Genomic DNA, 461,373 nt, shown 5'->3' with positions numbered 1-461,373 from the left:
AAATACCGATTGAGCAGTCCCGTTTTCAATTTTGTCTTGCTGTGTATGATATACGGTTGCTTCATACAAATTTTTGTCCAATTCCCTTGTGACTGGAAGGGTCATTTGATTTGCACCAATAAAAGCAATTTTCTTTTTAGGCTGCACCGCCATTTTTTTAGGGAATAATTTTTTAAATCCTATCGGCGTGATAATGCTTGTTAACACGGCAACTACTATTAGTGCGTCAGCCATTTGCTTATCAATCAGTTCGATTCGCTGTCCAATTTCAGCTGCCGCAATAACTAATGATAAAGTAGCAGTCAACAAGAACGCCGCCGCAATCGTTGTATTCGTATCATACCATTTTCTCAGCACAAAAACGGGAATAAACTTTGAGATCAAGAGGGCGAGAAATAACAAAGGAATTAACAAAAGAAGGTTCGGATCTTTGATCAATTCCCATAAATCCAATTCCACCCCTATCATGACAAAAAAGATCGGGATTAAAAAACCGTAGCCAAACGAATCTAGCTTTTGCACCAAGTCTGAATTAGGCGATAAAAGCGAGACTAAAACTCCCGCAAGGAAGGCGCCTAAAATATTTTCTGCCCCAAGCGTTTCCGATAAACCTACAAGTGCGAGAATTAACGTAAAAACCGCCCTTGTTCCAATTTGAACCGTTCCTTTTGACATCGATTTAATAAAGGATCGACTTTTAAACCTTTTGCCAATGAAGTAAAGCAGTACGCCTGCTGCAAACAAAAGAAGCAGAAGCCACGTATTGCTTTCTCCTTCGCTGTTTAAGGAGACAAAAACCGCCAGCAAAATCATGGTGACAAGGTCGGCTATGACAGCCACCAGCAAAATAATTTGGCCGATGGTTGTTTTCATAATTTGCTCGTCTTTCAGCGTCGGCACTACTACTCCTAAAGAAATCGTTGAAATCACTAACGTCATGAAAAAGGCATTGCGGATAAATCCCATCCACATTAACAAATACGATAAAAGTAATGAAACAACGAAAATGCCAAGAAAAACAATTGACGCAACCAAAAAAGTATGAGGAGCTTTTTTTCCGTTGGGCAGCTTTTCTTCTTTTTTCTTCTCTTTGGAGAAAATGGTGAAATCAATCTCAAGCCCGCTTAAAAACATGAGAAATATAAATCCCAGCGTTGAGAGAGTTGACAGCCATACATCTTCTTGCACTAAATTAAATCCCGTTTTCCCGATGATTAATCCGACAATAATTTCCGCAACGACGACAGGAATGAATGCCAGTTTGAACCGATGCAGCAAAATCGGGGTTAAAAAAGCGCCTACCAACACGATGACAAGAGAGGTTACTGCATGTGATTCCATATTACGCCTCCTTTAGCTAATTTTGTTAGAGCAAATAGTTCATAAATAGTGTCGCCATGCCAAAATAAATCAAAATGCTGATCATATCATTAATCGTTGTAATAAATGGACCGGAGGCCACAGCCGGGTCAATACGAAGCCTGTGCATGACAAGAGGAACAAACGCCCCGGCAATTGTCGCAACAGTCAGCGTTGACAATATGGAAAGACCCACTAGCAGTCCTAAGAAAAATTTCTGCTTCCAAATAAAAATTGTCAGTGCAACAACAATTCCGCATACTGTTCCGGTAATCAAGCCGGTTCCAGCTTCTTTGAGAATAATTTTCCACACGCGTTCGGAAGTGCCTTCGCCTGTTGCAATTCTTCTTACGGCAACAGCGAGAGCTTGTGTTCCTGTATTTCCAGCCATCCCTGCAATTAATGGTATAAAGAGCGCTAAAGTTGCCACTTTGTTCAACGTTTCTTCAAACTGGCCGATTAGGCCGGCGGTGAACATTCCTAAAAATAGGAGAATAATAAGCCATGGCAATCTTTTTTTGGCAGCAGAAACAGCATTCGGATCATATGAATCTACATCCGAGACAGCGGCCAGTTTCGAATAATCGTCAGAAGCCTCTTCGTCCAGCACATCAATAATATCATCAACAGTTATAATTCCAACAAGACGATGTTGAAAATCAACAACCGGAAGAGCCAAAAAATTGTAGTCCTTCATCTTTCTTGCTACTTCTTCCTGATCATCCGCCACAGATACCGAGTAGACTTTCTTTTTCATAATGTCAGCAATCAAAGTATCGTCTTCATGAACAATTAAATCTCTTAACGACAGGACGCCAACAAGATGTTTCTCTTCGTCAATCACATATAAATAATATATTGTTTCCGCATCAGGAGCTTCTTTCCGCAGCAAGTCCATCGTTGACTGCACCGTATAATTGGCATTAATGGCAACGAACTCGGTTGTCATAATACTTCCTGCGGTAAATTGTTCATAATCAAGAAGTTCGCTTATGCTTTTGGCAGTTTGAGCGTCCATGATGGTTAAATAGCTGGAAATTTTCTCTTTTGTCAGCTCACTTAATACATCTGCCGCATCATCGGCGTACATGTATTCCATCATTTTGGCGGCAAATGCCGGATGCATTTCCTCAAGCAGCGATTTGTAGCGGTTTTTATCATCCCTTATATTTTCAAAAACATTCGCCATTTCTTCCGGAGATAGAATTTGATATAAAAGCATTCTATCCGGCTGGTCAAGTTTTAGAAAAAATTTTGCCTGATCATATGGATGTAGCTCAAAAAACAGCGAACGGAATTCCTCTACATTGTTCTCTCTCAGCTTGTCAATCATCAACTGTCTGTATTCCGGTGCATCTGTTTTAGGCTGCATAAAATCTCCTCCTTTCCGGAAAAATATCGAAAAGTTTTGTGTTTTACTATATTAACAAATCTATCTGATTTTGTCGTACATTTTTTCATAACAAAAGCATGCACTTACAGGCGCGCATGCTTTATTATTTTTTCCATATCAGGAGGAAGCTTGCAAGTATACGTCAAATTTTTATGCAAAACGGGATGATAGAAGGACAGCGACTGACTGTGGAGGGCATGGCGGTCAATTTCTTCTTTTTGTCCACCATAAAGCGAATCTCCTAAAAGCGGATGACCTATATAGGACATATGTAGACGAATTTGATGAGTTCTACCAGTTACAGGCTTTACCTCAACAACCGTTTTGTCAGAAAAGCGGCTTATGACCCGAAAATGCGTAATAGCTTTTTTCCCATCCTCCCTGACAGTTCTCTCGATGATGCTATCGTCCTTTCTTGCAATTGGCGCATCGATGGTGCCTTCGTCTTCGCTGATCCTTCCATGGACAATTGCGATGTATGTCCGTTTTACCGCTCCTTTTTGCTGTTCTTTTGAAAAAAGAAAATGGCTGTAGCGATGTTTGGCTACAAGAAGCAGCCCGGATGTATCCCGGTCAAGCCGATTGACGATATGCACCGTAAGATTTTGCCGCTGTTGATCATAATAGTGTAAAAGCCCGTTCGCAAGACTTCCTGACGGATGCTCTCTAGACGGAATGGTGGACAAAAACGCCGGTTTATTTACAATAAGGCAATAATCGTCTTCATAAACAATGTCCAATGGTATGTTCTCTGGAATGAGCGACTGGCTTCTCTTTTCTTCCGGAAAATGGACGGTTACTTGATCGCCTTCTTGTAAGACGTATCGGACATTTTTTTCGTTCCCGTTAACGACAATTTTTCCACCGTTAAATTTAATATCTGTTAAAGCGGATTTAGAAATATGATGCTCCCGCAAAAATTCTCTAAGCAGCCAGCCATGATGTTCTTTTTTGATGTCCCAATGAAGCTGAAATGTCCCCATGTTTTTTCTTTCCTTTATCTGTCGCCAATAAACGAGTCCCGGACCCGCTTCCAAAATGGGAAAGGCCGAAATCTCGCAAACCTTACCTTTTCCTGTGCGACCCGGCATTGGATGGACCTGACGTTTTTGTGAAGAAGTGTTAAATGATCGATTGTAATTTGAAAATCAACATCATTGACAGGCTTTAGCATACACGTATGGTGGTCAGGCAAAATTAATGGCGAGCCGATTGTCCGGAACACCCTGTTGTTTATGGAAGCCATTTCTGTTAATTGAATAGCCCGCAGTGAAGGATGAATGAGAGCACCGCCAAGCGCTTTATTGTAGGCGGTGCTTCCTGTCGGTGTTGAAATACACAACCCATCTCCTCGAAATGTTTCAAAGAGAAGCCCTTTAATTTCTATATTCATGACGAGAGTCCCTTCAATGCTTTTCACTGTGCATTCATTTAGCGCAAGGTAGGAGGCTTCACTCCCGCCATTATGCCGGACCACCACTTCAAGCAATGGATATTCAACGATCTGAAACGGTGTTTTAGCAATTGCAATCACCATTTTTTCAATTTCATTCGGGAGCCAGTCGGCATAAAATCCTAAATGCCCCGTATGAACTCCTATAAACGCTGTTTTATCCAATCGTTTATTATATCGATGAAATGCATAAAGCAATGTTCCGTCTCCCCCGACGGAAATCACGATATCCGGCTGATCTTCATCATATTGAAACTCGAAATCGAGCAAATAGGTTCTGATTTTTTGCGCCAAAGCATTAGATGTTTCATCACCTTTTGATGTGATCGAAAACTTCATTTAAGAATCATTCTCCTTTTTTATGTTGTTTCTGTTTTGCGTGAAAATATCGCGTGCGCTTCTTGAATTTCTCCCCGTATTTGCGACATTTCCTCGTCCAGCCGGTAAGCTGCTTCAGCTGCGCGCTGCAAGCGGATTTTAATCTGTTCAGGTATGTTCCCGCTATATTTGTAATTTAAAGAATGCTCAATCGTCGCCCAAAAATTCATGGCAAGCGTACGAATTTGAATTTCAACCAAAACCTTTTTCAATCCCTCGAACGATTGAACCGGGTAGCGGGCCACAACATGGTAAGAGCGGTAGCCGCTTTCTTTATTTCGGGTTATGTAGTCTCTTTCCTCCACGATTTCCAAATCATGCCGATCTCTTAGCATTTGAACAACCAATTGAATGTCGCCGACAAATTGGCACATCATTCGGAGACCGGCAATGTCCTGCATTTCTTCTTCTATTTTATCAAGTGGAATTTGTTTTCGCTTCGCTTTATCTAAAATGCTCGGCACAGGTTTTACCCTGCCTGTCACGAACTCAATTGGAGAATGCTCTCCTCTTAGTTCAAATTGGGAACGAATCCCTTTTAATTTGACCTTTAATTCTTCCACTGCCTGCTTATAAGGCGCTAAAAATTGCTCCCATTCCTTGTAGTTCATAAAGCCCCCTCCTAATAAAACACGCTTTCGACCATTTTTTCCATCTCCTCGCCGTAATTTGCGTTTCCCTTTATATTTTCAAGCAAAAACTCGAGCTCCTCGTGAAATTGGGTAAGCAAAATTTCTTTTTCTCCCACTTTAGCATAAACAGGAAGCTCTTCATTTTTGGCTTCTTTTAAATGTGGCCAAATATCCGATGATAAATCTATGTAAAGAAAGTCTTCGCCATTATCCAATATGTATATAAAAGAAAATTGGTCTGAATCTACCAGCATCTGTCCTTTTGCTGCGAGTTTCCCTGCATCATGGACTTGCTCCGTTTCGAGCAGCAATTTGCCTTCCGTTTTGCTAACCGCCAGCACTTTAATTCTTTTTTTCATGCTGTTCACCCTTCCAATCAAACATTTCAAGTTCATCTCATGTATATTTTATTGTATCATATTCATAACTACATTACCTTATTTTGATATTAATCATAGAGAGGAATGCCCGATGGTTCAAGAGCTTGAGATAGAATTTAAAAACCTGCTTACAAAAGAAGAATTCCACCGCTTAGCTGATTTTTTTCAATTGACCGAAAAAGATTTTGCCGAGCAGGAAAACTATTATTTTGACACAAAATATTTTGCGTTGAAAAAGCATGGCGCTGCCTTAAGAATTCGTAAAAAAAAGGATCAGTATGTTTTGACATTAAAGGAGCCCTATCATGTCGGACTGCTGGAAACACACCAGTTTTTAACCGATCAGGAAGCAGTTTCAGCCATTCATGAGTCAGTCTTTCCGAAGGAGGGATCAGTGGTCGAAAAAATCAAACAGCTTGAAATCAAGCCCGAAAGCCTTCTTTGTTTCGGTTCGCTCATTACAAGCCGGGCAACAAAAAAATATAAAAATGGTGAAATTGTTCTCGATCATAGCCGATATGAAAATAGAGAGGATTTTGAAATCGAATTTGAGGCAGAGGATGAAAAGGAAGGAAAGCAGCAATTTTTGGAGATTTTAAACAAACACAACATCCCGATCCGTCAAACAGAAAATAAAATAAAGCGGTTTTATTCCGCAAAATTTTCAAAGGAGAATTTGTGATGAATACAAACTATAATTTCAATGTTCTGTTTGAGCTTGAAGTCCTTCGTCTTTTGTCAGGCCAATCCGATGGGCCGCAAACAAAAGATGCAGCAATTTCGCTGAACTTTCAGGATGTTTTAAATGCCTTCATCGAACAAGATGTACAATCTGAAACGGCCAAAGAGAATATTTCACTGTCTTCCTCCCAATCTGCCAAAAAAACAAATGAACAGAAACAGGTTTCCGCTGATCTAAATGAAATCATTCAGAAGATGGCTCAAAAATACGGCGTCGATGCCAAATTAATCAGAGCTGTGATTCAACAGGAGTCAAGCTTCAAGGCAAATGCCGTCAGTCCTAAAGGAGCTGCCGGCTATATGCAGCTCATGCCTTCTACAGCAAAAGCGCTCGGTGTAAAAAATCCGTTTGATCCTGTGCAAAATATCGAGGGCGGCACAAAATATTTAAAACAGCTTTTAAACCGATATAACGGTAATGTAAAATTGGCGCTGGCTGCATACAACGCCGGTCCGGGAAATGTCGACAAATATGGAGGCATCCCTCCATTTAAAGAAACGCAAAACTATGTAAATAAAATTACTCAAAAATATTTTGCGTAAAAAGGTGCAAACAAACAGCACCTTTTTCTTTTTCATTAAAAGTAGTTGGGAATATTTGTTATCCAATCGATTTCGGCTAATCTTCGATAGCTGCGCTTCAAGCCGCAAGTCCTTCTATGTTCATTTCACAAGCAAGCACAACATATTTGCGGAAATAGCTCCCGCTTTCGCTATTTATCCTTTTGTTTGCATTGCCTCAGCCAACTCCTTCAAAGCGATTCGTTTGAGATAAATAAGTTATGTTGATAAAATAAATGTAACATCATTATTAACGAATGATTCCAAAGGAGCTATCACCATGACAAAACCACCCTTAACTCCATATGACGCGATTGGAGAAAAGAAACTTCACGCTCTAATCGATGCTTTTTATAAAAATGTTAAAAAACATCCTCTTTTAAAACCTATTTTCCCGGAGGATTTAACGGAAACTGCCAGAAAGCAGAAACAATTTATGACACAGTTTTTAGGTGGTCCGCCACTTTACACAAAAGAACACGGACATCCGATGCTCAGAGCCCGCCATCTTCCATTCCCGATTACGCCGAGGAGAGCAGAAGCATGGCTCTCATGTATGCGAAAAGCAATGGACGAGGTCGGACTTGACGGGGAAATACGAGAGTTTTTCTACGATCGGCTTGTGGTGACCGCCCATCACATGATTAATTCGAAAGACGAAGATCAGGAGGAGTATTCAGTTGAAACCTGACAAAAAAGACGAAGTGAATGCTGCTCACTTCTTTTCTCATTGTCACAGTCATCCTAAAAAGCCGATCGAGATTTATATGTTTATTGATCCGCTATGCCCTGAATGCTGGGCGCTTGAACCGTTTATCAAAAAACTGCAAATCGAATACGGCAGGCTTTTCTCATTGCGCCATATTGTTTGCGGAAAGCTTGCTAATTTAAACTTAACAAAACGGCGGAAACCGAAAACAATTGCCCAATCATGGGAGAAGATAGCGAGCAGAACCGGCATGTCATGTGACGGCAACCTTTGGCTTGAAAACCCTATATCATCGCCCTACAGAGCTTCCCTTGCTTTAAAAGCAGCGGAGCTTCAAGGGAGAAAAGCGGGCATCCGTTTCTTGCGGCACTTACAGGAAGTTGTTTTTTTAGAAAAGCAAAATGTCTCTGATCAAAACGTTCTCATACAAATTGCTAAAAATGTCGGCCTTGATGTCAATGAATTTGAGAGGGACTTATATTCCGAAAGTGCAAGAAAAGCACTTCAATGCGATTATAAAATTACAGAAGAAATGGACGTGCATGAAATTCCTTCCCTTGTCTTTTTTCATTGCCGTGAAGAGAAGGAAGGATTAAAAATTACCGGATTATATCCTTATGAAACATATGTTGATATTCTTTGCGAGCTTGTCGGAGATAAACCGAAGCCGTCTCAAGTGCCGCCAATAGAGATTTTTTTAAAGCATTATAAATTTGTCGCAACAAAAGAGATCTCCGTTGTGTATAATATGACTGATGAAGAAACGGAACGTGAAATGAAAAGACTGCTTTTAAAGCAACAAGTTGAGCGGGTGCCTGTGAAATATGGAACTTTTTGGCGCTATATCGGGCAGTGAGATTGAGGGGTTTAATTCAACGAAACGTTCTCCATCGGCTTCTATGCTGATGGGGAGCGTTTTTAACCAAAAATGTAAGCGCTTTATCTTTATTAAACAATTAAATCGAGTAGGAGGGAGCGATTAACTCCCGTCCTCTCACACCACCGTACGTACGGTTCCGTATACGGCGGTTCAATTAAGATAATTGACGCAAGTTTTCATAACTTCCGTGAATAGCTGTTCTCTTTATGCCAGTGGTCACTCCACCCTCCAAGAGGTCTCCCACGGGATTCACCGCTTCCTCCCTCAAGTGAGGTACTACGTTTTCTGTGTTCATCATGACTCACTGAATGCCAAGGGCTATTCTCTCTTAATTGTTCGGTCCTTCTTAGTTGTTCTAGACCAACTAATACTATGACCTCTGCTGACTTCTGACGGTTCAGCTACTTATCACTAAGTAGGTTATGAAGCGTACTTCACATATCCACCAGACCTCCCCGGGTAAGTACATGCACTTTCACACCATCTATCCGCCTCATTTACTCGATATGACCTTCGACAGAAAGAGCTTTGTTTTGTTTTGCAAACTCACTCAATCATACCTAGCCTTATATGAGGTTCGTGTTCCTCGGACCGGTGTTTTGCCTCCAGCTTCCTTCAGATTCCGCGTCACCACGGACACCCTTGCTCTTGGCTAACCTCTACTTCTGTCTTCGGGGTTCGGGACTTACACCCTATAGTTCATATACATGCCGGGCGCACAAAAAGAAACCACAAACAAACGTTTGTGGTTTCTTTTTTGTCTTATGACAACAAAGGGGATGGGAGAAATTTTTCACGGTCAAACAAAGGGGTAAATGTTTGTTTGTGATCAATTTCACGTTTTTAATATAACAAATTCCTTTTTCAGTTTGCAAGAGGGGAAAACAACAATTCACAAATTTGTCACAAAACATGAAGAACGGGCAAGCTGCATACAATATACAAAATCTTTTTCCTCGTTTTAGAACATGTGTAGGAGGGAAAAATCGTGAAAACATTTTGGCTCATAATCAGCCTGCTGCTCGTCATCTTCGCTTTTTTTTATAATCTGTTAGGATTGATGAATCTCGCACCGATTTTCGTTTCTGCCCCCCTGCTTTTTATTTCTCTTTTCATATCGTTTCTTCTGTTTAACCATCGAAAAACGTTCCGCGGATTTTAAGATAAAAAAGAGGACGGGATGATGAACTGCATCTCAATTAGTAGATACAACTGACAATTGGAGGTGCAGTTTTTATATGACCGGAAACAAAAAAGGCATGAGTCCAGTTCCAGATCGAACTCATGCCACTAATTTTTTGGATTCAGATGATGCTCCTGTTTTCTTACACTTTACTTTAACAGCAGCTCCTCCATCTCCGTCAGCTTTTCTTCAAATACTTTGCATGCATCTTCAATCGGCTTGGTTGATGTCATATCGACCCCTGCTTTTTTCAGCACATTAATCGGATAATCAGAGCTTCCCGCTTTCAAGAAATTAATGTACCTTTCAACGGCAGTTTCTCCTTCCGATAAAATCTGCTTGCTCAAGGCGCTTGCAGCACTAAAGCCTGTTGCGTATTGATAAACGTAAAAATTGTAATAAAAATGCGGAATTCTTGCCCATTCTAAGCCAATTTCTTCATCGACGACAATGTTGTCACCAAAATATTTTTTGTTTAACTCATAATACGTTTGCGTCAAAAATTCCGGTGTGAGCGGCTCTCCGTTTTGCGCCTTCAAATGGATATAATGTTCAAACTCAGCAAACATCGTTTGCCGGAATACCGTTCCTCTAAACCCCTCAAGGAAATGATTCAGCAAGTATAAACGTTTCTTTTCATCATCGATCGTGTTGAGCAAATATTCATTTAACAAGTTTTCATTGCATGTAGAAGCCACTTCCGCGACAAAAATAGAATAATCTCCGTACGGATACGGCTGTGTTTTTCTTGTATAGTAGCTGTGCACCGAATGGCCGAGCTCGTGAACAAGTGTGAATAAATTGTTCACATTATCTTGCCAATTCAGCAAAATATATGGATTTGTTCCATAGGCGCCAGAGGAGTAAGCTCCACTTCGTTTCCCTTTATTCTCCTTAACGTCAATCCATCTGTTTTCAAAGCCTTCTTGTAAAATGCCGACATATTCTTCACCTAATGGAGCAAGCCCCTTCAATACGATGTCTTTCGCTTCTTCATACGTGATTTTCATATCGACGTTTTGTACAAGCGGCGTATAAAGATCATACATATGAAGTTCATCAAGCTTCAGCGCTTTTTTCCGCAAATCGACATAACGATGGAGCAGCGGCAAATGTTCATTGATCGTTTTCACTAAATTGTCGTAGACTTCCTCGGGAATGTTGTTGGCGCTTAGTGCAGCCTGGCGGGCATTCTCATATTTCCGCACCTTCGCATAAAAATTATTTTTCTTAACAGCTCCGCTTAATGTGCTGGCAAACGTATTTTTAAATTTTCCATATGTTGCGTATAATGCTTGGAACGCATCGCGACGGACTCGTCTATTTTCACTCTCCAAAAACTGGATATAACGGCCGTGAGTGATTTCCACTTCTTCTCCATTTTCATCCTTAATTGCTGGAAATTCCAAGTCCGCATTATTTAATTTTCCAAACGTATTGGAGGCAGTGCTCAGGGCTTCCGCAGCTTGAGCTAAAATAGCCTCTTGCTCCGCATCGAGCACGTGCGGTCTTTGCCGGTTGATTTCGTCCAAGGCATGTGCATAAAGCTTCAATTGATCATTTTCTTTCAAAAATTGCTGAAGCTTTTCTTCTTCAATGGATAGTATTTCCGGAACGATATAGGATGAGAGGCTGGAAGCTTGTGTATAAAGATTTGCTGCCCGGTCATTCAATCCTTGATAAAAAGAATTAGTTGTATCTTGATCGTAGCGCATATGGGCATATGTATAAAGCTTTCCAAGCCTCTCCATCACGGAATCTTGATAAGAGAGCGCCTCATATAACAGATCGGAGGATTGACCTAATTTTCCTCTATATTCACCGATTTTTGGAATTAGCTGCTTTACTTCTTCAAATTCTTTTTCCCATTCATCATCAGAAGCAAAAATATCTTCTAGCCGCCAAGTATACTCAACAGGGATTTCTTCCCGTTTTGGCAGCCTTTTGACAGCTGTTTCATTGCCCATTCTCGATTTCCCCCTTTAAAAAAATCAGTCTGTTTCCATCATATTGAAATTTTTTTCAAAACGCAATAAATCACTATGCTTATATTATTCTACAGCAGAAAAAAACATACCTTCCTTGTCCAAATAATGTCCAAGACGTTGTTCACGCTTTTCCATCGACTCCAAATGAAAAGGAGATGATGTTTTTCGAAACGAATATGGACCGATTGGCTGCAAAAATTTTAAATGGGAAAGAGTCGTTAAATATTCAATAATCGGCTTTTTTAAATCCGTTTTTACGCTACAGCTTCTTTCTTTCATCCCTAATTTCTTAAGGTGCCAAACTAGCTTTTCTGCGTGAAATACTTCATCAGCGCGCAATGTTTCAATAAATAATAAAACTGAGCATTGCCAAATATAGACCGCCTCATCAACCATATAACCGCTTTTTAAAGGGATAAAAACTTCAACTGGCAGCTGCGATAAAGATAAGCCAACTGTTTCGTAAACCTTTTTTTGCAGCTTTCGCTCTTCGTTCGTCTTTTGAAACAGCGGCTTTAAGCGATATTGACTTATTTTCTTCAGCCAATGCTTCCATAAACCGTTTGCCGCCAGACTCTTTCCTTGCAAACAATCTCGAAAGAAAAACGACTCTGGGGAGATCATAGCAGATGCGGCAAAAATATTCTGTTTAGAAAACGGAATCAGATGGGAAAAAAAGATGAAGGTTTTCTTATCTGAGCAATAATTGATGATAAAAGGACGATCGTTTTGCGGGGAATGAAGAAACTGACAATGAAAAGGAGTCAGTCGATATTGATGTTCACCGACTTGCTTCATTTGTTTCCAGCCTAATATCCAAATCGGTTTAATTCGTTCTTTTTTGTAGCCATTTGTCCGTTTTATCACCTGATCAGGGGGAATATTAGAGCATTGGTATTCAATCGCATACCGTTTATGCTGAAAAGATACAAACAGATCCGCTCGTTGTGCAATAGAAGGTATAAATTTTTCCACTTCCGCAGCTAACCGCTGCCTTTTCAACCAAACATACAATTGCTTTTTTCCGTTCAAATGGTACGTGCTTTCCGCTTCCGAATCAGCCTGACAAGAGGCCGTTAAGTGGGCAAAATGAGGAATTTTGATTTTACCTATTTTTAATTTTACCGGCTCCTTGCAAGCTGGACAAAAAAAGGCATGCTCTTCTTTCAGTTTTAGAAGCCTTTCTGTCGACCAGTACGGGGCGGCGACATTTACTTTTTCGCCGTTTCGCAAAAGGGCAACAAGCATATAAATCATCACTTCCTTTCACAAATAAAAACATTCGACAAAAGGGAAAAAAATCCTTTCAAAAGCAGCGTTTTTCATAAGTTTTAAAAGATGCCAGAAACACTTCATGTAAAAATATACTTTTTTCAAAAACGCATGCTTGCCGCTAAAGAGGCGGAAGTTAGATGTTGCTTCATTCGTTTCAATAAAGGTTCGCCATTTTACATCGTTACGGCCGGCAATTCACCCGTGGTGTTGTGAAATCCGCTCAAATAGAGCTTTATCCTAAAAAAACACCGCTGTATCAAAAACGGTGTTTTATAATAAAGGAGACAAAAGCCGCGACGTTGATTCAAACAGCTTTATATATAGCGGGCGTTTTTTGAATTGTTCAAGGTCGATGACACTTGAATTTTCAATGTCTCGAATATAATCCTCTACAAGCGTTTCAATGCTGTCCGTTCGGTATAAAAAAGCATTTACTTCAAAATTCAAATGAAAACTTCTCATATCCATATTCGCCGTACCGATCGATGCCAGTTCGCCATCAACAATAATGATTTTGCTGTGCATAAACCCTTTTTCATATTCGTACACTTTAACCCCGGCTTCTAAAAGCTCCGGAAAATAAGATCGCGACGCATAAAATACAATCCGTTTGTCAGGCCTTTTCGGAACGAGGAGACGAACGTCAATGCCGCTCAGCGCAGCAATCTTTAAAGCGGATTTTATATCCTCGTCCGGAATAAAATACGGAGAGGCGATCCATATCGAATTTTTGGCGGAAACGATCATCGAAAAGAACAAACTTTTAATGACTTCCCACTTATTATCTGGTCCGCCGGCAATTAGCTGAACGCCTCCTTCTTTATCGTCCATTTCAAAATGAGGCAGCAAATATCGATCGCTTAGCAGCTTCTGCCCAGTCATATAATACCAATCCTGCAAAAAAATAAGATTGAGAGTCCGTACTCCTTCCCCTTCGAGCATCATATGCGTATCCCGCCAAAAGCCGAAATACGGATTTCTGCCCAAATATTCATCTCCTATATTCAACCCTCCGACAAAGCCGACTTTTCCGTCAATCACAATAATTTTACGATGATTGCGAAAGTTAATATGGTTAGACAAAAATGGAAGCTTTACAGGCAAAAATGGAACCATTTCAACCCCGGCTTCGAGGAGCTCTTTCCTATATTTTTTGGACAGCTTCCAGCTGCCAACTGCATCGTATAAAAATCGAACCTCTACACCATTTTTCGCTTTTTCGATCAACAGCTTTTTTAATTTTTGTCCAATCACATCATGCCGAACAATATAGTACTCAAGATGAATATGAACTTCCGCTTTTTGAAGCTCTCGAAAAATATGGTCAAATGTTTCAATGCCGTTCGTCAGCACCTTTGTATTTGTCCGAAAAGAAATCGGACTGCGGCCAAGCTTATGGGCAAGCTTAAATAAAAGGCGCTGGTGATTTCTCATGAATTTAATTTTATCTTCATAAGTATGAAAGCTGGTTTCAAATTGGGCATAAGCTTGCTCATCTATTAAAGCTTTTTTCTTAAAAAGACGATGCTTCCGGACATTTCTTCCAAAAAATATGTAAAAGAAGAAGCCTATTAATGGAAATCCTCCTAAAACAACAAGCCAAGTAAGCGTTTGAGTCGGGTGGCGGTTCTCTAAGAAAATGACAAAACCGATAAAAATGATGGATAATGTGAACAAAATGGAAACGGCTCCTAAAAACCATTCCTCCCAGATGTTCTTTGTTAAATATAAGATGACGGCTAGACCAATGGCAAAAACGATTACTTGCAGAAATTTTCTCATAAGCTTCCTCCAGGCAATCGATATTTCTTATCTCTCGATTTGGACATATCTCATTTGATCTGAGATATTAAGCGTTCCTTAAGTAAAAAAGACCGATTTCGAACATGAAATCGGCAATTTAAGAAAAGTGCGTTTCGATTTGTTCCAAGGCATTGTCCTTCATAATCAGCTTTCCGTATTCTTCAAGACGGTGAATTGTCATCCTTGATTCCTGGCCGTATTCAAGCATAATGCTGAGCAAATTTTCAATTTGTTCATCGTCTTTATCCGAAAATTCAACGAATAAATAATATTTTTGTTCAAATACATATAAGCTATTCAAAAATCCGTCCAAACGATGGGATGCTAACGAAATAACGTCTTCAAAGTCCTGAAACTTTATGACAAATTGCAATTGCGCCGTTTCATCTTTCTCATCTGAGGCAGATCGTTCAGACATATTAAAATGTTTGTCCAACAAAGATTCTATATTTTCATCAACCGGGATTTCCCTAAATTTTTCATCGACTACCGGAAGCTCCAGCTTTTGTCCGTCTTTTGACAGCTGAGCTTTTGTGACAATGACTTCAAGCCCTTTGTCATTAGCATGAACTTGAATCCATAACGGTCCTTCAAGCGGAAAGTCTTCTTCATCATTAATTTCATCCATCATTTCCCAAAACAGCTCTTCGCTTCTTTCTCTGTTATACCAGATTTCTTCCCGGTCAAATCCTCGTTCCTCTATGTCAACATATGAAATATAAAATTTTACTGTGTTTTCATTAATGCGTTCGATTTCCATTTGAACAACCTTCCCTTCTTTTTAAAATTTTTGGAAGGGACAATAAACCCCCGAATTCGTTGCACTTTTCCTTCCTAATTTAAAATTTCCAAATTTTCATCGCGAGCACCAAGTTGTTCAATTCTAATTCTATTGTATGATAAATCACTTCATAAAGAAATAAAAAAAGCCTTGATTTTGAAAAAAACCGTTATTTACCTATTAACGCATAAAATACTTCGTTTTTCATATATATTGTACGAGCCATAATTTGAAAAGAGGTTGACTGATGGATGAACAATTTTTCACATCTTTATTCCTTATCATTGGCATTGACCTCATATTAGGAGGAGATAATGCCATTGTCATTGCGCTGGCATGCCGCAATTTGCCGGAAAATCAACGAAGGAAAGGTATTTTATTTGGAACAATGCTCGCGATACTCAGCCGAATTTTGTTAACGGTACTGGCTGTCCATTTATTGAACATTCCTTTTTTACAGTTTTTTGGCGGATTATTTTTAATGTATATTGCCTTTTTATTATTGACAGGAAATGAAGGTGAGCATACTTCCGTGAAAAGCCACCGCTCATTGTGGAAAGCCATCCAAACGATTGTTTTGGCTGACCTTTTTATGGGATTTGACAATGTCATTGCGGTTGCTGGAGCAGCTGGAGGAAATATCTTTCTTGTCATAACAGGTCTTCTTATATCCATTCCGATCATTATTTGGGGAAGCAGATTTATCATGTCTGCCATGTCCCGATTTCCTTTGCTCATTTACGGGGGCGGAGGAATATTAGCTTATACAGCAGGTAAAATGATGGCAACGGATGAAAAAATGACCCCTCTGTTGAAAACTGAAGCTGTTGCACAAACTCTCCCTTATTTCACAGCTTGTCTCATCCTTTTCTTTGCCCTTTTTTACAACATAACAAAAAAATAACAGCCTTCCGCAATCTATTTTGCTTTGCGTACGGAAGGCGTCGATCCCTTTTAATTTGCCATTCTCTGAGCTTCTCTCAGCTGGTAGGTGCGAATTTTTCTTGGCAGAAAGCGTCGTATTTCATCCTCGTTATAACCGACTTGAAGACGTTTTTCATCAATCAAAATCGGGCGGCGCAAAATTCCAGGGTTTTTCCGGATAATATCATACAGCTCCTGCAAAGGAAGCGATTCAACATCAACCTTCAATTTTTGAAAAACCTTTGAACGAGTGGAAATAATTTCATCTGTTCCGTCTTCTGTCATACGAAGAATTTCTTTAATTTCTTCGATCGTTAAAGGCTCGGAAAAAATGTTCCGCTCTCTATATTCAATCTGATGCTTTTCCAACCAAGATTTTGCTTTTCTACAAGATGTGCAGCTCGGAGATGTATACAATATTACCATGCCAATCACTCTCCTTTTCGAGAAAAATATAAGTGTATATATAAAAACTATGCCAATCTCACATTAAAATAAATTTAAAAAAGTAATTTGTATTGATTATTATACTATAAAAAAGCAACTTCGCCTATATGTTTTTATTTCTCAAATTATAACAAAAGTGTTACAACCGGTGAATGATGATCATTTTCAAGGTCATATTCTCAATTAACACCACTTTCCTTTCTTTACTTTTCCCCTTTTTCGGCTCGATCAAACTTCAAAAAGGAAATTTTTTCAGAAAGACGCAGAGAAGTTGCAAAGAATAAACTATTTTTTTATAATCATCTGTAAGTGAATACATAGGCGATGAGAAAGAGAAGTACATGCCGAAAACAGTTTTCAGAGAGTTTGTGGCTGGTGGAAACAAACACTGTCCGGTATGGAAATGGACTTTTGAGCTCTCAGCTGAAATCAGTAAGCTGCGGCGTTTTTGTCTTGCGTTAAAAGACGAAAAGTGATTTCACATGAATGTTTGTGAAATAATTAGGGTGGCACCGCGGTCCATTCGTCCCTATACGGACGGATGGGCTTTTTTATATAAAAAATCAGGAGGAGTTTGCACATGAAAACGATCTTTTCAGGAATTCAGCCTAGCGGCACGTTAACACTCGGAAACTATATCGGAGCAATGAGACAATTTGTAGAGCTCCAGCATGAATATAAATGCTATTTTTGCATTGTCGATCAGCATGCCATAACTGTTCCGCAAGACAGACTTCAATTAAGAAAAAACATTAAGAGCCTTGCTGCATTATATTTAGCAGTCGGCATCGATCCGGAAAAATCCACCCTTTTCATTCAATCGGAGGTGCCCGCTCACGCGCAGGCAGGATGGATGCTTCAATGCGTTTCTTATATTGGCGAGCTTGAAAGAATGACACAATTTAAAGATAAATCTAAAGGGAAAGAAGCTGTTTCAGCAGGACTGTTAACTTATCCGCCTTTAATGGCCGCCGATATTCTTTTGTACAACACGGACCTTGTTCCAGTCGGCGAGGATCAAAAACAACATTTGGAATTGACAAGGGATTTAGCCGAAAGATTCAACAAAAAATATGCAGACATTTTTAAAATTCCAGAAGTCCGCATTCCAAAAGTCGGTGCTCGGATTATGTCGCTTCAAGATCCGACGAAAAAAATGAGCAAATCCGATGCGAATGAAAAATCGTTTATTTCCCTTCTCGATGATCCAAAAAAAATTGAAAAGAAAATTAAAAGCGCTGTGACTGATTCAGACGGAGTGGTTCGTTATGATAAAGAGAACAAACCAGGCATCTCCAACCTTTTATCTATTTATTCAATTTTAGCTGGCGTGTCAATTGCCGACCTGGAAACAAAATACGAAGGAAAAGGCTATGGTGAATTTAAAGCGGATTTGGCAGAAGTCGTCATTAACACTTTAAAGCCGATTCAGGAAAAATATTATGAGCTCATTGATTCTGATGAACTTGATGACATTTTAGACAGAGGCCGGGAGGAAGCAAACAAAGTAGCATCCAAAATGTTGAAAAAAATGGAGAATGCAATGGGATTGGGAAGAAAAAAACGAAAATAAAAGCGCTAGCGAACGAATGACGATTGATGATGGAGCTGATTAAACAAAACAAATATACTAGCTTAAAAAAATATGTTCGATAAAAAGAGGGCGGCTGATATAGTGCCCTCTTCCTTAATTTACTTTCGGTTCTTGCTCCATTTCCCAAAGCTTTTCAAAGAATGGCTGCCCTTTTATTAATCGTTCGCATAATTGTTCATGCTTTTGGGACCATCCGACAATCGCTTCCTCATAAAGCATAGTCCAAATTTCCTCAAAACCGAGTGATTGAATTTGACCATACATGTACGGATTCCATTCCGTATACCAATATTTCATTTCCGCCGTATTTTTTGTCGATTGCAATTGATCAAGAGCCATAAACAAAAGCTGTTTCAGCTGTCTTTCTTTGCGGGTTAATCCGTGCATATATTCAGGTGCAAGGGATAAAAGATGATAATCTTTTTTGTCTTTGTCATTTGTTTGTGAGAACTCGTATGATTCCGGCTCTAAATCCTTCACCATGTCATATACAAGCTGCTCTTGTCTTGGGATAAGCCGGCTTTTGCGAATTGGCGTCGTATATCCGATCGTATCTACTGCTAAAATGCCGTTGCCATCCGAAACAACAAAGCAATAATCTAGCTGAATTCTCTCATGGTTTTTCCGGGCGTATGCCTTCTGGTAAACATCCTTTAAAAGTTTTTCAGGCAGTTCTTTTAAGTCATTTTCAATATAATCATAAAGTTCTTTACTCACTTTAATCAGCGGTACTTGGTCTAACAGTTCAACCTTATCATCCTTTCTCCATTCATGAAAATGACAAACATTATAACCATTTTCTTCTCCTTCAAACCAGTTTACCCAAACATCGTACAAATTCAGCATAATTAGCCCCCTTACTACAAGACTGTTTGTCATCATTATGGTCAGTGGAGAAGGTTTTTATTCCAAATTTTTCATTGCCCAAAAAACTTTTCATCATTACGTATTCCACTTTTGATCAATGCGGATTTCAGGCCTGTCAGCTTTCAGAAAAGGACCATTCATGCACTTTATAAAAATAATTTTTCGGATGAAAAATATAGCCGTTTAATCGTTCAGGCAACGCCCGAAATTCCTTCGGATAGTATAAAACTGTATATGGCTGTTCATCCTCGATAATTTGAAATATCTCCTTGTAAATTTGTTTTCGTTCGCTTTCGTCCATTATTTTTCTAGATTTAGACAACAGCAGGTCGGCCTGTTCGTTTTCCCACCAAACAAAGTTCAATCCATATTCTCTCTGACTGGAATGGAAAATATCAAAATGATTCGGAAATTTAGATAACGACCATTCTAAAATCAACGCATCGTAATCCCAATTCGGCGGTGAAATTTGCTTAATTAAATCTTCCCATTCCCAAAACTCCGTTTTCACGTCAATTCCGATCTCTTTCAATTGTTTTTGCACGAGCAACGCAACTTTTTCGCGAACAACATTTCCTTTGTTCGTTTTTAGCGTAAACGAGAAATCTTTTCCTTCTCGATCCAGTATGCCGTCCCTGTCCGTATCTTCCCATCCCGCTTCTTTCAGCAGCTTTTTTGCTTCTCTCCGGTTATACTTTAATGTTTGAATTTCGTCGGTAAAAATAGAAGCAATAGGCGTTTCTGGAATATGTGCTTCCTTTCCTTGTCTGTGCAAAATCTTGCGAACGATAGCTTTGCGGTTGATCGCCATCGTCAAGGCTTGCCTTACTTTTTTATCTTGAAAAAGTTCGTTTTTTTCATTCCAGCCGATAAACACATAAGAATGGGAAATGTTCGATTGAACGTCCAATCCTCTTAACCTTTTTATTTTTTTTACATTGGTTAGTTCTATTTCAGGGGCGTAATGAACCTCGCCATTTTTCAGCTGTTCGTAAAGAACTTCCTGGTTATGAACAATTTTATACTTGATTGATTTGATTCGAGGCTTCCCTAAAAAATAATGTTCATTTGCGGCCAGCTCTACGAATCCATTCTTTTCCCATTTTACGAACCGAAAAGGCCCAGTGCCCACAGGCTGTGATGTATTAAACTTATGCTCCTTTAATTTTGCAACCTGTACATTTTTCAACAAATGCTTCGGCAATATGCCGTATGATAATGTGACTGGAAGAAAGGAGGCGTCTTTTTCTCTTAAACGGAATTTCACTGTATACTTATCAAGCTTTTCAATGCTTTCAATCATTTCAAAGTCTGAACTTCTTTCGCCATTATAATCAGGGCTTAAAGGAATGCTGTAAGTAAAAACAACATCATCCGCCGTTAATTCTTTTCCGTCATGAAATTTGACCCCGCGCCGAATAGTGACCGTATATTCAAGTCCATTCTCAGATTGCTGAATCTTTTCAGCCAGATGCGGTTTCGGTCGCAGCTGCTCATCAACTGTCACCAGTCCATCAAAAAGCATCCCTTCTAACTGCGAGCTTGATTCATCTAGAGAATACAAAGGATTAAAAAGCTGCGGCGATTCAGTTGAACCGATTATAAATGTTTCCGGAACAATCAGCGGATCGAGCTCTTCCTCCTTTATCTCCTTAACCGTTGGTTGCGGCTTTCTATTATAATCCAGACTTGAGCAGCCATGTATAAGCAATAAAAACAAGAGAATCGATATATACAGCCATGGTCGTTTTAATCGTGCCAAATCCATTCCCCCATCATTGGAAGTTTCGTTCTATTTTTTATTCATATTCACAGTCTGTCCAAATTATTAATAAATATAGAAACAAAGGAGCCTATTCCTTTGTTTCATAGCTTTCCACGAATTGTTCGGCAGGCAAATAAAAGCTTTCTTTTGTTGAAAACGGTTTTTGTTTATAAAACGTTTGTACGATATCATATCCAATTGCGTATCCAAGCATGGTCGGATAAAAGCCTTTTCCGAACAAAAGCTGATCGAATAACGGATGGTCCCATTTTATGTCTTGATTCGGAACAATTAAATTTTTCCACCAGCTGTATAGTTGTCTCTTCGAATATTTTTTCACCCAATTTGTTACATGCTGCTCACCTATCGTTCTGTAAACCGTATGCTCCGCCAAACCTTCCAAAATAATCGCATCAAGAAGCGTATAGTCTTTTTCGTGCTTCGGATTTTTCCTAAGCCTGCAAATATGATGATATTCGTGAATCAATAGCGCAATGAGCTCATCATTTTTTACATCCGGCGATAAAAATAAAAACATTTTATCCTGAAAAGACAACCCCGAACGACCTTTAAAATCTCTCCCAAAAAAACTTTTTCGCTCTTCAACAGGAAAAATAAAAATAGGGACATCTGGACCGTTCCATCTTTTCTTTAACTTCAAAAAAATGTTATTTGCTTTTGTCCAAATATTCGAATCATCAGCCTTAACAAGCCAATGTTCATAGCCAGTTCGAAGCATGCCGTATTGTGACAGGTAGTGATGGATTTCCTCCGCTTGTAAATGGTGAAAATATTTCTCTAGCTTTTCACAAAGCTCGATTGGATTCCGGCTTTCCTTCAACCAGTTTTTTGTGTCAATAACTCCCAAATCTTCGCACCTCCTTTTCTACACTATTCATTAGAAAAGAAAGATGTTTGAATTTTTTTTTAAAAAGAAAAACCGCTACTGCCTGTTTAGGCAATAACGGTTTCATATAATCCTTAATTTCCTATATGTTGACATCAGGCTTCTTCAAATTTCTTGAAAACGAGCGTGGCGTTATGTCCTCCGAAACCAAGGGAATTGCTGAGCGCCGCCCGAACTGTTTTTTGTTTAGCCTGATTAACAGCATAATCCAAGTCACAGTCAGGATCAGGTGTTTCATAATTAATTGTCGGAGGAATTATATTTTCTTTCACTGCTAAAATGGTGAAAATGGCTTCAACTCCTCCTGCTGCTCCAAGGAGATGACCTGTCATCGATTTTGTCGAGCTGACGGTTAATTGATAAGCATGGCTGCCAAAAACTTCTTTAATCGCCGATGTTTCAAATTTATCATTATATTCGGTGCTTGTTCCATGGGCATTAATATAATCGATATCTTCCGGTTTTAAGCCTGCATCTTGAATTGCCATTTTCATTGCACGTGCTCCGCCTTCTCCGCCAGGAGCCGGTTGTGTAATGTGATAGGCATCGCCTGTTGATCCATAGCCGACGATTTCTGCATAAATGTTTGCTCCTCGTTTTAAAGCATGTTCCAGCTCTTCAAGAACAAGTATTCCTGCACCTTCTCCCATGACAAAGCCATCGCGGTTTTTGTCAAAAGGACGGCTAGCAGTTTTCGGATCAGGATTTGTCGACAACGCTTTTGCTGCACTGAAACCTGCAAAAGCCATCTTGGTCAGCGGCGCTTCTGTTCCGCCCGTAATCATCACATCGGCATCGCCACGTTGAATTACTTTAAAGGCATCGCCGATTGAATTTGATCCTGTTGCACAGGCAGTGACTGTACATGAATTTGGACCTTTCGCGCCGATCGCTATGGACACCTGTCCGGCTGCCATATCAGGAATCATCATCGGAACAAAGAAAGGACTTACACGTCTCGGACCTTTTTCCAGAAAAGTTTCGAATTGCTGTTCATACGTCTCCATTCCGCCTATGCCTGAACCAATCCAAACGCCTACCCGTTCACGGTTTTCATTATTTATTTTTAAACCTGAATCTTCAAGCGCCATCAACGAGGCGGCTAATGCAAATTGTGTGAAGCGATCCATTTTCCTCGCTTCTTTCCTATCCATAAAATCTTCAGGTTTAAAATCGTTTATTTCGGCGGAAACTTTGACAGGAAATATGTCTTTATCGACTCTCGTCAATTCTCCAATGCCTGATACACCTTTCAAAGCATTTTCCCAGCTTGTTTTCGCATCCAATCCAATCGGTGTCACAGCACCGATGCCTGTTACAACTACTCTACGTTTTTCCATATCATTACACCTCGCCTTTTTCGGTTTGTATGACGGAAAAAAAGCATTTTTATTTTTGATTGATTGATTTTACTGTCCCCATCTTAATGCAATGGCTCCCCATGTTAAACCTCCGCCGAAGCCGACCATCACAATAAGATCACCATCTTTTATTTTACCAGCTTTTACTTCTTCGTATAAAGAAATTGGTATTGATGCTGCGGAAGTATTCCCGTACTTGTGAATCGTCTTGGACATTTTCTCCTCCGGCAATTCAAGCCGTTGTCTGGCGGCTTCCATAATGCGGATATTTGCTTGATGCGGAATGAGAAAGTCAACATCTTCTTTCGTTAATCCCGCTTTTTCCAGTACATTAATGCTTGATTCTCCCATCTGCCGCACAGCAAATTTAAATACTTCACGCCCGTTCATCACAATATGGCCTTTTTCATATAAATGCTTGCCGCCGCTTCCGTCCGCTCCTAGCTCAAATGAGAGAATCCCTCTGTCATCACTTACCTCTCCTAAAACAACCGCCCCGGCACCATCCCCAAATAAAACACCTGTTGAACGGTCATTCCAATCCGTAATTTTCGAAAGCTTTTCGGCTCCAACGACAAGAATTTTTTTATAAGCTCCTGTTTGTATAAACTGCTCTGCCGTTGCCATCGCATAAATAAAACCTGAACATGCGGCGCTTATGTCCAAAGCAGCAGCCCGTTTTGCACCAAGTCTTTCCTGCAGAACACAGGCAACTGACGGAAAGGATTGATCAGGTGTTGCGGTCGCAACTATAATCATATCGATTTCTTCCGGGGAAATTTTTGCATCTTCAATGGCCTCTAATGCCGCTCTTGCGCCCAAATCCGATGTTTTCATATCATCTGAAGCAATTCTCCGCTCTTCAATGCCGGTTCTTGTTCGAATCCATTCATCAGACGTATCCATGATTTTTTCTAAATCATAGTTAGTCACAACTTTTTCCGGTATATAACGGCCTATCCCGATGATCCCAGCTCTCATCAAGAACATCTCCTTCACAAAAAATTATTATCAAATGTTATGACTTGGTACTAATTTTATATTATTTTTCTACTTATAGCAATATGCTTCATAACAGTTAACTACAGGTTTTCTTGTTTTTGACTGATAGATTGAGCTAATCGTCTATTCCTTACTCAGTTTTGTTTCATAAAATAGGATGAAAAGGAAAAAAGAACGGAAGGTGAAACGGGAATGAGTGATGAAAACGTAAACGAGCGGCAGGAAGATGAAAAAGAGAAAGCAGAAGCACCAGAACCCGATTTTTTTACCCAATTTATGTTCGGCCGGCAGCTTCCGGTTCATTCTGAAAAAACTTCCGAAAAAAACGAGCAAAACGAGCAATCAGACTATCAAAAAATTTTTGAGCAAGTCGATGATATTGTGACAAAATTATCTGAGCTGAAGCCAATTATTAAAGAAATAAAGCCGTTCGTCAATCAAATTAAAAAACTATTTAAAAATTAAGGGGATGAATTCAACCATCCCCCAAAATTTTTATTTTATTTAGTCTCATCACCATATTCTGTGATGTTCACACAATTCCGGAAATAAGTTAGCGAGATTGATACTCAATCTAGAGTAGCTCCTTCGTCAGCTTGCAGACCACTAAGTTGGTAGATGAAGGCGGTCAAGTGCTTTCCTTGACGGCTTCCATTCTACCAACTACAATGCGGAAAGCTGATGAAGGGCATGGTTAAGCAACCTGATTTTTATAAGTTTTACCTGTACATTCCAAAAATACACGTAGCCGAAATCTTTCAAGGTTTCTGAAGCCAAAAGCACGTCTTTTGATGTTCTTACTCTTATGGTTTGTACCTTCAATCCGGCCATTCGTAAAAGGGGTAAGAAAATATTGTAAAATTTGTGCCTTCCAATTTTCTATCGTCTTGGCAACTTGATGAAATGAAGGAAATGGGCTGCTCCATGCGAGTTGAATCCATTCTTCTAAGAGTGAATCAGCTGTATCATAGTCATTCACTTGGTATATTTCTCTAAAGAGTTCTTTTAGAAAATAGGCATATGACAATTCTGAATGCTCTTTGAGCATCTCGTCTAATTGTTGTTTTTCATTAGCCGTTAACTTTTCAGAACCTTTCAAGAGTTTAAACCGTCCCTTTTTTAGTCCAGGAGTTTTCTTTCTAACTTGGTCAAGTGCATGTGTCACCTTTTGCACCACATGATATTTATCAATGACGATACAGGCCTCTGGGAATATAGATTTAACAGCTTTATGGAAGGGATCCCACATATCCATAACAACGGTATGAACGCATTTATCAGACAGAATCTTCTTGGCAAGTAAGATCTGAGTTGAACGATAACTCCGTTGATGTTCCATACCAAGCACACTCCCGGATTGGGTATCCATAAGAACTGTTTCATATCGGTGACCCTTTCGGACAGCGATCTCATCAAGGCTAAGGATTAATTCATTGTTTTCTAAAACACTTTCAAGAGTTTCTAAATGCTCCTTCTCTTTTTCTTTAGCAACGGAATAAAATATTCTTTCAACGGTTGTATAAGGTATTTTTTCCTTTCGACTCACTTCTTGGATAGTAGAGCCAATGCACATTTCGTACAGATATTCTCTGTACCGATTGGTCTGATGCTTATTAGGACAGATAGATTCAAATGTTTGTGAAAATACCTCATTACAGTTGTGACAACGGTATCTATACACTCTGACAAATAAGAAAAGGGGCTTACCTAATACGGACAAGTCACGAACCTTTCTTGTCCGCCAGTCATGGACATGACTAGAAAAAAAACCGCAGTAAGAACAGCGTTCTTCTGTAGTATTTTTCTCGACATGTAACAAATTGCAATCTTCAAGAAACACTTGTTTAACAACTTCAAATTCTGGCAAATCTAGTGATACGGAAAACACTTTAGAACCTCCTGTTATGTTAAGTCACGCTAACATTATTGCCAGGAATTCGTGAGTGTTTTCCTTATTTTTTGGGTTAAATCACAAAATGTGGTGATGAATCTTTATTTATTTCACCATAGCATTATTCGTTAGGCAATTTCCCTGTTTTCTTATATTCTTCCACATATTTTAAAACTTTATTTTTAAATTCTTTATCTACTAGAGGGCTGAACTTCCCTAAATCAATCACACCATCTTGAAAATCAAAATATAAATTCCCGCTTTCCAGTTCGCCTTTTATAAATTTTTTTGCGACTAATAAATACAACTCATCCACATGCTGTACTGTGCTTGTTAAAACCATTTGTTCGCCCAAATCACTTTGATCTGAAACAAAGCCAATTGAATATATTCCTTTTTCCTTCACTTTTTCGATCACTGGCACGTTGTATCTGTCGCCTGCCGGATAAACAACATCTACATTTTCTGCGACAAGCTTATCAAGCTTCTCAAGCGCCAAGTCAACATGATCAAACCCTTGGACATATTCAATGTGAATGGTTACGTTTGGATTTTCAAATTGCGCCCCTTGATAAAACCCCTCCACTTCAGGCTGCCACTCAAAAGCGGCAATAATTCCGATTTCGTTTGTTTTTGTCATATGTGCTGCCACCATTCCTGCGAAAAAGCCCATGGCATGCGCCTCAAAATTTAAACTTGTGGCATTCGGGCCTTTTGCATCACCATTAAAAAAAACGAAATGAATATCTGGATATTGATCCAGCAAATCTCTAAAAAAACCCTCATATTCGTGACCGTGCCCGATAATTAAATTAACTCCCTTTCCGTGAAATTCTTCGACCGCCTCCCTCACCGCCGCTTCGGAATTCATTCCTTCTTTATAAAAAACATCTACATTCAGCTCAGACTGAATTTTTAACAGCCCTTTATACCCTTTTGTCCCCCAAACTTGATCATTAATCGTTTCAGGAACGAGCAAACCCACCTTTTTCAGTTTTCCTTTTTCTGATGCTTGTCCGCAGCCAACGAGAAATAATAAAATAAAAATGATCACAAACATTTTTTTATACATACCAAGCAACTCCTTTAAACCAGTGAACTGCATCATCATTGAAATGGTGAGGTTTCTCAATAATCGAAATGATTACATATCGATCTCAGCTAAGTTCAAAACGATCTTTTGAATTTACGGTCAATTTGATTGTCACGAAATATAGCTTATGAGGCGTTTCTCTAGGAAGCTTCCTCTTTAACACGATGTATATTTAGTACTAAAATTTTCACGTTTCACTTCATTCCTCTTTTATTTTGCTATACGCCGTCAATGAAGTAAAGAAATTTTATAGTTAGGTATAAAGTCTGCGTGTATTTTGCAGGAAAAAATCTTTTAATTCTTGCAAACTCTTTTCAATGTTTTCGACCGTCTTTGGAACAACTAAATGATGTTCGCTTTTCGATATAGGCTTGTAAATGTAATGAAAAATGTCAAAAAAGCTCATCACCTTCTTGATGCGCTCTTTGTCGTCGGAAATCAAGTAAATTGTTTTTTTCGCAAACAAATCTTCGTCAAATTCTGTTAACACCGGAACTATTTCATCAATATGAAGAATGTCGCGAATGACAATTTTTTCATTCGCATTCGTCTTGGAACGGCTGATGCCTGTACATTCCAACAAACTGTTCGAAATCCAATGGCCTAGCGGCTGCCAAGGACCGAAAACGGTTGGAAGATAAACAAATAAATAAGGGAAAGTCCATTTTTGTCCTATTTGCTGCATCCAGCTGTCAATTTCTTCATCCCTATATTCCTGCGGATTTTCTCCTTCAAGAGAAAATATAAAAATAATCGGAGTCTGCTTGAGGGATGCGATTTCGACCGTTTTTTCCAATCGGTGTTTTTCAGCTTCATCGTCTATCGGTTGATGATCTGTTTGACAATAATAAATCAAATCATATTGCTTTTTGGAAGCATCCTCTATCCAGCTGTCTTCTTCCAATAAATGAAAATGTGCGTTCCGCCCGAGCCACATCATTTCTTCTTCGCATATTTTTTTTTGCAACGGATTTTTAGGAACGATTACCACTCCATCGACTAGTAATCCTTCCTCTACCAGTTTTGAACATATATGAAAGCCTTCAAATTGATGAACCCCAACAATTAAAATATGTTTACACTGCTTTAAGGCAGTTGACATTTTGAAAACCTCCTTTATGAAAAAACTATTATTGTATCGTATGCGAAAAAAGAAGAGATTAGTCCAATGCCCTTTTCAAACAAAAAGGGGCAGCCTGCTCACTTATTGAGCATTTTCGCCCAGTCCTCAATTCCATTTCTATAAGATTCTTTCATGCTCTTTGTAAAAACTTCTTATCATATCATAGATCCGATTTATATTTTCCTGGAAATAAAATGTGAATTGAATTGGAGCTTTCAGCTGCTTTCTCCATTCCTCATATTTTTTTCCATGAATTTTATAGGAATAGCTTCCCCCGTTCATTTTCTGCCAGATGCCTACAGGTATTTTTGATACAAAGTCTTGTATACGGACAAAGGGATAATGGGTGACAGCTTTTTCATCTAATTGGTAAGCTTTTGATAGTTCTTTTATCATTTGTTTGTAAAAAAATTTATTCTTTTTCTCTTCCGCTATTTGGGCTTTTATGTCCAAACAAGGATTGATCATCACCGATGAACGGATGGAATTTGGCATCTCTTCCATCAACTGCAGCGCAACGAGTGCTCCTATACCTTCAGACAGTATATGGATTTTTTTATTTAAAATTTCTTGTTTCATGACAAGATGATAAAGCTGTTTTGCCAACAAAACGGCGTGAGGGCTGCCCCAATGGCGTCCGTAAAGATTGGAATGAAACAATGTATATCCGCAGCTTTTTAACGTATTGATCAGCTGACGCCGCCCGTAATGCTCCAACCAGTAGCTTGAACCATTTTCAACAAAATGGGTTCGATCGCCAATGATCAAGATGCCGAATCCGTTCGGCTTTTCCGGAAGATGAATGACATTCCACTCGTTTTCAATTTGAAAAAATCTTTCCGAAACACCTTCCATTTGCCCACCACCTTTCCATCGATGACCTTTTATAATGTATGTACGAAATGTCAAAAAGGCTCGCAAAAAAATCGCGAAACAACCGTTTTCATGAAAAATGTTGTATGATAATATAAGTAAAGACAGGAATAAACGAGGTGAAGATAATGAGATATTTCGCAACATTTTTTTGGACGTTTTTGCTTGTCAATATGGCCAGCTATGTTGTTTCTTCCATGACAGGCTCTGCATTCCATTTTTCAACAGCAATTATAATCTCTGTTGTTTTTACCGTACTTCTCTTTATAATTGCGGAGTTAATTCCGGCTGAACCTTCAGAAGAACATTAAGAATTTGTCGAAATTGGCGAATTGCCAATTTCTTTTTATTTAAAACGAAAATCAGCGATTAGATGCCTGCTGCTATCAGCGAAGCCTCACTTGTTACGCCATAATATAGACAAATTCAAAAAAAGGGGATAATCTAATAAGTCATTTTTGGGCTTAAGACATCCCCTGTGATTTTTTGTTTTCAATGGAGATTTGTCTTTGGACAGACCCTTACCAGTTAACATATACGTCAGTATAATTAAGATTTCAGCCTAGCAAATTTACATGAAGCTGTTACGTATACGTCAGCACAACTAAGATTGGCGGAAAAACTTATAAATCACTACACTTTTCCAATTATAGTTTTCTAGTCTTTTAGGCAGAATCAGGCTTGCTTAGCTGTGCAATCTCCCCATGAAACTAGCCTGATAGGAATCTCGCCCTGTTTTTAGTCTCCGAATCAGATTCCCCGCCGCCAAGACACAGTTTCCTATGTCTACATGGTCCGCACAAAAAAAAGAACCCTCCTCGATTGAGAAGGGTTTTAATATCCATTTATAGCTATTCTAATTTTGCTGCTCCGCTCTTCTCATGAGCATGCAAATCCGTTTTTATAACAATTTCTTCATTTTCTACCTCTAACAGAACTTGGTCACGATCATGAACGGTTCCAGCAATAACCGCTTTCGCAAGTTTTGTCTCTACATGCTTTTGAATAAACCGTTTCAGCGGCCGTGCGCCAAATACAGGATCAAATCCTCTTTTTGCAATGAATTCCTTCGCTTCATCTGTAATCTTTAGTGTAAGTTGTTTATGGGATAGGCGCGCTTGAAGCTCTTTTAAAAGCTTTTCTACTATTCCTTTTACTTCGTTCATTGTTAAAGGCTTGAACAAGATCGTGTCATCAATCCGGTTTAAAAATTCTGGCCGGAAATGCATGGAAAGCTCATCAAGAACTTTCTTTTTCGCTTCGTCTGTTATTTCCCCCTCATCATTTAAACCGGAGAGCAAATGCTGAGAACCGATGTTGGATGTCATAATGATCACTGTATTTTTAAAATCAACTGTTCTTCCTTTCGAATCGGTCACCCTGCCGTCATCAAGCATTTGCAGCAATATGTTAAACACTTCTGGGTGAGCCTTTTCGATTTCGTCCAGTAATATAACCGAGTACGGATGTCTCCGAACTTTTTCCGTCAGCTGTCCTCCTTCTTCATATCCGACATAACCCGGAGGTGCGCCGATCAGCCTTGAGACAGAATGTTTTTCCATATACTCCGACATATCAATGCGGACTATTTCGTCCTCGCTGTCAAAAAGCGCTTCTGCCAATGCTTTCGCCAGCTCCGTTTTCCCGACCCCTGTCGGACCTAAAAAGAGGAAGGAGCCGATCGGCCTGTTCGGATCTTTTATGCCTGCCCGCGCACGCAAAACTGCATCCGATACTAATTCAACTGCATCGTCTTGCCCGATGACCCTTTCTTTTAATATTTGTTCAAGCTTCAGAAGCTTTTCTCTTTCCCCTTGTACAAGCTTTGCTACCGGAATGCCAGTCCATCTTGACACAATACCGGCAATTTCCTCTTCTGTTACTTCCTCGCGAAGCATCTTGTTTTCCTCTTTCTGCTTCATTTCTTCTTCCAGCTGTTTGATTTGTTTTTCCAGCGCCGGAATTTTTCCATGGCGCAGCTCAGCCGCTTTGTTTAAATCGTATTCATTTTCAGCATCAGCTAAATCTCTGCGTGCTTTTTCCAGCTCTTCCCTCAAGCTTCTGAGCTGTTGAATACCTTCGACTTCAAGCTGCCATTTCGCCTTCATTTCATTTGCTTTCTCTTTTAAATTTGCAAGTTCCTTTTGCAACTCTTCCAATCTGATTCGGCTGATGTCATCCGTTTCTTTTTTCAATGCAGCCTCTTCAATTTCAAGCTGCATAATCCTTCTCGTCACTTCATCAAGTTCTGTCGGCATTGAATCTATTTCCGTGCGGATCATCGCGCATGCTTCATCGATTAAATCAATCGCTTTATCAGGCAGGAAGCGTTCTGTAATATAGCGGTGCGAGAGCTCACTCGCAGCTACAATCGCCGAATCATGAATTTTGACTCCATGATGGATTTCAAACCGTTCTTTTAGTCCTCGTAAAATGGAAATCGTGTCTTCCACAGACGGTTCGCTCACAAGCACCTGTTGAAAACGCCGCTCAAGTGCCGGATCTTTTTCAATATACTTGCGATGTTCATCAAGTGTCGTTGCTCCTATGCAGTGCAGCTCACCTCTCGCAAGCATCGGCTTTAACATGTTGCCGGCATCCATCGCTCCTTCTGTTTTGCCGGCCCCGACTATTGTGTGCAATTCATCAATAAATAAAATAATCCGTCCATCGCTCTTTTTGATTTCTTGCAAAACGGCTTTTAATCTTTCTTCAAATTCTCCGCGAAACTTGGCTCCCGCAATGAGCGAGCTCATATCTAAAGCAAATATTGTTTTATCTTTTAATCCCTCCGGTACATCTTTTCGTACAATCCGATGGGCTAATCCTTCCACGATCGCTGTTTTTCCAACCCCTGGTTCACCGATTAACACCGGGTTGTTTTTCGTTTTTCTTGATAAAATTCGGATCACGCGCCGAATTTCTTGATCACGGCCTATGACAGGGTCAATTTTTCCTTCTTTCACCTCTTTAACTAAATCACGGCCGTATTTCTCCAATACTTCATAAGTGCTTTCTGGATTAGGTGATGTCACCCGAGCATTCCCCCTTATTTCCTTTAACACTTTCAATATGGCAGCTTTTGTTAAGTGATATTGCTGAAAAAGCTCTCTCACTTCTTTTGAGCTCGATTCGGAAAATGCCAATATAATATGTTCAACTGATAAATAATCATCTTGAAAATCTTTCCTTATTTCGTCCGCTTTTGCAAAAGCTTCTGAAAGAGTACGGGAAATATAAATATTTACCTCACCGTTTCCGTGAATAGATACTTTCGGCTTTTTTTGTAAATACTCGTTGATCGCTGACTCAATTTGTTGTACAGGGCATTTAAGTTTTTCTAAAATTCTTGGAAAAATCCCGTCAGACTGCCGCAGAAAAGCAAGTAAAATATGAAATTCATCCACTTCTTGATGTTCATGTTCTTTTGCGATTTTTTGAGCTTCTACCAGACCATTTTGCAGCTTCTCCGTGAATTGATTTACATCCATACCGAAACGCCCCTATTTTGACTTTTTTTGACCTTTAATTTTATTATAACTTCTTTATAAATCAAGTAAAGCCATTCGTTTTCAGAATGGCTTAGCGTTGTTCGAAATATTACGGCTTGCGCTTATAGGTCCAAACCCGATTATGGTTGGATGTTTCGGGGAATCGATCTCCTGCTTTGAGTTCAACCTTTTTGGGATCGACCACCATCGATCCGGTCTCGCCGACTTCGATGTAGATTCCGTTGTTAGGTGCTTTTTGACCAGGCCTGAATTGACGATTTTGACCCATGAATCATCCCTCCTTGGACATTATTGTTGGCTATCAGAAGATTTTTCATGTATAGACAGAAACACCTTTGATAATTTTCATTATGTGATGTACTTCGAAACTTTACTCAACGCCCAAAATCGAACTCACTGCATATGGCATCCTTTTGAAAAAATCGTTTAAGCGTTCAAGCACCGAATGCTGGATCAAAAGCTCTTTTTACTGTTTCTGCGAGAATCATTATTTACAATCATTCCCAAAATCGTCTCACCTGTCGTTCTTTTTTGTCTGGATATATATGCAGTAGAATAAAACCTTTCGCCCCGGTTTCAAAAGAAAAAAGCAGGAGATCATCCTGCTTTATCAACGAAAGATCTTGTTAAGCCATAATTTCTTTTAAAATTGCTTTTTGCGCATGAAGGCGGTTTTCGGCCTGCAAAAATACCGCTGATTGGCTTCCGTCCATCACTTCATCTGTCACTTCCAAACCGCGCGCAGCCGGCAGGCAGTGAAGGAAGCTTACATCTCGTTTTGCTTTTGCCAGCAAGGATTGATTTACTTGAAACGGTTTAAATGCTTTCATTCTTGCTTCTGTTTCTTCTTCCTGTCCCATGCTGACCCAAACGTCCGTATAAATAATATCAGCATCCTGAACCGCTTCGTCTGGATTATGAATTAATTCGACTTTCCCGCCCGTTTCGCCAGCAATTTCTTTCGCCTGTTTCAAAATGCTTTCATTTGGCTCATAGCCTTCTGGGGCTGCGATCGTAAAATGAGCGCCAACTTTTGCGCAGCCAACCATAAGGGAGTGGGCGACATTGTTGCCGTCGCCAACATAAACGACTTTTACGCCTGAAAATTTGCCTTTCAGCTCATAAATTGTCAATAAATCAGCTAACGCTTGGCAAGGATGGTACAAGTCGCACAAACCATTGATGACAGGGACAGTTGCATATTCGGCAAGCTCTTTGACCCGATTATGGTCAGTTGTGCGGAGAAGAATGGCATCCACATATCGCGACAATACTCTCGCTGTATCAGCGATTGTCTCACCGCGCCCGAGCTGAAGCTCTTTTGAAGAAAGAGCAAGCGCATGTCCCCCTAATTGCAGCATTCCTACTTCAAAGGAGACACGAGTTCGAGTGGATGATTTTTCGAAAATCATCGCCAGCGTTTTCCCATGAAGGACGTTTGATAGCGGATTTTGCTTTAATTTCAATGCTTCCTCGAGCAAATATTGAATTTCTTCTGATGTAAAATCAAGCAGCTTTAAAACGTTACGACCTTTAAGTGTGCTCATAAACTCATTTCGACTCCTTTATCTGACAGTTCATGTAAAGAAATAGGCGTGTATTTGCTAACTGTTAGTGCACTTAAAAATGTCTGAAATGATGCTTCTTCCGTCAATACCATAATTCCCCGCTCAAGCGCTTTTTGTCGTCTTGCCTTTGCCTGATCGCTTTCTTCCGGATTATAATAAAGCACCGCTTCTTTTTTCTCAAGCCAGCTTTCAAAATTATCCGTTACCGGTTTTATATAATCGAGTACATCATCTTTCTTATCTCCATCCACAAAAATACCGTCCGAATGAATTGGAAATAAATGATCGAATACCTTCCGCATCGCTTCCTCCACAGATTTGCCGACACACATTCCTTCGCCCGTCGATTTCATTTCCGGACCTAGTTTCATATCGACATCTGAATGGGCGTGCGTTGAAAATACCGGATATTTAATGGCCACATATTCATGGGCTGCTATTTGAGGATGTAAGTCAGTTAACATTTTTCCGGTTAAAATGGTTGTCGCAAGATCTACTAACGGCACTCCGGCAACTTTGCTGACGATCGGTACAGTCCGGCTCGCACGCGGATTCACTTCCAGCACATAAACGTCCTGACCATCAATTAAAAATTGAATGTTCATAATGCCTTTATATTGCAAATGTTGAACCATTCTTTCCGCATAGTCGGTCATTTTTTCTTTTATTTCTTTTGACAACGACACAGCTGGAAAAATCGCATAACTATCGCCAGAATGAACACCAGCGGGCTCGATATGCTCCATAAATCCCGGAATAAACACATTTTTCCCGTCAGCTATTAAATCAACCTCCGCTTCCTGACCAAAAAGGAATTCATCTAAAAGAAGAGGAAAATGATTTTCGTCCGTCTGCTCCACTAACGAAAGTAGCTCTTCTTGATTTTTTACCTTCACCATGCCTTTTCCGCCAATAACATATGAAGGTCTTAACAGGATCGGATACCGCAGCTTTTTCGCTTCCGATATCGCCTCCTCTTTTGTATGTGCCATTGCTCCTTGAATGTGCGGGATATTCGTTTCGTCTAATAGCTGATAAAATCTTTCTCGATCCTCCAATATGTCCAGAAGCTCAGAAGTTGTACCAAGCAGCTTCACGCCTGCTTTTTCAAGCTTCTCCGCTAAGTTGATCGCCGTCTGGCCGCCAAATTGGACGAGCGTTACGTCAATGTTTTCATTTTCAACAACATTCAATATATGTTCTACTGTTAACGGCTCAAAATATAATCGATCCGCTGTTTCATAATCAGTGCTGACCGTCTCAGGATTATTGTTGATCATGATCGAGTCATATCCAAGCTTTTGCAATGTTTGAATGCAGTGAACAGCACTGTAGTCAAACTCAACTCCCTGTCCGATGCGAATCGGGCCGGAACCAATGACAAGCGCCTTCTTCTTTCCGCTTGTGGAGACAGCTTCGTTTTCACCGAAAACGTACGTAGAATAGAAATAATTTGTTCTCGCTTCAAATTCTGCGGCACATGTATCAACCATTTTGAATATGGCTTTAATCCCCCACTCTTTGCGGAGCTTTCGGATTTCTTTTTCTTCTGTCTTTTGCCAATATGAAATCGAACGGTCGGAAAAGCCGAAAAATTTCAGTTCTTTTAAAAGGCTTGGAGACAGCTTTTCTTTTTTCGCTTTTCCTTCAAGTTCAATTAGATGGTTGAAAACATGCAAGAAATAATAGTCAATTTTTGTCTGGCTGTGAAGCTCATCTATGGAAACTCCTCTTCTTAACAGCTCCATTAAGATGAAAAAGCGTTCATCATCTGCATGCTGGAGGCGGTTAATAAGAGCTGACGTATCTTCTTTCACAAGCTTAGGCAAATAAATGCCGATATTATTTAATTCCAACGATTCCACAGCTTTTTGCAGAGCGGCTTCCATCGTCCGTTCGATCGCCATCACTTCGCCGGTTGCTTTCATCTTTGTTCCAAGCTTCCGATCTGCTTTTGTAAATTTATCAAACGGCCAGCGCGGAAATTTGACAACTACATAGTCAAGTGCAGGTTCAAAGCTGGCATATGTCGACATCGTTAACGGGTTCTTCAGCTCCGCTAATGAGTAGCCAACAGCTAGCTTTGCAGCCATTCTGGCAATTGGGTAACCGGTCGCTTTCGAAGCAAGTGCGGAAGAGCGACTTACCCTAGGGTTGACCTCAATCACGTAATATTGCTTGCTTTCAGGGTCAAGTGCAAACTGAATGTTGCAACCCCCGACTACCTTTAATGCATCGATAATTTTCAAAGCCGCCTGCCGGAGCATTTGATATTCTTCATCTGTTAATGTTTGAGATGGGGCAACAACGATCGAATCCCCGGTATGAATTCCGACTGGATCAATGTTTTCCATATTGCAGACGGTAATACAAGTACCTTTTGCATCGCGCATCACTTCATATTCAATTTCCTTAAATCCGGCAATGCTTCTTTCCACAAGCACTTGATTGATTGGGCTCATTTTAAGTCCATTTGTGACAATGGAAATAAACTCTTCTCGGTTGTAGGCGATGCCTCCGCCTTTGCCGCCAAGCGTATAAGCCGGACGAATGATAATCGGAAAGCCAATTTCATCAGCAAATTGAAGGGCGGACGGAACATCCTCCACAATTTTGCTTTCCGGGATCGGCTCGTTCAAATCAATCATCAGCTTTCGAAATAGCTCCCGGTCCTCCCCTTTTTGAATCGATTCGATCGAGGTTCCGAGCAGTTTCAAGCCGTATTTTTGCAAAATCCCTGCCTGATCAAGCTCCACAGCTAGATTTAAAGCCGTCTGGCCCCCCAATGTTGCCAAAAGGCCGTCTGGACGTTCTTTTGCAATTATTTTTTCAATGCTTTCCACCGTAAGCGGCTCTGAATAGACCGCATCGGCAATTTTCGTATCGGTCATAATCGTTGCAGGATTGTTGTTAACAAGTACAACTTCAAATCCTTCTTCTTTTAACGCCAAGCATCCCTGTGTCCCAGAATAGTCAAATTCCGCCGCTTGGCCGATAATGATCGGACCTGAACCGATCACTAGTATTTTGTTTAATGATGTATCTTTAGGCATAGACTTTTTCTCTCCCTGCTGCTACATATGTGTCTAAAAATTCATCAAAAATAAAACTAGCATCTTCCGGTCCTGGATGGGCTTCCGGATGAAATTGAACAGACATGACTTTCAATTTTTCATGCTCAAGCCCTTCAACTGAGCCGTCATTGACATTTGTATATCGCAATTTAAGAGGTGTTTTTTCCAAGCTTTTTTTATCCACCACATAGCTGTGGTTTTGTGATGTAATAAATACGTTTCCTGTTTTTTGATCAATTACCGGATGGTTTGCTCCGCGGTGCCCGAATCTGAGCTTTGTTGTATTCCCGCCAAACGACAGGGCAATCAGCTGATTCCCTAAACAAATCCCGAGCGTTGGATATTGCTTCATCAATTGGTTTAATGTAGAAAAATAATTTTTCATTTGCTTTGGATCGCCCGGTCCGTTCGACAGCACGATGCCATGCGGCTTGATTTCAAACACTTTTTCCATTTGATGAAACGGAACGACTGAAACTTTACAGCCTCTTTTCAGCAAAGAATTCAAAATCGATTTTTTAAATCCAAAATCAATTAGCGCAATGTGTGTCGCACCATTGCCAAACGTTTCGATTTCGCTTGCAGAAACGTCGCGAATCGGAAAATCGGAGAGCTTATCCTGAGAGTCGTATTGTTTGTCTTTTGAAATGACCGCATGCAATGTCCCTTTTGATCGGATTTGTTTGACAACAGCTCTCGTGTCAACATTTGTTAAATAAGGAATATTCCATTTTTGTAAATAGTCTTTTAATGAACGGTTCGCTTTATAATGGGAATAGTGTTCAGTCAGCTGAAAAAGGATGACCCCTTTCACCTGCGGCTTTTTGCTTTCAAAATCTTGATCATTGATACCGTAATTGCCAATAAGCGGATACGTAAAAACGACGATTTGATCTTTGTAGGAAGGATCTGTCAACACCTCTTGATATCCTGTCATTCCTGTATAAAAAACGAGTTCTCCTTTAACAGGAGACACGATTTCATCCATCTTGCCTTCAAAAACTGTTCCATCTTCTAATACAAGATAACCTTGCATATTGAACACCTCTTTGATGTATATTTATACAACAATTTGCAAGAAAATTCTTCTCTTTTAGGAAGAGAAGATCTTTTCTTTTTTCAAAACAGAAGCAATAATGCCCAGTCCTAAATCAATTTCTTCATTCGAAACAGTGAGCGGAGGAAGAAGCCGTAACACATTGGATCCAGCTGAAAGTGCTAGAAGTCCTTCTTCTCTTAAAGAAGCAAGCACTTTATTGACCTCAATATCCAGCTCAATTCCAAGCAGCAATCCTTTACCCCGCACTTTTTTTACAGTAGGCACATCTCTCAAGAGTTCTGATAGACCTTCGAACAGCCGCTGACCTTTTTCCTGAACGCTTTGCAAAAAGCTTGGCTGAAAAACAGTTTCCAAAGTTGCTTTCGCAGCTGCCATAGCCAAATAATTCCCGCCGAACGTTGAACCGTGTGTTCCCGGTGAAAAACTTTCGATCAATTCTTGTTTTCCGATCATGGCTCCGACAGGAAATCCGCTTCCCAATCCTTTGGCGACAGTGATAATATCCGGAGAAATGCCGTAATGCTGGTAGCCGAATGCTTTTCCGGTGCGTCCGATTCCAGTTTGCACCTCATCGACGATGAATAATGCGCCGATCTCCCTGCACTTTTCTTCTACCGCCTGTAAAAATTCCTTCGTTGCAGGAATAACTCCTCCCTCTCCCTGAACCACTTCCAGCATAAAAGCAGCTATATCCTCATCATGAATGTTTTTCACCGCAGCTGCGTCATTGTAAGGAAGATATTCGAACGTAGGAATGAGAGGACCGAACCCTTTATGTACTTTTTCTTGAGCAGTAGCCGTCATAGTCGCAAATGTTCTGCCGTGAAAAGACTGGTAAAATGTAATGATTTTATGTTTGCCGGTATGTTTTCTAGCCAGTTTAATGGCGGCTTCATTCGCTTCGGCGCCGCTGTTTGCAAAAAATACGGCATCTCCGCTTGAATGCTCCACCAATTGCTTGGCAACCTCTTCTTGAAGGGGGATATGAAAAAGATTAGAAGTATGCCATACCTTTTGCAGCTGTTCAGCGATGGCATCCACCACTTGCTTCGGACAATGACCCAGGTTGCATACAGCAATTCCGGAAATAAAATCTAAATATTTTTTTCCGTTTGCATCATATGCATAGCTTCCTTCTGCTTTTTCAATCGCCACATCCCACTTCGCATAGGTTGGAAATAAATAACTCATTTGACCACGACCTCTCGTTTTTTCGTAATTTTCGTCCCGATCATTTTCCCTTCCTTAAAAATACGGTCGTTGCCGCTCACAATCATCACATGCTCAAGCTGATCAGAAAGCGCATCTAAAGCCGCCTGTACTTTCGGAATCATCCCGCCGTAAATAACCTTCTGTTCAATAAGTTTTTCGATCATCGTTTCCGTCGCTTCTTCAATAAGCTTGCCGTCATGTAAAATTCCCGGAACATTCGTCACAAACAGCAGCTGTTCCGCATTTATTTTTTCAGCAATTGCACTAGCAGCCAGATCTGCGTTGATATTTAATTTTTGCCCATCCGCCGTTATGCCGATCGGGGCAATGACTGGAACATAGTCAAGAATTAGCAGCGAACGCAATAGTTCATCATTAATCTGCTCGACTTTGCCGACAAAGCCAAGATTTTCTTCATCTAAAAATGACGAGACAATTAGCTGACCATCAGTGCCTGAAAGACCGATCGCTTTCACATTTTTTTGTGTCAACAGAGCCGTAAGCTGTTTGTTAATTTTTCCTGAAAGAACCATTTCTGCAATTTCAAGCACTTCTTTTGTCGTTTTACGCATGCCGTTGTAAAACTCGCTTTTTACATTTAATTTTGTCAACATATTGTTAATGTCCGGTCCTCCACCGTGGACGATAATGACCCGTTTCGTAGTTAACAGTTCTTTTATGCTGTCTAAAAAGCTTTCTGACAGCTGTTCCAGCATGCTGCCGCCAAGCTTAATGACAACAATCGGTTTATCATGTCCGGTAACTTGCATTGATTTTGACATACTCATATGTTAAATCACATCCCCATGCTTTTCCTTGTGCTTCACCATTATTTAACATTACCTTGATTTCTACGATTTCCTGATCCAAATATTGGATCGCTTCTTGTTCCGAAAATGAAACTGGCAATCCGTTTTTAAATAATAAGATATGGCCGAGATACACTTCCATTTGATTCGGATCGAATTCCGCTCCGCTGTAGCCGGCGGCGCACAAGATTCTTCCCCAGTTCGCATCTTTTCCATATATTGCAGTTTTGACGAGGGAGGATCCGACAATCGTCTTGGCAATGATGTTCGCTTCCTGCTTTGATTTAGCCCCATTAACAGAAACTTCAATCAATTTTGTCGCACCTTCACCGTCTCTGGCAATTTGCTTTGCTAAATCTTCGCTTACTTTTCTCAACGCCTCTTTAAAAACAGGCCAATCTGGATGCTCTTCCGTCAGCATTGAGTGTTCAGCTTTTCCGTTTGCTAAAACAAGCACCATATCATTTGTTGATGTATCGCCGTCAACGGTTATTTGATTAAACGTTTCATCGATAACTTCTCGGAAAGCTTGCTGCAGCGATTTTTCATCGATATTCGCATCTGTCGTCAAAAACCCGAGCATTGTCGCCATGTTGGGATGAATCATCCCCGATCCTTTTGCTGCTCCGCCGATGGTCACCTGTTTTCCCTCGATTTCAAATTGATAGCAGGCAGTCTTTTCACACGTATCTGTTGTCAAAATAGCCTCGGCAAAGCTTTTGGCTCCTGCTGATGAACGTTCATATTCAATATTGTTGATCCCCTCTTGGACTTTTTCCATGTTTAAATATTCGCCAATTACTCCTGTTGAAGCGACAGCCACAAGATGATCTGCAATTCCAAGCTTTTCAGCCGTCCATTTCCGCATTGCGTATGCATCGCTTAAACCTTTTTCGCCCGTACAGGCATTGGCGTTGCCGCTGTTGACAATCACCGCTTGAATTTTGTTTTCCTTTGCAATGCTCTCTTTTGTCACAAAAATTGGGGCAGCTTGCACAACGTTTTGTGTGTAAACAGCTGCAGCTGTTGCTGAAACGTCACTATAAATGATGCCGATGTCTTTTTTATGAGTGTAGCGGATGTGCGCTTCATAGCCGCCTGCATAAAAGCCTTTCGGTGTTGTAATTGAACCGTTGTCTATTTTTCTTATTTTGGTTGTCACTAGAAGTCCTCCTTGATGTTATGGATATACTGGCAAAAAGTTTAGTCCTTCATTTTCTTGGAATCCTGACATAATGTTGAAATTTTGCACTGCCTGCCCTGCAGCGCCTTTCATCAAATTGTCAATGACAGATACGACTGTCAACCGACTTGTTCTTTGATCAAATGCAAGACCGATATCACAATAATTCGAGCCGTACACTTCCTTTGTGCTTGGGAACGTTCCGTTTGTACGCACTCTCACAAATGGTGAATGTTTATAAAACGATTCATATAAATCTACTAATTTTGAAGTATTCCATTCTTCTAATAATTCAATATACATTGTCGCCATAATCCCTCTTGTCATCGGCACTAAGTGGGTGCTGAACGAAATGAAGCCGACTTTCTCGTCCCACTTATGAAGCTCCTGTTCAATTTCCGGTATGTGCTGATGCTGATGTACTTTATAAATTTTGAAATTATCTTGTATTTCAACAAAGCTTGTAGCAAGCGACGCGTTTCGACCTGCACCTGAAACACCCGATTTTGCATCAACAATGATCGAGTTCTCTTTGACGATTTTTCCCCGCACAAGCGGTGCTAGGCCAAGCAAGGTTGCAGTTGGATAGCACCCAGGATTCGCCAAAATTTTAGCGTTCTTAATATCCTCACGATACAGCTCTGTCAAGCCGTATACCGCTTCCTGCAAAAGCATTTCAGGCGCTGGTGCTTTTTTATACCATTTTTCATAATCATCACTGTTTTTTAACCTTAAATCGCCTGATAAGTCGATGATTTTCAATTGATCGTCAAGCAATTCCGGCGTCAGTGAAGCCGATATCCCCGACGGCGTCGCAAGAAAAACAACATCATTTTCTTCTTTTATTTGATCCGGCTCTAGCGGTTTTAGTTCATTTTCTTTTATATGGGATAAATGCGGATATTCGTCAATATAGCTCTTTTTTTCTGCTGAAGATGTATATAAATGAATGTTTTCGACATACCGATGATTGGCTAAAATTCGATAAAGTTCCACACCGCCATATCCTGTTGCCCCGATAATTCCTATATTCAACCTCAATCACCTTCAATTCATTCCGTTAAATTAGTTACCATTATAATACTGTATAAAAATAAAATCAATTGTATATTTATAATTTTTCTGTTCAAAAACAAGGATTCTTAATGTAGTAGAGAGCAGGGAATCCCTTGCAAATTATCCGGATATGCCATGCTGAAGAAAAAATGCAAATTATGTTTCGGGATAAAAGCTCCATTATGGTGAGAGATAAACAAAAGAAGCGATAAAGACGAAAATAAAAACATAATGACACTTGCAGCCAAATTGATAAAACATTTGCATAAAAAAAAGACTGGCCTTTTCCGCCAGTCTGCACAAGTTTTTATTGAATACCCAAGGCAATTTTTGCGTATCTGGACATGCGGTCCTTCGTCCAAGGTGGATTCCAAACGATGTTGACATCGACATCTTTGATTTCCGGAATTCCGTCAAGCGCAGCTTTTACTTGTTGAACAATTGTTCCAGCAAGGGGGCATCCCATTGCCGTCAATGTCATAGTTACTTTGAGGACTCCTTCATCGTTCAGTTCCAAATCATATATTAATCCTAAATTGACAATGTCAATGCCGAGTTCTGGGTCAATAACTTGTTCAAGAGCACCCATTATATTTTCCTTCAGCGCTTCATCCATTTCGATCCACTCCTCTTATATTCGTTAATTACATTATATCGAAGTTAATGTCACATTAAAAATTTTCTACCTCAAATGCCGTACAAACCATTCAACCGTTTCTAGCACCCCTTTTCGAGACACCTTATGCCCTGCATCCTTTTCCGCAATAAATGCCAAATGTTCCGGATTGTCAGCATACAACGGCTTTATCTCTTCATAAAATTGATAAGTAGGAGCGAATGGTACAACTTGATCCTTCATCCCGTGCCAAAACAAAAGGGGGCGGTTGCATAACGCTTCTTTATGTACGGATAAATCATACTCATACAACGCATCGAATTGCTGCTGAATTTCTTCTTCAGACAACGGAAAGGTATAGCCTGCTTTTTGATAGGAGTCCACAAGATATTTGAAAAATTCCTGATAATTTGGGCTGCCCATTAAACTGACAGCAGCTTTGATCCACGGATATTGAGTGAGCGCTCCAAGTGTAGCAACACCGCCCATGGAAGTTCCCGCTACCCCTATATTTTTCCCGTCAATCAATTCTTTTTCAAAAAAATAATTTTTTATTTTTTCGAGCTCTTTAACAGAACTGATAACAATATTCCAAAAATTTAAATTTAAGTCAGCCTCTGAAAGATTCTCATCCCTCTCTCCGTGAAATTTCGCATCAGGCAATACTACTCGTAAACCTTTTTCCGCCAAAAGATAGGCAATGTGCAAATTATGCTCTTTTGCGCTCGTAAATCCATGGATAAACACAACAAGCGGCAGCTCATCTTTTATAAAATCTTCTTTGCATACATGCAGTACAGGGATATTGTCCGCCATCGTATGCTCAACAATGACCTTCAATTAGGATGCTCCTTTCATTATTTTTTTGCTAAAATTAGTTTAACATGTGGACAAAAAAGATGGAAAAAAGATACACTAAATAAAAACAAAAAATGAGGAGAGATTATGGCCAAAAAACATTTAATCGCATTGGATTTAGACGGCACATTGCTGAAAGATGACAAAACGATTTCTCCTTTTACAAAAAATGTTTTGCAAAAAGCACAAGAAGAAGGGCATATCATATGCATTTCAACAGGAAGGCCGTTCCGCTCGAGCAAAATGTATTACGAAGAATTAAATTTAAAAACCCCGATTGTCAATTTTAACGGAGCCTTTGTCCATCATCCGCTGGATGAATCCTGGGGATTTCATCATACAACCCTTGATGTATCTGTTGTAAAAGAGATTGTAGAAATCGCCGAACAGCATCAAGTCCATAACATTTTAGCAGAAGTGCTTGATCATGTTTATTTTCATTACCATAATGAACAATGGTTGGATATTTTCAGTATAGGAAATCCGAAAATTGAAATCGGCAACTTAAAAGCTGTTTTAAATCGCGATGTCACAAGCATGTTAATCCATTCAGACGAAGAAAATGTCAAGCGGATTCGCCATTATTTAAATGAAGTTCATGCGGAAGTTGTAGACCACAGAAGCTGGGCTCACCCGTGGCATGTTATTGAAATTATCCGAGCAGGCATTAATAAAGCAGTCGGATTGCAAAAAATCGCCGAATTTTACAATATTCCTCGAGAGCAAATTATCGCTTTTGGCGACGAAGACAATGATTTGGAAATGATCGAATATGCGGGATTAGGCGTTGCAATGGGAAACGGAATTGAGCCGCTCAAAGAGATTGCTGATGAAATTACGCTGACAAATGAAGAAGACGGAGTTGCAAAATTTTTAAAGGAATTGCTGTCCCTTTAATCTTTGCAAAAGTCCAAAAGTTCGATTATCTTTTTACACCTCACAACAATTGACAAGGATTTAGATGTTTAAAAAGGGATACCCTATAATTGACGAACTCATTTCGTCAATGATCAAAAGGGGGATTCAAACTTGGGCAAACGGAATAAATCGAAACGATTCATTGAGCAAGGTGCTGTCAAAAAACATGATGAAAAGTTTCCATACCGTATGACGTTTGCCGAATCAGAAGCAAGAGTCAATAACGAAGCAAGCTTCGAAGGATAATGCCCTTCCGTTCATTTTCGAATCCTTTTAAGGGCTGTTTTTATAATGAACAGATCGAATTTGAACAGACCAATCTTTGTACAGCATCTGCATCGAGAAAAAATCGAGCAGGCATAACACCATCCAGAATGCCGATTGTACGGCACATTTTGAACAAGGAATAAATATGAAATGGACGAAACGAGCTCCTCTTGTTTCGTCCATTTTTTCTTTTTTTGTCCTTCTTTTTTAAATTTTCAGTTTGCAAATTGTATTGTTTTCTATTTGTGATCAAGATAGACTATATGTAAATGAAAAAAAGTAGGTGTGATTAATGAATATTCACATTATCGCTGATAGTGCTTGTGATCTGCCTGTCTCTTTTTTAAACGATCAAGGCGTTTCTTTCATCCCTCTTCGTGTCCACCTTGGCGAGAAGGACTATGAGGATCAATTGACAATCAAACCAAAAGAAGTTTACGACTATATGAGAGCTGGAAACGTTGCTAAAACATCACAAGCATCACCGGAAACAATCACCAATCAATTTGAAAAGCTGGTGAAAGACAATCAGCCGGCGCTGTATATTGCCTTTTCTTCCGAATTGTCCGGTACATATCAAACTGCCGTTATGGTTCAGCAGCAATTGCTTGAAAAATATCCGAATTGGAAACTGCAAATTATCGATTCGAAATGTGCTTCACTTGGGTATGGACTTGCTGTCCGCTACACCATTCAATTAGCAAAACAAGGACTTGATTTAGAACAAATGGCAAATGCAGTAAAAGAGTATTGCAGTCATATGGAGCACATTTTTACAGTTGATCGCCTGGAATATTTGGCTCGCGGCGGGAGAATCAGCAAAACATCTGCGTTTGTTGGCGGACTGCTAAATATCAAGCCGCTTTTGCATGTCGAAGAAGGAAAGCTGATCCCGCTGGAAAAAATCCGCGGGAAAAAGAAGCTTTACCGGAGAATTCTTGAGCTGATGGAAGAGCGTGGAGACGGATTGAGTGAACAGACAATCGCCATCAGCCATGGTGATGATGAAGAAGCAGCTCTCGAATTAAAACAATTAATTGAAGAAACGTTTCATCCAAAAGAAATTATCATCCATACGATCGGTGCTGTCATTGGTGCACACTCTGGCCCCGGCACCCTTGCTGTATTTTTTCTAAATAAACATATTCAAGAAGCTTCATGGAAATCATAAGTATATAACAGTATTGAAAGGAGCTTCCTGAATGTCCAAAACAAGCGATAATGATAAAAAAGCTGTAGACAACAATGCAAAACGACACGAAAAAAATCTATTGAAGGAAAAAAATCGAGAGCTTGGAAAACGGCAATACTCAAAGAAAACGGATCATTTATAATGCCCGCCTGTCGGGCTTTTTCTTTTTTTGAAATATCTCTAAAGGCGAGTCTTCCACCTCTTCTATCCGGACGTTCTGAAAGAAAAAGACGCTTTCTTATCTTACAGTATGCATCTTTTCTCTAGCTTTTGTTTTCATTTTTGTCTAATAAAACATGGGTGGGGCAATAACTTTCAATTTGATTAGACCATTCATTTCATTAAAAAACAGAGAAATCCAGAACGTTTCCATATTCGAAAGCGGAGGTCATTTTTTATATGTAAGAGGAAATGACAAACATATGGGAATCTATCCTTTATTAATGTAAGATATTGTAAAACAAGTATACAAGAGGTGACACAATGAAGAAACATGAAATTTCCGTGTATCTTACAAAAGAGATGGAGCCGGAATATGTCATTTCCCTTGTCCATGAAGCGATCAAATTTAACAGCTACATTTTATTCCAAACAAAAAAGCTCCAATTAAATGCGAAAAGCGTTTTAAGCATGCTCGGTTTTTCCGCCTTTTTAGAAGGTCATGTAGTCATCAGCGCTGAAGGAGAAGATTCGCTCGAAGCAGTAAAAAACTTACAAAACTTTCTTTCCCCTAAATGTTCCAAAGCAACATCTTTAGCATAATTTTATTTAAGCGCACTTAAACTTCTGCCAGCTATTATTTTCCTTACCGTTGCTTTAAGTAACGGTTTTTTCATTTAATTTGCGAGGAACCCCTAAAAGAGTTGTTCAACTGAACGACATTCACTATAATGAATGTAAATAACGTTATTGGAGGTAAAAAGTTGGCTAAGGAGAATTCATTTGACATCGTCTCAAAAGTGGATATTGCCGAAGTGAACAATTCCATTCAAATGGCGAAAAAAGAAATTGTAAACAGATATGATTTCAAAGGATCTAAAAGCGATATATCCCTAGAAAAAGATGAGCTTGTGCTAATCTCTGACGATGAATATAAACTGAATCAACTAAAAGATGTATTAGTAAGCAAAATGATTAAACGCGGTGTCGCTACCAAAAACATTCAGTACGGAAAAATCGAAAAGGCTTCAGGAGGCACTGTCAGACAAAGAGCTAAACTTGTTAACGGAATTGACAAAGAACACGGGAAAAAGATCAATGCGCTGATCAAAAATACCGGGCTGAAAGTAAAAAGCCAAATTCAAGACGATCAAATCCGGGTAAGCGGCAAAAGCAAGGACGATTTACAAAAAGTGATTGCAGCTGTGAAAAGCGCCGATTTGCCGATCGACGTACAGTTTATTAATTTTCGCTAGCTTCGTCCTGTTAAAAATTGAAACTTTATATTGATTATTTTGATAAAATTCGTTAAATTAGGATTAATCCGTTGTTTTAAAATTTCATACGGTAAAGCGTTCTTATCAAGAGAAGCGGAGGGACTGGCCCGATGAACCTTCAGCAACCGGATTACCCAAAAACTTTGGGTACCAAGGTGCTAAATCCAGCGATGCGTAAATTTGCGCTCGGAAGATAAGAAGAAGGGGAAAATGTTCAAGAAAAAGTCTTCTTCTTAGAAGGCTTTTCTTTTTTATATAGGTGTTCGCCTCCTTGCAGGCGCCTATTTCATTTGATTGGAGGACTTTTTATGGGGCTTTTACAAGATTTACAGAATCATATATTAATTGCCGACGGAGCAATGGGGACTCTACTATACTCATTCGGAATAGACAGATGCTTTGATGAGCTAAACGTTTCAAAACCGGAAGAAATAGAACGGATTCATTCAGCCTATTTAGACGCAGGCGCAACTGTTATTCAAACAAATACATACGGCGCCAATCGCATAAAGCTTGCCAGATATGGGCTGGAAGATGATATAAAGATCATCAACCAAAAAGGGGTTGAACTTGCAAAGAGGGCGTTACAAAAAGCGGAAAACAAAGGGTATGTCATCGGAACAATCGGCGGCATCCGTTCGTTTCAAAAAAGCGCCTTCACGCTATCTGACATTGCCGAAAATTTTCGTGAGCAGCTTCATGTCCTTTTATCCGAAAACGTAGATGGCATTATTTTAGAAACCTATTACGACTTGGAAGAACTGAAAACCGTTTTGCAAATAGCTAGAAAAGAAACGGATTTGCCCATTATCACAAATGTTTCTTTGCACGAACAAGGCGTCTTTCAAAATGGAACAAGATTGGCAGACGGTTTGAAAATGCTTGAAGAACTTGGTGCAGATATTGTCGGCCTCAATTGCCGTTTAGGCCCTTATCATATGCTGCAATCTCTGGAAGAAGTGCCGCTGTTTGAACATGCCTTTTTATCCGCTTTTCCAAACGGCAGCCTGCCAAGGTATGAAAACGGAAGATTAGTTTATGAATCAGATGAACACTATTTTTATGAAGCGGCTCTTCAATTCCGAAAACAAGGTGTCCGGCTTCTCGGCGGATGCTGCGGAACCGCGCCGAAACATATTCGGGCAATGGCTGAAGCTGTATCAAACCTCCCTCCTGTCACAGAGAAAGAAGTAAAAGAACGAAATGTTCCAATTCATGTTTTACCTATGAAAGAAAGTCAAGAAACTCCTCTCCCAGATATTGCAAAAAACAGACGCTCAGTGATTGTAGAATTGGACCCGCCGAAAACGCTCGGCTTGGAAAAATTTTTAACAGGAGCAAAAGCGTTGAAAAAAGCGGGGATTGATGCAATTACGCTTGCGGATAATTCCCTTGCTACACCAAGAATCAGCAATGTTGCTTGCGCAAAAATTGTGAAAAGCCGTTTCCAGCTTCGCCCGCTCGTTCATTTAACATGTCGTGACAGAAATTTAATCGGCATTCAATCCCATTTAATGGGGCTGCATACGCTTGGCCTGCACGATATTTTAGCGGTCACCGGCGACCCGTCCAAAATCGGTGATTTTCCGGGTGCAACCTCTGTCTATGATTTATCATCGTTTGATTTAATCAGTTTAATTAAGCAATTTAATGAAGGTTTGTCATACTCTGGAAAATCACTTGGTCAAAAAACAAACTTTACTGTAGCCGCCGCCTTCAACCCGAACGTAAGACATCTTGATCGCGCAGTTCAGAGACTTGAGAAAAAAATCAGCTGCGGAGCCGATTATTTTATTACGCAGCCGCTCTATTCGGAGAAGCTGATCGAAGAAGTATATGAAGCAACAAAACATCTGAATGTTCCGATATATCTCGGGATTATGCCGTTAATAAGCAGCCGCAACGCTGAATTTATTCATAACGAAGTGCCAGGCATTAAATTGTCCGATTCGATTCGCGAACAGATGCAAAAAGCAGGCAATGATAAAGAAAAGGGAAAACGAGAAGGACTTGCCATTGCAAAATCGCTTATTGACGCAGCATTTGACCTGTTTAACGGCATTTACTTAATCACTCCGTTTTTGCATTATGAAATGACAGTCGAGCTGACGGAATACATTCATGAAAAAGAAAAGGCAAAACGAGAAAGGAAGATTTCCCATGTATAACATAAAGGAACAGCTGGAGAAAAAAATTCTAATACTAGACGGAGCCATGGGAACAATGATTCAAGCTGCAGAATTATCTGCGAAAGATTTTGGCGGTGAAGAATATGAAGGATGCAACGAATATTTAAACATCACTTCCCCTGAAACGATTGTCCGTATTCATGAAGCGTACCTTGAAGCAGGTGCTGATATTATCGAGACAAATACGTTTGGCGGTACAAGCATCGTCCTCGAGGAATATAACTTGGGGCACCTTGCTTTTGAAATAAATAAAAAAGCAGCGGAGATTGCAAAGCGCGCTGCAGAAAAATATTCAACACCGGATTGGCCTCGTTTTGTGGCAGGATCAATGGGGCCAACGACTAAAACGCTCTCCGTTACAGGCGGCGTCACATTCCAACAATTGGTAGAAGCTTATCAAGTTCAAGCGGAAGGACTGTTAGAGGGGGGCGTTGATGTACTTCTGCTTGAGACAAGCCAAGATATGCTCAATGTGAAAGCAGGTTACTTAGGAATTCAACAAGCTTTTCAAAAGCTCAAGAAAGAAGTGCCGATCATTCTGTCCGGAACGATAGAACCGATGGGAACAACTCTTGCCGGTCAAGATATTGAAGCGTTTTACATTTCAGCTGAACATATGAATCCAATTGCCGTCGGCTTAAACTGTGCGACAGGTCCTGAATTCATGACCGATCACATCCGTACATTGTCTGAAATCGCCAATACCGCTGTCAGCTGTTATCCGAATGCCGGACTGCCTGATGAAGAAGGACGCTACCATGAATCACCGGAATCTTTAGCCAAAAAAATCAGAGGGTTTGCAGAAAGAGGCTGGCTTAATATGGTCGGCGGCTGCTGCGGAACAACTCCCGAACATATTCGCGCAATAAGGGAGGCAATGGAAGGCTTAAAACCGCGAAAAATCGTCAAAAAGCAAAATCAACATACGGTATCAGGCATTGAGCCCCTTCGCTATGATGAATCAATGCGCCCGCTGTTTGTCGGTGAACGCACAAACGTCATCGGTTCGCGTAAATTCAAGCGTCTCATTGCGGAAGGAAAATTTGAAGAAGCAGCGGAAATCGCCCGAGCTCAAGTGAAAAACGGCGCCCACGTCATCGATGTCTGTCTCGCCGATCCGGACCGAAACGAGCTTGAAGATATGGAAAACTTCATCCGCGAGGTTGTAAAAAAAGTAAAAGCGCCGCTTGTCATTGACTCAACCGACGCCAATGTCATCAGAAAAGCGCTCGAATACTCACAAGGGAAAGCGATCATCAACTCGATCAATTTAGAGGACGGCTTAGAACGGTTTGAAGAAGTTCTCCCGCTTGTGAAACAATTCGGTGCAGCTGTTGTCGTCGGAACAATCGATGAAGACGGAATGGCTCTGACTGCGGAGCGAAAGCTGGAGATTGCCAAGCGGTCTTATGACATTTTAGTCAATCAACACGGTATAAGCCCAAGCGACATTATTTTTGACCCGCTCGTCTTCCCTGTCGGCACAGGTGATGAGCAATATATCGGATCTGCCCAAGAAACGATCGAAGGGATCCGTTTAATTAAAGAACATCTTCCCGGCTGTTTAACTATTCTCGGGATCAGCAATGTTTCCTTCGGGCTTCCGCCGGTCGGCAGAGAAATATTAAACGCCGTTTTTTTATACCATTGCACACAGGCAGGGCTCGATTATGCGATCGTCAATACGGAAAAATTAGAGCGGTACGCTTCGATCCCTGAAGAAGAGCGGAAGCTGGCAGAAAACTTATTATTTGAAACAAATGATCAGACGCTCGCACAATTTACGAACTTTTACCGCGACAAAAAGAAAGAGGAAAAAAAGCCGAAAACGGAATTAACCTTGGAGGAACGGCTCGCACAATACGTTGTGGAAGGAACAAAGCAAGGATTAATCGAAGACTTGCAGCTGGCACTAGAAAAATATGATGATCCTCTCGATATCATCAACGGGCCGTTAATGAAAGGAATGGAAATTGTCGGCGAACTGTTTAACGACAACCAGCTGATTGTTGCTGAAGTGCTTCAAAGTGCGGAAGTGATGAAAGCATCTGTCGCCTTTTTAGAACCGTATATGGAAAAAAAAGATGACAGCGGCAAAGGAAAAGTCATTTTAGCTACAGTCAAGGGCGACGTCCATGACATCGGCAAAAATTTAGTTGACATTATTCTTTCCAACAACGGCTACCGCGTCGTTGATTTAGGCATTAAAGTTGCGCCGCAGCAGCTGATTGAAGCGGTCAATAATGAAAAGCCTGATATTATCGGTCTTTCCGGACTGCTCGTCAAATCAGCCCAGCAAATGGTGTTAACAGCACAAGACTTAAAAACAGCCAACATTTCGATTCCGATTTTAGTCGGCGGTGCTGCATTATCACGCAAATTTACCGATCAAAAAATTTCACCGGAATATGACGGTCCTGTGTTATATGCGAAAGATGCAATGGACGGGCTGTCGCTTGCCAATAAGCTGAGAGAAAACCCGGATGCTTTCCTTGAGAAAAGAACGGTCGCAGTTGAGGAAAAACAGAATAGACAGAAAAGCAGCAAACCTGTTATGATCATTGAAAAAAAATCATCTGTGTCCAAACCGACCGTATATCATCCAGCTGACTGCAATCCACACATTATTCAAAACATTGATATTGCCCAAGTCGTCCCGTATGTGAACATGCAAATGCTTTTAGGACACCATCTCGGATTAAAAGGCAATGTCAAACAGATGCTTCTGGAAAAACAGGAAAAAGCGGTAGAACTAAAAAATGAAATAGATGAATTGCTGCGTTTAGGGAAAGAATATGGCTGGTTCCGTCCATCTGCTATTTATCAATTTTTCCCGGCCTATCGCGAAGGAAACTCCATTCACATTTTAGATCCGGCTGCAAAAGATAAAATCATTGAGACGTTTACATTCCCTCGGCAGGAAAAGCCGCCGTTTTTATGCATTGCCGACTATGTAAGCGAACGGTCAGATGAAACACCGCATGATTATATCGCCCTGTTTGCCGTAACTGCTGGAAAAGACATTCGCAGCATCGCCATGCAGTTTAAAGAAAGCGGTGAATTTTTCCGGAGCCATGCGATTCAAGCATTGGCGCTGGAGCTGGCAGAAGGTCTTGCAGAGCGGACGCACCAGCTGATCCGCGACCGATGGGGCTTCCCGGATCCGCTTGACTTCACAATGCAGGAACGGTTTGCAGCAAAATACCAAGGTCAGCGCTATTCATTTGGCTATCCGGCTTGTCCAGACTTAGAAGATCAAGCGAAGCTGTTTAAGCTGTTAAAGCCTGAAAAAATCGGCATCCAGCTGACGGAAGGCTTTATGATGGAACCGGAAGCATCCGTCTCTGCCTTCGTCGTCTCACACCCTGAAGCTCGATATTTTAATGTCCTTTAATATTTCGTCTCGCCGTTAAGGGCAAGCTATTTTCGGATGCATATGGATAACGAAGTGCTCGTTTAGCACTTCGTTATCCATTTTTTATTAAATCGCCTCAAAGCTTTTCCTAACCATAAGCTTGAATAAATTGTATTAAAATAGCCTATTGCGGCTTCCTATCCGCCCGCTGAATGAAAACAACTGTTATAAACATTAGCACGATAACGGTTATCGACAAAAATAACCATTTTCTCAATAAAAATGGATCCCAAACAGGCGGATCGAATAGAAAGATGTGCGGCCATGGATAAATTCTCCTAACGTAAGCACTTCTAAAACCGTGTAAATCATGATAATCGTTAGAGAAATCTCAATGTTTATAATCAGCACGATAAGTGATGTGCCAAAAAGCATATAGAATAATACTAAAATCATAAAATGAATCACGTTAAGACCAGATAACGAAGTCATCCCGTATTTCATCACAAAAGCGGTACATAAATGAAAAACCCCGATAATATTGACAATCAAGTACTGGAAGAAATCCATCCCAAACCGTTTTTAGTAATATGGAACTAACGTTTCATGCGCCCCTTCTTCATACATTTCACTCAGCCGATACATAAGGCACCAGCAAGTAAACGGTATAAAAACACCTTGAATAATAATGATATTACTGTGAATATCATCTTCCTCTCTTGGAACAAACAGAATAAGCAACAGAGATAAGCTAAACATCACAGCAGGGACAAAAAAAGTGAGCCCCATCGTCTTTCGGTCAAATACAAAGGTGCATAAATGCTTTCTAAATAATCTCTCATTTTAGTTCACACCCCTAACAACGGCTAAATACCGATCCTGTGCGATTCCCACCCATTTTCTCATTCCGCCGGATCATTCCATCATTTTCTTGTTTTCATGCCTTGTCAGATTGACCTTTTTAATAGCCTCCCATATAGTTGGAAAAATTCAAAAATATGTAAAATTTTTCTGTAAATTAATGGAGTTCATCATTTATAATTTTTGGTAGAGAGGCCTCTTCACTTTCTTCCCCTAAGATGGTTGCAACAAGGTTAACGTTAAAATAGAAAGGAAGAAGTGAAATGATTAAATTTTTAACTGAACCATTATTATTTGATACCGAAAAAGATAATTATTGCTATGACAACAGTACGAGAATAGTTATTCCAGTAAATAAATCAGAAAAAAACTTTTTGTCGGCAATTAAGATAGGTGACACCATTCATGAAGAAGACTTCAAAAAAAATAATCTAAATGAATTGCTTCATAAAATTGTAAAATATAACCTCTTTCAATCAGATTTTCAATTGCCAAAAATCACTGAACAATTTATTAAAGAAAAATTACTGACAGAGGGAATATCGCATCTATGCTTAATTGTTACCGATGCTTGCAATTTCAGATGCAAATATTGTATTTACTCTGACCATTATTTTTATTCAAAGAATTTTTCAAATAAACGTATGGAACGAAAATTCAACATTGTTCAAATTGTGAGAGAAATTTATTTTGCTTTGATTGCCGTGCGCTAGATTATTTTAAATCCAAAAGGATTGATGGAATGGTCTATTGCAATAAAATAGAAAAATCAACGGTTACCTCTACTAACTAAACCGGGGCGATATATATGAACAACAGCGTAAAATTATTGTTTAGCTATTTAAAAGAATTTAAAAAGAGCTTGTCTATAGCTTTTCTTTTATTAGTTGTTCTTTCTGCAATCACTGTACTTCCAGGATTAATCATTAAGAATATTTTTGATTTTGGAATAGCAAAAAAAGATTATCACTATGTTCTTTTATTCAGTGCAATACTTGCATTAATATATGTAATTAAGAGTATGCTCAACTATTTTTCCAATGTAGTTTTTACAAAAGTAAGCCAGAATATAGTGTTGAATCTTCGGCAAAATATATCAACAAGACTGCTGAAACTGCCTATGGAGTTTTTCAATTTTTACCCCAGCGGATATATTACATCAAGATTAAATGAGGTAAATAATATAGGGGGATTGTTTTCTGCCAACACATTTAAAATTTTGCTGAGTTTTTTTGAACTGTTTGCTACCCTTATTATTCTGGCAGCAATCAATTTCAAATTAACATTAATTTTATGTCTGCTAATGCCGGCATATTACATCATTTCAAACAAATTCTTGTCTTCAATATTTCATATATCTACTGAAACAGCTGAAAAAAGTGCCGTTTTAAACAACAAAATACAGCAGTCAGTACAGGGTATCGAAGAAGTCAAAAATCTCTCGGTAGAGGATAAGGAAACAGAAAAAATCAATTCAGCAGCTAAAGATCTAGTGGATGCCAATATTAAACAATCAATCTTTTATTCAATTGGTATGGAATTAATTGTTTTGGTTGGTTCACTGTCTTCTGTTTTATTAATCGTTATGGGTGGAAAAGATGTCATAATAAATAGTATGACAATAGGCGGATATATGGTATTTATGAACTATCTTCCCAGACTGTATTCGCCAATTCAAAATATATCGGCTACTGTTCTAACGATCCAGCCGGCATTAGTAAGTTTAAAAAGGCTCCATATATTTATTGAACAAATAGGAGAAGACGAGGAACAGAATAAAGTCAAAATAAATGATATTAAGAGCATTGAGTTTAAAGGTGTATCTTTTAGGTATAAAGAAGACCAGCCATATATCTTGAATAATGTAAGTTTTTCGCTAGCCCCTGCTGATAAGCTTTTAATAAAGGGGAAAAATGGAACCGGCAAAACAACAATACTTAGAATATTAATGGGATTATATAATGTGCAAAAAGGAAAAGGACAAGTTCTTATAAATGGAATACCGATTGATGACATAGATAAAAAATCGCTTCGGAAAAACATTGGCATCGTATCGCAAAAAATATATTTATTTAACGATACAATTGAAAACAATATTAAATATGGTGTAGAAAACGTTGATTCGAATACTTATATGGAAGTGCTGAGAACGACTGGTTTAGATGATATTATAGAAAAATTGCCTGATAAAGAAAATACATTAGTTGGGGAAAACGGAAAAAATTTATCAGGAGGCCAAATTCAAAGAATTGCTATTGCCAGAGCCCTTTTAAAAGGGGCAAACATCATTATGTTTGATGAAGCAATTTCTCATATGGATTTTAGCGGTAAAGAAAAGATAAAGAAATTAATTGAAAGCGGCTCATCAAATTCCATTTTTATCATTATAGACCATAGCAATGATTTTGACACAGTATGCAACAAAATCATTCACTTACATGATCATCCACAAGGCGAAGCAACAATTGCTGCCAATTAGCAAAACTCATGACTTCAACCTAAAATCCGTAAATACCGTTCACATTTTGCAAATTGCCCGGATTTTGTGCACTTTGGGTAATTTGACTCTTCCCCGATCCATGCCCCAGCCTGCGGGAAAAATCCATCACTCCTTCTGGGTGTAAGGGGAAGTATTTGAGGCTCTGATGAAAAAACCGAGGCAGGCGCCCCGGTTTCTACCATTCTTTTGCTTTGAGCTTAAAGAGTTTTGAAGAAAAATCGCCCGATTCATTGACCCCGAAGTGGGCATCAAAGATATTGTTCGTCAGCTGAATGCCGACGTTCATCAGTTCATCGCCAAAAAATGTGTTTTCGACTCCTTTTATTTCATATTCAAAATCGCCATTTAACCCTTTTAACAGAATGCGTGAATATCCGTGATTTGGTTTTGCCAGCACTTGGTAGTAACCTACAAGCGCTTCTTTTTGATCTTCTGAAACAATATAATGCTCCCATAAGGTGAGACACATGAGCGTGATAAATAAGTTATAATGATACCATGAAAAAAAGAAACCGATATACCGCAGAATTTAAAGCTAAGGTGGTTCTTGAGGTGTTGCGTGAAGAGCAAACCGTCAATGAAATAGCCGCCAAATATGAATTAAGCCCAGTCATGGTCAGTCGTTGGAAAGCAGAATTTCTAGAACGATCCTCGATGGTCTTTGAAAAAGGCTCAAGCGAAGTGGATAAAATCCGTAAAGAATATGAGGCCAAACAAGAAAATTTAGAGAAATTGGTAGGTCAGTTAACGGTTGAAGTTGACTGGCTGAAAAAAAAATCTGGACTCAAATAAGTCTGTTGACGAACGAAAGGCTATGGTCGAATTCAATCACCCATCGATCAGCATCAAGCGTCAGGCACAGTTATTAGGTATTCATCGTACTAGCGTGTATCGCCAATCAAAGGGGCAAACAGAAAGCTCAGAAAACATCATGCTCATGCACGAAATGGATATGCTTTATACAGCTCATCCCTACTTTGGCTACAGGCGAATGACTGCGAAACTTCGTGAGAAAGGATTTGATGCGAATCGTAAACGCGTACACCGTCTCATGCGTCTTATGGGTATACAAGCTATTTACCCTAAACCCAACCTTAGTAAGAGGCTACATGCCAAGTACTGCCGACCTTACCTGCTCCGTGGATAGGAGATCACTCATCCGAACCATGTGTGGGGAGTGGATATCACCTACCTTCGTATGGGACGGGGCTTTATGTATCTGTTTACCATCATCGACTGGTTCAGCCGCAAAGTGATCGATTACGAGTTATCTAGTACGCTGGAGAAAGGATTTGTCATCAACTGTCTTAAGCGGGCATTGCGTCATGGTAAGCCGACCATCATCAATAGTGACCAGGGCAGCCATTTTACAAACGCTGACTATCTCGGGCTGTTGAAAGAGTATGGCATCCAGGTATCAATGGATGGCAAAGGACGAGCAACAGACAATAGTCGTACGGAACGATTCTTTAGAGCTTTAAAGTATGAATGTATCTATCTCAATGAATTCGAGAATCCTAAAGAGTTGCGAAAAGGCATTCGACGCTATGTTACGTTCTATAATACAGACCGACCTCACCAATCCTTGGACTATTTGACGCCAGCAACAGTGTACAAGCAACCTAAGATGGCTCAAGCATCCTAACCATCGAACGTGATGAGAGGCTTTATATGGAGAGACGGGCATGATAGGCTGTTTTAGCCATGCGATGTTATCTGTCCATCGCTCCAGCGCAAAAAATCGTGCCCGTAGAGGCTCCATGTCAAGCCTTTATCGCACACGCACCACATTCATAGCGAAAGGAGAGAATGGATAACTTAAATATTATCAATTTGTGTCTTGACAAAGGGGTGCATTACACAACCATACATGCCGTCACATTTCCGTCCCCGTCAAATGGGCTTATTAAGCGGTAAAATGTTCCTTTTTGAATCCATTTGCGATGATCTTTATTCGATATAATCTCGCGATATTAGTTGAAAAAGAATATTATAAAATGATGAATTCATCGAAAAAAAAAGTTTATCTTTTAAGATACTCAATAAAAATAATGTCCTTCCTTCTAAATATTTATCAGGAATCAGTTTTATATTCTCCGATTTTATTTCTCCATCTTATCATTAATTTCCATTTAAGCCACTTTATTATTAACATTTCATCACCCAAAAGCCATTTTGTTATTAACGGTTCGCTTTTTCCAAATGTTATATCAAATATTCTCCATTTTATTATATAACCAAATACTGTTACTTCACCTAAATATAACCATAAAACAGATTGTTGTATCAATAGTTTTTTGAAAAATCATTTTTTTCTAAAATATACCGTTAATCAATTTTTGTTTATTATCCCGTCAACTTCCCATACTAACTATATACTTACTTGTTTTAGGAGGAGGTTTTTATGGTTCAGCAGCAAAATCAGCCAAATACACTTCCGCCTCAACAGCAAAATGTGCAGCCGGGGATTGAATCGTTTATGAATCCAAGACCAATCTTTGATGATCCTTCTTATCAAGGCAGCGGAAAGCTTGCAGGAAAGACAGCGGTCATTACCGGCGGAGACAGCGGCATCGGGAGGGCGGTTGCGGTGCTGTTTGCCAAAGAAGGTGCCGATGTGGCCATCATTTACTTAAATGAGCATGAAGATGCAAAGGAAACAAAAGGGTATGTTGAACAGCTCGGGCGCAAATGTCATTTAATAGCCGGCGATCTCGGAGACGAAGCATTTTGCCAGCAAGCGGTGAAGGGAGCAAAAGATCAATTTGGAAAAGTGGATATTTTAGTAAACAACGCAGCCGAGCAGCATCCGCAGCAAGGAATTGAATTCATTACAGCAGAACAGCTTGAACGAACGTTTCGGACCAATATTTTTTCGTTCTTTTTCATGACAAAGGCTGTTCTTCCCCATATGAAGACAGGCAGCACGATCATAAATACGACATCTGTTACAGCCTATCATGGAAATGAACAGCTCATTGATTATTCGGCAACAAAAGGCGCCATTGCGTCATTTACCCGTTCTCTTGCTTTATCATTGGCCCCTAAAGGCATTCGAGTCAACGGTGTAGCGCCAGGACCCATTTGGACACCGCTCATCCCTTCTACTTTTGATCGTACAAAAGTAGCTTCTTTTGGTTCCAACACAGCGATGAAGCGGCCCGGACAGCCGATGGAAGTTGCGCCTGCTTATGTATATTTAGCAAGTAACGATTCTACTTATATGACAGGGCAAATTCTCCACGTAAACGGCGGCACGATCGTAAATGGTTAATCTGCAAAAAAGGCCCCAAAATCCCATACTTTGGGGCTTTTCTATTTGTAGCTCTGGCATATCTGAGAGCAATATCCACATGGCCAGATCAATATGCTAAACAAAAGTCATCGATACATGTTCGCTCCTGTCAGATACTGATAAATGAATTCCACTGGATTATTTCGTGGCATTCAATATTTTGCTTGACGATATGTCGTGAAAAATAAGCAAAATTTTTTACAAGCCCCTCTCTTCAGCGGCTCCTTCAATGAATTAACGGGATCTGTTTCTTGTAAAGAAATGAACCAAGTAATAAAAAGCCGTGCCTGCTACAAGTGAAAGAATTAAGCCTAACCAGGTCGCTTCCGCTACAAATTTACTTCCCTCTATTTTGATGACATATAAGGGAAGGTTCAGAATCTTCGGACTTGATTCAATGTGGGTGATGCCGGATAACCGAATAATAAAAGGAGTTATTAGAACTATTAAAGCGTACAGAAAAACTAAACTGATTCCGCCCATAAGCGCTCTAAAGAAAGTTGTCATAACATCTTCCTCATTTCTTCTATTGCTTTTACAATTTTTTTCATCAGGCCATTTGAGGACAAAAAGAGCAAATTACATAACGATGTTAAAAATAACATCTTCACAAAAAAGCTGTCAGTCATATTTATTCACACTATCGACACTGCCATTGGAGCAAATGCACAAATTTATTTCAGAATTGAAATATATTACATAAAAATACTTCAAGTTGATTATTTGCCGAAGTCCAATATTTTTCATCCCCTCTTTATAATTCATTGCGATATATCCCGTCTCATGAAAAATTGGAGGCCAGACTGCTAATAGCACTTTTATCATTTGAAAACAGGCCTTCTTAAAAAAATATTTTGAGAAATCAAGTATAGAAAAATCCCGCCTGCAACATATATAAAATCAATATAATAACTTTGCGAAATGAAATAATGTAAAAAAGAATCAATGATTGCCACAATGACAAGGATTATAATTAACGCTACAGCCTTATTCCCGTCATGAATTCTCGCTATAAATCCGGCAAAGGTTGAGAGCATTGTAACGAAAAAAATAGAAAAAATTCCGGTTAATTGCGGAAGAAAATCTTGATTTAATATAAAACAATTTAAAACTACAAATAAAAAATAAATCATAAAATTTACTGCTATTGCCATGAATATTCTCGGAAAAAAATAGACGGAAGCCGGTGCATTGATCATAAATATGGAAAGATTATATTGCCTAAAATGCATCCCAATACATAAAGGCAAAACAATCATAAGTTCTTTTAAACCTAAATTCATAATAAATGAATATACAATGGCAAAGGTCATTGCATCCGAGAAAATATAAACCCCTATGGTGAGAGCATAGAGAATCGAGAACATAAGAGCCATTTCCGCAAAAAGTCGATTTCGAAAATAATAGATTGCTTCCAATACAAAATGAATAACGTAATGATTAAGCTTAAATTCCTTGCTTTTTATTTTTTTAGGATAATTACCTGTATGGCTTTGCTGAAATAAACCAAATAAATACCTTCCCGATAAATTTTTTATCCCTATCCATAATATTAAAAGAGCGACCAAACAACCGATCCAAAACAGAAAGCCGAAATTTCCTATACGCTCCGCCATATGTTTAGAAACAAAATGCAGCCCCCATATGATGGACATAAATAATAATGATTTGAAATAAAGTCCATCTTTATGTCTGCCCAGCCATTTTCCGACAATCAAAGAGGATAAAATCCAAATAAACAGGATGAACCAAAAAATAATAAACAACAAAAGAAGAACTAGAAAAATATGAAAGATATGTATTTGAATATGTTTTATATAAAAAGAAATGAGCAAAGGCAAAAATGCGAAAAAAATGAAGATGTTAAAAAAGACATATAACAAAAAATAGCTTCCCGCAACAAATTGACCCGCATTAATAGAAGTGTTTAAAAAGAAAAAGGCATACTCCTTTCTTTTTAACTTTTCTCTGGAAAATATCATAAGGAAACATGCCAATAAGATGCTGAACACCAAAATTGAATCAAAAGCGTCTGTCTTATTCAATGGAATGAAATCCAAATATTGAAATAAAATTAAGGCATATACGACATAAAGGAGAATCGCTCCTAAAACAACTGCCAATAAATGAGTCGGGTAGTTCAAAAAGATATTTTTTGCTTTTTTAACCTGTTTTGGAATCTCGATCCTCGCTATTATCTCGAACATCGGGGGCATTTAAAATCTCCTCTGCTTTCAAGTAATAATCCTTGTTTGCCTCTTCATATATTTCTTCCAAAGACATTCTGCCAAACTGTTCAAATACTTGATCCCGCGTACAATTTAATTTTACTTTTCCGTTTCGAAGCAAAATAACCTTGTCGTACAATTCTTCCCCAAAACTAAGGTGATGGGTGGACAATAAAATCCCGATGCCTTTTGTTTTTAAAAAATGAAGAGTTTTCCGCAAGATAATGACCATATCGGGATCCAGCCCGTTCGTCGGCTCGTCAAAGATGACAAATTCACTTCCTTTAAAAAGCTGTGAAACAATTTGTGTTTTTTTCTTATTGCCATGAGATAAATTGCTTATCGGTATATGCAGATACCTTTCAAGTTCAAAAATTTTTATAAGCTTTTCTAATAACTGATGGTCTACCTGATGTTTAAATGAGTTTTCGATTAAAGAGAAGTATTCTTTCGGCGTCAAATAATCGAAAAGAGCAATCTCATCTGAAATATAGGAAACATTTTTCTTCAAATAATCCACATCTTCAGAAACATTCAAATCAATTTTTTTGTTATTTACGGATAAAGTACCGACATAATCCATTAATCCAAAGAGTGATTTAATAATGGTTGTTTTCCCCGCCCCATTATGACCTAATAATAATGTGATTTGAGAAGGCATGATGGTCACTTCTATATTTTTCAGCTCAAATTCATCACCGTGTCTCTTGTGTTGAATATATAATGACAGCATTCTATATTCCCCGCTTTGCAGTTGATTGGAAACATTCAATTATGATAGATCGAAAGAGAGAAAACGGGATCATGTTTTCTATCCTTTTTTCTTCACGTAAATGCACTGTCCAGCGATCAACAATAACTGAAAATAGTTCTTTTATTTTGTATAAAGATACTTGTGCTAAAACCACTGCTTATCCCGATGAATAATGGAAAAATCTATTTTCTTTGTAAACTCTAAACTTCACTTTCATTTTTTTGAATATTATATATAATTTTCCAACTCATTGGTAATTTTACCAATACTTTTTTCTTTTTGTCAATTTTAATTTCCGATCATTTACAAACTTTATAGAAATTGTTTTTTCATAATAGAATAGAAGAAGTTTTCAAATGGTCATTTTTTAATGGAAAAAATCATAGGACGGCTGACTATTCAGGCAAGAGACCCAAAGTTTGCCGCCCGCTTCCATCAGAATCCGTGCCACCACGGACACCCCTTGCGTTAAGCTAAATGCTGCTTCTGCCTTCAGAGCTCGGGACTTTCATCCTAGAGATTACACCCATGTCGGGCGCACCAAGAAACCCCCAAAGCACATGTGTTTTGGGGGTTTGCATATTTTATTTGTAAATAGCTTTGCGCTGACGAATCTTCAGCATCATTCCCATTGCTATCAGCAGCATGCCTATCAGCAGCCAGCGATACACGTACGTTGCTGTATCCGGAAGTGATGCCGAAGCTTGATTCTCACTCACCTGTTCAAATTTCGTTCCATCCGTAGTTCCATCCGTACCAGAAGGATTATTTGTGCCGCCTGATCCGCTACCGTTGTTTCCATTATGATTTTCGTTTTCAGGATGATCTTCGTTACCCGAATGATCTTGATCTTTTTCTTGGCCGCCTTCGGAAGGTGTTTTATTGTCTTTGCTGCCACCTTCGGAAGGTGTTTTATCGCCTTGACCACCTTTATCCCTGTTGTCTTTTTCCGGATCATTTCCGCCTTCTCCCGGATCAGCCGGATTTGGAACAATTTCACCTTCTTTCGTTTGGAAAGACCAAATCGATGAGCGCGTTTTACCGCCAAATTGATCTTCGGCTTCCGTGTACCAATAATACACTTGGTTTGGCTCTAAATCATGCCACATGACAGAGGCCACTTCGCCACTCGGAACGTTTTCGACTTTGCCGATCAAGCTGTCGGTATAGACGTTGACAACAAAAGAATCTGTTGCTACTTTTTTCTCTTGCGGTTGTAAATCGGTTTCAATGATAAATTCATCTTTTCCTGGATACTGTTCCGGATCGTAAAAGTTGTAGTCGTCTAAATAAGGCGAATATGTTTTTACATAAATTTGATTCGTATCTGTATTGAAGTGCAGCAAACGGATATAGCCCTGGCCGCCCTCAGGACCGCCTTGATAATCAGCAAGTATTTGATATACTTTTCGGTCAGGCGCTCCATCTCCGTTATCATCAATCTCATCGACTAATGTCTCGCTGTCATGATAATGTCCGCATAATACCGCCATCACATTTTTATTTGGTTTAACAACTTTTTCAAAAATTTGATTTCCAATCGGGCTGCGGTTTCCGCTGACTAGTAAATATTCATGGAATGCTAAAATTGCTTTCCGATCGGGATACTTTTCAAACACCGAATTCACCCAGTCCAAATCTTCATCCGAAACGCCCCAGCCCATATACACCATAATATAATCATTACCGTTCGCCGAAATTAAATCATAATGACCGCGGTTATTTTTATAAGAACCTCCATAATAGTCACGACCTGCAAACCGATTTTCGCCGAAATATTGATAATAATTGTTGTAGTTTCCGTCTTTATGGCCAACATCATGATTGCCGGCTAGAACTCCATATCTGATTCCTGCATCATCTAGCACTTTCATAGCTTGATCGGCCACTGCCCATTGATTGTGATCATCTGCTTCATCGACTAGATCACCTGTATGAAATACATACTGAATATTGAGATTATCTTTTTGATCTCGAATCCATTCGACTTGCTTTTGATAAATGTGTGGATAGCTTTCCGAATAATATTGCGTATCGCTCATCCATACAAACGTATAATCATAATCTATAGTTTGCGCGATTTGGTCTTGAACGATCACGCTCACCTTTTGGTTTTTCACATAGTCTTTCGCAATTACGCTCCCTTTCAATTGAAATCTTTCTTCACCGGCAGTTTGTGAAGCAACTTCCTTCCATTTATTTTCTATATTGTTCCAGGCATACATCGTCACTTTTCGTCCTGGCAATGAAGAACCGTTCCAAATAAGTTCTATTTCATCATTTTCATCAACTTTTTGATCAACGGTAACGTTGAAGCGATGATACGGAAACTGCTCAGTTGATGTTGTTGCAAGCGCCTCGCCATCTGCGTTTTCCAACTTCCTGCGTTCATCTTTCGAAAGAACTTTTTCGCCTTCAACTTGAAATCCAGCAGGCGGTTCTGTATCAGATGCATTTTGCAAAATATCTACATGTTCTTCATCTGATGCTTTATACTGAAAAGCTTGAAAGAAAGATACATCAAGATCGTCCATTGTCGGATCCGCCACTCTTACGGACAATTTAGCACTTAAAGCATCCTCATCTGTTTCGAAAAAATCAGGAAAGAGCGGATGTTCGTCCACTGTATAGAAAGTGACTTCGCTTTTTCCTTCATTGCCTGCCTCATCAATAGCTGTAATGACAAGTTGATGTTTGCCTGATTGAAGCTGTGCTGACGAAGCTGCAAATGGAAGATCGATATATTGATCATCTAATTTGGCAGTGATCGATCTAATTTTACTCCATTTATCTTGAATTTCAGCATCAATCACGAAAGATCCTTTATATTTTTTTCCTTCCTCAATTGTTGGTTTGATGATTGGCTTTGAGTTATCGACAATAACCGTCGATGTCACTTCATTCCCTTTTTGATCTACTGCTTTCACTTCATGCTCGCCGTCTTCTTCATTTACGCTGTTCCACAAGTAGCCGAGGGATGTAAATTTTTCATCCGGAATATCGAACGTAAATTCGACAACCGGGCTTAATCCGGCACTGTCGCCGACGGAAATCTCCTGTTCGGGATCTTGATGCTCGCTGCTGTATAGCGTCGTGCCGTCAGATAAAACTAAGCGCACATTTTTCACATAAAAATCATCACGGTTTTCTTCAGATGTTTCATCAAACGGACTGACCTTTGTGCCTGCCCTAATCGCAATTGATAAATCTTCCCCGATTTTCAGCCTTTCCGGCGAAACCGGAACCGTAATTGTTGTATATTGATTAATGGTGTCATCGAAAATCCGCAAAATGTCATTACCGATCGTCACACCGTTTTGAAAATAAAGATTCGTTTTACGAACATCAAAGGCAAAATAAACGTCTGATTCAATCGTGCGGAAAGTATTTGTTTGTTTTGCTCCATCAATATATAAGGAAACCTCCTCAGGTGTAAGATCGCCTGTTGCCTTCACAACGGTTTCTTTGGAAACAATTTGCCCGTTTTCTACGTTTAACCGCAAGCCCTGCTTCTTATTTGCACTTTCAATTTGAACCGTAAAATGAGGAGACTCTTGGATATTCGTCCCATCGCCAGCGACAAAGTAATACTCAACTATATTTTTCCCAATTAATTCAGGCGAATAAATCGTATGTTCATATAATCTCGAATTATAGTTTTCTTCTAAATTCACTTTTTTAAATGGTTCTTGTAGTTTTGTCCGGTAGTATAAAGAAACGGTTTTGACTTCGATATTATCTTTTACTTCCGCTTTGATGAAAATATTATCCGTTTCCATAGCTTTTTCAGTATTTGTTAAATTTTCAATAGTTGGCGCCATTGAATCGGCTGGAACAGTTACTTTCACTTTCGGAGTTTGTCCGTCTTTTACCGATCCGGGTGTAGCCGCTTCAACGCCGGCACTAATTTTTTGCATTATATTGCTTCCATCCGCAGGATATTTGTACAAAATCCCTTTGTCCTCTTTAGTATCATCAATATTTACCTGATCATTATAATGAGCAACGGAAATTTCTTTTCCGCTGTTTGTGGCAATTACTAATGATCTCGCACTACTGTTGGCCATTCCGTTATTATAAATTTTCACAATGTTTTTGTTCTCTTCTAACGAAACACCATAATGTTTATTAAAATCTTCAACAGCCAACGATGCATTCCCTTGATTGATGATCCAAAATACAAGCGTCCCACCTGAAGGAATTTGCAGTGATTGATCATCATTAGGAGGTCCCCAAATAAGATCGGATTCTGCACCTTCCTGCGGATATCGATATCGGATTTTATAGTCTTTAAAATCAATAGTCTGATTAGTATTATTATAAATTTCAACAAATTCATAACCGTCCAACCCATTTATATTGGCGCTGTCCGGAACTACTTCAGTAATAAGAAGTTTTGGGACTTTTTGATAATCAATATTGGGAGCTTTAAGTTGAACATGGTATTCCTCTGTTTTGACCGTGTTTGTTCCATCTGATGCCTCTATGTAATATAGGAGTTCGCTTCCCCACATGTCTGCACTGGGAATCGCCGCCCTATATTCATTTTGATTTCCGTTTTCAGTCATTTGAAGGGATTTGTATGCTCCATTTTCCGTCAATTTATAAAATAATGTGACATAACGGACTTTTTTATTATCAGTAACTGTAGCTTTTACAATTAATGGTTCCTCGCTTTCCCATTCTGCTATTGGCTGATGTGTAATGACAGGAGCTTCTTTGTCATCAGGCTCTTCAATGGCGACAGGTGTCTTCGGCACTTGCCCTTCGATGAATGCACCTGGATTAGCTTTTTCACTTAAGCCAATTTTTTTCATTTTCGTCTCTTCCGTAAATTGATAAATGATCCCTTTATCTCTTTCAACATCATCAGCTCCATCATTATATGCTGCTGCAGATACTAATGAACCATCCTTTGAATAAACAGCTAATGTCCGGATGCCGCTGTTAGCCATTCCTTCAAATGGCAAGGCTTGGACTTCGCTTTCTTTCAAATCCGTTCCGTAAAATTGATTAAAATCTTCCAATCTTAAAGATTGATTAGAACTATTTTTCACCCAGAGAATGAAAGTTTTTTGCGGAGCTATTACTTGATTGTCCGAAAATTGAAAAACTTGATCGGCTTTTGCTGTACCCGGATATTGATAATGAAGTTCATAATTTCGCAATTCAATCGGCTTGTTGGTATTGTTGTAAAGCTCAATAAATTCATATCCGTCAGCACTTCCGACATTTGACGTGTCTGGAGCCAGTTCGGTGATTAAGATTTTCGGAACTTTTTGATAATCCGGTTCCGCATCTTGTTGAATAGCTACTGAAAATGTTTCAGAAGAATTTATTGGAAGTCTTGTTGTTTCTGTCTCATTTTTCCCTTCAAACCAATAAGAAAAAGTATAAGACCATAAGTCGCTTTCTGGTACAGTTGCCGTAAAGGTTGTATCATTTATTTTCTCCATTTTCATGCTTTTCACAAGCATACCCGGAGCTGTACGATAAAACAATGTCAACTCTGCAAGGTCTTTTCCTTCCGCATCAATTTTAAGCGGCCGGCCTTTTTGAATGACTGCCGGTGGCTGATGAACGATTTCCAGTGGCAATGTAACAGCTTGCTGTTCAAGTTGGGGGGTAGATTGTGAATTTGCTTCTGGCTCTTGTTTTGAAGTTTCGGGAACTGTATCAGTATCTTGCTGTTCTGGTTTTTGCTGCTTTTGTTCACTTTCATTAACCGGAAAAGATGGATGATCCCCTCCTTTTGCAGGTTCTTTCACTTCTTCATTTGCTGCATCAGGCTGTCTTTCATCACTTTTGTCCTGTTGAACTTCGTTTTGCTGAGAGTTGTTTTCTTCAACATTTGGCTCGTTGTCATTTTGATGAAGCGGTTGTTCTTGATTTGGTTTATCCGTTGATTTCGTTTGTTCCTCCATCTGCTGCTCGGCGTCTCCTGCAACTGTTGCTGTTGCATACGTATGTATCGGTGTTAACACGGAAACAAGAACAAGCAAAACAGCGGAAGCTCCAGCCAGCATAGAGCGTCTCTTTCTTTTTTTCAAATAAAACTCCTCCCTAAAATTTTTCTAACCTCAATTATTGTAATGTCGAAATATTTAGTTAGTTTTAATTATTTGTAAATTTTTGTCTAATTTTCGTTCATTTTAAAATAGAAAAATAGGAGAATTTCCATGATATAATTCTAGAAAAGTATATTTGAAAGGAGCATGTTTCGTGGCAAATCCATTCATCGGTTATATCGGTACATATACGAAAGGTGAAAGCAAAGGCATTTACAAATTTACATTGGACACTGAGAAAAAAGAGCTTAGTGAAGCTAAAGTAGCAGCAGAGCTTGACAATCCGACATATATCGCGATTTCCAAAGACAATCAAAATTTATATTCGGTTGTTAAAGACGGAAATTCAGGGGGGCTTGCTGTTTTTTCCATTGACGAACAAACAGGCGATCTGCAAAGCATCAACCGACAAGTGACGGAAGGACCTTCTCCGTGCCACGTCAGCGTCAACAAAGCAAACCATTTCGTTGTCACCGCTAATTACCATCGCGGAACGATCGAGGCTTACTTGCTGAATGAAGACAAAAGCGCAAATCCAGCGGCAAGCGTTGCAGAACATACAGGTTCAGGCCCTAATCTTGAAAGGCAAGAAAAACCGCACGCTCACTATTCGGGGTTTACACCAGATGAAAAATATGTTGTAGCTGTTGATTTAGGAATTGACCAAATTATTACCTACTCTTGTGATCAAGGTGTTTTAAAGAAGGTGAGCAGCCTTTCTGTTAAACCTGGAAGCGGCCCTCGCCATATCGTCTTTCATCCAAACGGAAAATTCGCTTACGTGATGACGGAATTAAGCAATGAAGTGATCGTTCTTTCTTATAATGCAGATGAAGGAAGCTTTCAAGAGCTGCAATACATCCCAGCAATTCCGGAAGATTTCGCAGAAAACAGCCAAGGCAGCGCCATTCACATTTCTTCCGACGGCAAGTTCGTTTATGCTGCTAACCGCGGCCATGACAGCATTGCTGTTTTCAAGGTAGAAAATGATGGGGGCAAGCTTGAATTTGTTGAATGGACAAGCACCGGCGGCCATTGGCCTAGAGACTTTGTCCTCGATCCGACAGAAAGATTTGTGATCGCCACAAACCAAGAATCAAGCAACGCCGTCTTATTTGAACGCGATCCTGAAACCGGCAAATTGACACGCTTGCCATCAGAAATTTCCGTGCCTGATCCGGTTTGCGTGAAATTTCTTCATCAAGGCTAAAAAAATGTCTTTGCAATCTATTTTCACCTTTACGAAAAGAAGGCTCGTCTGTTTGTTTTAAAACAAGACGAGCCTTTCAAATTTTTATAAAAATGGCACCTTCCATCAGACTTTTAATTTAGGAGCCTACTGGTGTTGGTCAACTTCGATCACAGTGCGAATCCCTAGTGAAAGAGTATAAAAACGGTGAAGTGCTGCTCAATCCGTTTGCCTCCAACTTATTAATTCAAATCTTATCGTCGTCCGATACAGAGCGTTTCAAACAATCTAGTTTTCCTCCAACTTATTAATCCAATTCCCGAACTCGAAAGAAAAATCGTCATGGAAGCACCCTTCTTTTAAGCTGACCGCTTATGATCCATAGGACAACAAATGCTGCAAACCTTTATGACATCTTCATTCATGATTCCTATAGAAAAGAAACAGAAACAGCTTTCTACAAAGCTTGCAGTATTATAGTGAAGAAGCATAGCCTCCGTGTTTAAAATTAGAATAGCCGAATTGTCGCTCGGCTATTTCCACGCAGAGGCTATTTCCTGCTTAACAGGGGCAAAATCTCAACATGGTTTCGCTAATACTTGGATTATGTAAAAGATGACGAAGACGAAAAAGAGTACAAAATTTCAACAAGATTGCGCCAATATGCACCAATAATTTTGAAAAGCCGCAATCAGCTACACTGACAGATTGGGCAGTGACGAAAACTGTAAAAAGCTACTTAGCTTCCTTTTGCGCAATATTCCCGTTACGGACATTGGCGATGCCTTCTTTGCATACACCGTGCGGAAGCCAGGAGCAATTCGCACATAAGTAATCTAAGTCGTCAGGGACTACTTTTTGGGCCGTGAGCCCCATTAATTCCGATTTTAAGTAAATCCCATTTTCTTCAATGCCTAAATGGCGGATTACTTTTTGATCCATGGAAATCACATGCTCATTTGAATTCGGATCCGCTTGGCACGTCGATTCTCCATGGTGCGGACATGCCATGCACGCATCATCAAGTGCAGAGACGACTTGAATGGGAAAGTCTTGCTCTTCATCACGAATTTTTGTAACTACTTCCCACATCTTCTCTACAAACGATGGACTATATCCCATTCCGCGAAATCCGTGCACACATAATAAATGATGCCCCCGTAAGCGAAGCGGCTTCATACATTTCTCCTCCCCTTTTTCTATTACTCCCATCTTATGAGAAAAAGCACCAGCCTACAACATAAACGTGAAAAAACATTGCATCCTTTAAAATTAAAATACAAGCGTCACAACGAAAAAGCGAGCAAAAGCTTGTTCCAAATTCACAAGCTATTGATAAGAAGCCCTCTTTCCTAATCTGTTATCTATTGATCAATATTGTTTTACCCACTTTAAATGGAGCCGCTCCTTTTCCAGCGTCTTGATATGAGGAAGGGGCTTTTTTGCGTTCAAAAAGGAAGAATTAGGCTTCTTTTCCAACATCTCAATATGAAAAGGAAGATGTGATAGGCGAACTTTCCGCCCCGAAGCTTTCAGTTGAAAAATTCCTGTTTAAAGCCTATGTGTACATAGAAGCAGCTTAAAAATGGCAAATCAAGACGAGTTTGTCCTTTTTGCACCTTTAAGGGATCAGCTTTTTATTTTGCATTTTACGACGGCTGTTTTCCCTTCCCTTTTTTATATGCGGCATATAAGAAAAGGATAAACAAAACTGGGACTCCGACCAAAATGGAAATAAAAGGGATGCTCGCGCCTTTTTGTTCGTCCAGTTTAAAAATCTCCGATGTTTCCCGTTCCAAAGTGATCGTGTATCCGTCCTTTGAACTTTTTATGCTTCCCCCTTTTAAATACCCTCTCAATTCGTGATTATCCGGCAAATATCGAAATCCGATCGTTACGCTTTTTGTTTGCGATGTGTTGTTAATGGCAATAATGGATGTTTCATCACCGCTTTTTAATTGATAAACGAGCATGCCGTCCTTTTCATACAACAAATGATATTGCCCTGTTCGGAGAGAAGGCAGGATTTTGCGAATGTCGGCTAAATTTGTTATGTACTCGACTATTTCGGTGCTCGTGCGAAAATCCATCATCCGATAATTGACTGCTCCATTTCCGCCATCCAATGCAATCTCCGTCCCGTAATAAACAAAAGGAACAGCCGGTAAAGTATATAAATACGTCAAGGCAAGTTTTAATCTTGTCACTGGAAACGCTTCATTCTCAACAGCTTTTCTTGTAAAACGAACGATATCCTCGTCATCTAAAAACGAAACGACAGGCAGATTGGATTGCGTAAACCCGTCCAATCCTGAAAGCGGTTCATCCACATTCGAAAATGATTTTTGCACATTTTTCGCAAAATAGGTATTCATCACGGCATCGATTCCACTGTTTTGATATGTATTCGGATCACCCCCGCCAATATCTGCCACTAAAACGAAATCTTTTTTGACAGACTTAACTTCTTCAGCCATTTTTTTTAAAAATTGAGGTTCAGTTCGATTCGCGTCAATCAACCGATACCCGTCAATATCACTTTGTTTGATCCACCATTTAGCGACATCGATTATAAATGCTTGAACGTCGGGGCGAGAAACATCGAATGTCGTACTTCCTTCAACAAACCATTCTTTTTTAGCTGGATCAGACAGCCAAGGGTGGTTCGGTCCTGTTTCGAAAACAAAATCTATCATGACCTTTAGATCACGTTTATGTGCTTCCTTTGTCAGCTGTTTTAAATCCTGCATTGTTCCAAAATGCTCGTCCACTTTTTTAAAGTCTTTCACCCATTTCCCATGAAAGCCGTTTGCCTCATTTTGAAATATTGGTGATAATGAAACGATTGTAAAGCCCATTCCTTTTATGTAATCCAGCTTTTTGATCACCCCTTGCAAGTCACCCCCAAGAAAATGTTCAAGACCGCCCTTTCTTTCGCCGTCATTGGCCGTCGTTCCATTGTAAAAGCGGTCAACTGCTACGTGATAAATTGACTCATCCTGCAAGTTTACAGCGCTAGCAGTCGCTGAAAAACAAAAAAGCAATGAAACACACAAAATGAAGATCAATCCTTTTTTCACTCGTCAAAATCCTCCTTATGTCAGCAAAATCCATGCTTGTCGCTCAATTCATCTAAGTTCGCCGCTTCAACTCTTCCACAAAATCGGCAAGCGGTGTTGCATCTGTTTTGGTTTGCTGTCAATCTTCTCATCGAATGTATGTAATGTTTGATGGGATTTATCCCCTTTTCCGATGAGTTTTTCTTTATAAGCCTCGCGAATCACTCGCTGGCTTATCCCCGTTTCATTTGAAAGAGCCTTTATTCCTTCCATGCTAACTGAAAAATAAGTTTACATGTTTGAAATCATTGCGTTACCTACATCATTTTGCCTGGATTGCGCCACGATCAAACAGTTCGTCAACGTATTCAAAAAGTTAGGTCAGTTAATTTTTCATTCATGATCTTCTTGAGCTATTATCTTACAACATGAACCGTACCAGGCCAAATTCGGATCTTATTGTAAGCTTCTCTCCCTGCTTGATTCCTAGACATTAGAAAATTTTTTGAAAACGTTCATCATTTTCATAAAAATCTTTTTTCTACCGATGAATCATTCAGTTTCTACAAAATGTTTATATATCTCTCCCCTCCCGCTCCCCTTGCAGATCATTTTTGAATTTCATTATAAAAAACATTATAACATGCTGAACATGTTTGTCCTTCTTTATTATAAAAAGCAAGGGGGTGTCTAATAAGTCGTTTTTACGGCTTATTGACGCCCCTATTAATGTGTTAGAAACGTTGATATATCGGTGTTTATGATTTTTTGTTTTCAAGGCGATTTGACTTCCTAAGACAGCCTCATTTTCCCTAAATTCATCAAATGATATTAATCCGGTACTTTTCAAACCAAATGTGAATTTGCCAAAGATAGGCTAACAGCTGCGGTCCCGTCATCAGCTGTCCGTACCATGGGCGTTGAAAAGATGCACCGTCTGTCTCTACTAATTTATTTAATGCATTCCCATCGAAAAGCTCGTGCAATATGGAGTCTTTCATGGCCAATACGTTTTCAAGCTGTTCTTTTACAAGCTTCGTATATTTCGGATGATGTGTTTTCGGATACGGGCTTTTTTTCCTGTAGACAACCTCCTTCGGCAAAAGATCTTCTAAGCTTTTCCGTAATAGGCCTTTTTCCCGATCGCCATATCGTTTCCATTCCCACGGAATATTCCAGACGTATTCGACAAGCCGGTGATCTGCAAACGGAACGCGCACTTCAAGCGATGCCCCCATGCTCATGCGATCCTTTCGGTCAAGCAATGTTGTCATAAACCATATCATATTTAAGTAAAAAAGCTCCCGCCTTTTTCTTTCCGTTTCAGGTTCTCCATCTAAAACAGGTGTTTCTTCAATCGTTTTTTCATATTGCCTTAAAGCATATTCTTTTATATTCAGCTTTTTTTGCCAATCGTTCCGGAGCAGCTTGATCCGCTCATCTAATGAACGAATCCACGGAAATCCTTCTCTTGCCAATTCCTCAGGACGATAAAACCACGGATATCCGCCGAAAATTTCGTCCGCACATTCTCCCGACAAGCTCACGACAAAGTCCTTATTAATTTGCCGGCAAAACCAAAGAAGTGAAGAATCGACGTCCGCCATCCCCGGAAGATCACGGACTTCAACTGCTTCCTGCAAATATGAGACAAGCTCTTCCTGTGTCATGATACATTCGTGATGAATGGTTTGAAAAGATTCCTTCATTAAATGAATCCAGTAGGCATCAGCATTCGGCTGAAACTCGCTTTGTTGAAAATACTCAGAATTCCCTTCGTAATCAATTGAATAAGTATGAAGATGCCCCTTTCCTTCCTTTTCAAATGTCCTGGCGGCAATCGCTGTAATGGCGCTCGAATCCAATCCTCCCGATAAAAACGTGCATAGCGGAACATCGCTGACAAGCTGTCTTGTGACGGCATCTATTAGTAATTCACGCACTTTTTCGACCGTTTCTTCAAAAGAATCCTCATGCGGATTACTTTTAACGTTCCAATACCTCCATATTTTTAAGCCATCTCGATTAAAAACGAGGGCATGGGCGGGTCTAAGCTCTTCGATTCCTTTAAAAACGCCTGAACCGGGAGATCTCGACGGCCCCAGCGCCATAATTTCTTGCAGCCCTTCCTGATCGAGCAAAGCATCGACTTCAGGGTTGGCTAAAAGGGCTTTTATTTCAGAAGCGAACAGAAAATTACCGTTGTTTTCATAAAAAAAGAGCGGTTTAACGCCAAGACGGTCGCGTGCTATAAATAATTTTTCATCTGCTGAATCCCAAACGGCAAAAGCATAAATTCCGTTTAAATGGTGCACACATTCTTCTTTCCACTCCATGTATGAAGCTAAAAGAACTTCCGTATCTGAGTGGCCGCGAAACGTATAGCCTTTTTTCAATAATTCTTTGCGAATATCTTCCGTATTGTATAGCTCGCCGTTATAACAAATCGTGTAGGAATTATCTTCTTTTTGTTTTGTCATCGGCTGTCGACCGCATTCCGGGTCAATGACAACAAGTCTTTTATGCCCGAACAATACGTGCTTCTTTCCCCAAATATTTGTATCATCAGGCCCTCTTTTGCTTAACGTATCAATCATGTCTTCCATTATTTCAGTATTTTGGAAAAGTGATTGTTGAAAATTTACCCAGCCAGCAATTCCACACATATGCTTATCACCCCACTATCTATAACATGAAAGATGTAGCTATTGTATGCAAAAAAAGTTCAATGTTACCTGCCCATTTGTATAAAAAGAAAGCATTTTGTCTAAAACATTCAATAAAAAGTATTGAGGTGTTCATATTGTTTTCGGACGTAAAAAATGACCTTCTCCATAAACAAAAAAGGAGTTTTCGGACCGCAACCGTTGAAATGATTCAAGCAAAACCGATTTTGATCGATGATGAAGATGATGAACAGATTTCTCTTGATGATTTAAACGATCAGCACATTGAACTTTTGAAAAACGGCCGATGGGTTGATATTGGACATAATAAGGAAGAATACTTGCGGTCAGGCGGAAAAATTCGAATCAAGAAGACATTCCCCTATGCATTTCATTGTTTTTTAAATGAATTGGATGATGAAAGCTTTATAATGTTTGTACACCATTTAAATGCTTTATCCTTTTCCGTTTATGACATCATCTACTGCCACAATCAATTGTTGTATCACCATGGAAACAAACCGATGAAAGGCGCTTCTGTTTTTATATTTGATAATACGGATTCTCTTTGTGCGGTTCAGCATTTTTTCCATCGGGGAGACAAACAAAAAGACCTGTTTGAATTCACTGTAAGCACAGGGGAACGAAGCTTTGTCAGCTCTATTTCATAACTGCAATTCAAGGAAAAAAGGATTTAGTTAAAAAGTACTTTTAAGACAGTCGGAGTAATGAAAGCTTTGCAATTGATAGGGGGAGTGCAGAAATAGTCATTTAAATTTTTTAAGGAGACACATAAAAAACAGCTGCAGCCTGATCATGCTGGATATTCAAAAAGATGCTATTCGTTCGAATTGTCATCCTGTGGCTAAGTATTTATTCAATGATGGGCGAAACAGACCGGCTGCCCAACATCAATGTAGACTGCGCTACAGAAAAATGTTTATAAAAACAAAAATATGAACCTAAAACATTAGGATATTTACAAAAAGAAAGTAAACGTAAGGCATCGCCTGCATTGAAACTTTTTTCCAATCCGCGGAATTTCGTCCAACTTTTTGACGATTAGCAAGGTTTCAATGAACTCATATCGAATTAATATTCAAGCCTTAATAAAAAACGAGATAAGGAGAGTTTCATAATTTGAGGTGGTTATTAGCTATTCCATTTATTTTGCTTGGAGCTTTTTTATTTTCATTAACCATCGATGATATGAAATATAGGCCATATAATTCTAATAATTATAGGATTTGGATGTTTTTTTAAGGCTGGTTTTATTGTCAAATTCAAGAAAGAAAAATAATAGGGGGGTGTCTAATAAGTCGTTTTTACGGCTTATTGACGTCCCCATTAATGTTTTAGAAACGTTGATATATCGGTGTTTATGACTTTTTGTTTTCAATGGGGATTTGACTTTCTGGACAGCCCCGATTTGTGTACGCATCATACTGTGGCAATAACTCCATATTTTCTATAATGATCCCAACGCTTTGGGGGAAGGATATATCTTTATGTAATGCTTGATTATTAATTATAACCTCACCTTCAGTAGGAATAACTAATCCAGCTAAAGTACGAAGTAGCATGGTTTTACCGGATCCGTTTTTACCAAAGAGTCCGTAAACCTGTCCCGGTTTAAAAGTATAAGAAACATTTTTTAACATATAGGCCATATAATAATTCTAATAATTATAGGATTTGGATGTTTTTTTAAGGCTGGTTTTATTGTCAAATTCAAGAAAGAAAAATAATAGGGGGGTGTCTAATAAGTCGTTTTTACGGCTTATTGACGCCCCCATTAATGTTTTAGAAACGTTGATATATATCGGTGTTTATGATTTTTTGTTTTCAATGGCGATTTGACTTTCTAAGACAGCCCCTGCGAAATACGCTCCTATATTTTTGCATCAACATATTTTTTAAAAAGTAAGAGGCAGTCTAAATCCAAGCAAAATGACGAGAATCAGCACAATCCAAAAGCCGATCCAAATGCCTTTGGACGATTCGTTTCTCTTCTTTTTGCCCAAAACCATTTCCATAAGCCCGATCAAAACGATGGCAAGGAAAATTTTAGCGACATATTCCCCTACATAGTTGGCCATGCTGAACACATTATAGCGGAAAATTAATTCAAGTCCAGTTGCCAACACGATTAAATAAAAGATTCGCACAGCCATATGCAAACCTTTTGAAGGTTTGGCAAACGCAATGAAAAACAAAATCAGCAAAATGACCCATGATGTAATATGCAAATGTGTCATAAATGCCCTCCCCCATCTATACTTGCAAGTCCACATTCATCATATCAAATGATCATACAAAAACATAGCAATTACTATGATAAATAAAATGATTTCACTAAATTGACAAAGACGCACTAAAACGAAAGATTAAAGGGGCTCACTCTTGCCCGTCCTTTCGCTATTAAATTTCCTTGACTTTATTTCTCAACGTGCCAATTCCTTCTACCGTAATTTCGACAGTGTCGCCAGGCTTTAATAATTTCGGCGGATTGAAGCCTTTTCCGACTCCCGCAGGTGTACCTGTTGCAATGATATCTCCCGGTTCAAGAGTCATGCCTTGAGAAATGATGGAAATGATCCGTTTAATCGGGAAAATCATTTGATTTGTATTGGCTTGCTGCCGAATTTCGCCATTAACTTTCGTCTCGATAGACAGATGCTGTGGATTCGAAACAGCCGATTTATGTACAATATACGGTCCCATCGGGCATGATGTATCCAAGCTTTTTCCTAAAAAATATTGTTTGTGGCGAACTTGCAAATCTCTTGCTGTGACATCATTGATGATCGTATATCCAAAAACGTAGTCATAGGCTTCTTCTTCGCGAATTTGTTTTCCTTTTTTCCCAATGACAACTGCAAGTTCCCCTTCATAATCAAGTTCGTCGGTTAAATAAAGATGAGGATCAATTTCTCCTTCATGAGCAATAACGGAAGTTGAAGGTTTGGAAAACAGAATCAAATCGGAAGGAATATCACTTTCGCTTCCCATTTCCGCAACATGGTCACGGTAGTTTTTACCGACGCACATAATGTTTTTCTTCGGTCGTGGAATCGGTGCTTGGAGTTTAACAGCTGACAGCGGATAGACATATGTCTCCCTTTCTTTTTCCTTCGCAACCCATTCCTGTAATGCTTCAATATGGCGGACAAATTTTTCACCCATTTCAATGCACGCTTGCAGCGATGCAGGCGATATTTCCGATTCATAAAGCTTCAGTTCCGCTTTTTGAATATCAATAACCGAATCTTCGTTAAAAATTAGTCCGATAAACGTTCTGTCGTGAATATTTGCAGTGACAAGCTTCATGTTCTACCCCCAATTAAGATAAAGTTTTTTCGCATTATTTGCAGTTGTGCGCACAATATCTTCACGCGGCCTCTTTTTAATATTCGCCAATTTGCAGCAAATTTCCTTTAAAAATAACGGGGTTGTGTCAACATTTTTAAACGCTCCCCCATACCGCCAAGGGCCGTCCGTCTCAATAAGCAGCTGATCCATCGGAACTTGTTCAGCAAGCTGCTGATCGCGCAGGCGGTAGCAAACTTCCGGAGTCACAGAAATATAATAGTGTTGTTTACAAATTTCCTTCACTACAGATGATGCCGCTTTAAGCCAATGAAAATGCGCTTTTTTCACTTGATGTTTTTGCAAAAGATGTAAAACTTTTTCCGCATCTTCATGAACTGCATGCAAGGCAACTGGCAGTGAATGTTCAACGCTGATTTTCAAAAATTCCTTCAAGACATCTATATAAGTTTGTTCCGAATACTTTGCAAATAATCGCTCTTTTTCATAATACGGCAAACCAATTTCCCCGACAGCTGAAATCGCCCTCTCTGTTCGAATCAGCGATAGAAGCTCTTCAAGCTCCCGTTCTTCAAGAATCTCCTGTTCAGGGTGAAAGCCAGCAGCTGCTATAATAAAATCTTCATGTTTTTGCTTCAATTCAAGCGTTTTATAGGCGGATGTTAAATCGGTTGAAACGGCCACAACATGAATAATGCCCGCTTCCTGCCACTTTTTGATTTGCTCATCAATAGTTTTTGGATCGTATTGATCCAAATGAATATGAGAATCGATCATTCTTCATGACTCCCATCGGGCGGAATGAAGCCTTGCCTAGAAATGAACAGCTGATCTTTCGCAAACACATGTAAAAATAAGTCTTTCACATATTCGAGGTTTTCAGGGGAAAACCATTCTTCTTCTCCAATTTGCGAAAAAAGCTTTGACAAACCGAGCGCCTGTGATCGTCTTCCGCCGCTTCCATCTCCTAAAAAGAAATCATCTAAACAGACTCGTTTCGTCGCATTCCGTAATAGATTCGTAAAATTCGGAGAAAAAGGCAGTACAGGAGAAACTGCCGCCTGTGACGGAATGTTCTCTTCATTTAGTTTTTTAAGCGCATTGATCCTAGCTTGAATCGGCGGCGCCTTTGGAGAAAAAATTTTGCGCACATCATCTCTGTCCGTTTCAATGGTAATGCTGACAAGCACCCGATCCCCCAATTTTTGAAAGATATCAATATCTCTAGTGACAAGCGGGCTTCTCGTCTGGACAAATAAAAAGTCCGGAGGCATTTCTGCTATCACTTCAAGGAGCCTTCTTGTTCGTAATTCCTTCGCTTCCAGCGGCTGGTAAGGGTCTGTTGAGGATGACATGAAAATCGTCACTTTCCCTTTCTTCTTGGCCCGCTTCAATTCGCCTAAAAATTGGTTTGGCTTTTCATCCTTTATTTCAACCCATGTTCCCCACTCTTTTTTCTTAAACAATGCGACTGGAAGCTTTTGTACATAACAATAATGGCAGCCGTATGAACAGCCGACATACGGATTTAAACTGTACGAATACCCTTGCAAATAGCCGTTTGTTTTCGTTAAAAACGAGTTTGGATTTTTACGGGTAATTTCCATTCATTACATCCTTTCCCGCAGCGAAAAGATTATCTCATTCAATGAAAAAAATTTTGAAAAGAAAAACGGCCTCAAGGTTCACAGACAGCCCGCTTGCAAACCGGCCATTACCGCTTCCGTGAAGATAAGGACAACTGTTCTCCACAAAAACAAATGGAGGGATAAACACCTCCATTTGTAAAAGGACAACTATTTGCGCTTGTCAATCGTTATCGCATGGATCTTTCTTTTGAACATTCCGTTTCAGGGTCATTATAACTTATAAAGCATGAAATGACCACTTTCTTGCTTCGTTAATCTGAAAGAACAGCATCTTGCACATTTATTTTCTCGTTTATCAATCCTGCCTCTAAAAAAGTATCTGCAAGCTTCTGTTGGGCATCCACCACTTCAGGTGTGATGTCAAATACTCCATATTCTCTTCTTTCCAAAGTTTGCTTCCATACATCTTTCGAAATGCCAGTTTTCTGTGAAAAGTTTTCGGCAGCCCCTTGTTTGTCTGCTTGAATCTCTTTGTGAACCTTCTCTAGTTCACTGATCACTAAATTTCGAAGTTCACGATTTTCTTGAAAATAATCGCGTCTTCCTACAATAAATCCATATTGACGCGGGAGACCTTTTGCATCGGCAATGATTCTAGCACCTCCACTTTCTTCTGCGTCCGCAAGATATGGATCCCAAATCACCCATGCATCCACATTGCCGCGTTCAAAAGCTCCTCTAGCATCTGAAGGCTGTAAATAGACAGGAGTAATATCATTCAAAGTCAGCCCTACACTCTCTAAAGCAGTAAGGAGCAAATAATGTGCGCTTGATCCTTTACCAAAAGCAACCTTCTTCCCTTTTAAATCTTCTATCTTTTGAATAGGTGAATCTTTTGGAACAACAATCGCCCGATATACTTCCGGTTCATAGGCAAGATAGGCTAATTCAGAATCTGAAACGGCTCCTGCAAGTACAGCAGGTGCTCCGCCTACATATCCTACATCAATTTTTCCTGCATTCAACGCCTCTAATAATGGCGGTCCTGATTGAAATTCATGCCATGTGACTTTAACTCCTTTTTCAGCCAAAATTTTTTCTAAGCTGCCTTTTTCCTTTAAGAAAAGCAAAATAGATGATTTTTGATAGCCAATTCTAAGTTCGTCTGGTAATGTCTCCTCTTCCGCTTTGGCATTTGATTTTTCCGCATTGGAAGTCTCATTTGCCTCCTCCTTGCTGCCGCAGCCTGAAATCCAAAGCACTAAAAGGAAAATTAAACTTAAAAACATACTTTTTCTGATAATTTTCATTAGTAAATCCCCCTTTAATGAATATATTTATTAAGCTTATTACGTTGATTGCCTTGCATAGACAGCTGGTGTGTTTTCTTCCTCACCCATTACGCGGCGCAAAATCTTTTCGACGAGGGCTGCAAATGCTGCATTACCGCGCTGCCTAGGACGAGGAAATTTAATCGGTGTATCCATCGCAATTTTTCCATCCTCTATCAACACCACTCGATCTGCCATTGCTACCGCTTCTTCCACATCATGTGTAATCAGCAAAGCTGTAAATCCTTGCTCCTTCCATAATCGTTCGATCAAACGCTGCATTTCAATGCGTGTTAAAGCATCTAACGCACCTAATGGTTCATCCAATAACAACAGCCTTGGCTTGCTGGCTAATGCTCTTGCAAGTGCCACCCGTTGTTTTTGTCCTCCTGATAAAACATGAGGCCATTCTTTTGCCCTGTCGATCAGTCCAACCTGCTTTAGAGCTAACTCCGCTTTAGGTAAATCTTCTTTTTTCATGCCAATCGCTACATTTTGAATTACGCGTTTCCAAGGCAAAAGTCTGGCATCTTGGAACATAATGCGAACCTCTGGATTTAATCCCTTCATCAATTTACTGTTAGCCTTGATCTCACCAGCTGTCGGCTCATCTAATCCGGCAATTAAACGAAGCAGCGTGCTTTTTCCGCAGCCGCTTCGGCCGATGATCGCTACAAACTCGCCAGGCTGCACCTCAAGATCAATTCCGCGCAGAACGTGCTGATTTCCGAAGTGTTTCTCTACACCATTGATTTGCAGATAAGTTCCAAAAGTTGGAGATTCCACATTTTCCCCCCCATTCTCTACAAGTTTTGATAATTTGGATTCCAATTTAAGCATTTTCTTTCAAGCCATTTTGCCATTGAATCCGCGATTTTTCCAAATAATGCATATAGAAGAATGCTGAGCAGCACTACATCTGTTTGCATAAATTCTCTCGCATTCATGGCCATATATCCGATACCAGAATCTGCGGAAATTGTTTCAGCAACAATTAACGTCAGCCACATGATCCCCAGTGCATATCGAACTCCGACTAAAATAGACGGGAGGGCGCCAGGCAACACCACTTGCCAAAAGAGAAGCCAGGAACGAAGTCCATATACCCGTCCCATTTCAATCAACCCTTGATCTACTGACCGAATGCCATGAAGTGTATTCACATAAATCGGGAACAACACTCCAGCTGCTACTAAAAATACTTTGGCTTCCTCCCCAATTCCAAACCAAAGGATGACAAGAGGAATCATGGCCAGGTGAGGAATATTCCGCACCATTTGAATCGTTGTATCGAAAATTCTATCTGCGATCGGAAACAGCCCGTTAATAAGGCCGAGAAACAAGCCAATGCTTCCTCCAATCAAAAAACCGATTATGGCTCGTTTAAAGCTGATCAGCAAATGCTGAAACAATTCACCAGAACGAATGAGCTCCACTCCTGCCATCACAACGTCTGACGGCACTGGAAGAATTTTTGTTGAAAGAATCCCTTTAGAGGATAACAATTGCCAAATGATTAAAATCAATATAGGCAAAAGCCATGGGATTAATTGTTTTTTTACTTGATCGGAAAACAACGACTTTTTCATTTTCTGATTCTCTCCATTTCTGCTGGTAAACTGTTGTTGGCAATAATTTCTCCAAATGGTCCAAACGGTTGTGGTTCACTGTTTCTTTGAACATGGCTTATCGGCAAGTGAGGAAACAACAGTTCAGCTGTTCTATATGCTTCCTCTAAATGAGGATAGCCGGATAAAATAAATGTCTCGATGCCGAGATCAGCATATTCCTTCATCCTTTCTGCAATTGTTTCCGGACTGCCGACTAGCGCCGTACCTGCTCCGCCGCGCACAAGACCGATTCCTGACCATAAATTCGGGCTGATTTCAAGCGACTTGCGGTCTCTTTTCACAAGATCTGACATCCTGCGCTGCCCTACTGAATCAAAACGGTCAAAAACCTTTTGTGCCTGAGCGACCGTTTCATCATCCACATATTTGATTAACCGTTCGGCTGCTTGCCATGCTTCTTCATCCGTTTCACGGACGATGATATGCAAGCGAATGCCGAAGCGCACTGTTCTTCCTTGTTCCTCTGCCAGCTTTTTCACCTGATTCAGTTTTTCAGCAACCTGTTTCGGCGGCTCTCCCCATGTTAAATATACATCTGCATGCTTTGCCGCTACTTGCTGGCCAGCCAATGATGAACCGCCGAAAAAGACAGGCGGATATGGTTTTTGCACTGGCGGGAACAAAAGGTTTCCTCCTTCCACCTGCAAATAACGACCTGTGAAATCGACTTTTTCATTTGCAAGCAGCTTTCGCCAAATTGTCAAAAATTCGTCAGTCACTTCATATCTTTCATCATGTGAATAAAAAATTCCATCACCCTTCAGCTCCACCGGATCACCACCGGTTACAACGTTTACTAGCAATCGTCCATTTGAAATTCTGTCAAATGTCGAGGCCATCCTTGCAGCAGCGGAAGGAGCCATCAACCCCGGCCGAACTGCCACAAGAAACCGTAAGTTTTCCGTAACGGGAATTAAGGCAGAGGCAATAATCCAAGCATCTTCGCAAGATCTGCCAGTTGGAATCAGCACCCCGCTGTAACCAAGGCGATCCGCTGCTTGGGCAATTTGTTTGAAATAAGACAAATCGGTTGTACGTCCTCCAATGGTAGTACCTAAATAATGCCCATCACCATGTGTTGGAATAAACCAAAAAATGTTCATTTTTCACTCCACCCATTTCGTTTTTAGATTTTCATCTGTCATTCAAGGTTTTAAATGCGCAAAAAGGCCCCTTTCTTAGCATGCTTCTGCTAAGTAGGAGCCTCCAGTTGTCTGGTCGGTTCGCTATTGTTTTCATTTAGTTGTTTGTTTCCTCCAAAGCTGCTTCTTTTACATTGATTTTTTCAGGAATTAATTTTAATTGATGAAAAGTATCTGCTATTACCTGCTGATCATTTAGAACTTGTTCGCTTATTTTTTGAACACCATATGTTCTTCTTTTAGCTGCTTTTTCAAGCGAAGCAGCATCAATTCCCAATTCAGGTGACAATAGTTCTGCAACTTCTTTTGGAGCACTTTTAGCCCATTGATCTGTTTTATTGATTTCTTCCAATAACAGATCGATAACCTCTTTATGATTTTCGGCAAACTTTCTGCTCGCTAAATAAAACTCTCTATTTTTCACTAAATCCTTTCCGTCTGCCAAAACTCTGGCGCCTGTCTCCGTTTCAGCAACAGCAAAGAAAGGATCCCAAATGACCCATGCATCCACACTTCCTTGTTCAAAGGCTGCTCTTGCATCTCCCGGTACGAGATATTTAGGTTCAATATCATTTATGGTCAGCCCCGCTTTTTCCAAAGCTTTTACGAGCAAGTAATGGACGTTTGAGCCTTTGTTGAGCGCAACCTTTTTACCTTTTAAATCCTGAACAGTGCGGATGGGTGAATCTTTTGGAACAAGAATAGCTTCTGAAAGAGGGCTTTCTGGCTCATGACCAACATAAACTAAATCAGTGCCTGCCGCTTGTGCAAAGATCGGCGGCGCTTCGCCAGTATGCCCGATATCAATGCTGCCGACATTTAATCCTTCCAAAAGCTGCGGACCTGCCGGAAATTGAATCCATTCGACAGAATATCCGTGACTTTTTAACGCTTTATCCAGCGTTCCTTGTTTCTTTAAGATGTTTAATGTCCCGTATTTTTGATATCCGATTCTAACTACCTTTTCCTCTTTATCTTTTGTTTCTTGAGATTCACCGGCGCTTTTCACATTCTTTTCTTCTCCTGAGCAGCCGGATATAACAGCAAATAAACTAACAATCATGATTAAAAGCAAGGCAAGCAAAGATTTTTGATTTTTTCTCCTCATTTTGCTACCCCCTTTGTCCTTATAAAAACTATTAGTCAAATTTATTTACATTCTTTTTGAAATGCAGGCTTTTCGAGTGATAATGATCTTGGCGACATTATTTATTCATTCTACGGATGGAGAATCTGAAAAAAACTTTATTTTTTCCAAGTCAGCATAAAGAATCTCATCATTTTTCACGTTCAGTTGATTCGCCTGTTCAACACTCAAGTCCACTTCGATCAGATCATTCGTTTTCAATCTTTCCAATTCCAAACGGACAATCGGGCCATAAGATTGGATGCGGCGAACCTTTACTTGAATTGATTTTTGATTATCATTATGTCGAGTTATTCGCACTTCATGAGGACGAATATACCCGATCATTTTTTTCGTTTGAATGTTTTCATCAGGTGCAGCAAATAATGCTTCTCCGATATGTAGGCGACCATCGTTCACTTCAGCATGAAAAACATTAACACGCCCTAGAAACTGATACACGAATTTCGTTTTTGGATGTTGATATACTTCATCCGGTGTTCCGACTTGCTCAATTTGTCCATTATTTAAGATTACCACTTGATCAGCAACCTCTAAGGCCTCTTCTTGGTCATGCGTAACAAAAACAGTTGTTACATGTAATTGTTCATGCAACTGCCGCAACCATCTCCGCAATTCTTGACGCACTTTTGCATCAAGAGCTCCAAACGGCTCATCAAGCAGAAGCACGTTCGGCTCCACTGCTAACGCTCTAGCTAATGCAACTCTCTGCCTCTGTCCGCCTGATAATTGAGCCGGGTAACGGCGATCAAGACCATTTAATTGGACTAAATGAAGCAATTCATTTACTTTTCGTTGGACGTCTTGTTTGGACGGTCTGTCTTTTCGCGGACGCACTTTAAGTCCGAATGCAATATTCTCAAAAACGTTCATATGATGAAATAAAGCGTAATGTTGAAAAACAAAACCGACATTTCTTTCACGGACCGTTTTTGTCGTATAATCATGGTCGCCAAAATAGATGCTTCCGCTATCAGGCATTTCCAATCCGGCAATCATCCGCAGCAACGTAGTTTTCCCTGAACCGGATGGACCTAACAAAGCGGTAATCTTCCCTGACGGTATTGTTAAATTTACTTCTTTTAATGCTTGAAATGAGCCATAATTTTTAGAAATTTGCTTCACATTGATATCCATGATGCACACTCCTTACCCTTTTCCATCAACTACACCCTTCCATTCAAGCACCCCTTTAACAATTAATGTAACGATCGCCAACATAGCTAAAAGGGAAGCGACTGCGAATGCAGCAGTAAATTGGTACTCATTATATAAAATTTCTACATGGAGCGGGATCGTATTTGTCATTCCTCGTATATGCCCTGACACAACAGAAACGGCTCCAAATTCACCCATTGCTCTCGCATTGCACAGGATGACGCCGTATAAAATTCCCCATTTGACGTTTGGAAGCGTCACGAATAAAAATGTTTTCCATCCGCTGGCACCTAAAGATAAAGCGGCTTCTTCCTGTTCACTCCCCTTTGCCTGCATGACCGGTATTAACTCGCGGGCTACAAACGGAAAAGTTACAAATAAAGTAGCCAAAATTATGCCTGGGACAGCAAAGATTATTTTCAATCCGAGCGAATCTAAAACCGGCGCTAACAAACCTTGTGCACCAAACAATAAAACAAAGCTTAAACCAGCGATAACGGGCGATACAGAAAACGGCAAATCAATAAGCGTGATGAGCCAGGTTTTCCCGGGAAACTGAAACTTTGTGATACACCATGCAGCAGCAATACCAAAAATAAAATTTAATGGCACTACTATTGCTGCGGTCAAAAGTGTAAGACGGATCGCTGATTGAGCATCCGGTTCTGTAACCGAAGCAAAATAAACTTCTAAACCGTTTTTCAAAGCTTCTGTAAAAACAGTAATTAGCGGGATAATGAGAAAAAAACCAACAAATAATAGAGCCGTTCCCGTCAATATAAAACGAATCCACGCAGATTCTGTATGAACACCGACAAGAGGCTGTTTCTTCGTTTTAGTACCCATTTGAGGCATAACATCTCCTTAGTGACTTAATGAATAAAATATTTTCGACTCGTTCTCCATTGCAAATAATTTATAAGAAAAAGCAGGAAAAAAGAGATAATCAATACAATAGCGGCAATCGCTGTTGCCCCCTCATAATCGTACTGTTCCAATTTGGTGACGATCAAAAGAGGGGCGATCTCCGTTTTCATTGGCATATTGCCGGAAATGAAAACGACTGATCCGTATTCGCCTAACGCCCGCGCAAATGCGAGCGAAAACCCGGTGAACATCGCAGGAACAAGTGATGGCAAAATCACTTTCCAAAACGTTTGCCAACGGTTTGCACCTAAAACAGCTGCCGCTTCTTCGTACTGCTGATCTAAATCATGCAAAATAGGCTGGATAGACCGCACAACAAACGGCAATCCGATAAACGTTAAAGCAATTACGACACCGAGCGGGGTATAAACAGCCTCAATACCGAAGCGGTCCAAATACTGTCCAATAACGCCTGTCGGGGCATAAACAGCTGTTAAAGAAATTCCCGCTACTGCAGTTGGGAGAGCAAACGGCAAATCGATTAATCCGTCGATAATTCTTTTCCCTGGGAAATCATATTTCACTAACACCCAAGTAAGCAAAAGACCAAAAACTAAATTGATGGCAGCGGCAATAAATGAAGAAACAAAAGATAAACGAAGCGAGGCTGCCACCCTGTCAGTTGTGACGATTTGCCAAAATTGCTCCCAGCTGAGTGTTGAGGCTTTTAAAAAGATAACGGACAAGGGGATCAACACTATTAAACTAAGATAAGTTAGCGTAAAGCCCATCGTGAGTCCCCAACCTGGAATAACCCCTTTTCTGTGCTGTTGTTTTGTTTTGGCCACTTCCAATCCTCCATTCATCGGAACAAATCATTATTTCGGCTGATAAATTTGATCGAAAATACCGCCGTCGTCAAAATGTTTTTTCTGAGCCTCTCTCCAGCCCCCAAACAGTTCGTCAACTGTAAAGAGTTCCAATTGCGGGAATGTATCTTTATATTTTTCAGCGACTTTTGGCAATGTTGGACGATAATAATGCTTTGCTGCCAATTCCTGTCCTTCTTCCGTGTACAAATATTTCAAATACTCTTCAGCTACTTCGCGCGTTCCTTTCTTATCAACCACCTTGTCTACAACAGCAACAGGAGGTTCTGCTAAAATGCTTACAGAAGGCACAACAATCTCAAATTGATCCTTTCCTAATTCATTGATAGCTAGAAAAGCTTCATTTTCCCAAGCAAGAAGAACATCACCGATTTTTCTTTCGACAAAAGTTGTTGTAGCACCCCTTGCCCCAGAATCTAATACTGGAACATTTTTATATATTTTCGCAACAAATTCTTTTGCCTTCTCTTCGTCGCCGCCATATTTTTTCAATGCGTATCCCCATGCAGCTAAATAATTCCAGCGAGCTCCACCCGATGTTTTAGGATTTGGGGTTATAATCGAAACATCAGATCTGACAAGATCGTCCCAATCTTTAATACCTTTCGGATTTCCTTTGCGTACTAGAAACACAATGGTTGACGTGTAAGGAGAACTGTTTTTATCCAATCTTTTTTGCCAATTTTTTTCGATCAGTCCAGTATCTGCAATGGCGTCAATATCATATGCCAGCGCTAACGTTACAACATCTGCCTCCAAACCATCGATAACAGACCGCGCCTGCTTGCCAGATCCGCCATGTGATTGTTTAATCGTAACGTCTTGACCAGTTTTTTCTTTCCAATAGCTTGCGAAAGCTTTATTAAAATCTTGGTAAAGCTCCCGTGTAGGATCATAAGAAACGTTTAATAATTCGACTGCCTTTTTATCTCCCTCTGAGCTGGAGCTGGCACTTTCATTTTTTGAACCACAAGCACTTAAAACAAGAGCTACACTTGTAATAACAGATAATAGAAAAAATAGTCCTTTTGACTTGCGTTTATTTGTAATATTCATAAAATTCATCTCCCTTTCCGCTATGTTTCGATGGCGGTGTTATAAATAAAAAAACTTCCTCGATCCGGGAATATTGAAAAGACATAGGGAGTCTTCGGTGGACCGATCGACGACCTCTTTATGATATTGTTTTATATGTTCACTTAGCCCCTTTGTTATGGCCATCCTTTCGTTCTAAAGGATAACGGAATTTTTCCAATTTTTCGATTTGTGTAATTCTTGAGTCATGTACAATAATTTGCACAGATCCGTATTCCAAATCTTCTAGTGAACGTATAATTCTTTCAATCCACTCCTGATCAATTTTCGTTTTTAACAAAGCTCTCCCCTCCAATTCCCGTTGTAATTCTTTTATTCAATAAATCATCTAAAGTTGTTTGTTCAAGAACGCGGGCAATTGTGTCACGTACAACCGTCCAAAGCGGCTTTAATAAACACTTATCTTCCAATGGACAAGGCACATAAGCCGTCGTACTGGCACACCCCATTGGAGATAAAGGACCTTCAATTTGCCGGATAACCTCCCCTATGTTAATGTCAGTCGGCGATAAACGGAGCATATAGCCTCCTTGTATACCCCTTTTACTGTGCACATACCCCAATTTTCTTAATTGGAGCAAGATTTGTTCCAAGTATTTGACCGTAACTAGCGTTTGTTTGGCGATTTCATTGATCGGACAGACTTTTCCCTGTTGCTGACCAAGTACAAGCAAAGCACGTAATGCATATTCACCTCTGCTTGAAACCTTCACCAAATGCCCCCTTCCCCTGAAAGTTTACTAGATTAATCTCGACTAAAACGGTAGGGATTTTCACGATAAAAACTTTTTGATAGTTTAAGAAAATAATATTGAGTTACATTTTAATCGTATTAATCCTATATGTCAAGTAAGAATAATAATTTTTTTGTACTTTTTTCCATTATTTTTCCTTGACAAATGAAAAACATTGTAAAACAAGAAGAGTCATCATGCTATTCGGGCAAAAAAATTTTTTTGTGCAATCATTTGATGGAGTTTTTCATGGAAACGGGCTAAAAGCACCACGAATTTTGCATAGTTATTTTGTGAAATATTGAGGTATACAAAAATGCGACTCTAAACGTTTATCACAGTTTTCAAGACATAACATACACTAAAAATAGCTAAATAACTTTTAAGGTAAAGGAATGGAAAGCGATGCCTGCAATTGTTGGTGCTATGAAGGTAAATAGCGTCGGGACGGCCAGTGTCGTTCATGTCGGAGACGTCGTAAACATTTCGCCATACAGTGAAGTGAAAACATTCGCAGGGGCTGGTTCCTTCAATACAGGCGACGGTCTTTACGTATTTAACCAAAACAGCATTACGAATACGTTTGACAGTGATCTCGTTGATCAGCCGCAAGTGTTAAATGCTTAGAGGGTGGTTATATGAATTTTTATATTCAACAATCGATTCACATACAATTTATACGTATCGGAACGATCGCCAATTCATCCGTGTTTCAAATCGGCAGCGCCGGAATCATAAAACCGCTGTCGAATTTATACAACACAGGACAATTTACTGAACCGGCTCCCGCTCCGTCCGGCCAGGGAAACGGAGTCATTGTGCCTCTCCGTCCACCAAGCATTTCATAGCGATTCACCTTTCATTTGGAAAAGAATATAAATATGGTAACGAATGCAGATAAAGGTGGGGAGAACATCATGAATTACACTATACAATCATTATTGCAATATATTCTAAAATTGGAACAATATCTCCATTCCCAAAGCAAAAGAATCGACCATCTGGAAAAAGGTTTTCTTTACCTTGAAGAACAAATGGAAGAGCTCAAAAACAAGCCATATACAAATATTGAAAAAGTTGAGTACAAATTTGACCAATTGAAAATCGAAACGCTCGAAGGAGTCTTGAATATCGGCTTAAATCCTGCTGATCAGGAAGCAATTGAACAATTTTCCGTAAAAAATGAAGAACTAAACGTCGATGATGTTCATCGCGAATTAAAACAGCAAATATTCGAACAATGCGTTGAAAGCATTCATAGTTATTTACAAGAAGAATGTCCGAAAAAGATTGAAGACTTTGCTAAAAACTATGAATATGAATTAGATGAAACATATAAAGCACTCATCATAGAAGACATTAGAAAACAACTTGAAGGAAGGATTACTTATTATCTACAAAGACTCCGTCTCCATGAGCAAACAGATATAAAAGAAAAAATACAATGGATTGAAGAAAAAGTAAAAAAAGATGTTGATCAGTCGATCGATCATTTTTTTAAACATTTCCCCAATAAAAAGAAAGGCGACGAATTTTCATGAATTTTACCGTCATCAATAACGGCTTGCATGTGGGCATGGTGAGAATCATAGGGGTTTCAAGTTCATCAGTTTTTTTAATAGGGGATACGGATAAAATCTCTCTTTCTTCCATTTTTGATACGCCACCTGAATCACTGGTCATCGGTCCATTTGTTCCTTTGTCATTAGACTAATGTATTTGTTAAAAAGGTTTTCGAACATTAGAGTGGCGTATATACACTCAGTAGACATCTGTTCCGTATTCCAAATCGGTGACGCAAAAAAAATTACCCCTAAAACGAATGTTCTGGCAGTTCAGCGGGACTATGAAAAATTTAATACAAAGGAAGGATCCTTTCACTCCTATCAGCTTTTTCGCGAATCCATTCCCCAGCCTTCCTTTGACGAACGATTTTCCAGCGCATATTCAAACAATTCCCCGAACATATATGTCGATCACGTAAAAATTTTGGCCATTTCATCTTCAAGTATCGTGAACTTTGGATCAGCCGAAGAAATATGCGCGGAAGCACGAATAAAACATATTCGACAATTGTCTAAAAACGTTGATGGCGACGAAAAACAACGGTAATTTCAACAAGACAAAACATATTGATGCACCTGAACAATAGATTTTCTCTACGCATATGATTTATGAGACAACAAGGAAAAGGATGTTCCTCATGCCAGCGATTGTCGGACCGATAAAAATTAATTCCGTTTCAGGAGGAGTTGTAAATTTTGGAGATTCCTTTTATTTATCTCCAAAATCAGCATCAAAATCCATCAGCGGCTCTGGTAGCAGCTGCACAGGCGATTTTCATATTAATAACAACGGTCTCAGCATAACAAACGGAATCGATCCGGACGTAAATGATCAAAACCAGACGGCAAATGCATAGCCACCTGGTTCGTTAAAAAGACTTAGTGAAAAATAACGATTGGATTTATATTATGATCCAGAAACACTATTTGCGAGCAGGACATTCAATTTGTTGTCCTGCTCAATAAAAAAAGCGCATTGTCTTGCATTTCAGATCAAAAGACTCTTTTTAGGAATGTGGATGTCCTCATGATGCACAAATAGAGTGAAACTATGAATCGGTTCAAAGAAGCTGAAAACCTGCATTAGTTTTTTCATGGACTGTTATACAGTTAGAAAGCATTCGCACTCACAACATTAACATACAATACAGTTAATTTCGTAAAGTGATTTTCATCCCGTTGTAAAAGAGGAATTTGATATTTTATAAGACTCGCCTTTTCATAGTCTTATTTTTTTGACGGAAAACTTTTACTCAACCTATTTCAAAACGGGGTAAATTGCAGATGGTACCGTTCTCCTGTTTTTAAGCTTATTTGGAAATGCTGAAACGATTTGTGCATGATTCAGCAGGCGTCACCATCGAACCTGCTTTTTTCGCTTATGTGGAGAATGCTGAAACAGCACATCTTGTCAAAACAATGAAAAACGGTTAACAAGTACGGATGAGCACAGCAATCAAAACATGCTAAGATTAGCAGGGGCTGTCTTAGAAAGTCAAAATCCATTGAAAACGAAACATCATAAACATTGATATATCAACATTTCTAAAACATTAACGGGGCGTCTATAAGCCGGAAAATCGACTTATTAGACAGCCCCGTCATGTTGAGCGGTTAAGATCCTTTAGAGAATGTAATACTTGCTGTTAACTGGTAACGGCATACTAGGTCAGAAATATCCTTGCTTCATGTAATTAAATCGTTTCGATTCGCACGGTCGTTCCATTTCCGGAAGGTTCAGCTGGCTCAATGATCAGCCGCTTAGGCAATCGTTCCCTTAGCTCCTGCACGTGACTGATTACGCCAACGGATAAATTTTGCGATTGCAGTTTTTCCAAAGCCGATACAACCGTATCGAGAAGCTCTGCATCAAGCGTTCCAAACCCTTCATCAAGGAAAAAAAACTGAAGCGGATATTTTCCGCGAAGCTGAATTTGGGTGGACAACGACAAAGCTAAGGCTAAAGAAGTTAAAAATGTTTCTCCGCCAGATAATGTCGAAACAGGTCGTTTTACTCCGCCATTTGCATCGTCACGCATGATAAAACCGCCTTCTGAATCGACTTCAATCGCATATCTTTGTCTTGTCAATTCCCCAAGCCGCTGTGAAGCATCAAAGCTTATTTGTTGAAGCTGTTCCTCAGCCATGTATTCGACAAAACTATTCCCTTTCAGGACGGCTTGAAGTTTTTCTAACCGATTAAGAAGAAGCTGCAACTCTTCTTTCTCTTTTTCTATTTCCACATATCGTTCATGTTTTTCCTTTAACAGCTGCAAATGCTTTGCCGCCGCGCCTCTTTGTTCCATTGCTTCGTTTACTTGCTTTCTAGCTTCTTCTAAGCATTTTTTCGTTTCTTCCCATGTTTCCTGCTTAAGAACAGTTCCGCCTAATTTTTCTTCCAGACGTTCAATTGCAGATGCTACATGCTCCATTTCTTTTTTATATTGATCTAGACTCGTTTGCATAGCCAGTTTTTCTTCTTCCTGCAAAACGGAATTTCTCACTTCATGCACATTTGCAAAAGGAGTCTGCTGTTTTCGGTCGTTCCAATTTTTTTCCGCTTTTTCAAGCTTGCTTATACAGCTTGTCAATTGCTGTTTGGCGGTATGGAGCTGACTTTCAGCTTTTTGATATTCATTTGCCGTTTTTTGGAAAATATCATAAGCTGCTTGTTCATCCCTTTTTAGCTGTTCAAGGGCAAGATCGATCCTCTTAAGTTCTGTTAAAAGGTTTTCCTTTGCAGCTCTTTGCGCTGTGAGCCTTTTCTGTTTATCGGCTATCAGTTCTGCCTGCCTGTCCATTTCTCCTTTTTTGGCAGCTAATTGAGTGGAAAGATTGAGTATTTCTTCCCTTAACCGCTCGATTTCCTGTTCTTTTTCTTGAATAAAGCTGACGCTTTTTTCAATTCGTTCGTGCAGCTGTTCAACGAGCGAGTCTTTTTTACTAATTTCCTTTACATACATCTCGATTTGATCCATATCGAGATCAGCAAACTCTAAATCCCACTTTCTTTTTTCTTCTTCCAGCTGCTCTATTACATTTTGCAATTGTAGCATGATTTCGGATAAGTCTTTTTCCCCAGCATCCAGCAACGGTTCTATTTTTGCTGTAATATGGTTGACTTCACGAATGTCTGCTATTGTTTTTCTTATTGCGTCTTTTATTTCTAAGTAATCTTGGTTCAAAGCTTTCCATTCGATTTTAAATTTGTCATATGCCAAAAGATCATGAGGCTTATCGTCCATCGTAATGATCGGCTCTTCATTAGCCGACGCTATTTCTTTCACTCCGGCAAGGAATGACTGTTCCGCTTGTAAATCTTCAGACAGCTCCTGCAGCTTTTGCTTCAGCGAGGAATACAGCTGTTCGGTTTGATCACATTCTTTGAAAATTCGTTCTAGCTGCTGCGTTGTTTCTTCTAATTTTTTTAAACGTTCAATCGAAAAATGTCTGTTCGGGGCCGGATGATGTGTGGAGCCGCAGACAGGGCAAGGCTCCCCCTCCGTCAACTGCTCGGAAATCAAAGCTGCCGCCTGATTTGTTCTTTCTTCTTCAAGCTGACTTTTTGCAGCTTGTAAATCATCCTTTACTTTTTCTTTAAAAAATTCATGCTCCCGCATTTGGCTGCATAAACGATCATAAACTTTTTGTAATTGATTGAAATTACCTGCCAGGCGTTCGTTTAATTCACTCTTTTTGCGGGCGGACTCGTCAGCCTTTTCCCGCCATTCGTTAAGCTGGTCTTCTTTCTTTTGCTTTTTGCTTTTTAATTCATATTCGTCTTTCATAAGCTGCATGATTTTCAGCTTCTGTTGATATGCTTTTTGGATTTTTTCCCGGAATTCTCTTGAAACTGTTTCTTCTTTCGCCTGCTGTTTTAAAGCCTGCTGCTTCTCTAACGCCCTATTTAATAATTCGCTCGTCTTTCTCTCTGTATGCTGTTTTTCATGCAGCCTCGTTTTCAATGCTTCATAGTCTTCTTTCAGCTTTGCAAACGATGCTTCATCCTCTTTGATTTCTGCATCCAATGAGATAAGCTGTTTCAATAGTTCACGTTTTGTTAAAAGCTCCGGCTCTTCAACAGCTTTTTTGGCACGAATCGCTTCAAAAGCTTCCTTTTTTTCTTTATAAAGGCTTGCTAGCTTTTTCTCTTCCTGATGCCAATGCTCTGTTTCTTTTTCAAAACGGTCCTTTTCCGCTAAATGTTCGAGCACTGCTTCCGCATATGGTTTCAGCATCTCCGCTTGCTCCGCTTTTTTCAGCTTTTCTTCGATTTCTTGAAACCGCTCCTTTTCTTGCTCAAGCTCCTGTCGTTTTTTCTCATAAGTCGTTTTTTCCGTCTGCAAATTCCAGATTGTCTGAATCCGCTCAAATTCCTTTGCTGCCTCATCCAGCTGCTTTTCCCGTTCTTTCAGCACTGTATCGCAGCGTATAAACGTTTTTTCAGCCTCTAAAACGGCTTCTTTCGAGGCATCGCCAAGACCTGCTTGTTCCGCTGACAATTCAGCGAATTGCTGTCTTGATTCCAAAAGACGTTTTTTCAGCTTTTTATTTAATTGGTCGCCGAATCGTTCCAAATTGAACAATCGTTCAAACATTTTCCTTCTTTCCGAGCCTTTTAAAGAAAGAAATTCAGCAAACTTCCCTTGCGGAAGGACAACAGCGCGGGTAAAATCCTCTATCGTCAGCCCTAAAAGCTCGTAAATCTTGTCATTTACATCATTTGTTTTATCTGCCAAAACGACCGTTTCTTCTCCTATTTCGAGAAGCCGGCACAGCCTTGTGTTGATCCTGACATTATCCACCCGCTTAAATGTTCGTTCAACAGTGTATCTTTTTTTTGATCGGCCATCTTCAAGCTCAAATGTAAAACTGACATATAATTGATCTTCCGCATGATTCATTATCCCTTGCGTATTATTGGCCGCTCGCTCTACTTTTCCATAAAGCGCTAACGTAATGGCATCCAATATCGTTGATTTTCCACTGCCAGTCGGACCAAATATTCCGAAGACACCGCCGTCGCATAGTGTTTCAAAATCGACCGTCTGCATCTTTCGATAGCTATTCAGTCCAGCTAAAGAAAGTTTTATCGGCTTCATGACTGTGCTCCTTCCTCTTTTAAGTCTTCAGAGAGCAATGTCATAAACAGTTCAATGAGCTCTGTCTCCGGCTCGGCGCCGCCAGTTTGTTTTTTGTAAAAACGTTTAAACATTTCATCAATCGGGAGATTTTCTCTTCTTTCTTGTTGGATCTTTTCGGCTTCTTTTTCAAAAATCGGCCGGATGTGAATAAAGCCGTCGTGCCATTTTCTCAACCGATGAATTTCTTCTAATGAAAGGCTGTCGGTCAAAAAAATTTCAAGATCAATCCATGCGTTTTTGTCTCTTCCTTCTTCAAGCCACTGGTGAACTTGAAGAAGACCGCCAGTTGCTTTCCATTTCACAAGCGGTTTTCCGCTCGACAAATAAATTTCGGAAACAACCGCGTTCTCGCCGGGTTTTGCATCGATCACTGTGACAGACTTCGTATAACCTGCCTCAGAAAAGCTATAGGCAAGCGGCGATCCGGAATATCTTGCCGGCACATTGGACTTTTTAACATTTTGCGGCCGGTGAAGATGCCCCAATGCGACATATTGCGCTTTTTCCGGGAGGCTTGTGGCTCGAACTGTATACGCTCCGCCGACTTCAATCGGTCTCTCCGAATCTGTCGTGCTGCCTCCGGCTACATAAAGATGGCTCATGGCAATATTCACCGTATGAGGTTCAAACTCTCTGCTCATCATTGCAAACAAGCCGCGAATTTTTTCATCGTAATGCTCTCTCAATAAGAGTTCATCATATTCGTTTGAAAGCAGTTCATTCAGCCTTGCTTCCGACGGATAAGCAAGCGCCGCCAGCTTCATTGTTTCATTTGTCCGCGGAACTTCAACCGTTAAAACATCGCCTCTCGGGTAGCCGATCAACTCGATCGCCTGCTCCTTTGCCAGCGGAGCTGCTGCTTGCAATCGTTCCGGACTGTCATGATTTCCGGAAATGATGATAACACGTCTTTTTCCTCTATCAGAAAGTCTTGAAATACTTTCATAAAACAGCTTTTCTGCTCCTGCCGGAGGATTCACCGTATCAAAAACGTCTCCTGCCATCAAAATGACATCAATTTTCTCCTTTACAACAATTTCATACAGTTCATCAAGAAACTGTGCCTGCTCTTTTAGCCTGCTCCGACCTTCAAGCGTTTTTCCGAGATGCCAATCCGCCGTATGCAAGATTCTCAATTGCCTCACCTCTAAAATAGTCTGCAAATCTATAATTTTATGATGAGCCCTGCATCAAAAAAGAATAAATACCGATCATCGACTCGTCTTTTTAAGATTGACTCTACCGCCTTTGCATACAAGTCAATTTGAATTTCATATCGAGAAGCAAGCACCTGTTTTGCCTTTTCAATGGATGGAAAACGATCCTTTACCGCATCCGTTTTGTAATCTAACAGAACGAGCCCATCGTCATCTTCAAAAAGGCAGTCGATCACACCTTGAACGATGACCGTTTCAGTATTGAGAGAACTTCCTTTTTCGTAAATTTCGTTCGCCGGCACTGCCAAATTGAAAGGGATCTCGCGAAAAATTTTTTTTGCGCCTTTTAGGCGTCTACCCAGCGGTGATTCAAAAAATTGCACAATTCCTTCTACATTGACCGCTTCCACCTGCTCCTCCGTTAATATTTCTTTTTTCACGAGAGAATGCACGGTTTGTCGAATCGTTTGTTCCGTCAAGTCTTCACCCAATGGCAAATGCTGCATCACTGTGTGCATGGCCGTTCCTTTTTCTGCTGCTGTAAGAGATTTTGCCTGCATAAATTTCGGACGCTTGTACGAGGAATTCCCTTGTATTTTCTTCTTTATGGAAATGTCGCTGTATTCATCTGAAAATTGAAGTCTTCTTTTGATTTCCGTCACCGATTGCTTCGACCGGAGAGAGGCTGCATCTGAAAAAGGATAGCTCCAGGACAACTGACTTTGCACTTGGTTGGCGAAACTACTTGTTGACTGAACAGGAACGAAATTTCTCAAAGCGTCCATTTTTTCATCCATCATAACCGCTGCCTGCTCATTTTGCTCTTTTAATTTTTCTTCAGGAATCACATCAATTTGCAATTTCACCGGATAAGAGAAGATTTCATCCGCTGCTTCTCTTTCTTCTTCTCGTAAAATTGCCGCATCTTTATGACGGATGACAGCAGGACCGATCCAATCTAAATAACATACTGCCTTTAAACGATCGTAATCTGGAAGCAGCCATTCGCGGTGAGTGAATGATTGCTCCCATTCTTTAAACTTTTTTTCTCCGTCTTTCACTGTGCCAATTAAAAACAGCTTTTCCTTTGCTCTAGTCAAAGCCACATACAATACCCTAAGCTCTTCCGAAAGCATTTCCATTCTCAATTTCTTTTTTACAGCTATATAAGGAAGAGTAGGATACACAATCCGCTTTTTTTCATCGATAAACAGCGAGGCAAACCCTAATTCTTTATCGAGCAAATATTTTTTGGTCAAATCTTTCATATTAAATCGTTTAGATAAACCTGCACAGAAAACAATCGGAAATTCAAGCCCCTTGCTTGAATGAATCGTCATAATTCGGACAACATCTTCCTGCTCTCCTAAAGCTCTTGCTGCTCCTAAATCATCGCCCCGTTCCTGCATTCTTTCAATAAACCTCAGGAATCGGAACAATCCCCGAAAGGACGTTTCCTCATATTGCCTTGCTCTGTCATATAATGCCCTTAAATTGGCCTGCCGCTGCTTTCCGCCGGGCATTCCGCCTGCAAAATCAAAAAAGCGGGTATCACGGTACAATTGCCAAATTAAATTCGAAACGGAGCTTTTTCTCGCCAAGTTCCGCCATTGATTGAGCCGGCTGACAAATTCGCTTACTTTTTGATAAAGCTCGCTATGATGGGCTTTTTCTTGCTGCAAAAATGATTCAAGTGCATCGAAATACGCACCGTTTTTCTTATAAAGACGGATGATGGCAAGTTCATTTCCGCTTAAGCCGACAATCGGCGAACGCAGCACAGAAGCGAGCGGAATATCTTGATAAGGATTGTCGATAATTTTTAAAAGCGAAAGCATAATGGCCACTTCTGTTGCTTCAAAATATCCTGTTGATAAATTCGCATACACCGGAATACCTTGCTGCTTAAACTCTTCCATGATTTGCGGCGCCCAAGGCATCGAACGAAGCAGGATCACAATATCTCTGTATGTGACAGGTCTCGTACGATCAAGCTTTCGGTCGTAAACAGGAAAGCCTTCCTGAATAAGCTCTTTTATTTTTTTCGCCATAAGGCGGGCTTCAAGCTGCACCGTTTCCAATTCTTCTTCATCAAATTCAATCATTATTTCTTCTTTTTCTGCTAATTCCTCCTTCCGGCGGTCTATTAGGAGGAGCTCTGTATTCATTCTACTGTTCTCTGGATAACGTGCGCCAAGCTTCAATTCTGCTGCCTCATCATAAACGACTTCGCCTACAGTCTCTCCCATCAATTGTTTGAAAAGAAAATTTGTGGCGTCCAAAACTTCTTTTCGGCTGCGGAAATTTTTAGCTAAATCGATGCGCAAGCCGGAATTCGTTCCGCTGGAGGTAAACCGTTTATATTTCGCCAAAAACAATAACGGTTCAGCCAGCCGGAAACGATAAATGGATTGTTTTACATCGCCGACCATAAATAGATTTCCTTCCGATTCATGATCTTTTGACACCAGCTTTAAAATCGCTTCCTGCACCAAGTTGGTATCTTGGTATTCATCCACTAATACTTCTTGAAATTGTCGTTTAAAAAACAAAGCAGCATCACTCGGAACAACATTTCCTTTCTCATCTTTTTCTGTTAATATTTGTAAACAATAATGCTCAAGATCCGAAAAATCGACAATTCCTTTTTCTTTTTTCATTGCTTCCAGCCGAACAGCAAATTTTTTCACCAAGTCGGCTAAACAAATCATTGTGCGCTTCATTTTTTTCAAATCGAGCAGTTGGTTTTGAATATCCCTAGAGAAAAGCTCATTTTTTAATTTCTCTATTTCCTTTGTCGCTTTCTTTCTCATTTCCGTCACTTCATCAATGAGCTCTTTTCGATATTCTTCTCCCCTGCATGCCTTGGCGCGTGTCGGTTGAAAAGCTCTCATTTGCTCGGCAAGCTCCTGCCACGATGAAGCGTTTATAATGTTTTCCACCTGTTTCATGTCATCGAGTAAATTTTCAGCCCTTGGAGAGGGGCCGCCCGGCAATTTCGTAATGTCGAGAGCTCTCGCTAACAAATCCTTTATTCCGGAAAGCTGTATCGCTATATCCTTCCGTAAATATTGAAAAAACGGCAAGTCCTCGTATGATTCAGCTTGTTCTATGTCATACATTTGCACCATTTCATCAAGCCATTTTTCCGGGAATGGATTAGATCTAGCAAATTCATAAATGGATCTAATAATTTTTTTGATTTCATCATCTGAGCGATCGCCTGTATATTTGTCAACTAATTCGAAAAATAGTTCATTATGCTCCATTCCGTATTCTTCTTCTAACAATTCATCCATGCAATCTTCCATTAACAGTTCCATTTCTGTTTCGTCCGCTATTCGAAAACCGGGATCAATATCAATTTTGTAATAAAATTTGCGAACAACTTGCAGGCAAAAAGAATGCAATGTTGATATTTGCGCTTTATTTAAAAGGGTTAATTGGCGGCGCAGATGGAGGGAAGAAGGCTGTTTTCGCAAAGCCTTTGCCAGCGCTTCGCCAATTCTGCTGCGCATTTCTGCAGCCGCAGCGTTTGTAAACGTTACGATTAACAGCCGGTCCACATCTACAGGATGCTGATTGTCGGTCAGCTTGCGAATAATCCGCTCAACTAGAACGGCCGTTTTCCCTGATCCGGCAGCGGCCGCCACTAATATATCTTGTCCGTTGGCAACAATCGCTTTCCATTGTTCATCGGTCCATTGGCCTTTTTCTAACTTTTTCAGCTCATTCTTCATCTGAATCCACCTTCTCTCTTACCTTTTGCAGCACTTCTTCCCCTTTTAAGCTTTTCAATATGCGAAAACGGTTCGTTTCAATCGATTCATCAAATTGACAGACCGATTTAAAGGAACAAAAGGTGCAAGGCGTTTTCTCTTTCATTTTATATGGCGCAATGGAAATATTTCCGTCTGTTATTTCCGTACCGATCCGCTTAAATTCGCGCCGGATATACGAGCGTAATGCATGAAATTCATCCTCGCTGGCGATTTGAGAATTTGCATAAAATTCCCCGGTTTTCTTTATGCCGGCTTGAACGATTTTGGAATAGCCGCTTTCCAATTTTTGATCCATTAACCGCACCGTTTCTTCGTCTCCAAGCAGCAAGCCTTTCATTTTAAATTTCTTCAAAATTTCTTCTTCTATTTCATCATCCGTTAATAAATCTGGGGACTGTATGAACGGATCATGAATATGGAAATACAGCACCCCTGCTGGAGTCGCTTCTACGCCAAGCCAAGATTGAGAATTGGAAATAACAACATCCAAGTAAGTGAGCATCTGCAGCGCAATGCCGTAATACACTTCTGCCAAATTTAATGTTTTGTCGCTCGATTTAAAATCGACGATGCGAAGCAAAAGACCTTTCGAACTTTCCGCTTTATCCACTCGGTCTATCCTTCCGACGACCTCCAACGTACATCCGTTTTCAAGCTTAAATCGGAACGGGGGGAGCTTGCTTTTTTCATCAAATGATATTTCTAAACCAATTGGGACAAAACCGCTTGCTTTTGCATGTTCGCTTAAAACCTTTGATGCGCGGGCAACAATATTTTGAAGCTTGCGTTTAATATAATAGTGGCGGTTTGTGCTCATTAAAATTTCTTTTTGCAGCTTCGGCGCCAGCTGTTCGACTGCATCATGAGCAAGTCTTTCGCAATTCTCCTTTGTTAATTCGCGCCATTCTACTTTCATGCTTTGAAGCCGGTCTGCCATCAGCTTTAATGCCGCATGGAACAATTGGCCGATATCCGGCGCTTCCAATCTGTAATACTCCCGTTCTTTTAACTTTAAGCCGTGAGAAGCAAAGTGGGCAAAAGGACATGCCCGAAACCGCTCCATCCTTGAAACGCTTCCTTGTATTTTCCGTCCATATAATTTTCTGCTTACCTCTTCGGATAAAGGTCTTTCTGTATTTGAATAAAACAGGCTGGCAATCGCCTTTTTCGCTTTGCTGCTCCATTCTTGATCATATACAAAGTAATTGTAAACATCCCACCACAGCTCATGGAGAGGATACTGCTTTTTCCAATTTTGCAATTTTGAAGTTAAAACAGACAAAGAAACATTCGGACTGACAATAAAAGAAAGCTGTTCTTCCGCCTCCTCACTTTCCGGTTCATTAAGAGAGATCATTTCCTTAGCATCTGGAAACATTTCTTTTAACCGTTTGACAATAATAGACGGCATGAGCGCTTTTCCTTCTTCATCCGCCAAAGAATACGATAAATACAGCTTTTGCTTAGCAGACGCGAGCGCTAAATAAATCAAAAAATTTTCATCCAGCAATTTTCTTCGAGCTGTCGGCGCAAGCTTCACTCCATTATGATATAGAAGCTCTCTTTCATCATCTGTTAAAACTCCGTCTTCCACCGGTTTTGCTGGAAGCACTCCGTCATTTGCTCCTGCAATAAATGCCATCTTAATGCCATATAAACGTGACCGGTCAAGTGTTGCGACAATCACTTGGTCAATGGCCGGCGGAACGAGAGAAAATTTCATCGATTCCATTCCGGTTTCGACCATTTCCCTAAACAAATGAATGGAAATTTCCTGATCGCCCATAATTTCTACAAATTCATCCAATAGCTCTATCACAGCATTCCAAACTTGATCATGCTCCCTTGCTTCAATCAAGTTCCCTCCATTTTCCGCATCTAGACGAAGAAGCTCCAGCTTATCAGGCACTTTTGTTTGTTCTAAATACATATATAGCGCTTCGGCCATATCCCTGCCGGTTTTGGCGCGTTTCATCTTATTTTCCAATGCCTGCAGAGGCTCCACAATCAGCTTCCGTAATTGATTGATCCGTTTTTCTATTTCCTCTTCTTCATCTGTCTTTTTGTCGTTGCCATAGAATGAATGGTACTTCCTGTACGTCCAGCCGGCTTGATCCGTCCATTTTTTCCCTTGAATACCGTAGGCAAGCACATAATTTTCCAATTGATCCATTTCTTTTCTCATTTCGGCTTTATCGGCATCTAGCGGGTAAAGAAATTCTGTTTTAATCGTTCTGAAAACAGCTTCATACCGCCAGTTTCCGGTTATGACTTCCAAGCTCGAGCGGATAAATTCGATCAGCGGATGATATGTCATTGAGCTTTTTTCATCTATAAAAAAAGGAATCTCGTAATCTTGAAACAATTGCTCCAGCAAATCTCTGTAATCGGACATGTTTCTAATAAGCAGTGCAATCTCCCGAAATCGCACTCCCTCATCCCGAACGAGGCGGATAATTTCTCTAGCAATCCCTTCAATTTCGGCGCGTCTATTCACCGCTTGCATAAATACAATCGCGCTGTCTCCGTGAAAAGGTTCGGGAGTATGGGAAGAGTACATTTTTTCTAGATGAACAAGTGACGGCTCTTCAATAAAACGTTTCCGGTCAGTCATATATGCTACTTCATCAATGGAAATATTATTTCGTTCAGCCATTTTTTTCAGCAAAGAAAAGGTTTCAGCCGTCATGTAAAATAAATGAAGCTCGTCGGCAACGGCCTCTTCAGGCGGTTTATCCAATGTGAGAGCAATTGTTATAGAAGAAGCTGTTTTCATCATCGATTCGACTACTTGCAATTCTTGAGGCGTAAAATTGTGAAAGCCGTCGATATAAATTTCCGCTCCGTCCATGTAGCTTGATTCATAAATCTTCTCTGAAAGAAGCTGCAAATAATCCTCTGAATCTATGTATTTATCAGCAAATAATTTTTCCACGGAACGATAGATGCCCGCCAAATCTTTCAATTTATCGGAAAGAATCCGCTCTCTATGATCATGGCTTTCCGCTAATTTTTTTACTTGATCATCCAGCATATCTGGACTGATGATATATCTTTTCATTTCTGTAATCATCTGTTCGATATGCTCAATAAAGCCTTTTTTTTCACTGGCTTTGGAAAACACTTTAAATTCGTGCTTTTTTTCTTCGATGATTTTTCGAAGAAACATGTTCATGCCTGTTTGGGAAATAAAGGTACGGCTGATGCCTCCTTCCTCCTGCAGCACCCTCCACGCCAAACGGTTGAAGCTCAATACTTGTGCTCTAATGATTCCTTCTAATTCCGGAGTTTTCATCAGTTCATATTCCATTTGAAAAGTCATTTGATCTGGAACAAGAAACAAAATAGGTTTTCCATTATACGGATCTTCTTTTAATTTTTCCCTAATTTCGTTTAAGATTGCCGTCGTTTTTCCTGTGCCGGATGAACCGACCAAAAACTTAATACCCATGAAATCTCCCCCCTTCAGAAGGCATCCAAACGGAAAATGGGACAATTTTCTTGTCCCATTCTGATTTCGTGTTTATGAATACATTTATTTTACTGTAAATGGTTTTGAAAATCCATCGATTCGGACAATCCGAATTTCCAACTAATAGGAATCATCGTTTACGGTTTTACCTCTCCGATCACATTTTTTTCATGAACAAAGCCAAAATGCCGGCTGTCCCTGCTGTTTAACCGATTGTCGCCAATGACAAAAATACATTTTTCCGGCACCGCTTCTTTTCCAGTTATTTCTTTTAATGTAAAATTCCCTGTGATCGGATTTCCATATACTTTTTCTTTATTTTTCTTTAAAAATGGTTCCGGTACATATTTCCCATTCACATATAATTTATCGTTTCGATATTCAATTTTTTCTCCTGGAAGGCCGATGACCCTTTTAACCAAAACTTGCTTTTCGCCGGGCATCTGAAACACGACAATGTCAAACCGTTCAATTTTATTAAACCGATTCGTCAATTTATTTATATAAAAATGATGGCCTTCTTTTAAGGTGGGCTGCATCGATACGCCATCAACAGTGTACGCGGCAAACGCAATATTTTTAATTAAAACGGTTGATAAAAGAGCTGAAGTGACGATTCCCGCAATAACTCGTTTTTTCCTCACGGCTCTTCACCTACTTTTTATCTTTTCGTTTAATTAACGAAACATTTAAACGCTGCTCAATCCTTTTTCCGATAAACCACATGAGCGCCATCACAACAAACACAATGATCAACCGGGCGGGCTCTTCAATCAGCTCCCGTAAATCATACCCTGATAAGCTAAGCATAAAAATCATCACGAGCTTCCCTGATAAAACAGCGAGCGCAAACTGCCACACATTGATTTTGGAAAGGCCGGCTACTACATTTACAAGCGCAGAAGGCGTAAAAGGGAAACAGAGCATTAAAAATAAAGGAGCAAAGCCGTGCCGTTCGACCCAGTTCATCATTCGTCTTACTTTTTCATGTCTGCTTAAAAAATTTAAAAAACGCTTCCGGCCAAACTTTCGCACTAAAAAAAACACGAGCAATGCGCCTGCCGATGAACCGATCCACGAGTACAAAAAGCCGAACCAAAGTCCAAATGAATTAGCGTTCGCAATTACAAACAGAATAAGAGGCAAGAACGGAAAAAAAGCCTCAAGCATCGGAAGCAGAATCCCTGGGAGAGGTCCGAGCGCTCGGTATTCTTTAAAGATTCGTTCAACATCTTCTAATGTAATGGAATCGAAAAATGCAATGACATCCATATCTTAACTCCTTACTTCAACATCTCCTTTTATTTTACACCTTTTGAGCATAAGTTGAAAAATTTTGCCGAAAAAAATTAATTGAAATGATTTATTTTCCTGTTTTATAATAAAAAACAGAACATACGTTCCTTTTGAAGCGAGGTATTCCCTATGTCGAAAATACCAACCGACATTCGCCATTTGATTGAACAGTCGATCTACTTACCGATGACTGCTACGGTGCTGAACAAAGACATGAATGTCGTAAAAAAAAGTCCATTCAAGCTGAAAGATCCTTATTTGCATCTAATTGAAGAGGCGTTAAAGCTTGTACAAAAAGATTTGGCAGAGGTTCGCAAAGAATTGCGCAGACAAAAGGTGAAAGTTTTAAAAGCCAAACAGGATGAAGCATTCACAACGTACACTTTCTACTATAACGGCTACGAAGAACACCACAGCTACTTCAATCCAAGAATCCGAAATAAAGTAAATGAACTGATTGAACATTATTTGTTTAAAACTGAAAAAAAATCTGGCATTCCAACCTCTTAGACTTTTTATCTTAAAAGAAAGACAACGGCCAAACCGTTCGCTACAGAAGATGAGGGAACAGGACTATTTGTTTCGCCCGTTGAATGCCTGTCCCCTTATAACAGAAAAAATGAAATCTCCCCCATTTTCTAACACGGAAAAAAGCACGCAAATTGACAGCTTGCGTGCCGGAAGATAAAGCTTATCCATCTTCTTTTCTGAATTCGCGAACGAGCTGTTCATAAATATATGCATGCTGCTCCTTCGGAAAAAGGATTGTGTTCATGCGGCGCTGCTCCTGCTCAATTCTTGAAGAGATAATCGTTCGAAGATGTGCCGTTTTATAAAATTGATGGGAAAAAGAAGATGGAGATATGTCAGCAACTATTTTCTGACCGTTACGGAATATGACTTCCGTACAATTCGAATCTGTTTTCATAAAGCGGGAAATGTGGGAATGGGAAAACCAGGCGCACTGATGCCTTGCGGGTGAATGAGTAGGAAAAAAATAAAGGGAATTGGCAGGATCAATGACAATCGGAAGCTTTTTTGTTATGCCAAGCAGCCCTTTTGATCCTTCAACTCTTCCTTTAAAGCTTGAACCATAATAACGGCAGCTTTGATCAATAACATAAACAGGTCGAATAGGTACTATGCGCTCTCCGCTAGTTTCCAAAATTTTAGCGTACAAGTGATGTTCTTTTCTAAAAGGCAAAATTGCCATTGTTTCCCCATTTACAATACATTTTTCTGCCTCAAACTGCTTCGTACTCACTAGAATTCTTACCTCCTAATTTTTTCTATATAATAGTTCTTTTTCACTGATTCAAATCTATCATAAAAATTCCAAAATTTCTATATTTTTTTAAAATTTTTTAAATACAAAGCATTAGATCAAGGTAAGATGTTATTGTTAATATAATTTTTCTAAAAATTACAAATTATAAGTTGATTTTTCCTTCCGAAATCCATATAATATAAAAAAGGCATCAGAGGTGATGGGTTATGGAAAACCGGAAATCTTATTCCGAACTGATGAAGACCCGTTCTGTGAAGGAAAATCCAGAAAACTTCATGATGGATGTATACATCCAAATGATTCTGGACGAAGCATGGTTCAATCATCGAAAAAAAATGCTGGAAGACAAAATTAATGATGCTCTGGACCGAAAAGATAGAGAAAAATTTATGGAGCTATCCAAAGAATATGCGAAATGGGTGCGTTAAATGATAAAAAAAGCCAATCCCAGAGGATTGGCTCAATCTATGTGAAGGTAATGATTATGGCCAGTCAATTAAGCTGTGGTAAATTGTTCAGCTTCCGTAGACCCTTTTAAAGCGGTTGTAGAAGAAGTACCTCCAGTAATCACTTGGGCAACCTCATCAAAATAACCAGTTCCAACCTCCCTCTGATGCCGTGTTGCTGTATAACCATACTGTTCGCTTCTAAATTCGGCTTGCTGAAGTTCAGAGTAGGCAGCCATTCCATGATCTTTATACTTGCGTGCAAGTTCAAACATGCTGTAATTCAATGCATGGAATCCAGCTAAAGTAACGAATTGGAACTTGTAGCCGTAAGAAGCAATTTCCTTTTGGAAACGTGCGATAGTATCGTCATCAAGCTTTTTCTTCCAATTAAAGGAAGGTGAGCAGTTATATGCCAATAACTTGCCTGGGAATTCTTTATGAATAGCCTCAGCAAACTTCCGTGCTTCTTCCAAATTAGGTTCAGATGTTTCACACCAAATCATGTCTGCGTATGGCGCATATGCCAAACCTCTAGCAATTGCTTGATCAAGACCAGCGCGAGTGCGGAAAAATCCTTCCTGTGTCCGTTCCCCAGTAATAAACTCTTTATCCCTGTCATCGATGTCGCTTGTGATCAAATCAGCCGCATTGGCATCAGTACGAGCAATGATAACAGTCGGAACATTCATCACATCAGCAGCCAGTCTTGCAGCAATCAAATTGCGAATAGCTGTTTGTGTCGGGAGCAAAACTTTTCCGCCTAAATGGCCGCATTTTTTCTCAGAAGACAATTGATCCTCGAAGTGAACAGCAGCTGCTCCTGCTTCAATCATCGCCTTCATCAATTCAAAAACGTTCAACTGACCGCCAAATCCAGCTTCAGCATCCGCAACAATTGGAACGAACCAATCAATTGAATGATCCCCTTCCATATGATGGATCTGATCTGCCCGCTGCAAAGCTTGATTAATCCGCTTTACGACATGCGGCACACTGTTAGCAGGATACAAGCTTTGATCCGGATACATTTGCCCCGCAAGATTAGCATCTGCTGCCACTTGCCAGCCGCTTAAGTAAATTGCTTTTAATCCGGCTTTTACTTGTTGGACAGCTTGATTTCCTGTCAAAGCTCCGAGGGCATTTACGTATTCCTCAGTTTTCATTAAATTCCAAAATTTTTCTGCTCCTCTTCTGGCAAGAGTATATTCGATTTCAATGGAACCTCTAAGCTTCAACACATCTTCAGCCGAATAAGGGCGTGTAATCCCTTTCCAGCGTTCATCTTTCTCCCAGCTTTCTTGCAATTGTCTCGCTTTTTCTTGTAATGTCATCTTTTCTCTCCCCTTTTTTGAAATATTTTTTAATTTAATCTTTCATAGCCTGGAAGCGTCAGAAAATCTACGAATTCATCATTTCTCACAAGCTCATCAAACAATTTCGCCGCTTCATCAAAACGCCCTTTTTGATAGGCTTCTTCACCAAACTCTTGTTTTATTTTTTCCAGCTCTTCCTGCTTAATTTTTTCATAAAGCTCTATTGTAACCTTCCGTCCGTCCTCCAACACCCCCTTTGGATGACGAATCCATTGCCATACCTGTGCCCTTGAAATTTCTGCCGTTGCAGCATCCTCCATCAAATTGTGGATAGGTGCAGCTCCTCTTCCAGAAAGCCATGATGCAAGATAACGAATGCCGACATCAATGTTCGTTCTTAATCCTTGCTCTGTAATTGTTCCTTCCGGGACTTCAAGAAGCTGTTCTGCTGAAATCTCAACATCTAGCTGTTTATCAATCTGGTTAGGTTGTTTCATATATTGGTCAAAAATTTCTTTGGCAACCGGTACAAGCGCAGGATGTGCCACCCATGTGCCATCGTGTCCATCTTTCGCTTCCCGCTCTTTATCAGCGCGCACTTTTTGGAACGCCTCTTCATTTTTCACCGGATCATCTTTAACCGGAATTTGCGCTGCCATTCCTCCAATGGCATGAACGTTCCGGCGATGGCACGTTTTAATCGCGAGCAGAGAATACGCCCTCATAAACGGAACCGTCATCGTTACTTGCGCCCGATCAGGTAAAATGACGTTTTGATCGTTTCGGAATTTTTTCAGATAGCTGAAAATATAATCCCATCTGCCGCAATTCAATCCAGCTGAATGCTCTTTCAGCTCGTATAATATTTCGTCCATTTCAAACGCGGCCAATATCGTTTCAATCAGAACGGTCGCTTTAATCGTCCCCCGCTTTACCCCCAATTCATCTTGCGCGAAACAGAAAACATCGTTCCACCATCTGGCTTCTAAGTGGCTTTCCAGCTTCGGCAAATAAAAGTAAGGTCCGCTTCCTCTTTTGATCAGTTCTTTTGCATTGTGGAAGAAATAAAGGCCAAAATCAAACAGACTGCCTGAAATCCGTTTTCCGTCCAATAGGACATGTTTTTCTTCTAGATGGAGTCCTCTCGGCCGCACGATCAGCGTTGCCGTTTCTTCATTCAGCTTATATACCTTTCCGTTTTCATTCACATATTCAATCGTTTTGTTGACCGCATCCCTTAAGTGAATTTGTCCTTCCACAATATTTTCCCAAGTCGGTGATGTGGCATCTTCAAAGTCCGCCATAAAAACTTTTGCGCCTGAATTTAAGGCATTGATAATCATTTTCCGGTCGACAGGTCCAGTAATTTCAACTCTGCGATCCTGCAAATCTTTTGGAACAGGCGGTATCGTCCAGTCCCCTTTTCGAATATGTTCCGTCTCCTTTAAAAACGACGGCTTCTCCCCTTCATTAATTCGCCTTTCCCGTTCTTTCCTCAGTTCAAGCAGCTCGATTCTTCTTGAACCAAATGTTTGTTCAAGCTTTTCAACGAACTGAAGGGCTTCGTTCGTTAAAATCTCCCTGTAAGAAGGCAGAAGAGTTCCCTTCACTTCCAGCCTAGATGCTGCACTAGCCTTCACGTTTCCTCACCTACCTTGTTATAAAACAGTTTTTAAATTACATTTTTAATATATAACAGATTAATACAGATTGGAAGACTTTTTTGAAAATTCGTTGTTTTCGTTTTCTTATCACATTCAATAAGTTTTTATTAACTTCCCTTTTTCGCTCGTACATCCGATCCATACCTCTATCTCAATCAGCACTTTTTGAAAACTTAAATAATTTTATGTTATTTTTTATAACATGATTTCGTTTTTCAAATTAAAATAATTGTAAAATTTAATAGATTTTACAAAAAAATAGTTGATTTTCAGTGAAAATAACCAATGACAGAATAGCTACCACAAATTATTATGTTATAAAAACGAACATAAAGTGTCACAAACAGAGGAGGAGGGATAAAAAATGGAAGCTGAAAAAGGTGTAAAAAATGCAGCTTTTATTAATCAAAAACCACAATTGGAGAAAAAGAAATTAAGAATGCCTCATATTTATGTCATATTGTTTGTTTTAATAATTCTTGCTACAGCCGCTACTTATTTTGTACCTGCTGGCGTTTATGAACGTATTCCAGGACCTGAAGGAAGAACAACGATTGATCCAAACTCATTTGATTTTGTTGAAGCAGCACCTGTAAGTCCTGTTGAATTTATGATGGCAGTCCCAAAAGGATTAGTTGCAGCAAGTGATGTCGTTTTTTTCACTTTGATCATCGGCGGTACATTTGCCGTTATTCGAAAAACAGGACTTATAGAAATAGGAGTAGAGAAACTAGCAAAAACATTTGCTTCCAATGGTATTGTGTTAATTCCAGTTTTAATGACTGTATTCGCAATTATATGCAGTTTAATTGGAACGCAAGAACTTAGTTTAGTTTATATACCTGTAATTCTCCCCCTATTTATTGCTTTAGGATTTGATTCAATGGTGGCGGCGGCGGTTGCTTTAGTTGCAACTACTGCTGGTTTTATGACAGGCTTTCTTAACCCGATTAATACTGGTTTAGGTCAAAAAATTGCAGGACTTCCAATATACTCAGGTATAGAATTTCGCATAGCGGCTTTCGTTGTCTTTGTTTTAGCAGGAATGATTTACATTATGCAATATGCTAAAAAAGTTAAAAAGAATCCTGAAGCAAGCTTAGTATATAAAGACGATCATGCTAAAAGGAATATGTACTTCAATCAATCTGTATCCAAAAGGAATGAAATGAATAAAAAACAAAAAGCTGCTTCTTTTGCCTTGTTATCCTTTTTTGTCTTATTAGTGTACGGTGTTTTAACTCAAGGCTGGTTTATGTTAGAAATGGCTGGACTGTTCATTATAATGGGTGTGGTTGTAGGTCTGATCGCTGGATTAACATTAAACGATATTTGCGAAGCATTTAATGACGGTTTTCGTGAAGTTTTAGTTGGGGCAATCATTGTTGGTATTGCCAGAGCAGTATCAGTAGTTATGGAAGACGGACAAATAATGGACACCATTGTCCATACACTAGGAACGATAGTAGGCGAAATACCAGGAACATTTAGTGTCATCGGGATGTTTATTGTCCAAATGCTATTTAGCTTTTTAATTCCGTCAGGCAGCGGACAAGCATTAGTTACTATGCCGATTTTAGCTCCGCTTTCTGATTTAATCGGAGTTACGAGACAAACAGCTGTTTTGGCCTACCAATTTGGAGACGGGCTAGGCAACATATTATTTCCAACTTCAGGATATTTTATGGCTGCACTAGCACTAGCTGGAGTTTCATGGCAAAAATGGGTTCGCTTTTATGTACCATTATTTTTAATTTGGTTTGGATTATCTGCTATTTTCCTGATCACCGCTCATTTCATTCAGTGGAACGGTTGAATCATGATTTAAAATGAGTCAAAAATTAATAAATCATCATATAAAAAACACGCGGCAAACAAAATGTTTTCCGCGTGTTTTTTTGAAATTTTATCGCATTTTTACTTAAAAAACGGCTCCCCTGGCTTTCGACTATCTTCCAATACAAGAATCCCTTTTTCTTTTGGTGCATTGGGCAGGTTTAATTCTTTTGCCGAACAGATCATGCCGCTCGAGGAAATGCCTCTTAGTTCAGCTTCTTTTATCACCATTCCGCTTGGCATAACCGCTCCTACCTTTGCAACAACAACTTTTTGTCCAGCCGCAACATTCGGTGCCCCGCAAACAATTTGAAGCACTTCATCCCCCACATCGACTTTGCATACACTTAATTTGTCAGCGTTCGGATGCTTTTCTTTTTCCAATACATGGCCAACGACAAATTTCGGTGATAAATCCGCCTCCAGCTTATCTGAAAAACCGTTTTGCGCAATTGTTTGATTGATCTTTTCCACCATTTCTGCCGTTACATCTAATTGGCCGTTTCCGTCAAGCGAAAAATAAGAAGTTGCCTGAAAAATGTTGAAGCCTGCTGTTTCATTAGTTTCAGCATCAAATATTTTTACAACATCTCCTTTTCTTTCAAACCGCTTCTGTTCATACGGTATATCTTTTAAAGAGATGATGAGTACATCGCCGATTCCTTCTTTATTGTAAAATACATTCATTGCTTGTCATCGTCTCCTTTCGTCAGTTTTCTGCGGTTTTTTGCCAAAATAAAGATCGGTTCGAGCTTTTTGTTTTCATAAATAAAGGATAAAGCCGTAATCGGCACCCTCCCATTTGTAAAAAAGCTCATCGTTAGCTGTGCCAGCACGTCATAACCCGTTTCATTTCGAATGTCGCCTATGATCAGCACGTCTTGATGAGGGACGCTGACAGTCATATCCCCTTGAACTTTTGATTCATATTCTTTTAAAATTGACTCATTTAAAATCCTGCTGGCATCGTAGCCGTCATTTGAATTAAAAAAATAAAAAACATTGCCTGCGACCTTATCTTCTTTTACTTTTGTCGGCAATGAACGCAAATTAAAGGCAGCCATTTCCTTCAATTGCTGGCGCGTCCAATTCTCCTTCTTCATCATCTGTTCATCAATTAGGCGATACGAATTTCCGAGATCAAGGGCATAATAAATGCGGGTCTCAGCAGTATGATCCTCAAAAATAAGAGGAACGCCATTCGACTCAACCGGAAAGGAAGTTGAGCGAATGACAGGATAAATCTGTTTTTCCTTGCCGCTTAATGCACCTTCATTTTTCATAGCTGAGAGAGACTCGGTTATGTAATAAACGAATTCATCAATCGCTTTTTCTTTTTTTTCGTTCCATTTTGAAATAATACCTGGCAAGGAGAGTGTCAGCCCTTTTTTCAATTCTGGATCTTCGATTCTTAACGTATCCTTTTTTCGATTAAATGAAAAGTGAAATGAGTAATCATTTAACTTCTCTTTTAACAATTCGACCATTTGTTCAGAATTCATAAGGCTGATCATCTCCTTTTTATTTTCTTTATATTAAAGATTTAAGCCATCTAAAAATTGCTGAACTTCCTCTTTTGTTTTCCGATCTTTGCTGACGAAGCGTCCGATCTCTTTTCCCTCGTTAAATGCGATAAAGCTTGGGATGCCAAAAACATTTAATTCTGCACATAAATCGATATATTCATCCCGATCGACATAATAAAATGCGAACTGCGGATTCTCCTTTTCCAATTCAGGAAGATGCGGCTTAATAAACCCGCAATCTGGACACCAATCAGCCGAAAATACAAATAAAGCATTTTTTCCTTTCGTAAGCTCCCAAAAATGATCAACAGATTGAATGTTTTCCATCTCTGCAAGTCTCCTTTTATCTTTTTTCATTGGCATCGTAACAAATCTCAGCAAAAAAAGCTACTAACTCGCATGCCTTTAGCCGATCAAAGTTAATTTTTTTTGGAAAATTGATATTGTCCTATTAACAGCTTCACGATATGTGCAAACATTTCTTTCCGGTCGATAAAGCCGTTTGTAAAGATTCCGATTGCTCCTTCTCGATGTCTCACATTTCTTTTTTTCGCATATGCATCCATTACATCTCCAAGCTCCAAGCCTTTTTTCAACGGCTCAAGAAATTCATTCGGGAGCGGGATTCTCGCCCCTCCAGCAATATATTCATTTCCATCTTTATCAATTAATGCACCCCAATTGCATAAAAACAATCCGCGAGGTGTAACATCCACACCCCCCTCAAGACCAACCGAAAGATCCGGTTTAACTTTTTCAAAGACATTTTTTGCCCGATTTAATGCCCCCTGCAATGTTTCCTCATCGGAAAATGGCTGTGTTGAAACCCCGGATGGAACATCAACTGAGATGAATTCCATGTTCTTCTCTTCCAAAAGAGAAAAGGTCTCCTTCACCGCATTGATTTTCGCCAGGTTTTTCGATCCGATTGCGACATTCATTTTTTCCCTCCGGAATGTTTTATGTTAAACGTTTTGCTTAATCTTTTCAACAGTGGATCGATCGCAAGCTTTTATGAGCTTCACAAGCAATTCTTTTGCTGCTAAATAATCATCGACATGGATCATCGAAGCATGAGTATGAATATATCGGGCGCATATTCCGATTACCGCTGAAGGCACACCGCTGCCAGAAATATGTACTCGGCCTGCATCTGTTCCGCCTTGGGATGTAAAATATTGATATGGAATATTGTTTGTTTCAGCTGTGTCAAGAATAAATTCCCGCATTCCCCGATGAGTGACCATTGTCCGATCATAAATTCTCAGCAGAACTCCTTTTCCAAGCTGACCAAATTCGTTTTTGTCCCCGCTCATGTCGTTGGCAGGACTCGCATCCAATGCAAAAAAGATGTCCGGCTTAATCAAATTGGCGGCCGTTTGCGCTCCCCTTAACCCTACTTCTTCCTGGACAGTCGCTCCAGAATACAAAACGTTTGGCAATGTTTCATCTTTCACTTCTTTCAACAGCTCAATGGCCAGCCCGCATCCATACCTGTTGTCCCAAGCTTTTGCCAAAATTTTTTTCGAATTAGCCATCGGCGTAAACGGGCAGACCGGAACAATTTGCTGTCCTGGCTTGATTCCTATGGCTTCCGCATCTGAGCGATTATCAGCGCCGATATCAATCAGCATATTTTTAATCTCCATCGGCTTTTTCCGAACTTCCTCATTGAGCAAATGCGGAGGGATGGATGCGATCACGCCGATCACCGGACCGCGTTCAGTTATAATTTGCACGCGCTGCGCCAGCAAAACCTGACTCCACCATCCTCCCAGCGGCTGAAAGCGGATCATTCCATTTTCTGTAATAGATGTGACCATAAAGCCTACCTCGTCCATATGGCCTGCAACCATTATAGTTGGTCCATCCTCACTGCCTTTTTTCACTCCAAAAATGCTGCCGAGTTTGTCTTGAACGATCTCATCTGCATATTTTTCTAGCTCTTTGCGCATAAATGAGCGAACAGCGTGTTCATTGCCTGATGCACCCGGCAGCTCTGTTAATGTTTTAAATAAATCCAACGTTTCGTTGTTCATGTTTATATCCCCTTCTTTAGCTTAATTTAGACCATCACGTACACAAAATATGTATAAACTTATTTTAGCGAATGATGAATGTATATTCCACAAATGTAACAAAACTGCGTTATACTAATAGTAAATTGTTTAAGGAGGGAAGATTGTGAAATGGAAAAATTTCCTGATCGGCTTCGCAGCAGGGATTGCCGTCGGATATGTATTAAAAAACGAATATAAAAAGCCGTTTCTTTCGCCGGAAAAAGCACTTGAATCGGTGAAAAAAGCTTTTAAACAAAAAGGCCCGATCAACGGATCCTGGATTTACACCATCCCGCAAGATTATGAAAAAAATGATATATCTTATAAAGTGTATGAGGCAGGAATCAGCCGTTTTTATAAAGGGAAAACTGAACAGTTTGAAGTTATTGTCGATGCATCGAGCGGAACCATTTTACATGTAAATCAGCTTTCCTCTTAACAAGAAACAGAGAAAACAAATTTCTTTGTCTCTTTGGGGAGTGAAAAAAATGGGGATTGTTAAAAAAGGTGTGACGATTTTACATTTTGATGAAACATACCATTATCAAAGAAAATTACAATCGTATTCTCACGAATGCATTGATTTCACTGATTTAGAAGGAACCCGGCTGTTTTGTGACGGACAATCGTTAAAAGTAATAAAAAGAAAGCTGTTGAGCCGCAAGCAAAAAGGAATTACGTTCATCGGCAGCGGCGATTATCACTATGTTACATATCTCCTGTTGAATGAAATAAAACTTCCGTTTACCCTTCTTCTATTTGACCATCATACAGACTTAGACGATTCTGCAATCGGGAGGAACATGCCAATTTCTTGCGGCTCATGGTTATCTTTTGCGCTAAAAGACAATCCTTTTTTAACAAAAGCCATTATCATCGGTCCAAAATGGACAGAAAAACAAGAAATAGAAAAAGTCAAGGTCATCCCGTATACACCTGAAAATCATCCGTATATTTTACAACAAATTCAACAAATACAAAATGATTTTGTTTATATTAGCATCGACAAAGATGTTTTAAAAAAAGGGGAGGCGGTGACAAACTGGGACCAAGGTACAATGAGTGCTGCAACATTGCTTTTTTATTTGCGGACAATATTAAATGAAAAAAAAGTGATCGGCCTCGATGTTTGCGGCGAGGCGCCGCGTAAAAGACTGGCTTTCTCCTTTCTCGAAGATCGAATGACGAATAAAAATGAAACGATAAATCTGAACATTTTAAAAATGTGCTTACGGAATCCTCACGTGTACGAAACAAATCAATTCGCCTAAAGTTTTTGCTTAAGCAAAAGACTGAAGAATGCAGAAGATTCATCCCTCGAAGATTCCATTTTTTATCAAAAAAAACATCCCGCACACTATCGTGCAGGGATGTTTGTCTTTACCGAATTTTCACTTTCGCAATTTCACTTCCGCCCTATAAATCTTTTGTCCTTTTTTGGAAAATTTCTCTTCGTATTCCGTCATTACATTGTCTGTAAAATCACTTTGGTGAAGATCTAAACTTACCCATTTCAATAAAAATCCGTATTCGGAAAAACTGACAAGCGAATATTCAAACAGCCTTTGGTTATCCGTTTTAAAATGAATTTCACCTTCATCAGCTAAAATGCTCTCAAAAATGGAAAGAAAGGAATGATGTGTCAAGCGCCGCTTCGCATGGCGTTTTTTTGGCCAAGGATCTGAAAAATTTAAATAGATTCGCTCAACCTCGCCTTTCGCAAAAATTTCAGCTAACTGGCTCGCATTTACGTTCATAAGCTTTACATTCGGAAGTTCCTCTTCTTTTAATTTTTTTAAAGCCGAGACGAGGACGCTTTCCTGAAGCTCAATGCCGATATAATTAATATGCGGATTTTGCTTCCCCATACCGACAATAAACTGTCCTTTGCCGGTGCCGACTTCTATATGAACGGGATGCTCATTCCCGAACAAATCGTTCCATTTCCCTTTCCATTCAAAAGGCTGCTGTATAACAAATTGGGGATGATTTCTTAAAAAATCTCCGGCCCAAGGCTTATTTCTTAAACGCATATTCCACCTCTGTTTATTTTTTTACTATGTCAAAAGAGCCGTATACTGAACGGCTCTTTATTGTATAGAAATCGAAATGATGTATATTCTAATCAATAAAGAAATGGGGTGAGAATGAATGCAATTGAATTATCGTGATCAACTGATGCTTCTGAAAGATATTTTATCTGAACATGAAAGTGAATGCTGCGGATCAGTAGCGGAATATGAGCAATTAGAGCGCCTCATTCGGTCATTAATGGCCAATGCTGAAGTTAATGATCAGTTAAAGCAATCGCTTGAAACAATATATACTTATTGCCAAAACGGGAAAAATTCCAGCGATATAACCGATTTTATCGCCTCACATCAAGGGCAGTTGACTCAATGGCTTGAGGATATCAATGCCCTTTCCTAAGCAAAGCATTTAAAAATTCCAGCTGCTCCGCCATTTCTTTTTCATTGTTTTTCTTTCTCAAAAAAGAGATGGACAAAATGACTTGAGCTAACATATACCAATGCATGCGAACTTTTAAATCGTCCGTTAAATCAGCTCCGTATTTTTTCAGCCATTCATCCCATTCACTTTCATGAATGTAAGTATATAACAGCATTCCTAAATCAATCGCCGGATCGGCAATCATTGCTCCATCCCAATCGATTAAATACAATTGGTTGTCCTCAGATAAAAGCCAGTTGTTATGATGAATATCACAATGGCAAACAACAGCTTCTTTATGCTGCACCTCTGTCACGTTTTGTTCCAAATAACATAGTGCTTGTCGAATAACCGGAAGCTCCAAAAGCTCCAAATCCGCTGCTTTTTTTACATTTTCGAGCAGCGTTTCAGGCGAGAGCGGCTCTTTTCCTAAACGTTTTAACATATCAAGTAGTTCATACGACCGATGGATTTTCTTTAGGAGCTCCGCAACGTGCTCGTTTTTCATATCTTTCGGTTTTAAACCGCGCCCGTTTAGCCAATGCTGCGCCGTAATCACATCACCGTTTTCCATTCTTTTCGTCCAAACGAGCTTAGGAACAATTCCTTCCGCTGACAAAACAGCTAAAAACGGCGAAGAATTGCGTTTTAAGAACAGTTTTTTTCCATTTTTTTCAGCATAAAAGGCTTCTCCTGTCGCTCCTCCTGCCGGAGATATTTCCCAATCGCTACCTAATACGTCTTCCAACCAATTCACCTTCAATTTCAAGCCCACATTTCGTTAGTAGATTCACCCTGCGCAATAAAAAAGACAGCTATTGAATTGAATGAGATGTTTCCAATAGCTATCCATAATAAATTTTATCTTCTAACAGTCTTTTTCGTCAAGAAAAAGTAAAAACATACCCTCATACTTCCATAAAGAACAACATGTAATCGAACATTTTCAAAAAATTCATTCATTAAATCGTTTTACCGCATTTGTTGCACATGATGCTAAAAGAGCCTTTACAGCTTTTAGTTGCATATTTTTAAAAGGAGAAGGCTGGCGCCGCATATTTTGAAACCAGTCGTCGTAGCTTCTCACATCAATTATTTCAATATCTGCCGGCAGCTCTGAAGCATGTATATATCCCGTTCTGTTTAATAATATTTTTCGAATTGGAAAGTCAACCTCCGCATTTGATAAAATCTGTTTTACTATATTTGCTGTCCGCTCCAATCCGATAATGGGAGATAATATTTTTTTCTCGCCTTGATCGTCCCGTTTCAGCCAAAATTTCTGTTTTGTACCGATTAATACGTTGTTTTCTTTATATTCTAATGCGGTAAGGCATACGATATCTGTTGGCCGAATGATGATAATTTCTCCTTGGACAGAGGCTTTTTTAATAAGAAAAACCGGATAATACATGACAAAATAAGTGTCAGGAAACCGCTGCAAAAAATATTTGAGCAGCGAATCCTTTTCAAAAGCTTCATCCATCGGGGAAATTTCCCGAATGGTAGAGCTTGCCCATACAAGCTGGGAGTTGAAAATCCGATCTAAAAACAATTGTTTTTCACTATCTAAGGTTGAATGAGCAAATTGGATACTCTCAAACCTTTTTTTAATTTCTTCCCACTGTTGTTTTTTCAAGCGGATAAATTGATTGGCATAACGATTTAGATCTATTTCATACCTTGATATATAATCCTCCATTTTAATCAACTGAGCCAAGATCGCGTCATCTCCTCTTTATCTCTACAAAAATAGCTGAACAACGTACGGGCAGATAATGGAAGCAAATATAGCGCTTAACGTCATCGAAATCGAACCGATTGCTCCTTCCAGACTGCCGTATTCTGCTGCCCTCGCTGTGCCAATTCCGTGGGAAGCTGTACCATATCCGATCCCAATAGCAATTGGATGATGTATGCGAAGTAATTTCAATAAATAAGGTCCAAACATCGCACCAAATATTCCTGCTATCATGACATAAACTGCAGCAAGGGTAGGATTACCTCCAATTATGTCTGTGATATCCATAGCTACCGGCGAAGTGACCGATTTGGGCGCAAGCGAAAGAATCAGTTCCTTATCTATTCCGAATAAAACAGCCATCATAATTCCTGAACACAGCCCGATAATCGTGCCGACGACAACGCTCAAAACAATTGATACAGCGTACTTTTTCAATGTTGATCGATGCTTGTACAGCGGGAATGCCAGCGCGACTACGGCAGGGCCTAGAAGCTCATCAATCCATTTTCCTCCATACATGTACGTATGATACGAAATATGAAATGTAATCAATAAACTAATGATGACAAATGTTGAAGTGGCAATCGGAACTAATAATGGAATATGGATTTTATTGTACAATTTAACCATTAGCCAATAAATCAGCACTGTAGCAAGTATCATTAAGATGGAGACTATTATTTTCATAAGCTTTGATCACTCCCATTCTGCCCAGCAGCCTGCTTTTTTTTTGGCAGCGGTCATCTGGCTGACAAAAGATGAAATGGACATCACCAGCACCGTGCTAATAATGACAATGAATACTGTCAAGATACCTTTTGATTGGAACAGCGAAAAATATTCCATCACCCCAACTGTCGCAGGAATAAATAAAAGGGCAAGATGCTTGACTAAAAAAGAGCATCCGTCTTTCACTAAATTTTGAAAAGGCTCGTAATGCAAAAGAGCGAAAAGAATCAACATGCCTATAATGCTTCCTGGAATCATTAAATGAAACAATTTTTGAAGGAACGTGCCAATAACATAAATGACATACAACAAACCTATTTGCCATATCAAATTAAATATTTTCAATTTTTTTACCCCTTACTCCTCTCATTATCCTCCAAGAGGAATTTGTTTGATCGCTTCATATTTAGGCGTTTGGTCAATATTCGTTTGGAATAAAGTAACAGAACCCACATAAAAATGTTCGTTTAACAAATATGGGGCGCTTTTCTCCTCCAAGGAAAATGAAAGCTGTCCTTCCCATTTTCTGGCGACAGTAATATGAGGTCTAAACGGACGTTCATCTAAAGAGAAATCGAAAGCTTTGCACGTATTATAAACTTCATTTCGCAACTGGTATAATAACTCGTTTTCTTTCACGCCTACCCATAAAATTCGCGGATGTTCCCGTTTCCCAAAAATTCCTGCCTCTGAAAGTTCAAGTGAAAAAGACGGAATTTTCCGGCAGGGCTCAAGCAAGCTTTCTGACAGCAAAGCAAGCCTCTTTGCATCAACATTCCCTAAAAACACTAATGTTACATGATAGTCAAAAGGATGGACGTAACGCGAAAAGTGCCACCGATCTTGATTCGCTGATATCCATTTTGTAATACTTTTTGCCGTTTCAATCGGAACATCCAATGCAAGAAAATAATGTTTTTGCATTTTTTTCTATCCTCACTTTCGAACATATTGTAGCAAAAACTGCGCATTCTTTGTATATCCGAGTTTTTCTGTCCGTATAAATTATGATATGATATGGATGGACTATATCAAAAGGAAGTGTTTTGAATGCGCGTAGTTCATAATATCGCTGATTTAATAGGAGAAACTCCATTAGTCAAATTAAACAGAATTAGCCCGAAAAACGGCGCAGATATTTATGTAAAGCTTGAGTATTTTAATCCTACCCGCAGCGTTAAGGACAGAGCTGCTTATAATATGATCGTAGAAGCTGAAAAACAAGGTTTGTTAAAACCGGGAGTTACAATTATTGAACCGACAAGCGGCAACACTGGCATTGGGCTCGCCATGAATGCGGCCGCCAAAGGATATCGGGCAATTATTGTCATGCCGGACACCATGACAGAAGAACGGATCAATTTGCTGAAAGCATACGGAGCTGAAGTTGTATTAACGCCTGGGGACGAGAAAATGCCCGGTGCGATTAAAAAGGCGCAAGAACTGGTAAAGGAAATACCGAACAGTTTCATACCGATGCAGTTTGAAAACCCTGCCAACCCAGATGCCCACCGGAAAACAACAGCTTTAGAAATTGTCGAAGCAATGAAAGAAATAGGAAAACCGCTTTCCGCTTTTGTTGCAACGTCTGGAACAGGAGGAACAATCACCGGCACGGGAGAAACGTTAAAAAAATATTTTCCTGAGATGACCATTCACGTTGTCGAGCCTGCTGGGTCACCTGTTTTATCCGGGGGCAGTCCTGGCAAGCATAAACTTGTCGGAACAAGTCCTGGCTTTATCCCTAAAACATTAAACACGAACATTTATGATGAAATACACAAAGTGAAGGACGATGAAGCGTACGAAATCACCCGCAGACTCGCCAAGGAAGAAGCTATATTAGTGGGACCTTCATCAGGTGCTGCATGTTTTGCCGCAATTCAAGTTGCAAAAAGATTATCTCCTGATGATGTTGTCGTGTGCATGACGGCTGATACAGGCGAACGCTATTTATCAAGCGATTTGTTCTTATTTGAATAACCGATTATAAATTGCCTTCTTGCTGTTTCTGTGAGATAATTGAATCCAATAATGTAAAGTTTTCTAGGGTTCCGCAAGTGCCGTTCGCTTGGACTGGTCCGAGAGAAAACGCACAAATTGCTGTGTACACGGAAGGATAAAAGCCTGGGAGAATGACCTTATGGTTTCTCGCAGGCTTTTTTGATTGTGATGGAAAGGGGGAATTTGTTTATGAATTGGTTTTTAATCGTTGTTTCGGCTATTTTTGAAGTGGCGTGGGTCATCGGCTTAAAGCACTCAGACAATGTTTTGGAATGGATGCTAACCGTGATCTCTATTTGCATAAGTTTTTTGCTGCTTCTTTATTTAACTAAAAAATTGCCGACAGGAACGGTATATACAATATTTGTCGGACTCGGCACTTTAGGAACAATTTTATGTGAGATTATTTTATTCGACGCCCATTTCAGCCCGATGAAAATGGTATTTATTTTGTCGCTAATTTGCGGAATCATCGGGCTGAAATATCAAACAAGCAAATTGGAAGCAAAAGAAGGTGACAAATCTTGAGCTGGATATTTTTAATTATTGCAGGATGCTGCGAAGTCATCGGCGTAACAGGATTAACAAAAGTGAACTCGTCGCCAAGCTTCTCATCCTTCTTTATGCTAATTGGCGGATTTATTTTAAGCTTATATTTTTTATCGCTTTCGATGAATGAAATTCCGATGAGCATTGCCTATGCAGTCTGGACAGGTATCGGCACTGTCGGCAGCACGCTCGTCGGCATGTATGTATTCGATGAACCGAAAGACAAATGGAGAATAACATTTATCGCCTTAATTATCGTTTCTGTTATTGGGCTGAAGCTAGTAGACTAAAGGACACTTATTTGGCTAATTCATAAATCGCTTGAGCGTAGATGGCTGTCGCTTTTAACAGGTCTTCGATATAAATGTATTCGTCTTTTTGATGAGCGATATCTTCCCTTCCCGGAAACAACGGACCAAAGGCGATTCCTGCCTTGAGAGATCTGGCATAAGTGCCGCCGCCGATGCAGATGAGCTCCGCTTTTTGCCCTGTTTGCTCTTCATACACTTTTTTCAATGTTTGAATAAGCGGATGATTTTGTTCTACGTAATGGGGAGCTGAATCGGAAAAGTGAATAAGCTGGCAACCAGCTATTTTTTCTAGTTTTTCTTTAATCTCGCTCCCTTTTTTTGTTACAGGATAGCGGATATTAATGCTAACGGTTTTCTCTTTCCCCTTTTCGTAATGAATAATTCCGACATTCACCGTTAACTCACCGCTTACTTCATCTTGTGTTGAGATATCCAGCTTTTTCCCTCTTGTATCTTGATAAAAATAACGATTAATCCAATCAACAAAGCCTTTTCCTTCGCCATCCAGCGGCAATGCTGACAAAAAATTCGCCAAATAAATCCCGGCATTTTTTCCGTTATCAGGTTCCATCGCATGAGCGGATATCCCTTCAAGCTCGGCGACTGCACCTTCTTCATTTTGATACATTCGACCTTTTAATTGTGATGCTGATAAAAATTGCTTAAAGCTTTTTTCAACCTCTGAGAAATTTTGGACATTTCCAAGCACAGCTTTCGCAAAATCAGGAACCATGTTAAACCGTCTGCCGGAAGAAAAGCTTTTTAACACATATTTTCCTGCTGCATGTTTATTCACGCTGTTCACCGAAAACACTGCATCGATTATCCCTTTTTCTGCATGAATAATTGGAAAATCAGCATCTGGCGCAAATCCGATGTCAGGCATTTCTTCATGCTTAAAGTAATGATGGACACAGCGCCAGTCACTTTCTTCATCAGTGCCAATGATCATTCTCACCCGCTTAGATAACGGAAGACCTAATTCTTTTACAATTTTCATGGCGTAGTATACTGCCATCGTCGGCCCTTTATCATCCAACGCACCGCGGGCATATATTTTCCCATCATGGATCGTTGCGCCGTAAGGATCAAATGACCAGCCGTCCCCTTCTGGCACGACATCAACATGGCAGAGGACGCCGACGATTTCCTTTCCTTTTCCCATTTCAATATGACCGGCATATCCGTCTAAATTTTTGACTTGAAACCCGTCTTTTTCCCCTTTTTGCAAAAGATGTTCTAACGCTTGCTTAATTCCTTTGCCAAACGGTGCTCCAATTTGTTTTGTTTTTTCATCGAGCACACTTTTGATTTGTAGAAATTTTTGTGTTTCTAAAATAATTTCTTCTTTTCTTTTTAACACTTCATCCATCCAGTTCATGATACGTTCGATCCTTTCTTTCTCTTATTATTTAAGTGTAACATAAAGATTCTCTTTTTTTTCAGCAAAAAAATGTGGTTGTCTTCTTGCAAAAAAGTCAAAAAACGAATATTATATATATGTTTTTATAAAATGTTCGTATTTAATTGGAGGTATCATATGTTTAAACTAAAAGAACACGGAACAAATGTTAAAACTGAAATTATTGCCGGTTTAACCACCTTTTTAACAATGGTATATATCGTTGTTGTCAACCCAATTATCTTATCGGAAGCAGGCGTTCCGTTTGATCAAGTGTTTACAGCGACAGTTGTTGCCACGATCATCGGTACTTTATGGATGGCGCTTTCGGCAAATTATCCGATAGCGATCGCTCCAGGTATGGGAATGAACGCATATTTTGCCTATACTGTTGTTGGGGCGGAAAAAGTTAATTATGAAATTGCCTTTTCAGCAGTATTTCTTGCAGGCATCCTGTTTATTATTCTTTCGCTAACTCCGTTTCGTAAACAAATAATCGAAGCCATTCCAAGCAATTTAAAAAATGGAATTACCGCCGGCATCGGTTTATTTATTGCGTTTATCGGACTAAGATTGACCGGGCTGATCACCGATCATCCGCAAAATTTAGTGACTCTTGGGGATCTGCATTCTCCTTCCGTCGTTCTCGCTCTTGTCGGCCTTGCTATAACTCTTATCTTAATGAGCTTGAATGTTCATGGTGCACTTTTTATCGGAATGATTTGTACCGGCATCATCGCATTTTTTACCGGACAATTATCGTTTGACCAAGGAATTGTTTCAATTCCAAAACTGCCGGAAGGCATTATAATCGCCAACCCGATTGATGCAATTGGGGATGTGATTCAACATGGTTTATTTGCAGTCGTCTTTTCCTTTTTATTAGTGACCATTTTTGACACAACTGGAACAATGATCGGCGTTGCCAAACAAGCAGGTTTAATGAAAGGGGATGAAATGCCGAACGCACGTAAAGCCCTTCTAGCTGACTCAATAGCAGCAACAGCAGGGGCTATGCTCGGAACAACTCCGACGAGTGCTTACATTGAGTCTTCTTCAGGAGTAGCTGCTGGCGGTAGAACTGGTTTGACAACTTTAACCGTTGCCGTATTGTTTGGTGTTGCTGCATTTTTCAGTCCGATCGTTGCAGCTGTGTCCGGCATTTCAGCGATTACAGCACCTGCGTTAATTATAGTTGGAAGCTTAATGATGGGCTCAATTGCCGAAATTAATTGGAAAGAAATTGATGAAGCATTTCCGGCCTTTTTAGTCATTTTAAGCATGCCGCTTACATCAAGTATTGCAACTGGAATTGCGCTCGGATTTATCTCTTATCCTCTCATGAAAGTCATGAAAGGAAAATGGAAAGAGGTTCATCCATTTTTGTACATTTTCGCCGTACTATTTTTCATCCAGCTCTTTTTCCTGGGAGGTCATTAATTAAGAGGCTTTCCCAAAAGGAAAATCTATTAAAAATAAAAAATGGATATCGGGCTTTTGAAATTGGAGATGCCTCTCTAAGCTGATATGCACCCCTTAAGGTAGAGCAATCTGTTTTGCCTTAAGGGGAGTTTTTCTATGTATGTCATCCATTCTAAAGTGTCTTTCCATGTATTAAGATTGGACGCAGGCTGCACCTCTATATAGTTGGAACGAACTATTAAATTTGTGGAGCATTAATCATCATAAGGGTTTATCTAGAAATTCAAGTCCTATTAAGTCATAAACGTCGATAGGATTGTCAATAATCCTTACAAACGACTTTTTAGGCAGCCACAGTTAAAATATCATCATGATCGTAACGGTATGAGGTGTAGGTGAACAAGAAAAGGAACGTCCATAAATTTGTAAGTGTGTAAGGGGATCAGAAGAGATAAATGACTTTATTACCGAATAAAGCATAATCTGAGATATTCTATTGAACGTTACACAAAATTCTTGACAGTACCTTTATTTGCAATTTTTTTATTCCCTTCCTATTTTTCTTCTAAATTTTTATTTATAAAATTTTTCATTACCTTATTTACCTTAATTCCTCCATTTAAGCCATTCGTTCTGTAACTTCCTATATGTATTCCTATAACTTCATTTTTACTATTTAAAATCGGAGATCCCGATTGACCTGATGTCGTATCTATATCATAATAAAGATTAAAGATATCTTCGCTCAATACCCTTCCATTCATTTCATATTGTGAGACTGTACCAGTTTCCTCCAGTTTATCAACTGGATAGCCAATAACTTTAATAGGCTTTCCTTTGGTATACTTAATATTTTTAATATCCAACTTTTCTATGTTTTGCCCAATGGGTTTATCTAATTTGATAATGGCATAATCAAATTTAGAATTCCCTGAATGAATATATGGTTCTGGAACAATATATTCTATAGAATCTGCAGATTCAAAAGGAAATTCATCCTTATTTACTCCTGGATATATTGTACTATTTCTATAAAACTGTTTTGTGTCTGGATTATATACACAATGGGCTGCGGTCAAAACCTTATCATCGTCAATAATCGTTCCTGTACAGATTGAGTCAAGAGAGTATATGAAAGAAATAGATGAGTAGGGTTTTTTTTCTGAATTTTCTACTTCAGATCGTTCATCTTTCCCAATAATTGAAAAAGGAGTAATGATTGTATTAATGTTTCCTTCTTTAGCACCCGCATTAATATTGTTATTAAAGAGAAAAATAAATAGAATAGTAAATTTTAAAATAAAAAAACATCGACTATTTTTCATTTTATAAATTCCTTTCACTTATTTGTATTTTGGGATTGCTTATCTTCTCTTTCTATCATTTTCCCAATTGTTCCAATTCCCAAAAAACCAAAATACATAATTGTATAAAAAATTATCTCTGTATCAGAATAGAATTTAACAATATTCATACGTGGTACTGTAATTTTCATATAAAAAATAAATAATGATAACTCGATTATGTGAACGATGAAAATTCCTCCAATTTTATTAAACCCCGTATAATTAACAATAGTTTCCAATAAGATACTTAAAGGAATAAGTAAGATAAATCCAGCAAGTACATTCAAAGATAAAAATATTGGTCCATAAAAACTTAAAAACTCGAAACTAACAATTATACTCGCTACATACTGTAAACCCATTATGAAACATATAATGATAATTAAAACAATTACTATAAATATAGGAACTAAAAAAAAATCTTTTTTCATGTCAACAATTAAAAGCAGAACAGTTGACTGTTCTGCTCCCTCCTTATTTCTTAAGTTTATAATAGAAATGAAACGATAATTTTAGCAATATCATCTGCAACATCTTCTGGTATACCAGCTTTTTGAAGACCTTTAGATATTCCGCTTTCTGTTGTTTTTTCTGCTTTTTCCAGTCCATCGGCTATTTTTAATCGATATTTTTTTATTTTATTAGCTGCTGATTTGCTTAAAGGTGCGAGAGCTTTCTCAAGTACCCATCCACCTGCTCTTAATATTGATGCAAGAACTTTTAATTTAGCTTCTTCATCGACTGAATCTTTCACTACTTTAGATGTTGCTATTTTAGTTGTCTTACTATGAGTAGCTGCCGATGCTCCTATTGGTCCAATTCCTAAGATTAATATACTAAGACTTATTACTGCAGTAACACTTTCGATTTCATAATTTTCATTTTCTTCCCCCTTTCTTTTTAAAATTTTAAAAATTCTATATTATTTTTACCTGAAATTATAACATATAATACCAATAATGTAAATATTTTTCTAATAGCACAACATTAATACTGCCAATTCATCTCTTTATCCATATCCTCCTATCTCAATAAAAATCTATACTTATATCGTAACACGTATCGAGATTCTTCGAGAAAGTTTCACCATCTTAATAGGGCTTATCGTGTTCGTTCTTCTATGCCAAACGCACATTTTTCCTAGACAACAATGTTACATTTTATTTGTACTCTTACTGTAAATGTTATCTAAGTAGTAAAAAGAAATATATCATCATTGAAGTATTTTTATGCATAAGATTTCCAACATTTGTCAGATAAGTTCCTTTCATCTTTTTTATGATCATCAATTTTGACAGCAAAAATTTGCCTTTGCTCATACAACGTTTTTTATTTGCATCTGTATTGCTTAGACAAAGATAATTTGTGAATTTTTGAAAATCTAATCACCAATGGAACCTTTTTTACCGATTGAAGGAATCATCACTTCACTATTTGTCTATTCGACTGGGGTCAGTTCAAGCTGTTAAATCGGCCTATGAGAGGTAAGTATTGTAAATATTATGTGAATTTTATGAACACACTGGAAAGTTTACATGTAAATTGTGTATAATGGAATTGTACCACTTTAGGAGTTTGACATCTAATGCATGGACATTGAAGAGTATGTAGGTTTGTGATTTCGATGCATTAAATGATAGGGAGTGGTTTTTTGAAACCTTCAACAAACCGTATGCTAACCCGAATCAAATCCGTCTACATGTTCATTCATGAAAGGGGTACAGTAACAACTCAAGAGCTTGTCGATGAATTTGGTATTACCCCCAGAACGATTCAGAGGGATTTAAACGTGTTAGCATATAACGATTTAGTGCACAGTCCTGCAAGAGGAAAATGGGCAACAACTAACAAGAAGGTCAAGATGTCATCCTAGCTACTAAAAAAAGAAAATTTGGTTATTCGTTCACATACATATATGGGGCTGATCCAAAAGTTACATAACTTTTGGTCTCAGCCCCTTTTTGTCTGCTGTTGCAAGCAATTTCCACCTTTTTCGGCGCCAGTTTGTCCGCCTTTTTAAAAAACGGAAGTTCAATTTGAACGTTTTTCAAACTACAAAGGAAAATCGGCTGAATCGCCCGGCTGCCCTTGAATCGATCGCAGTTGTTCTAATTCTTCTTTTGTCAGTTCTCGATATTCCCCTGTTTGCAATGTTTGATCTAGTTCAAGCGTTCCCATTTGGATTCGTTTTAAATATTTCACTTTTTTTCCGACAGCAGAAAACATCCGCTTAATTTGATGATATTTCCCCTCCGTTATGGTGACAAAAACTTCAGAAATGTCGTCTGCCTTAATAATTTCAAGCAAGGCAGGCTTTGTAACATAACCGTCATCAAGTTTTACACCTGCTTTGAACCGCTCGACATCTTCCTCTGCCACTAGACCAATAACTTCCGCAAAATATTTTTTAGGAACATTTTTCTTGGGCGATGTTAATTGATGGGCAAGCTGTCCGTCCGATGTTAACAGCAATAGCCCTTCGGTATCTTTGTCAAGCCTGCCGACAGGAAAGGGATTATAGCGAAGATCTTCCGGATCAAGCAAATCGACCACAGTCTTTTGGACGTTGTCTTCTGTAGCAGATAAAAAACCAGCTGGCTTGTTCATCATGAAATAAACATGTTCTTTGTACAACACCTGTTCACCGTGAATGATGATTTCTTGTTTATTCGGGTCGACATTTGTTTTCGGATCCGTCACCACTTCTCCATTAACATGAACGGCCCGTTCCTTTAGCAGCTTTTTTACTTCTTTTCTGCTGCCGTAGCCAGCATGTGCTAATAGTTTATCAATACGCATATTATCTACCCCCTTTCCTTCCTCTTACTTAAAAATCTAGTTCCAAAAATAACTTTTAGGAATCCTGATTGCTTAGCCAGCCAAAAATACGAGCCTGCTCCTAATAATGCAGCAATTCCAACCATGATGGCGGCATTTGTTTTACTTGCATGGTAATCAAAAAAGACAGTGAAGAGAGAGGAAAACGCTACAACGACAATTGACATACAGATGACCAAAATTCCCGTAAATATTGTTCTTTTCCAAAATCTTTTATACGAGTAGCCTGTATGACGGCGAATCATCATTAATCCGTATATGAGCGAGCCAAGAAACCCGATCGCAGTTGCCATAATCGAACCGTATGCACCAAACTGCGTGATAAGCCAGCTGTTTAAACAAATTTTTAGCAGAAGACCGAATGCAAGGCTGATGACAGCCAATTTTTGTTTATTAATCCCCTGCAAAATGGCGGCTGAAACAGTGAAATAAGAAAAAAGCAAAGCGATCGGTGCATAGGCAGCTAAAATGCTCGCACCTGTTTCATTGTCATTATAAAAAAACATGTAGATTGGTTCGGAAAGAATAATGATCCCAATGGATGCAGGGAGAACGAGAAACATTAATGTTTGAAACGCTTGGTCAATTTGTCTTCTAACAAACGGAAAGTTTTGATTCGTGAACGCATTTGTAATGGCCGGCACGAGCGTTAAGCCAAAAGCGGTTGCTAAAGAAACAGGAATCATGACAATTTTATTCACTAAAAAATTGACCATGGCATATAATTCTTGCGCTCTTTCGCCTTCTCCCGCCTGAATCATAGCTTTATTAAACGTAAAAGAATCGACAAATTGATATAAAGGAATAGCTAGTCCGACAAATACAAACGGACCGGCATACCTGAACACCTCGAGAAACATTTGCTTCGTGGAAATGCCGGAAGGTTCAATTTTGTTCTCCTGCATCGCCAATAAGGAATTTTTTCTTTTCATCCAATACAAAAAAAGGACGAACAGCCCGCCGATGGCGCCAACAAAGGCGGCAAATGTCGCATAACCCACCGCTGTAATGATATCGCCATGTAATACTTTTAAAATGATATAGCTGGAAACAAGCAAAAAAATGATGCGCACTAGCTGTTCTATTACTTGGGAAACGGACGTCGGGCCCATTGACTGATGCCCTTGAAAAAAACCTCGTATTAAACTCATGATCGGAACAACTATAAGCGCAAGGCTGACCATTCGTATAACATATGTGACATCCTCAACTGTCACACCTTGCAGCTCCTGTTGGCCAAGCTGGTGTTCCGCAAAGAAAGGCGCAGTCACAAATAAAATAAAACAAGTGAAAATTCCTCCAAGAAGCATAAACAGCATCCCAGATCGAAACATTCTGCGGCTTGTCTCGTAATCACCAATGGAATTATATTTTGCGACAAATTTTGAAATGGCCATAGGAAATCCCATTGTCGCAATGCTTAAAAAAATCGTATACGGAACATATCCATATTGATACAAAGCACTTCCCGTTTCTCCAACCAACGCGAAAAACGGAATGACATAAATCATTCCTAAAATCCTTGAAATATATGTACCTAATGTTAAAATAAACGTCCCTCTTAATAATTTATCCGACATCTTTTGCTCACCATTGTTTCTAACAAAAATTTTCAACTATAACATTTTACCACATTCACTAGGAACTAAGATATAGTCATCACTCATTGAATTCAAAAATTCATCTTTTTATAATGATATAAGACTAGGATGTAGACGAAACTAGGATCAATCTAAAAGTACGAATAAATTGGACAAGCAACATCAACTTCTTAAAGGTTGTGAGAATATGAATTATGATGTAGCAGTAATTGGAGGGGGACCATCTGGATTGATGGCCGCCATCGCCGCCGCTGAAAACGGAGCGAACGTGCTGTTAGTCGATAAAGGAGAAAAATTAGGAAGAAAGCTGGCGATCTCCGGTGGCGGACGGTGCAATGTGACAAATCGCCGGTCAATTGAAGAAATTATCAAAAATATTCCCGGCAACGGACGATTTTTGTATGGCGCTTTTTCGCAATTTAATAATGAAGACATTATACGCTTTTTCGAAAACCTTGGAATTCGTTTAAAAGAGGAAGACCATGGCCGGATGTTTCCAGTATCAAACAGAGCTCAAGACGTAGTCAATGCGCTACTTTCCGAACTGAAAAGGCTGAACGTTACAATTAAAACAAATCATCCGGTTGAAAACATCGAATACAGTGAAAGCAAAGTAAAAGGAATCTGGTTAAAAAATAAAACCTTTATTCCTGCCAAAGCTGTTATCGTAGCTGTAGGAGGAAAATCTGTCCCTCATACCGGAAGTACTGGAGACGGATACGTGTGGGCAAAAAAAGCCGGTCATACTGTGACGGAATTATTTCCAACTGAAGTGCCGATTACTTCGAATGAACCGTTTATCCGAACAAAACAATTGCAAGGCCTGTCGTTAAGAGATGCGGCTTTAAGTGTGTTGAATCAAAAGGACAGACCAATTATTACGCACAAAATGGACTTTATTTTTACCCATTTTGGCGTATCAGGTCCAGCTGCACTAAGATGCAGCCAATTTGTTGTAAAACAATTGAAAAAAGAAAAAACGGTGACGTTGTCAATTGACGCTTTTCCTACTGAAAATGAAGAAAATCTTTTTCAGCATATTTTGCTTAAATTGAAAGGCGAACCGAAAAAGGCTGTTAAAAATGTATTAAAAGGTCTCTTGCCTGAACGATATTTGCTATTTTTGCTGGAGGAATCCGAAATCGATCATTCGATGACATATTCCCAGCTTTCAAAAGATAAGCTGCGCCAATTTGTCCGCTTAGTGAAAGATTTCCGCTTCGAAGCAAACGGCACGCTCCCAATCGAAAAAGCGTTTGTGACCGGCGGAGGCGTTTCTATAAAGGAAATCGATCCAAAGACGATGGCCTCTAAACTAATGAACGGGCTTTATTTTTGCGGCGAAATATTGGATATTCACGGCTACACGGGCGGCTACAACATCACGGCTGCGCTCGTAACAGGACGGCTGGCAGGCTTGTACGCAAGCCGTTACGTAGAAAAGGGCGAACCGATAAGTTGAACTGCCTCCTATCAAGTAGTTAGTGGAAATAATAAAAGTTGATCTAAGCGGTCTTGGCTCTATATTCCAAAGGACTGAGACCGTTTAATTTTTCTTGATAAAGATGGTAATTGTAAAATTGGATGTATTCGTCAATCGCCTTCTTTAGCTCTTCAAATGTATCGTACTTATGTAAATAATATTTTTCACATTTACTGTTCCCCAAAAGGATGCCATTGGACCATTATTCTATACATCGTCCAACACGAGACATATTATGTGTTAACCCTACTTGATCAATCCTTCCTTTAAATCCATGTGAAGTAAATTGAAATCCTCGATCACTATATAGTAAATAATGTTTACCACAAATAGAAGGAATTTCTTTGACTAACGTGTAAAACACTAGCTTATTATTATTAGATTGCTAAATACATAGCTAACAATAGAACCATCAAAGGTCTAAAATAACACTTAAATAAGCTTTCTTTGAAGAACCATATTTTAGTTCTATCACATTCGTTATCCATTTTTCATTCGGTTTACTTACTGTAAATTCACGATTTAAAATGTTATCTGCGCATGTTGGGGTTAGATGGATACAATCTGTCATTCGTAAAGAGAAAAAGCGTTATTTTAAAAACGTTGATGAGAGTTCTGTTCATGTTAACTCTGATTTTGAGTAGAAGTAGAAGCAGAGGCAAAGTGAGGTAATACAGTTCCGAGAAGTAAAAAAGTAAATGCCAGTACAGAGATTACTTTGAACTTCATTTCATCTTCCTCCTCTTATATTTTTAAATACAATAGTATAATATAAAAAAAATACATATTTAACATTTTTTGTCTCAAAATAGTATAATAATGGTATATTTTAATATGAAAAGAGGATAATTCTAATGAATAGTAACAAATCCGTATTATTAGCAGTGTTTAGTATTCCGATTTTTATGTTAATCACATCTTTTGATTTATCTATACAGACTGATAGAATAAATGCCCTAATTTTCCTTGGATACACATATCCGATATTTTTCCTTTTGTATTATTTAGTTAAGATTAAAAATTTTAAACCAATGTTAGTTCTATCAATAGGAATATTATTATGGACTGCATTCATTAGTTTTTTATTCAAAGATACCTTTATTACAATTGGTTTATTTATAATTTCCATCTTAGTTTTAGTGACAATAACAGTTATAACTAAAGAACCTAATTAATCCGCATTTAATGTCATGGTATTAAATGGAATGTTTTGGATGGCATAGTATCAAATTGCATATTTAAACCTTACCTTTTTCATTCAAAGCGCATAAATTGATGGGTCTGTCTAAAAAGTCAGGATAACTTACTCTTTTTTTTAAAAGACACACAAAAAAACGTCCTATCTAGTAAAATGTGAGGTGACAAGCCCAATTTTGCAGAAAGAACGTTTTTTATGAACTGGGCAGCTGACTTTTGGGGGCGCTTCTTTTTTTGCACAAATCGCTATCCCGTTGAACGGCCATGTGCGATCCGGTTTAGCTATTCGCTAGACCTGTTCGCATTCAAAAGCATTTCCAGCTGCTTATGCCGTTCTTCATTTGAAGCTTCTAAAAAGCTCTTGTCTAATAATTGATGTAAAACAATCCTTTTTTGCTCTGGGTCGTTGATTTCTTCTAAAACACGTTTTCGACCTTCCTTTAAAAATTCAACATAGTCAGCAAAATGTTCATCAAACTGCTCTGCCAAATTATTTTTTAATTTTCTGGCGAGCCCCGGAACTTTCCCGCTCGTTGATACACTGATGATTAAATCGCCCCTTTTAAATGTTGCCGGCATAATGATATTGCTTTTTTCAGGTGCATCCACTACATTGATCAGCTGATGTGCTTCACATGACTGGTAGACCTGCTCATTAACTTCCCTTTCATTCGTTGCCGCAATGACTAGAAACGCACCGTTTACATCGTCTTTTTCAAACGTTTTTTGTTTCCACGATATTTTTTTTTCTTGATGCATTCGAAGAAGATGATCTGATAGATCGGGACTGACAACCGTTATATCAGCACATGCATCGAGCAAAGCTTTTATTTTTCTTTCCGCTACCTTCCCTCCGCCGACAACGACTGTCTTTTTTCCTTTTATATTCAACATCGCACTGTAGTACATATGATCACCCTTTTTTGTCCTTGCGCTTACAATTTCTGGTTGATACGAAGCGTTTTTTCCTTTCAAAAGGTTCTAGGATAACTTAAAAAAATTGGTCATCCTTTTTTCATGCGGTCGCTTCGGAACGGCATTGAAATCTTTTTTCCAATAAAAAAAGACCTAGATTCCCCATAAACAAGGATTTTCAAACGGGTCTAAAGCTTGCTTTAAAAAGCTTTTTCATGAGTTAGTCCGTCTTCCATCCTGCAAAACGACGGCGATCATTTCAGTTTTATTCGACTTTCTCACATCAGGTACAATTTATAAAGTGTTTCCTATCTGGATCAGTGCTTATAAGCTTTCAAGATCCACTGGGCATAGCAACTACTTGGAGCGCATGCGAACATTGATGCATTGACGAAGATTCTCTAAAATTACAATCAACCAACGCTTCACGTTTAATTCTGTTTACATTCTTACTAAATATAATAGACTTTTCATTATTAATGTGAAAGTCTTCTTATTCTTTGTAAATAATCATCGCTGAAAAACAGTAAATTTGTTCACCTTTTTGATCGCATGTTACCGCTACATGATATTTTATGTCGATATATTTTTGACTTGGAAGCGCAGTTAAAAAAGCGTTCACTTCCTCTTCTAAATCTTTTTCATGCTCTTCGTCAAAAATGGCGACTTTATAGCTCAATTTCTTCACACTCCCTTTATTTATCTCGTTGCTTCCAATATACTTTTATGCTTGTACAAATATGACACTTTTAATAAAGGGAAAAGATTTGCTCATGTCGGCAGTTTTTATGGGGATTTTGAGGGTATTACATGCGGTATGGTTTACTGTTTTGCCACGCTAATCTTCCTTTATAAGGAAAAAACCGCGCCTACATAAGCGCGGTTTTTCCACTTATTTTTTTATCTCGCTCTTCGGTTTAGTTTCCCCTGTCCATTCGAGCATTCCGCCAACCATATTGATGACATTAAAACCAAGATCCTGTAAATATAAACAAACATTTTCACTTCTTCTTCCTGAGCGGCAGACGAAAATATATTCCTTTTCTTTATCAAATTCTTCAATGCGGTCCGGGATTTCTCCCATCGGAATATGTTTTGCTTGTGGAATCATGCCTTCTTCTACTTCTTCTTCCTCGCGGACATCAATAATGTCTAATTTTTCGCCGTTTTCAAGCTTCGTTTTGAGATCATTTGGTGTGATTTCTTTTACCATAAATGGCCATCCTTTCATTGATATTCAAGCTTAATTGGCTACGATGTTGACAAGCTTGCCAGGAACAGCAATCACTTTACGAACGGTTTTGCCTTCAAGCTGTTCTTTTATTTTTTCATCATCCATCGCGATTTTTTCCATTTCCTCTTTAGAAGCATCGTTTGGTACAAGCAGCTTTGCCCGCACTTTTCCGTTGATTTGAATGACAATTTCCACTTCATCTTCGACAAGCTTTGATTCATCCCATGCCGGCCACGATTCATAAGCAATCGTTTCAGAATGGCCGAGTTTTTCCCAAAGCTCTTCGCAAATATGCGGAGCAACCGGCGATAAAAGCTTTACAAAGCCTTCCATATATTCTTTCGGAAGAATTGTCGCTTTATAAGCTTCATTAATAAATACCATCAGTTGCGAAATAGCTGTGTTAAAATGCAGATTTTCATAATCCTCCGTTACCTTTTTCACTGTTTGGTGATAAATGCGTTCAAGCTCTTGAGACGGTTCATCGACGATTTTCGGATTCAACTCGCCATTTTCCATTACAAACAGCCGCCATACACGATCTAAAAATCTTCTTGCACCGTCGAGTCCTTTTGTTGACCATGCAATGGATGCATCAAGCGGACCCATGAACATTTCATATAAACGGAGAGTATCCGCTCCGTGGCTTTCAACAATTTCATCAGGATTGACGACATTTCCTTTTGATTTGCTCATCTTTTCATTGTTTTCGCCGAGGATCATTCCTTGGTTAAACAATTTTTGGAACGGTTCTTTCGTCGGAACTACTCCGATATCGTATAAAAATTTATGCCAGAAACGGGCATACAGCAAGTGTAAAACAGCATGCTCAGCCCCGCCGATATAAATGTCCACAGGCAGCCATTTTTTCAATTTTTCAGGATCAGCTAATTGTTCTGAATTGTGCGGGTCAATATAGCGCAAATAGTACCAGCAGCTTCCCGCCCATTGAGGCATTGTGTTTGTTTCGCGCCGCCCTTTTTTGCCTGTTTTCGGGTCAACGACATTCACCCAATCCTCAATATTCGCTAAAGGTGACTCACCGGTTCCCGAAGGTCTAATTTCATCTGTTTCCGGAAGCACTAACGGCAGCTCCTCTTCAGGAACAGCTGTGATCGTGCCGTCTTCCCAATGGATGATCGGAATCGGTTCACCCCAATAACGTTGACGGCTGAACAACCAGTCTCGGAGACGGTATGTCACTTTTCTTTGTCCTTTTTTGTTTTCCTCCAGCCATTTGATCATCGCTTCAATTGCTTCTTCTTTATTCAATCCGTTCAAAAAGTCGGAATTTACATGCTCGCCGTCTCCTGTATAAGCTTCTTGTTCGATGTTTCCTCCAGCGACAACCTCTTTAATCGGCAGGTCAAATTTTTTCGCAAATTCATAGTCCCGTTCATCGTGGGCAGGCACGGCCATGATCGCACCTGTACCATAGCTCATTAAAACATAATCGGCAATCCAAATCGGCAATCTTTCTCCATTGGCAGGATTTACAGCATAGGCTCCGGTAAACACGCCTGTTTTTTCCTTCGCCAAGTCCGTTCTTTCGAGATCGCTTTTACTTTTAATTTGATCTAAATAGGCTTCCACCGCTTCTTTTTGTTCCTCGGTTGTAATTTCTTTCACAAGCGGATGTTCAGGCGCAAGCACTGTATACGTAGCACCGAAAAGCGTATCAGGACGAGTAGTAAAAACAGTAAAGGTTTTATCAGTTCCATCGACTGTAAAATGAACTTCCGCACCTTCCGACCGGCCGATCCAATTTCGCTGCATTTCCTTTATGCTTTCCGGCCAATCAAGCTCTTCTAAATCTTCCAGCAGCCTGTCAGCATATTCGGTGATTTTTAACACCCATTGTTTCATCGGACGGCGTTCAACAGGATGTCCTCCCCGTTCGCTTTTTCCGTCGATGACCTCTTCATTTGCAAGAACAGTTCCGAGTGCCGGGCACCAGTTGACGGGCACTTCATCAATGTAAGCAAGTCCTTTTTCATAAAGTTTTAAGAAGATCCATTGCGTCCATTTGTAATATTCCGGATCAGTTGTATTTACTTCCCGATCCCAATCATAGGAAAATCCTAGTGATTGAATTTGTCTGCGAAAATTATCAATATTTTTTTTCGTAAATTCCGCAGGATCGTTGCCGGTATCTAAAGCATATTGCTCAGCCGGAAGTCCAAATGCATCCCATCCCATTGGATGGAGAACATTGTATCCTTGCATCCGTTTCATTCGCGCCAAAATGTCGGTTGCCGTATAACCTTCAGGATGGCCTACATGAAGACCAGCTCCCGAAGGATACGGAAACATATCCAATGCATAAAACTTCGGTTTATCGGAATCATCCTCTGTTTTAAATGTTTTGTTTTTTAGCCAATAATCTTGCCATTTTTTCTCAATCTCACGATGGTTGTAAGACATGTAAAAATCCTCCTTTGCTATATATATGTATAAGCGTCAAATAATAAAAAAACTCCCATCCCCACGACGAAGGGACGAGAGACAATTTCCCGCGGTACCACCCAAATTAGCGCAAATGCACTCACTCTGTTCCGTAACGTGGAAACACGTCGGGCATTAGTCTGTACCGGAATACATTTCACACCCGCAACTCAAAGGGGAGTTCGTGAATAAACAACGATTGACTTTCACCTTCCGTCAACTCTCTAGACGCCTTTATCCACTACTGATCCTTTTCACCGTTCTTGCTTTTTCATCCACTTATCATATTGTTATTTTAATGAATTTTATGAGTTCATGCAAGTCAATGTCGAAAAATTTGGATTTCAGTCTAATAATTAATAATTGACAGACCCTTTCAAGCTTGAATCAAGCAGCATTTCTGCTTCATTTAAAATGTCCTGCAAGATCGTGTCAGCAGCGTTTGGTCTATATAATTCAGCAATGCTCATTTTCATTTTTTCCATTTTTTCAGGGTGGTTAAATAAATCATTGACCGTCTCTTGAACTTTTTCAAGCTTATTGATGACAACCGCCGCCCCTTTTGCTGCAAACAAATCGGCATTCTCCCTTTCCTGCCCCGGAACAGGTTTATAGAGAATAAGCGGAACTTTTAATGCGGCCGCCTCGCTGAGAGTAATCCCTCCAGGCTTTGTTATCATGCAGGAACAAATGCGAAAGAGCTCATCGATTCTTTCGACATAGCCAAAAACTTTTATTCGATCCGGGTGAATATACTGAAGCGGTTCAAGCTCATCTTTCAGCGATTGGTTATTTCCGCATACAACGACTATTTGCATGTCGTCTCGTGTAAAAAATGATTCACACAAATCTTTTACATTTTTTAAAACTCCATGAGCGCCTGTAGCAATTAACAAAGTTTTCTTGTTCGGATCCAAATTGTATTTTTTATATAAATCGATCGTTTCCATTTTTTCTTCAAACTGCGGCCGAATAGGAATTCCGGTTACTTTGACAAGCGCTGGATGGATGTTGAGCATTGTCAGTTTTTCCTTCACATCGTCGCACGAAACATAATATTTATCAATGTTTTTATGAACCCATACTCGGTGAAGACAAAAATCGGTCAGCACATTAAATGTCGGGATGAACACGCCTGTCCGCGTGCGATATTCAGGAACAACGGAAATAGGAAATGTATTAATGATGATGTCAGGATTTATCTCCCTTACTAGCTGATTCAACTTGCGGTGTCCAAGCTTCAAATACAAATTCATAATGCGTTTGTTAGACATTTTGTCCACACTATAATAAAATAACCGATAAAATTGCTTACCGATGGAAAAACTTTTCAAATATAAATATCTTGTAATTTCTGCCATAATTGGATGAGACTCGCTAATTAAATCAGAAACTTTTACGTTGTTGATTCCCATCTTATGCAAAGACTGCTCCAATGTTTTAGCAACTTGGATATGACCGTTTCCGTAATTTGCCGTTAATATTAATATCTTTGGGTCTTTTAACATTTTATTCACCTCAACTTAAAGCAGCTCAACAATTAGAACGAACTAAAATCAAAATAGTTTCACTTTAAATGTATATTTCCTTTTATAATTTTAGGAGAAAAAAATTAAGAATCCTTTATTATTTTATTACATTTACATTTCACTGGAAATTTTCGTTTTTTTGTTGGTTGCAATAGCTAAAATGACAAATATATGGATTGGGATTTTTTAATGTCCAACAAAAAATAATTCTGCCCGTTTACTCGCATGGTTCATACAAGAATCTTACCGATACGCATTGGTTTAATTGAATTTATGCCGTTTTTCCGGGGATTTTTTAGCTAGCTAATGGGCAGCCAAAGCTGCATGAATAACACCGAGAAGAATAAGATATGCCCTCCGAACAAAGTTTTTCCTTTATCTTTTCTGAACCGTTTTAGCCAAACAAGCTGAAACTCGCTGCAGAGATTCAAATACTTTTTCTTTGCTAAACTTTATTTATGAAAAGCATTGGCAAATTCGTTATTCATGTCTTTCATCCATTGGTATATTTGTTCAAAGCTGATTCCTGCATAAAATGCATCGATCATAATTTGCCGCAGCTCCTCTTTAATTATTTCAATTTTCTCTTCATCCAGCTTTTTCTGCACCATTTTCGATACAAATGTCCCCCGTCCTCTCAGCGTTTCAATCAAGCCTTCTCTTTCCAGCTCTTTATAAGCCTTTGAAACCGTGTTAGGATTAGCGATAATCATGGAAGACATCTCTCTTACAGAGGGCAGTTTATCGCCAGGCTTTAACACACCTTTGATACATAGTTCTTTCATTTTTTTTATGATCTGCTCATATATCGGAGTGGCACTTCTCGGGTCAATTTCAAACATCAAATACCCTTCTTTCTTACAAAAAGGACTCTTTTGTATTATGTGTACTACATTATATAGTACACATAATACAGAAAAGATGCAATCAACATTTTCTGATTCCGCATATAAAAAACGCTGAATGATTTCACTCGTTCGGGGGCTCTTGATCTTAGGGAAATTATGATGTACATAGTCGTATAGCAGCTTTTGCTAGAAGTTTGGCTGATTTCAACAAACTGATCCCGATTTTGTTTTAAAATGTAATCGTTCATTCGCATTGAGCCGAGCTTTTATATCGGTAATAGCGCAATCTGTTGAAAGATATTTTTATTCTATATTTTCGTTTTTATTCCAAAAACCATTCTTTCCTTATGCAAATTTATATATAAGATCAAATCGGCTAAAGAATAAATGAAAAATAATAACTGCAATTAAAGGGCAAGCCTACAATCAGGCTTTGCCCTGGAATTTTAATGATCGAGCAAAATCATCTCATTTTGAAGATGCTGCAGTTGAAGGCGCATGCGGTGAAGCTGCTCCCGCTGCTGGTCATTTGCGCTTAAACTGAGTTTTTCCACTTCTGCAAGCGCATCTTGAAGCTTTTGCTGTGCATTTGTATATTCTTCATCATTGTAATGCTCCTGTTTCAGTCCTTCAATATATTGCTCATTTGCATATTCCAATGCTTGCTGGCAATGTTGAATGCACTCTTCCACGGATTGTCTAGTAGCCAAACAAATCCCCTCCTTGATGAAGAATTTCTTCATCAACTGTATTTTTCGCTATTTCTGCAAGCTCCATCATGAAAAAAGCTGGTAAATTCTTATTTGAGATTGGTTTGGCAATCATGGTAAAATGTCTTGATAGTATATCGAAACAGGAGGAGTAGGAATTGGCGAACCACAATCCATTTCCGTATACGAATGACAACAAACGGTATCATACATGGAATTACCATTTACGAAATACATTTGGAGATAAAGTGTTTAAAGTTGCTTTAGACGGAGGATTTGACTGTCCAAACCGCGACGGTACGGTAGCACATGGCGGGTGTACGTTTTGCAGTGCCGCAGGGTCGGGCGATTTTGCCGGAAACAGAGCTGATGATCTTGTTACGCAATTTCACGACATTAGAAGCAAAATGCATGAGAAATGGAAAAACGGAAAGTATATTGCTTACTTTCAGGCATTTACAAACACTCATGCACCCGTGGAAGTTCTTCGTGAGAAATATGAAACGGTATTAGGTCTCGAAGGAGTTGTCGGTTTGTCCATTGCTACAAGGCCTGACTGTTTGCCTGACGATGTTGTTGATTATTTGGCGGAATTAAATGAGAGGACATATCTTTGGGTTGAATTAGGATTGCAAACCGTTCACCAGCGGACCGCTGATTTAATTAACCGTGCGCACGATTATGAATGTTATGTGGAAGGAGTTAACAAGCTCAGAAAGCACGGAATCCGAGTTTGCACACACATCATAAACGGTCTTCCGCTTGAAACGTACGATATGATGATGGAAACTGCAAAAGAAGTTGCTAAGCTGGATGTTCAAGGAATTAAAATTCATCTGCTCCATTTGTTAAAAGGTACACCGATGGTTAAGCAATATGAAAAAGGGATGGTGCGCTTTTTATCCTTTGATGAATATGTACAATTAGTTTGCGATCAGCTAGAGGTACTGCCTCCCGAAATGATCGTTCATCGCATTACAGGCGACGGTCCGATCGATTTAATGATAGGGCCGATGTGGAGCGTTAACAAATGGGAAGTGCTGAATGCCATTGATGCCGAACTCGAAAAACGAAACAGCTACCAAGGGAAGTATTATACAAAAGATCGAGTGATGTCAAAATGAACCTCATTCGCATTCTTCCATTTGCAAAAAAATTGATGGCTTCCGCTGTCCAAAACGGCGATATCGTTATTGATGCAACAGTCGGGAACGGACATGATACCGTCTTTTTAGCTCAACTCGTTGGCGAACAAGGTCATGTGTTTGGATATGATATTCAAAAACAAGCGCTTGAAGAGACAAAAAAACGATTGAAGGAATCCGGTTTAATCGACCGTGTTACTTTGTTTCATTCCAGCCATGATGACATTTTCAATACGATTCCGAAAAAACATCACAATCATATCGCCGGTGCGATGTTTAATCTCGGTTATTTGCCCGGTGGCCAAAAAAACATTGTGACAAAACCAGAATCAACTATTGAAGCAGTAAAGCAGCTTTTATCCATATTAAGACCCGGTGGAATGATCGTGCTGGTCGTTTATCACGGCCATCCGGAAGGAAAACGTGAGAGAGATGAGCTTCTTAAATTTGCCGAACAAATCGATCAACATACTGCTCATGTACTTGAATATCGTTTTTTAAACCAAAAAAATTCCCCTCCGTTTATTGTAGCAATCGAAAATCGAGTAGGAGGGAGCGATTAACTCCCGTCCTCTCACACCACCGTACGTACGGTTCCGTATACGGCGGTTCAATTAAGATAATTGACGCAAGTCTTTATAACTTCCGTGAATAGCTGTTCTCTTTATGCCAGTGGTCACTCCACCCTCCAAGAGATCTCCCACGGGATTCACCGCTTCCTCCCTCAAGTGAGGTACTACGTTTTCTGTGTTCATCATGACTCACTGAATGCCAAGGGCTATTCTCTCTTAATTGTTCGGTCCTTCTTAGTTGTTCTAGACCAACTAATACTATGACCTCTGCTGACTTCTGACTGTTCAGCTATCTATCACTAGATAGGTTACCAAGGTTACTTGGCGTGCCAGCCAGACCTCCCCGGGTAAGAGTGTAATCTTTCCTTCCATCCATCTGCTTCATTTACTCTGTATCACCTTCGGCAGAAAGGGCTTTGTTTTGTCTTGCAAACTCACCCAGTGATACCTAGCCTCATATGAAGTTCGTGTTCCTCAGACCGGAAGTTTGCCGCTCGCTTCCTTCAGATTCCGCGTCACCACGGACACCCTTGCGTTAAGCTAACTGCTACTTCTGCCTTCGCAGCTCGGGACTTTCACCCTATAGATTACACCCATGCCGGGCGCACAAGCAAAATAGCCGGGAATAATATCCCGGCTAGCTTTATCCATCAAGAAGATTTAATCAAATTCCATTTTCGGAACGTTCGATATGCCCTAGCATTCACATAAAAGAAAACGGAGGTTGTTCCTCCTTTTTTTATTAATTTTTTAGCCAGCTTTCCTAAATCTTTATGTACTAATACTTTGTCATCAGATAAATAAATGCCGAGCAATCCGCGGTTAATTAATTTATGAAAATTTTCGTTCGGAATACCTTTTAAATTTTTGTCCGCTTCATGTACAAAATGAGCTAATCGTTCCATCATTTCTGATGTGCTTTCATAAAAACTGCAAAAATTTAAATCGCCCTCCAATTGATCCTCCTCTTGATCAATAAAGTAATCCAATAAAATGTGAAGCCCTTGCACATATGGAAAGTAACCGTCTTTAATTTTTTTGGCAATCGCTTCGTTAAAGCTGGGCTGAAATGCATAGGCGACTAAACAAAAAATGCCCAATGTCGATCCAGCGCAGGCAGAAAATTCATACCACCGCATATCCGGGAGGGAAGATTTATATTGTTCGAACCACTGTACTAGCCTTGGCACTCTTTCCTCTTCTATTACATGCTTATGTACTTGCAGTTCACAATAATATTCGCAAAGCTCCATCAAATAGCCAGCTATAACCGGATAGTTCTCCAATTGGCTCAGCATTCTTTGGCATGTCATGACAAGCTCTTTTAAATATCCGCCGTCATCTTGGTCCTCACGAAATTGGTAGTAATTTTTTAATTCTGCATGAATCGACAGTGCATCCTTCATTGATTGGTGCAGCATGCGGAAATCTTCCGGATCAAAAGAAGTGCTTCTGTCGCATAAATTATCCAAGTAATCGCTAATCGTTTGATAAGCAACGATAAACTCTATGCATTCCTCTATATGAGAGTTCGACAAAAGCGCTAAAATGCTTCCTCCTTCGCAATGAAATGCTTTCGTATTTATGCTTGCAAGCGCCTGCTTTCTCAATTCAGGATTCGGTATTTCCTCAGCCTTTTTTTTCCACCCATCTAAGTAATAATGGACGGTCGGAAGAATTTCCCTATAAACTCTTGACATAAGGCTGATAGGGTGTTCAGGTATACTCAAAGATCAACTCACCTCTTCATTGTAAAATTCCAGTGTTTATGTTAAATGGCTTTCTGTAAATCTCAACGCATCTTGAAAAACAAGTTCTCTTTCCGGTTCATTAAAAATTTCGTGATATAGTCCTTCCCATTCTTTATAGCTCTTTTCCGTGAGATTCAACTGACTATACCATTTTTGAACTGCTGATTTATCAACAATTTTGTCTTCTCCTCCCTGCATGACGAAAAGAGGGACATCTGGAAACTGCGGAAGCTGCTGAAATGCTAGTTCAATGGCATGAAGAAGCTCTCTGTACCAGCGCACAGAAACTTTTCTTACGTAAAGGGAGTCGTTTCTGTTTATGTCTTGAATTTCCTTATTTCTCGTTGCCATCTCAACTGTCAAACCGGAATCAAAGCGTACCCTAGGCGCGAAAATATTTAATCCTTTTGCCAAAAGATCGAGCGCTTTACTCGGTTTTTGCAAAATTCCTAAACATGGCGAAGATAAAATGACCCCGTTTAACGGAATTTTATTTCTCTGCAGCGTACGTATGGCTATTAAACCGCCCATGCTATGCCCCAGCAAAAAAAGCGGCAATTGGAAAGATTGAGCCTCCCTGATCCAACGGTCAACTTCATCAATATATTCATCAAACGATTGGACATGTCCCCGTCTGGAGGATGAATTTCCTTGTCCTGGCAAATCCCCCATGACAACATGGTACCCGTTTGTTTGCCACTTTTTTATCAGCCATTTGTAACGTCCATGATGTTCTAAAGCTCCATGAATGATGACAATCGCAGCTTTAGGACTAGAACTTACCCATTTCCACATAAATTAACTCCTTTCCGAACATGACGGAAAATTTGTTATAATATGAAAAAAAGAAAAGGATGGTTCCCATGGTTATTTATCCATATAAAGACAAAAAACCTATAATTAGCGATTCGGCTTATATAGCTGATTTTGTCACAATCACCGGCGATGTTCAAATAGGAGATGAATCAAGCATTTGGTTTCAGACGGTTATCCGCGGTGACGTCGCCCCAACTATTATTGGAAATCGGGTCAATATTCAAGACCAATGCTGTCTGCACCAGAGCCCAAATAAACCGTTAATTATTGAAGATGATGTAACCGTCGGCCATCAAGTTCTGCTCCATAGTGCGATTGTGCGGAAAGGAGCTCTAATTGGAATGGGTTCGATTATTCTGGATGGAGCAGAAATCGGAAAAGGCGCTTTTATCGGTGCAGGCAGTCTTGTCCCGCCAGGCAAAAAGATACCTGAGAAAACTTTAGCATTCGGAAGACCCGCCAAAGTGATTAGAGAATTAACAGAAGAAGATCTTCAAGATATGGAACGCATCCGTCGCGAGTATATCGAAAAAGCTCAATATTATAAAAATATTGCTCGTATGAACAACATATAAATTGCTTATAAAAACATTTTAAAACTTTCTCTTTCAAATGTCATTCTTTACCGGGCAGCTTCATGTATTTTTAAAATTTTGTAAAATTTTTATTAGATTTGTTGAAGTTTACATAAATATGAGAGAAAATTTTTTTAAGAATTTTTGCTTTTTGAAAAGAGGAACTTTAACATGGGCAGACTGCTGAATCAGCTTTACCAATTTGAGTGCAAGTTGTTCAAACTGATTAATTCGCATTTTGAACGAAAAGGACTGAATGTTTATTTTCGGTATATTACTCATTTAGGAGGGGCTGTTTTTTCAATTGCAACATGTTTAATGCTGATGTTATTTTTTAATGAACCTGTAAAAACTGTTGCCTTGGCAAGTTCAGCTGCTCTTTTTTTCAGTCATATTCCGGTTTTCATTGTGAAAAGAATTTATCCACGCAGACGGCCTTATCTTACATTATTTGAAACAAAAGTGTTAGAAAATCCGTTAACTGACCATTCATTTCCTTCTGGACATACGACAGCTGTATTTTCAGTGGCAACACCATTTTTGCTCTTTTTTCCAGCCTTAACATGGATTTTGCTTCCTCTCGCATTCAGTGTGGCACTATCAAGAATTTTTCTTGGCCTACACTACCCTTCAGATGTGCTGGCGGGAATAGTTCTAGGAGCTTCAGCAGGCACCATCTGTTTTGTCGCATTCGGACCATAAAAGCAAAAAGGTGTCTAATGCATGCATCGCATTGGACACCTTTTTTATTTTACAAATATTGATGAGCCTGTTCGCGCAAAGCTTCCGCTTTATCTGTGCGTTCCCATGGCAAATCTAGATCGTTGCGTCCGAAATGACCGTAAGCAGCTGTCTGTTTGTAAATCGGGCGGCGCAAGTCAAGCATTTTTATAATGCCAGCTGGGCGCAAATCAAAGTTATTGCGAATTAATTCAACTAAAACATCTTCGCTTACTTTGCCAGTACCGAACGTATCAACAGAAATAGAGACAGGTTTCGCTACACCAATTGCATAGGCCAGCTGAACCTCGCATTTGTCTGCAAGTCCGGCTGCGACAATATTTTTCGCTACATAACGAGCCGCATAAGCTGCAGATCGGTCTACCTTCGTCGGATCTTTTCCTGAGAAAGCTCCTCCGCCATGGCGCGCATAGCCTCCGTAAGTATCGACAATGATTTTTCGTCCCGTTAATCCTGCATCTCCTTGTGGTCCGCCAATAACGAAACGTCCGGTAGGGTTGATGAAATATTTTGTTTCTTCATCGATCAGTTCTTTTGGAACAACCGGATCAATTACTTTTTCTTTAATATCCTGCTTAATTTGTTCTAAAGTTGCCTCCGGATGGTGTTGAGTCGATATGACAATTGTGTCAATTCTAACCGGCTGTTCATTTTCATCATATTCTACCGTAACTTGCGTCTTTCCGTCCGGACGCAAATAAGGAATTTCTTCGCTTTTTCTAACTTCTGTAAGCCGGCGTGAAAGCTTATGGGCAATGGAAATCGGGAGAGGCATTAATTCCTTCGTTTCATTGCATGCAAAACCGAACATTAACCCTTGATCTCCAGCGCCAATCGCTTCAATTTCTTCATCAGTCATTTGTCCTTCTCGCGCTTCTAAAGCTTTATCCACCCCTGCAGCAATATCGGGTGATTGCTCATCAATTGATGTTAAAACAGCACAAGTTTCAGCATCAAAACCGTATTTAGCTCTCGTATAGCCGATCTCTTTGACCGTTTCTCGCACAATTTTTGGTATATCCACATACGTGCTTGTCGTAATTTCTCCACTGACTAATACAAGTCCGGTGGTGACAGATGTTTCGCAAGCTACACGTGCGTTCGGATCTTTTTCTAAAATGGCATCTAAAATCGCATCTGAAATTTGGTCGCAAATTTTGTCCGGATGCCCTTCCGTTACGGATTCAGATGTAAACAGACGGCGCTTTTTTGTCATTTACTGCTTCCTCCTCAAACTTAAAATGATGTTTATGGAGTGCTACACTCCTTGACATTGACACGGAACTCATTCCCTCACCACTGTTGTAAACATATCAAAATTGCGTACGATAAGAAAAACTTGGCTAAACGAGATTTCTCTTATACATAGAAAAAACCTTCCCTGCCAGAGGAAAGGTTGTTATAAACATCATTGCCTTTCACTCTTATCGTTCAAGGATATAACCTTGCATCAGGTTAGCACCATTGCTCGTCTATGAATATGGAATTCTTTCGCATCATGTTGTATGTCCATAGAATACCGGGATTTTGAAAGCCATATTCTACTGTCTTCTTTCAACGAGCCGGTTGCTGGGCTTCATAGGGCCTGTCCCTCCGCCAACTCGGGATAAGAGTATCCGTTCAAATGTATATCATACAGGAGCAAAAAAGTACTTGTCAACAATAAATAAAGCTTCTCTGTAATTTTCCAAATCATCTGATATCCATTATTTCAGGATCAGCTGATCAATCATGATTCGTATGATGCCCAAAAATGAAGGCAAAATATATAGTAAAAACATTATTTTCAAAAATCGATAAATAGGATGGATTATTTTTTCGAATGTGTTATACTATTTCTATAAAACCATTTCAAATATGCAAAAAAAGGATGGTATGTATATGAATATTGTAGATGTATCAAATGAATTAGCTTCGTTGATCAGCGGACCAAATGCATATCATAATTTACCAGTCGCACGACTTGTAGAAAAAGTTTTAGCTAGGAAAGAAGGTTTTTTAACAAATACAGGTGCAGTTTCGGTTACAACAGGCAAATATACCGGCCGGTCACCAGAAGATAAATTCATCGTTGAAGAAGATTCTGTCAAGCATTTAATTGATTGGGGACCCGTCAACAAGCCAATTTCATCAGAAGTTTTTGAAAAACTGTACTTAAAAGTCATACAATATTTAAAAAATAGAGATGAAATTTATGTTTTTAACGGATTTGCCGGAGCTGACAAAAAATATCGTCTTCCAATTCAAGTGGTCAATGAATTGGCGTGGCAAAATTTATTTGCTCGCCAACTGTTTATCCGTCCGAAAAGCCAAGACGATTTAAAGGAGCATAAAAATCCGTTTACGATTGTTTCCGCTCCTTCCTTTAAAGCAGATCCAGCTGTGGATGGAACGAACTCAGAAGCATTTATCATTATTTCTTTTGAAAAGAGAATAATCCTGATCGGCGGAACTGAATATGCAGGCGAGATGAAAAAGTCTATCTTTTCCGTCATGAACTTCCTGCTTCCAGAAAGAGATATATTTTCAATGCACTGCTCCGCCAATGTCGGTCAAGAAGGCGATGTCGCGCTCTTTTTCGGTTTATCGGGAACAGGCAAAACAACACTTTCCGCCGATCCAAAACGCCGATTAATTGGTGATGATGAACACGGCTGGTCTTCATCTGGTATTTTTAATATTGAAGGCGGCTGTTATGCAAAATGCATCGGTTTGTCTGAAGAAAAAGAACCTCAAATTTATAACGCGATTCGATTCGGTTCCGTTTTGGAAAACGTTGTGGTTGATGAATCGACACGAATTCCTGATTATGACAACTCCTTATTAACAGAAAACACCCGTGCGGCTTATCCAATTGAAGCGATTGACAATATTGCTAAACCGAGCATTGCGGGTCACCCTAACACAATTATTTTTTTAACAGCTGATGCGTTCGGTGTTCTACCGCCAATAAGCAAATTAACGAAAGAACAGGCTATGTATCATTTCTTAAGCGGTTATACGAGCAAGCTTGCTGGAACGGAAAGGGGTATTACTTCCCCTAAAACAACGTTCTCCACATGCTTTGGCGCACCATTTCTTCCGCTTCCAGCTACAAGATACTCTGAAATGCTCGGAAGAAAAATCGAAGAACATGATGTGAAAGTATTTTTAGTCAATACAGGGTGGACCGGTGGAGAATACGGAGTAGGAAAACGAATTAAACTTGCTTATACAAGAGCCATGGTTCAGGCAGCATTGGAAGGCGAACTCGATGAGGTGGAAACTGTAAAAGACCCTATTTTCGGGCTGGCGATTCCTGCTCATGTTCCAGGAGTGCCTGATGAAGTTTTACAGCCTATTAAAACATGGAGTGATAAAAACGCTTATGAACAAAAAGCGTATGAATTAGCAAAAGCATTCAAAGAGAACTTCAAAAAATTCTCGAACGTTCCGAAGGAAATTGAAGAACTTGGCGGTCCAATCATATAAAAAAATTACTTACTTTCGGCTACAGCTTTGAACTGTCCCCTGTCAAGTAGACTGTAGAAATAATAAAAATATACCTAAGCGGCTTTAGCTCTATATTCCATGGGGCTAAAGCCGCTTAATCTTTTTTGATACCTTTCATAATGATAAAAGCGGTTGTACTCATCCATCGCAAGAGCTAATTCTTTAAATGTCTGATACTTATGTAAATAATACTTCTCGCATTTAAAGCGTTCCCCAAAAAGATACCATTGGCCCATTATCAATACATCTACCTACTATTGACATACTTTGTGTCATCTCTGCTTGGTCTATCCTACGTTTAAAACCATGAGAGGTATATTGGAACCCACGGTCACTATGAATAAGTGGATGCTCTCCTTTTAAAAGTACGGTGGCTTGATCCAACGTTTTGAATACAAGATGATGATGATTGGAATGTCCTAAAACATCGCTCACAATTGATCCATCATATAGATCAAGAATAGCACTTAAATAGGCTCTCTTTGATGAACCTATTTTAATTCTGTGACATCAGCTACCCATTTTTCACTTGGCTTTTCCGCTGTAAATTCACGATTCAATATATTTTCTGCAACATGTTGAGGGAAAACGTTTTAACCACTTATAGTAAGCAGCTCGTGAAATACCGGCGATTTCACATATAAGATTATGCTTAGTTTTCTTTCTCATGAAGTTCCCGGATTGCGATATACTTGTCTTCAAAACGGATTTGGTTTACTTTCACCTCCTTTCGATTTCCTCTAACTTTTTTAAAAATAGATTCTCCGCACGTAAGCGCTCATTTTCTCTTTCTAACTTTTTCATCTCCAGTTTCATTTTCTCTTCTGGAGATAACTCTGCTTCTTCTTTTTTTCTTCCTCGTTTGTCTTTATCCATTGCCTTAAAGAATATTTAGTAATTTGATACCTTTTACAAAGCTCTTGAATAGTACATTCTCGGTTTTCATATGCAAGTAAAACTTCAAGTTTGAGCTCTGTTGTATATTGCTTATACATAGAAAAACTCCCCCTAAGGTAAAACAGATTTTTTATATTTTAATCTGTCTACCTTAAGGGGAGCATATCACTTTGTCGATAGCCTTTTAATATTTTTATGTGGTTTGGCAAAACAAATCGGCAACGCAGATTTTTAGACGAAAACCCCTTTTTCAACGAACTTTTATGAAAAAGGGGTTACGCGATTTTTTATGATAAGACAAATGGAAGCCGTACTCGAAAAAATTAAGCAAATTCCTCCTTCCACAATCCGTTCAGCAAATGAACGGAAATATGGTGACGGTTAATTGGTTGAGTACAATGAAGTGAGATTATAAGTAAGCACGGTTTTGTTATCAGCCCATTCCAATTTAATAATTTCAGCTGTTCCTGTAGGATCGCTTATCAACGTTTTTCGAACTTCCAAAGGAATATTCATAGGATAAAGGCGATAGCCATCTTTGACAAGCTGAAATACGTTTTCCTCTATCCGCTTTTCCTTCCCTTTTGTAATAATCATCGTATTTAATTCAAGCGGCATGCCCATTTCTCCAATCCCCTTTCATTTGATCGATCATTTTTTAGTATGTATCATATGAAAAATATAATGGTCAATTTTTCATCCATTTTATCATTCGTTCTAAAACCATCCGGTTATGCCGAGGCGGAAAATGATGACTAAAATGTTGGAAATACCAGCTGTCCACTTGCTTTCCCAATTCTTTCAGCCTTCTTTCCAATCGATATGCATGTTCAATTGACACGTTTTCATCTTTTCCCCCATGAATGATTAAAACGGGTGCTTGCATTTTTTCAAGGTAATACAACGGTGTCCGCCATTTATAGCGGTCAGGATATTTCTTCGGTGTCCCTCCAATAACTCTTTTCATCATCCTTCTTAAGTCCTTTCTCTCCTCATAAGTTAAAAACATATCAGACACCCCGCCCCAGCTTACAACAGATCGAACATTTGAGCATATAATCCCAGTAAGCAAGGCCATGACTCCTCCCCTTGAAAAGCCAAAAACGTGAATGCGATCCGGATTCACTTGCGGATGTTTCATCAACAAATAGAATGCATTGACCGCATCAAAACGATCATTCCCCGCAAAATCTTCATTCCCTTCTCCTCCTAAATTTCCTCGATAAAAGGGAGCCATCACGATAAAGCCTTTTGATGCAAATTGTATAATTCTTCCTGCCCGGACCATACCAACATTTTTAATCCCTCCGCGCAAATATAAAAAGCCATCATAAACACCTTCTTGAACAGGCTCTGCTAACAGACCTTTCACTTTTAGTCCTTCAGAAATATATGTCACGATGGAAAGCTTAATCGAAGGGTTCGGTGATGGGAAAATTTGTTTGTCAACTATTTCTCCGTTTCTCAGCATCTTTTCAACCTCCATTTAGGTAGGCAATCACACATTATATTTTTTTTTCATACTTTATCCTAGATAAATATATTTAAACATTTTTCCTTTAATATGAACATCATTAGGGAGGATTTCACATGAAAAAAAGGCTTGCTTCCATCGTATTGGTGATCCTTTTCATCATACCTCTTTCAGCCTGCGGCGGAGGAGTGGAAAAAATTCGGCTGGCGGAAGTCACTCATTCTGTTTTTTACGCACCATTGTACGTAGCCATTGAAAAAGAATTTTTCAAAGAAGAAGGACTGGACGTAGAATTAAAAACTACTTGGGGCGGAGATAAAACAATGACCGCCATTTTATCAAACGGCGCTGATATCGGTCTTGTCGGTTCGGAAACGTCCATTTACGTATATGCCCAAGAAGCAAATGACCCAGTCATTAACTTCGCCCAGCTGACCGAAACGGACGGCACTTTCCTTGTCTCCAGAGCCAAGTTGGATGATTTTCAATGGGAAGATTTAAAAGGAAGCACTTTTTTAGGACAGCGTAAAGGCGGCATGCCGCAAATGGTAGGGGAATTTGTGCTGAAAAAGCATAGCATCGATCCGCATCAAGATTTAAACCTTATCCAAAACATCGACTTTGCGAATATTGCAAATGCTTTTGCTTCCGGCACAGGCGAATATGTTCAGCTGTTTGAGCCAACCGCAAGTATTTTTGAAAAAGAAGGAAAAGGTCACATTATCGCATCCTTCGGCAAGGAATCGGGCAAAGTTCCTTATACAACATTTATGGCAAAAGAAAGCTATATTAAGAAAAATGATAAAACGGTGAAAAAATTCACAAAAGCGCTCTACAAAGCGCAAAAATGGGTGGAAGAACATGACGCCGAAACAATTGCCGAAACGATAGCGCCGCAATTTAAAGATACGCCGATCGATATTTTAATATCTTCCATTGACCGTTATAAAAGCCAAGGATCCTATGCAAAAACCCCGCTGTTAGATGAGGACGAATGGAACAATTTGCAAAAAATTATGGAAGAAGCAGGAGAACTGCCGGAGAAAATTGATTATGAACTATTAGTCAACACGTCCATAGCAAACGAAGTGGCAAAATAATGTTGTTTCAAAAGGAGTAAATTTATCGACAAGGGGGGAGGAGATTGTCATTTTTAACGATCGATCATGTCAGCCATACTTATTTTACAAAAAAATCGGCAACGACAGCTTTGGAGGACATCCATTTGGAAGTAGAGGAAGGGGAATTTATATCCTTTCTAGGTCCTAGCGGCTGCGGCAAAACAACGCTGCTTTCCATCATTGCCGGTATCATGAAACCGACAGAAGGGCAAGTTATTTTGAACGGAAAGCAAATATCTTCCGCAACACCGTCTGTCGGTTATATGCTGCAACAAGATTATTTATTTCCATGGAAAACGATAGAGGAAAATATTTTAATTGGATTAAAATTATTGAACAAACTGAATGAAAATGAGAAAAAGCGGACATTTCAGCTTCTGCACCAAATGGGTCTCGAAAATGTAGAAAAGCTATATCCGAATCAATTATCAGGCGGAATGAGACAAAGAGCCGCTTTAGTCCGCACTCTTTCTACAGATCCGAAAATGCTGCTATTGGATGAACCTTTTTCCGCCCTCGATTATCAAACGAAATTAAAGCTTGAAGACTTAGTCTTTCAAACATTAAAGGATTTTAAAAAAACAGCCATTCTAGTCACGCATGATATTGGGGAAGCAATCGCCATGAGCGATCGGATTGTCCTGCTATCCAAAAGGCCTGGCAAAATTGCCAAAATATTTACTGTCCCAAAAGAATTGCGGGATACATCCCCGTTTAAAACAAGGCAGCATCCAACGTATACTTCACTTTTTGACTTAATCTGGAAGGAGTTAGATCAGCTTGAAACAAACAACAACAATTGATCTCCTCCATAAACAATATTTGCAAAGATTGCATAAAGAAAAGAAATGGATTACCTTTTATCAAATCTTAATTTTTATTTCTTTTTTTCTCATATGGGAGGTGTCATCCAGCCAAAAATGGATAGACCCGCTCATATTCAGTTCGCCGACAAAAATTTTTCACTTATTTGTTGAAAAACTGCAGGACGGTACATTACTTGCCAATTTGAACGTGACGCTTTTTGAAACGGTCTTGGGGTTTATTTTTGGGACATTATTCGGGACATTACTTGCTGCTCTATTATGGTGGTTTCCAAGGCTGTCTAAAATATTAGATCCGTATTTAGTGGTTTTAAACGCAATGCCGAAAGTAGCTCTTGGGCCGATTTTCATCGTTGTACTTGGGCCCGGATTTACCTCAATTATCGCGATGGGAACAATCATTTCGGTTATTATTACTACAATTGTAGTCTATACTTCCTTTAAAGAAGTGGATCCGAATTATATAAAAGTGCTGCAAACATTTGGGGCAGGCAAAAAGCACGTGTTCAGAGAGGCGATCCTGCCGTCATCTTTTCCAACCATTATTTCTACTTTGAAAGTCAATGTCGGGTTATCTTGGGTGGGTGTGATCGTCGGAGAATTTCTCGTTTCAGCTAAAGGATTAGGCTATATGATTATTTACGGGTTCCAAGTTTTTAATTTTACCCTTGTGCTGTTAAGCCTAGTTATCATTGCCATCTTTGCAACGATCATGTACAAAATTGTCGAACTAATTGAAAAAACATTAATCAAAAGCCAATAAGAGGCTGTCAAGAAAGTCAAATCGCCATTGAAAACATAAAATCATAAACACCGATATATCAACGTTTCTAACACATTAATGGGGGCGTCAATAAGCCGTAAAAACGACTTACTAGACACCCCCTTAAACAATTTCTAAACCGACTTTCAGGAATTTAAAAGCTATTTTATGTAATCGGCATAAATTTTGTCCAAGCTGCGTTTTAGAACATCATCTTTCATAATAAAGCTAAAGCGATGATCGTCCTCAATTTTTTCAGGCAAGTCCGCAAGCAGGACTGGACCTAACGTTTCAAAATACGTGCTCTGTTTTTCGAGCCTCTCAATTTCCGCATAATAAATATTTTTCACAATCGTTTTCTCTTTTCCTATAACCTTATATTGCCCAATATATACGATATCTTGGACAATTCCTCCCGTTTCTTCCCTCACTTCCCGGACAGCAGCTTCAACCGGCTTTTCGCCGTTCTCGACTTTTCCTCCTGGAAACTCGTAGCCCCGGTCTTCATGTAAAGTTAAAAGCCATTTGTTTTCATATCGGCAGATGACCCAGACATGCTTCGGGTAAACAGAAAAAGGGTGTTGACGGAAAGACAGGTATACATCATTGCCGTAAAAATCTTTAAAATAAAACATAATCAATCCCTCTACTCCCATTTATCTGTTTTCATCATAACATATGGAAAAGAGGATTGTATAACTTATTCTTGATTATGCATAAGACCCATTGAAGCAATATGTTTTCTAGCTTCTTCGTCGCCATGCTTATAAATGAATTCATATACTTTTTTTGTTAAAGCATCAATCGCATCATTTTCCTTGTCATAATGATACTGTATATACGGAACATGCGCCCGGAAGAAATTTTGCCAGCTGGTAGAATGAATCTGATCGAAATACTCCCGTAACTCCGTAATTTCCTCATCATTGGCAGAAATTTGAAAATCCCACGGAGATGCTTCTCTGCTTTGGGAAATCTCACCGCTAGCTACTGATATATAATAGGTTTTTTTTGGATTTTCGGACATTTATATCCCCCTCCTCTTTTTAAGTATTGCCTTATCAAAGAAAAATATTTATAAAAAAAGGCTGCCTAACGCAGCCAAAAGAGGAAGGATATAATTATTTTCCAAGGAATGACTTTAACATCCAGTTATGTTTTTCAAGATTCACTTTAATATCGAGAAGCATGTCACCAGTTGCTTCGTCATTCACTTCTTCAGCAACTTTGATTCCTTTGTCCAAATCTTGAATGATGGCGGAAAAGTCGTCAACAACTGCCTGCACCATTTGTTCTGCAGTTTCAACGCCTTCTGCTTCTTTAATAGAGGAGATTTCTAGGCTTTCTCTAATCGTAGCAACAGGTTTAGCGCCCAAAGCTAAAAGTCTTTCCGCTAATTCGTCAATATAACCAGCAGCTTCATTGTACAGCTCTTCAAACTTTTCATGGAGAACGAAAAATTGGTCTCCTTTTACATTCCAATGAAAGTTATGTAATTTTACATAAAGTACCGTCCAATCCGCAATTTGTTTATTTACGATTTGAAATAAATCTTGTTTAGACATAATCCCATCTCCTTTTTATTTAATCTTTTAGTTATACAGTACCCCTTTTTTGCACTCTTAAAACTATAAAAAAAGTTGCATCATTGCGTGTAGCTGTTAGCTGAACACTTTTTCCAAATCCTCTTTACTATGCTTTAGCCAATATTCCATGAGCTTTTTGGCGCCTTCTAAATCATGAAGCTTCGCTTGGCCGCATTGCAGTTCGTTTGCGGCAGGCACTTCTGTCTGCTCTACAGCATCTTTCATTGTCTCTTCCAATAAATCAATGATTTCTTTTACGGTCGGTTCCCCGCTAACGACTAAATAAAAGCCTGTTTGACACCCCATTGGAGAAATATCAATGATATCAAAGTGATCATATTTTTCCGCATATTTGCGAATTGTAAATGCCAGAAGATGCTCCAATGTGTGAATAGCATCCGGTTTCATTGCCTGCTTATTCGGCTGGCAGAAGCGGATATCAAATTTGTTAACTACTCCATCCGTGCCGACTTTATGTACTCCGCAATGTCTGACATACGGTGCTTGCACTTTTGTATGATCCAGTTCAAAACTCTCCACTGAAGGCATTCCCATCACTCCTTACATTTTCTTAGTTTCCATTTTAACACAAAATTTTATAACATACATTTATGTTAAAATGTTGTCAAGATTCCAGAAAAAAGAGGTGCTTGCTGTGAAATCTGTCATGATCGCCCTTATCCGTTTTTATCAAATCTTTATCTCCCCGTTAAAGCCGCCTTCATGCCGCTTTTACCCAACATGCTCTGAATACGGGCTTGAAGCAGTGAAGCGTTTCGGAGCTGTCAAAGGCGGCTTTCTGACAGTAAAACGAATCTTGAAATGCCACCCGTTTCACCCGGGAGGATTTGACCCTGTCCCGGAAATTGAAAAAGATATAAATAAAAAAACGAGTGAATAAATGAAAAATAATGCAAAATACTACAATTATCAAATAAAGCTAAAGGGGAGCAAAAGATATGGAAAATATGATCGCTCAATTTAAACATGAAGTGAATAATGCAACAGAAGAGACGTTCCATTCTTCTGTTTGTTCTTTTTTAAATTTGTGGAGCTATGAATACGGCTCGTTCGAACATTTGCCAAACGAAATCCACCACTTATTGCATATTAGCCAATATGATATTTTAACTGTCGATCATGAGTAGGCAAAAACTACAGCCATTCTTTTAGTTTTCTCCTGAGCAGCTTTTTAGATGCATTTCGTGGCAGAGATTCAACAAATGTAAATCCTTTTGGAACTTTATATTTTGCCAGCCTTTTCAAACAAAATTGCCTTAATTCTTCTTCAGACACCTCTTCGCTTCGGACGACAAAAGCATGGGGAACTTTTCCCCATTTTTTATTTTCTTTTCCTACCACTCCTACATCTTTTACGGAAGGATGCGACAAAATAACTGCTTCAACCTCCGCCGGATAAATGTTTTCTCCTCCCGAAACAATTAAATCGGATCGACGGTCCAATACATATAAAAATCCTTCTTCATCCAGATAGCCTAAATCTCCAGTATAAAACCAGCCGTCACGTATAGCTTCGTTTGTTGCGTCTGGACGATGTAAATACCCCGGTGTAACATTCGGTCCTTTTACTACAATTTCTCCTTCTTCATTAGGGGAGCAGGCCCTGCCGTCTGCTACGATCCGAATTTGAGCTGGAAACAACGGTTTTCCCGCAGATCCGAGTTTTGAAAAGCAAAATTCAGGGGCTAATGTGGCAATTTGCGAACACGTTTCCGTCATCCCATATGTTTGAAAAACGGGAATTTCTTTTTCACGGCATTGTTCAAGAATCGGCCGCGGGGCAGGACCTCCTCCTAAAAGCATGCAGCGAAACGATTTCGGATACGTGTCACTTCCTAATTCCTGCAGCATGTCATTCAGCATGGCCGTAACGACGGAAGCAATCGTAACTCCTTCATTTTTGATCGCTCTGTTTGCTTCTTTCGCTGAAAATGAAGAATGGAGAACAATTCCGATTCCATAAATGACGCTGCGCATCAAAATTGACAGTCCGCTTATATGAAAAAGAGGAACTGCCAAAAGCCAGCAATCGCCGTCCTTCAGTCCAAGATTCAGCACAGAACCGATCGCACTCCACCAATGATTCCCAAATGTTTGCTGAACTCCTTTCGGTTTTCCTGTTGTTCCAGACGTATACATAATCGTTGCCACGTCATCTAAAATAAAGCTGTCATCTAATGCTGCTTCCTTTTCATCACAAAGCTGCAACTCTGATAATGTCATAACTTTTTTACCGGGAAAATGAACCGATAATTCATCATCACAGATAACGCATTTTATATTCGCATCATTTATTTGCCATAATAATTCTTGAGCTGTTAGTCTAGTATTCAAAAGAACATTGACCGCACCGAGATACATTAAAGCATGAATATTAATGACCATTTCTAAGCTGTTTTTCATTAAAAGCCCGACTGTATCTCCACGCTTGATATCTATTTGATGCAGCTGTCTTGCTCTTTTTTCAACAAGCTGATGCAAGTCCAAAAATGAATAATTTTTCCCCTCATAACGAATAGCCAATCGGTCCGGAGTCAAAAAAGCTCGCTGTTTAAGCCAATTCGGTGTTTCATTTCGATTTGCACTCATGTCTTAACACCTCGATTATTGCACAATAAAGCAGCTCGATGCATCGCCATCAAGCTGCTTGTACTTTTTAAGGGAAACGCGGGAATTGTTTGAAATCAGGTTTTCTTTTCTCTTTAAATGCATCTCGTCCTTCTTTCGCTTCATCTGTTGTATAATACAATAATGTCGCATCCCCCGCAAATTGTTGGAGACCGGCGAGACCATCTGTATCTGCATTAAATGCAGCTTTCAAGAAGCGAATAGCAGTTGGACTTTTTTCCAAAATTTCTTCACACCATTTGACAGTTTCCTCTTCAAGCTGCTCTAATGGGACAACTTTGTTGACTAAGCCCATCTCATAAGCTTCCTGCGCATTATATTGACGGCATAAATACCATATTTCACGAGCTCTTTTCGTACCAACAAGCCGGGCAAGCAGTCCCACTCCATATCCCGCATCAAAGCTTCCAACTTTTGGGCCTGTTTGTCCGAAAATTGCATTCTCTGATGCGATCGTTAAATCACACACGACATGCAGAACATGTCCTCCTCCAATTGCATATCCGTTCACCATTGCAATAACCGGTTTTGGAATCACCCGAATAAGCCGTTGCAAATCCAAAACGTTTAATCTAGGAATTTTATCATCCCCGACGTATCCGCCATGCCCCCGCACTTTTTGATCTCCGCCTGAGCAAAACGCTTTATCACCAGCACCTGTCAAAATAATTACACCAATTTTATCATCGTCCCGCGCATAGGAAAAAGCATCGATCATTTCCGCGACCGTTTTTGGTGTGAATGCATTATGTACATGAGGACGATTCATCGTAATTTTTGCTATCCCATTGTACGTTTCATAAATGATTTCATCATATTCTCGTTCTTTTACCCAAGGAAATCCCATTTTTATCCTCCTTTAATATGTAGAAAAATGTTGGAGAAACTCATCTACTATTTTACCAAAAAATTTTGACTGTTCCACATGAACTGCATGTCCGGCTTGCGGCACGACCTTTAATTCAGAGCAAGGAATCAATTGGTTCATTTCTTTCATAATTTTGCAAAACTTAAGATCCCTTTCACCGCAAATTAATAATGTAGGGATGTTGAAACTTTTTAATGCTCCCCACCATGAAGGTTGAACGCCAGTTCCCATTCCTTTTAAACTGTTTGCCAATCCAATTGCATTATTTTTCAGCCGGTCCTTTCTTATTTTGTCCTTGACGGCAGGCGGGAGAGACTTTTGCGTTAAAAACAAAGGGATATTTTCCCAATGTTGGACAAATGCCGCAACCCCTTCGTCCAAAATCATTTGGGCAAGTTGTTCGTCCTGCAGCCTTCTCGTCTCTCGTTCCTTTTCAGTTTTTAATCCAGGAGAACTGCTTTCCAATATTAAAGTCTTCACAAATTCCGGCTGTCTCATTGCAAAGCTCAATGCCAATCTTCCGCCCATTGAATACCCGAGCACATGCGCTTTTCGAATATTGAATGAAAGGAATATTTCTTTTAAATCTTCAACTGCTTCTTCCATCCGATATCTTTCAGGATTTTCAGGCGAATCTGTTTGACCATGGCCGATGATGTCGATAAGTACTAGCTGGTATTTTTTTAAACTATTTTTCAAAAATCCCCAGGTTTCTCCGCTTCCTGTAAAACCATGAAGGAGAACAAGTGGCTCCCCCTTTCCAAACGTTTCAGCCCAATAATTCACATTTCGAACGGCCAATTTTCCCATCATAACATCCTTTCTATTTCCCAGGAAACAGAACGAAGCCATTTTCTCTGTTCGTTGACTCGTGTATGTCGATTGGTCGGGATTTCAATAATATTTAATCCATCTCTATTCATGCAGAATTGAAACTCGCTTCTGAATTCTTCCCAAGTGGAAATTTTTTTATAATGTGCACTATATAAGCTGGCTGCATATTGAAAATCTAAATTGGTCGGGGTGCCAAACAATTGTTCAAAATGCGTCTTTTCATCCGCCTGCGGCAAAAATGAAAAAATGCCGCCGCCGTTATTATTAATTAATAAAACAGTTAAGTTCAATTTATTTTGTTTTGCAGCAAGGAGTCCATTTAAATCATGATAAAATGATAAATCCCCTATGATTAAAATAGTTTTTTCATGACTAGCTGCAGAAACCCCAAGGGCTGTCGAAACGACTCCGTCAATTCCATTCGCTCCCCGGTTGGCATAAACCGTAATATTTTTATCACTGTTATGGAAAAACGTGTCGACATCTCGAATCGGCATGCTGTTTCCTACAAATACATTGCAGCGATCCGGGAGCAATTTTTGCAATTCGACATATACCGTTCCTTCAAATAAAGAATCTTCCTCAATGACCGGCGTTGACAAATATTCTCGAAAGAGATTGTTTACTTGTTTCCATTTTTTACACCAGGATGCTTCCTGTTTATCTTTACATTTTTTGATCAGCATTTCACATAAATAGGCTTCATCACTGTGAACATGTTCTGCTGATAAAGTAGGATCACGATAACCGCCATCACCATCAACCACAATTTGCTTTATTTCAGGATGGTCTCTTAACAATAGAAACAGCGGTTTTGAGACGGGCATTGCACCAAAACGAAGGACGACATCAGGTTTCAGATACGCTTTCTTTCCCATCGTTTTTAAAATGGAATCATAACAATCAATAATATAATGTTTAGAATGTTCGCCAAAGCGTAAATTGGACAACGGATCCGCTAATATCGGGAATTTCAATTTCTCTGCTAGTGCCAAAACTTGTTCACGAAACTCTTTGTTATGTAATTCCCCGCATACAATAAGTCCTTTCTCGCTTGAATCGATTTCATCCACAATCCGTTCAATTTGCTCATGTTCGACCAGCTTTTTTATTTCCACCACTGGCTCAATATGAAGAGACTTCTGCAATTGATGGATTTTCGATAGATCGGGCAAAAGCGGCTCTCGGAAAGGTAAGTTGATATGGACTGGTCCTTTCGGATTTTCATTTGCAGTTTGGACCGCCCGTTGAGCGATATTTTTTATATATAACAGCATCGTTTGACTGCTTTCAGGAAGAGCGCAATCAACAAACCATTTCACATAGTTCGAATACAGATGAATTTGATCAATTGCTTGTGGAGCTCCAATATCCCGCAGCTCATGAGGTCTGTCAGCCGTTAAAATCACAAGAGGGATGCGTGAATAATGGGCTTCTATGATAGCTGGATAATAGTTTGCTGCAGCTGTTCCTGATGTGCAAAGCAAAGCAATTGGTTTTCTTTGTTTTTTAGCCAATCCAAGAGCAAAAAAACCTGCAGATCGTTCATCAATATTAATATAAGTATGTATTTTCGGATGCTCTGCAAATGTGATCGCAAGCGGGGTAGATCGTGAACCTGGGCTAATCACAACTTCAGAAATACCTTTTGTAATTAATCCATTTACAAATGCAATGACATAGTCAGATAGATTTTTATTTTTCATTCAGTTTTCCCCCTAATGCATGCTGCATAGGTCCAAATTTGATTTCTGTCTCCCTGTATTCCTCTTCCGGCTTCGAATCTCCAACAATCCCGCATCCTGCATACAAATAAGCTTTTTGCTCATCCAGCAGACCTGAACGGATCGCAACGACAAATTCTCCGTTGTCCTGATCATCCATCCATCCAACCGGAGCAGCATACCAGCCTCTCTCTAAAGGTTCTTCATTGCGAATAAATGCTAGAGCAGCATCTTTCGGATAGCCGCCAAGCGCAGGGGTCGGATGCAATTTTTCTACAAAATCAATCAACGTAAAACCTTTTTTTACGGTTCCTTCAACAGGTGTATACAAATGTTGAATATTCGGCGTTTTTAAAATCGTTGGATTGTTTTGTAGTTGCACTTCTTGGCAATATTCACGGAACACTTTTTCGATCGCTTTGACAACAATTTGATGTTCATGAATGTTTTTTGTATCTGAAAGCAGCATCTGAGCGTATTCTTCGTCTGCCTCCACTGTTTTTCCTCTTTTAATTGATCCTGCTACACATGCAGACTGGACCTTTTGGTCTCTCTTGCTTACAAGCCGCTCAGGAGTTGCACCAACGAACGTTTTTCCTTCATTTTCAACAACAAATAAATAACAATTAGGCTGATGTTCATTTAACATTGATAAAACATAATGTATATCAATCGATCCCTCAAACTCCAGCAGCATTTCCCTTGCCAATACGACTTTCTCAAAACGGTTTTGTTTTATTTGTTCTGTTGCTTTTTCAACAGCTGCCATCCACTCTTTTTTATAAAACAAACTTTCTTTTTTGATGGTAAAATTCAAAAAAGAATTTGTGTCTTCATTTTTTTTCTTTAAGGTGTATTCATATGTATTGAAATGATTTATAATTTCATTTATATCATCAGTTGATTGAATTAACCTGTTTATAGTAGCAAGTGTGTGACGGCCAATTTTTGTAATCATGAAAGAAGGTAAAGTGAATCGTGCTTCATGAAACGGTTTCCATTTTGAAGAATTCGCATTTTTTAAAGGGTCAAAAGAAAAACCCCCAAAAAGAAGCGGACCCGTTCCAATCGGATGGGCGCCTTCAATTTGTATATGCTCTTTCCAATCTTTCCACTTTGAATAAATGTCAAAAAAACGGTTGGAAAATTTTTTGTCTGACGTCAATTCGAGCTCAACACCAATTCCACAAAGGATAAATGTACGATCAGGTGTCGCCCAATAAAATCTTTTCCCTGCATAAGCCGATTGAAAGCTTGAGAAAATCTGGAGCGGATCTTTCTCCTTGATTTCAAATACATAACTTAAAATGATTGGATGGGAATATTTTTTGGCATGATTGACAGCATTCGCAACTTTATCCCTCAATGTATCTGAACATGGAATTGAAACCAAAGATGATCCCTCCATAACCGAAAAATAGCTTATATTAAGATACACCTGTTCAAAATTTATGTCAACTATATTATAGAATGACGCAATGCAAAACAACAAGCAAACAAACTGCCTCAGCTCTTTGATGGGGCTTGAGCATTTATTCCAATGAAAAACAATTGACACTCTTTCGACATTTTTCTAGACTAGGTTGTGGGGAATAGCTTTCGTTTTCAGAATGAAATAAAGGAGAGAACATATTATGCATCCTAAAACGGAGTCACATAATGTACCCATTATAAAAGCTGAACGAGGGTTTCGGGCTTGGTGGATGCTTTTAAGACCCCATACATTAACTGCAGCATTTGTCCCCGTGATTGTCGGAACTCTTTTGGCACTGCAAGTAGGACCCATTCATATTGGACTTTTTCTTACAATGCTTACTGCCTCGTTGTTAATTCAAACAGCCACAAACTTATTTAATGAATATTTCGATTATAAACGAGGTCTTGATACAGAAGAATCTGTCGGAATTGGAGGAGCAATTGTCCGAAATGGCTTCAAGCCCCAAACCGTTTTAAATTTAGCAATCACATGTATTGTTGTCTCTATCCTATTGGGAATTTACATTTGTCTCCAGTCAAGCTGGTGGTTGGCATTAGTCGGTTCAATTTGTATGGCAGTAGGATACTTATATACTGGAGGTCCATATCCAATCGCTTACACGCCGTTTGGCGAGCTAGCTTCAGGTTTATTTATGGGAGTCGTTATTATCCTTATTTCCTTTTTTATTCAGACAGGTTATCTAACTTCAACAGCTTTCATTCATTCGATCCCGATTGCGATCACGATCGGCGCCATCATGCTTGCGAATAACATAAGAGACTTAGACGGCGATAAGGAAAACGGAAGAAAAACATTAGCAATTTTGCTTGGCCGCCAGAATGCAATTCGATTTTTAGCAATTATGTTTATTGTTTCTTACTGTCTCATTTTTATTATGATCATTTTTGATTATTCCACATGGTGGTCTATTCTAGCTTTTCTTAGCATTCCAAAAGCTATTCAGGCGGTGAAGCGATTTGTCGGCAAAACAAAGCCTATTGAAATGATGCCGGCCATGAAAGCAACATCGCAAACAAACACTTTATTAGGCTTTTTGCTTGCTGCAGGTTTGCTCATAAGCACCATCATATCTCAGTAACACGATAGTATGTTTACTATCGTGTTTTTTTATTAAGCTTTACTGTGAAATTTGTTCTGTATCATCCACTCGCAATTTCAATATGCTGAGCAAATATTTTGTCCTGAAAAAACATCTCGATAGGTCACAGCCTCTTTATCGGATAGCCAGCCTGTTTCTCAGCCGAATGATGTTGTGGTAGCCTTTCAAGTGCCATCAGCTTCAAAGCATAGCGTTAAAAAAGGCGTGGAAGCAGCAATCCTTTCCTGACATGTTTTAAAATGATGATGAAATTTATGGCTGCAAAGGTGAATTTTTTTCATGATTTTAAAGTTATAATTTATTCCTTTTCGTCCAAAATAGCTTTAGATTCTAAAAAAGAAGGTGTCTTTCATATGGACATGGACGAAAAAAAATTAAAGGAATTTCAAAAGCAATTAATATTCATGAAAAATGAGATTGAAAAACGTTGGGATAATAACGATCATTTTCAATTGGAAAAAGGGCTGGACCATGAATCAACTGGAGAGCTTTCCAGCTACGACAATCACCCCGGAGACGATGCGACCGAACTGTATGAAAGAGAAAAAGATTTAGCTTTAAATAAACATTTAGAAAAAGAATATGAAGAGATCGTTGAAGCATTAGAAAGAATTCATGAGGGCACATACGGTACTTGTTCTGTCTGCGGAAAAAAAATTGATGAAGACCGTCTTAAAGCCATACCGACAGCCAAAACATGCAAAGAACATACTCTAGTTCAAACGATTTCTCATGAAAGACCTGTAGAGGAAGAAATACTTGATGCGACTTTTCACGGATCCTCTCAAATCGACCATGAAAATACCGCTGTTACTGAGCCGTATGATTATTTTCAAGATGTTATCGAATACGGAACGTCAGAAACACCGCAAGATGTAAGAACTCCACCGTTATCGTACGGAGATATGTATAATTCCGATGATGAAATTGGATATATTGAAGATATTGAAAACTTCATTTATACAGATATTGAGGGAAAAAACGTAAACGTCTATCCGTCACATGAACATAAACGATATGAAAAAATGCTTGATGAAGAGGATTTAACAGTTTTATGGGGAGATCTTCCATTAAAAGAAAAAGAACCATATACGAAAAATGATTAAAATTACAAGAAGACAAAAAACATACTAACATTAGTAGTACAGACCTAGGCCAAGGTTTGTGCTACTATTTTTTTATAGTAGAAGTGAAGGAAGGTCGAACATCCCCTGGGACCAAATAGAGTCCGTATTAAAAACAGACCAACTTCACATCCTTATTTGAATCAGTTTAGTATGTTGGGTCCGAAGAGACCGTGTATAAGAAAATGGAATCAATAAGGCAATGTGAAGAACTTCTATGTTTGGCTAAAAAGGAGAGGCAGAAAATATGAAACACGTAGTGGCATTTGATGTCAGTATGGGGAAAAGTACAATGGTCATTTATGACCGTTATCGTCAATGCGAATATGAGGGTGAAATAACCCATAACCGCTACTCTTTCGAGAAATTAAACGAAACCCTTATATCTTTAACACAAAAAGATGCACAGGCACCTGATATTGTCTTTGAAGCAACAGGCGTATATTCAAAACCACTAGAACGATTCTTAGGTGATCAAGGTTATATGTATTATCGAGTTAACCCACTCGAAGCGAATATTCAAATGGCTTCAATGAGGAGACAAAAAACAGATAAAAGCGACGCTCATGAACTTGCGAAAACTCACTTTAGAGTTGAACGTGAACAAACTTATCAAGAAGGGGAATATTATAAACAAATGCGTGCAATGACGAGATATTATGATGAATTAAGTAGTGAAATGACGCATTTATATAGTCGTTTACATGCGATTCTACAATTGAGTTTTCCCGAGTTAGAAAAGCTATTCAGTAAACGTTCTGCTTTATTTTTGAATGTCGTTCAATTATACCCTCATCCGGATCATGTGTTAGTTTGTTCAAAAACAGTGATTCGTAATCGTTTAAAAGCCAACACAAGAAAAAACTTATCATTGGCACGTGCTGAAGAAAAAGGGATCGCTTTAATCGAAGCAGCAAAAGAAGCGTATCCAGCAATTTCAAAAGATGATATTCGCTGTGAACAAGTGCGGGATTATGCCAAACGGATTGCAGACTTGAAGGAGAAAAGAGATCAACTTGTCCAAAAGATGGTTAAATTATCGAAAGATAAACAAGAGTATCAGATTTTAATTTCATTTCCAGGAATCGGAGAAACGACTGCAGTTCGTTTAATTGGAGAATTAGGAGATATTCGACGATTCAAAAACCATAAACAACTGAATGCTTACGTCGGTATTGATATTATGAGATATCAATCTGGGAATACCTTTTATAAAGACAAGATTAATAAAAGAGGAAATAACAAACTTAGAAAGATTCTATTTTACATGATCCAGACCATGATCCAACTACGGAAAAACACACAAAATCATATTGTAGATTATTATGATAAATTAAAAACGCAACCCCAGAGGAAACCTCATAAAGTTGCGTCCATAGCATGCGTGAATAAGTTCTTGAAATCGGCTTATCACCTTATCACACATAATCTGAAATACGATTACGAAAAGGCAACAATGCATCAGTAATCGTAAGTAAGATTATATCACAAAGACCTGACGAAAAAAATGGAAATCGTGAGGTCTATTTGTCATGCGAAAATTTATTTTGGAAGGAAGGGGTCCCCCTTCCTTCCAAAATAAAATCTATATTAACCAAATTATTTAATAAAAAATACTTGACTAGAGGTAAGAAAAGGGGGTGTCTAATAAGTCATTTTTACGGCTTATTGATGCCCCCTTTAATGTATTAGAAACGTTGATATATCGGTGTTATGATTTTTTGTTTTCAATGGGGATTTGACTTTCTGGACAGCCCCTTTTTTGATTTCGAAATGACTCCGCAGGCAGGATTCGAACCTGCGACCGTTCGGTTAACAGCCGAATGCTCTACCACTGAGCTACTGCGGAATACAAAAAAAATTTAAGGCATTTTGCCAAATAGAGCAGCTTTTGACTGACAATTGCAACAATGTCAATTGCTCAACTAAGCTGCTTAAAAAATAACAATGGGCCTGAGTGGACTTGAACCACCGACCTCACGCTTATCAGGCGTGCGCTCTAACCAGCTGAGCTACAAGCCCATATTAAGCGGGTGATGGGAATCGAACCCACGACATCAGCTTGGAAGGCTGAGGTTTTACCACTAAACTACACCCGCGCGAAAATATTTATTTTTCTATTTAAATGATAAACACGCATTTTCCATGCCTCTTCCTCTTCCAGCACTGTTCGAGGATGTAAATGCGTCGAGGCAACTCGCAGATTATTCATTGAAGTGTCGCTCGTGGCTGAGGTTTTACCACTAAACTACACCCGCACGAAAATATTTATTTTTCTATTTAAATGATAAACACGCATTTTCCATGCCTCTTCCTCTTCCAGCATTGTTCGAGGATGTAAATGCGTCGAGGCAACTCGCAGATTATTCATTGAAGTGTTGCTCGTGGCTGAGGTTTTACCACTAAACTACACCCGCATAATAAGCTGATAATAGAAATAAATACTTATTTTCAATGCCATATTATCTATCTCTACTATAGGCAAATGGGGCGACTGATGGGAATCGAACCCACGAATGCCAGAGCCACAATCTGGTGCGTTAACCACTTCGCCACAGTCGCCGCAATTAATAAAACAATGGCTCGGGACGGAATCGAACCGCCGACACAAGGATTTTCAGTCCTTTGCTCTACCGACTGAGCTACCGAGCCGTAAAACTCCGATAAAAAATTATGTACAATCCATCATTAAAGAAAGAATTCATTGACACAACCTGCTGTACTTGAAAAATTCCTCCTACAGCTGTTGAATCAATAATTAATGGCGGTCCCGACGGGAATCGAACCCGCGATCTCCTGCGTGACAGGCAGGCATGTTAACCGCTACACTACGGGACCATTGGTTGCGGGGGCAGGATTTGAACCTGCGACCTTCGGGTTATGAGCCCGACGAGCTACCGGACTGCTCCACCCCGCGATAATAATGACGGAGGAGGAGGGATTCGAACCCCCGCGCGGTTTGACCCGCCTCTCGGTTTTCAAGACCGACCCCTTCAGCCAGACTTGGGTACTCCTCCATATAATAAAGATGGTGGACCTTGCAGGATTCGAACCTGCGACCGGACGGTTATGAGCCGTCTGCTCTGACCAGCTGAGCTAAAGGTCCGAAAAATGGCGGTGGAGGGGATCGAACCCCCGACCTCACGGGTATGAACCGTACGCTCTAGCCAGCTGAGCTACACCGCCAAATTAAATATGGAGCCTAGCGGGATCGAACCGCTGACCTCCTGCGTGCAAAGCAGGCGCTCTCCCAGCTGAGCTAAGGCCCCCCTTTAAATTCCCTGGTCGGGAAGACAGGATTCGAACCTGCGACCCCATGGTCCCAAACCATGTGCTCTACCAAGCTGAGCTACTTCCCGATATGGCGCGCCCGAGAGGAGTCGAACCCCTAACCTTTTGATCCGTAGTCAAACGCTCTATCCAATTGAGCTACGGGCGCAAATATGGTGCCGAGGACCGGACTTGAACCGGTACGGTAGTCACCTACCGCAGGATTTTAAGTCCTGTGCGTCTGCCAATTCCGCCACCCCGGCAGAGAAAAGCGGAAGACGGGATTCGAACCCGCGACCCCCACCTTGGCAAGGTGGTGTTCTACCACTGAACTACTTCCGCGTATTATGCGGGTGGAGGGACTTGAACCCCCACGCCGTAAGGCGCTAGATCCTAAGTCTAGTGCGTCTGCCAATTCCGCCACACCCGCGTCAAAATGGTGAGCCATGGAGGATTCGAACCTCCGACCCTCTGATTAAAAGTCAGATGCTCTACCGACTGAGCTAATGGCTCATAAAAAAATTTTTTCTCCTAATCCATTTTTCATTTGTCAGATGTCCCTTCCTCTGCCAGTCTTTTCGAGGATGTTGGATGCGTCGGGACAACTCGTCGCTTATTCGATGAAGCCTTGCTCGTTGCTCTACCGACTGAGCTAATGGCTCATATAAAGTAATTTTTTCTTAAAAATCGGTCATATGCCCCTTCCTCTGCCAGTTTTCTCGAAAACGCTGGATGCGTCGGGACAACTCTCTGATTGTTCGTCGAAGCATTGCTCGTTACTCTGACGACTAATCTAAAAGCTCCTGCTCAATATGCAACACCTTTAATGATGCCGGCGAGAGGAATCGAACCCCCAACCTACTGATTACGATTCAGTTGCTCTGCCAATTGAGCTACACCGGCATGATGAATACAACAATCAATAATCAGTCTTGCTTCATTTGATCGTCGTTCCAATCTTAGAAATCTTGTCCAAGGAAAAGTTCAATTGGTACGATGAAGCAGCATGAAAGACGATATCTCGACCGTGCTTTGCCAATTGAGCTGAATCGATATACTGTATGGTGGAGGATGACGGGATCGAACCGCCGACCCCTTGCTTGTAAGGCAAGTGCTCTCCCAGCTGAGCTAATCCTCCAATTCAAAAATCACCAGAGGACATATGCAAAGTAAATAAAAGTCCATAATTCTTTCAAAACTAGATAACGGTTCCTTCACGAATAGATGCTCTTTCTTGGTTAAGTCCTCGATCGATTAGTATCCGTCAGCTCCACGTGTCACCACGCTTCCACCTCGGACCTATCTACCTCGTCATCTTCAAGGGATCTTACTCGCGTTTAGCGATGGGAAATCTCATCTTGAGGGGGGCTTCACGCTTAGATGCTTTCAGCGCTTATCCCTTCCGCACATAGCTACCCAGCGATGCCCCTGGCGGGACAACTGGTACACCAGCGGTGCGTCCATCCCGGTCCTCTCGTACTAAGGACAGCTCCTCTCAAATTTCCTGCGCCCGCGACGGATAGGGACCGAACTGTCTCACGACGTTCTGAACCCAGCTCGCGTACCGCTTTAATGGGCGAACAGCCCAACCCTTGGGACCGACTACAGCCCCAGGATGCGATGAGCCGACATCGAGGTGCCAAACCTCCCCGTCGATGTGGACTCTTGGGGGAGATCAGCCTGTTATCCCCGGGGTAGCTTTTATCCGTTGAGCGATGGCCCTTCCATGCGGAACCACCGGATCACTAAGCCCGACTTTCGTCCCTGCTCGACTTGTAGGTCTCGCAGTCAAGCTCCCTTCTGCCTTTGCACTCTCCGAATGATTTCCAACCATTCTGAGGGAACCTTTGGGCGCCTCCGTTACCTTTTAGGAGGCGACCGCCCCAGTCAAACTGCCCACCTGACACTGTCTCCCGCCCCGATCAGGGGCGCGGGTTAGAATGTCAGTACAGCCAGGGTAGTATCCCACCGTCGCCTCAGCGCAAGCTGGCGCTCACGCGTCTCTGGCTCCTACCTATCCTGTACAAGCTGTACCCACATTCAATATCAGGCTGCAGTAAAGCTCCACGGGGTCTTTCCGTCCTGTCGCGGGTAACCTGCATCTTCACAGGTACTATAATTTCACCGAGTCTCTCGTTGAGACAGTGCCCAGATCGTTACGCCTTTCGTGCGGGTCGGAACTTACCCGACAAGGAATTTCGCTACCTTAGGACCGTTATAGTTACGGCCGCCGTTTACTGGGGCTTCGGTTCGCACCTTCGCTTTTCGCTAAGCGCTCCCCTTAACCTTCCAGCACCGGGCAGGCGTCAGCCCCTATACTTCACCTTACGGTTTCGCAGAGACCTGTGTTTTTGCTAAACAGTCGCCTGGGCCTTTTCACTGCGGCTCATCATGGCTTATCACCTTGATGAGCACCCCTTCTCCCGAAGTTACGGGGTCATTTTGCCGAGTTCCTTAACGAGAGTTCTCTCGCTCACCTTAGGATTCTCTCCTCGCCTACCTGTGTCGGTTTGCGGTACGGGCACCTCTCACCTCGCTAGAGGCTTTTCTTGGCAGTGTGGAATCGGGAACTTCGGTACTTCCTTTCCCTCGCCATCACAGCTCAGCCTTCCGGCAAGCGGATTTGCCTGCTTGCCAGCCTAACTGCTTGGACGCGCACATCCAGCCGCGCGCTTGCCCTATCCTCCTGCGTCCCCCCATTGCTCAAACGGTGAGGAGGTGGTACAGGAATATCAACCTGTTGTCCATCACCTACGCCTTTCGGCCTCGGCTTAGGTCCCGACTAACCCTGAGCGGACGAGCCTTCCTCAGGAAACCTTAGGCTTTCGGCGGAGGGGATTCTCACCCCTCTTTCGCTACTCATACCGGCATTCTCACTTCTAAGCGCTCCACCGGTCCTTCCGGTCCGGCTTCGATGCCCTTAGAACGCTCTCCTACCGCTGACACCAACGGTGTCAACCCGCAGCTTCGGTGATACGTTTAGCCCCGGTACATTTTCGGCGCAGAGCCACTCGACCAGTGAGCTATTACGCACTCTTTAAATGGTGGCTGCTTCTAAGCCAACATCCTGGTTGTCTAAGCAGCTCCACATCCTTTTCCACTTAACGTATACTTTGGGACCTTAGCTGGCGGTCTGGGCTGTTTCCCTTTTGACCACGGATCTTATCACTCGCAGTCTGACTCCCAAGGATAAGTCATTGGCATTCGGAGTTTGACTGAATTCGGTAACCCGATGGGGGCCCCTCGTCCAATCAGTGCTCTACCTCCAAGACTCTTCCCTTGAGGCTAGCCCTAAAGCTATTTCGGAGAGAACCAGCTATCTCCAAGTTCGATTGGCATTTCACCCCTACCCACACCTCATCCCCGCACTTTTCAACGTGCGTGGGTTCGGGCCTCCAGCAAGTGTTACCTTGCCTTCACCCTGGACATGGGTAGATCACCTGGTTTCGGGTCTGCGACCTCGTACTATTTCGCCCTCTTCAGACTCGCTTTCGCTGCGGCTCCGCCTTTCGGCTTAACCTTGCACGAAATCGCAACTCGCCGGTTCATTCTACAAAAGGCACGCCATCACCCGTTAACGGGCTCTGACTACTTGTAGGCACACGGTTTCAGGTTCTCTTTCACTCCCCTCCCGGGGTGCTTTTCACCTTTCCCTCACGGTACTGGTTCACTATCGGTCACTAGGGAGTATTTAGCCTTGGGAGATGGTCCTCCCTGCTTCCGACGGGATTTCACGTGTCCCGCCGTACTCAGGATCCACTCGGGAGGGAACGGAGTTTCGACTACAGGGTTGTTACCTTCTCTGACGGGCCTTTCCAGACCTCTTCGTCTACCCCGTTCCTTTGTCACTCCTTAATCGAGTGTCCTACAACCCCAAGAGGCACGCCTCTTGGTTTGGGCTGTTCCCGTTTCGCTCGCCGCTACTCAGGGAATCGCTGTTGCTTTCTCTTCCTCCGGGTACTTAGATGTTTCAGTTCCCCGGGTTGCCCTCCATACCCTATGGATTCAGGTATGGATACTGCCCCATTACGGGCAGTGGGTTCCCCCATTCGGACATCTCCGGATCGACGCTTACTTACAGCTCCCCGAAGCATTTCGGTGTTTGTCCCGTCCTTCATCGGCTCCTAGTGCCAAGGCATCCACCGTGCGCCCTTTCTAACTTAACCGTTTCTTCCTAACATGAGCGATCTATTCGTGAATGTCTTTCCGTTATCCAGTTTTCAAAGAACAATCAAGAAGGATATGATCCTTCAAAACTAAACAAAACGGAAAAGCGTACCCTATTTCAATGTATATATCCTTAGAAAGGAGGTGATCCAGCCGCACCTTCCGATACGGCTACCTTGTTACGACTTCACCCCAATCATTTGTCCCACCTTCGGCGGCTGGCTCCCGTAAGGGTTACCCCACCGACTTCGGGTGTTACAAACTCTCGTGGTGTGACGGGCGGTGTGTACAAGACCCGGGAACGTATTCACCGCGGCATGCTGATCCGCGATTACTAGCGATTCCGGCTTCATGCAGGCGAGTTGCAGCCTGCAATCCGAACTGAGAGTGGTTTTTTGGGATTCGCTCCACCTCGCGGTTTCGCTGCCCTTTGTACCACCCATTGTAGCACGTGTGTAGCCCAGGTCATAAGGGGCATGATGATTTGACGTCATCCCCACCTTCCTCCGACTTTTAGCCGGCAGTCACCTTAGAGTGCCCAACTGAATGCTGGCAACTAAGGTCAAGGGTTGCGCTCGTTGCGGGACTTAACCCAACATCTCACGACACGAGCTGACGACAACCATGCACCACCTGTCACCCTGTCCCCGAAAGGGGAACGCCCTATCTCTAGGGTTGTCAGGGGATGTCAAGACCTGGTAAGGTTCTTCGCGTTGCTTCGAATTAAACCACATGCTCCACCGCTTGTGCGGGTCCCCGTCAATTCCTTTGAGTTTCAGCCTTGCGGCCGTACTCCCCAGGCGGAGTGCTTAATGCGTTTGCTGCAGCACTAAAGGGTGGATACCCTCTAACACTTAGCACTCATCGTTTACGGCGTGGACTACCAGGGTATCTAATCCTGTTCGCTCCCCACGCTTTCGCGCCTCAGCGTCAGTTACAGGCCAGAGAGCCGCCTTCGCCACTGGTGTTCCTCCACATCTCTACGCATTTCACCGCTACACGTGGAATTCCGCTCCCCTCTCCTGCACTCAAGTTCCCCAGTTTCCAATGGCCGCTCGCGGTTGAGCCGCGAGATTTCACATCAGACTTAAGGAACCGCCTGCGCGCGCTTTACGCCCAATAATTCCGGACAACGCTTGCCACCTACGTATTACCGCGGCTGCTGGCACGTAGTTAGCCGTGGCTTCCTCGTCAGGTACCGTCAAGGTACCGCCCTGTTCGAACGGCACTTGTTCTTCCCTGACAACAGAGCTTTACGATCCGAAGACCTTCTTCGCTCACGCGGCGTTGCTCCGTCAGACTTTCGTCCATTGCGGAAGATTCCCTACTGCTGCCTCCCGTAGGAGTCTGGGCCGTGTCTCAGTCCCAGTGTGGCCGGTCACCCTCTCAGGTCGGCTACGCATCGTCGCCTTGGTGAGCCGTTACCTCACCAACTAGCTAATGCGCCGCGGGCCCATCCTGCAGTGACAGCTAAAAGCCGCCTTTCAACCGAAAACCATGCGGTTTTCGGTGTTATCCGGTATTAGCTCCGGTTTCCCGAAGTTATCCCAGTCTGCAGGGCAGGTTGCCCACGTGTTACTCACCCGTCCGCCGCTAACCTAAAGGAGCAAGCTCCCTTCGGTCCGCTCGACTTGCATGTATTAGGCACGCCGCCAGCGTTCGTCCTGAGCCAGGATCAAACTCTCCAAAAAAAGTTTGTCACCAAATGCTCTTGTCAGAATCAACAGGCACGCTTTTCGTTTTGTTCAGTTTTCAAGGATCATTTTCCGCTGTATTTTTACAGCGACTTTTTCAATATACAACTATTCAGAGCAAAATGTCAAGAGTTTTTTTAAAAAGTAATTTTTTATTCATGACTAATGTCTCATTGATCTTAACGACATTTGATATTCTATCACCATTAACCACTAATTGCAATATAAATTTTTATAAAAAAAGATTTATTTTTGATAGTCGTTAGACAAAAATTGATTTAGTAGACGAAAGCATACTCATTCAAATAATTATCTGTTAGAACATATTTTACCACAAACAAACGCATTGTTAAGCACCTCTTACTGTTTGTGATCCGCTAAAATTTCTATCTAACGAGCCAAAGGAAAATCGATGTCAAGCATTTGTCAGCATCACCGTTTTCATAAACACGATTTCACCGGATTGAAACCTGACACTGTGAAGCAATTTATCGATCGAGACAATAGTTTCCTCAACTTAAAAAAAGACGCGATGCAGCCAAGTACAAATAAAAGCAGAATGCTGATGCAGCCATAGCATTTATTTTTTTGTATTAAAAATGGACAAGCATGAATATATAAAATTTAGAGAGACAAAAGCGGGAGGGATAAAAATGGATCTGGCTTTCTTAATTATTGCTTATTTTTTATCCATTTTCCATTTTGCATATGGATATAAAGAAGCTATAAGAATAAGCGAAGAAAACGGAAAAGTGAACGGTTGGTCCGTCATTTTTTCGTTTCCACTCGGATTTATATTTGCATTTTTTACAAACTTTTTTTATCACAAAATATATTTATAAATTCAATCAGTAGATTTATACAATCTTTACGGAAAAGCTTTTTCCTTCATCTTTTCATTGAAGACGAATATTATCACAAAAAACTCATTTTTTATGAAGAAATAATAAAACCCTTGGTAAACAAGGGTTTTTTAAATGGAGCATAGGGGGCTCGAACCCCTGACCTTCGCGCTGCCAGCACGACGCTCTCCCAACTGAGCTAATGCCCCGTTTTTCATTTGTCACAGACAATATTATAGCGTGATGATTTTTTCAATACAAGTATAAATTTATACAAATGACGAAATTTCATAAGAGGTTTTTCTCCTGTAAAAAAGTTGATGCGGTAACGCTCTTTTCAACGATATATCAGAATTTACATGGACCAATTACTTATCAAAATCATACGATGGCTACAGAGGGGGGAACGATAAATGATTGCAATTCAAAATAGGCCTATTACAGCTAATGAATTAAAAGAATTTTTTTCAGATGCAAAAGATCGGGAAATTATTGATTGGATGGCAAACAGCCACAAAGTTTATCGCTATGAATCCTTAAATGAATTAAAGTTTGAAATTTTATTCAGGAGAAAAACGATCGAAGCTTCGCTCGACCTTTTAAAAAGCAAAGCGCAATTTGCGACATTTGAAAATTCATACTGTCATGATCGCTTCTGGCAGCTGAGCAGTAAAGGGGCGTTTTTGTTAAAAAAAGATGTGACTCCGGCAAAAGGAATAGAGGACATTTTTATAAATGGAAATAAATATGCATTTGAATGTGCAACAGCTATAGTCATTGTGTTCTATAAAGCTGCTCTTGATTCAATAGGAGAAAAAGCTTTTAATTATTTATTTGCAGATCTTGTTTTATATGACTGGCATTACGACAAAGACCTCGGAGTCCGAACGACCGTTACGACCGATTTTGTCCCAGGAGACTGCGTTTATTTCAACAACCCGGATTTTAACCCGGAAACACCACAGTGGCGGGGGGTAAATGCGATTCATCTCGGCAATAATCTGTATTACGGTCACGGAATCGGAATTCGTGATGCAAAAGGCGTTATCGAAACGTTAAATCGATATCGAAAAAGACAAGCGGTTGAATCGGCTTATTTAAAAGATCAAGTTACAAGACCGAATTACAAGTACCTATCAACTTATCAAAACTATATTCGTGAAAATAAAAATAAACGAATTTCGGCTAGAATCGGGCAAACTTTTTATACATTTTAACTAAAACCTATCCTTTTAAAATTTTTGCATAATATGTCCGTTTTCTAGGTCCGTCAAACTCGCAAAAATAAATGCCTTGCCAGGTCCCAAGCAGCAAATTTCCTTCCAAGATGATAACGTGCTGGGATGCTCCGACAGTACTTGCTTTCATATGAGCAGCAGTATTCCCTTCAAAATGCCGGTCAAGCGGATTCTCCCATGGGTACAGCTCATCGAAACGGCGAATCATATCCCGCTTTACGTCAGGATCAGCATTTTCATTGATCGTAATGCCTGCTGTCGTGTGCGGACAGTATACCACAACTATCCCTTCTGAAACGGCTGATTCATGTACAAACTGTTGAATTGACATTGTAATGTCAATCATTTCATCACGCCGGCTCGTCTGTAATATAAATTTTTTTAACATGATAAACACCGCCTCTTAGCCTTGCGCTTTTTCTAAAATGACAAGGGGCCTATTATACGAATAAGCCCCTTTTCCAATTTTTATTCTTCTTGAGATTGGAAGAAAATCATCACGAATTTCAGAAGTTCAAATAGAGATATTAAAGCTGCCGCAACATACGTTAAAGCCGCTGCATTTAATACTTTATTGACTCCGTGCTCTTCTTCGTTTCGGATAAAGCCATCGCTTACTAAAATAGCTTTTGCTCTAGAGCTCGCATTAAACTCAACAGGCAATGTGATCAACTGAAATGCAACTGCAGCGGAGAAAAAGATAATCCCAAGCCCTAACAAGTTTAAGCTTTGTAATAAAAACCCGGCAATAAGCAAAATCGGAGCAATTCCCGATGTAAGATTGACAACTGGAAACATTTTATGTCTTAACACAAGAGCACCATACCGTTCTTTATGTTGAATTGCGTGTCCGCACTCATGCGCCGCGACGGAGACGGCCGCAATCGAATTTCCGTAATAAACCGGCTCTGATAACCGCACAACCCGATGAATTGGATCGTAGTGGTCTGTCAGCTGCCCGTGAACAGGCTCGACTGGAACGTCATAAAGTCCGTTTTGATCCAAAATTCTCCGCGCAACTTCTGCCCCTGTTAAATGACTCGAAGCGATCACATCGGAATACTTAGCAAAATTCCCTTTCACACGGAATTGCGCCCAAATAGATATTCCGAAGGCAATGAACACCAGAATGTCCATCGGATGAAAAAGCATTTTGAAAAACCTCCCGTTCTATTTTTTATAGTTAACAATAATATAACAATTTTTGAAGGAATTTGTACAGAATTTTGTATCAATGTAAAAGAACTGACACATGTCTTTACTATTCTACGATGACATGAACCATTTCATTCAGCTTTACTGTAAAATCACCCCATAATTATGAATTCAGCTGTCCAACATATTCATACGCATTTGTATACGAAAAGTTTCATTTTCAAAAAAGAATTTGCACATACTAATACAGGGGTGTTGAGATGAAACTTAATGATGAAGAGAAAAAACAACTGAGTACCGCAATTGATAACATGAACGATGCGTTAGATGTATTTATCGAGCTGTACAATGAATCAGAAGAAGATGTAAGCATTATAGAATTTGAAGATCAAACCATCAAGGCGATTAAACGCGCGGTCGATGCATACGGAAAAGAGGCCGTTGCCAAAAAAATCAATACAATTATTACAGAAATTTTCTCTTTTCTTGCCGAAACGAAAGGAAGTAAATCATGAAATCGACAAAGCTTTGGATTCAATATTTAAGGTGGCCGGTTTTTATCCGAATGTCTGTTATTGTGTTAATGATTTTAATTTTGTTTGGCACGATGATTTCTTACATAGAACCGAAGGAGTTTCCTACACCTTTTGAAGGCATATGGTGGGCTCTTGTAACAATGTCTACAACCGGTTATGGCGATTTTGTTCCAAAAACTTTTTTGGGACGTACATTCGGAATGATACTAATTTTAACCGGAGTAGCATTTTTAACATCCTATTTTACAAATTTATCAGCTGCTGCTGTAAAAAGGCAAAACGCCTATATTGACGGGGAAATTCCTTTCAAAGGGAAAAACCATTTTTTATTAATTGGCTGGAATGAAAAAACAAAGGAGATTATTGAAACACTGCGTATTATAAAATTTTACTGCCCTATTGTTCTTATCGACCAAACATTATCCGAGGCACCTTATATTGATGAAAACATACACTTTATTAAAGGAAATCCTGCCGATGATCAAATTTTAAATAAAGCAAACATTAAAGAGGCAAAAGCTGTCTTCATCACAGCTGATCAACATAGAAACGAATTGGAAGCAGACATGCTCACGATTTTAGTATTAATTACGGTAAAAGCGTCAAATCCGTCCGTGTACACCATTTGCGAAATGATGACAAAAACACAAACATTGAATGCCAAACGGGCGGGAGCTGATGAGATTATTCAATCTTTCCAGGTGGTTGGTCAAGTCTTTTTAAACAGCTTCTTATTTCAGAATGGATTTTCGAATGTTATATTAGAGCTCGGGAAAGCATACGGCGCCCGCTTAACAATTGAATCTCCAACAGACCAGGACATCGGGAAAAATTTTCAGCAATTACATAATGACCTGTTTTCCAATGGCATCATTCTTTTTGGCATCAAAAGAGGGGAAGAGATTTTTCTAAACCCTCCCCACAATTTTACAGTCGTTCAACACGATTGTTTAATAGCTTTAAAAAACTAATTTAATCTTCTTTCAAGCTCTTGAATTAGTGTCTCTCCTAATTGAACATAAGGCTCTAAAACATCGGCATCTTTTTCCGCCGGTTCGGAAAACTGATTAAAGGAGGCTTGGAAGTTTCCAATTGCCGCATGATCGTCAAGTCCCTCTTTATATTTGTGGGTTAAAATAAAAGGCCGGCCGAGTCTTACCGTTGCATTATGTGCATCCAATTGCCCGTCGACAGCACGAAACGGTATTCTTAAAAAGTGGTATCCGTCGTCATCATCCATCAGATAATCAAAATAACCGTGATCATAATCCCAATTCCCTCCAATTGTGTATCCTAACTGTTTTAATTCCAGTTCTAAATCGTATAAAGGATATTGTTTTCCTTCCAAAGATGAAGAAATTTCAATCATAACTTAAACACCTTCCTGCTCATTTTTTATTATGTTTACCCAATGGTGAAAAAGTAGTCATGAAAGATGCTCTTCAAGCTTTATGGAAAATGGCGATTTTTGCATTCGGCAAATATTCGAGCGAATTTTTCGTTTGATGGAAAGTCATTATTTTAAGTTAAAAAATTGGTTTTTTATTTCGAATTTTGCTCTAACTATGCGGATCCCTCTTTCCAATAATATTCTCCACGCTCTTACAGCGGACAGATAAAAGTTAAAGGGCTTCTGTTAATGGAAGGGATATAACGTGACAGTCAAAAATATTGCGATGAAGAGCAAATTGTGTATTTATTTTTCTAAATAAAGGAATAAAAGAGCAACATTGGCTCTTCACCACAAAATGTACTTGACAATCAGGTTGTTTTCTGATCAAGGGTACAAAAAATGCGAAATTTCCTGTATGGTAAAGGTGACCAAACCATCAACCATGGAGGAAATTTCGCATGCAATCTCAGTTTATCAAAGATTTGATCACTTTACCAGGCTTTCTTATTCATGGAGAACGAAAAGAGGGAGAACGATGGATTTTTGAACTTTCCCTCCCTCCTCATTGTCCGATCTGCCCGACTTGCTTCGGACGGACAACCAAAATATCATCGAAACGAAAACAATGGATTCATGGCTATACCAATACGGTCGGTTTATTTTGGATTGAACTTCCCATAGAAAGACGGCGTTGCCAAGCCTGTTTTCTGACGTTCACCGTTTCTTATCCGGGACTTCCGTCTCACAGTATCGCGACGGAATCGTTTCAACATTGGGTCGCCCAGTTATGCATCGGAAAAACGATTCAAGAAGTCGCTCGCTTGTTACAACTCGCCTATACGACAGTAGAACGCTGGTTTTATCAATATGCCCCGGCTCTTTTACCAACATCGAATCCTACAGTAGTATGTGTGGATGAATTCGCTTTCCGAAAGGGACATGATTACGGAGTAGCGGTGATGGACACACAGACTCGGAATGTCCTTTCCATTGCTTCTGGAAAAAATGAAGAAGCCATTGTGGAGGCGCTTCAACCCGTCGCCTCCAAAGTGAAGTATGTTGTCAGCGACTTGGCTCCTGCCATGAGAAAAGCCATTGAAAAGGTATGTCCAAAAGCCATCCATGTTCTTGACCACTTCCATGTGATTCAGTTATTCACCGATGCACTGGAACGTTGTCGCAAATACCTTGCCAAAGGCGGAACCAAACATGGAAGCGTTCGCCGCGTGTGCCGATTGTTAAGCCAACGTCCAGAAAAATTAACAGAAGAAGAGAGACAGGAAGTTCGACAATGGTGCCAAGAAAGTGCTTATTTACGTGATGTCTATCAAGCACTTCAACATTTCCGTTACGTATCCAAAAGCCAAACAAGAAAGCAAGCCGAAACTCGTTTGACCCAATGGTTTGACCGGTACCTTTTTAGCGACTGTGCCGCCGTACGCAGTATTGCCAAGGCACTCATCACCCGAAGAGACGCAGTGCTTTCTTGCATCGTTTTTTCTTACTCAAATGGTCCAATGGAAGGAATTAACAACAAAATAAAATTGATCAAAAGGCGAGGATATGGGTATCGAAATATCCAGCGTTTTACTTTGCGTGTCCGTCTAGAGACCCCTATCACATTTTAACGTAAAAATCAAGTACATCTTTTGGTGATGAACCGCAACATTGCATTCCAATTGTCGGAAGCGGGCAGCAGATAGACAAAAATAAAACAGCTGTAGCTAGAAATAGCTACAGCTGCTGTTTAATCAAATTCTGTCTGCTTGGCAAAGGAAAATTCAGCAACAAATTGCCGTTCTTTTTTACATGATTCCCTTTTATTTCAAGCGTTTTTCAAGCTCAGCTTTTTTCTCTTCAAAGCCCGGTTTGCCTAAAAGAGCGAACATATTGATTTTGTATGCTTCTACGCCTGGCTGGTCAAACGGGTTAACGCCAAGTAAATAACCGCTCATTGCACAAGCTTTTTCAAAGAAATAAACGAGATATCCGAATGTATAAGCGTTTAATTCAGGAATGGAAACAATGAGGTTCGGTACGCCCCCGTCAGTATGAGCTAAGAGAGTCCCTTCAAATGCTTTTTTATTGACAAAATCAACAGATTTTCCGGCTAAATAATTTAATCCGTCCAGGTTGCTTTCATCTTCTTCAATCGTTATGTCATGCCGTACCTTCTCTACATGTAAGATCGTTTCAAATATGTCCCGGCGCCCTTCTTGCACATATTGTCCTAACGAATGCAGATCTGTCGAAAAGTTGGCTGAAGCAGGGAAAATACCTTTCAAATCTTTTCCTTCACTTTCCCCGAAAAGCTGCTTCCACCATTCCGCAAAATATTGAAGAGCCGGCTCATAATTGATGAGCATTTCAATTGTTTTCCCTTTATTATAAAGAATATTGCGCGCAACGGCATACTGGTAAGCTGGATTCTCCATTAGCTCGGAAGAAGAAAAATCTCTTCTTGCATCTTGAGCGCCCTTCATAATCTCTTCAATATCCACTCCGCTTACCGCAATTGGAAGAAGCCCGACAGCAGTTAGAACAGAATATCGTCCGCCGACATCATCCGGGATAATAAATGATTCATATCCTTCTTCATTTGCGAGTGTTTTGAGGGCTCCGCGCGCTTTATCTGTCGTAGCATAAATACGTTTTTTCGCTTCTTCTCTTCCATATTTATCCTCTAATAATTTACGGAAAATTCGGAACGCTATCGCTGGTTCTGTCGTTGTTCCAGATTTAGAAATGACATTAATGGAAAAATCTTTTTCTTTTATAAAATCAATAACATCTTGGATATATGTAGAACTTATATTGTTTCCGACAAAAATAATTTGCGGCGCTTTTCTTTGGCTTTTTGAAAGAGCATTAAAAAATGAATGGTTCAACATTTCAATTGCAGCTCGAGCACCTAAATAAGAACCTCCGATTCCGATGACAAGCAATACATCAGAATCCGAACGGATTTTTTCGGCACATTGTTGAATCCGTGCAAATTCCTCCTTGTCATAATCTTGCGGCAAATCGATCCAGCCTAAAAAATCACTTCCTTGACCTGATTTTTCATGCAAGGAATGATGGGCAACCTTTACAAAATCTTGATAATATGTAAATTCTTGCTCACTAAAAAAAGATAAAGCTTTAGAGTAATCAAAACGTACATGTGCCATAAGCCAATTCCTCCATCTCTAAAAATTTATCTGCCATGTCTTCCACTTTATCGAAAATATTTGTCGAAATCAAGAAAACAATAAACAGAACAGGCTCATTATTCCTGCAATTAGATGTATAAATTTTTCATTTTGATACAAGTTAATAAGGAAAAATTCAACTTAAAGGAGGTAGCAACATGAGCACTTTACAGCGGATTGCACTGCTTTTTACAATAATCGGAGCCCTGAACTGGGGTCTTATCGGATTTTTTCAATTTGATCTTGTGGCAGCTATTTTTGGCGGCCAAAATGCTGCTTTATCTAGAATCATTTATGGTATAGTCGGTATTGCCGGTCTCATTAATCTTGCTCTCTTATTTAAACCTGATGCAGAATTTGCCCGTAATGAGCCTAAGACGGAAACAAGATAAAGACAACAAGCATTTCAATGAGATCAAAATTCGGAGCTTAAAAAATCGACATAATTTTCTGTAAAAAAACCTTCTATAATTTTTTTCTAAAATCGACAGAACCGAAAAGTAGGGTTCAAAAAAACCGGCATAATTGCCGGTTTTTTTCATTAGCGCAGCTTGAAGGATTGCCGCTTTTCGAACTTCTATAACCGAAATGACATTCGATAAATCTTTAAAAGAATGTCCGGGCAAAGTTCGATAGCAGTCTTTGTAACACGAATAAGTATTAAAAAGCAAATTCGTGTTCTACAATAACGTTTCCGTAAAATTCCGCCATGACCATGATGCGTATGTCTTTATTTTTTTATAATATTTTCGTGTTTTGATTGTTCAATCCATTCCTGCAGCTTTTCACGCAATGTATTAAAGCCTCTTGACGCTTCGCTTTCTGTTTTTTGTTTAGCAATTGGTTTTGATTTTTCTTCCACTGCCTTAATGGATAAGCTGATCTTTCCCGATTCATGATCAACCGAAAGAATTTTTACATTTACTTCATCGCCGATCTTTAAGTAATCCCGGACATCTTTTACATATCCGTGGGCAATTTCCGAAATATGCACTAGACCTTGCGTTTCTTCATCCAATGCTACAAATGCACCGTACGGCTGGATTCCTGTCACTTTACCAACTAAAACAGCCCCGATAGGATATTGATTAGCCATTTAAACACTCCTAATTCATAATTTCTGCTTAAAACGAATATGCGGTGATCAATTATAACACAATGTACTCATTTGAGCAAAAATAAATAAAAAAACCTGGCCTCATATTAGGCCAGGCAATAAAAGCATTATAAAGATTGTACAAATCGTTTGATCCTTTTCATCGCTTCTTGAAGCTGCTCCATAGATGATGCGTATGAACAACGAATATATCCTTCTCCGCTTTGGCCAAAAACATTGCCGGGGACTACTGCTACTTTTTCTTCTAAAAGCAATCTCTCCGCAAATTCCTCGGAAGACAATCCGGTGCTTTTAATGCTTGGAAAAGCATAAAAGGCACCGCCCGGCATATGGCAAAATAAACCGGCTTCATTTAACGACTGAACAATGTAGTTTCTTCTTCTTTGATAGCTTTTCCGCATGTATAAAACATCTTCATCATTTTCCAATGCTTCTAATGCAGCGTATTGGGCCATTGTCGGCGCGCACATGATCGAATATTGATGAACCTTCAACATTGCACGCGCAAAAACTCGGTCAGCAGCTATATACCCAAGCCGCCATCCTGTCATGGCAAAGCCTTTAGAAAAGCCGGAAATAAGAATTGTCCGTTCCTTCATACCTTCAATACTCGGCATGCTTACATATTCATCTTCATAACAGAGCTCAGCATAAATCTCATCAGCCACTACCAGCAAGTCATATCGCTTAGCAATTTGTGCAACTGCTTCCAGCTCTTTCTTCGATAAAACCGTTCCTGTCGGGTTGTTTGGCGTACAAATCATAATGGCTTTTGTCTTACTTGTAATATATTTTTCCAAAATTTCCGGATTGACTTTAAATTCTTCTTCTCCAAAGGTAGATACGCTGACAGGCTTCCCTCCCGCGAGAGTGACCAGAGGCGCATATGAAACAAAGCAAGGTTCTATTATTAATACTTCATCCCCGCTATTAATAATAGACCGGAAAGCTATATCGATCGCTTGACTCGCACCAACTGTTACAATAATTTCTTCAGCCGGATCGTACTGTAAATCAAAACGTTTGAACAAATACTCGCTGATTTTTTCGCGAAGCTCATACAATCCAGCGTTTGCTGTATAAGACGTAAATCCTTGTTCCAAGGAAAGAATGCAGGCTTCGCGTACATTCCATGGAGTGACAAAATCAGGCTCTCCTACACCAAGTGAAATAACGCCTTCCATATTGGCAGCTAGGTCAAAAAACTTGCGGATGCCTGATGGCTTCATATTTATGACAGTTTCTGACAAATATGAATTTAACGTCTTCATTTTCATGGTGACACCACGATTCTTTTATCTTTATCTTCGTGATCAAAAATGATTCCGTCATGTTTATATTTTTTCAAAATAAAATGTGTTGTTGTAGATAAAACGGATTCAAGCGTTGACAGCTTCTCCGATACAAAACGGGCTATATCATTCATTGTTTTTCCTTCAATCACGACAGAAAGATCATAAGCGCCTGACATTAAATAAACCGATTTAACCTCGTTAAATCGATAAATGCGTTCGGCAATTTCATCAAACCCTACGCCTCTTTTTGGAGCCACCTTTACATCGATCATGGCTGTTACGCCTTCATGTCCGTCTACCTTTTTCCAATCAATAGTTGTCGCATAATTCACGATGATTTTTTTCTCTTCTAAACCTGAAATCAATTTCTTTGTCTCTTCCTCAGAAAGTCCAATCATTTTCGCAATTGTTTCAGGTGTTAAGCGGCTGTCTTCCTCCAAAATTTCTAAAATTTCTGTTTCCTTTTCAGTCAATTTCATTTTTGTAAATCCCCCTAAAATGGAATCTTCAGATAATTATATCACGTTCCAGAATTTTTACATCACTATGCCAGAAAATTTTTTAAATTGATGGATAAACTAACGGTACAAAATTACTGAAAGGAGAAATAAGCATTGCTAAAGGAAATCCATCACAAGATGAAAATATTAGGAACAAATATATATTACGAATATTATCATCATCCGCAACAAACAGATACGATCGTGCTGATTCATGGATTTTTATCCTCCACCTTCAGCTACAGAAAATTAATCCCTTTATTAAAAAAGCACTTTTCCATTATAGCCATTGATCTTCCCCCATTTGGGAAATCCGAAAAAGCAACGAAGTTTTTCTATTCCTATCACAACATGGCAAAAGCGGTTATAGAGCTTTTAGAACGTTTGCAAATCAAACAGGCTGTAATTGTCGGCCATTCCATGGGCGGACAAATTTCTTTATATGCAGCTAAGCAAAAACCTGATTTGTTTAAAAAAATTGTGCTCATTTGCAGCTCTGGTTATATGCAAAAGATGCCTTCCTCTCTCATATTTTGTTCATATCTCCCGTATTTTTACCTTTACGTTAAAAGACAATTTATCAGGCAAGGCGTATGGAAAAGCTTATGCAGCGTCGTGCACGACCAATCGCTCATTAACGAAGACATGATATACGGATATAGCGAACCGTTTTATGACGATAAAATTTTCAGAGCATTGACCCGAATGATTCGTGAACGTGAAGGAGATCTTTCCTCACAAGACTTAAAAACGATTGAAATTCCATGCTTATTAGTATGGGGGGAAGAAGATAAAATCGTTCCAATCGAAGTCGGATACCAGCTTCAGAAAGATTTGCCCATCTCTCGTTTTGTCTCCTTCAAACAAACAGGCCATTTAGTGCCTGAAGAGCGGCCATATCATGTTAGTAATCACATTTTTGATTTTTGTTTCGGCTAAATAGGCAAGCGTTTTTACAATAATTGGCATGACGCATTTTTTTTAATCGCCAATAGTTTTTTGGCGATTTTTTCACATTCCTTTAAAGGTATAACCTCTTCAAAAGAGAATTCGTAAATTGACTGAATCTTCCTAGCCAACTGTAAAGGGTGATCAATTGTATGAACGGCTTGAATGCAATCAACTATTTCCAGTTCGTAAGCATCATTGCCCAGTTGGAGCGGATCCCATTCACTTAACAGTTCAATCATAAATAAATTTGCCTCTTTTTGTTCCATATCGCTTCCCCCAAATTGGTACAAAATGTTTGCAATTGTATTTTAGCACATATACATTGGTATTGAGGTGAGAAGATGAGTGATTTTGATCAAGTAATAAAAAGAAAAGGAACACAATCTTACAAATGGGATTTCACAAAAGAATTGTTCGGACATGAAGATGTTTTGCCAATGTGGGTAGCTGATATGGATTTCAAATCTCCCGATGCGGTCATAGCGGCTTTGAAAGAACGAGTCGAACACGGTGTGTACGGCTATACTGGCGTCGCCTCCAAAACAAAAAAATCGGTTCAAAATTGGCTAAAAACAAGACATGGATGGGAAATTTCAGCCGATTCGCTTGATTTTTGTTCAGGCGTAGTGGAAGCAATGAGCATAGCCATCCAAGCATTAACGGAAGAGGGGGATCGGATTGTGATTCAGCCCCCGGTATACAAGCCTTTTTTTGACATGGTGAAGTATAATAAACGCATTGTTGTGGAGAATGAATTAGTTTTAAAAGACGGGCGTTATTCTATCGATTTTGAAGATTTGGCGGAAAAGCTGGCAGATCCATCCGTCAAAATGCTGATTCTTTGCAACCCGCAAAACCCGAGCGGAAGAGTATGGACAAAAGAGGAGCTTGCAAAAATCGGCGAATTGTGCTTAGAAAACGGCGTGTTTGTTTTTTCAGATGAAATTCATTCAGATATTTTGCTGTTCGGCAATAAGCACACTCCTTTTGCTTCCATCAGTGAATCATTTGCTCAAAATTCCATTACAGCTATTGCGCCAAGCAAAACATTTAATCTTGCCGGCCTTCAAGCTTCAGCAGTGATCATTCCTGATAAGAAAATATTAGGTAAATTTAAACAAGTGAAAAGAAAGCAGGGGCATTTTTCTTTAAATATTTTTGGCATTACGGCAATGGAAGCAGCCTACAATAACGGACATGAATGGCTGGATTCACTTCTCCTTTACCTTGAAGAAAACGTAAAACTTGTCGAACAATATATTGGGGAGCATTTAAAAAGTATAAACGTAATCCATCCTGATTCTACGTATTTAATTTGGCTTGATTGCCGTTCATTAAATATGACTGAACAACAATTAAAAAAACAGCTGCTTGAAAAAGGAAAATTAGCATTGGAACTGGGCAGTAAATACGGCAAGGCTGGAGAAGGTTTTGTGCGGATGAATATCGGCTGTCCGCGGCAGATGGTCCTAGATGGATTGGAGAGACTAAAAACGGCTCTTTCTTAACATTCGTTGGGAGGCATCGCCTCCCGGTTTCAGCTTCTTTTTTTCTCATTTTCTGAAAGCTTTTTCAGCAGCTCATTCGCTTTTTCTTCTTCCTTGCGGGATATTTTTTTAAAAAAAATGATCGCAACTACAGCTAAAATGATAAACGGAACCATTTGCAAAAAACCATATAAATATTCAATTTTATTTTCCGGAAAATATAGAATAAAATATAGAAGCCATTCCATGATCATCACGACCTTTCAAATCCATTCTATCTTTTACTATAGCAAAATTTTGCTTTATCATGCCATCTGCTCTGAAAATAAAAGTGTACAATAGGTGAAAACATTACAATTGCTGGAGGGGAAAACTTTGGACATAAAAGTCGGGGATATCGTTACAGGCATTTATAAAACCGGTAAATATATCGGGGAAGTTACCGAAATTCGGGAGAATCATTATTTAGTAAGAGTAAAAGCGGTTTTAAAACATCCGATGCAAGGGGATTTGCACCAGCCGAAACAAGCAGATGTTCCGTTCTTTCATGAACGCAAAGCACTTTCCTTCAATGAACAAGCAAATATTCCAAAAAAAATGGTTCACCATTATAACGGGGAAATTCCTGATTACGAAACTTCTCTGAAAGAAGCTTCCGCTGCTTTAAAGAAGGAGCTTGAGGAAGATGGAAGCGATTGGGCATTGCGTTCTCTTGAAAACTTGAATCGATTAGAGAGAGAATATTTTAAAGCATTATGAAAAGATGGTTCCATTCCTTTAGCAATTCGAGGTTTAATCCGAGAGAATATTTTAAAGCATTATGAAAAGGCCACTACAAATTGCAGCTGGCCTTTTCATGTCGCTTGCTTTTGCCATAATTTTGTTAAATCTATTCGTTCACCAATTGTCAGCGGCTTTGGTTTCAAAAGATATTGCTTATCTTTTTCAATCAGCTTAAAAATATTAAAAGTTGTTAACGCATCGTCAAGTGCACGATGATGCTTGCCGATTCCTTTTTTGCCGTATTCCTCCACAGCTTTCCACAATCCTGTTTGATTGCGGTCGCCAAAAAATTTTTTATATTCCATTGATAAATCGATCTCCGTACCTGCTATTGGAAATGGCAGTCCATGCTCTTTGCAATTATGGCGAAGAACTTTCATGTCCATGTTGCCCCATGTCACGATCATTGTTTCTTCCCCAAAAGAAAGCTTGCGAAGAAGATGAACCAATTCGGAAAACGATAGACCGTTATCAACTTGTTCTTGGGTAATTTCCAAAAAACGCTTACATCGTTCTGTTAATTTTGGAAAAAATCTAGGTTTTACAAATGTGGAAAACGTCTCTTTAATTTTTCCCCTTTCTACCTTTACGACACCCGCTTCGATAATTTCCGGAAAAAAGCCTTCCGGATTCATTTTGTTCTCAGCCATTGTAAATTCAAAATCAATAAATAACTGCTTCTTGGCCTCCACGTTATCCTCCCCCCTTATGAATCACTGCTCCGAAAACACCGTTACTTCATTATATCATTTAACAAGAATAAATATCTTCCATTTCGGAAAATAAAAAATTTTTTATGAATTTTTTATTATAAAATAGAAGAAAGGAGTGAATATCGATGAAGACAAAAAAAATCATTCTTTTCGACGGCATGTGCAATTTTTGCGATTCGACCGTAAATTTCATCATTTCGCACGATCCAGATGAAATTTTTATATTCGCACCGCTGCAATCAAGCAAGGGAAAGGAATTATTACAGCAATTCGGCCTTTCGACTGAATCTTTTGATTCGCTCGTATTATCGGATGGGAATCGCTGTTATACAAAATCCACTGCTGCTTTACATATCGCCAAACACTTAAGCGGGTTTTTGAAAATATTTTACGGATTCATCATCATCCCGAAACCAATTCGCGATTTTATTTATCAGATCATTGCTAAAAACCGATATAAATGGTTCGGTCAAAAAAACAAATGCATCCTTCCTAGTGAAAACATAAAAAAACGTTTTTTACAATAATCCGAGGAATTTTTAAAACTGCCTGTTCATCTCATAAATTTTTCTTTCTGTAAAGAAAGAAACTGGACAATCGCCAATTTCTTTTAAAAAACTCGATTTTACTTGTATTTTCTTTAATGTTTTTGGCATTTCATTCTTAGTAATTGATGACACGAATGTATTCTCTTGGTGCAAATTTTTCTTCATTCATATTTTTGGAAAAAGTATTGATTGGCGTCCACTCATATGATGGATGTACATACGTCTGTTTCGTTTGTTCATGCAAATACCATGAAATGCTGAATAATAAGATAAAAATTAAAACGGCTGTCATTACCTTTTTTGTCATCATACCACCTCATTTTCAAGGTGGGAAATTTCACAAAAAAATATACATTTTATGATTTTTTTGATACGATATTTGTGGTCTTATGAACTTGAAATTTAAAATGCTATATATGCAAAAAATATTGAGAACAATAAAATACTGCTAGTCCAAAACATTGGATAAGGAGGGTTTACATGACATTTCTGCATTGGGCTATATTATTTCCATTTCTATTTGCTTTCATGGTACCATTCCTATATAAGACATTTCGGAAAATACATACTGGATGGTTTGTGCTTCCCCTTCCTATATGTTTATTCATATTTTTTCTTCAATTTTTGCCGGGAGTTAAGTATAAAGAAGGTATCGTACAAACTGTTAAATGGATTCCATCATTAGGAATTGATTTTGCTGTTTATGTGGACGGACTCAGCCTTCTGTTTGCTTTGCTCATTACCGGTATCGGATCTCTCGTTGTTCTTTATTCGATTTACTATTTGTCGAAGGAAAAAGAACAGCTGAATGCGTTTTACGTTTATTTGTTGATGTTTATGGGGTCAATGCTTGGAGTAGTCTTAACTGATAATACTATTGTTTTATATACTTTTTGGGAAATTACCAGCTTTTCTTCTTTTCTATTAATTGGCTATTGGCATTATCGGGAAAGATCACGTTACGGGGCGCTAAAATCGATGCTTATTACTGTTTTCGGCGGGCTTTCCATGCTTGGCGGATTTATATTGCTCTACATCATGACTGGAACATTCAGCATTCGTGAAACAATTGCCCAAAGCAGCAGTATCGCCGACAATGGATTATTTATCCCAGCCCTTATTCTGCTCTTATTGGGAGCATTTACAAAATCCGCCCAATTTCCTTTTTACATTTGGCTGCCTGATGCGATGGAAGCGCCAACGCCAGTCAGTGCCTATCTCCACTCAGCAACGATGGTGAAAGCAGGCATTTATTTAGTTGCTCGTTTCACACCTGTATTTGCAGGAAGTGCCGAATGGTTTTGGATCGTTTCACTTTTCGGAATTTTCACCTTATTCTGGGGATCCTTCCATGCGGTGAAACAAACAGATTTAAAAGCGATGTTAGCCTTTTCAACTGTCAGCCAGCTCGGCATGATTATGTCCCTTTTAGGTGTCGGCTCCGCCGCCCTCTTGTTTGATCATTTTGAATTTTATTCCGTTGCGATTTTAGCAGCGATTTTCCATTTGATTAACCATGCGACATTTAAAGGCAGCCTATTTATGGTTGCAGGCATTGTTGATCATGAGACAGGCACTCGAGATATTAGAAAGCTTGGCGGACTCATGTCCCTTATGCCCATTACCTTTACGATCGGTTTAATCGGCGCGTTTTCTATGGCAGGTCTTCCACCATTTAATGGATTTTTAAGCAAGGAAATGTTTTTTACCGGTATGATTCGAGTATTGAACATGGATGTATTTCAAACAGAAACATGGGGGTTTTTACTTCCAGTGCTCGCATGGATCGGCAGTATTTTTACATTTATTTACAGTATGATGTTTGTTTTTAAAACATTTGCTGGAAAATTGCAGCTGGAAAATCTGCCTAAAAAGCCCCACGAGGCGCCGATCGGAATGCTGATTCCGCCTATTGTGCTGGCATCCCTTGTTGTTATTTTTGGATTTTTTCCAAACTTGCTTGCTTACAGCTTAATCGAACCGGCAATGAAATCTGTCATGCCTAGCTTGTTGAAGGATGGAGAACATTTTCACATTCATATTTCACATTGGCACGGCTTTACTGCGGAATTTTGGATGACAGTTGGCGTAGTGATACTTGGAATATTCCTATACTTGACAGCGTCAAAATGGAAAAGAGTTTACGATCTGCAGCCGAAAAGGATGACGCTCAATCAATTATATGATCATTCTTTAAAAACGGCAGGCAAAACTTCCAACCGGCTGACAAGCTTTTATATGACTGGATTTATTCGCGACTATCTCGTCTATATTTTTGCATTTATGATCATGGCAGTTGGAGCGACAATGATCATCAAGCAATCAATCTCTTTTGCTGCGGATGATGCTGCACCTGTCGGAATTTATGAATTGATCCTGTCGATTGTTATGATAGCCGGTTCAATCACAGCTGTTTTGGCAAGATCCAGATTGACAGCCATTATTGCACTTAGCTCCGTCGGGTATTCACTCGCACTGTTTTTCGTTTTATTTAGAGCGCCGGATTTAGCCTTAACGCAGCTAGTTATTGAAACGGTATCAACTGCCTTGTTTTTGCTTGCTTTTTATTTCTTACCTGAGCTGCAGAAAAAAGATAAAACTCGAAGATTCCGCCTAGTGAATTTTATAATTTCAGCAGGCGTCGGGGGGATTGTAACGCTGCTGGCCATTTCCGCAAGCAGCGAACGCACTGGAAAAACGATCGCGGAATACTTTCTGGAAACGAGCTATAGCTTGGGCGGCGGATACAATGTCGTCAACGTTATACTAGTCGATTTCCGCGGCTTTGACACGCTGTTTGAAATAACTGTTTTGGCAATCGCAGCGCTTGCTGTCTACAGTATGATTCGCCTTCGCACAGGAGGGAAAGACGTTGAAGAAAACGGGTTTAAAAACGAATGATCTTATTTTGCAAACAATTACAAAAATCGTGCTTTTTATCGTGATCATTTTTTCGTTCCATTTATTTTTCGCTGGCCATAATGCCCCTGGAGGCGGGTTTATCGGCGGGCTCATCACATCAGGAGCAATCGTTTTATTATTGATCGCTTTTGATGTCAAAACCGTGAAAGCGATTTTGCCCATTAATTATGTTAAAGTGGCGGCGTTCGGATTATTGATTGCGATTTTATCGGGGATCGGCTCCTTTCTTTTCGGAGTTCCATTCCTTTCTCATACACATGGCCACGTTCACATACCGGTTTTAGGCGATACGCATCTTGCGACTGCTGTCATTTTTGATCTCGGTGTATATTTTGTTGTTGTTGGCGTGACAATGACGATTATTCAAACGATTGGAGAGACGGAATAATGGAGATTGTAACTTCCATTGTTGCAGGAATTTTGTTTATGACAGCTACATATTTAATGCTTTCAAAAAGTTTATTGCGGATCATTATTGGAACAGGTCTTTTGAGTCACGGAGCTCATCTCCTCATTTTAACGATGGGGGGACTGAAAAGAGGAACTGTTCCGCTGCTAGATGAACACGCAGCTTCTTATGTAGACCCTTTGCCGCAAGCACTTATATTAACTGCAATTGTCATTAGCTTTGGAGTAACAGCCTTCTTTTTAGTGTTAGCCTACAGATCTTATCAAGAACTTGGAACAGACGATATGGATCAATTGAGGGGAAATGATCAGAAATGAATAACAATATCATTATTTTACCGATAATTATTCCTATGATAACTGCAGTATTGCTTATTTTTTTCAATAAACAAGAGAAAGTGCAAAAATATTTAAGCGCTGTTTCTTCTGTTATAAATATCGGCATTTCCGTTTTCCTTGTTCACTATGTTCATACAAACGGAATCATTTCCCTTGAAGTCGGAGATTGGAAAGCGCCGTTTGGGATTGTTCTTGTAGCCGATATGTACGCGATTCTGCTTGTTTTAACGGCAAACATTATTGTTTTTGCCTGTTTGCTATTTTCCTACAAAATAGTAGATTATAATCGAAGCAAATTTTTCTACTATTCCGGCGTCATGTTTTTATTGACCGGAGTGTCCGGTGCTTTTCTGACAGGAGATCTTTTCAATCTGTTTGTGTTCTATGAAGTTATGCTCATGTCTTCTTATTTTTTAATTGTTCACGGAAATTCAAAGCCGCAATTAAGAGAAACTATTAAATACATTTTAGTAAATGTTATTTCATCGGCTTTATTTGTCATATCCGTTGCATTTCTATATGCTGTAACAGGTACATTAAACATGGCTGACTTGAGCCTGCGAGTCGCAGAATTAGGCTCATCCGGCATCATCGCGGCCATCTCCATCATGTATTTAATTGTATTCGGATTGAAAGGAGCCATTTTCCCGCTTTTTTTCTGGATGCCCGGCTCCTATCAGGCTCCGCCAGCAGCTGTTACGGCTCTATTTGGTGCTCTTTTGACAAAAGTTGGCGTCTATTCGATCACAAGAGTGTTTACGCTTATTTTTTTGCAGGACATTGCATTTACTCATACGTTTATCGCATGGCTAGCGGTGCTTACGATCATATTTGGCGTTATTGGCGCCATTAGCTTCTCGGATATTAAACAGATCGTGATATACAACATTTTGACAGGCGTTGGTGTCATTTTATTCGGAGTGTCCACAATGACCGAATCAGGTTTAGAAGGATCTGTTTATTACATGATCCACGATATGATTATTAAAGGGTTGCTGTTCCTTTTGGTCGGAATCGTCTTTTCGATCACTGGAACAACAAACCTTGATAAATTCAGTGGACTAATAAAAAAATACCCAACACTTGGGTGGATGTTTTTTATCGCCGCATTAGCTTTAGCCGGCATTCCACCATTAAGCGGTTTTATCGGGAAACTGAAAATAGTCCAAGGGGGATTTGAGCAAGGTGAATTTGTATTAGCTTTCGCAGTCTTGCTTTCAAGCCTTTTAGTCCTATATTCTGTGATGAAAATATTTATTAACGGTTTTTGGGGAGAGGAAAAAATTCCGCAAGTTCGGGAAACCAGTCAAGTAAAAAGTCTTTACGTTCCGGCTGCTTTCTTGCTTGCTCTCTCATTATTTTACGGGCTTGGCACAGAATTTATCTCTTCATACATCAAACAGGCGGAACAGGTTCTTCTTTCTCCAGATCTTTATATTGAAGCCGTATTAAAGGAGTAGATCACATGGCCTTTCAAATACTGTTAAATTTTATGATTGCCATTACATGGATGCTTTTGCAGGATGACTACTCATTCATCACATTTTTTATCGGATATCTTTTAGGTATTATCATTCTTTTCGCGCTGCGCCGTTTTTTTCCAAGACGATTTTATCTGTACAATATTGCCGCTGTCATAAAGCTCATATTCATCTTTTTGAAGGAGCTTGTCCTTGCAAATATTGCTGTTTTAAAAATCGTTTTGTCGCCAAAATTGAAAATGGAGCCTGGAATTTTTGCCTTTGAAACAGAATTGGAAAAAGATTGGGAAATTACGATTCTATCCAATCTCATTACTTTAACACCAGGAACATTTGTTATTGATATTTCCGATGATAATAAAACGCTTTATATCCATTCTGTGGATATAGCGAATGTCGAACAAGCAAGAAAAGATATAAAAAGCAGTTTTGAGAAAGCTATTAAGGAGGTGAGCCGTTAATGTTTGAATTTATTATTTGGATTTCTTTGGCTCTTATCGCTTCTTCCTCTTTCTTATTGATGATTCGGCTCATCAAAGGCCCATCCGTTCCAGACCGTGCCATATCATTAGATGCGATCGGCATCAACTTAGTCGGGATCACAGCGATCATGTCGATTGTTTTAGATACAAGCGCTTTTTTGGACATTATTTTATTAATTGGAATTTTAGCTTTTATCGGCACGGTATCGATTGCTAAATTCTTGGAGAAAGGAGAAATTATCGAAAATGATCGAAACAATCAGTAAGTTTGTGATCGGATATCTCATTCTCCAAGGAGCCTTTTTCAGCCTAATTTCCGCCATTGGTGTGTTGAGGCTACCAGATGTATATACGAGAAACCATGCGGCTTCCAAAAGCGCGACATTAGGTGTGCTCTCTATTTTACTAGGGGTGTTCTTATATTTTTGGGTGCTTGAAAACCATATGAATGGAAGAGTTTTGCTGGGAATCCTGTTTATATTTTTAACATCGCCTGTAGCAGGACATTTAATCAGCCGCGCAGCTTACCATACAAAAGTGAAACTATGGGAAAACAGCAAAATTGATGAGTTAAAAGAAAAAAAGAAAGCAAAGGATAAGGTTCATTCATGAGCCTTATCTTTTATAGCAATCAAATTGGACGGGACTTCTTAATTTAAAGAATGCCTTCTGACTTCGCAATTAATACGGCTTCTGTCCGAGAGCTGACGTGCAGCTTATTAAAAATGGAAGTGAGACTATATTCAATCGATCTTTTGCTTAAATGCAGCTTATCTGCTATTTCCTGATTTGTTAGCCCTCTTTCGACTTCCATTAAAATCATTTTTTCCCTATCTGTTAAAGGCTCATTTGCTTCTTTCATAGATGGCGACTTTAATGTCTGTCGTTCAATCAATTTTTTTACGTAATCAAATGATAGAATAATCTCACCAAGCAACGCATGGCGAATGTGAGATAATATTTTCTCTTTTGACTCCGTCTTGCTGATTACTCCATGAATGCCTAAGGAAATCGCTTCTTCCATATAATCATTGACATCATATCCAGTATAAAGAAGGACTTTGCATTGGTGTTCTTGAGATGTTATTTGCTTTGCCAGTTCAATCCCGTTGACGTCACCTAAATTCATATCCATAAGAACTGCATCATATTGCAAAAAATCGATTTTCTTCATAAGTTCAGCCGTATAAGGAGGCTCCAGACAATCCACTTCAACTTCAGAATCCGTCTCCAATATCGCTTTTGTCCCTTCTCTCACAGCAGGATGATCGTCAATCACTAAAATACGAATCATGTTTTCCACCTCTTTAGACAAAATCTACAGTAAAATGACTTGGCAAAAGCCAAGTCAAGAATGTGATTAAATTTCAATTAAGACCCGAAATCCATTTCCCGGAGAAGTCTCAATCTTCATTTCACCATCCAAAGCTTTTACCCTCTCTCTAATTCCGGACAATCCCATGCTTTCTGTTTTCGCATACAACAGTTCTTCATCGATGCCTACGCCATCATCTTCATAGTGCAATACAATTTTTTCTCTTATATTGACGAGCATAATTAATATTTGCTTCGCGTTCGAATGCTTGCGCGCATTTGATAAAAGCTCCTGAATGATCCGGTACAAATTAAGCTGCATGTTTATATCAAGCTGCTTGTTAAAATTCCCCGTATTAAAGCGGATTTGAAAATTACACTGTTCTTCGTATTGCGCTACTAGCTTTGATACCGCCTTGACGAGTCCCAAGTCATATAAAATTTGCGGACGCAGCTCTTGACACGTTTCCCTCGTCATATGAATGATATCAAGAATGTTTTGATTCATGCTCTGAATTTTTTCGATCGTAGCAGCAGGATATTGTCCAGATTCCTCCAGAACCAATTCGCATTGCCTTTTTAACGAAATCAAATCTTGCAGCACAGAATCATGCAAATCTTTCGCCAAATTGGAGCGCTGCTTTTCTTCAATTGCAAACAGCAGTTTTTTGAGCCATGCAGGATTGCTGTTTCCCTCTTCCGCTTTTTCAAGCCTTTCCATCAATTCTTCTATTTTCAAAAAGTTTTCTACAGTTACATTCGTATAAAAAGCAAGGGAATTCAGCCAAGAAATTTCATCACGAGTCAGTTTAGGCGTTTTAATGACAGAAAGGCAAATAATAACATATTTCCTTCTATTCGTTTCACCGACAGTTAACACAAACCCTTTATCAAATTCTACAATTTTCCCTATTTCTGTTACAGCATTTAAAATATCTTTTTCGTATGGGGCAATTTCTAAAAGACCGCCATCCCCATCATCATCAACCATTTCGATCCGTCCACTCTCATGAACAACAAGGCAGTATGCACGGCTGACCTTCAAAACCTCTAAAATGGTCGATTTTAACTCAGCCATCATCTGTTTTAAACTGCCTGCTTTCCGGATCCTTGACGTATACTTCAAAATGCTGTCCTGATAATTATATTTTTCCGAAAACCGCTTAAACCGGAAGCGGAAGTCAACAATTTCTTTAAAATAAAAAACACATATCATTAATATATATATAATAATTGAAAGTTGAATAGGGTAAATTTTGGGATTATGTTCTTTCAGCAGTATGATAAAAGCCACTAAAAAGATAGTCGGCAAAATGGAAAGGAGAGCATAATATTTGACTCTGCCTAGAATAAACTCAATATCATATATCTTTGATGATAGAAACTGATACACAAGGGCGAAAGGTATTAACAACATAAATGAAGACAGGAACACTGGTGAGAACAAAGCATCTTTTAAAATGATATACGGAATGACATATAATAGGACAAAAGGTGCAAAAGCAAGTACATTTGTAATAATTAAATTTCTAATCGTAAAAGATATCTCGGAAAGTTTAAGTTTTCTCATTCCTTTTACTTTCACTATAAACGATATTAACAATAAAAAGAGAAAGGTGATTAGATTCAACACTTTCGAATTATAATTAATATCTAAATCTATCGGTTGTTTATTTATGTATTCAATTAAAAAATTTACAATTACAAGAAAATACCCAAAAATAATTACTTTTTTATTAAATAATTCTTGTCCATGTTCATAAAAATAGTGATACAAAAAATGCAGATATATAACTGGAGTCAAAGTAAAAAATAAAACAACCATATATTGGGAAAAAATATCTCCCCGGGCAGAACTGGTCGCAAATAAATAGGCAAGAGATACACATAATAGAAAAAATTTCAATAAATATGGGGATAAAATTTTTAATTTTTTACTTGATCTATAGACAAAAAAACTGCAATACATAGATAGAAGAAAAAGAATAATTGGTATTATCATCATGAAAAATGTTTGAAAATCTAATGATGTTTCCTCAACGTTTATTTTAAATATACTGCCATCTGCCCGTTTGATTGTTAAATTCTTTACTTCTTGATAAACAAAAAAACTGCTCTCTCTAAAAAACTTTTCAGTAGGCACTCCATTTAATTCTAATACTTGATCCCCAATTTTTAGTCCTGCTCGATCAGCCCAAGCTTTCGGGTCAATATTTCTAATATAATATTGACCCTTTGATGTTTTTTCAATGTTTGTTCCTAAATAAGGATACGAGAGGTTGATTTGAAAAATATAAACAATAAAAAACAGCGAGCTTATAAATACTGCAAGTTTATATCCATAATCAACGATTTTTACCTTATTAAAAACCAAATATTTTCACCCTTTAAACTATTTCCAAAATCCAGCAGGCGGCAACAATTTTAAACCGTCTGTAAGTCCAGTAATAATGCCTAAAAGTTCATCAGAATCTTTAACTCCAATCAAACTAGCTTGTCCATTCACGACTTTCTCCAAAACATCAGGGTTTTCGATTAAGAAATTTACGATTTCTTGCATATTGATCTCTCCTTTTTTATTTTTTGATTAAATTTGTTAATAGTTCATCCAATTTCTCAGCAGGCAGCGGAAGTTTTTTTATATAAGTTTCAGCCTTCTTAAGCGCGATGTGTTTCATCACATTTAAATATTGGGTGACTCCCGCTTCCAACAGCTTTTCTTTAAAAGCTACAATGCTTCCAAAGTATTCGTCGAAGTCTTTTCCGCTGTGCACATATTGTAAAATATCCACGCTTGTTTGATTAAATTTCCTTTGCAAATAAAGTAATGCCAGTGACGGCTTCAAAAACTTCCTGTCCTGTTTATGCGGAGTAAACAATCCTTTATAATCATTCTCAATCTGGCCGGCAATCCCTACTTGGTGCCCGTATTCCTTAACTTCCTCGTATCTTTTCCCGCATGCAAACATGACACCCGCTTCAGCTGCAAGAGCTGTAAGGGAACCTGATTTCCATCTCATCATTTGCAAACATTCTTTTTCTGTCTTCACGGCATTTGCCAAATCAATATGCTGGCCTTTCATAGCCTGCAAAGCATATTCAAGAAACAGACCAAGGATCTCAGAACGATAAGGTGATGACAGCGAATGGATATGCGATAAACTTAACGTATAAAGAAAGGATGAGCTGTTAATCGCTTCCCCTCTATCAATATCCATCCACGGTTCTGTAAAGTTGTCCAGATCCTCCAAATCATCAAACATATCAAAAGCTAGGACGAGCAATTCAACAGCTGCCATAAGCTTGTACAATTCTTCTTCATCATTTTCGCTGTTGAATACGTTCGCATGCAAATAACAAAGCTCTGCAAAAGGAAATGTTTGTTTAGATTCGATAAAACGATGCAAAAGATTCCGCAAATAAAGCCAGTCTACAGACCTTTCGACCGCATCCTTCATAAACATTGCCACTTGAACTTTGTTTAATAATAACTCACTTTTTAATGCCATCCCCTCCTTTTGATCTGATTTATATTCAGCTTGAAATCTATGGATGTTTTACAATTATTATACTATAAATTATATATATTATCATAAAAAAGGCGACCAAATTTGGTCGTCGCCTCATTATACAATTTTCGTATATTGATATTTATCGTATTTGTCAATGCTCTTATTGATATTATCAAGCGCCTTTTTCGTTTCGTCTAACTCCCTTTCAAGCATTAAGAAGATCTTGTTGATTTTTTCGATTTCTTGATGATTCAAAGTATCACACTCCCTTGAAAAGATCCTTTTTTCGATCTTTCATATTTATTTTATAGAATTTTCGATCATTTTTCACCGAAAAACTAATTTGAAGTTTTATGCGTGATACCGAAAAACACGCAATGTGATTGTATGTGTCTTTTTGCGATGTATGGCAAACTTGTTATAAAGATTGCATGATCATGATTTTTATAACAGAAGGACTCCTTCTTTCCCCCATTTGTTAAATTCATATAAAAAAGAAGGAAAATTTTGATAAAAGAGGGTTGAATGAACGAAAGAACATTGATAGAATATTTTCTAAATCCCGAGAAGATATGACAAATAAGGGTGAACATAGTGGAAAAAAAAGAATATGTTATACATATTAAATTGGACAATTTATTGAAACAAAAAAGAATGACCAAACGAGAACTTGCCCGTCAAGCTGATATTCGCCATACGCTTGTATGGGAAATGTGCCACAACAAAACGAAGCGCCTTCCTCTAGATAAGCTTGCAAAAATTTGCTCCGTATTACAAGTCGACATACATGATGTCATAGAATTAGTAGAGAGAAAAGAAAGCAATCTAATGTAACCTCCGTCTGACAGCAGAGGTTACATGTTTCTCAAATCCTCTTGAAAATTTACATTTCTTGTATCCATTGAGTAATTTTCGAAGAAAGTGAAATGGCAATGTTCTCATTCGATCTTTTTGCAATAGAATTTTGTAAATGTTCTCTTGTTTTGTCATTGATTTCTTCATATTTAATGATCTTGGACCATTCAAGCTGCGGTACAGCAACTAATATATACTCCTCTTTTTTGTTTTCATAAATATAGACGTTTCTGATCTCTTCACCGTTATGTATTATATTTGCCTTTCGTACTTTCATTGTTTCACTCCTTTTTTCCCTCTATATAAAAAAATACCTGAGTTGAAAGAAAAATCAATCTCAGGTTTTGCAAAATATTTTACCTATTCCCTATTATCGGTTGATCAAAGAAACTTTTCGAATGTTCATTCGTTTTGCTGCGAACGTCAAATGTTTTTACATAGTCTCCAACATTTAAAGCTCCTGAACCAAGCGCAGATTTTAAACTCGCTTTAGGAGAAATAGAAAAGCTGTCACCCACTTTTATGATTCCTGAGTCGACTTTATTAATCTCAATTGGACCTACAAAAGAAGGCAAACGAAACCACCACTTCCATTGTTTGTTTATAGTATTGTATGATCAAACGCCTAAATTGTTCGCTTATACAATGGATTTTAACTGAGAATAGTACTTTTCAACTTTTTTATCTAGAGTCCTAATTTTCTTTAAAGCCAGCTTTTCGTCAATTTGACGGTAATGATGCATTCCGCCTGGTTCTTCATCCAATTCATCAGCAAGCCGAACTATACGCTGAAGAGGATTTTGCTTTAAATTACCATCAGGCAAATACGAATCCGTATGAAGGAGAATAGCTAAAGCAATTTGCTTGGCTGCTTCAGGCTTTTCCCCAAGCCTTATCAGCAGTTTATGCGCTCTGTTCGCTCCTTTTATTGCATGAATATCATTTTTTTGATATTTTTCATAATCCCATTTACCGTCCGTGTACCATTCATAATGGCCAATATCATGCAACAGCGCCGCCTTTGTCGCAAGATCGGGATTTACATTGAATGCTATCGCAAGACGAAAAGCGTGATCAGCCGTTTTAATCGCGTGAGCGATGCCAGATCGTTTTAAATATTTTTGTGTAATTGGATGAGTGAAGACTTCCATTAAAGTGACCCTTTTCACAGCTCATCCCTCCTAAATATTTCTGTATAAGATACCATATGTTCGAAATTTTCGCAACGGAAGTGGATTTTATAAATTTATGCAAATATACTGGCGGTTTCGCTGAAAGCTGCAGACAAACATACACCGATTTGCATATGATATAAAAACAAAAAATTCAATGAATGATTGCCAGCAGGAAAAGAAACAATAAAATGGACAGGTACATGAAAATTCCGACTCATTGTTGGTACATATGGAATATTAAAACGAAATTATACTATACAGGAGGGATTGCAATGATAATTGGTGTACCGCGGGAAATTAAAAATAACGAAAATCGTGTAGCCATTACACCAGCTGGAGTTGTTTCATTAGTCAAGGCAGGTCACCGTGTACTCGTAGAAGAAAGTGCAGGTCTTGGAAGCGGAATTCATGATGAAGAATATATTCAAGCAGGAGCCGAAATTCTTCATGATACAAGCAAGGTTTGGGAAGCAGATATGGTGTTGAAGGTCAAGGAGCCGCTTCAAGAAGAATATAAATATTTCCGTGATGGTCTTATTCTGTTTACTTACTTGCACCTTGCAGCTAATCCTGAACTGACAAAAGAGTTGAAGGAATCCGGTGTGATTGCGGTCGCTTACGAAACAGTTTCTGACGGTCATTCGTTACCCCTGTTAACACCGATGAGCGAAGTGGCCGGTCGTATGGCAACACTGGTTGGAACGCAATTTTTACAAAAACCGTACGGCGGAAAAGGTATTCTATTATCCGGTGTTCCAGGCGTTGAACGCGGCAAGGTCGTCATCATCGGCGGCGGGGTAGTCGGTACAAATGCTGCAAAAATGGCTATCGGTTTAGGAGCTCATGTAACGATCCTTGACGTAAGTCCTAAGCGTCTTCGGGAATTAGATGATCTTTTTGGCAACGACATTCAAACGCTCATGTCTAACTCCTATAATATTTTCGAAGCAGTAAAAGAAGCGGATCTAGTCATCGGTGCTGTCTTAATCCCCGGTGCAAAAGCGCCAAAGCTTGTGACTGAAGAAATGGTAAAATCGATGAAACCTGGATCAGTCATCGTTGATGTTGCCATTGACCAGGGCGGGATTTTTGAAACGAGCGATCATGTCACCACTCATGACAATCCGACATATGTAAAGCACGGGGTCCTTCATTACGCAGTTGCGAATATGCCGGGAGCAGTTCCGAGAACATCTACGTTCGCCCTTACTAATTCGACCATTCCATATGCATTGCAAATAGCCAACAAAGGGTTAGTAGAAGTAATCGCCAAAAACGAAGCGATCAAATTAGGTGTCAACGTTGCCAACAAAGAAATAACGTATGAGGCAGTCGCCCGCGATCTTGGGTACAATTATGTTCCTGTAGAAAAAGTTTTTGAAAAAGAGTTCGCAAATATGAATTCTGCCACATAATACACATATATTTTCGACTTACCTTAAAAGAAGGAAAACAGTTCTCCGCGAATCTATTATCAAAAATGCAAAAAAAGCCTTCGCTCTCTTTTGAAAAGCAATAAAAAATGCGCACTTATAGACATGTTAAGTACTGGGCTAATCGTGCACAATACAGACCAAATCAGGATAAATGTGCAGCAATTTGTTAAGTCAGAATGTGCCGACACATTATCCTAATTTGGTGTTGCTTCCGACAACATACATGTCAGAAAGAAATCAATCCACGATTTTCAAGCATACTGAATGGCGGTCATCTTTTTTACAAAATAGATTCCGTCTCTCTCCTATATTGAATTGCGGCTCCTGCCGAAAAACTGAAACAGCAATAACATTTCTGACATAAAGCCTAATCTGCAATAGTTCAACCGAATGATGGATGACTCCATCATGATTTAATCGGCACGAATTTTTCCACAAAGGCCGCCAATGTTCGAGTCATCACACCAGTTGCTCCTTCAGGTCCTAGAGGGCCTTTCTTAGCAGTAGTGGATGTCCCGGCAATGTCTAAATGAACCCACGGCGTATCTTCAGCAAATTCTGCTAAAAAAGCACCGCCCATTATCGCATGTCCTTCCCGGCCAGGGGAATTATTCAAATCCGCCATTTTACTGTTTTTTACCCGCTCGCGGTCATCTTCAAAAATTGGCAATCTCCATATTCTTTCATTACATTCAACAGACGCTTTCAAAAGCTGATCATACAGTTTTTCGTTGTTCGTCATCGCACCTGTTGTGTGCTTTCCGAGAGCAACAATAACTCCACCGGTTAAAGTGGCAACATCGATAATGTATTTCGCTCCATGCTGCTTTGCATAAGTGATGCCATCTGCAAGAGCTAAACGCCCTTCAGCATCTGTATTTAAAATTTCAATTGTTTTTCCGCTTAATGACACGATGACATCATCCGGTTTCATCGCTCTGCTGCCAATCATGTTGTCAGTAGCCGGAATAACGGCTACAACATTTTGTTTCGGTTTTATTTCACCGATAATTTCCATCGCTCCTAAAACGGCTGCTGCTCCTGCCATATCAGTCTTCATGTTTACTAACCCATCTCTAGGTTTTAACGAGTAGCCCCCAGTATCGTAAGTAATTCCCTTGCCGACTAAACCAATCGCATCGTCCCAAATCTTTTTTCCTTGGTATTTCAACACAATCATTTTAGGGGGTTCACTGGAGCCTTTATTTACCGCCAATATCCCCCCCATACCCATTTCCTCCATATCCTTTTTTTCAAGGATTTCGATCTCAAAAGAATATTTTTTGGCCAGTTCGATGGAATAATTCGCGAGTTCTGTCGCAGTTAATAAATTTGAAGGCATGTTCACAAGAGTTCTTGCCGAATTTGTTCCTCTTCCATAAACATAACCGGCAGTTAAGGCTGCGTTTATTTTCGCTTTATCTGCATCTGTCAAAACATGAACAGCTTCAATGCTTGATTCGCTGCTGTTTGATCGTTGTTTATAGTTTTTTATTTTGTATGTAGAAAGGGCAAACGCTTCCGCTAGTGCATGAGCTGCATCTATCTCTTCCACATCTCCTCCAATAAAGGTAGAAAGCTGTACGCTTACGATTTTCTTCTGATCTTGTTGAACAGCTTGAAACGCATGCCCAAAAGCTTCCATTGCCTTTTGGAACGTGAATTCTTTTTCTTTCCCAAGCCCGACAAAATAAATTCGTTTTACGTTTTCGGCATCAAATGTATATAGTTTTGCGACACTGTTTTTCGCAGAAGAAATTTCACCTGATTTTATAAGCTTGGTGAGTTGATTGTTCAATTTTTTATCCAGCTCCTGCAAAGCTTTTGATAAATTTCCGTTTTGCTTAAAAAGGCCAACAATTAAACTTTCCCCTTCTAAACCGTCTAGTACTTTAAACATTTTTCCACCTCCTTCAATTATTATACGAGGTCGAATAGAACTTTGCTTTATTTTCAAACCAAAAAATAAAGCCCATCCCTGTGGGATAAGCTACCGTTGTCTAAAAACTTCCATCGTTTTATTTTCGTTTAATTTTTTTAATTCCTCTTCTGTTAACGTTCCGTTTCCTTTTTTAACTAAATAAACATCCACTTTTTTCTTTCCCCACTGATTGTAAACATCTTCTACTGTTTCATAATACAAATCAAGCCGATTGCCTTTAATCGCAGCACCTTTATCTGCAACAACTCCGTAGCCATATCCGGGTACATAAAGTATCGTTCCGATCGGAAAAACGTTTAAATCTGCTGCTATAGTGGAAAAATGATCCCTTTTTACTTTAACACCTGAATAAGTAATTCCATATTCAGGGTGGCCAGGATGTTTTCCTGTCGACTCATATCCGGCTGTATATCCGGTAGCCACAACTGTTTTTTTTGGATACTTTGATAAATCAATGGATTTTTCCATCGTCTGTCCTTGATTTGCATGATTAATATTTTTTGCAACGGCTTGTTGAGAATTTTCTCTTTGATTATATTGTTTGATCACCCATTTTGTCAGTTCATCTGCTTTCACACCTGAAATGGTTTCAAAAGTTGTTAAAAACGCCCCAATAAACAACAGACTCATCATAATTCTTCTAGTCCACATTTTTATACTCTTCATTTTTTCTAATTTCACTCCTCTCACCGTCTATTTGTTTCCAAATCGTAAACAAAATATACGTTGGAGGAGCTTTTGAAAGGAGTGTATTTTTCAATACATTCCGACATGTATAAATTTTCCAATAAATTAAAAATAAAATGTAGGCACTCAAATAACATTGTTTTAACAAAAAAGCGTTTTTTTACATGAGCATTTTGCAAAATTAGATTTTTTGGATAAAAGTATAAAAAATAAAGCACTCGACAAATAGCTACCAGCATGTTATTTTACAAAATATTACAATAATCTTGTTTTCGGGCATACCTACAGAATTTTTCACATTGAATTTTTTTAAGCGGCTTTCTTCCCTTTATTTTCCTTTGCCATCGCTAGCGCTGAAACAAGTAATACAATAGCGTTCAGGTAAATATGGGTCTTTACTTTTTCAATTCCCCATACATGTAGGGAGTTCGCCGTAAGGTAGCTTTTCATTCTTGAATTACAGCGTTCTACACTTGTTCTCTCGTTGTAAAGCTCTTTCCAACGTTTTGTATCACGGTGCGGATTGGAATATCGGCGCACATCCTTTTTGATGTCGACTTTTACCACCATTCCATAGTTGGAAGATGAACAGGCTGCCATTCCTAATGGGCAATCCACTTTGCCGGTTGCGTGAGGACATCTGAACTTGAGCTGGTCCTTATCAGCTCCCCAATAAGTCATTTCATAACCCATGGAACAACGCGGAGTTCCATTGGAAGAAATCCCTTCAGGAGGCTCTTTTTCGTTGCGCAAATTGAGCGGGATAATGGCTTGCGCTCCAATGTTTTTGGCTGATTCATAGTTTTTTAGTTGGTCATATCCGCCATCCATGATCAGAAATTCAATTTTGGATTTGGTACGCTCTGCCACTTGCTCTATTAATTCTGGTGCGACTTCTCCATCGTTCACATGGGCAGGGGTTACTTTTATGGCTATTGGCAGTTCGCTTGCGGTATCGACTGAAAGATGCATCTTATAGCCAAACCAGGTAATTTTATTGCCGAAGGAATCATATTTTGCGCCCCAATTGGCATTACCCGTTTGTTCACTACGCTTTTTGGGCTGTTTCTTTTCATAGGCATCAATGGCGGCACTGTCGATGGCCTGGTGGCTGCCGTCAATTATTCCTTCCTCCTGAGCTAACTGTACCAAGTCAAGGAAGATCTTTTCAGCCAGCTTTTTTTTGGTAAGTGCCGCAAAAACCCGGCTGAGAGTGGAGATAGACGGTGCGGGGCGATCAATCGATAAACCGCATTGATAACGGAAACGAAGGTCTTTATCCAATCGATGATGAAGGGCGGTAAAGGTGTCGATGCCTTCGAGTGGGGCAGCGATGAGAGCCCTTAGAATCCCTTCTCTGGAATGACCGTCAGCCCCTCGGGGTGAAGAACTTCTCAACTGTTTAGCATAAGGGCGTAAATCAAGCGAGCTAAAAAAGATAGGTAATTTCTCTTTTGACTCTAATTTTTGCAGTTCTTCAAAGGAAAATAGGCTTTCTTGTAGAATATACAAAGTGACTTCCTCCTTTTGAATTTTTGTGGTTTCGTCACTTCAAAAATTCTACATTTTAGGGGTGAAGTCCTTTTTTATGTCTTTGAAATCCTTATGGCTCTTGGGTCAAAAAATATGCAAAATGCTCACATAAAAAAAAGCCTTCCGATTATACGGAAAAGCTTAAAACATTTGATATCCTCTTGCTCGAAGCATTCGAATGACAATCCCTGATAGAATCGCACCTACCATCCCGCTTCCTAAAATGAGAATGTCTGCTACGGCAAGAGAGGCGATTTTTTCACCCAACAGAGAAAATGAGCGGCTAGGTGATTTGAAATAATCAAAAAAATTCACTTCATCAATTAAAAAAATACATACTAACGGATAAAGTATCGCCATTATCCATGACATTCTTAAAAGCATATTTAATAAAAAACCGATTCCAAAAAATAAAACTAAGAACAGCAGCATGGAAATCAACAGCACCGGTATGTTCATCATCGTGACCTCACCCTCAGAAAACTGTCGTATTATTATTAAAAGTTTTTATGTGGTTTAATAAGGATAAAACTTGACCAGCCTTTGTTAATTTGCCAGATCTTCTTACATGTGCCAAACCTTTAAAGCAGCAAATCGATAAATTGTTACCTTAATTATTAACCTATTTATTCCAATATATCAAGTACAAGATTGAATTTAATCGGCATAAATCAGCAAAGCAAGTTTGACATGCACACAAAAAGGTTCTCAGTAGGCTCTCCAACCTTTGAGCAGTTCAAAATTTATACAAAAAAACTGGAAGTTTCCCCAAACGTTTCAAAATGCCAAAAATCACCTTTAAGAAAAATTGTCCTAATGTACAGTGCTTTGTCTGTTTTTTACTCATGTGAGACGCTTTTGTGCTAGTACCATAAAGAGGGATTTGGCTTCAACATTTAAGAGAGAACTTTCATTCCTTCAAGCACAAAAAAGACGGTGTAAACAAACAAAAGAAGCACAAGAACTTGAGAATAAAACGAAGAACTTTGAAGGAAATATCGGGTATAGCTGTCCGACAGACCAAATACATCAGGCTACTATATAATTGCAGATCAGCATGGCGATTTTATGCTGAATCGAACCCTCTAATCGCAATCAGCATAGCGAGCTCTTTAATTTAATTTGTTTAAAAGCTTATTACTACGAAAATTCAATAAATACAGAGCGGCTCCTTCTCCAAAACATTTTACTTTCCTGCTTTAAAAGAAATTACAAAAGCTGTTCATGTTTATAAAACATTATTTTAAAAGAGCAAAAGCCCTTAAGCCTTTGCTCTTTTCTTCAGCTTAAAAAAATTTGAATTTTCCTTTTTTCAACACGAGACCTGCTCCGCCAACCATATATAGCGCGCGGTTATCAATCATTTTCTTCATGAAGGATGCTTTTGTACCGACCATTTTTTTGCCTAACGCAATACCTACTGCATCATCTTCTCCTAGAGAAGCAACAGTTCCTTTAATATCTGGCTTAAATGGTTCGAGTTCTTTTTTACCGCGAATTAATGCAGCTAAATTTCTCGCGCAAACTTCTCCCTGCTGCATTGCAATTTGCGCTGTCGGCGGATATGGACGATTGATTTCCTCATTAATAATTAATGAACAGTCTCCAATAATAAACACATCATCATATCCTGGTGCGCGCAAGTCTTTCTCTACTTTTACGCGGCCCCGCATTGCCTCAAAACCAGATTCTTCAATTACACTGTTTCCGCGCACACCAGCCGCCCAAATAACAGTGCCTGCTTTTATTTCTTCCGTTTGATCGTCTTTCCCAACAATAATTCCTTGTTCAGTACATTCTTTTATCGCTGTGCCGATTCTAAACTCAACACCTTTGCGCTGCAGTTGATTGACTGCGTACTCCACAAGTTCAGGATCGAAACCTGGAAGTGCTGTCGGTGCTGCTTCCACACAAATAATACGGACTTTTTTAGGGTCAATATCATACTCTCGGCAAAGCTCAGGAACACGGTTGGCAAGTTCGCCTAAAAACTCAATTCCAGTGAATCCTGCACCTCCGACTACAATGGTTAGACGTGTATCATCTTTTTCTTCTTCTGTATTGTATGTAGCAAATTGATATTCAATATGCTCTCTAATTTGTCTAGCAGAATTAATGTTGGAAATTGTGAAAGCGTATTCTTTTAACCCTTGGATTCCAAACGTTTCCGGATGAGCCCCAAGAGCGACTACTAAGTAATCATAGTTAAGCTCGCCATTTTCAAGAATGACTTTTTTCTCATCTGTTTTAATTAATTTTACAGAATCTTGCACAAAGTTTACTTTGTTTGTATCAATTACATCTTTAATTGGATAGCGGCATCGGTCATGATGAAGGGTGCCTGCAGATGCTTCATGCAGCCATGTTGTTTCATAATGATAATCATGCTTATTGACAAGTGTAATATCAGCCTCGTTCACACTCACCATTTTTTGTAGACGTGTTACGGTCATTAATCCTCCATAACCGGCACCTAAAATAACAACTTTAGGATTTCTCACAAGACACACCAACCTTTTCCGTAATTTTTAAAGCGGTCAATTCTAGACTCACTTTTCACATAATTTGTGAAAATATTCACGTTATTGGACAAAAAATTATAAGGGCAAAATTGTCAATAAAATTTAACATCTTTTTACCTATAGTCATGATATCCGTTTGTGTCCAACTTTTCAAGTTTATTTTTAAGCTAAATGATCAACTTTATAAATCTTTAAATGACAGAATCTTTGTATTTTTACAATCTTTTTTTTATGATATGATTAATAAAGATTAACAAGAGGGGGAATCGTCTGTGAAAGAGGACAGCAAAGTCTACGATATAACGATTATTGGCGGGGGACCTGTCGGGATGTTCACAGCTTTTTACGGAGGAATGAGGCAGGCTTCCGTTAAAATTATTGAAAGCCTTCCACAATTAGGAGGGCAATTGACAGCGCTTTATCCTGAAAAATACATATATGATGTAGCGGGGTTTCCAAAAATTAGAGCTCAAGAATTAGTCAATAATTTAAAAGAACAAATTGCCTTATTCAATCCAACCGTCTGCCTTGAACAGGAAGTTCAGGAAGTTGAAAAACAAAGTGACGGGACATTTAAGTTAACGACAAATTCAGAAATACATTATTCAAAAACGATTATCATCACTGCCGGAAACGGCGCATTTCAACCACGTAAACTTCAGCTGGAAAATGCTGAGCAATTTGAAGGGAAAAACCTGCACTATTTTGTAGAAGATTTAAACTATTTTGCAGGCAAAAAGGTCGTCCTGTTTGGAGGCGGCGACTCAGCTGTTGACTGGGCGTTAATGCTTGAGCCTATTGCAGAAAAAGTAACGGTTGTCCATCGAAGAGATAAATTTCGCGCGCACGAGCATAGCGTAAATCAATTAAAAAATTCTAAAGCAAATATATTAACACCTTTTGTTCCTGTTGAGCTTATCGGCAAGGATCGAATTGAACAAGTCGTAGTCGAAGAAGCAAAAGGAGATCGGAAAGAGATTATTGATGTAGATGAAGTAATTGTCAATTTTGGCTTCGTTTCCTCTTTAGGCCCTATCAAAAACTGGGGGCTGGAAATTGAGAAAAATTCGATTGTTGTTAACTCAAAAATGGAAACAAATATTCCGGGAATTTATGCTGCCGGAGACATTTGTACTTATGAAGGAAAAATAAAATTAATTGCGACTGGGTTTGGCGAAGGTCCAACAGCTGTAAACAATGCCAAAGCTTATATTGACCCAAGCGCAAAAGTTCAGCCAATGCACAGCACAAGTATGTTTAATTGATGAAAAAGATGTGGGTGTCTAATAAGTCATTTTTTCGGCTTATTGACACCCTCTTTCATGTTTTAGAAACGTTGATATATCGGTGCTTATGATTTTTTGTTTTTCAATGGGGATCTGCCTTTCTGAACAGCCCCCTTACAGCGGGAATAATAAGCAAAAGTAAATTTTATTGGAAAGAATAAAGGCTGTCTCGTAAAAGGTCATTTTTTATGACCTTTTGAGACAGCCTTTTTGTCAAGTACTTTTCTAAAGAAACCAGACTGCATCAAGAAGAAGGGGCTTATCGGACAGACCATTTTTCCTTTGTTTATATCCTTCAGAAGTTTTATAAATGACTTTTCTTATGCTCTCTTTCTTCATTAAGTTCTTCAAAAGTTTTATGACGGATATTCAACACATACAATTGCTTCTTGTTGGACTTCATTGCCTCTATGAAGGACATTTACAAATTTTATTCCTTTATTTTTATCCTTCACAGTAGCTCCAAAATCCTTCATTTTAGGAACTCAACGGACAGCCCTATCTTTTTTCAACTTTCATCGGTGATTCATATAGTCTTTCGCACGGTCTTCCATGATGAAAATCTGTGATCTGCAAATATCCTCATTTAATTCTCTATCACTTTTAATAAGTTGCATTTAGCCGTTTTTCCCATAAAAATATCCTAATAAAGCAGACTTTTTTTGGATTCCACTTTATTAGGATATATTTTATTGTGAGTATAGAAAAAGTTAAGGAATAAAGCGATCATTATGCTTGGCTTCAGGAAAGAATCTTTTTTAGCACTCTTCCGGTGTTCCAGCGTGTGTTGCAGTTCTAAAGGAGGCGCCGCAGCCGCAAGACGCAATCGCATTAGGGTTGTCTATTGTGAATCCTCCACCAAGCATCGATTGTTTATAATCAATCTTTGTTCCCTTTAATATAGGGGCGCTGTCTTTATCCACTAAAATTCGAATGCCGAATTGTTCAAATTCGTGATCATCTTCTTGTTTTTCTTGTTCAAACCCGATGCCGTATGAAAGTCCAGTGCAGCCGCCGCCTTTCACACCAATACGCAAATAGGCGCCTTCTTCCTCATTTTCTCTCATCATATCTTTTATTTGAAAAGCTGCCGCTTCGGTAAGCATAACAATTTCAGACATGACCCATCCTCCTTTTCATTAATTTTTGAGTCACTTTTAGTATACCTTTTCAGAAAAAAACTCTCAAATTTCTGAACCGGATTCATAATAATAGGTCCCCGTGCAAACCGTTTCAGCAGGTCCTTTCATCAAAATGTTCCCCTCGTCAGTCCATTTAATAAATAAATCGCCGCCGGCAAGATGGACAACTGTTTCTTTGCCTCTTGTTGTTTGCTCGTTTAATACGGATGCGACCACTGCCGCACATGCTCCGGTGCCGCAAGCTTGTGTGACACCTGAACCTCTTTCCCATACTCGAAAATGAAGCTCATGGTCATTGACGATTTCGACAAATTCTACATTTACCCCTTCTGGAAATCTTGCATCTTTTTCGACAACCGGACCCAATGTTGTTAATGGAGCTTTCTCAATATCGTCCACAAAAAAGATGATGTGTGGATTTCCCATCGAAACCGCTGTGACTTCATATTTCGAGCCGTTAAATTCCATGATTTCACCAATAGCTGTTTCATCTCCGTTTCCGGCCATCGGTATTTCCTTTTTTAACAGCTTAGGGTGACCCATATCAATTGTGACACATGATACTCGTCCATTTTCTTCATGGACTTCGGCTTCAACCAAGCCAGAAAGTGTTTCGATCAAAAACTTTTTCTCTTTTACTATGTTATGCTCATAAACATATTTTGCGACACAGCGCAAACCGTTTCCGCAGTTTTTTCCTTCTGAACCGTCACTGTTGAAAATTCTCATTTTCACATTCGCACGTTCAGATGGAAGAATTAATATTAGCCCATCTGAACCGATGCCGGTATGAACGTTCGCAACTTTTCGCGCAATATCTGGCAGGAGATGCTCCGGAAGCGTTTCTTCGAATCCATTTACATAAATATAACTGTTTCCTAATCCATGCATTTTTGTAAATTGAAAAGTTTCCATTTTTTCCTCCAAAACAACAAAAAATTTGTTTTTATAAGTATAAAACGTTCAAAATTTGTTGACAATAAAAATATCCCCCGTTTTCATATATAAATAAAAGCTCCTCGGGAAATATAAGAGGGGCTTTTATTTTTTATATCATCAGCCTGCCGCTTCAAACACCTTGCTCATACGTAAAAAAAAGACTCATCCGCAAAGGCAAGCGTCGTACTGAGAAACAATATTGAGATTCATACTTACATTTTATAATATGCTCTCATACCTCGAATGAAATATTTAGAGACAGGATCAAAATAAGGAGAATCAAAAGCTTGTCTCCCTTTTAATTTTATCATTCACTTTTATTTTCTATTAAAACATTGGATTTTCTTCTAAAAATTGATAAATATTTTTCACTAGCTCTTCTGCCGTTTCCCCTTCTACCGCTTCTCCGTTTACGAGGGCAAAAAGCGATTCGTAGCATTGGCCGCAATACCCTAGGCAGCTGTATTCAACTATATCTAAATTAGGATCTTTTTCTAATTGTTCTAATGCTTTTTGTGAACCGTTTGCTAAGTTGCTGACACAAAACTCTATAATTGGTTTCACGTGAATTGTCCTCCTTCTATACTCAGTAGCCTATCATAATGCTTTTTTTCTTCATTGTCAAAGCATTGAACTTCAAGGTTCATTTAACATTTTGCCATAACAATTGTGCTATTTTTCCTTAAGTATGTTGTGATTTATACATAAATTCGTTATACTTTTAGTGGCATTTGTTACGATTGTCACAGTTTTGGGGTAAACATTTGCAGGGAAAAGGGGAATCGCGATGAGAAAGTTACTGCTCCTCGGAGGCGGCTATGGCGGCATGAGAATTCTTCACAAGCTGCTTCCCAATAACTTGCCGGATGGTGTCGAAATAACATTAGTGGATAAAAACCCTTATCATTGTTTAAAAACGGAATACTATGCGCTGGCTGCGGGAACGATTTCAGATCAGCACGTGCGCGTGGCCTTTCCAGAACACCCGAAATTGAACATTCATTACGGTGAAGTCACGGACATTGACCTTGAACAAAAGCTTGTACATTTAAAAGATCAATCTCCAATCACGTATGATGATCTTATCATCGGATTAGGATGTGAAGACAAATATCATAATGTTCCGGGTGCTGACAAATACACTTGCAGCATTCAAACAATCGATCAATCACGTGAAACGTATCAAAAGCTGAACAATTTAGGAGCAGGTGCAACAGTCTGCATAGTTGGAGCCGGATTGAGCGGCGTTGAATTGGCAAGCGAACTGCGTGAAAGCAGATCCGATTTAAAAATCAAGCTGTTTGACCGCGGAAAAGTGATCTTATCAAACTTCCCGGAACGATTAAGCAAATATGTCCAAACATGGTTTGAAGAGCACGGGGTTGAAGTAATCAACAGCGCCAATATTACAAAAGTTGAGCCAAATATGGTTTATAACCATGATGAACCGATTCCTTGTGATGTTGTCGTTTGGACCGCAGGAATTCAACCGAATTATGTCGTAAGGAAATTGAATGTTGAAAAAGACCGGCAAGGACGGGTTATTTTAACAAAATACCATCATCTTCCTCAAGATGAGCATGTGTATGTTGTTGGAGACTGTGCAAGCCTTCCTTACGCACCAAGTGCTCAACTTGCCGAAGCGCAGGCTGAACAAATTGTACAAGTATTGCTCAAAAAATGGAACAACGAACCTCTTCCAGAGGAACTGCCGCCGTTCAAATTAAAAGGCGTTCTCGGTTCTCTCGGAAAAAAATCAGGTTTTGGGATGGTAGGAGATCGCGCACTCACTGGACGTGTGCCACGTCTTTTAAAATCAGGAATTCTTTGGATTTATAAATATCATAGTGGAGCATGAGAAAACCGGGCGTTCATTTGTACGTCCGGCTTCTCTTTTTCCGGAACTCTTTCACTGGAAAATATAAATCAAGAGAAATACAGTTGTCTATTATTTTGCATGCAAAAAAACGAAGCAGCGTTTTTTTTTTTTAGCGAATCTGTTCTTTTGGCTTGAAGAAATCGACAATGCACTTTTTCTTTCACAGTTCTGGATGACGAGTAAACTCTTTCTTACACAGGTTGGTAACCATGTTTTTCCATCTCTTGAAAAATCCTTTTTATCTTTGGATTTCCTTCTCCTACTACCACTCCATTTATGACAACAAGGGGATAAAAATATTCTTCCTTCACGATTTGATCGGCTATTTTCTTTTTCTCTTCATCTTCCGGAGGACAATATATATCAATATATGTGATGTCAAATGGCTGATCTGGATATTTTCTAGTCAGTGCTGCTTCCAGCCATTCAAATGTATCTTTTGCTGAAGGCGAATTTACACAGCTTGGACATAAGTTTTCTGCACCATAAACGCAAATTTCTACCGGTTTTCTCATGTTTGTTCTCTCCTATTTAATAAAATGATGATCTCCTAGATTATCCATATTAGATTTAAAAAAAATGTGATACAATGAATTTGAAACTTACAAATAGATTTTATCGCTCATTTTGAATATAATGATGGATAAGAAAGGAGTCGATAGTATGTCAGATGTTCAAATAAAAGAACAAGTACAGGAAGTTTTAGATAAGCTGCGCCCGTTTTTGCTTCGTGACGGCGGAGACTGCGAATTAGTTGATGTTGAAGAGGGCATTGTGAAATTGCGCCTTTTAGGTGCGTGCGGGAGCTGCCCAAGTTCTACCATTACTTTGAAAGCAGGTATTGAGCGGGCTCTGCTGGAAGAAGTTCCAGGCATCGTAGAAGTAGAACAAGTATTTTAATGAAACAAACCGGCGAAAAGCCGGTTTGTTTCTTTATATCAAGCTTTCAATATGAGTAAACCAAGACTTTGTCCCTTCATAATCAATTTCTAGCTGTGTTACTTCACAATGAGGAAAAGCCTCTTTTAGTTTAGGACGCAATGAGTGTCTCATGCCTTTTGGAGCAAAACACAATATCGTTGGACCTGCACCGCTCAATACAGTCCCGTACACACCGTGCTCTTTTCCTATCTTTCGAACAGCTGACAGTTCAGGAACTAGACTTTCCCTATACGGTTGATGGAATATGTCCATTTCCATCATTTGGCCTGCCAATTCCCAATTATTATTCATGATGCTCCCAACAAGCACATTGCTGATCGCACTGGCTTTCACCGACTGCTGAAATTTAAATGTCTTCGGCAAAACGCCTCTAGAATCCTTCGTATATAAATAATATGGCGGAATAACCGCGATAATATCCACATCCAGATTATCCACTTTTACAAAATATGTGTGGTCATCTGTTAAATAGCCGACCACTAGACCGCCTACTATAGAAGCTCCGGCATTATCCGGATGTCCCTCAAACTTGCTGGCAAAATGAATTTTTTCTTCATCGCTCAAATTCAGTTTACAAACACGATCGCAAAGCTCAATCCCTGCTGCAATGGCGGCCGCGCTGCTTCCGAGTCCTCTTGTCATCGGAATATCACTTGAAATTTCCACATAACATGCAGGAAGATTAACACTATGTTTTTCTGCTAGCTTGGAAGCGACTTTATAAATTAAATTCTCTTTCCCTTCCGGTACGTTTGCTACTTCTTCACTTACCGGCTTAAATGTCCAATTTTCCGCAAATGTAACGGCTAGTGTTAAATAGCGGTTTAAAGCGAGCCCTACAGAATCAAAACCGGGGCCAAGATTGGCTGTACTTCCGGGAACTTGAATTTTTAACATGTCTCCTTCTTTCATACATGCCCATCTCCCTTGAGATGGTCCATCACAGCTTTCTTTTCATTAGGCAGCACGATCGGCTGGATGGATGACACATCGATCGCAGTATTCGGATCTTTTAATCCGTTGCCGGTCAATACTGCTACAACTGTGCTTCCTTTCGGGATTTTCCCCGAATTTACATCTTTCATCACTCCTGCAATAGATGCACTTGAAGCAGGTTCAGCAAAAACGCCTTCCGTTCTTGCAATTAATTGATAAGCATCCAAAATTTCTTCATCTGTTACCATATCGATCTTTCCGCCTGATTCATTGGCAGCATTGACAGCAAATTCCCAGCTCGCTGGGTTTCCAATTCGAATGGCAGTTGCCACTGTTTCCGGATTTTCAATCACTTGATTTTTTACAATGGCTGCGGCGCCTTCCGCTTCAAAACCGTGCATTTTTGGAAGCCCTGTTTGGTGCCGCTCATTAAACTCTTTAAATCCTTTCCAATATGCTGTAATGTTTCCAGCATTTCCAACCGGAATCGCCAAATAATCCGGAGCTTTTCCCAGCTGTTCACAAATTTCAAACGCCGCTGTTTTTTGCCCTTCAATTCGGTAAGGATTTACAGAATTGACAAGAGTAATTGGCAGCTCTTCACAAATTTCACGAACCATTTTTAAGGCATCATCGAAGTTTCCTTCAATTGCAAAAATTTCTGCGCCGTACATAACTGCTTGGGCAAGCTTTCCAAAAGCGATTTTTCCGTTCGGTATAACAACAATGGAACGCAATCCTGCACGTGCCGCATATGCGGAAGCAGCTGCAGACGTATTTCCAGTTGAAGCGCACATTATAGTTGTGCTTCCTTCTTCCACCGCTTTTGCAACTGCCATCACCATACCGCGGTCTTTAAATGAACCGGTAGGATTCGCTCCTTCTGTTTTCACATACAGCTCAACGCCTAATTTTTCAGATAATTTTTCTAAATGAATGAGAGGAGTATTACCTTCGTTCAATGTCAGCATCGGTGTTTTGTCCGTTACTGGCAAAAATTCTTTATATTTTGCAATTAGTCCATTCCATTTCATAATAAGCCGTTCCCTTCTACTCGATACGTACTTTTAACTTCCTTAACAACTTGCAAATCTCGGAGCTCCATTAAAATTTCCTCAAAATCTTTTTTCGATGCTTTATGGGTAACGATGACAATTTCCGCTAAATCTTTATTTTTCAGAGGTAATTGGAGAATTTTCTCAAAGCTTACACCTCTGTCTGAAAAGAGGGATGTAATTTTTGAAAAAGCTCCAACTTGATCTTCTACGTGAATTCGTAAAAAGTATTGGGCAAAAATTTCTTCAGGTGCCTTCAATTGTTTCTGATATTGCGGGGCTACGGCGCTTCTTCCATTTACACCTAGACGCATGTTTTTCAATACGCCTACTAAATCCGAAACAACAGCGGTTGCAGTTGGCAAGCTTCCTGCGCCAGGACCGTAAAACATTGTTTCCCCTACCGCTTCGCCGTACACATAAACCGCATTATATTCATCTTGGACGGAAGCTAACGGATGATGATCGGGCAGCAGTGCAGGCTGTACACTAACTTCAATTTTATCACCGCTTCGATGGGCGATGCCGATTAATTTCATCGTATAGCCGAGCCGTTTACTGTAATCAATATCCTCTTGTGTAATATCCGTTATCCCTTTTACTTCCACATCTTCTAAATCTACTTCCATAGAAAATCCAAGTCTTGCCAAAATCGCCATCTTTCTCGCTGCATCCAAGCCTTCTACATCAGAAGTCGGATCAGCTTCTGCATATCCTAATCTTTGCGCTTCCTTCAGCACTTCTTCATAAGGGGTTCCGTATTTTGACATTTTCGTTAAAATAAAGTTTGTCGTTCCGTTAACAATCCCCATCATTTTTGTAATCCGGTCTGACGCCAATCCATCTACCAATGTACGCAGAATCGGGATGCCGCCTGCGACACTTGCTTCATAAAAAAGATCGCAGCCGTTATCCGTCGCTTTTTTGAGCAACTCAGTTCCGTACACTGCCATCAAATCTTTATTTGCCGTCACAACATGCTTCTTCCGATTTAATGCTTCAAGCAAATATTCCCGTGTCTGCTCAATTCCCCCCATGACCTCAATAATGACGTCAATATCCGGATCTTCTATTACCTCATGAACATTTGTCGTTAATTGGGAAGGTTCTACATGAACGTCTCTTTTTTTATTTGTATTTTGAACAAGAATTTTTTTTACTTTCACCGGGCACCCGATTAAATGAATGAGCTTATCCTGGTGGTCTTCAATGATTTTTACTACTCCGCTACCAACGGTGCCTAAACCGAGCAGTCCTACTGAGATTGATTCCAACCAATTCATCTCCCTTATGTTTATTTATAATAGACAATTGTCTGCCGTAAAAAGACATTAACTGTTTTATAAGACATTATAAATTTCAATGACTGATTTTACAAGAGAAATTTTCATCATCCGCATATGTAAACGCTTTTTGGGCGTTTAAACAACGGCTGTTTTCGGTTTCTCGCCCGTTAACACACGTTGAATATTTTCGACGCAAAGTTCGATCATTTTTATGCGGGTTTCCCGACTCGCGCTGCCGATATGCGGAAGTGCTACAACTTGTTTCAATGATAAAAGCGGATGATTGGAATCAATCGGTTCTTCTTTAAACACATCCAATCCACAACCAGCGATTTCACCAGTTTTTAGAGCATTATACAAAGCGTTTTCATCAACAGATGCTCCTCTGCCAGCATTAACAAATATTGCACTTGTTTTCATTTTTTTAAAGGCTTCCTCGTCAAACAAGTTTTTCGTTTCATTTGTTAATGGTGTTAAATTAACGACAAAATCGGCTTTCTCTAGCAATTCATCAAATGTGCAGTATTTCGCTCCAAGCTCTTTTTCCACTTCCGGTTTCTTTGAACGATTATGATACAAAATTTCCATATCAAATCCTTTTGCCCGTCTCGCAACAGCTTCTCCAATTTTCCCCATCCCAACGATCCCAATCGTTTTATGATGGATATCGCTTCCTGCCAACAAAAATGGAGACCACCCTGTCCATTTTCCTTCTTTTACATACTCCGCAGCTTCAACCAATCTTCTTGCCGCTGCCATTAACAAAGCAAAGGTTAAATCGGCAGTCGTATCTGTTAGTACATCCGGTGTATTAGTTACAGTCACGCCGTACTTTTTCGACGCTTCGAGATCGATATTGTCATACCCGACTGCTAAATTAGCAACGATTTTTAATTTTTTGGCTTTTTGAAGCAGTTCTTCATCCACCCGGTCTGACAGCATTGTAAGCAGAGCATCAGCTTTTTTTGCCTTTTCCAATAATACAGACCTCGGACATGGAGAATCCTGCTCCCAAATGTCGACAACTCCGATGGAACGAAGAGGATCCAATAGGTTTTCTGGCAGTTTTCTTGTTACAAAAATATATTGGGTCACTGATTCATCTTCTCCTTCTTCTAATAAATAGCTATTGTTTTGAATTGATATGACAAAATCAATGCTTTGTTCGAAACAGCTGCAAGATTTTAGCTGCTTTCTTTTTTATGATACCACAACAAAATGCGACTGAACCTTTTATAACCATGTCAAAGCCGGCAATACAATTTGCTTTTTCCTCAAATATATCATAGATGAAAACGAAGATAAAAATTGCTCATACTGCGAAGATGTTTGCAAAATTTTTTCCATTTGAAATTGCAGAGAATCCCTTTCTTCTTCCTCTGCAAGATAATAGTTTTCAACACATTCAAAATAATGAACAGGAAACAAAAGCCTGCTAAAAACTAACCGCCAAAAAAAAGAGGATAACGGAGACGCTCGGTCGTATTCTGCCAAAAAAAGCTCATCAATTGTTTGCCTTCCTGTCAGAAAATCATACCTTAAACATTCAGCAATATCTCTTCCTCCATGATCAAAAACGAAATCAACAGGCAATGAAAATGCGTTTTCCCATATTTCTCTCGTAAAACGTTGATGACATATGGTGCCGGAATCAACCGGCAATGGTCGATCATCAAGCTCAGTATCCGCTAAATATTGGATGGCATTTTCGCCTAAGCCTAAATAATATGGAAAGGATTCAATAAATAGCTTGTCAAAGGCGTGATGAGGCTTTGAAGCAATTTGAATACTCCAAAATTGCTCCATTTGATCGATCCGCCTTGCCCATAAATTTCTCCATTGCCCAATTCGATTCGAATGAACGGGAGTAAAAGGCAGCCTTCTGCCAACTTCGTGAAAAAATGACAGCTCTTTTCCGAGAGAAGTTATATTAAGCCGCTTTGTTTGTTGAGGTATTTGAAACACAGCGTAGCGCGTTCCATTAAGTTCTGCCGTAAGATCCCCATTTACAGTTAATAAAAACGAAGCAGCTTTTCTCTCGTTAGTCATAAGGAGATAACGACTCATTTCATACAGTTCATAAAGCTCCTTATGGTCAATATGTGAAACAGCAGCAATAAAACCGATATTTCTTTTTGTTTTAAACCCCTGCCATTGACCAATTGAAAAAAAGTCGAGTACATCTATTCCATAATGCTTTTTTAAAAGCTCTTTCATTCCTAGTTCCCCCTATAAATCCATTGTTCAAAAAAACACCCCAATATATATAATGAAAAAATGCCATAAACTATAACATGTAGAAAAGCTTTTGTGTATACAATATAAAAAAGATGTTGATGCTTTTTGAAAATTTAAGCAAGAATTTATTGAAATCGGCGTCACAGCCGATTTCAGCACTTTCATATACTTGTAAAAGATAGGGTGAACGACATGGATAAAATAGAGCAAACTGCAAGAAAATGGCTGAAAGATAGAGGAGTTACACCGGATGACATCGCAGAGCTCGTCTATTTTTTACAGCAGCAATATTATCCGAACTTAACAAAAGAAGACTGTTTACAAAACGTGGAAAGAGTTCTTTCGAAAAGAGAGGTTCAAAATGCCATTTTAACCGGAATTCAATTAGATGTTCTAGCAGAAAAGGGGGGTTTACAGGAGCCTCTTCAATCGATCATCCAATCGGATGAAGGATTATATGGAATTGATGAAATTCTTGCATTTTCCATTGTGAATATTTACGGATCAATCGGGTTTACGAACTATGGCTATATCGATAAACAAAAGCCTGGTATACTTGCTCATTTAAACGATAAAAGCACAGGTAAGTGTCATACTTTTCTAGATGATATTGTCGGAGCCATTGCAGCGGCAGCTTCAAGCCGGCTCGCCCATCGATCCACTGATTCACAGTAGGGGCAGCGGAGCACCTATTGTGAAATCAGCTGGAAAAGAAAAAGGCTTCATCATAGCACATGCCATTCCGAAAGGTTATTCACTGTATAAGTCGGTTGTATTTCTTTGTGTTTTAAGTGTTCTTTCGTTGTTACGCCTGTATGCACAAGAAGGGTGTCCATCCCTGATTGGATACCTGCCTTAATATCCGTCTCGTAATTATCTCCGACAAGAAGCGTTTCTTCTTTTTTCGTTTTCAGCATTTTCAGCCCTTGCTCTACAATAATTTTTTCAGGTTTTCCGATAAAAATCGGCTGAACATTTGTAGATACTGAAATGACCGATGTAATGGCGCCATTGCCTGGAAGCAGTCCTCGCTCAGTCGGCAGAGCAGTATCCCCGTTTGTTGAAATAAATGTTGCACCTGCACGAACCGCTAAACAGGCCTTGGCAAGCTTTTCATAATTGATGTTTCGGTCAATACCCACAACGACAAAATCCGGATTTTCATCGACGAAGCGAAAACCTTTTTCCTCCAAGGCCTTTCGCAGCCCCTCTTCACCGATTACATATATAGAAGCATTTTGTTTTCTTTCCCAAATAAAATTGGCTGTGGCAATGCTTGAAGTTAAAATTTGATGCTCTTCCGCCGGAATGCCGAGACTGATTAGTTTTTCAGCTACTTGCTTCGGAGTTTTAGAAGAATTGTTTGTCATAAATAAGTACGAAATTCCTTTTTCCTTCAGTTTTTTAACAAATTCTTCAGCTTCTTCAATTTTTTCTGTACCCCGATACATGGTGCCGTCTAAATCGATGAAATATCCTTTATATTTCTTCAATTTTTTTTCACTCCTTCAATCAATCCATTACGGCTTAAAAGCTGTAACTGGTCCAAGTTCATCTTCCAAGTAGGTTCGAACACGATGGCAAAAATTTCTCAAAACTTGTAAATGGGTTGATATTGAATCATACAGTTCTTCATGCCGTATGTTTAAATAATCTTGAACGAGCATTTTTCTGTAGGAAATTAATTTTTTTAATCCTTCCGCATCCCTGCTGTCAACGACAGATTCATCTTCTAAAATGTCAATAATGTCTTCATAGCTGCCCGGGTCCCGCATAATAAAACCGTCAATAATTCCGTTTCCGATATCTAAAATCGCCTCAATCAACAATTGGGCAATCCGCTCCAACGCTTTTTTTTCAACATCAGACTCCCACTGTTGATGTCCTTCAAACATGGATACAAGATCTTCTACAAATTTTACAGTATCTTCAATCTTTTTTCTGTCCACAAAATACATATGATTTCTTTCCTTTCTTAAGGTTTTTGTATCCGTTTTTTATTTTACCATACTCGACCATTTGAACTACCTACTACTTTACACACTTTTGAGTTTTTTAAAGCAGAGCACTAAAATCCTCTCGTTAGACGGATCGATTTTGGCAAACAGAGCTGATGTTTCTAAAATTTGGATTTCGTGATTGAGCAGGCGCAAGCTTTCCGCGGTTTGATACATCTTGCATGCCGGGTAGGATCCGCTTAGATTTTTTCAATTTAGTAAAGAAATTCCTAAACGCGCACAAAAAATTGCTTTTACAGATGACGATTTTTCATGACAAGCAGAGGAGGATTTTGAATATGACTTTCGTGCCGATTCATGATATGTTTCTCCAATTAACTTCCCATTCGATACAGAAATCATGGCTGATTGGCAGCAGATGTGCGGGCTGATAAAAAAATTGTGTTATTTTGCTTCTATTTCAACAGAAAAATCGCTATGCGAATCGAAACAGAGGTAAGTTTTCTCACAAATTTGCGATAAATCGTTGTGAATGCATCATCTTATGCTACAATGCAATTATAAGAAACGGAGGTAATGAACCATGGCCGAACGCTTTTTTTTGTATGATGAAACCGTCGAGACAAAAACAAGATTTGTTAGCTTTATGGGAGAAAATCAACGCTTTGATTTAGCCATTATTCAATCGGACCGCTATTACGGAAAATATCTTGTACTAAATTTGCAAAGCAACCGGTTTGCGATCATTGGGGAAGATGATCTTAAAGAACCGGGGTATTTAGAAGATGTTTATCAATTAAATGATGAAGACGCAAAAGAGCTTCGGGAGTTTTTATATGAGATCGTCTAATGTATAAATTACCTTCCATGAGGAACGATAATGGTAAAATCATGGACAGGTGAACAAAATGGACAAACAAAATGAATATACTGATTTTTCAGTAGTGGAAACAATGCGAAACTATATTATCCCGGAGGATATGCCGGAAGGCGCCTACGGAGCTCCGCGGGGAAAGGATGAACCTGTGGAGAATAAAAGCACACCTTGGGAAGAAGGTCAGCGTCCATATAGCAGTTTTAACTATGAATTCAAATCCTTGCATCAGAATTTGCCGAGACAATTTCCGGGCAGTCATCCTCCTCATGATGAACCTGATAAAAATGAAGAAGACCCGTATGAAATAAAGTAATCAGGACGGCTGTATGCCGTCCTGATTACTTTTTCACACCCAGATGTTTTTGCATCTGGCGTTTATTTTTTTATTTTCTTTAATACAAAATAAGGACAGCCGAAATTGCAATATTCATACAAATATTCATCTAATGAGCTGATTTTCGTATCATGTGTTGCTTTTTGGTTTTGATCATCAAAAAATCCTCTCAGCCGCAATTGGCTATATCCCCAATCGCCGACAATATAATCATATTTGTTTAAAATTTCACTGTACCTTGCTTTAAAAGCCTCTTCATTAAAACCATTTTTAAAATCTTTTATAAGCTCGTATGTTTGATTAAAAATTGTGATCATTTACAAATTCACCCTCTTCCATATGTTTATCATAAACAAATGATTTCCCTCCATCAATTGCCTGACAACAATTTTTTAAAAGCGGCAATCCTAAAATTATAAGGAGGTGCTGAAATGAAAAAAAGGCTTTTTACTCCTTTTATCATAGCTGCGCTTGCAGCCAGCGGGTGCCAATATGATCAAGAAGGAAAAGGTCTATATAATGAAAACGGGAATACGGTAAACGTGGCAGAAAGAAATGATAATTATAACAGCAATAAAGATTCAGACAGCTTTGGATATGTCCGGCATCAAAAAAGTCCAACAGCCGGAATAGAGAAAGCCACAGTAAAAACTCCTGTCATCAATCGGGAACAATTAGCAGACGTAATCGGAAGGCTTGCCGTCCAGCTTCCAAATGTTCATGATGCTGCTACGCTCGTAACAGATGAAGAAGTTCTTATAGCGTATAAAACCGATTCAAACAACAAATTTGAAACAGCTGACCAAGTGAAAAAGACAGCTGCATCCATTGTTCCGCGTTATTTTCATATTTATGTAACCGATAATCCTAATCTGTTTAAAGAAATCGAATCATACAGCACTCTTGATGGAGAGTCTCCAAATATTAACCGCAATTTAAACCAGACCATTCAGCGCATGTTAAAGTCTCCCCAAGGAAGAAAATTGAATGCTGGTGAAAATGCAAATGGCGAAGGATTCGGAGAAATGAACGAAAGTATTGATCACGACATAAAAGATCAATGAAATAAACGTTGATGCATAGGTGAATTTTTTAGAGGTTATTTACCTATTTTTATTAAAACGGGCCGTCAAGAAATTCTTGACGGCTCTGTGGCTTTAAGCTTTTGCCTGCCGCTGTTTGGCTGCCTCATTTACTTGTTCATCAGCATGATAAGACGAACGGACTAACGGACCTGCCTCGCAATGGCTGAATCCTTTTGACAAAGCAATTTCTTTTAATTCTGCAAATTCATCTGGATGGTAAAATTTTTGAACTTTTAAATGTTTTTTCGTAGGCTGCAAATATTGTCCGATTGTGATGATGTCAACATGATTTGCACGAAGGTCGTCCATCGCTTCGATAATTTCTTCTTTCGTTTCCCCAAGCCCGATCATAATGCTTGATTTTGTCGGAATATCCGGATTGATTTCTTTTGCTCTCCGCAAAAACTCCAAAGAACGTTCATAGGTTGCACGAGCGCGAACCCTTGGGGTTAAGCGCCGAACAGTTTCAATATTATGGTTTAAAATATCAGGTTTAGCATCCATTAATGTTTTTAAATTTTCGTACACTCCGCCCATGTCAGATGGAAGAACTTCTATTGTAGTAAATGGATTTTTTTTGCGCACAGCACGAACCGTTTCAGCAAAAACGGCTGCTCCGCCATCTTTCAAATCATCACGGGCAACTGCAGTGATGACAACATGCTTTAAGTTCATAATGCGGACGGAATCCGCTACACGCTCCGGCTCTTGCCAATCAAGCTCGGTTGGCAGTCCTGTTTTCACTGCACAGAAGCGGCATGCGCGTGTACAAACGCTTCCTAAAATCATAAATGTTGCCGTTCTTCTCACTGCCCAGCATTCATGAATATTGGGGCATTTCGCTTCTTCACAAACCGTATGAAGCTTTTGCTCGCGCATCAATTTTTTTAACCCTGTGTAATTCTCGTTTGTATTTAATTTTATTTTAAGCCATTCAGGTTTTCGTAAACTTTCTTCTTTTTGAGCCATTTTTCATCATCTCCAATATGTAATCATTAAAAAAATAAAGATGATACACTATAGTCAATTTAACATAATGAAAGATATTGGACAAGAAAAAGGAATTTTATATTCCTTCAATTTCCAGCCATTGAAACTTTACTTTTTTCTTACACTAAGACATGACATGATGGAAAGGAGTTTATCAATTGTGGTTCTCAGAAAAATGTTATTATTGGCTGCACTTTTATCTTTATTTTCCAGCCATGCCAATGCGTCCAGTCAATTAACTGAACAACAAATAAATCATTTGCGAATGAGCCTGTATAAAAAGGTGGAAGCCATCACCCAGATTCCTTGGTATGTATTGGCTGCGTGCGACCAATACGAACGAAACGTCAGAAAAATAAAAAATGATATCCCAAAACAAAAAGGAGTTATTGGCATTTACATTCCTCCTGATAAATGGGCTGGGACAGCCAATCCGAATTTGAACGACCAAAATCCGGTTAGCATTCAGCTATTTGGGGGAATCGGAATGGATGGAAACGGCGACGGCAAAGCGCAAATGGATCATGATGAAGATGTCTTATATAGTTTTGCACATTTTTTATCAAAATATGGTAATGATATAGAAAATTTAAAAATTGGTTTATGGTCTTATTATCACCGTGATAAAACGGTCGGAATTATTTTAGGTCATATGAAATTGTTCAAACATTTCGGGCATCTGCAATTAAACGAGCATGCTTTTCCTCTTCCCGTCAGAACTGATTACAGCTACCGTGACACATGGGGAGATGCGCGCGGATGGGGCGGCCGGAGAATTCATGAAGGCACAGATATATTTGCACATTATGGCGTACCGGTTCGTTCCACTTGCTACGGAATTGTCGAAATGAAAGGCTGGAATCGCTATGGGGGCTGGAGAATCGGTATTCGGGACATTCAGAATACGTACCATTATTTTGCACATTTAAACGGCTTTGCCAAAGACATTCACGTTGGACAAATCGTAAAACCGGGGCAAATCATCGGTTCTGTCGGAAGCAGCGGCTACGGCCCTCCAGGAACATCTGGCAAATTCCCGCCGCACTTGCATTACGGGATGTATAAAGACAACGGTAAAACCGAGTGGTCTTTTGACCCTTATCCGCATTTAAAACTATGGGAACGGCTTGAATGGCAAAAAGAAAAATCGAGTAGGAGGGAGCGATTAACTCCCGTCCTCTCACACCACCGTACGTACGGTTCCGTATACGGCGGTTCAATTAAGATAATTGACGCAAGTTTTCATAACTTCCGTGAATAGCTGTTCTCTTTATGCCAGTGGTCACTCCACCCTCCAAGAGGTCTCCCACGGGATTCACCGCTTCCTCCCTCAAGTGAGGTACTACGTTTTCTGTGTTCATCATGACTCACTGAATGCCAAGGGCTATTCTCTCTTAATTGTTCGGTCCTTCTTAGTTGTTCTAGACCAACTAATACTATGACCTCTGCTGACTTCTGACGGTTCAGCTACTTATCACTAAGTAGGTTATGAAGCGTACTTCACATATCCACCAGACCTCCCCGGGTAAGTACATGCACTTTCACACCATCTATCCGCCTCATTTACTCGATATGACCTTCGACAGAAAGAGCTTTGTTTTGTTTTGCAAACTCACTCAATCATACCTAGCCTTATATGAGGTTCGTGTTCCTCGGACCGGTGTTTTGCCTCCAGCTTCCTTCAGATTCCGCGTCACCACGGACACCCTTGCTCTTGGCTAACCTCTACTTCTGTCTTCGGGGTTCGGGACTTACACCCTATAGTTCATATACATGCCGGGCGCACAAAATAAAGAGCCCGCACCAACTCAGGAACGGGCTCTTTATGAATCAATTTTATGTTTTTTACTCGACTGAATGGCAATTACTTGCGACTATATCGCTGATCAAATGATAGAAAATACTTTTTCATGTCTGTTGAAAAAAAATCCATTAAGGAATACATCTTATTTAAATTCATAGATGGTACGTTTTGGAAACTTCTTTCATCTGTACACTATAGATGAGCAATAATCATTCTTTTATAAAAAGATAATGGTTGTTTTTTATTTTTCTACCATTTTCAATAGTGCTTCTTTGCCTGTCATCCCTGCTTTAATGCCAATTGCCTCCGCTTCTGTTGTGACTGATTCCAATGGGGCTTCAAGAAGCTGCTCAATTGTCCTCACTCCGACAGCGCGGCCGGCAATAATTTTTCTCTCTTTTAATTTTTCATTCAATAAGGCTACATCAAGCGCACCGCACATAATATAACCTTTTTCGGCTGTAACAGCCATGAAATTCGTTTTTGGCAGCTGAATGGTAATGGCGGTAAATTGATGATCACCAATTTTAACCGGCGATACAGATACCATAAAATACCCTCCTTCCCTACTTCACTTTATGAAAGGAAAGGTGATGTTGACAAAAATTTATTGATGGATTTGCAGGAACTGTTTCGATAATTTCCAAGCAAGTACATCTCTTAGCAATTCAGGCATGAAGTATATTTTATTCTTTACACGGCTTAATTGCGGATATAATGGACCTAATGTAAACATATCAATAGTTGCCACTGCATACACATGATTTTGATCAAGATGTTTTCCATTTACAAAGATCTTTTTCACATGTTCCTTGCCATCTTCCAACGTTTCCATGACCGTTTCAATGCCGTCAAAAACCATACGCCCCATTACTTTGCCTCTGAAGCCTAATCCTTTAAGCTTCAATTGCTCCATTTCTTTTGTCCGTGCTTGTAAAATAACTTCTTTTAATTGATCGCCTTGAACCATGATTTTACAAGGATTAATCGGATGAGGACAAATCCGGTGCAAATCGCCTTTTGTGACGAGTCCTTTCGGAAGCGATTCAAGCAATACTCCGGCATTCACCATGGAAACTTCCCCATCGCACCATTCTTTTAAAGCGGAAGCCAACAGTTTTGCAAATGGTGAATCTGAAAACCAATCAATCCGTAATTCTTCTTTTAATTCCACAACAGCTTCGTTAAGTTTTTGAGCACTTTCAGCTTTTTTTTGATCAAGCCACTTTATAGTAAAAACATCTTCTTTTTCAATCGTTTTCGTTTCAATAATCTCCGCTTTTTTATTTACCAGCTTCTTTTGAGCAGAGTCGATCTTAAGTTCAATATGTCCAAGCCACTGTCCAAACTTTCCTGCTCCCGCCAAAAGCGTATTGCCTACAAGCTTTCCACGATCAAGCACATGATGTGTATGGGCTCCTAATATAACATCGATATCAGGAAATTGTTGAGCAATCCATTCATCATCGGATATTCCAAGGTGTGATAAAAGAATGATAACATCTGCTTTGCCCCGGATTTCCTCCAATGTTTCTTTTATATTTGCCATCGGTTCTGTTATCATCCACCCTAACTGACGGTAAAATTGCTCAAAGCAAACCGTTACGCCTAAAATACCGATTCGGACTCCATTTTGTAAATGTTTAATCACATAAGGCTTTGCCCATTTTGGTCTAGTACCGTCTAAGTAAAATAAATTAGACACAATGACAGGGAATTGTGCATGATTATACAGCCGATCCAATGCTTCAAAAGGAAGAGTAATTCCTTCATTATTTCCAATCGTTATTGCATCTGGAGTTAAATGATTCAGCAGCTCAACATTTGCGACTCCCCCGGTCGCTTCAGTAATTGGGTGAAAGCGATCGACGTGATCGCCGATATCGAATAAAAAAACAGTTTCGTTTTTACTTTTATGAATATGTTTTTTTGTTTTTAGATAATGAACGATTTTCGGCCAATTTTCAAAATGACTGTGCAGATCATTCGTATGATATATATGAACCGTCTCAATCAAAGTCGCTCTCTCCTTCAGTGGGATACTTTTCAAAACACTCAAATAAATCAAGCTGCCTTGGCGCTAAATCATGATATGTAATTCCTAACTTTTTCATCAGTTCTTTTCCATTGTCCGCCGCGTCTCCGCCCGAGTTGTTGTTGAAAATGAGATAGAGATCTTTAGTTTGCTTTTTCAGCATTTTTATGTGTCCTTTCCATTCATCAAGCTCTTGTTCATTATATCTATATAAATATCGTACTTCACGCCAATTCCCTTCTTTTGGCCTCAGCCATCCATGAACATTTCGTCCATGAAATCTTACCAAGGTCTTTTCTCTATTCGTGCAATATAATACGGTCGGAACTGAATTTTCCCCTGCCTGCGGCTCATCACAAATGGTGTGAATCCACCCTTCCTTCTCCATGAATTGAAGCGTTTTTTCATAATATGTAGGAAGGAACCAGGAGCGGTGGCGAAATTCTAGTGCACAAGGGGCATCCTTCATTTGCTCTTTGCACCATCGCAAGAAATCAACATTTTCTCTTTTGCAGTGAAACCAAGGGGGAAATTGAAAAAGAACCATTGCCAATTTATTCGCTTCTTGAAAGGGCTGAATCATTTTATAAAAAGCAGCGAACATTTCTGAGCGGCTTTCGAAAGATCCTAAGCCTGTTTCGTGTCCAGTCATTCCTTTATACGCCTTTACAATGAATTGAAAATTTTGGGGCGTCTCGTTCACCCATTTTCGAACGTTTTTCTCAGGCTGTATCGAATAAAAAGTGGAATCGACCTCAACAACAGGAAAATGTCCTGCATAAATCGTTAATTTATCATTCGATGATGTTCCGGATGGATAGAGAGAATCATGATCTCCCCAACCTGTCAAGCCTATGTAAATCATTTCTTACTCCTATCAATGTAGTCTTTATATACTCATCATAATACAGCATCGAAAAAGATTCACGATTTAAGCATTTTTTTGTTATAAAAGGCTGGCAGTATTTTTGGACATTGTATTTATAACAACAATAAAAATAAAGAGTTTTGCAACAAAAAAGTTCAAATATCTCATCCTGTACAGTTGCTGATCGAAAAAACAGGTAAAGTAAAGATGTTATAAGGATCTATGATCAGGAAATAATTCACAGATTCATCATTTACAACTTGAAAAAGCTGATGCTGCCAATTGGACTACTTCAGATAGAAAAATTACAGAAAATGGTATAATAAACATATCCTGAATCCGTGATGAATTGAAATCGACTTTGATTTTGTTGTAATTTTGATGGATTGATAATCCATAAACCCCTTTTATGCTTATGACCTATGTCATCTCTATTTCCGAAAATGGAACAAATCTCTGTTTTAGGTATACGAACCAAAAAAATAGACAAAAAAGCCCAGGGAGTGACGTTGGACATCAGTGATCGAACATTCGTTCGTTATCTTACCTCTCTCCATTTCTGATAGACGTTCAGTAGGGGCTCGCTATAGCCACTCCTTCGCGTCAGTTTCATCCAGATCTGTCGTGATCGACGGACGAGTCGCCCTGCCATCGTGATCACCGTCTGAATAATCGTCTTGATGCGGCGGCGTTTCACTTTGTGGTGCAACGGATGTCTCGGATCGCTTAATAGATCTTGTCCAATCAGACGAAGAAGATTGTAAACGAAGGCTCCCATGACCAACACGAGCGCATTCGTTTTCATCTTCCCAGATGGAAGCCGCTCTAAATCTAAGTCGCTCTTCAGTTCGCTATGAAACTGTTCGCATGTCGCATGGTCATGATACAACGCGAGCACATCGCTCATTCGAACATGCTCGTATCCTTTGAGCCGCACCCAATAGCTTTCCACTTCATAATCAGGAACGAGCATCAGCTGTCCATTGCGTTCCATCGTCCGTTCCGTCACTTGGGTGACTTGAACGTACGTATACGTGTTTCCATCGATCGCTGCCTTCTGTGGAAGGCATAGCTCATAGGTTTGTACTCCTTCGCTTTGTCCATCATCGACACGTTTGCCCTTTTGCGAAGCGATCTGGAACCAAAGCGCTTTCGATTCTCGGCGTAAGTTTCGCTTGATGACAAAGTCCACGTCTTCCTTTAGGCATACGTGCACATTCGCTTCTGCATCGTTTCCTGCATCCATGCGAACAAGCAGACGAGATGAAGTCAGTTGACGAGCTCGACGGATAGCGGTGACTAAAAACGAGGGCATGTTGTCTTGCACATGTTGTTTCCCTGGACGCAACTCGGCATGAACGAGATACCCTTCCTTCCCTGCATACGCAAACAACGGTGTAAAACCGTCAAATCCTTTATACGTTCGACTGACTCCTTCTTTTTTCGTATCGGAGTTGTCAAATGGGGAACCATCTATATCAAGGGGAAGCCATGTCGTCTTTCCTTTGGTCCAACAAGGGGACAAAGTGGCATGTCGTTGAATCAACAGACGTATGGACTCCTCCCAAAGAATCGTTTCGGTCATCGGAAGACAAGCGAGCTGATCGAGTCGTTGTCGCAAGGTTGGAGAGGAAGGCACGTGCTGAATCCCCATCGATGCCGAAAAGATATCGTCCTGACGATACGCTTCGATATGATCGAAATCCGTTTTTCCTGTGGCAAGCAAGCCAATCATCGAGCGAATGACATCGCTATGGGAAATGTGCACTTCTCGACGAACCGTTGGAAGCCGAAGTGCGTTTACCCGTTTATCCAGTTTCGTTCGATGGAGTAAGTAGCCAACGAGAGCAAGCCCAGCACTTGGGGTAATCGCTTCATCTGTCAATACAAACCGAATCGGGAAATCTTTCATCACATCACCTACTTGATGAAGAATCGTCAACGTCGTTTTCCCTTATCGTATCAACGGTTTGCGACCATTGTAAAGATGTTTTGTCACGGATTCAGGCATATAAGAGCACAGTTTGGCCAAATGATAAAATACACCGTATTCTACAATTTTAGTAACCTCATACAACTGTAAAAGGATTTCCACAGAAAGATTGTTAGTCCTTGTTGGATGAATGATAAAAGGAGTGATAGCCACAACATGTCAGTACGAATCAAAATGACTTTAGATGCTTTGAATAAAAGACTAGATGAAAAGAATATGCTGGTTGTTCAAAATGAAGAAGGATTTTTAGGAAAACTACAATTTCGTTTCAATCCCCCTGCAACAGAAGAAGAAATCAAGAAGCTGCCTTTTAATATTCCTAGTGACTATGAAGACTTTCTGAAAATATGTAATGGTGCTACATTATTTGATGATCCTGAAAACGGAGGTGGACTGCAATTATTATCTATCGAAGAGATACTAGAGGATTATCAATATATTGATTATCCTTCAGATTGGTTTCCTATTGGATATGGCTACGATGGCTGCCGGCTCATTATAGCTTTAGCTCCCGAAAGAAAAGGATATCTTTATTGGCTTGACAACGGCGGAAGTTTGGACGATCCGTTTGGGTTTCTAAACCTGACTTTTGAAAAATGGTTTGATTACTTTATAGTAGCCCAAGGTAGTAAGTTTTGGGAATGGACATGGGATTTTAATAGGTAAATTATCGCTTAGGGGCTAAATATATTTTGATCCAGTAGCATTGCATTAAGTTAATTTTAATTTGTCAAGCCCAATTTTATTTATGTTAAATTTCATCTTTTTGGATATAAAAAAACTCCTTATAATTAGGATTGGCAGTCCTATCCAAATCCTAAGAATAAGGAGAAACCATTATGGATAAGAATACCACAGAATCCACAATAAATGAACTATTTAAAGAGATCGATCCAATAACTTTTTCAAAACTAATTAATGTGATTGACGTTGACAAATACATTAAAAAATTAACGGCGTATAAGTTTTTACAACTTTGTATCATCGCTCAGTTAAACGAATTGGAAAGCTTAACAAAATTGGCCAAACATTTGAAAGACAAGGAAGAGTTGCAGACATATCTGGAATTTGATGCAATTAGTACTTCGCAACTTTCTCGCAAATTAGGCCAATTATCCCCTCAACTGTTTGAAAAAGTATTTAAATATCTGGTCTTAAAGATCCAAGGGCAAATGAAAAATGCCCCGATCATCCGAAACATTGGTCGTCTTCTGGTCATTGATTCTACCACGATGAGCATGAGTTTGAGCCAATATCCATGGGCAACTTTTCGTAAGACAAAGGCTGGTGTTCGACTCCATTTAAAGGTTGTTGTAACGAAGGATATCACTGTTCCGGATCAAGGGATTATCTTACCCGCGAAACATGCCGATCGCACACAGATGGACGAACTCATTGAAATCGATCCAAATGCGATTTACTTGTTTGATCGAGGGTATGTCGATTACAAACAGTTCGACCGCTTATGCCGAGAAGGGGTGCGATTCATTACCCGGCTTAAAAAGAACGCAGAGATTGAAGTTTTATCGGAACGGATTCCCAATCCAGAACGTTTGATTTATAGGGATCAGATTGTCATTTTAGGAAATGACCGTAATCATACCAAAATGACTCATCCTCTCCGATTGATCGAAACGGTCGACAGCGAAGGGAATCCCGTGATCATCATAACCAATTGCTTTGATCTTTCTGCGGAAGAGATTGCAGATTTATACCGATATCGCTGGAAGATAGAGACCTTCTTTAAATGGATGAAACAGCACCTTAAGATAAAAAGATTTTATGGAAAAAGTCAAAATGCCGTTTACAATCAAATTTGGATCGCCCTAATCACCTATTGCTTACAGGCCATGCTCCAATTAAAAGTGAATCACGATGGTCCTTTATTAGAGATCAAGCGAACTTTACAGAATCTGCTTTTTAAAGGTTTTGACTGTTTTGTTCGCTCCCTTTTTAAAAAGCCAATTCGAACGTCCAACGGTCGGAAAAAATACCATTGGGAAAAAGATTTTGAAACCATCGTGTACCAATTTGAAGAAGGGGAGGTGGAACACCTAGACGATTTAGTTTATGATCCAATGTTTCTGTAATATATTACCAAATTGTGGAAATGGACTGCCGATTAAGACGTCATTGTCCTTTTAAGCTTGCTTAGAAAGATTGTATGTCTGAATATTCAGTTACATGAAATAACTGGAATTTTTATTGAGCTTGACAAACATTAAATTTTTTTATGCAACGCTACTGATTTTGATCGTATAAATGAGTTTGCTTCTTCTTTATGAAAGGATCTCATTAAAAAGGATGCGGCTTCAGAAAATGACGCGCAATACATATGTATTGAGGTGGTTGTGTTAAAGATCGTGAAAGAAGCCGTGATTGTTTCTCTTGTACTCCATAATTATATATTTTAGGAACAGTTATATTTGGCCAACATCTTATACTCCTAATATGATGAATTTTTATTAGGAGATGAAATTACTGCAAATAATATAGCATTTGGTTTTATCAATCCATTATTTTTCTTGTTATCTTTTATTCTCCTTGCAATGATTTGCGGCTCGGTTTTATATTTTGTATGAGAAGATGTTCAAGCCTCATAGAAAAACGTAAGCCATCATTTATGGTGTTCTAGAGGAGAGGGGCAAGCGAAATTTTAAAGCCTTCTGATTCTTCTTTCTCACAGCCACTATTGGCATTGGGGAAAAGCTGTTATGCAATGTAAACTTTAGAAATAGTCCGGTGAGTGACGTTTCCTGCTTGTGACCTCCACAGAAGTGTGCAAACATGCAAACTCCCTGTTTTTTCTTTACATGATGCTCTCCTTTAGCTGGAGCGAAAGATTAAGATACTAAAGCATAAAAATAACCGCTGACACATATCTCCATGTGACCAAGAAAATTGAGGACGAGGCACTGGAGTTGTATTAACGGTATACAAACATGAATATCTAATTTTTGTGGGTGAATTGTGGGTCTGTCCAGAAAGTCAAATCCCCATTGAAAACAAAAAATTATAAACACCGATATATCAACTTTTCTAAAACATTAATGGGGGCGTCAATAAGCCGTAAAAACGACTTATTAGACACCCCCTTAGTATTATAAGGATTATCCAATACTTCCTTCCATTTCAAACTTGATGAGGCGGTTCATTTCAACGGCGTATTCCATTGGCAGCTCTTTTGTGAATGGTTCAATGAATCCCATAACGATCATTTCGGTTGCTTCCTCTTCAGAAATGCCGCGGCTCATGAGATAAAACAGCTGCTCTTCAGATACTTTCGATACTTTTGCTTCATGTTCCAAAGATATATTATCGTTTAGGATTTCATTATATGGAATCGTGTCGGAAGTTGATTGGTTATCCATGATTAATGTGTCGCATTCAATGTTTGCACGTGCTCCATCTGCTTTCCGACCAAAATGGACAATACCTCGGTACGTTACTTTTCCACCTTGTTTCGAGATCGATTTCGAAACAATCGTAGATGAAGTATTCGGCGCTAAATGAAGCATTTTCGCTCCTGCATCTTGATGTTGACCTTTACCGGCAAGGGCAATGGACAATGTCATGCCGCGTGCACCTTCACCTTTCAATACGACTGCAGGATATTTCATAGTTAATTTCGAACCGATGTTTCCGTCAATCCATTCCATTGTTGCATTTTCTTCACAAACCGCACGTTTCGTTACTAAGTTATACACATTGTTTGCCCAGTTTTGAATCGTTGTATAGCGGCAATAGGCTCCCTTTTTCACAATGATTTCTACAACAGCACTGTGCAGCGAGTTAGTTGTGTAGACAGGCGCCGTACATCCTTCAACATAATGAACGTGGGCACCTTCATCAACTATAATTAACGTCCGTTCAAATTGTCCCATGTTTTCTGAATTAATTCGGAAATATGCTTGCAAAGGCGTATCAACTTTTACTCCAGGCGGAACGTAAATAAATGAACCCCCTGACCAAACTGCAGAGTTTAAAGCGGCAAATTTGTTATCAGTCGGCGGAACGACCGTCGCCCAATATTTTTTAAAGATGTCCTCGTTTTCTTTTAAGGCGCTGTCTGTATCTTTAAAAATGATGCCCATTTTTTCAAGGTCTTCTTTCATATTGTGATACACAACTTCTGATTCGTATTGGGCAGAAACACCTGCTAAATATTTTTGTTCCGCTTCAGGAATTCCGAGCTTATCAAAAGTGCGTTTAATTTCTTCTGGAACTTCATCCCAAGAACGTCCTGAGTGTTCAGAAGGTTTTACGTAATAAGTAATTTCATCGAAATCTAAAGCAGACAAATCGCCGCCCCATTGAGGCATTGGCATTTTATAAAAATGGTCTAAAGCTTTCAAGCGGAATTGCAGCATCCACTCAGGCTCATTTTTCATTTTCGAAATTTGTTCAACAATTTCTCTTGTCAATCCGCGTTCTGCTCGGTATATAGAAACGTCTTTATCGACAAAGCCATACTTATAATCGCCTATTTCAGGCATTTTTTTCGCCATACTTTCTCACTCCAATCTAATTTAAATTTTATCACTCGACTTCAGATCGCACACCTTTTTCCATCGCTTTCCAGGCAAGCGTTGCACATTTGATTCGAGCTGGAAATTTTGAAACGCCTTGCAATGCTTCAATATCTCCTAAATCAATATCATCATCGTATTCCTTGCCTTGCATCATATCGGAGAAGATTTTAGAAAGCTTAAGAGCATTTTCAATCGTTTGTCCTTTGATCGCTTCGGTCATCATGGATGCCGATGACATCGAAATGGAGCAGCCTTCCCCTTCAAACTTCGCATCGATGACTTTTCCATCCTCAATTTTCATTGTCAGATGAATTCTATCACCGCAGGTTGGATTGTTCATGTCAACCGTAACGCTGTCTTGAAGAGAGCCTTTATTTCTAGGATTTTTATAGTGATCCATAATGACTTGACGATACAATGTGTCAAGATTATCAAATGACATTGCCGAAATACTCCTTTGTTTTTTGAATTGCGCGAATGAATAAATCAATTTCTTCTTCAGTATTATATAGATAAAAGCTCGCCCGTGCTGTCGCTGATACTTCTAAGCATTTCATCAATGGCTGGGCGCAATGGTGCCCGGCTCGGATCGCAATACCTTCCGCATCCAGAACAGTTGCCACATCGTGAGGATGAATGCCTTCGAGGTTGAAGGTAACGAGCCCAGCCCGTTCTTTCGGTCCGTAAATTGTCATGCCTTCAATATTTGAGCATTGTTCCAATGCATATTGGGCAAGTCTATGTTCATGATTGAAAATATTCTCAAGCCCAATTTCTTCTAAAAAGTCAATTGCTGCAGCTAATCCAACTGCTCCGGCAATAATTGGTGTACCAGCTTCAAATTTCCATGGGAGCTCCTTCCATGTAGATTCATATAAACCGACAAAATCAATCATCTCTCCGCCGGTTTCAACCGGTTCCATATTTTCGAGCAGCTCTTTTTTTCCGTATAGAACACCGATTCCTGTCGGAGCACACATTTTATGTCCCGAGAAAGCAAGAAAATCACAATTTAAATCTTGAACATCAATTTTCATATGTGGTGCTCCTTGAGCAGCATCTACGACAAGAACAGCTCCGTTTTGATGAGCAATTTCGCCTATTTCTTTTACTGGATTGATCGTGCCAAGAACATTGGATACGAGCGCAATCGAAACAATTTTCGTATTGGCTGTAATCGTATTTCGAACATCACTTAACGAGATAGTTCCGTCTTCTTTTAGTGGTATATATTTTAACGTAGCTCCTGTTTCTTTTGCAACTTGCTGCCATGGAATTAAATTGGCATGATGCTCCATGTACGTAATGACAATTTCATCGCCTTCATTTAAATTGGCCTTTCCATAGCTCTGTGCCACCATATTTAGTCCTGTTGTTGTTCCCCGTGTAAAAATAATTTCCTGGACGGATTTTGCGTTAATAAATTGACGAACTCTTTCCCGTGAACCTTCATAGGCATCTGTAGCTTTTGTACCAAGTGTATGAACACCGCGATGCACATTTGAATTGTACTCGCGGTAGTATTTTGTGATTGCATCAATGACGACATTTGGCTTTTGCGATGTTGCAGCATTATCCAAATAAACTAAATCGCGGCCGTTGACCTTTTGACTAAGGATCGGGAACTGTTTGCGAATTTCTTTAATATCCATTACCGAACTTTCCTTTCAATAACCTCTGTCAATTGGTTTTTTACACTTTCAATCGGCATTTGTCTTACAACAGGATCTAAAAATCCATGAATAATTAATCGCTCAGCCTCCGATTTTGAAATTCCTCTGCTCATTAAATAATAGAGCTGAATCGGGTCAACACGTCCCACAGATGCGGCATGGCCGGCGACAACATCATCTTCATCAATAAGCAAAATCGGATTTGCGTCTCCTCTTGCCTTTTCACTTAACATTAAAACGCGGGATTCCTGCTCAGCATTTGATTTCGATGCACCGTGCTCAATTTTGCCGATGCCGTTAAAAATGGACGTCGCACTGTCTTTCATAACACCATGTTTTAAAATGTTGCCTTCGGTATGTTTGCCAAAGTGAACGACCTTCGTCGTAAAGTTTTGAATTTGGCTTCCTCTCCCAACAACAACTGTTTTTGTATCGCCTATAGAACCGTCTCCGACAAGATTTGTTGTGTTTTCAGAAATCGTATTGCCGTCATTCATTAATCCTAATGCCCAAAGAATTTTTGCATCGCGCCCAGCAACCCCGCGGCGGTTCACATATGTTGTGATGTTTTCAGTCAGATTGTCAACCGCACCGTAGGAAACTTTCGCATTAGTATTGGCGATAACTTCGGTAATTAAATTAAACACAGCACCCTCTGTTTCGGTGGTCGAGATGTAGTTTTCGACATACGTAACAGAACTATTATCATCCGCAACGATGATCACATGATTAAACAAATTGGCTTCAGGGTTTTCATGTATAAAAACCGCCTGAAGAGGCTTTTCCACTTCTACATTTTTCGGCACATACACAAAGACCCCGCCGTTCAAATAGGCTGCGTGCAAAGCTGTCAGCCGATGTTCATCAATTTTTACTCCATCTTTCATAAAATATTGCTGAAGCAAGTCTCCGTGTTCCTTTGCAGCCGTGTGAATGTCAGTAAAAATAACTCCTTTTTCTTTCAAATCTTCAGAGACTGTCAAAAAAGCAGGCGTATTGTCACGTTGTATATAGAGATTTTTATGTTCTTCATCTGCCTCAATAAGCGTTTTTACTTCTTCCGGCAGCTCATCAAGAGAAGATAGAGTGCTGCTGGAAACGACATGTTTAGAAAACTGTGAGAAATTCCATTTGTCGATTTTTGTTTTATCCGGCTTTGGCAATGGAAGCTCTTCAGCTTTTGCAAGAGCAAGCAAGCGAAGATCTTTCAGCCAGTCCGGTTCTCCTAACTGTTTGGAGAAATTTTCTATATATTTCTGGTCAAACGGTAGTTTCGTTTCTACAGTCATTTTGATCCTCCTAACGCTTACGCTTCTTGCCCTACTGTTTCGTCTTCGATGCCTAATTCCTTTTTAATCCAGTCATATCCTTCTGCTTCAAGACGCTGAGCTAGTTCTGCTCCGCCGGATTTCACGATTCTTCCTTGCATCATAACATGAACAAAATCTGGTGTAATATAGTTTAACAGACGTTGATAGTGTGTAATAATCAGGCAGCCAAACTCAGGGCTCCGCATTTCGTTGATACCTTTGGAAACAATTTTCAACGCATCAATATCTAAGCCTGAATCGATTTCGTCCAAGATGGCAATCTTAGGCTCAAGCATCATTAATTGAAGTATTTCATTCCGTTTTTTCTCACCGCCCGAGAATCCTTCATTTAAATATCGCTGCGCCATCCCTTGATCCATTTCAAGAAATTCCATTTTTTCATCCATTTTGCGAATAAATTTCATTAAAGAAATTTCGTTGCCTTCGCCTCGGCGGGCGTTGATAGCTGAACGCAAGAAATCAGCATTTGTGACTCCGCTGATCTCACTTGGATATTGCATGGCAAGAAAAAGTCCTGCACGCGCACGCTCATCTACTTCCATCTCAAGCACATCTTGTCCGTCGAGGGTTATGGATCCTTGTGTCACTTCATATTTTGGATGTCCCATGATCGCGGAGGAAAGAGTTGATTTTCCTGTTCCGTTCGGCCCCATGATCGCATGAATTTCTCCGCCTTTTATTTCAAGGTTCACACCTTTTAAAATTTCTTTCCCTTCTACGGAAACATGCAAATCTTTAATCGTTAATGTAGATCCTGACATAACCAATACCTCCATTAATCTATAGGTCAAATATTAATATCATTCTCAATTTATTCTCATTATTATTTTATAACAAATTAAAAGTGAATACAACCTTTTAATATCTCACAACATTATTCATATTACCAAATTTTTAGGAACAAAGTATATAGTCATCTTAGTATCATTCAAACAAACTTGTTGTATGTATTCAATAAAAAGAAAAACCAGTCTTTGCCGACTGGCTGATTTAGTTTAGCGTAGACAAAAACAATTTCCCTTTCAGATTAGCTGTTACAATTTGGCTGCTGCGGTAATTTCGTTCTCTTTTTCTTTCAACCTTCATTCGCTTCTTATGTGTTCTCCTATATTCGTTATATCCCATTCCGTGAAATTGATGCATTGCTTTTTCCATTTCAGACGTAAATTTAATGTCTATCATTTCTTGGTTTAAATAAATAATGAACCAATCCTTTCATTTTTTATACAATTTAATGTTAGCAATGATTACAGCTTGCAAGCAACCTGCTGTATCGCTGATTAAAACAGCTTAAAACCCATTTTAAGCCAATGAGAAAGGATTAAAGGTTCAATCTTACAAATGCTCCAAAATACTGAAAATTACATCTTTATTTGTTTTTCATGCAAAACATTCCGTTCTAAATGCGGCCGCTAAGCTCATCACAAGTCCTTCTTCGAAAGCTGGTGCAAATCCTGCTGCTTCATATATTTCCTTTCGGCTGCATTCCCGCTGGAGAGAAAAAATACAATATTCATCTTGCATTTGACACTGATCTTTCATGCTATTGATAGCTCAACCTTTTTGAAACAAGCAATTGTAAAATTATGTTGAGTAAATGCCCCATTCCCTTTCTTATGTTCTGCTGAAGCGCTTAATTGAAATGAACAGCACTTTCTATTTGCTTTTTTGGCGGCATAAATTTCACCTAAGTTCGTACGTTTTTTCTCAAATGAAATTTTGTCCAAACAATACCAGCTCAGCTTGATCCAAAAAAAGAAGCTGCGCGTAAATATGCACAGCTTCCCAATTGATTATTCAGCAGGAATAACGGAGCCTTGATAATTTGTTTGAATAAATTCTTTAATTTCATCTGATTGTAACACTTCTACAAGAGCTTTAATTTTTTCAGAGTCTTTATCTTCACTGCGGACAGCAATGACGTTTACATACGGATTGTCTTTTGGCGATTCAAGAGCAATGGCATCTTTTGATGGGTCAAGTCCTGCATCCAGAGCAAAGTTCCCGTTAATTAATACAGCGTCGCCTTCATTGTTTTCATAAGCTTTCGTCAACATTGGCGCTTCGATGTCTGTTTTGAATTTCAAATTCTTTTTGTTTTCTGCTATGTCATCAACTGTCGCTTTCGTTTTATCAACGCCATCTTTCAGCTTAATTAAACCTTTTTCCTCCAGCATTGACAGCATGCGTCCATGGTCAGCAACTGAGTTACTCATGATAATAGTAGCTCCATTCGGAAGCTCCTCTAAAGATTTATATTTTTTTGAATATACGCCAATTGGCTCAATATGAATTCCGCCGGCATTGACAAAATCATATCCATGTTCTTGTTTCTGTGCTTCAAGGTAAGGGATATGCTGGAAGTAGTTTGCATCAATATCCTTTTCCGCTAAAGCTTTATTCGGCAATACATAATCAGTGAATTCTTCAATTTCCAATTTATATCCTTTTTTCTCAAGAAGCGGTTTTGCTTCCTCTAAAATTTCTGCATGTGGAACAGGAGATGCGCCAACTTTAATTACTTCATTTTTCTCATTGTCAGAGCCGCCGGAGCTGCCTCCCTGATTACTTCCACCTCCGCAAGCAGAAGCAAATATCATCGTCGCACCTAAAACAGTCGCTAAAAGCCATTTTTTCATATTATTCTCCTCCTTCGTTTAACGCTTATCAATTGCTCTTGTAATCATATCGCCGATCAATTGGATGATAAATACAATAATCAATATGAGTACAGTTGCAACAAATGTTACATCACTATGATTACGCTGAAATCCTTCTAAATAGGCAAGGTTTCCAAGACCACCGGCACCAATGGCGCCTGCCATGGCTGTATAACCTACCAACGCAATTGCTGTGACAGTTATTCCTGAAACTAAAGCAGGCATCGATTCTGGAAGCAGTACCTTGAAAATAATTGTGCTCATTGTAGCTCCCATCGATTTTGCAGCTTCAATCACCCCCTTGTCAACTTCCCTCAGTGCAATTTCCACCATCCTTCCATAAAAAGGCGCAGCACCAATGATGAGTGCAGGAAGTGCAGCATTAGCCCCTAAAATGGTACCAACGATTGCTTTTGTAAAAGGAAGCAGCAAAATGATCAAAATAATGAAGGGAATTGAACGGAATACATTGACAACTGCTGCAACAAACGAGTGGATAAACCGATTTTCCCACATGTTCCCCTTTGACGTTAAAAACAATAAAAGACCTAAAATAATTCCGAGAAAAAATGTAGCAAATACAGAAACAGCTGTCATATAAACCGTTTCATAAGTTGCATCAATGACTTTGTCCCATTTTACATTTGGCAACAATGTCTCAAACATTCGCAATCACCTCCAGCTCCACTTGTTGATTGCGAATAAATTCAATGGCTTGTTCAACTGTAGTTTCATCTCCATCAAAATGGATGATTAACGTCCCGTAGGATCCACTTTGAGTTTGTGAAATTTTCCCTTGCAAAATATTAACCTCTACATCGAACTCTTTAATGATTTTTGAAATCATAGGCTGCTCCGCTCTGTCTCCTACAAAGGTAAGTTTGACAACCTTTCCATGCTTGTACTTTTCAAGCAGGTAATCAATCGTTTCCATTGTTTCATCAGGTTCTGTAACTTGTTTAACAAATCGTTTTGTAATGTTAGCCTTCGGATTTCGGAAAACCGTCAACACATCACCATGTTCAACAATCTTCCCGTTTTCCATCACAGCCACTCTATGACAAATTTTTCGAATTACATGCATTTCATGGGTGATCAAAACAATCGTTAAACCTAATCGCTTGTTAATATCTACAAGCAAATCTAGGATGGAATCAGTCGTTTGAGGGTCTAAAGCAGAAGTCGCCTCATCGCACAAAAGAACTTTCGGATTGTTCGCAAGAGCTCTTGCAATGCCGACTCTTTGTTTTTGTCCTCCGCTCAATTGCGAGGGATATGCATCTTCTTTTCCTTCTAAACCTACTAGTTTAATAAGTTCATCAACTCTTTTGAGCCGATCGCTTTTCTTCATGCCGGCAATTTCTAATGGAAAAGCGATGTTCTCCCGCACTGTTCTTGACCACAATAGATTAAAATGCTGAAAGATCATACTAATCTCTTTTCTGGCGGATCTCAGTTCTTTTCCTTTAATTTGGTCTATTCTTTTTCCCGCCACTTCAACTGTCCCATTTGTCGGCTTTTCAAGACCATTTAACAAGCGTATTAATGTACTCTTCCCAGCACCGCTGTATCCGATGATCCCAAAAATTTCTCCGCTCTGGATTTGAAGATCAACTTGATCGACAGCTTTTACTTGGCTATGATTCGTATGATAAATTTTTGTAACACCGTTGAGAGAAATCAAGTTTACACCTTCTTTCACACATGCAGCAGCTTCGGTTTAATACTAAAAGCCTTCCTGCACAGCTGCAGAAAGGCACGATTACATTCAATTGACCTTCCTTTTTTTCAACGCAATTGTAGACAAAGCTTTATTGTACATGTGCACCCGCTATTTTTCTATTAAAACATTATTTTAAACAATACAAACTAACTGGGAGAGATTGTACCATTCAACAAACATTGTGTCAATATATTCTTTTCCGATATCTTTACTCTATTTTAACCTGTTAGGCCAATAAAGACAAGACAGATTCTAATCTTAAAATATCCCGAAATCTCCCCTCAACTTTTACTGCTTTCAATTTCATTAGTTGTTGGAGCTTTAGCTGGCCTGTAATGAGCTCTTCCATTTGCTCTTCATTTCCTATAATTTTTACATCAATGGATTCGATATTTCCATCAACTCGTCTTAATCCTTCCAAATCCAATTGATAACAATAAATGCTTTGGCCATACTCAAAAGCAATAAACATAGGATGTGCCGGAAATAAAGGCTTTAAAAAATGATGATCATTTGCCTTTTCTAATAAAAAATCAAACATTGACAACCCCCCAGCAAATATTTTATTTTACTCATTCTTTCTAGCTTTCCTTCTTCCTGCTGGGAGTTGTCGACGCTTTCTAGAAAAAACTGACATATTTCTCAGGAAATATAATTATATGGTAGAAAAACTTTTTAACTTTTGATATAAATAGTCAATAGAATGAAACGCATATATTTTTTCGGCAATTTGTCCTTTTTCAAAGATCAATAAACATGGAACACTTTCAATTTTCCATTTTTTAGCAAATTCAGGGATATAATTCAAATCTTTCGTATATATGTTTATGGAAGGAATGATTTTTTCTACAATTTCCAGCATGCTTTTAGCTAATTTACACGTCCCGCAAAAAGGTGTATATAAAAATATAATGGTTTGCTCTTCATCGCTAATCGCATCTAATTGCTCTTTTGTTATTTCAATCATTGAACACACTCCACATTTATGATAAATATCTTGCATGTACATCAATATTTGCTCTCAGCAAAACGGCGGCAATATGCTGTTCAGGTGCGGATGCAACTTGACGGTACATTTTGTCTATATATAAATGGTTGGCTTCCGGAAGCTCCCGCTTAATTTGTTTTCTCAATTTTTCTCCTGCTTCATCCGCATCGACTAAAATATAAACATCCTTGAAAAATAAGCTTTCCGCCAATTCATCGAGCTTGGACAAGCTTAACGTGCCATTTGTACAAATAATCTCAGCAGGTTCATTAATAATTTTCTCTACTTTTTTCTTATCAGACTTTCCTTCAACAATGATAACTTTCTCAATCTCTATCAGTGCCATTGTTATCACCTGCTTATAGATGCTTTTTGATATATACTTATTCTAAATGAAGTGGTTGATTCCTTCACACAAAATACTTTGATTGTCCGTACTTTTCCATTTATAAAGAAAAGGAAACCCCCTTCTCAAAGGGAGACGGGGGTTTCATATTAGTCTTCTTTTACCATTTCTTCATATTCTTCAGCTGTCATTAATTTTTCAACATCTTGAATGTCATTTGGTTCAACAACAATCATCCAAGCCTTTTCATAAGGAGATTCATTTACATATTCAGGATTGTCATCCAATTCCTCATTCACTTCAACAACTTTTCCGCTGATAGGGGCATAAAGCTCAGAAACTGTTTTCACTGATTCAACGCTTCCGAAAGGTTCGTCAGCGACTATTTCATCTCCAACTTCTGGAAGTTCAACAAATACGATGTCACCGAGTTCAGACTGCGCAAAATCAGTGATCCCAATTCTTACTTTGTCACCTTCCACCTTTACCCATTCATGCTCTTCAGAATAACGCAATTCTTTTGGTGTATTCAATGTCATTCCCTCCAATTATCATTTTTATATAAGAATTCTATTTAAATAGAATCTTTTCTAAATTTAATTTCCCCAAATCTTCTCAAATTCCTCTTCTTTAAAGCCAACGGTCACCTTTTCCCCATCGGTAACAATCGGCCGCTTAATGAGCATACCGTCTGATGCGAGCAAATCAAAGAGCTCCTCATCTGTTGCTGTTTTTACTTTTTCTTTTAAACCTAATTGACGATATTTTTGACCGCTCGTGTTAAAAAACTTTTTTAACTCCAATCCGCTCTTTTCATAAAAGGATTTTAACTCTTCTTTAGAAGGAGGATTTTCCACGATATGTATTTCACGAAAATCAATTCCGTGATCTTCCAGCCATTTTTTCGCTTTTCTGCAAGTTCCGCACTTCGGATACCAGTACATTGTTAAAGCCATTCCTTCTCACCTCCTTCATACAACACCAATAATATTTTATCATATCCGATTTGGACAAACATAATAACTTGATCAATAAATTTTTGGAGCTGTCCAGAAAATCAAATCCCCATTGAAAACAAAAAATTATAAACCCCAATATATCAACGTTTCTAAAACATTAAAGGGGGCGTCAATTAGCCGTAAAAACGACTTATTAGACACCCCTAAGTCCCGCAGTTATACTATATATTTTTCCTCTTCAATCACTCTAGCTGCAATTTGGCGTTTTTTCTTAATGACATTTACAGGGATTTGTCGCATCAATTTTTTTAGAGCAGAGAGAAGAATCCGCAAGTCGTCTCCTTCCTCGATCGCAACAATCGTTTCTTTTGCATTCGCCTCTAATTCCTGAAACGCTTCTTGCACAAACACTTGTGTATAAAGAAGCTTCTGTTTATTCTTTTCTTCTCCTGAGTTCACAATGGCCTTTTCTGTGCGCAAAATAGCGGATTCCATCGCATAAACGTTATTTACCGCATCCGCGATATTTGCAAGAATCTCTTGTTCCTGCTGCAAGGATTGGCCAAATTTTTGAGCTGCAGCACCTGCCAGCAAAAGCGTCACTCTTTTCGCTTGTTTCAACAAATATTTTTCTTGCTCCAATACGCCATCGCCGATTTCTTCCGGCATCCATGTCAACAGTTCTTTTTGAAGGCTTTGTGATTTTTGAAGAAGAGGTAGCTCCCCTTTCATTGCTTTTTTCAAAAACATTCCCGGAACAAGCAAGCGGTTGATTTCATTCGTTCCTTCAAAAATGCGGTTAATTCTGGAGTCGCGATAGGCCCTTTCCACTTCATATTCCGCCATGTATCCGTATCCGCCATGAATTTGAACTCCTTCATCCGCTATATAATCAAGCGTTTCAGAACCGAATACTTTGTTTAATGAGCATTCGATCGCATATTCAGCAATTGATTGGGCAACAGCATTTCCATCCTTTTGCTCTTCAGGTGTTAAATAACTCATCCGGTCATCAAACAATCCAACCGTTCGATAGACTGAGCTTTCCATTGCATAAAGCTTCAGCGCCATATTGGCCAACTTTTCTTGGATTAACGGAAATTGGGCTATCGGCCGTCCAAATTGTTTCCTTTGCACCGCATATTTGACCGACAATTCGATGATGCGCTTGCAGGCTCCGATTGCCCCGACGGCTAATTTGTATCGTCCGATATTTAAAATATTGAAGGCAATTTTATGCCCTTTGCCGATTTCCCCTAAAACATTTTCTTTTGGCACTAAAACGTTGTCTAAGATCAATGTCCTTGTTGAAGAGCTTTTGATCCCCATTTTCTTTTCCTCAGGACCTGTTGAAACACCCGGAAAATCTCTTTCAACAATAAATGCTGTGAAATGTTTGCCGTCCACCTTTGCATACACGATAAAAACATCTGCAAAAGCTGAATTTGTGATCCATTGTTTTTCTCCGTTTAAAATATAATGTGTTCCTGCCTCATTTAGCTTCGCTGTAGTTTTTGCACCAAGAGCATCTGATCCTGATCCTGGTTCCGTTAATGCATATGCAGCGATTTTTTCACCGACTGCAAGGCTGGGCAAATATTTTTTCTTCTGTTCTTCATTTCCAAACAATACAATTGGAAGCGAGCCGATGCCTACATGGGCTCCAAATGTAATTGAGAAGCCCCCTGCGCGGGAAAATTGTTCTGCAATAAGAGCAGAGCTTACTTTATCAAGACCTAGTCCGGAATATTCTTCTGGAATATCTGCTGCGAGCAGACCAAGTTCGCCAGCTTGCTTCAGCAATTTCACCGAAATATCAAATTCATGGTTTTCAAGACGGTCAATAAAAGGAACAACCTCGTTCAGGACAAAATCTTCAGCTGTTTTCGCAATCATTTTATGTTCTTCTGTACAGTCTTCCGGCGTGAAGATCCGATCAAAAGGAATTTCTTCCATGATGAAGCTTCCGCCCTTTATATAGGCCTCTGTTTTGTTTGCCACCCAATATTCCCCCTTTTGGATTCATAAATAAGTTCGAAGACTCCATGTCATTTTCCATCATGTGTAGAAAACCTAACCTTTTGGTTTTTTATAGAAGCTCGAAAACTCCCGCTGCACCCATTCCTCCGCCGATACACATCGTCACCAATCCAAATTGTTCATTTCTTCTTCTCATTTCGTGGATAAGAGTTAATGTCAATTTTGCACCTGTACATCCAAGAGGATGTCCAAGAGCTATGGCACCTCCGTTTACGTTTACTTTCTCTTCGTCTAATTTGAGTTCTCTAATTACTTGAATCGCTTGTGAAGCAAATGCTTCGTTTAATTCAATGAGTCCAATATCGGAAAGTTCAAGACCCGCTAATTCAAGCGCTTTTGGCACCGCAACGACAGGGCCTATTCCCATCACTTCAGGCGGCACTCCTCCTACAGCAAAAGAACGGAATTTGGCCAGCGGCTTTAGCTGAAGCTCTTCCGCTTTTTTTCGATCCATTACCATAACGGCAGCCGCTCCGTCGCTCATTTGCGAAGAATTTCCCGCCGTTACAGATCCGTTTACTGCAAATACCGGTTTTAAAAATGAAAGAACCTCTTTTGTTGTTTCTGGTCGAACCCCTTCATCTTGGCGAAATATTGTTTTTTTCTCCTGCAGCTTGTTATTAGCATCAACTGTTCGGTTCGTGATTTCTACAGGAACGATTTCTTCAGCAAATGCTTCGTTTTGAATTGCTAATGCTGCTTTTTGGTGGCTCCGCGCAGCAAATTCATCTTGTTCCTCTCGACTGATATTGTATTTTTGTGCGACCTGCTCGGCTGTATGTCCCATGCTCATGTAATATTCAGGCGCTTCCTCGGCAAGCTTTGCATTTGGCCGCAATACATTTCCAGTCATTGGAACAAGACTCATTGATTCTGTTCCTCCTGCGATAATGACTTCCGCATGCCCAAGCATGATCCGTTCAGCTGCATAAGCAATAGCCTGCAGCCCTGAAGAACAAAACCTGTTAATGGTTATTCCCGGCACTGTATAGGGGAGCCCTGCCAGCGCCGCGATATTTCTTGCAATGTTTAAGCCTTGTTCTGCCTCAGGCATAGCACAACCAATAATGACATCATCAATATGTCCGTCATAGCTTCCGGCCCGCTTCAATGTTTCCTTTACTACTAATGCTCCTAAATCATCCGGTCGTATGTTGGCTAATGCCCCTTTTTTTGCTTTTCCAACCGGTGTCCTAGCACCAGCGACAATGACAGCTTCCCTCATTTTTCTAACTCCTTTCTGTCAGTTGCGCAGCGGTTTTCCTTTTAACAGCATGTGCTGCATCCTGGCTTGTGTTTTCGGTTCACCTATTAAACTTAAAAATGCTTCCCGTTCCAAATCGAGCAAATATTGTTCATCTACCTTTGTCCTGTATGGAAGCTTGCCTCCCGCAATCACATAGGCTAATTTTTTAGCAATCTTTACATCGTGCTCCGAAGCGTATCCCGATAAATAAAGATTTTGTGCCCCTAATATCATGGCGGCATATCCGGTCTCGCCAACTACCGGAATTTTTTTGCGGACAGGAGGACGGTATCCGCTTTCATATAAAAACAGCGCTTTTTGCTTCGCATCATACAGCAGGTGATCTTTATTGATGGTTATGGCGTCTGTCGGTTGAAGAAACCCGTTTTGCTGCGCTTCCTGTGCGGATTTGGACACCTTAGCCATGGCGATCGTTTCAAATGTTTTATTTGCGACCTTTTGCAAATCAATTTCAATATCATTGCCGATTTGGTCAAGAATTTTTATATACAGTTCTTTGTTTCCTCCCCCGCCCGGGATCAGTCCAACACCTGTTTCAACTAGGCCAATGTAAGTTTCCATAGCTGCTTGAATGCTTGAGGCAGGCAAACATACTTCCGCGCCGCCTCCCAATGTCATATGAAAAGGGGCCGCTACAACCGGCTTCGGACTATATTTAATTTTCATCATCGCTTGCTGGAACTTTCTTATCATCAGCTCAATTTCAAAATAATTTTCATCCTGCGCCTCCATTAACATAAACGCAAGGTTTGCGCCTACACAAAAGTGTTTTCCTTCATTGCCGATGACTAGCCCTTTATAATTTTTATCAACTTCGTCGATGGCAAAATCGATCATTTGCACAATATCATAGCCGATCGCATTGTTTTTCGAATGAAACTCGAGCAGTGCGATATCATCGCCGATATCGATTAAGCTTGCCCCGTTATTTTCTTTAATGATTGATTTTCCATTTTTCAACGATTGCACATGAATTTGTTTCATATTTGTTTGCAGCAGTCTGTACTCGCCCCGATGATAAAAATAAGTGGCGCCTTCGCTTTGCTTATAAAACGTTTCATTTCCATCCTTCAGCATTTGCTTGACCCATGCTGGCACTGTTCCGCCCTGCTGTTCAATGGTTTCAACAGATCGTTTTATCCCGATTGCATCCCACATTTCAAACGGTCCAAGCTCCCAGCCAAATCCCCACTTCATCGCTTGGTCAATGTCAACGATCGTTTCGGCAATGCTGTCCAGCTGTTCTGCGGAATAAAGAAGCGTTGGAATAAGAATTTTCCAAATAAGAGTGCCTGCACGGTCGTTCGAATAAACAACGGCTTTTAACTTCTCCCCGGTGCCTTTTTCACGTCTCGCTATTTCGATAGAATCGGCACGAAGTTTTTTTCTATTTTCATATTCCATCGTATTTACATTTAATTCTAAAATTTCTTTGCCTGTTTTTTTGTAGAATCCTTGCCCGGCTTTTGATCCAATCCAGCCGTTTTCATGCATTTTCTTCATAAAATCCGGGACACGAAAAATTTCTTTTTCTTCGCCATCCACTCTTTCATATACGTTGTTTACGACATGAAAAAACGTGTCTAAACCGACTACATCAAGTGTGTGGAATGTGGCGCTTTTTGGTCTGCCGATCAAAGGTCCTGTCACGGAATCAACTTCTCCGACAGAATAATTCCCTTTCAGCATTTCACGTACGGTTACAAGAAAACCATATGTTCCAATGCGGTTGGCAATGAAATTCGGTGTATCCTTTGCGCAAACAACCCCTTTGCCAAGAACATCTTCACCAAATCTCTTCATAAATGCTACAACTTGTTCGTCAGTATCTTTTGTTGGAATAATTTCGAGCAGCTTCAAATAGCGTGGCGGGTTAAAAAAGTGAGTGCCTAAAAAATGTTTGCGGAAATCTTCTGAGCGGTTTTCTGACATCGAATGAACGGAAACTCCAGATGTGTTTGTGCTGATAATTCTGCCTGGCCGCCGCCATTTGTCCACTTTTTCAAAAACTTTCTGTTTAATATCGAGCCTTTCCACAACTGCTTCAATCACCCAATCAGCTTCAGCAATTTTCTCAATGTCATCATCAAAATTCCCGATCTCAATTCGCTCTATATTTTCTTTTGCAGTCAATGGAGCAGGAGTCTGCTTCTGCAGTCTTTGCACGGCCTTTTGAGCATAACGGTTTCGAACGATTGGATCTTTCAGCGTCAATCCTTGCTGTTTTTCTTCTGCCGTTAGTTCTGTCGGTACAATATCCAGGAGTAATACATGAATCCCGACATTCGCTAAATGTGCTGCAATTTGGGATCCCATCACTCCTGATCCGAGTACTGCAGCTTTTTTTATTTGACGCACAATTTCAAATCCCCTTTCATTTGAATGAACATTCATTCATTTTTTTCTGTTTTACTAAAGTATAAAATATTTAAAATTTTTGTTCAATATTCCTGTTAAAAAATTTTTGCATAACTCTTTAAAAATTGTGGGATATTAAATTTGTACATTTTTGAAAAAGGGGGCTTTTATGATGAATCAAATGCCAACCAATATGCAAAATATGCAGCAAAATCAAGTTTATAACGAACCGCCGCAAATTATTTCTGTAAAAGATCAACTATATTTAACAGATATGATGTCATGGAATTTAATTGCGATGAAAAAAGCACATTTTTTTGCTTCACAATGCCAAATTCCTGAAATTAAAGCTGAGTTGGAAAAGGTAGGAGAAATGCATCATCGCCACTATCAGCAGATATTAAATCAATTAAATGGCAATCCACAAATGCAGTAGAAAGGAGATTTATTATGCAAGCCCAGCAATCAAACAACACGAAAATCAGCAATCCGGAAACAACAGTTCAAAAAAGCCCGCAAATGAACGACCGCGACTTTATAAATGACTTGCTTGCAACTGAAAAATATATGACACAAGGTTATAGTACAGCTTTGAATGAGCTTAGCCACACCGTTTTATACGAAAATATTCAAATGATTTGCGACGAAACGCAAAAATGCCAGCGGCAGTTATTTAATGTCATGTTTAAAAATGGATGGTATTCCCTTGAGGCGTGCGACAACCAAAAAATACAACAAAGCTATCAGCAATATGCTAATTATTTGCAGCAGCAATCTCCTTACAATCAAAACATTCAATAAAAATGAACTTAAAAGTGTCTGACCCCATTCGAGCAGACAGCAAATAAAGAGTTAAAGCAGCCTTATTCCGGTAAACAAGCGGAGTAAGGTTTTATTTCTTTACGGGTTGAAATGTTATTCCCAATCGATTACTGAATAGGCGATCGAATGCTCATTCCGTTCTATATGATCACTATTTATCTGCTGTTTTTAAAGTAAGAAGCATTTTGCTTTAGCACAAAAAATTTTTAACCTTTATCAGCATTCCATTGTTTCGTCCAACGTCAATGCTATGAAACCTTAAAGTTATTTTGAATGATACTATTCTGTCCGCATAAAAAATCCCCCTGCTGCTTATAAGGAGGACAACTTCAAATTTAGATCAACGTTTTTTATTATTTCTATGCTGTTCATTTAATTCTTTTATTTCATTAATAATAGCTTTCATTTGTTCTTTTGCTTCTGGAAATTTTTCATTCCAATGTTTCACTAGCGGCGGCATCGATTTTGCCATGTACGTATACAACACCCAAATTTTCACTTTTTCTTTTAATTCAGGAGACGATTTTCCAAGCAAGAGTTCGGTATACTTTTCAACAAGCGCATCAATCTGAGCTTGAAACTGGTTATCCATTTTTAATCTCTCCAATTACTTTTTTATTGTACATTCACTAACATTCGGGCATGTTCTGCACTTTTTCCCTTCATCGTCTGTCAAATAAAACAGGCAGCATGTTTTTCTTTTTCGAATATAATCATCATATTGATCAGAATATGTCTTAGGACCAAAAAATTTTTTTAAAGGGTTCCGATTAAAATCCCCAAACAATTCACCTTTTGCTTCCTTCACGCAATAAATAAAATCTTCTTTTATTTTTTCATGTTTATCTTCATGCTGCTTTTCATTGAGCAATGTTTCATACATCCAAAATATATAGATCGCAACATTTTCCCAAAGAATCCATTTTGAAATTTTTGCCTCTGTTGAGACAACCTGTAAAAGACGGGTGATGTTTTCTTTAAATAATAAGGTTAACATTTCATCCCGCCATTTTTTTCTTTCTTGGGGAGCGATTGTGACTTCGTTCGATTTGAAATAAAAGCCCGGCAGCCAAAGCGGATCTTCGTCATCAGTGATCAGGACAAGATTTTTTATATCCACTTTTAAAGCTTTATCAAACATTGTCATGGTATAAAGAGCTAAAGCGGCTAAAAAAGCATATCTTTTAATAAACATTGACCCGGCTACATAAAGAGGTGCATTAAATTTAGGCTGAATATTTTTTAAAAACAGCTGCAGTTTTTCCGGTTTTAGCAGTTCCTCCATGTCAATTGATGAATCGGTTGCACGTTTTGCTTCTGAATATCGAAATTTTGACAGCACCTTTATTTCATCGAACGTCAACTTTCCCATGCCTGCATCCCTACTTTATTAATATTTCTCCCTTTTCCGAACGGAATACATAGCGGTGTTCCAAAAATCGGATCGCGAATAATTTTGCAATCCATTTCAAAAACATCTTTGACCAGTTGTACATTCATTACATCTTCCGGTTTTCCTTGTTTATAAATGTTTTTATCCTTTAATACGACGATATGATGAGCATAACGGCAGGCTAAATTTAAATCGTGAAGAACCATGATGATCGTTCTTTTCTCTTTCATATTCAATTCAAATAATAAATCGAGTATTTCAATTTGATGTGTTATATCTAAATAAGTTGTTGGCTCGTCGAAAAGAATAATATCTGTATTTTGCGCCAAAGTCATGGCGATCCATGCACGCTGTTTTTGTCCTCCTGATAAAGAGTCCACTGTTCGTTCTGCCAATTCACTCATTCTAGTTGCTTCAAGCGCTCGAAAAACTAATTCTTCATCTTCCTTGGACCATTGGTTCAGCCAATTTTGATAAGGATACCGTCCTTGTTTAACAAGCTGCAAAACAGTTAATCCTTCTGGGGCTTCAGGCCCTTGCGGAAGTATCGCCAGTTTTTTTGCCACTTCCTTTGTCGGTAGCTCGGCAATGTCCTTTCCTTCCAAGAGTACTGAACCGCCTGCTGGCTTTAAAATTCTTGCCAAAGATTTTAATAAGGTCGACTTTCCGCAACCGTTGCTTCCAATTAATACAGTAATTTCTCCCGTTGGAATAGTAAGATTAAGATCTTCAATAATCATATTCTGTCCATAAGCAAAAGTTAACTCATGAGTATACAATCTATGCATGCCATCACCTCCTAAATATTTCTGTGCTTCATTAACAAGTAAATAAAATAAGGAGCCCCGATCGCTGAAGTAAACACACCAGCTGGAATTTCATGCGGCAAAAAGATTGTTTTTCCCAATAAATCAGAAAGCATAACAATGAGTGCCCCGACAAAGGCTGAAATCGGCAGCATCAAACCAAAGCTTGAACCGACAAGCTTTCTTGCAATGTGAGGAGCAATAAGACCTACAAACCCTATCCCTCCTCCAAAAGCGACAGCAACAGCAGTCAAAGCGGTTCCTAGAAATAAGAGGAAAAAGCGGGTTAATTGTACCCGGTTTCCCATACCGATTGCGATCTCATCGCCAAAACTTTGAATATTGATCGTTCGTACAGTAACAACCGTTATCAAGAGAAGAATGATAGTTGCTGGAAACAAAATCTTTACTTGAGACCAGTTTGCCGCATAAACTGAGCCGGTTATCCAAATATTTGCTTGGGATGCTTGGTAAATAGGCCCTTTTATCATTAACAAAGTCGTTAATGCTTTAGTTAAAAAGGAGATTCCAATGCCGACCAACACAAGCCTGATTGCAGTCACACCGTTTTTCCACGACAATAAATAAACACAAATGCCTGTAACGGCTGCTCCTATGAAAGCTGCCAAAGGCATCCAATGAATGCTTACAGTTAAAGAATGATTCTTATCGGAAAACAGCATTAAAAATAGTACAACCGCTGCCGAAGCACCGCCGGTAATTCCGATAATGTCAGGGGATGCTAAAGGGTTTCGAACTAAATTTTGCAAAATTCCGCCCGCAACAGCCAAACACATGCCGACCAAAAGGGAAATAAGAATTCTCGGAAGCCTAAATTGTTTAATAACAAGCTCGTTCGTTCCATCCCCTATTCCAAAAATTGTTTGAAAAACTTGGGCAGGGCTGATCATCACTTCGCCTACACTTGCACTGACAAGGATTACGAAAAACGACGCAAGAAAGAAAACGAACGAAAGGAAAAAGGCTTTTTTATCAATTAAAAATGAAATGACATTTCCGATCCGAAGCGAAACATATTTTTTCATGATGCACGAACCCCCTTCCTTGCAATATAAACAAAAAATGGGGTTCCAATTATCGCCGTCATGACCCCTACAGGGACTTCTTCAGGCATGACAATGAAACGGGCGCCAATATCTGCTGCAACTAGCAAAATCCCACCAAATACTGCACAGAACGGCAAAATCCATCTGTAATCATTTCCGGCCACATACTTTGCAATATGGGGCACGACTACGCCGATGAATGCAATAGGACCAGCCGCCGCAACTGCACCGCCCGCAAAAAATATGACAGCACAGGCTGCAAAAAACTTCACTGTTCCTACTTTTAGTCCTAAACTTTTCGCCACTTCTTCTCCCATTACTAAGACGTTTAATTTAGAGGCGATAAATGTACAAATAACTAATCCAATCAAAATATATGGAAGAACAGCTGTCATTACCTCCATTTTGCGGCCTTGCACAGATCCTGCAAGCCAAAATAATACTTGATCCAACGCTGCTTCATTTAAAACTAACAAACCTTGCGTAAGGGAAGAAAAAAGTGCCGCAACGGCCGCTCCTGCCAAAGTAAGCTTTACAGGCGTCAATCCATCACTACCCAATGAGCTGATCATGTACACAAGCATGGCAGCAAAAGCTGCGCCTGCAAAAGCAATCCAAGTAAACGCTTGTAAGCTGTTTACAGAAAATAAGGAAAAAGCTAGAACAATAAAAAATCCTGCACCGGCATTGATGCCAAAAACGCTTGGCGATGCAAGAGGATTTTTCGTAATAGCTTGCATCAATGCACCGGATAAAGCAAGACAAGCGCCGACTACACTCGCTATGACGGATCGAGGAAGTCGAACATTTTGTATAATAATATGTTCATTGGAACCATTAAAATGAAAAAAAGCATCCCATGCCATCTTCCAGCTTGTATCCGTATATCCATATACAATACTTGCACACATGCTGAATAATAGAAGCAAAAAGGAAAGAAAAAGTAAGATTGCTTTACGATTACTAGATAATGACAACTTCACGTCTCTCCTAACAAGTCGAACTTCTGAACCAATTGTACCAAATCATTTTGAATGTGAAAATCATTTTCAATTAATTATTGACTTTTTATTTCTCACTGATTACTATTATTAAGGAATTGAAAATCATTTTCAACTACATTTTAGGGGGTTACATAATGAAAAAAATATCAAAATTATTATTTTCCATCGTTGCCATACTCATGCTGGCAGTAATTGCTGCTTGCGGCAACGGGGACAGTAAAGAAGCTTCAAAAGAAAAGAAAGAAAGCTCAACTGAAAGTCAATCATACAAAGTTGAGCATGCAATGGGAACAGCTGAAATTCCAAAAAAACCTGAACGTGTCGTCGTATTAACGAATGAAGGAACCGAAGCGCTTTTAGCAATGGGATTAAAACCAGTCGGAGCCGTTCAATCTTGGCTTGGCGATCCTTGGTACGATCATATTAAAGATGAAATGAAAGACGTTGAAGTCGTTGGTACAGAAAGTGAAGTCAATGTTGAAAAAATTGCAGCTCTTCAGCCTGACTTGATTATAGGCAATAAGCTTCGCCAAGAAGCAATCTACGACAAGCTCAATCAAATAGCGCCAACAGTTTTTTCGGAAACATTAAGAGGCGACTGGCAGGAAAACTTTAAGCTATATGCAAAAGCCATCGATCGTGAAGAAGAAGGACAAAAAGTATTAGATGATTTTAATAATCATGTAGAAGAAGTAAAACAAAAATTAGGAGATCAAGTGAATCAAGAAGTTTCAGTTGTTCGTTTCATGGCTGGTGTAACGAGAATATATTGGAAAGATTCATTTTCTGGTGTGATTTTCGATCAAATTGGATTTAAACGTCCTGCTCAGCAAGAAAAATTGTTTACAGATGCAAATAAATTAGGAGATTTGGCAGTTGAAGTCGGAAAAGAACAAATTCCGGAAATGGACGGTGACATCATCTTCTATTTCACCTATGCACCGCAAGGAGACAAAGAAGCTTTGCAAGCAGAAAAAGAATGGACAAACGATCCACTTTGGAAAAACTTAAATGCTGTTAAAAACGGAAAAGCTTACAAAGTTGACGACGCTATTTGGAACACAGCCGGCGGTGTGCTTGCTGCAAACCATATGCTGGACGACTTAGAAAAATTGTTAACTCAATAAAATTGAGATGGTCGAAAAGATAATTTTTTCTTACCTTGAAAATCAGCAATATGAATAAAGCCAAAGCAACCTTACTTCAAAATTCATTGGAGTAAGGTTGTTCAGCTTTTATGCACTTTTGTTTCGTTTAACTAAATTTTCGCTTTATTTTGGTTTATAAGACTACTTTGCATTTGTTATTTAACTTATGTTCGAACAAGTTATACTGGACGAATCTTCATTCATTTATAAAAAGGAATTCTTTTTCGTATTCAATGCCAATCAATTATTTCGTTTAAAATTCTTTTGCCATACATTCTCTTTTTAAGGGAAGGGCGGCTTTTCATGTTTTTAATTAATCTATTCATACGTATCGACGTTACGTGCTTCGAACATATCTGGTTCCTGCCGTTCAATTAGTTCGCCACGACTTAATTGATTTCTTTCCCCGCTCTTATTTTTGTCCATACATATACACTTTTTCAGCGATTCTTTCTCAATTCTTTTCTACCATAAACAATATCCATTCCGATCTTTATTTTTGAACCGTTACCTTCTTCGTGACATGCTCATGTAGTCCTTCATCATTGTTGACATGAACTTGGATTTGATAAGTTCCTGAGGAAGAAAATGTATATTTCGCTTCATAAGTACCTTTCTCGTCTCCTGCAGCATCTACCCAATCATGCTTATCAGAACCGTCCTTCCAAATTTCATAACGGACGTTTGCGTTTAGCAACGGAGCGTTTTCTGCTTGAATTTTTGTTTGAATCAATGTTTCCGCATTCGCCTTTACATTTGTCGGCAGCTCCAATTGGATGTCTACAGATCCTTGAGAATGTTCATGAGTATGATTTGCGGTTTCTTCGTTTTCTCCCGTTGAAGCTCCACCTTTATGTAGTTCACCAATCACAATTTGTTTTTTGGGCATATTATGCTGATTTTTCGCCGTAACGTGTGATTGAACAAAAAAAACTCCATTTTCATCAAATGTGTGTTCAATCGTATATTGGCCGTCTTTTTCATGTTTTGCTTCTATCATTTTACTTTCTTCTTTTTCTCCTTCTTTCCATATTTCAAATTTTACTTCATCAGCATCTTCAACCGCTTCTCCTCCGTAGCTCACTTCAGCAGTCAACGAAACTTTTTCATGAATATTCGCATGGTCTGGCACTTTCAAATTGACTTCGAGCGGATGAACTTCGGCACTTTCTCCGCTGTTCTCTTGTTTCGTTTCATTTTGACCGCAAGCTGCAAGAAGGAAAACGGCGGCAAGCAATATAATGATTTTTTTCACAATAAATCTCCTTTCCTCAATAAAAATTAATTGAGAACTATTAAATAAAGAATAAATTTAATACATACATATTGCAACATTGCAAAGGTGAATATTTTGTGTAGGATTCATGAAATTTTTATGTGGAGGATAATGGTTTTTGCACCTGGCAGCATTGAATATAAATAAGAAAACCGGACGCACAAATTGAACATATCCCGATCAAAGATCAAATAGACAGTATTAAAAATTCCCCCTTATTCAGCGGCTTACAGAATAGTTGTAGAAGGAATGTTAAAGAAATCATCTGACAATTCCTCCCCATATAACTCAGTAGGTCTGTAAGCTGAAGAAAGAAGCACTGTCTTCGAAGATATTTTTTAACTGCTAAGAGTTTAAACTCAACTGAATAGTTTATGAACTTTTGTCCTTTTCTTGCCATAAAAAATCACCTCTTAAAGCAGTGTTGACCAAATAGGGATTTTTCAACATCTACTTTAAGGGGTGCAGTTCATAGACAGTATAGGTTTTTTCTTTCTATCTAGACAAGAGGGATCGTATCAAGTAGTGAGTATCGGTATATATTTTCATCTCCCAGCAAAAATTCAATGTTTTCTGTTACACCATTTTCTCCGGCTGGACAATGCGGTCAAATTCTTCGGCTGACAGAAGGTTCAGTTGAACAGCTGCCTCCTTTAAAGTCAATCGTTTTTCATATGCAAGCTTTGCAATTTTCGCTGCATTTTCGTATCCAATATGAGGATTTAAAGCAGTTACGAGCATGAGCGAGTCTTGTACATATTTATCAATCACTTCTTTGTTTGCTTCAATTCCCACAGCACAGCGGTCGTTGAAGGAAATTATACTATCCGATAAAAGCCGGATCGATTGTAAAAAGTTATAAATAATAACCGGTTTGAAAACATTTAATTCAAAATTTCCTTGGCTTGCAGCAAAACCGATCGCTGCATCATTTCCCATGACTTGGACTGCTACCATCGTTAATGCTTCGCTTTGCGTCGGATTCACTTTTCCCGGCATAATGGAGCTTCCGGGCTCATTTGCTGGTATCGTGATCTCGCCAATTCCGCATCTTGGACCGCTTGCCAGCCATCTAACATCATTTGCAATTTTCATAAGATCAGCTGCCAAGGCTTTTAGCGCTCCGTGTGCATGAACGATTTCATCATGGCTAGTTAGCGCATGGAATTTGTTTTCAGAGGAACGGAATGATTCATTCGTTTGCTTGCTTATTTCATCTGCAACAAGCTGTCCAAACTGAGGATCCGTATTAATTCCTGTTCCGACTGCTGTTCCGCCGATCGCCAAATCTCTCAAGTTATCCATTGCTTCGACAATCATTTTTCTGCTTTTTCTCAGCATATGTACCCATCCGCTGATTTCCTGTCCAAGCGTGAGCGGTGTTGCATCCTGCAAGTGGGTGCGGCCAATTTTCACAAGATTCTCAAACTGCTTAGATTTCTTATCGAGCGTCTCTGTCAACAAATCAATTGCCGGCAACAGCTTGTTTTTTATCGCTATGACACCAGCAATATGCATTGCTGTAGGGAATGTGTCGTTTGAGCTTTGTCCCATATTCACATCATCATTTGGATGAATTTTTAATGATTCAAACCCATTTTCTTTCAAGTATTCATTTCCTTTAAACGAAATCACTTCATTGACATTCATGTTCGACTGCGTTCCGCTTCCGGTTTGCCATACTACGAGCGGGAAATGCTCATCAAGCTTCCCTTCTATAATTTCATCGCAAACATGAACGATCGCATCTTTTTTCTCTTTTGGCAGCTTTCCTAATTTTTCATTAACGATCGCTGCACCTCTTTTTAAAATGGCAAATGCACGAATGACTTCAATCGGCATCGTCTCAGTACCGATTTTAAAATTGTTTCTGCTCCGTTCCGTCTGTGCACCCCAGTAGCGGTCTTTGGGAACTTTTACTTCTCCCAGCGTATCTCTTTCTATACGATAGTCCATTTTCTTCTTCCTCCTTTTTAAATAATCATCTATTTTAAATATACCTCTAATATTTTGTTAAAAGCAAAAAAACTCTGATAATTTTTTATAAAAATGAAGAACTTTTTTAAATCATAAAAAAAAAGCGGTTTTAACCGCCCTGAACTATTGTTTTCTTATTTTGAAGTGTGCATTCAGCTGGCCTTGAATCATTTTTTTCTTATCTTCGAGCATTTTATCTCTTTCTTTTTTCAGCATTTCTTTTCTAATTTCAAACGTTTGAACGCCGTCTTCGATTTTATCTGCAATTTCCATTAATGTTTCAATATCTGAAAAGGAATATTTTCTCGTTCCTTGTTTCGTTCTTTCGGGAAAAATTAATTTTCGTTCTTCATAATATCGTATTTTTCTTGGTGATAGCCCTGTTAGTTCACTAACGATACCGATCGTAATGACTTTTTTATCCTTATATGATTCTGACATTGTTATACCTCCTTTTATAACGTTATTACGTTAAAATTTATAACATTTTCAGCCATTAACTTTATTATACAATTTTTTTTCGTATTTTTTAATTTTTGTTGTAAGATTTTCTTACATTGAATACTTATAAATATTTTTTTCCTTGTTCAAATTGACAAGAAAGCAAACTATTAGTATCCTTTGTACAGATCACATTTGGGTTGGAGGAAAGGTTTATGTTACATACGAAACAAACGAATCTTGAATCTTTTTTACATCAATATAAAGATCGCGCACGTCTTCTTATTACATGCAACGACCAGCCAGGAATTGTTGCAAAAATTTCTAAAGTTTTATATGAACACGGCGCCAATATCGTCCAATCAGATCAATATTCAACAGATCCTTCAGGCGGCACTTTTTTTATGCGCGTTGAATTTGAATTACCGGATATAGAACGTAAAAAAGGCGAGCTTGAAAAAGACTTTGAGCCGATCGGAAAAGAATTGCAAATGAAATGGCAATTTTCATATATGAACCAATTAAAGCGAATGGCGATTTTCGTATCGAAACAAGATCATTGCCTTCTCGATCTTCTTTGGCGTTATCAATCAGGCGATTTTTTTTGCGAAATACCTTTGGTAATCAGCAACCATCCAGATTTGCGTGAACCAGTTGAATCGCTTGGAATTCCGTATTATTACATACCGGTCAATAAAGACAATAAGCCGGAAGCGGAAAAGCAGCAGCTTGAACTGTTGAAGAAATATAATATTGATTTCGTCGTTCTCGCCCGTTATATGCAAATTTTATCTCCAGATTTCATCAAGCATTACCGGCATCGAATTATTAACATTCATCATTCGTTCTTGCCTGCATTTGTCGGTGCAAGACCGTATGAGCGCGCATATGAACGCGGAGTCAAAATTATTGGAGCCACTTCCCATTATGTGACGGAAGATTTGGACGAAGGACCAATTATTGAACAAGGGGTTAAAGAGGTCAGCCATCGGTACAATGTTGAAGATTTAAAAAGGGTCGGAAGAACGATTGAACGCGACGTTCTCGCCCGCGCTGTACAATTGCATTTGGAAGACCGCGTGATTGTCCATGGAAACAAAACGATTGTCTTTTAATCAAAAAGCGCACTTGCTTTTCACAGCATGTGCGCTTTTTTTCAATAAGAGCTCTATTGATAAATTCAATTAACAAGGATGTGGCAAAAAAGAAAATGATGGTATACTTAAATACAAAAAATGCGGGATCATTTTTGAAAAAATATTTTGTTTTTATCATTCGTTTTCTATTGCTCTATACGGTATTTCAAATACTATCGGGTACTGTTTTAACTGCTTTTTACACGCCAGATTTTTCTGCCAAAACGGTCAGTCTTAGTCAAGAGGTAGTGTTCGGCGAGCCTTCTTCCATACCATTGCTTATATCATTGCTTATTGCTACAACAGCCTATTTTCTCGCTCAAAAAGTATTGAAAGCTGCACAATAATAAGAAAAAAGGACCTCAGCTTTGAACTGAAACCCTTTCCTTTAGCAAAGCATGTAAATAAAAGAAACCAGCATGTTTGCCGATTTCTTTTATTTCATTGTTAATTTTATAAAAATCACGGGAAACGTCTTTCTATAATGGAGACGGTGGGACGTGCTGATCCATGCTTTCGCAATGGCACTGACTATATCTTGAACCTAAACAGGTCCTCCGGCGTGTTATGCGAAATTTAGATTTGCCGTACGGCAGAATTTCGCATCCTAGTACTACCTTGAAGGCAGCCTATGAGTCGATACACGGCTGTTGGATTGCTCCACATACCGCTCGGTGTTGCCATATCGCAGAAACGACTTAGGTTTCACCGATTAAGCCGGATTTTCACTTGTGTGTTGCCACACAAGGCGACTATTTCCTAATCGAACCCACGTCCAGAGATATCGCCACTTAAGCATCTACGAGCGTATCCGACATATTTAACATTTCACTGTTCCTTAGCCTGTCGGCAGGCATCCGGACAGCTAGTCTGATTCGTCTCTTCCCTCTTCCTCAGACGGCGGAATCGGGCGTAGCCCACTTAAGTTGAACCCCTTTTCCTCCACATGGGCGATGGAAGAAAGGAGCCTTTAGCATTAAGCAGCTAAAGCGTAGTTGTTTTGTTTGCCAGTTATCTTTAGGCGACGTTGATGACGGAGACGATCCCTCCGGCTCGCAGCTTAAGCTCGATCTATCCCTGTCGAATCCAAAACGTCCCCGTTTTATTCGAGCTAGTGCTTGAGAAATATATTCAACTGGCAACGACATATATTATTATAACAAAAACAATATATTTTTCAATTGTCATTTATTGTTATCATTAATAGATCCCTTTTTGTTTTTGTTGAAATGCCCGTTCAATTTCTCTTTTCGCTTCTTTTCGTTTTAAATCCTCCCGCTTATCGTATTTCTTTTTCCCTTTTCCTAGCCCGATAAGCACTTTCGCAAATCCATTTTTAATGTAAAGCTTCAGCGGAACTAATGAATAACCCTGTTCTTTTGTGGCCCCGATCAGCTTATTGATTTCTCTTCGGTGCAAAAGAAGCTTTCTCGTTCTTAACGGCTCATGGTTGTATCGATTTCCCTGCTCATACGGGCTGATATGCATGTTATGAAGAAAAGCTTCCCCTTTTTCCACTCTTGCGAACGCATCTTTTAAATTGGCGCGGCCGGCGCGAATCGATTTAATTTCTGTTCCCTGGAGGACGATCCCAGCTTCATACGTTTCTTCAATAAAATAGTCGTGGTGCGCCTTTTTATTTTGGGCAATCAGTTTCCCTTCTCCCTTTGACATTCTCTGTCACCCTTTCGTGAAAATTAGGGGTAAAGATAATTATAGCAAATGAACATTTTCGCCTCAATCAAGATTCTTTCTAAGTGAAATTTTGCTGTTTCAATAAGTTTGTTTTTTTAGACATCTGGCCTCGCTTTAACGCTTTTTCTTCTTCCGCTTCTTTTTCGATACGTTTTTATAAAACTTTTTCTTTTTTGATTTCGGCGGTCTCGTTGACCATTCTTCCTCTTCTTCCTGATGTTTGCTCTTAATCACCTTCACCGTTTCAGGCCGTGTTGATTTTTTTCGTTTTTTTCTCATACCGACAATTTCAAAATCGATGGATCGTTCCTCTTTATCAACATTCACAACGCGGACGGTAATTTCATCGCCGATGCGGTAAACATTTCCCGTTCTTTCACCGATCATCGCATAATGACGTTCATCATAATGGTAGTAATCATCCGTCATATAGCTTACATGAACGAGACCTTCAACAGTATTCGGGAGCTCGACAAACATGCCGAAGTTTGTGACAGAACTGATGATTCCATCAAATTCTTCCCCAATCTTATCCAGCATAAATTCTGCTTTTTTCAAATCATCCGTTTCACGCTCCGCATCAACAGCCCGCCGTTCCATATTAGAAGAATGTTCTGCAATTTCCGGCAAAATTGATGCCCATTTCATCTGTGTCTTTTCGTCTATTTTCCCTTCAAGCAAATATTTGCGAATGAGTCGATGAACTATCAAATCGGGATAACGGCGAATCGGGGAAGTAAAATGGGTGTAAAATTCGGTCGACAATCCGAAATGCCCGACGCTTTCCGGATGATATTTCGCTTGCTTCATAGACCGAAGCATGACAGTTGAAATCACCATTTCTTCAGGTTTTCCCCGTACTTCATCTAAAATTTGCTGCAAAGCGCGCGGATGAATATTGTTTCCTGTCCCCTTCACTACATAACCAAAATTTGTAATAAACTCCAAGAAACGTCTTAGTTTTTCCTCATTCGGTTTTTCGTGAATTCGATATATAAACGGTACATTTAACCAGTGAAAATGTTCTGCTACTGTTTCATTTGCAAGCAGCATAAATTCTTCAATTAACCGTTCCGCTACAGATCGTTCCCGAATAATGACATCATACGGTTTGCCTTTCTCATCCACCAAAACTTTCGCTTCCTTAAAATCAAAATCGATAGCTCCGCGCAGCATTCTTTTTTTCCGTAAAATCGACGCAAGCTCAGCCATATCCTCCAGCATGGGGACAATTTCTTGATATTTTTCCCGAAGCTGTTCATCCTTTTCAATCAAAATTTTATTGACATTTGAATAAGTCATCCGCTCAGCGGAGCGAATAATACTTTGAAAAATATCATGCTGAACTACGTTCCCATATTCATCCACAATCATTTCGCACGATAATGTCAGACGATCCACCTTCGGATTCAGCGAACAAATTCCGTTTGATAAACGATGCGGTATCATCGGAATGACGCGATCAACTAAATATACGCTTGTCCCGCGTGCAAATGCCTCTCTGTCAATCGGAGTTCCTTCTTTTACATAATAACTGACATCTGCGATATGCACGCCAAGCTTATAGCAGCCGTTATTTAACTTTGTTACTGTTACGGCATCATCCAAATCTTTTGCATCTTCACCATCAATGGTAATGATTAATTCGTTGCGAAGGTCTCGTCTGTTCTTGATTTCCTCGCTCTTAATCTCATCAGGTGTTTCGTTTGCTTGCTTTAATACATCATCTGGAAAGCTCAATGGCAGCTGATGCTTATGAATGATTGATAAAATATCGACGCCAGGATCATTTTTATGGCCTAAAATTTGTACGACTTCTCCTTCTGCACTCATTCGTCCTTCAGGATATGACGTGAGTCGGACAATTACTTTATGACCTTCAACTGCCCCATTTGATGCATTTTTCGGAATAAAAATGTCGTTGACAATCTTTTTGTCGTCAGGTATGACAAATCCGAAGTTTTTGCTTTCCGTATATGTTCCGACAATTTCCGTTATTCCTCTTTCCAAAATGCGTATGACCGTGCCTTCCTGTCTCGCCCCGCTTGTTTTCGGGCTTAGCCGCACAAGAACTTTGTCTCCATGCATCGCATGATTCAGCTCGCCGGGCGGAATGAACACGTCATCAAAACCTGGTTCATCCGGTTCAACGAAAGCAAATCCGCGGGCATGTCCGACCAGTGTTCCGCGGATCAAATTCATTTTTTCTGGAACACCGTATCGATTTGCTCTCGTCCGCACAATGAGGCCTTTTTCTTCCATCTTATTTAAAGTAATAATCAGCTTTTTAAATTCGTCTGCGTCCTCTAGCTGAAAAGCTTCTTCTAATTCCTCCACAGTCAAAGGTTTATAAGCCTCTTCCTTCATAAAAGAAAGAAGCCTTTCAGCTAACTGCATATCGGGTTCTGCCAATACGATAACCTCCTTTTACTCCTGCCAATCAAGGCTCTCTAAAAATTCATAGACGTCCTGATGCAGTTCATCTCGCTGCTTGTCAAGCGTAATAACATGCGACGATTCTTCATACCATTTGATTTTTTTTATATTTGAGCTTACTTCGTTATAAATAATATTTGCACTATCCGGATTGATCATTTCATCGTGCCGCGCCTGAACCACAAATGTCGGGGCATAAATCATATCGACATTTTCTCTCACATCAGAAATCAAACGCTGCAGAGCTTTCAACGTTTTCATTGGTGTTTTTTGAAACTCTTCCATTTCCGCCTCAATCTGTTCTTCCGGCTTTCCTTCAAATTGTTTATATTTGCGGGCATATTTTAAAATCCCTTTATACATCGTTTCTTCGCTTTTAATATACATCGGGGCGCACATTGGAATAATTCCTTTTACAGGTACAGTGTATCCCAGTTTTAAAGAAAAAACTCCTCCAAGAGACAAACCGGCAACTGCAATTTCTTTAAAACCTAAGTCTTTCAGATGTTCGTAGCCGCCCATCACATCTTGCCACCAGTCATCGGGACCGGTATGAACCAATTCTTCCGGAGGAACCCCATGGCCTTTATATTGAGGGGCATGACAAGTATACCCTTTATCTTGCAAAAAACGCCCAAGTATCCGCACATCTGCTGAATTTCCAGTAAAGCCGTGAAGCAGCAGTACAGCACGATTCCCACCTTCAAACGTAAAAGGTTTTGGCGGTAAAACTTTCATTTTAAAATCTCCTTCTCTTTTTAAATTCTTTATTTTTTACAACGAATTGTAGTATGAAAAAAGTTTAAATTCCATTATATACCAAAAACATTATTCATTCAACAGCTTTATTTTCCCATAGAAAAAAGGCCTGTTTGACAGACCTTTCTAGCTATTATAATCCAAACCATGAAACAGCAATTGCTAAAACAAAAAATAACACAGAAAGAACGATTGTAATACGATGTAAGATTAAATCTATTCCACGCGCTTTTTGCTTCCCAAAAAGCTGTTCAGCACCGCCGGAAATGGCTCCAGATAATCCAGCACTTTTTCCAGACTGCAGTATCACCACAGCGATCAGCGCAATAGATACAATTGCTAATAGTATGACAAGCAGAGTATGCATGTCCACTCCACCTCCTAAAAAAACGCACATTACAATAGTTTTAATGTATCATAAATTGGCTCATTACACAATAGCGTATCCATTCAGAAAATACGAAAGCGGATGTCTTGAAGCAAGACATCCAACTCTGTATTACCTTCCACGATGTTTTGCCTTCGCTTTTAAACGCTTTAACTCTCTTTTTCGCTTGATGAGAGCTTCGCGCAGCTCCTTGCGCAAAACTTTTCTCTCTTTTTTACGATGCTCCAATTCTAGCTGAAGGGCTGTTTGTGCATATGTGGAAAGCGGCCTTGTTTTCATTTCCTTTGCAGCTTCACGTTGCAGTCGCTTCGGATTTTTGCGCTTTTTCATTTCAAGCGGCACGGCGGTTGTTGTGCGGCACTTGTGCAGTAACGATAGCATCGGACCATTCACAAATGCCAAAACTTCATCATCTTTTGGCTCTGAACCAAATACGTAGCGAACCGCTTTTATAGCTTCACCTTCCTTTTGCTCAACCACACCGATCCAGAATTGTCCATCGTAAAAAACCGTCAACTTCATGAAAGGTCCCTCCTTGTAAAACGTAACGACAGCGATGGACATCCCAAGGAGGGGAAGGATACTGACACTCTTTCGGAGTGCGCCCGGACTACCAACCGGGACTGTGTTTTTACGCTGTCTATGTTTTTATTATATGTTGTTTATTGGTAATAAGAAAGTATTTACACACCGTCTAGGTTATGATTTTGTGTGCTTTGAGCTTTAATTAAAAAAGGTCTAACCAAATAACTCGGTTAGACCTTTTCATAGATAGTGTTATTTTTTCAAGTTATAGAAAGATTTAATTCCTTGGTAAACTGCAGTATCGCCAAGTTGATCTTCGATGCGAAGCAATTGATTGTATTTCGCAACGCGGTCCGTGCGGGAAGGTGCGCCTGTTTTAATTTGGCCTGCGTTTGTTGCCACAGCAATGTCTGCAATGGTGCTGTCTTCCGTCTCGCCTGAGCGATGGGAGATGACCGCTGTATAGCCGGCGCGTTTTGCCATTTCGATCGCATCAAACGTTTCTGTTAACGTTCCGATTTGGTTAACTTTAATCAGAATAGAGTTGCCGACTCCTTTTTCAATGCCTTCCGCTAATTTTTTTGTATTTGTTACAAATAAATCGTCTCCGACAAGCTGAACTTTTCCGCCTAAACGTTCTGTTAACAGTTTATGGCCTTCCCAGTCGTTCTCATCAAGTCCGTCTTCAATCGAAATGATCGGATATTTGGAGACAAGCTCTTCATACCATTGCACCATTTCTTCCGACGTTTTTACAACGCCTTCTCCTTCTAGGTGGTACTTGCCGTCTTCTTTATTAAACAGTTCAGAAGAAGCAACATCCATCGCAAGCTTAACTTGTTCGCCAGGTTTGTAGCCGGCTTTTTCAATTGCTTCGATAATAGTTTGCAAAGCTTCTTCATTTGATTGTAAATTTGGAGCGAATCCGCCTTCATCACCAACAGCTGTATTATATCCTTTTCCTTTTAATACAGATTTTAATGAATGGAAAATTTCCGCTCCCATCCGCAGTGCTTCCCGGAAGCTTTCCGCGCCGACCGGCATAATCATGAATTCTTGAATATCAACATTGTTGTCTGCATGAGCGCCGCCGTTTAAAATGTTCATCATCGGCACAGGAAGAGTTTTCGCATTGAAGCCACCGAGATATTGATACAGCGGAACACCTAAATAATCAGCTGCAGCACGAGCAACGGCCATAGAAACACCTAAAATTGCGTTTGCTCCCAGCTTTCCTTTATTTTCTGTTCCGTCAAGTTCAATTAATAGTTGATCGATGGCATTTTGTTCCGTCACATCAAAGCCTAACAGTTCTGGGGCAATAATTTCGTTCACGTTTTTAACTGCTGTTAAAACCCCTTTTCCAAGGTAGCGTTCTTTATCACCGTCACGCAATTCAACAGCCTCGTACTCACCTGTGGATGCACCGCTAGGTACAAGCGCCCGTCCAAATGCACCTGATTCTGTATACACCTCTACTTCAACTGTCGGATTTCCTCTTGAATCAAGCACTTCACGTGCATAAACATCAGTAATAGCTGGCATATTGCTTCATCTCCTTTATTTATGATTTAATAAGACTTTTCCCTGTCATTTCTTTCGGTTTTTCCAGCCCGAGCAGCTCGAGCATCGTTGGTGCCAAATCACCTAAAATTCCGTCTTCTCTCAATTCGATTCCTTTTTTCGTTATAATAACCGGCACTGGATTTGTCGTATGTGCGGTTTGCGGTTTTCCGTCAAGTGTGACGACTTCGTCCGCATTTCCGTGGTCAGCAGTTATAATAGCTGTTCCGCCTTTTTCGAGAATCAAATCCACCACTTTTCCGAGACATTCATCAACCGCTTCGACTGCCTTTATCGTTGGCTCAAGTTTGCCGGAGTGACCGACCATGTCCGGATTGGCAAAATTCAATATGATCGCATCATGCTTGTCAGCCTCAATTTCTTTTAAAAGCGCCTCAGTTACTTCATATGCGCTCATTTCCGGTTTTAAATCATACGTGGCTACCTTCGGTGAATTAATTAAAATCCGTTCTTCGCCAGGAAACTTCTCTTCCCGGCCTCCGCTCATAAAGAACGTAACATGCGGATATTTTTCTGTTTCTGCAATGCGCAGCTGCCTCAATCCAGCTTGGGAAATGACTTCACCAATTGTGTTGTCCAAGTTAACCGGCTTGAAGGCAACATATCCTTTCACCGTTTCGCTAAAATGCGTCAAACAAACGAAGAATAAACGTTTTGGATGTTTCGGTCCCCTATCAAAGGAACGGAAATCTTCATTTGTGAATGTATTCGAAATTTGAATGGCGCGATCCGGACGGAAATTATAGAAAATGACCGCGTCATCATCTTGAATGGTTGCAACAGGACTGCCGTCTTCTTTTGTCATAACAGAAGGGATGACAAACTCATCATAAATCCCGTGTGCATAAGAATCTTCAATACATTCGTATGCGTTTTTGTAAGCTGGCCCTTCACCATACACCATCGCTCTGTATGCTTTTTCTACTCGATCCCATCTTTTATCTCTGTCCATCGAGTAATAGCGGCCTGAAATCGTTGCGATCTGTCCTACTCCGTATTCATTGATCTTTTCATTCAGCTGATCAATATATTGCTTCGCCGTTTGCGGACCAACATCGCGTCCGTCCAAAAATCCATGAATGAACACATTTTTCACTTGCTGATCTTTCGCCAATTTTAACAAGGCGAATAAGTGGTTAATGTGGCTGTGAACGCCGCCATCCGATAATAAGCCGAAAATGTGAAGGTTCGTTCCTTTTTCTTTCACGTGGTTCATAGCTGAAAGAAATGTTTCATTTTCAAAAAATTCGCCTTCACGAATCGCTATGTTAACGCGTGTTAAACTTTGGTATACAATTCTGCCTGCACCGATGTTTAAATGTCCAACTTCAGAATTTCCCATTTGACCTTCCGGCAAGCCGACAGCTTCTCCACATGCTTTTAACGTTGCATGCGGGTATGTATTCCAAAATCGATCAAAATTCGGCTTGTTCGCTTGAGCCACAGCATTTCCTTTCACTTCGTCACGCAGAGCAAAACCGTCTAATATAATTAATGCTACTGGTTTTTTACTCATTTTGGCCTTCCTCCAATAGCTGCAAGAAAGAGCGTGGTTCCAGGCTTGCGCCTCCGACTAATGCTCCGTCAATTTCCGGCTGGTTTAGAAAATCTTTAATATTTTCCGGTTTAACACTGCCGCCATATTGAATGCGAACTTTGTTTGCAACATCATCGGAATAAATATCGGCAATTACACCCCGAATATGGGCACATACTTCATTGGCATCCTCCGGAGAAGACGATTTTCCTGTGCCAATCGCCCAAATCGGCTCATAAGCAATCACGATGCTTTTCACAGCCGACGCATCGACTCCAGCCAACGCTTTTTTGACCTGCTCGCCAACAATTTCATTCGTTTTTCCAGCTTCACGCTCAGCTAATGATTCGCCTACACATACGATCGGAGTTAATTCGTGTTTGAAAGCAGCCAATACTTTTTTATTCACGGTTTCGTCTGTTTCGGCAAACATTTCCCGGCGTTCGGAGTGTCCAATGATCACATAATCAACACCGATATCCGCCAATGCAACAGGGCTGATTTCCCCTGTATAAGCTCCGCTTTCTTCAAAATGCATATTTTGAGCGCCAATTTTTAGTTCAGAGCCTTCAGCCAATTCCACAAGCTGACCTAAAAATAAGGCAGGTGCACATATAACGGAATCAACTTTATCCTGTGGGGGAACGAGTGATTTAACTTCCTTTACAAAGCTTTTTGCTTCTTCCAGCGTCTTATGCATTTTCCAATTCCCTGCAATAATCGGCTTTCTCATCTTTACACCTTCCTTTTTACGGAAATGGTTGTGGTTATTTGTCTTCCAATATTTGAACTCCCGGAAGTTTCTTCCCTTCCATGAACTCTAAAGATGCTCCGCCTCCGGTTGAGATGTGGTTCATTTTATCCGCAAGGCCGAATTTTTCTACTGCTGCTGCTGAATCACCGCCGCCGATGACCGTATAAGTATGTTCTGCTTTCGCCAAGCTTTCCGCTACAGCTTTTGTTCCCTTTGCAAAAGCATCCATTTCAAAAACGCCCATCGGTCCGTTCCAAACAACAAGCTTTGATTGTTGAATGACATCCGCATAAATTTCAGCCGTTTTAGGTCCAATGTCAAGTGCTTCCCAATCAGCCGGAATACTGTCAATATCCACTACTTTTGTATTGGCATCATTTGAAAAATCATCTGCTACCACAACATCTACAGGCATATAAAAGCGAACGCCCTTTTCTTTGGCACGTTCCATAAACGATTTTGCCAGTTCTATTTTATCTTCTTCAAGCAAAGACTTGCCGATTTCGTGACCCAGCGCTTTTACAAACGTATAAGCAAGTCCTCCGCCGATAATCAAATTATCTACACGTTCCAATAAATTTTCGATAACTCCGATTTTATCTTTTACTTTTGCACCCCCGATAATCGCTGTAAATGGGCGGTCAGGATTATCAAGCGCTTTCGCTAAAACATTGATTTCTTTTTCCATTAAAAATCCTGCAACAGATGGTAAATATTCCGCAATGCCTGCGGTGGATGCATGTGCGCGGTGAGCAGCGCCAAAGGCATCGTTAACATATAGATCAGCCAATTCAGCAAAAGCTTTAGCAAGCTCAGGATCATTTTTTTCTTCGCCAGGATAAAAGCGTACATTTTCCAGAACGAGAATGTCGCCATTGTTTAACTTGTCTACTTCCGCTTTTACAGCCGCACCGTAAGCTTCATCTACTTTGACCACCTTTTTGCCTAACAGTTCTTCTAAACGCTTCGCTACAGGCGTCAATCGAAGCTCTTCCACAACCTGTCCTTTTGGTCTGCCAAGGTGGCTGGCAAGCAATACTTTCGCTCCTTGATCCGCCAAGTATTGGATCGTTGGGAGTGCAGCTCGAATGCGTGTATCATCGGTTATTTTGCCATCCTGCATCGGTACATTAAAGTCAACTCGGCAAAATACCGTTTTCCCTTTCACATCGACATCTTTTATCGTTTTCTTGTTCATGGCTCAAGCTCCTCCTTCACAATAACGATCAGGAAAAAATTCTTCCTACATGTTGAAAGGGAAAGGGGAATGTAAACGTCCCCTTCCCCTTCCCGCTTTTCATTATAGCTTTTTAAACAGGCAAGCCACAAGTCCGTATTTAAAGATTATAAACCTTGTTTTGCAATGTAAGCCGCCAAATCTACCACACGGTTTGAGTATCCTGTTTCGTTATCGTACCAAGAAACAACTTTCACCATGCGGTTTTCAAGCACCATAGTAGAAAGCGCATCAATCGTAGAAGAATGAGTATCACCATTATAGTCTCTGGATACAAGCGGCTCCTCGCTGTACGCTAAAATACCTTTCAATTCTCCTTCAGCTGCTTCTTTAAGCGCCGCATTTACTTCTTCCACTGTTACGTCTTTTTCAAGCTCAGCCACTAAGTCAACGATGGACACATTTGGTGTCGGAACACGCATTGCCATACCGTTAAGTTTTCCTTTTAATTCAGGCAATACGAGCGCAACTGCTTTAGCCGCACCAGTTGTCGTCGGAATAATAGATTCTGCTGCAGCGCGAGCGCGGCGGTAATCTTTGTGAGGCAAGTCTAAAATTTGTTGGTCATTTGTATAAGCATGCACAGTTGTCATCATGCCTCGAACAATGCCAAATTTTTCATGTAAAACTTTTGCAAACGGAGCTAAGCAGTTTGTTGTACATGAAGCGTTGGAAATGACATGATGATTGCTTGGATCATATTTGTCTTCGTTTACGCCCATAACAATTGTGATATCTTCTTCTTTAGCCGGCGCAGAAATGATTACTTTTTTCGCACCTGCTTCAAGGTGTTTTGCTGCATCTTGACGGTTTGTGAAGCGACCAGTAGATTCTACTACAATGTCAACGCCAAGGTCTCCCCAGCCTAATTGAGCTGGATCGCGCTCGGATAATACTTGAATTTCTTTTCCATCCACGACCAAGTTATTTCCGTTTACCCCGACTTCCACATCGAGTTTTCCATGAACGGAATCGTATTGTAAAAGATGTGCAAGCATGTTTGCATCTGTTAAATCATTTACTGCTACTACTTCTACTTCAGGATTTTTTAATGCTGCGCGGAATACATTGCGTCCAATACGACCAAAACCATTAATACCAATTTTCACTGCCATCTTTAAGTCCTCCTTCAATTTTAGGAATGATGTTTATATTGAGGGAGCTTTACAGTTCCCTTAATAACTCTTTAGCTGCCACTTCGTCAGTTACTAAAATCGTGGCTAATGATTGATTCATATACGCTTTGATCGCTTTTGCTTTAGAGGCTCCTCCAGCAACCGCGATCACATTTCGTATGTTTTTTAAGTCCTCCAGCTGCATTCCAACCGTTTGAACTTTATGGACGACTTCACCTTTTTGGTTGAAGTAATAACCGAAAGCTTCGCCTACTGCTTTTCCTTTTTTAATTTTTTCGAAATCTTCCTTCGGAGTCTTTCTTCGCTCCGCCATTGTTTGAGCATCCCCGATGCCATGAACAAGCATTTTCGCTGAACGTATAATTTTTAAAAGGTCTTTTATTTCCGGTTCTTCGATAATGGATTCATATGCTTCCTTGCTTAGCTGGTCAGGAACATGGAGCAGCCTGTATTTCCCATGTGCACGTTCAGCTATTTTGGCGCAAATCGTATTCGCCTGGTTTTCAACATTTTCCCCTAGTCCGCCTCTTGCAGGGACAAATAAAACATTTCGGCGATGACCTAACGGAATCATCATTTCAGCAACAGCTGCCAGCGTTGTGCCGCCTGCCACAGCAACAACCTCGTCATCCTGCAAATGATTCATAATGCATTGTGCACAAGCTCTTCCCATTTCTTTTTTCACGAGGGGCGAATGGTCGCTGTCACCTGAAACAACAATCACTTCATCTAAATGAAGCTTCTCTTTTAATGTAGTTTCCAAAAAAGTTAAACCTAAAACATCTTTCATCATTTCTTCCAATGATGAAAGAAGATCATCCCCTTCTTTCGTTAAGGTCATTCCCGAGGGGTGAATATGAATTAAATTTTGTTCTTTTAAAAATTGCACTTCTCCACGCAGAATTCTTTCACTGATGCCTAAATTGTTTGACAAGCTTCGTCTTCCTACAGGCTGCATCAGTCGAATGGACTGCAAAATTTGATAGCGCTTTTGCATAGTTTGGAGAAGATCAGGCAATAATTTTTTTTGAGCTTCAATTAATGATTGCATTTTCAAGACCCTTCAGCTCTTTCTTTCCGGTACTTTTTTTGTCCCTATAAGACAAATTATGTCCCAATTATAGCAAAAAAATTCACCCCTTGCTACATATATTATTTTAGCAGGAGCGCAAATGTTAATCAACAGAAACAAGTTCCAGCAAACGTTTTCTTAAAGAATTTTCTTCAATTTTCCCAAAAATAACAATCTTTCCATTCACTTCAATCACTGGAATCATTAGTTGATATTTTTCCAGCAGCCGGTCATCTTGATAAATATCTTTTTCTTTCAGATCAAAGGGTATTTCAGCTTGCAGCTTATACAGCAATTCCTTTGCTTCATCACATAATGGACATGTTTGCTTCGTATAAAGAACCACTTGATTCACGAATCCAATTCCTTTCTAATTATATCTTTTTCGCAAATTGGACGAAGGGATATTGAGCTGATCGCGGTATTTGGCCACTGTTCTTCTCGAAACATTCATATTATAATTCTCTTTCAACAGGTTGGCAATTTTTTGATCTGAAAGCGGTCTTTGCTTATTTTCTTGATCAATTAATTGCTGAATGACCTGTTTAACATTCGCACTTGATGTATCTTCTTCTCCCACTTTGTTAGTGAAAAAATATTTCAACTCATATAAACCGAAAGGAGTTTGAACAAATTTATCATTGACCGCTCTGCTTACAGTCGACTCGTGAATGTTAAGAGAATCAGCGATATCTTTTAATGTTAACGGTTTCAAAATGTTGTTTTTCAAATAGAAAAAGTCTTTCTGAAATCGTATAATTTCCTGCATAACTTTGACAAGCGTTTCCTTCCGCTGCTCAAGCGATTTTAACAGCCAGCGTCCTTGATGGAGTTTAGTCTGTACGTAAGATTTTACTTCTTTTTCTGTTTGTACAATCGGTTCGTAGTCCCGATTGATTTTAATTTGCGGCAAAAGATCTTCATTATAATATACAATCCAATCTCCATTTCGCTCTTCAATCATTAAATCAGGGATGATATAATTCGGGGTTTCCTCATCAAATTGCAGACCAGGTCTTGGATTCAATGTTTGAACAAAATCGAAAATTTGCTGAAGAGCATTCAGCGACAGACCTGTCTTTTTGGAAAGATCCTTCCAAGCTTTTGTGGCAAACAGATGAAAATGCTCTTTTAACACGAACTCGGAGCCTTCAGGTTTTTCCTCGATTTCTTTAGCCTGCAAAAGCAAGCATTCTTGAAGCGAACGTGCCCCGACGCCAATTGGATCTAATGATTGCAGCACAGACAGCTGTTTTTCCAAAAGATCGATCGAAATTTGGAACTTTTCCGATAGGCGGGATAAGTCTTCTGACATATAACCATTTGAGTCCACTGCATCGATTAAAATATGAATAGCACGCCGTTCGTTTTCGGTAAAACGAAATTCTACGAGCTGATTTCGCAAATGATCTTTTAGCCCCATCCCTTTTTTCGGCATATTTTCGATCCAGCGGCCATCCTCCTTGCTAGCCCTCTGCTGCTTTCTTTGATTATGATAAAATATCGGTGGATGGGATTCTTCCAATTCCACAAAGGGGTTTTCAAGCGTAATTTCCCTCAAGTAAGATACTAAATCGATTGTAGAATATTGCAAAAGCCCAATGGCTTGCTTCAGCTCTTTCGTCATCGCCAATCTCAAGGATTGGTTTTGGACTAAGTCCATTTTTATATGCATCAGAACTCCCCCCCTTTAGTTCTATTTTACATGAAGAATTTAAAAAAAGAATCTAAAATTTTGGAGGAACGAACATGACACAGCTTTTTTCTGTTTCCTATTTTAAAGAAAACTTTAAACAGTACATTGAAATGAATAAAGAAAAATCTTCAAAGATTGATGCCATGAACAGCTACTACCGATCTGTCGTCTCAACTTTAATTTACGACCAGCTAACCAAAAATGCTGAAATATTGAAAAGACTGCAAAATCTTGATCAAGCATATAATCAAGTGAAAAACGAGGAGTAAAAGGACTTTTAAATTTTAATGTATGAGATCAGTTTTTGAAGTCGGCATATAAGCCGATTTCTTTTTTTTACAGTAAAGCTTTTGGTTAAAACAAAAAACTGAGCAAATATAAGCTGCCCAGCTTTCGTTTTCGTTTTTATTTCGATTCATGTTTTGGCAAATATTCTGTCGTAAAAATTTCCTTTGCATCAAATGTTTTTTCTAATAAACCGAGATCGTGCAATTGTTTAATTAATGTTGCCCAGCGTTCTTCCGTCATATATCCGACTCCATGCTCTGCTGCATCTCCTCCATATACAAAATCCACTTGTGTTTCGGCTTCAAATTTTAATGATTCTAATTCCATATCAGCGTTGTCTTTCTGAATCACTTTATTAATCTCTTCGTAAGAATCTTTGTATAAATACCATCCTTCGACAAAAGCATCCACAAATGCTTTGACAGTTTCTTTATTTTTTTCTAAATAGTCTTTTGTAACATATAACACAACGTTATAAGGATTATAACCTGCATCAGATATGAGCTTCGTTTCTACATCTACTCCATCTTTTTTTAAGAAAAACGGCTCTGAAGTCACAAAGGCTTGGCTTACAGAATTGGGATCGCTAATAAAATTCGAATGCTGTCCTGTATAAGCCAATTCTTGTACATTACTTAAATTATATTTAGATTTCAAAAAGTCCCAATACGTAATACCAGGCTGTATATATACTTTTCTTCCATTTAATTCATCAAAATCGTCAATTCCCTTTCCTTTATGGAACATTAATGCCTGCGGGCTTCCTTGCATGGCAGCAGCTACAGCGACTAATTCAATTCCTTGATTTCTAGCAATAACCATTTGGTCAGCATGTGCAAGCCCAAAGTCAGCACTTCCAGATGCAACCATTTGAATAGACGAGACTTGCGGCCCACCCGGTTCGATCGTGACTTTTAAACCGTTTTTTTCAAACAATCCGTTTTCTTGTGCTGCATACAAACCGCCATGCTGCGCCTTCGGAAACCAATTTAATACAATTTTTACATCTTTTAAGTCTTTTTTCTCTTCATTCGAAGCGCTGTCTCCCTCGTTTGTTGAGCTGCTCGACTCTTGTCCGCCGCAGGCGGTGAGGAAGAACATGAATATAATCCCGATTAATAGAAAACTCGCTTTGCGCCATGCTTTCAATTCTTTTTCCCCCTTTTTGCACTTTTTTTGAAACTCAATAAAGCTCGTTCCCTAACGCAGCAAACCATTTTTATGCAAAAAAAATTAGCAAATAAATTCAGCTCTTGTAAGCAATAGTGATTATGTCAACTTAATTTTTGATCAAATTTTTTATTTTTCTCCCTTCATCGCGGATTCGTGCCATGATCTCAGCATGAAATGAGAAAACAAACTTACGAGTAAGTAAAAGACAATCCCAAAAATAGCAGCGGCAATTCCACAAGCAAATAAATATGGTGTTTTTAATTGAACGGCTGCTACCGTAATGGCATACCCTAAACCGCCTTTTCCTCCGCCAATTCCAGCTATATATTCACCCGTAATAGCTCCAACGATCGATAGCGTGCTGGATATTTTTAAGCCGGTCATCATGTAAGGCATAGCAGCCGGAATTCGGAGCTTCCACATTTTTTGCCATTTTGACGCATTATATAAAGTAAATAATTCGCTCATATTTTTATCGACTGAATTCAATCCCATTAACGTATTTGAAATAATCGGAAAAAATCCGATTAAAAATGAAATCATCACAATCGAATTGAAGCCCGAGCCGAACCAGATAACAACGATCGGTGCAACAGCTACAACCGGTATCGTTTGTAAAATAACCGCATACGGGTAAATGCTTATTTCTAAAATTTTTGAGCTTGCTAATAAAACCGCAAAGCCAATTCCAATGATGGCGCTTATTACAAATCCGATCACAGATTCAGCCACCGTTATTTGTATGGCTGGCCATAATAACTCCCAATCTTCAACCGCCGCTTGAAGGACGTCCGTCGGTTTTGGAAGTATAAACGGCTGCACGCCAACCATAATCGGTACAAACTGCCATAAAGAAAGAAAAACAACAAGCGCAGCAATCGGACCAATAATCTTCCATTTTGATTTGCTCCATATTTTCAGTTTGCCAGTATTATTTGATTGAGCGACAATTTCCTTCGTTTGAGTGGTTGCTGTTTGTACAGACATTTATACCAACTCCCTTCGGGTTGAACTATTCTCAAGACTTTGCGAGGAAATATCGACATATTCTGTAAACCGTTCATCTGTCCGCTCCCTCGGATAAGGAAGATCGACATCGATGATAGATGATAATCGTCCGGGCCGAGCTGACAACACTGCAATTCTAGTAGAAAGATAGACAGCTTCAAATACATTATGAGTAACGAACAAAATTGTCATTTTCTCCCTTTTCCATATTTCAAGCAGCTCCGTCTGCAAGGTCTGTCTTGTAATCTCGTCTAATGCAGCAAACGGTTCATCCATTAACAGCAATTTAGGTTTTGCAGCCAACGCTCGAGCTATAGACACCCTCATTCTCATTCCGCCTGACAACTGCCTAGGATATGACTTTATATGATCCTTTAGTCCAACCATCTCCAATACTTTGATCGCATCCTCTTTGCGGCTTTTTTTATCCGAACCCCTTAATTCTAAAGGCAGCATCACATTTTCCAGCACCGTTCTCCATGGAAGCAAGTTGGCATCTTGGAATACAAACGCAACATCATTTGTATTTTTGATAACTTCTTTCGGGTTTTGCCCAAATACTTCTACCTTGCCCTCAGTAGCTTCGCCTAAACCTGCCACCATTCTTAATGCCGTTGATTTCCCGCAGCCAGACGGGCCGAGGAAGCTTATAAATTCCCCTTCTGTGATGGAAAAATGGAATTGGCTTAAAGCGACTGTGCCGGTATTGTAAATCTTACTAACATGATGAAATGCGACAATCTCGTTTCGAATTGCTTCCACTGCTTATCCCCCCTTATCTAAGTTAGAATAGCTGAGTTTCTTATTCTTGGTTTTTTATAATTGACTTTTGTATGCTCAAGAGCCGTTTCCAGCATTCTTTCAGCAGCTTTTTGCGCCCGCATGGCAAATGATTCTTCATCGATATTGACAAGACGCCCTTTATCTACAACAATCTGTCCGCCAACGATAGTCATATCGACTGTCGGTGTGCCCGCTAGAATCGGAAGTGCCGTATCGTTGAAAAGCGCACCAGCAAATTCTAATCGATTCGTATCAATCATAAACATATCAGCAGCCTTGCCGACTTCCAATGAACCAATGGCATCTTCCCAGCCAAGCACTTTAGCTGAACCTCTCGTCGCAATCGACAAACAATCTTCAGCACTTAGCGCTGTCGTTCCATGCTGAAGATTATGGAGCAGGTTCATAATTTTTAAATCTAATAATAGATTGGAGGAATCATTAGAAGCTGAACCATCAACACCAAATCCCACTTTTACCCCTGCCTGCAGCATGTCCATAATTCGCATCGTTCCGGAAGCCATTTTCATATTGCTGCTCGGACAATGAGCAACTCCGCAGCCACAAGCACCCAGCTTGGCAATTTCTTTGTCATCAAACCAGATTCCATGCGCATACCACACGTCTTCGCCGACCCAACCTGTTTCTTCCATTAGTTCGAAAGGACGCATGCCAAACTTTTCTCTGCAAAAATCCTCTTCATCGATCGTTTCCGCCAAATGGGTATGCATCCGAACGCCATAACTGCGTGCTAAATCCGCTGATTCACGCAGCAAGTCTTTGCTAACCGAAAATGGTGAACAAGGTGCAACACCTACCCGCAGCATCGAAAATTTACTAGGATCATGATAGGTTTCAATAATTCTCATGGTATCTCGAAGAATAACATCCTCCGGCTGAACGATTTCATCTGGCGGCAATCCCCCTTTTGATCGTCCTAAACTCATAGAGCCTCTAGTTGGGTAAAAACGAATTCCGATCTCACGTGCTGCCCGTATTTCCTCATCAATTAATTCACAGCTGACTCCATTCGGAAAAACGTAAAAATGGTCAGCTGATGCCGTACAACCGCTTTTAAGTAACTCACCTAATCCGACAACAGCACTTAAATACACATCTTCCGGCCTTAGATGGCGCCAAATATCGTACAAAGCGATTAGCCAATCAAACAGCTCAACATTTTGCACCCAAGGGATATTGCGGGTGAAAGTCTGATACAAATGATGATGCGTATTGATTAACCCCGGATAAACAATTTTTCCGCGCGCATCAATGACAATATCCGCTGACTCACAAGGTAAATCATAGCCAATCGCTTTAATCTCTTGACCGACAACATACATGCTGCCGCCTGGGTATTCCGTTCGATTTTCATCCATAGTAATAATATTTTTGGCATTTTTTATGAACAACGTCTTCATTCATTCACCCCTTTATAATACGATCAATCCCTTTTATGTTAATTTTTATAACACAATACGTAATGTGTATTTATTATATATTCTTTTCAGCTATTTAACATTAGCGAATATTCACAATTTTTAATGTGATTTTGTGTATTTTAACTAAAAATTTACGTATTTATGTTATATATTATGACATAAACGGCTTTTTTTAAGAGGAGCGGTATACGGGGGAGTGGATTTGTTTCCATATTTAGGAAATAAAAAGCCCAGTTTTTCAACTGAGCTAAATAAAAATTTTTCGGCAACCGTTATATATAGGGGACTTCCAAACGAACAGGCAATGTTGAATGAATCCGAATGTGACAGTAAAAGAGATGACCAGATTTAAATCTTGTACTCTTCATCCGTAGTGAAATCCCTTTTGCATGCCGGTTGAAATTTTGCAATGTGACTGGTTCATTCGGATGGCCGCCATCAGTAACCGGCTTTGCCTGAATTGTTTTGTCCGAAAAGATTTCCTCCTGCAAACTCGGCTTCCATCAGAACCATTTTACCCGATCACATATAAGGGAATACGCCAGGACGAATGATCGGCGCCGTAACAGTCAGATACCCTTGTGTCTTCGTCGTAATCTTGTATGCGTTTTTCCCTTATACATTACACCCTCTCTCAGGTAAAATAAAAAGCACTCCTAAAAGGAGCGCCAATTTTTGAAAAATTAATGGAATTCAACATCATCTATCTTCCATGAAAAACGATCAGATCTTGTATCTTCATTTTGTTTTTCTTTTTGATCATCAACAGGTTTATTTTTATTAATAACAACTGTAGTTGAGCAATTTTCATTACAATAATTACCATGTAAAAAGAGACAAACGGAGTACCCCTTATGCCACATGGAGCTGTTTTTTAACGACATCAATGGGAATATCTTGCTTCGCTGCATGGTAAATGAACTCGACGAGACTATGCCCTTTCTTCGTTCGGAGAAGATCAAGCCCAGTAGAGAAATCCCGGTTGGACTCGACCATACTGTACACATAAGCGAGTTGCACCAAGATCCAATACCGTTTCACCGCACGACGTTGACGAACGCGGTACCCATCGAGCTTCAGCTGGTCTTTCGCTTGTCGAAAAAAGCATTCGATCGACCAACGCTGGGCATAGTAGCGCAAGATCTCTTCATCGCTTAGCTCCCGGTCGGTGCTCAAGACGCAGTGAAGATGTTCGGGTGTCATCGGCTGATCGGCTTTCCAAGCCAACAACACAACGGCATCATCGAGACCTTTCAGCGATCCCTCGTAGCGATACACGCGATAACGCTCTTCTCCCACCGTGACGAGATGGGTGTCGTTCGGTTCGATATAGCGGGCAAACTGTTTGGCTTGGATGGCGATGCCTTTCGGATAGAGAATCCGGTTCGTTTTGAGCATCGCGATGACGTGAAATCCTTTTTTCAGACAGGCTTCCACGAGCGCTTGCGATGGATACCACGAATCCATCAGCACATAAACGGGACGGCGTACATCCAAAGAAGAAAGCATCTCGATCGCGAGTTCCCCCTTGCTTTTCCCAGCCGCCTTGTCGTAGAGGCGGAACGCAAAGGGAAAAGCCTGGGTCATCGTATGAACCATGAGCCAAACAAGAGAATGTCCCCAGATCGACTTTTTCTCTGTGTGAGAATAGTGCCAATCACACCCTTGAATGGCGTGCGTTGCCCGTGACGAAGGCTTGATTTTTTGGCAAATCGTATCATCGATCGAAACAAAAAGGGGTTGATTTTTCTGTTTGGCGATCCGTTCGACACGATGAAGCATCCATTGCTGGAGTTTGCGAAGCAGCGTCTCTTCATCCCAAGGGCTTTTCGTGAAAAAATGGCTGAGTGTCGTTCGATGATTGGGGTGAAAGCTCCAATGATGAAGATCGGTCAACGTTCCAGAAAAGCCTTTCGTGATCATCGCATCCACGATATGAACGAGATGCTTCATGACAGGTTTTGAAAAATAAAGTGCCAACCCCAACATCGTGAAAAACTTGTGGATTCCTTGATGATGTGCTAATCTATTCATGAGACATGAACCTCCTTGTGTGAATGGTTTGTTGGCACATCTATTCTAACCAAGGAATCGGGTTCATGTCTCCTTTTTTGTTCGGATGTAAATTTATGTTAGTGAATTTGCTCATCTACAGTAACAATAGGTTCTTTACTATCCTCTTTCATTTTCTTGACCATCTCACATAAAAAATTGTGATCACTATAATCTGCTTTATTTTAAAAGTCGCTTCTTATCCAAAAATATTTCTTCTTCGCCCTAATAAACTGATTTGGAAAAATTCTTTCACTTCAACAATGCTATTAAACGGTTTATATTCAACCTTTTCGCTTAATTCTTCATCATCAAATGCTGGGTATCGTAACGTACCTACAACCCATACGGATTACCAGGAAGCCGTCCTACAGGTGGATTATTTACTGTACAAAAAACTTTCCATCTATTTCTCTATGAGCTTTTCTTACTCTTTTATCGTGTGATATCGAGATTATTGTTTCAAATCTTATGGGTTAGATAAAAACGAAGGGTTGCTTCAGCCTTTCTTGCGGTCTGATACAGTTTTAATTCCTCATAGTTAAGATAAAAACCCCAAAAAGTTGTTGATATGACAAAGTTTTGATAATACTGGAAATTTTGTTATTTCAATTTTAGCGTAAACAGGATTTTTTATCAATTCTTTGTTTTTCGTTTATTTTTCTGCAGTTTTTGTGTCGTTATTCAAAAAAATTCGGTATACTTTTAGACATAGGCAGGGTTCTCCTTTCTCTGGAATGTGTTTTTGTCCAAATCAGAGAATACCCTATTTCCTTTTGGTCTAGCAAAATGCTTTACACAAACTTTTATACATCATCAAATTATTGGTGCTCAGCTATTCAAAGATAAAAAGATAAATTTTATGTCTCATCACCATATTCTGTGATGTTCTCATTGCAAGAAATGCACAATTCAAATTTATTCGTCTGGGCAAATATGCTACTGCGTACAGCAACCATGAAAATCAAATTTCCGAAGCAGAATCACTTACGCCCAGAGATTTAGCCGTTGTCATTTCTTTTTCCGGAGAAACAAGATTTATCGTTCAGCTAGTAAAGGTATTAAAGAAGAGAGGCATTCCTATCGTTGCGATTACAGGCAATGAAAAAGGCTATTTAGCACAGAATGCGAAACAAATCATCAAAGTGAGCAGCTGCAAACTAGAATCCTTTAAATCACCTATTTTGGAAGAAATCAATATGCTGAGTGTAATTAATTCCATTTATCTCGTTTATTCTATCGTTTTTAAAAATTCGGAAGGATATCAGACAAACAAAGGAGGCAGCTAAATGAATATTGTCGTAGCACCTGATTCTTTTAAAGGGAGTCTGACCTCTTCTCAAGCAGCAAATATTATGAAACAAGCAATACTTGACCTTCATTATGGTGATACAGTAAGAACAAAACCAATGGCTGACGGCGGAGAAGGAACAGTCGATGCATTGTTAGCCTCTTCAGCCGGGGATCGCATTGAGGTAACCTGTACAGGCCCCTTGGGCAAAAAAATAAAAACATATTATGCCATCCTCGAAAACAATACAGCTGCTATTGAAGTTGCCAATATCGCTGGGCTTGTCCAAGTGCCTCCTTCACAACGAAACCCGGATGTGACCACTACTTTCGGACTTGGCGAAGTGATGAAAGATGCATTGGATAAAGGCTGTAAATCGTTTATTATCGGGCTTGGCGGCAGTGCTACAAATGATGGGGGCCTTGGCTTTTTACAGGCGCTTGGCATGAAAGCTTGGGATAAAGAAGGAAAAGAAGCGGGGATTTTCGGAAAAGATTTATTGGAGGTCAATCAAGTAAGTTTCGACCGTTTGGATCCGAGATTGGAACATATTACAATAAAGGTTGCTTGTGATGTGGACAATCCGCTATGTGGTGAAAAAGGTGCCAGCGCAGTTTACGGACCGCAAAAAGGTGCCAGCAGCAAACAAATACCGATTTACGACGAAGCATTGGCCCGATTTGCTGCTCTTATTGAGAAGCAGCAAGGAAAAGTCTTCAATAACGTGAAAGGTGCAGGGGCAGCAGGAGGCTTGGGATTTGCATTCCTTGTACTAGGCGCAAAGCTTATATCCGGTGCTGAGCTTGTAGCAGAAGCTTCGAACTTGAAGGAAGCAATAGAGCAGGCGGATCTTGTCATTACAGGAGAAGGACAAAGCGATGAACAAACATTATACGGAAAAGCGCCCGGCTATATCGCTGATCTCGCTCAAATATACGGAGTTCCAACGATATTAATATCCGGCTCGCTTGCAGGCAATTTGGATGTGCTCCGCAGCAAATTTCACGGATGCTTTTCGATTATTACTAAACCATTGACGATTGAGGAATGTATGGATCAGGCAAAACAGCTATTGTACAATCAGACGAAGCAAGTGATGCATCTTATTCACTCTTTGAAGATATAATCGGATCCAGGTTTTCGCTTTTATAATCCAGATGGGGAAATTTTTTTCAGATGTTTATGTTGAATACTGCAAAAATAACTTTCCCCTTTTCCATCTCAATTTTATCTAGAAGATTGACCGGCAAATCTCCAAAATTCCACGTTAGAGAGGCATCTAAGATCTTGTTCAACATCTAAGATGCCTCTTTTGTAATGAAGGTAAAAGAAATAATTGATGTATTCCATTAAGCACCGACAATATCTTCACAATTTTGTGTTAAATTATCGAATGCAGATCATTTTCCTCACGTTCATCCATGTTGTCTTTAAACAAGTCTATAATGCTTCCTGCACTTTTAAACGGTTCTTTCAACTTTTATTCCATAACTCCGTTTTTAACCCATATACTTTTCTTCTTGGTACTGCAAATGCTAAAGTTCTTTAATGATTTCGACTTCGATGTTAAACAACCGTTCCGTTAAACTATTTCCTTCCATTCCTTTTGGATTTTCACAGAAAAACTCAAAATTACCAAAATTGCCAAAAAGGTGAATGCGTATTAACTTCTCCAATCCTAGTAAGTCTTTATATAAGCGTGTTCTGAACCGAATTATTTGCCAAAACTTTGATGTCGAACGTCCTTTCTTGAAAAAACACGAGATTGACGACTTCCGGAATATCGACTTCAGTATCGAGTTTATCGGCTGATACAGCAATTTGCGTCAGAAAAATGATCAATTAACATTAGATACCAGTTGACGCTGTAATCAATAACCATTGCAAATCCGTCCTTATTCTCAGAAAACAGTTGATCAAAGCGCTCACTATCCGTTCTGTATGATGATTTTCGCAAAAACAATCGTTTTCTGCCTTCAACTCGAATTTATTTTTTATTAAATTTTTCAGTACAGTATCAATTAATAAGTCCGTTCGTTTAGTGCTTTTAACACTAAGGGGGTGAAAACATTTGTTGTGTGATATCCACAAAATTGATTTCTAGGGATAAATTCCTTCTTTGATCTAGCTGTGCCGATCTCTTCGCATGTCTAGAAAATGCACGAATAAATTGTCATCCGATTAAACGCTATGTGCAATCTCTTCACGCATCGTTCCGTTTTTAGCAAAATTTATATGCCATGAAAGAGCTTTTTCTAAAACATGTGGTGTATGCCCTCCTCTTGCAAGAGCTTCCTGATAATATTCACGAAGCTGGTCGCGATACATCGGATGGGCGCAGCGTTCGATAATCAGTTCCACACGCTCTCTTGGCGCCAAGCCCCGGAGATCCGCATACCCTTGTTCGGTGACGATGACATCGACGTCATGCTCCGTATGGTCAACATGGGAGACAAAAGGAACAATGCTTGATATGTTTCCGTCTTTCGCTATTGATTTTGTCACAAAAATCGCCAGGCGGGCATTTCTTGCAAAATCACCTGATCCGCCAATGCCGTTCATCATTTTCGTTCCAAGTACGTGGGTTGAATTGACATTGCCGTAGATGTCCACTTCCAATGCTGTGTTAATGGAAATCAAACCGAGCCGGCGAATAATTTCAGGATGGTTGGAAATTTCCTGCGGTCTCAGCACTAAACGGTCGCGGTATTTCTTAAAATTCGAGAAAACCTCCTTCATTTTCGGCTCTGAAAGGGTAATCGAACAACAAGAGGCAAAACGGACTTTGCCCGCATCTATCAAATCAAAGACTGCATCCTGCAATACTTCAGAATACACCTCTAAATCCTCAAATTCTGAATCCAGCAATCCATGAAGAACTGCATTGGCGACGGAACCGATGCCTGACTGCAGCGGGGCCAAACGTTCCGTTAACCGGCCGGCTTTAATTTCTTTACGCAAAAACTCTATCAAATGCTGCGCCATAATGACTGTTTCTTCATCCGGAGGCACAATTGTCGACGGAGAATCCAGCTGATTGGTAAATACAATTCCTTTTACCTTCTCTATATCAATCGGTATTCCGATCGTACCGATTCGATCATTCGATTTTGTCAGCGGAATCGGTTTTCTTTCCCCTTGTTTCTCCGGTTCATACAAATCATGCATTCCTACTAAGTCTGCAGGCTGTGCCATATTAATCTCTATAATGATCGATTTTGCGTGCTGGGCAAATGTCAACGAGTTTCCAATGGAGGTTGTCGGAATAACCATTCCATCTCTTGTAATAGAAACCGCTTCCAAAATTGCAAAATCGATTGGATCCATAACATTTGAGCGCACTAATTCAGCAGTATGGGACAAATGCTGATCGACAAATAAAAATTCTCCCCGATTGATTCCTTTTCTCATCGTAGGATCTGCCTGAAAAGGAAGCCTCTTGCCTAAAATGCCAGCTTCAGTGAACATTTTATCGATATCAGAACCTAAAGAGGCTCCTGTATACACATTTACTTTAAACGATTCTCGCTCTGCACGTTTTACCAACGCATATGGAACCGCTTTCGCATCACCCGCGCGTGTAAATCCGCTTAACCCTAAAGTCATCCCGTCTTTGATCCATGATGCGGCTTCATCAGCTGTGACTATTCGATCGCGCAAACGCAAATCTTCAATCCTTTCCAATTTATTGTCCATTTCCCCATCATCTCCCCTTTAATGAATTTAAAATTTATTTTACCGATAAAAGTTAATGGGGCAAGGTTTTGGGGATAAGTGACCGAAAATTCAGATAAACAACTCAATTTCCATACTAAAACAGAACGATTTTTTAAAATCCAAGCAATTTTCGAAAATAACTGGAGTAAGACTGACTGACAGGAATTTTATCACCGTTATTCATCAACAGCAAAAATGTTGAATGCGCATCAGGGTAGATCTCCTTAATATGGTTGACATTCACAATAAAAGCCCGATGACAGCGAATAAAATAGTCCTTTGGAAGCAAGTATTCAAATTCCTGGAGAGAGTATTTATGCGTTCCTGAGCACCCTTCAGTGTACACATAGGTCTTTTTATCTTTTGCTTCTAAATACGCAACTTTCGAAAAAGGAATAGGAACCCATCCTTCATCAGTTTTGACGGTCACAACAGATTTTCCATCCGTCAAAGCAGGAAAAATCGCAGTGACGCATCCCTCAAGCTTTCCTTCCCAAAAAAACGGCACAGCCATCCCGTGATAAGGAACGCCAAACACATCGCGGTTAATAAACTCAGAAACCTTTTGTTTGGTGTGCAAAGCTTTATACGCAATCGTTCCTTTTCTCACCAAGTCTCCCGGTCTGATTTTCAAATCAATCCGTTTGCTCGGCCGGTAATAGATATATTCCTTAGTATTGGAAACAGCAATCGAAACTTCATCAGAAAACAATTCACCAATAACATCTAAAATGGAAACTACTGAAATACGTTCCATTCTTCAACACCCTTCGTTATCTATAAATCTTGCAAGATATTAATATTTTACATCTTTTTTCACCCTTTTTGGCATAGTTCTTATCGAGTGCGACTAATGATTAGATGACGCATAGAAGTTTGTGCAAGCAAATTTTCGGATTTACAGCCCTCAGCCATGAATGAAAATAGTTCTTGCCAATTCATATTTTTTGATACCGCCAACCAGGAATATTTTCACAGTAAAAAGAGGAAGATTCTGAGATTTACAGTCAAGGAAACGGAGAACGGATGGCCTTGTTTCTGCCAACCGTGCATTGAAATTTCACTAACTATCCAAAGTTTTCTTTTTCAACTATTTAGCCGTAATAAAAGAGGAAACGATTGCTTGTCAACATACAACTGTTTGATAATGCTAGCCTCCATTAACTAAAATTGAAAACGAAATCGCGACATTTTCTTCCGCAAAAATAAAAAAGATGGCGCAAAATGCGCCACCTTATTGAGGAGTTATTTCAAACGTTATATTTTCGTTGTCCCAACTGAATGATGGTGTGTAGACTAATTCGTATTTTGAATCCTCAGGAACATCGAAGTAAATTTTACCGGTAATTTTCTTACCTGCGCCAATATTTTCATTCATAAAGCCGTCATCATGACCGAAATACTCTTCGTGTTGTGTTCCGTCTTGTGTCGAGATTGCAAACTCTTCCGCGCCAAAATATAACTGCTCTTTTCCGTTATTGACCGTTTCAAATTCTATCGCCAATACTTTACCTTTTTCTGCTGGCGTATATTCGGCATCATCTACGTATTTAGCACTTTTTAGAGTTAATTGTAAGTCGCCTAACTTAACGACATCGCCAACTTTGAATATTTCCGGTTTAGCTTCTTCTTTCTGTTCTTGCGCCCCTTCCGATGTTCCTACTTTTTGTGCACCTTCTTCGCCTCCGCATCCGACTAAAGTCGCGAGGCTAAGTGCGAAAACTGAAAATACAAACCCCCATTTTCGTTTTTTCACTAACATTTACCTCACTTTCCAAAATTTCGACATCTTCATTATATTTATTTATCTGCTATTTTTCAACATACACCATGACTTTTCGACTATTTTTTCGTATTATTGCTTGGTGTATATTCTAGGTATATTTACACAGTAGATATATCCGCGTGATCAAGAATCATTTGTAGCGAACAAATATCGTCACCTTTTTCAAATAGGTTACGATAAATGTATGTCTTAAACAGTGTAAGACTTACGCAACATTTGTCTTTTAGTTTGAATATTTTCCTGATGTTTCCTTCTTTTTAACTTTTCACCATATTGATTAACGAATACATATGAAATGTTACCGAAGTATCCTCGAATTTCTTCTATCAAGTAGTTTACATACTTCTTTAGTCATTGGAACAATCCGGCTTTTACGGCTATTGTTTTTGGCCCCAGTAACATAATAATACCGTCATCCAAAATACCAGAAATTTCTGACTATTCAACTTAGTTTGCCCCTTGTTCTCACTCTACCATTAGTTTAATAGCACCATAGTCACGAAATCCCGTAAATACCTATATCTTTGACGTTTCATAGCCTCTTTACTTGCGTGTCTGTAAGCACAAAGATTCGTTGTTTATCCTTATTAGTTTTGGCATTTTTTTGACGAGACTTTCTTCAAATAATACCGTATTTATGTAGCTTTCTAAAAATCGATTTAATAGCACCGAAAAGAATATCCACGGTTACAGATGACGTATTAATGTAACGTCTAATTTGGTCAGTAGTAAGATCTCTAAAACCGACAACATCTATAAAATTTTTTCAAGAACTTCAATAATCGGTACTCGTTCGTCCTGGATAGCTTCCGTTTTGTAAATGATCTTAGCGTATTTTAATCCTTCTGCAACCGTCATATAACCGAGATTACATCTACAATCAGATGTCTTGAAACTACCTTTCTAGCCTTTTTCGCATAATAAAAACCTCCAAAATTTTTCATTTTGGAGGCACGCGGTCTCTTTGATTCAGTGGGACGGAAACCTTGCGAAAATACGTTGTCCGTTTTTCGGTAGTTCCCGTCCGTTGAACGACTTCTAAATCGCTCAAACCCTTGTTGCTCTAGGCTTACGCGCTCGGAGGGACTCGAACCCCCGACGGACGTGGTACCGGAAACCACCGCTCTATCCAACTGAGCTACGAGCGCATTTTTCAAATGTCACGAATTATATTATAATCGAACCGAACAGTATATGCAAGAATAAATTTTGCTTAAGTTATCCATCGTGTCAAAATTGTTTTGAAAAATTCATTTTTCATCGTTGTTTGAAAAATGAAAAATGAGGGTATGATGGTACATGTATTGATCTTATAAATAATTATATATAAAAGTTTTTTGTTTGACCTTTATTGACCTTTTATGTATGATGGAATAGAAATGACTTTAACTTTGATGTGAGGGAGGAAACATAATGAATTTAATACCGACTGTTATTGAACAGACAAACCGTGGTGAACGTGCTTACGATATTTATTCAAGATTGTTAAAAGACCGCATTATTATCCTTGGTACGCCAATTGATGATCATGTTGCAAACTCCATCGTTGCTCAGCTTCTTTTCTTGGCAGCGGAGGATCCTGAAAAAGATATTTCCCTTTACATTAACAGCCCGGGCGGATCAATTACTGCTGGCATGGCGATTTATGATACGATGCAATTTATTAAACCTGATGTATCCACGATGTGTATAGGAATGGCTGCTTCCATGGGAGCATTCTTATTGGCGGCAGGTGCAAAAGGAAAACGTTTTGCCCTTCCGAATAGTGAAGTAATGATCCATCAACCGTTAGGAGGCGCGCAAGGTCAGGCAACTGACATTGATATTGCAGCTAGACGAATTCTCTCTTTAAGAGATAAATTGAACAGAATTTTATCTGAAAACACTGGCCAGCCTCTTGAAGTAATTGAACGTGATACGGACCGCGACAATTTCATGTCAGCTGAACGTGCAAAAGAATATGGGTTGATTGACAAAGTTTTAACAAAATAAAAGCTGCCTCAAATAGGAAGACAATAAAAATTTAAACATATCAAGCAGACAGTATAAAAATAAACCGCTGCTTCATACCTTCACGCATTTGAATGAGGAGCAAATGTCAAGAATGATCTTGACAGCAGCTCCTCATTTAACTTTTTGGCAGGAATCGTCAGCTTTACGTTTTCGAAAGGCCGTTAACTACCGATATTGCTTTAATCTAAGCCCAAAATGCGGATCGAGCCGGATGAAGGATTAAATATGCTTTCGGAGAGCCTGTGTAAACCGTATTTTGCTGAAGTTTTTTCTGGACACCTGCTGGCAAAAACAAGTGTTATAATCGATTTTTTCATGTTATAAAAGGGCTAGAATCTCTCTTTATCCATTCAGCTGTAAGTCATTCGAACCATATCAAAGCACGTTTGTTTTTTCTTGAATGTTGATCGCAGATTTATGAAAAAATAGTATTTACACCAAATATATTGCTCGGATTCGCCCCGATCTTTCGCATGCTTTGAATCCAAAAGTTCCAGTTAAGAACCTTCACAAAGCTCTCTCCCAACAAAAGATTTATCACAACTTTTCTATTAACGCACCCGAAGCCATTTCGTCTTCATATCAGTTTTAGCAAAAATAAAGCCCTCTTGTGGCTGACAGCGGTTGTTTCCTGCTTTCTCCCACAAGAGAGGCAATATCCATCCATTGATGAATTTTGCGGCAATTTTTTTGTGTGTTCACATTAATTTTCGTTTTGAATGTAGTTGATAAGCGCTTCTAATGCTTCTTCCTCATCGTTTCCTTCTGCGATCAATGTGATCTCAGAGCCGCTGTTAATAGCTAAGCTCATCAACCCCATGATGCTTTTGGCGTTTACTTTCTTTCCGTCTTTTTCGATAAAAATGTCAGATGAAAATCTGTTGGCTTCCTGAACAAACAATGCAGCCGGTCGTGCCTGCAAACCGGTTTTTAACCGAACTTCCACTTTTTTCTCAACCATATTAATCCCTCTCTTCTTAAAAATTTATTTAAATGAAATCGTTTTGCCAGCCCGCAATTTTTCAGCGATTTCATCGATTTTTCTTAATCGGTGGTTGATTCCCGATTTGCTGATTTTCCCGCTGGACACCATTTCACCTAGTTCCTTCAATGTCACATCTTGATACATAACCCGTAATTCTGCAATTTCCCTCAGCTTTTCAGGTAAGGCGCTTAATCCGATCTTTTCATCAATGAATTTTATATTTTCTACCTGCCGTAAAGCAGCTCCAATGGTTTTATTTAAATTTGCTGTTTCGCAATTGACAAGGCGGTTCACTGAATTTCTCATATCACGAACGATTCGGACATCTTCAAAACGCAGTAGAGCTTGATGGGCACCGATCAATGTCAAAAATTCCCCAATTTTTTCAGCTTCCTTTAAGTAAGTAATATATCCTTTTTTCCGTTCCAGTGTTTTTGCATTTAAATAAAACGTATTCATCAAGCTGCATAGCGAATCGTTATGTTCCTTATATAACGACGAGATTTCCAAATGGTATGAAGAAGTTTCCGGGTTGTTGACGGATCCGCCCGCTAAAAACGCACCGCGCATATACGACCGCTTGCAGCACTTTTTTTTCACAAGGTCTAAAGAGATTTGATGGTTATACATAAAATCCTTGCCTAAAATTCGCAAATCCTCCAAAATCTCTTTTACTTGTTCATTCATTCTAACAATATAGACGTTATTCTTTTTTAATCGCATCTTTTTTCGTACAAGCAGCTTGATCGGAACGTCATATTTTTTTTTGATCAGCATGTAAATACGTCTTGCAATCGCTGCGTTTTCCGTCTGCACATCCAAAAGCAATTCCCGGTTGGAAAATGACACAGTTCCGTTCATTCGGATGAGCGCGGACAACTCTGCTTTTAAACAACATTGTTTTACTTCCAGTGTTGTCAATTCTTTTTTCGTCTCTGAAGCAAACGACATGTTTCCATTACCGCCCTTTCCGATTACGTTTCTTCCAGAAGCAAATTTTTTAAGATGTTCGCCACTTTATTCGTATCATGTCGAATAACATGTTGATCGAAGGAGACCATGTTGTCCTGCACTACTCGAAGTCCCATATCTTTTAGCGCCTCTGCATCGACTTGGACAGGAAAAGCTGATTCTTTCGCGTAGCGTTTTTGTATGTATTCGGGAATAGATCCGTTGTTCACGAGGATCACATCAATAAACGGACAGTTTAAATGATCATAAAGAGCCTTCACATGATCGCTCGCTGTATAGTTTAGCGTCTCCCCTGGCTGAGTCATGACATTGCATATATATATTTTTTTGGCCGAGGATTTGCAAACCTCCTCGCCAATTTTCGGAACGAGCAAATTCGGTAAAATGCTTGTATAAAGACTTCCAGGCCCTAAAATGATCATATGTGCCTGTCTGATGACATCGATCGTTTCTTGAAGAGGTTTTACATTTTTCGGGGTTAAAAACACCTTTTTAATTTTTTTTCCTGAAAAAGGGATTTTCGATTCCCCTTTCACAACAGATCCATCTTCCATCTCCGCGTTTAATACAACGCTCTGGTTCGCTGCAGGCAAAACAGTACCGCGAACATTTAATACTTTACTCATTTCCCGAATGGCGTGCATAAAGTCACCGGTGATATTGGTCATCGCTGCAAGTATTAAATTGCCGAGAGAATGGCCAGTCAAATCGTTCCCTTTTTTAAAACGATGCTGGAAAAGTTCCTCGATTAGCGGTTCCACATCGGAAAGAGCAGCTAACACGTTGCGAATGTCGCCCGGCGGGGGAATGTTCAGTTCATCACGAAGTCTACCGGAGCTGCCGCCATCATCTGCAACTGTTACAATGGCCGTGATATCAAAAGGGAGCAGCTTTAAGCCTCGAAGCAGAACAGATAATCCGGTTCCTCCTCCAATAATGACGATTTTCTTTTTATCCATAGTTATCGATAGTTTCTCCTTTCAATATCACGATGGGATACATGCACTTTGTAGTTTTTGCGGAAAAAATCCCCTAAATATTCAGCCAGAGTCACCGAGCGATGCTGTCCGCCAGTGCAACCGATTGCAATGACCACTTGACTTTTTCCTTCTCTTTGAAAATGAGGGATCATAAATGAGAGTAAATCTGTCAGCTTCTCTAAAAATTTAGATGTCTCTGTCCATTTTAAAACATATGATGAAACTTCTTCGTCAAGCCCCGTCTTAGGGCGCATATGATCAATATAATACGGGTTGGGCAAAAATCTCACGTCAAACACTAAGTCCGCGTCGATCGGCAAACCATATTTAAATCCAAATGATAAAACGTTCAACGTAAAGGTTTGATCGCCATTTTCTGCGAACTGTTTTAAAATTTTTTCTCTTAATTCTCTTGGCTTTAAGTTGGATGTATCATATACAATTTGCGCACGTCCCTTTAATTCCTCCAGCATTTCCCGTTCAAGGCGGATCCCCTCAAGCGGAAGACCTTTTGGAGCTAATGGATGGGTTCTTCTCGTCTCTTTATACCGGTTAACTAATACTTGATCATGTGCATCAAGAAACAAAATTTGCGGTGCGATCCACGGGATATCATTGATTTCTTCAATTGCCTGATGGAAAGATTCAAAAAATTCCCTTCCCCTCAAATCCATAACTACAGCTACTTTGTTCATTTTCGTTCTTGATTCTTTCATAAGCTCTAAAAACTTGGACAAAAGAGTAGGTGGAAGATTATCGACGCAAAAATATCCAAGATCTTCAAAGCTTTGAATCGCAACCGTCTTACCTGCCCCGGACATCCCCGTAATAATAACCATCTTAATATTTGAAGTTTCACTCATCATTCAAAGCCCCCCGTTTTTTCAAAAGAAAAATATTCAGTAACAGATGTTGAATAGGAAATATCGGGATTTATTTTTTTGATCTGATAGCTTTTTGATCAAGGATGAGAAGAGTCAAATCATAAATTTATTTAGCGGAAATTTTGAAACTGGCATGTATATCCTCTTCTCTGAACCTTGGCTTCGATTTTCTTGCAGCTGAAGTTTTCTTTATTGTGGATCGAGCCGATAAGACAAAAGCTCATAATCAGGTGTATAGATGAATGTTCCATACATGATTCCTGACCCTTTAATCATATATTCAATAATGTGGTAGTCGCCCGCAGCCATCGGCAACTGTTTAATTTCATCAATCGAGTGCCATTTCAGCTTTCCTTCCTCAGTTTCCAAAACATTTTCCCCGTTAAATTGTGTTGCGAAAAATGTAAACATCATCCATTCTTGAACAACCTTATCTCCATCTTTGACAATGATCGTGAAAATCCCTTTAATTTTTGGATTTATTAAATAAATTCCAGTTTCTTCTCTAAATTCTCTTACAACAGATTCTTTTATCGATTCCCCTTGCTCCATTTTCCCTCCAGGGGCTACCCACCAATTCCGGCGCGGTTTTTGAAGCAAGAGCAGCTGACCTTCATGAACAAGAACACAATTTGTAACCCTTTGCAAAGCAAGTTCACCCCTAGGTTGCGGTACATAAAAAATATTTATTCCTTTTATTATACAATTAAATGCTATAGTGTCTCAATGCGCATGCTTTCCTACTTTATCATACGTTTTTTCTCTTTTAAAGGTTTCAAAAGAAAAGGTGCAACAAAAAAAGGAGCATGGGAAGGGTTGCCCATGCTCAAAAGTATATATTATAAAAGGGGGTCAATTACTACTTTTATAGTAACTGAATTTTATTTCATTGATGTTACAGCACAATTAAATCATAGTTACGATTTTGTTAACAATTTTAGGCATTTTTTAATTTCTCTTTTAATTCTTCAATATAATGTTGAGCACTTTGGGCAGCAATGCTTCCGTCACCAGTTGCAGTTACAATTTGCCGCAAAGATTTTTCCCGAATATCTCCTGCCGCAAAGATGCCGGGAATTTTCGTTTCCATGTTTTCATTTGTTTCAATATATCCTGCTTCATTCGTAATTCCGAGATTTTCAAAAGGTTTGGACAGCGGCACCATGCCAATGTATACAAATACACCGTCTATCTCTTTTTCTGTTTCTTCATTTGTTATCGTATTTACGAGCGTGACTTTGCCAACCTTCCCGTCGACTTCATGAATTTCTTTTACTGTATGATTCCAAATAAAATCAATCTTTTCATTATCAAAGGCGCGCTGCTGCAATATTTTTTGGGCGCGCAATTGGTCGCGGCGATGAACGATTGTCACACTGTTCGCAAAGCGGGTTAAATAAACTCCTTCCTCGACAGCAGAGTCTCCGCCGCCGACAACAATCAAATCTTTTCCTTTAAAGAATGCTCCGTCGCATACAGCACAATAAGAGACGCCTCGTCCGCCCAATTCTTTTTCTCCAGGCACGCCGAGCTTTTTATATTCAGCCCCTGTAGCGATAATCACTGCTCTTGCTTTATATTCTTTGTTGCCTGTTTTGACGATTTTATATTCGCCTTCATCGACAATTTCCTTCACATCTCCATATTCGTATTCAGCACCAAATTTTTTAGCATGTTCAAACATTTTATTTGATAGCTCTGGCCCTAAAATATGATCAAATCCAGGATAGTTTTCAACATCTTCCGTATTGGCCATTTGTCCTCCAGGCACGCCTCTTTCTATCATTAAAGTAGAAAGGTTGGCGCGGGATGTGTAAACAGCAGCTGTCAATCCTGCAGGTCCTGCTCCGGCAATGATACAATCATAAATTTTTTCTTCAGACACGAGACTCACTCCTCATCATATGATCCAATAAATAATACAAAATTATTATTCCCTACAACATATCCTATATAAAATAAATGTCTCGTGCTATTTATTTGCTCACATTTTCAATTTTTTTGCGACGCGCACGTATTTAGACAGCGTAGCTTTGCTGATGTTAAAGTGATTGGCTGCGCCATCTTGTGTGATGTTTTTTCCTATCTGTTTCATCCATAAATAATAGACAGCTGCTGACCATGCGTTGACATTGCGAAATTTTATGTCGAACTTGAAGGCATTTTTGAAAAGCCGAAACCAAAATAAAACCAATTCTTTTCCTTCTGACGTTTTGTCCATTAAACTATCGGCCACATGGAAAGCGAAATGAACAGCATGAAAACCTGTCGGCCTTTTGCCATTTAAAACGCTTAAAGCATATTGAACAGCTTCTCTTTCAAGACGAGTTTCAAACTCCTGTTCATTTACTAAATACGCTCGTTCATCCATTTTCATTGCGAAATAGATAGAAAGCAGTCGCTCCGGGACTTGATTTTCCATTTCGTTTAGCCCTTTCATATTCCACGGTTCAGAGCCTTCCTTCCGCGGATTTAAATACAGAACCTTCTTCCATATTTTTTTAGCAAAGTCATAGTGTCCTATAAAATAAGAAGAGTATGCGAGCCAATAATAAAACGTGTCATCCCCCTCAAATCCTTTTCGATACAAGGCATGGAGCCTCTTGAATGCATGAGGGTAAAAGCCGATGAGTGCAAACGTCGCCCCCAGTTTATATTGGTGCTCTGAAACAAGCGGATAAACTCTTTTTAGTTTTTCAACTAGCATGCTTATGCTCGCTTCATCACCTTCATAATAAAAAAATACAAGCAAATTGCATAAAGCATGCAAATTCCCTGGATTTTTCCGGAGCACAAGGGAAATCATGTCCTTCGCTTTTTCCACTTCCCCAAGGTAAAAATAGGCAAGAGCCAAATTATTATAAGCGGACCAAAACTCTGGGTAATCAGCTATAATCTCTTTTAAAATGGAAATAGATTCTTGAAACTGTCCATTCTCAAGCAAAGAGCGCGCTTTTTCTTGCTTCACGATTAGATCATCCGAATGCTCAGCCTCTTCTTCCATTTCGATCATTTCAAGAAGATCGCTGTTTTCTACGGAAAATATGCCTTGCGGCGCCTTTTCCTTATATATCATTGCATGTTTATAAGCTTCGTGAAACAAGCCGAGATGAGCATAATTATTTGCAAGAAAATAATAGCATTCTACCGAATGAGGGTGAATATGTTCAATAATATATGTTAATAGTTCGTTTGATTTTTGAAACTTTCCTAATTCGGTATAAATGCTGGCCAGCCTGCAAATCATTTCTTCGTTATACGGATCCAGATCTACTGCCCGCTTGACGAATTTTGAAGCCGACTGCAAATCGCCTTTTTGATAAGCCTTTAATCCCCAGCGATAAAACGTTGCACTGTCTTGGAAAAACGAAACAATTTTTGAATCTTCGTCTTTTTTTACTTTACGGTTTCCCACTCAAACCCTCCATTTCACTTTATTTGCCGAGGGATAGTATACCATATCTTATAAATAGGAAAAACCTATTTTTACTCGCGATTATTTTTCATGTCTTTCTTTTAAAACTGTCAATACTTCATCGAGCGGAAGCTTTTGCTCGCGCAGCAGAACAAGCAAATGAAATAATAAATCCGCGGCTTCCCATTTCAACTCATCATGGCTGCGGTTTTTTGCTGCAATAATGACCTCTGAAGCTTCTTCTCCAACCTTTTTTAAAATTTTGTCCAAGCCTTTTTCAAACAAATAGGTAGTATAAGAATCTTCCGGACGCTCAGCTTCACGCTCAGCAATGACGGCCTCCAGCTTGTTAATAATATCAAAACGGCTACCGTCCACCTGGCCATCACTTTCTTTTGAAAAACAGCTGTATTGCCCTGTATGGCAGGCCGGACCATTCGGGATTACCAGCACGACAAGCGCGTCCTTGTCACAGTCATAGCGTATCTCTTGAACAGTTTGTGTATTGCCGGACGTTTCTCCTTTATGCCAAAGTTTTTGGCGAGAACGGCTGTAAAACCATGTTTCCTTCGTTTCCAACGTTTTTTTTAGCGACTCTTCGTTCATATAAGCTACTGTTAACACTTCTTTGCTAACAGCATCTTGAACAACCGCAGGAATAAGTCCATTTTCATCGAATTTGAGTTTTGCTATGTTCACCGTATATTCACCCCTTCTTTTTGCAAAAATCTTTTTACTTCTTTGACTGATGTTTCTTTGTAATGGAAAATGGAAGCTGCCAGCGCTGCATCCGCTCGGGCATCGCGAAAAACTTCAAGAAAATGCTCAGCATTACCGGCGCCGCCGGATGCAATGACTGGGACGGGAACTGCCTCGCTTACTTTTTTGGTTAAGTCAATGTCAAAGCCGGATTTTTCTCCGTCCTGATCCATGCTAGTCAGCAAAATCTCGCCAGCACCTCTTTTTACCGCTTCCTTTGCCCATGCCACGACTTCCCATTCGGTCGCTTTTCGTCCCCCGTGCGTATAGACGCGGTGGCTTCCGAGCTGCGGATCGTATTTTGCGTCAATCGCTACCACAATGCACTGGCTGCCAAAGTAATCAGCTCCCTCCATAATCAGCGAAGGGTTTAATACAGCAGAAGTGTTAATGGAAACTTTATCCGCACCAGCACGCAAAATTTTTTTCATATCTTCCAAAGAGTTGATTCCGCCTCCGACCGTAAAGGGAATGGCTAATGTTGCCGCTACTCGTTCGACAACATCAATCATCGTTTTTCTGCCTTCATGAGATGCGGAAATATCTAAGAAGACAAGCTCATCTGCTCCTTCTTCATCATAAAATTTCGCTAGCTCCACTGGATCGCCCGCATCTTTCAACTGGACAAATTGCACGCCTTTGACGACACGTCCGTCCTTAACATCTAGACAAGGAATGATGCGTTTCGTAATCATAGCCCATTCACCTCATGGATAGCATCGCGGAGGCTGAACTTTTTCGTATAAAGCGCTTTTCCGACAATAGCGCCTTTCACTCCATCCTGTTCATATTGCTTTAACTTTTTCAAATCATCAATGGAGCTTACCCCTCCGGAAGCGATGACTGTTTTTCCAGTTGCTTTTGCCATTTTCACAATCGCCTTGACATTTGGTCCCGAGAGCATTCCATCTGTCGCAATATCAGTAAAAATAAATGTTTCTGCACCGCTTTTCGCCAGTTCTTTTCCAAGATCAACCGCTTTAACTTCGGACGTATTCAGCCAGCCTTCTGTTGATACATAGCCATTTTTCGCATCGATACCGATTGCGATTCGGCCGCCGTATTCAGCCAGCATTTTTTCAACAAATGACCTGTTTGAAACGGCAGAACTGCCTAAAATAACCCTGGAAATACCGTTTTCCAAATATTCGTATACATCTTTTTCTGTGCGAATGCCGCCGCCAACTTGTACCTTTACTTTTAGCTCTTTTGCCACTTTCAAAACATGTTGATGGTTCACGCGGACTCCTTCTTTTGCCCCATCCAAATCTACCATATGAATCCAGTCAGCACCTTCCTTTACAAACGACTCGGCGACAGCAAACGGTGAATCTCCGTAAACCGTTTCTTTATTGTAATCGCCTTGAAGCAGCCGGACACATTTCCCTCCGCGCAAATCAATGGCGGGAAAAATAGTAAAACTCATCATTAGCTCACATCCTTGATACAAAAGTTAAATAGTTTTTCAAGATGGCTAGTCCCAGCTTGCCGCTTTTTTCCGGATGAAACTGGCAGCCGAATACATTTCCACTTCCTACAATAGCCGGAACCGTCACACCGTATGAAGCGCTGGCGACCACAACGTCCGGATCGTTTACGACCGCATAATAAGAATGAACAAAGTATACGTAATCTTCTTGAAGACCAGTTATGAGAGGATGATCTCGTTGAAAAGTCAGCTTATTCCATCCCATATGCGGGACTTTTACATTTTCTCCTGGAATTCTTTTTACTTGGCCGTTTAAAAAGCCGAGTCCTTCAGTCCAGCCGTGTTCTTCGCTTTCGTTGAACAAAAGCTGCATGCCAAGACAAATACCTAATAAAGCCTTTCCCTTTTGCACTTCGTCCTTCAAAAATTTATCTGTTTTTGTTTCCGTTAAAATAGCCATCGCGTCTTTGAATGCGCCTACTCCTGGCAGTATATAAGCTGTTGCCTTTTCAAGCTCGTTTAAATCACTTGATACAAAATATTCCGCATTCATGCGTTCCAAGGCTTTCGAGACGCTGTATAAATTCCCCATGCCATAGTCGATCACGCCAATCATTTTTACAACATCCCCTTCGTTGATGGAACCCCTTTGACTCTGGGGTCGATCATAGTCGCTTCATCAAGAGCTCTCCCCAACGCTTTAAATACAGCTTCAATCATATGATGGGTATTCATTCCATAGTGAATGATTACATGCAGGTTCATCCGGGCTTCAAGCGCCAGCTTCCATAAAAATTCATGAACAAGCTCCGTATCAAATGTTCCTACTTTCCCCTTCGGCAATTCTCCACGCATTTCAAAATGCGGTCGGTTGCTTAAATCAATAACAACCTGCGCTAAAGAGTCATCCATTGGGACAAAGGCATGACCGTACCGTTTAATTCCTTTTTTATCGCCTAGTGCTTGTTGAATCGCCTGTCCCAAACAAATGCCAATATCCTCTGTCGTATGGTGATCATCAATGTCAATGTCGCCTTCTGCCTCAATCTTTAAATCAAAATGGCCATGCCTTGTGAACAGATCAAGCATATGAGTTAAAAAAGGAACTCCAGTTTTTAGATCTGCACGGCCTTCACCATCTATTGAAAATGACAGCTGAATATTCGTTTCGTTCGTTTTTCGAGATATTGTGGCGGTTCTATTCATTTCGATCACTTCCTCTTTTTTCTAGTCGAGCTTCAATTGCTCTTGCATGCGCCTCTAATCCTTCATATCTTGCAAACTTTGCAATTTTTGAAGCATGTGCACGGAATGCTTCTTCACTGTATGAAATGATGCTTGACTTTTTCATAAAGTCATCCACGTTAAGCGGGCTGGAAAAACGCGCTGTTCCGTTTGTCGGCAAAACGTGATTGGGACCTGCGAAATAATCGCCTACAGGTTCACTGCTATATCTCCCTAAAAAGATGGCTCCTGCATGTTTAATTTTTGGCAGAACACCCGTCGGGTTTTCCGTTAATACCTCCAAATGCTCAGGTGCCAGTTGGTTGACTATCCCAACCGCTTCCTCGATTGAATCCGTTACATAAATAGCACCGAACTGTTCGATCGAAGCAGCGGCGATATCTTCTCGCGGCAAATCGGCCAATTGTGCCGCAACTTCCTTTTGAACTTCCTTTGCTAATTTTATAGAAGGTGTAACAAGAATGCTGGTTGCCAGCCTGTCATGCTCTGCTTGCGACAATAAATCGGCCGCAACTTCATGCGGAACAGCCGTATCATCAGCTAAGACGACAATTTCACTTGGCCCGGCGATCATATCGATATCAACTGTTCCAAACACCTCCCGCTTTGCAAGAGCGACGAATATATTGCCAGGACCGACAATTTTGTCGACCGGTTCGATTGTTTCTGTACCGTAAGCTAGAGCGGCAATTGCTTGGGCGCCGCCAGCTTTATATATTTCCGATACCCCAGCTTCATTGGCTGCCACCAGCACTTCCGCCGGCAGGCTCCCATTTTGATCTGGAGGAGAAACGAGCACGATTCTGCCTACACCAGCCACTTTAGCCGGCATGATATTCATTAAAACAGAAGAAGGATAGGCAGCTGTGCCCCCGGGAACATAAACGCCGACAGCATCTAGTGGCGTTAATTTCTGACCGAGCATTGTTCCTTTTTCATCGAAATAAAACCATGATTCTTTCTTTTGTTTTTCATGAAAATGAAAGATATTTTCTGCTGCTTCTTGAACAATGTCAATGAATTCTTTATCTACCGCTTCGTACGCTCGACTAATTTCTTCTTTTGATACGCGCAAAGATTGAAGATCTACCCCATCAAAACGTTTCGTATATTCGTATAGCGCCTGATCGCCTTCCTTTTTGACTCGTTCAATAATTTCCTTCACAATTTTACGCTGCTCCTCTGTTCCAGCGTCAATCGATCTTTTCAAGGAAAGCTTTTGATCCTTAGTGATGTGAATAATTTTCAATCCGAATCCTCCTTTCCTTCTTCCACTGTTTTGGCAAGCCGCTCCACAAGCATGTCGATCGGCTTGTCCTTCATCCGATAGCTGACGGGATTGACAATGAGTCTTGAAGTGATATCAGCAATATGTTCAAATTCTACTAATCCGTTTTCTTTTAACGTTCTTCCCGTCGAAACAATATCGACAATTCTGTCAGCCAGTCCAATCAATGGCGCCAGCTCGATCGATCCATTCAAATGAATGATTTCGACCTGCTCCCCTTGCTCTCGAAAATATTTAGAAGCCACATTTGGATATTTTGTCGCCACCTTTGGAGCGATGTCATTCATTTTCGTATCAGGCAGTCCGGCGACAGCCAGATGACATTTGCTAATTTTCAAATCAAGCACTTCAAAAACATCCCGCTCTTCTTCCATCATGACATCCTTTCCGGCGATCCCAACATCTGCAACACCATGCTCTACATATGTTCCGACATCCATCGGCTTCGCTAAAATAAAGCGAATATTTTCTTCCGGCACGGTCAAAATTAGTTTTCTTGATTCATCAAATTCGTCTGGAAGCTTGTAGCCTGATTTTCTTAATAGTTCGACAGCTTCTGAAAAAATTCGCCCTTTCGGCATCGCAATCGTTAACATGCTCATCACTCTCTCACCTTTCCTGATTTTCCGAGGAAATAATAAATATCTGTAAATTGACCTGTAAACCTGTCGATTTGATCGATACCGGAAATATCTTGCATGACAACCTGTTTTCCTTCTTTTCGTAGCTTATTGGCATATCGAAAAGCTTCTTGCCGATTCTCTCTGCTGAATATGATGCAATAGCGATCTTTGTTCAAATTTAAATTCCCCAGAGCTTCCAGCAAATTATCTAACCGTATGCCAAAGCCTGTCGCCGGGGCAGGACGTTCAAATTTTTCTAAAAGATGGTCATAGCGCCCGCCGTTTCCGATCGGAAGTCCAACACCGTTCGCATATAATTCAAAAATCACGCTTGTGTAATAACTCATGTGGCTGACGATATTCAGTTCCAATTTGATATATTGATCCACTTCATAAGCTCTTAATTGGATAAGGAGCTGTTTTAAATCTTCCAGCGCTTTCTTCCCGCTGTCACAAGCAACAAGGCTTGAAGCTTCATCTGCCTTCTCAATTCCTCCTTTTAAATCAATGACTCTTAAAAGGCGTTCTTTGTCAATGGTAGAGAGAGATAATCTTTTCACATGCTCGCGGTATCCGACAAAGTTCTTTTCATATAAATAGCGGCGCAGCTTCTCCGCCCGTTCTTCCTTCCCTAAAATTTCACCAAACAAAGCATTGATAAATCCGATATGCCCAATGGAAATTTTAAAATCTTTAAGGCCAGTATTTTTTAAGGCATATATCATTAGAGCGATCGCTTCCGCATCAGCGCTAATCGTTCCATCGCCAATCAGCTCAATGCCAATTTGTTCAAATTCTGCCGGTCTGCCGCCTTCATGCTGCTGTGCACGAAACACATTTGCAGAATAAGCGAGCCTTAACGGCAAGCTTTCTTTCATCAGCTTGGAGGCCGCAATTCGTGCAATGGGAGCTGTCATATCTGGTCTTAAAACGAGCGTATGCCCCTGCCTGTCAAGAAGTTTAAATAATTGCTGCTCTTGTATCGCCGACTGAACTCCTACCGTTTCATAAAATTCCAACGTTGGAGTCTCCAAAAATTGATAACCCCAGCTTTCAATCACATTCATCATTTTTTTACGAACGCTTTCTTTTATGACATATAAGCCCGGCAATGTATCCCGCATTCCCAAGGGCTTTTCAAACATAAACACTCACTGACACCTCCATGGCGCATTCACTTTAATCCGCTAATATGTTACCATACTACCAAAATAAAGATTTATAATCAATAAGTTTTTGATGTAAACTTCTTTCACAAAGCGCCTTTATTTCACTTTCGCTCAATCCTGCTTAATCTAAAAGCGGTAAGCGACAAAAATTGATGACGCTTACCGCTTTCTTTTTTCCATTTCTTCTTTTGTATAGATGATTTGCATTGGATTTCCTCCTGCAAAAGAGCCTTCCGGAACATCTTTATGAACTACAGTGCCGGCAGAAACGATAGCTCGATTTCCAATTTTCACACCAGGCAAAATAGTCGTGTTTGCTCCGATCATGACTTCATCTCCAATTTCCACTTCGCCGATGCGATATTCATCGATTAAATATTCATGTGCTAAAATCGTCGTGTTGTATCCGATAATAGAATTGCGCCCAACTTTAATTTTTTCCGGGAACAAAATATCCACCATAACCATAAATGCAAACGATGTTTGCTGTCCGATTTTCATGCCAAGAAATGTGCGGTAAAGCCAGTTTTTGATAGGCATAAATGGAGTGTAGCGCGCGATAAGAATCACGATGACATTTTTGACAACTTTCCAAAAAGAAACCGTCTTGTACACCTGCCAAAGGGAGTTTGCTCCTTCAACAGGAAATTTATCCGTTCTTCTCACAATCTTCACTCCATCACAATGTTCAATAAATCACTCATTTTGTCCAGCACAAAATCTGGCTTTAACGATTCTATATACTCTCTCCCTTTTATGCTCCAAGCAACTCCTGCCGTTAATGTTCCTGCATTTTTTCCCGCCTCTATATCATGAAGGTTATCTCCCACCATTAATGCATTAGACGGCTCGGAACCGAGCAATTTAAGAGCGGACAAGACCGGCTCAGGATGAGGCTTCGCATGCTGTACATCATCCAGTGTGATAATTGCGTCAAAAAATGAATCCATTTCCGTTAATTTCAGCCCCATCATAACAGTGTCGCGAATTTTCGTTGTCACAATGCCCAGTTTCAATCCCTTTTCTTTTAAAGCTCGAACCGTTTCGTGCACATGATCATATTCCTTCACAAGCAGATCATGCTGGGCATGATTAAACTCCCGATATCTTCGGACCATTTCCTCCGCTTTTTCAGGGTTAATACGTTGAAATGTGTCAATAAGCGGAGGCCCGATGAAAGGAAGTATATCTTCCCGTTGATATTTGCCCGGATAATAATAGTTCAGCGTATGTAAAAACGATTCAATAATTAATTCATTTGTGTTTATTAACGTGCCGTCCAAGTCAAACAATACGGTGTCAATGTTCATAAACCGTTCCCCTTTTCCCGATATGTGCTTGTTTTTTCCAGACAAAACCGATAATCATCGTTAAAAGAATGGCTGCGAACAGCCGGATGAGTAAAAGCGGCCAAACTGAACCGACGATCGGAACAAAAATCAATGTGTCTTCTATCACAGCATGGCAGGCAACGAGGAATATAAACGCCAACGTTAAATCGCGATGCTCCACTCCATCTTCTTTTACTGCTTGCAGCATCACGCCAGCCCCGTAGGCAAGCCCGAAAATTAATCCTGCCGCAAGCGTTGTTGAAGTGTTCCTCTTCATTCCCAGCATTTCAGTTACCGGCTCCATCTTTTTTGAGAAAGCGTCGACCCAGCCTAAATCTTTCATAAATTGAATGGCAATCATTAGCGGGATGACGATGGCCGCAAGCTGAATGACTCCCATTGCCGCTTTTTCAAGCCCTTCAAGTAAAATCATTCCCCAGTCTGAAGGCACGGCATCTTGTTGAGATATAAATCCGTATTGAGCTTTTTCTCCACCGCCGTCCCAAAAAAGATTGATGATAAAAGCCGAAAAAAATGCCAGTCCGAGCCGGACGGACAAGATGATCCACAGTTTCACACCGACTTTGCTTGCTACAGTCGTTTCGATTAATAAGTTGTGGGAAAATGACAGCATGACTGCCAAAATAAAAACTTCTTTTACCGTAAAATCAATGGACAAAATGGCTCCAATCGCCGCATACAAGTTAAGAAAATTCCCAATCACAAGGGGGATAGCAGCATCTCCATTTAACCCGATCACCTTCATGACCGGCGTTATAAAATGAACCATCCAATCAATCAAAGGAGTATGTTGTAAAAATGAAACAATCAACGTTACAGGGAAAATGACTTTACCGAGAGTCCACGTTGTTTCCAATCCTGTTTGTAATCCTTTTTTCAATGTTTGTTTCAAACTTTCACCTTCATTCCAGCAATTTATCAATATTCATCTAAATATCTTTCTACTTTTTTTAGTCTCCGGTAAATTATAAGAGCAATTGCACTAAGAATAAGTAAAATCGAAATGACCTGTGCCATTTTTACCGTTTCCGTCAGCATCAAACTATCAGTTCTCATGACTTCGATAAAAAATCGCCCGATCGAATACCAAATAACATATGATAAAAACAGCTCTCCACGCCGCAAATTAAACCTTCTTAGCAAAATTAAAATGATGAACCCAGCGAGATTCCAAATGGATTCATATAAAAAAGTCGGGTGATAATATTGTCCATTTATATACATTTGATTAATGATAAATTCAGGCAAGTGGAGATTTTCCAAAAATTCTCTTGAAACAGGTCCTCCATGAGCTTCCTGGTTAATAAAATTCCCCCATCTGCCGATCGCCTGCCCTAAAATAATACTCGGTGCAGCTATATCAGCCAGTTGCCAGAAAGATAGTTTTTTTACTTTTGCATACACAATCCCGGTTGCCACAGCACCGATTAACCCGCCGTGAATGGCAAGGCCACCATGCCAAATTTTAGGGATTTCCGAAAGATTTTCAGAATAATATTCCCATTGAAAAATGACATAATAAGTTCTGGCACATATAATCGCAATAGGAATAGCAAATAATGCAAGATCGACAAATATATCTTTATGAAGACCTCTTCTCTCCCCTTCACGCATCGCCAAATATAGGCCGAGCAATGCGCCGATTCCTATAATGATCCCGTACCAATGAACTTGTAATGGCCCTAGCTGAAATGCGATTGGATCAATGGGCTGAATTGCCTCTTTCATTCTCTCATCTCTCCTATTTCATCAATTAAAAATCATCGTGATCTCCATCTTCGATAACATCCGCCAATTTATTTGTAAATTGTTCCGCCGCATTGAATCCCATTCTTTTTAACCGGAAATTCATTGCCGCAACTTCAATAATAACAGCCAAGTTTCTTCCAGGACGTACAGGAATTGTTAATTTTGTCAGTTCTGCATCCAAAATTTTCATTTTCTCTTCATCGAGTCCTAAACGGTCGTATTGTTTGTTCGGATCCCATAATTCCAAATCGATGACAAGGGAAATTCGCTTATGACTGCGGACGGCTCCTGCACCAAACAATGTCATCACATCAATGATTCCAAGACCGCGGATCTCTAAAAGATGGCGGATCAATTCCGGCGCACTGCCGACTAATGTATCCCGATCCTCCTGACGAATTTCAACACAATCATCTGCAATTAAGCGATGCCCTCTTTTCACCAGTTCAAGAGCAGTTTCACTTTTGCCTACCCCGCTTTTTCCTGTAATTAAAACACCCACCCCGTAAATATCAACAAGCACTCCATGTACAGCTGTCGTTGGAGCAAGCTTGCTTTCCAAAAAATTGGTTAAGCGGCTTGACAAGCGGGTCGTTTTCAATGGTGAGCGCAGCACTGGAACATTTGATTTTTCAGATGCCTCAATTAATTCCGGCGGAGCCTCCATCTCTCTTGACACAATGATTGCCGGTGTTACATCTGTACATAGCTGTTCCATCCGGCTTTTCTTTTCTTCAGGCGTCAATTTTGCAAAAAACGTAAGCTCCGTTCTTCCCAGCAGCTGTATACGCTCTTTTGGATAATATGTAAAATAACCAGCCATTTCAAGACCAGGTCTGGAAAGATCACTTGTAATAATGGGCCGGCTGATTCCCTCTTCTCCGCTGATCAATTCAAGTTGGAATTTTTCGATAATATCTTTTGTACGTACTTTCGACACGAAGTCTTTCCTCCTTAGACTTAAAAAACTTTTTTCATCTTTTTATTGTAGCACTTTTCTTTTTGGCAACAAACATCTTTCAAGGACATTCATTGCTTAAAAGCAGAGACAAGGGCATCGGAGCGAAAGATAAAGGCTATTCAATCCAAAACTCTTCTTTTTTAGGAGAGAAAAAAAAATGCTTGTTGGAATAAGGTGAATATGCACGGACATAAAATTTGGAGCGACTCGGAAAATAATGGAGCAAGCGTAAAAAGCCTTCTCCTCCTTCAGGAGCCCCCTGATAATCCGCCAATAATTCATAAACAATCCGATCAGGAGTCCCATCATGATCATCATCAATTTTTGTTTTTAATAACTCACTGTCATCATAATGGCCGCTCAAAACGATTTTTACATTCGGATTCTTTTTGACGATATTGCGAAATATACGATTTCCAACAAGCGTTCGTTTTCCATTTTTATGCAAATATTTATGGACAGCTATGATTGCTGTTCGGTCTGAATGACGTTTTAAGACTTCGTTCATCCAGCTGATGCTGTCTTTGTCAACATGCCAGCCGATATACAAAAAAAGAAAATGTTGATGTCCGAGCGTAATTAAATCGTAATGCCCTCGATTATTCCGATATCCCCCACCATAATAAGGCTTCGTGAAAAATCGATCTTTTCCAAAATATTGATGAAACATTTTATATGATTTTCCTTTTACTAAATCGTGATTGCCCGCAAGCACTCCATAAGGAATAGACACCTGTTCCAGTTTTCGGAACATGCGGTCTGCTTGAACCCACTGCTGTTTCTTTTCCGCACGGTTGACAATATCACCGGTATGAACAACATATTGTATATTCCAATTATCGCGATTTTGCACAATCCAGTCCATTTGATTACGAAAAATATGAGGGTATTTTTCCGAATAGTATTGAGTGTCTGAAAGCCATACGATCGTGTAGACGTTTGAATCATTTGGTGAAGCTGCAAGCTCAAAGCTAGGAAATGCGGGAGATAAAATCATGAAAACAAAAATAATAAGAGGAAAGATTTTTTTCATTTATATCACCTATTCGTATCATTCCCGAAACGATAGGAGATATGAATGAAAAAATCTTTTTCATTAGTCTTTAAAACGGTTCATAAACACCAATTGAATGAGCAGATTCAAAAATGAAATGAAGATGGAGGCAAGGAGGGCAGTTCCAAAGCCATCAATATTAAAGGCATCTCCCATTATTGCCTGGGCAATCATCAACGTAACTGCATTGATAACAAATAAAAATGTTCCGAGAGTAAAAACCGTAATCGGCAATGTCAATAATATGAGAAACGGCTTCACAAAAACATTTAACACTGACAAAATCATACTGGCTACAATAGCCGCTCCAACTCCGCTTAAATAAAACGAATCAAAGAACCCAGCTACAACTATCAAAATCAGTGCATTTAATAAAATGCTTGTCAACCATCTAATAAACATCGAATTTCGTCCTTTTCACTTTCTATTTACAAATTATTATAACACTTTCTATGTGAAAGTATGAAACAGATTGACATTTTTTCACTATTTTGGTAACATTCTTTACACAAATGGGAAAGGAGTTGATAGGCTTTATATTTTCTGAATTTTCATATTTTGCTCGCCCTAGACGACTCGTCTTTCTGTCCTGACGTAAACGTTTGTTTATTTTAACAGAAAGGAGGGGCAGCAGTTCAAATGAACTCATTGTATCTTTTATCTGATTACCTGTTAATGAAAGCCTATTATGAAGCCATTCAAATTGAGGCTAGTGAAGAGTTTATCGTTTTATTAGAAGAAGAAATTGTTAGAAGAGGAATTGTCCTTTCCTCTCTCCTAACGTAAATGTACAATAAAATTAAACTCACGGAGAAAATTATACCATTTTTTCGTTATTTTGTAAAACGATTTTTTCTTGAATTGGAATGGATGTTTCATGATCGTTTATATAATTTTTTTCTGAAAGGGGTTGTTACATAAGCAGAAAACTGACTTATGGACAGCCCTACTTACGCGATTACAAAAAAAAAGGTTTCGCCCTTTCTTGAACGATGCCGGGGCGTTTTCTAAACTAAATACACATAATTTTTTATGCTGTTGTTTTAAGGTCCATTCGTTTTTCATAACGGCTCATTTTCTTTTCGAGTTTTGCAAATATGACTTCACACACCCAACAAATAATCCAGTAAATGATCGATGCGGCTAAATACATTTCTAAAAATTTATATCCATTATTTGCTATAATTCTTGTAATGGCTAAAATTTCTACTACTTTTACAGCAAAGGCTAAAGATGTTCCCTTGATCAATCCAATAAACGTATTGCCTAAATTCGGAAAAGCACCAACAAATGCTTGAGGCAGGACGATTCGATATAATCCTTGTGCAGTTGTCATGCCGACTGAGTACGCAGCTTCCATTTGTCCAGCGTTTACTGCATTGATCGATGCGCGGAATATTTCAGCCTCATAAGCAGCTGTATTGATTGTATAAGCAATTAATGCATAAATCAGTGTCGGAACGTTATCCGCATTTAAATTCCATCCGAAATGATGATTAAGAAAATCAAACAATACTGGGGCACCGTAGAAAAAAACATACAATTAAACAACTAATGGTGTTCCCCGAATAAAAGAAATATAGACGATGGACAATTGATTTAGTACAGGAACTTTATATATTCTGCAAAGAGCAATAAGCAACCCGAATACGAGACCAAGCACCATCGCAACAATGGCAATCGTTAGTGTCACTGGCACACCTTTTAACACTTCAGGAACTTGCTCTAAAGCAAATTTAAAATCAATAGTTGCCACGAGTTATAACGATTCTTAGCAAAAATTACTTAGATAAACTAACTCGACCTTTCTAGAACACTTTTTCAGCATAGCCAATAATACCTTCAATGAGGATACAAGTACTCCAATATACAAGAGAGATCACAACATAAATCTCAAACATTCCCATACCATGATTATTTCCTAATATAATTCGAACTTGCCCCATAATATCAATAATACCGATCGAAAAGGCAAGTGATGTATCTTTTAACAATTCAATAATGTTATTTCCTAAATTAGGCAATGAAATGACAAAAGCTTGAGGCAAAATAATTCTCCTTAAAGCTTGTGTATACGTCATGCCAACGCTGCAGGCGGCGCGTGATTATGCAGTGAAATTTGCGACAGAATATTCTCCAAATAGTATAAGCGGAACCATTAGCCAATTGCCAAATGTACAAAATTTAATCGGTCAGATTGACTTAGAATTAATGAAAGCAAGACATTTCTTGTATAGCGTAGCGGAAATTTACGATGATGAAGCACGCCGTCCATACATTACAAACGAGCTTAGTGTTGCGAAGCATATTGTGACGAACTCAGCCATCAACATTGTCGATAAAGCGATGAGTTTAGTTGGAGCAAAAAGTCTTCAACTGTCAAATCCGCTGCAGCGATATTATCGTGATGTGAGAGCAGGGCTTCACAATCCGCCAATGGATGATATGACGATTTCTAAATTGGTTCAAACAGCCATTCAAGAAATAGAGAATAAATAATTTGAATTTTTTATCGTGCTTTCTTTTCACATAGGCTGATTTTAAAAAAGCTGATCCAAAACCGTCAAATATGGTTTTTTGGGTCAGCTTTTTTATGAATGAGCAATGCATCAAAAAATTTCAATTACATTCGAAATTGGGAACATCGTAAGCACAATAACTAGTATATATTCTCAAGACACTAGAGATTTATAGAGACGAACATGGAACTTTAAAATGTATGAATCTGTACATGAATGAAAAGTTGAGCATCAGAAAACCTGTTTATGAAAAAAGAGCCCTTTGTCACACAAAAGGGCTCAACTCTGTTTTATGCGAAAAGGGGAAAGTATGTTCATATATCAAAGAAAATCAGTATTTCCTCGATTTTTCGCTGAAAGGGCTAGTAAAAATCTACAACTCATCTCCTGAAAACCGACGGAATAAAACCATCCGTTTCAGGAATTTCAGGAACATTCTTCGTCATTTAAAAGAGACTGGCAACAGCCTATTTAACTGTTTGCCGCTGCCTCTTTTTTCAAAATTAAATTTTTCATTCTCTTCCGATCCCGATCCAAAATCGGTTTTAAATATTTTCCTGTATAAGACTGTTTCGCTTCTGCCACTTCTTCAGGGGTGCCCGTTGCAATGATTGTTCCTCCGCCGTCCCCGCCTTCCGGTCCAAGGTCGATGATATAGTCAGCGGACTTAATCACATCTAAGTTATGTTCGATCACAAGAACCGTATCTCCGTTTTCAACAAGCCGATGCAAAACCTTCAAGAGCCTAGCAATATCGTCAACATGCAGCCCTGTTGTCGGTTCATCTAAAATATACAGCGATCTTCCAGTAGATCTGCGATGCAGCTCTGAAGCAAGCTTTATCCGTTGTGCTTCCCCTCCGGACATTGTCGTTGCCGGCTGGCCGAGTTTCATATAGCCAAGTCCCACATCGTAAATGGTTTGCAGCTTCCGTTTGATTTTTGGAATATTTTCAAAGAACTGAAGCGCGTCTTCCACAGTCATTTCTAAAATATCCGCAATATTTTTCCCTTTATACGTGACTTCAAGAGTTTCCCGATTATATCTTTTTCCGTGGCATACTTCACAAGGAACATATACATCAGGAAGAAAATGCATTTCAATTTTGATGATTCCATCGCCTCGGCATGCTTCACAGCGGCCGCCCTTCACATTAAAACTGAAGCGTCCTTTTTTATAGCCTCTTACTTTCGCTTCATTCGTTGCTGCAAACACATCGCGAATATCGTCAAATACGCCGGTATACGTAGCTGGATTTGAACGCGGCGTTCTTCCAATCGGGGATTGGTCAATGCTGATGACCTTATCGAGATGTTCAATCCCTTTCATTCCTTTATAGGCACCGGGTTTTGTTTTACTATTATTCAGCTTTTGCGCCAAGCCTTTTTGCAATATTTCATTGACTAGCGTGCTTTTCCCTGAACCAGATACACCTGTAACAGCCAAAAATACTCCTAAAGGAAATTTGACATTTACATTTTTTAAATTGTTCTCGCTAGCGCCTTTTATTTCAATATATCGGCCGTCTGGTTTTCTCCTTTCGACCGGCAATGGAATGAACTTTTTCCCTGATAAATATTGACCGGTAAGCGAACGATCATCATTCATCACTTCTTTTGGTGTACCGGCAGCTACAACTTGACCGCCGTGCACGCCAGCTCCCGGCCCAATATCGATCAAATAATCAGCTGCAAGCATCGTATCCTCATCATGTTCGACTACAATCAACGTGTTGCCGATATCCCGCATATTTTGGAGCGCGCGGATCAGCCTGTCATTATCCCGCTGATGCAGACCGATAGACGGTTCATCCAATATATACAGAACTCCTGTCAGTCTTGATCCGATTTGTGTTGCAAGACGGATTCTTTGCGCTTCTCCTCCAGAGAGCGTACCGGCTGATCTGCTTAATGTTAAATAATCAAGACCTACCTCAATTAAAAAATTCAGCCGTTCTTTTATTTCTCTTAAAATCAAATTGGCAATTTTCATTTCTTTTTCTGTCAATGCCAATTGGTCAAAAAACTGATAGGCTTCACGAATAGATAATTGAGTGACTTGTCCGATATGGCGTCCGTTAATAAGAACAGCCAGACTTTCCTTTTTCAGTCGATGCCCTTTGCATGTCGGGCACGGCTGATTCGTCATATATTTTTCCATTTGTTCGCGTATGAAATCAGATGTCGTTTCTTTATAGCGCCGTTCTATATTGCGGACCACACCTTCAAATTCTACATAGCCTTCCCGGATTTGCCCGAAATCGTTCTCATAGCGAAAATAAATTTTTTCCCCGCCGCTTCCAAATAAAATTTTATCGAGCAGATGTTTCGGTATATCTTTAACCGGAATGTCCATATCAATACCGTAATGGTTGCAAACCGCTTGAAGAAGCTGCGGATAATATTGAGAGCTTGTCGGCTCCCACGGTGCAATTGCGTGTTCCTTTAATGTCAAGTTTTTATTTGGAATAACGAGATCCAAATCCACCTCTAGTTTTGAACCTAAGCCGTCACAAGCAGGACAAGCTCCGTACGGGCTGTTAAAGGAAAACATCCGCGGTTCAAGCTCTCCAATCGAAAAACCGCAAATTGGACAGGCATGATGTTCGCTGAAAAGAAGCTCTTCGCCATCGATGATGTCAATAATGACTTTTCCATCACCTAGTTTTAAAGCTGTTTCAATGGAATCGGTCAACCGGCTTATAATCCCCTCTTTCACGATCAGCCTATCCACCACAACATCAATTGAATGTTTTTTATTTTTTTCAAGAGAAATATCGTCGGTAAGCTCCATCATTTCCCCGTCAATCCGTACGCGGACAAATCCTTGCTTTTTTATTTCCTCCAATGTTTTCACATGCATTCCTTTTTTTCCAGACACAACAGGCGCAAGAACCTGAAGTCTTGTCCGCTCCGGATATTCCATAATCCGGTCAACCATCTGTTCGATTGTTTGCGAAGAAATTTCTATCCCATGCACTGGACATGTCGGCCGCCCGACACGGGCAAAAAGAAGCCGTAGGTAGTCATAAATTTCTGTCACCGTTCCGACCGTTGAACGCGGATTTCGGCTTGTTGTTTTTTGATCAATCGAAATGGCCGGCGATAAGCCTTCGATCGCATCGACATCAGGTTTATCCATTTGTCCTAAAAATTGGCGGGCATAGGCAGATAAAGACTCCACATAACGCCGCTGTCCCTCTGCATAAATCGTATCAAAAGCTAAAGAAGATTTTCCAGATCCCGATAAACCTGTTACAACGACAAGCTTGTCTCTTGGAATCGTGACATCAATGTTTTTTAAATTATGAGCGCGTGCACCTTTTACAACAATTTTATCTGTTGCCATATCCAATCATCCTTCCGCTTTCAGCTCCAAAATTAGATCGCGCAATTCAGCAGCTCTTTCGAAATCTAATGCTTTTGCAGCTTCTTTCATTTCTTTTTCCATACGGGCTATCAGTTGTTCTCGATCTTTTTTAGACATTTTGTTCAGCTTCACAGCCTTTTCCGTTTTATATTCTGCTTCATCTTCCGCTGCATATGTCGCCCGGATTACATCGCGAATATCTTTTTGAATCGTTTTTGGCGTAATGCCGTGTAGACGGTTATATTCCTCTTGAATCGCACGACGCCGTTTTGTTTCGTTTATGGCGATTTCCATCGATTTTGTGATTGTATCAGCGTACATAATGACATGCCCGTTTGCGTTCCGAGCCGCCCGTCCGATTGTTTGAATAAGAGAACGTTCCGAACGGAGAAATCCTTCTTTATCTGCATCCAAAATTGCAACGAGAGATACTTCCGGAATATCAAGCCCTTCCCTGAGCAAATTGATCCCGACCAGCACTTCGTGTTTGCCAAGCCGCAGGTCACGGATAATTTCAATGCGCTCGAGCGTTTTAATTTCAGAATGGAGATATGTCACCTTAATCCCGATTTCCCGCAAATAATCCGTTAAATCTTCCGCCATTTTTTTCGTTAGTGTGGTCACAAGCACCCGCTCATTCCGTTTGACCCGCTTTTGAATTTCGCCGATTAAATCGTCTATTTGCCCCTCAACCGGACGGACGTCAATGGTTGGGTCCAAAAGTCCAGTCGGGCGGATAATCTGTTCGACAACAACTGGCGTATGCTCCAGTTCATACGGCCCAGGGGTGGCAGAAACATAAATGACATGTTTCATATGCTTTTCAAATTCCTCAAATTTTAACGGACGGTTGTCGAGTGCTGAAGGCAAACGGAATCCATGATCGACAAGCACTTGTTTTCTGGCTTGGTCGCCGTTATACATTCCGCGGATTTGCGGAATCGTCACATGAGACTCGTCAATGACGATCAAAAAATCATCTCCAAAATAATCTAAAAGCGTATAAGGAGTCGATCCGGGCGGTCTTAATGTAAGATGACGGGAGTAGTTTTCAATTCCGGAGCAAAAGCCCATCTCCCGCATCATTTCTAAATCGTATCTTGTCCGTTGCTCGAGCCGCTGTGCTTCCAATAGCTTTCCATTCTCCCGCAGTTCATGCAGCCGTTCCTCAAGCTCCTTTTCAATATTAGCAATGGCAATTTTCATTTTTTCTTCTCTTGTCACAAAGTGTGATGCCGGGAAAATCGCTACATGCTCCCGCTCTCCAATAATTTCGCCTGTCAGCGCATCAACTTCACGGATGCGGTCGATTTCATCTCCGAAAAATTCCACGCGGATACAATGTTCATCGCGCGAAGCAGGGAAAATTTCCACTACATCCCCGCGCACGCGAAAAGTTCCCCTGCGAAAATCTACATCATTTCTTTCATACTGCACATCCACTAAACGGCGCAGCAAGTCATTGCGCTCGATTTCCATTCCTGTGCGAAGACTTACGACAAGCTCACGATATTCTTCTGGCGAACCTAAACCATATATGCAAGAAACGCTTGCGATAATAATAACATCTTTCCGTTCAAACAATGCAGAGGTGGCCGAATGTCTTAATTTATCAATTTCGTCGTTGATGCTCGCATCTTTTTCAATATACGTATCTGTTTGCGGAACATACGCTTCCGGCTGATAATAGTCATAATAGCTGACAAAATATTCAACTGCATTGTTTGGAAAAAATTCTTTAAACTCGCTATACAGCTGTCCGGCAAGCGTCTTATTATGGGCAATGACAAGCGTCGGTTTGTTTACTTCTTTAATCACATTGGATATCGTAAACGTTTTGCCAGTTCCTGTTGCACCTAACAACGTCTGATGTTTTTTTCCTTGCCTGATTCCTTCCACCAGCTCTTTGATTGCTTTCGGCTGATCTCCTTGAGGCTGGTAATCTGAAACTAATTCAAACCGATCCATGGAACATCCTCCAATTCAGAAACTTATATTTTATTTTAACATATAATCAGGCTGAATCACCAAAAATACGAACTGACGTTTGATTTTCATAGACAATAAAAACCTGTCAATCGTGTTGAACAGGTTTAAGTAGATGTTTTCTTATCTTTTTTCATGCTTCTGGCAGCGATAAAACCAGCCGCTAAGCTGGCTACATCCAAAATGGCGATATAAATAGTATCCATATGACCTGCAAAATAAGAGGCAATTAATAAACCAGCCGTCAACAATGTCCCAACGACATGACTATATGTAACTCTTGTGAAAAACAAGACAAGCAAAAAAGGGGCGAAAGCGGCAAACACGAACTTGATCATAAAAAAACCTCTTTTCATCAACGGTTAAACGGTTATACCTTTATTATATGGAAGCCGTTCAAAAGCTTTCAAGCAAAACCACATACCGATGCTTTTTGAACAATAATGGCAATCAATGTTCTTTCACTATGAATGCTTTATTTTTGATGATGCTCCAAAAAAGCTTCATATGCTAAACCAATCGCCCCGCAAAGTCCCGCATTATCCCCTAATCCGGGCGGAACAATATAATCTGCAATGTTTTCTAGCACCACTTCATGGCGAACATAACCGTTTAATAAAGCTTGAACATTTTGATGTATAAGGGGGAACAATTGCTTTTGTTTGGCGACTCCGCCGCCAATTATTATTTTTTTAGGCGATAAAACGAGTATAAGGTTGGCAATTCCTTGTGCAATATAGTACGCTTCCAAATCCCATACTTTCTCATTTTTTTCTAATTCTTGCCCCTTTTTTCCCCAGCGTTTTTCTATAGCAGGACCGGATGCCATTCCTTCCAAACAATCTTTGTGATACGGACAATTGCCGGCAAACGAATCTTCAGGATGGCGCCGAACAAGCATATGCCCCATTTCCGGATGGATTAGCCCGTGTACTAGATGTCCTTCAGAGATGGCACCGACTCCGATCCCGGTACCGATCGTCATATAAATGCAGCTATTCAGACCTTTCGCAGCCCCCCATTTCATTTCCCCCAGCGCTGCTGCATTGACGTCGGTATCAAAGCCAATTGGAATAGGGAATTCTTTTTTTATCGCTCCGACAAGATTTATATTCGCCCACTGTAGCTTCGGAGTAGATGTTATGTATCCGAATGTTTCGCTTGTGCGATCTAAATCAATCGGACCGAATGAGCCAATTCCAAGCGCTTTAATATCTTTATCCCGAAAAAATTTGACCACTTGTTCAAGCACTTCATCAGGCGTTGTCGTCGGAAAAGAAGTCCGCTCGATGATATTTCCGTTTTCATCTCCAATTCCACAGACAAATTTTGTTCCGCCCGCTTCAATTGCACCTAAAAGCATGCACAATTCCTCCCATGATTTTGTCCAAAATGTTATGTCCAATTTTTCATTAGCGGCAGGTTGTCAAATTAATAAGATTATAATAAATGTCATATGTTTATGGAAGAGAAATATTAAAAAAATGCAAGAAAAAAAGGCGATCAGCCATTAGCTGAAAGCCTCATTTAGAAGTTTTTTATTTCGTTCCCATAAAATCGTTAAACTAATGAGGGTCACTAAAACAGTCGCCCCCATATCAGACAGAATGGCTATCCAAAGCGTAAGCCAGCCTGGAATCGTCAGCAGCAGTGCAGCGGCTTTTAAACCTAGAGCAATCCCGATGTTTAACTTGATGATTCTGTTCACTTTTTTGGCGGTTGAAATAGCTTCAGGCAGCTTCCCTAAATGATCTTGCATTAAAACGATATCAGCCGTTTCAATTGCGCTGTCTGTTCCTTTTCCCATTGCAATGCCTAAATCAGCAGCTGCGAGCGCAGGCGCATCATTGATACCATCTCCGATCATTGCCGTTTTTCCTGAGAGAGACAGCTCTTTTACCTTTTCCACCTTTTCTTCCGGCAGAAGGTTTGCAAAATATTCGCTTAAACCAACCTTTTTCGCCACTTTTTCAGCAGTTTTTTCGTGGTCTCCTGTCAACATGACAGTCCTCTTCACACCTGTTCGGTGAAGCATGCGGATCACCTGGCTGCTTTCCTGTCGAATTTCATCCGCTATACCGACCATACCGAGAACGTTTTTGTCATCTGAAACCAAAACGATTGTTAGTCCTTCCTGTTTAAAGGCCTTTATATCTTCCTTTACATTTTCGCTGAGCGAAAGATGTTGAATCGTTTTTTCATTGCCGACACGGTATTCCTTCCCGTCTATCTCCGCTTTTATTCCCTCACCTGATGTTGCAACAACGGAGCGAGCCTCCAAAAGGGAAACGTTTAACTCATCTATTTTTTTCATAATGGCTTTAGCGATCGGATGAGTAGAGGATTTTTCAATTGATCCGATGATGCTCCAAAAAGAAGGATCATATTCTACAAACTTCTCTACATAAGGCTCCCCTTTTGTCAGTGTTCCTGTTTTATCAAAAGCTATTATTCCAATTTTCCCTAATTGCTCTAAATAAACCCCGCCTTTTACAAGAATGCCTTTGCGTGCATTTCTCGTGATTCCTGAAACGATAGCAATGGGAGAGGATAAAACTAATGCACATGGACAGCCTACAATTAACACTGCCAATCCTTGATATAAAGATGTTCTCCAATCAACTCCTAAGAAAAGCGGCGGAATAAAAATAACGACAAGAGAGATAAGCATGATCAAAGGAGTATAATATTTCGCAAACTTATTAATGAATTGCTCAGTCGGCGTTTTTGTTTCCTGCGCTTCTTCAACTAAATGCAAAATTTTCGCTAGAGACGATTCTTCATAAGGCTTTGTTATCCGAACTTTCAAAATTCCTTCATTATTAATGCTTCCGCCAAACACTTCATCTTTTGCTTCCTTTTCAACAGGGAGAGATTCTCCAGTAATGGCCGCTTCATTAACTGAGCTTTTCCCTTCCACCACTATCCCATCCGATGGAATTTTTTCACCGGCTTTGACAAGAACAATATCCCCTGCCTTGATGTCATGAATGGAAACTTTCTTTTCCTGGCCATTTATAACAATCGTAGCTTCATTCGGCGCAACTTCTAAAAGCGATTCGATAGAACGACGGGCCTTTTCCATTCCCAAGCCCTCTAAATATTCGTTCACTCCAAATAAAATGGCAACAACAGCACCTTCCTTCCACTCTCCAATGCCAAAAGCCCCAATCAAAGCAATTGTCATAAGGGTGTCAATGTTAAATTTCAATCGAACGAGGTTTTTGGCCCCTTTCAAAAATGTTTTATATCCGCTGATCACCGTAGCAATTATATACATTGTAACAGAGGCGGATGGTGATAATGTTTTTTCGAACACAACAGCAGCTATAAAAGCTAAAACCGAGAGCAAAACGAGCCACAATAAATAAGAATGTGTATCTTTATGTTTATTTTCTTCCTCAATATAGGCCCCATCCGATGCTAAAATTTTTTTGACTTTAGCAATATTAATTTCTTCATTGACATACAGTTTGCTAGATTGAAAATTTAATTTTGCATTTTCCCCATATTCAAGCTTTTGGATTTCTTCTTCCAGATTCTTTGCGCAATTTGCACAAGACAATCCCTTTACCCGATACTGAATCATTCTCTAATCCTCCAATGAAATAGAGTACACATTGCAGTATACAGTATATGTGTTTATATGAATAAGTGTTCATATTTTATATGTCCATTTTATGAAAAGGCAATTCAATTGTCAAATATTTTCGTAAATATAATTTTGACATGTACATATGAATAACCTTACAATATTAATGTTATCGAAATTCGATATCGATTCTCAAAATGGGGGGTAAAAATGGAAGATAAAGTGTTGCGCAAGCTTTTTCTCGGTTTTATACATATTCATATTTTACATCATGCAAGCGAACATCCTATATTCGGCTTGTGGATGCTTGAGGAACTGAAAAGTCATGGCTACAACATAAGTGCAGGGACTCTTTATCCGATTCTCCACGCAATGGAAAAGGACGGACTGTTAGAAAAAACAGAACAAAATGTAGAAGGAAAAATACGAAAATATTATACAACTACACAGAAAGGGAAAGCCGTTCTGAAAGAAGCCCGGACGAAAGCGTACGAGCTTTTTAAAGAAATCCATAATGAAGGTGGAGGATAACATGAAGGAATCAAAATGGAAAACGCTGTTCGAGATATTTGCCATTTCCACAAAGCTTGGATTGACCTCATTTGGGGGACCAATCGCCCATTTAGGATATTTTCATGAAGAATATATTCGGAGAAGAAAATGGTTGGATGAAAAGAGCTATGCAGATTTGGTTGCTTTATGCCATTTTTTACCCGGACCTGCCAGCAGCCAAGCCGGGATCGGCATCGGTCTCATGCGGGGAGGAATATTAGGCGGACTTTGCGCCTTTATCGGCTTTACGTTTCCATCTGCAATCGCACTGATGATCTTTGCTCTTATTCTTAAAGAGTTACATATTGTTGATGCCGGCTGGATTCACGGCTTAAAGATTGTTGCTGCTGTTGTAGTCGCCCATGCTGTTATTGGAATGGCACAAAAACTTACCCCTGACCGAGGGAGAAAAGCCATCGCATTAGGCGCGCTAGTCGTTACTTTATTATGGCAACATGCTTTTTCCCAAGTTGTCGTCATGTTGCTAGCGGCTTTTATTGGATTTTTATTATATAAAAAAGTAGAAGAAGATACCCAGACTTCGTTGCAGGTGCCGATTTCAACACGATTTGCCGCAAGCTGTTTATTGTTATTTTTCGGGCTTCTCCTTTTCCTTCCTTTATTAAAAGTGTGGACTTCTTCTTACTGGATCGGCTTGTTCGACAGCTTTTACCGCTCTGGATCTCTCGTATTTGGGGGCGGACATGTGGTGCTCCCGCTGCTTGAACAGGAATTTGTTCCAACAGGAATGTTAACAGAAAAAGAATTTTTGGCTGGTTACGGAGCAGCACAGACAGTTCCTGGTCCTTTGTTTACATTTGCTTCTTATATTGGAGCGGTCATGAATGGATGGGCTGGGGGATTCGTTGCAACTTGCGCCATCTTTCTTCCGGCAATTCTGCTCATTTTTGGTACATTACCGTTTTGGGGAAAGCTTCGAAGCAATTCAAAGATTAATGGTGCGTTAATGGGCATACAAGCTGCTGTCGTCGGAATTTTAATTGCCGCTTTTTATGATCCGATCTGGATAAGCTCCATTAATCGTCCGATTGATTTTGCTTTTGCTGCAATTTTATTCAGTATGCTCGCTTATTGGAAGATAGCTCCATGGATCATCGTCTTAACGGGCGCCATTGGCGGCTTGTTCTTGTAAAATTAGATCTGCTGACACAAAGATCCTTCAGGTTTCACTTGATATGATCCCTCTTATGTAGACCTGTCTACCATAAGAGGGATTCCTTTACGGCTAAACCGGACAAAGTATGCCCTTTTCCGACATTTTTTGATCTGGCAGAAGCTGCTATTCATGCCCGGCTTCACCTGTTCCTGTATGAAGGCTAGCCGACAGCGTGAATTAACCAAGTTAACGTTTAGGCAAGGCTGTTCAAGAACGAGAGGTTATCTTCTGCTAGTCAATAATTAAAATAAACATATTGAAATGCTCAATTTCCATGCTTGGCAGCTTCTCAAAAAGATAACTGAATCGACTTCTCAATGATTGCTCGCAAGTACCCTGAAATGTCCTTATACGATCAATTTAGAAATTCTCTCCAGCTGCAATCTACTTTGAAGCAATCATCTTTTAAAAACTGCTTCATTTATCTCATTGCTATTGTCACTTTTAACGAGCTCTTAGATTTCTTAAGCCCACTGAAAATGCCTCAGAACTAGTTGACCGTATTTCCAATCTGAAAGGTTCCCTCCTCATTATGTACTGTTAAACAGATTTCCTAAACTTGACAAAATACAGAATGCAAAATACAATAAAATATGAACATATGCTCATATATAATAAAAGAACGAGGGAATTATGAATGAAGACGGAAGATCATTCTTTCTTAAAACCTGAAACAATTGAACATATATCGCAAATATTTAAGGTGTTAGCCGACCCTACTCGAATTAAAATTCTTTATTTGTTATCACAAGAAGAGTGCAGCGTAAATCATATTGCCGAAGTGTTGGAAATGTCTCAATCAGCAGTTTCCCATCAGCTTAGTATATTGCGAAATCTTAGACTTATTAAGTATCGCCGTGAAGGAAAAACACTGATTTACTCCTGTAATGACGAACACGTTTTTTCATTATTAAAACAAGCCATTGATCATTCTGAACATCAGTAAGGAGGCATTTGGCCATGAACAGCCATCACCACTCTCACGACCATCACGACTTTAACAGGGAAAACAATAAAAAAGGACTTATAATTGCATTGCTCATTACTGTTGGAATTTTGCTGTTAGAGTTTTTCGGGGGGTTAATTACAAACAGTCTGGCCCTTCTTTCTGACTCTGGACATATGCTTAGTGACGCCAGTTCGCTTGCTCTTAGCCTAATTGCTATATGGTTTGCGGCCAAACCAGCCTCCCCAAATAAAACGTATGGCTTTTATCGTTTTGAAATTTTAGCCGCTTTGTTTAATGGAGTTACCTTATTTGTTATCGCTGGATTTATCATTTGGGAAGCTGTTCAGCGTTTTTTCAATCCGCCGACTGTAGCAAGCGGCTCGATGATGTTGATTGCGTCTATTGGCCTTATTGCTAATCTTTTAAGTGCCTGGGTGTTAATGAGAAAAGGTGATGTGAAACATAATGTCAATGTTCGCAGCGCTTATCTTCACGTTATCGGCGATGCTTTAGGCTCTGTCGGAGCCATTGCTGCCGGATTCATCATGTGGCTCTTTGGCTGGTATATAGCAGACCCTATTATTTCCATTTTAGTTGCTTTATTAATATTAAAAGGCGCTTGGGGAGTTTTGAAGCATAGCATACACATTTTGATGGAAGGAACGCCCGTTACCATTGATCAAAATGAAGTGAAGAAAGCCTTAAAAAGTATTGAAGGTGTGAAGGATGTTCACGACCTGCATATTTGGACGATTACATCAGGTTTAGATTCACTAAGCTGCCATATTTTAATTGAAGATCATCATGACAGTCAAAAAGTGTTACAAGCTGCCATTCACATGATTGAAGAAAAATTTAAGATTTTGCATACAACCATTCAAATTGAAACCTCTCAAATCCATCATGGAAAAATGAAAGTCTAGCTTTTTTCGGAGTTGATTGAAATGCGACAAAATGTTGATGTTCTTGTAATCGGTGCTGGCCAAGCAGGATTAGCGATGGGGTATTATCTAAAGCAACACGATATATTATTTGCCATTGTCGGCAAGGAAAATCGAATCGGAGATGTTTGGAGAAATCGTTACGTTTTTACCCCTCGATCGTTTAGCTCCTTGCCAGGAATGGTCTTAAAGGGTGACCCGAACGGATATCCAACTAAGGATGAAATAGCCGATTATTTAGAGGATTATGCTCAAAAATTCGAATTGCCTATTCATCTGAATACAGAAGTCATTTCTCTTCAAAAAGAAAATGAGATTTTTAAAGTGACAACCAACCATAGGAGATATATGGCAAATAAAGTGGTTATAGCAACAGGGCCTTTTCAAAAGCCTTATCTTCCACCATTTGCCGAAAGCTTATACGATCAAGTGTATCAAGTGCATACATCCGGCTATTTGAATCCATCTCAATTGCAAGATGGCTCTGTTTTAGTAGTCGGTGCAGGAAATTCTGGAGCGCAAATTGCAGTTGAATTGTCCGAAGACAGAGAAGTTTATTTATCAGTAGGTCATAAAATGAGATTTCTCCCCCTTGAAATTATGGGGAAAAGTATTTTCTGGTGGTTTCAAAAAATAGGTTTATTAGACGTCCATATCAACAGCCCGTTAGGCAGGTTGATCAGTAAACAAAGCGATCCTATTTTCGGTAAAGAGCTGAAACATTTACTACAAGAAGGCAAAATAAAAATGAAGCCTAAAACAGAGAGTGTTTCAGGAGATGTTATCTCTTTTGCAGATAACAGTCAAATTCAAGTTCAAAATGTCATTTGGGCAACCGGATTTTATTTTGATTACAGCTGGATACAAATTCCTAATGTTTTAGATCATAGAGGAAAGCCCGTTCACCAACGAGGGGTTACTCCTGTGAAAGGATTGTACTTCTTAGGATTGCCTTGGCAATATCGGAGAGGCTCCGCTCTTATCGGAGGGGTGGGCGCCGATGCAGAGTACTTGATAAATGATATTTTAAACCATTGAAGGTGCTTGCAATGTTTAGCTAGAGTTTTTCTAGCCGCGGCTATTTTCATGATTAGACATATTTACTGAAAGGCTTCAAATATCATTGAACAATGTCAGTTCCTTTGTACAATGATTTCTCGAGCCTAATTCTGCTAGCTATAACATTTTTTGACGTAAAAAACCACTTAGCCAATCATTGACTAAGTGGTTTGATGTGATAGAGAAAATATACCTTTATCGTTCCGGAAAAAAATAAAACTCATTCCGAAGAATTATGGCCTATTCCTAAAAATTATGTCGCTATTCCGGTTGATTATGAACCATTCATACCGGTTAAGAGGCTTCTGACTTCCACTTCTCATCTTGCACAAAGAGCAAGCCGAGTTCATGATGCTCCCCTTCGTATAAGGCGCGTTGGACAAAACGGATTTCTTTGTTATGTCCTAGTACCTCCAACTTACAATGCGTCCTGCTTATCTGCAGCGCTTCGTAAAATTCGTACGTTGTTTTTACATTTTTTCCATTCACCTTTGTTATAACTTCTCCCGCTTTTATTCCCATTTTCTCTCCCGGGGATTGAGGAAGCGTGCCTAATACGACCAGTCCATAATCTTGTTTCGAGAAATAAAAAGCGGCCGAATTATCATTCATCCTTTGTTTTACAGTTATTAATCCCTTTCCTATCAATGCTAGAGCCGCGGCAACAAACGACAGAAATGGAGCCCACAACGAAGCAGCAGCAACAACAAGAGAAATAATTCCAAGAATCGAAATGCGCCGGCCTGTTACTTGAATGCTTTCCTTTGGCAAAGACCCTTGAATTCTTTGATAAAAACCGACAAAATACGGAATCATCACGAGCATAAATGGTTCACCATTTAAAGAAATAATTGGCCACCAAGAAAAAGGAGATTCCAATGAACCGCCTGGAACTAAAAGCATTAACGGAATCATCCATGTTCTGTTCGCTACATGATTCCCAATCGGCATTCCTCTCTTGCTTTTTATGATAAATGGGGATGTATGGTAATGTGCTGTTCGATAGATGAGAATCCCTTCACAAATAAGCAAAAAGCTCAAAAATAGCGACAAGACGCTGTAGTTTGTTTTATCAAGGCTCACAAAAAATTCATCGATCCAAGGAGATTGATCTGCCACTCCATTTAATAAAGCTGTTAAAAAAATCGTTCCGCCCAATGAGATCGTTGATGACAAAAAACGCGGCTGAAAAGTTAAACTAACAGCCAGCAGCCAAATAGTCAATAAAACGAGTGTTCCGAATGGAATCCACAGTCCTAGAAGCATGAAAAGAACAGAAAGGATAAGGCCAGCGATAATTCCCTTCGTATAAGTAAAACGAATATCGTCAAACACATCATATACGCGCACATGAAAAGATTTTCGTTCTCTTCTAACCCGCCAATATCCATTTAAAAAGGAAAAAATGAGAAAGAAATACAAAAGCGGATGCAAGAAAAAACGGCCTATGCTGAAAAGCAATTCTAAAAGCCATTGTCCAACCAAACGGCCCACCCCTTTTACGAATCATATGAGACTTTCCTCTATTTTATCAAATCTTTTAAAAAAGAAGCTAGAACGTCATATAAAAAACTGGAAATAGGTAAAAAGGCCGATTGACCAAATTCATGGAGCAGCGGCTTTTTTGGCTTCATACCGCTTTTTTCTAAAAAGCTGAATGAATCAGACTTGCAGCAAATTGATCAAAAAATTGAGCAAGGAAACAGCCACTTAACAATGCCGCTCTGTCACTTCCCGATGATTTAATCGAGTAGGAGGGAGCGATTAACTCCCGTCCTCTCACACCACCGTACGTACGGTTCCGTATACGGCGGTTCAATTAAGATAATTGACGCAAGTTTTCATAACTTCCGTGAATAGCTGTTCTCTTTATGCCAGTGGTCACTCCACCCTCCAAGAGGTCTCCCACGGGATTCACCGCTTCCTCCCTCAAGTGAGGTACTACGTTTTCTGTGTTCATCATGACTCACTGAATGCCAAGGGCTATTCTCTCTTAATTGTTCGGTCCTTCTTAGTTGTTCTAGACCAACTAATACTATGACCTCTGCTGACTTCTGACGGTTCAGCTACTTATCACTAAGTAGGTTATGAAGCGTACTTCACATATCCACCAGACCTCCCCGGGTAAGTACATGCACTTTCACACCATCTATCCGCCTCATTTACTCGATATGACCTTCGACAGAAAGAGCTTTGTTTTGTTTTGCAAACTCACTCAATCATACCTAGCCTTATATGAGGTTCGTGTTCCTCGGACCGGTGTTTTGCCTCCAGCTTCCTTCAGATTCCGCGTCACCACGGACACCCTTGCTCTTGGCTAACCTCTACTTCTGTCTTCGGGGTTCGGGACTTACACCCTATAGTTCATATACATGCCGGGCGCACAAAGAAAACGCAGCCTTATTGTCATAAAGCTGCGTCCATCCTCTGTATGCATAAATAATTGTAAATTTCACTACGATATGAAAGCAGAAATTTTCTCAACTGAAAAGCCTGCACAAGGAAGCGAAATCTCATTTAGAGGCTGTCCATAAAGTGAAATCCCTATTGAAAACAAAAAATCATAAACATCGATATATCAACGTTTCTAAAACATTAATGGGGGCGTCAATAAGCCGTAAAAACGACTTATGAACTGCCCCCTGTCAAGTAGACAGTAGAAATAATAAAAATATACCTAAGCGGCTTTAGCTCTATATTCCATGGGGCTAAGGCCGTTTAATCTTTTTTGATACCTTTCATAATTATAAAAGCGGATGTACTCATCCATCGCAAGAGCTAATTCTTCAAAGGTCTGATACTTATGTAAATAATACTTCTCGCATTTGAGCGTTCCCCAAAAAGATTCCATTGGCCCATTATCAACATCTGCCTACTCTTGACATACTTTGTGTCATCCCTGCTTGGTCTATCCTACGTTTAAAACCATGAGAGGTATATTGGAACCCACGGTCACTATGAATAAGTGGATGCTCTCCTTTTAAAAGTGCGGTGGCTTGATCCAACGTTTTGAATACAAGATGATTATTATTGGAATGTCCTAAAACATCGCTCACAATTGATCCATCATATAGATCAAGAATAGCACTTAAATAGGCTTTCTTTGATGAACCATATTTTAATTCTGTGACATCAGTTACCCATTTTTCATTTGGCTTTTCCGCTGTGAATTCACGATTCAATATATTTTCTGCAACATGTTGAGGAGTAGATCGTTTATAAGATTTCTTCTTTTTTCGAATAACAGATTGTATATCGACAACTTTCATCAGTCTATAAATTCGTTTGTGATTGAAGTTCTGACTAAGCTTTCGATTTATATTCAAAGTCATTCGACGGTAACCATAGATGCCGTCAACTTTCTCATGGAGAGCTTTCATATCTTTTACGATTTCTTCATTCTGAAGTTCTCGGGAGGAAGGCGAACGTTTTAACCGCTTATAGTAAGCAGCTCGTGAAATACCGGCGATTTCACATAATAAGATTATGCTTAGGTTTTCTTTCTCATGAAGTCCCCGGATTGCGATATACTTGTCTTCAAAACGAATTTGGTTTGTTTTCGCCTCCTTTCGATTTCCTCTAACTTTCTTAAAAAGATTCTCCGCACGTAAGCGTTCATTTTCTCTTTCTAACTTTTTCATCTCCAGTTTCATTTTTTCTTCTGGAGATAACTTTGCTTCTTCTTTTTTTCTTCCTCGTTTGTCTTTAAGCGCTTCTTCTTTACCATTTTCATACTTCTTCACCCATTGATATACTTGTTGATAAGAAACTTCATAAGTCTCTGCTGTTTTTTTATAATCTTTTCCGTTTCCTAAACAATCAAGCACAATTTGTATCCGTTCATTGCAAGTCGTTTTTCTTCCTTTAGTCATAGAGCTTGTCTTTCCTTTCGACGTTAAATCTCTATGGCTATTATACTTCTTCATCCATCGTTGAAGTACCGATCTACTAATACCATATGTCCTGACAATCTCTTACTGTGAGAACTCACCAGATAAATAATCTTTTACAGCTGCTTCCTTAAAACCTTTCCAAGAATTTGAACGTTCTAGACCCTCTATTCCAAATTCCTCAAATTCATTTATCCATTGCCTTAAAGAATATTTAGTAATTTGATGCCTTTTACAAAGCTCTTGAATAGTACATTCTCGGTTTTCATATGCAAGTAAAACTTCAAGTTTGAACTCTGTAGTATATTGCTTATACATAGAAAACTCCCCCTAAGGTAAAACAGATTTTTTATATTTTAATCTGTCTACCTTAAGGGGAGCATATCATTATTAGACAGCCCCTTAAACAAAATGCAACAGAAAAGCTGCCGTATTTTTTCAATACTTAAGAAGATCGTGCTAATAGTGAAATGGCAGTTTGCAGCTGCAAGTCATTTTGTTTTGAACGAGTTTCTTTTGTGATCAATTCATTCATTTTTATAGCTGTTTTTTGATCCACTTTCCCCGTCACGGATAAACCGTTCATTTTTTGAAACGCCTTTACAGCCAGCTCGGTTTCTAAACTGAAATAACCGTCTTTTCTCCCAGGATCATAACCTAATCCTGATAATAATATTTGTGCAATGCGAACTTGTTCATTATTCATCTCTTTCTTTAATGGCTGATAAATATCGAGCGGTCCAGCTTTAAAATAATCCGGCTGCGATATTTTTACCGTTGGTTCCACACCTTTTTCATGAATCCAATTTCCCTTAGGAGTCAACCATTTGTATAACGTCAGCTTTATGTTGCTTCCATCATCCAGCGGTATTGTTTGCTGAACTGTTCCCTTTCCAAAGGATTTTTCGCCGACAATGGTATAACCCCCCGCTTCTTTCAACGCAGCTGCCAAAATTTCCGAAGCAGATGCGCTGCCGTTGTCAATTAAGACGGCAATAGGATAATGCTTCTTTTCTTTTAATGTTGAATAATACATCTCCCTTTTTCCGTCTCTCTTTTCTATTTGAATATATGGTGCATGATTAGGAACGAGCTGATGCAAAATTTGCTCTACAGCCTGCAAATATCCCCCCGGATTGCCGCGAACATCGATGACTAAACCGTTAATTTTCTTTTTTTCTAACATTTTTAGCTTTTGTTTAAAGTCATCAGCTGTCCTTTCAGAAAATGAAGTAATATGCAAGACACCTAACCGCTTCCCATTTTTATTGATTTCGGAGCTGAACACTGTTTCAATCGGAATCTTATCCCGCTTTACTTCAAAAAACAATAAATCTTTACTTCCAGGGCGGCGTATCGTAAGTTTGACGGTTGTTCCTTTTTCTCCTCTGATTTTCAGTACTGCTTCATGAAGATCTGAACTGGAAACTGTTTTACCATCAATTTTCACAATTTCATCATTTGGTTTTAAGCCCGCTTTTTCCGCCGGCGAATTTTTAAATGGTGAAATAATGGTTATTTTGCCGTTGTTCATCCCGATTTCGGCACCGATTCCTTCAAATGAAGAATCAAGGGACTCTGTAAATTGTCTAACAGTTTCTTTATCCATATAGACTGAGTATGGATCGCCTAAAGAAGATAACATCCCTTGAATGGCACCTTCTAGGAGACGTTTTTTGTCGATTGGATGGACATATTTTTCAGAAATTAATTCATACGTTTTTATAAATTTCTCCAATCCTGGAATGGTTTCATCTGAACTTTGCGCAGATGCAGCAATTGTTTTATTTTCCAGCGATTCATTATTTTCAGCATGACCGTGCACATCCAAAACGATGATGGAACTGGTCACTATCCAAAACACTGTAATCAATTTTATTATTTGTTTCATATGTTTTTGCCTTCCTTTCCAACAATCCGAATTATTTATAGCGTATGCAAAGCTTGTACAAATCATGTGCGGATTACAGGAAAAGGAAAAGCAATTCAAAAAAACTTAATATACCGCCCTTTGACAAGAATTTGACCGTTTCTAGCCAGGTTCCATCAAGAAAATAGAAAAATCAGCCAACGGTCATCTTTGCTTTGAAAATGGGTAAGGTGTTTTGTTCTCATAAAAACGCTTTCCTTTTCTTTTAGTCAAGCAAACTGCCTACACCGGCATAATCATACGGGAGGAGTAACTATATTTTTTGTAATTATCTATCACTACATGAAAAAGAATTATTGTGAAAATCAATCCATTGAAGCTTGATGTAATCTCCCGTTTCCTCTATTTTTTGCATCGATGAAACACGATCAGAAGAAAACTGTTTTGCAATTTATAAAAAAAATAACAATGCACAACAAACTCTTCTTCCCTTAAGAGCTTATTGTGCATTGTTAATAAATTTTTATGGAAGAACGCTTAAAGGATTGATCGCGCTGGATTTGCCTCGCCATGTTCCGTTATGTACTTCAAAATGCAAGTGCTGCCCTGTTGATCTTCCTGTATTTCCCATATATCCAATAAACTGACCTTGGCTCACTTTTTGACCACTTGAAACGTTAATGCTTCTCAAATGCCCGTAAAGTGTAGTATACGTTTTACCGTTAATATTATGGATGATCATAATAACATTGCCGTAGCCGCTCATTTGTCCAGCATAACTAACCGTGCCGCCAGCAGAAGCGTAAACTGGAACCGTTCCCCGTTTCGCAATATCAATTCCTGCATGGAATCTGCCCCATCTCATACCCATTTTAGAGGTAAGAACACCTGGAGCCGGCCAGATAAAAGATCCGCTTCCTGCAGCTGATGATACAGATGGTTCTGGTGAAGATCCGCCATCGCTTGAAGCAGCAGCTTTATCGCTTGAAGCAACAGTTTTATCACTTGATTTAGAAGCAGATTGTGAAGCTTGAGCCTGTCTAGCCTTTTCTTCTTCTAGTCTTTTTAAATATTCTTGCTGCTGTTGTTCAATCATTTTTTGCTGCTTTGCCAGCATAGCATCTTGATGTACCAAATCTTCTAATTGATCCATTGCCTGGCCATGTTCCGCTTCCAATTGCCCCAACAATTTATCTTTTTCATCAATTTGCTTATCTAGCTCTTGTTTCAATGAAGCCAATTCAGATAAAGCTTCTTCCAAAGAGGACAGCTGTTTGTTTAATTTAGCCTCCGCTTCCTCTTTCAGTTTCATATCTCTTTCATGCTCTTCAATAATTTTTTGATCCGCATCAACGATCGTTGTAACAGCGCTTATACGAGTTACAAAATCATTGAAGCTTTTCGCACCTAAGATAACGTCGAGATAGCTGATTGTACCTCCGGTTTCCTGCAAGGATTTGACCCGTTCTTTTAACTGTTCATTCCGCTTATCAATCCGTTTTTTTACTTCAGCAATTTGTTTTTTCAACTGATCAATTTCATCTTTAGTGTCCTTGATTTCATTCTCTTTCTCTTCGATTTTTTCACCAGTATCCAGCAATTTTTCATCTAACTTTTTAATCTCTTGATTAAGTTGATTTTGTTTTGTCTCTAATTCTTTTACTTCACTTTTCTTGCTTTCTATATTCGACTGAACATTGGACCGCTCATTTTGAATTCTTGCTTTTTTCTCCTCAAAGGATGACGCATAAGCGCTTTTGCTCAGCGGTACAAATACCCCGCTTGTCCCCAATATAGCTGTAAGACTTAATGTCACTATTCTCTTTTTCACAATCCGGTTCCTCCTCTTAATTCATGTTTTCAATCAATTCGATCTGGTATGATAAGAGCTGCCTAAGACAAACTACACTTTCAAAAACTTTCGAACAGACATTAAGCTTCCCCATATGCCGATTAAGACGCCGATTAACAATAAGATAGCCGATATTTGAAAAACAAAAGGAGAAAATGGCAACAACTCAACAAAAGAACCTTGAATATAAGGAACGGCAATATTTACTAAGCTATTGTAGCTGACAACTAAAACTGTAATTGGTATGACAGCTCCCAGCGCTCCTAAAAACAAACCTTCTAAAAAGAACGGCCAGCGTATAAACCAGTTTGTTGCACCAACAAGTTTCATAATTTCTATTTCTCGTCTGCGGGCAAATATAGTGATTTTTATAGTGTTTGAGATTAAAAACATCGCAGTAAACACAAGCCCGATAATCAAGACTATGCCGATATTTCTTGAAACGTTGACAACTTCAAACAATTTTTTCACAGTTTCTTCTCCATATTGAACATTTTCGACATAGCGCATTTTTTTAATTTCTTCCGCTACAACTGGAGTATCTTCGGGAACTTTCGTTTTGACGATGAAAACATCGTTTAAAGGGTTATCCTGTTCAAATAGCTTGAATGACTCTCCTTTTTCACCGAAGCTTTTAATTAATTTTTCCAGCTCTTGGTCTTTGGAAGAAAATTGGACATTCTCTACTTTTTCTAGATTTTTCAATTTCGATTCAAGTTGGTTTTGAGCGTTTTGATCTGCTGTCCTGTCAATTAGCACGGTTATTTCAACATCTTCTTCAATGTTGCTGGCAATATTATTTAAATTCATCATAATAACCAAAAACGTACCGACCAAAAGAAGGGTCACTGTTACGGCTGATATAGAGGCTATGGACATCCAAGTGTTTCGCCCAAGACTTTTTATCGCCTCCCGCAAATGACGACCGAGAGTTTTATTCATAAAGACCATACTCCCCTCTCGCCTCATCACGCACAATTTTGCCGTCCTCAATAGCGATAACCCGCTTTCGAATCGTGTTCACAATAACTTTATTGTGGGTGGCCATTAACACCGTTGTGCCCCGATTGTTGATCTCCTCTAGCAATCTCATAATCTCCCAAGAGGTTTCAGGGTCTAAATTCCCTGTCGGCTCGTCTGCTATTATAACAGGCGGATTGTTTACTATGGATCTAGCAATTGATACGCGCTGCTGTTCACCGCCAGACAATTCGTCAGGGAAGGAACGGGCCTTATGCTTCAATTGCACAAGATCAAGCACATTTAATACTTTCTTTTTAATGTTCTTCGGATTTTCCCCGATCACTTCCAAAGCGAAGGCAACATTCTCATAAACAGTCAATTTCGGCAATAATTTAAAATCTTGAAAGACAACCCCGATATTTCTCCGCAAATACGGCACTTCTTTTTCTTTTAGGTTTTCTAGTTGTATACCGTTTATGACAATACTGCCTTTTGTAGGCTTTTCTTCCCGATACATCAATTTGATAAATGTCGATTTTCCAGCACCGCTAGGACCTACGATGTATACAAATTCGCCTTGATTGATTTTTATTGAAATACCGTTAATGGCCAAAACACCATTCGAATAGGTTTTATAAACATCCTTCATTTCGATCATGCTATCACCTGAAGTCATTGAATTATTTCAGTACTTAGTCAAAAAAATTTTTATAACTTGAAACTAATGTTATTTTCTATTCGTCTATTAATTATGAAGCAGAAAACAAATCTTACATCCTTCCCACAAAAAACATTATAACATCATTTTTCGTCAAAAATAGACTTTTTCATATTACATTTTTGTTTCAATATCATATTTCGAGGGAAAATTTTTAAAATTCTTGTAAAAAAAACTACAAAATTTTCTATTATCTGCTATTTTTTTCTATAGCATAAAAAAGCGAGGGTGATCATGTCCCCTCGCTTCTTATGTTACTTTTGGCCTGCAAGCCACTCAGCGACAACATCTGCTTCACTATCGTTCAATAAACCTTTTGGCATAGCGCCTTTACCGTTTAAAATAATATCTTTTATTTCATCTTTGCTATATTTGCTTCCAACTTTCTGTAAACTCGGACCGGAAGCACCTTCAAGATTTTGTCCATGGCAGCTTGTACAATTTTGTTTTATCAGATCTTCTGCAGATGCAGTATTCTCAGCTTGATCTGTTCCGCCATTTGTTCCGCTTTCTTGGTCATTCCCGCCGCCCCCGCATGCAGCTAATACGAGTGAAAGACCAAATACTAAGATCAAGAACTTTTTCACTGCGAAATCCCCCTTCGCCAATTAGTCTCGAAGATATTATAACCTAATTATTGAGGTTTCAATCTGGAACAAATTGACCAACATTTGACAATCCTGTGAAAATAACTTGAATATTGATAAAAAAGAAAAAGGGTGTCTAATAAGTCGTTTTTACGCCTTATAGACACCCCTTTAATGTTTTAAATGTTGATATATCAATGTTTATGATGTTTCGTTTCAATGGATTTTGACTTTCTGGACAGCCCCACAAGTTCTCTAATCAAATGGAATTTAGGGTAGTTTTTCTTCGTCATTTTTCCGCATCACATTTCTATTCGCTCATCTTTTGTAAACGAGTCATCATCCTTTTCATAACAGCCTTAAGACAATTTTGCTCTTAAATATGCATCAATAAATGCATCAATTTCCCCATCCATTACAGCTTGGACGTTGCCGATTTCGACATTTGTCCGGTGATCTTTCACCAATGAATATGGATGGAAGACATAAGAACGGATTTGGCTACCCCAGCCAATTTCCTTTTGCTCTCCTCGAATTTCCGCTAATTCTTTTTCCTGCTCTTCAATTTTTAATTGGTATAGCTTAGATTTTAACATTTTCATTGCTCGTTCTCTGTTTTTAATTTGAGAGCGCTCCGTTTGGCATGTCACGACAATTCCAGTTGGCAAGTGTGTAATCCGTACCGCCGAGTCGGTCGTATTTACGTGCTGCCCTCCCGCACCGCTTGAACGGTACGTGTCAATTTTCAAATCCTCGCTTCTAATTTCAATATCGATTTCATCATTAAATTCTGGCATCACTTCGCAGGAAACAAAGGAAGTATGGCGGCGGCCTGATGCATCAAAAGGAGAAATGCGCACTAACCGATGGACTCCTTTTTCCGCTTTTAAATAGCCGTATGCATTGTGTCCTTTAATCAACAGCGTTACACTTTTTATTCCTGCTTCATCACCCGGAAGATAATCGATCGTTTCAACTTTAAATCCTTTCTTTTCCGCCCATCTCGTATACATTCGCAGGAGCATAGATGCCCAGTCCTGAGATTCCGTCCCACCTGCTCCCGGATGAAGCTCTAAAATCGCGTTGTTTTTATCGTAAGGCTCATTTAAAAGAAGCTGTAATTCAAAATTATTCAATTCCTTCGTTAATTTTTTCAATTCGGATTCAAGCTCTCTTTGCAAATCATCATCCGGCTCTTCTTTAATAAGCTCGTAAGTTACTTGAAGATTTTCATATGATTCATTTAAATGGTTAAATTCTCCGACAAGATCTTTTAAGGCGTTTGCTTCATTAATTACCTTCTGAGCTGCTTGCTGGTCATCCCAAAAATTTGGCGCAGCCATTTGCTCCTCTAATTTTTTTATGCGTGCTTCCTTCTCTTCTAAGTCAAAGAGACCCCCTAAAATCCGCTAATCGTTTAGCCATTTTCTCCAGTTCATTCCGAATTTCTACTAAATCCATTAGTCCATCACCTCTAAAAATTTTTTGCACAGTATACTATATTTTTGCAGATTCGCTTTGTCCACTTATACATTAGTTAAAAAATTTATGGGACAGGCGAGACTGACATCTCGCCACACCCATTCTATTTAAAATCGTTATCTTCCGCAACAATGTTTGTATTTTTTGCCGCTTCCGCACGGACATGGCTCGTTGCGGCCAACCTCTTTTGCTTTTCTGACTGGTTTCTTTTTCGTCTGGGCGTCTCCTTCTTTCGGCTGCACGGCTTCGCCGACCGCCACTTCCTGACGTTCCAAATTGTTTTGAATTTCAGCTTTCATTATATATTTTGTAACCTCTTCTTGGATGGACGCAATCATATTTTCAAACATTGTGTAGCCTTCCAATTGATATTCACGAAGCGGATCGGTTTGTCCGTATGCACGTAAATGAATGCCTTGGCGAAGATGATCCATTGCATCGATGTGATCCATCCATTTTGTATCAACGGCGCGGAGTACAATGACTCGTTCAAATTCACGCATGTTTTCCTCGCCAAAAGCAGCTTCTTTCTCATCATAACGCTTCTTCGCTTTTTCCCAAATGATATCAATAATTTCATCCGATTCTTTTCCGCGAAGGTCATTTACATTAAAGTCATCTGCTTCATCCAAAATATTGGCTTTTACCCAGTCGACTAATCCTTCAAGGTTCCAGTCTTCCGGAAGCTCTTCTTCAGGCGTAAATGACTGTACAACACGGGTAATCGTTTGTTGAATCATGTCTTCAACATTTTCTCGCAGATTTTCAGATTCAAGCACTTCATCTCTTTGTTTATAAATAATTTCACGCTGCTGACGGAGCACATCATCATATTGAAGAAGCTGCTTCCGCGCATCAAAGTTGTTTCCTTCCACCCGTTTTTGCGCCGATTCCACAGCACGGGTAATCATTTTGCTTTGAATCGGCTGGGAATCGTCCATTCCAAGCCGATCCATCATGCTCATCATACTTTCTGAACCGAATCGGCGCATCAGTTCATCTTCCATTGACAAATAAAACTGCGTAACACCCGGGTCTCCTTGACGTCCAGAACGTCCTCTCAGCTGATTGTCAATTCTTCGGGATTCATGGCGTTCTGTGCCGATGACGGCTAATCCACCCAACTCTTTTACGCCTTCGCCGAGCTTTATATCCGTTCCCCGTCCGGCCATATTTGTCGCGATCGTCACAGCATTCTTTTGTCCGGCTTGTTCAATAATTTCTGCTTCCTTGGCATGGTTTTTTGCATTCAACACATTGTGCGGAATTCCCCGCTTCTTAAGCATATTAGAAAGCAATTCAGATGTTTCAACCGCGACTGTACCTACTAGAACAGGCTGACCAATCATATGCCGCTGAACGATGTCTTCTACAACCGCTTTAAATTTCCCCTCCATTGTACGGTAAACGAGGTCCGGACGATCTTCGCGGATAACCGGCTTGTTTGTCGGGATGGTAATAACCTGCATGTTATAAATGTTGCGAAATTCTTCTTCTTCTGTTTTCGCAGTACCTGTCATTCCCGCCAGCTTTTCATACATTCGGAAATAGTTTTGGAACGTGATCGTTGCCAACGTCATGCTTTCATTTTGAATTTCAAGGCCTTCTTTCGCTTCGATTGCCTGATGCAAACCGTCGCTGTAACGGCGGCCTTTCATTAACCGTCCGGTAAATTGGTCTACAATGATCACTTGTCCGTCTTCAACAACATAATCAACGTCTTTATGCATGACGACGTGGGCTTTCAGCGCATTGCTGATATGATGGTTTAGTGTGACGTTTTTTAAATCAAACAAATTATCAATATGGAAAGCACGCTCCGCTTTTTCAATCCCTTCTTCTGTAAGTTGAACGGATTTCGTTTTTTCATCATAAGTATAGTCTTTATCCTTTTGAAGCGTTCTGACAAAAGCATTTGCCTGAATATACAGTTTGGTGGATTTTTGTGCTTGTCCAGAAATAATAAGCGGAGTTCTTGCTTCATCAATTAAAATGGAGTCTACCTCATCGATTACCGCAAAATGCAGAGGGCGCTGCACTTTTTGTTCCTTGTATAAAACCATATTGTCGCGCAAATAATCAAACCCAAGTTCGTTATTTGTTGAATAGGTGATATCAGCTTCGTAAGCAGCCTTTTTCTCCTCTTTTGACATACCGTTTAAATTTAAACCAACAGTCATGCCGAGAAATTCAAAAATTTTGCCCATTTCTTTTGCGTCCCGGCTTGCCAAATATTCATTGACGGTAACGACGTGAACGCCTTTCCGCGTCAACGCATTTAAGTAAACAGGCATCGTTGAGGTTAATGTTTTCCCTTCACCTGTCTTCATTTCCGCAATATTGCCTTCGTGAAGGGCAATAGCTCCCATAAGCTGTACTTTATATGGATACAGGCCGAGCACTCTGTGAGCGGCTTCTCTTACAACTGCATAGGCTTCCACAAGCAGATCATCGAGTGTTTCTCCCTTTTCAAGCCGTTCCGCAAACTCAGCTGTTTTTGACCTCAATTCCAAATCAGAAAGCTTTCTCATATCTGGACCGAGAGCATTTATTTTTTCAGCTATTTTTTCATAACGAGCTAAAGTGCGTTTATTCGGATCAAACACTTTATTTAAAAGTCCAAGCATCTTTAACGCTCCTTAATTTATTTTAATTATTTTAGTTTCTTTTAAATTTTATCACTGCTTTTCCAAGCGTACAACTTTTGCTGTGTGAAAGTCTTTCCATAAACCCGTCCCATTTGTCTACATTTTATTTGCTTGAAGGTAAAAAAAGTACAGCCAAGGTAGGCTGCACTTTTTTATATATAATAAATTTTACTCATTTGGTTCAATTAATCCATAGCGGCCGTCTTTTCTGCGGTAGACAACATTTGTTCTATTTGTATCAGAGTTCGTAAAAACAAAGAAGTTATGGCCGAGCATGTTCATTTGCAAAATAGCTTCCTCAGTATCCATCGGCTTTAAATTGAACCGTTTTGTTCTTACAAGTTCGATATCCTCTTCATTCACATCAGTGTCATCATTCGTTTCCGCATTGATGAAATATTTAGCATCAACTTGTTGTTCACGAAGCTTCCGGTTTACTCTTGTTTTATGCTTGCGGATCTGACGTTCAAGCTTATCAACGACAAGATCAATCGCAGCATACATATCTTCATGATATTCCTCAGCACGCATCACTAAATGCGTCATTGGAATCGTTACTTCAATTTTAGATTCTTTGTCATTATAATATTTTAAATTCACATTTGCATCGGCTTGTACTCCATTATCAAAATAACGTTCAAGTTTAGATAACTTTTTTTGTACATATTCTCTTAATGCTGGAGTTACTTCAATGTTTTCCCCTCTAATGTTGTATTTCATATTGAGCTCCTCCTTTTATTAAGGGATATATATATAGTTCGATGTTTCGTTCGTTTTTCCTTTCACAAAATAAAAAAAATCGTGAACATTTTATGAATGCTGATGAGCGGGGAAAACGATTTTCACACTTTCATCCATCGCTACATGATCGTGTCTTTTTGTACATATATTGCTATTTTTTCTTATCATAAAAAATGCCATCAATAGTGGCATTCGCATAAGAGTTCATATATTTTTTTGTCATCTCTTTCTGGGCTTTCATCTTGACGATATCATGTTGTATCTCTTGTTTTATTAGTTTAAGCTGCTCAACAAGAATTTGATTCAATTGGATAATTTTTCTTCCTGCTTCTTTCTCCTTGGGCGTGAAGGGAGGATTCATGCTTTTTGTTAACTCCTCCCGTTTTGCTAGCAAGTCTTCTATTTTTTGTATCACTTGATCACGGTCGCGATGTTGATCTTTAGACCGTTTTGTCAATTCCACTAACTCTTCCGTTATTTCCAACAATTTTTCCACTTCGTCCATTACGCTTGTCCGCCTTCACTATGCCGCTGTTTCCGGTTGATTTGGATTACTTCTTTCCACGTATCTCTGAACTCTGTCACATATCCTTCCACTTCTTCAATAATGGTGACATCGTTTTTAAAATTGGCCTCAACAAGCCGTCGATTCATGTACTCATACAGTGCGTACATATTTTTAGAAATCTCAATATCCATATTTAGCGTGGCCATTAGTTCACAAATGATTCTTTGTGCTTTTTGCAAATTTTCGTTTTTTTGTTGGATAGATTTTTCTTCTATTGCTTTTTTCGCAAGCTTTAAAAATTTTAAACACCCGTTATAAAGCATTAACGTGAGTTCACCCGGTGATGCAGTTTGTACGCTGTTTTCCAAATAAGATTGATAAGGATTGTTCATTGCCATTTAAGACACTCCTCAGATATCATATCCATTAAAAAGTAAATAGTAAAGGCAGACGATTAAGCGCCGCCTCCAAATAATTGCATCAAATATGCTGACTGTTGGTTCGCCCGCTGAATCGCCTGTTCCATTGCCGTAAATTGCCGATAATATCTTGATTCGATTTGTATAAGCCGATCTTGAAAGGCATTGATTCGATTATCTAAATCTTTTAAGTTTTTTCCAATCGTAAACTGGTCATTTGTAGACAAAGACGTTCCCGCTTTGTCTTTGATTTTTGTCATCATACCTTTCAAAGAATCGCGGAGACGGCGGGCAATCCCTTTATCATTGTAAGATTCGCCGTCAGACATAAATAGTTTATAGATCGCTTCTGGATTTTCCTGAATTTTTTCCCGGAGTTTATTTTCATCAATTGTAAGTTTGCCTCGATCCAAATAATTGGCTGTTGTTGAAATCCCAATATCCGTAAGCTGCTTAAACCCTTTCAAAGTATCTCCGGCGACAGGAGAATATAAATCCAACCGCATTTGATTAAGACCGCTTGTTAAAATCGCATCGCCGCGAAGAAGGCCGCTTTTCGCTTTTTCTTCCCACAGCTCGATTTGCTTTTCCGTCATTTCCTCTTTTTGTTCATCCGTTAGGGGAGGAAAATTCCGGAAGCGCTCTTCTGTTAATTTGCCATTAATCTTTTCAATCACTTCATTATATTTATTAACAAATTTTACAATAGTATCGAGAATTGCATCAACATCTGTTGATGTAGAAATCGTAACAGGACTTGTCGTTACATTTTTAATTGTATATTCAATCCCCGCAATCGTAAATGTATTAGATGTTTGGACAGTTTCGTAGCCGTTGATTTTAACTTTTGCATTTTGACCCGCAGTTTTGGGGATTAGGTTAAACGTTTCAAGTGAAAAACCTAGGCTTTGCAAAAAAACAAATGTTTCATTATCGGCAGCTTTAATCGTTCCGCCTTCACCTGTTTTATTATTCGTTAAAACGAGCCTTTCCACACCAGATGAATCCTTTAATTTCATCCCCGTAACGCCTAGATTTGAGCTGTTGATTTTGTAGATAACATCATCAAGCGTATCATTTTCACCAATATTAATCGTCACTTCTCTCGTTTCTGTTGAACCTGGATCGGTCACTTCAAATTTTAGCGTTCTTGCACCAGATGTAAAATTATTTAACGTTGCTGCACTATATGTGGCAGCCTTAGCCAATTGTTGGACTTCAATCGCTGTTGACGTATTAGCTGAAGCGTTGATTGCCTTTGCCACAACAGCTGACTCATCAGAGCTCGTCACTTTTTTTTGCCGGAAATTCGACAGTCTGTATACGCCGTCAAAAATCAATCTGTCCAATTCGTCCAACAGCTTGTTGATTTCCCTGTAGCTGTCGCGCTGCCATTCAAAAATTTGCTTTTGTTGGACCATTTTATCGAGCGGAATTCTTTCCGCCTTCATTAAATCTTTTACGAGAGCGTCAATGTCCATTCCGCTTGCCAAACCGACAATTCGCATTGTTTCCACCCCTAGTTAAATTTTCCGATCCACGATTAATCCCATCAGCTCTGCCATTGCCGCATATATATCAAGCATTTTTTTCGGAGGAATTTCCCTGATGACTTCGTTCGTCTCTACATTGACAACTTGTACAAAATATTCTTTCAGTTCTTCATGAAGTACAAATTGAATCGATGTTTTAATCGGCTTCAAAAAATTGTTCAAATCCTCAATTGCTTCCTCCAGCGTAACTTTAGCTTTTTTTTCTTCTTCTTGGACAGGCTGCTGGTTTTCAGGCATTGACAATTTTTCCTCTTTTCCTTGCATATCCTGCAAAAAAGCATTATTATTAACACCGGTTATCTTTTGTATTCCCATATTCCTTCTCCTCCGAGGAATTCTTGCTATTTTATTTATCGGTAAAAAATTGCCTTGTTTTAGCATCTTTTGACAAAACATTCATAACTTTATTGAAATGATTTCTTAATTTTTAAAATATTGAGTTTATGAAATCGGTAAGCTGAAGGGCTGCTTAAAATCCACACAACCATTTTTTATTCTTCTAAAAGCTTAGGTCGTTTAAGATGGGGAAGGCTTCCAATTTACTAGTAGAGTAGAAAACTGTTTTCAAAGGGACAGCCTATGCTGTCTCTTTTGCTCTCAGCTTCCCCTCATCAAACCGTACGTGAGGTTTTCCCTCATACGGCTTTCCGACGTTCTTCCTTTGGCTTTCGTTCTTGTCTAACTTGCTAATTTCACTAATAAGCCTTGTGTTAATTTTATAACTTCTTTCATTCTCGCATGTTTCTTCCTTTGGTTCTTCTTCTTATTCCAGTACAGAGTAAGTCTTTCTAATACATACCAGTCCACTTTATTTAGCCACTTCTTGGCGATGGACGAAATACTGTAGTAATTCTTAAATCCTTGTAAAATTCGATTGAGCCCTTTCACCAGTTCTTTGATGTCCATAAATCGCTTGTTCCTTGGACTCGTATATTCCTTAAATTCATTTTCATTTTCTTCATGGCTTTCTTACTTGGAAATGTGAGACATGACATAAACTTTTGAGCCACCCTTGTTCATCACAGGAAATTTCCGATGGTGTAGATCTAGAAAGTCAAATCCGTTTGTGTCGTCCCATAGGCTGACCAGTTTGGATCTCTGTGTTGATTTCAAGGTCGAGTTTCTTCATGATGGCTTTTAGTACTTGAATGTTCTCCAGCGCCTCGTTTTTCGTGCGACACATGATCACGAAATCATCTGCGTATCGCACAGTTCTCCTAAGTGTAGGAACTTCTTCTTTCATATCGTGTCCATATAATGCAGGTAGCTGTTCGCTAAAAGAGACGAAATGACTCCGCCCTGCGGGGTTACCCTTTTCGGTGTTATGAAACTGTCCATCTTCCATTACACCTTAGCTGGGCGCGCTAAAAAACAAAAACCCCTTTTTCAACAATAGCTTTGTGAAAAAGGGGTTTTGAAAACCTCGTCAAAAGGTTCAGTTTTAATTTGGACCGTCAACTGCTCCATTATGCTTGCTAAGTTTAAACGAATACAGGTTGAAATTCATCGGTCACTTGTTGGAATCCATTATTTTCTTCATAAGCTTCTTCACGTTCCACATCAAATCTTTCCATAATCGGCAAATCATTCGCAGAGAACAGGTAAGAATCTTTTTCGGCAACATGCTCATGCCACGCCCAATTCGGAACAACGAAGAAATCGCCGCTTTCCCAATCAAAGCGCACACCGTTGATAATACTGTACCCAGATCCCTTATAGACATGGTAAATAGTTGAGTGCGTATGACGGTGAGCTTTTGAATGAAACCCTTTTGGAAGCAATTGCATCCAAGCGGAAATCGTCGGATTGGCTTGTTTGCCTGTTGAAGGATTGATATATTCAACCGCATATCCATCGTACGGATCTGGATCAAAGCGTTTTAAACCTTGAATAGCTGCTTCAGTCTGCTTCCATTTATAAGACCCTAACGGAGCGATTTTTGGTTCACGGTCAGAAATTGGACGAACCATGCCACCTTCATATCTTTGCGATGAGTAATTATCAGGAACTTTCGGTTGTTCAATTCCGTCTGGATAAGGATCAAAGAACGTGCCGCCAATCGAATAGATAGTTGGAATATCAAGACAGTCCATCCAAATCATCGGCTCATCACCCGGATGTCCATGACCATGCCAAAGCCCTTTCGGAGTAATGAGATAATCGCCTTCCTCCATAAAAATCCGCTCGCCTTGCACAATTGTATAAGCGCCTTTTCCTTGACTGATAAAGCGCAGCGCACTTTGCGAATGGCGATGCGAAGGCGCTACTTCACCGGGAAGAATTAATTGTACGGCAGCATAAAGCGTTTGTGTTGTTGATGCCCATCCCCAAGGCTTTCGATAAGTCAATCCAGGATTTTGAAAATAAATCGCCCGTCTTTCTCCGCCGCGCTCAGGAGTAAAAATTTCAGTTGCTTCCATCAATTTTTTATAAAGGGTTTTCCATTTCCAAAGATACGCTTCAGCTTGCGGAGTTGGCTGGCGATGCATTAAATCTGGAATAGCATCCCAAAGCGGTCCTAGATGGTATTGCTCAATATCTTTTGTGAAATCTCGGACAATTTTACTTTTAAAAAACTCATTTTTTTCCGCCATGATGAACTAACCTCCTCTATTCTTTTAAAGCTTTGATAAATTACGTTGAATTTGGCTATAATGCTTGCTTGCATGTTCGACAAGCAGGTGGTCGACAATAAAAGACATCGGTTTTGTTCCGAAACGAGGATTGCGGCTCGAAGCCTCTGATTTTAAATCTTCTTCTGACAGCTTGCTCAACACTTTTTCCACTTGATCTTTTACGTTTTCAAGCTTGTTTAGCACGTCTGAAACTTCACGTTTTTCTGTATTAGCAACAGCAGCAAGCCTGTTTTCATCCGTAAGTCCTCTTCCCCATTCTGCACCCGGCGACTCAAGCAGCCGCTCAATTTCGTTTAACCAGTATGGAATCGCTTCTTCAACATGGCAAAGAATTTGCATGATGGACCATTCTTCTTCTGATGGATTCCAACGAATGGTCTCTTCTGAAAGACTTTTTGTAGTTTCAATCATTTGGTCAATGGATTGTTTTATGCTTTCAATCGCTTCGTTCATATTAGTCATTCGCTGATCTCCCCCGTCACTTTTTTCACTTTATTTTCTAATGCACCGATGCCGTCTATCTCGATGCGGACAACATCTCCATCTTTTAAAAATACTTGAGGGTCTCTCGCTACACCAACACCTCCTGGAGTTCCTGTCAAAATGACATCTCCCGGCTCAAGGGTCATAAGTCCAGATAGAAATTCAACCAAGTACTGTACGGAAAAGACAAGATTTTTCGTGTTAGAACGCTGACGTTCTTCACCGTTAACCGTTAAGACTACTTCCAGCCCAGAAGGATCTGACAGCTCATCGGTTGTTACTAACCACGGTCCCATCGGAGCGCTTCCATCCACTGTCTTGCCTTGAAGCCATTGCAGCGTACGGCGTTGAAGATCCCGGTAAGTCACATCATTCACAATTGTATAGCCTGCAACATAATCCAATGCTTCTGCTTGGGAAACATTGCGCGCCCGTTTTCCAATCACAAAAGCAAACTCAGCTTCATAATCCAGCTGATCGGAAATTGGATAATGAGGAATGTCATCCTCCGGTCCAATGACAGTATTCGCGAATTTCGCAAAAACTACAGGATATGGAGGAATCTCTCTTCCCATTTCCAAAATATGCTCCCTGTAGTTATGGCCTACGCAAATCATTTTCCCCGGCGATGGCACTGGTGCTTCCACTTTTACATCTTCTTTGGAAAACACAAGCTGCTTTCCTTTATATTTTTCATGTTTTAAAGCAAATGCAACTGCTTCTTTTGCATAGTCCAAGCTTTCCTTTCCGCCTTGTAAAAATCCGTTCATATCTGCCGGCACATACGCCTCAGCAATTTGTTTGAAGCGCAATTTCCCTTCCGATTCCAGCTTTTTTTCAAATGCGGCATGCAGATCAATCACTTTTCCATCCTCAATTGCACCGATGCGTGTGACGCCTTGTTCTGTAAACGTGATCAGTTTCACTATTGAAACCCCTTTCATTGATTATGGTCTTGTTACCATCTTAATATTGAAAAAAATCTAAAAATACATTATTTTTCTTATATACAGAACAAAAATGGATTTCCTCATCAATCAAAAAATTTTTTACAGGTGATATGGATGGCTTCTCAAAGTAAAAAAAGAATTTCTTCTGTTGAAAACGCTTTAAAAATTTTAAAAAGCTTTTCAATGGACGAACCGGAACTGGGTGTGTCAGAAATAGCCGAAAAGCTAAATATCGGAAAAAGCACTGCCCACAGACTTTTAACAAGCTTAGCCAGCGAAGGATTTGTATACAAAGATATAAACACAAATCATTACAGTTTAGGTGCTTCGATCTTGACATTAACAAGCATCGTTAGCTCCCAATTGAAAATTTTAAATGAGGCGACGCCGGTTCTAAATGTTTTAACAGAGGAGACAGGCGAAAATTCGCACATTTCCATATTAGAAGGCACCGAAATTATTTATTTGCAAAAAATTGAATGCACCTATCCTTCAAAAAAAGAATATACCCATATCGGCAGAAGGAATCCTGTCTACTGCACAAGTCCCGGTCAAGCCATTTTAGCTTTTGAAGACGAAGAAGTAATCGAGAAAATTTGCTCGCAGCCCTTCAAAAAATACGGTCCGAACACGATCACTTCACCCGAGCAATTAAAAGAAAAGCTTTTGAAAATAAAAAAAGAAGGCTACGCCGTTTGCAATCAAGAGTTCCAAAAAGGGATCATCGGAATCGGTGCGCCCATTTTTAATGAACATAATAAAGTGGTTGCAGCAGTGAACATTACCGGCTCTACGAAGCGAATCAATTCCATTAACATCAAGCAGCTTATAAAAAAAGTGGTGAATGCGGGAGAAAGAATTTCTGAATTAATAAAACAGAGAAAAACGAAGCAATTGTTCGGCAATGACGACTAGACTGGAGGACTAACATGAGCGAAAAATATTGGCTGTCATCTGTGAAGAACGCAATGAAAATTCTGCGTCTTTTTACACATAAACAAAAAGAGCTAGGGATTACCGAAATATCAAAAAAATTAAATATTTCCAAAAGCAGCGCCCATCGCCTTGTTTCATTGCTTGTAAAGGAAGGATTTTTATCAAAAAATCCCCGGACAAACAAGTATCGATTAGGCCTTTCGATTCTAACATTAGGAGGCGTGATTTTCAGCAATCATGAGTTGTACAAAGAAGCGCTGCCCATTGTAAAAAGGCTTGTTCACACATTAAATGAATCCGCCCATATTTGTCTTCTGGAAGAGGATCAAGTAGTGTATTTGTTCCGAATTGAAAGCAGCCAGCCCGATCGGCTGTTAACATATATAGGGCGGAAAAATCCGATTCATTGCACAAGTGAAGGGTTATGCATTCTGGCTTATCAAAACAAACGAACAATTGAAAAAGTTTTGTCGAAAAAATTATATGCATACACTCCCTATACGATCACCGATCCAGACATTTTAAAAAATGAGTTAAAAAAAATTAAAAAACAAGGATTTGCCATATCAAAAGACCAATTTTATGTCGGGTATGTCGGGATCGCAGCACCAATTCGCGATTATTCCGGCAAAGTGGTGTCTTCACTGTCCATGATTGGCTCAACTTCCAGAATGACAGATGATCGGTTTCCAGTCTTTATTGAACATATTACGCAAGCAGCTAAAAGCATATCAGAGCATTTAGGTTATATCGACGGAAAATGAGTACATTTTTTAAAATTTTGAATTTTTTGTTTTGTATAAAAGAACTAGAATATTCCTTTTTCTTTCTTTTCTGACTATGATAAGAAACTAGCTACAAGTCTAAAAGGGAGGAATATTCATGGTTCATACAGTACAAACACAAGAAAACGAACTTAGGTCGCTGCAATTGCAAAAACTGAATCGATTGTTACATTTTGTTTTGAATCATAATGAATTTTATAAAGAAAAACTTGCCGGTTTAAAGCTTCCGCTGCAATCTTTGGAAGAAGTGAAAAAGCTTCCTTTCACAATGAAAAAGGAATTGGTCGATGATCAAAACAATCATCCTCCATACGGCAAAAACCATTCATACCCTTTAGAGGAATATGTAAGATACCATCAAACTTCCGGCACTTCAGGGAAACCGCTGAAAATTTTAGATACAAAAAAAAGCTTTGAATGGTGGGAAACATGCTGGCTGGAAGTTTATCGCTCCAGCGGAGTTACGAAAAAAGACAGAGTATTTTTCGCCTTTTCGTTCGGTCCTTTTATTGGATTTTGGGCTGCATTTGAAGGAGCAAAACGATTAGGTGCCCTTTCGATTTCATCCGGCAGCCAAACTTCGATTGAGCGATTGAGAAGCATGATAGAAAACAGAGCAACAGTACTAGTCTGTACTCCAAGCTACGCTTTACATCTGGCGGAAGTAGCGGAAGAAAACGGCATTGATATTAAAAATGGCCCTGTCCAAAAAATCATTACGGCTGGTGAACCTGGAGCCTCTGTCCCTTCTACACGAAAGCAAATTGAAAGTTTGTGGGGAGCCGTTTTATATGACCACGTAGGCATGACAGAAATGGGAGCATACGGTTATTCTTGTTCAGAACAAAAAGGGATTCATGTCAATGAATCGGAGTTTATTGTAGAAGTGATCAATCCTAACACGTTGGAGCCGGTGGAAGTTGGTGAAAAAGGAGAATTAGTATTAACCAATTTAGGAAGAGAAAGCTATCCGGTTATTCGCTATCGGACAGGCGATATCGTGATCCGGTCTGATCAGCAATGTGAATGCGGCAATTCTTATCAATTTTTCCCTGGAGGAATTCTCGGCCGCGCAGACGATATGGTCATAATACGGGGCATTAACATTTACCCGTCTTCCATTGAATCCATTATTCGCGAATTCAAAGAAGTGAAAGAATTTCGCATCGTGTACTACACAGAAAATGAAATGGATCAAATCAAAGTGGAAATTGAATCCGATTCTGAACAAATCGTGCCTATCCTCGCAACAAAATTAAGAGAACGAGTCGGTTTAAGAATTCAAGTTGAAAAAGTTCCAGACAACGAGCTGCCTCGCTTTACAATGAAAGCAAGAAGAGTTGTGGACAATCGAAAAAAAAGATAAACACATATATATTTTTGAAAACGTTTTCCGCACAACTAGAAAAGGATGAAGATTTTCTTATCTCCAAAAAATAAAGCAGCCTTGCTTCATTTGTAAGAAGACAAGGCTGCTATTTTGCATAATTTTATTCTTCAAACTTAAAAACGGCTTTTTTCTGACAAAACTTGCATTTCTTTTTCGTGTAATGACTTAATATTATGACATGCGGTGCATCTAACAGCTTCAGCGATTCCTTTACATGCTTTTCGCACGAAAATATGGCTGCCGCACACATATGGAACCCCTACATGATATAAAATGTTTGGTTGTTTGAACCTAATGGAATATGTCCCATTTCTAAAATATCAACTAAATAGGCAAATGGATTTTCTCCCCATTCGTTTATATTTGCAACCAATTCCCATGCGCATGCCAACACGCTGATGTACATGGCATGGCCAACTAAAAACCGAATGAATGATTCATCTGAAAATGTTTTGAAGGCACCTTTATAGACTTCATGAAATACAGCTTCCGGCAAGTGATAGACGATTTCGTTCAAAATTTCCTCTTGTCCGGATTGATCAATTTTCTCTTTCAGCCTGTCAGGCAGCACCTTCAATGCTTCCCATAAAGAGCTGTTAGTTAACCGAATGGTATCGTATATATTTCCAATTTCATCTTTTGAAATCCACTTAATTTCGCAATTTGCTATATTCAGTGATTGCAAAAATTTTTCTGCTTTATTCTGGACGTCATCATGAATTGTTCCGACATGCTGGTACCAGTTAATGTTTAGCAGACGATCCGCCATTTGATTGACTCGTTCATGCTTGAAATCATATGAAGCATGGTTCTCAATGAGCGTAATTGACATGTTTTCCACCCCTTTATATAAAATCAAAAGCGATTAATATTTTGTTGTTAATTCAGGCGGACCAAATTTCGGGCCATAAGGACCTTCATCAAGCCATCTTCCTAATTTCGGCACAATGGCTGTTAAAGATGCAGCAATTTCCCTTTTTAAATTCATTTCTGGAGAATTTCCTTGCAGGTGATGCAATGCAGTCGAAGAGCTGTTGCGATTCCACAAGCCTGCAATTCTCCGTTCATTTGCCGCTTTTTCAATCGCTTCGCGTCTTTTCTCTTCGCTTGAAGCATCAAGAGCCTTTTCAATTCCTTTAACTGCAATTAAAGCATCAGGAACCCCCGAATTCAGCCCTCTAGCACCAAATGGTGCAAATAAGTGGGCAGCTTCTCCGGCCAACAAAACTCTTCGTTTTTCGTCTGTATATGAATTGGCGACAACTTGATGAAATCTGTATGATGATACCCACGTAATCCGTTCTGCATATTTAGGATCCATAACTTTCGGAAGCCATTTTTTTACTCCTTCCACTTCCGAATATTCATCTGGATTATCGTCTTCCAGCAGTTGAAGGTCGATTCTCCACCCGCCTTTGAACGGTACAAACATCACATTCCGCCCGCCCATTGCCGGATGCTGATAGTGGAAAACCCTTTCAAGCGGCAGCGGATCGTTTTCATCTTCTTCAACATCAACGACAAGAAATGTATCTTTTGTTCTTGGCCCTTCAAATTTTAATCCTGCTGTTTCACGGACGACAGAACGAGCGCCGTCACAACCAATCACATATTCCGCTTCCCAAACATCCCCTTTTTCTGTCACCACTTTAATGCCGTCTTCTTCTGAAATCACTTCTTTCACAGGGGCATCCCATACAAATTCAACGCCGGCTTTTTCACAATAATCATATATAATCGATTCAATATGATTTTGATGTAATGACGTAAATGGCGGAAGCGTTGTCGGATCACTAGTATCCGTCACACCGTAATTTCTTACGTACACTTCTTTCCCTTTATAAATCGTGCGTTTTATCGGCCAGACAACACCATTTCTCGCAATTTCAAAACCAAGTCCTTCATCAATGCTTTCAAGCAGCTTCAACGTTGCGTTATGAATATAAATTGCTCGGCTTCCAGGTCTTGGCCGCCCTTTCGGCTCTGCTTCAATCACGACAGAAGAAATTCCTCTTTTTTTGAGTGCCAATCCTGCTACAAGGCCAACTGGACCGGCGCCTACAACGACAACTGTACGCTTGTTGCTCATGACATATCTCTCCTTTACATAAATGAAATGGATGGATTGATTGATGGAAACGCTTACTATGATTCTATTATAATGGCATTTTTTCTTTATTCGTCACTCATTTGTTCCTCTATGCGGGACAAATAAAATACCTTTGCTATTTTTTTAAATTGAATGCCCCTCGCGTCTGCAAGGTGCCAGATTTTCTTTGCGGGAGCTCGATAAGGTATATGTTGAGTTTGGGATTGCGGCATCAGCTCATACATGCTGAAAGGGGCTGTCCGATGAGTTCCTAAAATGAAGGATTTGGGAGAAATACTACCGTGAAGGACAAAATAATCGAATAAAATTTGTAAATGTCCTTCATATAGGTCATGAAGTTCAACAAGAAGCAATTGTATGTGCTGAATGTTCGTCATAAAACGTTTGGAGAACGTAATTAAAAAAGAGAGCATAAGAAAAGTCCTTCATAAGACATCTGAAGGATATAAACAGATAGAAAAAATGATTTGTCCGATAAGTCCCTAAAATGAAGGGGCTCCAAAAAGTCAGTTAACCCTGACTTTTTGGACAGCCCCTTCAAACAAAAATCGAAATATATTAAGGGGGCTGTCAAATAAGTCGTTTTTTCGGCTTATGACGCCCCCTTAAATGTTTTAGAAACGTTATATATGATCTTATGATTTTTGTTTTCAATGGAGAATTGACTTCCTGAACAGCCCTACTTGAATTATTTTTGGAACTTATCGGACTTCCACGTAAGAAAAAATCGATTATAGCTTGTGAATGCCTGAATAATTTCCGGCAGATATAACGGCAGATGCTATCAATCGTTTATCATGAACAAAATCATTGTTGCTTGATTGAATCGTTTTAAATAATTTTTCTTTTTGCTGCTTTATTTGTTCATCGTGTAACACACTGAACTTGAACATTTCCGACACAATTTTACTAGATGCCTCATATGCGAAAATTTTTGCCAATAGTTTCTTTTCTTTTATTTTTTTCTGAGCTTTATTTGCAAGTAATTTTTCCACTCGAAATAAATTGCTTTCAATTGCATAAATCGAAATAGCCAAATTTGCCAACCATGCTAAAATTTCTTGTTCTTCCTTATAATTTTCAGATGACTGTAAAATCATTTCCATCGCTTGTCCCGCGAGCCTTCTCAAGTTGGACAGCAGCTCCCACTCCTGCGCCATTTCTTCAGATGGACCTTCATCCAGCTTTCTGAAATCCGTCCATTCCGCTTTTGATTGCAGCAGTGTTTGGGCAATAATCATCCGGTTAATCTCGTTTGTTCCTTCAAATATTCTGTTAATCCTTGAATCGCGGTAAAGGCGCTCCACTTCATATTCGGAAATATAACCGTATCCGCCATGCATTTGCAGCGCTTCATCCACAATGATATCCAGCGCTTCGGAGGCAAACACCTTGTTGATCGAAGCTTCCACTGCAAATTGCTTTAAAATATCTCTATACGGAATATTATTTTCTTTACAGTACTGATATCCCCGATCCAACTCGCCGGCAGAACGATATACCATGCTTTCAATCGTAAATATTTTTGCAGCTATGTCGGCTATTTTTTCTTGAATTAACGGAAATTGCGACAGCAGCCGATTAAATTGTTTCCGCTCTGTTACATGCTGAACGGCGAGCTCCAATGCTCTTTTTGCCATGCCGAGGCTTGCCGCTGATATTTTATGGCGGCCGTTATTCAAAATGTTAAACGCAATCAAATGTCCCCTGCCAATTTCCCCTAATACATTTTCAACCGGAACTTTTACATCCTCCAAAATGACCGGTGTTGTTGAAGAGCCTTTTAAACCCATTTTCTTTTCTTCCGGTCCTATTGTAATCCCTTCACTGTTTTTATCGACAATAAAGGCGGTGAACTTCTCACCGTCCACTTTCGCGTACAAAATAAAGAAATCTGCAAAAGATGCATTAGTAATAAATTGTTTTTCGCCATTAATTAAATAGTATTTGCCGTCATCAGACAATCGTGCTGACGTTTTGATACTTAAGGCATCCGTTCCTGCCGACGGTTCTGTCAATGCATACGCACCAATTTTTTCGCCGCTAACTACGTAAGGCAAATATTTTTCCTTTTGTTCGTCTGTTCCATAATACACAATCGGAAGGGAGCCAATTCCAATTTGCCCTCCAAATGTTGTTGAAAAAGATCTCGTCTTTCCAATTTCCTCCATGATGATAACCGAGCTGATTTTGTCTAAATCAAGCCCTCCGTATTCTTCAGGCACATCTGATCCTAATAGACCTAATTCTCCTGCTTTTCTTAAGAGCTCAATCGATTGATCAAATTGTTGTTTTTCTATTTCCGGCAAAACAGGCAAAACTTCTTGTTCCACATAGGCTGATGCAGTGCTAGCTATCATGCGATGTTCTTCAGAAAAATTCTCCGGTGTAAATATATCATCTAAAGAAATCACTTTTTTCAAAAAAGGGTTGCTTGAAAATTGTTCCATTTTATAACACCTCTGTTTTTTACCATTCATTTTCTCCCAAAGCTGCTTCACCTGTTATTAGAGCAAAAACAAGAAAAGTGCATTTGCACCAATAAGCTGAAAACAGTCCCCATAACCACCGGCATCTGTATAAGCTTGCTGAATGGAAGCGCAAAACATAATGGCATCACATACATAATGGAAAGAACAAAAGCTAAAGGCACGAAAGAATAGCGGGAAATTCCAAATCATACATCACTTTTCCTTTGCGTCCAAAAAAAGAGGCGGAGTCAGCCGAAATAACGGCTGAAAAGCTCATCAAGAGACGACAAATTATATGGAAGGTAAGTAATTGCTGCTGCAATATCGAAAAAAGACAAGAATAGAAGCAGGGAGCCGCCAAAAGATTAAGAAAATCCGGATCTCGCAAATGAAATCAAATGAGCATGCACAATCATCAAACGCTTATGAACATTTTTTGCAATCGTTTTCAAATTTCAAAAGATTGGAAGTAAAAATAATAGATTTGAGATATTGTTATTTTATCTGAATTTTCGGAAATTCTAACTCAATTATTCAGTCAATAAACCAGCTTCCAAATCGCACATGAACATCAAACGCATGAATGACTTCAATACCATGGCAAAACTGTCCGTTACGACGAGTTACATAAATAATGCCGGCCGGCAGTGTAAAGAAACCAACAGGAAACATTATATGGAATTGATGCTTACTTCATAAGATATCCCGATATTTTCCAAATCATCGCCGGAGTTTCAATGTTTCAGCCGATAAGCTGTTCTTAAACTCTTCTTTTCATCGAACCATTTACGCATTGAAATTAAATTTTTCCATCACTTGGTCTTTCAGTCTTACCTTTTGAATTTTACCGCTCGCTGTGACAGGAAAATCTTCTGTGAAAATAATTTTGTTTGGAACTTTGTATGATGCCATTTGCGCTTTAACAAACTCTTTTAATTCTTCCTCTGTGCAAGCTGCGCCTTTTTTCAGCTTTATAACAGCACAAACTGATTCGCCCATTACTTCATCAGGCAAGCCTATGACAGCTGCTTCGACAACTTGAGGGTGTTTAGTTAAAACTGCCTCGACTTCCTGCGGATAAATGTTGAAGCCTCCACGAATGATCATTTCTTTTTTTCGCCCGACGAAACGAAGGTTTCCTTTTTCATCCAACACTCCGAGATCTCCCGTATAAAACCATCCTTCTTTATCCAAAACCTGCTCTGTTTGTTCCTTCATTTTGTAATACCCTTTCATGGTGCCAAAGCTGTGGATGGCAATTTCACCAACTTCGCCTGGAGGGAGCTCCTGCCGATTTTCGTCTACAATTTTCAGCTTTACACCTTCGATCGGTTTTCCTACAGTTTCCAATATCACTCGTTCATCCTGTTCATCATAGTCAGTCGCAGTAACAGATCCTGTTTCGGTAATTCCGTATGATTGGCACAAGTTTATTCCCATCCGCTCCCGAATTTCTTTCACTTTGTTTGGTGGAATAGGTGATGCCCCGACAATACCCGCTCGCAATGAAGAAAGGTCATAATCTTCAAAATCTTCTTGTTCTAATTCTTTTATAAACATGGCGGGAACTCCTTGTTTGATCGTCACTTTTTCCTGTTCAATTAATTTTAATGTTTCCTTCGGATGATATTTCTCTTGCAAAATGATTCTTGCGCCGCAAGAGATCGCACAAAACAAATTGACGGCCATTCCAAAAATATGGAATAAAGGAGCAGGAACGATAAACACATCTTTTTCAGTACATCTAATCGTTTTAGCCATAATATTAGCTGATTGAACAATGGCGCGATGGCTAATCATTACACCTTTCGGAATGCCTGTCGTTCCTGATGTATACAATAAACAAAACAAATCGTTGTTGACATCAAGCTTTTCAGCTGGAGCATCTTCTGACGCGGAAGACGCTACTTCTTGATAGGATAATAGATCAGGATGTTCAAAACGAACAGAAATCAAAGTTTTTACAACTTGGAACGCTTGCTTAAATCCAATGTTTTCATCAAACTGTTCCGTTACAAACAACACTTTTGGCTCCGAATTTTTGAGAATGTATTCCACTTCGTGATGCTTATACTTCGGATTAAACGGAACTAGAATTGCACCTATTTTGGCCGCTGCTACAAAAATAACGGCTGTTTCGTTCCAGTTTGGCAAGCAAACAGCGACTCGATCTCCCTTGTTGATCCCCAGCTTTTTCAAACCCGCAGCCAGCCGGTTAGCTTCTTGAAAAAATTCGCCATAGGTCAATCTGTTTTTCAGGTCATAGAGCACTTCTTTATCTTTATAGGCTTTCACCGTATGTTCTACCAACTCGTACACCGAAAACAAATAATTGTTCATTGCTTCGCCATCTCCTCTTACGCAAATATTCAAAACATGTAAGACACGAAGCATCCTGAGTCATTTCATATCGGACACTTCGTGAAATACATGATTTGTTCGATGACTTTTTCTATATAAAATAACCTTTTCAACATGAAGTCGGTTGTATCGCTTTTATTATTTTCCAACGTAAACCGGCTTGCGCTTTTCTACAAACGCTTTCAATCCTTCTTTTCGATCTTCAGTTGAAAAGGCATTGGCAAAACTAGATGCTTCAAGGGTCAATCCTGTTTCCAGATCAGCATTGCTGCCAGCATTGACAGCTATTTTCAGCATACGAAGAGCTACAGGCGGTTTTTGGGCTAGCTTTTCTGCCCATTGTTTGGCAGTTGCCAGCAGTTCTTCGCCAGGTACAACTTTGTTCACTATATGAAGCTCCAACGCTCTGTTAGCATCAAACATGTCGCCAAAATAAAGTAATTCTTTAGCAATGCCTTGACCGACAATTTTTTGCAGACGCTGGGTGCCTCCGCCGCCAGGAATAATGCCAAGACCGACTTCAGGGAAAGCAAATTTAGCTTTTTCCGAGCAAATCCGCAGGTCACAAGCCAATGCAAGCTCTAAGCCTCCGCCTAAAGCAAGACCGTTAATGGCAGCAATGACAGGTTTGGATGCGTTTTCAATTTTTGAAAAAGCTTCCCTTGACACACGGTTCATATTCATCATGCCAACAAGATTGAGATCAGCCATTTCGTTAATATCTGCTCCGGCAACAAATGCTTTTTCACCGCTGCCTGTTAAAATAATGACTCTTACTTGGCTGTTTTCTTCCAGCTCGTTAAAAATGGTTACAAGCTCTTTAAATACTTTTGAATTCAGCGGGTTGACAGGCGGGCGGTTGATGGTGACAACTGCTACATGCTGTTCAATATCGCATGTTAAAAATTCCAAGCTCATCTTCAGTCCCCCATTCTCATGATTAGTCATAGTCGTAAAAACCGGCTCCTGTTTTCCTTCCAAGTCTTCCTGCTCTTACTAATTGCTTTAGAAGCATTGGAGGTGCGAAGCGGTTATCATTAAACTCATTTTTCATATATTCCATTACGTAGTAGCCGATATCAACACCGGCAAAATCTTGAAGTGTGAACGGCCCCATAGGATAGTTCAGCCCGAGCGTAACCGCTTTATCAATATCTTCCGCTGTAGCTACCCCTTCTTCGAGCAGCTTAATCGCTTCAATAAATTGCGGAATCATAATACGGTTGACAATAAATCCTGGAGTGTCTTTTTTCACTTCCACCGGCTCTTTATTCAGCTTTTTCGCAAATTCCTTCAGTTCTACTACTGTTTCATCGCTTGTTTTATATCCTCGAACAACTTCCACTAATTTCATGATCTGCGCAGGATTGAAGAAATGCATTCCTGCGACGCGTTCCGGCCTGTTCGTTGCAGACGCAATCTCTGTTATGGACATGGAAGAAGTATTTGTTGCCAAAATCACATGGTCAGATGTAATTTGATCCAATTTCGCGAAAACGCTTTTTTTTACTTCCAAATCTTCTATAACAGCTTCAATCACAATATCAGCCTGTTTAAAATCCTCCAAATTTGTCGTAACTTGAATTCGTTCCAAAACTTCCTTTTTTTGCTCTTCGGTCATTTTTCCTTTTGCAACGCTTTTTTCCATAAATTTATTTATTCTTGATAAGCCGTTATCAAGAAATTTTTGTTCGACATCATGCAAGATAACTTGAAATCCTGAAATGGCGGCCAAATTGGCGATGCCGCTTCCCATCGAGCCTGCTCCAACTACCCCGACTTTAGATATCGTCATAGTCACAACTCCTTTTAAAAACATAACTTTATTAATATTCTGTAAATTATTATAGAAAATATAAAATGAAATAAACACCTACAAAATACGGAAAAAGCTTCTCTTCTATCAACAATTTTGTGGAAAAAACGCTGTGGCGCTTTTATATTCTTTCAGTTGTTTTTGAATAATACAGGTCATAAAGCTTATAAGCCATCATCATATTAAATCGATGATCAGCATCATTTAAATCAATTTCCAGCAGCGATTCAATCTTTTCAAGACGATAAAGAAGGGAGCTTCGATGAATAAACAGCTCTTCTGCCGAATTTTTAATATTTCCGTTGTTATAAAGGAACGCTCGCAGCGTATGGAATAAATCCATACTTTTCCCTTCCGAATAATTCAATAACGGTTCAAGATGCCTTTTGATGAAAAATTCCACCGCTTCTTTATTATCTAAATGATGTAAAATAGTGTAAGCACCCAATTCCTCAAACAAAGCAAACCCTTTGTGGCGAAACCTGTGAAACACGACATTCAAAGCTTGGATAGCCTGCTGATAGCTAATATAATAATCATTTAAATTTTCAGTTTTACCGCCGATCCCCATGAATACTTGGCATTCAATATTGCCTTCTCGAACCCAATTTTTTATATTTCTATAAAATACTTTCCAATAGTTTTTTGGATGCTTGCCTTCTTCTTTTACCGGAACAATCAATATATAGTTTCCATCGTTTGTCGCCATGATAATTTCTTTGCTGAAACGGGAAATTTGTGTTTTCAACTGGTCCCAAATCAATGTTTTTTTAGATTGTTGAACAAGCAAATTACTGTTTTCCGTTTCCTTCTCATCTAATAAAATCGACAACACCGCTAATCGGTGCTGATGAAATAAGTTCCATTGGAATAAATTCGCATATTGTAAAATCCGCTCTTGATCCTCTATACGTTCCACAAGCAATTTGCTGACAAAACTATCCTTTACCTGCTCTTTTGTATCCAAAACAAGCTTCTGCTTGATAAATTGGATCGAACAAATATTTCTTGCCAAATCAATTGTCAGCTGATCAAATTCATCCATGTCATTTTCGCCAATTTCGACAGCCAAAAACCCAAGCAAATTTCCTCCGCCGTTCACCTTCCACAGCCGGAAATGAAGCTCTTCCCCGTCATCCAATTGGATGTGGAGTTTCCTTCCGTTTTCTATCAATCTCTCTTTATTTCCGCTGCCCATCAGCCTTTCTACATCTTTATTTGATAAATCATAATGATGGAAGGAACAAGAAATCGGCCTCATAAAACGGTCGAACAAAAGGACGGATTTGGAAAAAAGACTTCTTAAAGCAGACGTAATACCGTCAAAATTGTCATGTTCAACTGTTTCTTTCACGAGGGCGTGCTGATAATCAAGCAGAAAGTAAAGACGTTCTTTATGCTCCTTTTCGTTTTTATATAAACGGGCATTTTCCAAAATAGCGGCAATATGATTGGAAAGCAGCTTTAATATCTCCAAATCATCTTCATTAAAAACTCCCTTTTGTTTCTCTTCTACATGAAGCACACCGATTGTTTTCAAATCAAATATTAATGGAACGGTCAGTTCAGACCCGCCTGGAGTATCCAAAAACGGAAAGTATTCCTTTAAAACATAATTTGTTTCAATATTAATCCGTTCCGGTTTTTCAAATGGACCATAGGATGGAGGCTGAAAAATAAAATGATTTTCTTTTTCGTTATATAAATAAATACAAGCCATCCTTGCATTAGTTCCTTTTCCGGCGCGTTCCACAAGTGTTTCAATATTTTTTTCAAGCGGCACATCAAGCGACAAATTTTTGCTGATCCACTCGATCCCTTCGATTTTTTTAATTTGTGCTTCTTTTTGTTTTGCCATTGCAATTGCAACAGCTACATCTTTGCCGAATTCATCAAAATGTGCCTTCATATCCAACAGAGGTACGTAGTCAAGATAGGCAATAATGCAAAAGCCCAAGCTGCTCATATCGTCTTTGAGAGGAACTGTAAACCACGTTTTTACTTTTTCTTTTTTCATTAAATTGGTAAACTGACAGTCGCCTGCTTGCTCTGCTTTATCATATGTTAAGCTTTGGTGAAGGAGATTCGGCGAACAGTTTTGAACCTGCAGCGGAAAGGATTCCGTTATTTTCTGCAAATCTCCGCTCCAAACTTTCAAACTCAGCTCCTCTCCCTCTTGTAAAATGATGCCGACAAAATCACATGAAAACTGGGAGCGGAAGGAATCAGCCAAAAATTGCAATGCCTCTTCCTCCGTATCAATTTTCACTAGATGTCTAGCCGTTTTTCGCAAATGATTTTCAATCTTTCTCATTAATTTTTCCCGTTTTGATTCTGTCAAAGAGGACTCCTCCTTTTTGAAGAAGCTTGTGTCAATATTTCAAAAAATGAAAAACATGCTATAATTCAATTTAAACAAAAACAAATGCTGCGTACAAATTTTATTTGAAAAATGAAAACGTTGATGGTAATTTGTTAAATAGCTGTGGCTTTATCCACGCTTTTAAAAATTTTGCTACGATCTTTTGCGAGGATGGTACAAATGATCAATATTCTTGTCACACTGAATTCAAATTATATTCCCCCGCTGAAAGTTATGTTAAATTCATTATTCCAAAATAATATTGAAGAAAAATTTTCGATATATATCATGTATTCAAATATTTCCGATCAAGATTTACACGAATTGGATCAATTTGTAAAACGTCATAACCAAAGTTTATATCCAATATACGTAGACCCTAAGCTCTTTGAAGATGCACCCGTTTTTCGCCATTATACATCAGAAATGTATTATCGATTAGCTTCCCATCAATTTTTGCCAGACGATTTGGACCGAATTCTGTACCTTGATCCCGACATCGTTGTAATCAATCCCATCAAAGATTTTTACTATAGTGATTTTGAAAATTGCTTGTTTATTGCTTCTGAACATACACACTCTACAAAAGTTGCCAACCTTTTTAATAAATTAAGGCTTAAAACCCCGAATGCGAAAGGATATTTTAATACAGGCGTTTTGCTTATGAATTTGGAACGGATTCGAAAAGAAGTAAAATTGGAAGATATATATGCATTTATTAATGAAAACCGTTTAAAGCTTGTCCTTCCTGATCAAGATGTGCTCAATGCTCTATACTGGGATAAAATTAAACCTGTTGATTGTTATCGATACAATTATGATGCAAGATATTATGAAATTATTAAATTGCTTCCAAATGCAAAGCATGGGATGGAGTGGATAAAAGAGAATACTGTTTTTATTCATTATTGCGGGAAAGACAAGCCTTGGCAAAAAAACTATAAAGGAGAGCTGGGAGCTTTTTATAAAAAGTACGAAATACTATAAAGAGCGGCAAAAAACATTTATCATCACATCTCCGCTTTAATAAAAGGGGCTTGTCTAATAAGTCGTTTTTTCGGCTTATTGACACCCCTTTCTTACATTCAGTCAAGTACTTTTTTAAATTCTTTTGGAGATATGAATTAATGTTTTAGAAAACGTTGAAATATCGACGTTAATGATTTTTGTTTTCAATGGGGATTTGACTTTCTGGACGGCTCTTTTTTGACTAAAACCGTCCTGACTTAAAAATGGAAAATAACAGCCACAAAAACATGAGCGTTGCTACGCCAAAACCGATTTCAATCGCTGGAATTTTCCAAAGCAGTGTTGATTGCCTTCCCATTGAAGAACCAATAATAATCCCTACCATAATAATACTGAATGCCAATAACACGATGCTGAACGATAACCGATTGCTGATGCGGTCAAGTTTTTTCAGAAAAAGATCTAATTCCGGAATCGTGATCTCATGGCGGAGTCTGCCCCGCTTCATTAAAGAAGCGATCTCTGCTACATAAGCTGGAAAATCCATTAGCAGTTCTGTATAATCTGTTACGTGTTTCCATGCATTTTCAGCGATATACTTCGGATGCAAGCGCTCCTTTGCCAGCCGGCGACCAAAAGGCTCAGCAACATCGATAATTCTAAAATCTGGATTCAATTTTTCGACCACGCCTTCAACCGTCAAAAGCGTTTTTCCTAATAGTGTTAAATCAGAAGGGATTTTGATGGAATGTTTGAAAGCTGCTCGAAAAAGGTCGTTCACAGCTTCACCGATGCTGACTTGGTGTAACGGAACACCGTAATACTTTTCCCGTAAATCTTCGATGTCCGCTCTCAATTGCTTTAAATCGATATCTTCAGGAACGATGCCCATGCGCAAAATGGCTTTCATGACGCCATCCGTACTCTGTCTCATTAAAGAAATCACTAATGATGAGAAATGATGCTTCATGTCCGATGTAAGCCGGCCGGTCATTCCGAAATCAATGAAGGCAATGATTCCGCCCTGCTTAATGATGACATTTCCAGGATGGGGATCGGCATGAAAAAAACCATCCATAAATATTTGCCGGAAAATTTCTTTTGATAAAATTTCTGTAATATGATCCAAATGGTATCCATTTGTTTTTAGTTTTTCAATCTCATTTAGTTTAATTCCTTCTACATATTCCATTGTTAATACTCTTTTCGTCGAGTACTCCCAAAACACTTTCGGAATGTAGACAGCTTGTTCATTTGCACTCTGTTTAGAAAATTTGTCTGCATTTCGGGCTTCAATGGTATAATCGAGCTCAGCACGAAGAGCCTTTGAAAACTCTTCAATCATGTCCCTGACCTGATACTTTGCAGCCCATTTTAGCCTATGCTCCGCTAATACCGCTAAATCTTGAAGAATTTCTAAGTCCGTTTCAATCACATTCGAAATATGAGGGCGTTGAATTTTTATAGCCACTTTTTCACCCGAATGCAAAACGGCTTGATGAACTTGTCCTATTGAAGCAGCAGCTAACGGAGCATGATCAAAGTGCCGAAAAATTTTTTCTATTTCACCGCCCAATTCTGATTGAACAATCTCACGCACCTCATCAAAAGAAAAAGGCGGAACTCGATCCTGCAATTTTTCCAATTCACTAATAATCTCCTCCGGCAGCAAATCAGGACGGGTGCTCGCAATTTGACCTAATTTTATAAATGTCGGGCCTAATTCTTCCAATACAAGCCTTACCCGTTCACCTATCGTTTTGGAATGATGCTCAGTTTTTCTGCCAAAAAAAGCTTTTTGCGGCAAAGAAAGAAATTGCGAAATACCCATTTCCTCTACGACGAATCCAAATCCATTGCGAATTAAAGCAGACGCGATATCCCGATAACGGCCAATATGCCGCATCCTTTTTCCAACCACTTTACCGCCTCCTCAACAACAAAGGACCTTTTAACAGGTCCTCTTTTACTCATCTTCCTTTTCCAATTTGCGAATCTTTTCTTCCAGTTCTCGGATATCCTCCTTCGTTGCTATATCTAGTTTGTTGATCACCTGAGCCACTTGCTCTCGAACAAGACGCTGCAGTTCAGTTTTTTCTTCTTCACCGCGCTTGATTAGCTGGTTAAAAACTTCTTTTGATTCTTCAATCGATATCTCGCCTTTTTTCACGAGTTCATCTACAAATTTTTTCACTTGTTCTTTGCTTGCTACAGCTAAACCAAGTCCGAACGCCAATCCCTTTTTGAATAAATCCATTATGCTTGCCCTCCATTTCTTTCGAATTTCAACACGAGGCTTTATCCTTGTTATCACCTTAATCTTCTATTTTATTCAGTAAAATTCCTTCACTTTCTTTTCGAAGTGTAAAACAACAGCCACATCTTATAAAATTCGGCTATTTTTGTTATTTCGTCACATCTTCCAGCTTCGCTTCTGTTACTTGCTGCAAATCTTTGACGCTGAGCTCCATTTGCACGCCGATTTTGCCCCCGCTGACAATAATATGCTCGTGTTCCAATGCAGTTGAATCGATAATCGTCGGGTAATGTTTCTTCATGCCGATCGGCGAACAGCCTCCGCGGATATAGCCTGTCCATTTTTGTAAATCTTTTACTGGCAGCATTTCGATTTTTTTCTCTCCTGTTATTTTCGCAGCTTTTTTTAAATCTAATTCTGCCTCAACAGGGATGACAAATACATAAATGTTGCCGGCGCTGCTCTTAGCAACTAATGTTTTATATACTGATTCAGGGCTTCTGCCAATCATTTGTGCAACAGAAATCCCATCAACCTTCCCCTTTTGGACATCGTAAGTAATCACGTTGTAATGTATTTTTTCTTTATCAAGAATTCGCATTGCGTTTGTTTTTGTGTTCATTGTTTATACCTCTCCAAAAGCAGAATATTTTAGGATGAGTGATGTGATGAAAAATATAAATGGACGGCATCCCCAACACAGGCTGTTGTGTCTCAATCGTTAAACAGTTCACTTAACACCTTTTTTCTATTTTCGAGAAACCGCCTAGTAATAATATAATGCATAGTTTCTTCATATTTTACTTCCTTTAGCGGATGTTCATCAAAATTTAAGATTTGGGCATTTGGATAGCCGAGTAAAATGGGAGAATGAGTAGAAATAATAAACTGCGCATCGTTTTCCAAATCTTTTATGATCCTTAATAAAGTCAGCTGTCTAGCAGGTGAAAGTGCTGCTTCAGGCTCATCCAACAGATAGATCGCTTTTTTTCCAAAACGATTTGTTAAAAGTGAGAGAAAAGCTTCCCCGTGCGACTGTTTGTGAAGAGAACGGCCTCCATAATAAGGGAGACTTTCAGGAATTGTATCGAGATACGACGCAAAATGATAAAAGGTCTCAGCTCGCAAAAAAAACCCGTTCGTCACTTTTGGCATCCATGACAGCCGTATGTATTCCCCAAGGGCCGCATCGGAAGCATCTACATGAAAATTATTGTTTTTGCCTCCTCCGGCTGTATTAAAGCCACACTGATAAGCTATTGCCTCAAGGAGCGTTGATTTTCCGGAACCGTTTTCCCCGACAAAAAAAGTAATATTGGAACGAAACGAAATGGATTTTAAATTTTTTATTGCAGGAATCGAAAACGGGTAGCTATTTAAATCAATTTCTTTATTTCTTAAAATTTCGAGGCTTTTCAAATACATTGAATTCATCTCCAAAGTCGTTCGTATTTTCATATTCACTGTGCACATTTCACATAAAATAAACAACTGCCGATTGCTTGATGTTTTATGGAAAAAATTTTTTGGAATATTGCGACCTTTGAAGTTGATCGCTTTGAAAATCATCAAATGTTGTATTCCGACTTCCAAATTTCTGCATTCATTGAAAAAGTTTCATTATAAACGAAACGGGCGATGGATATTTTCGTCTCAACGCTGCATATTTTCTTAGTTTTTGATAAATATGTCGCAAAAACTTATTGTTTACTATTAAAGCTCGCCAACGAATAAATGCTTTTTGTATTGTGGACATTGATTCGAAAAAAGAGTTTTTTCCTATCTGATCATCGTCTTGTAAATATGATAATTTTCGTCATCAAAACAAACGAACAATATTGATTGAATGCTTCGGATGAATTGATTTTGAATACACTCCTTAACGGTCTCTAAAGCAATTTGGGCCGCTTCATGCTTTGGAAAACGATAAACACCAGTACTGATATTTGGAAATGCGATCGTTTTCACGAAATGCTCTTCCGCAAGCTTTAAGGAGTTTATGTAGCAATTTCTTAGCAGCTCCCTTTCTTGATAGGCTCCTCCCTTCCATATTGGTCCGACAGTATGAATAACGTATTTGGCGGGCAAATTTCCTGCAGTAGTAATAACTGCTTCCCCGGTCGGACATCCTCCTGTTCTTTCCCTGATCTTTTTGCATTCCTCCATAATCTCCGGCCCGCCTGCTCTATGGATCGCGCCGTCGACACCCCCGCCTCCCAAAAGTCCGTTGTTAGCCGCATTAACAATCGCGTCAACAGTACACTTTGTAATATCGCCTTTTATTACCTCCAATTCAGTATCGTTAATAACGATTTTCATTAATATCAACCTCCGTTTTTGCAAATTTGAATATGTTATTTCTGGCAGACAGCTCCTATCATGACATATAACAAGAGCTGTCCAAGTTGACGGAAAACCTATTAAACAATACTCTAAACCTTGTGATGCTAGTTGTCGCTGTTATTTATTGCCTTATATCAACTATCGTGCCGATCCGAACGAATTTGGACAATTCAATGATATCGTGATTGTGCATGCGAATGCAGCCTTTGGACACCCTTTTCCCGATCGAAGAAGGGTCATTTGTTCCATGAATGCCGTAATGTTTTTTCGACAATCCCATCCATAAGACACCATAAGGCCCTCCTGGGTTCGGAGCTTTATTGACAATCTTAAAACGACCAATCGGCGTCGCGGTGACAATTTTTCCTATTCCTACTGGGTACCCCCTAATCACTTTGTTTCCATCCAACAGAAAAAGTTTGCGATCCGAAATGTCAACGATGATCCGATAATTTGGCATGCTTCTCACCCTCCTACCTGCACAATATGGGAGGGCGGAAACTAGTGTGACAACATGAAAGCCAAAGGCTTAAACCTTATCATTATTTTTACGTTTTTATCTGTTTTCTAGTTTCTTAATTTGTTGCTTGATGAACGGTACGACCTGAATCGCCGCTTAAGCATCACTTCCATTTTTTCATACCAGACAGAATGAATAAATTTTTGTATATGTGTGGTCCGCATCCATTTTTTGAACATGGACTTTAAAAGAGGGGCCTACCAAAAAGGATTGATTATTATCATTATCATGTAGTACTTGAAGCTTCGATATAACATGTTTCATTTTGGATGGCGTGGACAGTGAGTTTTCTATAATAAACAGTGAATTCCAAAAATTATTTTCAATCATTAGCGAGTAGCAAAATAACTCATGGCTTTATAAAAAAATGGCTTCTTCCCCGCATATAGCTTTTAGTCAGCTTGAAATAAAAGGCTTCTTTTCATGAATCTGATCAATAATAAATCTTGCTATATCAGCATTCGAAATTTTTATTCCCGGCATATCCGTTAAGCTTTCCTTTATATTGCCCGTTTCTGACCCCTAAACAACAAATAGTAAGCGTACAAGCGTCCAGTCAATCTCACTATTTGCGAGAATGTTTAGTTCTTTAAGTTTGTCTGTCATTATCTTAGGAAATAAGAGTTCAAGCATTTTTGCACCTATTCTATTTATTAGTTTCTTGTTGTCACCTTTTATAGTTGGGACCGCACCTGTAACCCCTTAGTATCTTTTAATTCCAAATTCATGCATTACCGCAAGGACATTATTCGGTACACTGCTATATAACGGCAAAGCCTTTACCGACTGTCCAAAGGTATTTATAACAATATTACAGTCTTTGAGGAGAATTCGAATAAAATTTATATTTTGAACATCTCCCCTAATAAGCTAAATTCTGTCATCACGATATGCTAATTTATCTGGATTTCTAACAAGCATACGAACTTGGCAGCCGCTTTCTAACGCTTTTTTGGCAATGTAACGACCTACTTTTCCTGTCCCGCCCATGATTGAATTCTATCAGAATGTTCCAATGAATCTTCCCCTAGGACATTTTTTAAAGAATGTGTAAAATATTGTTTTCGTTTCTTTTTAAACAACTACAACAAAATAAGTCCCCATTTGCTATTCAGCTTTACGAAGCATGAATAACCACATGAAGGTTAATGCCTGCTTTAACTCCGTTGAAAGTGAGGCAACTAGTTTCTCAGTGACTCTGCTTTTATAAACTCCTTCTCCATCAACTATTTCCCAGCCGTTTTCCTTCGCTAATTTTTCAAACTCCCATGGCATCATTGTATTGCAAATCACTGGCTCTCCATATAATCGGCGATAGCTGTTCATTCGCGGAGCAGCGGTCGGACCGAGCAGCCCTACACAAAGGAGATGACCGTTTTTTAACACTCGCCTCATTTCATTCAAAGCTTCCAGCGGCTTCTCTATCCACTCAATCGAGTTAATCGCCATTGCTCCTGAAAATGTTTCATCAGGAAACGGCAATTTCGTTAAATCCCCTTGAAGAAATTGCAAATGCTCGTTCTCTCCTCTCGATTTCGCCTTTTCAATCATTTCCTTGGAGAAATCAATGCCAATAACACGATAGCCTGCTTCATGAAGCTTAAACGAACCGTATCCGTCCCCGCAGCCTAAATCAGCGATATAACTTCCTTTCGGTATATGCTTTAAAATAAAAGGAACAATCGTTTTACGGTTGCCATGCTCCCACCTTTCCTCACTGCTTTGATTCCAAAAATCGGCCCGCTCATCCCAGTTTTTTTCTGCTTCTTTATGCCAATTAAATGTCTCCAATGTTTACACCTCATTTGTATTAAGATACATGAATGGACGAGAAGTTAGGATTGACAATCAACAAGAAATGCTTGCTGAGCCAAAAAAAATTATGAAGGCGGCATTATAAATTTTAACCCTCTTCGGGGCAAGCGCTGATGGAAGCCGCAAATGAAGCTGTTCGTGCGTAAAAATTTTCACAGGAAAAAACGGTGATCATGACATTAGTAGTAATGCCGAATAGCTTTCCAGCATTTTTCTAAATAAAAAGGAGAGTTCATTATAGCTAAAAAGTACGATAAAGGCAGCGGTGACCAAAAATTCATCCATTTTTTACTCAAGCGATTGGCAGCGGCAACAGCAATAGCAATAAGTGTAATAAATCGTCAAATATAAAAGTGACGTAAATTTTGAAAAGGAAAAAGTCGACACTTTTATACGAATGTCGACTTTTTGTCTAGATCTTCATTGTTACTTATATAGGCTGACGGTGCGTCTGAACGCGTGTTATTCGCAAAAAATTCTCATTTTTCCTTTCGACATTACGTTTCGTCCTCTGTATCGTTTGACAGCTTTTCAAGTATAGATATGCTGTCCCGCGTAAGGACAGTATGCAATCAATTAAATTATTCTATATTCATATTTAGCGACACTTCAGAAACGACAATGCCATCGCTGTCAGCATACACATACGCATTTGGGATCCAGTGCACTTCACCAAATTCAAGTACGACATCACGGCTTCCTTTCCCTTCTTTTTTACTTTTAACCGGACAGGTGCCGAGTGCCTTTACCCCAATCGGCATCGTCGCAATTTCAGCGGAGTCGCGTATACATCCATTTATAATCACGCCAGATAATTCACGTTCACATGCAATCTGAGCTAAACGATCTCCTAAAAGCGCGCAGTTTCGTGAACCTTTTCCATCCACAACTAGAACTGAACCTTTTGGGATCGTTTCTAGAGCCTGACGAACTAGCACATTATCTTCAAACACTTCAACCGTTGCAATTGGACCTGAAAATTCCTTTTGTCCCCCATAACTGATAAGCGGCAATTTACAAACTTGAAGCTTTTCTAAATATTGATCGCATAAATCAGCAGTTTTCATGATGAATTCTCCTTCCCCATCTATGATTGATACAAAAATATATTTTGACAACCAAGAAGCAAAACCCTTTCAAATTGAAAAAATAATCAAAGGTCAAGATTCGCGCTCGCTTTTCGTTGTTTGGCCGGGCTTGCTGGATACTAGCCGGCGCAACACAAAGCCAAACTCTTCTCTCTTGCACTTAGTGATTCATTAATTCTTTCTTTAAAATATTTCGATGAACTACCCCCTCCCACTTGCTTAGAGGCGGGCTTCATGTAACCGTTTTAACGATATGAAAAGGACTGAGACGTCAAATCTGTTCCACTTAGACAGCCGCAATTCTTCCTTTCCATACAATTTCAAAATTTAAATCATTTTTTCAAAAAATATATTGATTCTAACGTTACGTCAGGTTTTAAGATAAAACTAAGAAGGAGAGAAGCTATCCAGCAATCCTGATTCAAAATGGCCCGAACGTAAAGGAGAGATTCATTGTGGATAATTTTGAAAAAAATCAAACTTCCTGGCAAAATTTTAAAAAGCTGATAAAAATGGCTAACCCTCCTTTCTGGATTTTTGTTGCGGCAATCGCATTAAGTCTTTTGGAAGCAGCTACAGGATTAGTCGTTCCGATCTTTACACGGGATTTGATTGATCGTTTTTCAACTTCAAGTATTGAAACTCATTTAATCTTTTTATTGATTGCAGTTTTTATTCTTCAGTCAGCCACATCAGGCTTCTCCTATTATCTTATGTCTTATATTGGCGAATATATTGTGGCAAAAATCCGTTCAAAGCTTTGGAACCATGTGCTGTATTTGCCGATACCTTATTTTGACCGCCATGAATCTGGAGAATTGATGAGCCGCATAACACAGGACACTTATACAGTAAAGTCGCTCGTGACCGAGCATTTAGCTAATTTCGTTTCAGGAATTGTTACGGTCTTAGGGGCTGTCGCTATTTTAATTATCATTGATTGGAAAATGACGCTCATTCTGTTTATTTTTGTACCGCTTGCTATCGTATTGGTTCTTCCACTTGGACAGAAAATCTATAAAATTTCCATGCAAACCCAAGACGAAATGGCCACTTTCAGCGGCAATCTAGGCCGCGTGCTGAGCGATATCCGGTTGGTAAAATCAAACATTGCCGAACCTGTCGAAAAACAAAACGGAAATCAAAAAATTCAGCAGTTGTTCCGATTCGGCTTGAAGGAAGCAAAAATCCAAGCGATTATTTCACCTTTAATGACAACGATTATTATGGCGGTGTTAGTCGTCATTATCGGCTATGGAGGAATTCGTGTTGCCAGAGGGGAATTATCCGCAGGTTCGCTCGTTGCCATCATAATATATATGGTGCAAATTATTGTACCTTTTAGCCAAATGGCAGGATTTTTTACAGCTTTCCAAAAGGCAATGGGTGCGACAGAACGAATTCAGCAGCTTTTGAATACAGAAACAGAACATAATAATGGAAATACAAGAATTGATGTTCATAAACCAATCGTGTTTCAAAACATTTCGTTTGCTTATGAAAAAGGAAAAACGATTTTGCAAAACGTTCATTTTGAAGTGAAGCCCGGCCAAACCGTCGCGATCGTCGGACCAAGCGGTGCTGGTAAAACAACTATTTTTTCCCTTATTGAACGGTTCTATCAGCCAACAAACGGGGCAATAAAATTAGGGAATACCGACATTCGCGAATTTCCGCTTTTTGAGTGGCGCCAACAGATCGGTTACGTTTCTCAAGAAAGCCCGATTATGTCTGGCACGATTCGTGAAAATATTTGCTACGGGCTAAATCGTACAGTCAGCGAAGAAGAAGTGAGAAAAGCCGCGCAATTGGCTAATGTAGATGAATTCATCGAACAAATGCAAGACGGCTATGAAACGGAAGTCGGCGAAAGAGGGATCAAGCTATCCGGTGGGCAGCGTCAGCGCATTGCCATCGCGAGGGCACTGTTGAGAAATCCAAAAATTCTTCTGCTGGATGAAGCTACATCCAATTTAGACAGCAACTCCGAGCAAAAAGTGCAAAACGCTCTCCTTCATCTTATGAAAAATCGTACAACATTTGTCATCGCCCATCGACTTTCAACTATTATTAATGCAGATTTAATCATCGTCCTCGAAAATGGTAAAATTACCGGTCAGGGAACACATAATGAGCTGTTGCAGTCCCATCCGTTGTATCAAAAGCTTGTCAGCCGACAAATGCAAAATTTTGCTCCCGCCAACGATTAAGGCGGGAGCCGCATATAATTTACAAATGGAAGCTGACCGCTTAAGCCCGTTTCCGCTCCATAATGTTGATCCCTAACCCCATGAACACAACAGCCATCAAGAATAGGATGCTCATCGGATAGAGCAAATCGCTGAATGAGTAGCCGTAAACTACCGCCCCTTTTAACAGGTCCATTCCATACGTAACGGGGACAAATTTTGAAAGCAAGAGAAGTGCATCCGAAGAAACAATTTCCAGCGGCCAATAAGCTCCTCCGAGCATCGCCATGCTGACAGAAACAAGCGGAAGCACCGCATGAAACTGCTGCTCATTATTGACAATTCCTACTATAAAAATTGATATTGCGACAATTGCCAGTACATAAGGGATGAGCAATACGAGCACAAACCAAAATTTATCGCTGAAATCTACATCAAACACAAAGTGAAAGACTGCAAAAATAAGCGCCACCTGAATATAGCCGGTTGCAAAACTGTAAATTAAATTTCCGGTATACATCTCCCATTTTTTGACCGGCGACAAAATCATTCGATCCCAAATGCCGTTTCGCTTTTCCATTAATATATTGAAAACGTTGTACGCAATCGTATAAATGACAAAAAATAAGACACTGCCGAAAATCGATTGCATTTTGCTGTTGATGATAACAGTTTCATCCGCACGGAAATGTTTTGTCTCTACGGTAAACACCGGATCGTTTTTCGCTTCCGTAAGCGATTTTGCCACTTGCTTTGCGCTTGATTCTCCTTGTTTTTCCTTCACCTGATCGATGATCGACTTGGATTGTAATGCTTTTGCGTAAACTTTTTGAACCGTTTGCTGAACCAAATAGCTATTGGGGGTATTGGAAGCAACGATTATGCGGAAATCGTCCTTTTTAAGCTCCACACCTGCTTCCGCCTTACCTTCGCCAACCAGCTTTTCAACTTCCTCTTTTTTCATCCTTTTAAACGAAAATAGATTATACTGCTCAAGAGAGCGAATGATTTCCTTCACTTCACTTTCAGGCAGTGCGCTGTATACTGGAACAACTATAGTCTGTTTGTTTACGGAACTGATGAGCATAGCAAAAACGACAGAAAGGATCGACACCATTAAAAATAGCCAAGGCTTCCGGATAAAAAGACGCAGCTTTGCTGTCAAAACTCCGATCACGCCATTTCACCCCTTTTTGGGAAAACTAGCAAGCTCAATACGAACATAACAAAACCGAAAAGACATAAGTATATGACAGGCCAAATAAATTGCGACAGATCATAGCCTTGCAAAATTTTTAAATAAGCTGTCATGCCGGCTCCATTTGGCGTCATATCCCCCAATTTGTGCATAAATTCCGACATTTGCGAAACCGGGAAATAGCTGCCGCCAAGAAAAGCCAAAATAGAAACGACTCCGCTTGAGAAGAAAATGGAAACATTATCTGAATTTATTCGATAGCTCAATGATGTTAAAAAGGTTCCTATTCCTCCGACTGCCACACAAAGAGCAAGCGTAACAATGATAAACGAGACGAGATCCGGCCACTTGACACTGTAAAAAACGGCTGCTAAAGCATATAACAAGGAGAGCTGAAAAAAGGCAATGATCAAGGAAGTTATGAAAATAGCAGCCATGTATAAATTTTTCGGTACATTGGCAAGCAACAAACGATGGAATGCGTTCGACTGTTTTTCTTGCAAAGCATGAGACGAAATATACGAGGCCAGATACAACACAAACATAACGCTTATGCCGACTGTATAATAAGTAAAAGAATTAATAGGCTCCCGTTTTGTCACGGTTTCCATTTCTCCCTTTACTTTTACGACAGGCAGTTCAAGTGATTCGTTTAAGCCAGCCTGATCCAGTTTAGAAATCAAAGAATATTGCTCTTGAAATTCAGTGATGAGTTCTTGAACAAATTGGGCTGTAATTTCTTTGCCTTCGTTGACATATATACTAAGCTTCGGCTTCGTTTTCTCACCAAATATTAAATGGTTTAACAACGTGTATGAAAAATACTCCGGCACTTCAACAATGACTGTATATTTGTCATTTTCACGGATTTCCTCCAATTCAGAAGGCTGAAACTCTGCCATTTGTATATACGGTTCCAGCTCTTTTGAGCCTAAAATTTCTTGTTTTAAAATGGAAATAGGCATCATTTTTTCCACTTGTTTTAATAGAAATTCCTTTTCCTCATCCGGCATTTGCACGTTTTTTACGTCGTTGGCGAATTTTTCGAAGTCCTCTTGTTCATTGCCATGTTCGACAATCGCTACTTTCGCTTGAATATCCATTTTTTTGCTGTCCATTACACTTGTGAGCGCAAAACCTAAAATAGATATAAGAGTGAACGGCATTACTAATAGAAGAAGCAATTCCTGCTTATTGCGGATCATTATTAAAAATTGTTTCTTAATAAATTGTCCAATCATGATCATCACCCTTTTAATTTCGTAATGCTCTTCCAGTTAAATGAAGAAACACATCTTCCAAAGTAGGTGTTTTAATCTCGATAGATGTCAACATTGTGTTTGTTTCCTCAGCAATTTTGAACAATATGGAAAAAGCATTCGCTTCCTTTGGCGTTAATACGGTAATTACCCGATCTTGCACAGTCACGCGATTGACAACCGGATGATCACGCAGCGCTTGAATAAATGAATCGTTCACGCGCTCGACAGTAATTTGGATTGTGTTTTCTGCCGATAAAATATTTTTTATCTCCTCTTTAGTACCGGCCGCTAAAATATTACCTTTATCCATAATGTAAATGCGATTGCATAAAAATTCGACTTCCTCCATATAATGGCTCGTGTACAATACGGTCATTTTTTTCTCCTTATTTAACCTTTTGACCGTTTCCAAAATATAATTTCTTGATTGCGGATCAATGCCGACTGTCGGTTCATCCATAATGATCAATTCAGGTTCGTGCAGCAAGGCAGCCCCGATGTTCAATCTTCTCTTCATTCCGCCTGAAAAATTTTTGACAAGATCATGCTGGCGATCCGTTAAACCGATCATTTCCAAAACTTCCTCTACCTTCTGTTTTAATTGCGAACCTGACAGCCGATAAATTTTGCCGAAAAACAGCAAATTTTCCCGCGCTGATAAATCGGGATATAATGCAATTTCTTGCGGTACAACCCCTAAAATTTTTCTGAGCTTTTCCGGCCTTTTGATGACACTTTCGTTATTCAAACGAACATCACCGCTTGTCGGCGGAATCAGAGTAGAAATAATTGAAATGGTGGTCGATTTGCCGGCGCCGTTTGGCCCCAAAAGCCCGATGATTTCCCCTCTTTCCAAAAATAAATTCACACCGTTTACAGCATGCGTTTGTTTAAACCTTTTCGTTATTTCAACAGCTTCCAGCATTTTTTATCCTCCCTCTCAACGTTCTATTTTGTATATTACAGCGTCCGCACTTTCTCACATACTATCTGCAGTCACTCTTTTCACTGAAAAACTATGACTTAGGTCATACATTTACAAAGTCTCTAGGAATAGCGCTGAAAATCAGCAAACATTCCGAGTCGAAGCAAACATTTTTCAATTATGAACGCTTCATTAACATAGAGCTTTAAAATTTCACGGCATTATTTCAATACAAAAAAAGACCGGCCTAAATAGCCGATCCTAATCAAACAGCTAGCAAATATCATGTTTAATGGCATAAATAGCGAGCTGTGTTCTATCCCGCAGCCCAAGCTTATTTAAAATTTGCGTCATATGGTTTTTGACAGTTCCGACGGACAAATGAAGGTCAGACGCAATTTCTTTGTTCGTTTTTCCTTCGCCGACAAGCTTCACAATCGCCAGCTCACGCGGTGTTAAAGGCACGTTCACCATCTCTTTTTTTGGCTTTTCCAGCAGCTTCGGTACCATTTTTGCCGCTACATCTTCATGAATGGACATTCCGCCTTTCATGCAGCTATGTATCGCATCAATCAGCTTTGCCGGTTCAGATGTCTTCAGCAAAAAACCGCTTGCCCCATCCTTCAACGTCTGTACGGCATATTCCTCATCATTAAACGTTGTTAAAATAAGAATTTTCGCATCAGGCCACCGCTCTTTTATTTTTTTAGTCGCTTCTACTCCGTTCATAACTGGCATGCGAATATCCATTAAAATCAGGTCTACAATTGTCTTTTCCATTATTTCGATTGCTTTTAACCCATGCTCAGCTTCCGCGACTACTTTTAATTGCTCGTCCTGTTCGATCATCATTTTCAAGCCCTGGCGGACAATGGCTTGATCTTCAACAAGTAAAATACGGATGGTCATCATTCATACTCCTTTATTGGCAAAGTCCCATGAACAACAAACTCATCATTTGTTTGAAATATGTTCAAGCTTCCTCCAGCTTCTTTCACACGCTCTTTCATATTCGTTAAACCGAAGCCTTTTTGAAACGGTTTGGCATCCGATATCCGGTTTTTTATCGTAAATTCCAAGTCACCGATCGCATTTTTTCCTAGTATGATATACACTTCCCTTGATTGCGCATGCCGCATCGCATTCGTTAGCGCCTCTTGGATGACTCGGTACAAAACGACATTTTGCTGATTAGTAAGACGGGCCGATAAAACCCCTTGCTTCGTCGTAAAATGCACCATAATATGACTTTCCGATTCCAGCTTGCGAATGAGCTGAAGCACTGACGAAATCCCTTCACTTTCATCCATTTTTAGCGCCCTAACTGCATGTCTCGTTTCCTCTAAACTTTCGCGAACTAAAGATTTTAATTCTTCATATTCCTTCCTTTTCTCTTTGATCGAAAGCATCTCAAGCTGCATCAGCAATGCCGTTAATTTATGCCCGACAGAATCATGAATATCACGGGCAATTCTCGTTCGTTCTTCCAATCTGGCCGACCGCTCGTTTTCATAGCTGATACGCTTTAATCCTCTATATTCTCCTAATAGTTGTTCATACAACTCCCTTTGTTCCTTCCTTTCAAAGATATATTCATTTAAAACAACAGAAATGAAAGTAAATATAGCAAACACCGTCAGCCATTCAAAAGGATTAGGAAGGAATATGGCGATCAAAATCGAAACAGAAACATGAATGACGGCAAACAGACGAAAGGGCTGTTTTCTCAGCTGAAAAATTGCTTCGACATAAAGATATAAAATTAATAAAAGAGAGGCATGATTGCCTGCAGCAGACTGAAGCCATCCCGCTGACAAAATGAAGAGATCCACGATGATGTACAACAGAAGAGGATTTTTGACAACAGGCAGAAAATAATAGCAGCCAATTGTACAAGCACTTAAAAATACCAATAAGGTGAGATGTGCTGAATGATCCAAAAAAGCTGAAAATAAAAAGTACGTCCATAAAACAGCAAAAACGAACACTCTGAATAAAAAAGCCTTCACTGACATCCCACCCTTTGTAACCTACTATCAACCTACTGAAACTATAAAAGAATGTCAACGGCTTTTCAAAAGAAATGTCGGACATTTCTCAAATCATGTACCAATTAATTAAAATACTGAACTCCTCCTTTTTCTCTCCAAAATAATTACCCTGTGATTTTAGAATTCAACATTTCTAAATAACAACCTCTATAATTAAAGACACCGGTTTAATCTAACCGATGTCTTTAACTAAATCCTATAACTAACAATAACAATTCCTATATCTAATTAGTTAATGTAAAAACCGCATAAAAATCAATATTCCAGCGGTTTTTATAAATAAAATTTTTTCTTACTAGTATTCCATAGTATGTAAAAATATCCTCATACTCTCGAAATTACACATCGTAGATATAATAATAAAATCCAGGAAAACAAAAAGGAAACTCCTTCAAAAAAGGAATTCCCTTGAAAATTTACTTGCTGCCATACAACAGCACTTGCGCTATGCCGACAAAATATTCTGATTCACGAATAATATGGTCCAAAACAACTTTGGCGGTCGGATTTTTTCGAACAGCAGCGCTTTCCGTTTTAATTTGCCGGCATAATTTAATAAAATCGAGACTTTGCTTTAAGCAAAATGACACCAAATTCAATACTCGTTGATAAAGCTTTGCTGGAATATAGTAAGGGGAGCGTATGACAGACTCAATATAGCGCACAACCTTTTGATGCGTCTTCGACAATTCTTCTTCCCAATTTAACAAAGCATCTACATAGTTTTGCTCTAAATTTGCCACAAGCTCTCGGATCACAACAGTATGCTCTTCCTCTTGATGCTTCCAAAACTCCGCTTCATCCAATATGCGAAGCGGCATTTGCTGACCGTAATAAAATTGCATCATCCATCCTCCCATGATCGTCGTTCATTTCAATTGTATGGAAGGAATGGATAAGGTATGATAGCTCATTTTGTTTGAGGATCTTTTTATTTTCAACACACTAGCTTCTATTATCTATGACACCGTAAAAAAAGCGCCTTGCCTAGGTGTTCTTTTGTTTTAAAAAATTTGAGATGTGATGACATGTGAAGAGTTTAGTGAATATGATTGGATTTACGCGAGAAAATCGGCTTATGTTTGTTTTAGCTGATATTTTTTTAACTTCCGATAAAGAGTGGACCTGGCAATATTCATTTTTTTGGCGACAGCTGATAAATTCCAGCCTGTTTCCTCTAAAAGCCTGACAAGCACTTTTTGCTCTTCGATTTCAATTAAAGATAAATCTTTAAGCTGGTTATTGATGGAGAGGCTCATTCTGTTTTCAATAAAGTATGCCGGTAAGTCTTCTATCCTAATAACAGGAGAATCACTAAATATGACGGCATACTCAATGACATTTTGCATTTCTCTTATGTTGCCGGGCCACGAATATTCTAAAAAGTAATTTAAAGTTTCTTGCGCAATGGAAAGGGATTCTCTCGCATACTTTTTTGCAAATTTTTTTAAGAAATAATCAGCAATCAGAGGAATATCTTCCCTTCGCTCACGAAGAGGAGGAATATTAACCGTAACAACGTTAAGTCTAAAAAATAAGTCTTCGCGAAAAAGCCCTTGTTTACACAAGGCATATAAGTTCTTATTCGTTGCAGCAATAATTCTCACATTGATTGGAATCGTTTGAGATGAACCCAGCCTCATAATCTCCTTTTCTTGCAGCACCCTAAGCAAATGGACTTGCAGATCTAGCGGCATCTCGCCGATTTCATCTAAAAACAAGGTTCCTTCGTTTGCTTCCTCAAATTTTCCTTTCTTCCCTTCTTTCGAACCTCCGGTAAAAGTTCCACTTTCGTAACCGAACAGTTCACTTCCAATCAATTCTTTCGGAATTGCGCCACAGTTTATTGCTAAAAAAGGTTTGTCTCTTCTCTGACTGGATTGATGTATTGATTTTGCAATTTTTTCCTTTCCTGTACCGCTTTCTCCCAACAGAAGAATCGGAACATTTGAAGGAGCAGCTTTATAACATTTGTTTAGTGCTGTTAACAATGCATCCGATGTCCCAATAATATCGTTCCATGGTTCATCCTTGAGAATGTATCGCGCAGTGGTACGGAATACCTTTTTGTTATCCTTCAACACGACCATATATCCAGCAACTTCCCCTTTAAAATGAATCGGCTCGATTGCTAAAACCTTGAAATCTCGAACCATCAAATCGCTGGAAATATCGTTTTTCGCAGAGAATTTGGACATCCTTTTCATCTCATTTATTAAAGGATGAAAATCAGGATTTACCGCCAAATCTCCTGCATGTTTCAGGTTAAATAATTCCATTAGCTTTTCACTGCTCTTCACAACATAAAAGGCATGGTTCAGTACTAGAATATGATCGTTTTTCCATTTATTTGCGCATTGAAAAAAATAATCTATTAAATAGTTATTCACTTTCATATAGACGTATGCAAGCTGTTTTTCAATCACTTGTGCAGTGGATACAGCTAAACCAAGTGTATGAGGCTGAGCATCTTCCCAAAATCCTGTAAAATCGATGACACCGATGACCTCTTTTGTGAAGGGATGAATGATAGGAGCTGAAGAACATGTCCATGGATGACATCCTTGACAAAAGTGTTCTGCAGAAAAAATTTGAATGGGATTTTGGGTGACGATACACGTTCCAATCGCATTTGTACCTGCTGCATTTTCGCTCCAGTCCATGCCAACTGTGAAATTCATTTTTTCCGCTTCCCGCAAAACATACGGTTCACCTTTTAAATAAATTATGCAACCGTTTTCATCCGTCAGCGTGATAAGATACCGAGTACCTTTCAACTTATAAAATAAATTATCAATAATCGGTTTCGCAATTTGATATAGCTCAGATCCTTTTAACAGATGATTTAATTCGTATTCTGTTAAAGCTGCCTTCGTTTGCAATTGCATCGGGTCAACTCCAGTTTCCTGACAGCGGCTCCAAGAATCTAAAACATTTTTTCGTATTTTGCCCGATATTTTATCTTCCCACGATCTTTCCACAAACATTTCCCATAAAGTTTCCAAATCTCTTTTTTTATCTGGCAAGTTGTGCGTAGAGAAAATAGATATATATGGATTGCCCATGTACTCCCCCCTCCTCTTGGACATATTATCAAAATTTTTCGAAAATAGATTATAAAAATACTTTATTCGGGGCTTTAAAAGCAAAAAACTTACCACCCCCGTAGTTCTTAAGGAATTACACACCAGTGATGATAAGCAAGGAAGTGACAAGTGTTACCACAATTATTAACGTATTTACTCGAAGATATCAAGTGTCTAGATTCGCATTTTTAATCTTTTGAATCAAATTCATGCGTTCACCATCGCTTTATCAAAACGATGTCAAATGTTTAACGCATTTGCTCAAGTGTGCATGCGACAGATTAATTTTGAGCAATACGTTTTGAACTGCTTGTCGTAAAAAATTCTGTTTCTTTATGGTATTCTCTCTAAAAATGAAATAATGTGTCAACTTTCTATAGTTTTTTAAAACTGCTTTAAATAAAAGTGGATAACCTTTGTGATGAAAACACTAGGTTATCCACTTGCTGTTCGATTGTGTCAGACTTTAGTCAGAAACGAACTCCTGGTTGATGGTTTATTTCACTTGAGGTATCGGACGCTTCAGCCATTCATTGTAAAATGCATCAATATCTGGTTCAAAATCTTTTAAGATTGGATACCAAGGTGTTACAGCTTCTACCTCCAGTTGACTTGCACAATTTGGGCAATAGTATTCACGTATAACCTGCCACTCCGGATCTGGAGCAAGCAGCTTCGGATACAGCTCCACCATTTTTTCCTCTGTATCACGAACGTGTATAAGCGCATGAAGTTTCCAGTTGTCACTTGCCTCACAAAATTCATGTCCGCAATCACACTTTACGACTCGTTTGCCATCTGGCTTCAAAACGATATAAAGGTGAAGTCCAGCCGGCAATAGAATTGGATCATCCCATGGAACTCTTTCCTGCAAAATGCTGATATATTTATCAAATCGGTCAGTATCCTTAAAATTTGAAAGCATTTCTTTTAATTTGTAAAAATCAATTGTTCCGTCGATCAGCTCTTCAATCGTCTTACGATCATATTGTGCCATGTTCTCACCCCGTTTTTTTCTGATGATTTATTTTTGCTCCGAAGGTTGGTACACCTAACTCATCTTCTGATAAATGCCATTCTGTCGGCAGATTCCAGAACTGTTTAAACTCATTCGCAAATTTTTCACTTAAGGCAAAGCTGCCGGCATACATATGACGAACCTGTACAGCCGCTTCTTTGTTTAGAATTTTTTGTCTCTCCTGCTCCATCCATTCTTTTACAGGAACCCCGCGCTTTAGACGCTCTTTTCTCATTTTTTTGCGGCGTTTTTCTGTCGCTTTTTCATCAACGATATACTTGCCTTTTTCATTTTTGCTGACAACTGCTCCGTAAACGCTTTCTGCATAACGCGGCAGCAGCAGTCCTTCATTTAAATCATCCTCAATCATTTTCGGCTTGCGCTCAAGCGGATCCCCAAAACCAGGTCCCCCACGAAGGTAATTTAAATACAGATCGTAATTTTCAAAAATTGTTTCTGTTGTAATGGATTGCTTATCACGGATAATTTCCTTTGCTTCCATTAAAGTATCGTATTCTGGATTATCCGGATCACTGTCTCCCCCTGTAGGAATAGGCAGTCTTTTTTCGATCCGTTCTTTCAAATTCGTTCCATGTGCTTCAAAACGGTATCCTGATGCTGCTGGATAGCCTCCCATTAAACCGCAGTCACTTGACATATAGCCATTTCCCATAAAGAACATCGTCCAGTCTTTTGCACCATATACCATCCGCAAAGTCTCGTAGCCGCTGCCTCCCCGGTATTTTCCATACCCTGCTGTATTTGGTTTTATGCTTCGTCCCAAATAAAGAAGCGGTTCTGCGAGCTCCCAAATTTCCATATCTCCCATATCACCTTCAGGGTTCCAGATGGCTGCCGCATGGTTAATACCGTCTCTTACCGCACTTGCTCCGACCCCTTCGGCTGCTGATTCGAAGCTGTTAACGGCATGATTTTCGTTAAATTGGTTATATCCTCCTCCTTGCAGCCAGTTAGAAGTGTTGGCATTTCCGGCGTTAACTTCTTCTAAATACCCGCGTGCAAAGTAGTTGCGGCTAAGTGCACGCCATAATGGACTCCATGCAGATACAAGGAAGTGCCATGCATAGCTGTGAGCGGTCCGAATATCGTCCGGATTTAGCCATGAACCGTAAGGCAAGTCGAACTGGCTCGCATAATAAGCGCCATCATTAACCCGATCGTTCGGGATGAGCGTTTGCGACATCATGACCCATATTCCGCTCGTAATCGAAACAGGTGTAGCATTGTAGCTGTGCCATCCCCATCTGTTAACGCCTTCAAAGTCGATTTGGAACTTGCCATCTTTGTGAACAGTCAGTTCTGTTGGGGCATGCATAATCGTGTTTACACGAGCGTAAGGAGGAACATCTAGGTTTTTATACGGTACGTCCACAAATGAAACTTGGCGGTATTTACCCGGAATCAGCAACGTTTTTACTTGATTGACAAAACCGCGCCGTCCATCCTCAATTACCTCGCGAATAAATTGTTTATAAGTGTCGACACCTTCCTCCTTAACAATATCAAGGACAAGGTCTCTGATCATATGGCAGCCGGCAACGCGAGTCCGTTCATCAAGAAGCCAGTACTTTGTTGTTCGGACAGAACGCTGGCTTTCAATAAGCCAATCTTTTAAGAGCGTATCATTTTTACCGATTTTACGGCAGGCCACTTGATAACCGTCATCGTAACGGCTAACTGGTCCAACGGTCATACTTCCTGGTGCAGTCGCCCCAACATCAATTACGTGGGTAACTCCGCCAACCCAGCCTATCAGCTCGCCCTCGTAAAAGATTGGAACAATTGTATGAACGTCACATGGGTGCACATTTCCGATCTGGCAATCATTGTTACAGAAAATATCTCCGTCTTCAATTCCCGGATTCTCTTCATAATCGTTTTTAATCATGTATTTAATCGCTGCGCCCATCGTCCCGACGTGAATGATAATTCCAGTAGAAGTTACAATCGAATCTCCTTCAGGAGTGTATAAAGTAAAGCATAATTCCCCTTCTTGCTCAACAATCGGGGAGGCCGCCACTCTTTTGGCCGTTTCCCTTGCATGCACAACTCCTCCCCGTAATTTTGAAAAGATCTTTTCATAGCGGATTGGATATGACTCTTTTAATGGCAATGTTTTTAAACCTGCGTAATGTCCTGTCTCTCGGCTGATTTCATCAATTTCTTTGCGCATTTGCTTGAGTGTTTTTCCGTGCCAACCAATATTTTTCTGGCTTTGTATTGTTTTTTCAGTAATCGTCATGAAAAAATACCCTCCTTTTTCCTTAAAGTTCTTTTAAGTGGAAAATGCGATGCTCATCAAGATATGTTTCAAAACCAGGCGGAATCACAAACGTTGTGGCTGGTGATTCTAAAATTGAAAATGCACCGATTTTGTTCCCTGGCTTCAATTTTTCCATTTCCCAAATGTTTGCTTTGATCCACTCGCCCTTCCAATACACATCACGCTGGCCAAGAAACGCTTCTGACGGCGGAGTTTCTCCAGATAAAGGCTCCTCAGGAATTTTCGGCTTTGCCACTTCAACAATACCGCGTACGATTGCTCCTGTGATGCTGTAACCGAGTTCAGGCGATTTGGCCGCTTTTGCGTAAATTCTCGCATACGTTTCTTCGAATGCTTTGACAAGCTCTTCCCAGTCGTTAATATCCTTAAACTTTTGAATCGGCGATTCAATTTCAAGGTCGTTTAACTGACCTTGGTACTGCATGCGGAAATAAAGACGGAAACTCACATCTTGTCGTTTAAAGTTATTTTTCTCAAATTCAGCTGCCACTTTTTCGATTAGTTCATCCCAAGCATCCTGCAATTCTTTACCTGCCTTCAGCTTACTGCTGTCTTCATCTCCGTTGTTTACATTGATATCAAGTGTTTTATCATAGCGGTATTCAAAGTCTGCCGCACCGCAGCCAAAAGCAGAAAATCCAGCTGCCCACGCCGGTACTAGAACATCTTCAAAGCCAAGACCTTTTGTGTAGCCGGCAGTATGAAGCGGACCACCGCCTCCATAAGAGAAGCATACATATTGAGATGGCGAATACCCTTTTCCAAGGATCATAGATTCAAGGTAATTGCGCAGTTGCGACTCAAGCAGATCGATAACACCGTATGCTGCGTCTTCAACAGATAATCCGAGCGGATCGGCGACCTGCTTCTTCAATGCTTCATAGGCTCTTTCCGGATATAGCTTAACCTCGCCGCCAAGGAAATTATCCGGGTTGATTAGTCCAAGAACAACGTGGCAGTCGGTTACTGTTACCGTTTCTATACCGCCTTCCGGATAACAAACGCCGACTCTCGAACCTGCGCTGTCCGGTCCAAGTGTTAATGATTTGAAGTTCGGATCCACTCGCACAAAGCTGCCTGCCCCAGCTCCAACAGTATCCATGGAAACAAGCGGTAATGATAGTACAAGCCTTGCCATATCTGGGCTTGTATTAATACTCAAATCCCCTTGAGTAATAAGAGCCATATCAAAACTTGTTCCGCCGATATCCGAGCATGCAATATTGCGAATACCGAGTTGTTCACCAAGATATTTCGCGCCAACTACTCCCCCAATCGGACCTGAAACGAGCGTTCTTGCCAGTTCATTTGCACGCGTACTTATCGTTCCACCGTGGCTGGCCATGACCCGAAGATCAAATTTTGCCCCGTGATTTCTTAACATGTTATCAATTTTCGACAATGTCTCCCGAGACGGGTCTGCTGCATATGCTTCAATAATGGTTGTATTTGTGCGGTGAGACTCTTTTCTAACAGGGTAATAATCAACCGATGCAAACACAGGCACTTCTTTTCCGACTTTCTTCATGACTTCCTTTGCAATATCCCTAATTTTTCGTTCATGCTGCGGATATTTGTAAGAATGAAGCAAACTGATCACAATTGCTTCGACATCCTGTTCCAGAAGGTCCAATACTGCTGGTTCCACTTCATGTTCATAAAGCGGAATGACAACGTTTCCAAATAAATTGACTCTTTCTGTTACGCCTCTTGTCAATTCTCTCGGTACAAGTGGAGGATCGTAACGATGAGTATTCAAGTGTAAACGGTCTGAATAAGAATATCCTAGGTAAGCCTGGATCGCCCGGCCCATTCGATGGAAATCCTCCATCCCTTTATTAACGATCAGACCGACGCGGCGTCCTTTCCTTGACACGAGACGATTCAGCATCGCTGTTCCGGAGTAGACACCCGCAAGCAATTTAGGAAATTCTTCTTCTACTGTTGTGTTCCAGTAAGTTAGTGCATCCCTTGCAGAGTTGAGAAGACCAATTGATTCATCTTCAGGTGTGGATTGTGCTTTTCCGACGACAAATTCACCATTGTCGTCAATAATGAAGGTATCTGTCATCGTTCCCCCTGCATCGATAGCAAGTATTTGTGCATTGCGAGTTGTTACTGCTTCCATCCATTTCTCTCCTTTCTTTTTTCAAAAATTGATTTTGTTTTCGCTTTTTACTTTGCAACATTCGTGCCAATATTAAAAATTATCAAAAAATTAAGAAGAGAAAAGGCTTTCGAAAATTAGAGAATGGTGAAAGAGAATGATGAATTGTAGTGAATCGCTACACTGTTTCGCTACAATTTTTTCGTACAACAATACAGCTAAAAAAGAATTTGTTGCAATTTGCCCATAGAATTTTGTTGATTGCTGCATACTATTCGACAGACAGCTTAAGCTCGATCAAGAGATTTTTTGTAAAAAAATAGACCATCTTTTAGTCTAGTAAACATAAAAATAACGACAAGGAATTTTCCAAGGACAACAAAGACGACTTGAATGACAAAGCCACTATTGTACCGTCCTAATTTTATGATGGAAAATTTGATGAACAATAACTGCAGTTTCATTTTGTTTCTAAGTAAAAAACAAGTTTGAATGTTCTCAAATTTTTACCGGAAACAGTTGATACTTTGATGAAAGTCCCCATTATCGAAACGATAAATACGTTTGAAAAATCATAATGGATTTTCTTTAAGCATTTCCAGCAATTTTTTTAAAGCAAATGAGTGATATCTGCCTTTTCTCGTAATGATGCCGAGTCTCCAAAGAAGAGGCGGATCTTTAAGCGGAACAATCGTGATGTTGGGGCTGTTCTGTTTATGAAAAATCATTTTCGGCATTAAAGTAATACCTAGTTTTGATGAAACAAGCTCAAGAATTAAATCCCATTGCGAGCTTTCATATGAAACAATTGGAGTAAAGCCTGCATTTTTACATGTGTTGATGATGTAATCGTGGAGTTTGAAGTTTTTCGAAAACAATATAAACGGTTCATCTTTTAATTCATGTACTGAAACTGTTTGTTTTTGTGCAATTGGGTGGTCGCGATGAATAAACAAGACAAATTCTTCTGTAATAAACGGATGAATATGAAAAACGGATTCGTCTACAGGCAGTACAACTATGCCAATGTCAATCTCTCCTTCTTCCACTAATTGTTCGATGACCTTTGCCCCAAGCTCTATAAGTTCAAGTTTCACATTCGGATAGTTTTGATGAAACATTCTAGCAATTGAAGGAAAAAACAAAGTTCCAATGAGCGGCGGAACCCCCATCTTAATCTCTCCAGTCGCAAGATTAGAAAGTTCATCTAATAACATTTTCATTTCTTCCAACGTTTCAATCAATTTTTTTCCTTGCTGATATACAATTTGACCTGCATCTGTCAAACGGAGATGACGAGTTGACCTTTCGATCAGTTCAACACGCAGCTCAGCTTCAAGCTTTTTAACGGCTTTGCTCAATGAAGGCTGTGATAAGTAGGAATATTCAGCAGCCTTTGTAAAGCTGTTATGATTGGCAACATCAATGAAAGATTGAATATCACGAAATTCCACCATACTCCCCCCTTATTTATTCACTATTGGAATAAATTGTATTCTTTTTATCTATTTTACTTATAGATAATGGGAATGTAAACTCTTACATAAGACAAAGAAAGGAGGAGATGTTCATGAACAAAATCATGAATTCATTTTCGAAAGCGGTTTCAGACATTCAAGACGGTGCATCCATTGTTGTAGGCGGATTTGGGTTGTGCGGAATTCCAGAAAAGACTATTCAAGCTTTACGTGACAAGGGGACAAAGAATTTGACTATTTACAGCAACAATTGTGGTGTCGATGATTGGGGACTTGGTCTTCTACTCAAAAATAAACAAATCAAAAAAATGGTCGCTTCCTACGTCGGGGAAAATAAAATTTTTGAACAGCAATTTTTAAGCGGCGATTTAGAAGTAGAACTTATACCACAAGGTACTCTTGCAGAACGAATGAGAGCAGGCGGAGCAGGAATTCCGGCTTTTTATACCGCAACAGGTGTCGGAACGCCGATCGCAAAAGGAAAAGAAGAAAGAGAGTTCAACGGAAAAACATATTTGCTAGAGGAAGCCATCGTTGCAGATTTTGCTTTTGTAAAAGCGTGGAAGGCTGATACTTATGGGAATCTTGTGTATCGGAAAACAGCGCGAAATTTTAATCCGCTTGCCGCAATGGCAGGTAAAATCACCATAGCGGAAGTGGAACAAATTGTTGAACCTGGTGAACTTGATCCGGACGAAATTCACACACCATGTATTTATGTTCAACGCTTACTGGTAGGAACGAATTATAAAAAACGCATTGAGCGGAGAACAGTGGTTACTAAATAAAAGAAGGAGTGATCAGGATGTCTAACAATCGATTAAAGATTGTTAAGCGTGCGGTAAAGGAAATTGAAAACGGAATGATTGTCAATCTTGGCATCGGAATGCCAACACTTATTGCCAATGAGATTCCGTCCAATTTCAACATCTTATTACATTCAGAAAATGGGCTGCTTGGCATTGGACCTTATCCGGTTGAAGGGGAGGAAGATCCCGATTTGATTAACGCTGGTAAAGAAACGATTACTACAGTGCTCGGCGCTTCATTTTTTGACAGTGCCGAATCATTTGCAATGGTTCGTGGAGGACATATTGATCTTGCTATTTTAGGAGGTATGGAAGTTTCAGAGAACGGCGATTTAGCCAATTGGATGATTCCAGGAAAAATGGTCAAAGGTATGGGCGGAGCAATGGATCTTGTAAACGGTGCGAAACGCGTCATCGTCATTATGGAACATTTGAACAAGAGCGGGGAATCGAAAGTGAAGAAAGAATGTACACTTCCACTTACTGGAAAAGGCGTCGTCCATCGATTGATTACCGATTTAGCCGTGTTTGACTTTACAGATCAAGGGATGGTGCTGATTGAAACAATGGATGGTGTTTCAGTTGATGAAGTGATAGCAAAAACAGAGGCAAAATTCACAGTTTCTCCTGAACTTTCGGAGGTGAATTAAATGGTAAAGACAGTTATTTTAGAAGGAGCGCGTACCCCGATTGGAAAATTTAACGGATCGCTTGCTCAATTAACAGCATCACAGCTTGGCGGTATTTCGATGAAAGAGGCTTTAATGCGAGCAGAAGTAAAGCCTGAAGATGTGAATGAAGTCATTTTCGGAAATGTTCTTCAGGCTGGACAGGGACAGATCCCGTCGCGCCAGGCAGCACGTGAAGCAGGTATTCCTTGGAGCATTAAAACAGAAACAGTGAATAAAGTTTGTGCATCCGGTCTTCGCAGTGTAACAATGGCTGATCAAATCATTCGGGCAGGCGACGAAGAAATCATTTTGGCAGGCGGCATGGAGTCAATGTCAAACGCTCCATATGCATTGAAGAACGCAAGATGGGGGTTAAGAATGGGTAATGCACAGATGGTTGATTTAATGATTCATGATGGCCTGTCATGCAGTTTTACTGGTGTTCATATGGGGACGTACGGAAACAAAATTGCGAAAGAGTATGAAATATCGCGTGAAGAACAGGACAATTGGGCTGTGAGAAGCCATAAAAGAGCAATTGCAGCAATCGAAGAAGGCAAGATGGCAGAAGAGATTGCAGCGGTTGAAATTCCACAGCGTAAAGGCAGCCCGCTTGTCATTTATAAAGATGAATCACCGCGAAAAGACACAACGAAAGAGATTCTGGCAACATTACCTCCTGTATTTGACAAAGATGGAACGATTACAGCCGGCAACGCACCTGGAATTAATGATGGAGCTGCAGCGCTTGTACTGATGAGCGATGAACGGGCAAAAAGAGAAGGTAAAAACGTTCTTGCAACCATCATTGGCCATGCAGAAGTTGCGGTTGAAGCAGAAAATTTTCCAATAACACCGGGCCTTGTCATTCTTGAGCTATTGAAAAAGACGGGGAAATCTGTCGATGATATCGACTTGTTCGAAATTAATGAAGCATTCGCAGTCGTTGCACTCGCTAGTATAAAAATTGCGGGAATCGATCCGGAAAAAGTGAATGTAAATGGCGGTGCTGTTGCCCTTGGTCACCCAATCGGCGCAAGCGGCGCGCGTATTCTTTTGACACTAGCGTACGAATTACGCCGTCGCGGAGGAGGGATTGGAATCGCAGCGATCTGTTCTGGAAGCGGTCAGGGAGATGCCGTGATGATTGAAGTAAAATAAAATGGATATAATTTGAAACCTATAAACAAAAAGAGTGAATTTGACCAAACTAATTATTATATTGATTTAATAGAAACATAATCGCCATTTTGCATCAAGCTTTGATTCTATTAAAACATTTAGCATCAGTAGTTTTGTGCGCCAGTGCAAAAAAAAAGAAGCCTCCATAAAATCAGGCCCCATTGAAAGCAAAAAATCATAAACATCGATATATCAACGTTTCAAAACATTAAAGGGGGCATCAATAAGCCGTAAAAGCGACTTATTAGACACCCCCGTATTTTGTATTAATTTTTTATTTTTTTCATCACATTGTTCGTTCCGCGGCCGAAATAGTTTACCAATTTTTTATACTCTTCATAATACAAATTATATTTTTCTACGTGATCCTGTTTCGGATAAAAAACTTTGTCTTTTAATTTGGCCATATTTGCTGCTGCTTCTTCGATCGTATCGTATCCACCTAGTTTTGATCCTGCAGCAACAGCTCCGAACATTGCAGCTCCGATGGCTGATGTGATTTTGTTAGATGCGATCTTGATTGGTCTTGCCGTTACATCTGCATATATTTGCATGAGCATTTCATTTTGATGAGGCAGTCCGCCGCATGCAACCAATTCATTAATTTCGATTCCTGCATTCTCAAAGCTTTCAATGATCAAGCGTGTCCCGAATGCTGTTGATTCAATTAATGCACGGTAAATTTCTTCAGGTTTTGTATTCAGCGTAAGACCGACTAATAAACCTGACAAATTGGCATCAACTAACGGAGTTCTATTTCCATTATGCCAATCCAATGCCAGCAATCCTTTTGATCCTGGAGGCAATGTGCTGGCTTTTTGTTCCAAATATTGATGAATAGATAGATTTTTGGCCTCCGCTTCTCTTTCGACATAACCCGGCACAAGCTCTTTGACAAACCATGCAAAAATGTCGCCAACAGCAGCCTGGCCTGCCTCATATCCGTAGTAGCCAGGGATTATTCCATCTTCGACGACTCCGCTGATTCCTTCGACAAACTCTTCTTTTGTGCTTAACAGCATATGACAGGTGGAGGTTCCCATAACCATAACCATGCTTCCAGGTGCGGTAACTCCTGCACCTGGAACAGCAGCATGAGCATCTATAATTCCAATGGCAACCGGTGTTTTTGGTTTTAGTCCAATTTTTGCTGCAAACTCTTCCGTCAGCTCGCCAGCCTTGCTGCCGATCGGAACCACTTCACCCGACAGTTTTGTTTCATAAATATTTTCCATCAATGGATGAAGTCTTTTTAAAAATTCTTTTCTTACATAGCCTTCCTGTTTATGCCACATTCCTTTATAGCCGGCAGAACAGCTATTTCGTTTCACTTCACCGACCATCAGCGACGTCAGCCAATCAGCTGCTTCAAGGAACAATGCCGCTTCATGATAGAGCTCCTCACGATCATGTATAATTTCTAATATTTTCGGCAGCATCCATTCTGACGAAATTTTTCCACCATAACGCTTTAACCATTCTTCATTCGACTCGCTTGCTAATTGATTAATTGTATCTGCTTCTGGCTGCGCTGCATGATGTTTCCATAATTTTACCCATGCATGCGGCTCATCTTTCCATTTTTCCTGAAAACATAATGGTGTTAATTGTTCATCGACAGGCAGAATTGTACAGGATGTAAAATCAATTCCTATGCCGACGATATCATCTTTGCTCACCCCGGAATCCTCTAACACTCTCGGGATGGACGTTTCCAGCACATCTAAATAATCTTGCGGGTGCTGAAGAGCTGTACTGTTTTTCAGCTTCTTCTGCTTATGAGGAAGAGTTTCCGTTATGACTCCATGTTTATATTGTGTGGAATGAGTACCAGCAACCTCACCAGTTGCAACATCTACTAAGACAACTCTTCCAGATTCAGTCCCAAAATCTACTCCGATTGCGTATTTTTTCATAAGCATCCCGTTCCTTTGTTACTTGTTATTTATAGATCGGCCCAAAGTTTTTACATGCTCTGTAATCAGCGCCTTCAAGATCTTTTGTTCCAAACATGCTCCAAGCATCTGGTCTGAATATTTTTTCCTCAGGTACATTGTGCATATTTACCGGAATGCGAAGAATGGATGCCAGCGTGATTAAATCGGCTCCAATATGACCATAGCTGATGGAACAATGGTTGGCTCCCCAGTTATTCATAACCGAGTAAACATCTTTAAATGCACCTTCTCCGGTTAGATTCGGAACAAACCAAGTGGTAGGCCAAGTTGGATCGGTCCGTTTGTCAAGCACGTCATGAACTTCTTCCGGCAAATCAACCGTATATCCTTCTGCAATTTGCAGAACAGGACCCAGCCCTTTAACAATATTTAAGCGCGAAATCGTTACAGGCATGCCGCCTTTTGTTAAAAAGTCAGTTGAATATCCGCCGCCTCTGAAGTATTCAGTTGAAGCAGGTCTAAATTGTGTTGCTTCCAAGCATTTTTTAATATCTTCATCTGTCAATTCGTAGTATGGTTTAATAACTGGTTTGCCGTCTTTTGTTTGTTCTCCTGTTCCATCCAATGCAGCCGCTCCAGAATTAATTAAATGGATGATTCCGTTTGCCGCTCTCCCTTCAAGAGTATAGCCAGTTACCCGCTTGACAGCCTCCGGACTCCAATAAGTTCTCACGTCGGCAAAAATTTGCGCCGTATTAGTTAAAAGGTAGCCGAACAACATGGAAATGCCGTTCAAGTTATCATTTTCCGTTGCAAAAATATATGGCGCTCTTTTTCCGTTCCAGTCAAAAGATGAATTTAAAATCGTTTCCATAAAATCTCCATTTGGGAAATAGTCGGTCCATTGACGCTGTCCTTGGAAACCAGCAACAATGGCGTTTCTTCCTAGAGCTTCTTCTCCATATCCCATTTCTTCTAATTTTTTATTGCCAACCATTAAGTCGCGTGCGATAAGAGCCATTTTTACGCTGATTTCCCAATCTTTTTCCTTCTGCTCTTCTGTTCTTTTAAAGCCGTCGCGATTGTTGTCCGGACCAACTTTACAGTTTTCCTTCACCCATTTTAAGGCTCTTTCATATTCCTCTTTATCGTAAATTTCCAGTTCAATTCTGCGCACGAATTCGCTCATATCAACATATTCATTTCTCATTCCAAGATAGTTTTGGAAAAAGTCTTCTTGCACAACACTTCCTGCAATTCCCATTGATACAGATCCAATGGAGAGATAAGATTTACCCTTCATCATAGCAACAGCCAGTCCTGCTTTTGCAAAACGAATGAGCTTCTCTTTTACATCTTCAGGTATATTCGTATCTCCTGCATCTTGAACATCCTTACCGTAAATTCCAAAGGCAGGAAGTCCTTTTTGGTTATAACCTGCTAGAACAGCAGCTAAATAGACAGCGCCAGGTCTTTCTGTTCCATTGAATCCCCAAACTGCTTTCGGAATGTGAGGATCCATATCCATTGTTTCAGTTCCATAGCACCAGCATGGAGTAACAGTAATCGAAACGCCAACGCCTTCTCTTGCAAACTTTTCAGCTGCTTCTGCCGCTTCTTTTACTCCTCCAATACATGTATCTGCAATCACACATTCCACTGGCTGTCCATTATAATAAAAAACATTTTCCTCCAGTAATTTAGCTACAGCTTTTGCCATGTTCATTGTTGTTTCTTCTAATGATTCACGAACTCCTTTTCTTCTGCCGTCGATCGTCGGGCGTATTCCTATCTTTGGTAGATTTCCTACATATCGTGGATCTTTTGCCATCTTTCATTCCTCCTGTATGTTATTTATTTAATGATTGCTAGAAATGATTTATAATGTTTTTCCCAATGATCACAGTTTTCGGGTTCATATGTTTTAAAGCTAAAGGAGTTGGTAACAATTTTTCTTGCTTCTTCTAAGTCTGCAATTTCTCCAAGGGCAATTAATTGAGAAAGCATATTGCCGATTGCGCTGGCTTCCACCGGCCCTGCATAAACGGTACGCTTTGCGGCGCCAGCAATAAATCGACAAAACCATTTGTTTTGTATTCCCCCGCCTCCCATATGAATCGACCGGATGTTATGATGGATTAAATTTTCCAGCCGTTCGATCACGAAACGGTATTGAAAAGCTAAGCTTTCCAATATACATCTCAAAAATTGCCCTTTCGTTTCCGGAATAGGCTGTAAAGTTTTTTGACAATAATCTTGAATAGCCTTCAGCATGCTTGGCGGGTTAAAAAACGATGGATCATTTGGATTTATAAAAGAACGGAACGGTTCTGCTTCTTCTATCAGCCGGCTTTCTTCTTCATAGGAGATGCCTTCGCCATTATCGTTCCATTCTTTTTTACACTGTTGAATAAACCATAAGCCGGTATTGTTTTTTTGCAAACGGAACTTCCCGTCAAATGTTCCTTCATTTGTGAAGCCCCATTCATAAGCTTCATCTGAAACAACCGGCTTTTCCACCGTGACACCGATCAGCACCCATGTTCCGCAGCTCATAAAACAGCTTGTTTGATCATTTTGGATCGGCATGGCACCTAAAGCACAAGCTGTATCGTGTCCTGGAACCGCGATGACATTGGCCGGATCGATCCCTAATTCCTTATTAATAGATGCTTTCGTTTTGGCCAAAATGCGATTCGTTTCTGCCAGAGGTGCAAAATTCACCTTATCTGCAAACAGCTTATTTAAAATCGTCTCATCCCAATCTTTTTTTTCCCAATTTAATAGTTGAGAAGTCGACGAGATTGTAAATTCATTTTTGATTTCCCCTGTAAACAAATAGGCGAACAGACTCGGTGTCATTAATATATATTTTGCCTTTTCTATTAGCTCAGGCCTTGTTTTCAAAATCGCATACAGCTGATAAAGCGTATTGATGGCAGCTGGCTCTACGCCAGTCATTTGAAAAAGTTTTTTCTTATCTATCTTCTCATGGACTTCATCCATAAAGAGAACGGTATGTGTATCCCGATAAGAATACGGGTTTTCTAATAGATCTCCTTCCTCGGAAATGAGACCGAAATCTACTCCCCACGTATCAAAACCAATTCCATCGATCCTTTTTCCATAAACCTCGACAAATTTTTTTATTCCTTTTTTCATTTCAGTAAATAAGTAGTTTAAATCCCAATGCAAATGATCTCCGATCGTGATGGGGTTATTTTGAAAACGGTGAATTTCTGTTATGTTTAATTTTTTATTTTCATATTCTCCGAGTATTAATCGACCATTCGAAGCACCCAAATCAAAAGCTAGTACTCTTTTCATGTCATACGCACTCCCGTAAAATAAGCCTGTTTATGACTTCTTCTTTAACAGACTGGCCCGATACTTTTCGGATGATAAATTTCGTAAATCTTCGCACTCTTGTTCCGTTAAAATTCTCGGAGTACCGACAGTTGAAGCGATGGTAAATACTTTGGCTGATTCTTCGGTTAATTGCATATAAAAAAATGCTTCTTTCATCGTTTTGCCGACTGTGAGCACCCCATGATTCCTCATCACAATGACATTGCTGTCATGGATGACTTCTCCAACAGCTTCTGCTAAAAGATTGGTTGTAGGAATAATATAATCTAAGTAGGAAACTTTCTTTACCATTGCAGGAAAATCGGGGAAAAGCATTGGGATATCTTTCCCTGCACTAGAGACTCCAACAGAGTAGCTAGGATGCGCATGCAACACTGCATTGATTTCTGGATTTCGCCGAAAGCATTCTAAATGCATGAGCAATTCGGAGGAAGGTTTTAAATCTCCAAAAACTTCTCCAGTGTCAATTTTTACTTTAACCCATTGATCATCTTCAATCTCCTTTAAATCAAAGCCGCTTGGTGAAATGTACATGTATTCACCATCACGCATGCTGAGATTTCCACCGGCTCCAACAACTAAACCAGCATCTACAATTTTATGTGCATATTTTTTTAGTTCTCCGATTACTGATGACATTAAATTCCACCTCTAGTATATGTTTATCATCTTGAAAACAATTTTTAAGTTTCGTTTCACCCTGTTTTTATGAGCTGGTTAATCTTTTTCCCCTTCAAGTATTTGTATAACTGGGGCTGCAAAATGCATCCCCAGCTTTCAGGTTATTATTCGTAAATGGCAGATTTAATTTCTTCATTATCAAGATTGGTTTTGTCATACCAATAGAATCCTGTGTCAATAACCTTTTCTACTTTCTCGCCATTGATTGCTTGAACAGCAGCTTTTACTGTTTCATAGCCGATACCGACCGGATTTTGTGTAATGGCTCCTGCCATTGTACCGTCTTTAATCGCTTCAATTTGCTGTTTACCAGAGTCAAAGCCGATGACAACAATTTTGCCTTGTTTATTCATTTCTTTTACTGCATTAATTACACCGATAGCTGAACCTTCGTTTGCACCATAGATCCCTTTTAAGTCAGGGTGCGCTTGGATGATTGCTTTCGCTAAGTCTGTAGATTTTAATTGGTCACCGTCGCCATATTGAATGTCGACAATTTCAATATCTGGATATTTTTCTTTTATTCTCTCAACAAATCCATCTCGGCGGTTAACACCAGTTATACTTGTTTGGTCATGAACAATTAGCGCAACTTTTCCTTTGCCTCCAATTTTTTCAGCCATTTTGTCTGCCGCTAACGCTGCAGCAGCTTTGTTATCTGTAGATGCAGTTGCCAAAGGAATATCGCTGTCAACCCCTGAGTCAAATGCAATAATCGGAATACCTTTTTCATCCGCTTCTTTTAATAAAGGAATTGATGCTTGGCTGTCTAGAGCAGCAAAACCAATTGCATCCGGCTTTTTATCAATAGCTGTTCTTAACATTTCAATTTGTTTGTCGACTTGAGATTCACTTTCTGGACCTTCAAACGTAATTTTTACGTCAAAATCTTTTGCTGCTTGTTCAGCACCTTTTTTAACAGCTTGCCAGAATTGATGCTGGAATCCTTTAGAGACAATAGCGATATAGGGTTTTCCACTGTCGCCTCCTGCGGATTCAGAGCTTCCTTCGCTCTCGTTTTTCGAGGAGCTTCCGCATGCTGACAAAATGAGCGACAACATTAAAATACCGCATAGAGTTAACAACCATTTCTTCACTGAATTTTCCCCCTTATAATTTTTTTATTTTTTAACTCTAGTTTGTAACTAGAGATAAAAAACGGAATTTAACTGCTTTTGCCTCGACGGATAATATCGATATAAACTGCAACCAAAATGACAAATCCAACAACAACTGTCTGCCATTCTTGAGGGATTGACATAATTCTCAAACCGTTTGTTAATACGCTCATAATAAGAGCCCCAATAACTGTTCCTAAAATAGTTCCTTTACCACCACTTAACGAAGTCCCTCCGATAACGACAGCTGCAATTGCTTCCAACTCATACCCGGCTCCCAAAGCAGGCTGTGCTGAATTAAGCCTTGAAGCCATTAAAACTCCTGCTATTCCTGTAAACACACCTGCAACCGTGTAAATGATGATTTTCCATTTATCCGTATTGATACCGGATAATCTTGTCGCTTCTTCATTGCTTCCAATAGAAGTTGTAAAGCGGCCAAAAATAGATTTCGTTAATAAAATTCCTGCAATAATTGCCATAATAATGAAAATTAGGACACCGTTAGGCAAATTAAATCCTGGTATAATTGAACCTAATGCAATTTCACTGAAGCTAGGTTTATCACTAAAATAAATTGGAGTTGCATCTGAAATAACAAGTGCTAATCCTTTCGCGATCATCATCATCGCCAATGTTGCAATAAATGGAGGAATTTTTAATTTTGAAACACTGAATCCGCTTATAAATCCCATTAATGCACCAGTCAGAATTCCGCCTAAAATGCCGACTATAATTGGCAAATCCCAAAAGACGATAAATACCCCTGTCATAACAGCACATAGCGTCATTCCTGTACCAATGGAAAGGTCAATTCCTCCAGTCATAATAACAAATGTAGTTCCTAACGCCATGATTCCGATAACTGTCGTTGATAATAATATCCCAGTAATATTAGTCCAATTTAAAAAGTTATCGGAGGAAATGGTAAAAAACAGAATAAGTACAATTAAACTAGCAAATGCCAATATTTGTTGCAGTGCATTGGATTTTAATAGATTTCCACTCTTTTTTGTTTCTGTGTTAGGTGCAGTTCCTGTACTCATATTGATCCTCCTCGTTTTGTATTCCAAATCCTTTTGACATAAATGATACTTAAATCGGACTCCAATTTATGATCTAGTTCGTGTTGCATAATCCATAATCTTTTCTTGAGATGCTTCTTCGTTTGTCAACTCTCCGGTGATTCTTCCTTCACACATGACGATGATTCGATGGCTCATTCTTAATATTTCCGGTAATTCGGAAGAAATCATAATAATGGATTTTCCTTGCTGAGCCAGTTCATTTAGCAGCTGATATATTTCAGTTTTCGCCCCAACATCAATTCCGCGTGTAGGTTCATCAAAGATTAAAATGTCGCAGTTTTTAGCAAGCCATTTGGCAATGACAATTTTTTGCTGGTTTCCTCCCGATAAATTCTTCGCTAGCTGTTTGATGCTTGGCGTTTTAATTTTCAGCGACTTTACATACTCTTCTGATGTTACATATCCTTTTGAGTCATTGACAAAGGTCAGCCAATTCACATAATTGCTCAGTGAAGAAATTAAAATATTCGAATTCACGTCCATTTCAAGCATTAAGCCATATCGTTTTCTGTCCTCAGACAAATAGGCAATTCCGTGTTTTACTGCATCTTCAGGCTTATTGATTTTCACTTCTTTTCCATTGATAAAAATTTGCCCTTCATCGATTTTGTCAGCACCGAAAATGGCTCTTGCTACTTCTGTGCGTCCAGCTCCCATTAAACCGGCAAAGCCCAAAATTTCTCCTTTTTTCAAAGTAAAGCTGATATTTTCTAAAAAGTTTTTGGTCGATAAGTTTTTCACTTCCAGGACTGTTTCAGCCTCTTTTGAAACCGTCGTTGTAGGGCGAGATTCATCCTGGATGTGACGGCCTACCATTAACGAAATTACCTTTTTCATATCTGTATCTTTCGTATATAACGTGTCGATGTATTGACCGTCACGCATGACTGTTATTCGGTCAGAAATGACTTTCAATTCTTCCATTCTGTGTGAAATATAAATGATGCCAACACCTTTGTTTTTTAAATTTTCAATTAAATCAAATAATGTTTTAATTTCAGATTCCGTCAATGCGGCAGTTGGCTCGTCCATCACGATAATTTTCGCATTGTAAGATAACGCTTTCGCAATCTCCACCATCTGCTGCTTTGCCACTGTTAAATCTGATACTGTTTCTTTAGGATTTAAATTAATATTGAGTTTCTCAAGCAACTCGGCTGTTTTTTCATTCAATTCCTTTTCCTTCAAAAAGAAATTAAATCCGGTGCGAGGCTCCCTGCCAATAAAAATGTTTTGGGCAACCGTTAAATCAGGCATTAAATTTAGTTCTTGGTGTATAATGCTAATGCCCATTTCCTGTGCTGCTTTCGCATTAGGAATTTCAACTTTGTTGCCTTCTAAGTAGATTTCACCTTCATCTTTTTGATAGACTCCAGACAAAATTTTCATTAAAGTCGATTTCCCAGCACCATTTTCGCCAACTAATGCTAGAACTTCCCCATAATTTAAATCCAGTCGAACTTTTGATAATGCCTTTACTCCAGGAAAACTTTTGCTTATCCCTTCCATTCTTAGTAATTGAGCTGACATCCTATCACCTACTTTACGTAACTGTCATTATCCGTCCTGAATTTTTGTTCCACTTTTACATTAATAAGATTTTTCAGATTTTTTCGCGGATTGATACTGCTTCCAATCATTTAAAAACCCTTTTAACCCGATATTTGTAAGATCTGACGCAAACATTTTCTTAAAAATATAAAATGGCATCGTTACAGCATCTGCGCCTGATTTTGCAAGATCAACGACAACCTGCGGATTTCGGATGCTTGCTCCAATAACTTTCGTTTCCGCATGCATTTGATGAATAATTTCTTTTGCCTCTTTAATAAATTGCAGCCCGTCAATCGCATGATCATCCATTCTTCCGATGTAAGGGCTTATAAAATCCACCCCTGCTTTGGCAGCTAATACAACTTGAGGCAGTGTATAAATAAGAGTCATATTCACCTTTATGCCTTCCTGTTTCAATTGATAAGCTGCGGATAATCCTTCTTCAGTCATCGGGAGTTTAATGACAATATCTTTTCCCCATGTGGACATTTCTCTCCCTTCAAGGATCATTTCTTCAGCTGTTTCTCCTGTTACCTGGCACCAGACTTCTCCATTAATTTTGGAGGAAATATCCACAATAATTTGCCGAAACTCTCTATTTTCTCTTGAAATAATGCTTGGATTTGTTGTAATCCCTGCTAAAAATCCATATTTTGAAGCAAATTCTATTTCTTGTTCATTTGCGGTGTCTAAATAAATGTCCATGATTTTCCCCCTTTCTCGCACAATTGTTTGTACATTTATTCAACCCCGTTCCATTGATTAAAAATCGGCTCCACTTGTTTATAAACTTGTTCAAACGCTTTCAAAGCTGTTTGATAAGATTGATGGTTGTGTTGATCTGGTTCAAATGATTCAGCTTCAACACACCAAGCTTTCGCTGCTGTCAAATCTTTCAGAAGGCCTACTCCTACACCGCCTGCAACCGCAGCGCCCATTGAGGTCGTTTCATCCAAAATTTTCGGTATACGGATGGTAACACCGAAAAGATCAGCCAGCATTTGCCGCCATATTCTGCTTTTCGCTCCGCCTCCAAACAGCCATATGTCTTGAAATGGCCGATCATAATTTTCTTGCAGAGCATCGAAAATAAGTTTTAAATTCATTGAAATCCCTTCCAAAACAGCACGAATCAAATCAGAACGTTTATGATTGATCGTTAATCCTATGAAACTGCCTTTTGCGTTTGGATTCCACCAAGGAGACCGCTCCCCCATTAATACGGAAGAAAAATCAATTGATTGGAGCCGATTGGTGAGCTTTCAGCCTCTTCATTCATCATTTCATAAATATGCTTCGCTGCATCCGTTTTCAAAACGTCTTGAAACAGTATGTCTCTTAACCATTGAAAGGAAGTCCCTGCTGCTTGCATCGTTCCGATGGGAATATATTTATTTTCATCCAAATGGATAAAATTGAATGTCCGCATTTCTTGATCAAAAACTGGACGAGATGACGAAAATGAGATCCAGGAAGAAGAGCCAATGTAATTAAAAATATCTCCCTCATCAATCGCACCTGCACCTAATGCAGCACAGCACCCATCTGCACCGCCCATTACAACAGGTGTACCAGGCATCAGACCTGTTTCTTCCGCCGCCTTTGAATGAACTTCACCAACAACCGCTGTTGAAGGCAAAATCTCAGGCAATTTTTCATCATCAATTTGCCATAATTTTATTAATTCTTCCGACCACTCTTTCTTTTTAATATTTAATAGATTCGTGCCGCTTGCATCAGAATAGTCGGTGGCAAATTTACCCGTTAGTTTAGCAATTATATAATCTTTTGCTTGTAAATATTTAAATGTTTCTTTATGAACAGCTGGTTCATTTTCTTGAATCCAATTAATTTTTGCTGCAGAATAGGATGGGGATAATCTGTTTCCAGTAATTTCATAGTGTTCTTTCATTCCTATCTTTTCTGCAATTGCTTCTGTTTTTTGCGCCGAACGCATATCAGCCCAAATAATTGCATTTCTTACAGCTTCTCCTTTATGATTGACTGGGACAGCCCCCATCATCTGGCCGCTGAACGTAATGCATGCAATTTGTTTCGGATCAATTTTTGCTTCTGAAATAAGTTGTTTTGATGCATTTGCCACGGCATCCCACCAATCATTCGGATTTTGTTCAACCCAATGCTGCTTCAAAAAAATGGTGGAATATTGATAGGTAGTATGAGCTATGATTTCACCGTCCGGCGATATTAATGTGGATTTATTTCCGCTTGTCCCAAGATCATGAGCAAGAATAAATTTTTGCACCATATTGTCTCCACCATCCTATCGCTTCCATCTTGAACGGAAAATGTACTAGTTTCCCAATGAAATCTATTATGAAATGACACCTTTTTTTAAAATGATATTGGCATAAAGCGCACTCTCGCTCGTTGCGATAATTGCATAAGCATTTTTGGCTCTTTCATAAAAGCTGAATCTCTCCATAAATTCTATATCCCATGGTTCGGAACATTTTTTCTCCAGAAGTTTTTTATATTCGTCCCAAATGGCCGGTTTGCTTTCATTTTGGTTTACTACTTGCATGAGAGCCACCGGTTTATCCACAAAAGTATCCAACGGAAACAAATCTAAGATAGAATCCAACAGCTCAGGAACACCATGTCCGTCAGCTCGAACCAATCTTTGAGCAAAATTTGCTGCCGGAAAATTCCCGTCTGCAATGACAATTTCGTCACCATGGCCCATTTCCATCAAAATTTTTAACAGCTCAGGAGAAAGATTCTTTGGAATACCTTTTAACAACGCTTACACAACCTTTGTTTATTTTTGTTTGTTTTTATATTATCAAATATACCAAAAAAAATAAAGAGTGTTATTATAAAAAATTTTTTGTTTTTTTTGTTTTATTTTGAAACAATTTGACTCCTTTTACGATAAAGGAACGATTGTGATTTTTGTGTTTTTTCCCTCAAACTCTTTTTTATATGCTGGATGGATATTGGAATCTGTAATAATTTCGTCCACTTTCTCAATATGATTGATTAAAGCGAACGTCCGAACGCCAAACTTGCTGGAGTCAACTAGTAAAATGGTTTTATCTGCTATCTCCATCATTTGCTTTTTTATTAATGCTTGCCATTCATTCGAATCGCTGAGACCGCCTTCAAGATGCACACCTTTGCAGGATAGGAAAGCTTTATTGACATGGTATGTTTCCAAAGATCGTTCTGCGAGAGGACCAATATACGATAACGATTTTGAAGAGAGCATTCCGCCGGTTGACATTACTTTAATTTGATCTTTGACACTTAATTCAATTGCTACTCTAATGGAATTTGTTATAACTGTTAGCGGTACATTCGGCAGTTCCTTTGCCATATACCATGCCGTCGAACTTGCATCTAAAACAATCTGGTCTCCTGGTTGTATGAGCTTAACTGCTTCTGCAGCGATTGCTTTTTTTTCTTTGGCATTTGTGACTTCACGTTCTAAATAGGACAATTCGAGCTGCTGGTCTCTTTCAATGCTGACCGCTCCCCCGTGGCTGCGCAGAAGCCTCCCTTCCTTTTCCAGCTTTTCTAAATCTCTTCGTATCGTCTCCTCCGTGACTGAAAACATTTTGCTAAGCTCCGATACTCGTACACTTAATTTTTTGTTAACGATTTCAACTATTTTCCTATGTCTTTCGGCTACAAGCACCTTGCACGTCCCCCCAATATGTTCAAAAGTTTTTCAATAGTTATCAGAAAATAATATACCACATTACCCCAATATGTCCTAAAGATTTCAAGCGCTGCCAGAAAATAATATACCACATTATAAAATGAATCATTAAATCATTGTCACCAATATTTTTAGCGCATCAGGCTCAAAGCAGTTTTCTCACAGCGCATCTATTATCTTTTAAAGCGGAAAAGGTTTTTATGCCCTTTTCCGCTTTCCGGAAGCCTCCTGATGGTTAAGTCTCCGTACGTTGTTGAAGGGGGATGACCTGCTGCAATGATTAAATCTTTCTTATTCACGAATTCGTTATAATAACCGATAACTGTTATGTGGAGAATTTTCATGAAGAGCAATGGCCAATAGGCTATTGCTCTTTTGTATTGTCGAAAGATTATCTAGTAAATGCCGCTGGAACACCTCCGTCAACTGTGATCATGCATCCTGTTGTTTTTTCAGCTTTAGAAGATGCAAAAAATGCAATCGCCTCTGCAATGTCTTCAGGATACACATTTACTAATAATGTTGTTCGTTTTTTATAATAATCTTCTAATTCATCCGGTGAAATTCCATAAGCTCTTGCACGCTCTTCACGCCACTTGGAATCCCATATTGCAGAGCCTTGAAGAACGGCATCCGGAAGAACGGAGTTTACACGTATTCCGTATTGGCCGCCTTCAGCAGCAATACATCTTGCCAAATGAGTTTCAAGCGCCTTTGCAGCACTGTAAGCAGCCGCATTCTTTCCAGCATAAATTGAATTTTTCGAGCCAACAAATACCATATTCCCGCCAATACCTTGCGCCTTCATTTGTTTAAACGCTTCGCGAGCTACTAAAAAGTATCCTGTACCAAGAACGTTCATATTTAAATTCCATTCTTGCAAAGTTGTTTCATCGAACGGACTGGATGTAGCAAGTCCAGCGTTGTTGACAATAATATCGACTCCGCCGAAGGCAAGGGCAGCTTCTTTAAAGGCAGCTTGCACTTCTTCCTCTTTTGTTACGTCCATTTTGACGGCAATTGCACGATTTTCGCCATATTTTTCGTTAATTTCTTTAGCTTTTTCCTCTGCTCCTTCGATGTTTAAATCAGCGATAACAACATGTGCGCCTTCGCTGGCTAGACGTCGGCACGTCGCACTGCCAATTCCTCCTGCACCGCCTGTGACAAAAGCCACTTTGCGCGAAAATTCTGCTTCTGGCGGAGCAAGCGTTAATTTGTAGAGCTCAAGCGGCCAATATTCTACATTATAAGACTCATTTTCGTTTAATGAGACGAACTTCCCGATCGCATCTGTCCCTTTCATGACAGCGATGGCGCGATGATAAAGAGCTCCGCTGATCCTTGACATTTTTTCGTTTTTCCCTGTATTCACCATTCCAATACCAGGAATTAAGATTACTCTAGGGGCAGCTTCAAACATTTTGTCCCCTTCGTTTTTGTTCCGCTCAAAATAAGCTTTGTAGTCTTTTTTATAATTGGAAACTCCTTCTTTTATTTTTTCCTTTAATTGCTCTTTATTTTCTGTTTGCGGATCCCATTCGATGTATAAAGGAACCCGCTTCGTGTGAACTAAATGATCAGGGCATGCTGCGCCTATTTGAGAAAGTTCTTTTGCGTTTCGACTGTTAACAAACTGAAGAACATCCTCTCCGTCATCCCAAGTTAAAATCATTTTTCTTTCATCGCTTACAGCACCACGAATAACTGGCAGTATTTCCGCTAGGATTTCTTTTCTTTCATCTTTGGAAAGGGCTTTATATTTTAATCCGCCAAATGCTTTTTCTTCATCGATTCGCTCTTTTATATAGTTTTCTGCTTCATTAATAATAGAAATCGTTTTTGCATAGCATTCCTCTGAAGTATCGCCCCATGTGACTAAGCCGTGTTTTTCCATCAACACTAACTCTGCATTCGGGTTGTTTTTCACGCCTTCAGCAATCATTTTGGAAAGCGTAAATCCAGGACGCACGTAAGGCACCCAAACAAATCGGTTGCCGTAAATCTCCTCAGCAATTTGCTTTCCGTTGTCCGCACAGCAAATGCTGATAATCGCATCAGGATGCGTGTGATCAACATGCTTGAACGGAAGAAATGCGTGCAGCAAAGTTTCAATCGAAGGGCGTGGATGCTTGTGATCAATCATGCAATGAGATAAATAAGCTACCATTTCTTCGTCGGACATTTCATCTCGTTCTATAAGCGGGCGGATATCGTCCAATTTAAGTCCTGTAAAATTGTGCGCTTTCATTGTCGCTAAATCTGAACCGCTTCCTTTTACCCACATGACTTCAATTTCACGGCCGCGGAAATCGCTTTCAATTGTTTTCATTGAAGTGTTGCCTCCGCCCCAGTTGCATACAGCGCGATCAGCTCCGATTAAATTGGAACGGTAGACTAACTGTTCTAAACCTTCCGACAATTTCTTAGCTTTTTCTGAATCCCACAAACTTTTGACCATCTGTTGACCTCCATTTTTGTTTTTATTTATTTTAAATATAACATATGATTGTTTATTATTGAATATATTTTTTTATTTTTGTTTTTTTGTTTTGAATATTTTATTTATAGCTAAGGTTTGAAATGTATATTGTTTACTTGTTGATTTCACGTCTATTATTTTGGGATTTTTCAATCAAGGGAAAAATAAAAGGTAAATCAACATAAAAAAAAGGGATCAAAATATGAAGGGAATATAATCAGGCAGGATCATATAGTTGCTCTCTTTTACAAGACGAGGGGAATAATGTATAATGAAGTTGAAAAATTGCATCAACAACCAGACGACCAAAGGTGCTGCGACACCTTTGGCCCTGCAACAGACGGTTCCCTTCAAGGGGATCAGGCAGCAGGTAAAAAATAATCCACCACTGCTATCAACTCAAGGGTGGATTATTTTTTTTGCGGATTTGACAGCATTGTAATTATAAGGCTTGAAAAACTGATCGCAAACATTAACGCTTCGAATACTGTCATCGGCACACCCCCTTTCTGTACGGGGTAAATGCCAACCACCCTTGAGTCTACCGTTCTATTGCATTTTCATTATATCAAATACTAAATTTTGAATCTATAAAAAACAGAACATTTGTTCCTTTTTTACTAGAAATTAAATTTTTAGCAAATAATTATTGAAAATTCTGTAAATGGGGTATACATTTGTAGTAAGGGGAGGGAGAAGTATGAGCCGTTTAATAAAGAAAAAAGCTGCTCAACAAGCACTCAAAAAAGTCGTGCATGTAAGCGATATCATTAAGAAACAGCTAGATCCTCAGCTTCCGCTAACCGAACAGCTCGACAAAATTCGAAAAACGTTCGATGAAAGGCTGGACCAAGACGAATATTTTTTGGTCGTAGATGAAACAGGATATTCTCCGCTACATACCAATCGCCTTCGTGAAGGAAGAGTATTTTCGGATGAGGTCGGCAAAAAAGCCGCTACAACAAAAGAACCGCTTTTGCAGCTGTATATCCGTGATACAGGAGAAATTCTTGTTGATGCGAGCTGTCCGCTCGTTACAGACAGTACTGGAAAACGTTATAATATCCGGTTAGGAAGACTCATTCATCGCCCGTATTTGCAAATGAATTTTGCCATGCTATCGTTTTTGCCAAGCTTTCTTTGCCTCATGACAGCTTTATTTATGCAATTATCTTTTCGTCAAGCAATTATTTTATTTTTCGTAACTATTTGCGTAAGTGCAGTAAACAACTTCTTTGTTTACCGCTCGTTCACTTCTAATCTTAGACAATGGTATAACGTCACACGTACTGTATCATCTGGCAACCTTCATGTCGAAGTAGATATTGTCGGCAAACGCAATGAGTTTCATCAAATAGGTTATGAAATTAATAAAATTATTTTTGGAATCCGGTCGATTTTAGGCGAGTTTGCCAATGCCGTCAAAACTGTCAAGAAGGTCAGTCAAGATCAAAAAAAAGAAGCGAATCGCTTATCGGAAATTTTTGATGAAGTTGCTGCAACAATGGAAGTGTTCCGCGAAGGCTCCAAACAGCAGACCGATTCGTTTAAAAAAGTTAGCGAACTGGCAAATTCGATGATAGAAGGTGTATCAAATATGGGATCGGAAATTGAACGTGTTGTTGAATACGCTCAATCAACGATGCGTTCAGCAGATGAAGGGCAACAAATGATTGAAAAAACGGAACAGCTTATGCTAAATATTGAAAATGACACGAAAAAGGCAACTTCCCTCATCCAAATGGTATCCAAAAAAGCGGATCAAGCGATGGAAATGGCTTCTGCGATCACAGCAATTGCCAAGCAAACGAACCTTTTAGCATTAAATGCTTCCATTGAAGCAGCGAGAGCAGGTGAATCTGGAAAAGGCTTTGCGATTGTAGCTGCAGAAGTGAGCAAACTGGCAGATGATACAAATTCTTTTGCGGCTAAAATTTTATCTTCGTTGGAAGAAACGAGAAATGATTTAGCTCATGCCGTTACTGCCGTCAAAAAAAATGAAGAAAGTGTTGATCAAGCTTCCTTGTCTATATCTGGAACAAAAGAAAGCATGCAGACATTTAAGCGAATGTTTTCAGACATTCATTCTCTGTTAAAGCATAATCGAGAAAACGTCATAAACATTCGTGAAAACGGCAACAATTTAAAAGGTTTAATAGAAAATGTAAACTTAATCGCACATGATTTCACCAACACAGTCAACGAAACAACGGCAGCATTGGAGGAACATATTGAAGGGATCCATGAGCTTGCAAAGGAATCGGTTATTCTTTCCGATGCTGTCATACATCTTCAAAAAATTTTAAACCGCTTTCAATTACAATAAATGTCTTGATTGACTGGGGGTTTTCTCTTTACTATTAAAAATCACATCGTCAAGAAGCGAATATTTGCAGGAATAATCGAAAATGCAAAAGGGAGATCCCCCAACTTCGGTAGTTGAGAAAAAATACTGCGCAGAAATTGACTCATTTTCATCATTATCAAAGCTTCCAAAAAATTAAGCAGCCAAACTCCTAGTATATAGGAATCGGGCTGCTTGCTACGTTTATTATTATCTGCTCAAAATCAAAAGAAAACCATTTTGCGTAATGTCTTCTTTATTTATTTTTCGATAGCTGCAAAGCTTTTTTAATATCTTTAAGCGCATTGGATTTTCCGTACATCAATACGCCGCCTTTGTAAACTCTTGCCCCGAAGACAGCTAATATAGCAATGGATGCTATTAATAAACCGATTCCTAAAAGCGGCTCCCAAATTGGAAGATCCAGCATTCCAACCCGCAAAAACATCAGCATCGGGGTAAACGGCGGAATGTATGATGTGATCGTAACATAGGAAGCTTCCGGATTGCTCAAACCAAATATCGCTAGCATAAAGCCCGCCACAACCGTTAAAATCATCGGAGTGATCAACTGCTGAACATCTTCTATACGACTGACCAGCGAGCCTAGAAAGGCAGCCATCGTCGCATATAATAAATAGCCTAAAATAAAGAAAATGACTGCATATAGAATGGTCGACAACGACGTGTTTTGGAATCCAAAGAAAGAGAAAAATCCTCCATCCATCGATTCTAAATTTTGTTTAATGGAAACGTAGCCGACAATAAGCCATAAGGCAAGCTGCGTTAAACTCAATAGAGCAACACCTAAAATTTTCGCAAACATTTGTGTAATAGGAGGAACACTGGAAATTAAAATTTCCATCACTCTAGAAGATTTTTCTACTGCTACCTCCATCGCAATCATATTTGCATACATGATCACTGCAAAATATATTACAAATAAAAGTACATATACGAGACCTCTCGCTTGATTCAATTCTTCCACCGTTTTTGCGTTGGCATTCAACGCTTCCATTTCAAAAGATACTGGCGCATTCAGCTTCATCAGTTCCTCTTGCGTTAATTTCAATTGACCTGCTGTCCATACCATGCTCACTTGTTGGAGGGCATATTGCAAATCGTTTGGAACGGTTGAGTCTGCAAGAGACGCTGCTTTATATACCGCCATCGGCCGGTTTTCATCATTTAAAGATAAAACGAGATACCCTTTGATCTCATCATTTAATACATTCTTTTTCAGCTTTTCTTCGGAAGCATTAGTTTTTTGCAATTGAATGTCCGGATTAACTTCTTTCAATTGCTTTTTAAACGGTTCAAATAAAGAATTTGATTGATCAATGACTGCAAGGCGTTCTTGATTTTCACCAGAATTAAAAAAATCGATAATTTTTGATATGTTTCCCAAAACTAGAATAATAAGCAATGTAATAACCGTGGAAATGATAAATTGCTTCGATCTTAGTTTGGTAAAATAAGTGTGGAACAAAACAGTCCAAAAGTTATGCATAGGCCGCACCCACTTTCTCTATAAAAATATCATGTAATGAAGGCTCTTCTATTTGGAATTTGCGAATAAATCCTTTATCGACAATCTCCTGTAACAATTGTTGTGCGGTCTCTTCTCTTTCAATTTGCAATTGAATCCCTTCAACTGTTGTCTTGGCTTTTACGACACCTGGGAAATTCTTTAAGAAATTGAGATCAAAATCCGCATGAATCACGAGATTTTTTTTGCCAAAGGAACGTTTAATTTCTTTGAGCGACCCATGAACTACAGGGCTTCCCCTATGTAATATGCATAAATGTTCACATAATTCCTCAACGTGCTCCATCCGATGGCTGGAAAACACAATGGATGTACCGGCATTTTTCAAATCAATGACAGCCTCTTTCAATTGCTCAACATTGACCGGATCCAATCCGCTAAACGGTTCATCCAAGATGAGCAGCTTCGGTTTATGTATGACAGCAGCAATAAATTGAATTTTTTGCTGGTTTCCTTTCGACAGCTCTTCGACTTTTTTTTCAGCGTACTCTGGCACTTTAAACCGTTCGAGCCAATTTGCCAGCTCCTTCAGCGCATCTTTTTTGTTCATCCCTCTTAATCTGGCTAAATAGACAATCTGATCCTTTACCTTTAATTTCGGGTACAATCCCCGCTCTTCGGGCAAATATCCGATATACGGGCTCGTGCTATAATCAATTTTTTCTCCATTCCATGTAATGGTTCCTTCAGTTGGTGCCAGCAGCCCTAAAATCATGCGAAATGTTGTCGTTTTTCCAGCACCGTTTGCCCCTAAAAAACCAAACATTTCTTTTTCCGGAATGGATAAAGACAGCTTATCCACAGCGGTGAAATCGCCAAATTTTTTCGTCACTTGCTCTAGCTTCAACGTCATGTATTTTCCTCCTCTCATCTTTTAATACGGATCAAACAAGAAAAAAGTTCAGTAATCGTTTTAAAATTCTGTCTAAATCACAAGTGAAACATCGATGACAATGATGATATGAAAACTATGTAAAAAATATTTAAACCACATAATTAAAACAGGAGGATGCTTCACAAAAGTTGTTCAAACTTTTGGAAGCACCTCTCCATTTAATAAATGTTGAGATGAACAAAAAGGCAGAAACCTTTTTTTATTACTTAAAGGTTCACTGATTTGATTTTAGAATCCGAACTGAGGATGGATTTTGAAGAAATGCCACTGTGAAGGACAAAAATAATCTAATAAAATTTATAAACGGCCTTCATGGAGGTGATAGAATCCAAAAAAAGGAAATTGCATATACTGAATGTCCGTCATAACTTTTGAAGGACAGAATGAAAATGGCGTGCATAGAAAAAGTCCTTCATAAGATTCCCGAAGGACATAAATCAAGATAGGGAAACATAGGAAAAGCAGTTGTCCAGAAAGCCAAAATCTTTTGGAAACGAAAAACATAAACATTGAATATCGAAAGGGCACCTATAAGCCGAAAAAATCGACTACTTTGACAGTGACTTTTGCCATTATGATTCGGCTTCTTTTCGGCAATAGGAACGCCATCCTCCAAAATCTGTAATATCCTCGAATCGATTGGCGATATACGCCTTCCAAAAGAAAGCCCGACACTTTGTTTCCGTTGATCAGTTTTACTGTTCCTACTCTAAAAGATTTGTATCCCTAATTTTTTACAGAATACTAAAACCATTTCTTCTTGCCTCTCTTTTTATCGATGACAGCTAAAGCTCTAATGGGAAATTTATCAATAAACGGTTCTACTGAAATGCTATAATGTGCCTCGATATCTTTTTTTAATTGATCGCGTAAATCTGTCAATCGGTTTACTATATAATCCATCTTAAATACAGGATCAAACGGTTCCTTTCTCCAAATAGAAGTGAGTCGAGCCTTATCGTTATTGTCAAAAGGGATGATTGAAATTAACGGTTCATCCTCATGCCATTCAAGAGAATAATAATGGAATTCAGGGATGATATATTTTTTACTCTCGATAATGGCAAGCCATCTGTGTAAGTATAGATAGAATTCTAATAAAGCAACATATTCTTGACAATATGATCTTCCATCTACCTTAATTTCAAAATCTCCATCAACTCTAAGTACGATAGCGGAATCCTTTTTCCACTTTTTAGGAATGTAAGATTCATCGGTCGTAAAGTGATAGACAAACTCTAATTGATTGGATATGCTGTCCATATTTTACCATCCCACCCTACTACTATTTTAATTTTTTTCTGACCTTTTGTACCTATTACTTTACCAAGGTTGGCTATAACTACAAATGACAAATCCGCATTTTTTGTTTCTACCTCTGGATTTAAAGAATACGATGCGTTCTTAGAATTTAATCCTTCTTTAACCCAATTATTTACTTGGCTTTTACTGCTAGTATTGAATTTAGCATAGGTTCCTCCAGTGCTTTTCAAATGCTTATCTTTTACACGAAAACTAGAAACTTTACTTTTTGCTGCTTTAACGGCTGCCTTTGCAAATGTGTTAAGAACGGCTTTAGAGCTTTTTATCGACTTAACGATAAGTTTTTTTCCAAATTTTTTTATGGCATACTTGATTCCATGTTTTGCAACTACTCCGATTATAACCGCCGGCAGAACCGAAGCTTGAGCATCAATGGTATTGATCTGGTAAGATTCTCCGGTATCTTGATCAATGAGTGTTGCAATAAAATCGGTGCCGTCAATTTCTTGCAACACTACATCAAAATGTTGAGTAATGATTTCTCCATTCTCTAATGATACTAGCAACCGCTGTACCATGTCCGTATGAATCTATTTGATTATTTTTCTCGTTGAACCTTTTTGATACTTTGACACGAGCCTTTTCTTCATCAATTCCACTATCAATAATGGCAATTTTTATAGGTGTGTCTGTTAAAGAGTTAGGATCAGCATATTCCTTCTGTATGGAGCATAGAGCCCAATTCTGATTACAATCAATTTTTTGATCATAGGATAATTGATGATTGCATGAAGCTAAGAAGATGAAGAATATTATAAAAAAAATAGTTTTCTTCATTAGCATTGCATAAATATAGTTAGAATTTTCTGTTAATTATTTTTTGTGAATTTGTGCCAAAAAGACAAAACCTAAAGAAAGGTGGCACTGCCCATTTGGTAAATATATACAGTTAAATCAGAGCGACAACGACAAAAGGGAGATTATGGACTGGCTCGCCCATCAAATTTTCGCAACCAAACATAAGCTGGTTTCCACAGAGCTCTCTTTAACCAACGAGTAATTCGAAGTAGAGATTTCTTACTTTTCATCTCCAATTGAATGAGAACATGTAAGCAATACGTGATAAGGGCTAAGAAAATTTGATTTTGAATAGCTGTTTCACTCATTCCATAAAAGTGCTTAATTTCCACGTGTTGCTTGAGCCATTTGAAAAAGAGCTCAATAGCCCAGCGAGATCGGTAAATATCACTTATCTCTTCTGGTTTTAAATCAAATCGGTTGGTGATGAAACGAAGTAAGTTCCCTTTTGTGTCCGTAACTTCTAGTAGACGAAAGACATTTTCAGTACGATTTTGTGTGGTACCAATGTAGACCATTTTATCGGATAGAACGTGACAATCATCAGGAAGTGAAAATGTATAGACTTCACGAATGACTGCGTTTTTCTTCAGTCTTGAAACGAAGAAATAGCCATCATCTGTCATCCGATCAAAACGTTCATAGTCCACATAACCGCGGTCAAACACATACATGGCTTCTTGATCATCCACTAGGACTTCGAGTTGATTTCGGTCATGTTCTTTTGCTGTCGTAATCACTGCTTTTTCAGGATAGACGGTGTCTTTATCCATGAAAACGAGCCGTAAGTGTAGCTTTACACCAGCTTTTGTTTTACGGAATTTTGCCCATTTATAATGGGTCAAATTCAACGGGAGTGTACTTGAATCAATGATTTTCAGTGGCATATTCTTTCCGTTTTGATAATGGTGCCGTTGAATTTTCCAAACAAGATCCAAGAACAAATTTGCAAGAATTAGTGGGTGGATCTGATTGTTTTTTCGGGATAGCTGAGAGGCACTTATCGATTCAAATCCGAGTGCTTTTTGAAGATCTTCGTCTACAAGTGCATCACTCATTTCCTCTAAGCTCGTAAATTCGAGCAGCTGGGCTACCAATAAAAGTTTAATATAGGCTTCTGTTGTCAGCTTTTTTGTGTAATAGTCCTGTTTCAATTCTTTGACTTGTTCGCTAAGTTTTTGAATATTTATGGGTGAAACCCATTTACCAAATGATGAAATTAGTGTATTCTTGTCCATAATGGTTATCCTTTACGATTGGATTTGGACAGGAACCACCTGTACTTCCATTGTAAAGGATTTTTTTGTTTCGAAATCAATAAAAAATTGAACATTCTTAGCATTTTGAATCATCAGATTTAATTAGTGCAATGCTAGTGAGTTTTCTTAATTTTTATAAATTCCCACACCTCCTAGTTATTTTTACTATATATAGTAATTTTACCAAAATTGGAATTTAAATACAATATTTTAAAATTTTATGTAATAAATCTAAATAAGAGGAAATACTATTTTTTCAAGCAATTTGGAAATGAATTGATACATTGGTATTTTCAATATTCAAGTAACCAGCAGAGGTAAAAGTCGTATTTTACAGTTTAAAAAATAAACAAAACAGAAGTATGCAGCTAACTTTCTGTCTCCTAATACACTGTACGTACACGTCGATTTTATCTAAATAGTTCAGTCACTCCATCCTGTCAATCTCTTAAAATTAGAATTTTGCGCTTGAACGTGAAAAAGCCGCCAACATGTTTGACGGCTTTTGTATTATGAATTGAGTTCTTTCAGGCAATAGGAACGCCATCCTCCAAAAGCTGTAATATCCTCCGCTTGATTGGCTATATACTTTTCACAAAGAAAGCCCGGCACTTTGTTTCCGTTGATCAGTTCTACTGTTCCTATACTTAAAGGTTCTGGAATAGATGCTGTAAAAGCACCAAATGAAGCTAATGGCATTTCCCATATCTCCAATTGAATGGAGGCGCCATTGTGGTTTGTTTTGATAAGCCCAGGTTTGGCAGGATCCGTAGGCAGCTTATACAGCCGGTAATTAGGAGCAGTTGTTGCTTCACATACGAATTTGCCTCCGAATTGATGCATTTCATTTTCGAGCGGAAACCCTCTCATATGCAAACCGCAGACGGCAACAAAAGTCGTATTTTTTTGCGGTTGAAAATTTTCTGTTAGAATCTCTCCTAAAAATTGAGAAGCAAGTCCGAATATCAATCCTTCCTGTTCTGCCAGCGAAAACATCGTCATGCCAAAAGGAACATTTGCTTCCGCATCCTCTGCCGGAATGGCGATTGCCGACAGATCCAAAAGATTACAGTGATTGGTGTATTTTCCCATTTCGTTATTTGTGCGAATCGGATCGAGCCTAACTTGTTCGCGCGTCCAAGTACCGCCACAAGTAGGCAAAACTAATACTGCATCTTTTAACAATTTTTTCACTTTATGCTTGATTGATTGGATCCTGTGCATCGCTTGAAAAGCTGATGCTGCCGTATGATCAGGAGAAGCTCCGGAAGAAAGGACTTTTTCCGTAACGGAAAACACATCTTCTGTATTTGCTTTCACAAAATCACCTAAATCCGCCCATCTTTCCGCCACCCAAGGACCTTCATAAAGAAGAGACGCCGCTTCGGAAAACAAATCATAATCGATATACTCAATCGGAAGACGCAAACGTTCCAATCTTTTCATCGTTTTCATCCATGCATTCCTATATCCTTCACGAAATGGGCCAAAAAACGAAAGCGGTTGTTTCGGCAAACAAATTTTGCTCGGACTTTTCGGCGATACGTTCGGGAAATAGCGTGACCAAGGATCTGTTTCATCCTCGCCGTGCACAATTCGATCAACTTCCAATGCATCCTGCAAATTGTGCGCAAAAACTGTCACACAATCAAGGCTTGCGCAAGCCGGAACTACTCCAGCGGTCGGCCAGGCTCCCCTGCTCGGCTTAAATCCGACTAAGCGATTTAAGGCTGCCGGCACTCGTCCGGACCCAGCAGTGTCCGTTCCGAGTGCAAACGCTGCATGGCCTCGTGCAACGGCCACCGCAGATCCAGAGCTTGATCCCCCGCTGATCAGTTCTTCTTTTAAGGCATTTTTCGTTTCTCCATAAGGACTTCTTGTACCGACAAGCCCAGTGGCAAACTGATCTAAATTTGTTTTTCCTAATGGGATCGCACCTGCTGCGATTAACCGCTCAACCACTGTTGCGCTTTTTTCTGGTATATAAGCATATTGGGGGCAAGCTGCAGTTGTCGGAACCCCGGCTAAATCAATGTTGTCTTTAATAGCAAATGGAATTCCCCATAATGGCAAGCTTTTCCGATCCAGTGAAGCAAGCCTGTCTAGATAAGGCTGAATTCTTTCCATTGCCGGAGGGGTAATCCATATATTCATATCCTCATCTTGTTTAACTCGATGAATGATTTCAACGACTACTTCTTCGGGAGTCAATTCATTGTTAAGGTACATCTCTCTCAACCGCGCAATCGTCAAAGGTTGAGGAAAATGTTTGACCGATTTCATTTGAGAACCTCCTCTCGTTCTTTCTGCTTTAAAATGCTGACAATCAATTGTCCTGATTGCACCTCGTCCCCTGGTTTCACGTAAACATTTACTATTTGTCCATCGCACGGGGCCAGCTGCGGAAACTCCATTTTCATGCTTTCTTCAATCATCAGAACATCGCCTTTCTTAACTTGCTGTCCAGGAGACACAAGAACTTTCCATACACTTCCAGGCATGGAAGAACGAACAACCTCAGCACCTGGAGGGATATTTTCCTCTTGCCCTTCTTTCATTGGTTCATGCTCTGATATATATTCCGCCAATCCTAGCTGCTTCCACCGTTCTCGCTCTGCTTGAAAAGCTTCCTGCTGCCGCATGCGGAAAGTTTCGGCACTATCTTTGATCGAATCCAAGAATTTTAAATATTCGCCAAGATCAAACGCTGTTTCTGTTATTTCCACTTCAAACCTTCCTCTAAGAAAATCTTCCCGCAATTGCAGCAACTGTTCCGCATCTACTGGGTAAAACTGAATTTGATCGAAAAACCGCAATAGCCAAGGTTTTCCTTGTTCAAAACTCTTCGTTGTCCGGAATTTATTCCACATTTGAATCGTCCGGCCGACAAATTGATAGCCTCCAGGACCTTCCATTCCATATATACATAAATACGAACCGCCAATTCCTACCGCATTTTCAGGCGTCCAAGTCCGGGCAGGGTTATATTTTGTTGTGACTAAACGGTGCCGAGGATCAATTGGGATGGCTACTGGAGCGCCAAGATAGACGTCGCCTAATCCTAAAACAAGATATTTTGCATCAAATACAATTTTCTTTACATCATCAATGCTTTTTAAGCCATTTATGCGCCTGATGAATTCCAAATTACTCGGACACCACGGAGCATCGGAACGGACGTTTTTCTGGTAGCGTTCAATGGCCAATTGAGTAGCCGGATCATCCCAGGAAAGAGGCAGCCGAACAATACGTGAAGGGACTTTTATCGATTCCAGCGGCGGAAGCTCGCGATCAATTTCTAAAATTTTTTGACAAGCCTCGCGGACGGACATTTTCGATGGGTCAATGTGCACTTGCAAAGACCGAATGCCCGGCGTTAAATCAAGGAAAGGGATGTTGCCTTTTTGTTGTATCGCTTGCATTAAAGCATGTACTTGAAACCGATACAGCAGATCTAAATCCATTGAACCGTACTCAATCAGCAAATTTTCGTCACCGCTTGAACGAATCGTAATTGGAATGTTTCGAGATGTTTGTTCTTGAGCCAAAATTGAATCGTCGGCTGTAATTTTTGGATTAATGGCAGGAAGTTGAGAAGGTTGAAATTCGTACAAACTGCCATTTTCAATTTTTTGCATAAACATTTCTTGTTTTTTTCGAAGTTCCTCCGCTTCTTCCAATGACAACAAATGAAACTTGACGATATCGCCCGGATGCAATTGCCCAATTTTCCAAAATTCAGCTGAAGCCGTCGTAACTGGGCAGACAAATCCTCCTAAACTAGGCCCATCAGGTCCCAGTAAAATCGGCATATCGCCTGTTAGATCAAGTGTTCCCACTGCATAAGCGTTATCATGAATATTTGATGGATGCAAACCTGCATCTCCGCCGTCTTCTCTTGCCCATTTCGGCGCTGGGCCCATTAACCGGATGCCTGTGCGCGAACTGTTAAAATGCACTTCCCATTCTGTTTCAGTTAATTGCTGCAAATAATCCGGCTGCAAAAATTCGCTTGTACAATGAGGGCCCGGAATGACGCCTATCGTCCATTTATTCGTCATGATCGGTCTATATTCAGCTGGAAGCCCCTTCGTTTTTTTGACAACAGCCCCCCGGTTGACCAAAAGCACATCGCCAGTGCGCAAGGCGCGTCCGCCATGGCCGCCGAATCCACCGAGCGTAAATGTGGAGGAGCTTCCTAAAACTTCAGGCATGTCAAAACCGCCTGCTACTAATAAATAAGTCCGCATTCCCCTTTTCGCTTCACCAAATGATAATACTTGGTTCTTTTTTGCCAAAACAGGTTCATACATCGGTACGGGCTGATCGTCAAGCTTAGCCTGCATATCGGCACCTGTAATACAAAACCATATATCATCTCGAAAACGATAAGATCCCCCGCGCAATGTCATTTCAAGACCAGGGGCGCCTTCTCTGTTCCCGAGAAGTTTATTTCCAATCCGGAACGAGAGCTGGTCCATCGGACCGGAAGGCGGCACACCTACGCTCCAATATTTAATGCGTCCGGGCCAATCCTGAACAGTTGTTTGAATTCCTCCGTCCAATACTTCCAGTGCATGTTCTCTAGGTTGAAAATGGTTTAATAAACGGGTGTATACATTTCCTTTTATAAAATCTTTTTCCTTCAATAAAGCTTTCAAGTATTGGAGATTGGTTGTAATACCGTACAATTTCGTTTCGTTTAGCGCTTGTATGAGTTTTCCGATCGCCTCTTCCCTGTTTTTTCCACGAACAATCACTTTCGCCAGCATTGGATCATAAAGAGTCGTAACCGTGATCCCGTTTCTTACCCACGTTTCCGTTCGAGCTGTTTTAGAAAATTTTGCCTCATCAATCTGTCCGGCGCTCGGCCGAAACTCATGCAAACAATCTTCCGCATAAATACGCGCTTGAATGCTATGCCCTTTCGGCCCTTTAACCAAGGAATGCAATTCATGCAGATCATCTGCTGATTCACGTATCATCCATTCAACAAGATCGATGCCAAAGACCTCTTCTGTTACACCATGCTCCACTTGAAGTCTTGTATTCACTTCAAGAAAGTAAAAGGAGCTTGTTTCAGGATCATATAAAAACTCAACGGTGCCTGCACTCCGGTATCCAACTTCTTCCGCCAATCGGATGGCGGCTGCGAACATTTCTTTTCTGACTTCCTGGGTCAAAAGAGGGGCAGGACTTTCTTCCACAACTTTTTGATTGCGGCGCTGAATAGAGCAGTCTCGTTCGCCTAAAGCTACCACTTCACCAAATCGATTTCCAAAAATTTGAACTTCTATATGGCGTGCTCTAGCGATATATTTCTCTAGGAAAACGCCTTTATTTTTAAAATTTGTTTCAGCAAGACGACGTACCGCCTCAAATGCCGAGCGCAAATGCTGTTCATTTTCGCAAACGCGCATTCCGATGCCGCCGCCTCCTGCCGTGCTTTTTAAAATAATTGGATAACCAATATGTTCAGCTTGTTTTACCGCCTCATCCAAATCGGTGATGAGGTCCGTTCCCGGCAATAAAGGAACATTGGCTTTTTTTGCAATTTCTCTGGCAGAATGCTTTAATCCGAATATCTCCATCTGTTCAGGTGAAGGTCCGATAAAAGTAATTCCATTTTGTTCGCACAAGCGGGCAAAATCTGCGTTTTCACTTAAAAATCCATATCCGGGATGAATGGCATCGGCTCCCGACTCAATGGCAGCTTTTATGATTAAATTTCCATTCAAGTAGCTGTCTTTGACCGGGCCTTCTCCTATTAAAATAGCTTCATCTGCTTCGTCTACATGTAAACTGTCTTGATCCGCCTTTGTATATATAGCAACCGATAGAATTCCAAGCTTGCGAAGCGTCCGTTCAATCCGGACGGCTATTGCCCCGCGATTGGCAATCAGAATTTTTTTAAACATTTTGTACTCCCCCCTGACGCATCCGTATCCTAGTTGATTCTGTTTATTTATCCCAAATCAGCACTTGTATTTTTGTTGGATTGTAAGCATTGCAAGGATTGTTTAATTGCGGGCAGTTGCTGATCAGCACCAATGTCCGCCGAAGGGATAATAATTCCACATAACTTCCGGCATAAGAGATTCCATCAGCAAATTCTAAATGACCATCTTCTGTAACCGGAACATTCATGAAGAAGTTAATATTTGGAGCCAGATCCCTTTTTGTAAAACGCTCCCCATATTTCGACAACTGCAGCATAAACGTGTCGCGGCAATTGTGCATATGCAATTTATCATGTGCATATCGGACGGTATTGCTTTGTGCTGAGCAAGCACCGCCTAATGTATCGTGGCGCCCGCATGTATCCGCTACAATCTTCAGCAATTCATTTCCTGATTCAGAACGAAGCACCGAACCTGTTGTTAAGTAAATATTTTTCTGTCCTGTAATGGTGGCTGTTACACTGTAATGATCCTCCGGATTATCTGCATCGTAAAACAATGTATCTACTGCTTGGTTTCCTTCCAAGTCGACAATTCTTAGAACTTGCCCTGGCTTTAGTTCATGCATCCAGCCTTCCCCGGCAGGGATGATTTTGTTATAGATTGCATTTTCTTCTTTTCGAGGACTTTCTACTTTTTTAATATTTTCCATGTTCCTTTCCTCCCCATATCGTATTTTTAAATCGGTATTTTCTATAATGTTGATCTTTAAAGGCATCAGCCTGGGTACTCAAACAATTTCCTGCCCAATGCTATAAAAGCGCATAATATTCCCAAGTATTTTCAAATGCCCGGCGGTTTTCAGGACGATAATTTACACAATAATCGTTCAAATCGACAGGCTCTGCCGGAAGCATTTCCATTGCCACCGGAACGGACGGATAGTTGGTTCTTGGATCAAGCGGATTTGGTGTATTAGATACAATCAGCAAAATATCCATTTCTGTTCTTAATGTTACTGTGTCATTTTTTTTGCAATGATCCAAACAATAGGTAAGGTTGCCTTTGTCGTCGGTTTTCACTTTTGAAAACAGATTGACGACAGGAGCCATGTCGCGCAGGCTGAGCCCGTTTCTTACAAGTTCCATGGCAAAGTTCTCTTCTCCGCTTCTGAGCCAGTCATTTCTTAATTCTTGATAGCTTGTTTTTCCATATTTCTCATCTGTTCCTTCCCTTGTGGTATAGCCTGAAACAGTGTCGTGCCAGCCAAGGCTGTCGCTAGTGATGCTGGCCAATACTCGGCCGTTATCGCTCATCAATACGTTTCCCTTTGTCAAGTGAAATGTGTGCTGGGCTTTTAATGTATCCGGCATGTTATAACGCTCTGAAAGATCATGTGCATGATACATCATAAGTGAAAGATTTGCTCCAGCCTCCAAGGCTGTAAAACGAATAAGCTTTCCTTTTCCGATTTTTCCTGACCATTTTCCTCCAGGTACGATCGTTTTGCTGAAAATTTTAGTCATCCAAAATACCTCCCTTGAGACTTTTCTTAATGATCGTTGTAAAAAAATAAAAGCCTAGGGAAATCTCCCAGGCTTTTATCCTTCCGTGTTTATAGAAAGACATCTTTTGATGCTTTCTATACGCTCTCTCTCGGACCAGACCTGCTGCAAACTTAAGCAGCAGCGGAACCCTAGACAGCTTTTTTGTTCCTATCGATCAGGAACCTTTATGAAATTTTTATTTAAGATTAATATAGAAAGGAGTGCAGCATTGTTCAATGATTTTGTTAGATAATATAACATGAAACTTACAATGAATGCTGGAAATAGATAAAAACAATGTTAAACATTAAATTCCCCGATCATGTTTCTCAGTTTTTTTGCTACATTTGAGAGATTTTCTGCCGTTGCTGTAAATTCTTCAATTGCAGCCAGTTGTTCTTCCGTTGAGGCTGCCACATTTTGTGAATGAGCTGATGACTTTTTGGCGATGTCAGCCAATTGTCCGATAGAAACAGCAACTTGATCAGCTCCTGTTGACATTTGCTGGACAGATGAGGAAACCTCTTGTATTTGACATGTTACTTTTTCAACTGATGTTAAAATTTTATGGAAAGCGCGCCCAGCATCATCAACAACCCTTTTACCCTCTTTTAGATCGCTTCTTCCTTTATCGATATTCTCCACGGCAGCAGCAGCAATGGAGAGGACATGCTGTATCATTTCATTTATTTGAATCGCAGATTGTTTTGACTCTTCCGCCAAGTTTCGAACTTCCGTTGCTACAACAGCAAAACCCTTGCCTTGTTCCCCTGCACGCGCCGCCTCAATGGCAGCATTTAGAGCCAATAAATTCGTCTGCTCCGCTATATTTGCCATGACATCTGATATTTTTTTTATCTCGTCGGTAAGCTTGCCAAGTTCCTCAATCTTAATAAACGCTTCATCAACGGATTTTTGTAAAAATTCCATCTGCTTGACTGCTTTGACAATTGATTTGTTTCCTTCTTCTGCGATTTTCGATGTGGTCAAGGCCGATTCTGCTGCGAAAGAAGATGACGATGCAATTTTTTGAATTTCATTGGCAATATTATTCACCGCATGTGAGCTTTCATCCGCCATGTCCCCTTGATCACCGGCTCCGGAAGCAATGTCTTGAACTGCCATCGTGATCTGTTCTGTACTTTCCGCAAAGTTTTTAGTACCTTCAGAAAGCTCGAGTGCTGAAGCGGAAACTTCATCTGTCGTTTCCTTTATTTTTAGCATCATTTTTTGCAGGTTCTCCAGCATTCTATTAAATGCCGTGGCCAGCTTTCCAATTTCATCTTTATTCGTGATATGGATTCTAGCTGTTAAATCTCCTTTATTTCGCGCCAATTCCTCTAATTTATTTGCAATTTTCCACAATGGCCGGGTGGTTCTTTTAGAAATAAATATTGCAATTAAAATTCCTGCAAACAGTGCTGTGATAAATGCCGCTGCACCCGCCATGATTTTTTTTCTTATTAATTTTTCATCTTCCGCAATTTTCTTGGTTATCCGTTCTGTCTCAATTTGTTTGAATTCTTCCAGTTTGGAACTAAAAATAGCGCGAATATCCGCATATTCACCATGAAAAATAGCAAGCGTTTTTTGGCGGTCTTCCCCGGCCAATTCCATCATCTGCGTTTCTAATTCAACTAATTTTTGATTATTTATATTTAGATCGTGGAAAATTTTTTTCGTCCTGGAATCATCCAGCATAGGAGTCACTTCTTTAATATGTTGATCAATTTGCTTTGCAAACTGATTGTACTTTTCCCTTTCGGCCGTATTATCCGGTTCGATAATCACCCCTCTGACCGCATCTGTTAACGCAAGGTCTTCAAATTGAATCTGGTGGGCAAGCTGCAATTTTTTCATATCGGTATTTGCTAAATTAAAATAGGATTTGGAAACGTCCTGCAAAGTAGAGTAAACAATAAGAAAGGCGAGCAGGACAATTAGCAAAACGGTTCCAAAGCTAAGGAGCAGTTTGTTTCGTATCTTCATCATCAACAGCCCTTCCGATCCTTCTGTATTTTTTTTACTAATGCTTTAATAAAGAAATGATATGTTTTTTTACGTTCATAAATTTCTCTACATCCACAAGCTCCCCATCTTGAAATAATTGCAAATCCGCATCAATCTCTTCGAGAATTCTCCCCGGTCTTGCTTCCATGACATATATTCGCTGGGATAAGAATAAGGCTTCATCGATGTCGTGCGTTATAAACACAATGGTTGTTTTTTCCTTCTTCCAAATATCCAACAATAATTGCTGCATGGATTGCTTTGTTTGTGCATCAAGCGCTCCAAAAGGTTCATCCATTAATAACACTTCCGGATTATTGGCCAACGATCTTGCAATAGCCACACGTTGTTTCATGCCGCCGGACAATTCTTTGCCGTAGGAATCCGCAAATCTTTCCAGTCCTACCAGCTCTAAATATCGATCGGAAATTTCTTTACGCTCTTTTTGTTTCATTCCTTTTAGCTTGAGGCCAAACTCTATGTTTTCTCTTACTGTCAACCAAGGAAACAACGTATAAGACTGAAAGACCATACCTCGTTTCGCACTTGGTCCTTTCACTTCTTCACCGGATACTTGCACACTGCCTGATGTCGGCTCCTCCAAACCTGCCAAAATTCTCAAAATGGTCGACTTACCGCATCCCGACGGTCCAAGAATGGAAACAAATTCTTCATTTTTTACGTACAAAGAAACATTCTCCAGCGCTTGAAAGGAGCCATTATTCGTTTTATACACTTTCGACAAATTTTGAATGTTTATTTCAATCTTCTCTTGACGAAGATTTTTTTCAGCTTTGACAGCATTCAACATTTAATTTCCTCCTTCCGCCCATGGAAATAATTTTTTGTTAACGTAGGCGAAGCATCTGTCAATAATAAGTCCCAACAGCCCGATAACAATGATTCCGACAAAGATGGACTCGGTATCCATGAAACGCTGCGCTTTCATAATCGAATATCCAAGACCGTTGTTTGCTGCCACCAGCTCTGCTACAACTAAATACGTCCAAGCCCATCCCATAATCAGCCGCATAGTTGTCATTAATTTCGGAAGCATTGCAGGGATGATGACCTTTGAGATGACTTGCCAGCGATTCGCTCCAAGGGTATAGGAGGCATAAAGCAGGTCTTTATGAATCCGGTTTGTGTCATCTGCCACCATTAAAACAAGCTGGAAAAAGCTTCCGATAAAAATCACTAAAATTTTTGCTGTTTCCCCAATTCCTGCCCAAACCATAATAAGTGGAATAAAAGCGGCTGCCGGCATATACCTGATAAATTCAGAGACGGGCAAAATAACCGATTCTGCAAGCTTAAAAGTACCAGCCAATATTCCGAGCGGAATTCCTAACAGACAAGCAAGCAAAAACCCCATAAAAACTCTGTAGACGCTAATACCGATTTCTCCCCAATACTCCGGACTTGAAAGGGCAGCTAAGAAAGAGGCCACAACAGCTGCGGGAGTCGGAAGAAATACTTCATCCACGAGCTTTAAATTGCTTAGCAAAATCCAAATGAGCAATAACAAGATAAAAGCAGCTGATACCCCAGTAAAATACCATTTTTTCGGAATATCCTCGCGTATTTTGAATAATGTCCATTGATGCCTTTTTCCTTTTTGAAGCTCCATCCATTTATCCTCCTTACTTTGCCCGTTCAATTTCCGCTTTAATAAATGAGGTGTCAACGAAGCTGCTAAAATCAGGAATTTCTTTAATAAACCCTAACTCTTTTAAAAATTCCGCATTTTTTTCAGCTGTGTAATAAAAAGATTGATAGTTATCTCCCTCTTTAAAAGCATTCAAGCTTTCTTCAGGAGAAAACAGCTTGAATCCTTTCATTCCTACATCCAGCTCTTCTTTTGAAATTCCCGCCTCGTCCGCTATTAGTTGAATCGATTGATCGTAATTTTGCGAAAGATAGTCAACCGCATCAAACCATGCTGCTACGATTTTTTGCACGTCCTCTTTCCTCTCTTTCGCAACATCTCCCCTTACAACGAATAAGTCGGAAATCAAGCCCGGAAAATCAGCGGATGTCACCAACTTATGTCCTTTTCCCTTATTCACTGCCATGCTTAAAAAAGGCTCCCACAAACCGGCTGCATCCAATTTTCCAGCTATAAATGAATTTCCCGCATCTTGAACAGATAAGTTTGTAAATTTCACATCGGACTCCTTTAATCCCGCTTCATGCAATGCCGTGAGCAGAAAAAAGTGTTCAATCGTTCCTATTTCCGTACCGACTTTCTTCCCTTTTAAGTCTTTAACCGAGCGAATATCATTTGAAGCAACAAGCCCATCGCCGCCAAGTGAATTGTCTGTAATAAATACCGCTTTTAAATCAATTCCTTTTTCTAAAGGGGAGATCGAATCAAGCAAAGCTTGGCTGTTTCCATCAATTTCTCCCGTATTTAATGCAGAAAGGGAATCAGCATATACTGGAAACCAAACCAATTCGACATCCACTCCATGTTTTTCGAAAAAACCCTTTTTTTCTACGAGATGCCATAAATACCAGCTCGGCAAGGCGCTGAAACCAATCTTAATCGGTTCTTTCTTGCTTTTATTGCCGTCAGAAGTTTCATTTGCAGATTTACTTCCGCAAGCAGCCAACAACAAGCAAAAAATGATAGAAAGAACAAGTAGTGGAAGCTTCTTTTTCTTCATGTCTTTCACCTCGGCTTTATATTTTTCATCTCTTTTTGAATTTAGGTATTTCAAAATAGTGCTTAAAGAAATTCTGTTATATCCCCCTCCCCAGATTTTTAAATTTTCAGCTTTAAAAAAATAAAAGCCAGAGAGAATAGATCTCCCAGGCTTTTATCCTTCCGTGTATATAGAAGTTGCAATCAAACGCAGCTTCTATACGCTCTCTCTCGGACCAGACTTACCGGCGGTGATACAGCCTGCCAGCAACGGAACCCTAGACAGCTTTGATTTCCCACTTATTTCGGGGAACGATATTCACTTTTCATCATTCTAAGATACGCTGGCAAATGTCAGCTTTTCACCTTCTTTTTCCGGTTGACAGAGAATGAGAGATCACTACAAACTCTTTAGGGGGATTTTTTTATTTATTAAGAATTATAGTTTATATGACTATATCTGCAATAAATATGTAATATTTTCTAACATAATTTCTCGAAATATTCACATATTACGGAAACTATTATTACATAAAAGGATTGTATTTTTTCAAAAAAACAGCATGAAAAGCTGCAAAACGTTCTCATCTTTTTAAAAAAAGCATCTGCCCTTAATCAGGCAGATGCTTTTTTCTTGTGAAAATCATTCCGAGTCATTTATAAGCGTCAATAAAGGTTCGCCAATTTTGATTTGTTTTTCTTTCGTTTCATTTATTTCTTTGTAGTGACTAGTGTTGGTTATAACAACCGGTGTCGCCAAATCGAAGCCCGCCGACTGAATTCCATTTATGTCAAATTCAATGAGCAGCTGTCCTTTCTCTACACGGGCGCCTTGAGTCGTATGAGCAGTGAAAAATTTACCTTCCAATTGAACGGTATTCATGCCGATATGAATCAAAATTTCTGCACCTTGATCAGATGTTATTCCAATTGCATGTTTCGTAGGAAAAAGAGTCGTTACTGTGCCGGATACAGGCGCTACTAATTTTCCTTCCGAAGGCTCAATAGCTACGCCCGCGCCGAGGGCCCCGGATGAAAATGCTGCATCCTTGATGTCTGATAACGGCTTTACTTCGCCGTTAAACGGGCTGAAAATAATTTCTTTTTTACCTAATAATTCTTCTTCCGCGTCAGCCTCAGCTGTTGCTTGTTGGGATTGCCGATCTGCTTCTTTTGCCGATTTTTGACTGAATCCAAAAAGGAAAGTGAGGATAAAACCAAGGATAAAGGCAACGGTAATGGCAATTAAAGTGCCCCATAAACCAAACGTAATGCCTTCAGTCGGACTGATAAAGGATGGAATACCAAAAATTCCGAGACCTCCCAGCATATACATTTTTGAATCAAATACTCCTATGAGTCCTCCGCCAATTGCCGCAGCAATACAGCTGATAATAAACGGTTTTTTGAGCGGAAGCGTAACACCATAAATCGCCGGTTCTGTAACCCCGAAAACTCCGGAAATAAATGCAGGAACACTAAGCGTTTTCAATTTTTGCTGTTTCGTTTTCACCATTACGGCAAGTACAGCACCTATTTGTGCAAAAGAAGGAGCAAATGCCATCGCTAAAATAGGATCCGCTCCCATTGTGCTCATATTGTTGATGGCAATCGATACAAGCCCCCAATGAAGACCGAAAATAACAAATACTTGCCAGAACCCGCCAAGAAGCAGCCCTGCGATAATTGGCGATAAATCATTGATGGCAACTGTTAGTTGACCTAGAAGCTTTCCTGCCCAAGTTGCAATTGGTCCAATCAATAAAAATGTTAAAGGAACTATGATAATCAGTGTAAAAAAAGGAACTAAAAATGTTTTCACGACATCAGGAATAACTTTCTTAAACCAATTTTCCACCTTTGCACTAAAATAAGCAGCCAAAATAATCGGAATAACGGAAGATGAATACGTCATTAAAATGACCGGAATGCCAAGAAATGTAATATAAATAGGCGACTCAAACATCGTGCCTGAAAACAAAGTGTAAAGCGCTTTTCCGCTAGTAAGATTAGATAGTGCCGGATAAACCAATGACGCCCCGATCGCCATACCGATGAATGTGTTGCCGCCGAATTTTTTGCTGGCCGTATAACCAAGAAAGATCGGGAAGAAGTAAAATAACGAATCGCCAATTGCATATAAAATTTGATAAGTTCCTGATTTATCTGTTATCCAGCCTAGTGATGCGAAAAGAGCGGCAAAACCTTTAATCATTCCTGTTGCAGCTAGAACGCCGAGAGTTGGTGCAAAAATTCCCGAAATAATGTCAATAAAGCGGTTGAATAAATTTTTATCCTTTTTTCCCGCTTCCGTATCGACAGGCTTTGCAGCTTCAAACCCGCCAATAGCAACGACCGCCTTATATACATCAGGCACATGATTGCCGATGACAACTTGATATTGTCCGCCGCTTTTCATAACGGTGACGACTCCGTCCATGTTTTTTAACACTTCTGTGTTCGCTTTCCCTTCGTCCTTTAATTGAAAGCGCAATCTTGTAATACAGTGAACAACACTGATAACGTTTTCTTTACCGCCGACATTTTCGATAATGTCTTTAGCCAATTGCTCATATTTCATGATTGACCCTCCCAAAAATATATTTGATATATAAAAAACCTGAACCAATTTGAACGCGCACGAATAAACGCACTGTGTTGTTCAAATCAGTTCAGGTTATGCCCAGATGGTAACATTCCTTCCTGATTTTTGACAGCTTCCCGAAAAAATTATGCAATTGTCGAATTTACTTTTTCTAATCTAAATTGGCTCCATTCGATGAGATGACTTGTTTATACCAATAAAAGCTTTGTTTTCGAATTCGGCGCAAATCTTTTAAATCAAACTCATCACGGTTAACGTAAATAAAACCGTAGCGTTTGCTTATACCTTGATGCGTGCTGACGAGATCAATAGCTGACCAAGGACAAAAACCGAACACTTCAACACCGTCACTAATCGCTAATTGCATTTGTTCGATATGGTTTCTTAAAAATTCAATTCGGTATGTGTCGTTTATGACATCGCCTTCTTCCAATTGATCGATGGCGCCTAATCCATTTTCAGTGACAATCAATGGCAAATGATAGCGGTCATATATTTCTCTTAATGTTGTCCGAAACCCAACTGGATCAATTTCCCAGCCAAATTCATTTTTCTTTAAATGCGGATTGGAGGCTCCTTTATAAACTCCCGGTTCCCCAACCGTAATATGCTGATCGCCTGTTTGGTTCACATCTTCTTTATTTCCTTCGCTTGCTGCTACTGTTTGCGAAGTATAATAGTTAAAAGCAATAAAATCCGACTTGGCATTTTGTAAAATTTCCATATCGCCTTCAAGAATTGTTGGAGTATAGCCCTTTTCCTCCAAGTAAGCCCAGGCAATATTGTTATAGCGCCCATATACAGCCATATCCAAATACAGCCAATTGCGGATGGCTGCGTAATTATTGGCAGCTAAAACATCTTCAGGTTTTGAGCTTGCCGGATAAATCGTCACAATATTCGGCGCCGGTCCGATTTTTGCATCAGGCAGCATTTGATGGCATAACGCCATTGCCTTCGCCTGAGCGACAAACATATGATGATTTTGTTGATACAATTCTTTTTTTGGATTTTTTAAGTTCGGATCAACGGTCCCGATCGCTTCGCCATGAAGGATCATCATATTTTGTTCATTAATCGTCAGCCAATATTTTACCCGATCGCCAAAATGCTCGAATAATGTTTTACAATAATTTTCATATGCATCAATCGTTGCACGATTGGACCAGCCGCCTTTTTCCTGTAATGCATAAGGCAAATCAAAATGATAAATCGTCACAATCGGTTCAATTCCATGCTTTCTGATTTCATTGATAAGTTGATCGTAGAACTCTATCCCTTTTCGATTTACCTCTCCGTCGCCATTAGGATAAATGCGTGTCCAGGCAATGGAAAAACGATATGCTTTAAAGCCCATTTCAGCAAACAGAGCAATATCCTCTTTATAACGGTGGTAATGATCGCTGGCTACTTTAAAATCAGTCGTGCCTTCGGGGTATTTGGCCATATCGATAACGGAAGGTCCCTTTCCGTCTTCATTCCATGCACCTTCCACTTGATAGGCTGATGTGGAACCTCCCCACAAAAAATCGTTTGGAAAAGGCTTGCGCCGCTCGTGTTTCATGCTTACTACCTCCCATTTCATTTTCAAACAGAGTGATTTCGACATCGCAATCGTTTTTACAATTCTTCTCCATTCGTTTCGATTACTTTTTTATACCAATAGAAGCTGTCCTTCCGGAGGCGTTTCAATGTTCCGTTGCCGAAATCATCTTGATCGACATAAATAAAACCATACCGTTTGCTCATTTCTGAGGTAGATGCGCTTACTAAGTCAATAGGCCCCCAAGTTGTATACCCCATTAATTCAACACCGTCGCCAATCGCTTCTTTCATTTGCTCAATATGTTTGCGCAAATAGTCGATTCGGTAATCGTCATGGATGCTGCCGTCTTCCTCAACCTTGTCGTAGGCCCCTAATCCGTTTTCCACTATAAATAAAGGAACTTGATAGCGGTCATACAATTTATTTAACGTAATCCGCAAGCCGACCGGATCAATTTGCCAACCCCAATCAGATGATTCAAGATAAGGGTTTTTCACACCGCCGATTAAATTGCCTGAAACTTCTTCAGCATCATCCTTCGTGCTGGCTACAAGTGTCATATAGTAGCTGAACGAAAGGAAATCCACTGTATATTGTTTTAAAATGGCATCATCGCCTGGAAGTTTTTCAATGTGAATATTATTTTCTGCAAAATAGCGTTTCATATAACTTGGGTATGCGCCGCGAACTTGAACATCTGTGAAAAATAAGTTCAGCTGATCTTCTTTTAATGCTTTAAGTACATCGTCCGGGTTGCATGTTTCCGGATATACTTCCAATCTAGCCAGCATACAGCCGATTTTTGCATCCGGAATGATTTCGTGGCATGCTTTAACAGCTAGTGCACTTGCTACAAATTGGTGGTGTACCCCTTGGAAGGCAGCTTGTTTTACATTTTCAACCCGATCGGTTAAAATGCCGCCGCCGGTGTACGGACTGAAAGTAATCATATTGATTTCATTAAATGTCAGCCAATATTTCACCTTGTTTTTATACCGTTTAAATACGGTTTCAGCGTAGTGAACAAAGAAATCTATCACCTTGCGATTCGTCCAGCCGCCGTACTTTTGCACAAGCCCGAGCGGCATTTCGTAGTGGGAAAGTGTAACAAGCGGCTCAATATTATATTTCGCCAGTTCGTCAAACACTTTGTCATAAAAGGCTAATCCTGCTTCATTTGGTTCGGTCTCATCCCCATTCGGGAAGATACGCGGCCAAGATATGGATAAACGGAATACTTTAAACCCCATTTCTGCAAATAAGGCGATGTCTTCCTTATAGCGATGATAAAAATCGATTCCGAAACGTTTCGGGAAAATTTTATCTGATGCTGCTCCGCTTAAGATTTCCTCGATTTCTGCACTTGTCACATCTAATGAATGTCCGTTTTTACCACGTTTTTCTTTTGGTACATAAGCCACCATATCGGCAGTAGAAAGACCTTTTCCATCTGCATCAAAAGCACCTTCTAATTGGTTGGCAGCAGTTGCGCCGCCCCAGAGAAAGTTTTCCGGGAATTTCGCTTCGAAATGGCCCATTGTTCATTCACCCTCTCGTTATTATTAAAACAATTTCCAACTTTATCCTGTCGCAAAGCGCTTATACGATCAAGAAAATAAAAAAACCTAAATTGCCCGCCATAAAAATGACGAAACAATTTAGGTTTTGCCTGCATGACCAGTAACAATCCTAAATGAAATGGTTTCTATTCGGTTGTTATTTACAAATTAGCATACGCTTTCATTTCCTGTCAACAGTTCATTTAAAAATTTTTACGAGAAGCTGAGATTTTGTTTAATTACGATTCACGACTCGATCAATATGAATTGTCAAATATAGTTTTTCTTCCGAAGTTATTTCATGGCCATGCACCTTTTGAATATAATCTTTTATTTTTTTCGTGCAGGCATAAGCTTCCGGATGCTTATTTTTTACGATTTCATACAATTCATCATCGTCGCTCTTCAGCAGCATGTTGTTTATGAGCCGTTGCGCGAAAAATTTCAAGTGGGTAAGGAAACGGAAATAATTTAATGAATCCTCGTCAAGCTCAATTTTAAAATGGTATTTTACAATATTCAGTATATCTTGAATAATCTTTGTCATATTGGCGACATCCGTCATTTCTTCATTCAGCTCAGCATTGACGAAATGCATCGCAATGAAACCGGCTTCATCTTCAGGCAGTTCAATCGCCAATTTGTCTTTAATCATTTTCAGTGCTTCCAAAGCGATTTGAAATTCATCTTTATATATCCGCTTGATTTCCCAAAGTAATGGATTCACAATCTTTATCCCTTGTTTTTGCCGTTCTATGGCGAAATTAATATGGTCTGTCAACGATATATAAATAATATCATTCAGTTTTTTGCCAAGTTTATTTTTCGCGTATTGTATCATTTCCTCCGTTACTTTTACATATTCCATCGGAACCTCGTACAATAGCGATTTAAATTTACTGGCCATATCCTGATTTTCCAATTTAAAAATCTTTTCAATTCTGTCTTCATCAACCTCATCGCCAGGTCTTTTCTTAAAGGCAATCCCTCGTCCCATGATGACCAGCTCTTGATCATCTTGTATAACGCTGATCACGTTATTATTAATCACTTTTGCGATTTTCACGCGTACCCCCTGCCTTTAGTTTGATGCTATTATACCTATATATTGCAAAATGCACTCGATATTATTTATGAAAGAAGTCCTTAATTAAGAGAATTTACGATTTATTAGGATTTGTCAATACAAAAATTCGATTGCTAAAGCAGATTTTCGTTTTTTTTCATAGTAAGAGTCCGCCATCATGCGTTGGGTACAGCCCGACGATAAGGGGAGGTGAATTCACTTCTGTCCAGTACGCTTTCTATTGGTCAAAATGATAAAAAATAACGGCGAGAACACATGCCCCGCCGTTTTGTCATTTTATTTGAGCGAAATCTTTTTTCCCTGTTTGATCGATTCATAGCAAGCTTCAATTACAGTCATATTTTGGATCATATTTTCGCTTGTGTAGGAAGGATTTTTTCCATGCAGCACCGCATCTGAAAAATGCTCAACTTGAAGAGCGTATTGATCCGCTACAATGCTTTCGATTCTCTGCTCATTTTCTTTTTCAACAATGATTAAGCCTTCTCCTCCTTGGCGGTCAGGTCGATAGGCTCTTGGAACGCGAATAGAACCTTTCGTTCCGACCACTTCATAAACATTTGAAAAACTCGCGTTAAAACTGCAGTCAAAAACGGCTTTGACTCCATTGTCAAGCTCCATATATCCGACAGCCGTCGTATCAACGCGATGAACAGGATCTATTTCAGCATCTACTCTCACTTCAGCCGGTTCGGCTTGAATAATATTTCGAATCGAATGAATACAATAGCAGCCAATATCATAAATACTGCCGCCGCCCATATCAGAATTTAAACGAATATTTTGCGAGGCAGGATCCAAATAAAACGAAAAGTTGGCTCTCATTAATTTCACGTCGCCAATTTCACCTGATGCGATGATGTCTCGAACTCTTCGATGCTGTGGGTGAAATTGGTACATAAACGCTTCCATAAACTTCACATTGTTTTTTTCACAAACGGCTGCCGCTTCTTTCGCTTCCTCAGCTGTCAGCGTTGCCGGCTTTTCACATAATACATGTTTTCCTGCTTCAGCTGCCTTCACAATCCATTCTTTGTGCAAATGGTTAGGCAGCGGTATGTATACAACATCGATATCTGGATCCTTTAGCAAGTCTTCATAACTTTTATAGGCTTTCGGAATATTTAGTTCATCAGCCACCCCGATCACTTTATCGGATCGGCTTGCTATCGCCGCCACAACAGCATTTTTAGATCTTTGAATCGCAGGAATCAACTGCTTTTTAGCGATTTGTGCTGTGCTTATTATTCCCCAACGAGTTTTTTTCAATTTCTAAATCCCCTCCAGATCAATTTTGAAAAAACATAATCTTGTCAATTATTTTTGAAATTCTTTTGATTTTACATTAATATTTTTTGGTTATGAAAACGCTTTTTTATATTTTACCACATTTTCACACAGCGTCCATACAACTTTTCAGCAGCTTCCTTCACAAGAATTCAAACCGTTGCTGCCACCGTCACCAGAACATTGACCGCCTGCCAACTTTTTATGTTTGAAGATGTTTGTTTGTACTTGCAATATTTTTGCCACCGGACCAATTGGAACAATCGTATAAATGTTTTCCCTTGCTTGTGTGAACACATAATGGAATCGGTGCTCAAATTCCTTCAGCAGCAAATACGGCAAATCACTCGGTTGCCGAGGGAATGTTGGCTTTGACATTTGCAAGTTTTTGAAAGAGGAATGTTGCTAGATTTAAATTTTTGTTTATGATTGAATTTTTGTGTTTTTTTCGACTAGTCGGCCCTTAAAAGTGATTTCGTACAGATTATCGTTCATTGTCATTCGCCTCTACTTCATTCGTTGCATTAGACAGTTTAGCTTATTAGATGTATAGTATATTTGGAAATAATGGAAAGAGGCGAGTCCAATGGTATACATAAAAATGAACAGTCCAGAATATGTAAAGGCCAGCATAGCTCTTTTTTTCGGCGGGTTTGTCACCTTTTCCATTTTGTATACAACACAGCCTTTACTGCCTGTTTTCTCAAAAGAATTTCATATCTCTGCCGCATCAGCCAGTTTAACCGTATCGGCTTCAACCGGAACACTGGCTTTTATGATGCTGGTAGCTGCTAGTTTGTCAGATGTTCTTGGAAAAAAGAAAATCATGATCATCTCGATGCTGCTTACTTCCATGCTCTCTATGTTTATTGCTATGAGCCCAAATTTTCCTTTGCTTGTTGTATTCCGAACACTGCTTGGAATTTCTTCAGCAGGCATCCCCTCTCTCGCTATGGCGTATGTAGCAGAAGAATTTCATCCAACTGCAATTGGCAAAGTGATGGGATTGTATATAAGCGGAACAAGCATCGGCGGAATGGCCGGCCGAATAATCACTGGCTTGTTGACAGATTTTTTTTCATGGAGGACCGCTTTATTTTCCATCGGAGCGCTAGCTCTTATTTTAAGCATCGTCTTTGCTATTATTCTACCGACACCAAAGAATAGCGAAAAAAAGCCGTTTAATATAGAAGCTGTTATAAAGGCATATACTGTACACTTAAAAAATAAGCCGCTTTTATCTCTCATTTTTTTGGGCTTTTTATTTATGGGAAGCTTTGTGACATTATACAATTATATTGGCTATTTACTGAGCGAGCCTCCTTATTCATTCAGCCAATCATTGCTTGGCTTCCTTTTCATCGTCTACATTTTCGGAAGCTTCAGCTCTGTATTTTTAGGCAAAAAAGCTGATGAACACGGCCATTCAGCCACGCTAATTTTTGCCGTCGCTTTGACTATTGCCGGAGCCATATTGACTCTTTTTCCGCCAGTATTGGTGAAAATTATCGGCATTTCACTATTTACATATGGTTTTTTCGGCTGTCATTCCATTGCCAGCGCTTGGATTGGAGAACGGGCGGATAAGAATAAAGCTCAAGCATCTTCTTTATATCTTTTATTCTATTATTTGGGATCAAGCTTAGTTGGTACATTTGGGGGCTATTTTTGGATTCATTTCCATTGGGCGGGAGTCATCTTGTTTATCGCGGCTTTATTGCTATCAAGCGTACCTTTTATTCGGTATGCTGAGAAACGTCTTTAACCGTCAGAAAGTATAATAGATTAGTGCAGAAAAAAACGCTTAGCCTGTCGGAAGAGCTGAGCGTTTTTTTAAGAAAAAATTTATGGTGTTCGGATAATCGTGCAAATTCCCATAAAAATTAGAGATAGATCAGCATGTCACAAGCAGAAAATTGCATGGAATTCCTGTAAACTGTCCACTGTTTTACACAGCCCATTTCACGTAAAATCCCTCAAAAAATGCCACTTTTCAAAATAAAAATATGGCAACTTTCATCTTTAAAAAAGCTCCAGAAAATAACATCTTTTTCTATTGACTTTTACGTTGCGTAACACCTTATAGTTGCTAACGCAGAGATGTAATAAGTGACAATGAAGGTAAAAGAAGCAGGGGCTTTTCAAATAATCAAAATTAGCAAGGTGGAAGCAATGAAAATAGTCATCGAAAATACAATCGAACAATATGAAATTTTTCGATTTCTTTCAAATCTTGCTTGATATATAAAACTTGTAGCAATTGATATATGGAACCCTTATAAACTGTCAATTGTGATAGCTAAAATTCATATTGTTAAGTCAGCAAACAAAACCTGATAGAAAATTCGGAAGGCTGTCAGTTAGAATGGATTAGCCAAATGAATGGGTTTATGAAAAAGTGTTAGATCATGATTTCTATTGTAGCTAAAAGCATGGAAGAGGGTGTTTTTACCCTCTTTCCACACTTTTTGGATTTTCAAAATTATATTAATTGAAGAGAAACGAACTTAATTTCTAGGAATTCGTCCAGCCCGTAGTGGCTTCCTTCTCTTCCAAGGCCGCTCTCTTTCATTCCGCCAAAAGGTGCTTGGGCGACAGACGGAAGGCCGTCATTGATTCCGACAATGCCGTATTCTAGATTTTCAGAAAACCAAACAGCCTTTTTGAGAGATTGGGTGTAAACATACGCAGCCAAACCAAATGGTGTACCATTTGCACGTTGGATAACTTCTTCATCATCTGAATATGTGCTGACCGGTGCCAATGGACCAAATGTTTCTTCCTGCATGCACAACATATCATCTGTTACATCAGAGATTACAACCGGCTTCATAAAATATCCTTTGTCCATATTCACGGAAGGTCCTTCATGGAGTTTCGCGCCTTTTTCGACTGCATCTTCTAATTGATGTTGAACTTTTTTGACTGCATTTTCGTCAATAAGCGGTCCAATGTCTACCTTCTCGTCAAGGCCATTCCCTACTTGCAGTGTTAAAACAGCCTCATGAAATGCTTTTAAAAACGGCTCCTTAATTGACTCATGGACATAAATCCGGTTGGCGCATACACACGTTTGACCGGCATTTCTGAATTTTGATTGCACAACGCCCTTTACAGCTTCTTGAATATTTGCATCTTCTGTTATGATAAAAGGTGCCAATCCTCCAAGTTCAAGCGATACTTTTTTTACGGTATCCGCTGCTTTTCTCATTAACAGCTTTCCAACTGGAGTAGACCCTGTAAAAGTAACCTTCTTAACGCGTGAATCTTCCATCCAAACATCAACGACTTCAGCTGGTTTTTCAGTCGTTATAACATTGATGACACCTGCTGGAAAACCTGCTTCATGAGCACATTCTGCTAATAAAAGTGCTGTAAGCGGTGTTTGTTCAGCCGGTTTTATGACAACTGTGCATCCAGCTGCAAGGGCAGGGGCGACTTTCCGTGTGATCATCGCCGCCGGAAAGTTCCAAGGAGTTATGGCAGCAACGACTCCAACAGGTTGTTTTTGAACGATAATTCTCTTCGAATGAACAGATGCCGGAATCGTTTCGCCATAAATCCGTTTCGCTTCTTCTGCAAACCATTTCACAAAGCTGTTTGCATATTGTATTTCGCCTTTCGCCTCGGCGAGCGGTTTTCCCTGCTCGATTGTCATCGTGGATGCCAACACTTCCAGCCGATCATTTATGAGCTTATACCATTTTTCCAGCAATTCTGCTCGTTCATAGGCTGTCGTTTTTGACCAAGTTTTAAAAGCTTCGTGAGCTGCATCGACAGCCAGCTTTGCTTCCTTGGCGGTTCCGTTCGGCACATAACCAACTGTTTCAAAAGTGGCAGGGTTTTGAACGGCAAAATTGTCATCCAACTGAACAAATTCTCCGTTAAGATACAGCCCTTTTGTCAATGGTTGTTCTTTCATACTGCTTGAATCTCCTCTCTTTCTTTTTCTTCATTCGAGTGGTGCGTAAATATGCGGTCGTTTTCTCCGCGCAGAAAATCTTTCCCATACAGCAGGATGCATAAAAGGATGCCGGCAGCAAAAGCCATTGTTGCTCCTTTTATGACGAGGATTGCACCAACAATCCCCGCAATTCCAAGATCACGCTGGCTGCGGGACTGCATGACACCGATACGAACGCTTACATAACCTTGCACCAACAATGTCAAAGCTAAAGCTACCCCAAGTATCGGTTGTACTAAACTTACTATAGGCAGCAAAAATAATCCAGTATTTGTACCCCAACGGAACGATCCTGCTCCGCCGAAAAACGAATGCATCGCTTCTTTACCTTTTTTAAACCGCTCAATCACGACCACTTGCATAGCAGCCCACATCGGACCGCACATCGTAATATCAGGGCCGATCATGCTCATCAGAATGTTTCGGCCACCAAATATTAAGTGGGCGCGGTTCGGATTGTAATCAACTTTTTCATCCGTACGTATGACATCAGATTCAGAAAGGAGAGCTTTCGTTTTCAGCACATCTCCAAACACAACTAAATACGTTGCAAAAACAGCAGGAACTGCCTTCACGAAAAACGATAACGCAGGGAAGCCCAGGCCAAATACCGTATATTCCGCCCAAAGTGTGGCGAAATCTGGTTTACTGAAACCCCATTGAATGTCCGGCCATTTCGCTTCTCCAACAAGAGGCGCTACAAAAACAGCTATCAAAATAGCAGGTAAAATCCCTAAATTCCCCAACAAAGCCCAGCCTTTGTTTTTTTGCTTTAATTTTTCGAAATGTTTAGAGAATATTAGATAAAACGCAAAGCCAATGCAAATTGTGATCGTAATCGGGAATGATTCAAACTTTCCTCCGGCTTCAAAAATCGATACGACAGCTCCAATTCCGGCACCCAGTATAATACCTGATTTAATGGCGTCAGGCACTAAACGCACCACTTTGCTGGCAAGTCCCGTTACTCCTAAAATGATGGATAAAATTCCAAGAGTCAACTGAAATGCAATGAGTGCATATATTCGGTCCTCACCTTCAGGAAATTGTTTAACAAACAAAACAATCAATGGAATCGCGGGAGTGACCCAACCTGGAATGACCGGGTCACCAAGCAGATGATGCAGTAAATATAAAAGTCCATTCAATACAACAACAGCGAGAGCCACTTCAAACGGCATCCCTAAATGATCCGCTAAAAGAGTAATAGCCCCAAGGTCTACCGCACACATGAGCAAACCCTGCACATAATCGGGCCATTCAAACCGATAATGAATAAACGGCAGCCGTATTTTAAAGGGACCTGCAGGGATATATGGCGTTTCAGCGCCGTGCGGGCGATTTTTCCATTTCATGATCATGATTTTCCCTCCTATCAATAGGCAGCACGGTATATTTGTTCAATATCTTTTTTGCTTAATTTTCGAGGGTTATTGCGCAGAAGCCGCGTTTGCTTTAAAGCTTCCTCAGCCATTTCAGAAATCGCGGATTCCGGAATATTAAATTCACGCAAAGATTGCGGAATTTCCACATAGCGGCATATCCGGATCATCGCTTCAATCGCTGCATCAGCCGCTTGATCATCGTTTAGATGATCTACTTTTTCTCCTAACGCTTCTGCGATATCACGGAATCTTTCTAAACAAGCTATTTTGTTCCATTTCATGACGTATGGAAGCAGCAAGGAGTTGCTTACACCGTGTGCTATATGAAAACGTCCTCCAAGAGGATAAGCGAGAGCGTGCACTGCTCCAACGCCTGCATTACCAAAAGCCAATCCCGCCATGAGACTCGCTGTAATCATCGCCTCACGTGATTCGATGTTTTCCGGGTTTGAATACGCTTTCGGTAAATGGGTGGAAATAAGTTTCATAGCACCAATTGCCAGTGCATCCGTAATTGGAGAAGCAAACTTTGAAATATATGCTTCCACAGCATGAACCAATGCATCCACTCCGCTTGCTGCTGTCACGCTAGGAGGGCACGTAATGGTCATGATCGGCGAAACAATTGCGACATCAGGTAATAAGTACGGACTGACAATCCCTTTTTTCACCTGCTCTTTCGTATCCGACAAGATTGAAATATTCGTTACTTCGGAACCTGTTCCGGCAGTTGTCGGAATGGCTATTAAAGGCAGCCCTGAGAAAGGTCGAGTCCAGTAGAATAGTTGATTTCTAACTTCCCGCTTCTAAAGGATGCAAAAAAATGAACATTGTTTAAATAAAATCGAATTTGCAAAGACTTGAATTAAAAAAATGAATCCTTGCATAAAGTTAATCGTAAATTATATCAAAAGCATAAAACATTAACCGTCATATCGAAGATCAAATTTGCGGGGGAAAGTATGTATACACACGCTACGAATAGAAGACAAATGCCCAGTGTTTTAAAGTCGTTTGCCGTTTCTTTGGCTATCGCCATGCTAGGAATGGCAGCGGGAATATATGTGCCGCCATCACTGTTTTTGCCTCTTGCCATAATTGAACTTGGCATGATTATTTTTGCATTCTTTTTGCGCAGAAAAAAAGCTATTTCTTATACATTTCTATATAGTTTTACGTTTATTTCAGGGATTACAGCCTATCCAATGATCTCGCATTATGTTTCAACAATCGGCGCGCACGCGGTCATAATGGCACTAGCCGCCACAACCGCTGTTTTTAGTGGATTAGCTGTATATGCAACTGCAACAAAACGAGATTTCTCATTTCTTGGCGGAATGTTATTTTCTGCCCTGCTCGCTTTTCTGATCATTTATGTTCTTAATCTTTTTTGGCCGTTGAACTCAGGCGGCATGCTCGCATTTTCCTTCATAGGAGTATTTATTTTCAGCGGCTACGTATTATATGACTTTAATCGAATGAAGCATTACGGTGTTCATCCAGAAGAAGTGCCGTTAATAGCCCTAAATTTATATTTAGACTTCATCAACCTGTTCATTCAAATTTTACGAATCTTTGGCATTCTTTCTTCAAAAGATTGAAGGAGAGCTAAAAAAAGAAAGCTGCTTGCAAAAATTTCGGGTGTTTAAAAATTTGTAGAACCGGCACAATTTTTATTTCAGAATCATCTAGTGCCAGTTCTTCTTTTCACTCGTTAGGAAAAGCTTTTACGGTTCCTTTTTTGGCCATTTTACTTTTGCTTGCTGCTCACCTTTTTTGTCCTTGCAACAAGCCTAATATTTCAGCATGTTTGTTCTTTTTGCCGACGTTTCACAGCAAGCTTCAAATGCGTTTGCCCTGTACGGCTGACTGGTTACGTGCAGCTGAAATTTGCTGTAATCAACTCTTTTTGACAAATACCCGATTTGAGTATTTTCCAGAATTATTCCAACTTACATTTTTACCTATAATCTTTTATAATAAAAAATATAGTTAAAAGAAAGGAGGCAGCCCTTTTCGTATGGAAGACGTTGCATTAAAAACAATTTTGCAGGCGCTGAAAGAGCATTCTGAGCACATTGACTCAAGATTTGATCATCTTGAAAAAAGAATGGATGGCTTAGAGGCAAGAATGGACAAATTGGAATCAAGAATGGACAAACTGGAAAACGATTTGCAATCTTTTAGAAAAAACGTGGATGAACGCTTTACACGCTTAGAGAAAAAATTGGAAGGGATTCGCGCTGAATTAACAGACGCACAAGAAACCCTCGACTTCGTGTCCAGCAAAACATTGAAGCATGAAAAAAAGCTTAGACAATTATAGCTTAAGTTCTCATCTTCCAAAAATCGCTGCAATATTTTTTCCTTTCCTTTTCACCTTCAGTTTCTGCATCTTTAGCCTTTTTGACAAAACGTAATAATCAAAAAATAAAAAGGGCGCCAAAAAGAAGCTTTCGGCACCCGTATTATCTAGTTATTTAATTGTTACTTTTACTTGTTTACGTCCGAATTGGATCGCATCTTGTTCAGTAGGCATATGGATATCAATTTTTTTGCCGCGGATTGCACTGCCCGTATCAGCAGCAGTATATGTCCCGTATCCTTCTATATATACTTTGCTTCCTAACGGTATAACACTTGGATCTACAGATACAACTTTTGAGTCTTTTGTTAATACAGTTCCATTTGCTGTTTTATTTCCTACTAAAGAATATGCGGTAGCTTCCATTGTAATCGTTTCGCCAGCATCTTTCGCTCCGTTATCTTCTTGAGCTTTCGTTGCAGTTTCTCTCGCTTGAACTTCTTGCTTGCTGACAGTTTGATTAGAGCTGTTTTCCTCTTTAGGTGAAGAAGACGTTGCTTCTTCATTTTTTAAACTCTTTTCATTCGCAGCATATGTACTGGTTTTATTTGCAGATGCTGTGTTTTTATCATTCGTCGTTGTTTCTTGCTGTACGACTGGTTTGTTCACTTTCTTTTCTACTGTACGTTCCTCTTTCGCTGCTTGATCAATTATTAAAACATCACCAGCAAAAATTAAATCGGATGTTAAGTTATTCGCAGATTTTAGTGACGAAACGGTCACACCGAATTGATCGGCAATACTGCTTAACGTATCTCCAGATTTGATTGTATATTTTATTTTTTCACTTACAACTAATTCTTGATTTGGATAAATCGTTTCAGTCGTTAAGCCGTTCCATTCTTTTATATCTGCTACTGATACATTATATTCTTTAGAGATTTCCCAAAGAGAATCACCTTGTTTTACCTTATATGTTTCAGCAGAAGCTTGACCTACAAATGGAAGCGTAGTCGCTACTGCAGCTGTAAAAGCAATGATTGTTTTTTTCATGATGAAAAATCCCTCCTTTTCCCTACAACGACATCATAGCAATTTTATGTAACAATAGCTTTGCAAAAAGATATTAAATAGATAACAGTTGCTTTTCAAAGAAGAAAAAAATGTAAAATTTCATACTAATATTTAGGCATTTTTCACTTCAGTTACTGTTACACCAGTGCATAATTCCTTCTCTTCTGATTGCTCAGGCAAAATATAAGCCTTGCCATATTTTCGCTTAAACCTCGCTTCACTGCTATTCCATCCAGTCCTCAAATAAATTTTTCGTGTTATATATGGAGGGATTTTCAGACATGAATTGATAGCTTATCATTCTTGATCTACATTGCTTGGACAGTCGATCTTTATCCAAACCGATCTATATGTCGTACGAAATAGTAGAAAATGGTATTATGTCAAAAACCTGAATCCGTGACAAAACATCTTTACAATGGTCGCAAACCGTTGATACGATAAGGGAAAACGACGTTGACGATTCTTCATCAAGTAGGTGATGTGATGAAAGATTTCCCGATTCGGTTTGTATTGACAGATGAAGCGATTACCCCAAGTGCTGGGCTTGCTCTCGTTGGCTACTTACTCCATCGAACGAAACTGGATAAACGGGTAAACGCACTTCGGCTTCCAACGGTTCGTCGAGAAGTGCACATTTCCCATAGCGATGTCATTCGCTCGATGATTGGCTTGCTTGCCACAGGAAAAACGGATTTCGATCATATCGAAGCGTATCGTCAGGACGATATCTTTTCGGCATCGATGGGGATTCAGCACGTGCCTTCCTCTCCAACCTTGCGACAACGACTCGATCAGCTCGCTTGTCTTCCGATGACCGAAACGATTCTTTGGGAGGAGTCCATACGTCTGTTGATTCAACGACATGCCACTTTGTCCCCTTGTTGGACCAAAGGAAAGACGACATGGCTTCCCCTTGATATAGATGGTTCCCCATTTGACAACTCCGATACGAAAAAAGAAGGAGTCAGTCGAACGTATAAAGGATTTGACGGTTTTACACCGTTGTTTGCGTATGCAGGGAAGGAAGGGTATCTCGTTCATGCCGAGTTGCGTCCAGGGAAACAACATGTGCAAGACAACATGCCCTCGTTTTTAGTCACCGCTATCCGTCGAGCTCGTCAACTGACTTCATCTCGTCTGCTTGTTCGCATGGATGCAGGAAACGATGCAGAAGCGAATGTGCACGTATGCCTAAAGGAAGACGTGGACTTTGTCATCAAGCGAAACTTACGCCGAGAATCGAAAGCGCTTTGGTTCCAGATCGCTTCGCAAAAGGGCAAACGTGTCGATGATGGACAAAGCGAAGGAGTACAAACCTATGAGCTATGCCTTCCACAGAAGGCAGCGATCGATGGAAACACGTATACGTACGTTCAAGTCACCCAAGTGACGGAACGGACGATGGAACGCAATGGACAGCTGATGCTCGTTCCTGATTATGAAGTGGAAAGCTATTGGGTGCGGCTCAAAGGATACGAGCATGTTCGAATGAGCGATGTGCTCGCGTTGTATCATGACCATGCGACATGCGAACAGTTTCATAGCGAACTGAAGAGCGACTTAGATTTAGAGCGGCTTCCATCTGGGAAGATGAAAACGAATGCGCTCGTGTTGGTCATGGGAGCCTTCGTTTACAATCTTCTTCGTCTGATTGGACAAGATCTATTAAGCGATCCGAGACATCCGTTGCACCACAAAGTGAAACGCCGCCGCATCAAGACGATTATTCAGACGGTGATCACGATGGCAGGGCGACTCGTCCGTCGATCACGACAGATCTGGATGAAACTGACGCGAAGGAGTGGCTATAGCGAGCCCCTACTGAACGTCTATCAGAAATGGAGAGAGGCAAGATAACGAACGAATGTTCGGGCACTGATGTCCAACGTCACTCCCTGTGCTTTTTTGTCTATTTTTTTGGTTCGTATACCTAAAAAAGAGATTTGTTCCATTTTCGGAAATAGAGATGACATAGGTCATAAGCATAAAAAGGGTTTTATGGATTATCAATCCATCAAAATTACAACAAAATCAAAGTCGATTTCAATTCATCACGGATTCAGGAAAAAAATAGACACGTAAAATCAAGAAAAATTTTAAAACCCTACTACCGCACTTCGTTTAGTGGCCTCTTGAGAAGGAGAACGGTTTGATAAATCCTTCCCCTTCTCAAGAGGAAAGATGCCCCTTATATCGTGATTTGCGGATGGCCAAAACGAAGGAGAAAATTTCCGGCACGTTCCGTTCCGAGAAAGGCGTAAGGCCTTTTGCCTGATGCGGAGTGTCATCTCCACGATCCAAAAACAGAACAAACCGATCGCTGACACCCTTGAGCAGCTGCTTCAAGGACACACGGATGATTTGTTTTCCTAAGAGGGATGCCGCCCGCCAGAGGTTTTTCGCGCCTGAAAAACCTCTCTTTGGGCTAGCTTCAAAAACAAGCTCTATTAGAGGGCTGAGTAGTTACTAATTTACATCTGATCTTTTTAATTTTTTAGTTCAATACGTTTAATCTCACCAACAATGAACAAGTAGCTGATCATGGCAACAACCGCATTGAGTCCTACAAAGACTAGTGCGCCATTAAAAGAGCCTGTTGCATTAATGATATATCCAATGATAATCGGTGTTGTAATACCAGAAATATTACCAAATGTATTAAATAATCCTCCACTGATACCGCCCATTTCTTTTGGAGAAGTATCCGCCATAACGGCCCATCCTTGCTGTCCGAATCCTTTCCCGAAGAAGGCAAGAGCCATAATTCCAACTACCAGCCATTCCATATCCGTATAATTACAAATAATCATAGTTGATGAGAGAATCATCCCAATAATAATGGGAGTTTTTCGAGCAAATGTAAGGGATTTCCCTTTTTTTAACAAATAATCGGAATAAACTCCCCCTAAAATTCCACCTAAGAAACCACTTAGACCAGGTAGAACAGCTACAAACCCGGCTTCAAGAATAGACATGCCACGTTCTTGAATCAGGTAAACCGGGAACCAAGTCATAAAGAAATATGTAAGGGTTGAAATACAATATTGACCAATATAAACCCCTACTAACATACGACTTCGAAGCAACTGTTTAATATGGAACCAGTTAATTTTGCTAGCTTCTTTATTAGCACCCTTATCCATCATTTCTAACAGACCGCCGCCCTGTTTTATATAATCCAGTTCAGCTTGATTGACACGTGGATGATCTTTTGGGCTATGAATGACTTTTAACCAAAGAAAGGTTATGAGTATGCCTAGTACACCCATTACAATAAAGACATATTCCCAACCAAAGGATTGTGTAATCCAAGACATAAATGGGTTGAAAATAATGATGGCTACAAATGCGGATGCACTAAAAATGGCAGATGCAGTAGCACGCTCATTATCCGGAAACCAGGAGGCCGCAACTTGGCTATTGCCAGGAAACGATGGTGCTTCAGCCAGACCCATGATAAATCTAAGTACAAATAACATCACAATTGCTGTAGCAGTACTAAAAAATCCGACAAATCCTTGTAATAAAGTGAATAAAGACCACAGAAACAAGCTCCAGGAAAGAATTTTCTTTGTTCCGAATTTATCTAGTATCCATCCACCTGGAATTTGTCCAAGTGCATAAGCCCAGCTAAAAGCAGAAAAGATATATCCCATCGTGACAGCATTTATACCTAAATCATTTTGTAAAGGTGCAGCTGCAACAGATATGGTAGCTCTGTCTGCATAGTTAATAGTAGTCACTATAAAACACATGGTTACAATCATCCAGCGAATGTTTGTTTTCTTAGCAGACGGAATAGTTTCCATTTGATTAATGTCATTTCTCACCAAACTCATACTAGTCTCCCCCTTTTTCATATCTATAGCCCTACCCCTTTGTACTAAAAATATTTAAAAAGTTTGAATAGTCATACTATTAAGTTGCTAATCTCTCATTCATTTATCATTAACGTCCTAACCATCCGCCATCAACCACAAGCAAATGACCATGAATATAATTGGATGCATCGGATGCCAGGAACACGGCTGGTCCTTTAAAGTCGTCTGGATTTCCCCATCGCCCTGCAGGAATTCGCTCAAGAATCTGTCTGCTTCGAACGGGGTCTTCAATTAAGGCTGTGTTCATTTCTGTCGCAATATAACCAGGAACAATGGCATTTACATTTACCCCTTGTGAAGCCCATTCGTTCGCAAGGGCCTTTGTCAGTTGACCTACTGCGCCTTTTGCTGCAGCGTAAGCTGGGACTAAAATACCGCCTTGGAAAGAGATAAGAGAGGCAATATTGATAATTTTCCCGCTCTTTCTCTTTACCATATGTCTTCCAGCTTGTTGGCAAAGTATCCATACCGCTTTAAGATTTACTGTTAGAACATCATCCCAATCCTGTTCTGAAAAATCTACTGCCGGAGAGCGTCTTTGAATACCTGCATTATTAACGAGAATGTCTACAGAACCCATAGTTTCGATTGCGTTTGGAATAACTTGTTTCACATCTTCCAGATTGATTAAGTCACAATGAATAATCTCACAACGAACGCCTAACGCCTTAATTTCCTCTTGTGTAGATGTATCATTAGAACGTTGCACTAATACTATATTTGCTCCTGCCTCTGCGAGTCCAATAGCAATCCCCTTGCCAATACCACGAGATCCCCCTGTTACCACTGCAACTTTACCGGTTAAATCAAATGCTTGTTTCATCATTATCACTCCTCGTATACTAAGTTTCAGAAAGTTTTTTTATCGAATTTCCAGTCCGATACGCTCCTTGACAATCGCATATCTTGGGTGGTTGCCTTTGTGGGAGGGGCGCGCCCCTCCCACAAAGGGTTGAGCGTACCGGGGTTGGACTTTTCGCAATGTTCCTGGATAATGGTCTTAGGATCATCGGGGATACTCTTCTCACTCCTGTAGCTTTGACTACTTGTAAAGTCTGTCTCCTCGGCCCCTGTTTGGACGTCTAACCCGCAGGCTGTTCCCGTTGGTTTTCCCCATGCTGGAAGGAGCAGCTTCCAGGGCAGCCCATGGTCCAACGTGAGTTCTCATATGCGAGGGTGACTGGTCAACAGGCGCGATCCGGGGGCATCCCGAAGAGTCCTACCCCTCGATCCTACAACAATAGGAGGTGATCTCATGAAACTCTACGTCGGGATCGACGTGAGCTCACGCGACTTAGCCACCTGCATTATGGATCATGAAGGAAATACGTGCGCACGCTTCAAAGTGGATAATCATCTTCTGGGCGCCACCTTCCTTCGGGATCAAATCCTCCTGTGGGCTAACAAGCGAAAGCCAACCGAAATTCTGATCGGGATGGAAGCCACCTCGGTCTACAGTTGGCATCCAGCTATGTTTTTCCACCAGCAGGAGGCCTTGCAGGCTTGGAACGTCAAGGTGTTTACGATCAATCCAAAGCTCATTCGCAAGTTTAAAGAAGCCTATGTCGACTTGGAGAAAACGGATGACATCGATGCTTGGATCATTGCGGATCGGCTTCGCTTCGGCCGTCTGAAGATGACGGCTGTCCTCAAGGAGCAGTTTCTCGCGCTTCAGCGACTGACACGCATGCGATATCATCTCGTCCACCAGTTAACCCGTGAGAAACAGTATTTTCTCCAGCACTTGTTTTACAAATGCAGTTCCTTTACCCAAGAGGTGGACAGTTCGATCTTCGGACATGCCATTCTCGAACTGCTGCTTGAGTCGTGGAGCCTCGATGACATCTGCCAAATGGATGTCAAGCAGTTGGCCGACTTCCTGCGCCAAAAAGGGCGCAATCGCTTTGCCGATCCGGAATGCATCGCCAAGTCGATTCAAAAGGCGGCCCGTTCGTCGTATCGGTTGTCCAAGTGTGTCGAGGATTCCATCGACTTGCTGTTAGGGCTGTCGATTCAATCAATCCGCAGCCTGCAATCGCAGCTCAAAGAGCTCGATAAAGCCATTACCCGCCATCTTGAAGGCATTCCGAACACACTGCAAACCATCCCAGGCATCGGACCGGTTTATACCGCAGGCATCCTGGCCGAAATCGGGCAAATCGAGCGGTTTCACAACCAGGCCGCCTTGGCAAAATATGCCGGCTTGACATGGTCCAAGCACCAATCGGGCCGTTTTCAAGCCGAGGACACCTCCCTCATTCGTTCCGGCAATCGCTATCTCCGTTACTACCTAGTGGAGGCTGCCAACTCGGTGCAACGGCATGATGCGACGTTTCGTGCGTACTACCGGAAGAAGTATGAGGAAGTGCCCAAACACCAACATAAACGAGCCCTCGTCCTCACCGCTAGAAAACTCGTGCGTGTGATCGATGCGCTGCTACGCAACGGTCAAATCTACACGCCAAGAAAGGGGGAAGATCGATAAGAGGATCGATCTGGTATACCAATATCAACCTTTAGACCCAGTTTATTACATGTACCAATACTGGGTTTCTTCAGTATTGCCTTTTTTCGGATCATCGGACAAGGGAATTTCCAATTTCTATGATTTTTCACCTTGACATATTACCGCAGGACTTAAGGTCGAAATAAAATTTTTAATGACTGGTCAGGGTTTTTCATTAATTCAAAACCTTTCTTAATTTCTTCTAAAGGAAGAACATGGGAAACCAATGGATCAAGATTAATTTTGTTTTGTTCGAGTAACTCAATCGCTTTCGTAAAGTCTTCAGGGCTATAGCATCGGGTTGTTTTTAAGGAAATCTCACGAAAATGCATATTAGCCAGTTGAACAGTAGGAGGATTTTTATAGACACTCACAACCATAATCTCACCTTGGAATTTAATACAATCAATCATTTGGTTAGCTGTAATCTGAGTGCCTGCTACTTCGAAAACAACATCAGCCCCGACCCCGTTTGTATAATCTTTTACAACTTGGACAATGTCCGAATTTCTCGCATCTATCGCTTCAAAACCTAAATCTTGTGCAACTTGCAGTCGCATAGAACTAACATCGGAAATGAAGATTTTTCCTGCACCGGCATGTTCAGCAATGATGCCAATTAACAACCCGATCGGCCCCGCTCCTAGAATGGCTATCGTATCACCGACTTTCAGCCTCGAACGTCGAACGGTATGAATGGCCACAGCCAAAGGTTCAAGCATTGCTGCCTCTTTTTCTGTAACAGACTCTGGCAATATGCGTAGTCTATTAATAGGAATGGCCACATATTCAGCAAATCCTCCATCCTTATCGATTCCGATGTATCTTAAGGTCCTGCAAACGTTCATTTGCCCGTTTCTGCATGCTTCACATATGCCACAACTTAAAAGGGGTTCTATCGCTACTTTATCACCCTTTTTCACATGTTGATTTTCTCCCACTTCTGCAACAACCCCACTGAACTCATGTCCCATTATCAATGGGGCCTTTGCTCTCGGATGCAATCCATGATAAATCATCATATCTGTCCCACATATTCCTCCGTAGGAAACCTTAATTAATGCTTCATCCTCTTTTGGAACTGGTATTTCTCTTTCTGTCATTTCTACCTGCATCGGACCTACATATGTTCCTACTTTCATTCAAATTCACTCCTTTGTCATTATTTAATAACTTTATATCGTAGATCTTGAAATATTTAATTTTTCAAGCCATCTACGAGTCTCCTTTGTTAATTGAGTCCAATCCTCTGAGTCTATTAAATCCTTACGCAGCAGTGCACTTCCAACACCAACTGCAATCGCACCTGCATCCAGAAAATCTCTAGCAGTATCGAGTGTAATTCCACCAGTTGTCATAATGGGAATATGACTAAGGGGGCCTTTTACATCTCTAATAAACGCCGGTCCCAGAACAGAGGCAGGGAATAGTTTTATCATGGGGGCTCCAAGGTTCACCGCCCTCAGCATTTCACTTGGTGTAAAAACTCCAGGGATAACAGGTACTTCCTTTTTCATTGCAAACCGAACTACCTCTTCATCAAGTACAGGTGTAACGATAAATTGAGCTCCTGCTTTAATCGCTCGCTCACATTCATCTACAGTTAAAACCGTTCCCGCACCTACCAGAATCCGGTTTCTGTAAGCTTCGGCTGTTTCCTCAATCATTTTCTCTGCCAAGTCTGTTTCCATT

General features: G+C 39.6%; 422 protein-coding genes, 21 tRNA genes, 2 rRNA genes, 1 other RNA gene, 4 pseudogenes, 5 riboswitches and 2 other annotated features (2 of these 457 cut by a window edge). Of the genes and pseudogenes, 114 read left to right on the top strand and 336 right to left on the bottom strand.

The window, feature by feature from the left end:
- The 6 genes from NSQ71_RS05620 to NSQ71_RS05595 form a co-directional block, all read right to left on the bottom strand.
- Positions 1-1,341: the 5' portion of a monovalent cation:proton antiporter family protein gene (locus NSQ71_RS05620; RefSeq protein WP_340733259.1), read on the bottom strand. The gene continues 513 nt to the left of window position 1, outside the view; the window shows 1,341 of its 1,854 coding nt (coding positions 1-1,341); it begins with the start codon at positions 1,339-1,341; its stop codon lies off the left edge, out of view.
- Positions 1,342-1,366: 25 nt separating this feature from the next.
- The gene (gene mgtE / locus NSQ71_RS05615; RefSeq protein WP_311067044.1) at positions 1,367-2,731 is read right to left on the bottom strand and encodes a magnesium transporter; all 1,365 of its coding nucleotides are present in this window, start codon (positions 2,729-2,731) and stop codon (positions 1,367-1,369) included.
- 104 nt (positions 2,732-2,835) lie between these two features.
- Positions 2,836-3,735, bottom strand: coding sequence for an RluA family pseudouridine synthase (locus NSQ71_RS05610; protein ID WP_340733257.1), 900 nt, complete (start codon positions 3,733-3,735; stop codon positions 2,836-2,838).
- A gap of 14 nt (positions 3,736-3,749) precedes the next feature.
- Entirely contained in the window at positions 3,750-4,544 is a 795-nt protein-coding gene (locus NSQ71_RS05605; RefSeq protein WP_063387497.1) for an NAD kinase, read from the bottom strand.
- Between the two features lie 20 nt (positions 4,545-4,564).
- Positions 4,565-5,194 carry a GTP pyrophosphokinase gene (locus tag NSQ71_RS05600; protein ID WP_063387496.1) on the bottom strand — a complete coding sequence of 210 codons (630 nt, stop codon included), beginning with the start codon at positions 5,192-5,194 and terminating at the stop codon, positions 4,565-4,567.
- An 11-nt stretch (positions 5,195-5,205) separates the two neighbouring features.
- Entirely contained in the window at positions 5,206-5,574 is a 369-nt protein-coding gene (locus NSQ71_RS05595) for a UPF0738 family protein (protein WP_340733253.1), read from the bottom strand.
- Between the two features lie 112 nt (positions 5,575-5,686).
- Between NSQ71_RS05595 and NSQ71_RS05590 the strand changes: the two genes are divergently transcribed.
- From NSQ71_RS05590 to NSQ71_RS05570, 5 genes are all read left to right on the top strand, one after another.
- Positions 5,687-6,277: a CYTH domain-containing protein gene (locus tag NSQ71_RS05590; RefSeq protein ID WP_340733251.1), complete on the top strand. Its 591-nt coding sequence runs from the start codon at positions 5,687-5,689 to the stop codon at positions 6,275-6,277.
- Positions 6,277-6,879 (top strand): lytic transglycosylase domain-containing protein, encoded by a 603-nt coding sequence (locus NSQ71_RS05585; protein ID WP_082830278.1) that lies wholly within the window; start codon positions 6,277-6,279, stop codon positions 6,877-6,879. The genes NSQ71_RS05590 and NSQ71_RS05585 overlap by 1 nt, the downstream gene beginning before the upstream one ends.
- 298 nt (positions 6,880-7,177) lie before the next feature.
- Entirely contained in the window at positions 7,178-7,588 is a 411-nt protein-coding gene (locus NSQ71_RS05580) for a globin domain-containing protein (RefSeq protein ID WP_063387493.1), read from the top strand.
- Positions 7,578-8,462 (top strand): ClpXP adapter SpxH family protein, encoded by an 885-nt coding sequence (locus NSQ71_RS05575; RefSeq protein WP_063387492.1) that lies wholly within the window; start codon positions 7,578-7,580, stop codon positions 8,460-8,462. Before NSQ71_RS05580 ends, NSQ71_RS05575 begins: the two co-directional genes overlap by 11 nt.
- Before the next feature lie 1,012 nt (positions 8,463-9,474).
- Positions 9,475-9,648, top strand: a complete 174-nt coding sequence (locus NSQ71_RS05570; RefSeq protein WP_162536160.1) for a hypothetical protein — start codon at positions 9,475-9,477, stop codon at positions 9,646-9,648.
- A gap of 170 nt (positions 9,649-9,818) precedes the next feature.
- Here NSQ71_RS05570 and pepF read toward each other — a convergent pair whose 3' ends face one another.
- The 4 genes from pepF to mecA form a co-directional block, all read right to left on the bottom strand.
- Positions 9,819-11,636 carry an oligoendopeptidase F gene (gene pepF / locus NSQ71_RS05565; protein ID WP_063386997.1) on the bottom strand — a complete coding sequence of 606 codons (1,818 nt, stop codon included), beginning with the start codon at positions 11,634-11,636 and terminating at the stop codon, positions 9,819-9,821.
- Between the two features lie 84 nt (positions 11,637-11,720).
- Positions 11,721-12,914 carry a competence protein CoiA gene (locus NSQ71_RS05560; protein WP_327847687.1) on the bottom strand — a complete coding sequence of 398 codons (1,194 nt, stop codon included), beginning with the start codon at positions 12,912-12,914 and terminating at the stop codon, positions 11,721-11,723.
- A 288-nt stretch (positions 12,915-13,202) separates the two neighbouring features.
- Positions 13,203-14,714 carry a cardiolipin synthase gene (cls, locus tag NSQ71_RS05555; protein ID WP_340733246.1) on the bottom strand — a complete coding sequence of 504 codons (1,512 nt, stop codon included), beginning with the start codon at positions 14,712-14,714 and terminating at the stop codon, positions 13,203-13,205.
- Between the two features lie 118 nt (positions 14,715-14,832).
- Complete coding sequence (mecA, locus tag NSQ71_RS05550) at positions 14,833-15,495, bottom strand: adaptor protein MecA (protein WP_144596611.1); 663 nt, start codon at positions 15,493-15,495, stop codon at positions 14,833-14,835.
- 268 nt (positions 15,496-15,763) lie between these two features.
- On the opposite strand from mecA, the gene NSQ71_RS05545 reads away from it, so the two are divergent.
- The gene (locus NSQ71_RS05545) at positions 15,764-16,420 is read left to right on the top strand and encodes a TerC family protein (RefSeq protein WP_340733244.1); all 657 of its coding nucleotides are present in this window, start codon (positions 15,764-15,766) and stop codon (positions 16,418-16,420) included.
- A 50-nt stretch (positions 16,421-16,470) separates the two neighbouring features.
- Here the strand turns inward: NSQ71_RS05545 and spxA are convergent, their stop codons facing one another.
- Positions 16,471-16,866, bottom strand: a complete 396-nt coding sequence (gene spxA, locus NSQ71_RS05540) for a transcriptional regulator SpxA (protein WP_063387002.1) — start codon at positions 16,864-16,866, stop codon at positions 16,471-16,473.
- 336 nt (positions 16,867-17,202) lie between these two features.
- Positions 17,203-17,421: a binding site (T-box leader), on the top strand.
- Positions 17,422-17,467: 46 nt separating this feature from the next.
- On the opposite strand from spxA, the gene trpS reads away from it, so the two are divergent.
- Positions 17,468-18,460, top strand: coding sequence for a tryptophan--tRNA ligase (gene trpS / locus NSQ71_RS05535; RefSeq protein ID WP_144596615.1), 993 nt, complete (start codon positions 17,468-17,470; stop codon positions 18,458-18,460).
- Between the two features lie 114 nt (positions 18,461-18,574).
- Here trpS and NSQ71_RS05530 read toward each other — a convergent pair whose 3' ends face one another.
- The 5 genes from NSQ71_RS05530 to NSQ71_RS05510 all read right to left on the bottom strand — a co-directional run bounded on the left by NSQ71_RS05530 (position 18,575) and on the right by NSQ71_RS05510 (position 24,362).
- The gene (locus tag NSQ71_RS05530) at positions 18,575-19,327 is read right to left on the bottom strand and encodes a YjbA family protein (RefSeq protein WP_066248356.1); all 753 of its coding nucleotides are present in this window, start codon (positions 19,325-19,327) and stop codon (positions 18,575-18,577) included.
- Between the two features lie 136 nt (positions 19,328-19,463).
- Positions 19,464-21,110, bottom strand: a complete 1,647-nt coding sequence (locus NSQ71_RS05525; RefSeq protein ID WP_340733242.1) for a peptide-binding protein — start codon at positions 21,108-21,110, stop codon at positions 19,464-19,466.
- A gap of 91 nt (positions 21,111-21,201) precedes the next feature.
- Positions 21,202-21,981 (bottom strand): DUF2268 domain-containing protein, encoded by a 780-nt coding sequence (locus NSQ71_RS05520; protein ID WP_063387006.1) that lies wholly within the window; start codon positions 21,979-21,981, stop codon positions 21,202-21,204.
- A 134-nt stretch (positions 21,982-22,115) separates the two neighbouring features.
- Positions 22,116-23,360 carry a beta-ketoacyl-ACP synthase II gene (gene fabF / locus NSQ71_RS05515; RefSeq protein ID WP_063387007.1) on the bottom strand — a complete coding sequence of 415 codons (1,245 nt, stop codon included), beginning with the start codon at positions 23,358-23,360 and terminating at the stop codon, positions 22,116-22,118.
- Between the two features lie 69 nt (positions 23,361-23,429).
- Positions 23,430-24,362: a beta-ketoacyl-ACP synthase III gene (locus NSQ71_RS05510; RefSeq protein WP_063387008.1), complete on the bottom strand. Its 933-nt coding sequence runs from the start codon at positions 24,360-24,362 to the stop codon at positions 23,430-23,432.
- A 213-nt stretch (positions 24,363-24,575) separates the two neighbouring features.
- On the opposite strand from NSQ71_RS05510, the gene NSQ71_RS05505 reads away from it, so the two are divergent.
- Positions 24,576-24,848, top strand: a complete 273-nt coding sequence (locus tag NSQ71_RS05505) for a hypothetical protein (protein WP_063387009.1) — start codon at positions 24,576-24,578, stop codon at positions 24,846-24,848.
- A 229-nt stretch (positions 24,849-25,077) separates the two neighbouring features.
- On the opposite strand, the gene NSQ71_RS05500 is transcribed toward NSQ71_RS05505, so the two are convergent.
- The 4 genes from NSQ71_RS05500 to NSQ71_RS05485 form a co-directional block, all read right to left on the bottom strand.
- Positions 25,078-26,271, bottom strand: coding sequence for an ISL3 family transposase (locus NSQ71_RS05500; RefSeq protein WP_340733240.1), 1,194 nt, complete (start codon positions 26,269-26,271; stop codon positions 25,078-25,080).
- A gap of 124 nt (positions 26,272-26,395) precedes the next feature.
- A complete protein-coding gene (locus NSQ71_RS05495; protein WP_066248363.1) occupies positions 26,396-27,346 on the bottom strand; it encodes a BMP family ABC transporter substrate-binding protein in 951 nt (316 codons plus the stop codon).
- A gap of 274 nt (positions 27,347-27,620) precedes the next feature.
- The gene (locus tag NSQ71_RS05490) at positions 27,621-28,469 is read right to left on the bottom strand and encodes a hypothetical protein (protein ID WP_340733239.1); all 849 of its coding nucleotides are present in this window, start codon (positions 28,467-28,469) and stop codon (positions 27,621-27,623) included.
- 138 nt (positions 28,470-28,607) lie between these two features.
- Positions 28,608-29,345 (bottom strand): hypothetical protein, encoded by a 738-nt coding sequence (locus NSQ71_RS05485; protein WP_340733238.1) that lies wholly within the window; start codon positions 29,343-29,345, stop codon positions 28,608-28,610.
- Between the two features lie 146 nt (positions 29,346-29,491).
- Between NSQ71_RS05485 and NSQ71_RS05480 the strand changes: the two genes are divergently transcribed.
- Entirely contained in the window at positions 29,492-29,674 is a 183-nt protein-coding gene (locus NSQ71_RS05480) for a YjzD family protein (protein WP_340733236.1), read from the top strand.
- Between the two features lie 540 nt (positions 29,675-30,214).
- Here NSQ71_RS05480 and clpB read toward each other — a convergent pair.
- The 11 genes from clpB to NSQ71_RS05425 all read right to left on the bottom strand — a co-directional run bounded on the left by clpB (position 30,215) and on the right by NSQ71_RS05425 (position 44,269).
- Complete coding sequence (clpB, locus tag NSQ71_RS05475; protein ID WP_340733235.1) at positions 30,215-32,854, bottom strand: ATP-dependent chaperone ClpB; 2,640 nt, start codon at positions 32,852-32,854, stop codon at positions 30,215-30,217.
- Positions 32,855-32,963: 109 nt separating this feature from the next.
- On the bottom strand, positions 32,964-33,143 hold the full coding sequence (locus NSQ71_RS05470; RefSeq protein ID WP_063387015.1) for a YjzC family protein: 180 nt from the start codon (positions 33,141-33,143) through the stop codon (positions 32,964-32,966).
- A gap of 358 nt (positions 33,144-33,501) precedes the next feature.
- On the bottom strand, positions 33,502-34,422 hold the full coding sequence (argF, locus tag NSQ71_RS05465) for an ornithine carbamoyltransferase (protein ID WP_063387016.1): 921 nt from the start codon (positions 34,420-34,422) through the stop codon (positions 33,502-33,504).
- Positions 34,419-37,496: a carbamoyl phosphate synthase large subunit gene (locus NSQ71_RS05460; RefSeq protein WP_340733234.1), complete on the bottom strand. Its 3,078-nt coding sequence runs from the start codon at positions 37,494-37,496 to the stop codon at positions 34,419-34,421. Before NSQ71_RS05460 ends, argF begins: the two co-directional genes overlap by 4 nt.
- The gene (locus tag NSQ71_RS05455) at positions 37,489-38,553 is read right to left on the bottom strand and encodes a carbamoyl phosphate synthase small subunit (protein WP_063387018.1); all 1,065 of its coding nucleotides are present in this window, start codon (positions 38,551-38,553) and stop codon (positions 37,489-37,491) included. The genes NSQ71_RS05460 and NSQ71_RS05455 overlap by 8 nt, the downstream gene beginning before the upstream one ends.
- Positions 38,554-38,610: 57 nt before the next feature.
- Positions 38,611-39,768, bottom strand: coding sequence for an acetylornithine transaminase (locus tag NSQ71_RS05450; RefSeq protein ID WP_340733233.1), 1,158 nt, complete (start codon positions 39,766-39,768; stop codon positions 38,611-38,613).
- The gene (gene argB, locus NSQ71_RS05445) at positions 39,765-40,577 is read right to left on the bottom strand and encodes an acetylglutamate kinase (protein ID WP_327856678.1); all 813 of its coding nucleotides are present in this window, start codon (positions 40,575-40,577) and stop codon (positions 39,765-39,767) included. The genes NSQ71_RS05450 and argB overlap by 4 nt, the downstream gene beginning before the upstream one ends.
- Positions 40,540-41,760 (bottom strand): bifunctional ornithine acetyltransferase/N-acetylglutamate synthase, encoded by a 1,221-nt coding sequence (gene argJ / locus NSQ71_RS05440; RefSeq protein WP_063387020.1) that lies wholly within the window; start codon positions 41,758-41,760, stop codon positions 40,540-40,542. Before argJ ends, argB begins: the two co-directional genes overlap by 38 nt.
- A gap of 18 nt (positions 41,761-41,778) precedes the next feature.
- Positions 41,779-42,816 (bottom strand): N-acetyl-gamma-glutamyl-phosphate reductase, encoded by a 1,038-nt coding sequence (argC, locus tag NSQ71_RS05435; RefSeq protein ID WP_339194713.1) that lies wholly within the window; start codon positions 42,814-42,816, stop codon positions 41,779-41,781.
- Positions 42,817-43,144: 328 nt separating this feature from the next.
- Positions 43,145-43,453: a metal-sulfur cluster assembly factor gene (locus tag NSQ71_RS05430; protein ID WP_063387022.1), complete on the bottom strand. Its 309-nt coding sequence runs from the start codon at positions 43,451-43,453 to the stop codon at positions 43,145-43,147.
- Between the two features lie 66 nt (positions 43,454-43,519).
- Entirely contained in the window at positions 43,520-44,269 is a 750-nt protein-coding gene (locus NSQ71_RS05425; protein WP_066248429.1) for an alpha/beta fold hydrolase, read from the bottom strand.
- Positions 44,270-44,398: 129 nt separating this feature from the next.
- Here NSQ71_RS05425 and NSQ71_RS05420 point away from each other — a divergent pair, with 129 nt between their 5' ends.
- The 8 genes from NSQ71_RS05420 (at position 44,399) to metH (ending at position 53,707) form a co-directional block, all read left to right on the top strand.
- Complete coding sequence (locus tag NSQ71_RS05420) at positions 44,399-45,208, top strand: Cof-type HAD-IIB family hydrolase (RefSeq protein ID WP_066248385.1); 810 nt, start codon at positions 44,399-44,401, stop codon at positions 45,206-45,208.
- A gap of 132 nt (positions 45,209-45,340) precedes the next feature.
- Positions 45,341-45,475, top strand: a complete 135-nt coding sequence (locus NSQ71_RS05415) for a competence protein (protein ID WP_340733229.1) — start codon at positions 45,341-45,343, stop codon at positions 45,473-45,475.
- A gap of 313 nt (positions 45,476-45,788) precedes the next feature.
- On the top strand, positions 45,789-46,667 hold the full coding sequence (locus tag NSQ71_RS05410; RefSeq protein ID WP_339194711.1) for a DegV family protein: 879 nt from the start codon (positions 45,789-45,791) through the stop codon (positions 46,665-46,667).
- A gap of 31 nt (positions 46,668-46,698) precedes the next feature.
- Positions 46,699-46,830 carry a DUF3941 domain-containing protein gene (locus tag NSQ71_RS05405; RefSeq protein ID WP_082829462.1) on the top strand — a complete coding sequence of 44 codons (132 nt, stop codon included), beginning with the start codon at positions 46,699-46,701 and terminating at the stop codon, positions 46,828-46,830.
- 341 nt (positions 46,831-47,171) lie between these two features.
- Complete coding sequence (locus tag NSQ71_RS05400; RefSeq protein ID WP_339194709.1) at positions 47,172-47,450, top strand: HPr family phosphocarrier protein; 279 nt, start codon at positions 47,172-47,174, stop codon at positions 47,448-47,450.
- A 161-nt stretch (positions 47,451-47,611) separates the two neighbouring features.
- A complete protein-coding gene (locus NSQ71_RS05395) occupies positions 47,612-48,103 on the top strand; it encodes a YajQ family cyclic di-GMP-binding protein (RefSeq protein WP_339194707.1) in 492 nt (163 codons plus the stop codon).
- Between the two features lie 99 nt (positions 48,104-48,202).
- Positions 48,203-48,324: riboswitch (SAM riboswitch) on the top strand.
- Between the two features lie 108 nt (positions 48,325-48,432).
- On the top strand, positions 48,433-50,292 hold the full coding sequence (locus NSQ71_RS05390; RefSeq protein WP_339199126.1) for a bifunctional homocysteine S-methyltransferase/methylenetetrahydrofolate reductase: 1,860 nt from the start codon (positions 48,433-48,435) through the stop codon (positions 50,290-50,292).
- Positions 50,285-53,707 (top strand): methionine synthase, encoded by a 3,423-nt coding sequence (metH, locus tag NSQ71_RS05385; RefSeq protein WP_340733225.1) that lies wholly within the window; start codon positions 50,285-50,287, stop codon positions 53,705-53,707. Before NSQ71_RS05390 ends, metH begins: the two co-directional genes overlap by 8 nt.
- 234 nt (positions 53,708-53,941) lie before the next feature.
- On the opposite strand, the gene NSQ71_RS05380 is transcribed toward metH, so the two are convergent.
- Entirely contained in the window at positions 53,942-54,124 is a 183-nt protein-coding gene (locus NSQ71_RS05380; protein ID WP_339211152.1) for a hypothetical protein, read from the bottom strand.
- 668 nt (positions 54,125-54,792) lie between these two features.
- Here NSQ71_RS05380 and NSQ71_RS05375 point away from each other — a divergent pair.
- Positions 54,793-55,242 (top strand): hypothetical protein, encoded by a 450-nt coding sequence (locus NSQ71_RS05375; protein ID WP_339211150.1) that lies wholly within the window; start codon positions 54,793-54,795, stop codon positions 55,240-55,242.
- A 95-nt stretch (positions 55,243-55,337) separates the two neighbouring features.
- Complete coding sequence (locus tag NSQ71_RS05370) at positions 55,338-57,008, top strand: ABC transporter ATP-binding protein (protein WP_327855894.1); 1,671 nt, start codon at positions 55,338-55,340, stop codon at positions 57,006-57,008.
- Between the two features lie 196 nt (positions 57,009-57,204).
- Here the strand turns inward: NSQ71_RS05370 and NSQ71_RS05365 are convergent, their stop codons facing one another.
- Positions 57,205-57,498 (bottom strand): GH36 C-terminal domain-containing protein, encoded by a 294-nt coding sequence (locus NSQ71_RS05365; protein ID WP_340733221.1) that lies wholly within the window; start codon positions 57,496-57,498, stop codon positions 57,205-57,207.
- Positions 57,499-57,527: 29 nt separating this feature from the next.
- On the opposite strand from NSQ71_RS05365, the pseudogene NSQ71_RS05360 reads away from it, so the two are divergent.
- Positions 57,528-58,674, top strand: a pseudogene (locus NSQ71_RS05360) (IS3 family transposase).
- Positions 58,675-59,433: 759 nt separating this feature from the next.
- A complete protein-coding gene (locus NSQ71_RS05355) occupies positions 59,434-60,303 on the top strand; it encodes an SDR family oxidoreductase (RefSeq protein ID WP_340733219.1) in 870 nt (289 codons plus the stop codon).
- Between the two features lie 842 nt (positions 60,304-61,145).
- On the opposite strand, the gene NSQ71_RS05350 is transcribed toward NSQ71_RS05355, so the two are convergent.
- The 3 genes from NSQ71_RS05350 to NSQ71_RS05340 all read right to left on the bottom strand — a co-directional run bounded on the left by NSQ71_RS05350 (position 61,146) and on the right by NSQ71_RS05340 (position 69,356).
- Positions 61,146-62,540, bottom strand: a complete 1,395-nt coding sequence (locus NSQ71_RS05350) for a hypothetical protein (RefSeq protein ID WP_339199114.1) — start codon at positions 62,538-62,540, stop codon at positions 61,146-61,148.
- Positions 62,488-63,285 (bottom strand): ABC transporter ATP-binding protein, encoded by a 798-nt coding sequence (locus NSQ71_RS05345; RefSeq protein WP_340733218.1) that lies wholly within the window; start codon positions 63,283-63,285, stop codon positions 62,488-62,490. The genes NSQ71_RS05350 and NSQ71_RS05345 overlap by 53 nt, the downstream gene beginning before the upstream one ends.
- Before the next feature lie 605 nt (positions 63,286-63,890).
- Positions 63,891-69,356: a lamin tail domain-containing protein gene (locus NSQ71_RS05340; RefSeq protein ID WP_340733216.1), complete on the bottom strand. Its 5,466-nt coding sequence runs from the start codon at positions 69,354-69,356 to the stop codon at positions 63,891-63,893.
- Positions 69,357-69,528: 172 nt separating this feature from the next.
- On the opposite strand from NSQ71_RS05340, the gene NSQ71_RS05335 reads away from it, so the two are divergent.
- Entirely contained in the window at positions 69,529-70,584 is a 1,056-nt protein-coding gene (locus tag NSQ71_RS05335; protein ID WP_340733215.1) for a lactonase family protein, read from the top strand.
- Positions 70,585-71,298: 714 nt separating this feature from the next.
- Here NSQ71_RS05335 and NSQ71_RS05330 read toward each other — a convergent pair.
- The 3 genes from NSQ71_RS05330 to asnB all read right to left on the bottom strand — a co-directional run bounded on the left by NSQ71_RS05330 (position 71,299) and on the right by asnB (position 76,288).
- The gene (locus tag NSQ71_RS05330) at positions 71,299-71,742 is read right to left on the bottom strand and encodes a DUF1284 domain-containing protein (RefSeq protein ID WP_066250588.1); all 444 of its coding nucleotides are present in this window, start codon (positions 71,740-71,742) and stop codon (positions 71,299-71,301) included.
- 470 nt (positions 71,743-72,212) lie between these two features.
- Positions 72,213-73,643 (bottom strand): alpha-amylase family glycosyl hydrolase, encoded by a 1,431-nt coding sequence (locus NSQ71_RS05325; protein WP_063387036.1) that lies wholly within the window; start codon positions 73,641-73,643, stop codon positions 72,213-72,215.
- An 800-nt stretch (positions 73,644-74,443) separates the two neighbouring features.
- A complete protein-coding gene (asnB, locus tag NSQ71_RS05320; RefSeq protein WP_340733213.1) occupies positions 74,444-76,288 on the bottom strand; it encodes an asparagine synthase (glutamine-hydrolyzing) in 1,845 nt (614 codons plus the stop codon).
- Between the two features lie 137 nt (positions 76,289-76,425).
- Between asnB and NSQ71_RS05315 the strand changes: the two genes are divergently transcribed.
- Positions 76,426-76,959 carry a DUF2777 family protein gene (locus tag NSQ71_RS05315; protein WP_340733211.1) on the top strand — a complete coding sequence of 178 codons (534 nt, stop codon included), beginning with the start codon at positions 76,426-76,428 and terminating at the stop codon, positions 76,957-76,959.
- Positions 76,960-77,667: 708 nt separating this feature from the next.
- Here NSQ71_RS05315 and NSQ71_RS05310 read toward each other — a convergent pair.
- From NSQ71_RS05310 to NSQ71_RS05235, 16 genes are all read right to left on the bottom strand, one after another.
- Positions 77,668-77,949, bottom strand: coding sequence for an ATP-binding cassette domain-containing protein (locus NSQ71_RS05310; RefSeq protein WP_340734405.1), 282 nt, complete (start codon positions 77,947-77,949; stop codon positions 77,668-77,670).
- Positions 77,950-78,204: 255 nt separating this feature from the next.
- Entirely contained in the window at positions 78,205-78,546 is a 342-nt protein-coding gene (locus NSQ71_RS05305; RefSeq protein ID WP_063386645.1) for a YisL family protein, read from the bottom strand.
- Positions 78,547-78,709: 163 nt separating this feature from the next.
- Positions 78,710-79,618, bottom strand: coding sequence for a fumarylacetoacetate hydrolase family protein (locus NSQ71_RS05300; protein ID WP_340733209.1), 909 nt, complete (start codon positions 79,616-79,618; stop codon positions 78,710-78,712).
- A gap of 3 nt (positions 79,619-79,621) precedes the next feature.
- Positions 79,622-80,395 carry a TatD family hydrolase gene (locus tag NSQ71_RS05295; protein ID WP_339194674.1) on the bottom strand — a complete coding sequence of 258 codons (774 nt, stop codon included), beginning with the start codon at positions 80,393-80,395 and terminating at the stop codon, positions 79,622-79,624.
- Positions 80,392-81,225: an SPL family radical SAM protein gene (locus tag NSQ71_RS05290; protein ID WP_339194671.1), complete on the bottom strand. Its 834-nt coding sequence runs from the start codon at positions 81,223-81,225 to the stop codon at positions 80,392-80,394. The genes NSQ71_RS05295 and NSQ71_RS05290 overlap by 4 nt, the downstream gene beginning before the upstream one ends.
- Positions 81,226-81,518: 293 nt before the next feature.
- A complete protein-coding gene (locus NSQ71_RS05285) occupies positions 81,519-82,517 on the bottom strand; it encodes an aliphatic sulfonate ABC transporter substrate-binding protein (RefSeq protein WP_186439323.1) in 999 nt (332 codons plus the stop codon).
- Positions 82,518-82,556: 39 nt separating this feature from the next.
- Complete coding sequence (locus NSQ71_RS05280; RefSeq protein ID WP_339194667.1) at positions 82,557-83,324, bottom strand: ATP-binding cassette domain-containing protein; 768 nt, start codon at positions 83,322-83,324, stop codon at positions 82,557-82,559.
- Positions 83,325-83,341: 17 nt separating this feature from the next.
- Entirely contained in the window at positions 83,342-84,127 is a 786-nt protein-coding gene (ssuC, locus tag NSQ71_RS05275; RefSeq protein WP_066250605.1) for an aliphatic sulfonate ABC transporter permease SsuC, read from the bottom strand.
- Complete coding sequence (gene ssuD / locus NSQ71_RS05270) at positions 84,124-85,272, bottom strand: FMNH2-dependent alkanesulfonate monooxygenase (RefSeq protein ID WP_339229455.1); 1,149 nt, start codon at positions 85,270-85,272, stop codon at positions 84,124-84,126. Before ssuD ends, ssuC begins: the two co-directional genes overlap by 4 nt.
- Before the next feature lie 136 nt (positions 85,273-85,408).
- Positions 85,409-86,419, bottom strand: a complete 1,011-nt coding sequence (locus NSQ71_RS05265) for a sulfonate ABC transporter substrate-binding protein (RefSeq protein WP_340733204.1) — start codon at positions 86,417-86,419, stop codon at positions 85,409-85,411.
- 105 nt (positions 86,420-86,524) lie between these two features.
- Positions 86,525-87,595 carry a sulfate/molybdate ABC transporter ATP-binding protein gene (locus tag NSQ71_RS05260; RefSeq protein ID WP_063386638.1) on the bottom strand — a complete coding sequence of 357 codons (1,071 nt, stop codon included), beginning with the start codon at positions 87,593-87,595 and terminating at the stop codon, positions 86,525-86,527.
- Positions 87,596-87,607: 12 nt separating this feature from the next.
- The gene (gene cysW / locus NSQ71_RS05255; protein ID WP_094246455.1) at positions 87,608-88,462 is read right to left on the bottom strand and encodes a sulfate ABC transporter permease subunit CysW; all 855 of its coding nucleotides are present in this window, start codon (positions 88,460-88,462) and stop codon (positions 87,608-87,610) included.
- A gap of 26 nt (positions 88,463-88,488) precedes the next feature.
- On the bottom strand, positions 88,489-89,331 hold the full coding sequence (gene cysT / locus NSQ71_RS05250) for a sulfate ABC transporter permease subunit CysT (RefSeq protein ID WP_261308785.1): 843 nt from the start codon (positions 89,329-89,331) through the stop codon (positions 88,489-88,491).
- A 30-nt stretch (positions 89,332-89,361) separates the two neighbouring features.
- The gene (locus tag NSQ71_RS05245) at positions 89,362-90,429 is read right to left on the bottom strand and encodes a sulfate ABC transporter substrate-binding protein (protein WP_340733202.1); all 1,068 of its coding nucleotides are present in this window, start codon (positions 90,427-90,429) and stop codon (positions 89,362-89,364) included.
- A 139-nt stretch (positions 90,430-90,568) separates the two neighbouring features.
- The gene (locus NSQ71_RS05240) at positions 90,569-90,748 is read right to left on the bottom strand and encodes a YezD family protein (protein WP_063386635.1); all 180 of its coding nucleotides are present in this window, start codon (positions 90,746-90,748) and stop codon (positions 90,569-90,571) included.
- Positions 90,729-91,181: an RrF2 family transcriptional regulator gene (locus NSQ71_RS05235; protein WP_063386634.1), complete on the bottom strand. Its 453-nt coding sequence runs from the start codon at positions 91,179-91,181 to the stop codon at positions 90,729-90,731. The genes NSQ71_RS05240 and NSQ71_RS05235 overlap by 20 nt, the downstream gene beginning before the upstream one ends.
- Before the next feature lie 426 nt (positions 91,182-91,607).
- Here NSQ71_RS05235 and NSQ71_RS05230 point away from each other — a divergent pair, with 426 nt between their 5' ends.
- The 6 genes from NSQ71_RS05230 to NSQ71_RS05205 all read left to right on the top strand — a co-directional run bounded on the left by NSQ71_RS05230 (position 91,608) and on the right by NSQ71_RS05205 (position 93,624).
- Entirely contained in the window at positions 91,608-91,829 is a 222-nt protein-coding gene (locus tag NSQ71_RS05230; RefSeq protein ID WP_063386633.1) for a spore germination protein, read from the top strand.
- A gap of 11 nt (positions 91,830-91,840) precedes the next feature.
- Positions 91,841-92,050 (top strand): spore germination protein GerPB, encoded by a 210-nt coding sequence (locus tag NSQ71_RS05225; RefSeq protein ID WP_063386632.1) that lies wholly within the window; start codon positions 91,841-91,843, stop codon positions 92,048-92,050.
- Between the two features lie 69 nt (positions 92,051-92,119).
- Positions 92,120-92,743 carry a spore germination protein GerPC gene (locus tag NSQ71_RS05220; protein WP_340733201.1) on the top strand — a complete coding sequence of 208 codons (624 nt, stop codon included), beginning with the start codon at positions 92,120-92,122 and terminating at the stop codon, positions 92,741-92,743.
- Positions 92,740-92,916, top strand: a complete 177-nt coding sequence (locus NSQ71_RS05215; protein WP_340733198.1) for a spore gernimation protein GerPD — start codon at positions 92,740-92,742, stop codon at positions 92,914-92,916. Before NSQ71_RS05220 ends, NSQ71_RS05215 begins: the two co-directional genes overlap by 4 nt.
- Before the next feature lie 32 nt (positions 92,917-92,948).
- The gene (locus NSQ71_RS05210) at positions 92,949-93,314 is read left to right on the top strand and encodes a spore germination protein GerPE (RefSeq protein WP_340733196.1); all 366 of its coding nucleotides are present in this window, start codon (positions 92,949-92,951) and stop codon (positions 93,312-93,314) included.
- Positions 93,315-93,405: 91 nt separating this feature from the next.
- The gene (locus NSQ71_RS05205; RefSeq protein ID WP_063386628.1) at positions 93,406-93,624 is read left to right on the top strand and encodes a spore germination protein; all 219 of its coding nucleotides are present in this window, start codon (positions 93,406-93,408) and stop codon (positions 93,622-93,624) included.
- 837 nt (positions 93,625-94,461) lie between these two features.
- Here the strand turns inward: NSQ71_RS05205 and NSQ71_RS05200 are convergent.
- From NSQ71_RS05200 to NSQ71_RS05175, 6 genes are all read right to left on the bottom strand, one after another.
- Positions 94,462-97,869, bottom strand: coding sequence for an SMC family ATPase (locus tag NSQ71_RS05200; protein WP_340733194.1), 3,408 nt, complete (start codon positions 97,867-97,869; stop codon positions 94,462-94,464).
- Complete coding sequence (locus NSQ71_RS05195; RefSeq protein ID WP_066250620.1) at positions 97,866-99,047, bottom strand: exonuclease SbcCD subunit D; 1,182 nt, start codon at positions 99,045-99,047, stop codon at positions 97,866-97,868. Before NSQ71_RS05195 ends, NSQ71_RS05200 begins: the two co-directional genes overlap by 4 nt.
- Before the next feature lie 29 nt (positions 99,048-99,076).
- Complete coding sequence (gene addA / locus NSQ71_RS05190; RefSeq protein ID WP_340733190.1) at positions 99,077-102,808, bottom strand: helicase-exonuclease AddAB subunit AddA; 3,732 nt, start codon at positions 102,806-102,808, stop codon at positions 99,077-99,079.
- Complete coding sequence (addB, locus tag NSQ71_RS05185; protein ID WP_340733189.1) at positions 102,798-106,301, bottom strand: helicase-exonuclease AddAB subunit AddB; 3,504 nt, start codon at positions 106,299-106,301, stop codon at positions 102,798-102,800. The genes addA and addB overlap by 11 nt, the downstream gene beginning before the upstream one ends.
- A gap of 158 nt (positions 106,302-106,459) precedes the next feature.
- Positions 106,460-106,966, bottom strand: a complete 507-nt coding sequence (gene lepB, locus NSQ71_RS05180) for a signal peptidase I (RefSeq protein WP_063386623.1) — start codon at positions 106,964-106,966, stop codon at positions 106,460-106,462.
- Between the two features lie 10 nt (positions 106,967-106,976).
- Positions 106,977-107,594 carry a TVP38/TMEM64 family protein gene (locus NSQ71_RS05175; protein WP_327848359.1) on the bottom strand — a complete coding sequence of 206 codons (618 nt, stop codon included), beginning with the start codon at positions 107,592-107,594 and terminating at the stop codon, positions 106,977-106,979.
- A gap of 153 nt (positions 107,595-107,747) precedes the next feature.
- On the opposite strand from NSQ71_RS05175, the gene NSQ71_RS05170 reads away from it, so the two are divergent.
- Positions 107,748-108,128: a hypothetical protein gene (locus NSQ71_RS05170; protein WP_063386621.1), complete on the top strand. Its 381-nt coding sequence runs from the start codon at positions 107,748-107,750 to the stop codon at positions 108,126-108,128.
- A 181-nt stretch (positions 108,129-108,309) separates the two neighbouring features.
- Here the strand turns inward: NSQ71_RS05170 and NSQ71_RS05165 are convergent, their stop codons facing one another.
- On the bottom strand, positions 108,310-108,882 hold the full coding sequence (locus NSQ71_RS05165) for a competence protein ComK (protein WP_082829581.1): 573 nt from the start codon (positions 108,880-108,882) through the stop codon (positions 108,310-108,312).
- A 230-nt stretch (positions 108,883-109,112) separates the two neighbouring features.
- Between NSQ71_RS05165 and NSQ71_RS05160 the strand changes: the two genes are divergently transcribed.
- Entirely contained in the window at positions 109,113-109,334 is a 222-nt protein-coding gene (locus NSQ71_RS05160) for an IDEAL domain-containing protein (RefSeq protein WP_063386620.1), read from the top strand.
- A 68-nt stretch (positions 109,335-109,402) separates the two neighbouring features.
- On the opposite strand, the gene aceA is transcribed toward NSQ71_RS05160, so the two are convergent.
- Together aceA and aceB are read right to left on the bottom strand one after the other, a co-directional pair.
- Entirely contained in the window at positions 109,403-110,686 is a 1,284-nt protein-coding gene (gene aceA / locus NSQ71_RS05155; RefSeq protein WP_339194632.1) for an isocitrate lyase, read from the bottom strand.
- A 29-nt stretch (positions 110,687-110,715) separates the two neighbouring features.
- Positions 110,716-112,278, bottom strand: coding sequence for a malate synthase A (aceB, locus tag NSQ71_RS05150; protein ID WP_412674458.1), 1,563 nt, complete (start codon positions 112,276-112,278; stop codon positions 110,716-110,718).
- A gap of 418 nt (positions 112,279-112,696) precedes the next feature.
- Here aceB and NSQ71_RS05145 point away from each other — a divergent pair, with 418 nt between their 5' ends.
- On the top strand, positions 112,697-114,148 hold the full coding sequence (locus NSQ71_RS05145; protein WP_339194629.1) for a YfcC family protein: 1,452 nt from the start codon (positions 112,697-112,699) through the stop codon (positions 114,146-114,148).
- A 101-nt stretch (positions 114,149-114,249) separates the two neighbouring features.
- On the opposite strand, the gene ytpR is transcribed toward NSQ71_RS05145, so the two are convergent.
- From ytpR to NSQ71_RS05120, 5 genes are all read right to left on the bottom strand, one after another.
- Positions 114,250-114,855, bottom strand: a complete 606-nt coding sequence (ytpR, locus tag NSQ71_RS05140; protein WP_063386617.1) for a YtpR family tRNA-binding protein — start codon at positions 114,853-114,855, stop codon at positions 114,250-114,252.
- Entirely contained in the window at positions 114,852-115,670 is an 819-nt protein-coding gene (locus NSQ71_RS05135; protein WP_063386616.1) for a DUF1444 domain-containing protein, read from the bottom strand. Before NSQ71_RS05135 ends, ytpR begins: the two co-directional genes overlap by 4 nt.
- A 33-nt stretch (positions 115,671-115,703) precedes the next feature.
- Positions 115,704-116,021, bottom strand: coding sequence for a thioredoxin family protein (locus tag NSQ71_RS05130; protein ID WP_063386615.1), 318 nt, complete (start codon positions 116,019-116,021; stop codon positions 115,704-115,706).
- A 92-nt stretch (positions 116,022-116,113) separates the two neighbouring features.
- Positions 116,114-116,635 carry a DUF84 family protein gene (locus NSQ71_RS05125; RefSeq protein WP_311067012.1) on the bottom strand — a complete coding sequence of 174 codons (522 nt, stop codon included), beginning with the start codon at positions 116,633-116,635 and terminating at the stop codon, positions 116,114-116,116.
- 24 nt (positions 116,636-116,659) lie between these two features.
- Positions 116,660-117,733: a M42 family metallopeptidase gene (locus NSQ71_RS05120; RefSeq protein ID WP_063386613.1), complete on the bottom strand. Its 1,074-nt coding sequence runs from the start codon at positions 117,731-117,733 to the stop codon at positions 116,660-116,662.
- Between the two features lie 145 nt (positions 117,734-117,878).
- Here NSQ71_RS05120 and NSQ71_RS05115 point away from each other — a divergent pair, with 145 nt between their 5' ends.
- Positions 117,879-118,193, top strand: coding sequence for a PepSY domain-containing protein (locus tag NSQ71_RS05115; RefSeq protein ID WP_063386612.1), 315 nt, complete (start codon positions 117,879-117,881; stop codon positions 118,191-118,193).
- Between the two features lie 49 nt (positions 118,194-118,242).
- Positions 118,243-119,025, top strand: coding sequence for an arginase family protein (locus tag NSQ71_RS05110; protein WP_339211130.1), 783 nt, complete (start codon positions 118,243-118,245; stop codon positions 119,023-119,025).
- Positions 119,026-119,145: 120 nt separating this feature from the next.
- Here the strand turns inward: NSQ71_RS05110 and trmB are convergent, their stop codons facing one another.
- Positions 119,146-119,787 (bottom strand): tRNA (guanosine(46)-N7)-methyltransferase TrmB, encoded by a 642-nt coding sequence (trmB, locus tag NSQ71_RS05105; protein WP_063386610.1) that lies wholly within the window; start codon positions 119,785-119,787, stop codon positions 119,146-119,148.
- Positions 119,788-119,905: 118 nt separating this feature from the next.
- On the opposite strand from trmB, the gene NSQ71_RS05100 reads away from it, so the two are divergent.
- Positions 119,906-120,184 carry a YtzH-like family protein gene (locus NSQ71_RS05100; protein WP_063386609.1) on the top strand — a complete coding sequence of 93 codons (279 nt, stop codon included), beginning with the start codon at positions 119,906-119,908 and terminating at the stop codon, positions 120,182-120,184.
- Here the strand turns inward: NSQ71_RS05100 and NSQ71_RS05095 are convergent.
- The 5 genes from NSQ71_RS05095 to thpR form a co-directional block, all read right to left on the bottom strand.
- Entirely contained in the window at positions 120,168-120,962 is a 795-nt protein-coding gene (locus NSQ71_RS05095) for a phosphotransferase family protein (RefSeq protein ID WP_340734404.1), read from the bottom strand. The two genes, NSQ71_RS05100 and NSQ71_RS05095, sit on opposite strands and share 17 nt — an antisense overlap.
- 198 nt (positions 120,963-121,160) lie before the next feature.
- Complete coding sequence (locus tag NSQ71_RS05090; RefSeq protein WP_130157150.1) at positions 121,161-121,925, bottom strand: NERD domain-containing protein; 765 nt, start codon at positions 121,923-121,925, stop codon at positions 121,161-121,163.
- A gap of 24 nt (positions 121,926-121,949) precedes the next feature.
- Positions 121,950-122,636, bottom strand: a complete 687-nt coding sequence (locus NSQ71_RS05085; RefSeq protein WP_186439324.1) for an LrgB family protein — start codon at positions 122,634-122,636, stop codon at positions 121,950-121,952.
- Positions 122,637-122,645: 9 nt separating this feature from the next.
- Entirely contained in the window at positions 122,646-123,023 is a 378-nt protein-coding gene (locus tag NSQ71_RS05080) for a CidA/LrgA family protein (protein ID WP_311067008.1), read from the bottom strand.
- Positions 123,024-123,047: 24 nt separating this feature from the next.
- Positions 123,048-123,602, bottom strand: a complete 555-nt coding sequence (gene thpR, locus NSQ71_RS05075; protein ID WP_094245297.1) for an RNA 2',3'-cyclic phosphodiesterase — start codon at positions 123,600-123,602, stop codon at positions 123,048-123,050.
- Between the two features lie 126 nt (positions 123,603-123,728).
- Between thpR and cysK the strand changes: the two genes are divergently transcribed.
- From cysK to NSQ71_RS05060, 3 genes are all read left to right on the top strand, one after another.
- A complete protein-coding gene (gene cysK / locus NSQ71_RS05070) occupies positions 123,729-124,661 on the top strand; it encodes a cysteine synthase A (protein ID WP_340733179.1) in 933 nt (310 codons plus the stop codon).
- 52 nt (positions 124,662-124,713) lie between these two features.
- A riboswitch (guanidine-I (ykkC/yxkD leader) is annotated at positions 124,714-124,814 on the top strand.
- A 57-nt stretch (positions 124,815-124,871) separates the two neighbouring features.
- A complete protein-coding gene (locus tag NSQ71_RS05065; protein WP_130157146.1) occupies positions 124,872-125,210 on the top strand; it encodes a DMT family transporter in 339 nt (112 codons plus the stop codon).
- Entirely contained in the window at positions 125,207-125,521 is a 315-nt protein-coding gene (locus tag NSQ71_RS05060) for a DMT family transporter (protein WP_130157144.1), read from the top strand. The genes NSQ71_RS05065 and NSQ71_RS05060 overlap by 4 nt, the downstream gene beginning before the upstream one ends.
- A gap of 7 nt (positions 125,522-125,528) precedes the next feature.
- Here the strand turns inward: NSQ71_RS05060 and pepV are convergent, their stop codons facing one another.
- Positions 125,529-126,923, bottom strand: a complete 1,395-nt coding sequence (gene pepV / locus NSQ71_RS05055) for a dipeptidase PepV (RefSeq protein WP_340733178.1) — start codon at positions 126,921-126,923, stop codon at positions 125,529-125,531.
- Between the two features lie 159 nt (positions 126,924-127,082).
- Here pepV and NSQ71_RS05050 point away from each other — a divergent pair, with 159 nt between their 5' ends.
- The gene (locus tag NSQ71_RS05050) at positions 127,083-128,384 is read left to right on the top strand and encodes an NCS2 family permease (RefSeq protein WP_063386600.1); all 1,302 of its coding nucleotides are present in this window, start codon (positions 127,083-127,085) and stop codon (positions 128,382-128,384) included.
- A gap of 536 nt (positions 128,385-128,920) precedes the next feature.
- Here the strand turns inward: NSQ71_RS05050 and NSQ71_RS05045 are convergent.
- Complete coding sequence (locus NSQ71_RS05045) at positions 128,921-129,691, bottom strand: trypsin-like serine peptidase (RefSeq protein ID WP_144596680.1); 771 nt, start codon at positions 129,689-129,691, stop codon at positions 128,921-128,923.
- A 508-nt stretch (positions 129,692-130,199) separates the two neighbouring features.
- The gene (locus NSQ71_RS05040; protein WP_066249485.1) at positions 130,200-130,466 is read right to left on the bottom strand and encodes a hypothetical protein; all 267 of its coding nucleotides are present in this window, start codon (positions 130,464-130,466) and stop codon (positions 130,200-130,202) included.
- 897 nt (positions 130,467-131,363) lie between these two features.
- Here NSQ71_RS05040 and NSQ71_RS05035 point away from each other — a divergent pair.
- Complete coding sequence (locus tag NSQ71_RS05035) at positions 131,364-131,585, top strand: DeoR family transcriptional regulator (RefSeq protein WP_063386591.1); 222 nt, start codon at positions 131,364-131,366, stop codon at positions 131,583-131,585.
- Positions 131,586-131,764: 179 nt separating this feature from the next.
- Here NSQ71_RS05035 and NSQ71_RS05030 read toward each other — a convergent pair whose 3' ends face one another.
- Positions 131,765-132,511, bottom strand: a complete 747-nt coding sequence (locus NSQ71_RS05030; RefSeq protein WP_094245293.1) for a pseudouridine synthase — start codon at positions 132,509-132,511, stop codon at positions 131,765-131,767.
- Between the two features lie 5 nt (positions 132,512-132,516).
- A complete protein-coding gene (locus NSQ71_RS05025; protein ID WP_066249479.1) occupies positions 132,517-134,130 on the bottom strand; it encodes a putative polysaccharide biosynthesis protein in 1,614 nt (537 codons plus the stop codon).
- 208 nt (positions 134,131-134,338) lie between these two features.
- Here NSQ71_RS05025 and NSQ71_RS05020 point away from each other — a divergent pair, with 208 nt between their 5' ends.
- Positions 134,339-135,613: a BaiN/RdsA family NAD(P)/FAD-dependent oxidoreductase gene (locus NSQ71_RS05020; RefSeq protein ID WP_340733168.1), complete on the top strand. Its 1,275-nt coding sequence runs from the start codon at positions 134,339-134,341 to the stop codon at positions 135,611-135,613.
- Between the two features lie 43 nt (positions 135,614-135,656).
- On the opposite strand, the gene NSQ71_RS18480 is transcribed toward NSQ71_RS05020, so the two are convergent.
- From NSQ71_RS18480 to NSQ71_RS04985, 8 genes and pseudogenes are all read right to left on the bottom strand, one after another.
- Positions 135,657-135,818 (bottom strand): IS3 family transposase, encoded by a 162-nt coding sequence (locus NSQ71_RS18480; RefSeq protein ID WP_165381915.1) that lies wholly within the window; start codon positions 135,816-135,818, stop codon positions 135,657-135,659.
- Positions 135,819-137,164: 1,346 nt separating this feature from the next.
- Positions 137,165-137,725: pseudogene (locus NSQ71_RS05015) on the bottom strand (NAD(P)-binding protein); the annotation flags it as partial.
- Between the two features lie 514 nt (positions 137,726-138,239).
- The gene (locus NSQ71_RS05010) at positions 138,240-138,425 is read right to left on the bottom strand and encodes a sporulation protein Cse60 (RefSeq protein ID WP_063386586.1); all 186 of its coding nucleotides are present in this window, start codon (positions 138,423-138,425) and stop codon (positions 138,240-138,242) included.
- Between the two features lie 213 nt (positions 138,426-138,638).
- Complete coding sequence (locus NSQ71_RS05005) at positions 138,639-138,959, bottom strand: rhodanese-like domain-containing protein (RefSeq protein WP_066249464.1); 321 nt, start codon at positions 138,957-138,959, stop codon at positions 138,639-138,641.
- A gap of 30 nt (positions 138,960-138,989) precedes the next feature.
- A complete protein-coding gene (gene leuS, locus NSQ71_RS05000; RefSeq protein WP_094245290.1) occupies positions 138,990-141,404 on the bottom strand; it encodes a leucine--tRNA ligase in 2,415 nt (804 codons plus the stop codon).
- 67 nt (positions 141,405-141,471) lie between these two features.
- Positions 141,472-141,692: a binding site (T-box leader), on the bottom strand.
- A gap of 89 nt (positions 141,693-141,781) precedes the next feature.
- Entirely contained in the window at positions 141,782-142,933 is a 1,152-nt protein-coding gene (locus NSQ71_RS04995) for a diglucosyl diacylglycerol synthase (RefSeq protein WP_063386583.1), read from the bottom strand.
- A 473-nt stretch (positions 142,934-143,406) separates the two neighbouring features.
- A complete protein-coding gene (locus NSQ71_RS04990) occupies positions 143,407-143,796 on the bottom strand; it encodes a GntR family transcriptional regulator (protein ID WP_311067003.1) in 390 nt (129 codons plus the stop codon).
- 452 nt (positions 143,797-144,248) lie between these two features.
- On the bottom strand, positions 144,249-144,512 hold the full coding sequence (locus NSQ71_RS04985) for a YtzC family protein (RefSeq protein WP_063386581.1): 264 nt from the start codon (positions 144,510-144,512) through the stop codon (positions 144,249-144,251).
- Between the two features lie 158 nt (positions 144,513-144,670).
- Between NSQ71_RS04985 and NSQ71_RS04980 the strand changes: the two genes are divergently transcribed.
- Entirely contained in the window at positions 144,671-145,636 is a 966-nt protein-coding gene (locus tag NSQ71_RS04980) for a TIGR01212 family radical SAM protein (protein WP_063386580.1), read from the top strand.
- Positions 145,633-146,220 (top strand): class I SAM-dependent methyltransferase, encoded by a 588-nt coding sequence (locus NSQ71_RS04975; protein ID WP_094245288.1) that lies wholly within the window; start codon positions 145,633-145,635, stop codon positions 146,218-146,220. The genes NSQ71_RS04980 and NSQ71_RS04975 overlap by 4 nt, the downstream gene beginning before the upstream one ends.
- 659 nt (positions 146,221-146,879) lie before the next feature.
- Here NSQ71_RS04975 and NSQ71_RS04970 read toward each other — a convergent pair.
- The gene (locus tag NSQ71_RS04970; RefSeq protein ID WP_063386578.1) at positions 146,880-147,959 is read right to left on the bottom strand and encodes a tetraprenyl-beta-curcumene synthase family protein; all 1,080 of its coding nucleotides are present in this window, start codon (positions 147,957-147,959) and stop codon (positions 146,880-146,882) included.
- Positions 147,960-147,995: 36 nt separating this feature from the next.
- Positions 147,996-148,775 (bottom strand): alpha/beta hydrolase, encoded by a 780-nt coding sequence (locus NSQ71_RS04965; RefSeq protein WP_144596690.1) that lies wholly within the window; start codon positions 148,773-148,775, stop codon positions 147,996-147,998.
- A 68-nt stretch (positions 148,776-148,843) separates the two neighbouring features.
- Here NSQ71_RS04965 and NSQ71_RS04960 point away from each other — a divergent pair, with 68 nt between their 5' ends.
- Both NSQ71_RS04960 and NSQ71_RS04955 read left to right on the top strand, forming a co-directional pair.
- Entirely contained in the window at positions 148,844-149,371 is a 528-nt protein-coding gene (locus NSQ71_RS04960) for a gamma carbonic anhydrase (protein ID WP_063386577.1), read from the top strand.
- 171 nt (positions 149,372-149,542) lie between these two features.
- On the top strand, positions 149,543-150,073 hold the full coding sequence (locus NSQ71_RS04955; RefSeq protein ID WP_066249451.1) for a phosphatase PAP2 family protein: 531 nt from the start codon (positions 149,543-149,545) through the stop codon (positions 150,071-150,073).
- Positions 150,074-150,122: 49 nt separating this feature from the next.
- On the opposite strand, the gene metK is transcribed toward NSQ71_RS04955, so the two are convergent.
- Positions 150,123-151,328 carry a methionine adenosyltransferase gene (gene metK, locus NSQ71_RS04950; protein WP_063386575.1) on the bottom strand — a complete coding sequence of 402 codons (1,206 nt, stop codon included), beginning with the start codon at positions 151,326-151,328 and terminating at the stop codon, positions 150,123-150,125.
- A gap of 205 nt (positions 151,329-151,533) precedes the next feature.
- Positions 151,534-151,725, bottom strand: a riboswitch (SAM riboswitch).
- 268 nt (positions 151,726-151,993) lie between these two features.
- On the opposite strand from metK, the gene pckA reads away from it, so the two are divergent.
- On the top strand, positions 151,994-153,583 hold the full coding sequence (gene pckA / locus NSQ71_RS04945; RefSeq protein WP_063386648.1) for a phosphoenolpyruvate carboxykinase (ATP): 1,590 nt from the start codon (positions 151,994-151,996) through the stop codon (positions 153,581-153,583).
- 74 nt (positions 153,584-153,657) lie between these two features.
- On the opposite strand, the gene NSQ71_RS04940 is transcribed toward pckA, so the two are convergent.
- From NSQ71_RS04940 to NSQ71_RS04920, 6 genes are all read right to left on the bottom strand, one after another.
- On the bottom strand, positions 153,658-153,840 hold the full coding sequence (locus tag NSQ71_RS04940; RefSeq protein ID WP_094245283.1) for an IS3 family transposase: 183 nt from the start codon (positions 153,838-153,840) through the stop codon (positions 153,658-153,660).
- Positions 153,806-154,039, bottom strand: coding sequence for a DDE-type integrase/transposase/recombinase (locus NSQ71_RS04935; RefSeq protein ID WP_339199046.1), 234 nt, complete (start codon positions 154,037-154,039; stop codon positions 153,806-153,808). The genes NSQ71_RS04940 and NSQ71_RS04935 overlap by 35 nt, the downstream gene beginning before the upstream one ends.
- A gap of 285 nt (positions 154,040-154,324) precedes the next feature.
- On the bottom strand, positions 154,325-154,480 hold the full coding sequence (locus NSQ71_RS04930) for a hypothetical protein (protein ID WP_157727914.1): 156 nt from the start codon (positions 154,478-154,480) through the stop codon (positions 154,325-154,327).
- Positions 154,417-154,599, bottom strand: coding sequence for a transposase (locus NSQ71_RS18475; protein ID WP_063386574.1), 183 nt, complete (start codon positions 154,597-154,599; stop codon positions 154,417-154,419). The genes NSQ71_RS04930 and NSQ71_RS18475 overlap by 64 nt, the downstream gene beginning before the upstream one ends.
- 283 nt (positions 154,600-154,882) lie before the next feature.
- A complete protein-coding gene (locus NSQ71_RS04925) occupies positions 154,883-155,125 on the bottom strand; it encodes a DUF2584 domain-containing protein (RefSeq protein WP_063386573.1) in 243 nt (80 codons plus the stop codon).
- 64 nt (positions 155,126-155,189) lie between these two features.
- Positions 155,190-155,972 (bottom strand): alpha/beta hydrolase family protein, encoded by a 783-nt coding sequence (locus NSQ71_RS04920; protein ID WP_066249449.1) that lies wholly within the window; start codon positions 155,970-155,972, stop codon positions 155,190-155,192.
- Positions 155,973-156,091: 119 nt separating this feature from the next.
- Here NSQ71_RS04920 and NSQ71_RS04915 point away from each other — a divergent pair, with 119 nt between their 5' ends.
- The 3 genes from NSQ71_RS04915 to NSQ71_RS04905 are packed head-to-tail and all read left to right on the top strand — an operon-like array spanning position 156,092 to position 158,683.
- Positions 156,092-157,075: an ABC transporter substrate-binding protein gene (locus NSQ71_RS04915; RefSeq protein WP_339199044.1), complete on the top strand. Its 984-nt coding sequence runs from the start codon at positions 156,092-156,094 to the stop codon at positions 157,073-157,075.
- A 44-nt stretch (positions 157,076-157,119) separates the two neighbouring features.
- Complete coding sequence (locus NSQ71_RS04910) at positions 157,120-157,899, top strand: ABC transporter ATP-binding protein (RefSeq protein ID WP_066249444.1); 780 nt, start codon at positions 157,120-157,122, stop codon at positions 157,897-157,899.
- A complete protein-coding gene (locus NSQ71_RS04905) occupies positions 157,877-158,683 on the top strand; it encodes an ABC transporter permease (protein ID WP_063386569.1) in 807 nt (268 codons plus the stop codon). The genes NSQ71_RS04910 and NSQ71_RS04905 overlap by 23 nt, the downstream gene beginning before the upstream one ends.
- A 161-nt stretch (positions 158,684-158,844) precedes the next feature.
- Here the strand turns inward: NSQ71_RS04905 and ytkD are convergent, their stop codons facing one another.
- From ytkD to NSQ71_RS04885, 4 genes are all read right to left on the bottom strand, one after another.
- Positions 158,845-159,318 carry an RNA deprotection pyrophosphohydrolase gene (gene ytkD / locus NSQ71_RS04900; protein ID WP_094245279.1) on the bottom strand — a complete coding sequence of 158 codons (474 nt, stop codon included), beginning with the start codon at positions 159,316-159,318 and terminating at the stop codon, positions 158,845-158,847.
- 65 nt (positions 159,319-159,383) lie between these two features.
- On the bottom strand, positions 159,384-159,710 hold the full coding sequence (locus NSQ71_RS04895; protein ID WP_063386567.1) for a hypothetical protein: 327 nt from the start codon (positions 159,708-159,710) through the stop codon (positions 159,384-159,386).
- A 94-nt stretch (positions 159,711-159,804) separates the two neighbouring features.
- Positions 159,805-160,248, bottom strand: coding sequence for a Dps family protein (locus tag NSQ71_RS04890; RefSeq protein ID WP_063386566.1), 444 nt, complete (start codon positions 160,246-160,248; stop codon positions 159,805-159,807).
- 96 nt (positions 160,249-160,344) lie between these two features.
- Positions 160,345-160,818, bottom strand: coding sequence for an S-ribosylhomocysteine lyase (locus tag NSQ71_RS04885; protein ID WP_063386565.1), 474 nt, complete (start codon positions 160,816-160,818; stop codon positions 160,345-160,347).
- A gap of 118 nt (positions 160,819-160,936) precedes the next feature.
- Between NSQ71_RS04885 and yidD the strand changes: the two genes are divergently transcribed.
- Together yidD and NSQ71_RS04875 are read left to right on the top strand one after the other, a co-directional pair.
- Entirely contained in the window at positions 160,937-161,170 is a 234-nt protein-coding gene (gene yidD, locus NSQ71_RS04880; RefSeq protein WP_375338802.1) for a membrane protein insertion efficiency factor YidD, read from the top strand.
- A 58-nt stretch (positions 161,171-161,228) separates the two neighbouring features.
- Complete coding sequence (locus NSQ71_RS04875) at positions 161,229-161,417, top strand: hypothetical protein (protein WP_063386563.1); 189 nt, start codon at positions 161,229-161,231, stop codon at positions 161,415-161,417.
- Between the two features lie 7 nt (positions 161,418-161,424).
- On the opposite strand, the gene NSQ71_RS04870 is transcribed toward NSQ71_RS04875, so the two are convergent.
- The 5 genes from NSQ71_RS04870 to NSQ71_RS04850 all read right to left on the bottom strand — a co-directional run bounded on the left by NSQ71_RS04870 (position 161,425) and on the right by NSQ71_RS04850 (position 167,737).
- Positions 161,425-162,879, bottom strand: a complete 1,455-nt coding sequence (locus tag NSQ71_RS04870; RefSeq protein WP_340733145.1) for an o-succinylbenzoate--CoA ligase — start codon at positions 162,877-162,879, stop codon at positions 161,425-161,427.
- 67 nt (positions 162,880-162,946) lie between these two features.
- Positions 162,947-163,765, bottom strand: coding sequence for a 1,4-dihydroxy-2-naphthoyl-CoA synthase (gene menB, locus NSQ71_RS04865; RefSeq protein ID WP_063386561.1), 819 nt, complete (start codon positions 163,763-163,765; stop codon positions 162,947-162,949).
- Between the two features lie 12 nt (positions 163,766-163,777).
- Positions 163,778-164,599 carry a 2-succinyl-6-hydroxy-2,4-cyclohexadiene-1-carboxylate synthase gene (menH, locus tag NSQ71_RS04860; RefSeq protein ID WP_445206406.1) on the bottom strand — a complete coding sequence of 274 codons (822 nt, stop codon included), beginning with the start codon at positions 164,597-164,599 and terminating at the stop codon, positions 163,778-163,780.
- The gene (menD, locus tag NSQ71_RS04855; protein WP_340733143.1) at positions 164,596-166,326 is read right to left on the bottom strand and encodes a 2-succinyl-5-enolpyruvyl-6-hydroxy-3-cyclohexene-1-carboxylic-acid synthase; all 1,731 of its coding nucleotides are present in this window, start codon (positions 166,324-166,326) and stop codon (positions 164,596-164,598) included. Before menD ends, menH begins: the two co-directional genes overlap by 4 nt.
- Positions 166,316-167,737: an isochorismate synthase gene (locus tag NSQ71_RS04850; RefSeq protein WP_339211081.1), complete on the bottom strand. Its 1,422-nt coding sequence runs from the start codon at positions 167,735-167,737 to the stop codon at positions 166,316-166,318. Before NSQ71_RS04850 ends, menD begins: the two co-directional genes overlap by 11 nt.
- Positions 167,738-167,978: 241 nt before the next feature.
- Here NSQ71_RS04850 and NSQ71_RS04845 point away from each other — a divergent pair, with 241 nt between their 5' ends.
- The 3 genes from NSQ71_RS04845 to NSQ71_RS04835 all read left to right on the top strand — a co-directional run bounded on the left by NSQ71_RS04845 (position 167,979) and on the right by NSQ71_RS04835 (position 171,533).
- Entirely contained in the window at positions 167,979-168,920 is a 942-nt protein-coding gene (locus NSQ71_RS04845) for a 1,4-dihydroxy-2-naphthoate polyprenyltransferase (protein ID WP_063386558.1), read from the top strand.
- Positions 168,921-169,294: 374 nt separating this feature from the next.
- Positions 169,295-170,047, top strand: a complete 753-nt coding sequence (locus NSQ71_RS04840) for a TraR/DksA C4-type zinc finger protein (protein ID WP_340733137.1) — start codon at positions 169,295-169,297, stop codon at positions 170,045-170,047.
- Between the two features lie 265 nt (positions 170,048-170,312).
- Positions 170,313-171,533: an IS110 family transposase gene (locus NSQ71_RS04835; RefSeq protein ID WP_063388609.1), complete on the top strand. Its 1,221-nt coding sequence runs from the start codon at positions 170,313-170,315 to the stop codon at positions 171,531-171,533.
- Between the two features lie 309 nt (positions 171,534-171,842).
- Here NSQ71_RS04835 and NSQ71_RS04830 read toward each other — a convergent pair.
- The 21 genes from NSQ71_RS04830 to NSQ71_RS04730 all read right to left on the bottom strand — a co-directional run bounded on the left by NSQ71_RS04830 (position 171,843) and on the right by NSQ71_RS04730 (position 179,193).
- Positions 171,843-171,914: transfer RNA gene (locus tag NSQ71_RS04830), tRNA-Asn, on the bottom strand.
- Positions 171,915-172,013: 99 nt separating this feature from the next.
- A tRNA-Ile gene (locus NSQ71_RS04825) sits at positions 172,014-172,087 on the bottom strand.
- A 6-nt stretch (positions 172,088-172,093) separates the two neighbouring features.
- Positions 172,094-172,164 (bottom strand) — tRNA-Gly (locus NSQ71_RS04820).
- Between the two features lie 387 nt (positions 172,165-172,551).
- Positions 172,552-172,627 (bottom strand) — tRNA-His (locus NSQ71_RS04815).
- Between the two features lie 17 nt (positions 172,628-172,644).
- A tRNA-Phe gene (locus NSQ71_RS04810) sits at positions 172,645-172,717 on the bottom strand.
- A gap of 110 nt (positions 172,718-172,827) precedes the next feature.
- Positions 172,828-172,903: transfer RNA gene (locus NSQ71_RS04805), tRNA-Asp, on the bottom strand.
- 2 nt (positions 172,904-172,905) lie between these two features.
- Positions 172,906-172,982, bottom strand: a tRNA-Met gene (locus tag NSQ71_RS04800).
- 10 nt (positions 172,983-172,992) lie between these two features.
- A tRNA-Ser gene (locus NSQ71_RS04795) sits at positions 172,993-173,082 on the bottom strand.
- 12 nt (positions 173,083-173,094) lie between these two features.
- Positions 173,095-173,171 (bottom strand) — tRNA-Ile (locus NSQ71_RS04790).
- Between the two features lie 6 nt (positions 173,172-173,177).
- Positions 173,178-173,251, bottom strand: a tRNA-Met gene (locus NSQ71_RS04785).
- Positions 173,252-173,261: 10 nt separating this feature from the next.
- Positions 173,262-173,334: transfer RNA gene (locus NSQ71_RS04780), tRNA-Ala, on the bottom strand.
- A gap of 13 nt (positions 173,335-173,347) precedes the next feature.
- Positions 173,348-173,424, bottom strand: a tRNA-Pro gene (locus NSQ71_RS04775).
- Positions 173,425-173,427: 3 nt separating this feature from the next.
- A tRNA-Arg gene (locus NSQ71_RS04770) sits at positions 173,428-173,504 on the bottom strand.
- A 5-nt stretch (positions 173,505-173,509) separates the two neighbouring features.
- A tRNA-Leu gene (locus NSQ71_RS04765) sits at positions 173,510-173,598 on the bottom strand.
- A 7-nt stretch (positions 173,599-173,605) separates the two neighbouring features.
- Positions 173,606-173,677: transfer RNA gene (locus tag NSQ71_RS04760), tRNA-Gly, on the bottom strand.
- A gap of 6 nt (positions 173,678-173,683) precedes the next feature.
- Positions 173,684-173,765: transfer RNA gene (locus tag NSQ71_RS04755), tRNA-Leu, on the bottom strand.
- A gap of 7 nt (positions 173,766-173,772) precedes the next feature.
- Positions 173,773-173,848: transfer RNA gene (locus tag NSQ71_RS04750), tRNA-Lys, on the bottom strand.
- Between the two features lie 317 nt (positions 173,849-174,165).
- A tRNA-Thr gene (locus tag NSQ71_RS04745) sits at positions 174,166-174,238 on the bottom strand.
- Positions 174,239-174,397: 159 nt separating this feature from the next.
- Positions 174,398-174,473, bottom strand: a tRNA-Val gene (locus tag NSQ71_RS04740).
- A gap of 96 nt (positions 174,474-174,569) precedes the next feature.
- A 23S ribosomal RNA gene (locus NSQ71_RS04735) occupies positions 174,570-177,501 on the bottom strand.
- A gap of 138 nt (positions 177,502-177,639) precedes the next feature.
- Positions 177,640-179,193: ribosomal RNA gene (locus NSQ71_RS04730) — 16S ribosomal RNA — on the bottom strand.
- The 16S and 23S rRNA genes sit together here with 19 tRNA genes alongside, the layout of an rRNA operon.
- A gap of 656 nt (positions 179,194-179,849) precedes the next feature.
- Here NSQ71_RS04730 and NSQ71_RS04725 point away from each other — a divergent pair.
- Positions 179,850-180,038 carry a hypothetical protein gene (locus tag NSQ71_RS04725; RefSeq protein WP_063387041.1) on the top strand — a complete coding sequence of 63 codons (189 nt, stop codon included), beginning with the start codon at positions 179,850-179,852 and terminating at the stop codon, positions 180,036-180,038.
- A 136-nt stretch (positions 180,039-180,174) separates the two neighbouring features.
- Here the strand turns inward: NSQ71_RS04725 and NSQ71_RS04720 are convergent.
- A tRNA-Ala gene (locus tag NSQ71_RS04720) sits at positions 180,175-180,247 on the bottom strand.
- 204 nt (positions 180,248-180,451) lie between these two features.
- Here NSQ71_RS04720 and NSQ71_RS04715 point away from each other — a divergent pair.
- Positions 180,452-181,255, top strand: a complete 804-nt coding sequence (locus NSQ71_RS04715; RefSeq protein WP_063387042.1) for a protein-glutamine gamma-glutamyltransferase — start codon at positions 180,452-180,454, stop codon at positions 181,253-181,255.
- Positions 181,256-181,262: 7 nt separating this feature from the next.
- Here NSQ71_RS04715 and NSQ71_RS04710 read toward each other — a convergent pair whose 3' ends face one another.
- Entirely contained in the window at positions 181,263-181,664 is a 402-nt protein-coding gene (locus NSQ71_RS04710) for a secondary thiamine-phosphate synthase enzyme YjbQ (RefSeq protein ID WP_063387043.1), read from the bottom strand.
- Between the two features lie 80 nt (positions 181,665-181,744).
- A complete protein-coding gene (locus tag NSQ71_RS04705; RefSeq protein WP_063387044.1) occupies positions 181,745-182,428 on the bottom strand; it encodes a zinc metallopeptidase in 684 nt (227 codons plus the stop codon).
- Positions 182,429-182,691: 263 nt separating this feature from the next.
- On the opposite strand from NSQ71_RS04705, the gene NSQ71_RS04700 reads away from it, so the two are divergent.
- Both NSQ71_RS04700 and NSQ71_RS04695 read left to right on the top strand, forming a co-directional pair.
- On the top strand, positions 182,692-182,946 hold the full coding sequence (locus tag NSQ71_RS04700; protein ID WP_327863954.1) for a hypothetical protein: 255 nt from the start codon (positions 182,692-182,694) through the stop codon (positions 182,944-182,946).
- Positions 182,943-183,938, top strand: coding sequence for a potassium channel family protein (locus NSQ71_RS04695; RefSeq protein WP_066249275.1), 996 nt, complete (start codon positions 182,943-182,945; stop codon positions 183,936-183,938). Before NSQ71_RS04700 ends, NSQ71_RS04695 begins: the two co-directional genes overlap by 4 nt.
- Here NSQ71_RS04695 and NSQ71_RS04690 read toward each other — a convergent pair.
- Complete coding sequence (locus NSQ71_RS04690; RefSeq protein WP_063387047.1) at positions 183,935-184,336, bottom strand: YugN-like family protein; 402 nt, start codon at positions 184,334-184,336, stop codon at positions 183,935-183,937. The genes NSQ71_RS04695 and NSQ71_RS04690 overlap by 4 nt on opposite strands.
- Before the next feature lie 482 nt (positions 184,337-184,818).
- Here NSQ71_RS04690 and NSQ71_RS04685 point away from each other — a divergent pair, with 482 nt between their 5' ends.
- Entirely contained in the window at positions 184,819-185,988 is a 1,170-nt protein-coding gene (locus tag NSQ71_RS04685) for an ISL3 family transposase (RefSeq protein WP_340733127.1), read from the top strand.
- 192 nt (positions 185,989-186,180) lie between these two features.
- Here the strand turns inward: NSQ71_RS04685 and NSQ71_RS04680 are convergent, their stop codons facing one another.
- Positions 186,181-187,530, bottom strand: a complete 1,350-nt coding sequence (locus tag NSQ71_RS04680; RefSeq protein WP_063387048.1) for a glucose-6-phosphate isomerase — start codon at positions 187,528-187,530, stop codon at positions 186,181-186,183.
- Positions 187,531-187,709: 179 nt separating this feature from the next.
- Between NSQ71_RS04680 and NSQ71_RS04675 the strand changes: the two genes are divergently transcribed.
- Positions 187,710-187,943 (top strand): DUF378 domain-containing protein, encoded by a 234-nt coding sequence (locus NSQ71_RS04675; protein ID WP_063387049.1) that lies wholly within the window; start codon positions 187,710-187,712, stop codon positions 187,941-187,943.
- Positions 187,944-188,281: 338 nt separating this feature from the next.
- Here NSQ71_RS04675 and yugI read toward each other — a convergent pair whose 3' ends face one another.
- From yugI to NSQ71_RS04660, 3 genes are all read right to left on the bottom strand, one after another.
- The gene (yugI, locus tag NSQ71_RS04670) at positions 188,282-188,647 is read right to left on the bottom strand and encodes a S1 domain-containing post-transcriptional regulator GSP13 (protein WP_066249272.1); all 366 of its coding nucleotides are present in this window, start codon (positions 188,645-188,647) and stop codon (positions 188,282-188,284) included.
- A 128-nt stretch (positions 188,648-188,775) separates the two neighbouring features.
- Complete coding sequence (locus NSQ71_RS04665; protein ID WP_186439307.1) at positions 188,776-189,945, bottom strand: aminotransferase; 1,170 nt, start codon at positions 189,943-189,945, stop codon at positions 188,776-188,778.
- On the bottom strand, positions 189,942-190,442 hold the full coding sequence (locus NSQ71_RS04660) for an Lrp/AsnC family transcriptional regulator (RefSeq protein ID WP_063387051.1): 501 nt from the start codon (positions 190,440-190,442) through the stop codon (positions 189,942-189,944). The genes NSQ71_RS04665 and NSQ71_RS04660 overlap by 4 nt, the downstream gene beginning before the upstream one ends.
- A gap of 159 nt (positions 190,443-190,601) precedes the next feature.
- Between NSQ71_RS04660 and NSQ71_RS04655 the strand changes: the two genes are divergently transcribed.
- Positions 190,602-191,402: an alpha/beta fold hydrolase gene (locus NSQ71_RS04655; RefSeq protein ID WP_063387100.1), complete on the top strand. Its 801-nt coding sequence runs from the start codon at positions 190,602-190,604 to the stop codon at positions 191,400-191,402.
- A gap of 14 nt (positions 191,403-191,416) precedes the next feature.
- Here NSQ71_RS04655 and NSQ71_RS04650 read toward each other — a convergent pair whose 3' ends face one another.
- Positions 191,417-191,680, bottom strand: coding sequence for a DUF1871 family protein (locus NSQ71_RS04650; RefSeq protein WP_063387052.1), 264 nt, complete (start codon positions 191,678-191,680; stop codon positions 191,417-191,419).
- Between the two features lie 75 nt (positions 191,681-191,755).
- On the opposite strand from NSQ71_RS04650, the gene NSQ71_RS04645 reads away from it, so the two are divergent.
- Positions 191,756-192,922: a MalY/PatB family protein gene (locus NSQ71_RS04645; RefSeq protein WP_340733121.1), complete on the top strand. Its 1,167-nt coding sequence runs from the start codon at positions 191,756-191,758 to the stop codon at positions 192,920-192,922.
- 29 nt (positions 192,923-192,951) lie between these two features.
- On the opposite strand, the gene NSQ71_RS04640 is transcribed toward NSQ71_RS04645, so the two are convergent.
- The gene (locus NSQ71_RS04640) at positions 192,952-193,149 is read right to left on the bottom strand and encodes a hypothetical protein (RefSeq protein WP_340733120.1); all 198 of its coding nucleotides are present in this window, start codon (positions 193,147-193,149) and stop codon (positions 192,952-192,954) included.
- Positions 193,150-193,276: 127 nt separating this feature from the next.
- Here NSQ71_RS04640 and NSQ71_RS04635 point away from each other — a divergent pair, with 127 nt between their 5' ends.
- Positions 193,277-193,660, top strand: a complete 384-nt coding sequence (locus NSQ71_RS04635) for a kinase-associated lipoprotein B (protein ID WP_063387055.1) — start codon at positions 193,277-193,279, stop codon at positions 193,658-193,660.
- A 95-nt stretch (positions 193,661-193,755) separates the two neighbouring features.
- Here the strand turns inward: NSQ71_RS04635 and kapD are convergent, their stop codons facing one another.
- Complete coding sequence (kapD, locus tag NSQ71_RS04630) at positions 193,756-194,376, bottom strand: 3'-5' exonuclease KapD (protein ID WP_063387101.1); 621 nt, start codon at positions 194,374-194,376, stop codon at positions 193,756-193,758.
- Positions 194,377-194,522: 146 nt separating this feature from the next.
- Between kapD and NSQ71_RS04625 the strand changes: the two genes are divergently transcribed.
- Positions 194,523-194,924, top strand: a complete 402-nt coding sequence (locus tag NSQ71_RS04625; RefSeq protein ID WP_340733117.1) for a thiol-disulfide oxidoreductase DCC family protein — start codon at positions 194,523-194,525, stop codon at positions 194,922-194,924.
- A 136-nt stretch (positions 194,925-195,060) separates the two neighbouring features.
- On the opposite strand, the gene NSQ71_RS04620 is transcribed toward NSQ71_RS04625, so the two are convergent.
- The gene (locus tag NSQ71_RS04620; RefSeq protein ID WP_130157067.1) at positions 195,061-195,252 is read right to left on the bottom strand and encodes a hypothetical protein; all 192 of its coding nucleotides are present in this window, start codon (positions 195,250-195,252) and stop codon (positions 195,061-195,063) included.
- 173 nt (positions 195,253-195,425) lie between these two features.
- Here NSQ71_RS04620 and NSQ71_RS04615 point away from each other — a divergent pair, with 173 nt between their 5' ends.
- Genes NSQ71_RS04615 through mnhG form a run of 7 tightly spaced genes read left to right on the top strand, consistent with a single transcriptional unit; the run spans position 195,426 to position 201,189 of the window.
- The gene (locus NSQ71_RS04615; RefSeq protein ID WP_340733114.1) at positions 195,426-197,846 is read left to right on the top strand and encodes a Na+/H+ antiporter subunit A; all 2,421 of its coding nucleotides are present in this window, start codon (positions 195,426-195,428) and stop codon (positions 197,844-197,846) included.
- Complete coding sequence (locus tag NSQ71_RS04610) at positions 197,818-198,255, top strand: Na(+)/H(+) antiporter subunit B (RefSeq protein WP_130157063.1); 438 nt, start codon at positions 197,818-197,820, stop codon at positions 198,253-198,255. The genes NSQ71_RS04615 and NSQ71_RS04610 overlap by 29 nt, the downstream gene beginning before the upstream one ends.
- On the top strand, positions 198,255-198,593 hold the full coding sequence (locus tag NSQ71_RS04605; RefSeq protein WP_144597768.1) for a Na(+)/H(+) antiporter subunit C: 339 nt from the start codon (positions 198,255-198,257) through the stop codon (positions 198,591-198,593). Before NSQ71_RS04610 ends, NSQ71_RS04605 begins: the two co-directional genes overlap by 1 nt.
- Positions 198,590-200,074: a Na+/H+ antiporter subunit D gene (locus tag NSQ71_RS04600; RefSeq protein ID WP_066249250.1), complete on the top strand. Its 1,485-nt coding sequence runs from the start codon at positions 198,590-198,592 to the stop codon at positions 200,072-200,074. The genes NSQ71_RS04605 and NSQ71_RS04600 overlap by 4 nt, the downstream gene beginning before the upstream one ends.
- A 5-nt stretch (positions 200,075-200,079) precedes the next feature.
- Positions 200,080-200,556, top strand: a complete 477-nt coding sequence (locus NSQ71_RS04595; protein WP_130157059.1) for a Na+/H+ antiporter subunit E — start codon at positions 200,080-200,082, stop codon at positions 200,554-200,556.
- Positions 200,556-200,843 carry a Na(+)/H(+) antiporter subunit F1 gene (locus NSQ71_RS04590; RefSeq protein ID WP_311066996.1) on the top strand — a complete coding sequence of 96 codons (288 nt, stop codon included), beginning with the start codon at positions 200,556-200,558 and terminating at the stop codon, positions 200,841-200,843. Before NSQ71_RS04595 ends, NSQ71_RS04590 begins: the two co-directional genes overlap by 1 nt.
- Positions 200,824-201,189, top strand: a complete 366-nt coding sequence (gene mnhG / locus NSQ71_RS04585) for a monovalent cation/H(+) antiporter subunit G (protein WP_311066995.1) — start codon at positions 200,824-200,826, stop codon at positions 201,187-201,189. The genes NSQ71_RS04590 and mnhG overlap by 20 nt, the downstream gene beginning before the upstream one ends.
- A gap of 43 nt (positions 201,190-201,232) precedes the next feature.
- Here mnhG and NSQ71_RS04580 read toward each other — a convergent pair whose 3' ends face one another.
- The 5 genes from NSQ71_RS04580 to NSQ71_RS04560 form a co-directional block, all read right to left on the bottom strand.
- Positions 201,233-201,871, bottom strand: coding sequence for a response regulator transcription factor (locus tag NSQ71_RS04580; protein WP_066249242.1), 639 nt, complete (start codon positions 201,869-201,871; stop codon positions 201,233-201,235).
- 66 nt (positions 201,872-201,937) lie between these two features.
- Positions 201,938-204,265: an ATP-binding protein gene (locus NSQ71_RS04575; protein ID WP_311066994.1), complete on the bottom strand. Its 2,328-nt coding sequence runs from the start codon at positions 204,263-204,265 to the stop codon at positions 201,938-201,940.
- A gap of 18 nt (positions 204,266-204,283) precedes the next feature.
- The gene (comX, locus tag NSQ71_RS04570) at positions 204,284-204,451 is read right to left on the bottom strand and encodes a competence pheromone ComX (protein WP_082829505.1); all 168 of its coding nucleotides are present in this window, start codon (positions 204,449-204,451) and stop codon (positions 204,284-204,286) included.
- Between the two features lie 16 nt (positions 204,452-204,467).
- Positions 204,468-205,400 (bottom strand): polyprenyl synthetase family protein, encoded by a 933-nt coding sequence (locus NSQ71_RS04565; protein ID WP_082830254.1) that lies wholly within the window; start codon positions 205,398-205,400, stop codon positions 204,468-204,470.
- Positions 205,401-205,517: 117 nt separating this feature from the next.
- Positions 205,518-205,658 (bottom strand): DegQ family regulator, encoded by a 141-nt coding sequence (locus tag NSQ71_RS04560; RefSeq protein WP_063387066.1) that lies wholly within the window; start codon positions 205,656-205,658, stop codon positions 205,518-205,520.
- Positions 205,659-205,997: 339 nt separating this feature from the next.
- On the opposite strand from NSQ71_RS04560, the gene NSQ71_RS04555 reads away from it, so the two are divergent.
- On the top strand, positions 205,998-206,237 hold the full coding sequence (locus NSQ71_RS04555; protein WP_232515690.1) for a helix-turn-helix domain-containing protein: 240 nt from the start codon (positions 205,998-206,000) through the stop codon (positions 206,235-206,237).
- Positions 206,238-206,286: 49 nt separating this feature from the next.
- On the opposite strand, the gene NSQ71_RS04550 is transcribed toward NSQ71_RS04555, so the two are convergent.
- From NSQ71_RS04550 to NSQ71_RS04540, 3 genes are all read right to left on the bottom strand, one after another.
- Positions 206,287-206,535, bottom strand: a complete 249-nt coding sequence (locus tag NSQ71_RS04550; protein WP_066249236.1) for a YueH family protein — start codon at positions 206,533-206,535, stop codon at positions 206,287-206,289.
- 79 nt (positions 206,536-206,614) lie between these two features.
- Positions 206,615-206,833 (bottom strand): spore germination protein, encoded by a 219-nt coding sequence (locus NSQ71_RS04545; RefSeq protein WP_066249233.1) that lies wholly within the window; start codon positions 206,831-206,833, stop codon positions 206,615-206,617.
- A 63-nt stretch (positions 206,834-206,896) separates the two neighbouring features.
- Entirely contained in the window at positions 206,897-207,427 is a 531-nt protein-coding gene (locus NSQ71_RS04540) for an HD domain-containing protein (protein ID WP_117016970.1), read from the bottom strand.
- Between the two features lie 278 nt (positions 207,428-207,705).
- Here NSQ71_RS04540 and ald point away from each other — a divergent pair, with 278 nt between their 5' ends.
- Positions 207,706-208,848 carry an alanine dehydrogenase gene (gene ald / locus NSQ71_RS04535; protein WP_063387070.1) on the top strand — a complete coding sequence of 381 codons (1,143 nt, stop codon included), beginning with the start codon at positions 207,706-207,708 and terminating at the stop codon, positions 208,846-208,848.
- Between the two features lie 427 nt (positions 208,849-209,275).
- Here the strand turns inward: ald and NSQ71_RS04530 are convergent, their stop codons facing one another.
- From NSQ71_RS04530 to NSQ71_RS04510, 5 genes are all read right to left on the bottom strand, one after another.
- Positions 209,276-210,769: a leucyl aminopeptidase gene (locus tag NSQ71_RS04530; protein ID WP_340733096.1), complete on the bottom strand. Its 1,494-nt coding sequence runs from the start codon at positions 210,767-210,769 to the stop codon at positions 209,276-209,278.
- A 90-nt stretch (positions 210,770-210,859) separates the two neighbouring features.
- Entirely contained in the window at positions 210,860-211,477 is a 618-nt protein-coding gene (locus NSQ71_RS04525) for a 3D domain-containing protein (protein ID WP_063387072.1), read from the bottom strand.
- Positions 211,478-211,807: 330 nt separating this feature from the next.
- A complete protein-coding gene (locus NSQ71_RS04520) occupies positions 211,808-213,010 on the bottom strand; it encodes a transposase (protein WP_339192838.1) in 1,203 nt (400 codons plus the stop codon).
- Positions 213,011-213,172: 162 nt separating this feature from the next.
- A complete protein-coding gene (locus NSQ71_RS04515) occupies positions 213,173-213,490 on the bottom strand; it encodes a YuiB family protein (protein WP_063387105.1) in 318 nt (105 codons plus the stop codon).
- 827 nt (positions 213,491-214,317) lie between these two features.
- Positions 214,318-215,541 carry an NAD(P)/FAD-dependent oxidoreductase gene (locus NSQ71_RS04510; protein WP_327856005.1) on the bottom strand — a complete coding sequence of 408 codons (1,224 nt, stop codon included), beginning with the start codon at positions 215,539-215,541 and terminating at the stop codon, positions 214,318-214,320.
- A gap of 284 nt (positions 215,542-215,825) precedes the next feature.
- Here NSQ71_RS04510 and NSQ71_RS04505 point away from each other — a divergent pair, with 284 nt between their 5' ends.
- Positions 215,826-216,818: an NAD(P)/FAD-dependent oxidoreductase gene (locus tag NSQ71_RS04505; protein WP_063387074.1), complete on the top strand. Its 993-nt coding sequence runs from the start codon at positions 215,826-215,828 to the stop codon at positions 216,816-216,818.
- A 779-nt stretch (positions 216,819-217,597) separates the two neighbouring features.
- Here the strand turns inward: NSQ71_RS04505 and NSQ71_RS04500 are convergent.
- The 3 genes from NSQ71_RS04500 to NSQ71_RS04490 all read right to left on the bottom strand — a co-directional run bounded on the left by NSQ71_RS04500 (position 217,598) and on the right by NSQ71_RS04490 (position 219,484).
- The gene (locus tag NSQ71_RS04500; protein WP_063387075.1) at positions 217,598-217,960 is read right to left on the bottom strand and encodes a HesB/IscA family protein; all 363 of its coding nucleotides are present in this window, start codon (positions 217,958-217,960) and stop codon (positions 217,598-217,600) included.
- 63 nt (positions 217,961-218,023) lie between these two features.
- Complete coding sequence (gene dapF / locus NSQ71_RS04495) at positions 218,024-218,896, bottom strand: diaminopimelate epimerase (RefSeq protein ID WP_339194502.1); 873 nt, start codon at positions 218,894-218,896, stop codon at positions 218,024-218,026.
- 351 nt (positions 218,897-219,247) lie between these two features.
- Positions 219,248-219,484, bottom strand: coding sequence for a YuzB family protein (locus NSQ71_RS04490; protein ID WP_094245256.1), 237 nt, complete (start codon positions 219,482-219,484; stop codon positions 219,248-219,250).
- A 223-nt stretch (positions 219,485-219,707) separates the two neighbouring features.
- Between NSQ71_RS04490 and NSQ71_RS04485 the strand changes: the two genes are divergently transcribed.
- A complete protein-coding gene (locus NSQ71_RS04485; protein WP_339194500.1) occupies positions 219,708-220,778 on the top strand; it encodes an NAD(P)/FAD-dependent oxidoreductase in 1,071 nt (356 codons plus the stop codon).
- Between the two features lie 212 nt (positions 220,779-220,990).
- Here the strand turns inward: NSQ71_RS04485 and NSQ71_RS04480 are convergent, their stop codons facing one another.
- Positions 220,991-221,314: a YuzD family protein gene (locus tag NSQ71_RS04480; protein ID WP_066249224.1), complete on the bottom strand. Its 324-nt coding sequence runs from the start codon at positions 221,312-221,314 to the stop codon at positions 220,991-220,993.
- Between the two features lie 121 nt (positions 221,315-221,435).
- Between NSQ71_RS04480 and NSQ71_RS04475 the strand changes: the two genes are divergently transcribed.
- Positions 221,436-221,699 carry a NifU family protein gene (locus NSQ71_RS04475; protein WP_375338782.1) on the top strand — a complete coding sequence of 88 codons (264 nt, stop codon included), beginning with the start codon at positions 221,436-221,438 and terminating at the stop codon, positions 221,697-221,699.
- A gap of 33 nt (positions 221,700-221,732) precedes the next feature.
- On the opposite strand, the gene thrB is transcribed toward NSQ71_RS04475, so the two are convergent.
- The 5 genes from thrB to yutH form a co-directional block, all read right to left on the bottom strand.
- Entirely contained in the window at positions 221,733-222,653 is a 921-nt protein-coding gene (thrB, locus tag NSQ71_RS04470) for a homoserine kinase (protein WP_063387081.1), read from the bottom strand.
- A complete protein-coding gene (gene thrC / locus NSQ71_RS04465) occupies positions 222,650-223,711 on the bottom strand; it encodes a threonine synthase (RefSeq protein WP_063387082.1) in 1,062 nt (353 codons plus the stop codon). Before thrC ends, thrB begins: the two co-directional genes overlap by 4 nt.
- The gene (locus NSQ71_RS04460) at positions 223,708-225,006 is read right to left on the bottom strand and encodes a homoserine dehydrogenase (protein WP_186439305.1); all 1,299 of its coding nucleotides are present in this window, start codon (positions 225,004-225,006) and stop codon (positions 223,708-223,710) included. The genes thrC and NSQ71_RS04460 overlap by 4 nt, the downstream gene beginning before the upstream one ends.
- A gap of 147 nt (positions 225,007-225,153) precedes the next feature.
- Positions 225,154-226,113: a 2-hydroxyacid dehydrogenase gene (locus NSQ71_RS04455; protein ID WP_130157053.1), complete on the bottom strand. Its 960-nt coding sequence runs from the start codon at positions 226,111-226,113 to the stop codon at positions 225,154-225,156.
- A 138-nt stretch (positions 226,114-226,251) separates the two neighbouring features.
- On the bottom strand, positions 226,252-227,235 hold the full coding sequence (gene yutH / locus NSQ71_RS04450; RefSeq protein WP_340733085.1) for a spore coat putative kinase YutH: 984 nt from the start codon (positions 227,233-227,235) through the stop codon (positions 226,252-226,254).
- Between the two features lie 213 nt (positions 227,236-227,448).
- On the opposite strand from yutH, the gene NSQ71_RS04445 reads away from it, so the two are divergent.
- Positions 227,449-227,931, top strand: coding sequence for a phosphatidylglycerophosphatase A family protein (locus tag NSQ71_RS04445; RefSeq protein WP_063387086.1), 483 nt, complete (start codon positions 227,449-227,451; stop codon positions 227,929-227,931).
- A gap of 50 nt (positions 227,932-227,981) precedes the next feature.
- On the opposite strand, the gene NSQ71_RS04440 is transcribed toward NSQ71_RS04445, so the two are convergent.
- Together NSQ71_RS04440 and hepT are read right to left on the bottom strand one after the other, a co-directional pair.
- Positions 227,982-228,749, bottom strand: a complete 768-nt coding sequence (locus NSQ71_RS04440; RefSeq protein WP_063387087.1) for a TIGR01457 family HAD-type hydrolase — start codon at positions 228,747-228,749, stop codon at positions 227,982-227,984.
- A 27-nt stretch (positions 228,750-228,776) separates the two neighbouring features.
- Positions 228,777-229,214, bottom strand: coding sequence for a type VII toxin-antitoxin system HepT family RNase toxin (hepT, locus tag NSQ71_RS04435; protein ID WP_094245252.1), 438 nt, complete (start codon positions 229,212-229,214; stop codon positions 228,777-228,779).
- A gap of 583 nt (positions 229,215-229,797) precedes the next feature.
- Here hepT and NSQ71_RS04430 point away from each other — a divergent pair.
- On the top strand, positions 229,798-230,064 hold the full coding sequence (locus NSQ71_RS04430) for a DUF3055 domain-containing protein (protein WP_063387089.1): 267 nt from the start codon (positions 229,798-229,800) through the stop codon (positions 230,062-230,064).
- 58 nt (positions 230,065-230,122) lie between these two features.
- On the top strand, positions 230,123-230,404 hold the full coding sequence (locus tag NSQ71_RS04425; RefSeq protein ID WP_063387090.1) for a hypothetical protein: 282 nt from the start codon (positions 230,123-230,125) through the stop codon (positions 230,402-230,404).
- 62 nt (positions 230,405-230,466) lie between these two features.
- Here NSQ71_RS04425 and NSQ71_RS04420 read toward each other — a convergent pair whose 3' ends face one another.
- Positions 230,467-230,742 (bottom strand): YutD family protein, encoded by a 276-nt coding sequence (locus NSQ71_RS04420; RefSeq protein WP_340733081.1) that lies wholly within the window; start codon positions 230,740-230,742, stop codon positions 230,467-230,469.
- A 114-nt stretch (positions 230,743-230,856) separates the two neighbouring features.
- Between NSQ71_RS04420 and NSQ71_RS04415 the strand changes: the two genes are divergently transcribed.
- Positions 230,857-231,489 carry a YhcN/YlaJ family sporulation lipoprotein gene (locus tag NSQ71_RS04415; RefSeq protein WP_094245251.1) on the top strand — a complete coding sequence of 211 codons (633 nt, stop codon included), beginning with the start codon at positions 230,857-230,859 and terminating at the stop codon, positions 231,487-231,489.
- 93 nt (positions 231,490-231,582) lie between these two features.
- Here NSQ71_RS04415 and lipA read toward each other — a convergent pair whose 3' ends face one another.
- Positions 231,583-232,479, bottom strand: coding sequence for a lipoyl synthase (gene lipA / locus NSQ71_RS04410; RefSeq protein WP_063387093.1), 897 nt, complete (start codon positions 232,477-232,479; stop codon positions 231,583-231,585).
- Between the two features lie 196 nt (positions 232,480-232,675).
- Between lipA and NSQ71_RS04405 the strand changes: the two genes are divergently transcribed.
- On the top strand, positions 232,676-233,761 hold the full coding sequence (locus NSQ71_RS04405) for a M23 family metallopeptidase (protein ID WP_340734403.1): 1,086 nt from the start codon (positions 232,676-232,678) through the stop codon (positions 233,759-233,761).
- Positions 233,762-234,545: 784 nt separating this feature from the next.
- Here NSQ71_RS04405 and NSQ71_RS04400 read toward each other — a convergent pair.
- The 4 genes from NSQ71_RS04400 to NSQ71_RS04385 all read right to left on the bottom strand — a co-directional run bounded on the left by NSQ71_RS04400 (position 234,546) and on the right by NSQ71_RS04385 (position 239,119).
- Positions 234,546-234,854, bottom strand: a complete 309-nt coding sequence (locus tag NSQ71_RS04400) for a YunC family protein (protein WP_063387095.1) — start codon at positions 234,852-234,854, stop codon at positions 234,546-234,548.
- A gap of 57 nt (positions 234,855-234,911) precedes the next feature.
- Positions 234,912-236,321, bottom strand: a complete 1,410-nt coding sequence (locus tag NSQ71_RS04395) for a bifunctional metallophosphatase/5'-nucleotidase (protein ID WP_066249209.1) — start codon at positions 236,319-236,321, stop codon at positions 234,912-234,914.
- Positions 236,314-237,204, bottom strand: coding sequence for a DUF72 domain-containing protein (locus NSQ71_RS04390; RefSeq protein ID WP_066249206.1), 891 nt, complete (start codon positions 237,202-237,204; stop codon positions 236,314-236,316). Before NSQ71_RS04390 ends, NSQ71_RS04395 begins: the two co-directional genes overlap by 8 nt.
- Before the next feature lie 541 nt (positions 237,205-237,745).
- The gene (locus NSQ71_RS04385; RefSeq protein ID WP_339195758.1) at positions 237,746-239,119 is read right to left on the bottom strand and encodes an IS1380-like element ISGsp2 family transposase; all 1,374 of its coding nucleotides are present in this window, start codon (positions 239,117-239,119) and stop codon (positions 237,746-237,748) included.
- 237 nt (positions 239,120-239,356) lie between these two features.
- Between NSQ71_RS04385 and NSQ71_RS04380 the strand changes: the two genes are divergently transcribed.
- Both NSQ71_RS04380 and NSQ71_RS04375 read left to right on the top strand, forming a co-directional pair.
- Positions 239,357-239,866 carry an SMI1/KNR4 family protein gene (locus NSQ71_RS04380; protein ID WP_340733076.1) on the top strand — a complete coding sequence of 170 codons (510 nt, stop codon included), beginning with the start codon at positions 239,357-239,359 and terminating at the stop codon, positions 239,864-239,866.
- A gap of 173 nt (positions 239,867-240,039) precedes the next feature.
- Positions 240,040-241,290 carry an IS4 family transposase gene (locus NSQ71_RS04375; protein WP_339192832.1) on the top strand — a complete coding sequence of 417 codons (1,251 nt, stop codon included), beginning with the start codon at positions 240,040-240,042 and terminating at the stop codon, positions 241,288-241,290.
- A gap of 1,020 nt (positions 241,291-242,310) precedes the next feature.
- Here the strand turns inward: NSQ71_RS04375 and sufB are convergent.
- From sufB to NSQ71_RS04290, 17 genes are all read right to left on the bottom strand, one after another.
- Positions 242,311-243,708 (bottom strand): Fe-S cluster assembly protein SufB, encoded by a 1,398-nt coding sequence (gene sufB / locus NSQ71_RS04370; protein WP_063386926.1) that lies wholly within the window; start codon positions 243,706-243,708, stop codon positions 242,311-242,313.
- A 31-nt stretch (positions 243,709-243,739) separates the two neighbouring features.
- The gene (gene sufU / locus NSQ71_RS04365; protein WP_063386927.1) at positions 243,740-244,174 is read right to left on the bottom strand and encodes a Fe-S cluster assembly sulfur transfer protein SufU; all 435 of its coding nucleotides are present in this window, start codon (positions 244,172-244,174) and stop codon (positions 243,740-243,742) included.
- Entirely contained in the window at positions 244,164-245,384 is a 1,221-nt protein-coding gene (locus NSQ71_RS04360) for a cysteine desulfurase (protein WP_339194488.1), read from the bottom strand. Before NSQ71_RS04360 ends, sufU begins: the two co-directional genes overlap by 11 nt.
- Positions 245,384-246,694, bottom strand: coding sequence for a Fe-S cluster assembly protein SufD (gene sufD / locus NSQ71_RS04355; protein ID WP_066249201.1), 1,311 nt, complete (start codon positions 246,692-246,694; stop codon positions 245,384-245,386). The genes NSQ71_RS04360 and sufD overlap by 1 nt, the downstream gene beginning before the upstream one ends.
- Positions 246,695-246,711: 17 nt before the next feature.
- Entirely contained in the window at positions 246,712-247,497 is a 786-nt protein-coding gene (gene sufC, locus NSQ71_RS04350) for a Fe-S cluster assembly ATPase SufC (RefSeq protein ID WP_063386930.1), read from the bottom strand.
- Between the two features lie 777 nt (positions 247,498-248,274).
- Entirely contained in the window at positions 248,275-248,463 is a 189-nt protein-coding gene (locus tag NSQ71_RS04345; protein WP_063386931.1) for a hypothetical protein, read from the bottom strand.
- Positions 248,464-248,529: 66 nt separating this feature from the next.
- On the bottom strand, positions 248,530-249,375 hold the full coding sequence (locus tag NSQ71_RS04340; RefSeq protein WP_094245247.1) for a MetQ/NlpA family ABC transporter substrate-binding protein: 846 nt from the start codon (positions 249,373-249,375) through the stop codon (positions 248,530-248,532).
- Positions 249,376-249,393: 18 nt separating this feature from the next.
- Positions 249,394-250,062, bottom strand: a complete 669-nt coding sequence (locus tag NSQ71_RS04335) for a methionine ABC transporter permease (RefSeq protein ID WP_066249196.1) — start codon at positions 250,060-250,062, stop codon at positions 249,394-249,396.
- A complete protein-coding gene (locus NSQ71_RS04330) occupies positions 250,055-251,080 on the bottom strand; it encodes a methionine ABC transporter ATP-binding protein (protein WP_063386934.1) in 1,026 nt (341 codons plus the stop codon). Before NSQ71_RS04330 ends, NSQ71_RS04335 begins: the two co-directional genes overlap by 8 nt.
- Before the next feature lie 265 nt (positions 251,081-251,345).
- Positions 251,346-251,660: an SCP2 sterol-binding domain-containing protein gene (locus NSQ71_RS04325; RefSeq protein ID WP_339194480.1), complete on the bottom strand. Its 315-nt coding sequence runs from the start codon at positions 251,658-251,660 to the stop codon at positions 251,346-251,348.
- A 114-nt stretch (positions 251,661-251,774) separates the two neighbouring features.
- Complete coding sequence (locus NSQ71_RS04320; protein ID WP_339198986.1) at positions 251,775-252,086, bottom strand: thioredoxin family protein; 312 nt, start codon at positions 252,084-252,086, stop codon at positions 251,775-251,777.
- Between the two features lie 16 nt (positions 252,087-252,102).
- Positions 252,103-252,453: a toprim domain-containing protein gene (locus NSQ71_RS04315; RefSeq protein WP_063386937.1), complete on the bottom strand. Its 351-nt coding sequence runs from the start codon at positions 252,451-252,453 to the stop codon at positions 252,103-252,105.
- 149 nt (positions 252,454-252,602) lie between these two features.
- Positions 252,603-252,986, bottom strand: coding sequence for a glycine cleavage system protein GcvH (gene gcvH, locus NSQ71_RS04310; RefSeq protein WP_063386938.1), 384 nt, complete (start codon positions 252,984-252,986; stop codon positions 252,603-252,605).
- A 63-nt stretch (positions 252,987-253,049) separates the two neighbouring features.
- Positions 253,050-253,409 carry an arsenate reductase family protein gene (locus NSQ71_RS04305; RefSeq protein WP_066249190.1) on the bottom strand — a complete coding sequence of 120 codons (360 nt, stop codon included), beginning with the start codon at positions 253,407-253,409 and terminating at the stop codon, positions 253,050-253,052.
- 219 nt (positions 253,410-253,628) lie between these two features.
- Positions 253,629-255,368: an acyl-CoA dehydrogenase family protein gene (locus NSQ71_RS04300; RefSeq protein ID WP_339199964.1), complete on the bottom strand. Its 1,740-nt coding sequence runs from the start codon at positions 255,366-255,368 to the stop codon at positions 253,629-253,631.
- Positions 255,369-255,501: 133 nt separating this feature from the next.
- On the bottom strand, positions 255,502-256,677 hold the full coding sequence (locus NSQ71_RS04295; RefSeq protein ID WP_339198982.1) for an acetyl-CoA C-acetyltransferase: 1,176 nt from the start codon (positions 256,675-256,677) through the stop codon (positions 255,502-255,504).
- An 18-nt stretch (positions 256,678-256,695) separates the two neighbouring features.
- Entirely contained in the window at positions 256,696-259,077 is a 2,382-nt protein-coding gene (locus NSQ71_RS04290; protein ID WP_340733060.1) for a 3-hydroxyacyl-CoA dehydrogenase/enoyl-CoA hydratase family protein, read from the bottom strand.
- A 172-nt stretch (positions 259,078-259,249) separates the two neighbouring features.
- Here NSQ71_RS04290 and NSQ71_RS04285 point away from each other — a divergent pair, with 172 nt between their 5' ends.
- Both NSQ71_RS04285 and NSQ71_RS04280 read left to right on the top strand, forming a co-directional pair.
- On the top strand, positions 259,250-259,513 hold the full coding sequence (locus NSQ71_RS04285; RefSeq protein ID WP_198318588.1) for a hypothetical protein: 264 nt from the start codon (positions 259,250-259,252) through the stop codon (positions 259,511-259,513).
- Between the two features lie 14 nt (positions 259,514-259,527).
- Positions 259,528-259,878 (top strand): spore coat protein, encoded by a 351-nt coding sequence (locus NSQ71_RS04280; protein ID WP_063386942.1) that lies wholly within the window; start codon positions 259,528-259,530, stop codon positions 259,876-259,878.
- 361 nt (positions 259,879-260,239) lie between these two features.
- Here NSQ71_RS04280 and NSQ71_RS04275 read toward each other — a convergent pair whose 3' ends face one another.
- The 5 genes from NSQ71_RS04275 to NSQ71_RS04255 are packed head-to-tail and all read right to left on the bottom strand — an operon-like array spanning position 260,240 to position 264,142.
- Entirely contained in the window at positions 260,240-260,491 is a 252-nt protein-coding gene (locus NSQ71_RS04275) for a DUF2573 family protein (RefSeq protein ID WP_063386943.1), read from the bottom strand.
- Positions 260,492-260,506: 15 nt separating this feature from the next.
- Positions 260,507-261,271, bottom strand: coding sequence for an IucA/IucC family C-terminal-domain containing protein (locus NSQ71_RS04270; RefSeq protein WP_082829501.1), 765 nt, complete (start codon positions 261,269-261,271; stop codon positions 260,507-260,509).
- Positions 261,259-262,080: an ABC transporter ATP-binding protein gene (locus tag NSQ71_RS04265; RefSeq protein WP_063386944.1), complete on the bottom strand. Its 822-nt coding sequence runs from the start codon at positions 262,078-262,080 to the stop codon at positions 261,259-261,261. The genes NSQ71_RS04270 and NSQ71_RS04265 overlap by 13 nt, the downstream gene beginning before the upstream one ends.
- 11 nt (positions 262,081-262,091) lie before the next feature.
- Positions 262,092-263,144 carry a FecCD family ABC transporter permease gene (locus NSQ71_RS04260; RefSeq protein WP_130156797.1) on the bottom strand — a complete coding sequence of 351 codons (1,053 nt, stop codon included), beginning with the start codon at positions 263,142-263,144 and terminating at the stop codon, positions 262,092-262,094.
- Positions 263,141-264,142 (bottom strand): FecCD family ABC transporter permease, encoded by a 1,002-nt coding sequence (locus tag NSQ71_RS04255; RefSeq protein WP_339229540.1) that lies wholly within the window; start codon positions 264,140-264,142, stop codon positions 263,141-263,143. Before NSQ71_RS04255 ends, NSQ71_RS04260 begins: the two co-directional genes overlap by 4 nt.
- Before the next feature lie 161 nt (positions 264,143-264,303).
- Between NSQ71_RS04255 and NSQ71_RS04250 the strand changes: the two genes are divergently transcribed.
- Positions 264,304-265,296 carry an ABC transporter substrate-binding protein gene (locus tag NSQ71_RS04250; protein ID WP_066249177.1) on the top strand — a complete coding sequence of 331 codons (993 nt, stop codon included), beginning with the start codon at positions 264,304-264,306 and terminating at the stop codon, positions 265,294-265,296.
- Positions 265,297-265,810: 514 nt separating this feature from the next.
- Here NSQ71_RS04250 and NSQ71_RS04245 read toward each other — a convergent pair.
- The 3 genes from NSQ71_RS04245 to NSQ71_RS04235 form a co-directional block, all read right to left on the bottom strand.
- Positions 265,811-266,572 (bottom strand): FixH family protein, encoded by a 762-nt coding sequence (locus NSQ71_RS04245; protein ID WP_130156801.1) that lies wholly within the window; start codon positions 266,570-266,572, stop codon positions 265,811-265,813.
- A gap of 597 nt (positions 266,573-267,169) precedes the next feature.
- Positions 267,170-268,549 (bottom strand): class II fumarate hydratase, encoded by a 1,380-nt coding sequence (gene fumC, locus NSQ71_RS04240; protein WP_130156803.1) that lies wholly within the window; start codon positions 268,547-268,549, stop codon positions 267,170-267,172.
- Between the two features lie 144 nt (positions 268,550-268,693).
- Positions 268,694-269,011: a MerR family transcriptional regulator gene (locus NSQ71_RS04235; protein WP_063386951.1), complete on the bottom strand. Its 318-nt coding sequence runs from the start codon at positions 269,009-269,011 to the stop codon at positions 268,694-268,696.
- A 215-nt stretch (positions 269,012-269,226) separates the two neighbouring features.
- Between NSQ71_RS04235 and purU the strand changes: the two genes are divergently transcribed.
- Positions 269,227-270,126 (top strand): formyltetrahydrofolate deformylase, encoded by a 900-nt coding sequence (purU, locus tag NSQ71_RS04230; RefSeq protein ID WP_339194467.1) that lies wholly within the window; start codon positions 269,227-269,229, stop codon positions 270,124-270,126.
- Positions 270,127-270,221: 95 nt separating this feature from the next.
- Positions 270,222-270,494 (top strand): hypothetical protein, encoded by a 273-nt coding sequence (locus NSQ71_RS04225; RefSeq protein WP_340733049.1) that lies wholly within the window; start codon positions 270,222-270,224, stop codon positions 270,492-270,494.
- Between the two features lie 413 nt (positions 270,495-270,907).
- Here the strand turns inward: NSQ71_RS04225 and ssrA are convergent.
- The 14 genes from ssrA to rpoN all read right to left on the bottom strand — a co-directional run bounded on the left by ssrA (position 270,908) and on the right by rpoN (position 284,945).
- Positions 270,908-271,238: a transfer-messenger RNA gene (ssrA, locus tag NSQ71_RS04220) on the bottom strand.
- A 109-nt stretch (positions 271,239-271,347) separates the two neighbouring features.
- Positions 271,348-271,821, bottom strand: coding sequence for an SsrA-binding protein SmpB (smpB, locus tag NSQ71_RS04215; RefSeq protein ID WP_340733047.1), 474 nt, complete (start codon positions 271,819-271,821; stop codon positions 271,348-271,350).
- 135 nt (positions 271,822-271,956) lie between these two features.
- Entirely contained in the window at positions 271,957-274,239 is a 2,283-nt protein-coding gene (gene rnr, locus NSQ71_RS04210; RefSeq protein ID WP_066249291.1) for a ribonuclease R, read from the bottom strand.
- Positions 274,240-274,269: 30 nt separating this feature from the next.
- On the bottom strand, positions 274,270-275,016 hold the full coding sequence (locus NSQ71_RS04205; RefSeq protein WP_066249166.1) for an alpha/beta hydrolase: 747 nt from the start codon (positions 275,014-275,016) through the stop codon (positions 274,270-274,272).
- 154 nt (positions 275,017-275,170) lie between these two features.
- The gene (gene secG / locus NSQ71_RS04200) at positions 275,171-275,404 is read right to left on the bottom strand and encodes a preprotein translocase subunit SecG (protein ID WP_063386955.1); all 234 of its coding nucleotides are present in this window, start codon (positions 275,402-275,404) and stop codon (positions 275,171-275,173) included.
- Between the two features lie 132 nt (positions 275,405-275,536).
- Entirely contained in the window at positions 275,537-275,947 is a 411-nt protein-coding gene (locus tag NSQ71_RS04195) for a YjdF family protein (protein WP_066249163.1), read from the bottom strand.
- Positions 275,948-276,202: 255 nt separating this feature from the next.
- Positions 276,203-277,495 (bottom strand): phosphopyruvate hydratase, encoded by a 1,293-nt coding sequence (gene eno / locus NSQ71_RS04190; protein ID WP_066249160.1) that lies wholly within the window; start codon positions 277,493-277,495, stop codon positions 276,203-276,205.
- Positions 277,496-277,514: 19 nt separating this feature from the next.
- Positions 277,515-279,050, bottom strand: coding sequence for a 2,3-bisphosphoglycerate-independent phosphoglycerate mutase (gene gpmI, locus NSQ71_RS04185; RefSeq protein ID WP_340733044.1), 1,536 nt, complete (start codon positions 279,048-279,050; stop codon positions 277,515-277,517).
- Positions 279,043-279,804: a triose-phosphate isomerase gene (gene tpiA, locus NSQ71_RS04180; RefSeq protein WP_340733042.1), complete on the bottom strand. Its 762-nt coding sequence runs from the start codon at positions 279,802-279,804 to the stop codon at positions 279,043-279,045. The genes gpmI and tpiA overlap by 8 nt, the downstream gene beginning before the upstream one ends.
- Before the next feature lie 34 nt (positions 279,805-279,838).
- Positions 279,839-281,023, bottom strand: a complete 1,185-nt coding sequence (locus NSQ71_RS04175; protein ID WP_311066978.1) for a phosphoglycerate kinase — start codon at positions 281,021-281,023, stop codon at positions 279,839-279,841.
- 146 nt (positions 281,024-281,169) lie between these two features.
- A complete protein-coding gene (gene gap / locus NSQ71_RS04170; RefSeq protein ID WP_063386960.1) occupies positions 281,170-282,177 on the bottom strand; it encodes a type I glyceraldehyde-3-phosphate dehydrogenase in 1,008 nt (335 codons plus the stop codon).
- 49 nt (positions 282,178-282,226) lie between these two features.
- Positions 282,227-283,249, bottom strand: a complete 1,023-nt coding sequence (locus NSQ71_RS04165) for a sugar-binding transcriptional regulator (protein ID WP_063386961.1) — start codon at positions 283,247-283,249, stop codon at positions 282,227-282,229.
- 124 nt (positions 283,250-283,373) lie between these two features.
- The gene (locus NSQ71_RS04160; RefSeq protein WP_063386962.1) at positions 283,374-283,625 is read right to left on the bottom strand and encodes a glutaredoxin family protein; all 252 of its coding nucleotides are present in this window, start codon (positions 283,623-283,625) and stop codon (positions 283,374-283,376) included.
- A 15-nt stretch (positions 283,626-283,640) separates the two neighbouring features.
- The gene (gene rpoN / locus NSQ71_RS04155) at positions 283,641-284,945 is read right to left on the bottom strand and encodes an RNA polymerase factor sigma-54 (protein WP_339194458.1); all 1,305 of its coding nucleotides are present in this window, start codon (positions 284,943-284,945) and stop codon (positions 283,641-283,643) included.
- 74 nt (positions 284,946-285,019) lie between these two features.
- Between rpoN and yvfG the strand changes: the two genes are divergently transcribed.
- Entirely contained in the window at positions 285,020-285,235 is a 216-nt protein-coding gene (yvfG, locus tag NSQ71_RS04150) for a protein YvfG (RefSeq protein ID WP_063386963.1), read from the top strand.
- A gap of 136 nt (positions 285,236-285,371) precedes the next feature.
- On the opposite strand, the gene NSQ71_RS04145 is transcribed toward yvfG, so the two are convergent.
- From NSQ71_RS04145 to NSQ71_RS04125, 5 genes are all read right to left on the bottom strand, one after another.
- The gene (locus NSQ71_RS04145; protein WP_327862679.1) at positions 285,372-286,403 is read right to left on the bottom strand and encodes an ABC transporter substrate-binding protein; all 1,032 of its coding nucleotides are present in this window, start codon (positions 286,401-286,403) and stop codon (positions 285,372-285,374) included.
- A 150-nt stretch (positions 286,404-286,553) separates the two neighbouring features.
- Positions 286,554-287,414 carry an ABC transporter permease gene (locus NSQ71_RS04140; RefSeq protein ID WP_063386965.1) on the bottom strand — a complete coding sequence of 287 codons (861 nt, stop codon included), beginning with the start codon at positions 287,412-287,414 and terminating at the stop codon, positions 286,554-286,556.
- Positions 287,415-288,197, bottom strand: coding sequence for an ABC transporter ATP-binding protein (locus NSQ71_RS04135; protein WP_066249138.1), 783 nt, complete (start codon positions 288,195-288,197; stop codon positions 287,415-287,417).
- Between the two features lie 17 nt (positions 288,198-288,214).
- Complete coding sequence (locus tag NSQ71_RS04130; RefSeq protein WP_339194456.1) at positions 288,215-289,639, bottom strand: 8-oxoguanine deaminase; 1,425 nt, start codon at positions 289,637-289,639, stop codon at positions 288,215-288,217.
- Positions 289,640-290,512: 873 nt separating this feature from the next.
- Complete coding sequence (locus NSQ71_RS04125; protein ID WP_311066339.1) at positions 290,513-291,694, bottom strand: IS701 family transposase; 1,182 nt, start codon at positions 291,692-291,694, stop codon at positions 290,513-290,515.
- An 875-nt stretch (positions 291,695-292,569) separates the two neighbouring features.
- On the opposite strand from NSQ71_RS04125, the gene NSQ71_RS04120 reads away from it, so the two are divergent.
- Both NSQ71_RS04120 and NSQ71_RS04115 read left to right on the top strand, forming a co-directional pair.
- Positions 292,570-293,001 carry an SIS domain-containing protein gene (locus tag NSQ71_RS04120; protein ID WP_340734402.1) on the top strand — a complete coding sequence of 144 codons (432 nt, stop codon included), beginning with the start codon at positions 292,570-292,572 and terminating at the stop codon, positions 292,999-293,001.
- Positions 293,002-294,129, top strand: a complete 1,128-nt coding sequence (locus tag NSQ71_RS04115; protein ID WP_094245217.1) for a glycerate kinase — start codon at positions 293,002-293,004, stop codon at positions 294,127-294,129. It abuts the gene before it with no gap.
- A 46-nt stretch (positions 294,130-294,175) separates the two neighbouring features.
- On the opposite strand, the gene NSQ71_RS04110 is transcribed toward NSQ71_RS04115, so the two are convergent.
- From NSQ71_RS04110 to NSQ71_RS04085, 5 genes are all read right to left on the bottom strand, one after another.
- Positions 294,176-294,301 carry a hypothetical protein gene (locus tag NSQ71_RS04110; RefSeq protein ID WP_257790167.1) on the bottom strand — a complete coding sequence of 42 codons (126 nt, stop codon included), beginning with the start codon at positions 294,299-294,301 and terminating at the stop codon, positions 294,176-294,178.
- An 883-nt stretch (positions 294,302-295,184) separates the two neighbouring features.
- Positions 295,185-296,699 (bottom strand): acetyl-CoA hydrolase/transferase family protein, encoded by a 1,515-nt coding sequence (locus NSQ71_RS04100; protein ID WP_130158643.1) that lies wholly within the window; start codon positions 296,697-296,699, stop codon positions 295,185-295,187.
- A 133-nt stretch (positions 296,700-296,832) separates the two neighbouring features.
- Entirely contained in the window at positions 296,833-297,477 is a 645-nt protein-coding gene (locus tag NSQ71_RS04095; RefSeq protein WP_340733024.1) for a LytTR family DNA-binding domain-containing protein, read from the bottom strand.
- 477 nt (positions 297,478-297,954) lie between these two features.
- The gene (locus NSQ71_RS04090; protein ID WP_157727907.1) at positions 297,955-298,476 is read right to left on the bottom strand and encodes a DUF4352 domain-containing protein; all 522 of its coding nucleotides are present in this window, start codon (positions 298,474-298,476) and stop codon (positions 297,955-297,957) included.
- 1,102 nt (positions 298,477-299,578) lie between these two features.
- Positions 299,579-299,654 (bottom strand) — tRNA-Arg (locus NSQ71_RS04085).
- A 265-nt stretch (positions 299,655-299,919) separates the two neighbouring features.
- Between NSQ71_RS04085 and clpP the strand changes: the two genes are divergently transcribed.
- Positions 299,920-300,498, top strand: coding sequence for an ATP-dependent Clp endopeptidase proteolytic subunit ClpP (gene clpP / locus NSQ71_RS04080; RefSeq protein ID WP_063389160.1), 579 nt, complete (start codon positions 299,920-299,922; stop codon positions 300,496-300,498).
- 724 nt (positions 300,499-301,222) lie between these two features.
- Here clpP and NSQ71_RS04075 read toward each other — a convergent pair.
- From NSQ71_RS04075 to NSQ71_RS03970, 22 genes are all read right to left on the bottom strand, one after another.
- Positions 301,223-301,480 (bottom strand): HPr family phosphocarrier protein, encoded by a 258-nt coding sequence (locus tag NSQ71_RS04075; RefSeq protein WP_063389161.1) that lies wholly within the window; start codon positions 301,478-301,480, stop codon positions 301,223-301,225.
- A gap of 24 nt (positions 301,481-301,504) precedes the next feature.
- Positions 301,505-302,455 (bottom strand): DNA-binding protein WhiA, encoded by a 951-nt coding sequence (whiA, locus tag NSQ71_RS04070; RefSeq protein WP_063389162.1) that lies wholly within the window; start codon positions 302,453-302,455, stop codon positions 301,505-301,507.
- Positions 302,456-302,478: 23 nt separating this feature from the next.
- Positions 302,479-303,435: a gluconeogenesis factor YvcK family protein gene (locus NSQ71_RS04065; RefSeq protein ID WP_063389163.1), complete on the bottom strand. Its 957-nt coding sequence runs from the start codon at positions 303,433-303,435 to the stop codon at positions 302,479-302,481.
- 2 nt (positions 303,436-303,437) lie between these two features.
- Positions 303,438-304,322, bottom strand: a complete 885-nt coding sequence (rapZ, locus tag NSQ71_RS04060; RefSeq protein ID WP_186439301.1) for an RNase adapter RapZ — start codon at positions 304,320-304,322, stop codon at positions 303,438-303,440.
- 207 nt (positions 304,323-304,529) lie between these two features.
- A complete protein-coding gene (locus NSQ71_RS04055) occupies positions 304,530-304,988 on the bottom strand; it encodes an 8-oxo-dGTP diphosphatase (RefSeq protein WP_063389164.1) in 459 nt (152 codons plus the stop codon).
- Between the two features lie 289 nt (positions 304,989-305,277).
- Positions 305,278-306,225 carry a thioredoxin-disulfide reductase gene (trxB, locus tag NSQ71_RS04050; RefSeq protein WP_063389165.1) on the bottom strand — a complete coding sequence of 316 codons (948 nt, stop codon included), beginning with the start codon at positions 306,223-306,225 and terminating at the stop codon, positions 305,278-305,280.
- 99 nt (positions 306,226-306,324) lie between these two features.
- Positions 306,325-307,755 (bottom strand): tetratricopeptide repeat protein, encoded by a 1,431-nt coding sequence (locus NSQ71_RS04045; protein WP_144597319.1) that lies wholly within the window; start codon positions 307,753-307,755, stop codon positions 306,325-306,327.
- A gap of 81 nt (positions 307,756-307,836) precedes the next feature.
- The gene (hisIE, locus tag NSQ71_RS04040) at positions 307,837-308,454 is read right to left on the bottom strand and encodes a bifunctional phosphoribosyl-AMP cyclohydrolase/phosphoribosyl-ATP diphosphatase HisIE (protein WP_340733013.1); all 618 of its coding nucleotides are present in this window, start codon (positions 308,452-308,454) and stop codon (positions 307,837-307,839) included.
- A complete protein-coding gene (gene hisF / locus NSQ71_RS04035) occupies positions 308,451-309,209 on the bottom strand; it encodes an imidazole glycerol phosphate synthase subunit HisF (RefSeq protein WP_063389168.1) in 759 nt (252 codons plus the stop codon). The genes hisIE and hisF overlap by 4 nt, the downstream gene beginning before the upstream one ends.
- Positions 309,206-309,943, bottom strand: coding sequence for a 1-(5-phosphoribosyl)-5-[(5-phosphoribosylamino)methylideneamino]imidazole-4-carboxamide isomerase (hisA, locus tag NSQ71_RS04030; protein ID WP_340733010.1), 738 nt, complete (start codon positions 309,941-309,943; stop codon positions 309,206-309,208). The genes hisF and hisA overlap by 4 nt, the downstream gene beginning before the upstream one ends.
- Positions 309,944-309,947: 4 nt before the next feature.
- The gene (gene hisH / locus NSQ71_RS04025) at positions 309,948-310,559 is read right to left on the bottom strand and encodes an imidazole glycerol phosphate synthase subunit HisH (RefSeq protein ID WP_066249067.1); all 612 of its coding nucleotides are present in this window, start codon (positions 310,557-310,559) and stop codon (positions 309,948-309,950) included.
- A gap of 2 nt (positions 310,560-310,561) precedes the next feature.
- The gene (hisB, locus tag NSQ71_RS04020; protein WP_063389171.1) at positions 310,562-311,149 is read right to left on the bottom strand and encodes an imidazoleglycerol-phosphate dehydratase HisB; all 588 of its coding nucleotides are present in this window, start codon (positions 311,147-311,149) and stop codon (positions 310,562-310,564) included.
- On the bottom strand, positions 311,142-312,437 hold the full coding sequence (hisD, locus tag NSQ71_RS04015; RefSeq protein ID WP_327859219.1) for a histidinol dehydrogenase: 1,296 nt from the start codon (positions 312,435-312,437) through the stop codon (positions 311,142-311,144). Before hisD ends, hisB begins: the two co-directional genes overlap by 8 nt.
- A complete protein-coding gene (hisG, locus tag NSQ71_RS04010; protein WP_063389289.1) occupies positions 312,434-313,072 on the bottom strand; it encodes an ATP phosphoribosyltransferase in 639 nt (212 codons plus the stop codon). Before hisG ends, hisD begins: the two co-directional genes overlap by 4 nt.
- 5 nt (positions 313,073-313,077) lie before the next feature.
- Positions 313,078-314,250: an ATP phosphoribosyltransferase regulatory subunit gene (locus NSQ71_RS04005; RefSeq protein ID WP_186439299.1), complete on the bottom strand. Its 1,173-nt coding sequence runs from the start codon at positions 314,248-314,250 to the stop codon at positions 313,078-313,080.
- A gap of 177 nt (positions 314,251-314,427) precedes the next feature.
- Positions 314,428-314,934: an acyltransferase gene (locus NSQ71_RS04000; RefSeq protein WP_063389173.1), complete on the bottom strand. Its 507-nt coding sequence runs from the start codon at positions 314,932-314,934 to the stop codon at positions 314,428-314,430.
- 5 nt (positions 314,935-314,939) lie between these two features.
- Complete coding sequence (ppaX, locus tag NSQ71_RS03995) at positions 314,940-315,578, bottom strand: pyrophosphatase PpaX (protein WP_063389174.1); 639 nt, start codon at positions 315,576-315,578, stop codon at positions 314,940-314,942.
- Positions 315,568-316,512, bottom strand: a complete 945-nt coding sequence (locus tag NSQ71_RS03990; protein WP_094246438.1) for a nucleoside recognition domain-containing protein — start codon at positions 316,510-316,512, stop codon at positions 315,568-315,570. Before NSQ71_RS03990 ends, ppaX begins: the two co-directional genes overlap by 11 nt.
- A 26-nt stretch (positions 316,513-316,538) precedes the next feature.
- Entirely contained in the window at positions 316,539-317,348 is an 810-nt protein-coding gene (lgt, locus tag NSQ71_RS03985) for a prolipoprotein diacylglyceryl transferase (protein ID WP_066249053.1), read from the bottom strand.
- A 25-nt stretch (positions 317,349-317,373) separates the two neighbouring features.
- Entirely contained in the window at positions 317,374-318,309 is a 936-nt protein-coding gene (gene hprK / locus NSQ71_RS03980) for an HPr(Ser) kinase/phosphatase (RefSeq protein ID WP_066249051.1), read from the bottom strand.
- A 136-nt stretch (positions 318,310-318,445) separates the two neighbouring features.
- Positions 318,446-319,363, bottom strand: a complete 918-nt coding sequence (locus NSQ71_RS03975; protein ID WP_311066900.1) for a metallophosphoesterase — start codon at positions 319,361-319,363, stop codon at positions 318,446-318,448.
- Positions 319,364-319,426: 63 nt separating this feature from the next.
- Positions 319,427-319,786: a phage holin family protein gene (locus tag NSQ71_RS03970; protein WP_063389178.1), complete on the bottom strand. Its 360-nt coding sequence runs from the start codon at positions 319,784-319,786 to the stop codon at positions 319,427-319,429.
- Positions 319,787-320,023: 237 nt separating this feature from the next.
- Between NSQ71_RS03970 and sda the strand changes: the two genes are divergently transcribed.
- Entirely contained in the window at positions 320,024-320,170 is a 147-nt protein-coding gene (sda, locus tag NSQ71_RS03965) for a sporulation histidine kinase inhibitor Sda (protein ID WP_340732994.1), read from the top strand.
- Positions 320,171-320,414: 244 nt separating this feature from the next.
- Here the strand turns inward: sda and NSQ71_RS03960 are convergent, their stop codons facing one another.
- Genes NSQ71_RS03960 through NSQ71_RS03950 form a run of 3 tightly spaced genes read right to left on the bottom strand, consistent with a single transcriptional unit; the run spans position 320,415 to position 321,432 of the window.
- Entirely contained in the window at positions 320,415-320,897 is a 483-nt protein-coding gene (locus NSQ71_RS03960; protein WP_340732992.1) for an amino acid ABC transporter permease, read from the bottom strand.
- Positions 320,898-320,927: 30 nt separating this feature from the next.
- Positions 320,928-321,140 (bottom strand): ABC transporter permease subunit, encoded by a 213-nt coding sequence (locus NSQ71_RS03955; RefSeq protein ID WP_340732991.1) that lies wholly within the window; start codon positions 321,138-321,140, stop codon positions 320,928-320,930.
- A 52-nt stretch (positions 321,141-321,192) separates the two neighbouring features.
- The gene (locus tag NSQ71_RS03950) at positions 321,193-321,432 is read right to left on the bottom strand and encodes a hypothetical protein (RefSeq protein WP_340732989.1); all 240 of its coding nucleotides are present in this window, start codon (positions 321,430-321,432) and stop codon (positions 321,193-321,195) included.
- 43 nt (positions 321,433-321,475) lie between these two features.
- On the opposite strand from NSQ71_RS03950, the pseudogene NSQ71_RS03945 reads away from it, so the two are divergent.
- A pseudogene (locus tag NSQ71_RS03945) lies at positions 321,476-321,883 on the top strand (acyl-CoA dehydrogenase family protein); the annotation flags it as partial.
- A 491-nt stretch (positions 321,884-322,374) separates the two neighbouring features.
- Here NSQ71_RS03945 and uvrA read toward each other — a convergent pair.
- The 5 genes from uvrA to NSQ71_RS03920 form a co-directional block, all read right to left on the bottom strand.
- The gene (gene uvrA, locus NSQ71_RS03940) at positions 322,375-325,251 is read right to left on the bottom strand and encodes an excinuclease ABC subunit UvrA (protein WP_340732987.1); all 2,877 of its coding nucleotides are present in this window, start codon (positions 325,249-325,251) and stop codon (positions 322,375-322,377) included.
- A 6-nt stretch (positions 325,252-325,257) separates the two neighbouring features.
- Positions 325,258-327,240 carry an excinuclease ABC subunit UvrB gene (uvrB, locus tag NSQ71_RS03935; RefSeq protein ID WP_327862695.1) on the bottom strand — a complete coding sequence of 661 codons (1,983 nt, stop codon included), beginning with the start codon at positions 327,238-327,240 and terminating at the stop codon, positions 325,258-325,260.
- A 125-nt stretch (positions 327,241-327,365) separates the two neighbouring features.
- A complete protein-coding gene (locus NSQ71_RS03930; protein WP_340732983.1) occupies positions 327,366-327,596 on the bottom strand; it encodes a CsbA family protein in 231 nt (76 codons plus the stop codon).
- A 137-nt stretch (positions 327,597-327,733) separates the two neighbouring features.
- On the bottom strand, positions 327,734-328,621 hold the full coding sequence (locus NSQ71_RS03925) for an ROK family protein (RefSeq protein WP_340732982.1): 888 nt from the start codon (positions 328,619-328,621) through the stop codon (positions 327,734-327,736).
- Between the two features lie 147 nt (positions 328,622-328,768).
- Positions 328,769-330,847, bottom strand: coding sequence for a heavy metal translocating P-type ATPase (locus NSQ71_RS03920; protein ID WP_340732980.1), 2,079 nt, complete (start codon positions 330,845-330,847; stop codon positions 328,769-328,771).
- Positions 330,848-331,060: 213 nt separating this feature from the next.
- Between NSQ71_RS03920 and NSQ71_RS03915 the strand changes: the two genes are divergently transcribed.
- The 5 genes from NSQ71_RS03915 to NSQ71_RS03895 all read left to right on the top strand — a co-directional run bounded on the left by NSQ71_RS03915 (position 331,061) and on the right by NSQ71_RS03895 (position 335,507).
- Positions 331,061-331,381 (top strand): PadR family transcriptional regulator, encoded by a 321-nt coding sequence (locus NSQ71_RS03915; protein WP_063389188.1) that lies wholly within the window; start codon positions 331,061-331,063, stop codon positions 331,379-331,381.
- Between the two features lies 1 nt (position 331,382).
- Positions 331,383-332,555: a chromate transporter gene (locus tag NSQ71_RS03910; RefSeq protein WP_340732978.1), complete on the top strand. Its 1,173-nt coding sequence runs from the start codon at positions 331,383-331,385 to the stop codon at positions 332,553-332,555.
- A gap of 661 nt (positions 332,556-333,216) precedes the next feature.
- A complete protein-coding gene (locus NSQ71_RS03905) occupies positions 333,217-333,525 on the top strand; it encodes an ArsR/SmtB family transcription factor (RefSeq protein WP_063389190.1) in 309 nt (102 codons plus the stop codon).
- A gap of 14 nt (positions 333,526-333,539) precedes the next feature.
- A complete protein-coding gene (locus NSQ71_RS03900) occupies positions 333,540-334,451 on the top strand; it encodes a cation diffusion facilitator family transporter (protein WP_340732976.1) in 912 nt (303 codons plus the stop codon).
- A 21-nt stretch (positions 334,452-334,472) separates the two neighbouring features.
- The gene (locus NSQ71_RS03895; RefSeq protein WP_340732974.1) at positions 334,473-335,507 is read left to right on the top strand and encodes a flavin-containing monooxygenase; all 1,035 of its coding nucleotides are present in this window, start codon (positions 334,473-334,475) and stop codon (positions 335,505-335,507) included.
- 315 nt (positions 335,508-335,822) lie between these two features.
- Here NSQ71_RS03895 and NSQ71_RS03890 read toward each other — a convergent pair whose 3' ends face one another.
- From NSQ71_RS03890 to NSQ71_RS03795, 19 genes and pseudogenes are all read right to left on the bottom strand, one after another.
- Entirely contained in the window at positions 335,823-337,013 is a 1,191-nt protein-coding gene (locus tag NSQ71_RS03890) for a PDZ domain-containing protein (protein ID WP_063389193.1), read from the bottom strand.
- Positions 337,014-338,205: 1,192 nt separating this feature from the next.
- Positions 338,206-339,736, bottom strand: a pseudogene (locus NSQ71_RS03885) (IS3 family transposase).
- Positions 339,737-339,863: 127 nt separating this feature from the next.
- A complete protein-coding gene (locus tag NSQ71_RS03875) occupies positions 339,864-341,309 on the bottom strand; it encodes a S41 family peptidase (protein WP_340732967.1) in 1,446 nt (481 codons plus the stop codon).
- A gap of 502 nt (positions 341,310-341,811) precedes the next feature.
- Positions 341,812-343,119, bottom strand: coding sequence for a murein hydrolase activator EnvC family protein (locus NSQ71_RS03870; RefSeq protein ID WP_340732966.1), 1,308 nt, complete (start codon positions 343,117-343,119; stop codon positions 341,812-341,814).
- A gap of 72 nt (positions 343,120-343,191) precedes the next feature.
- Positions 343,192-344,082 carry a permease-like cell division protein FtsX gene (gene ftsX / locus NSQ71_RS03865; RefSeq protein ID WP_340732964.1) on the bottom strand — a complete coding sequence of 297 codons (891 nt, stop codon included), beginning with the start codon at positions 344,080-344,082 and terminating at the stop codon, positions 343,192-343,194.
- Complete coding sequence (gene ftsE / locus NSQ71_RS03860) at positions 344,075-344,761, bottom strand: cell division ATP-binding protein FtsE (RefSeq protein WP_340732961.1); 687 nt, start codon at positions 344,759-344,761, stop codon at positions 344,075-344,077. The genes ftsX and ftsE overlap by 8 nt, the downstream gene beginning before the upstream one ends.
- A 314-nt stretch (positions 344,762-345,075) precedes the next feature.
- Positions 345,076-345,408 carry a cytochrome c551 gene (gene cccB, locus NSQ71_RS03855; RefSeq protein ID WP_063389198.1) on the bottom strand — a complete coding sequence of 111 codons (333 nt, stop codon included), beginning with the start codon at positions 345,406-345,408 and terminating at the stop codon, positions 345,076-345,078.
- Positions 345,409-345,767: 359 nt separating this feature from the next.
- A protein-coding gene (gene prfB / locus NSQ71_RS03850; protein WP_130158800.1) for a peptide chain release factor 2 occupies positions 345,768-346,869 on the bottom strand; the annotation gives its coding sequence in 2 pieces (ribosomal slippage) (positions 345,768-346,796 and positions 346,798-346,869; 1,101 coding nt in all).
- A gap of 137 nt (positions 346,870-347,006) precedes the next feature.
- A complete protein-coding gene (gene secA / locus NSQ71_RS03845) occupies positions 347,007-349,517 on the bottom strand; it encodes a preprotein translocase subunit SecA (protein WP_063389200.1) in 2,511 nt (836 codons plus the stop codon).
- A gap of 189 nt (positions 349,518-349,706) precedes the next feature.
- On the bottom strand, positions 349,707-350,258 hold the full coding sequence (gene hpf, locus NSQ71_RS03840) for a ribosome hibernation-promoting factor, HPF/YfiA family (RefSeq protein WP_063389201.1): 552 nt from the start codon (positions 350,256-350,258) through the stop codon (positions 349,707-349,709).
- Positions 350,259-350,430: 172 nt separating this feature from the next.
- Entirely contained in the window at positions 350,431-350,784 is a 354-nt protein-coding gene (locus NSQ71_RS03835; RefSeq protein WP_066249842.1) for a hypothetical protein, read from the bottom strand.
- Positions 350,784-351,185: a flagellar export chaperone FliS gene (gene fliS, locus NSQ71_RS03830; protein WP_063389203.1), complete on the bottom strand. Its 402-nt coding sequence runs from the start codon at positions 351,183-351,185 to the stop codon at positions 350,784-350,786. The genes NSQ71_RS03835 and fliS overlap by 1 nt, the downstream gene beginning before the upstream one ends.
- A gap of 56 nt (positions 351,186-351,241) precedes the next feature.
- Entirely contained in the window at positions 351,242-352,714 is a 1,473-nt protein-coding gene (locus NSQ71_RS03825; protein ID WP_340732957.1) for a flagellar hook-associated protein 2, read from the bottom strand.
- Positions 352,715-352,729: 15 nt separating this feature from the next.
- Complete coding sequence (flaG, locus tag NSQ71_RS03820) at positions 352,730-353,074, bottom strand: flagellar protein FlaG (RefSeq protein ID WP_063389205.1); 345 nt, start codon at positions 353,072-353,074, stop codon at positions 352,730-352,732.
- Positions 353,075-353,437: 363 nt separating this feature from the next.
- On the bottom strand, positions 353,438-353,665 hold the full coding sequence (locus NSQ71_RS03815) for a group II intron maturase-specific domain-containing protein (protein ID WP_066249848.1): 228 nt from the start codon (positions 353,663-353,665) through the stop codon (positions 353,438-353,440).
- Positions 353,666-353,813: 148 nt separating this feature from the next.
- On the bottom strand, positions 353,814-354,104 hold the full coding sequence (locus NSQ71_RS03810) for a hypothetical protein (protein WP_242513866.1): 291 nt from the start codon (positions 354,102-354,104) through the stop codon (positions 353,814-353,816).
- A 136-nt stretch (positions 354,105-354,240) separates the two neighbouring features.
- Positions 354,241-355,353, bottom strand: a complete 1,113-nt coding sequence (locus tag NSQ71_RS03805) for a cupin domain-containing protein (protein WP_063389206.1) — start codon at positions 355,351-355,353, stop codon at positions 354,241-354,243.
- A 24-nt stretch (positions 355,354-355,377) separates the two neighbouring features.
- Positions 355,378-355,857: a DinB family protein gene (locus NSQ71_RS03800; protein WP_339194338.1), complete on the bottom strand. Its 480-nt coding sequence runs from the start codon at positions 355,855-355,857 to the stop codon at positions 355,378-355,380.
- The gene (locus tag NSQ71_RS03795) at positions 355,854-356,804 is read right to left on the bottom strand and encodes a fumarylacetoacetate hydrolase family protein (protein WP_094245184.1); all 951 of its coding nucleotides are present in this window, start codon (positions 356,802-356,804) and stop codon (positions 355,854-355,856) included. The genes NSQ71_RS03800 and NSQ71_RS03795 overlap by 4 nt, the downstream gene beginning before the upstream one ends.
- 138 nt (positions 356,805-356,942) lie before the next feature.
- Here NSQ71_RS03795 and NSQ71_RS03790 point away from each other — a divergent pair, with 138 nt between their 5' ends.
- From NSQ71_RS03790 to NSQ71_RS03780, 3 genes are all read left to right on the top strand, one after another.
- A complete protein-coding gene (locus NSQ71_RS03790; protein ID WP_339194337.1) occupies positions 356,943-357,743 on the top strand; it encodes an IclR family transcriptional regulator in 801 nt (266 codons plus the stop codon).
- Between the two features lie 14 nt (positions 357,744-357,757).
- Positions 357,758-358,528 carry an IclR family transcriptional regulator gene (locus tag NSQ71_RS03785; RefSeq protein WP_339194336.1) on the top strand — a complete coding sequence of 257 codons (771 nt, stop codon included), beginning with the start codon at positions 357,758-357,760 and terminating at the stop codon, positions 358,526-358,528.
- Between the two features lie 118 nt (positions 358,529-358,646).
- Positions 358,647-359,915, top strand: a complete 1,269-nt coding sequence (locus NSQ71_RS03780; protein WP_339194335.1) for a phenylacetate--CoA ligase family protein — start codon at positions 358,647-358,649, stop codon at positions 359,913-359,915.
- A 283-nt stretch (positions 359,916-360,198) separates the two neighbouring features.
- Here the strand turns inward: NSQ71_RS03780 and NSQ71_RS03775 are convergent, their stop codons facing one another.
- The 8 genes from NSQ71_RS03775 to NSQ71_RS03740 form a co-directional block, all read right to left on the bottom strand.
- The gene (locus tag NSQ71_RS03775) at positions 360,199-360,771 is read right to left on the bottom strand and encodes a hypothetical protein (RefSeq protein WP_340732950.1); all 573 of its coding nucleotides are present in this window, start codon (positions 360,769-360,771) and stop codon (positions 360,199-360,201) included.
- A gap of 33 nt (positions 360,772-360,804) precedes the next feature.
- The gene (locus tag NSQ71_RS03770; RefSeq protein WP_063389213.1) at positions 360,805-362,028 is read right to left on the bottom strand and encodes an FAD-dependent oxidoreductase; all 1,224 of its coding nucleotides are present in this window, start codon (positions 362,026-362,028) and stop codon (positions 360,805-360,807) included.
- Positions 362,029-362,114: 86 nt separating this feature from the next.
- Positions 362,115-362,462, bottom strand: a complete 348-nt coding sequence (locus NSQ71_RS03765; protein WP_327873895.1) for a hypothetical protein — start codon at positions 362,460-362,462, stop codon at positions 362,115-362,117.
- 318 nt (positions 362,463-362,780) lie between these two features.
- Positions 362,781-364,499, bottom strand: coding sequence for an acyl-CoA dehydrogenase family protein (locus tag NSQ71_RS03760; RefSeq protein ID WP_340732944.1), 1,719 nt, complete (start codon positions 364,497-364,499; stop codon positions 362,781-362,783).
- Positions 364,500-365,306: 807 nt separating this feature from the next.
- Entirely contained in the window at positions 365,307-366,860 is a 1,554-nt protein-coding gene (locus tag NSQ71_RS03755) for a class I adenylate-forming enzyme family protein (RefSeq protein ID WP_130158388.1), read from the bottom strand.
- Between the two features lie 159 nt (positions 366,861-367,019).
- A complete protein-coding gene (locus NSQ71_RS03750) occupies positions 367,020-367,799 on the bottom strand; it encodes an enoyl-CoA hydratase/isomerase family protein (protein ID WP_340732941.1) in 780 nt (259 codons plus the stop codon).
- A gap of 22 nt (positions 367,800-367,821) precedes the next feature.
- The gene (locus NSQ71_RS03745; RefSeq protein WP_063389218.1) at positions 367,822-368,676 is read right to left on the bottom strand and encodes a 3-hydroxyacyl-CoA dehydrogenase family protein; all 855 of its coding nucleotides are present in this window, start codon (positions 368,674-368,676) and stop codon (positions 367,822-367,824) included.
- 142 nt (positions 368,677-368,818) lie between these two features.
- Complete coding sequence (locus tag NSQ71_RS03740) at positions 368,819-371,038, bottom strand: helix-turn-helix domain-containing protein (protein WP_130158384.1); 2,220 nt, start codon at positions 371,036-371,038, stop codon at positions 368,819-368,821.
- Between the two features lie 201 nt (positions 371,039-371,239).
- On the opposite strand from NSQ71_RS03740, the gene NSQ71_RS03735 reads away from it, so the two are divergent.
- Complete coding sequence (locus NSQ71_RS03735) at positions 371,240-372,046, top strand: glycosyltransferase family 8 protein (RefSeq protein WP_066248838.1); 807 nt, start codon at positions 371,240-371,242, stop codon at positions 372,044-372,046.
- Between the two features lie 223 nt (positions 372,047-372,269).
- Here the strand turns inward: NSQ71_RS03735 and NSQ71_RS03730 are convergent, their stop codons facing one another.
- The 9 genes from NSQ71_RS03730 to rraA all read right to left on the bottom strand — a co-directional run bounded on the left by NSQ71_RS03730 (position 372,270) and on the right by rraA (position 380,030).
- Positions 372,270-373,949: an ABC1 kinase family protein gene (locus tag NSQ71_RS03730; protein WP_130158382.1), complete on the bottom strand. Its 1,680-nt coding sequence runs from the start codon at positions 373,947-373,949 to the stop codon at positions 372,270-372,272.
- 45 nt (positions 373,950-373,994) lie between these two features.
- Entirely contained in the window at positions 373,995-374,285 is a 291-nt protein-coding gene (locus tag NSQ71_RS03725; protein WP_063389222.1) for a phasin family protein, read from the bottom strand.
- A gap of 148 nt (positions 374,286-374,433) precedes the next feature.
- A complete protein-coding gene (gene ybaK / locus NSQ71_RS03720) occupies positions 374,434-374,907 on the bottom strand; it encodes a Cys-tRNA(Pro) deacylase (protein ID WP_130158380.1) in 474 nt (157 codons plus the stop codon).
- A gap of 92 nt (positions 374,908-374,999) precedes the next feature.
- A complete protein-coding gene (locus tag NSQ71_RS03715) occupies positions 375,000-375,710 on the bottom strand; it encodes an AAA family ATPase (protein WP_339211014.1) in 711 nt (236 codons plus the stop codon).
- Positions 375,711-376,064: 354 nt separating this feature from the next.
- Positions 376,065-376,604: an O-acetyl-ADP-ribose deacetylase gene (locus NSQ71_RS03710; protein ID WP_066248832.1), complete on the bottom strand. Its 540-nt coding sequence runs from the start codon at positions 376,602-376,604 to the stop codon at positions 376,065-376,067.
- Positions 376,605-376,749: 145 nt separating this feature from the next.
- The gene (locus NSQ71_RS03705) at positions 376,750-377,088 is read right to left on the bottom strand and encodes a L,D-transpeptidase (RefSeq protein WP_063389226.1); all 339 of its coding nucleotides are present in this window, start codon (positions 377,086-377,088) and stop codon (positions 376,750-376,752) included.
- Positions 377,089-378,018: 930 nt separating this feature from the next.
- Complete coding sequence (locus NSQ71_RS03700; protein ID WP_327863534.1) at positions 378,019-378,138, bottom strand: NAD(P)H-binding protein; 120 nt, start codon at positions 378,136-378,138, stop codon at positions 378,019-378,021.
- 117 nt (positions 378,139-378,255) lie between these two features.
- Complete coding sequence (locus tag NSQ71_RS03695) at positions 378,256-378,939, bottom strand: class I SAM-dependent methyltransferase (RefSeq protein ID WP_340732931.1); 684 nt, start codon at positions 378,937-378,939, stop codon at positions 378,256-378,258.
- 605 nt (positions 378,940-379,544) lie between these two features.
- Positions 379,545-380,030: a ribonuclease E activity regulator RraA gene (gene rraA / locus NSQ71_RS03690; protein ID WP_340732930.1), complete on the bottom strand. Its 486-nt coding sequence runs from the start codon at positions 380,028-380,030 to the stop codon at positions 379,545-379,547.
- A gap of 533 nt (positions 380,031-380,563) precedes the next feature.
- Between rraA and NSQ71_RS03685 the strand changes: the two genes are divergently transcribed.
- Positions 380,564-382,261 (top strand): ABC transporter ATP-binding protein, encoded by a 1,698-nt coding sequence (locus NSQ71_RS03685; RefSeq protein ID WP_340734401.1) that lies wholly within the window; start codon positions 380,564-380,566, stop codon positions 382,259-382,261.
- Between the two features lie 40 nt (positions 382,262-382,301).
- Here the strand turns inward: NSQ71_RS03685 and NSQ71_RS03680 are convergent, their stop codons facing one another.
- The 11 genes from NSQ71_RS03680 to NSQ71_RS03630 all read right to left on the bottom strand — a co-directional run bounded on the left by NSQ71_RS03680 (position 382,302) and on the right by NSQ71_RS03630 (position 397,646).
- Positions 382,302-383,417 carry an ABC transporter permease gene (locus NSQ71_RS03680; protein ID WP_066246774.1) on the bottom strand — a complete coding sequence of 372 codons (1,116 nt, stop codon included), beginning with the start codon at positions 383,415-383,417 and terminating at the stop codon, positions 382,302-382,304.
- The gene (locus tag NSQ71_RS03675) at positions 383,414-384,679 is read right to left on the bottom strand and encodes an ABC transporter permease (protein ID WP_340732928.1); all 1,266 of its coding nucleotides are present in this window, start codon (positions 384,677-384,679) and stop codon (positions 383,414-383,416) included. Before NSQ71_RS03675 ends, NSQ71_RS03680 begins: the two co-directional genes overlap by 4 nt.
- 13 nt (positions 384,680-384,692) lie before the next feature.
- Positions 384,693-385,625: an ABC transporter ATP-binding protein gene (locus NSQ71_RS03670; RefSeq protein ID WP_063389232.1), complete on the bottom strand. Its 933-nt coding sequence runs from the start codon at positions 385,623-385,625 to the stop codon at positions 384,693-384,695.
- Positions 385,626-385,898: 273 nt separating this feature from the next.
- Entirely contained in the window at positions 385,899-386,534 is a 636-nt protein-coding gene (locus NSQ71_RS03665; protein WP_094245164.1) for a response regulator, read from the bottom strand.
- Positions 386,534-387,634, bottom strand: a complete 1,101-nt coding sequence (locus NSQ71_RS03660) for a sensor histidine kinase (protein WP_340732927.1) — start codon at positions 387,632-387,634, stop codon at positions 386,534-386,536. The genes NSQ71_RS03665 and NSQ71_RS03660 overlap by 1 nt, the downstream gene beginning before the upstream one ends.
- Positions 387,635-388,092: 458 nt before the next feature.
- Entirely contained in the window at positions 388,093-388,521 is a 429-nt protein-coding gene (locus tag NSQ71_RS03655; protein WP_339195668.1) for a DUF2935 domain-containing protein, read from the bottom strand.
- A gap of 231 nt (positions 388,522-388,752) precedes the next feature.
- Positions 388,753-390,741, bottom strand: a complete 1,989-nt coding sequence (locus NSQ71_RS03650; RefSeq protein ID WP_327873234.1) for a sigma-54-dependent Fis family transcriptional regulator — start codon at positions 390,739-390,741, stop codon at positions 388,753-388,755.
- Positions 390,742-391,258: 517 nt separating this feature from the next.
- Positions 391,259-391,759, bottom strand: a complete 501-nt coding sequence (locus NSQ71_RS03645) for an acetone carboxylase subunit gamma (RefSeq protein WP_144598056.1) — start codon at positions 391,757-391,759, stop codon at positions 391,259-391,261.
- A gap of 4 nt (positions 391,760-391,763) precedes the next feature.
- Positions 391,764-394,043 carry a hydantoinase B/oxoprolinase family protein gene (locus NSQ71_RS03640; protein ID WP_066246781.1) on the bottom strand — a complete coding sequence of 760 codons (2,280 nt, stop codon included), beginning with the start codon at positions 394,041-394,043 and terminating at the stop codon, positions 391,764-391,766.
- 22 nt (positions 394,044-394,065) lie between these two features.
- Entirely contained in the window at positions 394,066-396,213 is a 2,148-nt protein-coding gene (locus NSQ71_RS03635) for a hydantoinase/oxoprolinase family protein (protein ID WP_340732923.1), read from the bottom strand.
- Positions 396,214-396,764: 551 nt separating this feature from the next.
- Positions 396,765-397,646, bottom strand: coding sequence for a LysR family transcriptional regulator (locus tag NSQ71_RS03630; protein WP_144598057.1), 882 nt, complete (start codon positions 397,644-397,646; stop codon positions 396,765-396,767).
- A gap of 116 nt (positions 397,647-397,762) precedes the next feature.
- Here NSQ71_RS03630 and NSQ71_RS03625 point away from each other — a divergent pair, with 116 nt between their 5' ends.
- The 3 genes from NSQ71_RS03625 to NSQ71_RS03615 are packed head-to-tail and all read left to right on the top strand — an operon-like array spanning position 397,763 to position 400,311.
- A complete protein-coding gene (locus tag NSQ71_RS03625) occupies positions 397,763-398,458 on the top strand; it encodes a CoA transferase subunit A (RefSeq protein WP_445684683.1) in 696 nt (231 codons plus the stop codon).
- Between the two features lie 17 nt (positions 398,459-398,475).
- Complete coding sequence (locus NSQ71_RS03620) at positions 398,476-399,129, top strand: CoA transferase subunit B (protein ID WP_063389241.1); 654 nt, start codon at positions 398,476-398,478, stop codon at positions 399,127-399,129.
- Positions 399,130-400,311 carry an acetyl-CoA C-acetyltransferase gene (locus tag NSQ71_RS03615; protein ID WP_063389242.1) on the top strand — a complete coding sequence of 394 codons (1,182 nt, stop codon included), beginning with the start codon at positions 399,130-399,132 and terminating at the stop codon, positions 400,309-400,311.
- 287 nt (positions 400,312-400,598) lie between these two features.
- On the opposite strand, the gene NSQ71_RS03610 is transcribed toward NSQ71_RS03615, so the two are convergent.
- From NSQ71_RS03610 to NSQ71_RS03550, 13 genes are all read right to left on the bottom strand, one after another.
- Positions 400,599-402,248 (bottom strand): ribulokinase, encoded by a 1,650-nt coding sequence (locus NSQ71_RS03610; RefSeq protein WP_130156712.1) that lies wholly within the window; start codon positions 402,246-402,248, stop codon positions 400,599-400,601.
- 25 nt (positions 402,249-402,273) lie between these two features.
- Complete coding sequence (locus NSQ71_RS03605; RefSeq protein WP_063389244.1) at positions 402,274-404,061, bottom strand: L-fucose isomerase; 1,788 nt, start codon at positions 404,059-404,061, stop codon at positions 402,274-402,276.
- Between the two features lie 23 nt (positions 404,062-404,084).
- Positions 404,085-405,557 carry a rhamnulokinase gene (locus NSQ71_RS03600; RefSeq protein WP_063389245.1) on the bottom strand — a complete coding sequence of 491 codons (1,473 nt, stop codon included), beginning with the start codon at positions 405,555-405,557 and terminating at the stop codon, positions 404,085-404,087.
- A 30-nt stretch (positions 405,558-405,587) separates the two neighbouring features.
- Positions 405,588-406,238 carry a class II aldolase/adducin family protein gene (locus NSQ71_RS03595; RefSeq protein ID WP_340732915.1) on the bottom strand — a complete coding sequence of 217 codons (651 nt, stop codon included), beginning with the start codon at positions 406,236-406,238 and terminating at the stop codon, positions 405,588-405,590.
- Positions 406,239-406,384: 146 nt separating this feature from the next.
- A complete protein-coding gene (locus tag NSQ71_RS03590; RefSeq protein ID WP_339195662.1) occupies positions 406,385-407,341 on the bottom strand; it encodes an ABC transporter substrate-binding protein in 957 nt (318 codons plus the stop codon).
- Between the two features lie 104 nt (positions 407,342-407,445).
- A complete protein-coding gene (locus NSQ71_RS03585) occupies positions 407,446-408,444 on the bottom strand; it encodes an ABC transporter permease (protein WP_063389247.1) in 999 nt (332 codons plus the stop codon).
- Between the two features lie 66 nt (positions 408,445-408,510).
- A complete protein-coding gene (locus NSQ71_RS03580) occupies positions 408,511-410,016 on the bottom strand; it encodes a sugar ABC transporter ATP-binding protein (protein WP_327873231.1) in 1,506 nt (501 codons plus the stop codon).
- A gap of 60 nt (positions 410,017-410,076) precedes the next feature.
- Complete coding sequence (locus tag NSQ71_RS03575) at positions 410,077-410,745, bottom strand: transaldolase family protein (RefSeq protein WP_066246789.1); 669 nt, start codon at positions 410,743-410,745, stop codon at positions 410,077-410,079.
- 35 nt (positions 410,746-410,780) lie between these two features.
- The gene (locus NSQ71_RS03570) at positions 410,781-411,257 is read right to left on the bottom strand and encodes an FGGY-family carbohydrate kinase (RefSeq protein WP_340732913.1); all 477 of its coding nucleotides are present in this window, start codon (positions 411,255-411,257) and stop codon (positions 410,781-410,783) included.
- Complete coding sequence (locus NSQ71_RS03565) at positions 411,257-412,309, bottom strand: xylulokinase (protein WP_340732911.1); 1,053 nt, start codon at positions 412,307-412,309, stop codon at positions 411,257-411,259. The genes NSQ71_RS03570 and NSQ71_RS03565 overlap by 1 nt, the downstream gene beginning before the upstream one ends.
- A gap of 66 nt (positions 412,310-412,375) precedes the next feature.
- The gene (locus tag NSQ71_RS03560; protein ID WP_063389250.1) at positions 412,376-412,804 is read right to left on the bottom strand and encodes an RbsD/FucU family protein; all 429 of its coding nucleotides are present in this window, start codon (positions 412,802-412,804) and stop codon (positions 412,376-412,378) included.
- Between the two features lie 126 nt (positions 412,805-412,930).
- Positions 412,931-413,701: a DeoR/GlpR family DNA-binding transcription regulator gene (locus tag NSQ71_RS03555; protein ID WP_066246791.1), complete on the bottom strand. Its 771-nt coding sequence runs from the start codon at positions 413,699-413,701 to the stop codon at positions 412,931-412,933.
- Positions 413,702-414,116: 415 nt separating this feature from the next.
- Positions 414,117-416,186, bottom strand: a complete 2,070-nt coding sequence (locus tag NSQ71_RS03550; RefSeq protein ID WP_340732909.1) for a bifunctional aldolase/short-chain dehydrogenase — start codon at positions 416,184-416,186, stop codon at positions 414,117-414,119.
- A gap of 292 nt (positions 416,187-416,478) precedes the next feature.
- Between NSQ71_RS03550 and NSQ71_RS03545 the strand changes: the two genes are divergently transcribed.
- On the top strand, positions 416,479-416,649 hold the full coding sequence (locus tag NSQ71_RS03545) for a hypothetical protein (RefSeq protein ID WP_158640191.1): 171 nt from the start codon (positions 416,479-416,481) through the stop codon (positions 416,647-416,649).
- Here NSQ71_RS03545 and NSQ71_RS18470 read toward each other — a convergent pair.
- A complete protein-coding gene (locus tag NSQ71_RS18470) occupies positions 416,618-416,701 on the bottom strand; it encodes a putative holin-like toxin (RefSeq protein ID WP_375338799.1) in 84 nt (27 codons plus the stop codon). The genes NSQ71_RS03545 and NSQ71_RS18470 overlap by 32 nt on opposite strands.
- A gap of 206 nt (positions 416,702-416,907) precedes the next feature.
- On the opposite strand from NSQ71_RS18470, the gene NSQ71_RS03540 reads away from it, so the two are divergent.
- Complete coding sequence (locus NSQ71_RS03540) at positions 416,908-418,533, top strand: methyl-accepting chemotaxis protein (protein WP_340732907.1); 1,626 nt, start codon at positions 416,908-416,910, stop codon at positions 418,531-418,533.
- A gap of 274 nt (positions 418,534-418,807) precedes the next feature.
- Here the strand turns inward: NSQ71_RS03540 and NSQ71_RS03535 are convergent, their stop codons facing one another.
- The 19 genes from NSQ71_RS03535 to NSQ71_RS03445 form a co-directional block, all read right to left on the bottom strand.
- Positions 418,808-420,061 (bottom strand): ABC transporter permease, encoded by a 1,254-nt coding sequence (locus NSQ71_RS03535; RefSeq protein WP_340732906.1) that lies wholly within the window; start codon positions 420,059-420,061, stop codon positions 418,808-418,810.
- Positions 420,054-420,953, bottom strand: a complete 900-nt coding sequence (locus NSQ71_RS03530; protein ID WP_327862558.1) for an ABC transporter ATP-binding protein — start codon at positions 420,951-420,953, stop codon at positions 420,054-420,056. The genes NSQ71_RS03535 and NSQ71_RS03530 overlap by 8 nt, the downstream gene beginning before the upstream one ends.
- Before the next feature lie 786 nt (positions 420,954-421,739).
- The gene (locus NSQ71_RS03525) at positions 421,740-422,258 is read right to left on the bottom strand and encodes a DUF7878 domain-containing protein (protein ID WP_340732902.1); all 519 of its coding nucleotides are present in this window, start codon (positions 422,256-422,258) and stop codon (positions 421,740-421,742) included.
- Positions 422,234-422,836, bottom strand: coding sequence for an SAR2788 family putative toxin (locus NSQ71_RS03520; protein WP_340732901.1), 603 nt, complete (start codon positions 422,834-422,836; stop codon positions 422,234-422,236). The genes NSQ71_RS03525 and NSQ71_RS03520 overlap by 25 nt, the downstream gene beginning before the upstream one ends.
- A gap of 402 nt (positions 422,837-423,238) precedes the next feature.
- Positions 423,239-424,354 (bottom strand): IS4 family transposase, encoded by a 1,116-nt coding sequence (locus tag NSQ71_RS03515; protein ID WP_340732900.1) that lies wholly within the window; start codon positions 424,352-424,354, stop codon positions 423,239-423,241.
- Positions 424,355-424,885: 531 nt separating this feature from the next.
- Positions 424,886-426,658 (bottom strand): allophanate hydrolase, encoded by a 1,773-nt coding sequence (atzF, locus tag NSQ71_RS03510; protein ID WP_340732898.1) that lies wholly within the window; start codon positions 426,656-426,658, stop codon positions 424,886-424,888.
- The gene (uca, locus tag NSQ71_RS03505) at positions 426,655-430,293 is read right to left on the bottom strand and encodes an urea carboxylase (RefSeq protein WP_340732896.1); all 3,639 of its coding nucleotides are present in this window, start codon (positions 430,291-430,293) and stop codon (positions 426,655-426,657) included. Before uca ends, atzF begins: the two co-directional genes overlap by 4 nt.
- A 43-nt stretch (positions 430,294-430,336) precedes the next feature.
- Positions 430,337-430,987 carry an urea amidolyase associated protein UAAP2 gene (locus tag NSQ71_RS03500; protein WP_094245131.1) on the bottom strand — a complete coding sequence of 217 codons (651 nt, stop codon included), beginning with the start codon at positions 430,985-430,987 and terminating at the stop codon, positions 430,337-430,339.
- Positions 430,988-431,087: 100 nt separating this feature from the next.
- Positions 431,088-431,801, bottom strand: a complete 714-nt coding sequence (locus NSQ71_RS03495) for an urea amidolyase associated protein UAAP1 (protein WP_063389264.1) — start codon at positions 431,799-431,801, stop codon at positions 431,088-431,090.
- Between the two features lie 62 nt (positions 431,802-431,863).
- A riboswitch (guanidine-I (ykkC/yxkD leader) is annotated at positions 431,864-431,986 on the bottom strand.
- A gap of 136 nt (positions 431,987-432,122) precedes the next feature.
- The gene (locus NSQ71_RS03490; RefSeq protein WP_339198801.1) at positions 432,123-433,814 is read right to left on the bottom strand and encodes a methyl-accepting chemotaxis protein; all 1,692 of its coding nucleotides are present in this window, start codon (positions 433,812-433,814) and stop codon (positions 432,123-432,125) included.
- Positions 433,815-433,848: 34 nt separating this feature from the next.
- Complete coding sequence (locus NSQ71_RS03485) at positions 433,849-434,643, bottom strand: ABC transporter ATP-binding protein (protein ID WP_094245128.1); 795 nt, start codon at positions 434,641-434,643, stop codon at positions 433,849-433,851.
- Positions 434,644-435,462, bottom strand: a complete 819-nt coding sequence (locus NSQ71_RS03480) for an ABC transporter permease (RefSeq protein ID WP_340732891.1) — start codon at positions 435,460-435,462, stop codon at positions 434,644-434,646. It lies immediately after the preceding gene.
- A 13-nt stretch (positions 435,463-435,475) separates the two neighbouring features.
- Entirely contained in the window at positions 435,476-436,501 is a 1,026-nt protein-coding gene (locus NSQ71_RS03475; RefSeq protein WP_094246433.1) for an ABC transporter substrate-binding protein, read from the bottom strand.
- A 140-nt stretch (positions 436,502-436,641) separates the two neighbouring features.
- Positions 436,642-436,772, bottom strand: a riboswitch (guanidine-I (ykkC/yxkD leader).
- Positions 436,773-437,122: 350 nt separating this feature from the next.
- Positions 437,123-439,060 (bottom strand): beta-glucoside-specific PTS transporter subunit IIABC, encoded by a 1,938-nt coding sequence (locus NSQ71_RS03470; protein ID WP_340732889.1) that lies wholly within the window; start codon positions 439,058-439,060, stop codon positions 437,123-437,125.
- Between the two features lie 175 nt (positions 439,061-439,235).
- The gene (locus tag NSQ71_RS03465; protein ID WP_340732888.1) at positions 439,236-440,648 is read right to left on the bottom strand and encodes a glycoside hydrolase family 1 protein; all 1,413 of its coding nucleotides are present in this window, start codon (positions 440,646-440,648) and stop codon (positions 439,236-439,238) included.
- Positions 440,649-440,704: 56 nt separating this feature from the next.
- On the bottom strand, positions 440,705-442,168 hold the full coding sequence (locus NSQ71_RS03460) for a glycoside hydrolase family 1 protein (RefSeq protein ID WP_063389269.1): 1,464 nt from the start codon (positions 442,166-442,168) through the stop codon (positions 440,705-440,707).
- Between the two features lie 256 nt (positions 442,169-442,424).
- Positions 442,425-443,255: a BglG family transcription antiterminator LicT gene (licT, locus tag NSQ71_RS03455; protein ID WP_063389270.1), complete on the bottom strand. Its 831-nt coding sequence runs from the start codon at positions 443,253-443,255 to the stop codon at positions 442,425-442,427.
- A 297-nt stretch (positions 443,256-443,552) separates the two neighbouring features.
- The gene (locus NSQ71_RS03450; RefSeq protein WP_340732886.1) at positions 443,553-444,545 is read right to left on the bottom strand and encodes a Gfo/Idh/MocA family protein; all 993 of its coding nucleotides are present in this window, start codon (positions 444,543-444,545) and stop codon (positions 443,553-443,555) included.
- A 147-nt stretch (positions 444,546-444,692) separates the two neighbouring features.
- Positions 444,693-444,941 (bottom strand): hypothetical protein, encoded by a 249-nt coding sequence (locus NSQ71_RS03445; RefSeq protein ID WP_340732885.1) that lies wholly within the window; start codon positions 444,939-444,941, stop codon positions 444,693-444,695.
- Between the two features lie 208 nt (positions 444,942-445,149).
- Here NSQ71_RS03445 and NSQ71_RS03440 point away from each other — a divergent pair, with 208 nt between their 5' ends.
- The gene (locus NSQ71_RS03440) at positions 445,150-446,328 is read left to right on the top strand and encodes an MFS transporter (RefSeq protein ID WP_340732883.1); all 1,179 of its coding nucleotides are present in this window, start codon (positions 445,150-445,152) and stop codon (positions 446,326-446,328) included.
- Between the two features lie 717 nt (positions 446,329-447,045).
- On the opposite strand, the gene NSQ71_RS03435 is transcribed toward NSQ71_RS03440, so the two are convergent.
- Genes NSQ71_RS03435 through NSQ71_RS03425 form a run of 3 tightly spaced genes read right to left on the bottom strand, consistent with a single transcriptional unit; the run spans position 447,046 to position 450,667 of the window.
- Positions 447,046-448,485 carry an NAD-dependent succinate-semialdehyde dehydrogenase gene (locus NSQ71_RS03435; RefSeq protein ID WP_066246827.1) on the bottom strand — a complete coding sequence of 480 codons (1,440 nt, stop codon included), beginning with the start codon at positions 448,483-448,485 and terminating at the stop codon, positions 447,046-447,048.
- A complete protein-coding gene (locus tag NSQ71_RS03430; RefSeq protein WP_340734400.1) occupies positions 448,482-449,882 on the bottom strand; it encodes a hypothetical protein in 1,401 nt (466 codons plus the stop codon). The genes NSQ71_RS03435 and NSQ71_RS03430 overlap by 4 nt, the downstream gene beginning before the upstream one ends.
- Before the next feature lie 20 nt (positions 449,883-449,902).
- Positions 449,903-450,667 carry an iron-containing alcohol dehydrogenase gene (locus tag NSQ71_RS03425; protein WP_340734399.1) on the bottom strand — a complete coding sequence of 255 codons (765 nt, stop codon included), beginning with the start codon at positions 450,665-450,667 and terminating at the stop codon, positions 449,903-449,905.
- A 207-nt stretch (positions 450,668-450,874) separates the two neighbouring features.
- Here NSQ71_RS03425 and NSQ71_RS03420 point away from each other — a divergent pair, with 207 nt between their 5' ends.
- Positions 450,875-451,513 (top strand): Bax inhibitor-1/YccA family protein, encoded by a 639-nt coding sequence (locus tag NSQ71_RS03420; RefSeq protein ID WP_340732880.1) that lies wholly within the window; start codon positions 450,875-450,877, stop codon positions 451,511-451,513.
- Between the two features lie 419 nt (positions 451,514-451,932).
- A complete protein-coding gene (locus NSQ71_RS03415; protein ID WP_339198783.1) occupies positions 451,933-452,238 on the top strand; it encodes a hypothetical protein in 306 nt (101 codons plus the stop codon).
- A 150-nt stretch (positions 452,239-452,388) separates the two neighbouring features.
- Here the strand turns inward: NSQ71_RS03415 and NSQ71_RS03410 are convergent, their stop codons facing one another.
- Entirely contained in the window at positions 452,389-453,270 is an 882-nt protein-coding gene (locus NSQ71_RS03410; RefSeq protein WP_339198780.1) for a LysM peptidoglycan-binding domain-containing protein, read from the bottom strand.
- A gap of 507 nt (positions 453,271-453,777) precedes the next feature.
- Here NSQ71_RS03410 and NSQ71_RS03405 point away from each other — a divergent pair.
- A complete protein-coding gene (locus NSQ71_RS03405; protein ID WP_044899598.1) occupies positions 453,778-455,151 on the top strand; it encodes an IS1380-like element ISGsp2 family transposase in 1,374 nt (457 codons plus the stop codon).
- A gap of 629 nt (positions 455,152-455,780) precedes the next feature.
- On the opposite strand, the gene NSQ71_RS03400 is transcribed toward NSQ71_RS03405, so the two are convergent.
- Both NSQ71_RS03400 and kduD read right to left on the bottom strand, forming a co-directional pair.
- Positions 455,781-457,133 (bottom strand): MFS transporter, encoded by a 1,353-nt coding sequence (locus NSQ71_RS03400; RefSeq protein ID WP_340732876.1) that lies wholly within the window; start codon positions 457,131-457,133, stop codon positions 455,781-455,783.
- Positions 457,134-457,242: 109 nt separating this feature from the next.
- Positions 457,243-457,998 (bottom strand): 2-dehydro-3-deoxy-D-gluconate 5-dehydrogenase KduD, encoded by a 756-nt coding sequence (kduD, locus tag NSQ71_RS03395; protein WP_340734398.1) that lies wholly within the window; start codon positions 457,996-457,998, stop codon positions 457,243-457,245.
- Positions 457,999-458,430: 432 nt separating this feature from the next.
- Here kduD and NSQ71_RS03390 point away from each other — a divergent pair, with 432 nt between their 5' ends.
- A complete protein-coding gene (locus NSQ71_RS03390; RefSeq protein ID WP_027725928.1) occupies positions 458,431-459,660 on the top strand; it encodes an IS110 family transposase in 1,230 nt (409 codons plus the stop codon).
- A gap of 152 nt (positions 459,661-459,812) precedes the next feature.
- Here the strand turns inward: NSQ71_RS03390 and NSQ71_RS03385 are convergent, their stop codons facing one another.
- Both NSQ71_RS03385 and NSQ71_RS03380 read right to left on the bottom strand, forming a co-directional pair.
- Complete coding sequence (locus tag NSQ71_RS03385) at positions 459,813-460,823, bottom strand: zinc-dependent alcohol dehydrogenase (RefSeq protein WP_340732874.1); 1,011 nt, start codon at positions 460,821-460,823, stop codon at positions 459,813-459,815.
- A 33-nt stretch (positions 460,824-460,856) separates the two neighbouring features.
- Positions 460,857-461,373, bottom strand: the 3' portion of a protein-coding gene (locus NSQ71_RS03380) for a bifunctional 4-hydroxy-2-oxoglutarate aldolase/2-dehydro-3-deoxy-phosphogluconate aldolase (protein WP_340732873.1). The gene runs 122 nt beyond the window's last position; 517 of the gene's 639 nt are visible here — the last part of the coding sequence; its start codon lies off the right edge, out of view; it ends in the stop codon at positions 460,857-460,859.

Source organism: Aeribacillus sp. FSL M8-0235 (assembly GCF_038000355.1).
In the GTDB taxonomy this organism is placed as follows: Bacteria; Bacillota; Bacilli; order Bacillales; family Aeribacillaceae; genus Aeribacillus; species Aeribacillus composti.
Note: the sequence above shows the minus strand (reverse complement) of the source record. Positions and strands in the feature narration are given on the sequence as shown.

What these genes read in the sequence shown, in the direction of transcription:
- NSQ71_RS05135 (WP_063386616.1), bottom strand. Translation starts at nt 115,670, where the DNA reads ATGAATTCTGAACAAATGGTCGAATTGTTAAAAGAGAAGTTAAATGAT.
- NSQ71_RS05285 (WP_186439323.1), bottom strand. Translation starts at nt 82,517, where the DNA reads ATGAAAATTATCAGAAAAAGTATGTTTTTAAGTTTAATTTTCCTTTTA.
- pepV (WP_340733178.1), bottom strand. Translation starts at nt 126,923, where the DNA reads ATGAACTGGATGGATGAAGTGTTAAAAAGAAAAGAAGAAATTATTTTA.
- NSQ71_RS05580 (WP_063387493.1), top strand. Translation starts at nt 7,178, where the DNA reads ATGACAAAACCACCCTTAACTCCATATGACGCGATTGGAGAAAAGAAA.
- NSQ71_RS03790 (WP_339194337.1), top strand. Translation starts at nt 356,943, where the DNA reads ATGGCTTCTCAAAGTAAAAAAAGAATTTCTTCTGTTGAAAACGCTTTA.
- NSQ71_RS05460 (WP_340733234.1), bottom strand. Translation starts at nt 37,496, where the DNA reads ATGCCTAAAGATACATCATTAAACAAAATACTAGTGATCGGTTCAGGT.
- thpR (WP_094245297.1), bottom strand. Translation starts at nt 123,602, where the DNA reads ATGCAAAAACATTATTTTCTTGCATTGGATGTTCCGATTGAAACGGCA.
- NSQ71_RS03585 (WP_063389247.1), bottom strand. Translation starts at nt 408,444, where the DNA reads ATGAGTACAGGAACTGCACCTAACACAGAAACAAAAAAGAGTGGAAAT.
- NSQ71_RS03755 (WP_130158388.1), bottom strand. Translation starts at nt 366,860, where the DNA reads ATGAACAATTATTTGTTTTCGGTGTACGAGTTGGTAGAACATACGGTG.
- cls (WP_340733246.1), bottom strand. Translation starts at nt 14,714, where the DNA reads ATGAGAAAATTTCTGCAAGTAATCGTTTTTGCCATTGGTCTAGCCGTC.
- NSQ71_RS05585 (WP_082830278.1), top strand. Translation starts at nt 6,277, where the DNA reads ATGAATACAAACTATAATTTCAATGTTCTGTTTGAGCTTGAAGTCCTT.
- NSQ71_RS04385 (WP_339195758.1), bottom strand. Translation starts at nt 239,119, where the DNA reads ATGAAAGATTTCCCGATTCGGTTTGTATTGACAGATGAAGCGATTACC.
- NSQ71_RS05130 (WP_063386615.1), bottom strand. Translation starts at nt 116,021, where the DNA reads ATGGAAAACATTCAATCTGTTGATCATTTTTGGGAGCTTACGAAAGGA.
- NSQ71_RS05170 (WP_063386621.1), top strand. Translation starts at nt 107,748, where the DNA reads ATGTCGAAAATACCAACCGACATTCGCCATTTGATTGAACAGTCGATC.
- NSQ71_RS05370 (WP_327855894.1), top strand. Translation starts at nt 55,338, where the DNA reads ATGAACAACAGCGTAAAATTATTGTTTAGCTATTTAAAAGAATTTAAA.
- gap (WP_063386960.1), bottom strand. Translation starts at nt 282,177, where the DNA reads ATGGCAGTGAAAATTGGTATTAATGGTTTTGGTCGTATTGGACGCAAT.
- NSQ71_RS03835 (WP_066249842.1), bottom strand. Translation starts at nt 350,784, where the DNA reads ATGGACGAAGTGGAAAAATTGTTGGAAATAACGGAAGAGTTAGTGGAA.
- NSQ71_RS04065 (WP_063389163.1), bottom strand. Translation starts at nt 303,435, where the DNA reads ATGGATAAAAAGAAAATCGTCATTATTGGAGGAGGAACCGGATTATCT.
- hpf (WP_063389201.1), bottom strand. Translation starts at nt 350,258, where the DNA reads ATGAAATACAACATTAGAGGGGAAAACATTGAAGTAACTCCAGCATTA.
- NSQ71_RS03925 (WP_340732982.1), bottom strand. Translation starts at nt 328,621, where the DNA reads ATGCTTTTAGGTGCAATTGAAGCGGGCGGAACAAAATTTGTCTGTGGA.
- fabF (WP_063387007.1), bottom strand. Translation starts at nt 23,360, where the DNA reads ATGGAAAAACGTAGAGTAGTTGTAACAGGCATCGGTGCTGTGACACCG.
- NSQ71_RS05160 (WP_063386620.1), top strand. Translation starts at nt 109,113, where the DNA reads ATGGAAAACCGGAAATCTTATTCCGAACTGATGAAGACCCGTTCTGTG.
- ftsX (WP_340732964.1), bottom strand. Translation starts at nt 344,082, where the DNA reads ATGAATAAAACTCTCGGTCGTCATTTGCGGGAGGCGATAAAAAGTCTT.
- NSQ71_RS05530 (WP_066248356.1), bottom strand. Translation starts at nt 19,327, where the DNA reads ATGCTGAATTTGTACGATGTTTGGGTAAACTGGTTTGAAGGAGAAGAA.
- NSQ71_RS04965 (WP_144596690.1), bottom strand. Translation starts at nt 148,775, where the DNA reads ATGTGGAAATGGGTAAGTTCTAGTCCTAAAGCTGCGATTGTCATCATT.
- NSQ71_RS04130 (WP_339194456.1), bottom strand. Translation starts at nt 289,639, where the DNA reads ATGAAGACGTTGTTCATAAAAAATGCCAAAAATATTATTACTATGGAT.
- NSQ71_RS05265 (WP_340733204.1), bottom strand. Translation starts at nt 86,419, where the DNA reads ATGAGGAGAAAAAATCAAAAATCTTTGCTTGCCTTGCTTTTAATCATG.
- sufU (WP_063386927.1), bottom strand. Translation starts at nt 244,174, where the DNA reads ATGTCATTTGATAATCTTGACACATTGTATCGTCAAGTCATTATGGAT.
- NSQ71_RS05230 (WP_063386633.1), top strand. Translation starts at nt 91,608, where the DNA reads ATGCCTGCAATTGTTGGTGCTATGAAGGTAAATAGCGTCGGGACGGCC.
- NSQ71_RS05405 (WP_082829462.1), top strand. Translation starts at nt 46,699, where the DNA reads ATGTCCAAAACAAGCGATAATGATAAAAAAGCTGTAGACAACAATGCA.
- NSQ71_RS04280 (WP_063386942.1), top strand. Translation starts at nt 259,528, where the DNA reads ATGCAAGCCCAGCAATCAAACAACACGAAAATCAGCAATCCGGAAACA.
- NSQ71_RS04445 (WP_063387086.1), top strand. Translation starts at nt 227,449, where the DNA reads ATGGATAAAATAGAGCAAACTGCAAGAAAATGGCTGAAAGATAGAGGA.
- NSQ71_RS03765 (WP_327873895.1), bottom strand. Translation starts at nt 362,462, where the DNA reads ATGCTCTCTTTTTTAATTACGTTCTCCAAACGTTTTATGACGAACATT.
- hisA (WP_340733010.1), bottom strand. Translation starts at nt 309,943, where the DNA reads ATGATGAGTTTTACTATTTTTCCCGCCATTGATTTGCGCGGAGGGAAA.
- NSQ71_RS05200 (WP_340733194.1), bottom strand. Translation starts at nt 97,869, where the DNA reads ATGAAGCCGATAAAACTTTCTTTAGCTGGACTGAATAGCTATCGAAAG.
- NSQ71_RS04305 (WP_066249190.1), bottom strand. Translation starts at nt 253,409, where the DNA reads ATGGCTTTAACAATGTACTGGTATCCGAAGTGCGGAACTTGCAGAAAA.
- NSQ71_RS04920 (WP_066249449.1), bottom strand. Translation starts at nt 155,972, where the DNA reads ATGCTGAGAAACGGAGAAATAGTTGACAAACAAATTTTCCCATCACCG.
- NSQ71_RS03615 (WP_063389242.1), top strand. Translation starts at nt 399,130, where the DNA reads ATGGTAAAGACAGTTATTTTAGAAGGAGCGCGTACCCCGATTGGAAAA.
- NSQ71_RS18470 (WP_375338799.1), bottom strand. Translation starts at nt 416,701, where the DNA reads ATGACAGTATTCGAAGCGTTAATGTTTGCGATCAGTTTTTCAAGCCTT.
- secA (WP_063389200.1), bottom strand. Translation starts at nt 349,517, where the DNA reads ATGCTTGGACTTTTAAATAAAGTGTTTGATCCGAATAAACGCACTTTA.
- NSQ71_RS03735 (WP_066248838.1), top strand. Translation starts at nt 371,240, where the DNA reads ATGATCAATATTCTTGTCACACTGAATTCAAATTATATTCCCCCGCTG.
- NSQ71_RS04930 (WP_157727914.1), bottom strand. Translation starts at nt 154,480, where the DNA reads ATGGATAAAGACAAACGAGGAAGAAAAAAAGAAGAAGCAGAGTTATCT.
- NSQ71_RS03825 (WP_340732957.1), bottom strand. Translation starts at nt 352,714, where the DNA reads ATGCGAATTGTCGGTTTGGCAAGCGGAATGGACATTGACGCTCTCGTA.
- NSQ71_RS04295 (WP_339198982.1), bottom strand. Translation starts at nt 256,677, where the DNA reads ATGAGGGAAGCTGTCATTGTCGCTGGTGCTAGGACACCGGTTGGAAAA.
- NSQ71_RS04725 (WP_063387041.1), top strand. Translation starts at nt 179,850, where the DNA reads ATGGATCTGGCTTTCTTAATTATTGCTTATTTTTTATCCATTTTCCAT.
- NSQ71_RS03610 (WP_130156712.1), bottom strand. Translation starts at nt 402,248, where the DNA reads ATGAAAAAATACGCAATCGGAGTAGATTTTGGGACTGAATCTGGAAGA.
- NSQ71_RS03545 (WP_158640191.1), top strand. Translation starts at nt 416,479, where the DNA reads ATGAAGTTGAAAAATTGCATCAACAACCAGACGACCAAAGGTGCTGCG.
- NSQ71_RS04645 (WP_340733121.1), top strand. Translation starts at nt 191,756, where the DNA reads ATGAGTGATTTTGATCAAGTAATAAAAAGAAAAGGAACACAATCTTAC.
- NSQ71_RS04940 (WP_094245283.1), bottom strand. Translation starts at nt 153,840, where the DNA reads ATGGGCCAATGGTATCTTTTTGGGGAACGCTTTAAATGCGAGAAGTAT.
- NSQ71_RS03700 (WP_327863534.1), bottom strand. Translation starts at nt 378,138, where the DNA reads ATGGGCGGGACAGGAAAAGTAGGTCGTTACATTGCCAAAAAAGCGTTA.
- sufB (WP_063386926.1), bottom strand. Translation starts at nt 243,708, where the DNA reads ATGGCGAAAAAAATGCCTGAAATAGGCGATTATAAGTATGGCTTTGTC.
- NSQ71_RS04890 (WP_063386566.1), bottom strand. Translation starts at nt 160,248, where the DNA reads ATGTCTAAACAAGATTTATTTCAAATCGTAAATAAACAAATTGCGGAT.
- NSQ71_RS05175 (WP_327848359.1), bottom strand. Translation starts at nt 107,594, where the DNA reads ATGGATGTCATTGCATTTTTCGATTCCATTACATTAGAAGATGTTGAA.
- NSQ71_RS04620 (WP_130157067.1), bottom strand. Translation starts at nt 195,252, where the DNA reads ATGACAAAAAAGGTAATGACAGCCGTTTTAATTTTTATCTTATTATTC.
- NSQ71_RS03635 (WP_340732923.1), bottom strand. Translation starts at nt 396,213, where the DNA reads ATGGAAGCAGTAACAACTCGCAATGCACAAATACTTGCTATCGATGCA.
- NSQ71_RS03470 (WP_340732889.1), bottom strand. Translation starts at nt 439,060, where the DNA reads ATGAAATATGAGCAATTGGCTAAAGACATTATCGAAAATGTCGGCGGT.
- dapF (WP_339194502.1), bottom strand. Translation starts at nt 218,896, where the DNA reads ATGGAAACTTTTCAATTTACAAAAATGCATGGATTAGGAAACAGTTAT.
- NSQ71_RS04425 (WP_063387090.1), top strand. Translation starts at nt 230,123, where the DNA reads ATGGACAAACAAAATGAATATACTGATTTTTCAGTAGTGGAAACAATG.
- NSQ71_RS04595 (WP_130157059.1), top strand. Translation starts at nt 200,080, where the DNA reads ATGGCCTTTCAAATACTGTTAAATTTTATGATTGCCATTACATGGATG.
- NSQ71_RS04705 (WP_063387044.1), bottom strand. Translation starts at nt 182,428, where the DNA reads ATGCTTTTTCATCCGATGGACATTCTGGTGTTCATTGCCTTCGGAATA.
- NSQ71_RS04095 (WP_340733024.1), bottom strand. Translation starts at nt 297,477, where the DNA reads ATGGAACGTATTTCAGTAGTTTCCATTTTAGATGTTATTGGTGAATTG.
- NSQ71_RS03900 (WP_340732976.1), top strand. Translation starts at nt 333,540, where the DNA reads ATGAACAGCCATCACCACTCTCACGACCATCACGACTTTAACAGGGAA.
- NSQ71_RS05495 (WP_066248363.1), bottom strand. Translation starts at nt 27,346, where the DNA reads ATGTATAAAAAAATGTTTGTGATCATTTTTATTTTATTATTTCTCGTT.
- NSQ71_RS05590 (WP_340733251.1), top strand. Translation starts at nt 5,687, where the DNA reads ATGGTTCAAGAGCTTGAGATAGAATTTAAAAACCTGCTTACAAAAGAA.
- NSQ71_RS04655 (WP_063387100.1), top strand. Translation starts at nt 190,602, where the DNA reads ATGAAAATATTAGGAACAAATATATATTACGAATATTATCATCATCCG.
- cysW (WP_094246455.1), bottom strand. Translation starts at nt 88,462, where the DNA reads ATGGGTACTAAAACGAAGAAACAGCCTCTTGTCGGTGTTCATACAGAA.
- NSQ71_RS03520 (WP_340732901.1), bottom strand. Translation starts at nt 422,836, where the DNA reads ATGGTACAGCGGTTGCTAGTATCATTAGAGAATGGAGAAATCATTACT.
- NSQ71_RS04550 (WP_066249236.1), bottom strand. Translation starts at nt 206,535, where the DNA reads ATGAAAGTACGAAAGGCAAATATAATACATAACGGTGAAGAGATCAGA.
- lipA (WP_063387093.1), bottom strand. Translation starts at nt 232,479, where the DNA reads ATGGCTCAAAAAGAAGAAAGTTTACGAAAACCTGAATGGCTTAAAATA.
- NSQ71_RS03685 (WP_340734401.1), top strand. Translation starts at nt 380,564, where the DNA reads ATGGCTAACCCTCCTTTCTGGATTTTTGTTGCGGCAATCGCATTAAGT.
- NSQ71_RS03970 (WP_063389178.1), bottom strand. Translation starts at nt 319,786, where the DNA reads ATGTTTATTAGATGGTTGACAAGCATTTTATTAAATGCACTGATTTTG.
- NSQ71_RS03650 (WP_327873234.1), bottom strand. Translation starts at nt 390,741, where the DNA reads ATGGGCAATCCATATATATCTATTTTCTCTACGCACAACTTGCCAGAT.
- NSQ71_RS03400 (WP_340732876.1), bottom strand. Translation starts at nt 457,133, where the DNA reads ATGAGTTTGGTGAGAAATGACATTAATCAAATGGAAACTATTCCGTCT.
- NSQ71_RS03600 (WP_063389245.1), bottom strand. Translation starts at nt 405,557, where the DNA reads ATGAAAAGAGTACTAGCTTTTGATTTGGGTGCTTCGAATGGTCGATTA.
- hepT (WP_094245252.1), bottom strand. Translation starts at nt 229,214, where the DNA reads ATGTATTTTGTGGACAGAAAAAAGATTGAAGATACTGTAAAATTTGTA.
- NSQ71_RS03595 (WP_340732915.1), bottom strand. Translation starts at nt 406,238, where the DNA reads ATGTCATCAGTAATCGGAGAACTAAAAAAATATGCACATAAAATTGTA.
- NSQ71_RS04110 (WP_257790167.1), bottom strand. Translation starts at nt 294,301, where the DNA reads ATGTTGAACAAGATCTTAGATGCCTCTCTAACGTGGAATTTTGGAGAT.
- NSQ71_RS03490 (WP_339198801.1), bottom strand. Translation starts at nt 433,814, where the DNA reads ATGATGAAGATACGAAACAAACTGCTCCTTAGCTTTGGAACCGTTTTG.
- thrC (WP_063387082.1), bottom strand. Translation starts at nt 223,711, where the DNA reads ATGAAATGGAATGGACTAATTGCAAAATATAAAGAATTTTTGCCAGTA.
- gpmI (WP_340733044.1), bottom strand. Translation starts at nt 279,050, where the DNA reads ATGAGTAAAAAACCAGTAGCATTAATTATATTAGACGGTTTTGCTCTG.
- NSQ71_RS03750 (WP_340732941.1), bottom strand. Translation starts at nt 367,799, where the DNA reads ATGAGCTTGGAATTTTTAACATGCGATATTGAACAGCATGTAGCAGTT.
- NSQ71_RS04650 (WP_063387052.1), bottom strand. Translation starts at nt 191,680, where the DNA reads ATGGAACAAAAAGAGGCAAATTTATTTATGATTGAACTGTTAAGTGAA.
- NSQ71_RS03715 (WP_339211014.1), bottom strand. Translation starts at nt 375,710, where the DNA reads ATGTATTTGAAAAGCCTCGAAATTTTAAGAAATAAAGAAATTGATTTA.
- NSQ71_RS05125 (WP_311067012.1), bottom strand. Translation starts at nt 116,635, where the DNA reads ATGAATGTCGCAATCGGATCGAAAAACCTGGCGAAAATCAATGCGGTG.
- NSQ71_RS03930 (WP_340732983.1), bottom strand. Translation starts at nt 327,596, where the DNA reads ATGATCAAGTTCGTGTTTGCCGCTTTCGCCCCTTTTTTGCTTGTCTTG.
- NSQ71_RS03590 (WP_339195662.1), bottom strand. Translation starts at nt 407,341, where the DNA reads ATGTTGTCGCTCATTTTGTCAGCATGCGGAAGCTCCTCGAAAAACGAG.
- NSQ71_RS04675 (WP_063387049.1), top strand. Translation starts at nt 187,710, where the DNA reads ATGAGCACTTTACAGCGGATTGCACTGCTTTTTACAATAATCGGAGCC.
- NSQ71_RS03725 (WP_063389222.1), bottom strand. Translation starts at nt 374,285, where the DNA reads ATGGATTTATTCAAAAAGGGATTGGCGTTCGGACTTGGTTTAGCTGTA.
- NSQ71_RS03780 (WP_339194335.1), top strand. Translation starts at nt 358,647, where the DNA reads ATGGTTCATACAGTACAAACACAAGAAAACGAACTTAGGTCGCTGCAA.
- clpB (WP_340733235.1), bottom strand. Translation starts at nt 32,854, where the DNA reads ATGGATGTAAATCAATTCACGGAGAAGCTGCAAAATGGTCTGGTAGAA.
- NSQ71_RS03775 (WP_340732950.1), bottom strand. Translation starts at nt 360,771, where the DNA reads ATGTCAATTACGCTCATTGAGAACCATGCTTCATATGATTTCAAGCAT.
- NSQ71_RS04195 (WP_066249163.1), bottom strand. Translation starts at nt 275,947, where the DNA reads ATGAAGTTGACGGTTTTTTACGATGGACAATTCTGGATCGGTGTGGTT.
- NSQ71_RS03745 (WP_063389218.1), bottom strand. Translation starts at nt 368,676, where the DNA reads ATGACGATATCTAAAGTCGGGGTAGTTGGAGCAGGCTCGATGGGAAGC.
- NSQ71_RS03665 (WP_094245164.1), bottom strand. Translation starts at nt 386,534, where the DNA reads ATGACCATCCGTATTTTACTTGTTGAAGATCAAGCCATTGTCCGCCAG.
- NSQ71_RS04975 (WP_094245288.1), top strand. Translation starts at nt 145,633, where the DNA reads ATGAACCTCATTCGCATTCTTCCATTTGCAAAAAAATTGATGGCTTCC.
- NSQ71_RS05300 (WP_340733209.1), bottom strand. Translation starts at nt 79,618, where the DNA reads ATGAAGCTTGTCACTGCAAATATTCACGACAGAACGTTTATCGGACTA.
- NSQ71_RS03440 (WP_340732883.1), top strand. Translation starts at nt 445,150, where the DNA reads ATGGTATACATAAAAATGAACAGTCCAGAATATGTAAAGGCCAGCATA.
- NSQ71_RS03390 (WP_027725928.1), top strand. Translation starts at nt 458,431, where the DNA reads ATGAAACTCTACGTCGGGATCGACGTGAGCTCACGCGACTTAGCCACC.
- NSQ71_RS04265 (WP_063386944.1), bottom strand. Translation starts at nt 262,080, where the DNA reads ATGCATAGATTGTATACTCATGAGTTAACTTTTGCTTATGGACAGAAT.
- NSQ71_RS04075 (WP_063389161.1), bottom strand. Translation starts at nt 301,480, where the DNA reads ATGGTTGAGAAAAAAGTGGAAGTTCGGTTAAAAACCGGTTTGCAGGCA.
- metK (WP_063386575.1), bottom strand. Translation starts at nt 151,328, where the DNA reads ATGACAAAAAAGCGCCGTCTGTTTACATCTGAATCCGTAACGGAAGGG.
- NSQ71_RS04960 (WP_063386577.1), top strand. Translation starts at nt 148,844, where the DNA reads ATGGTTATTTATCCATATAAAGACAAAAAACCTATAATTAGCGATTCG.
- aceA (WP_339194632.1), bottom strand. Translation starts at nt 110,686, where the DNA reads ATGACATTACAAGAAAAAGCGAGACAATTGCAAGAAAGCTGGGAGAAA.
- rapZ (WP_186439301.1), bottom strand. Translation starts at nt 304,322, where the DNA reads ATGATGAGTGAAACTTCAAATATTAAGATGGTTATTATTACGGGGATG.
- atzF (WP_340732898.1), bottom strand. Translation starts at nt 426,658, where the DNA reads ATGAAATCGGTCAAACATTTTCCTCAACCTTTGACGATTGCGCGGTTG.
- NSQ71_RS05120 (WP_063386613.1), bottom strand. Translation starts at nt 117,733, where the DNA reads ATGAACAACGAAACGTTGGATTTATTTAAAACATTAACAGAGCTGCCG.
- NSQ71_RS04480 (WP_066249224.1), bottom strand. Translation starts at nt 221,314, where the DNA reads ATGAGAAAACCGGTAGAAATTTGCGTTTATGGTGCAGAAAACTTATGT.
- NSQ71_RS04275 (WP_063386943.1), bottom strand. Translation starts at nt 260,491, where the DNA reads ATGGATAACCAGTTTCAAGCTCAGATTGATGCGCTTGTTGAAAAGTAT.
- trpS (WP_144596615.1), top strand. Translation starts at nt 17,468, where the DNA reads ATGAAAACGATCTTTTCAGGAATTCAGCCTAGCGGCACGTTAACACTC.
- mgtE (WP_311067044.1), bottom strand. Translation starts at nt 2,731, where the DNA reads ATGCAGCCTAAAACAGATGCACCGGAATACAGACAGTTGATGATTGAC.
- fumC (WP_130156803.1), bottom strand. Translation starts at nt 268,549, where the DNA reads ATGGACTATCGTATAGAAAGAGATACGCTGGGAGAAGTAAAAGTTCCC.
- mnhG (WP_311066995.1), top strand. Translation starts at nt 200,824, where the DNA reads ATGATCGAAACAATCAGTAAGTTTGTGATCGGATATCTCATTCTCCAA.
- NSQ71_RS04320 (WP_339198986.1), bottom strand. Translation starts at nt 252,086, where the DNA reads ATGATTGAAATAACAAAAGAGCAATTAGATGCGATTAGCGATGAAGAG.
- NSQ71_RS03485 (WP_094245128.1), bottom strand. Translation starts at nt 434,643, where the DNA reads ATGTTGAATGCTGTCAAAGCTGAAAAAAATCTTCGTCAAGAGAAGATT.
- cysK (WP_340733179.1), top strand. Translation starts at nt 123,729, where the DNA reads ATGCGCGTAGTTCATAATATCGCTGATTTAATAGGAGAAACTCCATTA.
- NSQ71_RS03605 (WP_063389244.1), bottom strand. Translation starts at nt 404,061, where the DNA reads ATGGCAAAAGATCCACGATATGTAGGAAATCTACCAAAGATAGGAATA.
- NSQ71_RS03405 (WP_044899598.1), top strand. Translation starts at nt 453,778, where the DNA reads ATGAAAGATTTCCCGATTCGGTTTGTATTGACAGATGAAGCGATTACC.
- NSQ71_RS05215 (WP_340733198.1), top strand. Translation starts at nt 92,740, where the DNA reads ATGAATTTTACCGTCATCAATAACGGCTTGCATGTGGGCATGGTGAGA.
- NSQ71_RS05355 (WP_340733219.1), top strand. Translation starts at nt 59,434, where the DNA reads ATGGTTCAGCAGCAAAATCAGCCAAATACACTTCCGCCTCAACAGCAA.
- NSQ71_RS05595 (WP_340733253.1), bottom strand. Translation starts at nt 5,574, where the DNA reads ATGAAAAAAAGAATTAAAGTGCTGGCGGTTAGCAAAACGGAAGGCAAA.
- fliS (WP_063389203.1), bottom strand. Translation starts at nt 351,185, where the DNA reads ATGGCAATGAACAATCCTTATCAATCTTATTTGGAAAACAGCGTACAA.
- NSQ71_RS04420 (WP_340733081.1), bottom strand. Translation starts at nt 230,742, where the DNA reads ATGATCACAATTTTTAATCAAACATACGAGCTTATAAAAGATTTTAAA.
- NSQ71_RS03500 (WP_094245131.1), bottom strand. Translation starts at nt 430,987, where the DNA reads ATGGAAAATATTAAAAAAGTAGAAAGTCCTCGAAAAGAAGAAAATGCA.
- NSQ71_RS05030 (WP_094245293.1), bottom strand. Translation starts at nt 132,511, where the DNA reads ATGCGTATTGATAAACTATTAGCACATGCTGGCTACGGCAGCAGAAAA.
- ybaK (WP_130158380.1), bottom strand. Translation starts at nt 374,907, where the DNA reads ATGAACACAAAAACAAACGCAATGCGAATTCTTGATAAAGAAAAAATA.
- NSQ71_RS05610 (WP_340733257.1), bottom strand. Translation starts at nt 3,735, where the DNA reads ATGGGGACATTTCAGCTTCATTGGGACATCAAAAAAGAACATCATGGC.
- NSQ71_RS04715 (WP_063387042.1), top strand. Translation starts at nt 180,452, where the DNA reads ATGATTGCAATTCAAAATAGGCCTATTACAGCTAATGAATTAAAAGAA.
- NSQ71_RS04430 (WP_063387089.1), top strand. Translation starts at nt 229,798, where the DNA reads ATGGCCGAACGCTTTTTTTTGTATGATGAAACCGTCGAGACAAAAACA.
- NSQ71_RS03420 (WP_340732880.1), top strand. Translation starts at nt 450,875, where the DNA reads ATGTATACACACGCTACGAATAGAAGACAAATGCCCAGTGTTTTAAAG.
- yutH (WP_340733085.1), bottom strand. Translation starts at nt 227,235, where the DNA reads ATGAAAGAGCTTTTAAAAAAGCATTATGGAATAGATGTACTCGACTTT.
- NSQ71_RS04250 (WP_066249177.1), top strand. Translation starts at nt 264,304, where the DNA reads ATGAAAAAAATATCAAAATTATTATTTTCCATCGTTGCCATACTCATG.
- NSQ71_RS03515 (WP_340732900.1), bottom strand. Translation starts at nt 424,354, where the DNA reads ATGGACAAGAATACACTAATTTCATCATTTGGTAAATGGGTTTCACCC.
- NSQ71_RS05005 (WP_066249464.1), bottom strand. Translation starts at nt 138,959, where the DNA reads ATGGTAAAAGAAATCACACCAAATGATCTCAAAACGAAGCTTGAAAAC.
- NSQ71_RS04325 (WP_339194480.1), bottom strand. Translation starts at nt 251,660, where the DNA reads ATGTTTGATTTTTTATTAGAAAAGGCAAATGATCATCATTTTTTAAAG.
- NSQ71_RS03465 (WP_340732888.1), bottom strand. Translation starts at nt 440,648, where the DNA reads ATGAAACACGAGCGGCGCAAGCCTTTTCCAAACGATTTTTTGTGGGGA.
- NSQ71_RS05295 (WP_339194674.1), bottom strand. Translation starts at nt 80,395, where the DNA reads ATGATCGATTCTCATATTCATTTGGATCAATACGATCCAAAAACTATT.
- NSQ71_RS03540 (WP_340732907.1), top strand. Translation starts at nt 416,908, where the DNA reads ATGAGCCGTTTAATAAAGAAAAAAGCTGCTCAACAAGCACTCAAAAAA.
- tpiA (WP_340733042.1), bottom strand. Translation starts at nt 279,804, where the DNA reads ATGAGAAAGCCGATTATTGCAGGGAATTGGAAAATGCATAAGACGCTG.
- addA (WP_340733190.1), bottom strand. Translation starts at nt 102,808, where the DNA reads ATGAAGAATGAGCTGAAAAAGTTAGAAAAAGGCCAATGGACCGATGAA.
- NSQ71_RS04515 (WP_063387105.1), bottom strand. Translation starts at nt 213,490, where the DNA reads ATGAACATACCGGTGCTGTTGATTTCCATGCTGCTGTTCTTAGTTTTA.
- pckA (WP_063386648.1), top strand. Translation starts at nt 151,994, where the DNA reads ATGAATATTGTAGATGTATCAAATGAATTAGCTTCGTTGATCAGCGGA.
- NSQ71_RS05470 (WP_063387015.1), bottom strand. Translation starts at nt 33,143, where the DNA reads ATGGGTCAAAATCGTCAATTCAGGCCTGGTCAAAAAGCACCTAACAAC.
- NSQ71_RS03435 (WP_066246827.1), bottom strand. Translation starts at nt 448,485, where the DNA reads ATGAAAGAACAACCATTGACAAAAGGGCTGTATCTTAACGGAGAATTT.
- yvfG (WP_063386963.1), top strand. Translation starts at nt 285,020, where the DNA reads ATGACACAGCTTTTTTCTGTTTCCTATTTTAAAGAAAACTTTAAACAG.
- ftsE (WP_340732961.1), bottom strand. Translation starts at nt 344,761, where the DNA reads ATGATCGAAATGAAGGATGTTTATAAAACCTATTCGAATGGTGTTTTG.
- ssuC (WP_066250605.1), bottom strand. Translation starts at nt 84,127, where the DNA reads ATGAAAAAGTCGTTGTTTTCCGATCAAGTAAAAAAACAATTAATCCCA.
- flaG (WP_063389205.1), bottom strand. Translation starts at nt 353,074, where the DNA reads ATGGGAATACAAAAGATAACCGGTGTTAATAATAATGCTTTTTTGCAG.
- NSQ71_RS04205 (WP_066249166.1), bottom strand. Translation starts at nt 275,016, where the DNA reads ATGAAAGTTTTACCGCCAAAACCTTTTACGTTTGAAGGTGGGAATCGT.
- NSQ71_RS03570 (WP_340732913.1), bottom strand. Translation starts at nt 411,257, where the DNA reads ATGGGGGAGCGGTCTCCTTGGTGGAATCCAAACGCAAAAGGCAGTTTC.
- NSQ71_RS04405 (WP_340734403.1), top strand. Translation starts at nt 232,676, where the DNA reads ATGTTATTATTGGCTGCACTTTTATCTTTATTTTCCAGCCATGCCAAT.
- NSQ71_RS04875 (WP_063386563.1), top strand. Translation starts at nt 161,229, where the DNA reads ATGGAAAATATGATCGCTCAATTTAAACATGAAGTGAATAATGCAACA.
- NSQ71_RS05305 (WP_063386645.1), bottom strand. Translation starts at nt 78,546, where the DNA reads ATGACACATTTGCATATTACATCATGGGTCATTTTGCTGATTTTGTTT.
- NSQ71_RS04835 (WP_063388609.1), top strand. Translation starts at nt 170,313, where the DNA reads ATGAAACACGTAGTGGCATTTGATGTCAGTATGGGGAAAAGTACAATG.
- smpB (WP_340733047.1), bottom strand. Translation starts at nt 271,821, where the DNA reads ATGTCAAAGGGAGAAGGGAAACTGATTGCCCAAAATAAAAAGGCGCAC.
- NSQ71_RS03620 (WP_063389241.1), top strand. Translation starts at nt 398,476, where the DNA reads ATGTCTAACAATCGATTAAAGATTGTTAAGCGTGCGGTAAAGGAAATT.
- menH (WP_445206406.1), bottom strand. Translation starts at nt 164,599, where the DNA reads ATGATGGGAAAATTGGCCGTTCGAAATGTGAATTATTGGGCTGAAACG.
- rpoN (WP_339194458.1), bottom strand. Translation starts at nt 284,945, where the DNA reads ATGCATATAAAAATGGACTTAGTCCAAAACCAATCCTTGAGATTGGCG.
- NSQ71_RS03760 (WP_340732944.1), bottom strand. Translation starts at nt 364,499, where the DNA reads ATGGAACAATTTTCAAGCAACCCTTTTTTGAAAAAAGTGATTTCTTTA.
- NSQ71_RS03670 (WP_063389232.1), bottom strand. Translation starts at nt 385,625, where the DNA reads ATGCTGGAAGCTGTTGAAATAACGAAAAGGTTTAAACAAACGCATGCT.
- NSQ71_RS03385 (WP_340732874.1), bottom strand. Translation starts at nt 460,823, where the DNA reads ATGAAAGTAGGAACATATGTAGGTCCGATGCAGGTAGAAATGACAGAA.
- hisH (WP_066249067.1), bottom strand. Translation starts at nt 310,559, where the DNA reads ATGATTGGCGTGATCGACTATGGCATGGGGAATTTATACAGCGTCTCG.
- NSQ71_RS05505 (WP_063387009.1), top strand. Translation starts at nt 24,576, where the DNA reads ATGAGTGATGAAAACGTAAACGAGCGGCAGGAAGATGAAAAAGAGAAA.
- NSQ71_RS04380 (WP_340733076.1), top strand. Translation starts at nt 239,357, where the DNA reads ATGTCAGTACGAATCAAAATGACTTTAGATGCTTTGAATAAAAGACTA.
- NSQ71_RS03580 (WP_327873231.1), bottom strand. Translation starts at nt 410,016, where the DNA reads ATGTCAGCTCAATTACTAAGAATGGAAGGGATAAGCAAAAGTTTTCCT.
- NSQ71_RS04605 (WP_144597768.1), top strand. Translation starts at nt 198,255, where the DNA reads ATGGAGATTGTAACTTCCATTGTTGCAGGAATTTTGTTTATGACAGCT.
- NSQ71_RS03535 (WP_340732906.1), bottom strand. Translation starts at nt 420,061, where the DNA reads ATGCATAACTTTTGGACTGTTTTGTTCCACACTTATTTTACCAAACTA.
- uca (WP_340732896.1), bottom strand. Translation starts at nt 430,293, where the DNA reads ATGTTTAAAAAAATTCTGATTGCCAATCGCGGGGCAATAGCCGTCCGG.
- NSQ71_RS04165 (WP_063386961.1), bottom strand. Translation starts at nt 283,249, where the DNA reads ATGCAATCATTAATTGAAGCTCAAAAAAAATTATTGCCTGATCTTCTC.
- NSQ71_RS04955 (WP_066249451.1), top strand. Translation starts at nt 149,543, where the DNA reads ATGGGCAGACTGCTGAATCAGCTTTACCAATTTGAGTGCAAGTTGTTC.
- sufD (WP_066249201.1), bottom strand. Translation starts at nt 246,694, where the DNA reads ATGACTGTAGAAACGAAACTACCGTTTGACCAGAAATATATAGAAAAT.
- NSQ71_RS05510 (WP_063387008.1), bottom strand. Translation starts at nt 24,362, where the DNA reads ATGAGAGCTGGGATCATCGGGATAGGCCGTTATATACCGGAAAAAGTT.
- NSQ71_RS04485 (WP_339194500.1), top strand. Translation starts at nt 219,708, where the DNA reads ATGAGAAAGTTACTGCTCCTCGGAGGCGGCTATGGCGGCATGAGAATT.
- NSQ71_RS03445 (WP_340732885.1), bottom strand. Translation starts at nt 444,941, where the DNA reads ATGTCAAAGCCAACATTCCCTCGGCAACCGAGTGATTTGCCGTATTTG.
- thrB (WP_063387081.1), bottom strand. Translation starts at nt 222,653, where the DNA reads ATGAAAGAAGGAGACATGTTAAAAATTCAAGTTCCCGGAAGTACAGCC.
- NSQ71_RS04500 (WP_063387075.1), bottom strand. Translation starts at nt 217,960, where the DNA reads ATGTCTGAAATTGTTATGCTTACCGAAGCGGCAGCTTTTCAAATAAAA.
- NSQ71_RS04340 (WP_094245247.1), bottom strand. Translation starts at nt 249,375, where the DNA reads ATGAAAAAATGGCTTTTAGCGACTGTTTTAGGTGCGACGATGATATTT.
- NSQ71_RS05110 (WP_339211130.1), top strand. Translation starts at nt 118,243, where the DNA reads ATGGGGATTGTTAAAAAAGGTGTGACGATTTTACATTTTGATGAAACA.
- NSQ71_RS05350 (WP_339199114.1), bottom strand. Translation starts at nt 62,540, where the DNA reads ATGCCCCCGATGTTCGAGATAATAGCGAGGATCGAGATTCCAAAACAG.
- NSQ71_RS03550 (WP_340732909.1), bottom strand. Translation starts at nt 416,186, where the DNA reads ATGGTCAAAAGTTTGTGGGATTCAGAAAAAGCTAAGAAATTGTCGGAA.
- NSQ71_RS04665 (WP_186439307.1), bottom strand. Translation starts at nt 189,945, where the DNA reads ATGAAAATGAAGACGTTAAATTCATATTTGTCAGAAACTGTCATAAAT.
- NSQ71_RS05380 (WP_339211152.1), bottom strand. Translation starts at nt 54,124, where the DNA reads ATGATTTTAGTATTATTCTATATGCTTTTTGGCACATCACTTATCGTG.
- NSQ71_RS03575 (WP_066246789.1), bottom strand. Translation starts at nt 410,745, where the DNA reads ATGGACATTTATTTAGACACCGCAAATGAACAAGAAATAGAATTTGCT.
- sda (WP_340732994.1), top strand. Translation starts at nt 320,024, where the DNA reads ATGAACTCATTGTATCTTTTATCTGATTACCTGTTAATGAAAGCCTAT.
- NSQ71_RS03480 (WP_340732891.1), bottom strand. Translation starts at nt 435,462, where the DNA reads ATGGAGCTTCAAAAAGGAAAAAGGCATCAATGGACATTATTCAAAATA.
- NSQ71_RS04400 (WP_063387095.1), bottom strand. Translation starts at nt 234,854, where the DNA reads ATGGTATCTGTATCGCCGGTTAAAATTGGTGATCATCAATTTACCGCC.
- pepF (WP_063386997.1), bottom strand. Translation starts at nt 11,636, where the DNA reads ATGGGCAATGAAACAGCTGTCAAAAGGCTGCCAAAACGGGAAGAAATC.
- clpP (WP_063389160.1), top strand. Translation starts at nt 299,920, where the DNA reads ATGAATTTAATACCGACTGTTATTGAACAGACAAACCGTGGTGAACGT.
- argB (WP_327856678.1), bottom strand. Translation starts at nt 40,577, where the DNA reads ATGAGTATGTCAAAATCAATGCAAGTTACCGGACATGATAAACCGATT.
- hisB (WP_063389171.1), bottom strand. Translation starts at nt 311,149, where the DNA reads ATGAATAGAACCGCCACAATATCTCGAAAAACGAACGAAACGAATATT.
- NSQ71_RS03805 (WP_063389206.1), bottom strand. Translation starts at nt 355,353, where the DNA reads ATGGCGGAAAAAAATGAGTTTTTTAAAAGTAAAATTGTCCGAGATTTC.
- trmB (WP_063386610.1), bottom strand. Translation starts at nt 119,787, where the DNA reads ATGCGTTTAAGAAATAAGCCTTGGGCCGGAGATTTTTTAAGAAATCAT.
- ppaX (WP_063389174.1), bottom strand. Translation starts at nt 315,578, where the DNA reads ATGAACATTGACACCGTATTGTTTGACTTGGACGGCACGTTAATAAAC.
- NSQ71_RS04660 (WP_063387051.1), bottom strand. Translation starts at nt 190,442, where the DNA reads ATGAAATTGACTGAAAAGGAAACAGAAATTTTAGAAATTTTGGAGGAA.
- NSQ71_RS03710 (WP_066248832.1), bottom strand. Translation starts at nt 376,604, where the DNA reads ATGAAAATCGTTATTAACGATACTGAATTGGAGGTAATAAAAGGCGAT.
- NSQ71_RS05205 (WP_063386628.1), top strand. Translation starts at nt 93,406, where the DNA reads ATGCCAGCGATTGTCGGACCGATAAAAATTAATTCCGTTTCAGGAGGA.
- NSQ71_RS05365 (WP_340733221.1), bottom strand. Translation starts at nt 57,498, where the DNA reads ATGTGTCTCACCTTATGGGAGCATTATATTGTTTCAGAAGATCAAAAA.
- NSQ71_RS05420 (WP_066248385.1), top strand. Translation starts at nt 44,399, where the DNA reads ATGGCCAAAAAACATTTAATCGCATTGGATTTAGACGGCACATTGCTG.
- NSQ71_RS04710 (WP_063387043.1), bottom strand. Translation starts at nt 181,664, where the DNA reads ATGTTAAAAAAATTTATATTACAGACGAGCCGGCGTGATGAAATGATT.
- NSQ71_RS05600 (WP_063387496.1), bottom strand. Translation starts at nt 5,194, where the DNA reads ATGAACTACAAGGAATGGGAGCAATTTTTAGCGCCTTATAAGCAGGCA.
- NSQ71_RS05400 (WP_339194709.1), top strand. Translation starts at nt 47,172, where the DNA reads ATGAAGAAACATGAAATTTCCGTGTATCTTACAAAAGAGATGGAGCCG.
- NSQ71_RS04625 (WP_340733117.1), top strand. Translation starts at nt 194,523, where the DNA reads ATGAAGACAAAAAAAATCATTCTTTTCGACGGCATGTGCAATTTTTGC.
- NSQ71_RS04525 (WP_063387072.1), bottom strand. Translation starts at nt 211,477, where the DNA reads ATGAAGAGTATAAAAATGTGGACTAGAAGAATTATGATGAGTCTGTTG.
- ald (WP_063387070.1), top strand. Translation starts at nt 207,706, where the DNA reads ATGATAATTGGTGTACCGCGGGAAATTAAAAATAACGAAAATCGTGTA.
- NSQ71_RS05225 (WP_063386632.1), top strand. Translation starts at nt 91,841, where the DNA reads ATGAATTTTTATATTCAACAATCGATTCACATACAATTTATACGTATC.
- kduD (WP_340734398.1), bottom strand. Translation starts at nt 457,998, where the DNA reads ATGAAACAAGCATTTGATTTAACCGGTAAAGTTGCAGTGGTAACAGGG.
- NSQ71_RS05330 (WP_066250588.1), bottom strand. Translation starts at nt 71,742, where the DNA reads ATGAAGCCGCTTCGCTTACGGGGGCATCATTTATTATGTGTGCACGGA.
- NSQ71_RS04225 (WP_340733049.1), top strand. Translation starts at nt 270,222, where the DNA reads ATGATGGTATACTTAAATACAAAAAATGCGGGATCATTTTTGAAAAAA.
- NSQ71_RS04125 (WP_311066339.1), bottom strand. Translation starts at nt 291,694, where the DNA reads ATGAATAGATTAGCACATCATCAAGGAATCCACAAGTTTTTCACGATG.
- NSQ71_RS04315 (WP_063386937.1), bottom strand. Translation starts at nt 252,453, where the DNA reads ATGGCACTGATAGAGATTGAGAAAGTTATCATTGTTGAAGGAAAGTCT.
- NSQ71_RS03530 (WP_327862558.1), bottom strand. Translation starts at nt 420,953, where the DNA reads ATGACGTTGAAGCTAGAGCAAGTGACGAAAAAATTTGGCGATTTCACC.
- NSQ71_RS04115 (WP_094245217.1), top strand. Translation starts at nt 293,002, where the DNA reads ATGAATATTGTCGTAGCACCTGATTCTTTTAAAGGGAGTCTGACCTCT.
- NSQ71_RS04375 (WP_339192832.1), top strand. Translation starts at nt 240,040, where the DNA reads ATGGATAAGAATACCACAGAATCCACAATAAATGAACTATTTAAAGAG.
- NSQ71_RS05410 (WP_339194711.1), top strand. Translation starts at nt 45,789, where the DNA reads ATGAATATTCACATTATCGCTGATAGTGCTTGTGATCTGCCTGTCTCT.
- purU (WP_339194467.1), top strand. Translation starts at nt 269,227, where the DNA reads ATGTTACATACGAAACAAACGAATCTTGAATCTTTTTTACATCAATAT.
- NSQ71_RS05605 (WP_063387497.1), bottom strand. Translation starts at nt 4,544, where the DNA reads ATGAAGTTTTCGATCACATCAAAAGGTGATGAAACATCTAATGCTTTG.
- rnr (WP_066249291.1), bottom strand. Translation starts at nt 274,239, where the DNA reads ATGCAGTTAGCTGAAAGGCTTCTTTCTTTTATGAAGGAAGAGGCTTAT.
- NSQ71_RS04990 (WP_311067003.1), bottom strand. Translation starts at nt 143,796, where the DNA reads ATGTTTGAAATTGACCCGAGAAGTGCCACTCCGATATATGAGCAGATC.
- NSQ71_RS05485 (WP_340733238.1), bottom strand. Translation starts at nt 29,345, where the DNA reads ATGGAAGGTGTTTCGGAAAGATTTTTTCAAATTGAAAACGAGTGGAAT.
- NSQ71_RS04580 (WP_066249242.1), bottom strand. Translation starts at nt 201,871, where the DNA reads ATGATTCGTATTTTAGTGATTGACGATCATCCTGCTGTGAGAGAAGGG.
- uvrB (WP_327862695.1), bottom strand. Translation starts at nt 327,240, where the DNA reads ATGGATCGGTTTGAATTAGTTTCAGATTACCAGCCTCAAGGAGATCAG.
- NSQ71_RS03655 (WP_339195668.1), bottom strand. Translation starts at nt 388,521, where the DNA reads ATGCAATTTTATTACGGTCAGCAAATGCCGCTTCGCATATTGGATGAA.
- NSQ71_RS03625 (WP_445684683.1), top strand. Translation starts at nt 397,763, where the DNA reads ATGAACAAAATCATGAATTCATTTTCGAAAGCGGTTTCAGACATTCAA.
- argF (WP_063387016.1), bottom strand. Translation starts at nt 34,422, where the DNA reads ATGAGCACACTTAAAGGTCGTAACGTTTTAAAGCTGCTTGATTTTACA.
- NSQ71_RS05390 (WP_339199126.1), top strand. Translation starts at nt 48,433, where the DNA reads ATGGGGCTTTTACAAGATTTACAGAATCATATATTAATTGCCGACGGA.
- NSQ71_RS04925 (WP_063386573.1), bottom strand. Translation starts at nt 155,125, where the DNA reads ATGGGCATGCCGCTTGAATTAAATACGATGATTATTACAAAAGGGAAG.
- NSQ71_RS05490 (WP_340733239.1), bottom strand. Translation starts at nt 28,469, where the DNA reads ATGTCAACTGCCTTAAAGCAGTGTAAACATATTTTAATTGTTGGGGTT.
- NSQ71_RS04335 (WP_066249196.1), bottom strand. Translation starts at nt 250,062, where the DNA reads ATGTTTGAGACATTGTTGCCAAATGTAAAATGGGACAAAGTCATTGAT.
- NSQ71_RS05260 (WP_063386638.1), bottom strand. Translation starts at nt 87,595, where the DNA reads ATGGATATCAATGTGAAGCAAATTTCTAAAAATTATGGCTCATTTCAA.
- NSQ71_RS04140 (WP_063386965.1), bottom strand. Translation starts at nt 287,414, where the DNA reads ATGTCTGTACAAACAGCAACCACTCAAACGAAGGAAATTGTCGCTCAA.
- NSQ71_RS05020 (WP_340733168.1), top strand. Translation starts at nt 134,339, where the DNA reads ATGAATTATGATGTAGCAGTAATTGGAGGGGGACCATCTGGATTGATG.
- NSQ71_RS03920 (WP_340732980.1), bottom strand. Translation starts at nt 330,847, where the DNA reads ATGATTCAGTATCGGGTAAAGGGATTGTCTTGTGCAAATTGCGCAAAG.
- comX (WP_082829505.1), bottom strand. Translation starts at nt 204,451, where the DNA reads ATGCAAGAAATCGTAAATTTCTTAATCGAAAACCCTGATGTTTTGGAG.
- NSQ71_RS05145 (WP_339194629.1), top strand. Translation starts at nt 112,697, where the DNA reads ATGGAAGCTGAAAAAGGTGTAAAAAATGCAGCTTTTATTAATCAAAAA.
- sufC (WP_063386930.1), bottom strand. Translation starts at nt 247,497, where the DNA reads ATGTCAGGATCTACATTAACGATTAAAGATTTGCATGTTTCCGTAGAA.
- NSQ71_RS04640 (WP_340733120.1), bottom strand. Translation starts at nt 193,149, where the DNA reads ATGGAATGGCTTCTATATTTTATTCTATATTTTCCGGAAAATAAAATT.
- NSQ71_RS04530 (WP_340733096.1), bottom strand. Translation starts at nt 210,769, where the DNA reads ATGTTTAAAGTACTAGACGGTTTAGAAGGGGAAAGTTTAATTGTTGGC.
- whiA (WP_063389162.1), bottom strand. Translation starts at nt 302,455, where the DNA reads ATGTCGTTTGCTTCAGAGACGAAAAAAGAATTGACAACACTGGAAGTA.
- NSQ71_RS05100 (WP_063386609.1), top strand. Translation starts at nt 119,906, where the DNA reads ATGCAATTGAATTATCGTGATCAACTGATGCTTCTGAAAGATATTTTA.
- NSQ71_RS04995 (WP_063386583.1), bottom strand. Translation starts at nt 142,933, where the DNA reads ATGTTAAAAGACCCAAAGATATTAATATTAACGGCAAATTACGGAAAC.
- hisF (WP_063389168.1), bottom strand. Translation starts at nt 309,209, where the DNA reads ATGATTACGAAACGCATCATTCCTTGTCTAGATGTTAAGGACGGACGT.
- NSQ71_RS03785 (WP_339194336.1), top strand. Translation starts at nt 357,758, where the DNA reads ATGAGCGAAAAATATTGGCTGTCATCTGTGAAGAACGCAATGAAAATT.
- NSQ71_RS03415 (WP_339198783.1), top strand. Translation starts at nt 451,933, where the DNA reads ATGGAAGACGTTGCATTAAAAACAATTTTGCAGGCGCTGAAAGAGCAT.
- NSQ71_RS04690 (WP_063387047.1), bottom strand. Translation starts at nt 184,336, where the DNA reads ATGATTGAAATTTCTTCATCTTTGGAAGGAAAACAATATCCTTTATAC.
- NSQ71_RS04475 (WP_375338782.1), top strand. Translation starts at nt 221,436, where the DNA reads ATGATGGATAAGAAAGGAGTCGATAGTATGTCAGATGTTCAAATAAAA.
- NSQ71_RS03410 (WP_339198780.1), bottom strand. Translation starts at nt 453,270, where the DNA reads ATGAAAAAAACAATCATTGCTTTTACAGCTGCAGTAGCGACTACGCTT.
- NSQ71_RS04260 (WP_130156797.1), bottom strand. Translation starts at nt 263,144, where the DNA reads ATGAAAAAATATGTTTCGCTTCGGATCGGAAATGTCATTTCATTTTTA.
- NSQ71_RS03675 (WP_340732928.1), bottom strand. Translation starts at nt 384,679, where the DNA reads ATGATTGGACAATTTATTAAGAAACAATTTTTAATAATGATCCGCAAT.
- NSQ71_RS18475 (WP_063386574.1), bottom strand. Translation starts at nt 154,599, where the DNA reads ATGTATAAGCAATATACAACAGAGCTCAAACTTGAAGTTTTACTTGCA.
- NSQ71_RS04845 (WP_063386558.1), top strand. Translation starts at nt 167,979, where the DNA reads ATGCATCCTAAAACGGAGTCACATAATGTACCCATTATAAAAGCTGAA.
- NSQ71_RS03975 (WP_311066900.1), bottom strand. Translation starts at nt 319,363, where the DNA reads ATGAAAAAAATCTTTCCTCTTATTATTTTTGTTTTCATGATTTTATCT.
- NSQ71_RS04885 (WP_063386565.1), bottom strand. Translation starts at nt 160,818, where the DNA reads ATGCCTTCAGTGGAGAGTTTTGAACTGGATCATACAAAAGTGCAAGCA.
- NSQ71_RS03905 (WP_063389190.1), top strand. Translation starts at nt 333,217, where the DNA reads ATGAAGACGGAAGATCATTCTTTCTTAAAACCTGAAACAATTGAACAT.
- mecA (WP_144596611.1), bottom strand. Translation starts at nt 15,495, where the DNA reads ATGGAAATCGAACGCATTAATGAAAACACAGTAAAATTTTATATTTCA.
- NSQ71_RS03800 (WP_339194338.1), bottom strand. Translation starts at nt 355,857, where the DNA reads ATGACTAATATGAACGAAGCGATTGAAAGCATAAAACAATCCATTGAC.
- ytkD (WP_094245279.1), bottom strand. Translation starts at nt 159,318, where the DNA reads ATGTTTTATTTTAAAGATTTTTACGGCAATGATGTATACCTGTCTTTC.
- NSQ71_RS05345 (WP_340733218.1), bottom strand. Translation starts at nt 63,285, where the DNA reads ATGCTGTCATTATATATTCAACACAAGAGACACGGTGATGAATTTGAG.
- metH (WP_340733225.1), top strand. Translation starts at nt 50,285, where the DNA reads ATGTATAACATAAAGGAACAGCTGGAGAAAAAAATTCTAATACTAGAC.
- addB (WP_340733189.1), bottom strand. Translation starts at nt 106,301, where the DNA reads ATGGGTATTAAGTTTTTGGTCGGTTCATCCGGCACAGGAAAAACGACG.
- NSQ71_RS05455 (WP_063387018.1), bottom strand. Translation starts at nt 38,553, where the DNA reads ATGCAAGGTTATCTTGTATTAGAAGATGGAACAGTTTTTGAAGGCAAG.
- NSQ71_RS04700 (WP_327863954.1), top strand. Translation starts at nt 182,692, where the DNA reads ATGAAACTTAATGATGAAGAGAAAAAACAACTGAGTACCGCAATTGAT.
- NSQ71_RS04300 (WP_339199964.1), bottom strand. Translation starts at nt 255,368, where the DNA reads ATGGAAGAAATTCCTTTTGATCGGATCTTCACGCCGGAAGACTGTACA.
- NSQ71_RS04415 (WP_094245251.1), top strand. Translation starts at nt 230,857, where the DNA reads ATGAAAAAAAGGCTTTTTACTCCTTTTATCATAGCTGCGCTTGCAGCC.
- NSQ71_RS03895 (WP_340732974.1), top strand. Translation starts at nt 334,473, where the DNA reads ATGCGACAAAATGTTGATGTTCTTGTAATCGGTGCTGGCCAAGCAGGA.
- NSQ71_RS05245 (WP_340733202.1), bottom strand. Translation starts at nt 90,429, where the DNA reads ATGAATATTACAAATAAACGCAAGTCAAAAGGACTATTTTTTCTATTA.
- NSQ71_RS05085 (WP_186439324.1), bottom strand. Translation starts at nt 122,636, where the DNA reads ATGAAAATAATAGTCTCCATCTTAATGATACTTGCTACAGTGCTGATT.
- NSQ71_RS04615 (WP_340733114.1), top strand. Translation starts at nt 195,426, where the DNA reads ATGACATTTCTGCATTGGGCTATATTATTTCCATTTCTATTTGCTTTC.
- NSQ71_RS04235 (WP_063386951.1), bottom strand. Translation starts at nt 269,011, where the DNA reads ATGTCAGAATCATATAAGGATAAAAAAGTCATTACGATCGGTATCGTT.
- NSQ71_RS04840 (WP_340733137.1), top strand. Translation starts at nt 169,295, where the DNA reads ATGGACATGGACGAAAAAAAATTAAAGGAATTTCAAAAGCAATTAATA.
- ytpR (WP_063386617.1), bottom strand. Translation starts at nt 114,855, where the DNA reads ATGAATGTATTTTACAATAAAGAAGGAATCGGCGATGTACTCATCATC.
- NSQ71_RS03815 (WP_066249848.1), bottom strand. Translation starts at nt 353,665, where the DNA reads ATGGACATCAAAGAACTGGTGAAAGGGCTCAATCGAATTTTACAAGGA.
- NSQ71_RS04895 (WP_063386567.1), bottom strand. Translation starts at nt 159,710, where the DNA reads ATGTCCGAAAATCCAAAAAAAACCTATTATATATCAGTAGCTAGCGGT.
- NSQ71_RS04390 (WP_066249206.1), bottom strand. Translation starts at nt 237,204, where the DNA reads ATGATTTACATAGGCTTGACAGGTTGGGGAGATCATGATTCTCTCTAT.
- NSQ71_RS03810 (WP_242513866.1), bottom strand. Translation starts at nt 354,104, where the DNA reads ATGGAAGATGGACAGTTTCATAACACCGAAAAGGGTAACCCCGCAGGG.
- NSQ71_RS04600 (WP_066249250.1), top strand. Translation starts at nt 198,590, where the DNA reads ATGAATAACAATATCATTATTTTACCGATAATTATTCCTATGATAACT.
- eno (WP_066249160.1), bottom strand. Translation starts at nt 277,495, where the DNA reads ATGCCAGCTATTACTGATGTTTATGCACGTGAAGTGCTTGATTCAAGA.
- NSQ71_RS05045 (WP_144596680.1), bottom strand. Translation starts at nt 129,691, where the DNA reads ATGAAAAATAGTCGATGTTTTTTTATTTTAAAATTTACTATTCTATTT.
- NSQ71_RS04915 (WP_339199044.1), top strand. Translation starts at nt 156,092, where the DNA reads ATGAAAAAAAGGCTTGCTTCCATCGTATTGGTGATCCTTTTCATCATA.
- NSQ71_RS04590 (WP_311066996.1), top strand. Translation starts at nt 200,556, where the DNA reads ATGTTTGAATTTATTATTTGGATTTCTTTGGCTCTTATCGCTTCTTCC.
- spxA (WP_063387002.1), bottom strand. Translation starts at nt 16,866, where the DNA reads ATGGTAATATTGTATACATCTCCGAGCTGCACATCTTGTAGAAAAGCA.
- yugI (WP_066249272.1), bottom strand. Translation starts at nt 188,647, where the DNA reads ATGGCTAATCAATATCCTATCGGGGCTGTTTTAGTTGGTAAAGTGACA.
- NSQ71_RS05425 (WP_066248429.1), bottom strand. Translation starts at nt 44,269, where the DNA reads ATGGCGGACAATATCCCTGTACTGCATGTATGCAAAGAAGATTTTATA.
- NSQ71_RS03915 (WP_063389188.1), top strand. Translation starts at nt 331,061, where the DNA reads ATGGAAGATAAAGTGTTGCGCAAGCTTTTTCTCGGTTTTATACATATT.
- NSQ71_RS05560 (WP_327847687.1), bottom strand. Translation starts at nt 12,914, where the DNA reads ATGATTTATATGCTTGTTGCCCTTTTGCGAAACGGCGAAAAAGTAAAT.
- NSQ71_RS05050 (WP_063386600.1), top strand. Translation starts at nt 127,083, where the DNA reads ATGTTTAAACTAAAAGAACACGGAACAAATGTTAAAACTGAAATTATT.
- uvrA (WP_340732987.1), bottom strand. Translation starts at nt 325,251, where the DNA reads ATGGCAACAGATAAAATTGTTGTAAAAGGTGCACGCGCTCATAATTTA.
- NSQ71_RS03430 (WP_340734400.1), bottom strand. Translation starts at nt 449,882, where the DNA reads ATGAAATGGAAAAATCGCCCGCACGGCGCTGAAACGCCATATATCCCT.
- NSQ71_RS04685 (WP_340733127.1), top strand. Translation starts at nt 184,819, where the DNA reads ATGCAATCTCAGTTTATCAAAGATTTGATCACTTTACCAGGCTTTCTT.
- NSQ71_RS05290 (WP_339194671.1), bottom strand. Translation starts at nt 81,225, where the DNA reads ATGGAAATTACCCGTAAAAATCCAAACTCGTTTTTAACGAAAACAAAC.
- NSQ71_RS05065 (WP_130157146.1), top strand. Translation starts at nt 124,872, where the DNA reads ATGAATTGGTTTTTAATCGTTGTTTCGGCTATTTTTGAAGTGGCGTGG.
- secG (WP_063386955.1), bottom strand. Translation starts at nt 275,404, where the DNA reads ATGCATACTCTGCTTGTCATACTATTAGCAATTGTATCTATTGCGCTG.
- NSQ71_RS03705 (WP_063389226.1), bottom strand. Translation starts at nt 377,088, where the DNA reads ATGCCAAATTATCGGATCATCGTTGACATTTCGGATCGCAAACTTTTT.
- asnB (WP_340733213.1), bottom strand. Translation starts at nt 76,288, where the DNA reads ATGTGTGGAATTGCTGGCTGGGTAAATTTTCAACAATCACTTTTCCAA.
- NSQ71_RS04870 (WP_340733145.1), bottom strand. Translation starts at nt 162,879, where the DNA reads ATGAGTGCAAATCGAAATGAAACACCGAATTGGCTTAAACAGCGAGCT.
- NSQ71_RS05310 (WP_340734405.1), bottom strand. Translation starts at nt 77,949, where the DNA reads ATGTTAAAAAATGTTTCTTATACTTTTAAACCGGGACAGGTTTACGGA.
- NSQ71_RS05025 (WP_066249479.1), bottom strand. Translation starts at nt 134,130, where the DNA reads ATGTCGGATAAATTATTAAGAGGGACGTTTATTTTAACATTAGGTACA.
- NSQ71_RS03875 (WP_340732967.1), bottom strand. Translation starts at nt 341,309, where the DNA reads ATGAAACAAATAATAAAATTGATTACAGTGTTTTGGATAGTGACCAGT.
- NSQ71_RS05450 (WP_340733233.1), bottom strand. Translation starts at nt 39,768, where the DNA reads ATGAGTTATTTATTTCCAACCTATGCGAAGTGGGATGTGGCGATTGAA.
- NSQ71_RS04360 (WP_339194488.1), bottom strand. Translation starts at nt 245,384, where the DNA reads ATGGATATTAAAGAAATTCGCAAACAGTTCCCGATCCTTAGTCAAAAG.
- NSQ71_RS04100 (WP_130158643.1), bottom strand. Translation starts at nt 296,699, where the DNA reads ATGGACAATAAATTGGAAAGGATTGAAGATTTGCGTTTGCGCGATCGA.
- NSQ71_RS03525 (WP_340732902.1), bottom strand. Translation starts at nt 422,258, where the DNA reads ATGGACAGCATATCCAATCAATTAGAGTTTGTCTATCACTTTACGACC.
- menD (WP_340733143.1), bottom strand. Translation starts at nt 166,326, where the DNA reads ATGAAAAATAAAAATCTATCTGACTATGTCATTGCATTTGTAAATGGA.
- NSQ71_RS04695 (WP_066249275.1), top strand. Translation starts at nt 182,943, where the DNA reads ATGAAATCGACAAAGCTTTGGATTCAATATTTAAGGTGGCCGGTTTTT.
- menB (WP_063386561.1), bottom strand. Translation starts at nt 163,765, where the DNA reads ATGGGATTTCCTTGGGTAAAAGAACGAGAATATGATGAAATCATTTAT.
- NSQ71_RS03640 (WP_066246781.1), bottom strand. Translation starts at nt 394,043, where the DNA reads ATGACGATTACTGAAAAAACAATACAAAGCCAGAAAAATATTGGTTGG.
- NSQ71_RS04565 (WP_082830254.1), bottom strand. Translation starts at nt 205,400, where the DNA reads ATGGCATTAAAAAGTGAGTTATTATTAAACAAAGTTCAAGTGGCAATG.
- NSQ71_RS04285 (WP_198318588.1), top strand. Translation starts at nt 259,250, where the DNA reads ATGAATCAAATGCCAACCAATATGCAAAATATGCAGCAAAATCAAGTT.
- NSQ71_RS03495 (WP_063389264.1), bottom strand. Translation starts at nt 431,801, where the DNA reads ATGACTAAAATTTTCAGCAAAACGATCGTACCTGGAGGAAAATGGTCA.
- lgt (WP_066249053.1), bottom strand. Translation starts at nt 317,348, where the DNA reads ATGAAAGAGGCAATTCAGCCCATTGATCCAATCGCATTTCAGCTAGGG.
- NSQ71_RS04680 (WP_063387048.1), bottom strand. Translation starts at nt 187,530, where the DNA reads ATGGCACATGTACGTTTTGATTACTCTAAAGCTTTATCTTTTTTTAGT.
- yidD (WP_375338802.1), top strand. Translation starts at nt 160,937, where the DNA reads ATGATCGCCCTTATCCGTTTTTATCAAATCTTTATCTCCCCGTTAAAG.
- NSQ71_RS03910 (WP_340732978.1), top strand. Translation starts at nt 331,383, where the DNA reads ATGAAGGAATCAAAATGGAAAACGCTGTTCGAGATATTTGCCATTTCC.
- NSQ71_RS05545 (WP_340733244.1), top strand. Translation starts at nt 15,764, where the DNA reads ATGGATGAACAATTTTTCACATCTTTATTCCTTATCATTGGCATTGAC.
- leuS (WP_094245290.1), bottom strand. Translation starts at nt 141,404, where the DNA reads ATGTCTTACAACCATCGTGAGATTGAGAAAAAATGGCAAGATTATTGG.
- NSQ71_RS03565 (WP_340732911.1), bottom strand. Translation starts at nt 412,309, where the DNA reads ATGGTGCAAAAATTTATTCTTGCTCATGATCTTGGGACAAGCGGAAAT.
- NSQ71_RS03460 (WP_063389269.1), bottom strand. Translation starts at nt 442,168, where the DNA reads ATGGGCCATTTCGAAGCGAAATTCCCGGAAAACTTTCTCTGGGGCGGC.
- hisG (WP_063389289.1), bottom strand. Translation starts at nt 313,072, where the DNA reads ATGTTAACGATTGCGATGCCGAAAGGGCGAATTTTTTCAGAAGCTGTC.
- NSQ71_RS04175 (WP_311066978.1), bottom strand. Translation starts at nt 281,023, where the DNA reads ATGAACAAGAAAACGATAAAAGATGTCGATGTGAAAGGGAAAACGGTA.
- NSQ71_RS03770 (WP_063389213.1), bottom strand. Translation starts at nt 362,028, where the DNA reads ATGAGCAACAAGCGTACAGTTGTCGTTGTAGGCGCCGGTCCAGTTGGC.
- ssuD (WP_339229455.1), bottom strand. Translation starts at nt 85,272, where the DNA reads ATGAACATTTTTTGGTTTATTCCAACACATGGTGATGGGCATTATTTA.
- NSQ71_RS05220 (WP_340733201.1), top strand. Translation starts at nt 92,120, where the DNA reads ATGAATTACACTATACAATCATTATTGCAATATATTCTAAAATTGGAA.
- NSQ71_RS05430 (WP_063387022.1), bottom strand. Translation starts at nt 43,453, where the DNA reads ATGGATGAAGCGCTGAAGGAAAATATAATGGGTGCTCTTGAACAAGTT.
- NSQ71_RS03475 (WP_094246433.1), bottom strand. Translation starts at nt 436,501, where the DNA reads ATGAAGAAAAAGAAGCTTCCACTACTTGTTCTTTCTATCATTTTTTGC.
- NSQ71_RS03645 (WP_144598056.1), bottom strand. Translation starts at nt 391,759, where the DNA reads ATGGCACAATATGATCGTAAGACGATTGAAGAGCTGATCGACGGAACA.
- NSQ71_RS05375 (WP_339211150.1), top strand. Translation starts at nt 54,793, where the DNA reads ATGATTAAATTTTTAACTGAACCATTATTATTTGATACCGAAAAAGAT.
- rraA (WP_340732930.1), bottom strand. Translation starts at nt 380,030, where the DNA reads ATGAAAACTGCTGATTTATGCGATCAATATTTAGAAAAGCTTCAAGTT.
- NSQ71_RS04270 (WP_082829501.1), bottom strand. Translation starts at nt 261,271, where the DNA reads ATGGGAAAGTTGACGTTCGATGAAATAAAGGTGCTGTCAAAATTTCGA.
- NSQ71_RS05480 (WP_340733236.1), top strand. Translation starts at nt 29,492, where the DNA reads ATGAGATATTTCGCAACATTTTTTTGGACGTTTTTGCTTGTCAATATG.